General features: G+C 64.5%; 435 protein-coding genes and 3 tRNA genes (2 of these 438 cut by a window edge). 234 read left to right on the forward strand and 204 right to left on the reverse strand.

Annotated features, from left to right (window positions below; translation table 11 throughout):
* The 6 genes from WDX12_RS02500 to WDX12_RS02525 form a co-directional block, all read left to right on the forward strand.
* Positions 1–327: the 3' portion of an extracellular solute-binding protein gene (locus WDX12_RS02500; protein ID WP_434723811.1), read on the forward strand. Its footprint begins 912 nt before the window's first position; 327 of the gene's 1,239 nt are visible here — the last part of the coding sequence; its start codon lies off the left edge, out of view; the stop codon is at positions 325–327.
* Between the two features lie 87 nt (positions 328–414).
* On the forward strand, positions 415–1,299 hold the full coding sequence (locus WDX12_RS02505) for a carbohydrate ABC transporter permease (protein ID WP_320293234.1): 885 nt from the start codon (positions 415–417) through the stop codon (positions 1,297–1,299).
* The gene (locus WDX12_RS02510; protein WP_320293233.1) at positions 1,299–2,144 is read left to right on the forward strand and encodes a carbohydrate ABC transporter permease; all 846 of its coding nucleotides are present in this window, start codon (positions 1,299–1,301) and stop codon (positions 2,142–2,144) included. The genes WDX12_RS02505 and WDX12_RS02510 overlap by 1 nt, the downstream gene beginning before the upstream one ends.
* 2 nt (positions 2,145–2,146) lie before the next feature.
* Positions 2,147–3,163, forward strand: a complete 1,017-nt coding sequence (locus tag WDX12_RS02515; RefSeq protein WP_434723812.1) for an SIS domain-containing protein — start codon at positions 2,147–2,149, stop codon at positions 3,161–3,163.
* Entirely contained in the window at positions 3,163–4,101 is a 939-nt protein-coding gene (locus WDX12_RS02520; protein WP_434723813.1) for a PfkB family carbohydrate kinase, read from the forward strand. The genes WDX12_RS02515 and WDX12_RS02520 overlap by 1 nt, the downstream gene beginning before the upstream one ends.
* Complete coding sequence (locus WDX12_RS02525; RefSeq protein WP_434723814.1) at positions 4,088–5,164, forward strand: ABC transporter ATP-binding protein; 1,077 nt, start codon at positions 4,088–4,090, stop codon at positions 5,162–5,164. Before WDX12_RS02520 ends, WDX12_RS02525 begins: the two co-directional genes overlap by 14 nt.
* Positions 5,165–5,240: 76 nt before the next feature.
* Here the strand turns inward: WDX12_RS02525 and amaB are convergent, their stop codons facing one another.
* From amaB to WDX12_RS02580, 11 genes are all read right to left on the reverse strand, one after another.
* Entirely contained in the window at positions 5,241–6,755 is a 1,515-nt protein-coding gene (gene amaB / locus WDX12_RS02530; protein WP_434723815.1) for an L-piperidine-6-carboxylate dehydrogenase, read from the reverse strand.
* Between the two features lie 351 nt (positions 6,756–7,106).
* The gene (locus tag WDX12_RS02535) at positions 7,107–8,381 is read right to left on the reverse strand and encodes an RNA polymerase sigma factor (protein WP_434723816.1); all 1,275 of its coding nucleotides are present in this window, start codon (positions 8,379–8,381) and stop codon (positions 7,107–7,109) included.
* Positions 8,378–8,752, reverse strand: coding sequence for a YciI family protein (locus WDX12_RS02540; protein WP_320293227.1), 375 nt, complete (start codon positions 8,750–8,752; stop codon positions 8,378–8,380). Before WDX12_RS02540 ends, WDX12_RS02535 begins: the two co-directional genes overlap by 4 nt.
* A 210-nt stretch (positions 8,753–8,962) precedes the next feature.
* Entirely contained in the window at positions 8,963–10,054 is a 1,092-nt protein-coding gene (locus WDX12_RS02545) for a DNA topoisomerase IB (RefSeq protein ID WP_434723817.1), read from the reverse strand.
* A 62-nt stretch (positions 10,055–10,116) separates the two neighbouring features.
* Positions 10,117–10,860, reverse strand: coding sequence for a hypothetical protein (locus tag WDX12_RS02550; protein WP_320293225.1), 744 nt, complete (start codon positions 10,858–10,860; stop codon positions 10,117–10,119).
* On the reverse strand, positions 10,857–11,729 hold the full coding sequence (locus WDX12_RS02555; protein WP_434723818.1) for a glycosyltransferase family 2 protein: 873 nt from the start codon (positions 11,727–11,729) through the stop codon (positions 10,857–10,859). The genes WDX12_RS02550 and WDX12_RS02555 overlap by 4 nt, the downstream gene beginning before the upstream one ends.
* Entirely contained in the window at positions 11,729–12,664 is a 936-nt protein-coding gene (locus WDX12_RS02560) for a glycosyltransferase family 2 protein (RefSeq protein WP_434723819.1), read from the reverse strand. Before WDX12_RS02560 ends, WDX12_RS02555 begins: the two co-directional genes overlap by 1 nt.
* A gap of 120 nt (positions 12,665–12,784) precedes the next feature.
* Positions 12,785–13,669, reverse strand: a complete 885-nt coding sequence (locus tag WDX12_RS02565) for a transglutaminase family protein (RefSeq protein ID WP_320293222.1) — start codon at positions 13,667–13,669, stop codon at positions 12,785–12,787.
* A 124-nt stretch (positions 13,670–13,793) separates the two neighbouring features.
* Positions 13,794–16,205 (reverse strand): circularly permuted type 2 ATP-grasp protein, encoded by a 2,412-nt coding sequence (locus WDX12_RS02570; RefSeq protein ID WP_434723820.1) that lies wholly within the window; start codon positions 16,203–16,205, stop codon positions 13,794–13,796.
* Between the two features lie 6 nt (positions 16,206–16,211).
* Positions 16,212–19,571, reverse strand: a complete 3,360-nt coding sequence (locus WDX12_RS02575) for a DUF2126 domain-containing protein (RefSeq protein ID WP_434723821.1) — start codon at positions 19,569–19,571, stop codon at positions 16,212–16,214.
* Between the two features lie 105 nt (positions 19,572–19,676).
* The gene (locus WDX12_RS02580) at positions 19,677–20,873 is read right to left on the reverse strand and encodes an acyl-CoA dehydrogenase (protein WP_434723822.1); all 1,197 of its coding nucleotides are present in this window, start codon (positions 20,871–20,873) and stop codon (positions 19,677–19,679) included.
* A gap of 105 nt (positions 20,874–20,978) precedes the next feature.
* Between WDX12_RS02580 and WDX12_RS02585 the strand changes: the two genes are divergently transcribed.
* Entirely contained in the window at positions 20,979–21,890 is a 912-nt protein-coding gene (locus WDX12_RS02585; protein WP_320293218.1) for a LysR family transcriptional regulator, read from the forward strand.
* Position 21,891: 1 nt separating this feature from the next.
* Here WDX12_RS02585 and WDX12_RS02590 read toward each other — a convergent pair whose 3' ends face one another.
* From WDX12_RS02590 to WDX12_RS02630, 9 genes are all read right to left on the reverse strand, one after another.
* Positions 21,892–22,086: a hypothetical protein gene (locus WDX12_RS02590; RefSeq protein ID WP_434723823.1), complete on the reverse strand. Its 195-nt coding sequence runs from the start codon at positions 22,084–22,086 to the stop codon at positions 21,892–21,894.
* A gap of 65 nt (positions 22,087–22,151) precedes the next feature.
* The gene (locus WDX12_RS02595) at positions 22,152–24,473 is read right to left on the reverse strand and encodes a Tex family protein (protein ID WP_434723824.1); all 2,322 of its coding nucleotides are present in this window, start codon (positions 24,471–24,473) and stop codon (positions 22,152–22,154) included.
* A 122-nt stretch (positions 24,474–24,595) separates the two neighbouring features.
* Complete coding sequence (locus WDX12_RS02600) at positions 24,596–25,774, reverse strand: serine hydrolase domain-containing protein (protein WP_434723825.1); 1,179 nt, start codon at positions 25,772–25,774, stop codon at positions 24,596–24,598.
* Positions 25,775–25,802: 28 nt separating this feature from the next.
* On the reverse strand, positions 25,803–26,999 hold the full coding sequence (locus WDX12_RS02605) for a serine hydrolase domain-containing protein (protein WP_434723826.1): 1,197 nt from the start codon (positions 26,997–26,999) through the stop codon (positions 25,803–25,805).
* A 121-nt stretch (positions 27,000–27,120) separates the two neighbouring features.
* Positions 27,121–28,149: an extracellular solute-binding protein gene (locus WDX12_RS02610; protein WP_434723827.1), complete on the reverse strand. Its 1,029-nt coding sequence runs from the start codon at positions 28,147–28,149 to the stop codon at positions 27,121–27,123.
* A gap of 38 nt (positions 28,150–28,187) precedes the next feature.
* Positions 28,188–29,000, reverse strand: coding sequence for an ABC transporter permease (locus WDX12_RS02615; RefSeq protein ID WP_320293212.1), 813 nt, complete (start codon positions 28,998–29,000; stop codon positions 28,188–28,190).
* Complete coding sequence (locus WDX12_RS02620) at positions 28,993–29,940, reverse strand: ABC transporter permease (RefSeq protein WP_434723828.1); 948 nt, start codon at positions 29,938–29,940, stop codon at positions 28,993–28,995. The genes WDX12_RS02615 and WDX12_RS02620 overlap by 8 nt, the downstream gene beginning before the upstream one ends.
* Positions 29,940–31,043, reverse strand: a complete 1,104-nt coding sequence (locus WDX12_RS02625) for an ABC transporter ATP-binding protein (protein ID WP_434723829.1) — start codon at positions 31,041–31,043, stop codon at positions 29,940–29,942. Before WDX12_RS02625 ends, WDX12_RS02620 begins: the two co-directional genes overlap by 1 nt.
* A 139-nt stretch (positions 31,044–31,182) precedes the next feature.
* Complete coding sequence (locus WDX12_RS02630; RefSeq protein WP_434723830.1) at positions 31,183–32,850, reverse strand: amidohydrolase; 1,668 nt, start codon at positions 32,848–32,850, stop codon at positions 31,183–31,185.
* Positions 32,851–33,103: 253 nt separating this feature from the next.
* Between WDX12_RS02630 and WDX12_RS02635 the strand changes: the two genes are divergently transcribed.
* From WDX12_RS02635 to WDX12_RS02650, 4 genes are all read left to right on the forward strand, one after another.
* On the forward strand, positions 33,104–33,757 hold the full coding sequence (locus WDX12_RS02635) for a TetR/AcrR family transcriptional regulator (RefSeq protein ID WP_320293208.1): 654 nt from the start codon (positions 33,104–33,106) through the stop codon (positions 33,755–33,757).
* Between the two features lie 44 nt (positions 33,758–33,801).
* The gene (locus WDX12_RS02640) at positions 33,802–34,833 is read left to right on the forward strand and encodes a histone deacetylase family protein (RefSeq protein ID WP_434723831.1); all 1,032 of its coding nucleotides are present in this window, start codon (positions 33,802–33,804) and stop codon (positions 34,831–34,833) included.
* 435 nt (positions 34,834–35,268) lie between these two features.
* Positions 35,269–35,979 carry a helix-turn-helix transcriptional regulator gene (locus WDX12_RS02645; protein WP_320293206.1) on the forward strand — a complete coding sequence of 237 codons (711 nt, stop codon included), beginning with the start codon at positions 35,269–35,271 and terminating at the stop codon, positions 35,977–35,979.
* Positions 35,976–36,746, forward strand: a complete 771-nt coding sequence (locus tag WDX12_RS02650) for a response regulator transcription factor (protein WP_434723832.1) — start codon at positions 35,976–35,978, stop codon at positions 36,744–36,746. Before WDX12_RS02645 ends, WDX12_RS02650 begins: the two co-directional genes overlap by 4 nt.
* A gap of 229 nt (positions 36,747–36,975) precedes the next feature.
* Here the strand turns inward: WDX12_RS02650 and WDX12_RS02655 are convergent, their stop codons facing one another.
* Genes WDX12_RS02655 through motA form a run of 6 tightly spaced genes read right to left on the reverse strand, consistent with a single transcriptional unit; the run spans position 36,976 to position 41,860 of the window.
* Positions 36,976–37,410 (reverse strand): hypothetical protein, encoded by a 435-nt coding sequence (locus WDX12_RS02655; RefSeq protein ID WP_320293204.1) that lies wholly within the window; start codon positions 37,408–37,410, stop codon positions 36,976–36,978.
* 17 nt (positions 37,411–37,427) lie between these two features.
* The gene (flhB, locus tag WDX12_RS02660) at positions 37,428–38,510 is read right to left on the reverse strand and encodes a flagellar biosynthesis protein FlhB (protein WP_320293203.1); all 1,083 of its coding nucleotides are present in this window, start codon (positions 38,508–38,510) and stop codon (positions 37,428–37,430) included.
* A gap of 24 nt (positions 38,511–38,534) precedes the next feature.
* Positions 38,535–39,557 (reverse strand): flagellar motor switch protein FliG, encoded by a 1,023-nt coding sequence (locus WDX12_RS02665; protein WP_434723833.1) that lies wholly within the window; start codon positions 39,555–39,557, stop codon positions 38,535–38,537.
* A gap of 43 nt (positions 39,558–39,600) precedes the next feature.
* On the reverse strand, positions 39,601–39,981 hold the full coding sequence (gene fliN, locus WDX12_RS02670; RefSeq protein WP_041004676.1) for a flagellar motor switch protein FliN: 381 nt from the start codon (positions 39,979–39,981) through the stop codon (positions 39,601–39,603).
* Between the two features lie 30 nt (positions 39,982–40,011).
* Positions 40,012–40,950: a FliM/FliN family flagellar motor switch protein gene (locus WDX12_RS02675; protein WP_434723834.1), complete on the reverse strand. Its 939-nt coding sequence runs from the start codon at positions 40,948–40,950 to the stop codon at positions 40,012–40,014.
* 34 nt (positions 40,951–40,984) lie between these two features.
* Positions 40,985–41,860 carry a flagellar motor stator protein MotA gene (gene motA, locus WDX12_RS02680; protein ID WP_434723835.1) on the reverse strand — a complete coding sequence of 292 codons (876 nt, stop codon included), beginning with the start codon at positions 41,858–41,860 and terminating at the stop codon, positions 40,985–40,987.
* A 147-nt stretch (positions 41,861–42,007) separates the two neighbouring features.
* Between motA and WDX12_RS02685 the strand changes: the two genes are divergently transcribed.
* From WDX12_RS02685 to WDX12_RS02840, 32 genes are all read left to right on the forward strand, one after another.
* The gene (locus tag WDX12_RS02685; RefSeq protein WP_434723836.1) at positions 42,008–43,129 is read left to right on the forward strand and encodes a DUF1217 domain-containing protein; all 1,122 of its coding nucleotides are present in this window, start codon (positions 42,008–42,010) and stop codon (positions 43,127–43,129) included.
* A gap of 7 nt (positions 43,130–43,136) precedes the next feature.
* A complete protein-coding gene (flgF, locus tag WDX12_RS02690) occupies positions 43,137–43,859 on the forward strand; it encodes a flagellar basal-body rod protein FlgF (RefSeq protein ID WP_434723837.1) in 723 nt (240 codons plus the stop codon).
* A 4-nt stretch (positions 43,860–43,863) separates the two neighbouring features.
* Positions 43,864–45,285: a flagellar protein export ATPase FliI gene (gene fliI, locus WDX12_RS02695; protein ID WP_434723838.1), complete on the forward strand. Its 1,422-nt coding sequence runs from the start codon at positions 43,864–43,866 to the stop codon at positions 45,283–45,285.
* The gene (locus WDX12_RS02700; RefSeq protein ID WP_434723839.1) at positions 45,266–46,045 is read left to right on the forward strand and encodes a hypothetical protein; all 780 of its coding nucleotides are present in this window, start codon (positions 45,266–45,268) and stop codon (positions 46,043–46,045) included. Before fliI ends, WDX12_RS02700 begins: the two co-directional genes overlap by 20 nt.
* Positions 46,046–46,131: 86 nt before the next feature.
* Positions 46,132–46,512 carry a flagellar basal body rod protein FlgB gene (gene flgB / locus WDX12_RS02705; protein ID WP_320293195.1) on the forward strand — a complete coding sequence of 127 codons (381 nt, stop codon included), beginning with the start codon at positions 46,132–46,134 and terminating at the stop codon, positions 46,510–46,512.
* Between the two features lie 2 nt (positions 46,513–46,514).
* Entirely contained in the window at positions 46,515–46,931 is a 417-nt protein-coding gene (gene flgC / locus WDX12_RS02710; protein ID WP_434723840.1) for a flagellar basal body rod protein FlgC, read from the forward strand.
* Entirely contained in the window at positions 46,931–47,260 is a 330-nt protein-coding gene (locus WDX12_RS02715) for a flagellar hook-basal body complex protein FliE (RefSeq protein ID WP_320293193.1), read from the forward strand. Before flgC ends, WDX12_RS02715 begins: the two co-directional genes overlap by 1 nt.
* A gap of 4 nt (positions 47,261–47,264) precedes the next feature.
* The gene (flgG, locus tag WDX12_RS02720) at positions 47,265–48,053 is read left to right on the forward strand and encodes a flagellar basal-body rod protein FlgG (protein ID WP_320293192.1); all 789 of its coding nucleotides are present in this window, start codon (positions 47,265–47,267) and stop codon (positions 48,051–48,053) included.
* A gap of 6 nt (positions 48,054–48,059) precedes the next feature.
* Complete coding sequence (gene flgA / locus WDX12_RS02725) at positions 48,060–48,581, forward strand: flagellar basal body P-ring formation chaperone FlgA (protein ID WP_434723841.1); 522 nt, start codon at positions 48,060–48,062, stop codon at positions 48,579–48,581.
* 149 nt (positions 48,582–48,730) lie between these two features.
* The gene (locus WDX12_RS02730) at positions 48,731–49,819 is read left to right on the forward strand and encodes a flagellar basal body P-ring protein FlgI (protein ID WP_320293759.1); all 1,089 of its coding nucleotides are present in this window, start codon (positions 48,731–48,733) and stop codon (positions 49,817–49,819) included.
* 8 nt (positions 49,820–49,827) lie between these two features.
* Complete coding sequence (locus WDX12_RS02735) at positions 49,828–50,433, forward strand: MotE family protein (RefSeq protein ID WP_434723842.1); 606 nt, start codon at positions 49,828–49,830, stop codon at positions 50,431–50,433.
* The gene (gene flgH, locus WDX12_RS02740; protein ID WP_320293189.1) at positions 50,430–51,134 is read left to right on the forward strand and encodes a flagellar basal body L-ring protein FlgH; all 705 of its coding nucleotides are present in this window, start codon (positions 50,430–50,432) and stop codon (positions 51,132–51,134) included. The genes WDX12_RS02735 and flgH overlap by 4 nt, the downstream gene beginning before the upstream one ends.
* Before the next feature lie 18 nt (positions 51,135–51,152).
* Positions 51,153–51,647 (forward strand): flagellar basal body-associated FliL family protein, encoded by a 495-nt coding sequence (locus WDX12_RS02745; RefSeq protein WP_434723843.1) that lies wholly within the window; start codon positions 51,153–51,155, stop codon positions 51,645–51,647.
* The gene (gene fliP, locus WDX12_RS02750) at positions 51,644–52,375 is read left to right on the forward strand and encodes a flagellar type III secretion system pore protein FliP (protein ID WP_040997123.1); all 732 of its coding nucleotides are present in this window, start codon (positions 51,644–51,646) and stop codon (positions 52,373–52,375) included. The genes WDX12_RS02745 and fliP overlap by 4 nt, the downstream gene beginning before the upstream one ends.
* Before the next feature lie 245 nt (positions 52,376–52,620).
* Positions 52,621–53,607: a flagellin gene (locus WDX12_RS02755; protein ID WP_320293186.1), complete on the forward strand. Its 987-nt coding sequence runs from the start codon at positions 52,621–52,623 to the stop codon at positions 53,605–53,607.
* Between the two features lie 256 nt (positions 53,608–53,863).
* On the forward strand, positions 53,864–54,934 hold the full coding sequence (locus tag WDX12_RS02760; RefSeq protein WP_434723844.1) for a flagellin: 1,071 nt from the start codon (positions 53,864–53,866) through the stop codon (positions 54,932–54,934).
* A 176-nt stretch (positions 54,935–55,110) separates the two neighbouring features.
* Positions 55,111–56,769: a flagellar basal-body MS-ring/collar protein FliF gene (fliF, locus tag WDX12_RS02765; RefSeq protein WP_434723845.1), complete on the forward strand. Its 1,659-nt coding sequence runs from the start codon at positions 55,111–55,113 to the stop codon at positions 56,767–56,769.
* Positions 56,770–56,772: 3 nt separating this feature from the next.
* Positions 56,773–57,399: a hypothetical protein gene (locus WDX12_RS02770; protein ID WP_434723846.1), complete on the forward strand. Its 627-nt coding sequence runs from the start codon at positions 56,773–56,775 to the stop codon at positions 57,397–57,399.
* Positions 57,396–58,814, forward strand: coding sequence for a MotB family protein (locus tag WDX12_RS02775; protein ID WP_434723847.1), 1,419 nt, complete (start codon positions 57,396–57,398; stop codon positions 58,812–58,814). The genes WDX12_RS02770 and WDX12_RS02775 overlap by 4 nt, the downstream gene beginning before the upstream one ends.
* 122 nt (positions 58,815–58,936) lie before the next feature.
* Complete coding sequence (locus tag WDX12_RS02780) at positions 58,937–60,352, forward strand: chemotaxis protein MotC (protein WP_434725764.1); 1,416 nt, start codon at positions 58,937–58,939, stop codon at positions 60,350–60,352.
* Positions 60,349–61,707: a flagellar hook-length control protein FliK gene (locus WDX12_RS02785; protein WP_434723848.1), complete on the forward strand. Its 1,359-nt coding sequence runs from the start codon at positions 60,349–60,351 to the stop codon at positions 61,705–61,707. Before WDX12_RS02780 ends, WDX12_RS02785 begins: the two co-directional genes overlap by 4 nt.
* The gene (locus WDX12_RS02790) at positions 61,637–62,227 is read left to right on the forward strand and encodes a transglycosylase SLT domain-containing protein (RefSeq protein WP_434723849.1); all 591 of its coding nucleotides are present in this window, start codon (positions 61,637–61,639) and stop codon (positions 62,225–62,227) included. The genes WDX12_RS02785 and WDX12_RS02790 overlap by 71 nt, the downstream gene beginning before the upstream one ends.
* 221 nt (positions 62,228–62,448) lie before the next feature.
* Positions 62,449–63,117: a response regulator transcription factor gene (locus WDX12_RS02795; RefSeq protein WP_434723850.1), complete on the forward strand. Its 669-nt coding sequence runs from the start codon at positions 62,449–62,451 to the stop codon at positions 63,115–63,117.
* Between the two features lie 79 nt (positions 63,118–63,196).
* The gene (locus tag WDX12_RS02800) at positions 63,197–64,450 is read left to right on the forward strand and encodes a flagellar hook protein FlgE (RefSeq protein WP_434723851.1); all 1,254 of its coding nucleotides are present in this window, start codon (positions 63,197–63,199) and stop codon (positions 64,448–64,450) included.
* A 29-nt stretch (positions 64,451–64,479) separates the two neighbouring features.
* Positions 64,480–65,931: a flagellar hook-associated protein FlgK gene (flgK, locus tag WDX12_RS02805; RefSeq protein ID WP_320293176.1), complete on the forward strand. Its 1,452-nt coding sequence runs from the start codon at positions 64,480–64,482 to the stop codon at positions 65,929–65,931.
* Positions 65,932–65,934: 3 nt separating this feature from the next.
* The gene (locus WDX12_RS02810) at positions 65,935–66,984 is read left to right on the forward strand and encodes a flagellar hook-associated family protein (RefSeq protein ID WP_434723852.1); all 1,050 of its coding nucleotides are present in this window, start codon (positions 65,935–65,937) and stop codon (positions 66,982–66,984) included.
* Between the two features lie 31 nt (positions 66,985–67,015).
* A complete protein-coding gene (flaF, locus tag WDX12_RS02815; protein ID WP_320293174.1) occupies positions 67,016–67,363 on the forward strand; it encodes a flagellar biosynthesis regulator FlaF in 348 nt (115 codons plus the stop codon).
* Complete coding sequence (gene flbT / locus WDX12_RS02820) at positions 67,360–67,797, forward strand: flagellar biosynthesis repressor FlbT (RefSeq protein ID WP_434723853.1); 438 nt, start codon at positions 67,360–67,362, stop codon at positions 67,795–67,797. Before flaF ends, flbT begins: the two co-directional genes overlap by 4 nt.
* Before the next feature lies 1 nt (position 67,798).
* Positions 67,799–68,206, forward strand: a complete 408-nt coding sequence (flgD, locus tag WDX12_RS02825) for a flagellar hook assembly protein FlgD (protein ID WP_320293172.1) — start codon at positions 67,799–67,801, stop codon at positions 68,204–68,206.
* Positions 68,207–68,230: 24 nt separating this feature from the next.
* Complete coding sequence (gene fliQ / locus WDX12_RS02830; protein WP_040989996.1) at positions 68,231–68,497, forward strand: flagellar biosynthesis protein FliQ; 267 nt, start codon at positions 68,231–68,233, stop codon at positions 68,495–68,497.
* A gap of 161 nt (positions 68,498–68,658) precedes the next feature.
* The gene (gene asnB / locus WDX12_RS02835) at positions 68,659–70,524 is read left to right on the forward strand and encodes an asparagine synthase (glutamine-hydrolyzing) (RefSeq protein ID WP_434723854.1); all 1,866 of its coding nucleotides are present in this window, start codon (positions 68,659–68,661) and stop codon (positions 70,522–70,524) included.
* Positions 70,525–70,675: 151 nt separating this feature from the next.
* The gene (locus WDX12_RS02840) at positions 70,676–72,319 is read left to right on the forward strand and encodes an MFS transporter (protein ID WP_434723855.1); all 1,644 of its coding nucleotides are present in this window, start codon (positions 70,676–70,678) and stop codon (positions 72,317–72,319) included.
* Positions 72,320–72,380: 61 nt separating this feature from the next.
* Here WDX12_RS02840 and WDX12_RS02845 read toward each other — a convergent pair whose 3' ends face one another.
* The 10 genes from WDX12_RS02845 to WDX12_RS02890 form a co-directional block, all read right to left on the reverse strand.
* The gene (locus WDX12_RS02845) at positions 72,381–72,737 is read right to left on the reverse strand and encodes a cupin domain-containing protein (protein ID WP_434723856.1); all 357 of its coding nucleotides are present in this window, start codon (positions 72,735–72,737) and stop codon (positions 72,381–72,383) included.
* A gap of 14 nt (positions 72,738–72,751) precedes the next feature.
* On the reverse strand, positions 72,752–74,137 hold the full coding sequence (locus WDX12_RS02850) for an NAD(P)/FAD-dependent oxidoreductase (protein ID WP_434723857.1): 1,386 nt from the start codon (positions 74,135–74,137) through the stop codon (positions 72,752–72,754).
* Positions 74,138–74,215: 78 nt separating this feature from the next.
* A complete protein-coding gene (locus WDX12_RS02855; RefSeq protein ID WP_434723858.1) occupies positions 74,216–75,328 on the reverse strand; it encodes an ABC transporter ATP-binding protein in 1,113 nt (370 codons plus the stop codon).
* Positions 75,325–76,122, reverse strand: coding sequence for an ABC transporter permease (locus tag WDX12_RS02860; protein WP_065997370.1), 798 nt, complete (start codon positions 76,120–76,122; stop codon positions 75,325–75,327). The genes WDX12_RS02855 and WDX12_RS02860 overlap by 4 nt, the downstream gene beginning before the upstream one ends.
* The gene (locus WDX12_RS02865; RefSeq protein ID WP_434723859.1) at positions 76,122–76,991 is read right to left on the reverse strand and encodes an ABC transporter permease; all 870 of its coding nucleotides are present in this window, start codon (positions 76,989–76,991) and stop codon (positions 76,122–76,124) included. Before WDX12_RS02865 ends, WDX12_RS02860 begins: the two co-directional genes overlap by 1 nt.
* Before the next feature lie 23 nt (positions 76,992–77,014).
* A complete protein-coding gene (locus tag WDX12_RS02870; RefSeq protein ID WP_434723860.1) occupies positions 77,015–78,088 on the reverse strand; it encodes an extracellular solute-binding protein in 1,074 nt (357 codons plus the stop codon).
* A gap of 37 nt (positions 78,089–78,125) precedes the next feature.
* Positions 78,126–78,794, reverse strand: a complete 669-nt coding sequence (locus WDX12_RS02875; RefSeq protein ID WP_434723861.1) for a helix-turn-helix domain-containing protein — start codon at positions 78,792–78,794, stop codon at positions 78,126–78,128.
* A 320-nt stretch (positions 78,795–79,114) separates the two neighbouring features.
* Positions 79,115–80,896, reverse strand: a complete 1,782-nt coding sequence (locus WDX12_RS02880) for a chloride channel protein (RefSeq protein ID WP_434723862.1) — start codon at positions 80,894–80,896, stop codon at positions 79,115–79,117.
* Positions 80,897–81,110: 214 nt separating this feature from the next.
* Positions 81,111–81,620 carry a cupin domain-containing protein gene (locus tag WDX12_RS02885; protein ID WP_320293158.1) on the reverse strand — a complete coding sequence of 170 codons (510 nt, stop codon included), beginning with the start codon at positions 81,618–81,620 and terminating at the stop codon, positions 81,111–81,113.
* 14 nt (positions 81,621–81,634) lie between these two features.
* Positions 81,635–82,363: an NAD-dependent epimerase/dehydratase family protein gene (locus WDX12_RS02890; RefSeq protein ID WP_434723863.1), complete on the reverse strand. Its 729-nt coding sequence runs from the start codon at positions 82,361–82,363 to the stop codon at positions 81,635–81,637.
* A 62-nt stretch (positions 82,364–82,425) separates the two neighbouring features.
* On the opposite strand from WDX12_RS02890, the gene WDX12_RS02895 reads away from it, so the two are divergent.
* The gene (locus WDX12_RS02895) at positions 82,426–82,899 is read left to right on the forward strand and encodes a MarR family winged helix-turn-helix transcriptional regulator (RefSeq protein WP_434723864.1); all 474 of its coding nucleotides are present in this window, start codon (positions 82,426–82,428) and stop codon (positions 82,897–82,899) included.
* 12 nt (positions 82,900–82,911) lie between these two features.
* On the opposite strand, the gene WDX12_RS02900 is transcribed toward WDX12_RS02895, so the two are convergent.
* On the reverse strand, positions 82,912–83,211 hold the full coding sequence (locus WDX12_RS02900) for a putative quinol monooxygenase (RefSeq protein ID WP_434723865.1): 300 nt from the start codon (positions 83,209–83,211) through the stop codon (positions 82,912–82,914).
* Between the two features lie 122 nt (positions 83,212–83,333).
* Here WDX12_RS02900 and flhA point away from each other — a divergent pair, with 122 nt between their 5' ends.
* The 3 genes from flhA to WDX12_RS02915 are packed head-to-tail and all read left to right on the forward strand — an operon-like array spanning position 83,334 to position 86,556.
* A complete protein-coding gene (gene flhA / locus WDX12_RS02905; RefSeq protein ID WP_320293154.1) occupies positions 83,334–85,421 on the forward strand; it encodes a flagellar biosynthesis protein FlhA in 2,088 nt (695 codons plus the stop codon).
* The gene (gene fliR, locus WDX12_RS02910; protein WP_320293153.1) at positions 85,418–86,170 is read left to right on the forward strand and encodes a flagellar biosynthetic protein FliR; all 753 of its coding nucleotides are present in this window, start codon (positions 85,418–85,420) and stop codon (positions 86,168–86,170) included. The genes flhA and fliR overlap by 4 nt, the downstream gene beginning before the upstream one ends.
* Before the next feature lie 2 nt (positions 86,171–86,172).
* Positions 86,173–86,556, forward strand: coding sequence for a hypothetical protein (locus WDX12_RS02915; protein ID WP_434723866.1), 384 nt, complete (start codon positions 86,173–86,175; stop codon positions 86,554–86,556).
* Between the two features lie 20 nt (positions 86,557–86,576).
* On the opposite strand, the gene WDX12_RS02920 is transcribed toward WDX12_RS02915, so the two are convergent.
* Both WDX12_RS02920 and WDX12_RS02925 read right to left on the reverse strand, forming a co-directional pair.
* On the reverse strand, positions 86,577–87,956 hold the full coding sequence (locus tag WDX12_RS02920) for a pyridoxal phosphate-dependent decarboxylase family protein (protein ID WP_434723867.1): 1,380 nt from the start codon (positions 87,954–87,956) through the stop codon (positions 86,577–86,579).
* A 176-nt stretch (positions 87,957–88,132) separates the two neighbouring features.
* Positions 88,133–88,903: an autotransporter outer membrane beta-barrel domain-containing protein gene (locus tag WDX12_RS02925; RefSeq protein ID WP_434723868.1), complete on the reverse strand. Its 771-nt coding sequence runs from the start codon at positions 88,901–88,903 to the stop codon at positions 88,133–88,135.
* Positions 88,904–89,164: 261 nt separating this feature from the next.
* On the opposite strand from WDX12_RS02925, the gene WDX12_RS02930 reads away from it, so the two are divergent.
* The 4 genes from WDX12_RS02930 (at position 89,165) to WDX12_RS02945 (ending at position 91,180) form a co-directional block, all read left to right on the forward strand.
* Positions 89,165–89,704 carry a rod-binding protein gene (locus tag WDX12_RS02930; protein ID WP_434725765.1) on the forward strand — a complete coding sequence of 180 codons (540 nt, stop codon included), beginning with the start codon at positions 89,165–89,167 and terminating at the stop codon, positions 89,702–89,704.
* Positions 89,705–89,712: 8 nt separating this feature from the next.
* Positions 89,713–90,132 carry a hypothetical protein gene (locus WDX12_RS02935; protein ID WP_320293148.1) on the forward strand — a complete coding sequence of 140 codons (420 nt, stop codon included), beginning with the start codon at positions 89,713–89,715 and terminating at the stop codon, positions 90,130–90,132.
* A 31-nt stretch (positions 90,133–90,163) separates the two neighbouring features.
* Positions 90,164–90,694: a hypothetical protein gene (locus tag WDX12_RS02940; protein WP_320293147.1), complete on the forward strand. Its 531-nt coding sequence runs from the start codon at positions 90,164–90,166 to the stop codon at positions 90,692–90,694.
* A gap of 201 nt (positions 90,695–90,895) precedes the next feature.
* Positions 90,896–91,180 carry an SCP2 sterol-binding domain-containing protein gene (locus tag WDX12_RS02945; RefSeq protein ID WP_320293146.1) on the forward strand — a complete coding sequence of 95 codons (285 nt, stop codon included), beginning with the start codon at positions 90,896–90,898 and terminating at the stop codon, positions 91,178–91,180.
* Between the two features lie 141 nt (positions 91,181–91,321).
* Here the strand turns inward: WDX12_RS02945 and WDX12_RS02950 are convergent, their stop codons facing one another.
* Positions 91,322–91,846, reverse strand: a complete 525-nt coding sequence (locus WDX12_RS02950; RefSeq protein ID WP_434725766.1) for a GNAT family N-acetyltransferase — start codon at positions 91,844–91,846, stop codon at positions 91,322–91,324.
* Positions 91,847–92,189: 343 nt separating this feature from the next.
* Positions 92,190–93,323: an ornithine/lysine decarboxylase gene (odc2, locus tag WDX12_RS02955; RefSeq protein ID WP_095817118.1), complete on the reverse strand. Its 1,134-nt coding sequence runs from the start codon at positions 93,321–93,323 to the stop codon at positions 92,190–92,192.
* A gap of 542 nt (positions 93,324–93,865) precedes the next feature.
* Between odc2 and WDX12_RS02960 the strand changes: the two genes are divergently transcribed.
* The 4 genes from WDX12_RS02960 to WDX12_RS02975 all read left to right on the forward strand — a co-directional run bounded on the left by WDX12_RS02960 (position 93,866) and on the right by WDX12_RS02975 (position 98,014).
* Entirely contained in the window at positions 93,866–95,062 is a 1,197-nt protein-coding gene (locus WDX12_RS02960; RefSeq protein WP_434723869.1) for an amidase, read from the forward strand.
* Positions 95,063–95,064: 2 nt separating this feature from the next.
* A complete protein-coding gene (locus tag WDX12_RS02965; RefSeq protein WP_320293143.1) occupies positions 95,065–95,967 on the forward strand; it encodes a LysR family transcriptional regulator in 903 nt (300 codons plus the stop codon).
* A 75-nt stretch (positions 95,968–96,042) separates the two neighbouring features.
* Positions 96,043–96,711 (forward strand): DUF1007 family protein, encoded by a 669-nt coding sequence (locus WDX12_RS02970; protein ID WP_320293142.1) that lies wholly within the window; start codon positions 96,043–96,045, stop codon positions 96,709–96,711.
* Positions 96,712–96,868: 157 nt separating this feature from the next.
* Positions 96,869–98,014, forward strand: coding sequence for a nickel/cobalt transporter (locus WDX12_RS02975; RefSeq protein ID WP_430699201.1), 1,146 nt, complete (start codon positions 96,869–96,871; stop codon positions 98,012–98,014).
* 6 nt (positions 98,015–98,020) lie between these two features.
* On the opposite strand, the gene denD is transcribed toward WDX12_RS02975, so the two are convergent.
* From denD to WDX12_RS02995, 4 genes are read right to left on the reverse strand one after another with little or no spacing between them, the layout of a single operon-like run.
* Positions 98,021–98,995, reverse strand: coding sequence for a D-erythronate dehydrogenase (gene denD / locus WDX12_RS02980; protein ID WP_320293140.1), 975 nt, complete (start codon positions 98,993–98,995; stop codon positions 98,021–98,023).
* Positions 98,996–98,997: 2 nt separating this feature from the next.
* On the reverse strand, positions 98,998–99,204 hold the full coding sequence (locus tag WDX12_RS02985; protein ID WP_320293139.1) for a hypothetical protein: 207 nt from the start codon (positions 99,202–99,204) through the stop codon (positions 98,998–99,000).
* 51 nt (positions 99,205–99,255) lie between these two features.
* The gene (locus tag WDX12_RS02990) at positions 99,256–100,257 is read right to left on the reverse strand and encodes a cation diffusion facilitator family transporter (RefSeq protein WP_434723870.1); all 1,002 of its coding nucleotides are present in this window, start codon (positions 100,255–100,257) and stop codon (positions 99,256–99,258) included.
* 14 nt (positions 100,258–100,271) lie between these two features.
* The gene (locus tag WDX12_RS02995) at positions 100,272–100,958 is read right to left on the reverse strand and encodes a GNAT family N-acetyltransferase (protein ID WP_320293137.1); all 687 of its coding nucleotides are present in this window, start codon (positions 100,956–100,958) and stop codon (positions 100,272–100,274) included.
* Between the two features lie 82 nt (positions 100,959–101,040).
* Here WDX12_RS02995 and WDX12_RS03000 point away from each other — a divergent pair, with 82 nt between their 5' ends.
* Positions 101,041–102,225, forward strand: a complete 1,185-nt coding sequence (locus WDX12_RS03000) for a pyridoxal phosphate-dependent aminotransferase (protein ID WP_434723871.1) — start codon at positions 101,041–101,043, stop codon at positions 102,223–102,225.
* 30 nt (positions 102,226–102,255) lie between these two features.
* Here WDX12_RS03000 and WDX12_RS03005 read toward each other — a convergent pair whose 3' ends face one another.
* Positions 102,256–103,017, reverse strand: coding sequence for an SDR family oxidoreductase (locus WDX12_RS03005; protein WP_434723872.1), 762 nt, complete (start codon positions 103,015–103,017; stop codon positions 102,256–102,258).
* Positions 103,018–103,244: 227 nt separating this feature from the next.
* On the reverse strand, positions 103,245–103,967 hold the full coding sequence (locus tag WDX12_RS03010) for a tellurite resistance TerB family protein (protein ID WP_320293134.1): 723 nt from the start codon (positions 103,965–103,967) through the stop codon (positions 103,245–103,247).
* 198 nt (positions 103,968–104,165) lie between these two features.
* On the opposite strand from WDX12_RS03010, the gene WDX12_RS03015 reads away from it, so the two are divergent.
* A complete protein-coding gene (locus tag WDX12_RS03015; RefSeq protein ID WP_320293133.1) occupies positions 104,166–104,528 on the forward strand; it encodes a YybH family protein in 363 nt (120 codons plus the stop codon).
* Here the strand turns inward: WDX12_RS03015 and WDX12_RS03020 are convergent.
* The gene (locus WDX12_RS03020; protein ID WP_320293132.1) at positions 104,525–105,454 is read right to left on the reverse strand and encodes a rhodanese-related sulfurtransferase; all 930 of its coding nucleotides are present in this window, start codon (positions 105,452–105,454) and stop codon (positions 104,525–104,527) included. The genes WDX12_RS03015 and WDX12_RS03020 overlap by 4 nt on opposite strands.
* Positions 105,455–105,601: 147 nt before the next feature.
* Here WDX12_RS03020 and WDX12_RS03025 point away from each other — a divergent pair, with 147 nt between their 5' ends.
* A complete protein-coding gene (locus tag WDX12_RS03025) occupies positions 105,602–106,240 on the forward strand; it encodes a 2-dehydro-3-deoxy-phosphogluconate aldolase (RefSeq protein WP_434723873.1) in 639 nt (212 codons plus the stop codon).
* Positions 106,241–106,381: 141 nt separating this feature from the next.
* On the opposite strand, the gene WDX12_RS03030 is transcribed toward WDX12_RS03025, so the two are convergent.
* The 3 genes from WDX12_RS03030 to WDX12_RS03040 all read right to left on the reverse strand — a co-directional run bounded on the left by WDX12_RS03030 (position 106,382) and on the right by WDX12_RS03040 (position 110,336).
* Positions 106,382–106,455 (reverse strand) — tRNA-Gln (locus WDX12_RS03030).
* 95 nt (positions 106,456–106,550) lie between these two features.
* Complete coding sequence (locus tag WDX12_RS03035; RefSeq protein WP_434723874.1) at positions 106,551–108,410, reverse strand: DUF882 domain-containing protein; 1,860 nt, start codon at positions 108,408–108,410, stop codon at positions 106,551–106,553.
* Between the two features lie 378 nt (positions 108,411–108,788).
* The gene (locus WDX12_RS03040; protein ID WP_434723875.1) at positions 108,789–110,336 is read right to left on the reverse strand and encodes a sigma-54-dependent transcriptional regulator; all 1,548 of its coding nucleotides are present in this window, start codon (positions 110,334–110,336) and stop codon (positions 108,789–108,791) included.
* A 159-nt stretch (positions 110,337–110,495) separates the two neighbouring features.
* Between WDX12_RS03040 and WDX12_RS03045 the strand changes: the two genes are divergently transcribed.
* From WDX12_RS03045 to WDX12_RS03095, 11 genes are all read left to right on the forward strand, one after another.
* Complete coding sequence (locus WDX12_RS03045; RefSeq protein ID WP_320293128.1) at positions 110,496–112,334, forward strand: M3 family oligoendopeptidase; 1,839 nt, start codon at positions 110,496–110,498, stop codon at positions 112,332–112,334.
* A gap of 355 nt (positions 112,335–112,689) precedes the next feature.
* A complete protein-coding gene (locus tag WDX12_RS03050) occupies positions 112,690–113,385 on the forward strand; it encodes a proton-conducting membrane transporter (RefSeq protein ID WP_434723876.1) in 696 nt (231 codons plus the stop codon).
* Positions 113,386–113,598: 213 nt separating this feature from the next.
* Positions 113,599–114,744, forward strand: coding sequence for an aminodeoxychorismate synthase component I (locus WDX12_RS03055; protein WP_320293126.1), 1,146 nt, complete (start codon positions 113,599–113,601; stop codon positions 114,742–114,744).
* Positions 114,693–115,355 (forward strand): aminotransferase class IV family protein, encoded by a 663-nt coding sequence (locus WDX12_RS03060; RefSeq protein WP_434723877.1) that lies wholly within the window; start codon positions 114,693–114,695, stop codon positions 115,353–115,355. The genes WDX12_RS03055 and WDX12_RS03060 overlap by 52 nt, the downstream gene beginning before the upstream one ends.
* 32 nt (positions 115,356–115,387) lie before the next feature.
* On the forward strand, positions 115,388–116,323 hold the full coding sequence (locus tag WDX12_RS03065) for a heme-dependent oxidative N-demethylase family protein (protein ID WP_434723878.1): 936 nt from the start codon (positions 115,388–115,390) through the stop codon (positions 116,321–116,323).
* 131 nt (positions 116,324–116,454) lie between these two features.
* Positions 116,455–117,900 carry a homospermidine synthase gene (locus WDX12_RS03070; protein ID WP_434723879.1) on the forward strand — a complete coding sequence of 482 codons (1,446 nt, stop codon included), beginning with the start codon at positions 116,455–116,457 and terminating at the stop codon, positions 117,898–117,900.
* Positions 117,901–118,090: 190 nt separating this feature from the next.
* Positions 118,091–118,468 (forward strand): hypothetical protein, encoded by a 378-nt coding sequence (locus WDX12_RS03075; protein ID WP_320293122.1) that lies wholly within the window; start codon positions 118,091–118,093, stop codon positions 118,466–118,468.
* Between the two features lie 188 nt (positions 118,469–118,656).
* Complete coding sequence (locus WDX12_RS03080) at positions 118,657–120,732, forward strand: 5'-nucleotidase C-terminal domain-containing protein (protein ID WP_434723880.1); 2,076 nt, start codon at positions 118,657–118,659, stop codon at positions 120,730–120,732.
* 146 nt (positions 120,733–120,878) lie between these two features.
* Positions 120,879–121,943, forward strand: coding sequence for a ferrochelatase (gene hemH / locus WDX12_RS03085; protein WP_434723881.1), 1,065 nt, complete (start codon positions 120,879–120,881; stop codon positions 121,941–121,943).
* A 238-nt stretch (positions 121,944–122,181) separates the two neighbouring features.
* Complete coding sequence (locus WDX12_RS03090; RefSeq protein ID WP_320293119.1) at positions 122,182–123,132, forward strand: SPFH domain-containing protein; 951 nt, start codon at positions 122,182–122,184, stop codon at positions 123,130–123,132.
* Positions 123,133–123,155: 23 nt separating this feature from the next.
* A complete protein-coding gene (locus WDX12_RS03095) occupies positions 123,156–123,620 on the forward strand; it encodes an NfeD family protein (RefSeq protein WP_320293118.1) in 465 nt (154 codons plus the stop codon).
* A 6-nt stretch (positions 123,621–123,626) separates the two neighbouring features.
* Here WDX12_RS03095 and WDX12_RS03100 read toward each other — a convergent pair whose 3' ends face one another.
* On the reverse strand, positions 123,627–124,628 hold the full coding sequence (locus WDX12_RS03100; RefSeq protein WP_320293117.1) for a KpsF/GutQ family sugar-phosphate isomerase: 1,002 nt from the start codon (positions 124,626–124,628) through the stop codon (positions 123,627–123,629).
* Between the two features lie 160 nt (positions 124,629–124,788).
* On the opposite strand from WDX12_RS03100, the gene WDX12_RS03105 reads away from it, so the two are divergent.
* Positions 124,789–126,591 carry an outer membrane beta-barrel protein gene (locus tag WDX12_RS03105; protein ID WP_434723882.1) on the forward strand — a complete coding sequence of 601 codons (1,803 nt, stop codon included), beginning with the start codon at positions 124,789–124,791 and terminating at the stop codon, positions 126,589–126,591.
* Positions 126,592–126,649: 58 nt separating this feature from the next.
* Here the strand turns inward: WDX12_RS03105 and galU are convergent, their stop codons facing one another.
* Positions 126,650–127,555 carry a UTP--glucose-1-phosphate uridylyltransferase GalU gene (gene galU / locus WDX12_RS03110; protein WP_320293115.1) on the reverse strand — a complete coding sequence of 302 codons (906 nt, stop codon included), beginning with the start codon at positions 127,553–127,555 and terminating at the stop codon, positions 126,650–126,652.
* 256 nt (positions 127,556–127,811) lie between these two features.
* Between galU and WDX12_RS03115 the strand changes: the two genes are divergently transcribed.
* The gene (locus WDX12_RS03115) at positions 127,812–129,032 is read left to right on the forward strand and encodes a lytic murein transglycosylase (protein WP_434723883.1); all 1,221 of its coding nucleotides are present in this window, start codon (positions 127,812–127,814) and stop codon (positions 129,030–129,032) included.
* Positions 129,033–129,136: 104 nt separating this feature from the next.
* Positions 129,137–130,357 (forward strand): DUF459 domain-containing protein, encoded by a 1,221-nt coding sequence (locus WDX12_RS03120; protein WP_434723884.1) that lies wholly within the window; start codon positions 129,137–129,139, stop codon positions 130,355–130,357.
* A gap of 57 nt (positions 130,358–130,414) precedes the next feature.
* On the opposite strand, the gene WDX12_RS03125 is transcribed toward WDX12_RS03120, so the two are convergent.
* Complete coding sequence (locus tag WDX12_RS03125) at positions 130,415–131,869, reverse strand: glutamate synthase subunit beta (protein ID WP_434723885.1); 1,455 nt, start codon at positions 131,867–131,869, stop codon at positions 130,415–130,417.
* Positions 131,870–132,066: 197 nt separating this feature from the next.
* A complete protein-coding gene (gltB, locus tag WDX12_RS03130; protein WP_434723886.1) occupies positions 132,067–136,803 on the reverse strand; it encodes a glutamate synthase large subunit in 4,737 nt (1,578 codons plus the stop codon).
* Between the two features lie 491 nt (positions 136,804–137,294).
* Here gltB and WDX12_RS03135 point away from each other — a divergent pair, with 491 nt between their 5' ends.
* Both WDX12_RS03135 and WDX12_RS03140 read left to right on the forward strand, forming a co-directional pair.
* The gene (locus WDX12_RS03135) at positions 137,295–138,344 is read left to right on the forward strand and encodes a threonine aldolase family protein (RefSeq protein ID WP_434723887.1); all 1,050 of its coding nucleotides are present in this window, start codon (positions 137,295–137,297) and stop codon (positions 138,342–138,344) included.
* Positions 138,345–138,354: 10 nt separating this feature from the next.
* Complete coding sequence (locus WDX12_RS03140) at positions 138,355–139,248, forward strand: MBL fold metallo-hydrolase (RefSeq protein WP_434723888.1); 894 nt, start codon at positions 138,355–138,357, stop codon at positions 139,246–139,248.
* A gap of 396 nt (positions 139,249–139,644) precedes the next feature.
* Here WDX12_RS03140 and WDX12_RS03145 read toward each other — a convergent pair whose 3' ends face one another.
* A complete protein-coding gene (locus WDX12_RS03145; RefSeq protein WP_434723889.1) occupies positions 139,645–140,397 on the reverse strand; it encodes a sulfite exporter TauE/SafE family protein in 753 nt (250 codons plus the stop codon).
* A gap of 136 nt (positions 140,398–140,533) precedes the next feature.
* On the reverse strand, positions 140,534–141,001 hold the full coding sequence (locus WDX12_RS03150; protein WP_320293106.1) for an Hsp20 family protein: 468 nt from the start codon (positions 140,999–141,001) through the stop codon (positions 140,534–140,536).
* A gap of 519 nt (positions 141,002–141,520) precedes the next feature.
* Between WDX12_RS03150 and WDX12_RS03155 the strand changes: the two genes are divergently transcribed.
* Positions 141,521–142,477 (forward strand): alpha/beta fold hydrolase, encoded by a 957-nt coding sequence (locus tag WDX12_RS03155; protein WP_434723890.1) that lies wholly within the window; start codon positions 141,521–141,523, stop codon positions 142,475–142,477.
* A gap of 45 nt (positions 142,478–142,522) precedes the next feature.
* Here the strand turns inward: WDX12_RS03155 and hisN are convergent, their stop codons facing one another.
* Both hisN and WDX12_RS03165 read right to left on the reverse strand, forming a co-directional pair.
* Positions 142,523–143,296 (reverse strand): histidinol-phosphatase, encoded by a 774-nt coding sequence (hisN, locus tag WDX12_RS03160; protein WP_434723891.1) that lies wholly within the window; start codon positions 143,294–143,296, stop codon positions 142,523–142,525.
* Between the two features lie 354 nt (positions 143,297–143,650).
* Positions 143,651–144,592 (reverse strand): N-formylglutamate amidohydrolase, encoded by a 942-nt coding sequence (locus WDX12_RS03165; protein WP_434723892.1) that lies wholly within the window; start codon positions 144,590–144,592, stop codon positions 143,651–143,653.
* Positions 144,593–144,756: 164 nt separating this feature from the next.
* Between WDX12_RS03165 and cpdR the strand changes: the two genes are divergently transcribed.
* Together cpdR and WDX12_RS03175 are read left to right on the forward strand one after the other, a co-directional pair.
* The gene (cpdR, locus tag WDX12_RS03170; protein WP_006199474.1) at positions 144,757–145,119 is read left to right on the forward strand and encodes a cell cycle two-component system response regulator CpdR; all 363 of its coding nucleotides are present in this window, start codon (positions 144,757–144,759) and stop codon (positions 145,117–145,119) included.
* A 127-nt stretch (positions 145,120–145,246) separates the two neighbouring features.
* A tRNA-Val gene (locus WDX12_RS03175) sits at positions 145,247–145,321 on the forward strand.
* A 61-nt stretch (positions 145,322–145,382) separates the two neighbouring features.
* On the opposite strand, the gene WDX12_RS03180 is transcribed toward WDX12_RS03175, so the two are convergent.
* From WDX12_RS03180 to WDX12_RS03195, 4 genes are all read right to left on the reverse strand, one after another.
* Positions 145,383–145,676 carry a DUF1330 domain-containing protein gene (locus tag WDX12_RS03180; protein WP_434723893.1) on the reverse strand — a complete coding sequence of 98 codons (294 nt, stop codon included), beginning with the start codon at positions 145,674–145,676 and terminating at the stop codon, positions 145,383–145,385.
* Between the two features lie 28 nt (positions 145,677–145,704).
* Positions 145,705–146,469: an SDR family NAD(P)-dependent oxidoreductase gene (locus WDX12_RS03185; protein WP_320293101.1), complete on the reverse strand. Its 765-nt coding sequence runs from the start codon at positions 146,467–146,469 to the stop codon at positions 145,705–145,707.
* A 209-nt stretch (positions 146,470–146,678) separates the two neighbouring features.
* Complete coding sequence (fcl, locus tag WDX12_RS03190; RefSeq protein WP_434723894.1) at positions 146,679–147,647, reverse strand: GDP-L-fucose synthase; 969 nt, start codon at positions 147,645–147,647, stop codon at positions 146,679–146,681.
* 98 nt (positions 147,648–147,745) lie between these two features.
* Complete coding sequence (locus WDX12_RS03195; RefSeq protein ID WP_434723895.1) at positions 147,746–148,900, reverse strand: dihydrodipicolinate synthase family protein; 1,155 nt, start codon at positions 148,898–148,900, stop codon at positions 147,746–147,748.
* 242 nt (positions 148,901–149,142) lie between these two features.
* Here WDX12_RS03195 and WDX12_RS03200 point away from each other — a divergent pair, with 242 nt between their 5' ends.
* From WDX12_RS03200 to WDX12_RS03265, 14 genes are all read left to right on the forward strand, one after another.
* Positions 149,143–150,186: a LacI family DNA-binding transcriptional regulator gene (locus tag WDX12_RS03200; RefSeq protein ID WP_434725767.1), complete on the forward strand. Its 1,044-nt coding sequence runs from the start codon at positions 149,143–149,145 to the stop codon at positions 150,184–150,186.
* Positions 150,183–151,199: a Gfo/Idh/MocA family protein gene (locus WDX12_RS03205; protein ID WP_434723896.1), complete on the forward strand. Its 1,017-nt coding sequence runs from the start codon at positions 150,183–150,185 to the stop codon at positions 151,197–151,199. Before WDX12_RS03200 ends, WDX12_RS03205 begins: the two co-directional genes overlap by 4 nt.
* A 47-nt stretch (positions 151,200–151,246) precedes the next feature.
* On the forward strand, positions 151,247–152,797 hold the full coding sequence (locus WDX12_RS03210) for an acyl CoA:acetate/3-ketoacid CoA transferase (protein WP_434725768.1): 1,551 nt from the start codon (positions 151,247–151,249) through the stop codon (positions 152,795–152,797).
* On the forward strand, positions 152,790–153,566 hold the full coding sequence (locus tag WDX12_RS03215; protein ID WP_434723897.1) for an enoyl-CoA hydratase/isomerase family protein: 777 nt from the start codon (positions 152,790–152,792) through the stop codon (positions 153,564–153,566). Before WDX12_RS03210 ends, WDX12_RS03215 begins: the two co-directional genes overlap by 8 nt.
* Positions 153,567–153,576: 10 nt before the next feature.
* On the forward strand, positions 153,577–155,088 hold the full coding sequence (locus WDX12_RS03220; RefSeq protein ID WP_434723898.1) for an aldehyde dehydrogenase family protein: 1,512 nt from the start codon (positions 153,577–153,579) through the stop codon (positions 155,086–155,088).
* Positions 155,089–155,146: 58 nt separating this feature from the next.
* The gene (locus WDX12_RS03225; protein WP_320293094.1) at positions 155,147–156,400 is read left to right on the forward strand and encodes an ABC transporter substrate-binding protein; all 1,254 of its coding nucleotides are present in this window, start codon (positions 155,147–155,149) and stop codon (positions 156,398–156,400) included.
* A 126-nt stretch (positions 156,401–156,526) separates the two neighbouring features.
* Positions 156,527–157,486: a carbohydrate ABC transporter permease gene (locus WDX12_RS03230; RefSeq protein WP_320293093.1), complete on the forward strand. Its 960-nt coding sequence runs from the start codon at positions 156,527–156,529 to the stop codon at positions 157,484–157,486.
* On the forward strand, positions 157,483–158,427 hold the full coding sequence (locus WDX12_RS03235; protein WP_320293092.1) for a carbohydrate ABC transporter permease: 945 nt from the start codon (positions 157,483–157,485) through the stop codon (positions 158,425–158,427). The genes WDX12_RS03230 and WDX12_RS03235 overlap by 4 nt, the downstream gene beginning before the upstream one ends.
* 23 nt (positions 158,428–158,450) lie before the next feature.
* The gene (locus WDX12_RS03240) at positions 158,451–159,566 is read left to right on the forward strand and encodes an ABC transporter ATP-binding protein (RefSeq protein WP_434723899.1); all 1,116 of its coding nucleotides are present in this window, start codon (positions 158,451–158,453) and stop codon (positions 159,564–159,566) included.
* Positions 159,567–159,634: 68 nt separating this feature from the next.
* Positions 159,635–161,137, forward strand: a complete 1,503-nt coding sequence (locus tag WDX12_RS03245; RefSeq protein WP_434723900.1) for a GMC oxidoreductase — start codon at positions 159,635–159,637, stop codon at positions 161,135–161,137.
* Entirely contained in the window at positions 161,134–161,895 is a 762-nt protein-coding gene (locus WDX12_RS03250; RefSeq protein ID WP_434723901.1) for a 3-ketoacyl-ACP reductase, read from the forward strand. The genes WDX12_RS03245 and WDX12_RS03250 overlap by 4 nt, the downstream gene beginning before the upstream one ends.
* 6 nt (positions 161,896–161,901) lie before the next feature.
* The gene (locus WDX12_RS03255; RefSeq protein ID WP_434723902.1) at positions 161,902–163,530 is read left to right on the forward strand and encodes a GMC family oxidoreductase; all 1,629 of its coding nucleotides are present in this window, start codon (positions 161,902–161,904) and stop codon (positions 163,528–163,530) included.
* Positions 163,531–163,540: 10 nt separating this feature from the next.
* On the forward strand, positions 163,541–163,861 hold the full coding sequence (locus tag WDX12_RS03260) for a Dabb family protein (protein WP_434723903.1): 321 nt from the start codon (positions 163,541–163,543) through the stop codon (positions 163,859–163,861).
* A gap of 178 nt (positions 163,862–164,039) precedes the next feature.
* Entirely contained in the window at positions 164,040–165,287 is a 1,248-nt protein-coding gene (locus WDX12_RS03265) for an MFS transporter (RefSeq protein WP_434723904.1), read from the forward strand.
* A 98-nt stretch (positions 165,288–165,385) separates the two neighbouring features.
* On the opposite strand, the gene WDX12_RS03270 is transcribed toward WDX12_RS03265, so the two are convergent.
* From WDX12_RS03270 to WDX12_RS03335, 14 genes are all read right to left on the reverse strand, one after another.
* Positions 165,386–166,231: an EamA family transporter gene (locus tag WDX12_RS03270; RefSeq protein ID WP_434723905.1), complete on the reverse strand. Its 846-nt coding sequence runs from the start codon at positions 166,229–166,231 to the stop codon at positions 165,386–165,388.
* Complete coding sequence (locus WDX12_RS03275) at positions 166,228–167,148, reverse strand: endonuclease/exonuclease/phosphatase family protein (RefSeq protein ID WP_434723906.1); 921 nt, start codon at positions 167,146–167,148, stop codon at positions 166,228–166,230. Before WDX12_RS03275 ends, WDX12_RS03270 begins: the two co-directional genes overlap by 4 nt.
* Positions 167,149–167,258: 110 nt before the next feature.
* Entirely contained in the window at positions 167,259–168,812 is a 1,554-nt protein-coding gene (locus tag WDX12_RS03280) for a cation:proton antiporter (RefSeq protein WP_320293083.1), read from the reverse strand.
* A gap of 176 nt (positions 168,813–168,988) precedes the next feature.
* Positions 168,989–170,053, reverse strand: coding sequence for an ABC transporter ATP-binding protein (locus WDX12_RS03285; protein ID WP_320293082.1), 1,065 nt, complete (start codon positions 170,051–170,053; stop codon positions 168,989–168,991).
* Positions 170,054–170,068: 15 nt separating this feature from the next.
* Positions 170,069–170,860, reverse strand: coding sequence for an ABC transporter permease (locus WDX12_RS03290; RefSeq protein WP_320293081.1), 792 nt, complete (start codon positions 170,858–170,860; stop codon positions 170,069–170,071).
* Positions 170,857–171,774, reverse strand: coding sequence for an ABC transporter permease (locus WDX12_RS03295; RefSeq protein WP_430699200.1), 918 nt, complete (start codon positions 171,772–171,774; stop codon positions 170,857–170,859). The genes WDX12_RS03290 and WDX12_RS03295 overlap by 4 nt, the downstream gene beginning before the upstream one ends.
* 63 nt (positions 171,775–171,837) lie before the next feature.
* Positions 171,838–172,944 carry an ABC transporter substrate-binding protein gene (locus WDX12_RS03300; protein WP_434723907.1) on the reverse strand — a complete coding sequence of 369 codons (1,107 nt, stop codon included), beginning with the start codon at positions 172,942–172,944 and terminating at the stop codon, positions 171,838–171,840.
* A 246-nt stretch (positions 172,945–173,190) separates the two neighbouring features.
* Entirely contained in the window at positions 173,191–174,363 is a 1,173-nt protein-coding gene (locus WDX12_RS03305) for an iron-containing alcohol dehydrogenase (protein WP_434723908.1), read from the reverse strand.
* 18 nt (positions 174,364–174,381) lie between these two features.
* Entirely contained in the window at positions 174,382–175,767 is a 1,386-nt protein-coding gene (locus WDX12_RS03310; protein WP_434723909.1) for an aldehyde dehydrogenase family protein, read from the reverse strand.
* 14 nt (positions 175,768–175,781) lie between these two features.
* Positions 175,782–176,165, reverse strand: a complete 384-nt coding sequence (locus WDX12_RS03315; protein WP_434723910.1) for a type II toxin-antitoxin system VapC family toxin — start codon at positions 176,163–176,165, stop codon at positions 175,782–175,784.
* Positions 176,166–176,190: 25 nt separating this feature from the next.
* Positions 176,191–176,670, reverse strand: a complete 480-nt coding sequence (locus tag WDX12_RS03320; protein WP_434723911.1) for a DUF7662 domain-containing protein — start codon at positions 176,668–176,670, stop codon at positions 176,191–176,193.
* Between the two features lie 72 nt (positions 176,671–176,742).
* Positions 176,743–178,113 (reverse strand): glutamine synthetase family protein, encoded by a 1,371-nt coding sequence (locus WDX12_RS03325; protein WP_320293075.1) that lies wholly within the window; start codon positions 178,111–178,113, stop codon positions 176,743–176,745.
* Between the two features lie 100 nt (positions 178,114–178,213).
* Complete coding sequence (locus WDX12_RS03330) at positions 178,214–179,749, reverse strand: amino acid permease (protein ID WP_320293074.1); 1,536 nt, start codon at positions 179,747–179,749, stop codon at positions 178,214–178,216.
* 22 nt (positions 179,750–179,771) lie between these two features.
* The gene (locus WDX12_RS03335) at positions 179,772–180,590 is read right to left on the reverse strand and encodes an N-formylglutamate amidohydrolase (RefSeq protein ID WP_434723912.1); all 819 of its coding nucleotides are present in this window, start codon (positions 180,588–180,590) and stop codon (positions 179,772–179,774) included.
* 146 nt (positions 180,591–180,736) lie between these two features.
* Here WDX12_RS03335 and WDX12_RS03340 point away from each other — a divergent pair, with 146 nt between their 5' ends.
* A complete protein-coding gene (locus WDX12_RS03340) occupies positions 180,737–181,561 on the forward strand; it encodes a MurR/RpiR family transcriptional regulator (protein ID WP_320293072.1) in 825 nt (274 codons plus the stop codon).
* Between the two features lie 251 nt (positions 181,562–181,812).
* Here the strand turns inward: WDX12_RS03340 and WDX12_RS03345 are convergent, their stop codons facing one another.
* From WDX12_RS03345 to WDX12_RS03370, 6 genes are all read right to left on the reverse strand, one after another.
* On the reverse strand, positions 181,813–182,223 hold the full coding sequence (locus tag WDX12_RS03345) for a GtrA family protein (RefSeq protein WP_434723913.1): 411 nt from the start codon (positions 182,221–182,223) through the stop codon (positions 181,813–181,815).
* Positions 182,220–183,038, reverse strand: a complete 819-nt coding sequence (locus WDX12_RS03350; RefSeq protein WP_434723914.1) for a ChbG/HpnK family deacetylase — start codon at positions 183,036–183,038, stop codon at positions 182,220–182,222. The genes WDX12_RS03345 and WDX12_RS03350 overlap by 4 nt, the downstream gene beginning before the upstream one ends.
* Positions 183,035–184,003 (reverse strand): glycosyltransferase family 2 protein, encoded by a 969-nt coding sequence (locus tag WDX12_RS03355; RefSeq protein WP_434723915.1) that lies wholly within the window; start codon positions 184,001–184,003, stop codon positions 183,035–183,037. Before WDX12_RS03355 ends, WDX12_RS03350 begins: the two co-directional genes overlap by 4 nt.
* The gene (locus tag WDX12_RS03360) at positions 183,996–185,162 is read right to left on the reverse strand and encodes a glycosyltransferase 87 family protein (RefSeq protein WP_434723916.1); all 1,167 of its coding nucleotides are present in this window, start codon (positions 185,160–185,162) and stop codon (positions 183,996–183,998) included. Before WDX12_RS03360 ends, WDX12_RS03355 begins: the two co-directional genes overlap by 8 nt.
* A 226-nt stretch (positions 185,163–185,388) precedes the next feature.
* Positions 185,389–186,426, reverse strand: a complete 1,038-nt coding sequence (locus WDX12_RS03365; protein WP_434723917.1) for a zinc-binding dehydrogenase — start codon at positions 186,424–186,426, stop codon at positions 185,389–185,391.
* A 5-nt stretch (positions 186,427–186,431) separates the two neighbouring features.
* Positions 186,432–187,673 carry an acyl-CoA dehydrogenase family protein gene (locus WDX12_RS03370; protein WP_434723918.1) on the reverse strand — a complete coding sequence of 414 codons (1,242 nt, stop codon included), beginning with the start codon at positions 187,671–187,673 and terminating at the stop codon, positions 186,432–186,434.
* A 115-nt stretch (positions 187,674–187,788) separates the two neighbouring features.
* Between WDX12_RS03370 and WDX12_RS03375 the strand changes: the two genes are divergently transcribed.
* The 6 genes from WDX12_RS03375 to WDX12_RS03400 all read left to right on the forward strand — a co-directional run bounded on the left by WDX12_RS03375 (position 187,789) and on the right by WDX12_RS03400 (position 192,254).
* Entirely contained in the window at positions 187,789–188,604 is an 816-nt protein-coding gene (locus WDX12_RS03375) for an SDR family oxidoreductase (protein ID WP_320293065.1), read from the forward strand.
* Positions 188,605–188,656: 52 nt separating this feature from the next.
* Positions 188,657–189,136 (forward strand): MaoC family dehydratase, encoded by a 480-nt coding sequence (locus WDX12_RS03380; protein ID WP_430699199.1) that lies wholly within the window; start codon positions 188,657–188,659, stop codon positions 189,134–189,136.
* Complete coding sequence (locus tag WDX12_RS03385) at positions 189,133–190,170, forward strand: phosphotransferase family protein (protein WP_434723919.1); 1,038 nt, start codon at positions 189,133–189,135, stop codon at positions 190,168–190,170. The genes WDX12_RS03380 and WDX12_RS03385 overlap by 4 nt, the downstream gene beginning before the upstream one ends.
* 18 nt (positions 190,171–190,188) lie before the next feature.
* Positions 190,189–190,965 (forward strand): SDR family NAD(P)-dependent oxidoreductase, encoded by a 777-nt coding sequence (locus tag WDX12_RS03390; RefSeq protein WP_434723920.1) that lies wholly within the window; start codon positions 190,189–190,191, stop codon positions 190,963–190,965.
* A 242-nt stretch (positions 190,966–191,207) separates the two neighbouring features.
* Positions 191,208–191,852, forward strand: coding sequence for a TetR/AcrR family transcriptional regulator (locus WDX12_RS03395; RefSeq protein ID WP_434723921.1), 645 nt, complete (start codon positions 191,208–191,210; stop codon positions 191,850–191,852).
* Positions 191,853–192,020: 168 nt separating this feature from the next.
* Positions 192,021–192,254, forward strand: coding sequence for a DUF680 domain-containing protein (locus WDX12_RS03400; protein ID WP_434723922.1), 234 nt, complete (start codon positions 192,021–192,023; stop codon positions 192,252–192,254).
* An 85-nt stretch (positions 192,255–192,339) separates the two neighbouring features.
* On the opposite strand, the gene WDX12_RS03405 is transcribed toward WDX12_RS03400, so the two are convergent.
* From WDX12_RS03405 to WDX12_RS03425, 5 genes are all read right to left on the reverse strand, one after another.
* Positions 192,340–192,564, reverse strand: a complete 225-nt coding sequence (locus WDX12_RS03405; protein WP_434723923.1) for a hypothetical protein — start codon at positions 192,562–192,564, stop codon at positions 192,340–192,342.
* Between the two features lie 85 nt (positions 192,565–192,649).
* Complete coding sequence (locus WDX12_RS03410; RefSeq protein WP_434723924.1) at positions 192,650–193,228, reverse strand: sarcosine oxidase subunit gamma; 579 nt, start codon at positions 193,226–193,228, stop codon at positions 192,650–192,652.
* Positions 193,221–196,214, reverse strand: coding sequence for a sarcosine oxidase subunit alpha (locus tag WDX12_RS03415; RefSeq protein ID WP_434723925.1), 2,994 nt, complete (start codon positions 196,212–196,214; stop codon positions 193,221–193,223). Before WDX12_RS03415 ends, WDX12_RS03410 begins: the two co-directional genes overlap by 8 nt.
* Entirely contained in the window at positions 196,211–196,507 is a 297-nt protein-coding gene (locus WDX12_RS03420) for a sarcosine oxidase subunit delta (RefSeq protein WP_434723926.1), read from the reverse strand. The genes WDX12_RS03415 and WDX12_RS03420 overlap by 4 nt, the downstream gene beginning before the upstream one ends.
* Before the next feature lie 35 nt (positions 196,508–196,542).
* Positions 196,543–197,796 (reverse strand): sarcosine oxidase subunit beta, encoded by a 1,254-nt coding sequence (locus tag WDX12_RS03425; protein ID WP_320293056.1) that lies wholly within the window; start codon positions 197,794–197,796, stop codon positions 196,543–196,545.
* A gap of 116 nt (positions 197,797–197,912) precedes the next feature.
* Here WDX12_RS03425 and WDX12_RS03430 point away from each other — a divergent pair, with 116 nt between their 5' ends.
* The 7 genes from WDX12_RS03430 (at position 197,913) to WDX12_RS03460 (ending at position 203,512) form a co-directional block, all read left to right on the forward strand.
* Entirely contained in the window at positions 197,913–198,368 is a 456-nt protein-coding gene (locus WDX12_RS03430) for a YrdB family protein (RefSeq protein WP_434723927.1), read from the forward strand.
* Between the two features lie 100 nt (positions 198,369–198,468).
* Positions 198,469–199,227 carry an SDR family oxidoreductase gene (locus tag WDX12_RS03435; RefSeq protein WP_320293054.1) on the forward strand — a complete coding sequence of 253 codons (759 nt, stop codon included), beginning with the start codon at positions 198,469–198,471 and terminating at the stop codon, positions 199,225–199,227.
* A gap of 106 nt (positions 199,228–199,333) precedes the next feature.
* On the forward strand, positions 199,334–199,726 hold the full coding sequence (locus WDX12_RS03440; protein WP_434723928.1) for an SET domain-containing protein: 393 nt from the start codon (positions 199,334–199,336) through the stop codon (positions 199,724–199,726).
* A 173-nt stretch (positions 199,727–199,899) separates the two neighbouring features.
* Positions 199,900–200,166: a 30S ribosomal protein S21 gene (gene rpsU / locus WDX12_RS03445; RefSeq protein ID WP_027165252.1), complete on the forward strand. Its 267-nt coding sequence runs from the start codon at positions 199,900–199,902 to the stop codon at positions 200,164–200,166.
* 132 nt (positions 200,167–200,298) lie between these two features.
* The gene (locus WDX12_RS03450) at positions 200,299–201,150 is read left to right on the forward strand and encodes a tetratricopeptide repeat protein (protein WP_434723929.1); all 852 of its coding nucleotides are present in this window, start codon (positions 200,299–200,301) and stop codon (positions 201,148–201,150) included.
* Between the two features lie 198 nt (positions 201,151–201,348).
* Positions 201,349–201,825, forward strand: coding sequence for a DUF992 domain-containing protein (locus WDX12_RS03455; RefSeq protein ID WP_434723930.1), 477 nt, complete (start codon positions 201,349–201,351; stop codon positions 201,823–201,825).
* A 235-nt stretch (positions 201,826–202,060) separates the two neighbouring features.
* The gene (locus tag WDX12_RS03460) at positions 202,061–203,512 is read left to right on the forward strand and encodes an MFS transporter (RefSeq protein WP_434723931.1); all 1,452 of its coding nucleotides are present in this window, start codon (positions 202,061–202,063) and stop codon (positions 203,510–203,512) included.
* Here the strand turns inward: WDX12_RS03460 and coaBC are convergent.
* From coaBC to ubiE, 3 genes are all read right to left on the reverse strand, one after another.
* The gene (gene coaBC / locus WDX12_RS03465) at positions 203,509–204,981 is read right to left on the reverse strand and encodes a bifunctional phosphopantothenoylcysteine decarboxylase/phosphopantothenate--cysteine ligase CoaBC (protein ID WP_434723932.1); all 1,473 of its coding nucleotides are present in this window, start codon (positions 204,979–204,981) and stop codon (positions 203,509–203,511) included. The genes WDX12_RS03460 and coaBC overlap by 4 nt on opposite strands.
* Before the next feature lie 72 nt (positions 204,982–205,053).
* Positions 205,054–206,628 (reverse strand): 2-polyprenylphenol 6-hydroxylase, encoded by a 1,575-nt coding sequence (gene ubiB, locus WDX12_RS03470; protein WP_320293048.1) that lies wholly within the window; start codon positions 206,626–206,628, stop codon positions 205,054–205,056.
* Between the two features lie 43 nt (positions 206,629–206,671).
* Positions 206,672–207,448, reverse strand: coding sequence for a bifunctional demethylmenaquinone methyltransferase/2-methoxy-6-polyprenyl-1,4-benzoquinol methylase UbiE (gene ubiE, locus WDX12_RS03475; RefSeq protein ID WP_434723933.1), 777 nt, complete (start codon positions 207,446–207,448; stop codon positions 206,672–206,674).
* 168 nt (positions 207,449–207,616) lie between these two features.
* Between ubiE and WDX12_RS03480 the strand changes: the two genes are divergently transcribed.
* From WDX12_RS03480 to WDX12_RS03490, 3 genes are all read left to right on the forward strand, one after another.
* Positions 207,617–208,591, forward strand: a complete 975-nt coding sequence (locus tag WDX12_RS03480; protein ID WP_434723934.1) for an adenosine deaminase — start codon at positions 207,617–207,619, stop codon at positions 208,589–208,591.
* A 156-nt stretch (positions 208,592–208,747) separates the two neighbouring features.
* Positions 208,748–209,377, forward strand: coding sequence for a uracil phosphoribosyltransferase (upp, locus tag WDX12_RS03485; protein ID WP_112096510.1), 630 nt, complete (start codon positions 208,748–208,750; stop codon positions 209,375–209,377).
* A gap of 203 nt (positions 209,378–209,580) precedes the next feature.
* Entirely contained in the window at positions 209,581–210,147 is a 567-nt protein-coding gene (locus WDX12_RS03490; protein ID WP_320293045.1) for a TIGR02281 family clan AA aspartic protease, read from the forward strand.
* A 129-nt stretch (positions 210,148–210,276) separates the two neighbouring features.
* Here the strand turns inward: WDX12_RS03490 and deoA are convergent, their stop codons facing one another.
* From deoA to WDX12_RS03520, 6 genes are all read right to left on the reverse strand, one after another.
* The gene (deoA, locus tag WDX12_RS03495) at positions 210,277–211,593 is read right to left on the reverse strand and encodes a thymidine phosphorylase (protein WP_434723935.1); all 1,317 of its coding nucleotides are present in this window, start codon (positions 211,591–211,593) and stop codon (positions 210,277–210,279) included.
* Complete coding sequence (locus WDX12_RS03500) at positions 211,593–212,396, reverse strand: purine-nucleoside phosphorylase (RefSeq protein ID WP_434723936.1); 804 nt, start codon at positions 212,394–212,396, stop codon at positions 211,593–211,595. Before WDX12_RS03500 ends, deoA begins: the two co-directional genes overlap by 1 nt.
* A complete protein-coding gene (cdd, locus tag WDX12_RS03505) occupies positions 212,393–212,785 on the reverse strand; it encodes a cytidine deaminase (protein ID WP_434723937.1) in 393 nt (130 codons plus the stop codon). The genes WDX12_RS03500 and cdd overlap by 4 nt, the downstream gene beginning before the upstream one ends.
* A gap of 62 nt (positions 212,786–212,847) precedes the next feature.
* Positions 212,848–213,819, reverse strand: a complete 972-nt coding sequence (locus WDX12_RS03510) for an ABC transporter permease (protein WP_320293042.1) — start codon at positions 213,817–213,819, stop codon at positions 212,848–212,850.
* 1 nt (position 213,820) lies between these two features.
* Complete coding sequence (locus WDX12_RS03515) at positions 213,821–214,960, reverse strand: ABC transporter permease (RefSeq protein WP_071070211.1); 1,140 nt, start codon at positions 214,958–214,960, stop codon at positions 213,821–213,823.
* A complete protein-coding gene (locus WDX12_RS03520; RefSeq protein ID WP_434723938.1) occupies positions 214,957–216,489 on the reverse strand; it encodes an ABC transporter ATP-binding protein in 1,533 nt (510 codons plus the stop codon). Before WDX12_RS03520 ends, WDX12_RS03515 begins: the two co-directional genes overlap by 4 nt.
* Positions 216,490–216,747: 258 nt before the next feature.
* On the opposite strand from WDX12_RS03520, the gene WDX12_RS03525 reads away from it, so the two are divergent.
* Together WDX12_RS03525 and WDX12_RS03530 are read left to right on the forward strand one after the other, a co-directional pair.
* Entirely contained in the window at positions 216,748–216,957 is a 210-nt protein-coding gene (locus tag WDX12_RS03525) for a SlyX family protein (RefSeq protein ID WP_320293039.1), read from the forward strand.
* A 69-nt stretch (positions 216,958–217,026) separates the two neighbouring features.
* Positions 217,027–217,434: a hypothetical protein gene (locus WDX12_RS03530; protein WP_434723939.1), complete on the forward strand. Its 408-nt coding sequence runs from the start codon at positions 217,027–217,029 to the stop codon at positions 217,432–217,434.
* Positions 217,435–217,504: 70 nt separating this feature from the next.
* On the opposite strand, the gene WDX12_RS03535 is transcribed toward WDX12_RS03530, so the two are convergent.
* The 6 genes from WDX12_RS03535 to WDX12_RS03560 form a co-directional block, all read right to left on the reverse strand.
* On the reverse strand, positions 217,505–217,963 hold the full coding sequence (locus WDX12_RS03535; protein WP_434723940.1) for a GNAT family N-acetyltransferase: 459 nt from the start codon (positions 217,961–217,963) through the stop codon (positions 217,505–217,507).
* A 66-nt stretch (positions 217,964–218,029) separates the two neighbouring features.
* Positions 218,030–219,019 carry a BMP family lipoprotein gene (locus WDX12_RS03540; RefSeq protein WP_320293036.1) on the reverse strand — a complete coding sequence of 330 codons (990 nt, stop codon included), beginning with the start codon at positions 219,017–219,019 and terminating at the stop codon, positions 218,030–218,032.
* A gap of 236 nt (positions 219,020–219,255) precedes the next feature.
* Entirely contained in the window at positions 219,256–219,582 is a 327-nt protein-coding gene (locus WDX12_RS03545) for a hypothetical protein (protein WP_434723941.1), read from the reverse strand.
* A 185-nt stretch (positions 219,583–219,767) separates the two neighbouring features.
* The gene (locus tag WDX12_RS03550; RefSeq protein ID WP_434723942.1) at positions 219,768–220,463 is read right to left on the reverse strand and encodes a hypothetical protein; all 696 of its coding nucleotides are present in this window, start codon (positions 220,461–220,463) and stop codon (positions 219,768–219,770) included.
* 173 nt (positions 220,464–220,636) lie between these two features.
* Positions 220,637–222,049, reverse strand: coding sequence for a protein kinase domain-containing protein (locus WDX12_RS03555; protein ID WP_434723943.1), 1,413 nt, complete (start codon positions 222,047–222,049; stop codon positions 220,637–220,639).
* 17 nt (positions 222,050–222,066) lie between these two features.
* Complete coding sequence (locus tag WDX12_RS03560) at positions 222,067–222,807, reverse strand: metallophosphoesterase family protein (protein ID WP_320293032.1); 741 nt, start codon at positions 222,805–222,807, stop codon at positions 222,067–222,069.
* A gap of 453 nt (positions 222,808–223,260) precedes the next feature.
* On the opposite strand from WDX12_RS03560, the gene WDX12_RS03565 reads away from it, so the two are divergent.
* Positions 223,261–223,350: transfer RNA gene (locus WDX12_RS03565), tRNA-Ser, on the forward strand.
* Between the two features lie 38 nt (positions 223,351–223,388).
* Here the strand turns inward: WDX12_RS03565 and WDX12_RS03570 are convergent.
* The gene (locus tag WDX12_RS03570) at positions 223,389–223,604 is read right to left on the reverse strand and encodes a KTSC domain-containing protein (RefSeq protein WP_434723944.1); all 216 of its coding nucleotides are present in this window, start codon (positions 223,602–223,604) and stop codon (positions 223,389–223,391) included.
* A gap of 102 nt (positions 223,605–223,706) precedes the next feature.
* Here WDX12_RS03570 and WDX12_RS03575 point away from each other — a divergent pair, with 102 nt between their 5' ends.
* Entirely contained in the window at positions 223,707–224,318 is a 612-nt protein-coding gene (locus WDX12_RS03575) for an alpha-ketoglutarate-dependent dioxygenase AlkB (protein ID WP_434723945.1), read from the forward strand.
* Between the two features lie 51 nt (positions 224,319–224,369).
* Here WDX12_RS03575 and WDX12_RS03580 read toward each other — a convergent pair whose 3' ends face one another.
* Both WDX12_RS03580 and WDX12_RS03585 read right to left on the reverse strand, forming a co-directional pair.
* A complete protein-coding gene (locus WDX12_RS03580) occupies positions 224,370–224,795 on the reverse strand; it encodes a cupin domain-containing protein (RefSeq protein WP_434723946.1) in 426 nt (141 codons plus the stop codon).
* 54 nt (positions 224,796–224,849) lie between these two features.
* The gene (locus WDX12_RS03585; RefSeq protein WP_434723947.1) at positions 224,850–225,602 is read right to left on the reverse strand and encodes an SDR family oxidoreductase; all 753 of its coding nucleotides are present in this window, start codon (positions 225,600–225,602) and stop codon (positions 224,850–224,852) included.
* Positions 225,603–225,809: 207 nt separating this feature from the next.
* On the opposite strand from WDX12_RS03585, the gene WDX12_RS03590 reads away from it, so the two are divergent.
* The gene (locus WDX12_RS03590) at positions 225,810–226,814 is read left to right on the forward strand and encodes a mechanosensitive ion channel family protein (RefSeq protein ID WP_434723948.1); all 1,005 of its coding nucleotides are present in this window, start codon (positions 225,810–225,812) and stop codon (positions 226,812–226,814) included.
* On the opposite strand, the gene WDX12_RS03595 is transcribed toward WDX12_RS03590, so the two are convergent.
* A complete protein-coding gene (locus WDX12_RS03595; RefSeq protein WP_434723949.1) occupies positions 226,797–227,285 on the reverse strand; it encodes an RrF2 family transcriptional regulator in 489 nt (162 codons plus the stop codon). The two genes, WDX12_RS03590 and WDX12_RS03595, sit on opposite strands and share 18 nt — an antisense overlap.
* Before the next feature lie 278 nt (positions 227,286–227,563).
* Here WDX12_RS03595 and WDX12_RS03600 point away from each other — a divergent pair, with 278 nt between their 5' ends.
* Entirely contained in the window at positions 227,564–227,971 is a 408-nt protein-coding gene (locus tag WDX12_RS03600; RefSeq protein ID WP_320296800.1) for a hypothetical protein, read from the forward strand.
* Positions 227,972–228,109: 138 nt separating this feature from the next.
* Here the strand turns inward: WDX12_RS03600 and WDX12_RS03605 are convergent, their stop codons facing one another.
* Complete coding sequence (locus tag WDX12_RS03605; RefSeq protein ID WP_320296801.1) at positions 228,110–228,544, reverse strand: hypothetical protein; 435 nt, start codon at positions 228,542–228,544, stop codon at positions 228,110–228,112.
* Positions 228,545–228,842: 298 nt separating this feature from the next.
* Between WDX12_RS03605 and WDX12_RS03610 the strand changes: the two genes are divergently transcribed.
* Positions 228,843–229,019, forward strand: a complete 177-nt coding sequence (locus WDX12_RS03610; protein WP_320296802.1) for a hypothetical protein — start codon at positions 228,843–228,845, stop codon at positions 229,017–229,019.
* Positions 229,020–229,060: 41 nt separating this feature from the next.
* Here WDX12_RS03610 and WDX12_RS03615 read toward each other — a convergent pair whose 3' ends face one another.
* Genes WDX12_RS03615 through WDX12_RS03645 form a run of 7 tightly spaced genes read right to left on the reverse strand, consistent with a single transcriptional unit; the run spans position 229,061 to position 235,358 of the window.
* Complete coding sequence (locus WDX12_RS03615) at positions 229,061–229,852, reverse strand: sugar isomerase domain-containing protein (RefSeq protein ID WP_434723950.1); 792 nt, start codon at positions 229,850–229,852, stop codon at positions 229,061–229,063.
* 22 nt (positions 229,853–229,874) lie between these two features.
* The gene (locus tag WDX12_RS03620; RefSeq protein ID WP_434723951.1) at positions 229,875–230,642 is read right to left on the reverse strand and encodes a GntR family transcriptional regulator; all 768 of its coding nucleotides are present in this window, start codon (positions 230,640–230,642) and stop codon (positions 229,875–229,877) included.
* Positions 230,639–231,511 carry an ROK family protein gene (locus WDX12_RS03625; RefSeq protein ID WP_434723952.1) on the reverse strand — a complete coding sequence of 291 codons (873 nt, stop codon included), beginning with the start codon at positions 231,509–231,511 and terminating at the stop codon, positions 230,639–230,641. The genes WDX12_RS03620 and WDX12_RS03625 overlap by 4 nt, the downstream gene beginning before the upstream one ends.
* Positions 231,508–232,248, reverse strand: a complete 741-nt coding sequence (locus WDX12_RS03630; RefSeq protein ID WP_434723953.1) for a PIG-L deacetylase family protein — start codon at positions 232,246–232,248, stop codon at positions 231,508–231,510. Before WDX12_RS03630 ends, WDX12_RS03625 begins: the two co-directional genes overlap by 4 nt.
* On the reverse strand, positions 232,245–233,102 hold the full coding sequence (locus WDX12_RS03635) for a carbohydrate ABC transporter permease (protein ID WP_434723954.1): 858 nt from the start codon (positions 233,100–233,102) through the stop codon (positions 232,245–232,247). The genes WDX12_RS03630 and WDX12_RS03635 overlap by 4 nt, the downstream gene beginning before the upstream one ends.
* The gene (locus WDX12_RS03640) at positions 233,099–234,031 is read right to left on the reverse strand and encodes a carbohydrate ABC transporter permease (protein WP_320296808.1); all 933 of its coding nucleotides are present in this window, start codon (positions 234,029–234,031) and stop codon (positions 233,099–233,101) included. Before WDX12_RS03640 ends, WDX12_RS03635 begins: the two co-directional genes overlap by 4 nt.
* A 55-nt stretch (positions 234,032–234,086) precedes the next feature.
* Entirely contained in the window at positions 234,087–235,358 is a 1,272-nt protein-coding gene (locus tag WDX12_RS03645) for an extracellular solute-binding protein (protein ID WP_434723955.1), read from the reverse strand.
* 325 nt (positions 235,359–235,683) lie between these two features.
* Between WDX12_RS03645 and WDX12_RS03650 the strand changes: the two genes are divergently transcribed.
* From WDX12_RS03650 to WDX12_RS03660, 3 genes are read left to right on the forward strand one after another with little or no spacing between them, the layout of a single operon-like run.
* Positions 235,684–236,976 carry an ABC transporter substrate-binding protein gene (locus WDX12_RS03650; protein ID WP_434723956.1) on the forward strand — a complete coding sequence of 431 codons (1,293 nt, stop codon included), beginning with the start codon at positions 235,684–235,686 and terminating at the stop codon, positions 236,974–236,976.
* A 28-nt stretch (positions 236,977–237,004) separates the two neighbouring features.
* Positions 237,005–237,895 carry a carbohydrate ABC transporter permease gene (locus WDX12_RS03655; RefSeq protein WP_434723957.1) on the forward strand — a complete coding sequence of 297 codons (891 nt, stop codon included), beginning with the start codon at positions 237,005–237,007 and terminating at the stop codon, positions 237,893–237,895.
* On the forward strand, positions 237,892–238,752 hold the full coding sequence (locus tag WDX12_RS03660) for a carbohydrate ABC transporter permease (protein WP_320296812.1): 861 nt from the start codon (positions 237,892–237,894) through the stop codon (positions 238,750–238,752). The genes WDX12_RS03655 and WDX12_RS03660 overlap by 4 nt, the downstream gene beginning before the upstream one ends.
* Positions 238,753–238,764: 12 nt before the next feature.
* On the opposite strand, the gene WDX12_RS03665 is transcribed toward WDX12_RS03660, so the two are convergent.
* Complete coding sequence (locus tag WDX12_RS03665; protein WP_434723958.1) at positions 238,765–239,760, reverse strand: LacI family DNA-binding transcriptional regulator; 996 nt, start codon at positions 239,758–239,760, stop codon at positions 238,765–238,767.
* Positions 239,761–240,076: 316 nt separating this feature from the next.
* Between WDX12_RS03665 and WDX12_RS03670 the strand changes: the two genes are divergently transcribed.
* The 6 genes from WDX12_RS03670 to WDX12_RS03695 all read left to right on the forward strand — a co-directional run bounded on the left by WDX12_RS03670 (position 240,077) and on the right by WDX12_RS03695 (position 247,810).
* Positions 240,077–240,868, forward strand: a complete 792-nt coding sequence (locus tag WDX12_RS03670) for an ABC transporter ATP-binding protein (protein ID WP_320296814.1) — start codon at positions 240,077–240,079, stop codon at positions 240,866–240,868.
* Positions 240,869–240,887: 19 nt separating this feature from the next.
* Entirely contained in the window at positions 240,888–241,709 is an 822-nt protein-coding gene (locus WDX12_RS03675; protein ID WP_434723959.1) for an ABC transporter permease, read from the forward strand.
* Positions 241,710–241,758: 49 nt separating this feature from the next.
* A complete protein-coding gene (locus WDX12_RS03680; RefSeq protein WP_434723960.1) occupies positions 241,759–242,748 on the forward strand; it encodes an ABC transporter substrate-binding protein in 990 nt (329 codons plus the stop codon).
* Positions 242,749–242,829: 81 nt separating this feature from the next.
* Positions 242,830–243,738: a nucleoside hydrolase gene (locus tag WDX12_RS03685; RefSeq protein WP_434723961.1), complete on the forward strand. Its 909-nt coding sequence runs from the start codon at positions 242,830–242,832 to the stop codon at positions 243,736–243,738.
* A 311-nt stretch (positions 243,739–244,049) separates the two neighbouring features.
* Entirely contained in the window at positions 244,050–244,910 is an 861-nt protein-coding gene (locus WDX12_RS03690; RefSeq protein ID WP_320296819.1) for a class I SAM-dependent methyltransferase, read from the forward strand.
* Positions 244,911–245,173: 263 nt separating this feature from the next.
* On the forward strand, positions 245,174–247,810 hold the full coding sequence (locus tag WDX12_RS03695; protein WP_434725769.1) for a bifunctional diguanylate cyclase/phosphodiesterase: 2,637 nt from the start codon (positions 245,174–245,176) through the stop codon (positions 247,808–247,810).
* Positions 247,811–247,849: 39 nt separating this feature from the next.
* On the opposite strand, the gene WDX12_RS03700 is transcribed toward WDX12_RS03695, so the two are convergent.
* Positions 247,850–249,034: a Gfo/Idh/MocA family protein gene (locus WDX12_RS03700; RefSeq protein ID WP_434723962.1), complete on the reverse strand. Its 1,185-nt coding sequence runs from the start codon at positions 249,032–249,034 to the stop codon at positions 247,850–247,852.
* Positions 249,035–249,245: 211 nt separating this feature from the next.
* On the opposite strand from WDX12_RS03700, the gene WDX12_RS03705 reads away from it, so the two are divergent.
* The 8 genes from WDX12_RS03705 (at position 249,246) to WDX12_RS03740 (ending at position 258,189) form a co-directional block, all read left to right on the forward strand.
* On the forward strand, positions 249,246–250,145 hold the full coding sequence (locus tag WDX12_RS03705) for a MurR/RpiR family transcriptional regulator (protein ID WP_320296821.1): 900 nt from the start codon (positions 249,246–249,248) through the stop codon (positions 250,143–250,145).
* Between the two features lie 71 nt (positions 250,146–250,216).
* Complete coding sequence (locus WDX12_RS03710; RefSeq protein ID WP_320296822.1) at positions 250,217–250,999, forward strand: SDR family oxidoreductase; 783 nt, start codon at positions 250,217–250,219, stop codon at positions 250,997–250,999.
* The gene (locus tag WDX12_RS03715) at positions 250,996–252,522 is read left to right on the forward strand and encodes a mannitol dehydrogenase family protein (protein ID WP_434723963.1); all 1,527 of its coding nucleotides are present in this window, start codon (positions 250,996–250,998) and stop codon (positions 252,520–252,522) included. Before WDX12_RS03710 ends, WDX12_RS03715 begins: the two co-directional genes overlap by 4 nt.
* A gap of 19 nt (positions 252,523–252,541) precedes the next feature.
* Positions 252,542–253,453: a sugar phosphate isomerase/epimerase family protein gene (locus WDX12_RS03720; protein WP_434723964.1), complete on the forward strand. Its 912-nt coding sequence runs from the start codon at positions 252,542–252,544 to the stop codon at positions 253,451–253,453.
* An 89-nt stretch (positions 253,454–253,542) separates the two neighbouring features.
* Complete coding sequence (locus tag WDX12_RS03725; RefSeq protein ID WP_434723965.1) at positions 253,543–254,577, forward strand: ABC transporter substrate-binding protein; 1,035 nt, start codon at positions 253,543–253,545, stop codon at positions 254,575–254,577.
* 101 nt (positions 254,578–254,678) lie between these two features.
* Complete coding sequence (locus WDX12_RS03730) at positions 254,679–256,223, forward strand: sugar ABC transporter ATP-binding protein (RefSeq protein WP_434723966.1); 1,545 nt, start codon at positions 254,679–254,681, stop codon at positions 256,221–256,223.
* The gene (locus WDX12_RS03735) at positions 256,220–257,206 is read left to right on the forward strand and encodes an ABC transporter permease (RefSeq protein ID WP_434723967.1); all 987 of its coding nucleotides are present in this window, start codon (positions 256,220–256,222) and stop codon (positions 257,204–257,206) included. The genes WDX12_RS03730 and WDX12_RS03735 overlap by 4 nt, the downstream gene beginning before the upstream one ends.
* A complete protein-coding gene (locus WDX12_RS03740) occupies positions 257,203–258,189 on the forward strand; it encodes an ABC transporter permease (protein WP_434723968.1) in 987 nt (328 codons plus the stop codon). The genes WDX12_RS03735 and WDX12_RS03740 overlap by 4 nt, the downstream gene beginning before the upstream one ends.
* A 25-nt stretch (positions 258,190–258,214) precedes the next feature.
* Here the strand turns inward: WDX12_RS03740 and WDX12_RS03745 are convergent, their stop codons facing one another.
* The 7 genes from WDX12_RS03745 to WDX12_RS03775 form a co-directional block, all read right to left on the reverse strand.
* Positions 258,215–260,884 (reverse strand): nitrate reductase, encoded by a 2,670-nt coding sequence (locus tag WDX12_RS03745; protein ID WP_434723969.1) that lies wholly within the window; start codon positions 260,882–260,884, stop codon positions 258,215–258,217.
* A 3-nt stretch (positions 260,885–260,887) separates the two neighbouring features.
* Entirely contained in the window at positions 260,888–261,217 is a 330-nt protein-coding gene (nirD, locus tag WDX12_RS03750) for a nitrite reductase small subunit NirD (protein WP_434723970.1), read from the reverse strand.
* A 217-nt stretch (positions 261,218–261,434) separates the two neighbouring features.
* Positions 261,435–263,885 (reverse strand): nitrite reductase large subunit NirB, encoded by a 2,451-nt coding sequence (gene nirB, locus WDX12_RS03755; protein WP_434723971.1) that lies wholly within the window; start codon positions 263,883–263,885, stop codon positions 261,435–261,437.
* Between the two features lie 17 nt (positions 263,886–263,902).
* Entirely contained in the window at positions 263,903–265,201 is a 1,299-nt protein-coding gene (locus WDX12_RS03760) for an MFS transporter (RefSeq protein WP_434723972.1), read from the reverse strand.
* A gap of 65 nt (positions 265,202–265,266) precedes the next feature.
* Positions 265,267–265,434: a twin-arginine translocation signal domain-containing protein gene (locus WDX12_RS03765; RefSeq protein ID WP_434723973.1), complete on the reverse strand. Its 168-nt coding sequence runs from the start codon at positions 265,432–265,434 to the stop codon at positions 265,267–265,269.
* Positions 265,435–265,754: 320 nt separating this feature from the next.
* Entirely contained in the window at positions 265,755–266,981 is a 1,227-nt protein-coding gene (locus WDX12_RS03770) for a CmpA/NrtA family ABC transporter substrate-binding protein (protein WP_434723974.1), read from the reverse strand.
* Entirely contained in the window at positions 266,978–267,580 is a 603-nt protein-coding gene (locus tag WDX12_RS03775) for an ANTAR domain-containing response regulator (RefSeq protein ID WP_434723975.1), read from the reverse strand. The genes WDX12_RS03770 and WDX12_RS03775 overlap by 4 nt, the downstream gene beginning before the upstream one ends.
* A gap of 147 nt (positions 267,581–267,727) precedes the next feature.
* Here WDX12_RS03775 and WDX12_RS03780 point away from each other — a divergent pair, with 147 nt between their 5' ends.
* Positions 267,728–268,450, forward strand: coding sequence for a Crp/Fnr family transcriptional regulator (locus tag WDX12_RS03780; protein WP_434723976.1), 723 nt, complete (start codon positions 267,728–267,730; stop codon positions 268,448–268,450).
* Between the two features lie 14 nt (positions 268,451–268,464).
* Here WDX12_RS03780 and WDX12_RS03785 read toward each other — a convergent pair whose 3' ends face one another.
* From WDX12_RS03785 to WDX12_RS03800, 4 genes are read right to left on the reverse strand one after another with little or no spacing between them, the layout of a single operon-like run.
* Complete coding sequence (locus WDX12_RS03785; RefSeq protein WP_434723977.1) at positions 268,465–268,908, reverse strand: hemerythrin domain-containing protein; 444 nt, start codon at positions 268,906–268,908, stop codon at positions 268,465–268,467.
* A 23-nt stretch (positions 268,909–268,931) separates the two neighbouring features.
* Positions 268,932–269,063, reverse strand: coding sequence for a cytochrome bd-I oxidase subunit CydX (gene cydX / locus WDX12_RS03790; RefSeq protein ID WP_320296837.1), 132 nt, complete (start codon positions 269,061–269,063; stop codon positions 268,932–268,934).
* Between the two features lie 20 nt (positions 269,064–269,083).
* The gene (gene cydB / locus WDX12_RS03795; protein ID WP_434723978.1) at positions 269,084–270,238 is read right to left on the reverse strand and encodes a cytochrome d ubiquinol oxidase subunit II; all 1,155 of its coding nucleotides are present in this window, start codon (positions 270,236–270,238) and stop codon (positions 269,084–269,086) included.
* A gap of 12 nt (positions 270,239–270,250) precedes the next feature.
* Positions 270,251–271,822, reverse strand: coding sequence for a cytochrome ubiquinol oxidase subunit I (locus WDX12_RS03800; protein WP_434723979.1), 1,572 nt, complete (start codon positions 271,820–271,822; stop codon positions 270,251–270,253).
* Positions 271,823–271,923: 101 nt separating this feature from the next.
* Between WDX12_RS03800 and WDX12_RS03805 the strand changes: the two genes are divergently transcribed.
* Positions 271,924–273,522, forward strand: coding sequence for an ATP-binding cassette domain-containing protein (locus WDX12_RS03805; protein ID WP_434723980.1), 1,599 nt, complete (start codon positions 271,924–271,926; stop codon positions 273,520–273,522).
* Positions 273,519–275,117 carry an ATP-binding cassette domain-containing protein gene (locus WDX12_RS03810; RefSeq protein ID WP_434723981.1) on the forward strand — a complete coding sequence of 533 codons (1,599 nt, stop codon included), beginning with the start codon at positions 273,519–273,521 and terminating at the stop codon, positions 275,115–275,117. The genes WDX12_RS03805 and WDX12_RS03810 overlap by 4 nt, the downstream gene beginning before the upstream one ends.
* 80 nt (positions 275,118–275,197) lie before the next feature.
* On the opposite strand, the gene WDX12_RS03815 is transcribed toward WDX12_RS03810, so the two are convergent.
* Positions 275,198–276,697: a helicase HerA domain-containing protein gene (locus WDX12_RS03815; RefSeq protein ID WP_434723982.1), complete on the reverse strand. Its 1,500-nt coding sequence runs from the start codon at positions 276,695–276,697 to the stop codon at positions 275,198–275,200.
* A 263-nt stretch (positions 276,698–276,960) separates the two neighbouring features.
* Between WDX12_RS03815 and WDX12_RS03820 the strand changes: the two genes are divergently transcribed.
* Positions 276,961–277,233, forward strand: coding sequence for a hypothetical protein (locus tag WDX12_RS03820; protein ID WP_434723983.1), 273 nt, complete (start codon positions 276,961–276,963; stop codon positions 277,231–277,233).
* Between the two features lie 51 nt (positions 277,234–277,284).
* On the opposite strand, the gene WDX12_RS03825 is transcribed toward WDX12_RS03820, so the two are convergent.
* Positions 277,285–277,770, reverse strand: a complete 486-nt coding sequence (locus WDX12_RS03825) for a hypothetical protein (protein ID WP_434723984.1) — start codon at positions 277,768–277,770, stop codon at positions 277,285–277,287.
* A gap of 187 nt (positions 277,771–277,957) precedes the next feature.
* Here WDX12_RS03825 and WDX12_RS03830 point away from each other — a divergent pair, with 187 nt between their 5' ends.
* Together WDX12_RS03830 and WDX12_RS03835 are read left to right on the forward strand one after the other, a co-directional pair.
* Positions 277,958–278,323: a RidA family protein gene (locus WDX12_RS03830; protein WP_320296845.1), complete on the forward strand. Its 366-nt coding sequence runs from the start codon at positions 277,958–277,960 to the stop codon at positions 278,321–278,323.
* 69 nt (positions 278,324–278,392) lie between these two features.
* Complete coding sequence (locus WDX12_RS03835; RefSeq protein WP_434723985.1) at positions 278,393–279,616, forward strand: amidohydrolase/deacetylase family metallohydrolase; 1,224 nt, start codon at positions 278,393–278,395, stop codon at positions 279,614–279,616.
* 286 nt (positions 279,617–279,902) lie between these two features.
* Here the strand turns inward: WDX12_RS03835 and WDX12_RS03840 are convergent, their stop codons facing one another.
* Positions 279,903–281,693, reverse strand: coding sequence for an NAD(P)/FAD-dependent oxidoreductase (locus tag WDX12_RS03840; protein WP_434723986.1), 1,791 nt, complete (start codon positions 281,691–281,693; stop codon positions 279,903–279,905).
* A gap of 217 nt (positions 281,694–281,910) precedes the next feature.
* Positions 281,911–282,858 carry a MurR/RpiR family transcriptional regulator gene (locus WDX12_RS03845; protein ID WP_320296848.1) on the reverse strand — a complete coding sequence of 316 codons (948 nt, stop codon included), beginning with the start codon at positions 282,856–282,858 and terminating at the stop codon, positions 281,911–281,913.
* Between the two features lie 274 nt (positions 282,859–283,132).
* On the opposite strand from WDX12_RS03845, the gene WDX12_RS03850 reads away from it, so the two are divergent.
* The 12 genes from WDX12_RS03850 to WDX12_RS03905 all read left to right on the forward strand — a co-directional run bounded on the left by WDX12_RS03850 (position 283,133) and on the right by WDX12_RS03905 (position 297,911).
* Positions 283,133–283,960, forward strand: coding sequence for an ABC transporter ATP-binding protein (locus WDX12_RS03850; RefSeq protein ID WP_320296849.1), 828 nt, complete (start codon positions 283,133–283,135; stop codon positions 283,958–283,960).
* The gene (locus tag WDX12_RS03855) at positions 283,957–284,805 is read left to right on the forward strand and encodes an ABC transporter permease (RefSeq protein ID WP_434723987.1); all 849 of its coding nucleotides are present in this window, start codon (positions 283,957–283,959) and stop codon (positions 284,803–284,805) included. Before WDX12_RS03850 ends, WDX12_RS03855 begins: the two co-directional genes overlap by 4 nt.
* A gap of 64 nt (positions 284,806–284,869) precedes the next feature.
* Positions 284,870–286,042 carry an ABC transporter substrate-binding protein gene (locus WDX12_RS03860; protein ID WP_434723988.1) on the forward strand — a complete coding sequence of 391 codons (1,173 nt, stop codon included), beginning with the start codon at positions 284,870–284,872 and terminating at the stop codon, positions 286,040–286,042.
* Between the two features lie 305 nt (positions 286,043–286,347).
* Positions 286,348–287,439: a Gfo/Idh/MocA family protein gene (locus WDX12_RS03865; protein WP_434723989.1), complete on the forward strand. Its 1,092-nt coding sequence runs from the start codon at positions 286,348–286,350 to the stop codon at positions 287,437–287,439.
* A 202-nt stretch (positions 287,440–287,641) separates the two neighbouring features.
* Positions 287,642–289,078: an amidase gene (locus WDX12_RS03870; RefSeq protein ID WP_434723990.1), complete on the forward strand. Its 1,437-nt coding sequence runs from the start codon at positions 287,642–287,644 to the stop codon at positions 289,076–289,078.
* Positions 289,079–289,715: 637 nt separating this feature from the next.
* Complete coding sequence (locus tag WDX12_RS03875) at positions 289,716–289,805, forward strand: K(+)-transporting ATPase subunit F (protein ID WP_036257910.1); 90 nt, start codon at positions 289,716–289,718, stop codon at positions 289,803–289,805.
* Between the two features lie 22 nt (positions 289,806–289,827).
* Positions 289,828–291,531 (forward strand): potassium-transporting ATPase subunit KdpA, encoded by a 1,704-nt coding sequence (kdpA, locus tag WDX12_RS03880; RefSeq protein WP_434723991.1) that lies wholly within the window; start codon positions 289,828–289,830, stop codon positions 291,529–291,531.
* 7 nt (positions 291,532–291,538) lie between these two features.
* Positions 291,539–291,769 (forward strand): hypothetical protein, encoded by a 231-nt coding sequence (locus WDX12_RS03885; protein ID WP_320296855.1) that lies wholly within the window; start codon positions 291,539–291,541, stop codon positions 291,767–291,769.
* Positions 291,766–293,859, forward strand: coding sequence for a potassium-transporting ATPase subunit KdpB (gene kdpB / locus WDX12_RS03890; RefSeq protein ID WP_320296856.1), 2,094 nt, complete (start codon positions 291,766–291,768; stop codon positions 293,857–293,859). The genes WDX12_RS03885 and kdpB overlap by 4 nt, the downstream gene beginning before the upstream one ends.
* A 12-nt stretch (positions 293,860–293,871) precedes the next feature.
* Positions 293,872–294,435: a potassium-transporting ATPase subunit KdpC gene (gene kdpC, locus WDX12_RS03895; protein WP_434723992.1), complete on the forward strand. Its 564-nt coding sequence runs from the start codon at positions 293,872–293,874 to the stop codon at positions 294,433–294,435.
* A 54-nt stretch (positions 294,436–294,489) separates the two neighbouring features.
* Positions 294,490–297,213 carry a DUF4118 domain-containing protein gene (locus WDX12_RS03900; protein WP_434723993.1) on the forward strand — a complete coding sequence of 908 codons (2,724 nt, stop codon included), beginning with the start codon at positions 294,490–294,492 and terminating at the stop codon, positions 297,211–297,213.
* A complete protein-coding gene (locus tag WDX12_RS03905; protein WP_434723994.1) occupies positions 297,210–297,911 on the forward strand; it encodes a response regulator transcription factor in 702 nt (233 codons plus the stop codon). The genes WDX12_RS03900 and WDX12_RS03905 overlap by 4 nt, the downstream gene beginning before the upstream one ends.
* A gap of 52 nt (positions 297,912–297,963) precedes the next feature.
* On the opposite strand, the gene WDX12_RS03910 is transcribed toward WDX12_RS03905, so the two are convergent.
* Complete coding sequence (locus tag WDX12_RS03910) at positions 297,964–298,515, reverse strand: invasion associated locus B family protein (protein WP_434725770.1); 552 nt, start codon at positions 298,513–298,515, stop codon at positions 297,964–297,966.
* A gap of 152 nt (positions 298,516–298,667) precedes the next feature.
* On the opposite strand from WDX12_RS03910, the gene WDX12_RS03915 reads away from it, so the two are divergent.
* The 9 genes from WDX12_RS03915 (at position 298,668) to WDX12_RS03955 (ending at position 305,051) form a co-directional block, all read left to right on the forward strand.
* On the forward strand, positions 298,668–299,054 hold the full coding sequence (locus tag WDX12_RS03915) for a hypothetical protein (protein ID WP_434723995.1): 387 nt from the start codon (positions 298,668–298,670) through the stop codon (positions 299,052–299,054).
* Between the two features lie 251 nt (positions 299,055–299,305).
* Positions 299,306–299,773, forward strand: coding sequence for an NUDIX hydrolase (locus WDX12_RS03920; protein WP_434725771.1), 468 nt, complete (start codon positions 299,306–299,308; stop codon positions 299,771–299,773).
* Positions 299,774–299,885: 112 nt separating this feature from the next.
* Entirely contained in the window at positions 299,886–300,209 is a 324-nt protein-coding gene (locus WDX12_RS03925; protein ID WP_040990288.1) for an ArsR/SmtB family transcription factor, read from the forward strand.
* On the forward strand, positions 300,206–300,610 hold the full coding sequence (locus tag WDX12_RS03930; RefSeq protein WP_320296861.1) for an SRPBCC family protein: 405 nt from the start codon (positions 300,206–300,208) through the stop codon (positions 300,608–300,610). The genes WDX12_RS03925 and WDX12_RS03930 overlap by 4 nt, the downstream gene beginning before the upstream one ends.
* A gap of 78 nt (positions 300,611–300,688) precedes the next feature.
* The gene (locus tag WDX12_RS03935; protein ID WP_320296862.1) at positions 300,689–301,081 is read left to right on the forward strand and encodes a VOC family protein; all 393 of its coding nucleotides are present in this window, start codon (positions 300,689–300,691) and stop codon (positions 301,079–301,081) included.
* Between the two features lie 37 nt (positions 301,082–301,118).
* Positions 301,119–301,352 (forward strand): hypothetical protein, encoded by a 234-nt coding sequence (locus WDX12_RS03940; RefSeq protein WP_434723996.1) that lies wholly within the window; start codon positions 301,119–301,121, stop codon positions 301,350–301,352.
* Positions 301,352–301,795: a DUF1801 domain-containing protein gene (locus WDX12_RS03945; protein ID WP_320296864.1), complete on the forward strand. Its 444-nt coding sequence runs from the start codon at positions 301,352–301,354 to the stop codon at positions 301,793–301,795. Before WDX12_RS03940 ends, WDX12_RS03945 begins: the two co-directional genes overlap by 1 nt.
* A gap of 79 nt (positions 301,796–301,874) precedes the next feature.
* On the forward strand, positions 301,875–302,273 hold the full coding sequence (locus WDX12_RS03950; protein WP_320296865.1) for a DUF1801 domain-containing protein: 399 nt from the start codon (positions 301,875–301,877) through the stop codon (positions 302,271–302,273).
* Positions 302,274–302,573: 300 nt separating this feature from the next.
* Positions 302,574–305,051, forward strand: a complete 2,478-nt coding sequence (locus WDX12_RS03955) for an EAL domain-containing protein (RefSeq protein WP_434723997.1) — start codon at positions 302,574–302,576, stop codon at positions 305,049–305,051.
* Positions 305,052–305,150: 99 nt separating this feature from the next.
* On the opposite strand, the gene WDX12_RS03960 is transcribed toward WDX12_RS03955, so the two are convergent.
* A complete protein-coding gene (locus WDX12_RS03960; protein ID WP_434723998.1) occupies positions 305,151–305,711 on the reverse strand; it encodes a GNAT family N-acetyltransferase in 561 nt (186 codons plus the stop codon).
* A 302-nt stretch (positions 305,712–306,013) separates the two neighbouring features.
* Here WDX12_RS03960 and WDX12_RS03965 point away from each other — a divergent pair, with 302 nt between their 5' ends.
* The gene (locus WDX12_RS03965) at positions 306,014–306,469 is read left to right on the forward strand and encodes a DUF2214 family protein (protein ID WP_434723999.1); all 456 of its coding nucleotides are present in this window, start codon (positions 306,014–306,016) and stop codon (positions 306,467–306,469) included.
* A 238-nt stretch (positions 306,470–306,707) separates the two neighbouring features.
* Here the strand turns inward: WDX12_RS03965 and nth are convergent, their stop codons facing one another.
* Complete coding sequence (nth, locus tag WDX12_RS03970; RefSeq protein WP_320296869.1) at positions 306,708–307,514, reverse strand: endonuclease III; 807 nt, start codon at positions 307,512–307,514, stop codon at positions 306,708–306,710.
* 23 nt (positions 307,515–307,537) lie between these two features.
* On the opposite strand from nth, the gene WDX12_RS03975 reads away from it, so the two are divergent.
* A complete protein-coding gene (locus tag WDX12_RS03975) occupies positions 307,538–308,032 on the forward strand; it encodes a DUF2244 domain-containing protein (RefSeq protein WP_320296870.1) in 495 nt (164 codons plus the stop codon).
* A gap of 85 nt (positions 308,033–308,117) precedes the next feature.
* Here WDX12_RS03975 and WDX12_RS03980 read toward each other — a convergent pair whose 3' ends face one another.
* Entirely contained in the window at positions 308,118–308,933 is an 816-nt protein-coding gene (locus WDX12_RS03980; protein WP_434724000.1) for a class I SAM-dependent methyltransferase, read from the reverse strand.
* A gap of 115 nt (positions 308,934–309,048) precedes the next feature.
* On the opposite strand from WDX12_RS03980, the gene WDX12_RS03985 reads away from it, so the two are divergent.
* From WDX12_RS03985 to WDX12_RS04020, 8 genes are all read left to right on the forward strand, one after another.
* The gene (locus tag WDX12_RS03985; RefSeq protein ID WP_320296872.1) at positions 309,049–309,954 is read left to right on the forward strand and encodes a methylated-DNA--[protein]-cysteine S-methyltransferase; all 906 of its coding nucleotides are present in this window, start codon (positions 309,049–309,051) and stop codon (positions 309,952–309,954) included.
* Positions 309,955–310,192: 238 nt separating this feature from the next.
* The gene (locus tag WDX12_RS03990) at positions 310,193–310,666 is read left to right on the forward strand and encodes a hypothetical protein (protein WP_434724001.1); all 474 of its coding nucleotides are present in this window, start codon (positions 310,193–310,195) and stop codon (positions 310,664–310,666) included.
* A gap of 22 nt (positions 310,667–310,688) precedes the next feature.
* Entirely contained in the window at positions 310,689–311,081 is a 393-nt protein-coding gene (locus tag WDX12_RS03995) for a hypothetical protein (RefSeq protein WP_434724002.1), read from the forward strand.
* On the forward strand, positions 311,048–311,608 hold the full coding sequence (locus WDX12_RS04000) for a hypothetical protein (RefSeq protein ID WP_434724003.1): 561 nt from the start codon (positions 311,048–311,050) through the stop codon (positions 311,606–311,608). Before WDX12_RS03995 ends, WDX12_RS04000 begins: the two co-directional genes overlap by 34 nt.
* Positions 311,583–312,065, forward strand: coding sequence for a hypothetical protein (locus WDX12_RS04005; protein ID WP_434724004.1), 483 nt, complete (start codon positions 311,583–311,585; stop codon positions 312,063–312,065). Before WDX12_RS04000 ends, WDX12_RS04005 begins: the two co-directional genes overlap by 26 nt.
* A 150-nt stretch (positions 312,066–312,215) precedes the next feature.
* Positions 312,216–313,121: a ribokinase gene (locus WDX12_RS04010; RefSeq protein ID WP_434724005.1), complete on the forward strand. Its 906-nt coding sequence runs from the start codon at positions 312,216–312,218 to the stop codon at positions 313,119–313,121.
* Complete coding sequence (locus tag WDX12_RS04015; RefSeq protein ID WP_434724006.1) at positions 313,121–314,578, forward strand: amidase; 1,458 nt, start codon at positions 313,121–313,123, stop codon at positions 314,576–314,578. The genes WDX12_RS04010 and WDX12_RS04015 overlap by 1 nt, the downstream gene beginning before the upstream one ends.
* 101 nt (positions 314,579–314,679) lie before the next feature.
* Positions 314,680–315,294 (forward strand): LysE family translocator, encoded by a 615-nt coding sequence (locus WDX12_RS04020; RefSeq protein ID WP_320296879.1) that lies wholly within the window; start codon positions 314,680–314,682, stop codon positions 315,292–315,294.
* Positions 315,295–315,333: 39 nt separating this feature from the next.
* Here the strand turns inward: WDX12_RS04020 and WDX12_RS04025 are convergent, their stop codons facing one another.
* Positions 315,334–316,275 carry a nucleoside hydrolase gene (locus WDX12_RS04025; RefSeq protein WP_320296880.1) on the reverse strand — a complete coding sequence of 314 codons (942 nt, stop codon included), beginning with the start codon at positions 316,273–316,275 and terminating at the stop codon, positions 315,334–315,336.
* A 241-nt stretch (positions 316,276–316,516) separates the two neighbouring features.
* Here WDX12_RS04025 and WDX12_RS04030 point away from each other — a divergent pair, with 241 nt between their 5' ends.
* Together WDX12_RS04030 and WDX12_RS04035 are read left to right on the forward strand one after the other, a co-directional pair.
* Positions 316,517–316,942 carry an Hsp20 family protein gene (locus WDX12_RS04030; RefSeq protein ID WP_320296881.1) on the forward strand — a complete coding sequence of 142 codons (426 nt, stop codon included), beginning with the start codon at positions 316,517–316,519 and terminating at the stop codon, positions 316,940–316,942.
* 63 nt (positions 316,943–317,005) lie between these two features.
* Complete coding sequence (locus WDX12_RS04035; RefSeq protein ID WP_112096587.1) at positions 317,006–317,263, forward strand: DUF1150 family protein; 258 nt, start codon at positions 317,006–317,008, stop codon at positions 317,261–317,263.
* 156 nt (positions 317,264–317,419) lie between these two features.
* Here WDX12_RS04035 and ptsN read toward each other — a convergent pair whose 3' ends face one another.
* The 6 genes from ptsN to lptC all read right to left on the reverse strand — a co-directional run bounded on the left by ptsN (position 317,420) and on the right by lptC (position 322,768).
* A complete protein-coding gene (gene ptsN, locus WDX12_RS04040; RefSeq protein ID WP_042641064.1) occupies positions 317,420–317,884 on the reverse strand; it encodes a PTS IIA-like nitrogen regulatory protein PtsN in 465 nt (154 codons plus the stop codon).
* Between the two features lie 61 nt (positions 317,885–317,945).
* Positions 317,946–318,527 carry a ribosome hibernation-promoting factor, HPF/YfiA family gene (gene hpf, locus WDX12_RS04045; RefSeq protein ID WP_434724007.1) on the reverse strand — a complete coding sequence of 194 codons (582 nt, stop codon included), beginning with the start codon at positions 318,525–318,527 and terminating at the stop codon, positions 317,946–317,948.
* A 417-nt stretch (positions 318,528–318,944) separates the two neighbouring features.
* Positions 318,945–320,474, reverse strand: coding sequence for an RNA polymerase factor sigma-54 (gene rpoN, locus WDX12_RS04050; RefSeq protein WP_434724008.1), 1,530 nt, complete (start codon positions 320,472–320,474; stop codon positions 318,945–318,947).
* A gap of 179 nt (positions 320,475–320,653) precedes the next feature.
* Complete coding sequence (lptB, locus tag WDX12_RS04055) at positions 320,654–321,472, reverse strand: LPS export ABC transporter ATP-binding protein (RefSeq protein WP_320296884.1); 819 nt, start codon at positions 321,470–321,472, stop codon at positions 320,654–320,656.
* Positions 321,472–322,068, reverse strand: coding sequence for an LptA/OstA family protein (locus WDX12_RS04060; protein WP_320296885.1), 597 nt, complete (start codon positions 322,066–322,068; stop codon positions 321,472–321,474). Before WDX12_RS04060 ends, lptB begins: the two co-directional genes overlap by 1 nt.
* Complete coding sequence (gene lptC, locus WDX12_RS04065; RefSeq protein ID WP_320296886.1) at positions 322,055–322,768, reverse strand: LPS export ABC transporter periplasmic protein LptC; 714 nt, start codon at positions 322,766–322,768, stop codon at positions 322,055–322,057. The genes WDX12_RS04060 and lptC overlap by 14 nt, the downstream gene beginning before the upstream one ends.
* 390 nt (positions 322,769–323,158) lie before the next feature.
* Between lptC and sppA the strand changes: the two genes are divergently transcribed.
* From sppA to WDX12_RS04085, 4 genes are all read left to right on the forward strand, one after another.
* Entirely contained in the window at positions 323,159–324,115 is a 957-nt protein-coding gene (sppA, locus tag WDX12_RS04070; protein ID WP_434724009.1) for a signal peptide peptidase SppA, read from the forward strand.
* Between the two features lie 75 nt (positions 324,116–324,190).
* Positions 324,191–324,475, forward strand: coding sequence for an integration host factor subunit beta (locus tag WDX12_RS04075; protein WP_027165368.1), 285 nt, complete (start codon positions 324,191–324,193; stop codon positions 324,473–324,475).
* 115 nt (positions 324,476–324,590) lie between these two features.
* Entirely contained in the window at positions 324,591–324,923 is a 333-nt protein-coding gene (locus WDX12_RS04080; RefSeq protein WP_320296888.1) for a DUF1049 domain-containing protein, read from the forward strand.
* 74 nt (positions 324,924–324,997) lie between these two features.
* Complete coding sequence (locus WDX12_RS04085) at positions 324,998–325,960, forward strand: ornithine cyclodeaminase family protein (RefSeq protein WP_434724010.1); 963 nt, start codon at positions 324,998–325,000, stop codon at positions 325,958–325,960.
* Here WDX12_RS04085 and WDX12_RS04090 read toward each other — a convergent pair.
* The 3 genes from WDX12_RS04090 to WDX12_RS04100 form a co-directional block, all read right to left on the reverse strand.
* Positions 325,953–326,384 carry an EVE domain-containing protein gene (locus WDX12_RS04090; protein WP_434724011.1) on the reverse strand — a complete coding sequence of 144 codons (432 nt, stop codon included), beginning with the start codon at positions 326,382–326,384 and terminating at the stop codon, positions 325,953–325,955. The genes WDX12_RS04085 and WDX12_RS04090 overlap by 8 nt on opposite strands.
* Positions 326,381–326,761, reverse strand: a complete 381-nt coding sequence (locus tag WDX12_RS04095) for a VOC family protein (protein ID WP_434724012.1) — start codon at positions 326,759–326,761, stop codon at positions 326,381–326,383. Before WDX12_RS04095 ends, WDX12_RS04090 begins: the two co-directional genes overlap by 4 nt.
* A 71-nt stretch (positions 326,762–326,832) precedes the next feature.
* Positions 326,833–327,543, reverse strand: a complete 711-nt coding sequence (locus WDX12_RS04100; RefSeq protein ID WP_434724013.1) for a helix-turn-helix transcriptional regulator — start codon at positions 327,541–327,543, stop codon at positions 326,833–326,835.
* A 101-nt stretch (positions 327,544–327,644) separates the two neighbouring features.
* Here WDX12_RS04100 and WDX12_RS04105 point away from each other — a divergent pair, with 101 nt between their 5' ends.
* From WDX12_RS04105 to WDX12_RS04135, 7 genes are all read left to right on the forward strand, one after another.
* On the forward strand, positions 327,645–328,130 hold the full coding sequence (locus tag WDX12_RS04105) for a DUF1772 domain-containing protein (protein ID WP_320296893.1): 486 nt from the start codon (positions 327,645–327,647) through the stop codon (positions 328,128–328,130).
* Positions 328,131–328,218: 88 nt separating this feature from the next.
* The gene (locus tag WDX12_RS04110; RefSeq protein ID WP_434724014.1) at positions 328,219–329,301 is read left to right on the forward strand and encodes an RsmD family RNA methyltransferase; all 1,083 of its coding nucleotides are present in this window, start codon (positions 328,219–328,221) and stop codon (positions 329,299–329,301) included.
* A 1-nt stretch (position 329,302) separates the two neighbouring features.
* Complete coding sequence (locus WDX12_RS04115; RefSeq protein ID WP_434724015.1) at positions 329,303–330,163, forward strand: TrmH family RNA methyltransferase; 861 nt, start codon at positions 329,303–329,305, stop codon at positions 330,161–330,163.
* Between the two features lie 23 nt (positions 330,164–330,186).
* Complete coding sequence (lspA, locus tag WDX12_RS04120) at positions 330,187–330,675, forward strand: signal peptidase II (RefSeq protein ID WP_434724016.1); 489 nt, start codon at positions 330,187–330,189, stop codon at positions 330,673–330,675.
* 53 nt (positions 330,676–330,728) lie between these two features.
* Positions 330,729–331,718 carry an acrylyl-CoA reductase (NADPH) gene (gene acuI, locus WDX12_RS04125; protein ID WP_434724017.1) on the forward strand — a complete coding sequence of 330 codons (990 nt, stop codon included), beginning with the start codon at positions 330,729–330,731 and terminating at the stop codon, positions 331,716–331,718.
* A gap of 109 nt (positions 331,719–331,827) precedes the next feature.
* Entirely contained in the window at positions 331,828–334,107 is a 2,280-nt protein-coding gene (locus WDX12_RS04130) for an ATP-binding protein (RefSeq protein ID WP_434724018.1), read from the forward strand.
* Positions 334,108–334,392: 285 nt separating this feature from the next.
* Complete coding sequence (locus tag WDX12_RS04135) at positions 334,393–335,280, forward strand: GNAT family N-acetyltransferase (protein ID WP_320296899.1); 888 nt, start codon at positions 334,393–334,395, stop codon at positions 335,278–335,280.
* A gap of 120 nt (positions 335,281–335,400) precedes the next feature.
* On the opposite strand, the gene WDX12_RS04140 is transcribed toward WDX12_RS04135, so the two are convergent.
* Entirely contained in the window at positions 335,401–336,033 is a 633-nt protein-coding gene (locus WDX12_RS04140; RefSeq protein WP_434724019.1) for a trimeric intracellular cation channel family protein, read from the reverse strand.
* 95 nt (positions 336,034–336,128) lie between these two features.
* Positions 336,129–336,761: a nucleotide exchange factor GrpE gene (gene grpE, locus WDX12_RS04145; RefSeq protein WP_320296901.1), complete on the reverse strand. Its 633-nt coding sequence runs from the start codon at positions 336,759–336,761 to the stop codon at positions 336,129–336,131.
* Between the two features lie 217 nt (positions 336,762–336,978).
* Here grpE and WDX12_RS04150 point away from each other — a divergent pair, with 217 nt between their 5' ends.
* Positions 336,979–337,176, forward strand: a complete 198-nt coding sequence (locus tag WDX12_RS04150) for a hypothetical protein (protein WP_320296902.1) — start codon at positions 336,979–336,981, stop codon at positions 337,174–337,176.
* A 127-nt stretch (positions 337,177–337,303) separates the two neighbouring features.
* Here the strand turns inward: WDX12_RS04150 and WDX12_RS04155 are convergent, their stop codons facing one another.
* The 7 genes from WDX12_RS04155 to cysG all read right to left on the reverse strand — a co-directional run bounded on the left by WDX12_RS04155 (position 337,304) and on the right by cysG (position 344,745).
* On the reverse strand, positions 337,304–337,924 hold the full coding sequence (locus tag WDX12_RS04155) for a DJ-1/PfpI family protein (protein ID WP_140644581.1): 621 nt from the start codon (positions 337,922–337,924) through the stop codon (positions 337,304–337,306).
* A gap of 195 nt (positions 337,925–338,119) precedes the next feature.
* Positions 338,120–339,727, reverse strand: coding sequence for a GMC family oxidoreductase (locus WDX12_RS04160; protein WP_434724020.1), 1,608 nt, complete (start codon positions 339,725–339,727; stop codon positions 338,120–338,122).
* Positions 339,728–339,920: 193 nt separating this feature from the next.
* Positions 339,921–340,460 (reverse strand): DUF934 domain-containing protein, encoded by a 540-nt coding sequence (locus tag WDX12_RS04165; protein WP_434724021.1) that lies wholly within the window; start codon positions 340,458–340,460, stop codon positions 339,921–339,923.
* A 96-nt stretch (positions 340,461–340,556) separates the two neighbouring features.
* Positions 340,557–341,318 carry a phosphoadenylyl-sulfate reductase gene (locus WDX12_RS04170; RefSeq protein WP_434724022.1) on the reverse strand — a complete coding sequence of 254 codons (762 nt, stop codon included), beginning with the start codon at positions 341,316–341,318 and terminating at the stop codon, positions 340,557–340,559.
* Positions 341,293–342,963, reverse strand: a complete 1,671-nt coding sequence (locus WDX12_RS04175; protein WP_434724023.1) for a nitrite/sulfite reductase — start codon at positions 342,961–342,963, stop codon at positions 341,293–341,295. Before WDX12_RS04175 ends, WDX12_RS04170 begins: the two co-directional genes overlap by 26 nt.
* Positions 342,964–343,006: 43 nt before the next feature.
* Positions 343,007–343,300, reverse strand: coding sequence for a DUF2849 domain-containing protein (locus tag WDX12_RS04180; RefSeq protein WP_434724024.1), 294 nt, complete (start codon positions 343,298–343,300; stop codon positions 343,007–343,009).
* Complete coding sequence (gene cysG, locus WDX12_RS04185) at positions 343,297–344,745, reverse strand: siroheme synthase CysG (RefSeq protein ID WP_434724025.1); 1,449 nt, start codon at positions 344,743–344,745, stop codon at positions 343,297–343,299. Before cysG ends, WDX12_RS04180 begins: the two co-directional genes overlap by 4 nt.
* 417 nt (positions 344,746–345,162) lie before the next feature.
* Between cysG and WDX12_RS04190 the strand changes: the two genes are divergently transcribed.
* The gene (locus tag WDX12_RS04190; RefSeq protein WP_320296909.1) at positions 345,163–345,603 is read left to right on the forward strand and encodes a host attachment family protein; all 441 of its coding nucleotides are present in this window, start codon (positions 345,163–345,165) and stop codon (positions 345,601–345,603) included.
* A gap of 217 nt (positions 345,604–345,820) precedes the next feature.
* Entirely contained in the window at positions 345,821–347,620 is a 1,800-nt protein-coding gene (gene ybaL, locus WDX12_RS04195) for a YbaL family putative K(+) efflux transporter (RefSeq protein ID WP_434724026.1), read from the forward strand.
* Positions 347,621–347,626: 6 nt separating this feature from the next.
* On the opposite strand, the gene WDX12_RS04200 is transcribed toward ybaL, so the two are convergent.
* Positions 347,627–348,433 (reverse strand): AraC family transcriptional regulator, encoded by an 807-nt coding sequence (locus WDX12_RS04200; protein ID WP_434724027.1) that lies wholly within the window; start codon positions 348,431–348,433, stop codon positions 347,627–347,629.
* Positions 348,434–348,556: 123 nt separating this feature from the next.
* Between WDX12_RS04200 and WDX12_RS04205 the strand changes: the two genes are divergently transcribed.
* Positions 348,557–349,474, forward strand: a complete 918-nt coding sequence (locus WDX12_RS04205; RefSeq protein ID WP_434724028.1) for a zinc-binding dehydrogenase — start codon at positions 348,557–348,559, stop codon at positions 349,472–349,474.
* A gap of 2 nt (positions 349,475–349,476) precedes the next feature.
* Here WDX12_RS04205 and WDX12_RS04210 read toward each other — a convergent pair whose 3' ends face one another.
* From WDX12_RS04210 to WDX12_RS04245, 8 genes are all read right to left on the reverse strand, one after another.
* A complete protein-coding gene (locus tag WDX12_RS04210) occupies positions 349,477–350,226 on the reverse strand; it encodes an SDR family NAD(P)-dependent oxidoreductase (protein ID WP_434724029.1) in 750 nt (249 codons plus the stop codon).
* A gap of 152 nt (positions 350,227–350,378) precedes the next feature.
* The gene (locus WDX12_RS04215) at positions 350,379–352,649 is read right to left on the reverse strand and encodes a transglycosylase domain-containing protein (protein WP_434724030.1); all 2,271 of its coding nucleotides are present in this window, start codon (positions 352,647–352,649) and stop codon (positions 350,379–350,381) included.
* 192 nt (positions 352,650–352,841) lie between these two features.
* Entirely contained in the window at positions 352,842–353,003 is a 162-nt protein-coding gene (locus tag WDX12_RS04220; RefSeq protein ID WP_434724031.1) for an SGNH hydrolase domain-containing protein, read from the reverse strand.
* A gap of 118 nt (positions 353,004–353,121) precedes the next feature.
* Entirely contained in the window at positions 353,122–353,268 is a 147-nt protein-coding gene (locus tag WDX12_RS04225) for a hypothetical protein (RefSeq protein WP_320296915.1), read from the reverse strand.
* A 106-nt stretch (positions 353,269–353,374) separates the two neighbouring features.
* Positions 353,375–353,629: a GlsB/YeaQ/YmgE family stress response membrane protein gene (locus tag WDX12_RS04230; protein ID WP_320296916.1), complete on the reverse strand. Its 255-nt coding sequence runs from the start codon at positions 353,627–353,629 to the stop codon at positions 353,375–353,377.
* Between the two features lie 108 nt (positions 353,630–353,737).
* Complete coding sequence (locus tag WDX12_RS04235; RefSeq protein ID WP_434724032.1) at positions 353,738–353,944, reverse strand: hypothetical protein; 207 nt, start codon at positions 353,942–353,944, stop codon at positions 353,738–353,740.
* 66 nt (positions 353,945–354,010) lie between these two features.
* On the reverse strand, positions 354,011–354,634 hold the full coding sequence (locus tag WDX12_RS04240) for a ribonuclease D (RefSeq protein WP_434724033.1): 624 nt from the start codon (positions 354,632–354,634) through the stop codon (positions 354,011–354,013).
* 123 nt (positions 354,635–354,757) lie between these two features.
* Positions 354,758–356,143 (reverse strand): M20/M25/M40 family metallo-hydrolase, encoded by a 1,386-nt coding sequence (locus tag WDX12_RS04245; protein WP_434724034.1) that lies wholly within the window; start codon positions 356,141–356,143, stop codon positions 354,758–354,760.
* A 526-nt stretch (positions 356,144–356,669) separates the two neighbouring features.
* Between WDX12_RS04245 and polA the strand changes: the two genes are divergently transcribed.
* On the forward strand, positions 356,670–359,624 hold the full coding sequence (polA, locus tag WDX12_RS04250; RefSeq protein WP_434725772.1) for a DNA polymerase I: 2,955 nt from the start codon (positions 356,670–356,672) through the stop codon (positions 359,622–359,624).
* Between the two features lie 101 nt (positions 359,625–359,725).
* Here the strand turns inward: polA and WDX12_RS04255 are convergent, their stop codons facing one another.
* From WDX12_RS04255 to WDX12_RS04290, 8 genes are all read right to left on the reverse strand, one after another.
* Positions 359,726–360,130, reverse strand: coding sequence for a Fur family transcriptional regulator (locus WDX12_RS04255; protein ID WP_434724035.1), 405 nt, complete (start codon positions 360,128–360,130; stop codon positions 359,726–359,728).
* Between the two features lie 148 nt (positions 360,131–360,278).
* A complete protein-coding gene (gene mgrA / locus WDX12_RS04260) occupies positions 360,279–361,325 on the reverse strand; it encodes an L-glyceraldehyde 3-phosphate reductase (protein ID WP_434724036.1) in 1,047 nt (348 codons plus the stop codon).
* Between the two features lie 112 nt (positions 361,326–361,437).
* Positions 361,438–362,580, reverse strand: coding sequence for a Gfo/Idh/MocA family protein (locus WDX12_RS04265; protein ID WP_434724037.1), 1,143 nt, complete (start codon positions 362,578–362,580; stop codon positions 361,438–361,440).
* Positions 362,581–362,585: 5 nt separating this feature from the next.
* Entirely contained in the window at positions 362,586–363,338 is a 753-nt protein-coding gene (locus WDX12_RS04270) for a sugar phosphate isomerase/epimerase family protein (protein ID WP_434724038.1), read from the reverse strand.
* A 40-nt stretch (positions 363,339–363,378) separates the two neighbouring features.
* Positions 363,379–364,488 (reverse strand): ABC transporter ATP-binding protein, encoded by a 1,110-nt coding sequence (locus WDX12_RS04275; protein WP_320297025.1) that lies wholly within the window; start codon positions 364,486–364,488, stop codon positions 363,379–363,381.
* Positions 364,488–365,420 carry a carbohydrate ABC transporter permease gene (locus tag WDX12_RS04280; RefSeq protein WP_320296925.1) on the reverse strand — a complete coding sequence of 311 codons (933 nt, stop codon included), beginning with the start codon at positions 365,418–365,420 and terminating at the stop codon, positions 364,488–364,490. Before WDX12_RS04280 ends, WDX12_RS04275 begins: the two co-directional genes overlap by 1 nt.
* On the reverse strand, positions 365,413–366,306 hold the full coding sequence (locus WDX12_RS04285) for a carbohydrate ABC transporter permease (protein WP_434724039.1): 894 nt from the start codon (positions 366,304–366,306) through the stop codon (positions 365,413–365,415). The genes WDX12_RS04280 and WDX12_RS04285 overlap by 8 nt, the downstream gene beginning before the upstream one ends.
* An 85-nt stretch (positions 366,307–366,391) precedes the next feature.
* On the reverse strand, positions 366,392–367,630 hold the full coding sequence (locus WDX12_RS04290; RefSeq protein WP_434724040.1) for an ABC transporter substrate-binding protein: 1,239 nt from the start codon (positions 367,628–367,630) through the stop codon (positions 366,392–366,394).
* Positions 367,631–368,016: 386 nt separating this feature from the next.
* Here WDX12_RS04290 and WDX12_RS04295 point away from each other — a divergent pair, with 386 nt between their 5' ends.
* Positions 368,017–369,063, forward strand: coding sequence for a LacI family transcriptional regulator (locus WDX12_RS04295; protein ID WP_434724041.1), 1,047 nt, complete (start codon positions 368,017–368,019; stop codon positions 369,061–369,063).
* A gap of 226 nt (positions 369,064–369,289) precedes the next feature.
* On the opposite strand, the gene gndA is transcribed toward WDX12_RS04295, so the two are convergent.
* The 6 genes from gndA to WDX12_RS04325 all read right to left on the reverse strand — a co-directional run bounded on the left by gndA (position 369,290) and on the right by WDX12_RS04325 (position 375,327).
* Positions 369,290–370,714 carry an NADP-dependent phosphogluconate dehydrogenase gene (gndA, locus tag WDX12_RS04300; protein ID WP_434724042.1) on the reverse strand — a complete coding sequence of 475 codons (1,425 nt, stop codon included), beginning with the start codon at positions 370,712–370,714 and terminating at the stop codon, positions 369,290–369,292.
* A 152-nt stretch (positions 370,715–370,866) separates the two neighbouring features.
* Positions 370,867–372,495 (reverse strand): copper resistance CopC/CopD family protein, encoded by a 1,629-nt coding sequence (locus WDX12_RS04305; RefSeq protein WP_434724043.1) that lies wholly within the window; start codon positions 372,493–372,495, stop codon positions 370,867–370,869.
* A 50-nt stretch (positions 372,496–372,545) separates the two neighbouring features.
* Positions 372,546–373,064, reverse strand: a complete 519-nt coding sequence (locus WDX12_RS04310) for a YcnI family copper-binding membrane protein (RefSeq protein WP_434724044.1) — start codon at positions 373,062–373,064, stop codon at positions 372,546–372,548.
* Positions 373,065–373,094: 30 nt separating this feature from the next.
* Positions 373,095–373,649 carry a copper chaperone PCu(A)C gene (locus WDX12_RS04315; RefSeq protein WP_434724045.1) on the reverse strand — a complete coding sequence of 185 codons (555 nt, stop codon included), beginning with the start codon at positions 373,647–373,649 and terminating at the stop codon, positions 373,095–373,097.
* Positions 373,650–373,737: 88 nt separating this feature from the next.
* Positions 373,738–374,085 carry a hypothetical protein gene (locus WDX12_RS04320; RefSeq protein ID WP_434724046.1) on the reverse strand — a complete coding sequence of 116 codons (348 nt, stop codon included), beginning with the start codon at positions 374,083–374,085 and terminating at the stop codon, positions 373,738–373,740.
* Between the two features lie 339 nt (positions 374,086–374,424).
* Positions 374,425–375,327 carry a GntR family transcriptional regulator gene (locus WDX12_RS04325; RefSeq protein ID WP_320296934.1) on the reverse strand — a complete coding sequence of 301 codons (903 nt, stop codon included), beginning with the start codon at positions 375,325–375,327 and terminating at the stop codon, positions 374,425–374,427.
* A gap of 260 nt (positions 375,328–375,587) precedes the next feature.
* On the opposite strand from WDX12_RS04325, the gene WDX12_RS04330 reads away from it, so the two are divergent.
* The 5 genes from WDX12_RS04330 (at position 375,588) to WDX12_RS04350 (ending at position 382,189) form a co-directional block, all read left to right on the forward strand.
* A complete protein-coding gene (locus WDX12_RS04330) occupies positions 375,588–377,093 on the forward strand; it encodes a UxaA family hydrolase (protein ID WP_434724047.1) in 1,506 nt (501 codons plus the stop codon).
* Positions 377,094–377,440: 347 nt separating this feature from the next.
* Positions 377,441–378,436 (forward strand): ABC transporter substrate-binding protein, encoded by a 996-nt coding sequence (locus WDX12_RS04335; protein ID WP_320296936.1) that lies wholly within the window; start codon positions 377,441–377,443, stop codon positions 378,434–378,436.
* Between the two features lie 156 nt (positions 378,437–378,592).
* A complete protein-coding gene (locus WDX12_RS04340; RefSeq protein WP_434724048.1) occupies positions 378,593–380,146 on the forward strand; it encodes a sugar ABC transporter ATP-binding protein in 1,554 nt (517 codons plus the stop codon).
* Entirely contained in the window at positions 380,143–381,108 is a 966-nt protein-coding gene (locus tag WDX12_RS04345) for an ABC transporter permease (RefSeq protein ID WP_320296938.1), read from the forward strand. Before WDX12_RS04340 ends, WDX12_RS04345 begins: the two co-directional genes overlap by 4 nt.
* 64 nt (positions 381,109–381,172) lie before the next feature.
* A complete protein-coding gene (locus tag WDX12_RS04350) occupies positions 381,173–382,189 on the forward strand; it encodes a zinc-binding alcohol dehydrogenase family protein (RefSeq protein ID WP_434724049.1) in 1,017 nt (338 codons plus the stop codon).
* Between the two features lie 293 nt (positions 382,190–382,482).
* On the opposite strand, the gene phnF is transcribed toward WDX12_RS04350, so the two are convergent.
* Positions 382,483–383,229 (reverse strand): phosphonate metabolism transcriptional regulator PhnF, encoded by a 747-nt coding sequence (phnF, locus tag WDX12_RS04355; protein ID WP_434724050.1) that lies wholly within the window; start codon positions 383,227–383,229, stop codon positions 382,483–382,485.
* 125 nt (positions 383,230–383,354) lie between these two features.
* Here phnF and phnG point away from each other — a divergent pair, with 125 nt between their 5' ends.
* From phnG to WDX12_RS04370, 3 genes are read left to right on the forward strand one after another with little or no spacing between them, the layout of a single operon-like run.
* The gene (gene phnG / locus WDX12_RS04360; protein WP_434724051.1) at positions 383,355–383,816 is read left to right on the forward strand and encodes a phosphonate C-P lyase system protein PhnG; all 462 of its coding nucleotides are present in this window, start codon (positions 383,355–383,357) and stop codon (positions 383,814–383,816) included.
* Complete coding sequence (gene phnH, locus WDX12_RS04365; protein ID WP_434724052.1) at positions 383,816–384,427, forward strand: phosphonate C-P lyase system protein PhnH; 612 nt, start codon at positions 383,816–383,818, stop codon at positions 384,425–384,427. The genes phnG and phnH overlap by 1 nt, the downstream gene beginning before the upstream one ends.
* A 1-nt stretch (position 384,428) precedes the next feature.
* On the forward strand, positions 384,429–385,544 hold the full coding sequence (locus tag WDX12_RS04370) for a carbon-phosphorus lyase complex subunit PhnI (protein WP_320296943.1): 1,116 nt from the start codon (positions 384,429–384,431) through the stop codon (positions 385,542–385,544).
* Positions 385,545–385,546: 2 nt separating this feature from the next.
* Here WDX12_RS04370 and WDX12_RS04375 read toward each other — a convergent pair whose 3' ends face one another.
* A complete protein-coding gene (locus tag WDX12_RS04375) occupies positions 385,547–385,720 on the reverse strand; it encodes a hypothetical protein (RefSeq protein WP_320296944.1) in 174 nt (57 codons plus the stop codon).
* A gap of 59 nt (positions 385,721–385,779) precedes the next feature.
* On the opposite strand from WDX12_RS04375, the gene WDX12_RS04380 reads away from it, so the two are divergent.
* The 9 genes from WDX12_RS04380 (at position 385,780) to phnE (WDX12_RS04420) (ending at position 394,542) form a co-directional block, all read left to right on the forward strand.
* On the forward strand, positions 385,780–386,679 hold the full coding sequence (locus tag WDX12_RS04380; RefSeq protein ID WP_434724053.1) for an alpha-D-ribose 1-methylphosphonate 5-phosphate C-P-lyase PhnJ: 900 nt from the start codon (positions 385,780–385,782) through the stop codon (positions 386,677–386,679).
* Positions 386,676–387,452, forward strand: coding sequence for a phosphonate C-P lyase system protein PhnK (gene phnK / locus WDX12_RS04385; protein WP_434724054.1), 777 nt, complete (start codon positions 386,676–386,678; stop codon positions 387,450–387,452). The genes WDX12_RS04380 and phnK overlap by 4 nt, the downstream gene beginning before the upstream one ends.
* A 316-nt stretch (positions 387,453–387,768) precedes the next feature.
* On the forward strand, positions 387,769–388,476 hold the full coding sequence (phnL, locus tag WDX12_RS04390) for a phosphonate C-P lyase system protein PhnL (RefSeq protein WP_434724055.1): 708 nt from the start codon (positions 387,769–387,771) through the stop codon (positions 388,474–388,476).
* Complete coding sequence (locus tag WDX12_RS04395; protein WP_434724056.1) at positions 388,473–389,087, forward strand: DapH/DapD/GlmU-related protein; 615 nt, start codon at positions 388,473–388,475, stop codon at positions 389,085–389,087. The genes phnL and WDX12_RS04395 overlap by 4 nt, the downstream gene beginning before the upstream one ends.
* Positions 389,088–389,290: 203 nt before the next feature.
* A complete protein-coding gene (locus WDX12_RS04400) occupies positions 389,291–390,001 on the forward strand; it encodes a DUF1868 domain-containing protein (RefSeq protein WP_434724057.1) in 711 nt (236 codons plus the stop codon).
* A gap of 172 nt (positions 390,002–390,173) precedes the next feature.
* Positions 390,174–391,031: a phosphonate ABC transporter ATP-binding protein gene (gene phnC, locus WDX12_RS04405; protein ID WP_434724058.1), complete on the forward strand. Its 858-nt coding sequence runs from the start codon at positions 390,174–390,176 to the stop codon at positions 391,029–391,031.
* A 141-nt stretch (positions 391,032–391,172) separates the two neighbouring features.
* Complete coding sequence (phnD, locus tag WDX12_RS04410; protein WP_434724059.1) at positions 391,173–392,081, forward strand: phosphonate ABC transporter substrate-binding protein; 909 nt, start codon at positions 391,173–391,175, stop codon at positions 392,079–392,081.
* 56 nt (positions 392,082–392,137) lie between these two features.
* On the forward strand, positions 392,138–393,091 hold the full coding sequence (phnE, locus tag WDX12_RS04415) for a phosphonate ABC transporter, permease protein PhnE (RefSeq protein WP_434724060.1): 954 nt from the start codon (positions 392,138–392,140) through the stop codon (positions 393,089–393,091).
* An 86-nt stretch (positions 393,092–393,177) separates the two neighbouring features.
* Positions 393,178–394,542 (forward strand): phosphonate ABC transporter, permease protein PhnE, encoded by a 1,365-nt coding sequence (gene phnE, locus WDX12_RS04420; RefSeq protein ID WP_434724061.1) that lies wholly within the window; start codon positions 393,178–393,180, stop codon positions 394,540–394,542.
* Between the two features lie 156 nt (positions 394,543–394,698).
* On the opposite strand, the gene WDX12_RS04425 is transcribed toward phnE (WDX12_RS04420), so the two are convergent.
* The 3 genes from WDX12_RS04425 to WDX12_RS04435 form a co-directional block, all read right to left on the reverse strand.
* The gene (locus WDX12_RS04425) at positions 394,699–395,550 is read right to left on the reverse strand and encodes a sugar phosphate isomerase/epimerase family protein (RefSeq protein ID WP_434724062.1); all 852 of its coding nucleotides are present in this window, start codon (positions 395,548–395,550) and stop codon (positions 394,699–394,701) included.
* Positions 395,551–395,777: 227 nt separating this feature from the next.
* A complete protein-coding gene (locus WDX12_RS04430) occupies positions 395,778–396,965 on the reverse strand; it encodes a Gfo/Idh/MocA family protein (RefSeq protein WP_320296955.1) in 1,188 nt (395 codons plus the stop codon).
* A gap of 54 nt (positions 396,966–397,019) precedes the next feature.
* Positions 397,020–398,075, reverse strand: a complete 1,056-nt coding sequence (locus tag WDX12_RS04435) for a sugar phosphate isomerase/epimerase family protein (protein WP_434724063.1) — start codon at positions 398,073–398,075, stop codon at positions 397,020–397,022.
* A gap of 400 nt (positions 398,076–398,475) precedes the next feature.
* On the opposite strand from WDX12_RS04435, the gene WDX12_RS04440 reads away from it, so the two are divergent.
* From WDX12_RS04440 to WDX12_RS04455, 4 genes are read left to right on the forward strand one after another with little or no spacing between them, the layout of a single operon-like run.
* Positions 398,476–399,363 (forward strand): sugar phosphate isomerase/epimerase family protein, encoded by an 888-nt coding sequence (locus WDX12_RS04440; protein WP_320230675.1) that lies wholly within the window; start codon positions 398,476–398,478, stop codon positions 399,361–399,363.
* A 53-nt stretch (positions 399,364–399,416) separates the two neighbouring features.
* Positions 399,417–400,586: a mandelate racemase/muconate lactonizing enzyme family protein gene (locus WDX12_RS04445; protein WP_434724064.1), complete on the forward strand. Its 1,170-nt coding sequence runs from the start codon at positions 399,417–399,419 to the stop codon at positions 400,584–400,586.
* Between the two features lie 2 nt (positions 400,587–400,588).
* Complete coding sequence (locus tag WDX12_RS04450; RefSeq protein WP_320216915.1) at positions 400,589–401,305, forward strand: FadR/GntR family transcriptional regulator; 717 nt, start codon at positions 400,589–400,591, stop codon at positions 401,303–401,305.
* Positions 401,306–401,309: 4 nt separating this feature from the next.
* Positions 401,310–402,290: a hydroxyacid dehydrogenase gene (locus WDX12_RS04455; protein WP_434724065.1), complete on the forward strand. Its 981-nt coding sequence runs from the start codon at positions 401,310–401,312 to the stop codon at positions 402,288–402,290.
* A gap of 243 nt (positions 402,291–402,533) precedes the next feature.
* Here the strand turns inward: WDX12_RS04455 and WDX12_RS04460 are convergent, their stop codons facing one another.
* A complete protein-coding gene (locus tag WDX12_RS04460) occupies positions 402,534–403,829 on the reverse strand; it encodes an amidase (protein WP_434724066.1) in 1,296 nt (431 codons plus the stop codon).
* A 118-nt stretch (positions 403,830–403,947) separates the two neighbouring features.
* Here WDX12_RS04460 and WDX12_RS04465 point away from each other — a divergent pair, with 118 nt between their 5' ends.
* Positions 403,948–404,295, forward strand: coding sequence for a GFA family protein (locus tag WDX12_RS04465; protein WP_434724067.1), 348 nt, complete (start codon positions 403,948–403,950; stop codon positions 404,293–404,295).
* 59 nt (positions 404,296–404,354) lie between these two features.
* Here the strand turns inward: WDX12_RS04465 and WDX12_RS04470 are convergent, their stop codons facing one another.
* Positions 404,355–405,263 (reverse strand): SDR family oxidoreductase, encoded by a 909-nt coding sequence (locus WDX12_RS04470; protein ID WP_434724068.1) that lies wholly within the window; start codon positions 405,261–405,263, stop codon positions 404,355–404,357.
* Between the two features lie 94 nt (positions 405,264–405,357).
* Here WDX12_RS04470 and WDX12_RS04475 point away from each other — a divergent pair, with 94 nt between their 5' ends.
* Together WDX12_RS04475 and WDX12_RS04480 are read left to right on the forward strand one after the other, a co-directional pair.
* Positions 405,358–405,936, forward strand: a complete 579-nt coding sequence (locus WDX12_RS04475) for a TetR/AcrR family transcriptional regulator (protein WP_434724069.1) — start codon at positions 405,358–405,360, stop codon at positions 405,934–405,936.
* Positions 405,937–406,244: 308 nt separating this feature from the next.
* Positions 406,245–407,327 (forward strand): Acg family FMN-binding oxidoreductase, encoded by a 1,083-nt coding sequence (locus tag WDX12_RS04480; protein ID WP_434724070.1) that lies wholly within the window; start codon positions 406,245–406,247, stop codon positions 407,325–407,327.
* A gap of 135 nt (positions 407,328–407,462) precedes the next feature.
* Here WDX12_RS04480 and WDX12_RS04485 read toward each other — a convergent pair whose 3' ends face one another.
* Complete coding sequence (locus WDX12_RS04485; RefSeq protein ID WP_434724071.1) at positions 407,463–408,677, reverse strand: MFS transporter; 1,215 nt, start codon at positions 408,675–408,677, stop codon at positions 407,463–407,465.
* Between the two features lie 171 nt (positions 408,678–408,848).
* On the opposite strand from WDX12_RS04485, the gene WDX12_RS04490 reads away from it, so the two are divergent.
* Positions 408,849–409,817, forward strand: a complete 969-nt coding sequence (locus WDX12_RS04490) for an AraC family transcriptional regulator (RefSeq protein ID WP_320296965.1) — start codon at positions 408,849–408,851, stop codon at positions 409,815–409,817.
* A 99-nt stretch (positions 409,818–409,916) separates the two neighbouring features.
* Positions 409,917–410,348: a DUF4437 domain-containing protein gene (locus WDX12_RS04495; RefSeq protein ID WP_434724072.1), complete on the forward strand. Its 432-nt coding sequence runs from the start codon at positions 409,917–409,919 to the stop codon at positions 410,346–410,348.
* 47 nt (positions 410,349–410,395) lie between these two features.
* Here WDX12_RS04495 and WDX12_RS04500 read toward each other — a convergent pair whose 3' ends face one another.
* From WDX12_RS04500 to WDX12_RS04530, 7 genes are all read right to left on the reverse strand, one after another.
* A complete protein-coding gene (locus tag WDX12_RS04500; protein ID WP_434724073.1) occupies positions 410,396–411,499 on the reverse strand; it encodes an ABC transporter ATP-binding protein in 1,104 nt (367 codons plus the stop codon).
* Entirely contained in the window at positions 411,499–412,602 is a 1,104-nt protein-coding gene (locus WDX12_RS04505) for an ABC transporter ATP-binding protein (RefSeq protein ID WP_320296968.1), read from the reverse strand. Before WDX12_RS04505 ends, WDX12_RS04500 begins: the two co-directional genes overlap by 1 nt.
* Positions 412,599–412,820: a hypothetical protein gene (locus tag WDX12_RS04510; protein WP_320296969.1), complete on the reverse strand. Its 222-nt coding sequence runs from the start codon at positions 412,818–412,820 to the stop codon at positions 412,599–412,601. Before WDX12_RS04510 ends, WDX12_RS04505 begins: the two co-directional genes overlap by 4 nt.
* On the reverse strand, positions 412,817–413,773 hold the full coding sequence (locus WDX12_RS04515; RefSeq protein ID WP_320296970.1) for a carbohydrate ABC transporter permease: 957 nt from the start codon (positions 413,771–413,773) through the stop codon (positions 412,817–412,819). The genes WDX12_RS04510 and WDX12_RS04515 overlap by 4 nt, the downstream gene beginning before the upstream one ends.
* Before the next feature lies 1 nt (position 413,774).
* A complete protein-coding gene (locus WDX12_RS04520; RefSeq protein ID WP_320296971.1) occupies positions 413,775–414,680 on the reverse strand; it encodes a carbohydrate ABC transporter permease in 906 nt (301 codons plus the stop codon).
* A 66-nt stretch (positions 414,681–414,746) separates the two neighbouring features.
* Positions 414,747–416,063, reverse strand: coding sequence for an ABC transporter substrate-binding protein (locus tag WDX12_RS04525; RefSeq protein WP_434724074.1), 1,317 nt, complete (start codon positions 416,061–416,063; stop codon positions 414,747–414,749).
* Between the two features lie 353 nt (positions 416,064–416,416).
* The gene (locus WDX12_RS04530; RefSeq protein WP_434724075.1) at positions 416,417–417,100 is read right to left on the reverse strand and encodes a TetR/AcrR family transcriptional regulator; all 684 of its coding nucleotides are present in this window, start codon (positions 417,098–417,100) and stop codon (positions 416,417–416,419) included.
* Between the two features lie 211 nt (positions 417,101–417,311).
* Here WDX12_RS04530 and WDX12_RS04535 point away from each other — a divergent pair, with 211 nt between their 5' ends.
* The 3 genes from WDX12_RS04535 to WDX12_RS04545 are packed head-to-tail and all read left to right on the forward strand — an operon-like array spanning position 417,312 to position 419,844.
* Positions 417,312–418,508, forward strand: a complete 1,197-nt coding sequence (locus tag WDX12_RS04535; RefSeq protein WP_434724076.1) for a Tm-1-like ATP-binding domain-containing protein — start codon at positions 417,312–417,314, stop codon at positions 418,506–418,508.
* 12 nt (positions 418,509–418,520) lie between these two features.
* Positions 418,521–419,423, forward strand: coding sequence for a phosphoenolpyruvate hydrolase family protein (locus WDX12_RS04540; RefSeq protein ID WP_434724077.1), 903 nt, complete (start codon positions 418,521–418,523; stop codon positions 419,421–419,423).
* A 4-nt stretch (positions 419,424–419,427) separates the two neighbouring features.
* The gene (locus tag WDX12_RS04545) at positions 419,428–419,844 is read left to right on the forward strand and encodes a cupin domain-containing protein (RefSeq protein WP_434724078.1); all 417 of its coding nucleotides are present in this window, start codon (positions 419,428–419,430) and stop codon (positions 419,842–419,844) included.
* Positions 419,845–420,022: 178 nt separating this feature from the next.
* Here the strand turns inward: WDX12_RS04545 and WDX12_RS04550 are convergent, their stop codons facing one another.
* A complete protein-coding gene (locus tag WDX12_RS04550) occupies positions 420,023–421,216 on the reverse strand; it encodes a M24 family metallopeptidase (RefSeq protein ID WP_434724079.1) in 1,194 nt (397 codons plus the stop codon).
* Positions 421,217–421,552: 336 nt separating this feature from the next.
* Between WDX12_RS04550 and WDX12_RS04555 the strand changes: the two genes are divergently transcribed.
* The 6 genes from WDX12_RS04555 (at position 421,553) to WDX12_RS04580 (ending at position 427,597) form a co-directional block, all read left to right on the forward strand.
* Complete coding sequence (locus tag WDX12_RS04555; RefSeq protein ID WP_434724080.1) at positions 421,553–423,163, forward strand: ABC transporter substrate-binding protein; 1,611 nt, start codon at positions 421,553–421,555, stop codon at positions 423,161–423,163.
* Positions 423,164–423,433: 270 nt separating this feature from the next.
* Positions 423,434–424,420 (forward strand): ABC transporter permease, encoded by a 987-nt coding sequence (locus WDX12_RS04560; protein ID WP_434724081.1) that lies wholly within the window; start codon positions 423,434–423,436, stop codon positions 424,418–424,420.
* Positions 424,417–425,247 (forward strand): ABC transporter permease, encoded by an 831-nt coding sequence (locus WDX12_RS04565; protein WP_434724082.1) that lies wholly within the window; start codon positions 424,417–424,419, stop codon positions 425,245–425,247. Before WDX12_RS04560 ends, WDX12_RS04565 begins: the two co-directional genes overlap by 4 nt.
* Entirely contained in the window at positions 425,244–426,254 is a 1,011-nt protein-coding gene (locus WDX12_RS04570; protein WP_434724083.1) for an ATP-binding cassette domain-containing protein, read from the forward strand. The genes WDX12_RS04565 and WDX12_RS04570 overlap by 4 nt, the downstream gene beginning before the upstream one ends.
* Complete coding sequence (locus tag WDX12_RS04575) at positions 426,251–427,027, forward strand: ABC transporter ATP-binding protein (protein WP_434724084.1); 777 nt, start codon at positions 426,251–426,253, stop codon at positions 427,025–427,027. The genes WDX12_RS04570 and WDX12_RS04575 overlap by 4 nt, the downstream gene beginning before the upstream one ends.
* Positions 427,028–427,090: 63 nt before the next feature.
* Positions 427,091–427,597: an L-2-amino-thiazoline-4-carboxylic acid hydrolase gene (locus tag WDX12_RS04580; RefSeq protein ID WP_434724085.1), complete on the forward strand. Its 507-nt coding sequence runs from the start codon at positions 427,091–427,093 to the stop codon at positions 427,595–427,597.
* An 8-nt stretch (positions 427,598–427,605) separates the two neighbouring features.
* On the opposite strand, the gene WDX12_RS04585 is transcribed toward WDX12_RS04580, so the two are convergent.
* From WDX12_RS04585 to WDX12_RS04620, 8 genes are all read right to left on the reverse strand, one after another.
* On the reverse strand, positions 427,606–428,391 hold the full coding sequence (locus WDX12_RS04585) for a DeoR/GlpR family DNA-binding transcription regulator (protein ID WP_434724086.1): 786 nt from the start codon (positions 428,389–428,391) through the stop codon (positions 427,606–427,608).
* Between the two features lie 214 nt (positions 428,392–428,605).
* The gene (locus WDX12_RS04590; RefSeq protein ID WP_434724087.1) at positions 428,606–429,904 is read right to left on the reverse strand and encodes an NAD(P)/FAD-dependent oxidoreductase; all 1,299 of its coding nucleotides are present in this window, start codon (positions 429,902–429,904) and stop codon (positions 428,606–428,608) included.
* Between the two features lie 2 nt (positions 429,905–429,906).
* A complete protein-coding gene (locus WDX12_RS04595) occupies positions 429,907–431,277 on the reverse strand; it encodes a glutamine synthetase family protein (protein ID WP_434724088.1) in 1,371 nt (456 codons plus the stop codon).
* 382 nt (positions 431,278–431,659) lie between these two features.
* The gene (locus tag WDX12_RS04600) at positions 431,660–432,421 is read right to left on the reverse strand and encodes an SDR family NAD(P)-dependent oxidoreductase (RefSeq protein ID WP_434725773.1); all 762 of its coding nucleotides are present in this window, start codon (positions 432,419–432,421) and stop codon (positions 431,660–431,662) included.
* Positions 432,422–432,432: 11 nt separating this feature from the next.
* Positions 432,433–433,245: an ABC transporter permease gene (locus WDX12_RS04605; protein ID WP_041010367.1), complete on the reverse strand. Its 813-nt coding sequence runs from the start codon at positions 433,243–433,245 to the stop codon at positions 432,433–432,435.
* The gene (locus WDX12_RS04610) at positions 433,245–434,108 is read right to left on the reverse strand and encodes an ABC transporter permease (RefSeq protein WP_434724089.1); all 864 of its coding nucleotides are present in this window, start codon (positions 434,106–434,108) and stop codon (positions 433,245–433,247) included. Before WDX12_RS04610 ends, WDX12_RS04605 begins: the two co-directional genes overlap by 1 nt.
* A gap of 77 nt (positions 434,109–434,185) precedes the next feature.
* A complete protein-coding gene (locus WDX12_RS04615) occupies positions 434,186–435,349 on the reverse strand; it encodes an ABC transporter substrate-binding protein (RefSeq protein ID WP_434724090.1) in 1,164 nt (387 codons plus the stop codon).
* Positions 435,330–436,466, reverse strand: coding sequence for an ABC transporter ATP-binding protein (locus WDX12_RS04620; protein ID WP_434724091.1), 1,137 nt, complete (start codon positions 436,464–436,466; stop codon positions 435,330–435,332). Before WDX12_RS04620 ends, WDX12_RS04615 begins: the two co-directional genes overlap by 20 nt.
* A 118-nt stretch (positions 436,467–436,584) precedes the next feature.
* Between WDX12_RS04620 and WDX12_RS04625 the strand changes: the two genes are divergently transcribed.
* Entirely contained in the window at positions 436,585–437,397 is an 813-nt protein-coding gene (locus WDX12_RS04625; RefSeq protein WP_434724092.1) for a LuxR C-terminal-related transcriptional regulator, read from the forward strand.
* On the opposite strand, the gene WDX12_RS04630 is transcribed toward WDX12_RS04625, so the two are convergent.
* The gene (locus WDX12_RS04630) at positions 437,375–438,028 is read right to left on the reverse strand and encodes a GntR family transcriptional regulator (protein ID WP_434725774.1); all 654 of its coding nucleotides are present in this window, start codon (positions 438,026–438,028) and stop codon (positions 437,375–437,377) included. The genes WDX12_RS04625 and WDX12_RS04630 overlap by 23 nt on opposite strands.
* 338 nt (positions 438,029–438,366) lie before the next feature.
* Between WDX12_RS04630 and WDX12_RS04635 the strand changes: the two genes are divergently transcribed.
* The 8 genes from WDX12_RS04635 to atzF all read left to right on the forward strand — a co-directional run bounded on the left by WDX12_RS04635 (position 438,367) and on the right by atzF (position 446,769).
* Positions 438,367–439,494: a BMP family ABC transporter substrate-binding protein gene (locus WDX12_RS04635; protein WP_434724093.1), complete on the forward strand. Its 1,128-nt coding sequence runs from the start codon at positions 438,367–438,369 to the stop codon at positions 439,492–439,494.
* A gap of 102 nt (positions 439,495–439,596) precedes the next feature.
* On the forward strand, positions 439,597–440,721 hold the full coding sequence (locus tag WDX12_RS04640; RefSeq protein ID WP_434724094.1) for an ABC transporter permease: 1,125 nt from the start codon (positions 439,597–439,599) through the stop codon (positions 440,719–440,721).
* The gene (locus WDX12_RS04645) at positions 440,721–441,647 is read left to right on the forward strand and encodes an ABC transporter permease (RefSeq protein ID WP_434724095.1); all 927 of its coding nucleotides are present in this window, start codon (positions 440,721–440,723) and stop codon (positions 441,645–441,647) included. The genes WDX12_RS04640 and WDX12_RS04645 overlap by 1 nt, the downstream gene beginning before the upstream one ends.
* A gap of 40 nt (positions 441,648–441,687) precedes the next feature.
* Positions 441,688–442,389, forward strand: coding sequence for a biuret amidohydrolase (gene biuH / locus WDX12_RS04650; RefSeq protein WP_434724096.1), 702 nt, complete (start codon positions 441,688–441,690; stop codon positions 442,387–442,389).
* A 10-nt stretch (positions 442,390–442,399) separates the two neighbouring features.
* Positions 442,400–443,929 carry an ABC transporter ATP-binding protein gene (locus WDX12_RS04655; RefSeq protein ID WP_434724097.1) on the forward strand — a complete coding sequence of 510 codons (1,530 nt, stop codon included), beginning with the start codon at positions 442,400–442,402 and terminating at the stop codon, positions 443,927–443,929.
* The gene (locus tag WDX12_RS04660; protein WP_434724098.1) at positions 443,929–444,597 is read left to right on the forward strand and encodes a cysteine hydrolase family protein; all 669 of its coding nucleotides are present in this window, start codon (positions 443,929–443,931) and stop codon (positions 444,595–444,597) included. Before WDX12_RS04655 ends, WDX12_RS04660 begins: the two co-directional genes overlap by 1 nt.
* Complete coding sequence (locus WDX12_RS04665; protein WP_434724099.1) at positions 444,590–444,940, forward strand: cupin domain-containing protein; 351 nt, start codon at positions 444,590–444,592, stop codon at positions 444,938–444,940. Before WDX12_RS04660 ends, WDX12_RS04665 begins: the two co-directional genes overlap by 8 nt.
* Complete coding sequence (gene atzF, locus WDX12_RS04670; protein WP_434724100.1) at positions 444,937–446,769, forward strand: allophanate hydrolase; 1,833 nt, start codon at positions 444,937–444,939, stop codon at positions 446,767–446,769. Before WDX12_RS04665 ends, atzF begins: the two co-directional genes overlap by 4 nt.
* A gap of 67 nt (positions 446,770–446,836) precedes the next feature.
* On the opposite strand, the gene uxuA is transcribed toward atzF, so the two are convergent.
* The gene (gene uxuA, locus WDX12_RS04675; RefSeq protein WP_434724101.1) at positions 446,837–448,021 is read right to left on the reverse strand and encodes a mannonate dehydratase; all 1,185 of its coding nucleotides are present in this window, start codon (positions 448,019–448,021) and stop codon (positions 446,837–446,839) included.
* Positions 448,022–448,252: 231 nt separating this feature from the next.
* Between uxuA and WDX12_RS04680 the strand changes: the two genes are divergently transcribed.
* The gene (locus WDX12_RS04680; protein WP_434724102.1) at positions 448,253–448,951 is read left to right on the forward strand and encodes a GntR family transcriptional regulator; all 699 of its coding nucleotides are present in this window, start codon (positions 448,253–448,255) and stop codon (positions 448,949–448,951) included.
* 232 nt (positions 448,952–449,183) lie between these two features.
* Positions 449,184–450,525, forward strand: the 5' portion of a protein-coding gene (locus WDX12_RS04685; RefSeq protein WP_434724103.1) for a glutamine synthetase family protein. Its footprint extends 14 nt past the window's final position; 1,342 of the gene's 1,356 nt are visible here — the first part of the coding sequence; the start codon lies at positions 449,184–449,186; its stop codon lies off the right edge, out of view.

A 450,525-nucleotide genomic window follows, 5' to 3' on the forward strand; every position in this document is an offset into this window, starting at 1 on the left:
GGCCTCGGCATCACCGCGGTGTCGAAGCACCAGGACGAAGCCTGGAAATACATCGAGTTCATGACCTCGCAGGCGACGCAGAACCAGTATGCCAAGCTCTCGCTGCCGATCTGGGCCTCGTCCTATGACGATCCGGCCGTCACCAAAGGCCAGGAAGAACTGATCGCCGCCGCCAAGCTCGGTCTCGCCGCGATGTATCCGCGCCCGACCACGCCGAAATATCAGCAGCTGTCGACGGCGCTGCAGCAGGCGATCCAGGAATCGCTGCTCGGCCAGGCGACGCCGGAAGACGCGCTCAAGACGGCTGCGCAAAACAGCGGCCTCTGATCTGGCGTTCCCCGACAAGCGGGCGGCCTCATACACGAGCGCCGCCCGTGCTATTTCTGATCGGATGAAGGAAGAGATGCGCCTCTGATGTCAGGCACCTGGATGACGACTCGCGCGTGGCTGTTGATGCTGCCGCTCCTGGTGATCATGGTCGCAATTATCGGCTGGCCGTTGGTCGATACCGTCAGGCTCTCCTTCACCGACGCCCAACTGGTCGGCACGGCGGGCAATTACGTCGGCTTCGACAACTACACCAGGATGCTGACGAGCTCGAATTTCACCCGCACGCTCTCGACCACCACTTGGTTCGCGGTCGTCTCGGTCGCCGCCGAGATGGTGCTCGGCGTCCTTGCGGCACTTCTGCTCAATCAGGAATTCCGGGGCCGCGCCGTCTTGCGTGGGCTGATGATCCTGCCCTGGGCGCTGCCCACCGTCGTCAACGCGACGCTCTGGCGGCTGATCTACAATCCCGAATATGGCGCGCTCAACGCAGCGCTGACGCAACTCCATCTCATCGACGACTATCGCTCCTGGCTGGGTGAGCCCGGCACGGCGCTTGCGGCGCTGATCGTCGCCGACTGCTGGAAGAATTTTCCGCTTGTGGCACTCATCGCGCTTGCCGCCCTGCAAGCGGTACCGCGCGACATCACCGCCGCGGCGCTCGTCGACGGCGCCGGCCCGTTCAACCGCTTTCGCTTCGTCATCCTGCCCTATCTCGCCGGTCCGCTGATGGTGGCGCTGGTGCTGCGCACCATCGAGGCCTTCAAGGTCTTCGACATCATCTGGGTGATGACCCGCGGCGGCCCGGCCAACAGCACGCGCTCGCTGTCGATCCTCGTCTACCAGGAAGCCTTCTCCTTCCAGCGCGCCGGCTCCGGCGCTTCGCTGGCGCTGATCGTCACCTTGCTCGTTACCGTGCTCGCCGTCGCCTATGCGACGCTGGTGAGGAAGACCGCGGGGAGCGCGACCTGATGGAACGCAAGGGCTCGCTCTTCACCGTTTTCGTCTATGCCTGCGCCCTCCTGCTTGCCGCCGTGATCCTGGCGCCGCTCGCCTGGCTCTTCGTCATGAGCATATCGCCGGCGGCCGATCTCGCCGCCAAGCCGCTGCGCTGGTGGCCGCAGGCGGCCGACTTCTCCCGTTACGCGCAACTTCTGTCGACGGCCGAGAACAGCGCCGGCGCCGCCTTCACCGCCTCGCTGCGCAACAGCCTGGAGGTCGCCGGCATGGCGACGCTTGCCGCTGTTGTCCTTGCCGTGCCGGCCGGCTGGGCCGTCTCGCGCACGCCTTCGGTGGGCTGGTCGCTGTCCATGGTGATCGCCACCTACATGCTGCCGCCGGTGGCGCTCTCGGTGCCGCTTTACATGGGCCTGTCCTGGCTCGGCCTGCTCAACAACGTCTTCGGCCTGGCGCTGATCTATCTGACGATCCTCGCGCCCTTCACGACCTGGCTGATGAAATCGGGTTTTGATTCCATCCCGCGCGAGATCGAGGCCGCGGCGATGATCGACGGTGCCGGCCTGTTCCAGACCTGGCGCATCATCACCTTGCCGCTGGCGGCGCCCGTGGTGGCGACATCGGCGCTGTTTGCCGTGCTGCTTGCCTGGGACGAGTTCTTCTACGCCCTGCTCTTCACCTCGGACCAGCGGGCAAAGACGCTGACGGTCGCCATCGCCGATCTCGCCGGCGGCCGTGTCTCCGACTACGGACTGATCGCCACCGCCGGCGTGCTCGCGGCCTTGCCGCCGGTGCTGATCGGCCTCGTCATGCAACGCGCGCTGATCTCGGGCCTGACCAGCGGCGGGGTGAAAGGGTAATCATGACTGCAGAAAAGAACCGCCCGGCAGGGCTTCTCGCGATCGACCGCGAGATGGCGCGCCAGCATACGGATGCGCTTGCCTCGTTCGAGAGCAATCGAGAGACAGCCGCCAAGGTCGCCGCCTCGATCAGGAAGAACGGCAGGCTCGTCCTGCTCGGCATGGGCGCCTCGCATGCCGTCGCGCGCGCCGTCGAGCCGCTCTATCGCGCGCATGGCATAGACGCCATCGCGCTGCCGCTGTCGGAGCAGCTCGGACAGCCGCTGCCGCTTGACGGCAGGACGGTGATCGTCACCTCGCAGTCCGGCGAGAGCGCCGAGGTGCTGCGCTGGTTTGCCGAGACCGGCGACCGCACGGAGACCTTCGGCCTGACGCTGGAGGCCGGCTCCTTCCTTGGTCGCACCGTGCCTTGCCTCGTCGGCGCCGGCGGCACCGAGCTCGCTTTTGCCGCAACCCGCAGCCTGACCGTGACCTTCGCCCTGCATCTCGCCATCCTGGCCGCGCTCGGCGATGATCCCGCCGCAGCACTTGCCGCGCTCAAAATGCCGGAAACGGTTGCGACCGATGCCGCTCTTGCGGCGCTCGGCACTGTTGCGACCGTGGTCACATCCGGCCGCAGCCTGCAGGGTGTGGCCGAAGCGTTGGCGCTCGGCCTCACCGAACTGTCGCGCCTGCCCTGCTACTCGCTCGAAGGCGGCCAGTTGCGCCACGGGCCGATGGAGATGCTCGGGCCGAAGATCGGCATCGTGCTTTTCCGCGGCAAGGACCCGACCGCCGACCTCGTCACCGCAATGGCCCTGTCCGTCGTCGAAACCGGCGCGCCGCTGATCGTCTTCGACGCCTCGGGCATGTCGCCGGTCGCGGGCGCCGTCACGTTGAGCTTCAAGCCCGCCTCCGGACTGGCGGCGATCTTCGCCATGCTGCCGGTGGCGCAACGCCTGATGATCGCCTTCGCCGATTCCCGCGTCGACAATGCCGGAACGCCGGTGCGCACCACCAAGATCACCCGGAGCGAGTGATGCTGCCGCTCGCGGTGATCGGCAACGTCAATGTCGACCTGATCGTCGGGCCGGTCGCGCCCTGGCCGAAGGCGGGCACGGAGACCGTCGTCGATCACGACGATCTGCGCGTCGGCGGCCAGGCCGGCAACACCGCACTTGCCTGGCAGGCGCTCGGCGTCGACTTCGAGATCGCCGCCAATATCGGTGACGACCAGTTCGGGCGCTGGCTACGCGAAGCCTTCGGGCGCCGCGCGCAAAATTGGCCGGTTCGTCCCGAAGGCACGACATTGTCGGTCGGCATGACCCATCCCGACGGAGAGCGCACCTTCTTCACCACGCGCGGCCACCTGCCCCGGTTCGGACTGGCTGACGTGCTCTCCGTCCTGGACGGCAATCGGCTTTCCGGCGGCTATGCGCTGCTCTGCGGCTCTTTCCTCACCGACGACCTGACGCGCGATTACGACGCCTTCTTCGACTGGGCCGAAGCGCATGGCATCGCCGTCGCGCTCGACACAGGCTGGCCGATCGACGGCTGGACGCAAGCAAACTGCACCGCCGCGCGCGGCTGGCTGTCGCGCTGCGAACTGGCCCTCTTCAACGAAGTCGAGACGACCACGCTGGCCGGCCTGGCAAGTCCGGCGGAAGCGGCGCGCAAGATCCGCGACGGCATGAGGGACGGCGCAACCGTCGTCGTCAAGCGCGGACCGGACGGCGCGATAGCCATCGGCACCGACGGCAAACTCATTGAAGCGGCGGCGCCACGCGTCAGCGTTATCGACACGATCGGCGCCGGCGATGTCTTCAACGCCGCTTTCCTGGCCGCGCTGGCACAGGGCAGGCCGCTCGAGGACTGCCTGTCCGCCGCCATCCTGGTGGCCTCGCGCGCCATATCAACCTTGCCCCGCGACTATGGCGGGCCGATCCAGTTCGAGGATGCCGTCCATGAGCGCGCTTGAAATCCGCGATGTCCGCAAGAATTACGGCAACGTCGAGACGCTGAAAGGCATCGACGTCGCGCTCGAGAACGGCGAGTTCCTGGTGCTGCTCGGCTCGTCGGGCTGCGGCAAGTCCACCTTGCTCAACATCATCGCCGGTCTCGCCGAGGCAACCAGCGGCGACGTGCTGATCGGCGGCCGTTCGGTGCTTGGCATGCATCCGAAGAACCGCGACATCGCCATGGTCTTCCAATCCTACGCGCTCTATCCGAACCTCACCGTCAGCCGCAACATCGGCTTCGGCCTGGAGATGCGCAAGGTTCCCGCCGCCGAGCGCGACAAGGCGGTGCGCGAAGCAGCGAAACTCTTGCAGATCGAGAACCTGCTCGACCGCAAGCCCGGCCAGCTCTCCGGCGGCCAGCGCCAGCGTGTCGCCATCGGCCGGGCGCTGGTGCGCAAGCCGCAGGTCTTCCTGTTCGACGAGCCGCTCTCCAATCTGGACGCCAAGCTGCGCATGGAAATGCGCACCGAATTGAAGCGCCTGCACGAGATGTTGCGCACCACGGTCGTCTACGTCACGCACGACCAGATCGAGGCGATGACGCTGGCGACCCGCATCGCCGTCATGCGTGACGGCCGCATCGAACAGCTCGGCACGCCGCAGGAGATCTATAACCACCCGGCGACGCTCTACGTCGCCGGCTTCGTCGGCGCGCCGGCGATGAACATGCTGGAAGCGGTTGTCGAGGACGGCAGGCTCGCCATCGCCGGCTCGGATGCGCGGCTGGCGCTACCGGAACGCTACGCCAGCGCCGTCCGCAACGGTGCTTCGGTTGTGACCGGCATCAGGCCCGAGGCACTCCGCCTTGGACCGGCCAGCGGCGCCGACATGTCGCTCCCGGTCGAGATCGACGTCGTCGAGCTGACCGGTCCCGAGCAGGTCACCACCGCCAGGATCGGTTCGCAAAGGCTGACGGCAACCTTGCCGCCGCAAGCCCGCGTCGCCAAAGGCCAGCCCTGCGCGTTCGTCTTCGACGCGGACGCGCTTCGCCTGTTCGATCCGGCAACCGGCAAGGCTTTCTGAGCGGCGATATCCCCCGCACGGCAGATGCCGAGGCAATCGAGACAGGCGCCGCAATTCGCGGCGCCTGCTGCCGTCCTTAGTCGATGTCGAACGACACGCCTTGCGCGAGCGGCAGCGCCTTGGAGAAGTTTACCGTGTTGGTGGCGCGGCGCATATAGGCCTTCCAGGCGTCCGAGCCGCTCTCGCGACCGCCGCCGGTTTCCTTCTCGCCGCCGAACGCGCCGCCGATCTCGGCGCCCGAGGTGCCGATATTGACGTTGGCGATGCCGCAGTCCGAACCGTCCACGCCGAGGAACCGCTCCGATTCCTGCAGGTCGCGCGTGAAGATCGACGACGACAGGCCGGCGCCGACCGCGTTGTGCTGCTCGAGCGCCTCGTCGAAATCGGTGTATCTCATCACATAAAGGATCGGCGCGAAGGTCTCCTCCGTCACCGGCGAAACCTGCTTCGGCATCTCGACCAGCGCCGGATGCACATAATAGGCGTCCGGATGGCCGTTTTCGAACCGCGCGCCGCCCGTCACCTTGCCGCCATGGGCGGTGGCTTCCTTGAGCGCCTTCTGCATGCCGTCGAAGGCGGCCTTGTCGATCAGCGGACCGACCAGCGCCTTGCCCTCCAGCGGATTGCCGACCGAAACGGACTGATAGGCCTTCTTCAGCCGCGGCAAGAGCGCGTCATAGACGCTGTCATGCACGAACAGGCGCCGCAGCGTCGTGCAGCGCTGGCCGGCGGTGCCCATGGCGCCGAAGGCGATGGCGCGCAGCGCCATGTCGAGATCGGCGGTGGGCGTGACGATGCCGGCATTGTTGCCGCCGAGCTCCAGCACGGCGCGGGCAAAGCGCTTGGCGAGCCTGGGACCGACCTCGCGGCCCATGCGCGTCGAGCCGGTGGCCGAGACCAGCGGCACTTTCGGATGGTCGACCAGCACCTCGCCGGCGACGCGGTCGCCTATCAGCACCTGCAGCAGTCCTGCCGGCGCGTCCGCGCCGAAACGCCTGGCGGCGCGCTTGAAGATCGCCTCGCAGGCAAGTGCGGTCAGCGGCGTCTTTTCCGAGGGCTTCCACACCACGGCGTCGCCGCAGACGAAGGCGAGCGCCGAATTCCAAGACCAAACAGCAACCGGGAAATTGAAGGCCGAAATCACGCCGACCACGCCCAGCGGATGCCAGGTTTCCATCATGCGATGTCCTGGACGCTCGGTGGCGATGGTGAGGCCATAGAGCTGCCGGGAGAGACCGACGGCGAAATCGCAGATGTCGATCATCTCCTGGACTTCGCCGAGCCCTTCGGACGGGATCTTGCCGACTTCGATCGACACCAGCCGGCCGAGCTCGTCCTTATGCGCGCGCAATTCTTCGCCGAGCAGGCGCACCAGTTCGCCGCGCTTCGGCCCCGGCACCAGTCGCCAGGACTGGAAGGCCTTGTGCGCGGCATCGATGGCCTTGCCGGCATCGGCGGCCGAGATCGATTTCAGCGCCGCGATCTGTTCACCCGTCACCGGGCTGCGCACGATAAGATCGCCTCCTGAAAGCGCATCCTTGGCGACGCCCAGTTTCTCAAGAAGTGCGGCCGTTTCCTTCGCTAGTGTCATTTTTGTCCCTTTCAGATCCCGCCTCGCAGGGCGGAATGAAGCCACGCGCCATATCTTGGACGTGCCGTCGGGCACGACCGGGCGCTTTGATGGCGTGGCATTACTCGTTTCGGGGAAAAACCGCCACCCCGGTATGGTCCAAGGCCGGAGCGCGGAATTGGGCCAGACAGCAAACCACGGCCAAGGCGTGTTGAGATTCAGGTCAGGCCGAGTCGGAGTCGAAGACGGGCGCGAAGCGACCAAACTGGATGGGTTCCGAGAACCGGAGCGGAGCGTACTTCCGGTATGTGAGCACCGGAAGCGCAGGAAGCCGTCATTTGCAGGCCGGCCTCACCTGAATATCAACACGCCTTAGCGCGCTTTCTGGATCGTCGGCTTCTGGGCGCTTTCCTTGATCAGCCGGTCGATATGCATGCGAATATGCGCCGCCTCGGCGGCGGTGTTGGCCAAGGCGATGGCGCGGTCGAAGGCGACACGCGCCTCCTCGTTGCGGCCAAGCTGCATGAGCAGCCCGCCCCTCAGCCCGAAGAAGTGGAAATAGCCCGACAGCCGCTCTTCCAGCGGCTCGATCATGGCAAGCGCCGCTTCGGCACCCTTCACTTTGCTCACCGCGACAGCCCGGTTCAGCGTCACCACCGGCGACGGCTGCATCTGTTCCAGCAGGCCGTAGAGCAGGTCGATCTCGGTCCAGTCGGTGTCCTCGGCGACAGCAGCCCGCGCATGCAGCGCCGCGATCGCCGCCTGCACCTGGTAGGGGCCGGGCTTGCGGTGGCGCAGCGCCTTGTCGACCAGCGCCAGGCCCTCGTCGATCATCTTGCGGCTCCACAGCGAGCGGTCCTGGTCCTCGAGCAGGACGATCTCGCCATTCTCGTCGAACCGTGCCGGCGCCCGGGCATGCTGCAGCAAGAGCAGCGCGGTCAGCCCCATGATCTCCGGCTCGGCCTGGAAGAGCCTGAGCAACAGGCGGGCAAGGCGGATCGCTTCTTCGCACAGCGGCGCCCGTGCCGGCGCCTCGCCGCCATTGGTCGAATAGCCTTCGTTGAAGATCAGATAGACCATCGCCGCGACAGCGGCGAGCCGCTCCGAGCGCTCGACCGCGCCCGGCGTCTCAAACGGCACGCCGGCATCGGCAATGCGCGCCTTGGCGCGGGTGATGCGCTGTTCCATGGCGCTCTCGCCAACCAGGAAGGCGCGCGCGATCTGCTTGACGGTGAGGCCGGAGACGATGCGCAGCGCCACCGCGATCTGCTGCGTCGCCGGCAGATCCGGATGGCAGCAGATGAACAGCAGCCGCAGGATATCGTCGCGGTAATGCGCGCCGTCCAGCCGTTCGGCCATGTCGCTCTCCGCGTCCTCCAGATCGGAAACCTGGTCCTCTTCCGGCATCGGCGCCTGCTTGGCGCGCTTGCGCACGGCGTCGATGCCGCTGTTGCGGCCAACGAAGATCAGCCAGGCCGCCGGATCGCGCGGCGGCCCGTTCTTCGGCCAGTTGTTGAGCGCCCTCAGGCACGCATCCTGGAAAGCCTCTTCCGCGGCGTCGAGGTCGCGGAAGTAGCGCAGCAGCGCGCCCATCGCCTGCGGACGGGCGTTGCTGATCGCGTTGCTTATCCAGGCAAGCTCCGTCATACCGCGACCTTTGTCGGGTTGAAGATCGAAACCGGCCGGATCTCGTAGGAGCCGCCGCTCGGATTGACCTCGGAAAGCTCCCGCGCGAATGCGACGGCTTCGTCGAGATCCTTGCATTCGAGCGTGTAGAAGCCGAGGAACTGTTCCTTGGTCTCGGCGAACGGGCCGTCCAGCACCACCGCCTCGCCCTTGACCTTTCTCAGCGTGGTCGCCGCGGTCGTCGGCAAAAGGCGCGCCACGGGGCCGAGCCGACCCGCCTTGGCGTATTTGTCCTGCACGTTGAGGAGCTTAGCCATGACTTCATCGTCCTGTTCCTTGCTCCAGGAGCAAACGACGTCTTCGGAAGCGTAGCAGAGGATGGCGTAGAGCATGGCAGGTCCTTTCCGTATCAAAGGACGCGACACTAGGGCCCTTCCCGACACAAGGTCGATAAAAAAATTTCCTAGAGCAATTCCAGGAAAAGTGTGAGCGGTTTTCCGTCCGGAATTGCGTCAAAACAAAGAGATAGAGCGGTTCGCCGTTTCTGTGAAACGGTGAAACGCTCTAGGGATCACGGACTTGGCGGTCTCCACGCCTGCCTGTCAGGCGCCGCGCGCCTGCAGCCATCCGAGCACCAGCGATTCTTCCTCGTCGAGGCCGGATATCAGGCGTTTGCGCTTGTTGGCCTCGGCCATTTCGTCAAGCAGGCGCCCTTTGCTCCACGACTCGAACACCATCGGATGGATGTAGCATTTGCGGCAGACCGCCCGCGTGTTGCCCAACCGCTCGGCGACTTTGTCGACGACACTGTTGATCACCCGTTTTTGCTGGGTTTTGCTCTCCGGCAGCTCGGTCTTCGCAAACAGCGACGCCGCATGGATCGTGCCGCCCCAGGTGCGGAAATGCTTTGAGCTGAATTCGGCGCCGGAAGCCTCGCGAATATAGCGGTTGACGTCCTCCGAGCGCACCGGCCGCCGGGCGCCATCTTCACCCAGATATTGGAACAGCTTCTGGCCAGGCAGATCCTGGGCGCCGCGCACGACCTTGGCGATGCGCCGATCGACCAGCTTCAGCTTCCATTCCTTACCCGACTTGCCCTTGAAGGCGAAGCGCAGGCTGGAGCCGGTGATCTCGACATGGCGGTCGCGCAGCGTGGTCAGGCCGAAGCTCTTGTTGTCGCGTGCGTAGGCCGCATTGCCGATCCGGATCATCGTGTTGTCGAGCAACCAGACCACCGAGGCGACGACACGTTCCAGAGGCAGCCCGTGCCGGCGCAGATCCGCATCGATCTGCCGCCTGAGAGCAGGCAGGCTTTCGGCGAAGGCGACGAGGCTTGAATATTTGACGCCGTCGCGTTCCTCGATCCATTGCGGGTGATACCGGTACTGTTTACGGCCGCGCTGATCCCGGCCTGTCGCCTGGATATGGCCGTCCGGGTCGGGCGAGATCCACACATCGGTCCAGGCCGGCGGAATGACGATCGTCTTGATGCGGGCAAGAGTCCTAGCGCTCACTGCCCGCCCGTTCGGACCGGCATAGGAGAATCCCTTGCCTTTTCGCAATCGTCGAACGCCGGGATCGGCGTCGCTGACGTAGCTGAGCGACGCGTGCTCGGCTGAATCTTGCGCACCGTTCCTCCGGGTTTCCTCGTTCCGCGGCGAACGGTCCGAGGACAATTGTGAATGCTGCAACATGCCGGCTCCGCGAAATTGTCGTAGATAAATCCGCGCGCTGATCACTGGTTCCGAAAGAGATTTCAGTCCCGCCGGTTGGCGGATAGATCAGCCATCCAAAGCCCACCGTCATCGGCATGGGCGGGAAGATACTCGCGGCCCTCCGGCACGGCCTCGAGGACCATTCCCGACTCGTCCGCCAGATAGTCGTAGCCGATCTGCTGCAGCCGGTGATCCGGATCGAGACGATTGTAGAGGTCGCGACGCGCCGAACGCCGTTTCGGCTCGATCATCTTCAGATGATAAAGATTGAGACCGCTGTCCTTGAGCCTGAAGTCGATTTCATCGGGAAACCAGGCGCCATGCAAATCCTGCGATCGATATCGATCAGGATGATAGGCGGAAAAAAGCCTGTGTTGCATCTTCTGGCCCCAGGTGCCGTCGACCCGGTAGCTGGCCGGCGTATACATCTCCCGGCAACGAAATCCCCAGGCGATGCGCCTGGACCCGCCGGTCAACCGGCCGATCCGGCCGGCGACGGCATTTTCCAGCCTTTCATCGGGATCCATGGCCAGAACCCAATCGGCGCCCGCCTCATGGGCCGCGGCGATAAGCGCGCGCCGCCTTTGCGGCTCGCTGCTGAAAACCCCTTCCGAGGCGCGGTCGTCATAGGCGATCCAGCCGTCGACGACAGGCTCGAGGTTGGCGATGAGGTCGGGCACGAGATGCTGATCGTAGCGATAGCTGAAGACGGCGACGATCTTGCGCCGCGACCAAGGCCATCGGCCGCGCCGCCGGTGCTGCGGCTTCATCTCGACGGTAATCATTGCCGGCCCTTCGGCGTGCCGACATGCCGGGCCCCGACCGACGCCCCAAGCGATTTGGCGAACAATGCCATCCACACGATCGGCAGCGACAGCCTGGCGAAAGTCCGGTCCCTGCCGGACAGCCCCTCCTTGACCAGCTTGCCGATATTACGCCGGTCGCGGAACACTTTCCGGAACGGGCGCACGGGTTTTCCGGCTTCGACTGACCCTAGATAGGCGCCATAGCGACGCCCGCGGCGATACTGGTCCGCAAGCAACCCGAACAGGCTCGTCTCGTTGCGATGAAGGGTCAGCACCCTCGGTTCCCAGACCGGCCGCAAAGCCTCCGGCAGTCTGGCCATGAATTCGGTGTCTTCTCCCGATATCAGTTGCTCGTCGAACGTCCCGTATCGATCGAACAGCGTCCGCTCGAACGATGCGCCGTAGCGCTGCGCCTTCTCGGCCGGCAAACCGGGCAGGCGTCGCATGGAGGTGACGAGATGCGCCGCGCAGGCGACCAGATTGCGCGGATGACTGTTGAGGATGGCGCTCGCCACAGCCGCGGCGCCTTCCCGATGACGCAGCAGCCGGACTTCGGCCCATCGCGGACAGGCCAGGCAGTCATCCGCGAGAAAGGCGATGAACGGAGCCTGCGTGGCTGCGATGCCCCGGTTCCGAGCGGCGCCGGCAAACAACCGCTCCTTCACTTCGATGACCCTCACATCGATGCCGCCATCGGCAAGAAGCGCCTTGGCGTTCCCGCCGCCGGAATTCACGACCACGATCTCGAGCGGGACACCCTGGTCGAGCACGGACCTCACCGCCGCCACCAGTGCGGCGGGTGCCTGGAAACCTATCACCACGACCGCGAGATCCGGCCTCCCGGCCATCAGGCGCGTTGCAGTTGGGCGGCTGGCGCCGAGAACCGGCGTCGCAGCGCGATCTTCAACCTGTAGCGCATGCACCGCCAGACATCCGCGCCCGCCCTTGGCGCGGCTTCGGCCACGTTGAGGAATCTTGCCGCCATATCGAAATCGCCGCGCGCGTAGTGAACGCGCGCGATCTTCAGGGCGACGAGGCCTTCCCTGGTCTTGAGCGATCGTTCCGCGATGCCGCAGGACCGCAGCCGGCGCAGCGCCAGGCGCCATTCGAGAAAACCCTTGGCAGGTCTGACAGTGAAACGATCGTCGGAGCGCTCCACCGACACGAAATAGATGAAGATGGGCCGTGTGACGACGGCAAGCGAGGCTTTAGCCATCACGCGCGTCCAGAACAGCGTGTCCTCATCATAGGCAAGGCCGGTCGCGAATCTTGTTTCGCCGACAACCCGCCGCGACACCAGCGCGCTGCCGACCGCGATCGACCGTATCCGCCCTTCGAGATAGGCGCAGGCGTTGGCCGGTCCGCTTGCCACGTAGCCGCCCGGCAGCTTGGTCGACCGCTCCTCGCCCTTGACATGGCGGCGGTAGGCGCCGACCACCATGTCGGGCCCCGGTTGCGCGCTCGCCTTGGCCAGCAAGGCGCGCAGGCCGCCTTCGAGATGGAGGTCGTCGGCATCGATCAAATAGATCCAGGGAAAGCCGGCCTGCTCCAGCGCCAGATTCCTGGAACCGCCGGCGTCGCGGCAGCTCGACTTTATGATGCGCAAGGGCAAACCGCAGCGCAAGGCCGCATCCGAGGCGACAGTCGCGGTGGCGTCGGACGACGAATCGTCGACCAGCAGCACCTCGCCGATAACTTCCTTTTCCGACGCCAGCGAAGCGAGCGTTCGGGCGATCGTCCGAGCCGCATCATGTGCCGGAATGATGACGCTTACCGCTTCCAAATCTCTCTCCGCGCCCGCTACGCGATCCGCAAGCGCTCGCCGATCCCCCGTCAATCCCAACGCCCACGATACCGGCCGCATCCGCGCTTGAGAAGCGCTTGTCGGCAATCGGGACTGCCATCACACCTTTTCCACGGCGACCGGAATGACGTCGACCGCCTGCTCGCCGACCTGACCACCGGTCGTCTTCAGCACGCCGACGATCGGTGCCACGTCGGAATAGTCCCGGCCGTATCCGACCGTGATATGATCGTTGCTCGCCCGCATGCCGTTGGTCGGGTCGAACTCCTGCCAGCCGGCATCGCGTCCGCACCAGGCCATGACCCACGCATGCATGGCGTCCGCGCCTTCGAGCCGAGGCTTGCCCTTGGGCGGGATCGTGCGCAGGAAGCCGCTGACATAGCCGGCCGGGATGCCAAGCCCGCGCAGGCCAGCGATCATGATATGCGAGAAGTCCTGGCAGACGCCGCGTTTCAGGGCAAACGCGTCGCTGGCCCGGGTCTGCACGGTCGTCGCCTTGCCGTCATAGGTGAAATCGCGATGGATGCGATTGCACAGATCGACCGCCGTGGCGACGGTTGATCCCGATAAACTGTCCCGCGCATAGGCCGTGATCGCCGCGTCGATGCCGACATGATCGCTGGCGGCGAGGAAATGATGCGGCGCGGACGGCGAGAGCGACCGCACCAGATCGAGCTCCGACCTCAGCCCGTTTATATCGGGCGAGACATCGAGACCCGGCTCGGGCCGCGAGACAGAGACGCGCGCGCTCATTCGGATGTCGAGCGTCTCATGCGCGTCGCGAAAGGCGATCGATGTGACGTTGTTGCCGAAGAAATCGGAAAAATCGGCACGCTCGGCCGGCGGCGGCTGGAAGGATAGCGAGGCGGCGATCACGCGCTGCACGCCGGCGATCGTCTGCGGCATGACGCGCACCTGGTGCCGTCCGCCGCCGGCCGCGGACGCATAGTCGTAATGCAAATGGAGTTTGATGTCGTAGAGCATTAGAGCAATTCCAGCAAAAGTGCGTAGCGGTTAGGCTCGGCGGCTCCGCCGTAGCCTTGCGTCCGGAATTGCGCAAAAACAAAGAGATAGAGCATTGGAGGCGATCCTTTTCGCTGGAAATGCCCTAACCGAAATAGGCTCTGGAGAGGCTGTTGTAGAGATCGCCGATCTGGCCGGCGAAGTCGTCGAGCACCTTGGCGCTCATATCCGACGGCTCCATGACGGCGATTGCCGTGTTGAGCTGCAGGATTTCCTTGGCGGCGGGCGACATATGCCCCTCGCCGCCGATCGAAGGCAGCATGCCGATCTCGGCCTTCAGCCGCTCGAGCTGGAACAGGACCGAACGCGGGTTGAGCGGATCGAGCGCCAGCAGGTCGATCACCGTGCGCCGCCCGGCCTGCACCGGATATTGCCGGCGATGGGTCATGACGCTGTCGCCGATCTCCAGCATCATGTCGAGCGCGCCTTCAGGCGCCCCATTCCGCGTCAGCCGGCTGAGCGTACCGGCGATCTGGATGCCGCGCTCCAGGCGTCGGCCGATCTCCAGGAAGCGCCAGCCCGTGAAGCGGTACATGTTCTCATGCAGCAGGCCGGAAAAGCCCGCGAGCTTGCGCAGCATCACCGTCATGGCCCGCGTCGCGTCGTCTCCGGGCGCGACCGTCTCCGCGAATTTGTGGATGGTCTTCGACAGATCCTTCAGCGCCAGCCAGCCATCGGGAGAGAAACGGTCGCGAATCTGGCCGGCGCTGTAGACCGCGCTGTCCAAAGTCCCGATCAACCCCGGCGGTATCGCCGTTTCGACCTCGATGCCGTACGGCTCCAGATAGTCCCTGATATCGGCGAGCAGCGGCATGTCCGGATCGGACGTCTCGGCAAGCCGCACGTGATAGGCGCGCAGCACGCGCACCGTGTCTTCGGAACGCTCGATATAGCGCCCGAGCCAGGTCAGGTTCTCGGCCGCGCGGCTGGGCAGGCTGCCCGGCATGGTGCGGGTGAAGCCGTCATGTTCCTGCGGCAGCAATGTCTCGCGCTCGACCGGCCTGTCGCTGACCACCCAGACATCCGCCGCCTGGCCGCCGCGCTGCATGGCGATCGCCGTCGGGTCGAGCGAAAAGCCGACGCGGGCGAAGCCGCCGGGCATCACCGTCCAGCCTTCCGGCGTGCGCGCCAGATAGACGCGCAGGCTGGCGGGCCGTGGCTCCAGCAGGCCGCCGACGAACACCGGCGTGGTCGACAACGTCACTGCTTCCTGGCCAACGAAATCGGCGCCGCCAGTCTCGATCCGCGCGACGAGCTCGGCCCGCTCGCCGGCCGAAAGGGACGAGCCGAGCCGGGTCGCGCCATCGTCCTCGAAGGCAAGCCGGGTCGACAGCGCCGGGCCGACCACCATGCGATCGATATTGGCCAGCACATGGGCGCGCTCGGCCTCCTGCCCGCACCACCAGGTGGCGATGCTCGGCAGCTTGAGGTCGTCACCTTGCAGTTCCTGCGCGATCCTGGGCAGGAACGACAGCAAGGCCCGCGTCTCCAGCAAGCCGGAACCCAGCGCATTGACGGCCGAAACGGAGCCGCGCCGGATCGCCTCGACCAAGCCCGGCGTGCCGATCTGCGAGTCCGGCCGGAGCTCCAGCGGATCGGCGAAGGCGGCGTCGAGCCGCCGCCACAGGACGCCGATCGGCAGCAAACCCGAAACGGTGCGCACCACCAGCCTGCCGCCGGATACAGTCAGGTCCTCGCCCTCGAGCAGCATGATGCCGAGATAGCGGGCGATATAGGCGTGCTCGTAATAGGTTTCGTTGAGCGGTCCCGGCGTCAGGATGGCGACCCGGCCGCCCGATTCCCTCGCCATGCCGTTCAGCGCGTCGCGGAAACGGCGGAAGAAGCCGGCGAGCCGATGCACATGCATCTCGCCATAGATGTCCGACAGCGCGCGCGTGGTGGCGACGCGGTTCTCCAGCGCGAAGCCCGCGCCTGACGGCGCCTGGGCGCGATCGCCCAACACCCACCAGCGCCCGTCGGGGCCACGGCCGAGCTCGAAGGCGACCATATGCAGGAAATGCCCGCTGGCCGGCCGGACGCCGGCGACGGGACGCAGATATTCGGGGCTCGCCGCGATCAACGCGGCCGGCAATATCCCCTTCTCGACCAGCCGGTTCGGCCCATAGATGTCGGCCAGGATCGCCTCGAACAGGTCGGCGCGCTGGACGAGGCCGGCGCTGATGTCGGCCCATTCCTTCTCGTCGATCAACAGGGGGACATGCGCGAGCGGCCACTCCCGCTCATTGGCCCCGGCCTGTTCGTAGACGCGGTAGTAGACGCCGGCATCGCGCAGATACTGGTCGGCGCGCGCGAACCGCTGCCCGAGCCGCTCCGCTCCCAGATCGTCGAGCGCGTCGATGAAGAAGCGCCAGGCCGGACGCGGGCTGCCCGCGGCGTCGACCATCTCGTCGACGACGCCTTCGATCGGCCGATAGCGTTCCAGCAGGCTCTGCGCCCGCGGCCCGCCGCCTGCCCGTCTCTGATTCCCCTTGGCCATTGTCGATCAGAGTCTCGCCGGCCGCCTGAGGTCAAGGGTCATGGGGAACTCTTCAGAAGCTTCTTCGTCACGCAGCACATAGCCGCCCGGCGTGTGGCCGCGCGGTTCGAACCGGGCAAGCCGTCGCGCCTCGGCCTCGTTGCCGTTGACCGGGAAGGTGTCGTAATTGCGGCCGCCCGGATGCGCGACATGGTAGACGCAGCCGCCGACGGAGCGGCCCGACCAGCGGTCATAGATGTCGAAGACCAGCGGCGTGTTGACCGGCAGGGCCGGATGCAGGCCCGACGCCGGCTGCCAGGCCTTGAAACGAACGCCGGCCACCGCGACCTCGCGGTTGTCGGTGACTTTCATCGGCACGATGCGGCCGTTGCAGACGATGGCGTGGCGCTCCGCATTGAGGCCTTCGGTCCGTACCTGCAACCGCTCGACGGAAGAATCGACGAAGCGGACCGTGCCGCCGATCGCACCTTGTTCGCCCATCACATGCCAGGGCTCCAGCGCTTGCCTCAGTTCCAGCTTGACGCCGCCATGCTGCACCTCGCCGCAGAACGGGAAGCGGAATTCGAGCTGGGCCGCGAACCATTCGGGGCGGAAGTCGAAGCCGTTCAGCTTCAGGTCCCCCAGCACGTCGAGGAAATCCGCCCATACATAATGCGGCAGCATGAAGCGGTCATGCAGCGACGTGCCCCAGCGCGCGAAACGGCCATCCAGCGGGTTCTTCCAGGCCCGGGCGATGATCGCGCGCACCAGCAACTGCTGAGCGAGCGACATGCGCGCATTGGGCGGCATCTCGAAACCGCGGAACTCGACCAGACCGAGCCGCCCGGTCGGGCCATCCGGCGAGAACAATTTGTCGATGCAGATTTCCGAACGGTGCGTGTTGCCGGTCACGTCGGTGAGGAGATTGCGGAACAGCCGGTCGACCAGCCAGGGCAAAGGTGCCGCCCCCTTGTCCGGATGCGGCACCTGCGCCAGCGCGATCTCCAGCTCGTAAAGTGAATCGTGCCGCGCTTCGTCGAAGCGCGGCGCCTGGCTGGTCGGACCGATGAACAGCCCCGAAAACAGGTAGGACAGCGACGGATGCCGCTGCCATTGCAGCACCAGGCTCTTCAACAAGTCCGGCCGGCGCAGGAACGGGCTATCATTGGGCGTCGCGCCGCCGACCACGACATGATTGCCGCCGCCGGTGCCGGTATGGCGGCCGTCGATCATGAACTTGTCGGTGCCGAGCCGCGATTGCCTTGCTTCCTCATAGATCGCCGTGGTGGTGGCGACGCATTCCTGCCAGTTGGCGGCCGGGTGGATGTTCACCTCGATGACGCCGGGATCCGGCGCGACGCGGATGACGTTGAGGCGCGGATCGTGCGGCGGACCATAGCCCTCGATATGCACCGGCACGCCGATGGCCTTCGCGGCATTCTCCGCCGCCGCCACCAGTTCGAGATAATCTTCCAGCGCCTCGACCGGCGGCATGAACACGCAGAGCCGGCCGTCGCGCGGCTCGACGCTGAGCGCAGTGCGCACCGCGCCGCCGATCTCGGTGATCTCCTGCTCGACCCGGTCCTGCTGTCCAGTCGCCGCCGTGAACGATACCGCTTGCTGGCGGCGCGCCATTTCGTCGGCGCCTTCAAGTTCGGCTGGGGCCGCCATGGGCAAAATCGTCTCCCGCGCCGGCAGCGGACCGCGCGGCACCGACGGATCGACCGGTACGATATAAGGGAATTGCGCCGGCGGCACATAGGGCAGCGTGCCGAGCGGCAGTCGGTAGCCGACCGGCGAGTCGCCCGGCACCAGGAACAGGCGGCCGCGCCGCGTCTTCCATTTCTCCGAGCGCCAGCGCTGTCCGGCGGCCTGGCTGTTCCAGCGCTGCACCGGCAGCACATAGCCAGACGGCTTGGTCAGGCCGCGCGCGAAGACGCGGGCCATGCGGCTGCGTTCTTCCGGATCTTCCAGCTTCGAATTGGACGGGTCGACATTGTCCGGCAGCTTGCCTTCCTTGAGCAGCCACTCGCCGGGATCCTCATAGGCCTCGCTGACCATCGATTGTTCGATACCAAGCCCGTCGGCGATTGCCTTGAGCAGGCTTTCGGCTTGCACCGGCCCGATATCCGCTTTGCCCGTCTCCCGTGCGATCAGCGAAGGATCGCGCCAGACCGGCTCGCCGTCTGTGCGCCAGTAGAGCGAGAAGGTCCAGCGCGGCAGGCTCTCGCCCGGGTACCACTTGCCCTGGCCGTAATGCAGGAAGCCGCCCGGCGCGAAGCGCTCGCGCAGCCGCCGGATGAGCTGGTCGGCCTTGTCGCGCTTGGTCGGGCCGACGGCCGCCGTGTTCCATTCGGCGGATTCGAAATCGTCGATCGACACGAAGGTCGGCTCGCCGCCCATGGTGAGCCGCACATCGCCCTCTCCCAGCGCCGCGTCGACTTTTTCGCCCAGTTGATCGAGCGCCTCCCAGCTTTCGTCGGAGAACGGCTTGGTGATGCGCGGATGCTCGGCGATCCGATCGACCCGCATGTCGAAGCCGAAATCGACATTGGCGAAGCTTGCCATGCCGGAGATCGGTGCGGCATTGCGGAAATGCGGCGTCGCGGCGAGCGGCACATGGCTTTCGCCGGTCAGCAGGCCGGAGGTCGGGTCGAAGCCGATCCAGCCGGCGCCCGGAAGATAGACCTCGCACCAGGCGTGCAGGTCGGTGAAGTCGACGGTGGTTCCAGGCGGTCCGTCGAGCGCCACCAGATCGGGCTTGAGCTGGATCAGGTAGCCGGAGACGAAGCGCGCGGCGATGCCGAGATTTCTGAGGATCTGCACCAGCAGCCAGCTGGAATCCCGGCACGAGCCCTTGGCCGCGGCGAGCGTCTCTTCCGGCGAGAAGACGCCGGTCTCCATGCGCACGATATAGGCGATCTCGCGCTGGAGGCGGGCATTGAGGTCGACCAGGAAATCGACGGTATTCCTTGGGCTGCGGTCGATTGTCGCCAGGAAAGCCGACAACAGCGGACCGGCCGGTTCCGGCGTGCGGTAGATGGCAAGGTCGTCCCTGATCTCTTCGGGATAGTCGAACGGAAACGTCTCGGCCGTAGGCTCGACGAAGAAGTCGAACGGATTGTAGACCGTCATGTCGGCGACGAGGTCGACCTCGATCTTCAATTCACTCACCGGCTCCGGAAAGACGAAGCGGGCGAGGAAGTTGCCGTAGGGATCCTGCTGCAGATTGACGAAGTGGTTTGCCGGCTCGACCTTGAGCGAGTGGCTGAGCACCTTGGTGCGCGAATGCGGCGCCGGCTGCAGCCTGATCACCTGAGGACCGAGCACCACCGGCCGGTCATATTTGTAATGGGTCAGGTGATGAACGGCTGCCAGAATTGCCATGGGGCCCCGGAGTTCGGCGTTTCAGTCGCCGAACCCTGACATAAATGCTGGCCATTCTCCAAGCAGAGATGTTGCGCTGCACCTAATTTATGCAGCGTTGCCGGCTTAGAAGAACGCCTGGATACCGGTCTGCGCCCGTCCCAGGATCAGCGCATGCACGTCATGCGTGCCTTCATAGGTGTTGACCGTCTCCAGGTTCTGCGCGTGGCGCATCACATGGTAGCCGATCTGGATGCCGTTGCCGCCATGCATGTCGCGGGCCTGGCGGGCGATGTCGAGCGCCTTGCCGCAATTGTTGCGCTTGACGATCGAGATCATCTCAGGCGCCATCTTGCCTTCGTCCATCAGCCGGCCGACGCGCAACGAGCCCTGCAGGCCGAGCGCGATCTCGGTCTGCATGTCGGCGAGTTTCTTCTGGAATAGCTGCGTGCCGGCAAGCGGCTTGCCGAACTGTTTTCTGTCGAGGCCATATTGCCGCGCCCGGTGCCAGCAATCCTCGGCGGCGCCCATCGCGCCCCAGGAAATGCCGTAGCGCGCGCGGTTGAGGCAGCCGAACGGACCGCCGAGGCCCCTGGCGTTTGGCAGCAACGCGTCTTCGCCAACCTCGACGCCTTCCATCACCACTTCACCGGTAATCGACGCCCGCAGCGACAACTTGCCGCCGATCTTCGGCGCCGACAGCCCCTTCATGCCCTTTTCCAGCACGAAGCCGCGGATCTCATCCTTGCCGTTGTCGCCCTTCAGCTTCGCCCAGACGACGAAGACGTCGGCGATCGGCGCGTTCGAGATCCACATCTTGGAGCCGGAGAGCTTGTAGCCGTTCGCGGTCTTCTCCGCGCGCGTCTTCATGCCGCCCGGATCGGAGCCGGCATCCGGCTCGGTGAGGCCGAAGCAGCCGATCCATTCGCCCGAGGCGAGCTTCGGCAGGTATTTCTTGCGCTGCGCTTCCGAGCCATAGGCATGGATCGGATACATGACCAGCGAGGACTGCACGCTCATCATCGAGCGGTAGCCCGAGTCGATGCGTTCAACTTCCCGCGCGACCAGGCCGTAGGTCACGTAGCCGGCGCCGAGCCCGCCATATTCTTCCGGAATGGTGATGCCGAGCAGGCCCGCCTCGCCCATCTCGCGGAAGATCGACGGATCGGTCTTCTCGTCGGCATAGGCTTCCTCGATGCGCGGCGCCAGCTTGTCGGCGGCGAAGGCGGCGGCGCCGTCGCGCACCATGCGCTCGTCCTCGGAAAGCTGGTCCTCGATGAGGAAAGGATCGTTCCAGACGAAGGCGTTCTTCTCGGCGGCCATGGCCTCGCTCCCGGTAAAAATCTTGGATTGCCCGGCTTATCCGCCTGCGCCGGCGAAAAATCAAACAAAATTGCATCACGCATCAATGAGCGTTAGTAATAGGTCATGAACGTCCAGCGCCGTCTTTTGCCGAACACCGCCGCGCTCGCCGCCTTCGAGGCGGTGGCGCGCCTCGGCTCCTTCACGGCAGCCGCCCGCGAACTCGATCTGACACAAGGCGCCATCAGCCGGCAGATCGGCCTTCTCGAGGAGCAGTTCGGGCGTCGGCTCTTCGAACGCGACAGCCGCAATGTCCGGCTGTCGACGGCAGGCGAGATCTATGCCGAGGCGGTTCGCTCGGCACTCGGCCAGTTGCGCGATGCCGCGCTCGGATTGATGAGCAATCGGCATAGCGGCGTTCTCAACCTTGCCATTCTGCCGACCTTCGGCACACGCTGGCTGATGCCGCTGATCCCGGATTTCGTCGCCCGCCATCCCGACATCACCATCAACTTCGCCACCCGCATCGGCCGCTTCGACTTTGCCCGCGAGAGGCTGGACGCCGCCATCCATCACGGCATGCCCGACTGGCCGGACGCAGACTGCACGCTTCTGATGCGCGAAACCGTGATGCCCGTGGCTTCACCCGAATTCCTCGCCAACCGCGCCATCGCCACGCCGGCCGATATCAGCCGCCTGCCGCTGCTGCACATGGCGACACGCCCCGGCGCTTGGAGCGAATGGTTCGAGCATCAGGGGCTGGAGGCGCCGACCGGACCCGGCATGCAGTTCGAGCAGTTCGGCACGGTCGCGCAGGCCTGCATGGCGGGGCTCGGCGTCGCGCTGCTGCCGGAAATCCTGATTGCCGGCGAATTGCAGCGCCGCCAGCTGGTGCCGGCGCCGGGCACGCCGATGCAAAGCCGCAGCGCCTATTATCTGGTCGTGCCGCACGACAAGCGTGGCCACCCACCGGTCGCCAGTTTTCGCGACTGGCTGCTGGGTCAGATCGGCAAGGAGCCGGCTGTCCTGGCCTGGTAAGCTACTTGCGCTTCATCGCCTCTGTTTTCGGCTGTAAGCGTCGCGTCATTGCGACTCGCGTTTCGGCAACTTTCGCATCGAGCTTGCTCTTGATCCGGGCGAAAGCCTGATTTCCGTCGACCGAACTGCCACTCGCCATGCCCTCGTCCCTAAGACGCCCCAACTCGTGGACACTCACTTCCTCGAAGCTTGCCATATCGCGCGTCCCTCCAGGCACGGATGGTAGATAACGCTCTACCGATTGCAAGGAACCATTCGAGGCTATTTCCGCTTCATCGCCTCGGCGAGCGCGGCGCCGAATGCGCCCTGCGAAGGCTTTTCCGGCTGGCGCTGTGGTGCCGGCGAACGCGGTGCCGGCTTGCCGCCGCCGGGGTCGCGCTGGCCGCCACGAGGCGGTCCACCCTCACCGCCGTCCTTGCGCATCGACAACCCGATGCGCTTGCGCTTGATGTCGACATCGACGACCCGCACTTTCACCACGTCGCCGGCCTTCACCACCTCATGCGCGTCCTTGATGAAACGGTCGGCCAGTTGCGAGACATGCACCAGCCCGTCCTGGTGCACGCCGATGTCGACGAAGGCGCCGAAGGCCGCGACATTGGTGACGGTGCCTTCGAGCAGCATGCCGGGTTTCAGGTCCTTGATGTCGTCGACGCCCTCGGCAAAGGTCGCCGTCTTGAAACCGGGGCGCGGGTCGCGTCCGGGCTTTTCCAGCTCCGCGATGATGTCGCGCACCGTCGGCAGGCCGAAGCGCTCGTCGACGAAGACGCGCGGGTCGAGCGCCTTGAGCGCGGCGCCGTCGCCCATCAGCGCACGGACATCCCTTCCGCAAGCGGCGACGATCTTCTTGGCTACCCCATAGGCTTCCGGATGCACCGATGACGCATCGAGCGGCTCCGCGCCGTTCGGGATGCGCAGGAAGCCGGCGCTTTGCTCGAAGGCGCGCGGCCCGAGCCGCGCCACCTTGAGTAGGTCCCTGCGGTTGGCAAACGGCCCGGTCGTGTCGCGATGCGCGACGATCGCCTCGGCGAGCGACGGCCCCAACCCCGACACGCGCGCCAAAAGCGGCGCCGAGGCCGTGTTGAGGTCGACGCCGACCGCGTTCACCGCGTCCTCGACCACCGCCTCCAAGGAGCGGCCAAGCCGGTACTGGTCCACATCATGCTGGTACTGGCCGACGCCGATCGACTTCGGCTCGATCTTGACCAGCTCGGCCAACGGATCCTGCAGACGCCGGGCGATCGACACCGCGCCGCGCAGCGAAACATCCAGGCCCGGGAATTCCGCCGCTGCCGTAGCCGAGGCGGAATACACGGAAGCGCCGGCTTCGCTGACGATGACCTTGAGCGGCTTCGGCCCCGCGCCTGCCGGCATATCCGACAGCATGTCGGCAACCAGCTTCTCGGTTTCGCGGCTGCCGGTGCCGTTGCCGATCGAGATCAGCTCGACCTTGTGCTGGCGGATCAGGGCGGCAAGTTCGGCCTGCGTGCCGCGCACGTCGTTCCTGGGCGGGAACGGATAGACGGTCGTGGTCGCCACCAGCTTGCCGGTGCCATCGACCACCGCCACCTTGACGCCGGTGCGGATGCCGGGGTCGAGCCCCATCGTCGGCCGCGAACCGGCGGGCGCGGCCAACAGCAGGTCCTTGAGGTTGCGGGCAAAGACATGGATCGCCTCTTCCTCGGCCCGTTCGCGCAGGTCGCGCATCAGATCGAGCGTAAGATGCAGCGACAGCTTTATCCGCCAGGTCCAGCCGGCCACGTCCATCAGCCATTTGTCGCCCGGCAGCGTGCCGCCGATCGCATACGCATTGGCGATCATGCGCTCGACCGGTTTTACGGGTGAGGCGTCACCGGCATCGACTTCGATGTCCAGGGACAGAACCTCTTCGTTGCGGCCGCGCAGCATGGCCAAGGCGCGGTGGCTGGGCACGCCCGCCCAGCGCTCGACATGGTCGAAATAGTCGGAGAACTTTGCGCCGGCCTCCTGCTTGCCATCGACGACTTTTGCACGCAGGAAGGCGCGTTCCTTCATATAGGCGCGCAGCTTGCCGACCAGATCGGCATTTTCGGCGAACTGCTCCGACAGGATGTCGCGCGCGCCTTCAAGCGCCGCCTTGGCGTCGGCCACCTCTTCGGTGATGTAGGCGAGTGCCAGTTCGGCAGGTACGGCGGAACGATCGGCAAGGATCGCCTCGGCCAGAGGTCCAAGCCCGCGCTCCCTGGCGATCTCGGCCTTGGTGCGGCGTTTCGGCTTGTAAGGGAGATAGATATCCTCGAGCTCGGCCTTGGTGCTTGCGGCGGCGATCTTCGCCTCCAGCTCCTCTGTCAGCTTGCCCTGTTCACGGATCGAGCCAAGAATCGTGTCGCGGCGCGCATCGAGCTCCCGCAAATAGGCCAATCGCTCGGCAAGGTCGCGCAACTGCGTGTCGTCGAGCCCGCCGGTGACTTCCTTGCGGTAACGCGCCACGAACGGGACTGTCGCGCCCTCGTCGAGCAGCCCGATTGCCGCCGCGGCCTGCTCCGGCCGCGCGCCGATCTCGGCCGCGATGATTGCTGCGATGCGCTTGATGTCCGATGCCATGCCGATCCCTGTCGAAAAGAGCGGCGACCATAGGCCCGGAGAACCGTTACGCCAACCGCGCCGGTTTCATCAGGCGCCGAAGGTCCACAGAAAACAGCCCTTGGAACCAATCTCGGGTCGGCTCAGACCATGCCGCTCAGCGCATCCAGGAACGCCACAACATCGTCATCCAGCTTCTCATCCACCGGCTCCGGCTGCGACGACATCTTGGCGACGACCACTTCCGCCTTCGCATTGACGTAGAGCCACTGGCCGTGGATGCCGATGCCGCAAAAGGCGCCGCTGTCATGGCCGGTCTGGTACCATTTGTTGCGGTAGCGCCCCTTCGGGAACAGGAACGCCATGGTGCCCCGCTGCCAGGCTTCATGGCTGCCGCCGGTGGCGACCGTGTCGCGCACCCAGGCTTCCGGGACGATGCGGCGGCCATTCGCCGTGCCGCCCTGCCGCATCATCTCGCCGATGCGGGCAAGATCGCGCGGCGTCATCGACATGCCGCCGGCGGTGCGCGCCGTGCCTTCCATGTCGACCGTCACCGACATTTCGCTTGCGGCACCGAGCGGCTGCCACAGTTTTTCGCTGAGCAATTGGCTGACGCGCTTGCCCGAGGCACGCTCGACCAGGATGCCGAGCATATCGGAATTGGGCGAACGGTAGCGATAGGTCTGGCCATGCGGCTCGGCAAGGCGCTGGATGGTCATCAGGAATGCCGTGAGGCTCTCCGATCCGCCGCCGGGGTTCCACAGCGTCGAGCGGCGGTAGCGGGCGAACGCGCTCTCCGGATCGAGATAGGCTTCCTCGAAATCGAGGCTGACCGTCATGTCGAGCACGTTGCGCACGCTCGCATCGCCATAGGCCGAGCTCTTGCCTTCGGGAATGTATTGCGTCACCGGCGCGCCGGGGTCGAACACCCCTTCGCCCTCCAATATGCCTGCGAGGATCGCCGTCACCGACTTGCTGATCGAAAAGATGATGTGGCGGGCTCCAAACGGCATATGCGGCGCCAACCAGTCGCCAACCAGCTTGCCCGCCTTCAGGATCGTCAGCCCATCGGTGTCGGAACGCTTCAGGAAGCTCTCGACGGTTTCGCTACCGCCGGCGAGCGAGACCTTCTCCTCGAGCAAAGCGCCGAGCGACTTCGCCTGCTCCTCGCCGCCGGGCGCCGCCGCGACATGCGCGCTCGGCACCAACTCGCCGACATTCTGGAAGGACCATCGGTTGAACGGCGCCAGCCGCCAGGTTTCGAGCCGCACATCCTTGCGGGCAAAACCATATTGAGCCTCGAACGCGGTCTTGCCGCTCATGATACTCTCCCGGATTCTGCTTGCGGCTTCAGCCCAGCGCGGCGGCGATGGCATGCACCGCCTTCTGCGTCGCCACCGAATAGGCGGCGTTGAGGAAATCCGGATAGGTCGAAAGCTTCACCACGACCATCCTGTTTTCCCAGCTCATATGGATCAATTGGCCGAATACGCCGCGGCACATCAGCGACCGTGAACGCGAATCCTCGATCCAGAACTGGTTGCGATAGCTGCCGTCCGGAAGGCTCGGGCTGAAATTCGGCCCGTGCTTGCCGCTGCGCGTCGCCTCGATCCAGTCGGCCGGGACCACGCCGCCGCCATTGTCGAGTATCAGTTGTCCGAAGCGGCCATAGTCGCGCAGCGTCGCGTTGAAGCCGCCATCGGCCAGCGCGTAGCCGGCGCTGTCTACTGTAAAGCAGGCGCTTTCGTCAGCGCCGAGCTTTTGCCAGAGCTCTTCGGAGACGAGCTGCGCCAGGCGCTTGCCGCTCACCCGTTCCATGACGAAGGCGAGCACGTCGGTCTCGATCGAGCGGTATTCGAACGCCGCGCCATGCGGGCGCACTCGGTCCTTCAGCCGCAGGATCAGCTCGAACAGGTGCGACGGCCACGCAAAATCCGGATCGCTGCCCGGCGGGACTGGCTTCCAGCCAGTCGCGACATCGACCTGTCCGATCTCCGAATAGCGATCGGTATATTCCTCGGAGAAGCGCACGCCCGTCGTCATGTCGAGCACATGCTGCACGGTGGCGCCGGCCCAGCCGGTCTCGCCGAGCTCCGGCAGATAGTCGGTGACCAGCTTGCCCGGATCGATCAGGCCGCGCCCGACCAGGATGCCGCACACCGATCCGGTGATCGATTTCGCCATCGACTGCGACAGGTGCAGTGTGCGCTCATCCATGCCGTTGAAATAGCGCTCATAGGCTATCCTGCCGTCCTTCAGCACCAGGAAGCCGTCGGCATAGGTTTCGTCGAGCAAGCCGGCGAGCGTCGTCGGTGCTCCATTGCTGTCCACGACAGCCAAGCCATCGAGGTCAACCTCGTTGCGCTCCAGGCGATGGCGATGGCCGTTACCGCGCCAGACTTCGACCGTCGGCAGGAATTCGCGCATGTGCTGGAAGGCCCAGCGGTTCCACGGCGGCCGGTCCCAATCGAGCTTCGGCGGCACAAGGCTGGGTGGCGAGCCCTGCATGATCGGCGGCCGCGGATCGGAGTTGCGGTACGATGTCATCAGATCCTCCCTAATGCATGTCGCCCAAAAGTGCGCGGCGGTTTTGGGAAACGACATGCACAGAAACAGTCACACGAAGGGGAGGCCGGAGCCTCCCCTCCTGTCATGCCTGCCTGCGAAACTACTTGCGCAGGTTGGTCCAGATCTTGTTGTAGATCTCCACCACGTCCGGCGGGCACGGCGGCACGAATTCCGGCGTCGGCGAGCCGGCCGGAGGGCTGATTTCCGGCGAGTTGGCGAATTCCGGGGCCAGGAATTTGTGGCTGCCGGCGATGCCATTGTCATAGCCGGCGAACTCCGAGATCAGCGCCGCGTTCTCGGGCGCCATGACGAAGTCCTGGAACAGCTTGGCGTTGTCGAGGTTCTTGGCGCCCTTCAGCACCGCGACATTGTCCATCCAGCCTTCGATGCCTTCCTTCGGATAGGCATATTTGATCGCCGGTATCTTCTGGCGCGAGCGATAGCTGGCGCCGTTCCACTGCTCCGACACGATGACGTCGCCGGAGGTGATCTTGGTGATGGTGTCGTAGCTGAAGGTCTTCCACGATGGCTTGGCGGCCATCAGTATGTCGTTGACCTTCTTCAGATTGGCCTTGTCGGCGCCGCAGCGCGGCACACCGGCATAACGCTCGGCCGCATGCAGGACGCTGTTGACGTCGTCGAGCACGTTGATCTGGCCCTTGAGCTCATCCGGCGGATTGAACAGGATGGCATAACTGTTGATGTCGCCCTTGAACTTGTCGGTGTTGACCGAGAACGCCGTCGTGCCGAACTGCCAGGGCGCGGTGTAGTGGCGGCCCTTGTCCCAATAAACGTCCACGAAGCGCGGATCGATGTTCTTGCCGTTCGGCATCGCGTTGGGCTCGGTCTTTTCGAGCAGGCCCTCTTCGACCATGATCTTCACGGTGTAGTCCGACGGCACGACGATGTCGTAGCCGGAATTGCCGGCGCGCACCTTGGACAGCATGGTTTCGTTGGAATCGTAGTCGTCCAGCGTCACCTTGATGTTGTACTGCTTCTGGAACTTATCGATCAGCTTCGGGTTGGTGTAATCGCCCCAGTTGTAGATATGCAGTTCGCCGTCGGCGAGCGCCGGCACTGCCCATAAAAGCACGGCCGCGGAAACGGCCGCCATCAGTTTTCCAGACATTTATGTTCTCCTTGCCTTCCCATTGTTGTGTTTGGAGCTCATTTGGCGCGTCGCCGCGCGATCAGGAACGAGATCGAGACGAACAGGATCGACACCATGAGCAGGATGGTGGAGATGGCGTTGATCTCCGGCGTCATCGGGCGCCGGATCTGGTTCCAGATGTAGAGGGGCAGCGTCGTCTGGCCAGGGCCGGCGACCAGCTGCGTGATGGTGAAATCGTCGAAGGAAACAATGAAGGCGAGTGCCCCACCCGACATGATGCCGGGAACCAGCAGCGGCAGCGTGATGCGCCTGAAGGCATTCCACGGCGTCGCGTAAAGGTCCGCCGCCGCATATTCGAGCGTCAGATCCATATCCTCCAGCCGCGCCCGGATCGGCATATAGGCGAAGGGGATGCAGAACACGGTGTGGGCGAGGATAAGGTTGCCGATGCCGAAATTCAGCCCGAACGCGCCGGCGATCAGCGCGAAGAAGGAAAGCGTCGCCACTGCCGTGATGATCTCGGGCACCATCAGCGGCAGGTTGATCACCATGAAAGCCGCCGCAAGCCCGCGCCACGGCTTCACGCGTGTCATGCCGATCGCTGCAAGCGTCGCGCAGATGGTCGAGACGATCGTCGCGGTCACCGAGATGATCAGCGTGTTGCGTGCCGCGGCATGGAATTCCTCGTTGAGGAACGCGCTGCCGTACCAGTTGAGCGTGACGCCTTCCCAATGTGTGACCAGCGATCCGCTGTTCAGCGAGAAGATCATCAGGATCAGCACCGGCACATAGAGCACCAAAAGGCAGATGATGGCGATCGAACGGAAGCCCGGCTGGTCCTTGATGTCCATGATGCGGGGCTCAGCCATGCTGCACCTTGCCCGACGTGTTGCGGACATAGAAGAACAGCGCCACCAGCACCGCCGCCATCAGGATCAGCGCTTGCGCGCAGCCGAGCGGCCAGTTGCGGCCCGAGCCGAACTGCTGCGCGATGAGATCGCCGATCATCAGGTGGACGCCACCGCCAAGGATCAGCGGTGTCACATAGGCGCCGAGCGCCGGGATGAAGACGAGCAGGCAGCCGGCGATGATGCCGGGCTTGGACATCGGGATGATCACCCGCCACAGCACCTGCCGGCGCGTCGCGTAAAGATCATACGCGGCTTCGACCAGCCGGAAGTCGAGTTTCTCCAGGCTCGAATAGAGCGGCAGCACCATGAACGGCAGGAAGGCGTAGAGCAGGCCGAGTTGGATGGCGAAGTTGGTGTAGAGCATGGTGATCGGCTTATCGATCACACCCAAGCCGATCAGCGCGTCGTTGATCAGGCCTTCGTCGCGGATGATGAACATGATCGCCAGCGTGCGCACCAGAAGGTTCGACCAGAACGGGATGGTGATAAGGAGCACCCACCAGTTGCGTTGCGCCGGCGGCCGGGTGGCCATGAAATAGGCGGTCGGGAAACCGAGCAGCAGGCAGATGATCGTCGTCACCACCGCGAACAGGAACGAGCGCAGATAGATGATCAGGAAGTCCGGCGTGAACTGCAGCGTGTCGTCGAAGATGTCGCGCTGGAACAGGAAATTCAGATAGGCGTCGGTCGAGAAGTGCCATTGCACGCCGCCATAGGGCGCGGCGACGAGGAAAGAATAGACGCAGATGATGATGAGCGGCAGCACGCCGAAGATGCCGATGATGATGAGCGCCGGCAGCGACAGCAGCCTGTTGCGTCGCGCGCTGGTCTTCACCGCCTGGACTTCGAACAGCGCGGCCTTGGAGATCGTGGTCGGGGAGAGCGCGGCTGTCGTCATCAGTCTTTCAGGACGCGGGCGGCGTCCTCCTCGAACTGGATGCCGACCTTCGCGCCGGTCGCGTAGGTCACCGGCGACGAGCGGCTGTTCTGATGGCGCACGATGAAGTTCTCGCCGCCGCCATCCAGCTTCACATGATAGTGTGTGTCAGTGCCGAAATAGACGATATTGGCGAGCGTTCCGGCAATCGTGCCTTTGGCCGGGTCTGGCACCAGGTCGGCATGCTCGGGACGCACCACGAGCGTCACCTCGCCGGTCGGTTCGAAGCCTTCCGGATAGCCGGCGGCGATCGTCGCATTGCTGGCGAACTTGACCCTCGCCACGCCTGCCTGCTTCGACACCACCGTGCCCGGGAGGAAGTTGGTCTCGCCGATGAAGTCGGCGACGAAACGTTCGGCCGGCCGGTCGTAGATGTCGCGCGGCGTGCCGACCTGTAGGATCTTGCCGGCCGACATGACCGCGATGCGGTCGGACATGGTCAGCGCTTCTTCCTGGTCATGGGTGACGAAGATGAAGGTGATGCCGGTTTCGTTCTGCAGCCGCTTCAATTCGATCTGCATTTCCTTGCGCAGCTTGTAGTCCAGCGCCGACAAAGGCTCGTCGAGCAAAAGCACCTTCGGCTGCGGCGCCAGCGCGCGGGCCAGCGCCACGCGCTGCTGCTGGCCGCCCGAGATCTGACTGGTGCTGCGCGCCTTCAGCGCCTCCATCTTGACCAGCTTCAGCATCTGGGCGACGCGCGCCTCGATCTCGGCTTTCGGCTTGCCGAGCATTTCCAGTCCGAAACCGATGTTCTGCGCCACCGTCATGTGCGGGAAGAGCGCGTAGCTCTGGAAGACGGTGTTGACCGGACGTTTGAAGGGCGGCAGCGGCGCGATGTCCTGGCCGTGCAGCAATATCTCTCCGCCGGTCGGGAAATCGAAGCCGGCAATCAATCTCAGCAGCGTCGTCTTTCCGCATCCGGACGGGCCGAGCAAAGTGAAAAACTCGTTTTCTCGGATCGACACCGACACCGTGTCGAGAGCGGCTACCTGATTTTCGCCGGCACCAAAGACCTTGCGAACACCGCGAACTTCGATCGCGTTCTTACCCGGTTGTTCCGGCACGATTACCCCATTGAGAGAGCCTGCTCTTGTCGGCAGGTGTGTTCCTGTTTGATTGTCACCACAAGCTGGTCGGCTTGGCAACTGCGGAGCAGTGACTCGATCCGAGCCCCTATTCAATTAAGCAATTCCTATGCCATCGTTAGGCTTGGTAAGTGATCTTCCCCCCGCAGATGGTGGTCACCGGGCGCACGGTGTGCAGCGCTTCCGGCGCGGTCGCCTCGATGTCAGCCGACAAAACGACGATATCGCCCAGATACCCGGTCTTCAGGCGACCCTTGCGATCTTCCATGAACTCCGCGTAGGCGCCCTCGACCGTGTAGCCCTCGATTGCTTCCTGCAACGAAAAGCTCTGGTCCGGCATGCCTTCTGCCCAAGGTTTGCGCATGACTGCCGCCTGGATGGACAGGATCGGATCGATCGGCGAAACCGGCCAGTCGGACGCGAACACCACGCGCGCGCCGGCGTTTTTCAACGTGCGCCAGGCATAGCTCAGCGCCCACTTGTCACGGCCGATGCGCGAGATCGTCGGCTCCATCGGGAAGTTCAGCGCGCCCGGCGGATGCGCCGGCTGCATCGAGGCGAGCACGCCGAGTTCGGCGAAGCGCGGCACGTCGGAGGCCGTTGTCACCTCGATGTGCTCGACGCGGTGCCGGCTGTCGCGCCTGCCGTTTTTCTTCTGCGCCGCTTCGTAGCCGTCGAGCACCGCCCGCACGGCGCCATCGCCGATCGAATGCACGGCGATCTGCAGGCCGCGCCTGTCGGCTTCGACCGCCACTTCGGCGAAATGCTCCGGCGAAAACAGCGGCTCGCCGCGCCATCCGGGCCGGTCGGCATAGTCGTCGACCATCACCGCCGTCCAGGAATCCAGCACCCCGTCATAGAAGACCTTGACCATGCCGGACGTCAGCCATTCGGAATTGTAGGTCGCGGCCATCCGCGAGGCTTTTTCCAGCATGTCCAGCTTCATGAAGTTCTTGAAGTGGAACGGGATTTTGGTGCGGCAGAGAAGCCGCCCCTCTTCTTCCAGCCCGGCCAGCAGCTCGAGCTGGTAGAGATTGCCGTCCATGTTCTGGATCGAGGTGATGCCGTGCTTGGCGCACCATTGCAGGCCGCGATGCATCAGGTCGCGATCGGCGGCCAGTTCCTCCGCCGAAGGATAGGGATCCGGCTCGGCGCCCTCGAGGCCGAGCCGCGTGCGGTTTGCGCCGAAATGGTCGAGCAGCGGACCGAAGGCCTCGCCCTCGCGCAGCTCGCCGGCGGCAAGCCCGTCGGCGCCCATGACGATCTCGTTGCCCTGTCCGACCTCTCTGCCATTGAGCAGCCCGGCCTCTTCCAGCGCCTTGGTGTTCGCCCACATCGTGTGGTGGTCCGAAGCCGACATGGCGAAGGCCCGGTCGGGAATGATACGGTCGAGATCGTGTCGCGTCACCGGCTCCGGCAGGATCGCGTAGTCGACGCCGGCGCCGATCAGGAGCCTGACGTCCGGGCGCCTGGCCGCGAAATCCTGGATCGCGTCGCGCAGCGCGTCGAAGCCGTGCACGCCCGCCAGATGCAGGTTGTCGAGCTCGGCCGCGCCGCCGAACAGATGCATATGCGCTTCGATGAAGCCCGGCAGGACGGATCCACCATGGGCGTCGACGACCTTTGTCGCCGGTCTCTTGAGTTCTTCGATGGAAGCGCGGCTGCCGATGGCAATGATGACGCCGTCCTTGACGGCAACAGCCTCGGCGGTGGGATTGTCATCATCCATGGTCAGCACTCGGCCGTTGACGACCACCAGATCCGCACCACCATCCGCAACCGACATCGCGACTCCACATTTTGCTGAGGGACCGGCAACGCCACGTCCAACGGGCAGCCGCTCCACCGGGGGCGACGCCATGGGACAAAAGTCGATGCCGATGCGCCGTCTTCGAAATTCCCCTTGTTATCGTGGAAGACAGCGTGGATAAAGAATGCGACTGTTTATTCGCGTTTGTCAACAGCCGGAATTTGGAATGTATAGTGGACTGCACCGCGCGCCGATGGTGAGGCCGGGCGGGGAACGGGGGCAACGAACAGTGAAGCGCAGTCTCGACCGCAAGACCAAGATAGCGCTCGAACCGCGCAAGCAGCCGCGGCAGCAACGGTCAAGCAAGGTGGTCGACAGGATTCTCGACGCGGCGCTGATCCTGACGCGCGAGCAAGGAACCAGAACGCCAACGACACTCGCCATCGCGCAGCGCGCGGGCCTGTCGGTCGGTTCGGTTTATCAGTACTTTCCCAACAAGGAGGCCATTCTTCTGGATCTGGCCCGGCGCTGGCTGTCGTCTTTTCCCAAGGTCATCCAGAAGCGCATCGACGTCCCACGGCCAACCAACCGTGACGAGTTTCGGCGCGAGGTGCGCAAGCTCTTCATCGACACGTCCAGGCTCTATCTCGACAACGCCACGTTGATGCCGGTGATCGAGGCCATATCCGGCAATGCCGACCTGAGGCCGATCCAGGACGAATATGACAAGGAGATCATCGCCCTCTACGCCGCGTGGCTGCAGCATGTGAATCCGGCTCTCGAAGCCAAGATCGCCAGCCGGCTCGGCGTGCTGATGATGGAAGTCGGCCATGTCTGCCGGCTTGTCGGGCTGAAGAGGGATCGCAGGACATTCGACCTCATCGAGGACGATGTGGAAGCCATGTGGCTCGCTCTGGTGACCCCCCATCTCAATCTCGACTGAATTTTCGCACCTCCAACCGATTTCGCACTTCCAGGGGAATTTCTATGAAAACTGTCTATTCGCCGCTTCACGCCGGCCATTCAGGCCAGATGGAACTGGTCACGTCGGCGATCGTGCCGGGCTTCGAGAAGCCGTCGCGGGCTGAATTCATCAGGGCGCGGGTGGAGAGCGAGAAGCTCGGGCCGATCATCGGGCCGGTCGAGCACGACCTCGCCGCCGCCAAGCGCGTGCATGAAGCCCACTACATCGATTTCCTGCCGACGGTCTGGCCGGAATGGGTTGCTGCCGGTTTCACAGGCTCGGCCATGGGCTTCACCTGGCCGACGCGCGGCCTGCGCGGCGACGTGCCGCCGAAGCGGATCGATGCCTTGCTCGGCTATTATTCCTTCGACGCCGGCGCCACTTTCGTCGAAGGCACCTGGGCGGCGATCAAGTCCTCCTATGACGTCGCGCTGACCGCCGCCGCCCTGGTCAAGGGCGGCGAGCCCACCGCCTTCGCGCTTTGCCGCCCGCCCGGCCACCACGCGGGTGCTGCCTTCATGGGCGGCTATTGCTTCATCAACAACGCCGCCGTCGTCGCGCAGTGGTATCGCGACCAGGGCGCCAAACGCGTCTCGATCCTCGATGTCGACTACCATCACGGCAACGGCACGCAGGAGATCTTCTATCGCCGCGGCGACATCCAGGTCCTCAACCTGCATGGCGATCCGATGGTCGAGTATCCGTTCTTCCTCGGCCATGCCGACGAGCGCGGCGAAGGCGAAGGCGAAGGCTTCAACATCAACTACCCGATGCCCTTCGGCACCAACTGGGACGGCTGGAGCGCATCGCTGGAGGACGCCTGCGCCAAGCTCGCGGCCTACGCCCCCGACGTCGTCATCGTCTCGCTCGGCGTCGACACCTTCGAGAAGGACCCGATCAGCCAGTTCAAGCTGAAGAGCGAGGACTATCCCAAGATCGGCCGCCGCATCGCCAGCCTCGGCCTGCCGACGCTGTTCGTCATGGAAGGCGGCTACGCCGTCGAAGAGATCGGCATCAACGCCGTTGGCGTGCTGACCGGTTTCGAGGATCGCTGAACCAATCCCATTCAGGGACATACGCCCTCGGACGCAACCGGGGGCGTTTTTTTTGCGCCCCGCCGCGGAATCATCGGCTCAATTCGACTTTGAAATCACCGCCAAGTAACGCGAAGACCGGCTGCTGAGTCGCAAAGCGAGTCCACCGGATTCGATTTTGTCAAATCGCGTTTGATGTCGGATTCATCTGCGGGTAGATTAGACCCGAATCAGCCGGTCCATGGGGGGCGCGGCGACCACCCAAAGTCTCAAGTTCCGGCGCCAGGCCGGTACCAGACGCGGACGGTTTCGCGTTCCCTGGAGGGATTCGGCGCGGTTGGGCGCCGTTCGCGCCCGTGGGTGTGTCTTCGTAAACGTGACGCGTTTCGGGTCCGGCTGTTGGCTTCGCCAACACCGGGCACAAGGATCGATTCCGGCAAGAATCCAAGAATTAAAATGAGCAGTCCCGCCGCGCTTCTCCAACCCGACACTTCAGGCTCGCGCCTGACGTCGCGCGGCGATCTCACCTCCTTCTTCATGCAGCTTGCCGCCGATATCGGCGCCGACAGCTACATGCTGGTCGCCATCGTGCATGACCAGGACCGCAACGATGCGCGCATCGTCTCCTCCAACTGGATCTTCGATGCCATCGAGCTGATCGGCAAAAGGCTGATTGCCAATCTGGCGCTGGGTCCCTTGACCGTGGCGCCGGGCATACGCCCGAAGCCGTTGGTGGCGGCGCACGCGCCTGACGCCGGCGCGTTGCTGACCGGTGAGGAAGCCCGCCTGCTCGACGTGCTCGGCCACGCTGAAATCTATTCGCTGAAGTTGAATGTTGGCCGGCAGCGCCTGTTCGTGCTGTTCTCGGCCGCCGAGGCGGGCAGGATCGACCTGACCGCCCTGATGAAGGCGCAGCTCAAATGCTGTTATGCGCTTTCCAGCATTCCGCAGCTGATCGCGGCGGCATCGATGCAGGATCCGCTGTCGGACCGCGAGCGCGAATGCCTCTTCTGGGTCTCGGAAGGTAAGACCACCGATGAGGTGGCCGTCATCCTCGGTGTCTCGTCGAACACCGTCAACAGCTACATCACGCACGCCATCCAGAAGTTCGCGGCCAGCAACCGCGCGATGGCGATCGCGACCGCGATCAGGAGCGGCATCATTTGAAGCACGCACAGGTCAGAGAGGCGGCAGCCGCCCTTTTCAACGATCAGCGCAATCCGTTTGGCGCCTTCTCGCTCGGCTCGGAGACCCATCACGCGGTCACCATTCCGGATGCCGTGCGGCGTTGCCGCTGGATCGCCGTCGATATCAACGCCTCGGCCTTCGGGCTCTATTTCGTCAGCCCCTCGCCCGAGCGCGCGCGACTGGTCGCGTGTTTCGATTCCGACTATCCCGGCACCGCGGTCGCGACCAAGTTCATCTCCGGCGCCAATGGCGAGGATATGGTGCGCCACAGCCGTCTCTCGACGGCGCCGCGCTGGTGGGCCGACGACGGCACCGCCGGGTCGCGACAGGTCTTTCAGTCGCTCGCCTGGGCCGAGCCGACCGCGCCGCTGGCGCCCGGCACCAACGGCATCGCCCTTCCGGTGCACGCCGATCGCGGTCAATGTGGGCTAGTCGTCTTCCTGGGCTCCGAGATCGCATTGTCCAACGAAACGCTTTGCGAGATCCACGCCCGCTCCTTCGCGCTTTTCGCGGCGGTCGCCCGCATCCGCCCCGGCGACGCCGGCAAAACGCGTTCGATCTCCAAGCGCGAGCTCGAATGCCTCAAGCTGACGGCCAACGGCAACACCAGCGAGGAGATCGCCAAGCTCCTCAAGCTCTCGGTACATACCGCCAACCAATATCTCACCCAGTCGACGCAGAAGCTCAACGCGGTCAACCGCAACCAGGCGGTCGCCAAAGCGTTGCGGCTCGGCCTGATCGAATAGCCGCGCCAATGCATGCCGCGGTTTTGAGGGACACGCATCAAAACCAAGGCTTAAACCAGGTCGCGTGAAAAAGGATTCACGCGACCTGCTTTAAGTTTTTGATTTTAAGCATGTCTTTGTCCCGAAACCGGACCCACTTTCGGGAGACATGCTTTAAAGCGCGTCGCCTGAATCCGTCTCAGCGCGCGGCGCTTTGAGCGCGCCATAGCGAGGTTCGGGACGACTGCAATCAAAAGGCGAGCGGCTCGGTCCTGCGGATGCGAGCCTCTTCGATCGCGTCCTCGAGCAAGGCCGTGTTGTGCTCGGGCGTCTCGCCGGGCTTCTCGAACGAGACATAGTTGACCACCACGGACGCCTCGTGCTCGGTCAGCGTCAGCTGGAAATAGACCGTCACGCCGCGTGGCCGCAGCTCGAGATCGAGCACGATGCGCGGGCTGCCGCTCCAGTCGACATGCGCCTCCGCGCCATGGCCGAGCCGCAGCGTGCCTGGCCGGAAGTAAAGCTCGGCCGCCGAATCCACCAGATCCGACAGGCAGGCGAGATGCTCGAGCCGGATGAAGGCGATATAGTCGGCAACGTCGATGAGCCTCAATTCACCCACAACGGGCTCGATGGCGCTGGCGACGATAAGCTCGCGGGAGTTGGCGTGTGGTTGCCGGTCCATGGATTAGCGGCGTCCGTTCATTGGGTTGCTTTGCGCGCGGCCTTTTTCGAGTAGACGATCCGCACCAACTCGGCGACCGCCTGGTAGAATTGCGACGGGATCACGCTATCAACCGAAACTTGCTTGTACATGGAGCGCGCGAGCGCCACGTCCTCGAAGATCGGGATGTTGTTCTCCTTGGCGATCTCGCGGATCTTGAGCGCTACCAGGTCCTGTCCCTTGGCCAGCACGATCGGCGCGGAATCTTCCTCGCGCACATATTTCAGCGCGATCGAATAGTGCGTCGGATTGGCGATCACCAGCGTCGCGCGCGGCACGGCCGTCATCATGCGTCTGCGCGCCCGGTCGCGCGCCAGCGAGCGCAGCCGCGACTTGACGATCGGATCGCCTTCCGACTGCTTCAGCTCGTCCTTGACTTCCTGCTTGGTCATACGCAGGTCGCGCCGCCAGTGGAAACGCGACCAGACGATGTCGATCACCGCGATCAGCCCCATGACGAAGACGATCGCCACAAGAATGTCGACGAAGATGCCGCGTATGACCATGCCGAACGAGACCGGGTTGGTGATCATGCCGGCAAGCAGCTTGCGATGATCTTCCGAGAGCGTGAAGCTCAGCACCGCGATGGCGAAGCCGAGCTTGGCAAGCGACTTCAGGAATTCGACCCAGCCCTGCGCGCCGAACATCCGGCTCCAGCCCTTGGCGATCGAGATGCGCGACAGCTGCGGCCTGATCCGTTCGCCGACGATTTGCGGCATGTTCTGGAAGACCGAGGCGCCGATGCCGGCAACCGTCAGCAGCACCAAGAGGCTGACCACGGCGCGGCCGATCTCGGTCATCACCTGCTTGTAGAGCGAGATGACGTCGGTCTCGGTGTCCATCGGCCAGGCTTCCGGCTTTTCCAGGAACGTCGACAGGAACATGCCGAGATCGACGATCGCGTCCTTGGCGTAGAAGACGGCGAAAACCAGTATGGCGAGGAAGGACGCAAAGATCGCGGTCTCACGCGAATGGGGCAGCTTGCCCTGTTCGATCGTGTCGCGGATCTTCTTTTCTGTGGCTTCCTCGGTTTTGGAATCCTTGTCGACCGCTTCAGCCATGGCGCTCTGACCGGGTCGGTATCGTCAGGCGGCTTCGGCGGGGGCGGTCTGCGTCGAAGGCAGCTCGAAAGCTCCTTCGCGCGACAGCCGGATGGCAGCGACCGATATGCTCTTGCGCGCCGCCATGATGTCGGCAAGCGCAATGCCTTCCGATCCCTGTCCAAGCTCGGACTCGATCATGCGGCGAGAGCGTGCGCCGATCGCCGACAGCGCCGATTCGGCGAGTTCCGGCGGCGCGCCGCGCAGCGCCAGCGTGACGAGTTCGGTCGATAGCCCGTCGAACAGCAGAACCCGGGCTTTCTGCGGCAGTAGCGGCAGGTCGTCGAAGGCGAACAGCCGTGACTTGACGCCGGCGAGATCGGGCGTGTTGGCGTTCTCCAGGTCCTGCATGAGTTCGTCCAGCTCCGGCTTCGCCATTTCGTTGAGCATGCTGGCAACGCGTTCCTGGCCGGCGGACGTGTCCCTGCTGGCCTTCTGCGACAGCACGCTCACGCGCAACTGGTTCTCGACGATCCGGGACGCCGCGTCCGGGATGTTGGCCATCGTCACCATGCGTTTGGTGATCTGGCTGCGCATCGGCTTTTCCATCGTGAGCAGCACGTTTGCGGCTGTCTGCGGCGCGAGCTTCGAAAGCACCATGGCGGACGTTTGCGGATGCTCGCCGGCAAGGAAGCCGCCAAGCCGCGCCGGCTCGAGCTTCTCGAGGTCCGGCCATATCGGCGGAGGTCCTTCCGGGACCGGCTCGAACTTCTTTTCGCCCATGATGGCGCTCATCTCCTCCGGCGACAGAGATTCGTTGAGGATCGTGTCCATCCGGTCGGCTGAATCGAGCAGGCCGGCGCCCTCGGTGAACTCGGCTTCGAACTCGGCGACGATGCGCTCCAGATCGGCCTGCGGAATGGTGCGCAAGAGACGCGCGCCCTCGATCAGCGCCTTCAGCTCGTCCTGTTTGAAGAATTTGAGCAGGCGGCTGGCCGCGGGCTTGCCCATGGCCACCAATATGGCCGCCGCCTTTTGCGGACGTGTGAGCGCCAATGCCGTCGTCATGCGTGTTGCCCTCGCTGCCGGTTGGTCCGCACGCCGGCCATTCTCAGGCGCTCTTCGTCGCGGCGATGATTTCGGTGAGCCGGATGCCGAAACGCGTCGGATCGCTTTCCAGCACCGTGATCTCGCCGCGCGCGATCTTGCGGCCGTTGACCACGACGTCGACCGGCTCGCCGATGCGGCGGTTGAGCGCGACGGTGGAACCCTTTTGCAGCGCCATCAGCTCCGACACCGGCATCTCGGTGCTGCCCAGGATGATCTGAACATCGACCGGAATGGTCATGATGATGGAGGAATTGGCGCCCGACTGGAGGGCGGCATCCGGGCGCTTTTCCTCTTCCCGCAGCACGCCGCGCAGTTCCTCGATCGCGCGGTCGAGCTGTTCGTCGGGCTGATCGGGTTCGGCTTCCACCTTGGTTTTTGCCATCTGTCGTCTCCATGAATCCCAGGCCCGGCGTCAGCCCGGCAGCAGTCCGTCGATGAAATCCTGCCCGGCATCATGCGGATGGCTGATGCGGACGGTGTAGTTCTGCCCCAGCTTGCCGAACTCGCAGACAAACAGTGTCTTGTCGCGGGCGCTGAGCCTGGCGTTGATCTGCGCATTCTCCTCGAATTCGATCACCTGGCCGGGCTCGAATGCGGCGAGGTCGCCGAGCGTCAGCCGGGCAAGCGGCATCGTCGCTTCGAGCCGGACGGTCGAGCGCATCACCTCTTCGGAGAAGCGGGCCCGCCAGTCGAATTCCGTGGCCTCGCCCCCCTCGCCCGTGGCGGCCTCGCCGCTGCGCGCGGAAAGCAGCAGGCGCTGCGGGATCATCACCGTGAGCGTGCCGCTGTCGGACGGCGTCGACAGGCCATAGACGATGCGCACGGCGGCGCCGTCGCGCAGCACGCGCCGCCTCGCATCGTTGCCGGACATTGCTTTCGGCACCGGTAGGCGCAGGTCGAGCGAACGTTTGCCGGATCCGTTGAGTGCCGTCGCGACCTCCTGGAACACGGTGGTCGCGACATCGGCCTCGATCTGCGACAGGTCGCGCTCGATCGGCGCCACCGGCTGGTCGGGATCGCCGCCGAACAGTGCGCTCACCATCACGGCGACCGCTTGCGCATCCATCACCAGCGTCATGGCGTCGGCCGAAGCCGGCGACGAGACGACGCTCAGTGCAAAGGCGTCGCCGGCGCGCGAACGGGCCTCGGGAACGCGGCCGACCTCCACCACTTGGAGATCCACGCTCACCGGCGCGCCGAGCTCGCCTGCAAGCGCCTTCTGCAGCACCGGCAGCGCTCGCTCGGCCATGCCGCGGCCGGCGCCGATCACCTGCGCCGCCTCGCCGCTGTCGCCGACGAGCCGCTCGATGATCAACTCCCGGGTTTGCGAAGGACTGCCCGGACTTGTCATGACGGCAGGCGGCCCTGTCTCAGATGCTGCATGCTCAGGCCGCCTTCTTCTCGGCGATGCCGGCGTTCATGGTGCTCTGCTCGACAGCATCGATCGTCGGACGCTCGTAGGAGGAAATGGTCTTGCGGCCGAACTCGATCGCCACCTGCGGCAAAGCGCCGTTCATATACGCAAGCAGCGTCTGCTTGACGATGATGTAGAGGCGGTTCTTCTTTTCGCGCACCGTCTTGATCTTGGTGGCGACCGGACCGACCACCGCATAGGACAGGAAGATGCCGAGGAAGGTTCCGACAAGTGCCGCGCCGATCAGGCCGCCGAGGATTTCCGGCGACTGGTCCAGCGCGCCCATCGCCTTCACCACGCCGAGCACCGCCGCCACGATGCCCAGCGCCGGCAGGCCGTCGCCGACCGCGACCATTGCGTGATAGGCTTTCAGCTTGTCGGTGCGGATCGTCTGGATCTCTTCGTCCATCAGTGCTTCGATCTCATGCGAGCGGGCATTGCCGATGATGATGATGCGGCAATAGTCGCAGATGAAATTCGTCAGGTCGTGGTTCTTCAGCACGGTCGGAAAGGCCTGGAAGATGGCCGACTCTTCCGGATTGTCGATATGCGCCTCGACCTCGCTGCGCGACTTCGAGCGTAATTCGCGCATCAGGCTGTGCAGGACGCCCAGCGTCTCGAGGTAGTCGCGCTCCTTCGGCACCGCCTGCTTGAAGGCCTCGAGAATGCCCTTGCCGGTGTCCTTGACCGTCTTCATCGGATTGGCGACGAGGAAGGTCCCGAGCGCGGCGCCGCAGATGACCACCGCTTCCCAAGGCTGCAGCAGCACATGCAGATGCCCGCCCATGGCCATGAAGCCGCCGAGAACGCAGCCGAGCGTCACCACAAGTCCGATCAGAATGCCCACGACAGGTCCTTCCGCATGTCACGTCGTGGATCAGGGATAGTCCCCGTGCCTTGTGTGAGGCTTGAATCGAAGGCAGCGAACGCGATTCAGCTTCGCGCAAGGAAGTGACGCTATTGTGCAGGGATAGCTTCGGCCGGAGGCGTGTCCTTGCTCAGTACCTACACCAGCTACCAGTTGATCGCCAAAGACATCAACAAATCGATCACCCAGGTCGAGCAACAGCCGACGGTCGATCGCGATACGCAATATTATCTGGCCAATATCGGCAAGGTTAAATCGATCGACGATTTCGTAAACAATGACCGCCTGTTCAAATATGCCATGAAGGCTTACGGACTGGAGGACATGGACTATGCCAAGGCCTTCATGGTCAAGGCGCTGAAGGAAGGCGTCTCCAACACCGACAGCTTCGCCAACAAGCTGACCGACAAGCGCTACGCCCAGTTCGTCGCTGCCTTCAACTTCGCGGCCGACGGCGCCAATGCGACGGTCTACAACCCGACACAGCAGCAAGTTACAGCGAACTACGCTGCACAGGCCGAGATCGCCGGCCTCGATCCGAATTCGGACTATGTGAAAGGCGAGACGACCTACTATCTCGCCAACATCACCAAGGTGAAGTCGATCGACGATCTGATGTCGAACGGTCGGCTCTATACTTACGCGCTGGCCGCGTTCGGCCTGGATTCGGCCACCGAGAACAAGGACCTGATCAAGTCCGTCCTGCAAGGCGGCGTGAAGGATCCCAAAAGCGTCGCCAACCAGCAAACCAACAAGGCCTATGCCGGCCTCGCCGCTGCTTTCAACTTCGCGCAGTACGGCGACACGACCACCACTCGCGTTGCGGCGCAGCAGCCGACCGTCGACATGTATCTGCGCCAGACATTGGAAGAGAATGCCGGCCAGAGCAACGAAGGCGTCCGGCTGGCGCTCTATTTCCAGCGCAAGGCGCCCGACATCACCAGCTGGTACGACGTGCTGGCCGACACCGCTTTGGCCAGCGTGGTGCGCAGCGCGCTCGGCCTGCCCGATTCCTTCGCCACCGCCGACGTCGACAAGCAGGCGCAGTTGTTCGGGCAGAAGCTCGACATCAAGGACTTCACCGACCCGGCCAAGCTCAGCAAGTTCCTGACCCGCTTCACCAGCATGTACGAGATCGCCCATCCGACCTCGACGGCCGTGACGTCGGTCAGCGTGCTCTTCGCGCAGCCGACCACCGTCGGCATCTCTACCGATCTGATGATGGCCATGCAGCAGTTGAAGTTCTGAGAAGATCATGCAGGACAGCCTTTACGTCGCCCTTTCCTCCCAGATCGCGCTCGAGCGTCGTCTCGACACCATCGCCGATAACGTCGCCAACGCCTCGACCATCGGCTTTCGCGCCACCGGCGTGAAGTTCGAGGACGTGGTCTCGGGCACCGGGCCGAAGTCGGTCTCCTTCGCCTCCTCCGGCAAGACCTATCTGTCCGGTGCGCATGGCGCGCTGACCGAAACCGGCAACCCGTTCGACTTCGCCATCCAGGGCAACGCCTGGTTCGCCATCGACACGCCAGCCGGCACGGTGATGACGCGCGACGGCCGTTTCTCCATGAACGAGAACGGTGAACTGATGTCGATCGAAGGCTATCCGGTGCTGGACAGCGGCGGCGCCCCGATCCAGCTCGATCCGCGCAACGGCCCGCCCAAGGCAGGCGCCGACGGCTCGCTCAGGCAGAACGACCAGTTGGTCGGAGCCCTCGGCCTCTACGATTTCGACCCCGGCGAGAATTTCGTCCGCTATGGCAATTCGGGCATCGTTCCGGCGCGCACGCCCGAACCTGTCACCGATCGCTCGGACGTCGGCGTCGCGCAAGGGTTTCTGGAAGAGTCGAACGTCAACCCGGTGCTGGAAATGACCCGGCTGATCCAGGTGCAGCGCGCTTTCGAGAACACGGCGGCGCTGATGCGGCAGACCGATTCCTCCACCGACGACGCGATCAAGACGCTCGGCTCGAAGTGACGGCATGACGACCGGCTCGTCCCTGTTGCGCGCTTCGGAGAGCCCGGCGGATACCGGGCACACGGACAGGCTGGCCGCGCTCGAACGCGTCTGGCGGCGGTTCGACGATCCGCAGGCGCTGCTTGCGCGCGGCGGCCGCGTCGCCGAGATATCGCCGACGCACTACAAGGTCCGCGGCCTGTCCGGGATTGCCAGGCTAGGCGACATCGTCGAGCAGCGCGGCAAGGCCGGCACACGCCGCGGCGAGATCGTCAAGATCGGCAGCGACGAGGTGGTGGTCGCGCCATTCGAGCGCAGCGCCGATGCCGGTATCGGCGACGCCGTCTTTCGCCGCGGCCCGCTCGCCGTCACGCCGCATGTCTCGTGGCGCGGGCGCGCCATCGATGCCTTGACCCGCGTCATTGACGGCGGACCGCCGCTGATCAGGCCGAATGCCGCCGAGGTCGCGCATGCCGCGACGCCGGGCGCCCTGGCGCGCCAGCGCGTCGGCACCGGCTTCCTCACCGGCGTCAGGGTGATAGACATCTTCACTCCGCTCTGCTTCGGCCAGCGGCTCGGCATCTTCGCCGGTTCCGGCGTCGGCAAGTCGACGCTGCTTGCGATGCTGGCCGGCGCCGAGGCTTTCGATACGGTGGTCGTGGCACTGATCGGCGAGCGCGGCCGCGAGGTGCGCGAATTCCTCGAGGACACGATCGGCGCCGAGAGCATGGCCAAGACCGTCGCCGTCGTCGCCACCAGCGACGAAAGCGCCATGATGCGCCGCCGCGCGCCCGACACCGCCATGTGCGTGGCCGAGCATTTCCGCGACCAAGGCCATCGCGTGCTCTTGGTGCTGGATTCCATCACCCGGTTCGCGCATGCGCTGCGCGAGGTGGCGACCGGAACCGGCGAGCCGCCGGTCGCGCGCGGCTATCCGGCCTCGGTCTTCACCGACCTGCCGAAGCTGCTCGAACGCGCCGGGCCTGGAGCCGAGGGCCCCGGAGTCAAGGGAAGGGGTTCGATCACCGCCATCATTTCCGTGCTGGTCGACGGCGACGACCACAATGATCCCGTCGCCGACTCGGTGCGCGGCATCCTCGACGGCCATGTCGTGCTCGACCGCTCGCTTGCCGAGCAGGGCCGTTATCCGCCGGTCAATCCGCTGTCGTCGATCTCCCGCCTCGCCGACAAGGCCTGGAGCGCCGAGCAGCGCATGCTGGTGACAAGGCTGAAATCGATGATCGCGCGCTTCGAGGACACGCGCGACATCCGTCTGCTGGGCGCTTATCAAAGCGGTGCCGATGCCGAGCTCGACAACGCGGTGCGCCAGGTGCCGGTGATCTACCAGGCGCTCACGCAATCGCCGAGGGACCGCGCATCGGCCGATCCGTTCGCCGACCTCGCCCGCCATCTCAAGGGGAAGCTGAATGGCGATCAAGGAGACTGAGCTCCAATACACCGAGCGCATGTTGCGCGACATGCTTGCCGAGGCCGAGGCGGCGGAAAGAGCCGAGGCCGACGCGGCAAGGCTTGCCAAGGATAGGGCCGCCCGCGCGAGGACGGAGAAGGCAACAGCGCTTCTGACCAAAGCCGACAGGCCGCATCCACCACGGACTTCCACCGCCGACGTTGCACAGGCTAGCCGCGATTCCTTGCTCGACGGCCTCTTTCCCCGGACCGAATGGCCGGAGCCGCCGAAAGCCCAGTTCCCGCGCCTGGCCGACAAGAGCGCCGATCGCCGCAGCGATTTCGTCATCGCCGCGCTTGGGATCACGCTCGGCCTGATCTGCGCGTTGTTCCCCTGGTATATCTTCTTCAATCAGGAGCAGTTCGGCGTTCAGGCGATCAAGTTCGGCGGCAGCGGCAGCAATTCTGGACGCGCGGGCGGTGGCGTCGTGGCCGAACGCAGCGGGCCACTGACGGCCAAGGACGTACCCAACGCCGATATCGACCTGTTCGCCACCGGAACGGTGCAGGACGACCCCGCGCCGCCGCCCGGCGACCAGCCCTTCCCGGCCGCCGCTTCGGAATTCAAGATGGTCCATATCGCCAACGGTCGCGCCATGATCGAGGACGATACCGGTCTGTGGATCGTCCAGCGTGGCTCTGTCCTGCCCGATTCCAGCCGCGTCGCCTCGATCGAGCAGCGCGGCGGCAAGTGGGTGATCGTCACCAGCGCCGACAAGGTGATCCAGCTCTCCAGGTAACGGCGCCGGGTCGCGTGACCCATCCCGCGCAAGGTCCGCGCAAGACTGGCCGCCTAGTCTTGTGCGTAATTGCCCGGGAGATTCCCATGGAACCCGTAAATCTTTTCGATCTTGCCACGCGGCAGTCGCAATGGCTGGCCGTGCGTCAGTCGGCGATTGCCTCCAACATCGCCAACGCCAACACGCCGGGCTACACGGCCAATGACGTCGAGCCCTTCGAAAAGGTCCTCGACCGGACCGCGGTGACGCTTGCCGCCACGCAGACCGGCCACCTTGGCGCCGAAACGGCCAATGCCGGCTTCAACGTCAAGCCGGAAGACGCTGACGGCGCGATCATGCCTTCGAAGAACACCGTGGTTGTCGAGCAGGAATTGATGAAGGCCGGCGAGGTCCGCCGCTCCTTCGAGCTCAACACGGCGATCGTCAAAGCCTTCCATTCGATGATGACAATGGTGGTGAAGAGCTGATCATGGACGCCCTTACTGCAGCCCTCAAAGTCGCGGCATCCGGTCTTGGCGCCCAGTCGGAGCGCCTGCGCGTGGTCTCGGAAAACCTCGCCAACGCCCAGTCGACCGGCAGCACGCCGGGCGCCGACCCCTATCGCCGCAAGACGATCACCTTCCAGTCCGAGGTCGACCGCGCGACCGGCGGCTCGCTGGTGGAAGTCAGCGCGATCTCCCGCGACCCTTCGGACTTCCCGATCGAATTCCAACCCGGCAATGAAGCCGCCGACAGCAAAGGGTACGTCAAGATGCCCAACGTCAACACGTTGGTCGAAATGGCCGACATGAGCGAGGCGAACCGCTCCTATGAAGCCAACCTGCAGGTCATCAAGCAGGCTCGCGATCTGATTTCCATGACCATCGACCTGATGAGGAACCAGTAATGATCGGCGGTATCGGGGCAATACAATTCAAAACGGCGGTTGACGGGGCGGAGTCGGCCTCACCCAACCTGCTGCAGGGCGGCATCGGAACGCAGGCCAGCGAAGGCCTCGGCAGCACCTTCGCCGACGTCCTCAGCCAGGCGGCGACGAAGACCGTCAACACGCTGCAGGGCGCCGAGCAGATGTCGATACAGGCGCTCAAGGGCGATGCCGACACGCGCCAGGTCGTCGATGCGGTGATGAGCGCCCAGCAGGCGCTGCAGACCACCATCGCCATCCGCGACAAGGTCGTCTCGGCCTATCTCGAAATCAGCCGCATGAGTATCTAGGACCATGAAAGCCCTTGCCATCGCCGCCACCGGCATGAACGCCCAGCAGACCAACCTGGAAGTCATCGCCAACAACATCGCCAATATCAACACCACCGGCTACAAGCGGGCGCGGGCCGAATTCTCCGACCTGCTCTACCAGGTCGACCGCACGCAGGGCGTGCCCAACCGCTCCAACACCTCGCTGGTGCCGGAAGGCGTCTCGATCGGCCTCGGCGTCAAGACGACGGCGGTGCGCAACGTCCACACGCAAGGTGAATTGGCCAGCACCGGCAACAGTTTCGACCTGGCGTTGACCGGCAGGGGCTGGTTCCAGATCGAGGGCGCCGACGGCGGCACGCTCTACAGCCGCGCCGGCGCTTTCAACACCAATGCCACCGGGCAGCTCGTGACGGTCGACGGCGCCAATGTCATTCCGGCCATCACCGTGCCTACCAACGCCGTCGAGGTGATCGTCAACAAGACCGGCCAGGTTTTTGCCCGCCTGGACGGTCAGACTAACCTCCAGCTTCTCGGACAGCTCCAGATCGCCAACTTCGCCAACGAGGCGGGCCTGGCGCCGCTCGGCGACAACCTCTTCCAGGAAACGGCTGCGTCTGGCCCGGCCAATGTCGGCGTCCCCGGCGATCCCGGCTTCGCCACGATCCAGCAGGGCTATCTCGAATCCTCCAACGTCGATCCGGTCAAGGAAATCACCGAGCTGATCTCCGCCCAGCGCGCCTATGAAATGAACTCCAAGGTCATCCAGGCCGCCGACGACATGGCCTCGGTGGTCTCCAAGAACATCAGGTAACGGACGATGGCCGGGCCGATCTCCTCCGCACTGCGTCGCGCCGCGCTGGCCACGGTCCTGGTGGCCGCGGGCACGCCGGCTTTCGCGCAGGACGCGACCGGCCAGTCGGCGAACCAGATCGCCGCCGGCCAGGCCGTCGGCGAGGCCGTGCTGATCCCCAACAGGGTCATCTATCCCGGCGAGACCATCGAGCCCGCCTCGCTCAAGCAGGTGACGCTGATCCCCGGCAAGCACAAGCCGGACGGCATGGCGACGCGTACCGAGGAACTCCAGGGCAAGGTCGCCAAGCGCACGCTCCTGCCCGGCCGCTACATCCCGGTCAGCGCCATCCGCGACGCCTGGCTGGTCGAGCAGGGCGCTTCCGTGCAGGTCTATTTCACCGCCGGCGCGCTCACCATTTCGGCCGCCGGCGTCACGCTGCAGCCAGGTGCTGCCGGCGACCAGATCAAGATCCGCAACATCGACAGCGGCAAGATCATCTCGGGCACGGTGATGGCCGACGGCACCATCCAGATCGGCGCTTCGTGATGCGCGTGCTTGCCCTCCTGCTGAGCGCGGCCATCGGTCTTCAGCCGGCATTGGCGGATGGGCTGACGCCCAAGGCCAAGCGCGAGCTCGCGCAGAAGAACGGCGGCGTCTACGACGATCCGGAATACGACCCGACAACGACGCAGCGCATGTTCCGGGTCTCGACCGGGCCAAGCACGCTGCCGCCCGGCCAGGTCGCCGCGCGCATCAAGGACATCGCGCAGCTGCAGAGCGCGCGCGACAACCAGCTGGTCGGCTACGGCCTGGTCATCGGCCTTGCCGGAACCGGCGACAGCCTGCGCAACTCGCCCTTCACCGAACAGTCGATCCGCGCCATGCTTGAGAATCTCGGCATCGCCACCGAGGGTGGCAGCGCGCGCGCCAAGAACGTGGCCGCCGTCATCGTCACCGCCAACATGCCGCCCTTCGTCCAGTCGGGCGCCCGCATCGACATCGATGTCTCCTCGATGGGCGACGCCACCTCGCTTGCCGGCGGCACGCTGGTGATGACGCCGCTGAAGGCGGCCGATGGCGAGATCTATGCCGTCGGGCAAGGCTCCGTGATCGTCGGTGGCTTCACCGCCCAAGGCCAGGCCCAGCAGTTGACGCAAGGCGTGCCGACCGCCGGCCGCGTGCCGAATGGCGCCATCGTCGAGCGCGCCGTGCCGGCTGAATTCGACGATCAGGGCGTGCTGACGCTGCAACTGCGCAATCCCGATTTCTCGACCGCCATCCGCATCGCCGACGCCATCAACGACTACACCTCGCAGCGCTTCGGCATGCGCGTCGCCGCCGAGCGCGATGCCCGCACCGTGCAGATCAGACGACCGAAGAACGTCTCCGCCGCGCGTTTCTATGCCGAGATCGAAAATCTGGTCGTCGAATCGGACGCCCCTGCCCGTGTCGTCATCGACGAGCGCACCGGCACCATCGTCATCGGCAACAATGTCAGGATCTCGCGCGTGGCGATCAGCCATGGCACGCTCACCGTGCGCATCACCGAAGCGCCAAGGGTGGTCCAGCCGGAACCCTTCTCCAGGGGCCAGACCGCGGTCGAGCCTTTCACCGCCATCCAGGCGAGCCGGCCCGACGCGCGCGTCGCGGTGCTCGACGGCCCCGATCTCGAAACGCTTGTCTCCGGCCTCAACCGCCTCGGCGTGAAGCCCGACGGCATCATCGCCATCCTGCAGGGCATCAAATCGGCCGGCGCCCTTCAGGCCGACCTGGTTCTCCAATAGGCACGCCGATGAACGCGCTCTTCTCCTCAAAACCGCATCGTCACCTGAGCCTCTGCGCCGCCGGGGCGATCGTTGCTCTGCTGGGTGCGGCCGTCGCCCGCGCCGACGAGGTGCGCCAGATATTGCCCGGTGGACAGGCGCCACTTCAGCCGGCCCAGCTCAAGCGCGAGACCGTGCCGGTTCAGCCGGCCGCGCTTGCGGACGGGACGGCGCCTGACGAAAGCGAGGTACAGCGCTTCTGCTCCAACATCGCGGATGCCGCGCGCGACCGCCGCTACGCTCTTCAGGCCGAGGAATTGAAGCAGCTACAAGCCGGCATCGACGAGCGCATGAAAGCGCTTGAAGCAAAGCGGGCCGAATACGAGGAATGGCTGAAGCGCCGCGAAGTGTTCCTGGCGCGCGCCGAGGACGGCGTCGTCAAGATCTATGCCGGCATGAAGCCCGATGCCGCCGCCGAACGTCTGGCGATGGTGAATGCCGAGCTCGCGGCGGCCATCCTGATGAAGCTGGACTCGCGCAAGGCCGGCGTCATCCTGAACGAAATGGACCAGAAGGCGGCGGCGACGCTCACCGGCATCATGGCCAGCGCGGCGCGAAGGGTTGATCCGTCATGAAGTTGAAACTGCTCGCCCTGGTCGCCCTCGCCACCCTGACCGGCTGCGGCACCGATCTCAGGGAGATCAACAGGGAACCCGCTCTGTCGCCGGTCGGTTCCGGCATCAGTGACGGCGGCCCGGGCCCGTACAGCTACCCCGAGCCGCCTGCCTCGCGGCCGAAGAAATTCTCGCTGTGGGACGATCGCCAGAGCCGGCTCTTCACCGATCCGCGCGCGCTGCGCGCCGGCGACATCCTGACCGTCAACATCAAGCTCAACGACAGGGCCAATTTCAAGAACCAGAACGACCGCAGCCGCACCGCCGCGCGCAAGCTCGGCTACGACATCAATCTCGGCTGGGAAAAGGCAAGCACCAGCGGCAAGGGCGACGCCGGCTTGAGTTCCAGCACCGAGACCAATGCCGACGGCGAGATCAAGCGCTCGGAGGACCTCGCCCTCAACGTCGCCGCCGTCGTTACCGAGGTGCTGCCCAACGGCAATCTGATGATCAGGGGCTCGCAGGAGGTTCGCGTCAACTACGAGCTTCGGGTGCTGACCATCGCCGGCATGGTTCGTCCGTCCGACATCGGCGCCGAAAACACCATCCCCTATGAGCGCATCGCCGAGGCGCGCATCTCCTATGGCGGTCGAGGCCGTGTGAGCGAGGTCCAGCAGCCGGCCTATGGCCAGCAGGTCCTCGACCAGGTTCTTCCCTTCTAGGCCCGGGAGAGCGCTGCCATGGCGAATGTCGAGCAGGTCCAGCCCAAGAAGGGACCTTCCCTGGTGATCCAACTCGCCATGCTGTTGGCCATGACCGGCGCGGCCGTCGGCATGGGCTGGCTTTCCGGCGGCTATCTCAAGCAAGGCGAAACGCCGGCGCCGGTGCCCGTGGCGCCGGAAAATGCCGGCACCGCTGAAAAAACCGCCGAAGGCGGCAAGGCGGTCGCCGGGCCGACACTGGTTCCGCTGGCGGCGATCACCACCAATCTCGCCTCACCGTCGGACGTCTGGATCCGGCTGGAGGCGTCGCTGCTCTACGATGCTCCCCAGCCGCCGGAAATGGCCGAGCAGATCCAGCAGGACCTGCTCGCCTATGTGCGCACACTCAAGCTGCATCAGATCGAAGGCGCCAGCGGCTACCAGCATCTCAAGGCCGATCTCGAGGAGCGCGCGGCGCTGCGCAGCGGCGGCCACGTCAAACAGGTTCTCGTCAGGACGATGCTGCTCGAATGAGAAAGTTCCTTATAGCGACCGCGCTTATCGTCGTCACCACGTCCGTCGCTGCCGCCCAGCAGCTCGATCTTGGCGGCATCGGCAAGGCCGACGGCACGACCGTCGGCTATCTGATCCAGATGTTCGGCCTGCTCACCGTGCTTTCGGTGGCGCCAGGCCTTTTGATCATGGTGACGAGCTTCACCCGCTTCGTCATCGCCTTCTCGATCCTGCGCGCCGGCATCGGCCTGCAATCGACGCCGGCCAACCTGATCCTGATCTCGCTGTCGCTGTTCATGACCTTCTATGTCATGGCGCCGACCTTCGACCAGGCCTGGAACACCGGCGTCAAGCCGTTGATGGACAACCAGATCACGCAGGCCGAGGCGTTCGAGAAGATTTCCGGCCCGTTCCGCGATTTCATGCTGCACAATGTGCGCGACAAGGATTTCGACCTCTTCGCCGACCTCGCCCGCGAGCGTGGCCAGACCGTCTCGCGCGAGACCGTCGACCTGCGCATCCTGGTGCCGGCCTTCATGATCTCGGAGATCCGGCGCGGCTTCGAGATCGGCTTCCTCATCGTCCTGCCGTTCCTCGTCATCGACCTCATCGTCGCCACCGTCACCATGGCCATGGGCATGATGATGCTGCCGCCGACAGTGGTGTCGCTGCCGTTCAAGATCCTGTTCTTCGTGCTGATCGACGGCTGGAACCTTCTGGTCGGCAGCCTGGTGCGATCCTTCACCTGATCGTTTCCCCCGGACCACGCGAAAGCGTGCGCAAAGTCTCGACCGCTTGAGCAAAGTGCGCGCAAGTCTTCCTGACATTATTTTCGATTAACCGTCCCATTTAGGTCTTTGGTAGGGACTTCCCGCCATAGTCGCTCGCAGATGGCGGGTGACCCAGTTGAGCGGTCATTGGCATGATGCCGCACCGTCATACCGGACATGCCGGTATGTCAAAAAAATCCGTGTAAAAATAAGGTACGAGTACCATGGCCAGTATCATGACCAACAGCGCTGCGTTGACCGCGCTGCAGAGCCTCAACAATACCCAGAACCAGCTCCAGACCACCCAGACCCGCATCTCGACGGGTTATCGCGTCTCCCAGGCTTCCGACAACGCCGCTTACTGGTCGATCGCCACCACGATGCGCTCCGACAACCAGGCCATGTCCACCGTTTCGGACGCGCTCGGCCTCGGCGCCTCGAAGGTCGACACCGCCTACACCGGCATGAGCAGCGCGATCACCACGATCAACCAGATCCAGCAGAAGCTGACCGCCTCCTACGGCCAGACGGATGCTTCGAAGGAAAAGACGCAGGTTGAAATCAAAGCTCTTCAGGACCAGCTGAAGGCCTATGCCGACGGCGCCACCTTCTCCGGCACCAACATGCTGTCGGTGTCGACGGCCTCGGGTACCGCTGCCGACGTCAAGATCGTTTCGGCCTTCAACCGCGACGCCACGGGTGCGGTTTCAATCTCGACGATCGACGTCAACGTGGAAAGCATCAAGCTCTATGACGCGGGCGCTGCCCCGACCTCGAAGGGCATTCTCGATGCGGCTCGCCTCGGCACCACCGGCGCTACGACCGCCACGGCACAGAACCCGACCCTGGGCGCCGCTCCCGTAGCCGGCGATACTTATTCGGTTTCCAGCCTGTCCATCTTCACGGGCACCACCGCCGCCAGCGACGCTCAGATCTCGCAGATGATGAACGTCGTCGACGCAGCGCTGAAGGACATGACGACCGCCGCCACCAAGCTCGGCGCCGCCAAGAGCTCGATCGACCTGCAGAAGACCTTCACCTCGAGCCTGATGGACTCCATCGACCGCGGCGTCGGCCAGCTCGTCGATGCCGACATGAACAAGGAATCGACCCGCCTCCAGGCGCTGCAGGTTCAGCAGCAGCTCGGCGTCCAGGCGCTGTCGATCGCCAACGGCTCGTCGCAGTCGATCCTGTCGCTCTTCCGCGGCTGATCGCTCTATATTGACAAGGCCAAAGCATCGGGCCGCGCCAAAAGCGCGGCCCGATTTGCGTTTGCTCAAGGCTCGCGCAACCCTCGTTCCTTAACCTCTCGGAAGCCTACTTTTAACAGGCCATTAACCATATCGCGCTAGGTATGGTTAACCAATCACTTAGGTTGTCGAATCGGCCCGACCGGCACGATCGCAACCGATGGACAGGCCGAACCGGCCTGTGTGGCATGCCGGCTTTTGAGAAGGAGCGAGTTTCTTGGCGAGCATCATGACGAACGCTGCGGCGTTGACTGCACTTCAAAGCCTCAACGCCACCAACAAATCGCTCCAGCAGACACAGGCCAGAATCTCGACCGGCTACCGGGTCTCCGAGGCCGCCGACAACGCCGCCTACTGGTCTATCGCCACCACGATGCGTTCCGACAACTCGGCCCTGTCGACCGTGCAGGACGCGCTCGGACTCGGCGCCTCGAAGGTCGACACCGCCTACACCGGCATGAACAACGTCATTTCGACGATCGGCCAGATCAAGACCAAGCTGCTGTCGAGTGTCGGCCAGTCGGATGCCAACAAGGCTAAGACGCAGACCGAAATCACCGCGCTACAGGCGCAGATGAAGTCGTTTGCCGATGCCGCCACCTTCTCCGGCTCGAATTTCCTTTCGGTGACGTCCAAGCAGGTCGCGGCCGCCAATGACGGCGTCCAGTCCGACGCCAAGATCGTCTCCTCGTTCAACCGCTCGTCGTCCGGCGCCATTTCGCTCGGAACGATCGACATCAATATCGAAAGCACCAAGCTGTTCGACAACGGCCTCTCCACCGACGTCAAGAACCAGGGCATTCTCGATCGCAAGACTTCGATCTACTCCACGGCGGCGGACCAGTCGGCGTATGACGCCGCCTATGCTACCGCCATCGCCGGCGGCGCCACCGACATCGCCGCCAACATTACAGCCCAGGGCGCTGTGTCAGGCACGCCCGTCAAGATCGACAACGTCTCCGCCTTCAATCTCGACATCACGGCAACGGGCGTGACCGACGACATCATCACGCAAATGGTCACCAAGATCGACCATGTCATGAGTCAGCTTACCGACGCCGCCACCGTGCTCGGCGCAGCCAAGAGCTCGATCGACCTGCAGAAGACCTTCACGCAGAGCCTGATGGACTCCATCGACCGCGGCGTCGGCCAACTCGTCGATGCCGACATGAACAAGGAATCGACGCGCCTCCAGGCGCTGCAGGTCCAGCAGCAGCTCGGCATACAATCCCTGTCGATCGCCAACGGCTCCTCGCAGTCGATCCTGCAGCTGTTCAAGAACGGCTAAGCCGCCGGATTATTCCGACCAGCGAAGGGCCGCGCCTGAGGCGCGGCCGTTTTTTCGTTGCTCGACAAGACGCCGGTTCGACATTTTGGCGGCTCTCCGGCGGCACACCTATCATCCTCGCACAAGCTTCGCGGTCTAGTCTTCCGGCGGACAGTCATGCTGGGAGCGGTTGAATCGTGCCGGAACAGATCCAGAGCGTCATCGCGAATTTGAAGAGCTTCGGCGTGCGGCGTCTGGCGCTGATGGGCGGCATCGCTGCCCTGGTGATGGCCGTCATCGGCATCGCTTCCGTCTATCTCAACCGGCCGGCCTATGAGACGCTCTATGTCGGCCTCGATCGTTCCGACGTTAACCAGATCGGCCTGGTGCTGGCCGACGCCGGCATCGGCTTCGATGTCGGCTCCGATGGAACCTCCGTGCTGGTGCCGGCCGGCACCACCGCGCAGGCGCGCATGCTGCTTGCCGAGAAGGGACTGCCGACCAGCACCAATGCCGGTTACGAGCTGTTCGACAATGTCGGCTCGCTCGGCCTCACCTCCTTCATGCAGCAGATCACCCGCGTGCGCGCGCTGGAAGGCGAGATCGCGCGCACCATCCAGTCGATTTCCGGCGTCAAGGCGGCGCGCGTCCACATCGTCATGTCCGAGCGCGCCAATTTCCGCCGCGACGAGCAGCAGCCCTCCGCCTCGGTGGTCATCCGCTATGCCGGCAACGATGCCGAGAAGAGCGCCATGTCGATCCGCCACCTCGTCGCCGCGGCCGTTCCCGGCCTCTCGGCCGACAAGGTGACCGTGCTCGATTCCAACGGCAACCTTTTGGCCGCCGGCGACGACCCGTCCAATACGAGCGCCGCGCGCACGCTCGGCGTCGAGCAGACGGTCGAGGCGCAGATCGGCGACAACATCCGCCGCGCGCTCACCCCTTATCTCGGCCCGGACAATTTCCGCGCCAGCGTCAAGGCCGACGTCAACACCGACACGCGCCAGACCGAGGAGACGATCTTCGATCCGAACTCACGCGTCGAGCGTTCGGTGCAGTCGGTGAAGACCAACGAGGCCAGCAACCAGAAGCAGGCCTCGACCCCGACCAGCGTCGAGCAGAACCTGCCCGAGACACAGACCACCACCACCGAGGGACCGCAATCCACCTCGCAGAACGACCGCAAGGAAGAGATCACCAACTACGAGATCAATTCGAAGAAGATCGCGACCGTTTCGAACGGTTACACGGTCAACAAGATGTCGATCGCGGTCGTCGTCAACCAGGATCGCCTCAAGACCATCCTCGGCAAGGACGCCACCCCGGAGCAGATCGCCAAGCGCGTCGCCGAGATCCAGAAGATGGTCGCCTCGGCGACCGGCTTCGACGACAAGCGCGGCGACATCATCGACGTGTCGGCGGTCGAGTTCATCAACGGCCTCGACGGCGAGCCGATCGATCAGCCTGGCATCCTCGCCTCGATCGGCACCCATGCCGGCACGCTGATCAATGCCGGCGCCTTCATCGTCGTCGTTTTCCTGGTGGCCTTCTTCGGCCTGAAGCCGATGGCCTCCGCGCTGACGGCGTCGGCGAAGCCCGCGGCCATTGCCGGCCCGAGCTTCGACGACGTGCAGCGTTCCTTGCCGACGCCCGATGCGCCCGTCGCGGCGATCACCGCCGAGACCCCGGCCGGCGCCCTGCCCGGCGCGCGCGCCGGCGCAACCCCGCTCGACGACCTGCGCCAGAAGATCCGGCCGGCGCCGCAGGAGCGGCTTGCCCGCATGGTCGACCTCAACGAGGAGCGCACCGCCCAGATCCTGCGCAAATGGGCTGCTGCTCCGGAAGCCGTGGGTTAGGCCGTGGCCTCGGCGCTCTTCGATCTCCTGCCCGATTTTGGTTCGCGGACCCCGCGTGCCAGCCAGCCGCCGTCCGCACGCGCCGCAGAGCATTTGCCTGCCGCCGCGCCGGCGCCGCAGGCCGATATCGGCGCGCTGATCGCCGAGGCGGTGGCCGACGCGGAGGCGACGCTCGAGGCACGCCTTGCGCTCTCCCATCAGGCTGCGCTCGACGCCGAGCGTCAGGCCAGCGACGATGCGGCGAAAGCTTTCCTTGAAAGCTTCGGCGGCGATCTCGGCGCTGCCGTCGCCACGCGCATCAAGGCCATGGAGCAGCGCGTTGCCGAGCTTGCCGGCGCGACCGTCGCGCGCATCCTCGGCGGCCTTCTCAGCGACGATCTGCAGCAACGCTCGCTCCAGGCGCTTTCGCGCACCATCGGCGCCGCTGTCGCCGACAGCGAGGCCGTGCGGATCGGTGTCCGCGGGCCGCTCTCGCTGTTCGAGCCGCTGAAGGCGGCCCTCGGATCCCGCGCCGCCAATCTCGACTTCACCGAGGCGCCGGGCTTCGACCTGACCGTCACCATTGACGAGACGGTGTTCGAAACGCGTATCGCCGAGTGGTCGGCGTCTTTGTCGGAGGTCCTGACATGAGCGCCGTCGACCATGCCGACCCCCGGCACGAAATCATCATCGTCAAGCGCAATCACGACGGTCATGACGAGGATCACCATGGTGGCGTGTGGAAGATCGCCTTCGCCGACTTCATGACGGCGATGATGTGCTTCTTCCTCGTCATGTGGCTGATCAACGCCGCCAACGAGCAGACCAAGGCAGCCGTCGCCAGCTATTTCAATCCGGTCGAGCTGATCGACCGCAACTCCAGCCGCAAGGGCCTGGAGGACCTCGGCGATGGCCCCAGCAAGGTGGGGCTGACCGCGGACAACCCGCAGCAGGGCGCGACCAAGGCGGGCGACAACGGCAAGGGCGGCGCCGGTTCCTCCGAACGCCGACAGACGAAGGACGGGGCCCAGGACGCCCAGCTCTCCGACGAGAAGCTGTTTGCCGACCCCTATGCGGTGCTGGCGGAGATCGCCGCCGATACGGGCGTGATGCAGAACGTCAGCGCCAAGGGCGAAGGCGGTGCCCAGACATCCGGTCCGGCAACAGGCGCCTCCGGCGGCGAATCCTACCGCGATCCGTTCGCGCCGGATTTCTGGTCGCAACAAGTGGCTGCGCCTGATGCCGAGGCTACCGCCGAGCGCGCCAAGATCGACGGCGATCCGGTCAAACCCGGCGACAAGGTCGCCATCGTCGCGGTGCCGAGGGTGAAGGCCGTTCCGGCTGCTCCCCCGCTGACGGCCGCGCCGCTGGAACCGCTGGCGGCTACGGAAAAGACCGACGCCAAGAACGGGCCAAAGGTCGCGCTAGGCGAGGCCGAGAAGCCGTCGGCCAAAGGGAACAAGACCGAGAAAGCGCAAGACGCGAAAGCTGAAGTCGACAAGCGCGAGGCTGCAGCGGCCGACACCAAGGCCGAAACGGCGAAGGCGGAAAAGACCGAAGCCGAGCAGGCCGCCGACAAAGGTGATAAGGCGCCGAGCAAAGCCGCTCTTCAGGAAGCGGCGGATATCAAGAAAGAACTCGCCAAGGCATTTCTGCCGGGCGAAAAGCTCGCCGCCGGCGTCTCGGTCGAAGCCACCGACAAGGGTGTCGTCATTTCGATCACCGACCAGCTCGATTTCGGCATGTTCGAGATCGGCTCGGCCATGCCGCGGCGCGAGCTGGTGCAGGCGATGGAAAAGATCGGCCAGATCATCAACGAGAAGAAGGGCACAATCACCATCAGCGGCCACACCGATGCGCGGCCGTTCCGTAGCGACGCCTACGACAACTGGCGGCTGTCCACCGCACGCGCCCATTCGGCATACTACATGCTGGTGCGCGGCGGCGTCGACGAAAGCCGCATCACCGAGGTTGCGGGCTTCGCCGACCGGCAGCCCAAGATCGCGTCCGATCCGATGGCCGCCGCGAACCGGCGCATCGAAATCCTGATGGCGGCCGGCGGATGAGGGGCAAAGCCGTCATCGGCCGTGCAATGGAGCACTTCACCGTTTCGTCGAAACGGCGGGCCGCTCCATCTTTTTGCCTTGGCGCAATTTCGAACGGAAAACCGCGCCACACTTTTCCTGGAATGGCGCTGGCGCTGGCGCTGTTCGCCGCGGGGCCGTCGCCGGCCTTCGCGCAGGATGCCCTGCAGCCCTATCAACTGGTGCGTTCGCTGCAGCTGATCCAGGATCGCATTGCCGGCGGCGATCATGCCGCGCTGCCGATGCAGGCAAAACTCCTCGAAATGATCGATGCCCGGATGCGCGACGCCAATGCCGAGGATTTCAAGGAGCCCAAGAACTTTCGCGCCTTGCTGGTCTACGGAATGAGCGGCGGCAATCCGGTGACGGTCGCGGCGGCGGCTTCGCGGGCGGTGACCGACCCGCAAAGCCTGGCTATCGCCAAAGGCGTCGTCGCCTATCTGAGCGGGCAGCCGGCCGAAGCGATCGAGATGCTGAAGCCGATCGATCCGATGAGCATGCCCGCCGACCTCGGCGCCTTCCTGGCGCTGGTCAAGGGTTCGCTTCTTGCGGCCGATGACCCGGCGGCAGCGCTTGCGTTCCTCGACGAGGCGCGCTTGCTCAGCCCCGGCACGCTGGTCGAGGAAGCGGCGCTTCGCCGCTCCGTAACCATCGCGGCCGCGCAGGGCGACGCCGCCCGTTTCGCGCTGGCTTCGACCCAGTATGTCGCGTCCTACCTCTACTCGCCCTACGCCAGCCAGTTCGCCGATGCCTTTGTTTCCGGCGTCATCACGCTGCACATGGCGATCAGCCAGGACAAGATCGCCGACATCACCTCGATGATGGATCCCGAGCGCGAGAAAGTGATCTACCTGCGCATCGCGCGCCGTGCCGCGATCGACGGGATGACCGAGCTCTCGGCCTTCGCCTCGGCCAAGGCGGAACTGGGCCGCAACGGCAACGGCAACCAGGACGACCCGCGCACCCAGCTCTATTCGAGCCTCTCCACCATGACATCGGCCAATGTCGATGAAGTGCGCGCCAAGCTCGGCAAGATCGATCGCGGCAAGCTCTCGCAAAGCGACCGCAACCTGCTCGATGCCGCGCAAGCTGTCGCGGGCGAGGTGATGGCGCCTGTCAAAGCGGCCGCCAATGCCAAAGCCGCATCGAAAACCGTTGCAAAAAGTGACGAGGCGAAATCAGCGACCGAGGCCTCGGCCGACCCGGCCAATGCGGACTTGCCGCCGGTGGAAGGAGCGATGCCCGACCAGCCAGCGGTCGCGGCAAGCAATCCAGCGGTCGCGGCGGCAAGCGACCACGTAAAAGACACGCCCGCGGCTTCGCCGCCCGCCGTCACGCAGCCAGCGCAAGCATCGGCTGAGACGCCGGCGTCGGCGCCAGCATCGACTGACGCCGCGCCGGTGGTGCAGGCATCCGCGCCGGCGACGCCGGATTCGCAAGACCCTGTCGATGCGGCGGTAACGAGCACGCGTCGTCAGCTAGACCAGATCGACCAGCTACTCGGAGCAGCCCCCAAATGACCAGCGTCAACCAGACCCTGCCGGGCTTTGCTTCGACCCAGCCCCGGCAGCACGCCGCCGGCGGTAAAGACAAGGATCAGAATTTCGGGGACCTCGTGAACGGGACGGAAAAGTCCGATCGGCCGCAGGACAGGCACGCGACCGGACCGGTGATGCCGGACGCGCATCCGGCAAGGCGCTCGGCGGCCAATGCCGGCAGGCAGGAGCCGGACCAGGACCCGCAGGAAGGGAAGACCGGCTCGCAGAAAGCAACCACGGGAAAGTCCGCGAAGACCACCGCCCAGGCCAATCAGGCGAAGCCGACGACGGACAAGGATACTACGGCGCAAACCGACGAGTCCGCGCCGCTGCAGGACCGCTTGCCGTTGCTGATGGCGCTGAGCGACATGAGACATTTCGCGCAATCGTCGGGCACGGGCGGCAAGGATTCCGCCAACGGTGAAGAACCTGTGGGCGACCGCGGATCGCTGGAGCTGCGGCTGCGCCCAGGCAAGCGCGCGGCGACCGACAATTCCCTGGAGCCGCAGTCGCGGTCCGCCCGTTCGACGACGGCGGAAGAGTCCGGGCCCGATTTCGGGCAGAAGCCGGTGAAGTCGCAAATGGCTCCCGATGTGCCGGGCCGCCATGACGCCAATGCCTTGCCGGTGCAGGGGAACGAGCCGACGGCCGATAGCCCGTTGCCCCTGCAAGGCTGGCGGCCGGCTTCCGCCTCCAAGGCCTCGCAGTCGACCGCGCAGCAGGCACCGGCCAAACCATCCTCCTCCCCCACACGCATGGAAGTCGTCAGCCAGCAGAGCTTCCCGGCGCCGGCGCAAAACCCGATCGGCCAGACGGCATCGGCGCTGGTTGAAGCGCTTGCCTCCGACAAGGGCGTTCAGCAGGCCTTTGCAAGCGCCCCGGCAGGCTTGCAGACGACCAATTCTGTTGCCGTTCCGACACATGTGCTGAAGATCGAGCTCCACCCTTCGGAGCTCGGATCGGTCACCGCCAGCCTGCGGCTCTCGGGGGAGCAACTTTCGATTGAGATGAAGCCCGAGACGCACGAGGCATACCGCCGTCTCACCGTCGACAGCGACGCCATCGTCAAGTCGATGCGAAGCCTCGGCTTTGACGTCGACAAGATCACCATCCTGCAACCTTCGATAGCAGCGCATGCGGCCAGCCGCGCCGACGCAAACAGCGCCATGCCCATGTCGACAGGCCGCGACCAGCCTTCGTTCCAGCCCGGGAACTCGGGCGGCAACAACGAGGGCGGCGGCCGGCAACCGGGAAGGAACGATGGCAATGGCGCACAGGAATTCGGTCGTGCCGCTTCGCCTCTTCGCGAGCGTGCTGACGACGATATGTATATCTAGTTTCGCCGCCAGCGCGGCCAGCGCCGCCGCCAATCCCTGCGAGCCCGAGATCCTGCGCGCCGCCGATCGCTACGGCGTGCCGGCCGGCATCCTCTATGCGGTCGGCCTGACCGAAACCGGGAAGAAGGGCAGCCTTCACCCTAATGCCTTGAATATAGAAGGAAAAGCTCTCTTTCCCCGCAGCCGCGGTGAAGCGCTCGCCGCATTCGAGAATGCGCGTCGCGAGGGCAAGACGCTGATCGATCTCGGCTGCATGCAGATCAACCATCGCTATCACGGCGCGCAGTTCCGCAGCGTCGAGGATATGCTCGACCCGCATCAGAATGTCGACTATGCGGCGCGCTTCCTGGTGAGCCTGCATGCCAGGCATATGACCTGGTCGATGGCCGTCGCCCGCTATCACGCCGGCCCCGACAACGACCCGGCGCAGAAGGTCTATGTCTGCCGTGTCATCGCCAACATGGTCGCCACCGGCTTCGGCAAATGGACGCCGAACGCCAGCGTCTTCTGCAATCAGTAATTGCAGTCCTCGAACGCCGACCGACCTTCGCCGCCTATCCGCCAGCCCCAATATTCATCGATCAAAAGTGGGGGCAAATACACCTGCTGCAACCGCTTTTATTACGGCTCTCAAAAAAACTCCCAAGAAAATAGCTACAAGAAATGATGGTTTTTCAGGATTCGTCGAGCCGGGTACCCCTTTCCGCACGGGGCAAATGAATTGATTCGGAGGGCGGGCCGATGATCGTGATCGTTGACGAGCGGGAGCTCGTGACAGACGGCTACTCTTCACTTTTCGATCGCGAGGGCGTGGCCACGGCCGGCTTTGCGCCGGGCGAATTCGGCGAATGGGTAAGTTCCGCCGCCGACACCGATCTCAGATCCGTCAGGGCCTTTCTCATCGGCGACTGCCGCGACGGCGCGATATCGCCGCGCCAGATCCGCGACCGCACCGGCGCGCCGGTAATCGCGCTCAGCGAACAGCACTCGCTCGAACATACGCTGCGGCTGTTCGAAAGCGGCGTCGACGACGTCGTCCGCAAGCCTGTCCATATCCGCGAAATTCTCGCCCGCATAACCGCCATCCGCCGTCGCGGCTCCGAAGAAGCCGCCTACACCGAAGTCGGGTCGATGCGCATCTTCATGGACGGCCGCGATCCGGAGATCGACGGCGAGCCGCTGCCGCTGCCGCGGCGTGAGCGGCGCATCCTGGAATATCTGGCCAGCAACCGCGGCCGGCGCGTAACCAAGACGCAGGTCTTCAACGCCATCTACGGCATCTTCGACGAGGAGGTCGAGGAGAACGTGGTTGAGAGCCACATCTCGAAGCTGCGCAAGAAGCTGCGCGAGAAGCTTGGTCGCGACCCGATCGATTCCAAGAGGTTCCTCGGCTACCGGCTTGTGTTTTGATGGCCGCCCGCGCCAGCCTCGCGCAAGACACGAGGCATAGTTTTATGGCCTCCTACCCAGGCACTGCGGAGATCGATCGATGAGCCTCTACGGAATGATGCGAACCGGCGTTTCCGGTATGAACGCGCAGGCCAACCGCCTCTCCGCGGTGGCCGACAACATCGCCAACTCGGACACCACCGGCTACAAGCGCTCTTCGGCCGAGTTCTCGTCCCTGATCATGCCCAACACCGGAGGCGCCTATAATTCGGGTGGCGTGACGACGACGATCCGCTCCGCCGTCAGCACGCAGGGCGTCATGACCTACACCACCTCGGTGTCCGACCTTGCCGTCAACGGCGACGGCTTCTTCGTGGTTCAGGACGCCGCCGGCACGCCCTATCTTACCCGCGCCGGCTCCTTCGTTCCGGATGCGCAGGGCCGGCTGGTCAATGCCGCGGGCTACCAGCTCATGGCCTACAGCTACGCCAATGGCGATCCTGCGGCGACCGCCAACGGCTTCGAAGGCCTCGTGCCGGTGCAGATCTCCGACCAGCAGATGACGGCGACGCCGAGCACCGAAGGCACCTTCAGCGGCAACCTGCCCGCGGGCGCCACGCCGCCTGCCGGCCCGCTGCCGTCCAGCAACAGCGCGACCGCCGAATACACGTCGAAAACCTCGCTGGTCGCCTACGACAATCTCGGCAACAAGAAGCTGCTCGACGTCTACTTTACCAACACCGGCGCCGGCACCTGGGAGGTTTCGGTCTTCGATCAGTCGAAGGCAACGCCGGGCACTTCCTTCCCCTATACCGGCGGCGCGCTGGCATCGACGAACCTCACCTTCGACACCACCACGGGCAAGCTCACCGGCGCGACGAACAGCATCTCCTTCACCGTGCCGGGGGGCTCGACGCTGAACCTCGATCTCTCCAAGGTGACCCAGCTCGGCACGGGCTTCACCGTCGCCGACGCCAAGGTCAACGGCAATGCGCCGAGCTCCATCCAGAAGGTCCAGATCGGCCAGGACGGCATCATCTACGCGCAGTTCGCGGACGGCTCGACCAAGGCGCTGTACAAGATCCCGCTGGCCGACGTTCAGAGCTCCGACAACCTCACCGCCATGCCCGGCAACGTCTATGTGCAGAGCACTGACTCCGGCGCCGTGCACATCGGCTTTGCCAATGAGGGCAAGCTCGGCTCCATCGTCTCCGGGGCGCTTGAAAACTCCAACGTCGATATCGCCGAGGAACTGACCAACATGATTGCGGCGCAGCGCAGCTACACCGCCAATTCCAAGGTCTTCCAAACCGGCTCGGACCTGATGGACGTCCTCGTCAACCTGAAGAGATAAACGACGGGCGCCGCCCGTGAAAGATCAGCATGTCGCTTTCCTCCGCACTAAGCATTGCCCAGTCGGCGCTCCTGGCCACGTCCAAGCAGACCAGCGTCGTATCGCGCAATGTGGCCGACGCGTCGAACCCGGACTATACCCGCCGCATCGCCGTTGTGACCAGCACGGCGCCCGGCGCCCGGTCGGTGGAGATCCAGCGCACCGCGAACGACCTCCTGTTCCGGCAGAACCTTTCGGCGCTGTCGGCATGGAGCGGGCAGAGCGCGCTTTACAACGGCATGGATCAGCTCGATCTGTCGGTCAACGGGGTCGACAACGCGTCGTCCCCCTCGACGGCAATCGCAAACCTGCAGAAGGCCCTGCAGCTCTACGCCACGACGCCGTCGAACCAGAACCTCGGCACAAGCGTCATCGACGCCGCCAAGCAGGTGGTGAATTCTCTGAACAGCGGCACCAAGGCGATCCAGGACTTCCGCACCCAGGCCGACAGCCAGATCGCCACTGCCGTCGACGATCTCAACTCGCTGCTCAGCCAGTTCCAGGACGCCAACAAGGCGGTCATTTCGGGCACCCGTTCCGGCACGGACGTGTCCGACGCGCTCGATCAGCGCGACGCTATTCTGAAGAAGATATCGGAATATGTCCCGGTCTCGACCTTCACGCGCGGCGACAACGACATGGTCATCACCACGAAGGACGGCTCGACGCTGTTCGAGACGGTACCGCGCTCGGTGACCTTCACGCCGTCGGCCGGCTATTCGGCCGGCACGCCCGGCAACACCATCTACATCGACAACGTGCCGGTCTCTGCCGGTACGGGCGATAACACCACCACCGACGGCAAGCTTGCGGGCCTGCTGAAGCTGCGCGACGGCGTCGCCTCGACCATGCAGAGCCAGCTCGACGAGATCGCGCGCGGCCTTGTCACTGCATTTGCCGAAACCGCGCCATCGCAGCCCAATGCGGCCGGACTGTTCACATGGTCCGGCGCACCGGCAATTCCGGCCGCCGGCACCTTGGTCGACGGCCTCGCCGGCACGATCAGCGTCAACGCCGCCTTCGATCCGAGCGCGGGCGGCAACCCGGCCCTGTTGCGCGACGGCGGCGCCAACGGCGCGGCCTATGTCGTCAACACGGGCGGCGCATCCTATTCGGACCTCCTGATCAGCTACTCCAACAAGCTCGATCAGCCGATGGCCTTCGACAGCTCGGCCGGCATCACCGTCAGTTCCGGCGTCTCCGACTACGCGGCCAATGCCATCGGCTGGTTCGAAGGCGTGCGCCAACAGGCCTCGACCAATGCCGACAGCAAGCAGGCGCTGGCCGCGCGCACGGCCGAGGCGCTGTCCAACGACACCGGCGTCAATGTCGACCAGGAAATGTCCCTGCTTCTCGACCTCGAGCACACCTATCAAGCCTCGGCGCATATGATGAAAACGGTCAGCGACATGCTGGATTCTCTGATGGCCGCGGTGGGATAATCCATGAAAGCGACAGGCGTTTCCTCAGCTGCCATCTCCAACGCGCTGCGTTACCAGCAAGCGAAGATGCAGGCCGACCTCGTGAAGGCGACCAAGGAATCGCAGACCGGGACGGTCGCCGATGTCGGCCTGGCGCTTGGCAGCCGCACGACCCAGGCCGTCACCTTCCAGCGCGATCTCGACCGGCTGAACGGCATCGTCGATTCCAACGCGCTCGTCACCGCGCGCCTGACATCGACCCAGAATTCGCTCGGGCAAATCGCCGACACCGCGCAGAGCTTCCTGTCGGCGCTGACCAGCGGCGTGTCGGGCGACTCCTCGACCAGCATCCTGCGGACCGCCGGCGCCTCGGCGCTGCAGCAGATGACCGGCATCCTGAACACCAGCGTCAACGGCGAATATCTGTTTGCCGGCACCAACACCGACGTCAAGCCGATCGACGATTTCAACGCCGCCGGCTCGCCGGCCAAGGCCGCCTTCGATGCCGCCTTTTCGAGCTATTTCGGCTTCGCCCAGACCGACCCGGCGGCGGCGAACATCACCGCCGCGCAGATGGACGACTTCATCACCACCAAGGTCGAGCCGCAATTCCTGGGCGCCGGCTGGCAGGCCAACTGGTCGAGTGCCACCGACGACCAGATCACCAGCCGCATCTCGCTCAACGAAACCACCCAGACCTCGGTCAGCGCCAACGAGCAGGGCATCCGCAAGCTCGCCATGGCGTCTGCCTTGGTCAGCAGCCTGCTGACCGGCAACATCAGCGAAGCCGCCCAGAACGCCGTGGTCGACCGGGCCCAGGCGCTGGTCGGCGAAGCCATCGGCGGCATCACCCAGATACGGGCCGAGACGGGCATCGCGCAGCAACGCGTGTCCGACGCCAGCGATCGCATGAAGACCCAGGTCGACCTCTTCGAGAAGCATATCGTCGATCTCGAAGGCGTCGATCCGGCGCAAGCCGCCACCCGCGTCGCCGACCTGACGCAGCATATCGAGACCTCCTTCGCCTTGACCGCGCGTCTGCAGCAGCTCAGCCTGCTGAACTATCTGACTTGAACACGTAAACCGGAACGCCAGAGCGCCGACGATGTATCAATTCTCCTACGCCGACATCCAGACCGACTCCGTCGCCGACGCCAAGGACCGGGAGCGGCAATTGCTCACCCGTTCGATCGACATGCTGGCCGCGGCGGCCGCCGTCGGCACCGAGTCGATGGAAGCGGTCGAGGCGCTGCACTTCACCAACCGCGTCTGGACCACCTTCGTCGAGGATCTCGGCTCCAGCGACAACGCTTTGCCTAAGGAACTGCGCGCCAACCTGATCTCCATCGGCCTGTGGCTGCTGCGCGAGACGGAAGACATCCGCCAGGGCCGCACCAACAATTTCGAAGGGCTGATCGAGGTCTCCCAGATCATCCGGGACGGCATCCAATGACCAACACGCTGAAGATCTCGCTGAAGCCCAACGAGAAGATCTATATCAACGGCGCGGTCATCCGCGTCGACCGCAAGGTCACCCTTGAATTGATGAACGACGTGCAGTTCCTGCTCGAAAGCCACGTCATCCAGGCCGATCAGGCCTCGACGCCGCTGAAGCAGCTATATTTCATCGTGCAGATCATGCTGATCAATCCGGCAGGGGCCGTGGAAGCTCGCGACATGTTCCGCCGCTCGCTGCCGATGCTGATCGCAAGCTTCGACAACCAGGACATCTGCAAGGGCCTGAAGCAGATCGACCGCATGGTCGGCGAGGATGAGATCTACGAGGCGCTGAAAGCGATCCGTGCGCTCTATCCGCTCGAGCGCAAGGCGCTCGAAGACAATGACGACATCCCGCAAGCGCCGCGCGCATTGGCTGTAGGAGCATAACATGACCGTGGACATGACCACGACGATCCCGGTTGGCGCCAACCAGGCCAGCCAGCAGACCTCGAAGACGGCGGTCGACTACCAGTCGTTCCTGAAGCTGCTCATCGCCGAGATGAAGAACCAGGATCCGACCAAGCCGATGGATTCCACGCAATATGTCGCCCAGCTCGCCACCTTCTCGCAGGTCGAGCAATCGGTGCAGACCAACACCAAGCTCGACCAGATCATGTCGTCATCGGCACTGTCGCAGGCCGACGCGATTATCGGCCGCAACATCACATCGGCCGACGGCAAGACCAGCGGAACGGTGGCTTCAGTGACGCTGTCCAGCAGCGGCCTGATCGCCGTGCTGCAGGACGGCACCAAGGTGCCCGTCGGCGCGGGCGTGTCGATCAAGCCAGCCGCCTAGCCGATTTCTCCATAGGGGCAAGCCATGAACGAGGCCGACGCCCTCGATATCGTCCAGTATGCGGTGTGGACGGTGCTTACCGCTTCCGCCCCCGTGGTGCTGGTGGCGATGGTCGTCGGCATCGGTATCGCGCTCATCCAGGCGCTGACCCAGATCCAGGAAATCACGCTCACCTTCGTGCCGAAGATCGTCGCCATCATGCTCGTGGTGGCGCTGACCGGCCCGTTCATCGGCAGCCAGATCTCGGCCTTCACCAACGTCATCTTCGAGCGCATCGAACACGGTTTCTGACGCGAAGCTGCGGCAAGCGCCTGGCGGCCTGTTCGCAAGTCGCCAGATCGCTTGCGGCGGCGTTTCTTGCAGCTAGATTGTAGACGCGCCGGCATCGGCCGGTGCCTTGTCCTAAGCGATCTTCAGGAAGCGATGCATCAGGCAAGAACGGCCGGCGGGCCATGTGCGGAATAGCCGGCGTCTGGCGAAAGCGCGATCCGATCGGCAGCGGCGATCGCCGCGACGTCGTGCGCATGATGCAGGCATTGGCGCATCGCGGCCCCGACGATCACGGCAACTGGAACAACGCCCGCCTGGCGCTTGGCCACCGCCGGCTGACCATCATCGATCCATCGCCCGCCGCGCGCGAGCCGATGCTGACCGCGTCCGGCGACGGCGTGCTGTGCTACAATGGCGAGGTCTATAATTTTCGCGCGTTGCGCAAGACGCTGGAGGCGGAAGGCCTGACGTTCCGGACGGTGTCCGACACTGAGGTGGTGCTCCAGGCCCTGCATCACTGGGGTCCGCAAAAGGCGGTGCCGCTGTTCGACGGCATGTTCTCCTTCGCCTATTTCGATGCCCGCGACGGCGCCTTGTGGCTCGCCAGGGACAGGCTGGGCATCAAGCCAATGTCGGTCGCCGAAACCGGCGACCGCGTGCTGTTCGCCTCCGAGGACAAGGCGATCCTCGCCTGCCATGATTTTGCGCGCAGGATGGACAGGCGCGAACTGACGCTGCGGCTCGCCTGGCAGAGCCGCGATTCGAGCTACAGCGTTTTCGACGGCATCGAGCGGCTGCCGCCAGCAGGTCTGTGGAAGATCACCGGGGATGGCATCGACAAGCGCCGCTTCTGGCATGTCCTCGACATCCTTGAGACCGGGCGCATTGTCGGCGACAGGACCTCTGATGCGGAACACGCGACGACGCTCCAGACGCTGCTCGAGCAAAGTGTCGAGCTGCATTGCATCGCCGATGCCAGCCTTGCCACTGCCTGCAGCGGCGGCGTCGATTCCGGCCTGATCACCGCGCTTGCCAAACGCTTCAGGCCCGAGCTGCACGGCTATGTCGTCGACCCGAAGCTCGGCCGCAGCGAAGCGCAGGACGCCGAGCGCACCGGTCGCCATGTCGGCGTCAACCTGCGCCGGGTGCCGTTCGACAAGGACCGGTTCCTCGAGCTCTGGCCGCGCGCGGTCTGGCACCTTGAAACCGACGGCTGGCATGCCAGCCACGCCGCGCTGCTGGCGCTCGCCGAACAGTGCCGCGCCGACGGCGTCAAGGTGCTGCTCACCGGCGAGGGCTCCGACGAACTCTTCGGCGGCTACAAATGGCAGGCGTCGACGATGAGGCTCTGGCGCCAGTCCTGGCTGCAGCGCCTGTTCCGCTCGAAGACCAGGCGCGACCGCAAATTCGCCGAACTGCGCCGTGCTCCGTTCCGCAACTCGATCGGTCGCGGCTCGCCGACGGACCGCACCATGGCGCTCAGAGCCCTGTCGCCGGAGCTGAATTTCCTGCAGACAAAGCTGTTCGACAGGCTGGACGGCGTCGCGCCGCCCAGCGATCGCGCCTTCCTGGCGAGCTGTCTCTACGACCTCTACTCGCATCTGCAGGACCTGCTGCACCGGCACGACCGGTTGAGCATGGCGGCGTCCGTCGAGCTCCGGGTGCCGTTCCTCGAGAACCGGCTGATCGACTTCGCCCTTCATCTGCCGCGCAGGCAGAAATACCGCGGCGGAACCGGCAAGTGGCTGCTGAAAAAGGTCGCCGAGCGCCATCTGCCGCGCGAAAACATTCGCGCCGCGAAGAACGGCTTCGAGATGGCCGAGGCTTTTTCAGCCGGCACTCAAGGCTTGCTGCGCGGCGGTCTGCTGCGCGACGCGATGAAATGGTCTTCTTCCGAATTGGACGACCTGATCGACATGGCAAGGAGCCAGGAAACGTCGCGCCTGCGTCTCGTCGGCATGGAAATGCTGCTCAGGCTTTACATGGGCGGCGAGACGACAGGCGAGCTGACCGAGACCCTGCACGCCGAGACGAGAAGCGCAAAATAACCGAAAGTTGGTCCAGACCGACCAGATGCTTGGTTTAAAGCCTCGCCGACGCATTTTCGCCTTTGCCTTCCTGTTGTTGGACCGCACTCTTTGGCGAGTCGCTTGCCCTTCCGAGTGTGGCGAGCCTGTATAAGCGGACGAAGGCGCAACCATGATCGACGACGAGCCGGAAAGCGAACGCGTCTCCGCGCTGGCGCCGTTCCGGCACGGCATCTTCCGCGCCGTCTGGTCGGCCAGCCTGGTGTCGAATTTCGGCGGCCTGATCCAGGGCGTGGGCGCCGCCTGGATGATGACCACGATCGCCACCTCGCCCTACCAGGTGGCGCTGGTCCAGGCCTCCACCACCTTGCCGATCATGCTGTTCGCGCTCGTCGCCGGCGCCATCGCCGACAGCTTCAACCGCCGCAAGGTGATGCTGGTGGCGCAGAGCTTCATGCTGGTCGTCTCGGCGCTGCTGACCTTGTTCACCTGGCAAGGCTGGATGACGCCGTGGACGCTGCTTGCCTTCACCTTCCTGATCGACAGCGGCACGGCGCTGAACAGCCCCTCATGGCAGGCTTCGGTCGGCGACATGGTGCCGCGCGCCAAGGTGCCGGCGGCGGTCGCGCTCAATTCGCTGGGCTTCAACATCACCCGCAGCGTCGGCCCGGCCATCGGCGGCGTCATCGTCGCGGCGGCAGGCGCTGCGGCCGCCTTTGCCGCCAACGCCGTCAGCTATATCGGCCTGATCGTCGTGCTCGCCCGCTGGAAGCCGGCGCTGCCCGAGCAGACCCTGCCGCGCGAGTCGCTGGGCGCGGCGATGGGCGCCGGCCTGCGCTATGTCGCCATGTCGCCCAACATCGCCAAGGTGCTGGTCCGCGGTTCCGCCTTCGGCTTCAGCGCCGGCGCGGTGCTGGCGCTGCTGCCGCTGGTGGCGCGCGACGTCGTCAAGGGCGATGCGCTGACCTACGGCATCATGCTCGGCGCCTTTGGCATCGGCGCGGTCGGCGGCGCGCTGATCAGCGTGCGGCTCAGGCAGCTGCTGTCGAGCGAGGTGATGGTGCGCATGGCCTTTAGCGGCTTCGCGCTATGCGCCTTCAACGCCGCCGTCAGTCACAATGCCTGGCAGACATCGGCAGGCCTGCTCATCGGCGGCGCCTGCTGGGTGATCGCGCTCTCGCATTTCAACGTCACGGTGCAGATGTCGACGCCGCGCTGGGTGGTCGGACGCGTGCTGTCGATCTACCAGACGGCGACCTTCGGCGGCATTGCGCTGGGCAGCTGGATCTGGGGCGTCGTCGCCGACGCGCATGGCGCCGAGACCGCGCTGGTCGCCGCGGCGATGGCGATGCTCGCCGGCGGCGCCATCGGCTTCGTCCTGCCGCTGCCGCGGCAGACGGTGCTCAACCTCGATCCGCTCAACCGTTTCAAGGAGCCTATGCTGGCACTCGATTTGAAGCCGCGCAGCGGCCCGATCGCCATCATGATCGAATACATCATCCGCGAGGACGACGTGCCGGAATTCCTGGCGACCATGGCAGAGCGCGGCCGCATCCGCCGCCGCGACGGCGCCCGCAACTGGACTTTAGCCCGCGACCTCGAAAATCCCGGCATCTGGATCGAGCACTACCACACGCCCACCTGGGTCGAGTATATCCGCCACAACCGGCGTGCCACCCATGCCGACGCCGTGGTCGGCGAACGCATCCGCGCGCTGCACAGTGGCGAGAACCCGCCGCGCGTGCGCCGCATGATCGAGCGTCCGACCACCGCCGGCACGACGCTTGTCTCGCCCAAAGGCCCGATCGATCACTGATCGCACGTCGTCCGAGGCATGCAGCGCTTCCGGCAAACGGCCTGCGCCGAGGGGTCAAGGATCAGTCGGCGCTCTGGATCATGTAGAGCTTGCGGGTGGTCTCGTGGATACGCCACTCGCCCTTCCATCCCTGCGGCAGGACGAGAAGGTCGCCCGGCCCCAATTCACGCATCTCGCCATCGGCGCGGCTCACCGCGACGCGGCCGGAGATGATGTGGCATATCTCCGACGAGTTCGTGCGGTCGGCGGTGAAGCGTCCAGGCGTGCATTCCCAGATGCCTATGTCGATGCTCCCGTCCGGCGATTGGAAGAACGACCGCGCGGCCTCCAGTTGATCCCCTTCGAAAGAGGTCGGCTTCGGTGAAAAGGCGCCGATGTCGGCCTTGGCGAGGTCGTGGAAAGTCGAGAGATCGATCAAGATAGGCTCCAGTGTCAGTGGCCTGTGAGGCTGTCGGCCAAAGCGGCAAGTTTCGAAGTGTGGTTGAGCCCGGTGGCCTCGCGGTTATCGGCGATGCGGTAGAGCTGGTACATCGAATGCACGCCGAGCCAACGGAACGGCTCGGGCTCCCAGGGCCTGACCTTGCGGTTGACCCAGGGTAGCCGCGTCAGTTCGGTGTTCTCGCCAAGCACGAGATCGGTCAGCGTGCGCCCCGACAGGTTGGAGCTCGACACGCCGAGCCCGACATAGCCACCAGCCCAGCCGATGCGCGTCGCGGGATCGAGGCCGACCGTCGTGCACCAGTCGCGCGGCACGCCGAGCACGCCGCACCAGGCGTGGTCGATGCGGCATCCGGTTGTCTGCGGCAAAAGCGTCGTCAGGATCGTGTGCAGCTGGTCGATCGTCGCCTGCTGCGTCTGCCCGTTGACGTCGGTGCGCGAGCCGTAGCGATAGGGCACGCCGCGCCCGCCCATGGTGATGCGCCCCTCGCGCGTGCGCTGGGCATAGCAATAGGCATGCGCGGCATTGCCGAGCAGCTCGTGCCCCTCCCAGCCGATCTTGCGCCAGAGTTCTTCGGACAGCGGCTCGGTGACGATCTGCGCGCTGTTGAGCGCGAGCCAGGTCCGCTCTTCCCCCGGGATGCCGGCCGTGAAGCCCTCCGTGGCGCGGATGATGGTTTCGGCCCGCACCGTGCCGCGATCCGTGGTCACGACGCCCTTGGCAATGGCCGTGACCGTCGTCTTCTCGTAGATCGAGACACCGAGACGCTCGACCGCCAACGCCAGCCCGCGCACCAGCTTGGCCGGCTGCACGCGCGCCTGTCCATGGATGACGAAGCCGCCCATGACATTCCGGATGTTGATGCGCGCTCGCGTGGTGTCGGCGTCGAGCGCCTCGATGCGTTCGGGATCGGCGTCCCAGGAGCGGATCGTCTCGCACTCCTCGCGCACGCGTTCCAGCTGCGCCGGATTGGTGGCGACCGTCAGATTGTCGACGCGGCGGATGTCGGCGTCGATGCCTTCCTCCGTCGCCACCCGGATCACCTCGTCGACGCAGCCGGCCATTGCCTTCTGCATGGCGGTGACGCCTTGCCGCGTCGAGGTCTTGAGATACTTCTCGCGCGACCAGCCGAAGCCGCCCGACAGCCAGCCGCCATTGCGCCCCGAGGCGCCGAAGCCGGCGAACTCCCGCTCGACGAGCACGATGCGCAGCGAGGGCCTGGCCTTCTTCAGATAGTAGGCCGTCCACAGTCCGGTATAGCCGGCGCCGACGATCGCGACATCCGCCTCGATGTCGCCAGGCAAAGACGGACGCGGGGCCGGGATATGACCCAGATCCGCGTACCAGAACGAGATATCGCCGTTACGCTTGACTTGCATGGGATGGTTTCCGCCAAAGCAATTCCAGGAAAAGTGCGAAACGGTTTTCCGTCCGGAGTTGCGTTAAAACTAAGATGGTCAGGTGAGCGTCGTGTCGGCCGTGCTGTCGTCGGGCAGGAGCTTCGCGTCAGCGCCGTCGAAGCAAAGCTCGACCTTATCGCCGAGGCCGAAGCTGTCGCCAGCGAGCGGCGAGCGCACGATCGCGGTCGAGCCGTCGCCGAGCCTCACTTCGTATTTCGAGCCCGAGCCGAGATAGATCGCCTCGGCGATCGTTCCCGATAGTCGATTCGCGCCGGCGGCATCCTGTCCCGGCCGGCGGAGGGCAAGTTTTTCCGGCCGCAGCAGCATCACCGGATTGGCCTCGCCGTTGAGACGGCGCGGCGTGGTGACCATCTCGCCGGCGACGCTCAGAGCCGTGCTGGTGCCATCATTTTTCGCCTCGCCGCGCAGCACGGTGGAATCGCCGATGAAGCGGCCGACGAACAGCGTCGCCGGCTCGTCATAGAGCTGGCGGCCGGTGCCGATCTGCTCGATGCGCCCGCGATTGAAGACGGCGATCCGGTCCGACAGAACCAAGGCCTCCTCCTGGTCGTGCGTGACATAGACGAAGGTGGTGCCGAGCTCGCGGTGGATGCGCTTGATCTCGAGCTGCAGCCATTCGCGCAGCTTCTTGTCGAGCGCGCCGAGCGGCTCATCCATCAGGAGCAGCGGCGGATCGAAGACGATGGCGCGAGCCAACGCCACGCGCTGCTGCTGGCCGCCGGACAATTCGCTCGGATAGCGATGCGCGAAATCGCCCATCTTGACCATGTCGAGCGCCTTTGCGACGCGCGCCTTGCGCTCGTCCTGATTGATGCCGCGCAATGTCAGCGGATAGGCGACGTTGCGGCCGACCGTCATATGCGGGAACAGCGCGTAGTGCTGGAAGACGACGCCGATATTGCGCCTGTGCGCCGGCACGCCGACGACGCTTTTTCCCCCGACCGAGAGCTTGCCGCTGGTCACGTCGGTAAAGCCGGCGATCACACTGAGCGTCGTCGTCTTGCCCGAGCCGCTCGGCCCCAGGAGCGTCATGAACTCGCCGGGTTCGATCCTGAGCGAGACACCGTCCAGCGCCTTGAAGGCGCCATAGGCCTTGCTGACCGTGTCGAGATCGATCGCGGCGCCCCGATTTTCGGGTCTCGGGTTCATAGGCGTCCCTTCCGCTCGCGGCCAAGGAGGAGCATGCCGCCGCCGATCAGGATCGTGGTGGCGAACAACAGGATGGTGCCGACGGCCGCGACCGTCGGGTCGGCATCGCGCGTGATCGAGGAATAGATCTGCACCGGCAATGTCTTGAGATAAGGGTTTGTGATGAACAGCGACACCACGATCTCGTCGAACGAGGTGGCGAAGGCGAACAGCAGGCCCGACAGGATGCCGGGCAGGATCAGCGGCAGCGTCACCGTTCGGAACGTGGTCAGCGCACCGGCGCCAAGGCTTGCCGCCGCGGTCTCGAGCCGCCTGTCGAACACTTCGAGATTGGCAGAGACGGCGATCAGCACGAAGGGCAGTGCCAGGATGGTATGCGCAAGCACGAAGCCGGTCAGCGTTCCGACAAGCTGCGCATCGAGATAGACGGCATAGATGCCGATGGCCAGGACCACGCCCGGCACGACCATCGGCGTCAGCATCAACATGCGCAAGAGATTGGCCGGCCGCGCCTTCATGCGATCGAGGCCGAAGGCGGCGAGCGTGCCGAGCACCGTCGCCAGCACCGCCACCAGCGAGGCGACCTTGAGCGAGTTGAGGAAGCTGGTCGACCATTCCGGGTTGGTGGCGAAGTTCTGGTACCACTGCCAGGAAAAGCCCTGCGGCGGAAAGGCGAGCGACTTGTTCTGGTTGAACGACATCGGCACGACGACCAGCGTCGGCGCCACCAGCCATATCGCCACCAGCAGGCAGACAAGCCCAAGGATGACGCGCGTGAGCGGCTTCATCTCCATCAGCGTCGTCCCGCTTCCCGATGCCTCGACCGCATCACAGGAGCCGCAAGCGAGAGCAGCACGAAGGTCGCGACCAGCAGCACCACGCCCATCGCGCCGCCACGCCCCCATTGCAGCAGGCTCAGCACCTGCGTCTGCACCAGCGTCGACAGCATGGTCGAGCGCGGCCCGCCGAGCAGCGCCGGTGTGATGTAGAAGCCCAGCGCCAGGATGAACACGATGATCGCGCCGGCATAGACGCCTGGCAGCGACAGCGGCAGATAGACGGTGAAGAATGCGCGCGACGGCCGCGCGCCGAGACTCCGCGCCGCCTGCACCAGCCTGAGATCGATCCCCTTCATCACCGAGTAGAGTGGCAGGATCATGAAGGGCAAGAGCACCTGCGCCATGCCGATCACCACGCCTGTCTGGGTGCGGATCAGCCGGACGCCGTCGAACCCGGCCGATCTCAGCAGCGAATTGATGACCCCGGAATCCTGCAGCAGGATCACCCAGGAGAGCGTGCGCACCACGCCGCTCACCCAGAACGGGATCAAGACGCAGAGTATGAGAGCAAGCCGCACGCGCGGCCCGACGGCGGTCATCAGATAGGCGTAAGGATAGGCGCAGAGCACGCAGACCACAGTCACCCAGGCCGAGATCGAAAAAGTGCGCTGGAGCACCGTCAGGTTGACCGGCGCACCGAAGAACCAGGTGTAGTTCTGCAGGCCCCATTGCGGCTCCGACAGGCTGCGTAGCACGATGGTGATCAGCGGATAGCCGATCACCGCGGCCAGCAGCACGAGCGCCGGCAGCGCGAGCGCGTACGGCCGCCATGCCCAACCCACCCGTTGCGGGGCGGAAGGCGTCGTCGGTTCGAGCGCGCTCACGGGGTTGCCTCTCCTTCAGCCGGTCAGTTGCCGGCCATCAGCGCGGACCATTTCTCCTGCGCCACCGCGAAGTTCGGCACCCAGAACTTGAAATTCTGCTTGTAGCCCTGCTTCTGGCGGTCCGGCGTGTTGGTCAGGAAGGCCGCGACGGAATCGTCTACCTTGGGCTGCGCCTCGCTGTTGATCGGCGTGTAGGATGTCTTCTCCGCAAGAACCTCCTGTGACTGCTTGCCGAGATAGGCATTGATGAGCGCGTAGGACGCGTCCGTATCCTTGACGCCAACCGGGATGGTCATCTGGTCCATCACCACCAGCCAGTCCTGCCAGGCGGGCGCGTACTTTGCGCCGTTCTTGACCGCGGTCATGGCGCGACCGGTCCACATCATCAGCATGTCGGCCTCGCCGGATTCGGCGAGCTGCTGCGATTCAGCACCGGTCTTCCAGAAGATGGTGTCGGGACCGAGCTTGCGGACCATGTCGATGGCCTTGTCGATATCGGCCACGGTCATCGCCTTCGGATCGCCGCCGGCGACCTTGAAGGCCTGTTCCAGCAGGCCGCCGGTCGGGCTGCCTGAACCGTCGATGCCGCGCACGCCCGGGAACTTTTCGGTGTCGAAGAAGTCCGCCCAGCTCTTGGGCGGGTTATCCTTGTACTTCTCCTTGTTGTACATCAGGACGACGCCGTAATTCATCGCCGGCACCGAGCATTCGCCGACCTGGCCTTCCGGGATTTTCGAGACGTCGAGCTTCGTCAGATCGAGCTTCTGGAACAGCTTGCCGCAATAGACGTAGGGCGGCAGGTCGTCGGTATCGACGACGTCCCAGGTGACGTTGCCGGACTCGACCTGCGCCTGCAGCTTGGCGATCTCGGTCGGACCGTCATTGAGCAGCTTGACGCCGGACTTGTCGACGAACTCCTTCAGCGCCGCCGCCTGGCCGTCCTGGTAGATGCCGCCATAGGAGACGAAGGTCAGGGTCTTGCCTTTGAGCGATCCCTCCTTCACCTCGCCCGCCACGGGCTTGTCCTGCGCGAAAGCCGCGCCGGTCAGAACGCCAAGCGCCAAGACGGCACTGATGCCATATGTCGATTTCAGCATAACGATAACTCTCCCATTCATACCCGCGTTTGATCGGTTACCTGGCGGCGGGCGGTTTCCAGGTCGTGTATTGGTCGAGCTCGGCGCGCGCCGAGGTCGGCGGCGCGATGATCCACATCACTTCGGCCCGGCCGCTGCCGATGTTCTCCGTGCGATGCGGGGTGGAGGTGGTGTATTCGACGCTGTCGCCCTCTTCGAGGACATGGCGCGCCTCGCCGAGCGAGACCTCGACGACGCCGCGCAGCACGATCAGCATCTCATGCGCGTCGCCATGCGTGTATTGGCCGGAGCCGGTCGAGCCGCCGATCTCGAACTCCCCGACATAGACTTCCATGTCGCTCAGCGGCGGCCGCGAAAGCAGCATCTTGCGGCAGCCGTCGCTGGGCGGCAGGCTTGGCCGCTCGCTGCGCCTGAGCACGCCATGGTGATTTTGAGCCGTGCTCTCCGCAAACAGCAGCGCGACGCTTACCCCGAGCGCCGAAGCCATCTGATTGAGCGACGCCGTGCTGGCGCCGGTCAGGCCGCGCTCGAGCTGGCTGATGAAGCTGGCGCTGGTGCCGGTCGCCTCGGCGAGGTCGCGCAGGGAAAGCCTGCGGGCAAGGCGAAGGCTCTTCAGCCGCATGCCGAGCACCTCTTGGGCGGCTGTCGCGACCGAACCGTTCTTGGTCCCGATCGGAGCCTGGCCTTTATCGGAAGCCTTGGGCATCTCGTTGTTCTCCACTGCACATTTTGTACAGTGACACTGTACAAATAGCAAGCGGGGAGAATCCGTCGCTGCGGCTGTGTCCTCCCAACATCGTCATTCTATGGCGGAGCGCGAAGCGAAGCGCGCAGACCATAGAATCCATGCCGTTACCTGTGAGCTTCGCAGCGGCGCAAAAAGCCTCTGTCTTGCGCCGCTTTTACTACTCGCCCGAGGACACGGCATGGATTCTATGGTCTGCGCGTCCGCTTCGCTCCCGCTCCGCCCGTGGATGACGAAGTTTGGGCGCCTCGGCTAATCTCCGGGGTGGCGATGCGCCAAAACTACCCCTCGCCCGACAGGTCGCGCCGCGCCTTGTCGAGTTCTTCGGCATAACGGCGCATCAGATGGCTTTCGGTGAGCAGGCCAAGCACGATGCGTTCGTCGAAGTCCTCGACCACCGCCAGTTCTTCGGCCCCGGTGCGCTGGAAGGTCTCGGCGGCGGTCTGGACATTCATCGACGGCACCAGCACCGCGTCCTTGAACTGGGCGAGCGCGCTGACCGGCGTATCGCCATCGGAGGGATCGCTGTGCAGCTCCGGCACCAGCAGCATGCCGACATATTGGTCGGCCTGTTCGACGGCGATGACGCGCTGCCCGGAACCGAGCGGTATCTCCTTGCGGAATTCGGAGAGCGTGGTCGAGGCGGGAATGGTGCGGACGTCCTTGCGCATCATCGAGCCGACGGTGAGGCTGCGCATCCAGCCGACGTCATGGGCGCTGCGGATCGTCTCGCCGCGCAGGTGGAAACGCCAGGTCGAGAAGGAGTAGCCGAAGGTCTCGCGGACCAGGATCGCCGACATGATCGAAGCGGCCAGCACCACGCCGGTGAGCGTCAGGTCGCGGGTGGATTCCAGCGCCAGGAACGTCATGGTCAGCGGGCCGCCGACGACGCCCACCGCAAGCGAGGTCATGCCAACCACGGCGGCGACCGCGGGGTCGATGCCGATCGAGGGCGCGGTCATCGCCATGACGCCGGCAAAGACCTTGCCCAGCAAGGCTCCCAGGAACAGCGAAGCGAAGAACAGGCCGCCGCGGAAGCCGGAGCCGAGCGAGATGGCGGAGGCCGCCAGCTTCATCACGAAGACGCTCGCCACCACCGGCAGCGTGTAATTCATGGCGAACTCGCGATGCAGCGCGCCATGGCCGCTGGAGAGCACCTGCGGCGTGACCAGCCCGAGCAGGCCGACAAAGATGCCGCCGATGAAGGGCCTGACCGACGCGTCGATCGACAGCCGCACAAAGAGCTGCTCGACGATGCTCACCAGATGCATGATGGCGATCGAGGCGGCCCCGCCGAGCAGTCCGAGCAGCATGAACGGCACGTATTCACTGGCTGTCAGATTCGGCAGGCCTGAGAGTTCCAGCGGGAACGGCACGCCGCCGAACATTTCCGCCGTCAGCGAAGCGGCGATCGCCGCCGTCATCACCGGCGCCACATTGGCGACGGAATAAATGCCGATGACCAGCTCGAACCCGTAGAACGCGCCGGTCAGCGGCGCGTCGAAGGCGGCCGAGATCGCGCCGGCCGCGCCGCAGCCGACCAGCATGCGGACGTCGTTGCGGCGCAGCCGGAACGCGCGCGCAAGTCGGGAAGCAATGCCGGAGCCGATCTGCGTATAGCCGGCTTCCAATCCAACCGAGCCGCCGAAGCCGCTGGAGATCATCGTCTGCGCCACGATGATGAAGGTGTCGGTGAGCGACATGCGCCCGCCATAGAGGGCGTTCGCCTCGATCGGGTCGACCGGCGTGCGGAACTTGCGCTTTCTGAGCCAGATGACGGAAAGGCCGAGCAGCAGGCCGCCGATCGCCGGGAACATCGCCTGCACCGGGTCGGCGAGCGAGAACATCGCCGAAAGCCGGCCGCCGGGCTGCACGTCGAACAGCAGCCAGTGCATGCCTTGCACCAGCGCGCTCATGCCGGTGACCAGCGCGCCCGCGATGACGCCGACCATGCCGGCCATCAGCACGATCACGATGCCGCGCGCCTCGAGCACGGGGATCGAACTGATCAGCACCGCGCGAAGCCGGCGGGCGTAGACTTGTGGGTCGTTTCTGGCAGGCAACGGAACGGCTCGCCGGTATGCGAAGGATAAACAGCTGCCGTGCCTGATACGCGCGGCGGCCTTGCGTGGCAATCGCAATGCCGACCGCTTATGGCGCCATTTTGGCGTTGCGCGAATTAGCGTAATGCATGTCGCCTAGAAGTGTGCAGCGGTTCTGGGACAACGACATGCATACAGCAAAGGAAGGCTCCCCGCCGCGATAAAGGCGATAGATTTAGTTGGGTAACGGAATGGTCAGCGGTCCGCAGTCGTCCCCCGCGACGAAGATCGCCAGCAGCTCGGCCGGCTCGGTGGCGCTGGCGTTCTCGGCGAAGGAATGGATCGCGCCGGGCGCTTCGAACCAGGTCTGGCCCATTGTGTAGGTGACGGCCGGCCCGCCTTCCATCTGCGAACGCAGCGCTCCCTTGATGACGAAAGCCGTCACGGAGCCCGGGTGGCGATGTCGCGGCGTGTAGGCGTTGGGCGGGAATTCGACCAGCGCCGTGGTGATCGAATGCCCAGGCACATTCGGCAGCCTTTCGCAGGAGAGCGGCCTGACTGTGGTGGTCGGACGCGCCGCCGCCCCTTCCCCGGCATCGGCCCCCATCATGTCGATATGCGCGTCCATTCCACCAGCGATGGTGGTTGCCCTGTTGCTCTGGACTACGGCCATGCCAAGCAACCCCGAAGCGATGGCGGCGACGCCGAGCAGCGCGAGGCTTCTCGAAGAAACATCTTCGATCATGACGGCAACTCCGTTCATCCGGCCAGGCGAAAGCCGGCGTGCCAGCCGAGCTCGCGGACGGCTTTGTCGGTCGTGATATGGCCGTTCGGCTCCGCGACATTGAAGGCGCCCTGTGCGCCCCGCTCGACGGCAAGCAAGGCCGCGTAAGCGGCGGCGTCGACATGCACCGCCGGGTCCGCGGCAACTTCCACGCCGGTGCCTGGACCGTAGAGGTGGCCGTAGCGCAGCACGATGCCGGTGATCGGCGAGGCGCCGAGCACATGCCTTTCCAATGCAATGACGCCGCCGACGCTGACGGCACGACCGCCTTCCGCGCCGCCGTCCAACGCGTCGGTCTCGGCATGCGGCTCAGGCCCCGGCGCGTAGGCCCAGGCGATGCTCTGCGCGATCAGCCGCCTTGCGCCGACCACCTTCGCCGCCTCGACGAGGTTGCGGGTTCCTTCATCGCGGATGTGGGCGTTGCGCGCGGTTGCCTCGGCCATTTTCGATGGGTCGAGCCCGGCCGGCAGGTCTGTGAGCTGGTGGATGACGATCTCCGGCTTCGCCGCCAGGACAGCCGCGCGCAACCCGTTCGCATCGAACACATCGACCACCACCGGATCGGCGCCGAGCGCTCCAAGATCTTCGGCTTTTGCCGCCTGGCGCGTCGTCGCCGTCACCTCATGGCCGGCCGCCGCCAGCTGCGGCACCAGCCGGCGACCGATCGCGCCCGAGGCGCCCGCGAGAAAAATGCGATGGCCCATCGTCTTTCGCTCCTTGCTGTGATAATATCAGAGTACGAATAACATATAAGAGCACTGATACCATGCGCAAGGGGAATTCGTCCATTCCGTCCGCCGGTGAAGGCAAGCGCGGCGAGCAAGGCTATCTGGGCTACCTGCTGCGCCAGGCGGCCGGCGCCTATCGCCTTAAGGTGGAGCGGGCGCTGGATGAATTCGGCGTGACGCAGGCGCAGTTCGCGGCGCTCACCATGATCTCGGCCTATCCCGGCCTGTCCAATGCCGACCTGGCCCGGCTCGCCGTGCTGACGCCGCAGACGGTGAGCGTGATCGTCGGCAATCTGGAAAAAGCCGGCTCCCTCATCCGTCGGCCGCATGCCGTCCACGGCCGCATCCAGCATCTCGACCTCTCGGACAGCGGTCGCGCCTTGCTGAAGAAATGCCGGGAACGCGTCTACAAGCTCGAAGGCGAGCTGACCGCCGGCCTCTCCGCGGAGAAGGAGCGCGCGGTGCGGCGCTGGCTGGTCGCCGTCGCGACCGCGGACATGGCTCAGACTTGAGAGGCGACGCTTTCAGGTCGGCGCGCCGCCGCCCGTCTCGTAAAGCGTGAGCTGGCGGTCGCCGATGCCGAGCTCCGCCCAGCTCGCGCGCCATTTCGCGATATGCGCCGACTTGAAATGCGCTTCGAGCGCGGCGCGGTCGCTCCAGGCTTCCGAAACATGGATGAGCCCGGCGTCCAGCACATCCTGCGCGTAGGAATAGCCGAGACAGCCCGGCTCGGCGCGGCTCGCCAGGATCATGCGTTGCATCACAGGCTTCGCCTGTTCGAGCCTGTCTGGCGGCAGCCGGATCGTGCCGATGATCAGGAGCATCTGCCTTCCTTTCGCAAGACCGTGTCCAGGTCCCGTAGCCACTCTCCCACCTTCGCGCAAGCTTGGGGGGTTACGGTCGAGGGCCTGCCCCTGTGCGTGGCGGGTCTTGATTTGGGGACGATATGGCGATCAGCGAAACACTCCCGTCGGGCCTTGTGGTCAAGAACGGCCGCGACGTCTTCTTCGCGCTGGGCATCGTCTTCATCCTGGCTGTGCTGTTCCTGCCGATCCCGGCCTTCCTAATCGATATCGGCCTCGCCTTCTCGATCGCGCTCTCGGTGCTGATCCTGATGGTGGCGCTGTGGATCCAGCGGCCGCTCGACTTCTCGTCCTTCCCGACCGTGCTGCTGATCGCCACGATGCTGCGCCTGTCGCTCAACATCGCCACCACGCGCATGATCCTGTCGCACGGCAATGAGGGCACGCATGCCGCCGGCTATGTCATCTCGGGCTTCTCCAAGCTGGTGATGTCGAGCGACTTCGTCATCGGCCTCATCGTCTTCATGATCCTGATCGTGGTGAACTTCATCGTCATCACCAAGGGCGCGACCCGTATCGCCGAAGTCGGCGCGCGCTTCACCCTCGACGCCATCCCCGGCAAGCAGATGTCGATCGACGCCGACCTTTCCGCCGGCATGATCGATGAGAAGACGGCGCAGCTGCGCCGTCGCGAGCTGGAAGAGGAATCCTCCTTCTTCGGCTCGATGGACGGTGCCTCGAAATTCGTGCGCGGCGACGCCATCGCCGGCCTGATCATCACCGCCATCAACATCGTCGGCGGTATCGCCATCGGCTACCTGCGCCACGGCATGGGCCTCGGCCAGGCGGCCGACGTCTTCATCAAGCTGTCGGTCGGCGACGGTCTCGTCACACAGATCCCTGCCCTCATCGTCTCGCTCGCCGCCGGCATGCTCGTCTCCAAGGGCGGCACGCGCGGCTCGGCCAACCAGGCGATATTCGGCCAGCTCGGCGCGCATCCGCGCGCGCTCTATGTCGCCTCCTCGCTGCTGGTCATCCTCGGCCTGATGCCCGGCCTGCCGCTGTTCCCCTTCTTCGCGCTTGCCGGCGGCATGGCCAGCCTCGGCTACATCATCCCGCTGCGACAGAACCGCGAGCACGCCGCTGCCGAAGCCCTGAAGACGCAGGAGAAGGCGAACAAGGTCGAGGAGGAGAAGAACTCGGTCAAGGCCTCGCTGGTCACCGCCGAGATCGAGCTTCTGATCGGCAAGCAGCTTTCGACCAGGTTGATGGTGGCGCACCAGGAACTGGTGTTCCGTATGTCGAAGATGCGCAAGAAATTCGCCCAGCAATATGGCTTCGTTGTGCCGGAGGTGCGCGTCGCCGACGACTTCGCCATCCCGCCGAAGAGCTACCAGATCAAGGTGCACGGGACGGTCGTCGCCGAATACCAGATGCGCGTCGGCGAGATCATGGTGCTGCTCGGCACGCGCGGCGTGCCGGAGATCCCCGGCGAGGAAATCCGCGAGCCGGCCTTCGGCATGCGTGCCTATTCGGTGCTCGAAACCTTCGCCGAGGACCTGAAGCGCGAGAACTTCACATTCGCCGACAACATGTCGGTGCTGCTCACCCATCTCTCCGAGGTGATCCGCAACAATCTGCCACAGCTCCTGTCCTACAAGGACATGAAGGCGCTGCTGGAGCGGCTCGACCCTGAGTACCGCAAGCTCGCCGACGAGATATGCACCTCGCACATCTCCTATCCCGGCCTGCAGGCGGTGCTGAAGCTGCTGCTCGCCGAGCGCGTCTCGATCCGCAACCTGCATCTGATCATCGAGGCCATCGCCGAGATCGCGCCGCATGTGCGCCGCACCGAGCAGATCGTCGAGCATGTGCGCATCCGCATGGCGCAGCAGATCTGTGGCGACCTCTCCGAAGGCGGCACGCTCAAGGTGCTGCGGCTCGGCAACCGCTGGGACCTCGCCTTCCACCAGAGCCTCAAGCGCGACGCCAAGGGCGAGGTGCGCGAATTCGACATCGATCCGCGCCAGCTCGAGGAATTCGGCCAGGACGCCACCAAGGCGATCCGCAAGCATCTCGAGGCCGGCGAGCGCTTCGTGCTCGTCACCGCGCCCGACGCGCGCCCCTATGTGCGCATGATCATCGAGCGGCTGTTCACGACGCTGCCGGTGCTCAGCCATGTCGAGATCGCCAAGGGCGTCGAGATCAAGGTGCTCGGAACCATCTCGTGAACGCGCTCTCGCAAGGCGTCGTCATCGCCGCCTTCCTCGCCTTCTGCCGCATCGGCGCCTGCTTCATGCTGATGCCGGGCCTGTCGAGCGCCCGCGTGCCGCTGCAGATCAGGCTGTTCGTCTCGCTCGCAGCGACCGGCGGCCTGCTCGCTTTCCTGTGGGACCGCATCTACCCGTTCGTCGATCCGCGCCCACAGGTCCTGGCGCCGATGATCGTCTCCGAGTTGCTGGTCGGCGGCCTGATCGGCGCCATGACGAGGCTCTACATGGAGGCGCTGCGCTTCATGGGCTCCGCCATCGCCATGCTGATCGGCTATGGCGGCTCGGGCGGACCGGCGATCGAGGAACCGGAACCGCAGGCGGCCCTTGCCGCCATCATCTCGTTCTCGGCGCTGCTTCTGCTCTTCGTCTTCGACTTCGACCATGAGATCGTCAAGGCGCTGGTCGCCTCCTATCAGGTCGCCCCGGTCAACGTGTTCTTCAACCCACAGGCGGCGCTGGTCGACGTCACCGACACCGTGTCGGACGCCTTCTTCCTGGTCATCCGCCTCGGCAGCCCTTTCATCGCCTATGCCATCCTGGTCAATCTGACGATCGGCTTCGTCAACAAGCTGACGCCGCAGATCCCGGTCTATTTCATCTCGCTGCCCTTCGTCATCGCCGGCGGCATGATCATCTTCTATTTCGCCGTCGGCACGCTGCTGTCGCTGTTCGTCGACGGCTTCGTCGACCTCACGCTGGCGAGATAGCCATGACCACGCGAAAAGACCGCCTGAAGAAACTGGTCAAGGTGCAGGAGCAGTTGAAGGCGCTGCACGAGACCCGCCACGCCGGCTTCCTCGCCGCCGCCGTCAAGGCCGAGGCGGAGGCCAGGGACCTGATCGAGCATTTCGAGACCGACGCTTCGCTGGGCTCCCTCTTTCCGGAAATCTATCATCGCCGCATCACCGGGGCGCTGGAACGCCAGAAAAAGAGCCTGGAAGATGCCAAGCAGGAAGCCGCGCTCATCGCCACCGCGACGGCGCGCACCAACATGGTCGAGCGCGCCTACAAGGACGTGCGTCGCCGCGACGAGCGCGAGCGCTCCGACCGCGAGCGGCTCGATCTCATCACGCAGAAGCGTTGGGAAGAGTGAGTGCAACGCGCCTCAGCGCTTCAGGCGTTGAGTTCGTCAGCTGCGGCGATCACTTCGGAAACGATCTCATAGACGTTTGCCGGCTCTGTCCGATGATTGACGAAGCAGGCACGCAGCGCAAAGTGACCGTTGATGCTGGCATTGGAGAGATACACGCGCCCACGTGCAATCACGCGCTGCAGGATGGCTTCGTTGCTTTTGACGCGATGGCGGAAGCACACGGCGCTAAGAGGCACCGGCGCGAGCAGTTCGAGTTCAGGACGTGCCCTGACAGCATCGGCGAGTAGCTGTGCGTGCAGCAGATCGCGCGAGATGGCCTCTCGATAGGCTTCGCGTCCGTGGTATTGCAGGGACAGCCAGAGCTTGAGGGCGCGAAACCGGCGGGAAAGCTCGATCGATTCCTCGAAGAAGGCGAACGCTTCGCCGGGGTCTTGGTTGAAGACCCTGACATAATCTCCGCTGTGGGAGAAGGTCTTCCGCGCGGCGTCGCGATCGCGATAAAGCAGGCAACCGCAGTCGATGGGTTGGTAGAGCCACTTGTGCGCGTCGAGGGAAATGGAGTCGGCCAGGTTCAGTCCTTCGAATTTTTCCGGGACCGCCAGCGCTGCCAAGACGCCGAAAGCACCGTCGACATGGAGCCAAATTCCTTCGGACTTCGCGATTTCCGCGATTTGCCGCAATGGATCGATTGCTCCGGTGGCCACCGCGCCCACACTGGCCACGATAGCCACCGGGGTGTTCCCGAACTTCCGGTCGCTGGCGATGGCGGCTTCGAGAGCATCGGTCCGCAAACGAAAATCCGCGTCGACCGGGATCAGCCGAAGATTGCTGCGGCCCAGGCCCAGCAGCGCAATGGCCTTGGGAATCGACATATGCACTTGTTCGGATGCGTAGACCACACCCGGTCGAGCCCCCTCCTCGTTGGCGGCCAGCGCCTTCTCCCGCGCGATCGCCAACCCCATCAGGTTGGCCATTGAACCGCCGCCGCACAGACTTCCGGCAAAACCGCCGCAGCCGATCGCCTCAGCGAGCCATCCGATCACCGCGCGCTCGATGGTGATTGCGGCGGGAGCTGAACGCCAGGACGTAGTGTTCTGGTTGAAAACCGATGTGAGAAAATCGCCGACGGCCCCCACCGGTTCACCAGAGCCGGCGACGTAGCCGAAGAAGCGGCCAGTGCATGGGCGGACGTGTTCGGCAATCACTCTGACGTCGTCCAGAACTTTGCTCCCTCGCCCCTCATCCGACCATGGCCGGTCGAAGAGGCGCGCCGTCTCAGACCCGCTGGTCGAGGGATAGGATGGCCGCTCCTCCAGCGAAGCCCAGTACTCGGCGGCGAAATTTGTGGCCTCCGACATGAAAGCCAGCAATTCGCGGTTGGAAATTTCGAGCGCGCGCATGAACATCCCCGCCCAAAGCTCAAGGCGCAGGTTAGGTCGTTAGCCCGGCTGCGACAAGGCTTAGGCTATGCCGGCACATCTCCAGATCAAACGATGGCAGGCGTGTCGCGCTTCAGAATTGTGTCGAGAAACTCGCCTTGAAGGCATTCTCCATCGCGCCGGAAGCGAATTGGCCGTCATAGCTGAAGCCGAGGCGCCGCCGAGGTCGACATCGACGCCGGCCTGCAGCGCCACCGCGTCGCGTGCGATCGGCACGCCGAACACGGTGAAGCCGTCGCCGCCGTCGAACGAAAGCCGCGCCGCCGGCGCATCCGCGAAGGCATGGCGCCAGCCGAGGCGCGCGCCTCGAAGCTCGTGCCGACGACGACGATCTTCTGCGAGACCCGCGCGCCAAGCGTGGTGAATGTGGCGTCGCTGCTGAAGCCGCCCGAAGACAGGGCCGCCGCGCCGCCGTCCTCGGCGAAGCCGTCGGTCGACAGATGGACATAGGCGAGATTGGCGAACGGATCGAGCTTGAGCGCGCCGAGATCGAAGGGGCGCGACGCCTCGCCGAACGCCTGCAGCGTGCTTGCGCCGTAGCTGGCACTCAGCTCATCGCTGAAGCCGACAAAGGCCGGGCTGCGGCTGGTGTCGATGTCGTGATGGCTGTAGCCGGCGCCGAACTTCAAGCGGACGCTGTCGATGGCGCCGCCGCCATAAGCGCCAAGATGCACGCTGGCGATGTCGGCGGAGGACGCTCGGTCGTCGATATCGGGCGAGGTGACGCTGATCCCGCCGAGGAAGCCGAGCGTCCAGCCGTCGCCGACGGCGGCGTCGATACCGGCGAAGAAGGCGCCCGTGTTGGCGTCGGCATCGGCGGCGTTGCCGTCGCTGTCGAGCGAGCGGGCAAGCCCGGCGCCCTGCATCCAGAACCCCCTGGCGCCGGGCTCGGCGACAGTGGCGGGCACATATGGACAGATGCGGACAATTCAGGACACGAGGACGCGCCGCACATCGCCACGGTCCGGTTCGGCTCGTGGATCGGCCTGCCGCGGCGCGATTTGACGGTGTAACGACGAATCGTCGCTGCTCTTTCGCCGGCTGCCGATCACGCCGCCGTCATCATCCGATATCGCAAGCCTGCCACAAGCTTGTTCAGTCATTGTGCAGATAACAAAACCGGCAAAGGGCGGACTTTCTTGGCCATTTCCCCACCCAGCGACATCGTCATGGACGTTGCCCGCGCAGCGGAGCCGGCCGATATCGAGGCCGCGCGGGCAGCACTCCTTAAGCGCGCGGGTGGTGCGCCAGGTGCATTCTCTGTCGATCCCTCTGTAACGGTCGATGCCGGCTCCATTCTCTCGCGCGCCTCGGCCGACAAGGCGGAAGCCGCCAATCCGGCGAAGAAGTTCCAGCGCTTCGAGGCGATGGTGCTGACGACCTTCATCCAGAACATGATGCCCAAGGACACCGAGGGCGTTTACGGCAAGGGCCTGGCGGGCGACATGTGGAAGTCGCAGCTCGCCGAAAAGGTGGCCGATGTCATGGCCGCGCATGGCGGCATCGGCATCGCCAAATCGATGCTTGCCGACCACTATCTCGACGGCAAGCACAAGGTGCCGGTCGGCCCTGTTGCCGGCGGACCGCAGAAGACCGAGATCGACCAGCAGACCCGGCTTTCGACCTCGATGATCGAGGAGCTTGAGCGCAAAGCCGCACGGTCGATGACCGGCGACGACACAACCATAAAGACGGACATCAAGATCTAGGGACCTACATGGCCGACCAAACGGACCTTTCCAACCTTCCCGTACGCACCAACGCAATGGAGGCGCCCGCCGCCGCACGACCCGGCAACCTCGCCGCCATCATCGGCCGCATCGAAGAAGTCGTGGACGAGGAGACCGCCGGCATCCGCAGCGGAACGACGTATGACCTCAAGGCCTCGAACGCCCGCAAGAGCCGGTACCTCTACGAGCTGAACCGCGCCTTGAAGGGCGCCAACGAGATCGAATTCCTCGAGCAGCATAAAGAAGGCCTGCTGCGGCTGCGCCAGAAGCTGGCGAAGAACGAAGCGGCGATCCTTGCCCATCTCAACGCGGTCAACGAGGTCGCCACGCTTTTGAGGAACGCCATCCAGCGGGCCGATGCCGACGGCACCTATTCGGTTGGGGAGTTCGGAATGGCACGGGCCTGATCGAGATGATCGAGGCGCAAGGACGGACCGGGTGATTAAGTTTATCGCCGCCGCGCTGTGGATCTGCGCCGTGACGCTCGGCGCGGTCTTCTATTCCTTCCAGGCGGCCGGCCAGCGCGGCGCGGCCGAACCGCCGAAGCCGATGCTGGGCGGCCTCGACTACGTCAAGACCGACATGATCTCGGTGCCGCTGCTGCGCGACGGCACGATCGACGGCTATTTCCTCACCAAGCTGGTCTACACGGTCGAGCCGGAACAGATAAAGAAGCTGTCGGTCCCGGCGCAGGCGCTGATGACGGACCAGGTCTATTCCTATCTCTATTCCAACCCGCAGATCGATTTCACCAAGAAGGAATCGATCGATCTCGACGCCTTTCGCAAGTCGATCCGCGACACCATCAACGCTCGGGTTGGCGTCGAGCTCGTGCACGAGGTGCTGATCGACCAGGTCAACTTCCTCTCCAAGGACGATATCCGCGACAACGCGCTCCGCCGCCGCAGGGGTGCCGGCGAGACCGCTTCAGCCATGACCAAGGCTTTCAAGGCCGAGCCGGAGCACTGATTGTCCGGCCAAGGTTCGGCGTGGATGCCCGAACTCCGCTTACCCGTGATGCGAGATGACGCATGTCGCTTGCGTTGACGTTAACGTCAACTCGAAGCTATATGCGCCGGTGACAGGCAACCGCGCGCAGGCGTGGCGCGCCTACCTCGCCCAGCGGCCAAGCGCCGGTGCGCGTCAACGCAACCAACGAGGAGAACCGCCATGGGCGTTCAGGAGATTGCCGACAAGATCAAGTCGCGCGTGGCAAGCGCCGGCTTCGAGCATTCCGTCAAGTTCGACACCGGCAGCGATGGCGTCATCGTCATCGACGGCGCGAGCGTCTCGACCATCGACGCGCCGACCGACTGCACCGTGAAGCTGTCGCTCGACGATCTGGATTCGCTGATTGCCGGCGACCTCAACCCGACCATGGCCTTCATGGCCGGCAAGCTGAAGGTCGAAGGCGACATGACCGTCGCCATGGCGCTCAGCCAGCTGCTCGGCTGACCTTTCGCAAAACAGCAACGCCGCCCGATGGGCGGTGTTGCTGTTTTGTCGAACCTAGAGCAATTCCAGGAAAAGTGCGTAGCGGTTGGGCTCGGCGACTTCGCCGTAGCCTTCCGTCCGGAATTGCGTGAGACAAAGGCTTCAGGCGACGAAGCCCGGCGCCTGCCCCTTGAGCTTGCGGCCGGCGGCCTTGATCGTGCCATTGGCGCCATCCATCGCGCCGTCCTTCAGCTCCAGCGCCAGAAGCCGGTGCCGCTCATAGGGGCCGGGCATGGCGAGCGCTCCGGTGCGGTCGGCCGAGAAGCCGAACCGCCCGTAATAGGGCGCATCGCCGACGAGCAGGATCGCGCCGTGGCCGAGCCGCGCGGCTTCGGCAACCGCATGCCGCATCAGCGCCGAGCCGATGCCGCCGCTCTTCAATCCCTGCTCGACCGCGAGCGGGCCGAGCAGAAGCGCCGCCGGACCGCCCTCGCCCAGCCTCACATCCCACAGCCGCACCGTGCCGACGACCGCGCCTGAGACATCGCGGGCGACAAAGGCCAGGCCTTCCGAGGGCCGGCGGCCGCGCCGCAGCTTCTCGGACGACTTCTTTCTGCGTTTCGGCCCCATGGCGCGGTCGAGCAGCGCTTCGCGCGCCGCGACGTCGCCTGCGCCTTCGCCAAGGATGACGAAGGCCGGCGCCTGGGCGGCCCCCTCGTCCGGCGCGCCGCGCGAGCCAGCCTGTGCCCGGAGGGCAAGGGAGGGCGCAAACGCATTTTCAGGCGAAGTGGAAACCGGTTCGCCGTAAGAAAATGCGCCAAAGAGCACTGCCGTCGAGCCATTCTCCCCCGCGGGGAAAAGCTCAGCCGACGGTCCGGACGAGGGGGCAATTTCGGTGGCCGCAATGGCCGATTTGATCAGGTATTCCATGTCCGCGATCCTTCACGAGCGGAGATCTGTCCCACAAGCGAGCCAGGGCGGGCGACATGATCGCCCGCGCCGGATGATCTGAGCGGTCCTTGCGAACCGGTCAGATCACGTAGGATCGGAGAGGCTCGAAGCCGTTGAAGGCGACCGCCGAGTAGGTGGTCGTGTAGGCGCCGGTGCCTTCGATCAGCACCTCGTCGCCGATGGTCAGCGACAAGGGCAGCGGATAGGGCGTCTTCTCGTACATCACGTCGGCCGAATCGCAGGTCGGGCCGGCGAGCACGCAGGGCGCGGTCTCCGAGCCGTCATGGCGGGTGACCAGCGGATAGCGGATCGCCTCGTCCATGGTCTCGGCGAGACCGCCGAACTTGCCGATGTCGAGGAACACCCAGCGCACATTGTCGTTGTCGGCCTTCTTCGAGATCAGCACGACTTCCGACTTGATGACGCCGGCATTGCCGACCATGCCGCGGCCCGGCTCGATGATCGTCTCGGGCAGCGCGTTGCCGAAATGCTTTCGCAGCGCCGAGAAGATCGCCTGGCCATAGGCCTGGGCCACCGGCACGTCCTTCAGGTAACGGGTCGGGAAACCACCGCCCATATTGACCATCTTGAGCACGATGCCTTCCTCGGCGAGCGTCGCGAACACCTTCTTGGCGTCGCCCAGCGCGCGGTCCCAGGCCGTCAGGTCGGTCTGCTGCGAGCCGACATGGAACGACACGCCATAGGCGTCGAGGCCGAGGCCCTTGGCATGGCGCAGCACGTCGACGGCCATCGCCGGCACGCAGCCGAACTTGCGCGACAGCGGCCACTCGGCGCCTTCGCCGTCGGTCAGCACGCGGCAGAACACGCGCGAGCCGGGGGCGACGCGGGCGATCTTCTCGACCTCCTCGACGCAGTCGACGGCGAACAGGCGGATGCCGAGCTGGTAGGCGCGTGCGATGTCACGCTCCTTCTTGATGGTGTTGCCGAAGGAGATGCGATCGGCCGGCGCGCCGGCATCCATCGCCATCTCGACCTCGGCAACCGATGCGGTGTCGAAGGACGAGCCCATCGCAGCAAGCAGGCGCAGGATTTCCGGCGCCGGGTTTGCTTTCACCGCATAGTAGATCTTGGAATCGGGCAACGCCTTCTCGAAGGCGCGGAAATTGTCGCGCACGACATCGAGGTCGACGACGAGGCAGGGACCGTTCGGACGTCGGGTGGCGAGGAAGTCAAGGATGCGCTGGGTGGCCATCGGGGTCTCTCCATCACGCCTTTCGGCGCGCACAAGGGTGCGGACGCGGGCTGTCGGCCTCGCGAACACGCGGTCAAACAAAGGCGGGACAGAAATTCCATGGAACCAGCCGGTGGAGACCCCGGAACCATGAAACGCCGTCTCGCGGCGATGAACCTAGCCTTGCCCGGCTTCGGTTCGCTTTGTCTGCCTTGGCTTGGATTGGGAGAACCCCGTTCCGCACTGCCGGCAATGAAGGTGTGCCTCTTCAGTAACCCCGGTCTTTGGACAACCGGCAGAGAACCAGAAAGGCCCGCACCGTCGTTGCTTCAAGGTGTCCTCGGTCTTGTGGTTGGCCACTGACCGACTGGAGGGGTTGGCTCCAGTTACCTTACCGATTGCCCTCACCATTCGAGGATCGGCGGACACCCACAGGCACGTGCGACTTTGGGCAAGCGCGATATAGGAGCGAAGGGTTTCACAATCAATAAAAATCGTAAGCCCAGGTTGTAAAATTTCTGGCATCGAACAATGTTTGTCGCACCGTATCCGGAAATCGAACGATGCCAGGAACTCAAGGACCGCTGAACGCCTTCCTCGATCTGCGCCAAATGCCTGTAGCGAATGCGGAATTGGGCCCGCTCGCCGGCCTGCGCCTGGCCGTCAAGGATATCTATGACGTCGCCGGCTACCGCACCGGCTGCGGCAATCCGCAGAAATTCGAGGAGGCGCATGCCGCCTCGCGCACGGCCGAGGCGGTGCAGACGATCCTCGATGCCGGTGCGCGATTCGTCGGCAAGACCCAGACCGACGAGTTGGCCTTCTCGCTGTTCGGCCAGAACGTGCATTTCCCCTACCCGGTCAATCCCGCCGCGCCCGAGCGCGTCACCGGCGGCTCTTCCTCCGGCTCGGCGGCCGCGGTTGCCGGCGGGCTGGCGAACATCGCCACCGGCTCCGACACCGGCGGCTCGATCCGCGCGCCGGCGAGCTTCTGCGGCCTGATCGGACTGCGCACCACCCATGGCCGCATTCCGCTCGACGGCGCGATGAAGCTGGCATCGAGCTTCGACACCTTCGGCTGGTTCGCCGACGACATCGAGACCTATGAGACGGTCGGCAAACTTCTGCTCGGCCGCGATCCGCACCAGCACCCGCTCAACCGCCCGCTGTCGATCCGCTGGCTGGACGCCTTTGTCATGGGTCCGGCGGAAGCCGCCGAATATCAGCGCATGAAGGCGCTGGCCGCCGCCGTCATCGGCCAGCCCGCGGAGACCGAATACGCCTTCGCCTCGTTCCCCGACGAGCTTTACTGGTGCTTTCGCCGCCTGCAGGCCTTCGAGGCCTGGCGCGAGCATGGTCCCTGGATCTCGGCCGGCGGCCGCCTCAGCCCAGGCGTCGAGGAGCGTTTCGGCTTCGGCCGCACCATCGATGCCAAGGTGGCCGCCACCGAGGCAGCGCGGCGGCTGGCGTTCCGGGCCGAGTTCGCGGCGCTGCTCGGCAACAACGGCTTCCTGGTCCTGCCCACCGTTCCCGGCGCGGCGCCACTCGCCGCCGGCACACCGGAACAGTTCCAGGCCTATCGCGAAAGGGCGCTGCATCTGTTGTGCCTCTCCGGTCTTTCGGGCTTTCCGCAGATTACCTTGCCGATCGGCGCGATAGACGGCGCGCCCTTCGGCCTTTCGCTGCTCGGCCCTTCCGGCAGCGACGTTGCCCTGATACGGCTCGGCCGCAAGATTCTCGACGCGGCACGAAAGGTCTGACCATGGACACATTGACGCGCATGCGCGCCTTCATCGACGTGGTCGAGGCGGAAGGCTTTTCGGCCGCAGGGCGCAAGATCGGCCGCTCCAAGGCGCTGCTGTCGAAATATGTGCGCGAGCTGGAGGACGAGCTCGGCGCGCTGCTGCTCAACCGCACGACGCGCCAGTTCTCGCTGACCGAAGCCGGCCACACCTATTATCAGCGCGCCTCCGAGATCGTGCGCGAGGTCGACAGCCTCGCCGAGGCGGTGCGCCAGTCTTCCGGCGACGTTCGCGGCAGGATCAAGCTGTCGGCCGCCCGCACCTTCGCCGATGCGCCGATCGGTCAGTCGCTGGTCGACTTCGCCAGGCAGCATCCCGACATCGTGCTCGACATCCATCTCGACGACCGGTTCGTCGACTTAGTCGAGGAAGGTTTCGATCTTGCCGTGCGCATCTCGCGGCTGGAGAACTCCTCGCTCATCGCCAGGCGGCTGGCGCCGTTCTCGGTCAGGCTTTGCGCGTCGCCGGAGCTGATCGCCAAGCACGGCAAGCCCACGCGGCCGCAGGATCTCGCCAACATGCCCTGCCTCGTCGACACCAACGGCCGCTCGCTGGCCAACTGGCGCTTCAAGGGCGAAGGCGAAGACTCCGTGAGCGTCGCCGTATCGGGCCCGATCGAGGTCAACAGCCCGATTGTGGCAAGAGCCGCAGCACTTTCCGGCCTGGGCTTCGCCATGCTGCCGGATTTCATCGCCGCCCCCGACGTCGCGTCCGGCAAGTTGGTCACCGCGCTCGACGACCGCATCCTGGCGGGCACCGGCATCTTCGCCGTCTACCCGCACCGGCGCTATCTGCCGGCCAAGGTGCGGGTGTTCGTCGACTTCCTGGCGCAGTGGTTCAAGACGCGCGATACGGGAGCCTGAGCAGGCGTCCCAATTTCGCCCCCTTTATGCTAACTCTCGGGCTCGCCCTCGAAGTCAATGGAATCGCGGCACGGAATGCATCTGAAACGGCAAGCCACCATGCTGGCTTCGGCCCTCGCGGCCACGTTCGCCTCGGTCGAGCAGGCCGAAGTGCACCCGCATGTATTTGCCGAAGCCCGGCTCGACGTCATCCTCAGCCAGGATCACCAAAGTGTGACGGCGCTGCGCCACCTTTGGCGCTTCGACGACCTGTTTTCAAGTACAGTGATGATGGAGTTCGACAAGAACTCCGATCTGAAACTTGACGATAAAGAGCTCAAGGAAGTGGCCGACACCGTCCATTCCTCGCTGGCCGAGTTCAACTACTTCCAGCTCGTCACCCAGGACGGTAAGGACGTGCCGATGGTGCCGCCGCCGCATCTGATGGCGAACTTCGACAACGACCAGCTGATCATCCTGTTCGAGTCGCAGCCGAAGGCACCGATCAAGCTGACGGGCAAGATCGACATCGGCGTCTACGATCCGACCTTCTACACGGCGATCGACTTCACCGACGACGCCAACCTCACCGTCGAAGGCCTGCCCTCGACCTGCACCAAGAAGGTCGTCCGGCCCGATCCGGACGAGGCGATCAAGGAAAACCAGAAGACCCTGACGGACGCGTTCTTCAACGATCCGACAGGCACCGACATGAGCAAGATCTTCGCCACCAAGCTCGAGTTGAACTGCTCGCCGGAAGGATGATTTGGTGATGAAACCGTCGCTGCGCGTAAGCAGGTTCCGCAAAAGTGTCCCACGGTTTTGCGATCGGAACCTGCGACAAGCAAGGGAATCTAAGCGGATATTCGTGGGGCATCCCACGAATATCCGCTTAGCGCTCGGCCTTTTGGCCACCACCCTGGTGATCACTCATTTGCCCGTCGTCGCGCACGCGCAAAGCTCGCTCGGCATCGGCACCAATGACGGCATGGCGCCGACCACCACCGGCCCGTTCGCCCACATCCTGATGTGGATCAATCTCAGGCAGCAGGAATTCTACCATTCGCTGGCGGCCGCGATGAAGGCGATGCGCCAGGACGGCAGCAAGCTCTGGCTGCTGATCGGGCTTTCCTTCGCCTATGGCATCTTCCACGCTGCCGGACCCGGCCACGGCAAGGCGGTGATCTCCTCCTACATGGTGGCCAACGAGGTGGCGCTGAGACGCGGCATCCTGCTCTCCTTCGTCTCGGCGCTGCTGCAGGGTCTGACGGCAGTGGTCGTCATGATGCTTGCCTATTTCGTGCTGCGGGGCACCGCGATCTCGATGACCGACGCGGCCTGGTTCCTCGAAATCTCCAGCTTTGTGCTGGTCACCTTGTTCGGTGCCTGGCTGCTGTGGCGCAAGCTCGGTCCGTCGGTGCTGCGCCTGTTCGGCAGAGCCCCTGCCTACAGCCTGTCGGCGGCCCATGCCGGCCATTCGCATGGCGGGCATGCGGGCCACTCGCATGCTCACGCGCATTCGCATGCGGGCCATTCGCACGCACATGCGCACGCCGCGCATTCCCTGCATGTGCATGACGATCATGATCATCATGACCATGCGCACGCCCACGATCATGGCGCGCATGAGCACCATCATCACGCCGCGCACGAGCACGCCCACCACGACCATGGCCCGGGCGAAGTCTGCGAGACCTGCGGCCATTCGCATGCGCCGGACCCGGCAATGCTGTCGGGCGACCGCTTCGACTGGAAGACGGCCTGGTCGGCGGTCGCCGCCGTCGGCATCCGCCCCTGTTCCGGCGCGCTGATCGTGCTGAGCTTCGCGCTGCTCAACGGACTGTGGGTAGGTGGGCTGCTGTCGGTGCTGGCGATGTCGATCGGCACCGCGATCACGGTGTCGGCGCTGGCGACGATCGCCGTGACGGCCAAGAACTGGGCAGTCTATTTCGCCGGCGACGGACGCATCGGCAACCGCATCCACTCGATCGTCGAGATCGGCGGCGCCGCCTTCATTTTCATCGTCGGCCTGCTGCTTCTGTCGGCCAGCCTGTCGGGCGGCGTCTGAAACCTATCAGGCGATCTTGCCGCCCAGTTCGTCCTCGATATGAGCACGGATGATGTCGTCGAAATTCTTCTCGGCGGCAAAGCCGAGTTCCCTCGCCCGCCTGGCTTCGAACCGTGTCGGCCAGCCTTTGACGATCGCCCAGATGACCTCGTCGGGCTGCTCGCGGATCCGCTTCGCGACCTCGGCGCCGGCGATGCGCTCCAGCGCCTCGATCTGCTCGCCGACGGTGACGGCGACACCAGGCATTGTCAGGTTGCGGCGCGGACCGACCTTGTCGCCATCGATCTCGGCCGCATGGATGAGGAAATTCACCGCCGAGCGCGGGCTGGCATGGGTGTGCAGCACCGAGCGCGGCACCGGCAGGATCGCTTCCTGGCCGGCGAGCGGCTCGCGGATGATGCCGGAGAAGAAACTCGACGCCGCCTTGTTCGGCTTGCCAGGGCGCACGCAGATCGTCGGCAGCCGGATGCCGATGCCGTCGAAGAAGCCGCGCCGCGTATAGTCGGCGAGCAGCGCCTCGCTCATCTGCTTCTGCGTGCCGTATGAGGTGAGCGGCGTCGGATGGAATTCGTCCGGAATGACGTCCGGGAACGGCGCGCCGAACACGGCGATCGACGAGGTGAAGATGAGGCGCGGCGCGAACGCCGCCAGCCGCACGGCGTCGAACAGGGCGCGCGTGCCGTCGAGATTGACGCGGTAGCCGAGGTCGAAATTGGCCTCCGCCTCGCCAGACACGATGCCGGCCAGATGGAAGATCACATCCGGGCGCGGAGCCACGAGAGCCGCCATGGCCCCGGGTTCGGAAAGATCGCCGGTGTGGATCGACACATCGACACCCGCGAGCGCCGGCGCCTGCGGCGCCACGATGTCATGCAGGTCGAGCGCCGTTATCTTTTGCCCGCGCAGCGTCCCGTCCTTGGCCAGCCGGGCAATCAGCTTGCGGCCCACCATGCCGGCGGCACCGGTGATCAGAATTCTCATCTTCAGAGACCTTTCTTGCGCTGGCTGCGTCCGCGCAGCCACAGGACGACGAACAGCCCGACCATGAAGATCGCGGCGATGATGGCCGCCAGAACCGTCGATACCTTGCCAGCGGCCAGCATGATGGCCGGCAGGAAATAGGCGGCGAGGCCGAACACAAGCAGTATCACGGCGGCGGCGATCGCCGCGTTGCGGGTGTCACGATCCATCAACTGGCATTCTTCGTTTCGAGGCTGTTCGGCTTTGTCATCACGCAGCGATCAGTGATAGTGCCGGCGATCGCGCGGCGCATCGTGCGCGTGGTCATGATCGTGATCGTGATGGCGGTCGTGCTCGTCATGGCTGTCCGCGCATTGGCCAAATTCGGGTTCGACAGTGGCATGCTCGATGCCATGCTTGGCTGCAAGCCGTTTCTTGATGGCGCTCACCGCCATATGCGCGTCGACGCCGTCGTTGAGGCAAGCATGCAACGTCGCCATGTTGGAGGTGCCGTCGAGCGACCAGACATGCATATGGTGCACCTCGCGCACCCCCTTGACCGCGCCTTCGATATCCTTGGCGATCACATCGCGGTCGAGGCTTGCCGGCACGCCTTCGAGCAGCACATGCGCGGCCTCGCGCATCAGCGACCATGCCGTCGACAGGATGAGCAGCGAAACCAGCACCGACAGGATGGGATCGATCGGCGTCCAGCCTGTCACCAGGATGATGATCGCGGCGACGATTGCCGCGGCCGACCCCAGCAGGTCGCCCAGCACATGCAGGATGGCGCCGCGCATGTTGAGGCTCTCGCGATCGCCGCCATGCAGTACGAAGAACGAGGCGATGTTGACCAGAAGGCCGGCGACCGCCACCACCAGCATCGGTCCGCCCAGCACCGGCGACGGGTGCAACAGCCGTCCCCAGGCTTCGTAGACGATCCACAGCGCGATGACGAAGATGGCGATGCCGTTGGTGTAGGCGACCAGCGTTTTCACCCGGCCGAAGCCATAGGTGAGACGACCGGTGGCGGGCCGCCCGGCGAGATGGAAGGCGTACCAGGCTAGGCCGAGCGCAATCGAATCGGCAAGCATATGGCCGGCATCCGCGAGCAGCGCCAGTGAGCCGGTGAGCAGACCGCCAAGCGCCTCAGCGACCATGAAGCCGCCGGTCAGGCAAGCCGCGATCAGCACCCGTTTCTTGTCGGTCGAGCCATGCACATGCCCGGCGCCATGGCTATGACCGGCGGAACCGTGATCATGTGAACCGTGGTCATGCGCCATCGCCAAACTCCCTGTCACGCTCCGAATTCGGCGCGGAAATCCTCGAGGCGCCTCTTCTGGCCGCCTTCGCCATCGAAGTTTGCCGGATCGAGCCAGCCCTCATAGGCCTGGCGCAAGGCCGGCCATTCCTTGTCGATGATCGAATACCACGCCGTATCGCGGTTTTCACCCTTGACCACAAGATGCTGGCGGAAGATGCCTTCGAACCTGAAACCGAAGCGCTCGGCGGCGCGTTTCGAGGGCTCGTTGCGGTTGTTGCACTTCCACTCGTAGCGGCGGTAGCCGAGATCGTCGAAGAGATATTTCGCAAACAGGAACTGCGCCTCGGTCGCCGCCGGCTTGCGCGAGATCAGCGGCCCCCAATAGATGTTGCCGATTTCCCCGACGCCGTTGGCGGCGTCGATGCGCATCAGCGTCTGGCGCCCGGCGATCTTGCCGCTCGCCTTGTCGATGACGGTGAAGAACAGCGGATCCTCGCTGGCTTCGGCCTTGTCGAGCCAGGGCTGGAAGGCGGCGCGGGTTTCCGGCGGGTAATCGGGCAGCCAGGCGAAACGTCCGCCGACATCCGAGACGGAGGAGGCCTCGTAAAGGCCGTCGCCATGCTTGGCGGCGCTCAGCGGCTCGAGCCTGACGGTGCGTCCCTCGATTGCCTTGCGTTCCGGCCGCGGGCGCGGCTGCCAATTCTTCAGATCTTCCGACACCTGCCACTCCAATCCGTTGACTTTTACCGGCGGACGGTCACAAAAACGCTCGCTCACAGAAAGAACCACAGGGACGGGAAAAATGCTCCACACGATCGCGGCCTTCGACCGTCTCGGCGAGGAAAATGCCTTCGCGGTGCTGGCGAGGGCCACCGCGCTGGCCCATCAGGGCCGCGACATCGTCAACCTCGGCATCGGCCAGCCCGACTTCAAGACGCCGCAGCACATCGTTGAGGCGGCGATCAAGGCGCTGCGCGACGGCCACCATGGCTACACGCCGGCCAACGGGCTTTTGGCCACCCGCGAGGCGGTTGTGCGCCGCACGCTGACCACCACCGGCCTCGAGGTGTCGCCCGAGAATGTGATGATCCTGCCGGGCGGCAAGCCGACGATGTTTGCCGCGATCCTGATGTTCGGCGAGGCGGGCGCCGAGATCCTCTATCCCGATCCCGGCTTTCCGATCTATCGCTCGATGATCGAGTTCACCGGCGCCACTCCGGTGCCGGTGCCGATCCGCGAGGAAAACGGCTTTGCCTTCTCGGCGGAGGAGACGCTGGCGCTGATCACGCCGAAGACCAGGCTGCTCATCCTCAACTCGCCCGCCAATCCGACCGGTGGCGTCACCCCGCGCAGCGAGATCGAGAAGCTGGTCAAGGGCCTGGAGAAGCACCCTCAGGTCGCCATCATGTCGGACGAGATCTACGACGTCATGACCTATGACGGCGAGACGCACTTTTCGCTGCTCAACTTTCCCCAAATCCGCGACAGGCTGATCGTGCTCAACGGCTGGTCGAAGACCTGGGCGATGACCGGCTGGCGCATGGGCTGGTCGATCTGGCCGAACGGCGACAAGGGCGCGCATCTCTACGACAAGGTGCGCAAGCTGGCGGTGAACTGCTGGTCCTGCGTCAACGCGCCGAGCCAGTTTGCCGGCATCGCCGCGATCGACGGCCCGCAGGACGATGTCGAGAAGATGATGCGCGCTTTCGACAACCGCCGCAGGATCGTGGTCGAGGGGCTGAACGCGCTCCCCGGCATTTCCTGCATCACGCCGAAGGGCGCCTTCTATGCCTTCCCCAACGTCTCGAAGACCGGCTGGAAGGCCAAGAAGCTTGCATCGGCGCTGTTGGAGGATGCCGGCGTGGCGCTCATCGGCGGCCCCGATTTCGGCGTGCTCGGCGAAGGCTATATCCGGCTTTCCTACGCCAATTCCGAGGAAAATATCCTGCGCGCACTGGAACGGATCGAGGCGTTCCTGAAGAAGTGACCCCCATCCTCCGGGTGAGGGAACTCGCGTTCATCCGCGCCCGACAAACGGCATCTTCGTCGCCATCACCGTCATGAACAGCACGTTGGCGTCGAGCGGCAGGCTCGCCATGTGCAGCACCGCATCGGCGACGCGCTGCACATCCATCACCGCTTCGGCGGCGATCGAGCCATTGGCCTGCGGCACGCCGACCGTCATCGGCTGCGCCATCTCGGTCAGCGCGTTGCCGATGTCGATCTGGCCGCAGGCGATATCGAAGGGCCGGCCGTCGAGCGCCAGCGTCTTGGTGAGCCCGGTGATCGCATGCTTGGTCGCCGTATAGGGAACCGAGCCCGGGCGCGGCGCATAGGCCGACACCGAGCCGTTGTTGATGATGCGACCGCCCATCGGCTTCTGCCGGCGCATGGCGCCGAAGGCCGCGCGCGCACACAGGAACGAGCCGGTGAGGTTGACGCCGACGACGTCGTTCCAGACCTCGACCGGGATCTCGTCGATCATCGTCGACTTGTAGCCCATGCCGGCATTGTTGAAGAGCAGGTCGACGCGGCCGAAGGCTTCGAGCACGGTCTCGAACATGTCGTCCACCTGGTCGGCCTTGCCGATGTCGCAGGCGACGGCCAATGCCTTGGCTTGCGTCTTCCCGGCTTCCGCGATCGCCTCTTCCAGCACCGTCTTGCGGCGGCCGCAGAACACCGTGTTCCAGCCTGCCTTGAGCAGCGCCGTCGCCACGCTCTTGCCGATGCCAGTGCCGGCGCCGGTAACGATGGCGGTCTTCTCTGCTATGGCTGTCATCGCCGTCCTCCTCCCGGTCATGGATGGAAAGACGTGGCATCGCAAATGCCGGGGATCATGGCAAGCCGCTATTGGCGGATAAGGACATGCCAACAAAAAGGGCGGCCATTAGCGACCGCCCCGATCTGAACCGCGCTTGGGAGGAGGAAAAGCCGGTCCGACTGCTTAGAATGATGCGCTTGCTGGGTTAACGAGAAGTTAACGGCAACCGCACCCGCTAACCCTGCTCACCAGGGCGAGCTTCCCGCAGGCACCTTGGCCGCCGAAACCGTCGCTTCGACATGATCGACCAGGGCGTCCGGCAAACCGAGCCGGCCGGCAAGCAGGTCGAGATAGCCGCGCTCGGCGCGCGTGTCGGGATCGATGGTCAGCCGCGAGGCGGTGTAGAGCTCGAGCTTCTGCGCATCGGTCTTGGCGCCGGCGACCAGCGTGTCGAGATCGAGCGGGCTTTCCAGCTCGGCGAGCAGGAACTTTTCCGCTTCGGCGCCGATGCCGGCGAGCTTGAGCTTGTCGGCGATCTTCTTGCGCTCGTCGTCGTCGACATGCCCGTCGGCCTTCGCCGCCGAGATCATCGCCCTGACCAGCGTCAGCGTGAACTCGGCCTCGCCCTGCGGCGCCTGCGAGGGGTGGAAGGCGGTGTCGGCGGGCGGCGGCAGCAGTTCCGGCTCGCTTGCGGTCGGCGCCTGCGCCGGCTCCTTGCCGGCCTTGTAGTTCTGATAGGCCTTGTAGGCGAGGCCGCCGATCGCAGCCAGGCCGCCGAGCTTGACGGCCGCGCCCGTTACCTGCCGGCCGGTGCCGGTGCCGAGCAGCACGGCGGCAAGCGCGCCGGCTGCCAGCGGATTGTCCTTCGCCATCTGCACCGCCTGCCCGGCCTTGTCGCGGACGGTCGAGCCGGTCCCAGGGATTTGCGAGCCGAGAAGATCGTCGAGCAGCTTCTTGGGGTCGAGCATCAATGCCTCCAGAATTGGCCCGGCCGAATGCGCGCGGGCAAGGTTTCGGACGGGCAAGAGGTAGGCTCCGCACCCCGACATTACAATGACGGCGGACACTTCGCCGCCTGACGAAGGCAGCTGGCCGGTCTCCTCCATGTGTCGAAACGGCGGAGGGCTTCAGCTAGGATCGCGCCAATTTCGGAAAGGAGCGATTGGATGACGAGTGCAGAAACCCGTGAGCCGGCGCGCGATCCGCAGGATCTCGAGCGTCTGCTGATCGATCGGCAATGGGCCGGCGACATCGAGGGCATGCTGGCGCTGTTCGAGCCCGACGCCGTCGTCGACAGCGGCGATGACGGGCCGGTTCGCGGCCGGCACGCCATCCGCGCGCTGTTCGAACAGGGCATCGCCGCGGGTCGCAAATTCCAGCGCGGCGAGCAGCGCCCTGCCCTCGTCAACGGCGACCTGGCGCTGACGTCGACGAAGCTTCCCGACGGCAGCATAACCAGCGAGGTCGCCCGCCGTCAGAGCGACGGAACATGGCTTTGGGCGATCGATCGTTATTCGGTGGAGTTCTAACTGCCTATATGGCGCTTGCCGCCGCGCGCTTGCGCCAGCTCCACCTGGCGATGGCGTTCGGCATAGCGTTCTCGATCCTCGTCGGAGCGCATTTCAAAACAATGCGGGCATGAAACGCCGATCGCGTATTTCGACGACAGCCGGTCCTCGACCGTCAGCGGGTGCCGACAGGCGCGGCAGAGCTCCGCTTCACCCTCGGCCAGGCCATGCGAGACGGACACCCGCTCGTCGAAGACGAAACATTCGCCTTGCCACAGGCTCTCATCGGCAGGGACGTCTTCCAGGTATTTCAGGATGCCGCCCTTGAGATGGAAGACGTTTTTGAGGCCGAGCGACTTCACATAGGCCGTTGCCTTCTCGCAGCGAATGCCGCCGGTGCAGAACATCGCCACCTTGCGGCCTTCAAGCTCTTCACGGTGCTGCTCGATCCAGGCGGGGAACTCGCGAAAGCTGGTGGTCTTGGGATCGACCGCGCCCTTGAAGGTGCCGAGCGAAACCTCATAGGCGTTGCGCGTGTCGATCACCAAGGTATCCGCATCGGAAATCAGCGCGTTCCAGTCGGCCGGCGCGACATAGGTGCCCGCGCTCGCCGCCGGATCGATGTCCTCGACGCCCATGGTCACGATCTCGCGCTTCAACCGTACCTTCATGCGGTGGAACGGCATTTCGGCGGCGCTGCTGTATTTGACGTCCAGCCCGGCAAGGCCTTCGATGGCCTGCAGATGGTCGACGAGAGCGGCAATCGCCCCTTCGCTGCCGGCGACGGTGCCGTTGATGCCTTCATGCGCCAGAAGCAGCGTGCCCTTGATGCCGCGCCCGCAACAGAAGGCCGCGAGTGGCGCGCGCAGGGCCTCGTATCCGTCGAGCCGGGCAAACTTATAGAGCGCGGCGACGCAGACGGGCTGAATTTCCTTGGCTATTGTCATGGCAATGCCACTAGACCGTGGTGAAAGCCGTTTCAAGGCAGACGACGCCGGCACATCACGACGTGACATCACGACACGCCGCCCTTCGTGGACTTGGCATATCCCTTCTGCTAATCGGTTTAAAGTGATCGAAATGGAGACCAGCACATGACCAGCAAGACCGAAAAGCTCCTGTCGCTTCTCAATGGTCAGCCGGTTATCCCGGTGCTTAAAATCGCCAATGTTGCCGATGCCGTACCACTTGCTCGCGCGCTTTCGCTCGGCGGCCTGCCGGCGATCGAGATCACGCTGCGCACCGCCGACGCCCTGGAAGCGATCCGCCGCGTTGCCGCCGAAGTCGAGGACGCGGTCGTCGGCGCCGGCACCATCCTCGACGCCAGGCAGTTCGACGAGGCAGCCCGCGCCGGCTCGAAATTCATCGTCAGCCCCGGCATCACCAGCCAGCTTCTCGACGCGGCCAAGGACAGTCCCGTGCCGCTGCTGCCCGGCGCCATCACGCCCGGCGAGATCATGGCCGCGCGCGAAGCCGGCTTGCGCTTCCTGAAGTTCTTCCCGGCCGAGCAGTCCGGCGGCATCGCTTCGCTGAAGGCTTTCGCCTCGCCGCTGGCGGATGTGAAGTTCTGCCCGACCGGCGGCATAACCGCCAAGAACGCCGCCGATTATCTGAGCCTGCCCAACGTGATCTGCGTCGGCGGCTCCTGGGTCGCGCCCGACGATCTCATCAAGGCCGGCAAGTGGGACGAGATCGAAGCGCTGGCGCGTGAGGCGAGCAAGCTCAAGAAGTAATCGGCGCCTTCACCAGGGCAGCGAGAGCGTTCTCGTCGAAGCATCGGTCGGTGCGTCGCCCCCGCGCCGCCAAGCGGCAGCCTTTCCCGTTTCACGACCCTGTGTGATCGCGTGCTGGTGGTGGAATCCGTATTCGCCGACTGGTTCCCGCTCATGGATTCGAACCACGATTCACGCCTTCAAAGGGCGCTGTCCTACCATTAGACGAAGCGGGAAGATGGGGTGGTCAACCAGGCAGCGGCGCATGCCATGAAAGACAAAAGCCGCGCTGGCGGGCCAACGCGGCTTTGCGATGGCCACGCTGGCTCGCCTATTTCGTTTGGAAGCGCGCGACCGAGAGGAACTTCACCGCGTTGCCGGTGAAACGGCTTGCGTCCGGCACCTGGCCATCCGCCTGGAAACCGGCCGTATACACTTCGCTCGGCGGCGTGTGCACGATGTTGTAGGCGTAGCGCGGCGCCGTCGTCGGGTCGGAAACCGAAGCAATGTTGACGCCGCTGCCCAGCGCCCAGCGCGCGGCTTGCGGCGGCGGCGCCACCACCATGGCCTTGGGCCCGGGCTTCAGATCGTGAGCGGACGCCCTGCCTTCCTTGGCCGTCGTCTTCACACTGCCGCCGATCGCCTTCGCGGGATCGGTCCCGGCCGGAAGCGCGGCGATGGCCTGGCGCGGCGAGGCCGCATCGACGCCCGACGGATCGTTGAACGCGGAGCGCGGCTCGGGTTCGGTCAGCGACGCGAGCTGGTATTCGGCGCCGGCGCCGCCGGCCTCGACGGTCGCATTGGCCTGTTCGAGAACGGCTTTGACCTCATCCTGCTTGCCGGGCTGCGGCCGTGCGGTCGGCAGCACTGAGAACGCATCGGTCGCGCTCTTGTCCTGCGAAGCGGTTTCGGCCAGCGCCAGAAGCACGTTCTTGTCCTTCGACGCCAGTTCCGCCGGCGTCGAGTGGTCGGGACGCCAAGTCGGCAGCGGGATGTTGTTGACCGCCACCTGCGCCGGATCCGTGCTCGCGGCCTCCGCGGCGCTGGCTGTGCCGAACGGAACCTTGTCCGGCACGGGCGCCTGGGCCGTCGCAACCGCCTGCTCCGTCGTCGTAGAGGCATCCGCCGTGGCGAACGGCACGTTCTGCGGCGTCTGCTGGCCGACATCGACCTTGGGACGCGGCGCGAAGTCGGGCAGCGGGATTTCCTTCGGCGGCAGCGCGGCGATGATCGTCTCCGGCGTATCCTGCTGCGGCTGTTGCGAATCGTCGGCGCTGTCATCCGCGTTCTGCGGAATGTTGGCGCGCTTGGCATCCTTCGGCGAAACGATCGCGATGCCCGGCAGGTTGCTGCTGCGGGCCGTGGCAGCGCTGGCGACCTGAACCTGCTTCACAGCTTTCTGCTGAGGCGCCGGAGCGCTTTCATCGGCCGCGTCATCGGCTTCGTCGGCGCCGCCGCCGAACAAGGCGGCAAGCAATCCGCCGGAGCGCTTGGTCGAGCCACCGGCGCTGGCCAGTTCGATATTGGGCGTGCCGGCGCCCTTGCGCGCCTGATACGCTGCCACTGCTTGCTCATAGCCGGGCAGCGGGCGTCCGTCGCTCGGCACATGCAGCGTCTTGCCGTTCGGGAACAGGCTGACCAGTTCCTGGCGGCTGATGCCCGGCCAGTGGCGCACATTGCCGACATCCATATGGACGAAGGGCGAACCGGAGGTCGGGTAATAGCCGACGCCGCCGCCCTGCATCTTGAGGCCGATGTTGCGCAGCTTCTTCAGCGGCACGCCTGGGATGTAGAAGTCCATCGCCTTGCCCAGCATGTGCTGGCTCTTCTCGGCGACGCCGCGGCTGCGCGAACGCAGCAGCGCATTGGTCGACGGCGAGCGGTAGCCGCAGACGACCTGAATATAGTCGGTAGCGCCGCTTTCGCGATAGGCTTCCCAGACCAGGTCGAGCAGCCGCGGATCCATCTTGGTCGGCTCGTTGCGGCGCCAGTCGCGCAGAATGATATTGATCTTGCGCAGGCCTTCCGCATCGTAGCGGCCATTGCGCTTGTAGACGATCTCGGCCTTCTCATGCGTGTGCAGATGGTAGAGCTTGAGCGTACGGACTTCTGCCCTCGCGCCCGACGTCGCAGCGGACAGAAACCCGACGGCCAAAATCACAAACGTCAGCCACCTCGGCCAGACGCTCATGTGAAAATGCCGCCCGTTTTTGTGTCGTTCGACTTTGTTCAAATCAAATGGCTTTCAGGCTGCCGTTTGTCCCCGGATTTGACCAAACGGATGCGTCGCTTTCACATCCGAATATCGATCCTAATGGTTAATCATCGTTTATTGAAGCCGAAATGCGGTAACACCGTGGCGATATCCCGTCAAAAATGATGCACAGCATTTCGTGGTAAACCGCTGGTTTAGATCATGAATCCGGCCTCGGCCAGAACACGATCTGTTACCGTTAGCGTTAATGTGTGATCCCCGGCAACGCCAACCGCTGAAAACCCTGCGTTTTCACGTCAAAAGCGACAATTTGACTCGGATTTTAGGCGAGCAAGCTGGTTCGAGGCTTGCCCGTCACGAGGCAAGCCGGTCGACGCGACCAGCTTCGGGATCAATGCCATATTCCTTCAACTTGCGGTAGAGCGTCGAGCGGCCGATGCCCAACCGGCGGGCGACTTCGCTCATCTGGCCGTTATAATGGTCGATCGCGAGCTTGATCATTTCGAGCTCGACATCGGCCAGCGCCCGCACATTGCCGCGCTCGTCGAGCGCACGGAGCGTCCCGAAACGCGGCTGCGGCCTTGCTGGCGCCTGGCCATCGGGCAAGCCGGCCTCCGTTGCATCGGCGATAGTCTCATCCGGTTGCCGGGACGCGTCCGCGGTCGTTTCGGCGACGACGGATGCCGGTTCCGTTCCGAGATTTACCGTTCCTTCCACCTGCGCCCGGATCTGCGGGAACTCCTCCTCGGTCAGCACATCGCCCTCGGCAAGCACCGAGGCCCTGAAGACCGCATTCTCCAGCTGGCGGATATTGCCCGGCCAGTCATAGGCCTGCAGCATCGCGAGCGCTGTCGCCGATATGCCGGCAAGGCGGCGGCGCGGATCGGTCGGAGCGACCTTTTCCATGAAATGCCGGACCAGATAGGGAATGTCGTCGCGGCGGTCGCGCAGCGGCGGCACGAAGATCGGGTAGACGTTCAGCCGGTAGAACAGGTCCTCGCGGAACTTGCCGTCCTTGACCTGCTGCAGGAGGTTCCGGTGCGTGGCCGAGATCAGGCGGATATCGACCTTGACGGTCGAGCGGCCGCCGACCGGATCGACCTCGCCTTCTTGCACGGCGCGCAGCAGCTTGACCTGGACGTCGAGCGGCAGGTCGCCGATCTCGTCGAGGAACAGCGTGCCGGAATTCGCCTCGACGAATTTGCCGGTGTGCTTGTCGGTGGCGCCGGTAAAGGAACCCTTCTCGTGGCCGAACAGGATCGATTCGACGAGATTGTCCGGGATGGCGCCGCAATTGACGGTGACGAACGGCTTCGAGCGGCGATCGCCGCTGCCTTGGATGGCGCGTGCCACCAGTTCCTTGCCGACGCCGGATTCGCCCTCGATCAGGATCGGGATGTTGGAGGCCGCCGCTTTCTGCCCAAGGCGTATCACCCGGTCCATTGCCGGGCTGCGCGTGATCATGTCCTTGAAGGTGAGATGGCCACCGCCGCGGCGCCGCGACGCGCGCTTCATCTCGTCCTCGACAGCCTCCACCTTGAGCGCGTTGGAGATCGCGGTCTGCAACCTGTCGGGCGACGCCGGCTTGACGACGAAGTCGAAGGCGCCGTGCCGCATCGCCGAGACGACGGTTTCGATGCCGCCTTGCGCCGTCTGCACGATGACGGGAATGTTGATGGCGCGCTCGCGCATCGCCTTCAGCACGCCGATGCCGTCGAGGCCGGGCATGACGAGATCGAGAATGACGACGGAGACCTCGCGCGCGTTCGGCCCGTCGAGCGCGTCGAGGCCCGCCTCGCCGCTATCCGTGACGATCGCGCTGTGGCCGAACTTGGTCAACGCGGCCTCGACCAGCCGGCGCTGGACCGGATCGTCATCGACTATGAGTATGGAACCTGTCATGACTGTTTGAGTTGTCCGCCCGAGAAAATCCCCATGGATCATCTTGGCACAGGGTTCTAAATAAGGTTTCAAAAAACCCGGTGAACGAATTCCTTAGGATTTGACCGGCTTCTCCTTTCCCTTTGATTCTGGCCCCTTGGTTCAAAGAAGGTATCGTTGATGCGCATGATGTTTGGTCGGCGGCTTGCGGCGCCAACGTCCGGCCAGGGCGCGGCGGGGCTTGGCGACCTGCCGGAGTGGAATCTCGCCGATCTCTATGCCGGCATGGAAGCGCCCGAGCTGAAGCGCGATATCGCCAGGGCGGCCAGCGACGCCATCGCCTTCGAGACCCGCTGGAAAGGCACCCTTGCCGCGGAAGCCGAGCGCGGCGCCGCCGGCCGGCTGGGCGAGGCGCTCGAGGCCTATGAGGCGCTCGAGGAACTGATCGGCCGCATCGTTTCGTATGCCGGCCTCGTCTATGCCGGCAACACCGCCGATCCGCAGCGCGCCAAGCTATATGGCGACGTCCAGGAAAAGATGACGGACGCCAGCGCGCATCTCCTGTTCTTCGCGCTCGAGCTCAACCTGATCGACGATGCGGCAATTGAGGGCGCTCTATCCGCCGACAAGGCGTTTGGCCACTACCGGCCCTGGGTGCTCGACCTCAGGAAGGACAAGCCCTACCAGCTCGAGGATCGCGTCGAGCAGCTGTTTCACGAAAAGTCGGTCACCGGGCGCGGCGCCTGGAACCGCCTGTTCGACGAGACGATGACCGACCTGCGCTTCGAGATCGACGGCGAGGAGCTGACGCTCGAGCCGGCGCTGAACCGGCTGCAGGATTCGAATGGCGAGGTGCGCCGCCGCGCCTCCGAGGCGCTGGCCGCCACGTTCCGCAAGAACCTGCGCACCTTCACGCTCATCACCAACACCTTAGCCAAGGACAAGGAAATCTCCGACCGCTGGCGCGGCTTCCAGGATATTGCCGACTCGCGCCACCTCGCCAACCGTGTCGAGCGCGACGTGGTCGACGCGCTGGCCGCGGCCGTGCGCGAGGCCTATCCGCGGCTGTCGCACCGCTATTACGCGATGAAGGCGCGCTGGCTCGGCATGGAGGTGATGAACCACTGGGACCGCAACGCGCCGCTGCCGGAAACGCCGCAGGCGGTGATCAGCTGGGACAACGCCAGGGACACGGTGCTCTCCGCCTACCAGCGCTTCTCGCCGGACATGGCCGAAATCGCCCGCGGCTTTTTCGACCGCAGATGGATCGACGCGCCGGTGCGGCCAGGCAAGTCGCCCGGCGCCTTCGCCCATCCGACGGTGCCGTCGGCGCATCCTTACGTGCTGCTCAACTACATGGGCAAACCGCGCGATGTGATGACGCTGGCGCATGAACTCGGCCATGGCGTGCACCAGGTGCTGGCCGCCGGCCAGGGCGCGCTGATGGCCTCGACGCCGCTGACGCTGGCCGAAACCGCCTCCGTCTTCGGCGAGATGCTGACCTTCCGCTCGCTGCTCGAGCAGACCGGCGACAAGCGCGAGCGTAAGGCCATGCTCGCCCAGAAGGTCGAGGACATGATCAACACCGTCGTGCGCCAGATCGCCTTCTACGAGTTCGAGCGCAAGGTGCATGCCGAGCGCAAAAACGGCGAGCTGACCTCGGACAGGCTCGGCGAATTCTGGCTGGAGGTGCAGGCCGAGAGCCTGGGGCCGGCGATCAAGCTGCGCGAGGGATACGAGGTCTTCTGGACCTATATCCCGCATTTCATCCACTCACCCTTCTACGTCTATGCCTATGCCTTCGGCGATTGCCTGGTGAATTCGCTCTATGCCGTCTACCAGAATGCCGAGCGCGGATTTCAGGAGAAGTATTTCGAGATGCTGCGCGCAGGCGGCACGAAGCATCACTCCGAGCTTCTGGCGCCCTTCGGCCTCGACGCCACCGATCCCGCTTTCTGGCAGATCGGCCTTGGCATCATCGGTTCGCTTATCGACGAATTGGAAGCGCTCGATAGTTGACGACAACTACGGCGCAGGCATCGGCCGCAATAGTTTAGCCGGGATGCATATTAGCAAGGGTCTATTCTTGCCCTAAATAGCTGTTCTTGAATAACTCTCCGCGGCATTTTTCAACTGGCTTTCGACAAGCCATGTGATAGCGTCCGGCCTCAAGCTCAGCCGGACGCATAGCGAAGGCCAGAGATGGCCGGCCGCGACGCTACGGCGAATGCGATGATGGCCGTCGGCCCGGACAAGGCCGAACGCCGATGGCTCGATTGAAGCCGGCGGTTCCGCCGACCACGGAACCTTTGACGATCCTTGGCGTGGGCTCGCCTTTCCGGGCCTCGGCCGACAGATCGGACTGGAGAGGGAAATGACTTTCTTCTACATGCTCCTGGCGTTCGTTGTGGGTATCCTGGTTGGCTGGTTCATCTGGGGTCGCCTGCGCGGCGAGCTCGACAGTCTGCGTGGCGATCTCGACCGCACGCGAAGCGAGCGCGACAGGCTGCGTGCCGATGGCGATCGGTTGAAGGGCGAGCTCGATGCCTGCGGCCGTGCCCGCGCCGATCTCGAAAGCCGGCTGCGCGACGCGCCTTCCGCCAAAGCAGCCACGCCGGCGTCAGCGGCGTTGATGTCGACGCCGGCGACCGCGACATCGGCAGCGACAAAGGCAGTTCCAGCGAGGCCGGCCGCCGCAAGGAAGCCGGCGGCAGCGAAGACCGCGGCGGCGAAGCCGGCGGCCAAGTCCGCCGCGCCCAGGAAGGCGGCAGCGCCCGCGGCCAAGAAAGCCGCCGCGCCGCAGGCCGCGGCCGGCAAGGCCGACAATCTGCGCCGCCTCATCGGCATCGGCCCGGTCAACGAAAGACTGCTCAAGGGCCTGGGCGTCACCACCTATGCCCAGATCGCCGCCTGGACCGCCGCCGACGTCAAGCGCATTGAAGACGTGCTCAATTTCGACGGCCGCATCGCGCGCGAAAAGTGGATCGAACAGGCGAAATTGCTGGCCGCCGGCAACGAGGCCGAATTCGCCCGCCAGTTCCCGACGGCCGGAACCGCAAGCAACACCTGAGCAACCAGCCTGGTTGGCAGCAAGGCGGCGTCCTCATGGGCGCCGTCTTTGTTTTGGGCCAGCGACCTTTGCGCCGCCCGACGCCGCTCCCTCGATTGCGCCACGCCGGGCCCCCATATAGAGCGGTCGACTTGGAGCAATTTCAGGAAAAGTGTGTAGCGGTTTTCCGTTCGAAATTGCGCCAAACAAAGAGATTATCCGCATCCGAGGCTCATGTCCCTGCCCGCAGCCATTTTCCGCAACGACGCGACCGCTCGGCAGCTGGTCTTCGAGCGACCGCGCGAGATCATCGTCGCGCAGGACGCCGAAGGGTTCATGCCCGCGCTGGAAAGGGCGCAGGCCGCCTCGGACTCGGGCAAGTGGCTGGCAGGCTATTTCTCCTACGAAGCCGGTTACCTGCTCGAGCCGAAACTGGTGCCGTTGCTGCCCGACAGTCGCCGCGCGCCGCTGGTCTGCCTTGGCGTCTTCGACGCGCCTGTCGAGCAGGCGGTGCCGCAAAACGCGGGGGCTGCCAGCAACGGCCCGATCTTCGATGCAAGGGCAACATGGTCAGCCGAGGACTATGCCCGCCGCTTCGCGCGCCTTCACAACCACATCCGCAAGGGCGATTGCTACCAGGGCAACCTCACCTTCCCGGTCCGGGCGCATTGGTCCGGCGATCCGCTCGCCGCCTTCGACGCGCTGACCGAACGCCAGCCGGTCAAATATGGCGCGCTGGTCTCGCTCGGCGACCCGATCGTGCTCTCGCGCTCGCCCGAATTGTTCTTCGAGATCGATGACGACGGCATGATCGAAACGCACCCGATGAAGGGCACCGCGCCACGCGGCGCGACCAAGGCCGAGGATGCGCGGCTGAAGGCCTTCCTGCGCAACGACGAGAAGAACCAGGCCGAGAACCGGATGATCGTCGACCTTTTGCGCAACGATATCTCGCTGATCAGCGAAGTCGGCACGCTGGAGGTGCCGGAACTGTTCCGTATCGAAACTTATCCGACGGTGCACCAGATGGTGAGCCGTGTGCGGGCCCGGCTTTTGCCCGACATCGGCATCCGCCAGGTCTTCGCCGCGCTCTTCCCTTGCGGCTCGATCACCGGCGCGCCGAAAATCCGTGCCATGGAAATCCTGCATGAGCTGGAAGACGCCCCGCGTGACGTCTATTGCGGCGCCATCGGCTGGATCGCGCCCGGCGGCAGGATGCGGTTTTCGGTAGCGATCCGCACCATCTCGCTCTTTGCCGACGGCGAGGCCGTCTACAATGTCGGCGGCGGCGTCGTCTTCGATTCGACCGCCGAGGAGGAGTATCGGGAGTGTCTGTTGAAAGCGCGCTTCGCGACGGGAACGGCGCCGGCTTCGAACTGATCGAGACCATGCGCTGGGAGCCTGGTTCCGGCTTCCTGCGCTTCGAGCGCCACCTTGCGAGGCTTTATGCCTCCGCCGCCGAACTCGGCTTCGCCTGCGATCCCGGGCGGATCGGCGAAGTGCTGTCGAGCACCGTTGGCGGGCACGGACTTGCATTGCGCGTGCGCCTTGCCTTGCAGCGCAATGGCGAAGCGACGGCTGCGGCTCAAGCCTACGAACCACTGCCGGCGGACAAGGTCTGGCGGCTTCAGCTGGCGCGCGTCCGGCTCGATTCCGGCGACACGCTGCTGCGCCACAAGACAAGCCGACGCCAGGTCTACACCCAGGCACGCGCTGAATATCTCGCAACCCGCGCCGACGAGGTGCTGCTGGCCAACGAGCGCGGCGAGCTCTGCGAGGGCACAATCACCAATCTCTTCGCCGATTTCGGCGACGGCCCGCTCGCCACCCCCCGCCTCGACTGCGGCCTTTTGCCTGGAATATTGCGTGGCCAGCTTCTGGACGAAGGCCGCGCCGTGGAAGCGATTTACAGCTTCGACGATCTGAAGGCGGCGAAGGCGATCTTCGTCGGCAATTCGCTGCGCGGGCTGATCCCGGCCCAACTGGGCTGACACCTTGAGCGGTGCACTGATTGAAGCAAGGAATGACCATTCGCCAGCCGACCCACACGCCCTATGACGGATCCTCGAAACTCTTCGCCATCGGGCTGAAGCCGCTCGACTTCGATCGCTGGATCGAGGTCGATGAATTGCTGTTGCCGCATCTGGCCGAAAAGCAGCGGCTTTACAGGGAGATCCCGCAAAAGGTCTTTGTCGAGGAAGACGGCACACGCGGCGCTCAGCGCGAAGTGCTCGACCTGCTCGCCGCCCATCTCGAGGCCGCGCATTCCGGCATGCACCGCCGCGACGGAGCCGATGTCGGGCCGATCGGTTTCGAGGGGACGATCGACAGGCTGCCTCCTGCCCTGCGCGAGGCGCCGCTGGCACCGGCTTCGCTGCTCGTCCAGGAAGACCTGATCCTGATGCGCCGCGACGAGCGCGGCTGGCGGCTCGCCGCCGGCTCTCTCTGTTTCCCTTCGTCCTGGTCGCTGCAGGAAAAATTCGGCAAGCCGCTGCAGGAGATCCACGCACCGGTGCCTGGATTCGGACCCGGCACGCGGCCGGCCGAGCTCATCAACCGCATGTTCGACGGCCTGCAGGGCCAGGCGGTCGAGCGCTTCAACTGGTCGATCCAGGCGGATGACAGGCTCTATCATCCGCTCTCCAATGTCGAGCGCATCGACCGCGCCACCAACCGCCCGAGCCGCTTCCCCGACGGCGATGTCGACGCCCATGCCTTCATCCGCGTCGAGCGCCAGACGCTGCGCAAGCTGCCCGTTTCGCGCGACATCCTGTTCACCATCCGCATCCATCTCGATCCGCTCAAGGTGCTGGCACGGCATCCGGACCGGGCGACGCTGGCTGCATCCTTCGTGGAGCAGCTCAACGCGCTCGACCAAGCCCAGCTCGACTACAAGGGCCTGACCGCCGACCGCGACCGGCTGGTTGCATTCCTCGGCGGCATGGCCGGGACGGCTTAACCACGCCGCCAAGCCGGCTTGACCGGCGGTTGGCGCTTTTCGCTGGTTTATGACATTGATCTGTGGTGTAGCGCTTGCCCGTCGGGCGAAAAATGCCCGTTTTGCGCGTGTTTGAAGGAGTGTGCGAAAAAATGGCGAATGAAAACTGGCCCGTTTACGGTGAAATCACCGGTCCTGTCGTGATGATCGGCTTCGGCTCGATCGGGCGGGGAACGCTGCCGCTGATCGAGCGCCATTTCAAGTTCGACAAGTCACGCATGACGGTCGTCGACCCGCGCGACACCGACCGCAAGCTGCTCGACGAGCGCGGCATCACCTTCGTCCAGGACGCGGTGACCGAGAAGAATTACAAGAAGCTGCTGACGCCGCTTCTGACCAATGGCGGCGGCCAGGGCTTTTGCGTCAACCTGTCGGTCGACACCGGCTCGGTGGACCTGATGAAATTGTGCCGCAAGCTCGGCGTGCTCTACATCGACACCGTCGTCGAGCCGTGGCTTGGCTTCTATTTCGACGCCGAGGCCGACAATGCCAGCCGCACCAACTATGCGCTGCGCGAAGCGATGATCAAGGAAAAGCAGGACAAGCCCGGCGGCCCGACGGCGGTCTCCACCTGCGGCGCCAATCCCGGCATGGTCTCGTGGTTCGTCAAGAAGGCGCTGGTCAACCTCGCCACCGATCTCGGTCTCGAGTTTTCGGAGCCCGCGCAGGAAGACCGCGAGGCCTGGGCCAGGCTGATGAAGAAGGCCGGCGTCAAGGGCATCCATATCGCCGAGCGCGACACCCAGCGCACCAAGAAGCCGAAGCAGATGAACGTGTTCTGGAACACCTGGTCGGTCGAAGGCTTCATCTCGGAGGGCCTGCAGCCGGCCGAGTTGGGCTGGGGCACGCATGAAAACTGGATGCCGAAGAACGGCAGGAAGCACAAGCACGGCTCCAAGGCTGCGATCTATCTGGAGCAGCCCGGCGCCAATACGCGCGTGCGCAGCTGGTGCCCGACGCCCGGCGCGCAATACGGCCTCCTGGTGACGCATAACGAGGCGATCTCGATCGCCGACTTCTTCACCGTGCGCTCGAAGAAGGGCAAGCTTCAATACCGCCCGACCTGCCACTACGCCTACCATCCCTGCAACGACGCCTTGCTGTCGCTGGACGAGATGTTCGGCGCCGCCGGCAAGCCGCAGCCGGTCCACCACGTGCTCGATGAGAACGAGCTGGTCGACGGCGTCGACGAACTCGGCGTGCTGCTCTACGGCCATGACAAGAACGCCTACTGGTACGGCTCGCAGCTGTCGCTGGCCGAGGCGCGCAAGCTCGCCCCCTATCAGAACGCCACCGGCATGCAGGTCACCTCGGCGGTGCTCGCCGGCATGGTCTGGGCGCTGGAGAACCCGACGGCCGGCATCGTCGAGGCCGACGAGATGGACTATCGGCGCTGCCTCGAAGTGCAGTCGCCTTATCTCGGGCCGGTCAGGGGCTACTACACCGACTGGACTCCTCTGGATAATCGCCCGGGCCTGTTCCCGGAGGATCTGGACAAGGACGACCCGTGGCAGTTCCGCAACATTCTGGTCCGATAGCGGTTCGGCAGGCATGTCTCTGCGCCTTGCAATCGCCCGGAAATCGGGCGATTGAAGTGGTGCGGCCTAGAGCGACGTGCGTCCATCCGGACGCACAAAGTACGCTCTAGCACTTTGAATGAACGCATCGTGCTTTCCGAAAATCGGAAACTCGATTTTCGGGCCGGTGCGAGAGGAGAGGATTTTCAAAATGACCATTGCGCGCAAACTGCTTTCGGCAGGCGCCGCGGCAAGCCTTCTGGCTGCGGCCGCCTGCACTACCACCGGTCCCTCGGACCAGCCTTCTATGGGAGCGGCGCCGAAGGGCGTCGAGGGCAACTGGATCGACGCCAAGGGCACCGGCCTGTCGACCTTCGCGGCTGGCAGCTTCACCACCGTCGCCACCGATACCGGTCAGAAGCTGTCGGAAGGCAGCTACACCATGACTGGGGCGACCTCGGTCGAGATCCACGGCACCTCGCTGATCCGACAGACGCCGGTCAGCTTCAACTGCCTGATGGTCTCCACCAGCCAGCTCAACTGCACCAGCTCCAGCGGCCAGAACTTCGTTCTGACGCGCCGGGCTTGAGGCAGCCGATTCGATCGACAGGGACGGTGGCGCAAGCCGCCGTCCCTTTTTTGTGCCGGCAAACATCTCCCTGATTTGTGCTTGCATCGGCCGGAACCCGATGTGAACATGACCCGAGGCTGACTGTTATTTTCCAGTCAAGCGAAGGCATTAAGCACCTTTGAAGTCAGCTTATCCGGGAGACGAAGATGAAGAAGATTGCCGCGATCCTAGCCCTGTCCGCCTCGACGCTCGGCCTGTCGGCTGGTGTATCTTTTGCCGACTACACGCTGAACATCCTGCATTTCAACGATTGGCACAGCCGCATCGAAGGCAACAACAAATACGAGTCGACCTGTTCCGCCGACGAAGAGACCAAGGGCGAATGCATCGGTGGCGCCGGCCGGCTGATCACGGCGATCGCTGAGCAGCGCAAGAAGCTCGAAGGCCAGAACGTGCTGCTGCTCAATGCCGGCGACAGCTTCCAGGGATCGCTGTTCTACACCACCTACAAGGGTGCCGTGGAAGAGGAATTCCTCAATCAGATCAAGCCCGACGCGGTGACGCTCGGCAACCACGAATTCGACGACGGCGAGACGGCACTGGTGCCTTACCTCGACAAGGCGAAGTTCCCGATCGTCAGCGCCAATGTCATGCCCAACGACAAGTCCGGCGCCGCGGGCAAGATCAAGCCTTCGATCGTCGTCGAGGTCGGCGGCCAGAAGATCGGCATCGTCGGTGCCGTCACCAACGACACGCCGGAGCTCGCCTCGCCCGGCCCCAATATCGCCATCGCGGATGACGTCAAGTCGATCACGGCGGAGATCGAAAAGCTCAAGGCGCAGGGCGTCAACAAGATCATCGCGGTCACCCATATCGGCTACAGGCGCGAGCGCGACGTCATCGCCAAGATCCCGGGCATCGACGTGGTGGTCGGCGGCCACAGCCACACGCTCCTGTCGAACACCGATCCGAAGGCCGAGGGACCGTACCCGACGATGGTCGACAACCCCGACGGCCACAAGGTGCCGGTGGTGCAGGCGGCGTCCTATTCGAAATATCTCGGCGAGTTCAAGGTCGTGTTCGACGACAACGGCAACGTCAAGGAAGCCAGCGGCGCCCCGATCTATCTCGACAAGTCGATCACCCCCGATCCGGCCGTGCTTGCCCGCATCAAGGAACTCGGGGCGCCGATCGAGGCGTTGAAGAACAAGGAGGTGGCCGCGACCACCAAGCCGATCGACGGCAGCCGCGAGAATTGCCGCGCCCGCGAATGCGAGATGGGCAATCTCGTCTCCGACGCCATTCTCGACCGCACCAAGGGCCAGGGCGTCGAAATCGTCATCTCGAACGGCGGCGGCCTGCGCGCTTCGATCGACCAGGGCACGGTGACCATGGGCGAGGTGCTGACCGTGCTGCCCTTCCAGAACACGCTGGCCACCTTCAAGATCTCGGGCAAGGACCTTGTCGCCGGCCTCGAAAGCGGCCTCAGCCAGATCGAGGACGGCGCCGGCCGTTTCCCGCAGGTCGCCGGCATCAAATACTCCTTCGACAAGTCGGTCGCGCCCAATGCCGGCCGCGTCAAATCGGTCGAGGTGATGGAGAACGGCGCCTGGACGCCGATCAATCCCGACAAGCAGTACCTGGTCGCCACCAACAACTATGTCCGCCAGGGCGGCGACGGCTACAAGGTCTTCGCCGAGAAGGCGACGGACGCCTATGATTACGGTCCCGGCCTCGAGCAGGTGGTGGCCGACTATCTCGGCGCCCACCAGCCCTACACGCCGAAGCTCGACGGACGTATCACCGAGATCGCGGCGACGACCGCGGCGGCTGAGCCGGCAAAACCAGCCGAGGCGGCGCCTGCCGCGACAGCGCCCGCACCGGCAGCAGAACCGGCAAAGCCGGCTGAGGCCGCACCGGCAGCAAGCGAACCGGCAATGCCGGCTTTGCCTTCCGGTTCTAGCGACATCTCCGGCACGCCGCCGGCCGTTCCGGCTGAGACCGCGCCCGCGGCGCCGGCCGCCGAACCGGCAAAGCCCGCCGAAACCGCCCCGGCAGCTCCTGCAGCCGAGCCGGCCAAGCCGGCGCAGGCAACGCCGGCCGAAGCGAAACCGGCCGAGACCAGTCACACCATCGCCGCCGGCGATACCTATTGGGACCTGGCCAAGAAAGCCTATGGCGACGCCACCAAATGGAAGCTCATCTCCGAAGCCAACAAGGATTATAAGCCGCGTCGCCTGCCGCTCGGCGCGACGCTGACCATTCCGCCGGCCGCGAAGTAACCACATCGAGCCGGGGCCGTCACACCCGTCCGGGCAACCGGGCGGGTGTTCCTTTTTCGGGTCCTAACGGGATAAGGTGCGGCCAGACGCAGCATTGAAAACCGGCAGGGCATCGCTAGTTTCCGCGGCGCTACCGGAGACGATTGATGACGATTGCCAGCCCAACCAATGCCGATGCCGCGAAGACAATCGGTCCATTGCCCGCCGGCCACCCGGCCGTCAAACAGGGTAAAATTGGCGTCATGCTGATCAATCTCGGCACGCCGGACGGAATCGAGTTCGCGCCGATGTGGCGCTATCTCAGGGAATTCCTCTCCGACCCGCGCGTCATCGAGCTCAACAAGGCGATCTGGTACCCGATCCTCTACGGACTGGTGCTGACCACAAGGCCGAAGAAGTCCGGCGCCAACTACGCCCGTATCTGGAACCGGGAGATGAACGAGTCGCCGCTGCGCACCTTTACCCGCGCTCAAGGCGAGAAACTCGCCAAGGCGCTCACCGACCTGCCGAATGTCGTGGTCGACTGGGCGATGCGCTACGGCAACCCTTCGACGGCAAGTGTCGCACGCCGTCTGGTCGAGCAGGGGTGCGACCGCATCCTGTCCTTCCCGCTATATCCTCAATATTCGGCAACGACGACGGCGACCGCGAACGACCAACTGTTCCGCGCGCTTATGGAGATCAGAAACGCGCCAGCGATCCGCAGCGTGCCGCCTTACTACGATGAGCCGGTCTATATCGAAGCTCTCGCTCATTCGATCGAGCGGCATCTTGGCACGTTGGACTTCAAGCCTGAGGTTGTGATCGCATCCTATCACGGCATCCCAAAACCTTATTTCGAGAAGGGCGATCCCTACCATTGCCACTGCCTGAAGACGACCAGGCTGCTGCGGACAAGGCTCGGCTGGGACGAGAACAAGCTCATCACCACCTTCCAGTCGCGATTCGGCGCGCAGGAGTGGCTGCAGCCCTATACCGACGTCACCGTCGAGAAGCTGGCCAAGGACGGCGTGAAATCGATCGCCATCGTCAATCCGGGCTTTTCCGTCGACTGCATCGAGACGCTGGACGAGATCGGCCGCGAGGCGGCCGAAACCTTCCATCACGCCGGCGGCAAGAACTTCGCTCATATCCCCTGTCTGAACGACAGCGCGGAAGGCATGGCGGTGGTCGAGACGCTGGTGCGGCGCGAGCTTTCCGGCTGGGTGTGACGGGTTTCACCGGTTATGCATGTCGCCCAGAAGTGTGCAGCGGTTCTGGGACAACGACATGCATCAAGACAAAGAGATAAAGCGCGTCGACTGAGTCCGTTTCAGCGCGGCGCGCTTTAGCTCGAAACCGGTGCGCAAAACCCGCCGCTAACCAATATTAGCGATCACCTGATTGTAACGCCGCGGAAACACACTTAAGTGATTTCGTGAGGTCGCCGCCTTTTGAGGGAGAAACGAAATGGGCTTTAGCGGTTTCGATATTGCCATCATTGTTCTTGTCTTCCTGGTCATCATCCTTCTTTTCAAAGGCATCAAGACGGTGCCGCAAGGTTATAATTACACGGTGGAGCGCTTCGGCCGGTACACCAAGACGCTGACGCCTGGCCTGAACATCATCAACCCCATCTTCGAGCGCGTCGGCGCCAAGATGAACATGATGGAGCAGGTGCTCGATGTGCCGACGCAGGAGATCATCACCCGCGACAACGCCATCGTCGGTGTCGACGGCATCGCCTTCTATCAGATCCTCAATGCCGCGCAGGCCGCTTATCAGGTGGCCGGACTGCAGAACGCCATCCTCAACCTCACCATGACCAACATCCGTACCGTCATGGGCTCGATGGACCTCGATGAACTTCTCTCCAACCGCGACGCGATCAACGAGCGTTTGCTGCGCGTCGTCGACGAGGCGGCGCATCCCTGGGGCATCAAGATCACCCGCGTCGAGATCAAGGACATCAACCCGCCGGCCAACCTTATCGAATCGATGGGCCGGCAGATGACCGCCGAACGCAACAAGCGCGCCCAGATCCTGGCCGCCGAAGGCCTCAAGCAGTCGCAGATCCTCGAGGCCGAGGGCCGCAGGGAAGCAGCTTTCCGCGACGCCGAGGCGCGCGAGCGCTCCGCCGAAGCGGAGGCCAAGGCGACGCAGGTCGTGTCGGAAGCCATCGCCAAGGGCGACGTCCAGGCGCTCAACTACTTCATCGCCCAGAAATACACCGAGGCGCTGACCAGGATCGGCTCGGCTACGAACAGCAAGATCGTGCTAATGCCGCTGGAGGCCTCGTCGCTCATCGGCACGCTGGGTGGCATCGGCGAGATCGCCAAGGAAGTGTTCAAGAACGACGGCAGCACCGGCACGCAACGGCAGACGGCGCGCCCGCCGGTGGTTCGCCCGAACGACAACTGATGTCTGCGGCATAGGTGGGCATTATGATAGACCGTATCGTTTCCGAACTCGGCCCGTGGAACTGGATGGTTCTGGGCTTCGTGCTCCTGGTGATGGAGATCGTTGCGCCGGGCGTCTTCATGCTGTGGATCGGCATCGCCGCGCTCATCGTCGGCGCCGTGTCGCTGGCGATCTGGGACGCGGCTTTCTGGACCTGGCAGATCCAGGTCCTGGCCTTCCTGGTCTTGTCGCTGATCTCGGCTTTCGTCGGCAAGAAGCTGATGGCCGGCCGCCACGGCGATGTCGACCAGCCGCTGCTCAACCGGCGCGGCGCGCAGATGGTCGGCAAGCTGGCGACGCTGGCCGAACCGATCAAGAACGGCCGCGGCCGCATCAAGCTCGGCGACACGCTGTGGCGGGTCTCCGGCCCGGATCTTCCGGCCGGCACGCAAGTGCGGGTCGTCAGCGCCGCCGATACCGACCTGGAATTGACTGTAGAGGCCGTCTGATCTTTCTCAGGCTGCGCCGATGCGCAGCAAGTCATGCAGATGGACGAGCCCGACCGGGCGCCCGCTCTCAACCACCATCAGGCTGGTGATGGCGGAGGTGTTGATCGTCTGCAACGCCGTCGCCACCAGCGTGTTCGGACTTGCCGTCTTCGGCTTCTTGGTCATCACCTGATCGACGCTCATGGAAAGAAGGTCGCTGGCGATGTGGCGACGGATGTCGCCGTCGGTGATGATGCCGACCAGCGCGCCGTCGGTGCCGGTGATCGCCACGCAGCCAAAACCCTTTTGCGACAGCTCCAGGATCGCCTCGCGCATGCCGGTGCCCGACGGCACCAGTGGCAGCCTTTCGCCGACATGCATGATTTCGCGCAGTTGGGTCAGGTTGGCGCCGAGCTGCCCGCCCGGGTGGAAGGTGCGGAAATGGTCCGGCGTGAAGCCGCGCGCCTCGAGCAGCGCGATCGCCAGCGCATCGCCCATGACGAGTTGAAGCAGCGTCGACGTGGTCGGCGCCAGCCCGTGCGGACAAGCCTCCGGCACGGTCGGCAGCAGCAGCACCACGTCGGCGGCACGGGCCAGAGCGGAGGTTTCGCCGGAGGTGATGGCAATCAGCGGGATGGAAAAACGCCTGGAATAGGCGACGATGCCCATCAGTTCCTTGGTTTCCCCGGACCATGACATGGCGATGATGGCGTCGTCGCGGCCAATCATGCCGAGATCGCCGTGATTGGCCTCCGCCGAGTGGACGAAAAAGGCTGGCGTGCCGGTCGAGGCAAGCGTGGCGGCGATCTTGGAGCCTATATGGCCGCTCTTGCCGACGCCGGTGACGATGACGCGGCCCTCGATCCGAGAGATCAGGTCGATCGCGGCGGCAAAAGGCTCGGACAGCCCGTTCGCGAGCGCGGCGGCCAGGGCGGCCACACCGGCCTGCTCCGTCGCTATCGTTCTCAGCGCCGATTCGATCGCAGCCTGCCTGTCCGGCTGCTCTCTTTCTGGGGACCCCGCATGCATGGCGCAAGCGATTAGCGCTTTGCCGCGCCCCTGTCCAACAGAATTGCCGCGACCTGCCGTTCCGGGCGGCTCCAGGGCGGCCGTCTCAACCCTCCGTTAACCATCCGCATTTACGGTTCGGTAAGTATGGCGCAACCGCGCCGCGCAAGCAGTGGTGACGATGTCCGGGGGCCAGTCTGAAACGAAAATAGGTCGGAAGGGCATTGCCATTGCAGCACTGCTGCTGACGGCAAGCGCGCTTGCCTTGCTGCGTCCCGCGCCGGCATTTTCGCAGGAAACCGAGCTGCGCGGCGAGGTCTCCGAATCGGCCATACTCGCCGACCAGCAGCGCAAGGCCAGGCAATTGAGGGCGCAAGGGTCGCAGGATCAGAACGCGCCCGCGGCCGCTGCCGCCCAGGATACCACATCAACGAGCTACCAGCCGTCGAGCCCCGGCGCCGTTCCCGATGACGATCAGACGGCGGGCGCGACGGACAGCATCTTCGACCAGCCGCAGGCAACAGACGATCCATTGGCCGCCACGAAGAAGCCGGCAAAACCGCGACGACCCTCGACGGCGAGCCAGCGTGCTCAGGACGCCAAGGCCGGCACCAAGGCGAACACCAAGACCGCCGACAAGAAGAAGGCCAAGAAGAAGCCCGGCGATGCCACCGACGGCACGACCACCGCCACCATCGCCGCCACCGGCAATCAGCCTGATGCTGCAGCGGCCGACGATGACGGCAGCAACCGCCGCGCCGTCACCATCGACAGCGTCGACAAGCAGAAGCTCGACCCGGGCCAGGAGCGCACCGCATCCATCGAAGGCCAGAAGGTCAAGCCGGAGGACGATCCCTTTGCCGCGCCGGGCGTCAAGGTCGGCACCTTTGTCTTCCGGCCGACACTCGAGCAGGGCTTCACGGCGACCTCCAACGCGGATTCCAGCAGCGCCGGCAAATCGGCGGTTCTGTCCGAGACGGCGCTGCGCTTCACCGCGACCTCCGATTGGCGCGAGAATTCAGCCCTGATCACCGGCTATGGCCAGTTCCGCAACAGCGTCTCGGGCGAAAAGATCAACGATGCGCAGGGCCGTATCGAAGGTCAGCTCAATGTCGATCTCGACAACGAGCTGCGCGCCATCGCCAAACTCGGCTATGAAGCGGCACCCGAATCGGCCTCCTCTCCGGATGCGATCGCCGGCGTCACCTCGCAGCCGCTGCGCCAGACCGTGGACGGCAGCCTCGGTCTCGAAAAGAGCGTCGGCAAGATGCGTTACGCGCTGACCGGCGCGGTCTCGCACGATTTTTACGGTGACGCCGATCTTTCGGATGGCACCACGGTCTCGCAGAAGGATCGCGACAATACGCTCTACACCGCTACGCTCCGCACCGGTTACGAGATTTCGCCGGCGCTGACGCCCTTCACGGAAGTCGAGCTCGGCCGCAGGGTCTATGATCAGCGTCTCGACACCGACGATTTCGCCCGCTCCTCGAAGCGGCTCGGAGCGCGCGCCGGCGTCGAGCTCGATATGGGTGAGAAACTTTCGGGCGAATTCTCCGTCGGCTGGTTACGCGAGGCGATCGACGACAGCCGCCTCCCGGCAATCGCCGGGCCGTCCATCAATGCCGACCTCAAATGGTCGCCCGAGCGCGGCACCACGATCGGGCTCACCGGCAAGACCAATGTCGAGACGACCACAACTGCCGGCGAGAGCGGCGATATCCTCTACTCCGGCCGCCTGACCGGCGAGCGCCAGATCCGCGCCAATCTGACGATGAACTCGGCGCTGGGCCTCGACTGGCGCGATTACACCGGCTCCGACGGCCACGACATGATCCTGAGCGCCGAGGCCGGGCTGACCTGGTGGCTGAACCGCTATGCCGGGCTCACCACCAGGGTGAGGACGGAGAAGCTGACCAGCAACCTGCCTGGACGCGACTACACGGCCAACAGCGTCTATCTCGGCCTGAAGGTCCAGCGCTGACGCCTCGTCGTCAACTCCGAAGAATTGATGACGAAGCACGGTTGGCCTTGGCAGCAACCTAAGAAGCCGCGCCGCGGCGCTCCACCGGCCGCACTTCATCCAGCAGCGTGCGGATGACGCCGGCCATGCTCCCGTTCATGTCGCTGCGCCAGAGCGCGAAGGCGACATTGGCCTCGACGAAACCTTCCGGCGAGCCGCAATCGAAGGTGCGCCCCTTGTAGTGATAGCCGTAGAAGGGCTGCTTTTTCTGCAGCTTCAGCATCGCGTCGGTCAGCTGGATCTCGTTGCCGGCGCCGCGTTCCTGGCTTTCCAGGATGCCGAAGATTTCCGGTTGCAGGATGTAGCGGCCGTTGATGAAGAGGTTGGACGGCGCGGTGCCCTGCTTCGGCTTCTCCACCATTTGGGTGATGCGGAAGCCGTGATGTGTGTCCTCACCGCGGCCGACAATACCGTATTTATGCGCCTCCGCCGGGTCGCATTCCTGCACGGCGATGATGTTGTTGCCCGTCTCGGCATAGAGCTCGACCATGTCCTTCATGCAGCTCTTTTCCGACTGCATGATCATGTCCGGCAAAAGCAGTGCGAACGGCTCGTCGCCAACCAGCTCGCGGGCGCACCAGACGGCGTGGCCGAGGCCCATCGGCACCTGCTGGCGCGTGAAGCTGGTCTGTCCCGGCGCTGGCTGCAGCCGCTGCAGGCGGGCGAGCTGGTCGTCCTTGCCGCGCTGGGCGAGCGTGTCATAGAGCTCGAACTGGACGTCGAAATGGTCCTCGATGACCGCCTTGTTGCGCCCGGTCACGAAGATGAAATGCTCGATGCCGGCCTCGCGCGCCTCGTCGACGACATATTGGATGACCGGCCGGTCGACGACGGTCAGCATTTCCTTCGGGATGGCCTTGGTGGCCGGAAGGAACCGCGTGCCGAGGCCGGCGACCGGAAAAACTGCCTTGCGAACGCGCTTCATGCTGACACCCCTGCGTTTCGGCCAATTATCCGCTCGGCGACGCGCTCCGCAATCCCCCCCGAGATTTTCATGCCGGAATTCCATTTTCACGCTGGAATTCATTTTCACGCCGGAATGCTGGATTAACGAGCGAGCGGTGAACGTAGAACTAAAGCCCCGATCCCTTATTTTCGTTCCCGGCGGCACCTATGGTAAACTAAATACTAACCCGGTTCGGCGTTGAATGATCCTTCCTGATCTGACGAAGGAGGAAATGATGTCCGTTCGCAACACCGCAAGGCGCCTGACGGCACTGGCGACCGCCGCCGGCCTCACGCTGGCCTTGCTGATGCCTGCCGGACCCGCTTTCGCCGATGCCGGGTTCCGCCAGTGGGTCGCCGGCTTCCGCGCCACGGCGGTCGCGGGCGGTGTTTCGGGCGCCATCTACGACCAGGCTATGCGAGGCATCGAGCCCGACCCGGTCGTGCTGGAAAAGGCCCGTACCCAGCCGGAGTTCAGCGCGCCCGCCTGGGACTATTTCGACAACCGCGTGCATGACCAGTCGGCCGCCAACGGCCAGGCGATGGCGAAGAAATGGAAGCCGTGGCTCGATCGCATCGAGGCGCGGTTCGGTGTCGACCGCAACATCCTTCTGGCCATCTGGTCGATGGAAACGAACTATGGCGAGATCCTCAAGCGCGACGACATCATGCGCAACGTCATCCGTTCGCTTTCCACGCTGGCCTATGGCGACGCGAAGCGCTCGAAATATGCCCGCACCCAGTTGATCGCTGCCTTGAAGATCCTGCAGACCGGCGACATCGACGAGAGCCATCTGATGGGCTCTTGGGCCGGCGCCATGGGCCAGACCCAGTTCATTCCGACCAGCTATCAGCGCTATGCAGTCGACATGGACGGCAACGGCAAGCGTGATATCTGGAATTCGATCCCCGATGCGCTGGCGACGTCCGCCAATCTTCTCAAGAAGAACGGCTGGCAGGCTGGCAAGACCTGGGGCTATGAAGTGACCATACCAGCCGGCAAGCTGCCCGGCGGAGCAAAGACGATCGCCCAATGGCAGTCGCTCGGCGTCGCCAGGGCCAACGGCAAGCCGTTCAGGAACCTGACCGACAAGGCGACGCTGAAAGTGCCGGACGGCCGGGGCGGCCCAGCCTTCCTGATGATCAGGAATTTCTCGGTCATCAAGGCTTACAACAATGCCGACAAATACGCTTTGGCCGTCGGCCTTCTGGCCGACGAGATCGCCGGCGGCACCGGCCTGGTGCAGGACTGGCAACGGCCTTTCACCAAGCTCAGCTTCGAGGAGCGGCAGGAGCTGCAGAAGCGGCTTTCCGAGCACGGCTATTATGACGGCAAGTTCGACGGCAAGATCGGCGACGGCTCGAAAGCCGCGATCATGGCCTACCAGGCCAAGGTCGGCCTGAACCAGGATGGCTATCCGAGCATGGAAGTGCTCAAATGGCTCCGAAAAAAGTAGAATCCGCGGAAGCGTCAGGCGTCTGTTCAAAAACGGCACGGATGCTGTAGCGCTTCATACCTGCGCGTGGCGTTTGGGCCACGCGCCAAGGGATGGAGAGGTGTTTGGTTTCGGTCGCGCGTATCAGGCAGGGCATTCGCCGGGCGCCGATCCTGATTCTGGCTCTCGCCGTGCTTGTCGTCACCGCGGCAGGCGCCTTCCATGCACCGGCATTCGCGCAGGAGGAAAGCCGCGGCTGGTCGCTGCGCGACCTTCTGTTCCCGCGTCGCAGCGAACGCGTCGAGCCACCGATCGAAATCCAGAAAGCAAGGCCGAAGCCGAAGAAGAAATCCAAGCCGCGTCCGCCGACGGAGCCGGAGACGCCGATCGTCGAGAAGACGAACGACGCCCGGACCGTCCTGGTGGTCGGCGATTTTCTGGCGAGCGGGCTGGCGGAGGGCCTGGACACGGCCTTTGCCGACAACCCTGCCGTCAGGATCGTTTCCCGCGCCAACGGCTCGTCCGGCTTCGTTCGTGACGATGTCTACAATTGGCCAGCCCAGATAAAATCGCTGATCGAAAGCGAAAAACCGGCGGCGGTGATCGTCATGCTGGGTTCCAACGACCGGCAGCAGATGAAGGTCGGCGACGTGCGCGAGCAGCCGCGCTCGGAGAACTGGACCAAGGAATATGAGCGCCGCACCGATGCGCTCGGCAAGGCTATACAGGACGCCAAGGTGCCATTCCTGTGGGTCGGCATGCCGGCTTTTGGTGTGTCGAAGATGAACTCCGACATGCTCGCCTTCAACGACATCTACCATTCGGTCGCTCAAAGCCATGGCGGCGAATTTGTCGACGTATGGGACGGCTTCGTCGATGAGAACGGCGCGTTCGTCACCTCCGGCCCGGACATCAACGGCCAGCCGGTTCGCCTGCGTTCCGACGACGGCATCAACGTCACCAAGGCCGGCAAGCGCAAACTCGCCTTCTACACGGAAAAGCCGTTGGCCAAGATCCTCGGCCTGGCGGCGCCGGGAAGCGTCACCACCGTGTCGGCGCCCGCCGGCGCTCCGGTCGAGGCGCCGAAGCCGGCCGCCGCACCCGTCATCGTCGACCGCACCGCGCCGATGCTGCTCGGCGACCCGTCGCTCGACGGTGGCACCGAACTGCTCGGCGCCGCGCAGCCAGCCAGAGCCGATCCGAACCTGCCGGGTGAAAAACTGGTCATCGAAGGCAAGGCGCCGGCCGCCTCGCCCGGCCGCGCCGACGATTTTTCCTGGCCGCCAAAGACCCAGCCGGCGACCGCGGCCGCTCAGCCGGATACGGCGACCGGGATCAATCGATAGCTGGTGGCAACCAAAACGCCTGCGGCAGGCCGCAGGCGTGGAATTTTCCAAACGGTCTTAGCGCGGCAGCACCGTCGATCCCATCAGCGCCTCGTCGATCGAGCGCGCCGCCTGGCGGCCCTCGCGAATCGCCCAGACCACCAGCGACTGGCCGCGGCGCACGTCGCCAGCGGCATAGAGCTTGTCGACGCTGGTCCTGTAGTCGCGGTCGTTGGCCTCGACATTGTTCGAGCGGCGGCTGTCGGTGACGACCTTGATCTCCCCGTCGAGCTCCTTCATCAGGCTGTCGCTCGCCGGGCCGGCGAAGCCGATGGCGATGAAGGCGAGATCGGCGCGGATGACGAACTCGGTGCCGGCGATCGGCTTGCGCCTGTCATCGACCTCGCAGCAGCGCACACCGGTCAGCTGGCCTTCCTCGCCGATGAACTCTAGCGTCGCCACCTGGAACTCGCGCTCGGCGCCCTCGGCCTGCGAGGAGGACGTGCGCATCTTGGTCGCCCAATAGGGCCATACCGAGAGCTTGTCTTCCTTCTCCGGCGGCTGCGGACGGATGTCGAGCTGGGTCACGCGCACCGCGCCCTGGCGAAAGGCGGTGCCGATGCAGTCGGACGCGGTATCGCCGCCGCCGACGACGACGACATGCTGGCCGCCGGCGATGATCGGGTGCGAGGGCCACGCCACCGACTGGATCGGCTCGCAGCCGACGCGGCGGTTCTGCTGCACCAGGTAAGGCATGGCGTCATAGACGCCGCTGAGGTCGCTGCCCGGAATGCCGGCCGGACGCGGGGTTTCCGAACCGCCGCAATAGAGCACGGCGTCGAATTCGGCGAGCAGGTCGGTCACCTTCATGTCGACGCCGACATTGACGCCGCAATGGAAGGTCACCCCCTCGCCCTGCATCTGCTCGATGCGCCGGTCGATATAGTGCTTCTCGATCTTGAAGTCCGGAATGCCGTAGCGCATCAGTCCGCCGGGACGGCTTTCGCGCTCATAGACATGCACGTCGTGGCCGGCGCGACCGAGCTGCTGCGCCGCCGCCATGCCGGCCGGACCGGAGCCGATGACGGCGACCCGCTTGCCGGTCTTCCGCTCCGGCGGATAGGGCCGGATATGGCCGGTTTCGTAGGCCTTGTCGGCGATCGCCTGCTCGACCGTCTTGATGGCGACCGGAATGTCCTCGAGGTTCAGCGTGCAGGCTTCCTCGCAAGGCGCCGGGCAGATGCGGCCGGTGAATTCCGGGAAATTGTTGGTCGAATGCAGGTTGCGGATCGCATTGTCCCAGTCGCCATTGTAGACGAGGTCGTTCCAATCGGGGATCTGGTTGTGGATCGGACAGCCGGTCGGCCCGTGGCAGAACGGAATGCCGCAATCCATGCAGCGCGCAGCCTGTTTCTCGACCTCCTTGTCCGACATTGGCAGCGTGAATTCGCGGAAATGCCGGATGCGGTCCGAGGCAGGCTGGTACTTGTGCACCTGCCGGTCGATCTCGAGAAAGCCTGTTACCTTGCCCATAGTCCAGTCCCTGCTGTCCGAAGGCACGCTTTTTGTCGCGCACCCGTTAACCCCTTAAGGCTGCCATGGCAACCGCACCTTGTTGGAGCATGACCTTCACCGAAAACCGGTTCCCACTTTTCGGGGTCATGCTCTCGGGGTCAGGATTGTTGGTGAGGATGCCGGCCGGGAAGTCGTCTTCCCGGCCATGCCAAAAACTATTCCGCCGCCACGCTCATGCGCATGCGTTCCATCTCGATCAGCGCGCGGCGGTATTCCACCGGCATGATTTTTCGGAATTTCGGCCTAAAATTCTGCCAGTCGTCGAGGATCTCGCGGCCGCGCACCGAACCGGTGAAATGCACGTGGTTCGAGATCAGCTGGTAGAGCCGTTCCTCGTCATGGCTGGTCATGTCGCCGGAGACGTCGACGCGGCCCTTGTGGTCGAGGTCGCCGCCGTGATGGAGCAGTTTTTCCATCAGGTCGTCCTCTTCCGGGACCGGCTCGAGTTCGACCATCGCCATGTTGCAGCGTTCGGCGAAATCGCCCTTCTCGTCCAGCACATAGGCGACGCCGCCCGACATGCCGGCGGCGAAGTTGCGCCCGGTCTTGCCGATGACGACGACGATGCCGCCGGTCATGTATTCGCAGCCGTGGTCGCCGACGCCTTCGACGACGGTGACGACGCCGGAGTTGCGCACCGCGAAGCGCTCGCCGGCGACGCCGGCGAAATAGGCCTCGCCCTCGGTGGCGCCATAGAGCACCGTGTTGCCGACGATGATCGATTCAGCCGCGACGATTCTAGCCTCTTCCGGCGGGCGGATGACGAGGCGGCCGCCCGACAGGCCCTTGCCGACATAGTCGTTGCCGGCGCCGACCAGATCGAAGGAAACGCCGCGCGCCAGGAAGGCGCCGAAGGACTGCCCCGCCGTGCCGGTGAGCTTGACGGTGATCGTATCGTCGCGCAGCCCCTTGTGCTTGAAGCGCTTGGCGACTTCGCCCGACAGCATGGCGCCGGCGGAGCGGTCGACATTGCGGATCGGCAGCTCGATGGTGACGGGCTGCTTGGCTTCGAGCGCCGGCTTGGCCAGCTCGATCAGCTTGCGGTCGAGCACGTCGTCGATCGGATGCTTCTGCCGCTCGGTCCAGTGCAGCGCCTCATGCGGCGCGTCCGGCTTGAAGAACATCTTCGAGAAGTCGAGCCCACGCGCCTTCCAGTGCTGGATGACGTCGCGCTTTTCCAGAAGATCGCTGTCGCCGATGATCTGGTCGAGATGGGTGTAGCCCATTTCGGCGAGCAGCGCCCGCACCTCTTCCGCCACGTAGAAGAAGAAGTTGATGACATGCTCGGGCGTGCCCTTGAAGCGCTTGCGCAGCACCGGGTCCTGCGTCGCCACGCCCACCGGGCAGGTGTTGAGGTGGCACTTGCGCATCATGATGCAGCCGGCCGCGATCAGCGGCGCGGTCGAGAAGCCGAACTCGTCGGCGCCGAGCAGCGCGCCGATGATGACGTCGCGCCCGGTGCGCAACCCGCCATCGACCTGCAGCGCGACGCGGGAGCGCAGGCCATTGAGCACCAGCGTCTGGTGCGTTTCGGCGAGGCCCATTTCCCACGGACTGCCGGCATGCTTGAGCGAGGTCAGCGGCGAAGCGCCGGTGCCGCCGTCATAGCCGGAGATGGTGATGTGGTCGGCGCGCGCCTTGGCGACACCCGCCGCGACCGTGCCGACGCCGACTTCCGACACCAGCTTGACCGAGACGTCGGCCGCCGGATTGACGTTCTTCAGGTCGTAGATCAGTTGCGCCAGATCCTCGATCGAATAGATGTCGTGATGCGGCGGCGGCGAGATCAGGCCGACGCCGGGCGTCGAGTGCCTGACCTTGGCGATGGTCGCATCGACCTTGTGCCCGGGCAGCTGACCGCCCTCGCCGGGCTTGGCGCCCTGCGCCACCTTGATCTGCATCATATCGGAATTGACGAGGTACTCCGCCGTAACGCCGAAGCGCCCCGAGGCGACCTGCTTGATCGCCGAGCGTTCCGGATTCTTGCCGCCGCCGGGCAGCGGCAGATAGCGGTCGGCCTCTTCGCCGCCCTCGCCGGTGTTGGACTTGCCGCCGATGGCGTTCATGGCGCGCGCCAGCGTGGTATGCGCCTCCCGCGAAATCGAGCCGAACGACATCGCCCCGGTCGAGAAACGCTTGACGATCTCGGCCGCCGGCATGACCTCGTCGATCGAAACCTTCTTGCGCCCCGTCTCGTCCGCCAGCTTGATCTTGAACAGGCCGCGAATGGTCTGGGCGCGCGCGGTCGCGCTGTCGATCTGCGCCGAATAGTCCTTGAACGTGTCCCACGAGCCCTGCCGCACCGCGTGCTGCAGGCTGGCCACCGCGTCGGGCGACCACATATGCGCCTCGCCGCGCATGCGGAACATGTATTCGCCGCCGACCTCGAGGTTGTTGCGCAGCACCGGATCGCTGCCGAAGGCATCGCTGTGGCGGCTGAGCGTCTCGGTGGCGATCTCGTCCAGGCCGACGCCTTCGATCAGCGTCGCGGTGCCAGTGAAATACTGCTGCACGAAGTCCGACTTCAGCCCGATGGCGTCGAAGATCTGCGCGCCGCAATAGGACTGGTAGGTCGAGATGCCCATCTTGGACATCACCTTGAGGATGCCCTTGCCGATCGACTTGATGTAGCGCGAGACCACCTCGTATTCGTCGACTTCTTCCGGCAGCTCGCCACGCTTGTGCATGTCGAGCAGCGTGTCGAAGGCGAGATAGGGGTTGATCGCCTCGGCGCCGTAGCCGGCCAGGCAGCAGAAGTGATGCACTTCGCGCGGCTCGCCGGATTCCACCACAAGCCCGACCGAGGTGCGCAGGCCCTTGCGGATCAGGTGATGGTGCACGGCGGCGGTGGCCAGCAGCGACGGAATGGCAATGCGGTCCGGCCCGACCTGGCGGTCGGACAGGATGATGATGTTATAGCCGCCGGCGACCGCCGCCTCGGCCCGCTCGCAGAGCCGGTCGATGGCGCCCTGCATGCCGGCCGCACCCTCGTTCGAGCCGTAGGTGATGTCGATCGTCTTGGTGTCGAACCGGTCCTCGGTATGGCCGATGGAGCGGATCTTCTCCAGATCGCCATTGGTCAGGATCGGCTGGCGCACTTCGAGCCGCTTGCGGCGCGACGTGCCGACCAGGTCGAAGATGTTCGGCCGCGGGCCGATGAACGACACCAGGCTCATCACCAGCTCCTCGCGGATCGGGTCGATCGGCGGGTTGGTGACCTGGGCGAAGTTCTGCTTGAAATAGGTGTAGAGCAGCTTCGACTTGTCCGACATCGCCGAGATCGGCGTGTCGGTGCCCATCGAGCCCACCGCTTCCTGGCCGGTGGTGGCCATCGGCGCCATCAGAAGCTTGGTGTCTTCCTGCGTGTAGCCGAAGGACTGCTGGCGATCGAGCAGGCTGACATCCTTGCGCAGCGCGCGCGGCTCGACCGGCTTCAGGTCTTCGAGGATGAGCTGCGTGTTGGCGAGCCAGGTCTTGTAGGGGTGCCTGGTCGCGATCTCCGACTTGATCTCCTCATCGGAGACGATGCGGCCCTTGGCGAGATCGATGAGCAGCATGCGGCCGGGCTGCAGCCGCCACTTCTGCACGATCTTTTCCTCCGGCACCGGCAGCACGCCGGCTTCCGAAGCCATGATGACGCGGTCGTCATCGGTGACGATGTAGCGAGCCGGGCGCAGGCCGTTGCGGTCGAGCGTCGCGCCGATCTGGCGACCATCGGTGAAAACCACCGCCGCCGGTCCGTCCCACGGCTCCATGAGCGCCGCGTGGTACTCGTAGAAAGCCTTGCGGTCGGCGTCCATGAGCTTGTTGCCGGCCCAGGCTTCCGGGATCAGCATCATCATGGCGTGGCTGAGCGAATAGCCGCCCTGGAACAGGAACTCGAGCGCATTGTCGAAGCACGCCGTGTCCGACTGTCCCTCATAGGAGATCGGCCAGAGCTTCGAGATGTTGTTGCCGAACAGCTCGGAATCGACCGAGGCCTGGCGCGCCGCCATCCAGTTGTTGTTGCCGCGCACGGTATTGATCTCGCCATTATGCGCGACCATGCGGTAGGGATGCGCCAGCTTCCACGACGGGAAGGTATTGGTCGAGAAGCGCTGGTGGACGAGGATCAGCGCCGTTTCGAAGCGCCTATCCTTGAGGTCCTTGTAATAGGCGCCGACCTGGTAGGCCAGGAACATGCCCTTGTAGACGACGGTGCGCGCCGACAGCGACACGCAATAGGCGCCGATGTCCTTGTTGTCGTTCTCGGCGTAGATGCGGCCCGAGATCACCTTGCGCAGCAGGTAAAGCCGCGCCTCGTACTCTTCGTCGTCCGGAATGTCGGCGGTGCGGCCGATGAACACCTGCCGATGGAACGGCTCCGACGCGACGATGCCCGGCGCCTTCGACAGCGACGAATTGTCGACCGGCACGTCGCGGAAACCGACGAGCGGCAGGCCTTCCGACTGCGCCGATTCGGCGATGATCTCTTCGATATGGGCGCGCAGCGCTGCGTCCTGTGGCATGAACCAGTGGCCGACGCCGTATTGGCCTGCCGGCGGCAGTTCGACGCCCTTGGCGGCCATTTCCTCGCGGAAGAAGCCGTCCGGGATCTGCACCAGCACGCCGGCGCCGTCGCCGACCAGCGGATCGGCGCCGACGGCGCCGCGATGGGTGAGGTTTTCCAGCATCGCCAGACCGTCCTCGACGATCTGGTGCGACTTCACGCCCTTCATGTTGGCGATGAAGCCGACGCCGCAGGCGTCATGCTCGTTGCGCGGATCATAGAGGCCCTGCGCTGCCATGCCGTTGGCAGTTCGCAGTTCTTTGGTCAGGACGGTATTTTTAACGGCTGTCGCTTTCGTCTGCGCGGCCTGGCCGTTGATCGCAGATAGCGTCAGTTCCGTCATCGTCCTATCCTCCGTTCTCCACCTTAGCCCCGACCGTTTCAGGGCGCTGGTTTGCCTCGGGAAGCGAGAATGCTTCCCCTTCATCCTGCTGCACGTCCTGCGAAATCCATCGAACCATACGGCTATACGCCCGGTTCGCATCCGGTATCGTACAGGCCAGAGCCGGGCCGTCTACCCGCCGCTCGCGACAATGGCCGGAATGGCAGCAATGATACGCCAGTCCAGCCTGTTTTGTGCGACAAAATAAGACAGCACTACTGTCCTAAATTTTTTATGGCAGAAATCCGGCGACCACACAAGACCGATTCACAAAAAACTTGGCGGCGCCGCGACACAAAATTTCGTGACAGGCGCCGCAAACGCAAGCTTTGGTCCGGGCCTTTCCGGACCTGCGGCTGGCTTCACCACTTTGCGAAGCGTTGGCCCTTGCGCTTCAACCGCCGAAGCAGTCAAGTCGCGCCGCTTTTGCCAACCATGACATGGACCTCTCGATGTTCTTTGCATCCGACAACTGGGCGGGCGTCCACCCCGACATTTCGGCCAACCTGTCGCGCCATGCCGCGGGCGTTTCGACAGCCTATGGCGACGGCGATCTGGACCGCGCCGTCTATCGCCGCTTCAGCGAGATCTTCGAGCGCGAGGTGCAGGTCTTCTTCGTCGCGACCGGTACGGCGGCTAACGCGCTTTCGATGGCCGCGTTGAACCGCATCGGCGGCATCGCGCTTTGCCATTCCGAAGCGCATATGAATGTCGACGAGTTCGGCGCGATGGGTTTCTACACCGGCGGCGCACGCATGGCGCCGGTGCCGGGACCGCTGGGGCGGATGAACCCGGAGGCTCTCGACCGGGCCATCAAGCGCTATTCGCAGGATCTGGCCCCTGCCGGCCAGCCGATGGCGGTCACCGTCACCCAGGCGACCGAGGTCGGCACGGTCTACAGCGCCGACGACGTCAAGGCCATCGCCGAGGTCAGCCGCCGCCACAAGCTGCCGCTGCACATGGACGGCGCGCGCTTCGCCAATGCGATTGCCGCGACCGGCGTCAGCCCGGCCGAAATGACCTGGAAGAGCGGCGTCGACCTGATCTCCTTCGGCGGCACCAAGAATGGCTGCTGGATGGCCGACGCGGTGGTGATCCTCAATCCGGATGTCGGCAAGGATTCGCGTCTGTTGCGCCAGCGCGCCGGGCAGACCTTCTCCAAGGCCCGCTTCATCTCGGCCCAGTTCGAGGCCTATTTCACCGACGAATTGTGGTTGAGGATGGCGGGCCACGCCAATCAGATGGCAGCACACCTGGCCGAAACGATCGAGGATGCGCCGGCCGGCAGGCTCGCCTGGCTGCCGCAGGCCAACGAGGTGTTCGCCATCCTCAGTCGTGCCACAGCGGAAAAGCTGCAAGCGGCCGGCGCCAAATTCTACGAATGGGGCGTGCCGCAGGGTTTTGACGGGCATCTCGGCGACGACGAAGCGATCTACCGCTTCGTCGCCAGCTTCGCGACCACGACGCAGGAGATCGACCGTCTCGGCCAGTTGCTCGCATGAGTCTATCGCCATGACCAAGCCTTCTCTCGGTTCGACGATGCGGCTGATCCATCCGGCGCCGAATCTGCTCGGCTTCTATGATGGCCGTGTCGATGGCGTTCGCATCTGGTCGCACGAGCCGAATTGGCTCGACGACGGCGCTTACACGCTCGGCATCTGCACCTATGCGATCGTCGATGGATCGCAGGCGCTCGTCTATGACACGCACATCTCCCTGCCCCATGCCCGCCTCATCCGGCGAACCCTTGAGGAGATGGGCGTGACCTCGATACGCGTCGTGCTCAGCCACTGGCATGACGACCATATCGCCGGCAACGAGGTGTTTAAGGATTGCGAGATCATCGCCAACCGCCTCACCGCCTCGGCACTCGAACGCGGCCGGGCCGACATCGAGGGCGGCAATCCACCGATCAAGCCACTGGTGCTGCCCAACAGGATTTTCGAGGACAGCCTTAGCCTGACGGTCGGAGAGATCGCGATCGAACTGCGCCAGGTCGAGATCCACAGCCATGACGGCACGGTGTTGCTGATGCCCAATACCGGCCTGCTTTTGGCAGGCGATACGCTGGAGGACTCCGTCACCTATGTGTCGGAACCGGAGCGTTTGAGCGAACATCTGATCGATCTCGAGCGCATGGCCGGCTGGCAGTTCGATCGGATCCTGCCCAACCATGGTTCCTTCGAGGCAATCGAAGCCGGCGGCTATGACAGAAGCTTCATCGCGGCGACCGAGGCCTATGTCCGAAAGCTGCTTGCCTGCCGGCAAGACCCCAACCTGGCGAAGCAGAATCTAAGGACCTTCGGCGCCGATATTTTCGCCACGACGGCGACGGAATATTTCGCGCCATACGAAGCCGTTCACCGGCAGAACGTCGAAGCTGTTCTTGCCACAAATAGCCAATAGGCTGCGTCGCAGCTAGTTCCTCAACACGGTGATTTTGAAAGATTGCAGGCTTGTCGGGCAAGGCCATCAACGTCCGTTTGGGGTAAGTCGGCGCAAACGCCGGCGATGAGCTGAAGGCTCCTGAACCTCGTCATTCCAGGGCGGAGCAAGGAGCGAAGCGACGCGCGCAGACCCTGGAATCCATGCCGTTACCTGGACCGAAGTGTGCAACGGTGCAGAATTCTGGACCGCCGCGGCGCTTCCAAGTCACGGCATGGATCCTCGGGTCTGCGCGCGTCGCTTCGCTCCTTGCTCCGCCCGTGGATGACGACCGCGATAGGCGTCTCGGCCAATCGCCAAGGCATGGGACCTGCCAATGCATACGAACCAATCGGTCAAAACTTCCGTGTCAAGGAACTAGGCGAGCAAAGGCCGCAGCAACAACTCGACGCCGAGCAGGATGAGAAAAATCAGGAACCAGCGGCGGAAAGTCGCCGGGCTGATTTTCCGGCGCAGCACCTGCCCCAGCCACATGCCGAGCAGGGCCGGCAGTACGGCAAGCGAGGACATCGCCAGATGTCCGGCCTCGAAAGCGCCATGCGAGGCAAGGCCCAGCGCCAGGGCGATCGTCGACACCGTGAAGGAAAGACCGAGCGCCTGGATCAGATCGTCCCGGCTCAAGCCCAGTGCCTGGATATAGGGGACGGCGGGCACCACGAAGACGCCGGTGCCGCCGGTGACAAGGCCAGTGAGGAACCCCACGACCGGCGACGACCAGCGCTCGGCAGGTGCCGGCACCGTCGGCTGCCGCGCGAGCAGGCTGTAGGCGGCATAGACGATCAATGCCGCGCCGAGGCCGGCGGTCGTCCATTTGACATTGTCGCTGGCGAGCAGCCGCGAGCCGGCGGTGGTGCCGATCAGGATGCCTGCCATCATCAGCCACAGCCGGCGCAGGATGGCGGAAAAACTCGGGCCGGCGAAAAGCTGCCAGACATTGGTGATGAAGGAGGGCACGATGAGCAGCGATGCCGCGGTCACCGGCGGCATCATGGTGCCGAGCAATCCCATGGCCAGCGTCGGCAGGCCCATACCGGTCACGCCCTTGACGATCCCAGCGAGCAGGAAAGTGATTGCAACGGTGGCTGTCAGCAGCAGGGAGAAATCGGACATCGCCCTTCATGGTCCGACGCCACATGCTTCAAAAGAGCCAGAGATGCTCGTTGCCGGTGGCACAATAAAAAAGCGGCGCCTCTCGGCGCCGCTTCCGTCTCGGGAGGGAGACGTCGTCCAGGGTGGAGCCGGCCGATTACGCGGCGGCTTTGGCCTCGATCTGCTTGGCCTTGTCCGAAGACTGGGTGATCGCGATCTTGCGTGGCTTCAGCTCCTCGGGAATGTTGCGCTTGAGGTCGACGAAGAGCAGGCCGTTCTTCAGCGTGGCGCCTTCGACCTCGACATGGTCGGCGAGCTGGAAGCGGCGCTCGAAAGCGCGCGAGGCGATGCCGCGATAGAGCAGCTCGGAACCCTCGCCATCGCCCTCTTCCTTGCGCTCGCCCTTGACGGTCAGCACGTTGCGGTGGGCTTCGATTGAAATCTCGTCTTCCGAGAAGCCGGCAACGGCCATCGAGATGCGATAGGCGTTCTCGCCGGTGCGCTCGATGTTATAGGGCGGATAGGTCTGCGCGGTCTCGGGCTGGCCGAGCGAATCGAGCATGGTAAACAGCCGGTCGAAGCCGACGGTCGAACGATAGAGCGGGGAAAAATCAACGTGACGCATGAGGTGTTCTCCTTTTGAGCAACATGGTTTGCGTGTGTGACCGGTGCGAAACCCTCGAAAGGCGTTCCGAATGGGCCAGCGGCCCCAACATCGGCGGCCACAACCTTCATTTGGGAAGCTCAAAAAGCCATTTCAAGGTTTTCTTCGCGGTCGCAATGCGGCCACGTTCATGAACGGCGGATGAACCGCTGTTTCGGCATCCGTTCAGCCTGATGCCGCTAAGGTTCGGTCAAGTTCGAGCAATTCCAGGAAAAGTGTGAAGCGGTTTTCCGTCCGGATTGCGTCAAGACAAAAAGATAAGCGGCGCCTTCCCCCGTGCCGCGACGAGGCCGAACCGGGTGCAACGTCCCTTCCTCCCGGATCGACAGAGGCCGGAAGTGCGCCGCAGGCACTTCCGGCCTTCCCATTTCAAGGCGGCCGCGTAAATCCTCGAAACGCCTTTGCTTTTGCCGCCTGGCCGTCTATCACCATGGCCGACGCCTCGCCCGTCCGGGCAAAGGTCAACCAACGACGCGCCGAATGACGGATCTTTTCCACCTGACCGAAGACAATCCCGCGCCGCAGAATGCCGCGGGCGGCTTCTTCACCACGCGTGACGGCAAGAAGATCCGCTACGGCGTCTTCGCCGCTGTCGCCCGTCCGCTGCAGGGCACGGTGGTTCTGCTGACCGGCCGCAACGAATGCATCGAGAAATATTTCGAGACCATTCGCGATCTCGCCGATCGCGGCTTCGGCGTCGCTGTGCTCGACTGGCGCGGCCAGGGCGATTCCAGCCGCCTGCTGCGCAACCGCCAGCGCGGCTATGTCCGCAGCTTCCGCGACTATACGCGCGACCTCGAGCAGTTCTTCGGGGAGATCGTGCTGCCTGACTGCCGCGGCCCCTATTACATCCTCGCCCACTCCACGGGCGCGGTGATTGCGCTGCTTGCCTCGCCGTCGATGGTCAATCGCGTGCGCCGCATGGTGCTGCTGACGCCCTTCCTCGCCGTGCCCGACCTGCCGGTTTCGATAAGCACGGTGCGCCGCATCTGCGCGGTCTTCTGCGCGCTGGGTCTTGGCTGGCTCTATGCCGCGCTCGGTCCGCGGCCGAAAGTGCCGCCGTCTTTCGAGCTGAACAAGGTGACCTCGGATCCCGCGCGCTATCGGCGCAATGTCGGCATCTACGAGGCCTGGCCGCATCTCGCGCTCGGCGGCCCGACGATCCGCTGGCTGAAGGCCGCCGCGGCGGCAGCGGAAGCCGTCAGCGATCCGGATTTCATGGCAAGGGTCAAGGTGCCGATGCTGATCGTCGCCGCCGGCGCCGACCGGGTGGTCTCGACCAGGGCGGTGGAGGCCTATGCCAGGAAACTGCGCGTCGGCTCGCTGTTGATGATCGACGGCGCCGAGCACGAAATCCTGCAGGAGAAGGACATCTATCGCGAGCAGCTCCTGGCCGCTTTCGACGCCTTCATTCCCGGCACCGGCGACGCTCCCTGATCGCGATCGAAATCCTGCGGCGGCCAGCCCTCGCCGCTGAGCGCATCAGCCGCGCAGCGCCGCCATCGCCGCAGCGTGAAGCTCGGGCGTCGCCGCCGCCACTATGTCGCCGCCCTTCTCCGCCGGTCCGCCTTCGAAAGTGGTGATGACGCCGCCGGCCTTCTCGATGATCGGGATCAGCGCAACGATGTCGTAGGGCTTCAGGCCCGGATCGGCGACGATGTCGATGCTGCCCGCCGCCAGCATGGCGAAGGCGTAGCAGTCGGTGCCGTAGCGGGCGAGTTGCACCTTTGTCTCGAACTGGTCGTAGCGCTTGCGCGCATCGCCCTTGAACAGGGCCGGCGTGGTCGTGAACAGCGTCGCTTGCGCAAGGTCGGTCGTCTTGCGGGTGGCGAGCCTGCGCGGGCCGCCCGGTCCTTCGTAGTGCGAACCGGACGCGTTGGCATAGAACAACTCGCCGGTGAACGGTTGCGACATCATGCCGGCGACCGCATCGCCATCAACGGTCAGCCCGACCAGCGTTCCCCACACCGGCACGCCGGAAATGAAGGCGCGGGTGCCGTCGATCGGATCGATCACCCAGACATGCCGGCTGGTCAGGTTCTGGCTGCCATGCTCCTCGCCGAGGATGCCGTGGTCGGGGTATTCGGCGGAAATCAGCGCCCTGATCGCGCGCTCGGCCTCGCGATCGGCCTCCGTCACCGGATCGAAGCTTCCCGCCTCCTTGTTGGCGACCGCCCCCTGGCTGCGGAAGCGCGGCAAGGTTTCGGCGGCGGCGGCATGTGCGATGCGCCGCATGAAATCGGTGCTGATATCCAAGTCGCTCTCCCCATCGCGGCCTTTGCCGGCCGCTCTTTCTTGCGAACAGGCGCCGAAGACCGGTCAGACGCCCGTCTTCTGTTGCCCGAATGTCACATTTGAGCCGCCGAAGCGGAATTTCCACATCATATTGAATTAAAAAAGCCTGCTGTCGATTGACATTTGTGCGGCGCACAATAATTTTGTCATCGGACAGGTTTTCCTGTCCATGCCCTCCTTGGGCGTTTCCTCCCTAGACTTCGACCGTGTCGTGAAAACGATGCGGTCTTTTTTTCGAGCAATTCCAGGAAAAGTGTGAGGCGGTTTTCCGTCCGGAATTGCGTTTACAAAGAACTCGGCGCGCCGACCGCGCCGTCATTCCGCCGCCAGCGGCAAATCGACGAAATGATGGTCGGGCATCGACATCAGGTCGGCCGAAAAACGGGTCAGGTCGCGGGCCAAGGCGTCGAAGCCGGCCGATTTCTGGAACGTCCGCTCGTCCATGTAAAGCCCGCGATTGACCTCGATTTGCAGCGCATGCAGATGCCGTGCCGGTCTGCCGTAATGCTCGGTGATGAAGCCGCCGGCATAGGGCTTGTTGTGCGCGACCGTGTAGCCCATGCCGACAAGCAGGCTGATCGCCATTTCGGTCAGCGCCGGCGAGGCCGAGATGCCGAACCGGTCGCCGATGATGAAGTCGGGCCGCACGCCATTGTCGCCGACGCGTATGCTGGCCGGCATCGAGTGGCAGTCGATCAGCACGGCATAGCCGAACCTGGCATGCGTCCTTGTCAGGAGCCGCTTCAGCGTCTCGTGATAGGGCTTGTACACCGCTTCGATGCGTCCCACCGCCTCGGCCAGCGGCAGCCGCCCCGGATAGATATCGAGCCCCTCGCCGACCAGCTTCGGCACCGTGCCGAGCCCGCCGGCGACGCGCGCCGAGCGGATGTTGCAGAAGGACGGCACCGGCTCCGCGAACATGCGCGGATCGAGTTCCCACGGCTCACGGTTGACGTCGAGATAAGCGCGCGGAAAGTTCGCCGTCAGCAGCGGTGCGCCGAGCGGCACTGCGCCGCCGAAAAGCTCCTCGACATAGCAGTCCTCCGACCGGCGGATGGCATTGCGGTCGAGCCGCGCCATGGCCAGGAACCGGTCCGGATAGTGGCGGCCGCTATGCGGTGAGTTGAACAGGAAAGGGACGCGCTGTTCGGCGCCCGATCGGATTTCGAAGGGTGGAACGACCGAAAAATCCTCGGCTGCCGTCTTCAATTTGTACGAACCAGGATGAAGCACTGCGTCATGACGTAAAACTGCCACCTTGCGCCTGGCATGTCCAGCATTTCAGGCGGCGAAACCGCGCCCTAAACCGCATGTCGCATGCCCTTCATTCACTTGATGTTTACCGGCTCCATCTCATATACAGGATGGTTAACGGCCTTGCCCGGCGGCAGGCTTGGGGCGGGTGATTCGGACGGGACATGATGGCACGCATTCTGCTGGCGGAAGACGATGACGATATGCGCCGCTTCCTCGTCAAGGCGCTGGAACGCGCCGGCTACCAGGTAAGCGATTTCGACAATGGCGCCAGCGCCTATGAGCGGCTGCGCGAGGAGCCGTTCTCGCTGCTTTTGACCGACATTGTCATGCCGGAAATGGACGGCATAGAGCTCGCCCGCCGCGCCACCGAGATCGACCCGGACCTCAAGGTGATGTTCATCACCGGTTTTGCCGCGGTCGCGCTCAATCCTGATTCCAAGGCACCCAAGGACGCCAAGGTGCTGTCGAAGCCCTTCCATCTGCGCGATCTCGTCAACGAGGTCGAGAAGATGCTGCAGGCCGCCTGAGCCGTCCTTAGGGTGCATCCAGGCCTGCGTCGGCAAGCACTTCGCCGATGCGACAAACGGAAGCCGTCTTTCCACATTCCCGCTATTGACGCGCCGGATCAAAAGTGGTGTATGCGCGGCGTCGGATGGGCGTGTAGCTCAGCGGGAGAGCACTGCATTGACATTGCAGGGGTCACAAGTTCAATCCTTGTCACGCCCACCATCCTTTCAATAACTCAGCCACTTGGTTTGGCATCGCCCCCGGGCAGCACCGTTTAAAGCTGCTACCCGAGATCCCCTTCGAACATCACGAGCACGCGATTCGACGCCTTGAGCGCGAAGCGCATGGCTTCCTCATAGGCCGGGTCGGCATAGCAGGCCTTGGCGACCTCCAGCGAGGGAAATTCCACCAGGACCATGCGCTTGGCATCGCGCGCCTCGACGAGCAGAGGCGGTTGCTTCGTCGTGTTGGCGCGTGCCTGGTACTTTTCGCCGATCGGCTTCCAAAGCCGGCCATATTCGGCCTGCGCTTCCTGGTCCGAGATTTCGGTTCCGACGATGAGCCAGTATCCCTTCACGCTGAAGCGCTCCCTGATGATTGCAGGCCTACACCATGAACTCGCCGCCGTTGATGTGCAACAAATGGCCGGTGACGAACTTGCCCATATCCGATGCGAGATAGAGGCAGGCATTGGCGACGTCCTCGGCTGTCCCCAGCGCCCTTAGCGGCACGGTCGCCTTAACATGCTCGTAGGTTTCCGCGAGGTTGGGGTACCACGCAGCGTTCCTGTCGGTGTCCAGCCATCCGGGGGCAATGCTGTTGGCGGTCACCCCGTCCGGCCCGCATTCCAGCGCCACGGCCTTCGCCAGCCCGTGCATGCCGTGCTTGGCGGCAACGACATGCGCCCTGTTTGCCAGCGGGAAAAGCGCATCTGTGCCGGCCATGTAAAGCAGGCGCCCATACTTCCTTCTGCGCATGTGCGGCAGCACCGCCTGGGTTAGGATGAATGCCGACCCAAGGTTGGTGTTGATCACTTTCTGCCAGTCCTGAACGGTAATCTCCTCGATGCGCTGATGCGGTCTTATCCCCACGCAGGATACCGCGATGTCGACGCCGCCGAGCTCCGCGGCTGCCCTCTCGACCAGAGCGTTCATGGCGATCTCGTCGGTGCCGTCGCAGATAGATGCCAGCGCCTCGACACCGAGGGATCGAGCCTCGTCCGCGACGGCCTCGATCTTGGCCGCGTCGCTGCCGCCAGTTATGACGATGTGCGCCCCGGCTCGAGCGAACGCCAGGGCGGCGGCCTTGCCGATGTTTTGACCGGCCGCTGTGATGACCGCCACCCGCCCCTTCAAGCCGGAAACTTCCATATGCTCACCTGTAGTCACAGTCGCGTTGACGGATCGCGTCCTTTTCGGACCGATCATTTTGCAAGATGAGAACCAAAGCCGAGGCTCCGCGGAGAAGCAAGCCGAAGCGATAGCCAAGCGTGTCGGCAAGCGACTTCGCATTGACCATGGCCAGAAGGCGGCCGCCCAGACCGTCGTCCCTTGTCGCCGCTATGAGCTTCGATCGGGGATCATGCCGAGCCAAGACGGATGTCGCCCTTCTCGACATGTTCGAGGAACCAGGCATAGGTCTGCTTCAGTCCGTCGCGCAGCGCGTATTTCGGCCGCCAGCCGGTCGCGAACAGGCGCGACACATCCATCAGCTTGCGCGGCGTGCCGTCCGGCTTCGTCGGATCGAACACGATCGTGGCGCCGGCGCCGACGACCGATACGACGGCGCCGGCAAGCTCGGCGATGGTGACGTCCTCGCCGCTCCCGACATTGACGTGGCCGTCGCCGGAATAATTCTTCAAAAGCCAGACAAAGGCATCGGCCGCGTCGTCGACATGCAGGAACTCCCGCATCGGACGGCCCGATCCCCACACCTGCAGGGTCTTTTGACCGGTGAGCTTCGCCTCATGCGCCTTGCGCATCAGCGCCGGCACGACATGGCTGCTGTCGAGGTCGAAATTGTCGCCCGGACCGTAGAGATTGGTCGGCATGGCCGAGATGTAGTTGACGCCATATTGCCGCCGGTAGGCCTGGCAAAGTTTCAAGCCGGCTATCTTGGCGACGGCGTACCATTCGTTGGTGGGTTCGAGCGGGCCGGTGAGCAGCGCGTCTTCCGGGATCGGCTGCGGCGCGAGCTTTGGGTAGATGCAGGACGAGCCCAGGAACAGGAGCTTCCGCACCCCGCTGCGGAAGGCAGCCTCGATGACGTTGGTCTGCACGACGAGGTTTTCGTAAAGGAAATCCACCGGGAAGCTGTTGTTGGCCAGGATGCCGCCGACCTTGGCGGCCGCCATGATCACCGCGTCCGGCCGCCGGTCCTCCATCCAGCGGCGCACGCCGGCCTGGTCGAGAAGGTCGAGCTCGCTTCGCGCCACCGTCACGATCTCGCAATTCTCGCCCGCCAGGCGGCGCACCAGCGCCGAGCCGACCATGCCGCGATGGCCGGCGACGAAAATGCGCTTTCCCTTGAGATCGAAGGTCTGATCCATCCGGCAGCCTCCGCCATTGCCGTATTCGTCCGCGCCCGTTTTCGGCAAGCGAATACGATTTACCGGCGGAACGCAAATCCCCCGCGCGGGGGATGACCTCAGATGCCGGCCATCGCCAGCAGGGTCTTCATCCTGGCGACGGCCAGCTCGGGGTCGGCCAGCAGACCGGCCTGGTCGGAGAGGCGGAAGACATCCGCGTAATGGCATATGCCGCGCGCCGACTGCATGCCGCCCACCATGGTGAAGTGGTTCTGATTTCCGTTCAGCCAGGCCATGAACACGATGCCCGCCTTGTAGTATTCCGTCGGCGCCTCGAAGATCTTGCGCGACAGCGGCACTGTCGGCGTCATCAGCACGTCGTAGCCGGCCCTGTTGCCTTCCGCCAGTTTCGCCAGTGCGGCGTTCGCCACGGGGGCGATGGCGTCGAAGATGCCGAGCAGCGCGTGCGAGTGTTTCCTGCCGTCGCCGGCGATCAGCTCGGGGTAGTTGAAGTCGTCGCCGGTGAACATCATCACCCCGTCGGGCAGTCGGTCGCGCAGCAGCACCTCCTTCTCCGCATCGAGCAGCGATATCTTGATGCCTTCGACCTTGTCGGCGTGCCGCTCGATGATGGCCACGACCGTGTCCAGCGCCGCGCCGAAATCGTTGCTGCCCCAGTAGCCCTTGAGCGCCGGATCGAACATGTCGCCCAGCCAGTGCAGGATGACCTTGCCCGATGCCTGGGAGAGCATCCGGTCATAGACGCGGGCATAATCGTCGGGACCTTTTGCCACCGCCGCCAGCGCGCGGCTCGCCATCATGATCGCCTTGCCACCCTCGCCTTCGATGAAGGCGAATTGTTCTTCATAGGCGCGGATGACGTCGTCGAGCGTCTTGGCCGCAGCCGGCGTCAGGTGATCGGTCCCAGCTCCCGATGCGAGGTCGGCGCCCGGCACCGTTTTAGCCTCCGCGATCGAACGCCGGATCAGTTCCTTCGCGCTCGCCCAGTCGAAACCCATGCCGCGCTGGGACGTATCCATGGCCTCGGCGATGCGGAAGCCGAGCCGCCAAAGATGGTGGCGGAACGCCATCGTCCTGTCCCAGTCGACCGCCGGCCGCGACCACGGATTGGTCATGGCGATGGGGTCGGCAACGACATGGGCGGCGGCATAGGCGACGCGCGAAAAACGCGCGCCCTTGATCGCTTCGACTGGTTTGCCGACGAGCCGGTAGCTGACCCGGTCGCCGTTTGCCGCAGGCAAGATGATGTCCATGGAACTCTCCGTTGCGGTCGCTATAAATGGAACGTTCCAATAAATCAAGAAGCTTTATGATCCAAGGCGCCCAAGCCGACCGAGCATAACGTCTCCATCCAGCAGCCCTTGCATTCATTGGGGTTTTGAACCGCTTCAATCAATTTTTCGAATCTCCGCCGGAATCACGATTGACTCTGATTTGGATCAATGATTAGAACGTTCCAATAGATTAGCTCAGAAAATTGGAGGGTATGACGAGGATGGCCAGCCGGGCCAAGGCGACGATCCTGGACATCGCCCGCGAGGCCGGCGTGTCCAAATCGACGGTATCGCTCGTGCTACAGGGCAGCGGGCTGATCCGGCCTGAAACCGCGGTCAAGGTGCGCAAGGCGATCGAGGATGTCGGCTATGTCTACAACCGCGGCGCCGCCAATCTGCGCAAGGCCCATTCCAACGTCATCGGCATGGTGATCAACGATCTCACCAACCCGTTCTTCGCCGAGCTTGCCGTCGGCATGGAACGCGTCTTCCAGGCGGCAGGCATCGTGCCCTTCATCGCCAACACGGCCGAGAACCCGGTGCGCCAGGAAGAGGTGCTGAAGTCGCTGATGGAGCAGGGCGTGGCTGGCCTCATCGTCTCGCCGGCGCGCGGCACCACGCCGGGCGCCTTCCGCCGCATCGAGACGGCCGGCGTGCCGATCGTCTTTGCCATGCGCCGCCTGCCCGACAGCCGCATCCCGGTGATCGCGCCGGACAATCATCGCGGCGCGGTGCTTGCCACCGAGCATCTGATCCGCAGGGGCCATCGCCGCCTGGCCTTCTTCGGCGGCTCATCCGACCTCGTCGTCTATCACGAGCGCCTGGGCGGTTTCCTCGAAGCCTGCAAGACGCTTGGCATCCCGGCCTCCGATCGGCTGATCGTCGAGGGCGAGACCAGCCGCAAGGGCGGCATGGCTTGCCTGGAGACGGCGCTTGCCGCGGCCGAACCGCCGACGGCCGCACTCTGCTTCAACGACGCGGTCGCCTTCGGCGTCATGCTGGCGCTGCGCCGGCGCAATCTGGAAGCGGGAGTGGACTTTGCCGTCGTCGGCTTCGACGACGTCACCGAGGCCGAGCACTATAGTCCGGCGCTGACCAGCGTTGCCGTCGACACAGCGGGCCTCGGCGAGCGCGCGGCCCATGTCATGCTGAAGATGATCCAGTCTCGCACCACGCGCGCCGAGGACCATACCGGCGCCGTCAGCCTGGTCGTGCGGGAAAGCTGCGGACCGGACCGCAACAGCCAAGTGGGAGACGCGGCATGAGCGTGCGATGGGGACTGATCGGCGCCAGCACGATCGCCAGACAATTCATGATCGATGCCATCCGCGCGCAGGCCGATGGCGAGGTCGCTGCCGTGATGAGCTCGAATTCCGAGCGCGCGAAAGCCTATGCCCGCGAGAACGGCATTCCGGCCGCCGTCTCGACCCTCGATGCGCTGCTCGGCGCCGATATCGACGCCGTCTACATCTCGACCACCAATGAATTGCACCTCGAACAGGGGCTTGCCGCGATCAAGGCGGGCAAGCATGTGCTGTGCGAAAAGCCGCTGGCGCTGACCAGCGCCGATGCAAGGAAGATGGTCGCCGCGGCGAAAGCGGCCCGCATCGTCTTCGGCACCAATCATCATTTGCGCAATGCCGGCGCCCACCGTGCCATGCGCGAGGCGATTGCCGCCGGCCGCATCGGCAAGCCGGTCGCGGCGCGCGTCTTCCACTCGGTCTTCCTGCCGGAGAACCTTCAGGGCTGGCGCATCACCAGGCCGGAAGCCGGCGGCGGCGTGGTGCTCGATATCACCGTGCACGATGCCGACACGCTGCGCTTCGTGCTCGGCGACGATCCGGTCGAGATCTCGGCCTTCTCGCAGTCGGCCGGCATGGCCGGCGGCGGGCTGGAGGACGGCGCCATGTGCATCTGGCGCTTCAAGTCCGGCGTCATTGCGCAGTCGCATGAGGGGTTCACGACGAAATTCGCCGGCACCGGCTTCGAGGTGCACGGATCGGAAGGCTCGCTGATCGCCACCGATGTGATGACGCAAAAGCCGGTCGGCTCTGTGCTGCTGCGCACCGCGAGCGGGGAAGAAGAATTGAGCTTCGACCGCGAGGATCTCTACACCCGTTCGCTGCGTCAGTTCCATGCCGCGATCCGCGGCAAAGGCCAGCCCTCCGCCACCGGCGAGGACGGCATCTGGTCGCTGGCCTCTGCCGAGGCGGCTTTGCAGTCGGCGAAGACCGGCAAGACTGTTTCAATCGATCCGAAACTCGGGAGCGGAAATTGAGCAAGGTCGTTTCCGCGGCGCATGCCGCCAGCCTGATCAAGGACGGCATGGTCGTCTCGGTGTCGTCGTCGAGCGGCCTCGGCTGCCCGGACGCCGTGCTTGCCGCGATTGGCGAGCGTTTCGACACCCAAGGCCATCCGAAGGCGATCACCACGCTGCATCCGATCGCCGCCGGCGACATGTACGGCATCAAGGGCATCGACCATCTCGCCAAGCCGGGACTGTTGAAGCGCACGCTCTGCGGCTCCTACCCGTCCGGCCCCTCCTCCGCCGAGCCGCCACGGATCTGGAAGATGATCGGCGACAATTCCGTCGCCGCCTACAACGTGCCTTCGGGCATCCTGTTCGACATGCATCGCGAGGCCGCCGCCAAGCGGCCGGGCGTGCTGACCAAGGTCGGCCTCGACACCTTCGCCGACCCGCGCCACCAGGGCTGTGCCATGAACGCGGCGGCCAGTGAGCCGATCGTTTCGGTACAGCAGTTCGACGGCGAGGAATGGCTCTATTTCCGCGCCATCGTGCCGAACATCTCGATCATCCGCGCCACCACGGCCGACGAGCGCGGCAACCTGACCTATGAGCACGAAGGCGCCTATCTCGGCGGCCTGGAGCAGGCGCTGGCGGCCCGCAACAATGGCGGCATCGTCATCGCGCAGGTGAAGCGCGTCGTCGAGAACGGCACGCTGAAGCCGCATGACGTGCGCGTTCCGGGCGTCCTGGTCGACCATATCGTGGTGGCGCCCGACCAATTGCAGACGACGCAGACACCTTATGACCCGGCGATCTCGGGCGAGATCTTCCGGCCGCTGTCGAGCTTCCGCACGCCGGAGATGAACGTCCAGAAGGTCATCGCGCGCCGCGTCGCCATGGAATTGCGCGACGGCATGGCCGTCAACATCGGGTTCGGCATCTCCGCCAACGTGCCGCGCATCCTTCTCGAGGAAGGCCAGCACGGCAAGGTCACCTGGGTGATCGAGCAGGGCGCGGTCGGTGGCGTGCCGCTGCTCGACTTCAAGTTCGGCTGCGCCTCGAACGCCGAGGCGATCATGCCCTCGCCACACCAGTTCATCTACTTCCAGGCCGGCGGCTTCGACGCCTCGCTGCTCTCCTTCCTGCAGATCGACCGCCATGGCTCGGTCAACGTGTCGAAGCTTTCGGCGCGGTCGCATGTGACGGCCGGCGCGGGCGGCTTCGTCGACATCACGTCGCGGGCGAAGAAGATCGTCTTCTCCGGCTTCTTCAATGCCGGCGCCAAGCTCTCGCTGGCGAACGGCGCCATCCGCATCGACCAGGAAGGCAAGGTCAAGAAGGTGGTCGAGGAGGTCGAGCACATCTCCTTCTCGGGAAAACGCGCTGTCGCCCAGGGACAGGACATCACCTATGTCACCGAGCGCTGCGTGATGAAGCTGACGCCGGACGGGCTAATGGTGACGGAGCTCGCGCCCGGCATCGACCTCGAACGTGACGTGCTGGCGCAGGCAGAGATCCCGCTTGGCGTCGCCAACGACCTCAAGATCACGCATGCGTCGCTTTACCAGGACCGGCCGATCGGCCTGTCGCTCAACGGCGGCGCCTCGCTTGGAGGCGCGCATGGCTGAGCGTCTCGTCGCTTTCGAAAAGGACGGCGCCATCGGCGTCGTCACATTGCGCCGGCCGGAGAAATTCAACGCGCTCGACATCCCGATGCTGCGCGCGCTGGAGACAGCGCTCGACGAGGCGGAGCTGACCGAGGGCGTCCGCGTCGTGCTTCTCCGCGGCGAAGGCAAGGGCTTTTGCGCCGGCGGTGACGTCGAGGCCTGGGGTGCGATGAGCGCCGCCGATTTCCAGGTGCAATGGGTGCGCTACGGCCATCGCGTCTTCGACCGACTGGCCCGGCTCAGACAACCAACCATCGCCGTGCTGTCCGGTCATGCTTTGGGCGGCGGACTGGAACTGGCCGCAGCCTGTGATTTCCGCGTCGCCGAAACCCAGGTGAAGCTCGGCTTCCCCGAAACCTCGATCGGCGTCGTGCCTGGATGGTCTGGCACGCAGCGCGCCGTGCGCCGCTTCGGCGCGCAAATCGTGCGACGCATGGCGCTGGGTGGCGAGATTTTCCTGGCGACAGACGCGCTTGCTCTCGGCGCTGTCGACCGCGTCGTCGAGACCGGCAAGGCGTTCGACGAGGCCAAGGCCTGGGCTGAAAAGATCGCTGAGCGCGGCCCGCTGGCGACCGAGGCCGCCAAGTTGATGATCGGCGTTGCCGAGGGCGAGGAAAACGCCGCCGCGACGGAGGCGCTGGCCAGCGGCTTCATAGCGCTCACGGCCGACCTCAAAGCCGGCGTCGGCGCCTTCAAGGCCAAGCAGAAGCCGGCCTTTTCGAGATCCTAGAGAAGAAACGATGAACGCACCGCTCAACATCTCCATGCCGGTCGAGGCGTCCCAGGCACCGAAGGCCTACAAGCTTTTGATCGACGGCAAGCATGTCGACGCCCGCGACGGCCGTAGCATCGAGCGCGCCAGCCCCGGCCACGGTTTTGTCGTCTCGCGCTATGCCCAGGCGAGCGCTGCGGAAGTGGAAGCCGCGGTGCAGGCCGCGCACAGGGCTTTCGAGATCGGTCCATGGCCGCGCATGAAGGCGTCGGAACGCGCGGCGGTTCTGCTGAAGGCCGCCGACCTGATCGAGACCCGGCTGGAAGAGATCGCGCGCCTCGACGCGCTGGAATCCGGCAAGCCGATCGCCCAGGCGCGCGGCGAGATCGGCGGCGCGGCGGACATCTGGCGCTATGCCGCTTCGCTTGCCCGTACGCTGCACGGCGAAAGTTACGCCAATCTGGGCGACGATATGCTCGGCGTCGTGCTGCGCGAGCCGATCGGCGTCGTCTCGATCATCACGCCGTGGAATTTCCCCTTCCTGATCGTCAGCCAGAAACTGCCTTTCGCGCTCGCCGCGGGCTGCACGGCGGTGGTGAAGCCGAGCGAGATGACGTCGGCCTCGACCTTCGTGCTCGGCGACATCCTGCTCGAGGCTGGATTGCCGGCCGGCGTCGTCAACATCCTCGCCGGCTTCGGCGCCGATGTCGGCGCGCCGATGGTCAGCCATCCGCTGGTCGAGATGGTCTCCTTCACCGGCTCGACCCGTGTCGGCAAGACGACCATGGCCGCCGCTTCCGATTCCTTGAAGAAGGTCTCGATGGAACTCGGCGGCAAGAACGGCCAGATCGTCTTTCCCGACGCCGACCTCGAGGCGGCGGCGGATGCCGCGGTGTTCGGCGGCTTCTTCAACGCCGGCGAATGCTGCAATGCCGGCAGCCGCCTGATCGTGCATGAGGCGATCGCCGACGACTTCCTCAACGCGGTCAAGGCGCTGTCCCGGAAGGTCCGCGTCGGCGATCCGCTCGACGATCGCACCAAGGTCGGCGCGATGATCTCGGCCGACCATATGGAAAAGGTAGCCGGCTATGTGACGGCGGCGGAAACAGACGGCGGCAACGTTTTCGCCGGCGGCGCCAGGCTTGCCTCCAATGCCGGCCAATATCTCGATCCGACCATCATCCGCAACGTCACCGAGGATATGGCGATCGCGCGCGAGGAAGTGTTCGGGCCGGTGCTGTCCGTGCTCACTTTTGAAACGATTGAAAAGGCATTGCGCATTGCCAACAACACGCCCTATGGTCTGTCTGCAGGGGTATGGAGCGCCGGCGTCGACACGTGCATGTCGGTGGCGCGCGGTGTGCGTTCGGGGACGGTTTGGGTGAATACGTTCATGGAAGGTTATCCCGAACTGCCCTTCGGCGGCTACAAGCAGTCCGGTCTGGGACGTGAACTCGGCAAACGCGCCGTCGAGGATTATACCGAGGAAAAGACAATCCAGTTTCATCGCGGCCGGCGCACCGGTTGGTGGGTCGGCTGAGTTGGGAGACCCCGGCGGACACCCGCCGGTTATGTGCATGCAACAAGGGAGGTAGTACATGTTGCGCAAACTGCTTATCGGAACGGCTCTTGCGACGAGCTTTGCGTTCTCGGCGCATGCCGCGGACGTCAAGGAAGTGCAGATGCTGCATTGGTGGACGTCGGGCGGCGAAGCGGCTGCTCTGAACGTGCTGAAGCAGGATCTGGCCAAGGAAGGCTATGCCTGGAAGGACGTGCCGGTAGCCGGCGGCGGCGGCGACGCCGCCATGACCGCGCTGAAGGCTATGGTCGCGGCCGGCAACTATCCGACCGCATCGCAGATGCTTGGCTACACCGTGCTCGACTATGCCGCCGCCGGCGTCATGGGCGACCTGACCGAGACCGCCAAGAAGGAAGGCTGGGACAAGTCGGTTCCGGCGGCGCTGCAGAAGTTCTCCGTCTATGATGGCAAGTGGGTCGCGGCTCCGGTCAACGTCCACTCGGTCAACTGGCTGTGGATCAACAAGGCGGTGATGGACAAGATCGGCGGCACCGAGCCTAAGACCTTCGACGACTTCATCGCTCTGCTCGACAAGGCCAAGGCTGCCGGCGTCACCCCGCTCGCTCTGGGTGGCCAGAACTGGCAGGAAGCCACCATGTTCGACTCCGTCGTGCTGTCGACCGGCGGGCCGGAATTTTACAAGAAGGCGATGAACGATCTCGATGAGGAGTCGCTCAAGTCCGATACGATGAAGAAGTCGTTCGACAACCTCGCCAAGCTCGTCAAATATGTCGACCCGAACTTCTCGGGCCGCGACTGGAACCTTGCCACCGCCATGGTCATCAAGGGCGACGCGCTGGTTCAGGTCATGGGCGACTGGGCCAAGGGCGAGTTCCACGCCGCCAAGAAGACCCCGGGCACCGACTTCCTTTGCTACCGCTTCCCGGGCACCGACGGCTCGGTGATCTACAACTCCGACATGTTCGGCATGTTCAACGTTCCGGACGACCGCAAGGCCGCCCAGATCGCTCTGGCCACCGCCACCCTGTCGAAGAGCTTTCAGTCGGCCTTCAACGTGGTGAAGGGTTCGGTCCCGGCCCGCACCGACGTGCCTGACACCGACTTCGACGCCTGCGGCAAGAAGGGCATCGCAGACCTGAAGAAGGCCAATGACGGCGGCACGCTGTTCGGCTCGCTGGCCCAGGGCTATGGCGCCCCGCCGGCCGTCGCCAACGCCTACAAGGATGTCGTGTCGAAATTCGTCCATGGTCAGATCAAGACCTCCGACGAAGCCGTGACCGAACTGGTCAAGGCGATCGACGACGCCAAGTAAGGTTCACTTGAACCAAATCTCCCCCGCTTCGGCGGGGGAGGTCTCCTGTCGACAAAAGGTGTGGGACAAAACCCTGGTGCGATTTCGCGCTGGGCTGTTTCCGACCAACCGGTACTGGATGAGCCGATGAGCACAGTCGCCGAGACCCAGATCAAGCTGACACCGGAGCACGACGCCCGCCCTGGCGCGTCGGTCCGTTCGCGGCTGCAGGACCTGCTGCCGAAGATCGTATTGGCGCCAAGCTTCGCGGCGACGATCGTCTTCGTCTACGGCTTCATCCTGTGGACGATCTATCTGTCCTTCACCAACTCCAAGACCTTCCCGTCCTACGACATCACCGGCGCCCGGGCCTATCAGCGGCTGTGGCGCTGGACCTTCGAAAGCGACCCGCCGTCGAGCTGGTACACCTCGATCACCAACATGGGCATTTTCGGTTTCCTCTACATCGCCATCTGCCTGGCGCTCGGCCTGTTCCTGGCCATCTTGCTCGACCAGAAGATCCGCGGCGAAGGCGTCTTGAGGCCGATCTATCTCTACCCGATGGCGCTCTCCTTCATCGTCACCGGCGTCGCCTGGAAATGGTTCCTCGACCCCGGCCTCGGCCTCGAGCAGACGCTGCATCAATGGGGCTGGACGAGCTTCCACTTCGACTGGATCAAGAACAAGGATTTCGTCATCTACACGGTGGTCATCGCCGGCGTCTGGCAGGCTTCCGGCTTCATCATGGCGATGTTTTTGGCCGGGCTTCGCGGCATCGACGGCGAGATCATGAAGGCCGCGCAGATCGACGGCGCATCCACCTTCCAGCTCTACCGCCGCATCGTCATTCCGCTGCTCAGGCCCGTGTTTCTGTCGGCCTTCATCGTGCTCGCGCACCTCGCCATCAAGTCCTATGACTTGGTGGTGGCGCTGACCAGCGGCGGCCCCGGCGGCTCGGCCTGGCTGCCCTCCAACTTCATGTATGAGTTCACCTTCAAGCGCAACGAAATGGCGGTCGGCTCGGCAAGCGCGGTGATCATGCTGATGACCATCACGGCCATCATCGTTCCGTATCTCTATTCCGAGCTCAGGGAGAAGTCGCGATGAGCGCCGTCGCTTCACCCGCCCGCCAGGCCTCAAGCGGCGTCCGCGCCAGAACGTTCAACCGCATCGTGATCTACGGGCTGCTCGCGCTGTTCGCGATCTTCTATCTGATGCCGCTCTTCGTCATGCTGGTCACCTCGTTCAAGACCATGGAAGAGATCCAGAACGGCAACATGCTGTCGCTGCCGCATGCGCCGACCTTCGCGCCATGGATAAAGGCGTGGAGCGAAGTTTGCTCGGGCCTGACTTGCGTCGGCATGAAGGGCTACTTCTGGAACTCCATCAAGATGGTCGTGCCGGCGGTGCTGATCTCGACGCTGCTCGGCGCTTTGAACGGTTATGTGCTGACCAAATGGCGCTTCCGCGGCCACACGCTGGTCTTCGCGATGATGCTGTTTGCCTGCTTCATTCCGTTCCAGTCGGTGCTGTTGCCGATGGCAACGATCCTCGGCAGCCTCGGCCGCTTCGGTGTCACCCTGCAGAACGCCACCGGCTTCAACTTCGGCCTCGGCAATTCGACCGTCAATCTCGTCTTCGTCCATGTGGTCTACGGCCTTGGCTTCACCACACTCTTCTTCCGCAACTATTACGAAGCCTTCCCCACCGAGTTGATCAAGGCGGCACAGGTCGACGGCGCCTCCTTCTTCCAGATATTTCGGCGCATCATGCTGCCCAATTCGCTGCCGATCATCGTGGTGACGGTGATCTACCAGTTCACCAACATCTGGAACGACTTCCTGTTCGCCTCCGCCTATGCCGGGTCCGGCGACGTGATGCCGATGACGGTGGCGCTGAACAACGTCGTCAACACTTCGACCGGCGTCGTCGAATACAACGTCAACATGGCGGCGGCGATGATTGCCGCGCTCCCCACCTTGATCGTCTATGTCGTCGCCGGCCGGTATTTCGTGCGCGGGCTGATGGCTGGCGCGGTCAAGGGCTGACCCTGTTTTCTGAAGGAACGATCATGGCTTTTCTGGAAATTGATGGGCTGAAGAAGCGCTTCGGGAATGTCGAGATCCTGAAGGGCATCGATGTCGAGCTCGAAAAGGGCGGCTTCCTCGTGCTGGTCGGCCCGTCCGGCTGCGGCAAGTCCACGCTGCTCAACACCATTGCCGGTCTCGAGAACATCACCGAGGGCGAGATCCGCGTCGAAGGCCGGGCGATCAACGATCTGCATCCTTCGAAGCGCGATATCGCCATGGTCTTCCAGAGCTACGCGCTCTATCCGAACATGACGGTCGCCGGCAACATCGCCTTCGGCATGGAGATGCGCGGCGTGCCTGCCGCCGAGCGTCAGGCGGCGATCGACAAGGTGGCCAAGATCCTGCAGATCGGTCACCTCCTCGGTCGCAAGCCCAGCCAGCTTTCCGGCGGCCAGCGCCAGCGCGTCGCCATGGGCCGGGCGCTGGTGCGCGACCCAAAGCTCTTCCTGTTCGACGAGCCGCTCTCCAACCTCGACGCCAAGCTGCGCGTCGACATGCGCATCGAGATCAAGCGCCTGCACGCGACCACCGGCACGACGATCGTCTATGTCACCCACGACCAGATCGAGGCGATGACGCTGGCGACCAAGATCGCCGTGATGCGCGACGGCGAGGTGCAGCAGTTCGGCACGCCGGCCGAGATCTACAACAACCCGACCAACATCTTCGTCGCCGACTTCATGGGCTCGCCGGCGATGAACCTGATCCCCGCCAGGATCGACGCTAATGGCAGCGGGCTGTCGGTGGTGCTGGAACGCGAAGCCCGCCAGCCGATCACGCTGGCGGTGCCCGGCGCGCCGGCCGGCCTTGCCGCCTTCAAGGACAAGCCGGTGATCTTCGGCGTCCGCCCCGAAGCGCTGACCGATCCGGAAGGCGCCGAGCGCAACGGATCCGAGATCGCCACAGCCGACTGCCACATCGAAGTGGTCGAGCCGGCGGGGTCGGACACTTTCGCCGTCACCAATCTGGGCGGCAAGGGCGTGGTGGCCCGGTTGCGCGCCGATGCAAGGATCCAGCCCAACACCAGCACGCCGCTTGCCTTCAACCTCAGCAAGGCCGTGTTCTTCGACCCGGCGACCGAGAAGCGCATCCTCTGATGCATGTCGCCCAAAAGTGGCTCCGGTTTTGGGGCAACGACATGCATCAAAATAAAGACCCTTAGACCATGGCAAACCCGGATATTGTCATCATCGGCTCCGGCATCGGCGGCGCCACGATCGCCTCCGGCTTGGCCGGCAGCGGCGCGTCGATCCTGATCCTGGAGCGCGGCGAGCCGCTGCCCGCGACGCCGCATGCACGCTCGTCGCGCTCGATCTTCGTCGAAGAGCACTACCGGCCGAAGGAGATGTGGCGCGAGGCCGGAGGCGCCGCCTTCAATCCCGGCAACTATTACTATGTCGGCGGCAATTCGAAATTCTTCGGCGCGGTGCTGATCCGCTACCGCAAGGAGGACTTTTCCGAGCTTGAGCATTTCGGCGGCGTCTCGCCGGCGTGGCCGTTTTCCTATGACGAATTCGAGCCGTGGTACTCGAAGGCCGAACAGCTTTTTCGCGTGCGCGGCTCACTCGGCGAGGACCCGACCGAGCCGTTCCATTCGATCCCCTACCCCTTCAAGCCGGTGCCGGACGAACCGCCGATCGCGCGCGCCCGCGCCGAGCTGAAAAGCCTCGGCCTGCATCCCGCTTCGCTGCCGCTCGGCGTCGACATCGAGACCTGGCTGAAGGAAGGCAAGACCGGCTGGGATGCATTCCCCAACACCGGCCAGGGCAAGATCGACGCCCAGACCGGCCCGCTGACGGCGGCGCTGAAAGATCCAGACATCCGGCTCGAAACCAGCGCCCATGTCGACTGGCTGGAAACCGCGCCGGACGGCAGGTCGATCGCCGCCATTCACTACACCCAGAACGGCGCGCGAAAGACGCTGTCGCCGAAGCTCGTCATCCTGTCCGCCGGCGCGATCAACTCGGCCGCCATCCTGCTGCGCTCGCCGTCGGCGAATGGCCAAGGCCTCGCCAACAGCTCCGACCAGGTCGGGCGCAATTTCATGAACCACAATTCGAGCGCGATGCTGGCGATCGACCCGCGCCGCCGCAACGACAGCGTCTACCAGAAGACGCTGATGCTCAACGATTACTATCTGTCGGACGGCAAGGGCGGCAAGCCGCTCGGCAATGTGCAGCTGCTCGGCAAGATCGACGGCAACATGCTGAAGGCCAATGTGAAGTCGATGCCGAAATTCGTGCTCGACTACATGGCTGGCCACGCCGTCGACTGGTACCTGATGTGCGAGGACCTGCCCGACCCCGAAAGCCGCATCATGGTCGACGGCAAGGACATCGTCATGCAGTGGCGGCGCTCCAACATGCAGTCGCTGGAAGGCCTGACCAGGGTCATGCGCGAGAACCTTCGCGCCTGCGGTTATCCGATCGTGCTGTCACGCCCCTTCGACAAGCGCACCCCCTCGCATCAGTGCGGCACGGTGAAGATGGGCAACGACCCGGCCACCTCGCCGCTCGATCCGCTCTGCCGCGCCTATGACCACCGGAACCTCTACGTCGTCGATGGCGGCTTCCTGCCGACATCGGCCGCGGTCAATCCCGCACTGTCGATCGCAGCGCAAGCGTTGCGCGTCGCCGATCACATCCGCAAGACGGAGCTTGCCGCATGAGCCGCCCGGCAGCCATCGTCACGGGAGGCGCGCGCGGCATCGGGCTCGCCTGCGCCGAGGCGCTGGCCGATGCCGGCTTCGACATCCTTGTTGCCGACCTTGCCGAGAAACCTGCGCACGGACTGGCAGAGAATATCGCGGCACGCGGCGTGAAGTTCGCCTATGCCCGATGCGATATTGCCGACCTTGCCGCCCATCAAAGACTGGTCGACGCCGCGATCGCCGCCTTCGGCCGCATCGACTGCGTGGTCAACAATGCCGGCGTCGGGGCCGTGGTGCGCGGCGACCTGCTGGAGCTGAAGCCGGAGAATTTCGACCGCGCCTTGAACATCAACCTGCGCGGCACGGTGTTCCTAAGCCAGGCCGTCGCCAAGGCCATGCTGGCGACGCCTGCCGGCCCAGCCAGATCGATCATCACCATCACCTCGGTCAGCGCAGCGATGGCCTCGCCGGAGCGTGCGGACTACTGCATTTCCAAGGCCGGTCTTTCGATGTGGGTGAAGAACCTGGCGCTGCGGCTCGCCGCCGAGAACATCGGCGTGTTCGAAGTGCGGCCGGGCATCATCCGCACCGACATGACGGCGGGCGTTTCCGCCAAATATGACGCGCTGATCGAGGGCGGCCTGGTGCCGGCAAAGCGATGGGGCGAGGCCGGCGATATCGGCGCCGTCGTGGCGGCACTTGCCTCCGGAAAATTCGGCTTTTCGACCGGATCGGTCATCGATGTCGACGGCGCGCTCTCGGTGCCACGCTTGTGAGGAACAATGGCTGACTACATCATTGTTGGCGCCGGTCCGGCCGGCTGCGTTCTCGCCAACCGGCTGAGCGAGGATCCATCCAATTCCGTTTTGCTCCTCGAAGCCGGCGGCAAGGACTGGCATCCCTATATCCACATGCCGGCGGGCTTCGCCAAGATGACCAAGGGCATCGCCTCCTGGGGCTGGTCGACCGTGCCGCAGAGAAACATGAAGGACCGCGTCTTCTGGTACACCCAGGCCAAGGTGGTCGGCGGCGGCTCTTCGATCAACGCGCAGATCTACACGCGCGGCAACGCCCGCGACTACGATGCCTGGGAGAAGGAAGAGGGGCTGACCGGCTGGGGCTATCGCGACGTGCTGCCCTATTTCAAGCGCGCCGAAAACAACCAGCGCTTCGCCAACGATTTCCATGGCGACCAGGGTCCGCTCGGAGTGTCGAACCCGATCTCGCCGCTGCCGATCTGCGAAGCTTATTTCCGCGCCGGCCAGGAAATGGGCATCCCGTTCAATCCGGACTTCAATGGCGCCAGCCAGGAAGGCGTCGGCTACTATCAGCTCACCCAGAAGAATGCGCGGCGCTCATCGGCCTCCGTCGCTTATCTGAAGCCGATCGGCGCCCGCAGGAATCTGACGGTCAGGACCGATGTGCTGGTCACCCGGGTCGTCGTCGAGAACGGCCGCGCCATCGGCGTCGAGGTGGTCGACAGACCCGGTGGCGAGAAGACGATCCTGCGCGCCGGACGCGAGGTGATCGTCTCGTCGGGCGCGATCGGCTCGCCTAAGCTCCTCATGCAATCGGGCATCGGCCCGGCCGATCATCTGAAATCGGTTGGCGTGACACCGGTGCATGACCTGCCCGGCGTCGGCTCCAACATGCAGGACCATCTCGACCTGTTCGTGATCGCCGAATGCACCGGCGACCACACCTATGACAATTATGCCAAGCTGCACCGCACCCTCTGGGCCGGGCTGCAATACCTCTTGCTCAAGAAGGGTCCGGTCGCCTCGAGCCTGTTCGAGACCGGCGGCTTCTGGTACGCCGACCCGACGGCCGCCTCGCCCGACATCCAGTTCCACCTCGGTCTCGGCTCCGGCATCGAGGCCGGCGTGGAAAAACTGAAGAATCCGGGGGTCACGTTGAACTCGGCCTTCCTGCGCCCGCGCTCGCGCGGCACGGTGCGATTGAAGAGCGCCGACCCGGCCGACCACCCGCTGATCGATCCCAACTACTGGTCCGATCCTTACGACCGCGACATGTCGATCAAGGGGCTTAGGCTGGCCCGCGAGATCATGCGCCAGAAGGCGTTGCAGCCCTATGTGCTGCGCGAGGTGCTGCCTGGGCCGAACCTGCAAAGCGACGCGGACCTTTTCGACTATGCTTGCCGCACGTCCAAGACCGACCACCACCCGGTCGGTACCTGCCGCATGGGCCATGATGCGATGGCCGTGGTGACGCCCGATCTCAGGCTGCGCGGCATCGACGCCTTACGCGTCTGCGACGCCTCGGTGATGCCGCGCGTGCCTTCCTCCAACACCAATGCGCCAACCATCATGGTCGGTGAAAAAGGCGCCGACCTCATCCTCGGCCGCGAGCCGCTGCCGCCGGCCGTGTTCAAGGGCAACCAGGCGGCGTGAGGCATCAACGATGATCCGGCATTGCGTCTTCGTCCGCTTTCGCGACGACGTTCCTGCAACCGAGCGCGCGGCGATCCATGCCGATCTCGCAGCGCTGCGCACCGTCGTCGACGGCATGGGCAAGGTGCATTTCAGCGCCAATGTCAGTCCCGAACCCTTTGCGCGCGGTTTCGACCATGGCTTCACCATCGACTTTGACGATGCCGCCGCCCGTGACGCCTATCTGGTTCACGAGGCGCATCAGCGCGCAGGCGCCCGCCTGGTCGCCGCGCTCAAGGGCGGCACCGAGGGGCTGATGGTCATCGACCTCGAGCATGATCCCGAAAAGTGAGAATCGGTTTTCGGGAAAGATCATGCTCCACAAAAGAGTTGGATCAGGATGACGTTTCATCCTGATCCAGAAGTGACGCAAATGTGACCGCTCGCCGGCTTAAAACCGGCAGCTGTCCCGTTCTCTTTTGCACCTTATGGAACATATCGTTCCTTGGGGGATGCAAAGGAGGACCGCCTTGAACCTCACCAGCGAACAGAAGAAAACCGTAACCGCATCGTTCCTCGGCTGGACGCTTGATGCTTTTGATTTCTTCCTTCTGACTTTCCTGCTGACCGATATTGCCGCTGAGTTCCAGACCGACGTGCCGGCGGTCTCCAAAGCACTGTTCCTGACCCTGGCGACGCGCTTCATCGGCGCGTTCTTCTTCGGCATGCTTGCCGACAGATACGGCCGCAAGCCCATTCTGATGCTGAATATCGTCAGCTATTCGGTGATCGGCGCCTTGGCCGCCTTCTCGCCAAATCTCGGCATATTCCTGGCGCTGCGCGCTCTGTTTGGCATCGCCATGGGCGGCGAGTGGGGCCTGGGCAGCTCGCTTGCCATGGAATCCATTCCGCCGAGCGCTCGCGGCATGGTCTCGGGCATCCTGCAATGCGGTTATCCGGCCGGCTACCTGCTGGCGGCGGTGGTCTACGGGCTGCTCTATGGCCAGAAGATCGGCGACTTCACCTTCGGCTGGCGCGCCATGTTCCTCTTGAGCTTTCTGCCGGCGCTGATCGTGCTTTTCATCCGCTCGCATGTGCCGGAATCGCCCGCCTTCGCCGAGGCTCGCCAGCACGTGAAGCCAGGATTGCTCGAAACGCTGCAAAAGCACTGGGGCATCGCGCTCTATGCCGTGGTGCTGATGATGTTCTTCAACTTCTTCAGCCATGGCACCCAGGATCTCTATCCCACCTTCCTGAAGAAACAGCATGGCTTTGATCCGCACACGGTGAGCTGGATCACCATCGTCGCCAACATCGGCGCGATTGTCGGCGGACTGGCCTTCGGCGCCCTGTCGGAAAGGATCGGCCGCGTCAATGCCATCACGCTCGCCTGCCTGATCGCCTTGCCGGCGCTGCCGCTATGGGCCTATTCGACCACGCCCTTCATGCTGGCGGTCGGCGCCTTTGTCATGCAGATCGCGGTGCAAGGCGCCTGGGGCGTCATCCCGGTGCATCTCAACGAGCTCTCACCCGGTGCGGTGCGCGCGACCTTACCCGGCTTCATCTATCAGGCCGGCAATCTCGCGGCGTCCTATGGTGGTCCGTATCAGGCGGGCATCGCCGAGGCGCCCGGCAGCAGCTATGGCTACGCGCTGGCGCTGTTCGCCGGCGTGGTCGCCGTCTGCATCATCATCGTCATCCGCTTCAGTCCGGAAAAGCGCGGCCAGGTGATGACCGTGTTGGACCATGAGGTTGGAGCAATTCCGAGAAAAGTGTGAACGGTCACGCTCGGCGACATCGCCGGAGCCTCCGTCTAAATTGGCTCAAAAACAAAGGGATAGGGCGGATCGCCGCTTCAGTGAGACGGGGATCTGCCCTATCCGAGTCTGAGCGCCGCGACGCCGGCGACGATGCCGAGCGCCGCGGCTGCGCGCCAGCCCGTCATCTTTTCGCCCAGCGCCAGCACCGAGATCAGCATGGCGAACAGGATCGAGGTCTCGCGCAGCGACGCCACCGAGGCGATCGGCGCCTTGGTCATAGCCCACATCACGATCCAGTAGGCCGCGCCGCTGAGCGTGCCTGTGAACAGCCCGGCCTTCCAGTCGCGCGCCAGCGTCGGAAGCGACTGGGGTCCGCGAAAGACGATGCAAAGCACGAGCGCCCACGCCGCATCGCAGACGAAGAGCCAGGCCGCGTAGCTTTGCGCGGTTGCCGCAAGCCGCGCGCCACTGCCGTCGGAGAGCGTGTAGCTGGCGATGAAGATCGAGGTGCCGAGCGCAAAACCGACCGCGCGCAGATTGAGCTTCTCCAGATGCGCCCCGCCGCGAAACGACATGACCAGCGTGCCTGCCGACAAAAGCACGATGCCGAGGATGGCGAACGGTGCCGGCACCTCGCCGACCACGACGATGGCGCCGAGCGCCGAGAGCAGCGGCGCGGTGCCGCGCGCAAGCGGATAGGTCTGGGCGAAATCGCCTGCCTTGTAGGCGCCGACCAGGAAGGTGCGATAGCCCATATGGAACAAGACCGAGGCGAGGATGAACGGCCAGACCTCGGCCTTCGGCACCTCGACGAAAGGCAGCACCACCAGCGCCGCGAACCCCATGCCGAGCGTCATCAGCGTGATCGACAGGAAGCGGTCGAGATGGACCTTGACCAAGGCGTTCCAGATCGCGTGCATGGCCGCCGCCGAAAGCACCGCCAGGAAGACGAACAGCGTCATGTCGGTTTCATCGATCTTGTCGAGCCAAAAGGCGTTTCGAGATCGATATCGATCCTGAGCGGGAAATGATCCGAAGCGACCTCACCGATATCGGTCCGGATCGAGCGCACGCGATCGGCCAGCATGCCACCCACGAAGCAATGGTCGAGCCGTCGTTTGGCGAGCCTGCCGTCGATGATCTTTTCGTGCGTATGGAAGTCCAGCCCGGACTCGCTGGCGATTGCCGCGGCATCGACGAATCCGTCGATATAAGCGGCGTCCCGATGGTAGGGCGTGCTACCAACGATACGCCGGTATTCGGCGCTGCCCGGCTCCATGTTGAAGTCGCCCAGCCAGATCGCCGCCAGCGGATTTTCCGGTTCCGGCTGGCCGTTCGACCAGTTGCGCTGCGGCTCGTCGTCGACGCCGCTCCAGGGGCCGCCATCGGACGGCGCGCGGCGATGCTCGGCATTGAGGTAATCGATCTGCTCCAGCCGCTCCTCCGCCGCGATATGGGCAAGATGCAGCGAGAGCACCCGCACTGGCCCTGCCGGCGTGCGGATCATGCATTCGAGTGCCGCGTTGCGGGTGTTGAGCGGCCTTGCCGTGCGCCGCAGCGGCAGCGTGTGCAGCCTCGACCAGACGATCGGCAGCCTCGAAAGGATCATCGTGCCGAACTGCCGCCGGCGATTGACGATGCGGTCGTCGCGCCTCTCGCTGGCATCCATGTCGAAGGCGGGGCCATAGGCCCAGTAATAATCGGGCAGCAGCCCGGACAGGATCGCCGGCTGGTCGTCCTCATTGCTGCGCTGCCAATGCCGCTCGACCTCCTGCAGCGCGATGATGTCGGCGCCGTCCACCAGCCTGGCGGCTCGCGTGAGATCGTAGCGCCCGTCGCTGCCGTAGCCGTACTGGATGTTGTAGCTGATCAGCTTCATTGATTAACCGGCTCACTTCTGACGAAGGCAGTAGCGCCCAGTTGGCAGCGTTGCAATGTGCTGCGAGGCTAAGCGCAATAGTCCAACGGCGACCGGCGAACCGGCGCGCGCTAATAGGTCGTCAGTGGCTGGAAGCTTCCGGCCGGCGATGCCGCCAGTTCCGACCAGTCGATCTCCTCTTCCAGCCGGTGATAGGCTTCGTCGCCGATCGTGCCGTTGCTGCGCAGTTCCTCCAGCCTGTCGCGCTGCCGTTTGATGGCGTAGAGGCGCAGCCGGTCGTATTCCGTCGCGGCTTGCGCGTCCTCGGGATTTTCGGCGATCCGGCGTTGAGCCTCGTACTGCTCCCGCACGACGGCGGCAGCGGCCGATGTCTTGCGGTTCAGCACGTCGAGCGCGGCCTGCATGATGGCGACGCGCGCCTCGGCCACCTCGCGATCGATCGTCGTATCCCGGTCGAAATTGAGCCAGCGCAGCAGCGGCTTCAGGCTCATCCCTTGCAGGACCAGCGTGCCAAGCACGACAGCGAACGCGGCAAGCACGATCGGATCACGCCCGGGAAAATTGGCCGGCAAGGCAATTGCCACCACCAGCGTCACCAGACCGCGCATGCCGCACCAGCCGACCAGCACGGCGCCGCGGAATGTCGGCCTATCCCGCTTCTGCTCATCGCTGTCGAAGCGGGCAAGCCAGCGTATGACCGCGACGTAGCCCATCACCCAGACGAAACGCGCCGCGATGACGACGGCCAGCACAATTGCGGCGAAGAGAAAGGCCTCGCCCTGCCCGTCGCCGGAGAGTCGGCCGACGATCGACCGCGCCTGCAGGCCCATCAGCACGAAGGCCAGCACGTTGAGCACGAACACGGCCGATTCCCAGACCGAATAGGTGCTGACGCGGCGTCTCGCCGACATGCGGCGTGGCCCGGTGCGCGCGATGGTGATGGCATAGACGACGATGGTGATGATGGCGGAAAGGCCGAGCTTGTCGGCAATGATCCAGACGGCGAAGGTTCCGGCGAACTGCACGACAGTGCTGCTTGCCGCATCCTCGATGCGCGTCAGCGTGAGCAGCGACACCCGGCCGAACAGGTAGCCGGCGACAACGCTGCCGACCGTTGCAAGCAGGATGACGGGCACTGCGTCCTTCAGCATGAGCGAGCCGATGGCGGCCGCAACCGATATCCGGTAGATCAACAGCGCCGTGGCGTCGTTGAGCAGGCTCTCGCCCTGCAGGATCGCGGTCAGACGGTGCGGCACCTTGAACTGATTGAGCACAGCACTTGCCGCGACCGCATCCGGCGGCGCTACGATGGCGCCGAGCGCGATCGCCGCCGCGATCGGCAGCCCGGCCATTTTCCAGCCGACGAAGGCAACGACCACAGTGGTGAAGACGACGGCGCCAAGCGCCAGCAGCACAAGCGACAGCCGGTAGCGCTTCAGGTCGCGCAGCGAGGTGTCATAGGCAGCATCGAGCAGCACCGGCGCGATGAACAGCGCCAGCGCCAGTTCCGGATCGATTTCGATCACCGGCGCGCCCGGCACGAAGGCGATCCCGACGCCGGCAAGCGCAAGCAGCGAGGGGTAAGGCACCTCAAGCCATCGCGATACGGCCGTCAGCGCAACGGCAATGAGAAGCAGGATCAGGGTGATCTCGAAAAGCGCCATGGCTCATCGTAGCCATGGAACCAGACGTTGGGCACTGCAAAAGTGAATGGTGAATGGTGAATGGTGAATGGTGAATGGTGAATGGTGAATGGGCATCATCAGAAGATTTGAGCACGTAAAGTGCTCTTTTTCGCTGATTGCCACTCACCATTCACTATTCGCTATTCACTCTTTCTCTAGTGCAGGACCAGCATATCGCCTGACGAAAACGAGATATCCGCCTTGTCGCCGACGACCGGCGGCGGAGTCGTCGAGTTGTTGAAGGTGTCGAGCGACACCGTGTTGCCGCCGATGCCGACGCGCACGCGGATGACCGAGCCGAGGAAATGCACTTCGGCGATCTCGCCCGACAGGCTGGTGTCGTGCCCGGGCTGGCGGGCCAGCGAAATCGCTTCCGGCCGCAACGCCAGCGACAGCGTATCGCCAGACTTCGAGCCGTTGAGCTTGCCCTTGAGCGAGACTTCCTGGGCGTTGACCTGCACCTTGCCCGTAGAGGCGTCGGTGACCTTGCCTTCGAGCACATTGAGCGTGCCGACGAAATTGGCGACGAACTTGGTCGCCGGTCGGTTGTAGATCTCGAACGGCGTGCCGACCTGCTCGGCCTTGCCGCCATACATCACCGCGATGCGGTCGGAGATCGACAGCGCCTCTTCCTGGTCATGCGTGACGAAGATGGTGGTGATGCCGAGCTTCTTCTGGATCGAGCGGATTTCCTCGCGCAGCGACACGCGCACCTTGGCGTCGAGCGCCGACAGCGGCTCGTCGAGCAGAAGCAGTTTGGGTTTCGGGGCAATCGCCCGCGCCAGCGCGATGCGCTGCTGCTGGCCGCCGGACAACTGGTAGGGATAGCGGTCGGCCATCTGCGGCAGCTTGATGATGTCGAGCATCTCGGCGACGCGCCTGTCGCAATCCGCCCTGGGCATGCCGGCGACCTTGAGGCCGAAGGCGATGTTCTGCGCCACGGTCAGGTTCGGGAACAGCGCGTAGGCCTGGAACACCATGCCGACATTGCGCTGGTTGGGCTTCAGCCGGGTGATGTCCTTGCCGGCGACGACGATCTTGCCGGCCGAGGGCTCCTCGAAACCGGCGACCATGCGCAGCACCGTCGTCTTGCCGCAGCCGGACGGGCCGAGGAAGGAGACGAACTCGCCGGGCTCTACATCGAGGTTGAAATCCTGCACCACGGTGTTGGCGCCGTAGGACTTTCGCACATGCTGGATGGACAGGAATGGCTCGGCCATGGCTTTTCTCTCAGGTCAATTCGGTCGGTTCGCCGATTTCGGCGCGAAACGGGACAGGATCTGGATCAGCGACATGCAGCCCCAGGTAATCGCGAAGGCGATGATGGCAAGGGCTGCCGGCTCATAGGCGCGGTTGGCGCCGATGTTCTGCAGATACGGCCCGAACGCCGGACGGTTGAGCAGGCTCGCCATCGTGAATTCGCCGATGACGATGGCGAAGGTCAGGAACGCGCCCGACAGCACCGCGATCAGTACATTGGGCAGAATAACGCGGGTTATGATCGTGGTCCAGCCGGCGCCTAGAATCTGCGCCGCCTCAGTCAGCGTCCTGACGTCGATGGTGCGAAGGCCAGTGTCGACGGCACGGTACATATAAGGCAGCGCCAGCGTCGCATAGCCAATCACCAGCAGGGCGCTGGCGCCCAAGTCGGTGGACAGGAAAGGCAGAGGCGAGTTCGAACCGTACATGCGGATATAGCCGAACACGATGACGATCGCTGGAATGACCAAAGGCAGCAGTGTGATGAACTCGACGATCGGCCTGATTTGAGGCAGGCGCAGACGGATCCAGTAGGCAGCCGGCACCACGACCAGCACACCGAGGACGATGGTGAAGATCGCAGCGATGACCGAATACAGGAACGTCGCCTGGAAGCGTGGGTCGCCGAGCACGACCTGATAGGCGTCGAAGGAATGGACACCGCGCCGCATGCGCATCGAAAACTCGAATGTCGCGAGCAGCGGAATGAAGAAATAGGCCGTGCCTATACCGAAGACGACCCAGGCCCAGAATTTGCCCGACTTCATTTCAGCCACCTCTCGGAGCGGGTCCGGAACCAGATGTAGAAGACATTCGCCAGCCCGGTAATGACGATCATGCCGAAGGCGATCGCATAGCCGAGCTGCGGGTTGTGCAGCACGTCGCCATTGATCTGCGAGTAGAGCTTGATGGGCACGATGTTGAGCTGCGGGCCGGAGAACGCATAGGCGGTCGCGATGGCGCCGAAGGCATTGGCGAACAACAGGATGACGGTGCCGAGGAAGCTCGGGAACAACACCGGTATCACCACCATCCGCCAGTACTGCCACTGGGTGGCGCCAAGCGTGGCCGCGGCCTCGTTCCATTCCTTCTTCAAGCCGTCGATCGCCGGCACGATGATGACCACCATCAGTGGGATCTGGAAGAACAGATAGACCACGATAAGGCCCCATGTGGTGAGGAAGTTGAACCCCATCGCATAGATGTTCAGATTGAATATGTCGCGCAGCAGCACGGTCACGATGCCAACGCGGCCCAGCGTCGCGATAAAGGCGAAGGCCAGCGGCAAGCCGGCAAAATTGGAGGCAACGCCGGAGAAGGTCAGCGTCGCGGAACGGACCCAGCTGGGCAGGCCGCCGCGCACGATGGCGATCGCTATCGCGAGCCCGGCGAACGCGCCGATGATGGCCGACCAGAAGCTGATCTTGATCGAAACCCAGTAGGAATTGCTGATCGAAGGATCGCTCACCAGCTGCAGGATGTTGTCCAGCGTGAACCCGCCTTCGCCGGTCTCGAACGCGCCGATGACGAGATAGATCGTCGGCAGGATCAGGAACATCAGCACAAAAACGAAGAAAGGCGCGACGCCAATCCACTGCGTCGGCAGCCGAAAGGCCGTTGCCTGACTTGGCGGCGCGGATTTGGTGGCAATCGACTGATTTGAAAGCGAGAGATCGGTCATGCGCCGGCACCGTCTTCGAGAGAAAGCCGGGCGGCCGTTTGGCCGCCCGGTGCATTTCAAGTCTTACTTGACGTTGGCGCCGACGGTGGCGTCCCAGTTCTTGCTGATGACTTCCTTGGCCTTGGCCTGCTCATCGAGCGTCGGGAACACGGCCGCGGCATAGGACTCGGCCGGCGGCAGCTTGGCCAGCACGTCCGCCGGGATCTTGCCGTTCTTGGCGAGGTCGTTGAAGCGGATCGGGTGGCAGTAGCCCTTCAGCCAGCCGATCTGGCCTTCGTCGGAGTAGAGATACTCCAACCACAGCTTGGCGGCATTCGGATGCGGCGCGAAGGCGCTGATCGCCTGCACGTAGACACCGGCGACGACGCCCGTCTTCGGCACGATGACGTCGACCGGCGGGTTGCCCTTCAGCGTGTCGCGGCCGGCGAGCGCGTTGTAGTCCCAGGTGATCAGGATCGGCGTCTGGCCCTGCGCCAGCGTCGCGGACTTGCCGACGACCGGAACGAAATTGCCGGCGGCATTGAGCTTCTTGAAGAAGTCGAGACCGGCGGTGCCGGCGGCTTCGCCAGCGGCCGCACCCGTCGAAAGGCCGGCGGCATAGACGCCCTGGATGGCCTGGTTCGAAGCACGCGGATCACCGGCGAGCGCGACGGTGTTGGCGAATTCCGGCTTCAGCAGGTCGGCCCAATCGGCCGGCGATTGCTTGACCAGATCCTTGTTCACTTCGAAGGAAAGCACGCCGTAGTAGTCGCCTGTCCAGGCGCCGTCGGCATCCTTGGCGCTGTCCGGGATCGAGTCCCAGGTCGACACCTTGTAAGGCATCAGCAGGCCGTCTTTCTTGGCGGTCGGGCCGAAGGAGAGGCCGACGTCGATCACGTCAGGCGCCTGCGGGCCCTTGTTGTCCTTGTTGGCTTTGATCGCCTCGACCTCGTCGCCCGAACCGGCGTCCGGGTTGAGTTCGTTGACCTTGATTTCCGGATATTTAGCCTTGAAAGCGTCGATCACTGCCCCGTAGCCGCACCAGTCATGCGGGAGCGCGATGACAGTGAGCTGGCCTTCCGCCTTCGCGGCCTTGACGAGATCGTCCATCGAAGCGGCGGACGAAATCACCGTCGACGCGAAGAGCGTCGCGGCCGAGAGGGAAAGCACTTTCCCCGTGAACTTGAACATGTGTTCTCTCCGTTGAACTGGCGCGCTTAAGCGCCTGCGATGCGGGTATCGTTTTCGTGTGACAGCCAGATGAAGGCTTTTTGAAACCCGAGCCCCGCGGCCAAAAAAGTTAACTCTTTTTAACAGACTGTAGCAATTAGCCCGCACTTAATTTTCCGGCTAATGGTTAGTCACCTTGCCTTTTGCCCTCTCCCTCCCGCTCTGGAACGCCCCTTCATTCAACTCTTCGGCATTGAAAGCCGGCTCTCAGACGGAGCCGGCGATCGCATTTTCGAGCAGCGTCAGCGCCGCTTTCTTGGTGAGCTTGACCGGATTGCCGCCGGCGGTGGGGTCGACCACCGCCATGTCGGCGATCAGGCCTTTTCGCTTCTTGTCCATGTCGAGGCCCTTGATCAGGCCGGGCAACGCATGCGGCACCTTAAGCTCCTTGCGCAATTTGATGATCGCCTTGGCGAAGCCGTCGAAGCCGCCCTTGATACCGCAATAGGCTGCGAGCCGGGCGATGCGCTCCTCGACGCTCTCCCTGTTGAAGGCGAGCACATAGGGCATGAACACGGCATTGGTCATGCCGTGATGGGTGTCGTAGAGCGCGCCGATCGGATGCGACAGCGAATGGATTGCTCCGAGCCCTTTCTGGAAGGCGGCGGCGCCCATGGCGGCGGCGCTCATCATATGGGCGCGGGCAACGAGATCCTTGCCGTTGGCGAAAGCCTTGGGCAGGTTCTCGAACACCAGCCGGATGCCTTCCACCGCGATGCCGTCGGCCATCGGATGGTAGCCCGGCGCGCAATAGGCCTCGAGGCAATGCGCCAGCGCGTCCATGCCGGTGCCGGCGGTGATGAAGGCCGGCATGCCGACCGACAGCTCCGGATCGGCAATGACGATCGCCGGCAGAAGCTTCGGATGGAAGATGACCTTCTTGGTGTGGGTCGCCTCATTGGTGATGACGCCGGCGCGGCCGACCTCGGAGCCGGTTCCCGCCGTGGTCGGCACGGCGATGATCGGCGCGATCGCGTCCGAGTTGGCCCTGGTCCACCAGTCGCCGACGTCCTCGAAATCCCATACGGGCCGTGTCTGCCCGGCCTGGAAGGCGATCAGCTTGCCGAGGTCGAGCGCCGAGCCGCCGCCGAAGGCGATGACGCCGTCATGCTTGCCCTTCTTGAACACGGCGATGCCGGCGGTGAGGTTGGACTCGACCGGGTTCGGCTTCACCTCCGAAAACACGCCATAGGGAACCTTGGCGTCGTCGAGGATTTTCAGCGTCGAGGCGACGACCGGAAGTTTCGCCAGGCCCGGGTCGGTGACGAAGAGCGGGCGCTTGATGCCCGTGGCAGCCAGTACGTCCGGCAGTTCCTTGATACGCCCGGCGCCGAAGCGGACGGTGGTGGGGTAGTTCCATTTGGAGATCAGCTTGGACATGTCTTGTCTTTCAAAAAGTCAGATTGCTTCGCGCAGGTGATAGGATTTTGGCCGGGTCAGATTGTCGTAGCCGATGGCCGAAAGGGCTGCGCCCTTGCCGGTGTCCTTGACGCCGGTCCAGACCAGCGCCGGGTCGAGATAGTCGCAGCGGTTCATGAATACCGTGCCGGTTTCGACGCGGTCGCCGATGGCCGCCGCGCGGTCGGTGTCGCGGGTCCAGATAGACACCGTCAGCCCATAGGGGCTGTCGTTCATCAGCGCGATCGCCTCCTCGTCGTTGCGCACCTTCATGATGCCGACGATCGGCCCAAAACTTTCCTCGCGCATGACGCTCATCTGGTGATCGACTTCGGTCAGCACCTCTGGCGCCAGATAGGGCGAGCCGGCTCTGTCGTTCTCGACCTTCATGTCGATATGCGCCCTGGCGCCCTTGCGCAGTGCCTCGGCCTTCTGCTCGCGGATCAGGTCGGCGAAGCGCGCCTGCGCCATCGGCCCCATGGTGGTCGCCTGCTCCAGCGGATTGCCGACGACATAGTTCCTGGTCTCGGCGACAAAGCCCTCGACGAATTCGTCATAGACCTTCTCATGCACATAGACGCGCTCGATGCCGCAGCAGCACTGGCCGGAATTGAAGAAAGCGCCATCGACCAGATTGGCGACCGCATGGTCCATCTTGGCGTCGGGCAGCACATAGGCCGGGTCCTTGCCGCCGAGCTCGAGGCCGAGCGTCATGAAAGTGCCGGCCGCGGCCTTCTCGATGGCGCGGCCACCGCCTACCGAGCCGGTGAAGTTGACATGATCGATCTTGCCGGAGCCGAGCAGCTTCTCGGTCTGGGCGTGGTTCATGACCAGGTTCTGGAACAGCCCCTTGGGCAGGCCGGCCTTGTCGAATGCTTGCTGGAAGCGCTCGCCGACCAGCAACGTCTGCGCGGCATGCTTGAGGATGACGGCACTGCCCGCCATCAAGGCCGGCACGATGGTGTTGACCGCGGTGAGATAGGGATAGTTCCAAGGCGCGATCACCAGCACGACGCCGAGCGGCACCTTCTTTACATAGCGGCGGAAGCCGTCCTTCGGATTGGAGGCCAGGACCGGCTTCAGCGCGGCTTCGGCGATCTCGACCATGTAGCTGGTGCGTTCCTTGACGCCGCCGAACTCGCCGCCATAGCGCACCGGCCGCCCCATCTGCCAGGCGATCTCGGGCACGATCTCGTCGGCCATGGCGACCAGCGCCTCGAGCATCGCCAGCATGTATCTGCCGCGCTCGACGACCGGCGTCTCGGCCCATTTCTCCTGCGCCGCCCTGGCGCGCTCGACCGCCGCGTTGATCGCCTGGTCGGTCGCGACCGGCCGCTCGGCATAGATCGAGCCGTCGATGGGGGATTTGAGTTTTACCGTTTCCAAGAAGACGTCTCCAATCAACAAGGTACTGTTTTGACGAAGCCCGCCGCGCCATAGGCGAGGATGGCGCGATCGCGGGTGATGATTTCCAGGTTCCTCGAACGGGCCGTCGCTATGATGATCCGGTCCGTCGGGTCATTGTGAACGGCGCCGGGCAGAAACGACGATTCGACCAAGAGCTCGCTGTCGATCCCCTCGACGCTGGTGGCACCGGCTTTCACGAACCCTTCGAACCATGCAAGCGGCGACTTGATGAACGGAAGCCGGCCCTTGGAGACGAGCATTCCGATTTCCCAGGCCGACATGACCGAAACAGCGATCACGCCACCGTTCTTTCGCGTGCTGGCCACCTTATCAACGGCCGCTCTTGCGACCGGCTGTTCGGTCGACAGCCACAGCATGAAGCACGTGTCCAGCAATATCCCATCAGTCGTCATACACTTTGCCCCAGTCCGGATCCGCAGGGGCGGTGTAGTCGACGTCGGGAAGAAGCGTGAGAGTCCCGGCCATGCATCCAAACAGCGGATCGCCGCCCCGAGGCGGCACGATATAGTCTTGGCTCTTGCCGCTCATGTCCGGTGCGTTCTTGAAACCCACCTTATCCTCCATGAAGCCTGACCGGCGCCCCGAACCTCCTTCCCCGGCTTGCCCGCCTGCCGTTCCTTGCGGAGAACGCCGAAACACCAGTTTTTCGCCGGCGATATTGACCGACTCCGTCTGGAAGCCCGCGGCCAGCCACTCCTTGGTCATCGGATTGTTGCTGGGATTGTTGCTCCACCAAGCGGGATACTGCTTGGACGCCGGTAACCTTTCACCCAGCAGCTTCTCGATGTCGCTGAACGACATCGGGACCCGCTCACCGGCTTGAGCCATAAGATACGAACGCAAAGGCGAGTATTTTCCCATTTTTTACGCTCCCGAACCTAACTAAGCTGGAACTACAGCTTTAGTTAGGTTCAGTCAACGCCTATTACAGCTTTAGTATCGCTCGAACCCTCTGTGCAGTTCCCAATCCGTGATGCGGCGGTCGTATTCGAACTGCTCCCAGCGGGCGGTGTGCACATAGTGCTCAATCACGTCGTCGCCGAAGGCCTGCTTCAGCATTTTCGACTTGGCCAGCGTCTCGGTGGCGTCGCGCAATGTCTTCGGGATCTCAGGCAGGCGCGAGGCCTGATAGGCGTCGCCGACGAACGGCTTCTGCAACTCAAGCTTCTCGTCGATGCCGGCGAGGCCGGACGCGATCAGGGCGGCGAAGGCGAGATACGGATTGAGATCGGCGCCGCCGATGCGGCATTCCATGCGGATGCCCTTGGTGCCCTCGCCGCAGAGCCGGAAGCCGGCGGTACGGTTGTCCTCGCTCCACATGATCTTGGTCGGCGCGAAGGTGCCCGCCTGGAAGCGCTTGTAGGAATTGATGTAGGGCGCCAGGAACCAGGTGAATTCCTTGGCGTATTTGAGCTGGCCGGCGGCCCATTGCTGGCCGAGGCTCGACAGCGTCCAGTCGGCTTGTCTGTCGAAGAATAGCGGCGTCTTGCCGTCGGCGCTCCACAGCGAATTGTGGATGTGGCTGGAATTGCCGGCGAGGCCGTAATTGTACTTGGCCATGAAGGAGATGGCCTTGCCCTCGGAATCGGCGATCTCCTTGGCGCCGTTCTTCAGGATGACGTGGCGGTCGGCCATGTCGAGCGCCTCGGCATAGCGCACATTGATCTCTTCCTGGCCCGGTCCCCACTCGCCCTTGGAGTTCTCGATCGGAATGCCGGCAGCTTCCATCTCGTTGCGAAGCCGGCGCATGACGCCTTCTTCCTTGCTGGTGATGCCGATCTGGTAATCGCCGATATAGGGCGACGCGCTATCGAGCCCCTGCCAGTGCTTCTTGCGCGCCGAATCGTAGGTTTCGCTGAACAGGTAGAATTCGAGCTCGGAGGCGAAATAGCCGATATAGCCGCGCTCCTGCAGGCGCTTGACCTGCTTCTTCAGGATCGCGCGGGGGGAGTGTGCCAAATCGTCATGCGTGTGATGGTCGAGCACGTCGCAGATGACCAGCGCCGTCTTTTCCAGCCACGGAATGCGACGCAGCGTCGACAGGTCAGGCTTCATGACGAAGTCGCCATAGCCCTTCGACCAGCTTGCCGCCTTGTAGCCCGGCACCGGCTCCATATCGATGTCGCAGGCCAAGAGATAGTTGCAGCCATGCGTCTCGCCATGCGCGGAATCGACGAAATACTGGGCCAGGAAGCGTTTTCCCGCGAGCCGGCCCTGCATATCGACGATGCAGGCCAGCACCGTGTCGATCTCGCCGTTCGAGACCGCTTTCTTCAACTGATCGAACGAGAAATTTCCGGCCATTCCTTTGGCACTCCAGTGCTTGTCTTTTCGGGCTTGTCAGATGAGGAACATTAAGAAAACCATGGCCGGCGCGATGCCGGCCATGGCTCGATGGTCGATTTCACTGACCGGTTTCGCCTACTGCCACTTCGGCTGCCGCAATTTCCGCCTGACGACGAGCAATATCGGCGCCGATCGGCGGGCCCTTGAACCGCCGGGATTCGAGGCCGAACCACAGCACCGCGAGAAGGATGATCAAACCGATGGCATAGTTGATCAAGATATCGAAGGGCGGTTGGATACCGGCATACATCAGGACCAGAACGCCAAGGACGGTGATAATGGCGAACGGCTTTGACCACATGCCCAGACGGAACGGACCGAATTCGGTCCAGGTCTTGCCTTCCGCAAGAAGGCCAGCCGCCACCGGCATCGCATAAGACACATAGAGGAACAGGGCGCAGCCGGCCGCCAACGCTGCGAAAGCCGGCGAGTAAAGCGTGGCGGCGATCGACAGCACGACGCCGAGCCAGATGGCCGGGACGGGCGTGCGCCAGGTCGGCGAAACCTGCTTCCACAGTGACGACCCCGGTAGGCCTCCGTCGCGCGAAAAGGCGAAGATCATGCGTGAGGTCGACGTGAGCCCGGCCAGCGCGCACAGATAGTTCGACAGCACGATTGAGATGCCGAGCAGGTCTTTCAACCAGGTCGGCGCCGGCAGGTTGTTGAACAGGTTGAACCAGGCATTGCCGCCGTCCTTTGCGGTCGCCGCCAGATCTGGGCTGGCCAGCACGAAGGAGACGGCCATGACGAAGCCGAAGATGAGCGACCACAGCACTGCATGGATCATGCCTCTCGGCACCGCGACGCGGGCGTTGTGGGTTTCCTCGGCGGTATGCGCCGAGGCGTCGAAGCCGGTGATCGTATAGAGCGGATAGAGAAGGCCGATCAGGAAGGCCACGAACGCGGTTCGGGCCGTCGGAACATAGCCGCCGCCCAGATCGCCGGTCGTGTTGACGAAAGTCGTCAACCGCGAAAGATCGAAGCCATGCGCGCCCCAGATCAGGAAGGTCAGCGTCAGCACCACCGCGACGACGAGGATGAGATAGCCGGAAAAGTCGGTCAGCCTCGTCGTCGTCTTGATGCCTAGATGATTGAACAGGCCTTGGGTGACGGTAATGATGACGACCGCCGCCGTCTGTTGCCAGAAGCCCCAGGTCGAGGTGTCCAGGCCGAGGATCGGACCAGCGACCAGCCCTTGGAACAACAGATAGACACCGACATTGACCGAAGCGACGACGAAGATCAGGCCGAGCAGATTGATCCAGGCCGTGGCCCAGCCCCAGCCGCGCCCACCGAGAATCGAGGACCAGTGGTATAAACCGCCGGCGGTAGGATAGGCCGAGCCGATCTGGCCGAGCGAAGCGGCGACGACAAGGGCGAACAGGCCACCTACGAGCCAGCCGATGGTCGCCTCAAAACCGCTGCCGGTGGCCATGGCCAGCGGGAACGATGTGATGCCGCCAGCCAGGATGCAAATGATCGAAAAGGAAATGGCAAAGTTGGAGAAGCCGCCCATGCGGCGCGCCAATTCCTGGGCGTAACCCATGCTGTGAAGGATTTTTACGTCCTCCGACTTGTGATCCGGTGTTGTCATGTTGGAAGTCCCCTATTGGTTTTTAGCTGGCCGATTGTACTGACTTTCCCATTGTGCGTTGTCGGGAGCCCCTGGCCTCCTCGGGCTCCAGGTTAGAAAAGATGCCGGTGAGCAGATCCGCCCATTTCCGCTGTCCGGTCTCGCCGGCGATTTCGTCGTTGCGGATTTCGATCATCGCGCAGGGCAGCCCGCGCGAGCGCGCATGCCGTTCCAGCGTGAAATAGACGCGGTCGGCCGGCGAATAGGGTTCGTTGACGCCTACTGTGACGCCGGAGAGCCGCCGCAGCGCCGATATCAGCGGCGCAGCCAGGCGGCGATCCTCGTCATGGATGATGCCGATATGCCATGGCCGGCTTTTGCCCTTGTAGATCGGCGTGAAGGAGTGGACCGACACCAGCCGCGTCTCCTGGCCGCGCGCCAGCCGCCGTTCGACGATTTGGGCAATCGTGTCGTGGAACGGGCGCCAGGCAAGGTCGATGCGCGCTGCGCGCTGCTTGTCGGACAAGCCAGAATTTCCGGGAATGGCTGTCGTTTCGCTGACCGGCGGAACGAGGTCCGGCGCGTCGAGCGGCCGGTTGCAATCGATGACCAGCCGCGACACACGGGTCTCTATTAAGGTCGCGTCCAGCGCCTCGGCCATGCGGAGTGCGACAGGAAGCGCGCCCGGGTCCCAGGCGATATGGCGCGAAAGGTCCGCAGCCGGCAGGCCAAGCGTTCCGAACTCGGCGGGCAGGACGTTGGAAGCGTGGTCGCAGGTGAAGACGAAAGGACTGAGTCCGCCAGGGTTGGTCACCCTTACGGTTTCATACGGTGCAAGGCTGGCGGGCCGTGCTTTCTCCATACTGCCGTCCCCTGGGGAGCGCTGTATCGTATGTTACGTATTTTGCCTCATTGCGTCCCTGTGAATGATTTCATACAGTTTGACCGGCTTTGTCAAACGCGAATTCGGGAAAACGGCGTCGGCGGGCCAACAGGCGGGGGAAAACCATGATTTCCAGCATTGCCGAATTGATCTCGGACCGCATCGGCACGATGCCGGCCGGCGAGCGCCGCGCCGCGCAGACGCTGATTGCCAACTATCCTTTGACCGGGTTGAAGACCGTCGCCGAATTCTCGACCGCGGCCGGCGTGTCCTCGCCGACGATCTTGCGCTTCGTCGCCAGGCTCGGTTTCCAGAACTATCCTGAATTCCAGTCGGCGCTGCAGGATGAGCTGGCGGCGCAATTGCAGTCGCCCGCTTCGCGCACGCTCAATCCCTCCTCGGCCGGCGGCGCCGCCTCGCCGATGCTCGAGGCGACGCTCGACAACATGCGCGAGACCTTCCGGCATCTCACCGACAAGCAGCTCGCCGACATCGCCGCGCGGCTCGCCGAGCGGCGCGGCAAGACCTTCCTCATCGGTGGTCGCTTCACCGATCCGCTGGCGCGCTACATGGCCGCCCACCTGGCCATCATCCAGCCGGACGTCTATCATCTCGCCGGCCAGGAGAGCATCTGGCGCGACCGCCTGATCGACATGGGCAAGCGCGACGTTCTGGTGATCTTCGACATCCGCCGCTACCAGGAAAGTCTCGTCCGCTTTGCCGAGAAGGCGCATCACCGCGGCGTGCAGATCATTCTGTTCACCGACCAGTGGCTTTCGCCGATCGCCCGCTTCGCCCGCCATGTGATCGCCGGGCGCACCGCTGTGCCTTCGGCCTGGGATTCGTCCGCCGCCCTGTTCGTCGTCGTTGAGACGCTGATCGGTGCCGTGACCAGGCAGCTGGAAGCCGCCGGCGCCAAGCGCATCCGCGACCTGGAGAGCTTGCGCTAATGCAGTTGCCCAGAAGCGCGCAACGGTTCCGGGACGACGACATCCATCAAAACTAAAGACCTGAAGCGCGTCGCCCAAAATTCGTTTCAGTGTGACACGCTTTAGCACGTCCGGCTCCCGCGAAAACGCGGCAAGGATCGGGACCGCGGCGGCAATCCGGCTTTACATCGACCATGATCCCGAAAAGTGGGACCCGGTTTTCGGAAAGATCATGGTTGGATCAGGTCCTGACGCGGAGCCGGCCGCGTAGACTATTTCAGCAGCCGGCCCTCGATCGACCAGCGCGCCGCCAGGAAGTTCAGCACAGCCGCCACCACGACGCCGATGATCTTGGCCGGCCACACGCCGACGGTCCCGGCCAGGACGGCGATCGAGAGGCTGGAGACGCCAAGCGAAATCAGCGCTCCCAGCGAGACGAAGCGCAGGAAGGAGTGGTGCAGCCGGATGTTCGGGTCCCGCTCGAACGACCAGAAGCCGTTCGCCACGAAGGAGAAGAGCACGGCGACGAACCAGGCGCCGACATTGGCGGCCAAAGCCGGCACCGCGAGCTTGAGCAGCAGGAAAAAAGCGGCGAGGTCGATGCCGGTGTTGACCAGCCCGACCATGGCGAAGCGGACGATCTTGTTGCCGGTCGAACGCTGCGGCTGGCCGGCGCCGGTCATGCGCGACCGTCCATGACGCGAGTTCCGGCCTTGTCGAGGCTGACGCCGAAATCCTGCGAGGAAAGAACCGTGAACTCGGCCTCACGTGCGCCCTGCATCGGGTCGCGAGCGCGCAACACGTCATCGACATGGCCCGGATGGCACATGAACACCCCTTGTTCTGGCAAGGTGTCGAGCGCGGCGCGCAGCGTCGAAGCGAATTTCTCCGGCTGTCGCCAGTCATAGATGCCGGAAAGCGGCGTCATGAGGCTGAAGCCCGCCCGTTGCATCGCTCTGTTGAAGCCCGCGGCCAGAGTGGCGATCGCCGCGACCTTGGCCGCCGCGTCCAGGCCGGAAAACCCTGGCGCGCCTCGTAGCGCGGGCCTGCGTGCGCTTTCTCCAAAACGCGCGAGCAGCCAATGTCGTACCACGGGAAGGAAATGCACATGCTGGTGCCCGTCGATGTGGTCGGGCGGGCCGGCCAGCGCTTCGGTGAAGCGGTCGTACTGGGCGTCGAGCTCGGCATGAACGTCCCGCTCGTCGATGCGCCCGCGCCGCACCGGCAGCGCAAGCGAGGCAAGTCCGGGCAATTTGCCTTCCGGCGCCAGGCTGGACGAACCGGTCACCGCGATCTGATCGGTGAGGGTGAGGTGCAGCCCGACGGCCGCCCGTTGACGCAACGGCCTGATGCGCGCCGCCGCCTCCTCCCATTCGGGAAAGCCGGTCATGCAACTGGTGCCGGTCAGGCGGCCGCGCTCGATGAGGTCGAGGATCGCGCTCGATACCCCCGGCGCCAGGCCGTAGTCGTCGGCGATCAGGCGGATCGACCTGGTCATTTGTCGGCGGCAACCCGCTCGGCGGCATTGCCATGCAGGACGTCGCGCACGATGTAGACGGGCCGGTCCTTGCTTTCGCTGAGCGTCACCCAGACATACTCGCCGATCAGGCCGAGCAGCGCCAGGTTGAGGCCGCCCAGCAGCACGACGGCGACCATGATGCTGGGGTAGCCAGGCACGGCGATGCCGTAGAACAGCACCTCGAAGAGCACTTTCACGCCATAGGCGAGACCGGCAAATGCCCCCAGCAATCCGATGAGGCTGATGACGCGCAGCGGGATCACGGAGAACGAGGTGAACCCTTCGAGCGAGAACGCGATCAGGTTGAACCTTGTCCATTTCGACGTGCCGCCGGCGCGGTTCTCCGGCGAGTAGAGCACCGCCTTCTGGCGGAAGCCGGCCCAGGCGAACAGGCCCTTGTTGAAACGGCGCTTGTCGCGCACGCTGGTCAAGGCCCGCGCCACCGCGCCGCGCATGACGCGGAAGTCCCCGGCATTCTCGGGAATATCGAAACGCTGGCTGCTGTTGATCAGCTTGTAGAAAAGCCGCGCCAGCTGGCTGCGCCGCCAGCTCCCCTCGCGCCGGTCGTTCTGCGCGTAGACGACATCGATCTCCGGATCCTCGACCAGTTCGCCGATCATCCTCAGGCTGATGTCCATGGAATGCTGGAGGTCGGAGTCCATGATCAGGACCATGTCACCGCGGGAATGATCAAGGCCGGCGAGCACCGCCGCTTCCTTGCCGAAATTGCGGCTGAGCCGCACGATTTCCCAGGAGCCCGACAACGACGCGGCGAATGTCTCGGCACTGCCGTCGCGGCTGCCGTCGTCGACGAGTATCTTGCGGACGGTCATGCCGAAGCGCTCCGCCACGGCCACTTCCAGCCTGTCGAGCAACTCGACGAAGGCGATGGCGGATTCGGCCTCGTTGAAGAAGGGCGCGATGACGTCGAGCATCTCAGCCATGCGCTACAGCTCCGGGGGTCGGCACATTCTGTCGGCCTTGCGTCCAGAACCAGCCGACGAGCAGGCAGGCGATTATGCTGATGCTGATCGGCCGGAACCACAGGTGGAAAAGATCGTGCAGCCGCGGATCGACACTGGTCAGCCCGGTGACGAAGAGGAGCGTTGCCAAAAACCAGCGCATGGCCCCGGCTCCCCTCTCCCGCCACAGCAGGGCGATGCAAAGACCGGCTGGCACCGCCACCATGGCATAGGTGTTCTGCTCGACCCGCGGATTGAAGACGCACATGTAGAACGCCGCAATGAGGAATATGGCCAGTCCGCTGATGTTGGCGTCCAGCCTGCGGTCGAACTGGAGCACCGCCCACAGCGTAAGCAAACCCGCGACGACGCGCACGATCGTCGCCTGGGATTCCGAAAGCGGCATCCCAAACCGCGTGAAAGGCGCCGTGAAGTCGGCCGGAACGAAAGAACCGGTCGGGTCGACCGTCATCGACGTCAGCATGCGGAAGAAATCCTGGTACTGGGCGTTGATGTAGTCCGCGGGCGCAAAACCATAGGGGATGGCGAGCACGAGAAGGACCGCCAGCGCCAGCACCGGTATCAGCCTGGGACGCAGCGCCCCCACCAGAAGCAGCATGATGATCGCGGTCGGCTTGGCGATGATCGCAAGCGTGGCCCAGAAGAAGCTCTCAGCCCGGCGCCCCTCGAGCGCCGACAGCGTGAGAAACCAGCACGCCCCGGTGAGCAGGATCGTCGCCTGGCCGTTGCGAAGCGCTGCCAGCGCCATCGGCAAGGCAAGGAACAGGCCGAAGGACAGCAGCCATGTCTGCTCCTGGCCGCCGATCTTGCGCACCTGACGCATTGCGGCGAAGGTCAGCGCGCCGAAGCCCAGCACGTGCCAAAGAACGCTGCCCAGATGCGGCCCGAGTTTCACCAGGGGAACGTAAAGGGCGGCGAAAGCGGGCGCGTAAAGATACCCCATCGCGGCCTGGACGTGATACAGCGGCTCACGGCTCAGGAAAGCTTCGCTGCCATGTCTGTAGATATGGACCACCGAACGCGTGTCGGGCGACCATAGCGCCAGCCCAAGCACGATCAGAAACGACCCGACCCATAGCCAAAACCCCAAACGGTCGAAAACCGGCTTGGTTACCGTCATAGCGCACCCCGCGTTCCGACCAGGACGGCTTTCCCATCGCCGCCTGGCTTCACCGCCGGCGAGATATCACATCGAAATGGAATAAGACATCCAAGCGTGACTGCTGTCGGCGCGGGGCAAGGGACGGCGCAACAGCGGCATTTTTCCGCCGCTGCCTTGTCGATCACAGCTTTGTGTTCGAGGCTTTGGGCCGCGATCTGAACACCTGCAATCGGCACCCGGGTGCTTACGGCCTGATGAACACCTTTCCGTTGGGCTTGGCGAGCTCGGCCGGAAGCCGCGCCATGGCTGCGTCCAGCGGCACCACCGCCGTGACGTCGGTCGACCAGCGTCCGTCGGAAAAGCGCTTCTGCGCTTCCAGCACCGCCGGGCCCAGCCGGTCGCGGAACTGGCGCATCCATTCGGCCAGCCAGAAACCTTCGACACGCTTGTGCTGGAAGATCAGTTGGCCGGGCTCGCGGATCACCGTCGGCTCGGCGTCGAGCCGGCCGTAGACGATCCAGCGCGCGCGTTTCGGCATGGCGTTGAAGATGGCGGAAGCCAGCGGCCCGGTCACCGCGTCGAGGAAGATGCGCGGCTGCTCTGCCTTCATCGCTTCGCGCAACGCCGCCTCGAAATCTGCCGCCTTCTCGTTGAGCACGTGGGCGGCGCCGAGCTCTTTCAACAGCGGTATCTGCTCGTCGCGACGCACCGTGACGATCGGCCGGAAACCCGCCTCCTTCGCCAACCCGATGATCAGCTTGCAGAGCTGGCTGGCGCCCGCGGTCATGATGAAGGCCTTTTCGCCTTCCTCTCTGACGATGTCGAACATGGCCAAGGCGGTCAGCGGATTGACGATCATCGCGGCGCCGTCCTCGTCGCGCACCGTGTCGATGAGCGGGATGCAGGAAGCCGCCTCGGCAACCGCATAATCCGCCCATGCCCCCCAGTTCGACACGCCGGTGGCGAAGGCGACACGCTTTCCGTCGAGGCTCCTGGCATAGGCGTCGTCTCCGGTGGCGACGACGGTGCCGACGCCTTCGAAACCCGCCGGTCGGCCCTTGACGCGCGGCTGGCCGTACTGGCCCTTGATGAAGGCGATATCGGACGGGTTGATCGAGGCGAGGCTGACCTTGATCAAGGCCTGCGACGGACCGGGCGCCGGCACCGCGATGCTGCCGGGCTGGAGATAGGGCTCCATTGCCTCCAGCGCGGCCGCCGAGGGCGTCCTTGCGTAACCGTCGCCGACAAGCAGCAAGCCCCGCATTTGCGATGGAAGCGTCATGATCGTCAGACCTTTTCCTGCGTGTATTTCCTCAGTTCCGTGCGCGCCACCTGCCGCCGGTGCACAGCATCCGGCCCGTCGGCCAGCCGCAACGTCCTCAGATGCGTCCAGGAGCGGGCGAGCGGTGTATCCTGGCTGATGCCTTGCGCGCCGAACATCTGCACCGCCTCGTCGGTGACCTTCAGCGCGACGCGCGGCGCCACCACCTTGATCTGGCTGATCCAGGGCGCGGCGGCGCGCGCATCTCCCTGGTCGATCATCCAGGCCGCCTTGAGGCAGAGCAGCCTCGCCATCTCGATCTCCATCCGGCATTCGGCGATAATGTCGAAATTGGCGCCGAGCTTTGCCAGGGGCTGGCCGAAGGCCTCGCGCCGCACCGAGCGCTGGCACAACATTTCCAGCGCCATCTCGGCCTGGCCGATGGCGCGCATGCAATGGTGGATGCGGCCGGGACCGAGCCTGCCTTGCGCGATCTCGAAGCCCCTGCCCTCGCCGAGGATCAGGTTTGCCGCCGGCACCCGCACATTGTCGAATCTGAGATGCATATGGCCGTGCGGCGCGTCGTCGTCGCCATAGACCTGCATTGGCCGCAACTTGCTGATGCCCTTGCTGTCAGCCGGCACCAGGATCATCGAATGCCGTCGATGCTGCGGCTCCGCGTCCGAGCCGGTCCTGACCATGACGATATAGATGGCGCAGCGCGGATCGCCCGCTCCGGAAGCCCACCATTTCTCGCCGTTCAGCACATAGTCGTCGCCCTGCCGCTCGCAGTGCATCGAAATGTTCGTCGCGTCCGAGGAGGCGACGTCCGGCTCGGTCATCAGATAGGCCGAGCGAATCTTGCCCTCGAGCAGCGGCTCCAGCCAGTCTCGCTTGTGCGCTTCCGAGCCGTAACGCTCCAGCACTTCCATGTTGCCGGTGTCGGGCGCCGAGCAGTTGAAGGTCTCGGCGCCGAGATGCGCCTTGCCCATCTCTTCCGCCAGATAGGCATATTCGACAGTGGAAAGACCATAGCCGCGCCCGGAGTCGGTCAGCCAGAAATTCCACAGCCCGCGCTCCCGCGCCGTCTTCTTCAGGCCTTCCAGGATTTCCGTTTGCCTCGCCGTATAGGACCAGCGGTCGCCACCCTTGCCGATCTCGGCGAGAAATTCCTCGCCGAGCGGCGCGATCTCGTCGCGCACCATCGCCGCCACGCGCTGATGGATTGGCTTCAGCCGCTCGCTCATGCCGAGATTCATATCCGTCATCGCTTACGGCCTTTCCGAAGATAGATCTTTACCCGTGGCAAGGATGACCGTACTTCGGCTAGCCTTGTCAACGCGAGTCCCTCGCCGGTTTGATCGAGATGTGCGGAGGAATGCAATGAGCTATCTGGACAAGCTGTTCTCGGTCGCCGGCAAGACCGCGCTGGTGACGGGTGCGGCGACCGGCATCGGCCGCATGGTGGCAACCGGTCTGGTCCGCGCCGGCGCTCATGTGATGATCGCCTCGCGCAAGGGTGAGGATTGCACGAAAGTCGCCAACGACTTGAACGCGCTCGGCGGCTCCGGCCATGCCGAGGGCTTCGCCGGCGACGTGTCCAGCGAAGCGGGCATCGCCGCTTTAGTCGCCGAGGTCAAGGCGCGCACGGAGCACCTGCACATCCTGGTCAACAATGCCGGCATTTCCTGGGGCGCACCGCTGCAGGATTTCCCTTACCACGCCTGGGCCAAGGTGTTCGGCGTCAATGTCACCGCCGTCTTCCACCTGACGCGGGAGCTGTTGCCGTTGCTCGACGCCGCCGCGAGCCAGGAGGATCCTGCCCGCGTCATCAATCTCGGCTCGGTGATGGGCACCCAGCCGCTGGCCGACGATGCCTATTCCTACGCGGCCTCGAAAGCGGCGGTGCATCATTTGACACGCACGCTGGCGATCGAGTTCGCCGCCCGCCACATCACCGTCAACGCCTTTGCACCGGGTCCTTTCCAGAGCCGGATGACGGCGTTTGCCACCGCGACCGAGGAGCAGGCGAAACATGTCGGTAACCATGTTCCGCTCGGCCGCATCGGCGTGGCGGATGACATTGCCGGCGCAACGCTTTATTTGTGCAGCCGAGCCGGAAGCTATGTCACCGGTGCCATCCTGCCGATCGACGGCGGCCAGTCGGTGCAGCATGGAATGACGTTGTTCAAGGAATAAGACGCCCGGTTCGAGGAACCGTAGTCCGGGCGCGGGTGCGGAGGACATCAGCGTGGAACCGATCAGTCTCGATACGCTTCTGGCAAGCGTCGGCAAGGAGGTCGGCGTCTCGCCCTGGCGAACGGTGACGCAGCGCATGATCGACCAGTTTGCCGATGCGACCGACGACCACCAGTTCATCCATTGCGATCCGGAGCGCGCCGAGCGCGAGACGCCTTTCGGCGGCACCATCGCGCATGGTTTCCTGTCGCTGTCGCTTCTGTCGGCAATGACCTTCGAGACCATGCCGCCGCTGGAGAACGGCAAGATGGGCGTCAACCACGGTTTCGATACGCTGCGCTTCCTGGCGCCGGTGAAGACCGGCTCGCGCATCCGCACCCATTTCGTGCTGGCGGACGTCAAGGTGAGGCCCTCGGGCTGGGTGCAGACCGCGCATGACGTGACCATCGAGATCGAAGGCTCGAAGAAGCCGGCGCTGACGGCGCGTTGGCTGACCTTGACGCTGATCGAGCGCCAGCCCGAGAACGCATGAGCAGCGAGGCCGGTGCCATAGACCAGGCGGCGCTAGCGCCCTATCTCGAGGCGCATATCCCGGGTTTTGCCGGCCTGTCCGCGATCGAAAAATTCAAATCCGGGCAATCCAATCCGACCTATCTTTTGACCGCCGCCAGTGGCCGCTATGTGCTGCGCGCCAAGCCGCCGGGACAACTGCTGAAATCCGCGCATCAGGTCGACCGCGAATTCCGGGTCATGCGGGCGCTCGCCGGCACGGCTGTGCCGGTGCCGCGCATGCTGCATCTGTCGGGCGAGGACTCTCCGATCGACCGCATGTTCTACGTCATGGAATATCTCGACGGCCGCATCTTCTGGGATCCGTCGCTGCCTGAGGTTTCGGGCAATGAAGAGCGTGCCGCGATCTACGACGCGATGAACGCGACGCTTGCCGCCCTGCACGATGTCGATGTCGGCGCCGTCGGCCTTGGCGATTTCGGCAAGCCCGGCAGCTATTTCGAGCGCCAGCTCGCGCGCTGGGCCGGCCAATACCGGGTCTCCGAAACCGAAACCATAGCCGATATCGACAGGCTGATTGCATGGCTCGAAACGCATATGCCGGCCGATGACGGCCGCGTGTCGCTTGTCCATGGCGACTATCGGCTGGACAACATGATGTTCGCGCCCGATGCGCCGAAAGTCATCGCGCTGCTCGACTGGGAGCTGTCGACGCTCGGCCACCCCTTCGCCGACCTCGCCTACCAATGCATGCAATGGCGCCTGCCGCATGCCTCGGGCTTTCGCGGCCTTGACGGCGTCGACCGCGCCGCTGCCGGCCTGCCGTCCGAGGAGGCCTATGTCGCGGCCTATTGCAGGCGGCGCGGCATCCAGAAGATCGACAACTGGACCTTCTTCCTCGCCTTCTCGTTCTTCCGGCTGGCGGCGATCTGCCAGGGCGTCTACCGCCGCGCGCTGGACGGCAACGCCTCCAATCCGGAAAAGGCAAAGACCTATGGCGGGGCAGTGAAGCTGCTCGCCGCGCTTGCGGTGGAACTGATCGACGAGAACAGCTGAACGCGGGAGAGCTGAGCCATGGGCCGTTTCGATGGGATGACGGTGCTGATCACCGGCGCGACCGGCGGCCTCGGCAGCGGCGCGGCAAAAGCCTTCGCCGCCGAAGGGGCGCGGCTCGTGCTCTCCGATCTCGACGAAGCTGCGCTGGGCGGTTTCGCCGCAACGCTCGACGCCGAGACTGCTCACCTTGCCGGCAACATTGCCGACGAAAAACTCTCGGAGGACCTGGTGAAGCTTGCCGTTCAAAAATTCGGCCGGCTCGACATCGCCGTCAACAATGCCGGCATCGTGCACGCCTTCGTGCGCCTGCCACAGGTGACCTCGGAGGAAGCGCGCCGCGTGGTCGAGGTCGACCTGCTCGGCGTGTTCTATGCCATGAAGCACCAGATCCCTCAGTTGGAACGGCAGTTCAGGGAAAGCGGCAAGGGCGGCGTCATCGTCAACATCGCCTCGGTCGCCGGTCTCTCCGGCGCGCCGAAGCTTTCGGTCTATGCCGCCGCCAAGCACGGCGTCGTCGGGCTGACCCGCTCTGCCGCCGCGGAATATGCCAGCAAAGGGATCCGCATCAACGCCGTCTGCCCGGCCCACACCCGCACGGCGATGGTCGACGGTTTCGTGCGTTTCACCGGAGCGCCCGAAGCCGAAGCGCTTGCCGAGCTTACGCGCGGCGTGCCGATGAAGCGCGTCGGCGAGGTCGATGAGATCACCACCGGCATCCTGTTCCTTGCCGACCCCGGCAACTCCTTCATGACCGGCCATGCGCTGGCGCTCGACGGCGGCATCGGCGCCATTTGAACGTGCTGGGGAACGGCTAGAGCAATTCCAGGAAAAGTGTGATCGGTTTTCCGTTCGGAATTGCGTAAAAACAAAGAGATAGAGCGTTTCGCCGTTTCCGTGAAACGGTGAAACGTTCTAGGCTCCGCAATCGCGTTAACCGAAGAGTTTGAACGGACGTTGCGGAACCGGAGCGCTCTCTTGTCCGTTTCCGTACAGCGTATATAATTTCGTCAGGCAACCAACGAAAAAGGCAGCGGACATTGACGCTGAGCGTTCAGAAACGCCGCGAAAAACAAAAGGCGGAGCTTCGCTCCGAACTGGTCGCGGCGGCTCACAAGCTGGTGCAGGAAGAAGGCTATGAGGGCCTGACCATCCGCAAGCTGGCCAAGCGGGTCGGCTATGCGCCGATGTCGGTCTATTCCTATTTCGCCGACAAGCAGGACATCCTCTTCGCGCTGGCCGAAGATGCCTTCGAAACGCTCGCCCGGCGCATCGAGGACCATCCCGCCGACGATCCGGTCGAGGCGCTCAAGGCGGTGATGACCGAATATGCCGCCTTCGGGCTCGGCAATCCCAATGAGTATCGCACCGTCTTCATGACCGAGAAGACCAAGCTGCCCGAGGGCCGCAGCTACGAGGACATGGAAGAGGGCAATCCGGCCATGAAGGTGCTGATCAAACGCGTCGAGGCCTGCGTCGCGGCCGGCAAGCTCAAGGGCGATCCGCGCGCCATCGCGACCATGCTGTGGACGGTCGGCCACGGCACGATTTCGTTGCTGATCACCTTTCCCTTCTATCCTTTCGGCGACCCCGAAACTTACGTGAAGCGCATGTGCAACTTCATGATGGCCTCGCTGTCGGAACACGAAATCCCGCCGCTCACCGAAACCCCGGTCGACTGCTGATCGCCACAGCTGTTTTTGCGCCATCTTCGGCTTGATTCGCCGTGGCGAGTTCCTACGTTCAAAAAAAGTTGTCGTACGCGTACAGATTTCCTCTTGAATTCCGTTTCCGCTCACCGTATTTGTACGCTGTATCGTACATGTACGAAAAGAGATGACTGGAGACGGAAAATGAAGAAGACCATCCTCACCTTCGCCGCCGTGCTGGCTTTCTCGGGCGCCGCTTTTGCCGGCACGACCCAGTCGGTCAAGCACGCTCCGGCCGCCTGCGTCCAGACCAAGGCCAATGTGGTTCTCGATTGCACCGCCACCGGTTCGGTCGAAAAGGCGGACGCCACCAAGACCCAGACCAAGACCCCGCGCCTTGGCATCGACGTCAGCCCGTGGTTCGTGCCTGGCCTGTAAGTTCTGTCGGGACGATCAATGAAAATGGGCGGCACTTGGCCGCCCTTTTTCGTTTTGCCTGCAGCTTCGAGGACCGGCCCGAAGCCTATTTCTTGGGCCGTTTCGTTCCCGCCACGGCCTTGGCCTTGCCGGGCTTGGCCGGCGCGCCGGGGATGGCGCTACTGGTGATCGACACCGGGTCACTGGCTGGAAACGTGTCCTCGAGGCCTTCCTCGAGTTCCTCTTCCTCGACCTCGTGATGGCGCTCCTGCTCCAGCGAACGGACTGCCGCCGTCTTCTTCGGCGACTTCGGCGCGGTTCTGGACGGCATCGACAACCTCCCTCGCAAGCTGCGGAAACGGACAGGGCCGGCGATGGTTCCTGCCGCGCGGCTTTCCGACAGCGCAGCGTGAAGATCAGTTCGCCGCGTCGCTTGCCGCTTCCGACAGCAGAGTAAAGACATAGTCCGAGAAGGAACGCCAGCACTCCACCCGGAACGCGTCGGCCGCCGTGCGCAACAGCACGATCTCGGATTTGCCGAGGATGGTGCGCGAGGCCGCGCCGACGGGGAAAGCCTCGAGCGACAGGTCCTGCGGACAGCCCGAATTGACCGTCACCGCGGCCGATGGTCCAGCGACTGAAATCCCGACATTGCGGTGCGAGATACCGACCGCCGAATGCAGCGTCGTCACCGTGGCGCAGTCGGCGAGCGGATCGTTGCCCGCCTCGTCGATGATCAGCCATTCGTCCGGTCCGAGCCACAGCGCCGTGCGCCCGTCCTTGGTCGCCGAGGTCTTCGGCTTTGTCGGCAGCGTGACGCCGAGCGCCTTGGAGAGTTCGGCAAGCGAAGCCTGCGGCGCGCGCAGTGAAATACGCTCGGCCGGCGGCAGCATCTCCACCTTCACGCCAGGCGCCGACACCGTGCGACCGGCAAGCGCTGGGCGCCGCTCGACGGAAGCGGAAGCGGCTTTTGTCTTGGCGGTGGCCTTAGCCATTGAGGCGTTCTCCCTTCTCGTCGACGAACACCATGCCTGTGACCTCGACCTCGATCGTGCCGTTCGGCATCGGCACGTAGAGCGTCTCACCCAGGCGGTCGCGACCGCCGGCGACCAGCGCGAGCGCGATCGAGCGGCCGCAATTCTCCGACCAGTAGCTCGACGTGACATGGCCGATCATCTTCATCGGGATCGGCTGCTTCGGATCGGCGACGATCTGCGCGCCCTCTTCCAGCACGACCTTTGGATCCTTGGTCTTCAGGCCGACGAGTTGCTTGCGGCCCTTGGCTACCAGATCCGTCCGGGTCAGGCCGCGGATGCCGACGAAGTCGGTCTTCTTCTTGCCGACCGCCCAGTCGAGCCCGGCGTCGTTCGGCGTCACCGTGCCATCGGTATCCTGGCCGACGATGATGTAGCCCTTTTCGGCGCGCAGCACGTGCATCGACTCGGTGCCGTAGGCGGTCGCGCCATGTTTTTGGCCTTCGGCCCACAACGCTTCCCAGACCGCCTCACCGTAATCGGCCGGCACGTTGACCTCGAACCCGCGCTCGCCGGTGAAGGACATGCGGAACAGCCTCGTCGGCACCCCGCAGATCTTGCCTTCGCGCACCGACATATGCGGCATTCCCTCATCCGACATGTCGATGCCCTCGACCAGCGGCGCGATGATTTCGCGCGACTTCGGCCCCTGCACCGCGATCACCGCCCACTGCTCGGTGATCGAGGTCAGCCAGACGTTGAGATGCGGGAACTCGGTCTGGAGGTAATCCTCCATGTGGTTCATGACGCGCGGCGCGCCGCCGGTCGTCGTCGTCACGTGGAAGCGATCGGGTGCCAGCCGACCGACGACGCCGTCATCATAGATGAAGCCGTCCTCGCGCAGCATGATGCCATAGCGGCAGCGCCCGGTTTCCAGCTTCTCCCATGGGTTGGTGTAGAGCAGCTCCATGAATTTCGCGGCATCCGGCCCGACCACCTCGATCTTGCCGAGCGTCGAGGCGTCGAACAGCCCGCCGACCTTGCGCACCGTCACGCATTCGCGGTCGACCGCCTTGTGCATGTCCTCGCCGGCTTTCGGGAAATACCACGCGCGCTTCCAGTGGCCGACATCCTCAAACACGGCGCCATGCGAGGCCGCCCAGCCATGCGTCGCCGTACGCCGGGTCGGATCGAACAGCGCGCCGCGCGCATGCCCAACGATCGAGCCGAAGGTCACCGGCGTGTAGGGCGCGCGGAACGTTGTGAGGCCGACCTGCGGGATCGGCTTGCCGAGTTCCTCGGCGGCGATCGCCAGCCCGTGCATGTTCGACGTCTTGCCCTGGTCGGTCGCCATGCCGTTGGTGGTGAAGCGCTTGACGTGCTCGATGGAGTGCATGCCTTCATGCACCGCCTGGCGGATGTCCTTGGCGGTGACGTCGTTCTGGAAATCGACGAAGGCCTTGACCGTGGTGCCCGGCCCGGCGCCGGGCCCTGCGCCCAGCATGCCGCGCGACCAGCTCTCGCCGGCGTCGACCTTCGGCTTGGCCCCCTTGCCGGCTTTGCCGCCGGCGTCCTTCGCCGCCTTGGCGCCCGCCGCATAGGCCTCGTCGACCGTCGCGTCCAGTCCGTCTGTACCGTTGCAGGCGCCGACCGAGACGCAGTCCTGCGCATAGGTGCCGGGCACGAAGCGCTTGGTCTCATCGTTGAAGGCGACCTTGCCGCGCGACTGCGAGAACAGATGCACCGACGGCGTCCAGCCGGCCGACATCAGGATCGCGTCCACCGGAATGGTCCGCTCGCCGCCGCCATTCTTCGGTTGCACGGTCATGGAGGACACGCGCAGCTTGCCGCCGGCGCTGACCACCGCACGGCCGAAATTGATCTCGATGCCGAGCGCCCTCGCCTCGTCGATCGCCGGTCCAGCCGGGTTGTCGCGCAGGTCGACGATCGCCGCGACATTGACGCCTGCCTTCTTGAGGTCGATGGCCGCCGCGTAAGCGGAATCGTTGGCCGTATAGACGCCGACATTCCTGCCGACCGCGACGCCATAGTGGTTGAGGTATGTGCGCGCCGCAGAAGCCAGCATCACGCCCGGGCGGTCGTTGTTGGCGAACACCATATGGCGCTCGATAGCGCCGGTGGCGATCACGACGCGCCCGGCGCGAACCTGCCACAGGCGTTCGCGCGCCAGCTCATGTCCGGGGCTCTTGAGATGGTCGCTGACCCGCTCGACCAGGCCGACGAAATTCTGCGCGTAATAGCCGAAGGCAGTCGTGCGCGACAGCACGCGCACATTGTCCATCGCCTTGAGCTTCGCGATTGCGGCTTGCGCCCACGCATGGCCGCTCTGGCCGTCGATCCTGGCGCCGCTCTCGAAGCGCAGGCTGCCGCCGAATTCGGCCTGTTCGTCGGCGAGGATCACCCGCACGCCCGTTTCGGCAGCGGCGAGCGCGGCCGCAATGCCGGCGGCGCCGCCGCCCAGCACCAGCACCTCGCAATGCGCGTAGCGCGCGGCATAGTGGTCCGGATCCGGCTTCTCGGGTGAAACGCCGAGGCCGGCGGCCGCGCGGATCTTCGGCTCGTAGAGATCCTTCCAGGCCCATTTCGGCCACATGAAGGTCTTGTAGTAGAAGCCGGCCGAGAACATCGGCGAGGCGATGTCGTTGACGGCGCCGATGTCGAAGGCGAGCGAGGGCCAGCGGTTCTGCGAGTTGGCCGTCAGCCCGTCATAGAGCTCCTGCACGGTGGCGCGCACATTGGGCGTCTTGCGCGCATCGTCGCGCACGATCTGCACCAGCGCATTGGGCTCTTCCGCGCCGGCCGAGAGGAAGCCGCGCGGCCGGTGGTACTTGAACGAGCGCCCGACCAGGTGCACGCCATTGGCGAGCAGCGCCGAGGCAAGCGTGTCGCCCTCGATGCCGGTATAGGACTTGTCATCGAAGCTGAACGAGGCGGTCTTCGCCTGGCTCAGGCGGCCGGCGCCGGAGATACGGAATGCGGCGCTCATTTCGCGGCTCCAGGCAGTTTCGCCGGCTTCGGCTCGCCGGCCTTGTAGGTCATGACGAACCTGTCGGTGACGGTGTCGCGCACCGCGTTGAAGAAGCGCGCGCAACCATGGATGTGCCGCCAGCGCTCATAGATGACGCCCTTCGGATTGGCGCGGATGAAGAAGAATTTCTCGAAATCGTCGTCGCTCTCGGCGGCAATGTTGGTGGAGCGCGCGATATGCGCCTCGCCGGCATTGCGGAACTCGAGTTCCGGGCGCTCTTCCTCGCAATAGGGGCAGCGGATGAGAAGCATTCTGTTTGTTCCTACAATTCGCCGTAGTCGATGGATCAGTGCGCCACCGCCGCCGCGGCGGCCTCGTCGATGAGACGGCCGGTGCGGAAGCGCTCGAGCGTGAAGGGCGCGTTGATCGGATGCGGCTCGTCCTTCGCGATCGTATGGGCAAAGACGTTGCCCGAACCGGGTGTCGCCTTGAAGCCGCCCGTGCCCCAGCCGCAATTGACGTAGAGGCCCTTGACCGGCGTCTTCGCCAGGATCGGCGACCGGTCGGGAGTGACGTCGACGATGCCGCCCCAGGAGCGCAGCATCTTCATGCGCGTGAAGATCGGGAACATCTCGCAGATGGCATCGAGCGTGTGCTGCAGGATGTGCAGGCCGCCGGTCTGCGAATAGGAGACATACTGGTCGGTTCCGGCGCCGATGACGAGCTCGCCCTTGTCCGACTGCGAGATATAGGCGTGCACCGTGTTCGACATCACCACGCAGGGCACGACCGGCTTGATCGGCTCCGACACCAGCGCCTGCAGCGGATAGCTTTCGAGCGGCATGCGCACGCCGGCCATGTTCATGATGACGGAGGAATGGCCGGCCGCGACCACGCCGACCTTCTTGGCGCCGATGAAGCCGCGCGTCGTCTCCACGCCGCTGACCGCGCCGTTCGCGGCGCGCTTGATGCCGGTGACCTCGCAGTTCTGGATGATGTGCACGCCGCGCGCCGAGGCGCCGCGCGCATAGCCCCAGGCAACCGCGTCATGACGCGCCGTGCCGCCGCGCCGCTGCAACGCCGCGCCCATCACCGGATAGCGCGCTTCCTTGGAGATGTTCAGCGGCGGACAGAATTCCTTCGCCTGCTCCGGCGTCAGCCACTCATTGTCGATGCCGTTGAGCCGGTTGGCGTGGATGTGGCGCTTGAACACCTGGATGTCGTGCACATTGTGCGCCAGCATCATGACGCCGCGCGCCGAATACATGACGTTGTAGTTGAGCTCCTGGCTCAGCCCGTCCCACAGCTTCAGCGCATGGTCGTAGATGCCGGCGCTCTCGTCATAGAGGTAATTGGAGCGGATGATGGTGGTGTTGCGGCCGGTGTTGCCGCCGCCGAGCCAGCCCTTTTCCAGCACCGCGATGTTGGTGATGCCGTGCTCGCTCGCCAGATAATAGGCCGTCGCCAGGCCATGCCCGCCGGCGCCAACGATGATGACGTCGTATTCCTTCTTCGGCTCGGGCGACGTCCACTGCTCTTCCCAGCCCTTGTGGCCGCGCATGGCCTCGCGGGCAATGGCGAATACCGAGTATTTCTTCACGTTAAGCCTCGCGCCAAAAATCGCGGATGTGGTTCGGGCCTCTCCCGTCACGCGAGGTGTATCACTAGCGAAACAGCGATGTCATCCTTGCGCTGTTTGCGACGGCGCTTGCCGTTTTGCGCCTCGGTCAAAATGATGCATCCGATCTGGCTTCGACAGGGGTCTTCGGCGACACTTCCCGTCGCGCGAATCCGGAGACGATGATGGGTAACGCCTGGTGGAATCTTATCCTGCGCTTTCTGCTTGAGCTTGCCGCCTTGCTTGGTCTCGGCATGGCGGGCTGGAGCCTCTCGGCCGGATTCTGGCGCTGGATTCTCGCTATTGGCTTGCCAATCGTCGCGGCCGTGTTGTGGGGCACTTTCGCCGTGCCCGACGATCCGAGCCGGTCGGGCCGAGCTCCGGTGCCAATGCCCGGCGCCGTCAGGCTGGCGCTGGAACTTGTCATCCTGTGCGGCGGCGCCACGGGATTCTGTCTGACCGGTCACGCCGCCATTGGCATCGTCATGGCCCTGTTGATTGCCTTCAACTATGCCTTCTCGCTGGACCGGCTGGGTTGGCTGTTGCGGCAGTAGGGCAATGGCGGCCGTTGCAGGTTTCGGGTGGCCGCGGCAATCCTCATCTGCGACCAAGCATCCATCGCCGCAAGCCGGCACAAAGGAAGGATGCTGAGACATGTTCACCCTGGCAAGCAAAGTCGCCATCGTCACTGGCGCCAGTTCCGGCATCGGCCGCGCCACCGCCAGGCTGTTTGCCGAGCAAGGCGCGAGCCTGGTCGTGGCCGCCCGGCGCCAAGCCGAGCTCGACACGCTCGTCGGCGAGATCGAGGATGCCGGGGGCACTGCGGTCGCACTTGCGGGCGACGTAAGGGACGAAGCCTATGCGCGGGCGTTGGTGGAACTCGCTGTGGCTCGCTTCGGCGGCCTCGACATCGCCTTCAACAATGCCGGCGCCGTTGGCGTGATGGGGCCGGTCACCGACTTGGCGCCGGCGACCTGGCAGGAGACGATGGACACCAACCTGACCAGCGCCTATCTCGCCGCCAGGCACCAGATTCCGGCCATGCTGGAGCGCGGCGGCGGTTCGCTGATCTTCACCTCGAGCTTCGTCGGCTACACTGCCGGCATGCCGGGCATGGCCGCCTACGCCGCGGCCAAGGCCGGACTGATCGGCCTGACGCAGGTGCTCGCCGCCGAGTACGGCCCGCAAGGACTGCGCGTCAACGCGCTGCTGCCCGGCGGCACCGACACGCCCGGCGCGACCACAACCACACCCGAGGCGCGCGCCTTCGTCGAAGGCATTCATGCGTTGAAGCGCATGGCGCAGCCGGAGGAGATCGCCCGCTCCGCGCTCTATCTCGCCTCGGATGCCTCGAGCTTCACCACCGGCACGGCATTGTTTGCCGATGGCGGCGTCTCGATCAACCGGACGTGATCGCCCGGCGGACAGCAGACATGCTCATCCGTTGAAATCTAGCGATACGGCCTTGCATTCCGGTCCAATTTGACGATTTGTTTCCCGTCGAAATCGGACCGGAACGATGCTACTGATCAGAACCTATGTTGCCCAGAGCGCCATCGAAGGCGTCGGGGTCTTTGCCGCGGAGCCGATCCGCAAAGGCGCCTCGATCTGGCGCCTCGATCCGGATTTCGACCGGCTGATCCCGATGGAAAAATATGAAGCCGCATCCCCGCATCTCAAGGAACTGCTCGACCGCTATGCCTATCCGAGCCCGGACAAGCCCGGCTTCATGGTCTATGAGGTCGACAATGGCCGCTTCATGAACCATTCGGAGCGGCCGAACACGGATTTCTCACAATATGGCGGCGCCACCGCCATTCGCGACATCGCCGCCGGCGAGGAAATCACCTGCGATTATGGCGAGTTTTTCGAGGACTTCGCCCGCCTCCATCTGGCGGCGGTGGACGGTTGAAGCACTGCCGGGCGCAGCGCCCGGTTTTTTGATCGCTGTTTCCCGCAATCAGCGGTGGACATCCCAGCCTGATTCTGCTATCAGCCGCCACAATTCGCGGTGCAATTCGCCGCGGAGGCATCCCAGCTATGGCTGATTGCCTAACGATTTCAAACCCGAAGACAGGATTGCCCGTGCAGGTACTCGTCCGCGACAACAACGTTGATCAGGCGCTTCGCGCGCTGAAGAAGAAGATGCAGCGCGAAGGTATTTTCCGCGAAATGAAGATGCGCGGTCACTACGAGAAGCCGTCCGAGAAGCGTGCCCGCGAGAAGGCTGAGGCCGTGCGCCGCGCCCGCAAGCTGGCCCGCAAGCGCGCCCAGCGCGAAGGCCTGCTGCCGATGACCCCGCGTCCGGCTCCGGCTGGTGCCGCCGGCGCTTCGCGCTCGCCGCGCTCATAACGCCTATTTTTCGTCCTTTTCGAAGGATACCGAGGGTGGCGCGATGCGGAATCGCCGCCACCTTTTTGTTTATGCATAGGAGCCGGTTCGGAGAGGGAACGAACTGACGGCGCTGCGGCAGTGAGGACAAAGATGAACGCAATTTCCGTGGAGCGCAAAACCGCTTTTCGCGGCTTCGCCCTGACGGCGGCCCTGCTTTCGGGTCTGACGCTTGCAGCATGCCAGACGACGCCGACCGGCGAGTTCAACAACATCGACAAGGCGCAAGGCTCGAGCGAGAATATCTCGTCGCTTTCGGCCGTCATCCAGCGCAGCCCGCAGGATCCCGAGGGCTACAATGTGCGCGGCTCGGCCTATGGCCGCGGCGGCCAGTACCAGGCGGCGCTGAAGGACTTCAACCAGGCCATCCAGCTCAACCCGAACTTCTACCAGGCCTATTCGAACCGCGCGCTGATCCAGCGCTTCCTCGGCAACCAGGAAGCCGCCTTGGCCGACTATAACCGCTCGATCCAGATCAACGCCAATTACGACGCCGCCTATATCGGCCGCGGTAATCTCTATCGCAAGGCCGGCCGCACTCAGGATGCCTTCAACGACTTCCAGAAGGCGATCCAGCTCGACACCACCGACGCTCGCGCCTACCACAATCGCGGCCTGATCTATCAGAGCCAGGGCCAGCACAAATTCGCCATCGAGGATTTCTCGACCGCGATCTCGCTGGCGCCGGACGCTGCCGAGCCCTACAACGGCCGCGGCCTCTCCTATCTGGCCACAGGCGACCAGGACAACGCCTTCTCCGACTTCAACATGGCCATCAAGCTCGACGGCAAGAACGCCGAGGCCTGGGCCAACCAGGCGCTGATCTATGAAAAGCGCGGCGACAAGGTAAGGGCGGCCAAGTCCTACCGCGAGGCCGTCCACCTCGACCCCAACTACCAGCCGGCCAAGGACGGCCTGTCGCGCACCGGCGGCAACGCCAGCTGATCGAAAGCTGACGCCGCGTCGTCCCCGGTCGCCGCTGGCGACCGTGGTGTTGCGCTGCGGAGACGCCCGATAGCGATCCGTTAACCGCCCAGCGCGATGCGTTAACCTTTGCCATGTTCGCGCCAAGTTTCCGGCGGAACGCTCCGTGCACCTCGATCGTTTAGGCCGGGGCCAAGATTTCGCGAAAGGACCTTTCCAATGATCAAAACACTTGCCTGTGCCGCTGCCGCGCTTGCCGCCACGGTCCTCGCTTCTCCGGTAAGCGCCGGCACGCTCCGGCTCGGCACGCTCGATTGCACGATCGACGGCGGCATCGGCTACGTCATCACGTCGAACAAGGGCGTCGCCTGTACCTTCCGTCCCTACCATCACGGGCCGGCCGAACAGTACACCGGCATGATCTCCAAGCTCGGCGTCGACATTGGCCAGACGCATCAGGGTCAGCTCGTCTGGGCGGTGCTCGGCGCCACGCGTCAACATGAGGCGGGCGACCTCGCCGGCAGCTATTACGGCGTCAACGCCGAGGCTTCCGTGGTGACCGGCGGCGGCGCCAATCTCCTGGTCGGCGGCCTCGACGGCGCCTTCATGCTGGAGCCGCTCAGCGTCCAGGCGCAGACCGGCGTCAACCTCGCCGTCGCGGTGGCCTCGCTGGATCTCGTCCACTCCTACAAGTGAAGCTTTCGGCTTCAAAAGTCCGTCTGGAACACTTGGCCCGGAACACATTGTTCCGGGCCAAGTGCTTTTTTGAGGATCGCATAAGGTCGTTAAACCCACGATCCTGCCTGCAACGTCAGATTCGCGAAAAAGCCTCTTGAGCTCAACTACGCTTGAGGTTCTACAAGCACCGCCGAACTGGACCTGGCGCCCATTTGAAAAGCGAATGAGGCTGCAATGCATCGAGGAGATTGGCGTGACGGCAGAAAGCGGCAACAAGGTGTCCGGCCACAGGGTGGATTGGCGGGCGCTGTGGGCGAGCGGCGACCTGGCACGCTTCTGTTTCGTCAGCCTCGGTATCCTCCTGCATGCCACCAACGAGACGATGGTGGCGACGGTGATGCCCGCCATGGTCGGCGATCTCGCGGGCGTGCAGCTGGTTGGCTGGTCGCTGGCGGTCTACGAGCTTGGCGCCATTGTCGCGGGTGCCGCGGCCGGCCGGCTGGTCAGCTATGTCGCGCTGCGCTCCAACATGATGGTCGCAGCCCTGCTCTATGCGGCCGGCGCGTTGATTTGCGCAACGGCCCCTTCGATGCCGCTGTTCCTCGCCGGGCGCCTGGTCGAAGGCCTTGGCGGCGGCGCGCTCGTGTCGCTGGCCTTCGTCTCGGTCGAGCGCCTGTTTCCACGCAACATCTGGCCGCAGCTCTTCGGCATCATGTCCGCGGTCTGGGGCGTCGCCGCCTTCAGCGGTCCGATGCTCGGCGCGCTCATGACGGAGTTCCTGTCATGGCGCTGGGCGTTCGGCATCTTCACTTTCGGCGGCGCGGCGATGGCGCTGGCGAGCTTCATCGTGCTTGACACGCCCGAGGCAGCGAAGCCGCAGGCCGTCGGCGGCAGGGCGCCACGCTTTCCCTATCCGGCGCTCGCCTGTCTCGCCTTCAGCGTGGTGCTGATCGCCGCAGCCGGCATCGATATTGCCCTTGTGCGCTCGTCGCTGCTGCTCCTGCTCGGCCTGATCGGCTTGGCGCTGTTCTTCCGCATCGATGCTCTCAGGCCGCAATCGCGGCTCTTTCCATCGCCTTTGTTCTCGTGGCGCTCGCCGCTTGGCAGCGGCATGACCATGGTTGCGGCATTCTCCGTGGCCACCTGCAGCTTCACCATCTACGGGCCGCTGCTTCTGACCACGCTGCACGACATACCGATCCTGACCACCGGCTACATCATTGCCGCCGAATCGATCGCCTGGTCGATCCTGTCGATCCTCGTCGCCAATGCGCCGCTGGAGCGCGAGAGACTGATCATCGTCGTCGGCGCGCTGATGATCGCCTCCGGTCTCGCCGGTTTCGCCTATGCCATTCCGGCAGGCTCGATCCCGCTGATCCTGCTCTGCGCCCTGCTGCAGGGCGGCGGCTTCGGCGTGTGCTGGCCATTCCTCACGCGCGTCATCGTCGCTTCGGCCCGCGACGGCGAGCAGACGATAGCGTCGGCCGCCGTGCCGACCATGCAGCGCATCGGCTACGCGGTGGGCGCAGCACTTGCCGGCATCGTCGCCAACGCCAGCGGCTTCTCGGAGGGCCTGAACCGTGAAGCGGCTGCCGGCGTTGCCGGCTGGCTGTTCCTCGCCTTCGTGCCGCTTGGGGTCCTTGGATGCATCGCCGCGCTCAGGATCGCGCTGCCGGCGTTGCGGCCTCAGCAAGCGGCCGGCTAGACGACAATTGTCGCCAGCCGCTCGGCAATCAACGTGGCGAGGCGCGCCGCCACTTCGTCCTTGCCCATTTCCGGCCATTCCTCGACGCCGGTCCTGGAGACGATGCGCACCTTGTTGCGGTCGCCGCCCATCACGCCGGACGGCCCGATGCCGCTTTCATGCGAAACGTCATTGGCGACGATGAAGTCGGCGCACTTTTTCTTGAGCTTTGCCTCGGCATTGGCGATGAGGTCCTGCGTCTCGGCGGCGAAGCCGACGACGAGGCCTGGCCGCTGCGCATGATGGCCGATGCCGGCCAGGATGTCGGGATTTTCGACCATCTGCAGCGAAGGCGGCCCCTTGCCCGCCACCTTCTTGATCTTCTCGCCGGCGGCGTTGGCGGTGCGCCAGTCGGCGACCGCCGCGACAAACACGGCGGCATCCGCCGGCAACAGGCTCTCGACCGCCTGCTTCATCTGGGCGGCTGTTTCGACATGCGTGGTCGCGACACCGGCCGGATCGGCGATGGTGACTGGACCGGAGACGAGCCGCACATCGGCGCCGAGCTTCGCAAGCGCGGTCGCGATCGCATGGCCCTGCTTGCCCGACGAGCGGTTGGCGATGTAGCGCACCGGATCGATAGGCTCATGCGTCGGCCCGGAGGTGACGATGATCCTGCGGCCGGCAAGCGGCTTCGGCTTCTCGTCGAGCATCGCCTCGATCGCGGCGACGATCTCGAGCGGCTCGGCCATACGGCCCTCGCCCGCTTCGTTGCTTTCGGCCATCTCGCCCTTGACGGGACCGACAAAAGCGATACCGTCCTTCTGCAAGGTCGCCCGGTTGCGCCGCGTTGCCGGATGCGCCCACATCTTCGGATTCATCGCCGGGGCCATCAGCACCTTCTTGTCGGTGGCCAGAAGCACCGTCGAGGCAAGGTCGTTCGCATGGCCGTTGGCGAGCTTCGCCATCAGGTCGGCGGTCGCCGGCGCAACGACAAGCAGGTCGGCCTCGCGCGACAGGCGGATATGGCCGACATCGTGGTCGTCATTGCGGTCGAACAGCTCGGTGAAGACATGGTCGGCCGAAAGCGCGCCGACCGACAGCGTGGTGACGAATTCCTGCGCGGCCGACGTCATCACCACCCGCACCGAAGCGCCGCGTTCGCGCAGCCGCCGGATCAGGTCGAGCGATTTATAGGCGGCGATGCCGCCACCGATGATGAGCAGGACGCGCTTGCCGGAAAGAGAACCGCGCGCGATTGGCCTTCCAGCAGCGGCAGCAACCGGCGTCGCCTGCTCCTTCGAACCTGTCAACGCACGCAAGGTCTGCTCGATCCGGCCGATGCGGTCTGACTGCCCCGCCCGGCCTTCGACCGCGGCGCGGATCATCGCCCGCGCCTGCTCTTCCATCGAGCAGCCATTTTCGGCCGCGAGTTGCCGGAGCAGGTCCTTGACCTCGTCATCGAGATTACGGATCGTGATGCTAGCCATGTGATTGCACTCGCTTGCATGCAGTGCATGCGATGATAGCAATGCAATCAGACTGCGGCAACCGCTTGGCAATCAGAGCAATTTCCAGGCGATGTAGATCAGGGTCAGCGCGATCACCCATAGCGCCACACGGCCGGAGCGGGTGTGGCGCGCTTCGGCCTTGCCGATGGCGCGGGCGGTCGCTTCGTCGAAGCGCAGGCCTTTCTCGGCCATCAGATCGATCTCGCGCGACAGCCGGTCGGTGCGGGCAGCGAGGTCCGGCGCCTGCCGTGCAAGCGCCAGCAGCGCCTTGGCGCCGTCGCGCGCGTCGGTGAGCAGTCCGCGCGGACCGAGATTGCCGGCGATCCAGTCGCCGACCACGGGCTCCGAGGTCTTCCACATGTTGAAGGCCGGATCGAGCGTGCGGGCAACACCCTCGACGACCACCATCGTCTTCTGCAGCAGGATCAGCTCCGGCCGCGTCGCCATGTCGAACAGCTCAGTGACCTCGAACAGCAAGGTCAGGAGCTTGGCCATCGAGATGGTGTCGGCCGACTGGCCGTGGATCGGCTCGCCGATGGCGCGGATCGCCTGCGCGAAGGCCGAGACATTGTGCTGGCGCGGCACGTAGCCGGCCTCGAAATGCACTTCGGCGACACGCTGGTAGTCGCGCACGATGAAGCCGTAGAGGATCTCGGCGAGGAAGCGGCGCTCCTTCTTGCCGAGCCGGCCGGCAATGCCGAGATCGACCGCGACGATGGTGCCGTTGGCCTCGACGAACAGGTTTCCCGGATGCATGTCGGCATGGAAGAAGCCGTCGCGCAGTGTGTGCCTAAGGAACGACTGGATGAGGTTGGCGGCGATCGCCTTGAGGTCGTGGCCGGCGTCGGCAAGGCCGGCGATGTCGTTCATCTTGACGCCGTCGATCCACTCCATGGTGAGCACGTCGCGGCCGGTCCGCTCCCAATCGACCGCGGGCACGCGAAAACCCGGATCGTCCTTGGTGTTTTCGCCGAGTTCCGAGAGCGCCGCCGCCTCGAGCCGCAGGTCCATCTCGATCCTGGTGGTCTGCGCCAGCGTCTCGGTAACCTCGACCGGGCGCAGCCGGCGCGACGAGGGGATGTATTTTTCCTGCAGATGGGCCGCGAGGAAATAGCTTTCGAGATCCTGGTAGAAGCGGTGCCGCACGCCGGGCCGGATCACCTTAACCGCCACGCGCGAAGCGGCGCCTTCGCGCGCGACCTCCGCACTGTGCACCTGCGCGATCGAGGCGGCAGCCACCGGCTGACCGAAGGCGACATAGAGGTCGTCGATCTTGCGCCCGAGCGAGCCTTCGATCGCGTGGACCGCTTCCGCCTTCGGGAAGGTGTGCATCTTGTCCTGCAGCAGCGCGAGATCGAGCGCCATGTCGTTGCCGACGACATCGGGCCGAGTCGCCAGGAACTGGCCGAGCTTGACGTAGGAAGGTCCGAGCCGCACCACCGCCCGCGCCAGCCTGTCGCCGCGCTGATAGCTCAGCGCCCGACGGCGGGTAAAAAGCCGCGCCACGCGCCAGCCGAATTTCGGCATGCCGGACAGCTCTTCGCCCGGCAACGCCGCGACGACGCCCTCGCGGACCAGCACCCAGCCGGCCCTGGCCAGCCTGAAGGCGGCGCCGACGCTGCTCATAGGCCAGCCTGTTTCAAAGGGGCCTGCTGCAAGGGACCGCGCCTCAAAGCTTCCAGCCGGAATGAAGGGCGGCGATGCCGCCGGAATAGTTGCGGAAGGTGACGCGGTCGAAGCCGGCGCGGGTGATCATCGCCGCGAAATTCTGCTGGTTGGGGAACTTGCGGATGGATTCGACGAGATAGGAATAGGGTTCGCCGTCGCCGGTCACCGCCTTGCCGATCTTGGGGATGGCGTTGAACGACCAGGCCTCATAGGCCTTGTCGAGCAATGGCATGTCGACCTCGGAGAATTCCAGGCAGAGCAACCGTCCGCCTCGCTTCAGCACGCGATAGGCTTCGGCAAGCGCGACCTCGATGCGCGGCACGTTGCGGATGCCGAACGCGATCGTATAGGCGTCGAAGGTCTCGTCCTCGAACGGCAATTCCTCAGCATTGGCCTCGACGAAGTCGGTGTTTGCCGCAAGGCCCTGCTTCTCGGCGCGGTCGCGGCCGACCGCCAGCATCGAGCCGTTGATGTCGAGCACCGTGGCATGGGCCTGGCGCTGGCTGGCCTCGACGATGCGGAAGGCGATGTCGCCCGTGCCGCCGGCGACGTCGAGCACTTTCCAGCCCGGTCGCTTCGGCGGGTTCAGCCAGGCGACCATCGCGTCCTTCCACAACCGATGCAACCCAGCCGACATCAGATCGTTCATGAGGTCGTATCGATTGGCCACCTTATGGAAGACGTCGTTGACGAGGGGCTGCTTCTCGCCTTCCCCGACCTTCTTGAAACCATAGGAGGTTTCCATGCCGCCCGCGGCCGTGGTTCTCTCAACTGACATTATTTTGATCCGTCATAAAACCGGCGGGACCATAGCCGATCGATGGTGCCGACGCTATTGTCCAGGGCGCGGTTTTCGGCCGCGCTTTCAAAACACGGTCGAGAAAGGTTCCGCATGATTTTCCGGCCAGAATCCGCGCGAGATCAGCATGCCGAGCGGAATGACCGCATGATTTTGAAGGCCGAACTGCACTGCCACATCGAAGGGGCAGCAGCGCCAGAGCTCGTCGTCGCCCAGGCCCGCAAATATGGCAAGGACCCTTCGCCCTACATCCAGGACGGCTCCTTCGTCTGGCACGATTTCACCTCGTTTCTCGCCGCCTACGATTTCGCTTCCGACCTGTTTCGCACCGAAGAGGACTATGCGCGCCTCGCCGACCACTATCTGACCAGCCTCGCCCGTGACGGCGCCATCTATTCCGAGGTTTTCACCTCGCCGGACCATGCCAAAAAGGCCGGGCTATCGCCAAAAGCCTACACGGATGCGCTGGGCGAAGGCATGGTCCGCGCCAAGGCCAAGACCGGCATCGAGGGCCGCATGATCGTCACCGGCGTGCGCCATGTCGGGGTTGAGGCGATCGAGCAGGCGGCGCGCTTCGCGGCGCGCTGCGGCCACCCGCTGGTGACCGGCTTCGGCGTCGCCGGCGACGAGCGCATCGGCGACTTCGAGGACTATGTGCGCGCCTTCGAGATCGCGCGCGAAGCCGGCCTCGGCATCACCATCCATGCCGGCGAGCTGATGGGCTGGGAAAGTGTCAAGGCGGCCCTCGACCACATCCGCCCTTCCCGCATCGGCCATGGCGTTCGCGCCATCGAGAACCCGGACCTCGTCCGCCGCATCGCCGCCGAGGGCGTGGTGCTGGAATGCTGCCCGGGCTCCAACATCGTGCTGAAGGTGTTCGACAGCTTCGCCGACCATCCCTTTCCGGCACTGCGCGCTGCCGGCTGCAAGGTGACGCTCAATTCCGACGACCCGCCTTATTTCTGGACTTCGCTGAAGCGCGAATACGATATCGCCGCCGAGCATTTCGCCATGAACGACAAGGCGCTCGCCGGGATCACCCGGACGGCCATCGAAGCGGCCTTCGTGGACAAGAAGACCAAGGCGATGTTGCTGACCAGGCTCGACGCCAGAGTCCGGTGAATGGTGAATGGTGAATGGTGAATGGTGAATGGTGAATGGTGAATGGTGAATGGTTTGCCGGCTCTTCGGCCTGTCAACCGCAATCATCGATCCATCGGGACTCGCAAACCCGCTCACTATTCACTATTCACTATTCACCATTCACTGGAGCAGACCATGCAGGGCGTCACCGTCGTCGACCACCCCCTTGTCCAGCACAAGCTGACCATCATGCGCAAGAAGGAGACCTCGACGGCCGGCTTCCGGCGGCTGCTGCGCGAGATATCGCTGCTCTTGGGCTATGAGGTCACCCGCAATCTCGAACTGACCACGACCATGATCGAGACGCCGATCGAGGAGATGGAGGCGCCGACGCTTGAAGGCAAGAAGCTGGTCTTCGCCTCGGTGCTGCGCGCCGGCAACGGCCTGCTCGAGGGCCTGCTCGACCTGGTGCCGGCGGCGCGCGTCGCCCATATCGGCCTCTACCGTGATCACGACACGCTGGAAGCGGTCGAATATTTCTTCAAGGCGCCGAGCGATCTTGCCGACCGCCTGGTGATCGTCGTCGATCCGATGCTGGCGACCGCGAATTCGGCGATCGCCGCGATCGACAAGCTGAAAGGACGCGGAGCGACCAACATCCGCTTCCTGTGCCTGCTCGCGGCGCCTGAAGGCATCGAGCGCTTCACCAAGGCGCATCCGGACGTGCCGATCTTCACCGCCTCGATAGACCGGCAGTTGAACGACAAGGGCTACATCATGCCCGGCCTCGGCGACGCCGGCGACCGCATGTACGGGACAAAATGAGCGGTCTTCTTTACCGCCTGTTTACGCAGACAAGCGGTTCCGGCACGCGTTAAAGTCGCAAACACCATGTCGGCCTAAGGATGCTGCCTTCGGGAGCAATTCCAGGAAGAGTGTGAAGCGGTTTTCCGTTCGGAATTGCTCCAAAACAAAGGGATAGAGCGGTTCGACGTTTCCTTGAAACGGTGAACGCTCCAGGGGCATCCATGCTGCGCAAGCTTCTCATCCTTGGCATCTTTGCCGGAACCTCGGCTTCTATCCCGATTGTCTATCAGGCGAATCCGCATCTGGTGGACAGCCTGCTGAAATCGACCGTCGCCTCGCAGCCGGCAACGCCGGAGGCTCAGCCGCAGGTCAATCTCGCTTCGGTCCCGGACAAGCCCGCCGCCCCGATGCCGCTCGGCCGCCAGGTGCTGGTCAATGCCGATGGACGCGGTCACTTTACGTCGCAGTTCAAGCTCAACGGCCGCCAGATCGACGGCATGATCGACACCGGCGCGACGCTGGTCGCCATCAACACCTCGACCGCGCGCAGGATCGGCATCTCGCTCAACCCATCCGACTTCAATCACCAGGTGAACACCGCCAACGGGGCGATCAAGGCCGCCGTGGTGACGGTCGACCGCCTGCAGATCGGCAAGATCGCGATCGACAACGTCCAGGCGATGGTGCTCGACGACAGGGCGCTGCAGACCAACCTGATCGGCATGAGCTTCCTGCAGCGCTTGCAGAAATACCAGGTCCAGGACGGCTCGCTGCTGCTCGTTCAGTGAGTTCGCATAAGCAATTCCAGGAAAAGTGTGCTGCGGTTAGGCTCGGCGATCTCGCCGTAGCCTTCCGTCCGGAATTGCGTCAAGAACAAGATAGAGCGGTTCATCGTTTCCGCGAAACGATGAACCGCTCTATCGCGGCAATATCCGCCTGAGCACGGTCTTCTCGGCGGGCGGCTTGGAACCCCCGATCGTATAGGCAGAACGCACGGCTGCGGCTGCCGCTTCGGCCTCCGCGTCGGTGCGGGCATGCACCAGCGCCAGTGCCTCGCCCGGGCGAACCTCTGCGCCGACCGGCAGCAGCCTGGTCAGACCGACGGCATGATCGATCTTGTCGTCAGGATGCGAACGCCCGCCACCGAGCGTGACGATGGCAAGCCCGATATCGCGCGTGGCGATGCTGCTCACGAACCCGTCCTGATCCGCTTTCACGGTCAGTTCGACCGGCGCCGCCGGCAGATATTTTTCCGGATTCTCGATGAAATCGCCGGGACCGCCGAGCGCGGCCACCATCCGCGCGAAGACGGCTGCGGCGCGACCTCCGGCAAGCGCCTCGGTGGCGCGCCTGATGCCGTCCTGGTTGGACGAGACGAGCCCCGCCGACTGCAGCATTTCGGCCGCCAGCGCCAGCGTGACATCCTCCAGCCGGCGGTCGTGATAGCGGCCGGTGAGGAAATCGACGGCATTCTTCACTTCGACTGCATTGCCGGCCGCCGAGGCAAGCGGTTCGTTCATGCCGGTCACCAGAGCCGAGGCATTCAAGCCGGCGCCGTTGGCGACCTCGACCAGGCTGTTCGCGAGCGCCACGGCATCGCGCGACTTCTCCATGAAGGCGCCGTTGCCGACCTTGACGTCGAGAACCAGCGAGCCGAGCCCCGCGGCAAGCTTCTTCGACAGGATCGAGGCGGTGATCAGCGGGACCGATTCGACCGTGCCCGTCACGTCGCGGATCGCGTAGAGCCTGCGGTCGGCAGGTGCCAAATCGGCGGTCTGGCCGATGATGGCGCAGCCTGTTTCCAGCACTGTCTTGCGGAAAAGCGCCACGTCCGGCTGGCTGGCATAGCCGGGGATGGCATCCATCTTGTCCAGCGTGCCGCCGGTGTGGCCGAGGCCGCGGCCCGAGATCATCGGCACACAGGCGCCGCAGGCGGCGACGATCGGCGCCAGCATCAGCGAGACATTGTCGCCGACGCCACCGGTCGAATGCTTGTCGGTGGCCGGGCCTGGCAGATCGGACCAGTCGAGCACGTCACCGGAATCGCGCATGGCGAGCGTCAGCGCCACCGTTTCCTCGCGGCTCATGCCGTTGAGGAACACGGCCATCGCGAAGGCGCCGGCCTGACCCTCGGAGATGCTGCCGGTCGTCAGCCCCGCGACGAAGGCCGCGATCTCGTCGGCCGAGAGTTTGTGGCCGTCGCGTTTGCGGCGGATGATCTCCTGCGGCAGCATCAGTCGGGCAGGCCGTCCTGGAAGACGCGCCGCAGGATCGTCGCCAGCCGCGCGCCGCCGACCGGCGCCATATCCTTGGTTTCCTGGTGCGAGAGCTCCGCTCCGGTCATGCCCGCAGCCAGGTTGGTGATGACCGAGCAGGCGGCGACCTTGAGCCCGAGGAAGCGGGCGAGGATGACCTCTGGCACGGTCGACATGCCGACCGCGTTGGCGCCCATGACGCGCGCCATGCGGATTTCCGCCGGCGTTTCGAAGCATGGTCCGGAAAACCACATATAGACGCCCTGATGCAGCGCCGTGCCGGTCGCCTTCGCCGCCTTTTCGATCGCGCCGCGCAAACCCGCGTCATAGGCCTCGGTGAGACCGACGAAGCGGCGGTCGCTCGGCTCTCCGATCAGCGGGTTCGAGCCCGAGAAATTGATGTGGTCGGTGATCAGCATCACCGAGCCCGGTCCCATTTCAGGATCGACCGAGCCGGCGGCATTGGTGAGGATCAAATGCGAGATGCCGATGCCGGCAAGCACCTCCAGCGCCGGCCGCATCGCGGCGGCGTTGCCATGCTCGTAATAATGCGCGCGGCCGGACAGCATCAGCACCGGCGTGCCCGCGAAATGCCCAGCAACCACCTCGCCGGCATGGCCGGAAACGCCGCTGCGCGGGAAGCCCGGTAACTCGGCATAGGAGATGCGCCTGGCATCCTTGACCTGATCGACCAGCCCGCCAAGGCCCGAGCCCAGCACGAGAGCCGCGGTCGGCGCCAGTCCGTCCAGCTTCTCGACCAGATGATCCAGCGCTTCCTTCATTTGAGGTTATCGCCCCTGAAGCCGTAAGGCAGCATGTCGCCCATGGTCACCGTCTCGGCCACCCCGGTATTGTCGCACAGATAGAGCTTCGTGTCCGGCCGGCAGAATTCCGCCAGCCGCTGCCGGCAGCCTCCGCAGGGCGAGCATTTGGCCATGCGTTCGGCGATCACCGCGATCTCCACGATCCTGCCGCCGCCGCCCATGATGTAATGCCCGAGTGCCGTCGTTTCGGCGCACCAGCCTTCCGGATAGGACGCCACCTCGACATTGGCGCCGGTGAAGACGCGCCCGTCCTCGGTACGCAAGGCGGCACCCACCGGGAACTTCGAATAGGGCGCATAGGCCTTGGCCATCGCCGTCTTCGCCGCCTCGAACAGATCATGCGACATCCGGTTCTTCTCTCCCACGATCTTGTTCAAATGCCGGTCGCCCCCGGACGAAAATCCAGCCCTCAGCGTTCCTTCACATAGGGCACGCCGCCGGCGCGCGGCGGGATCGCCTTGCCAATGAAGCCGGCGAGCAGGATTACGGTCAGCACATAGGGCAGCGCCTGCATGAACTGCACCGGCACCTTGCCGATTATCGGCAGCGGCGAGCCCTGCAGGCGGATAGCTGCGGCATCGAGAAAGCCGAACAAAAGGCAGGCGAACATGGCGTTGACCGGCTTCCACTTGGCGAAGATGAGCGCGGCCAGCGCGATATAGCCCTTGCCCGCCGTCATGTCCTTCACGAAGCCGCCATTCTGCACCATGGAAAGATATGCGCCGGCCACGCCGGTGAGGATGCCGGTGCAGATCAGCGCGCGGTAGCGCAGCCAGGCGACCGAGATGCCGGCGGTATCGACGGCGGCCGGGTTTTCGCCGACGGCGCGCATCCTCAGCCCGAAGCGGGTACGAAACAGCACCCACCAGGTGAACGGCACCATGGCGAAGGCGAAATAGACCAGGATCGAGTGGCCCGAGATCAGCTCGGCATAGATCGGGCCGATGATCGGCACATCCTTGATCGCGTCGGCGCCGGGCCAGGTGATCGCCTCGAACCGTTCGCCCGGCTGCAGCGCCGGCGTGCGCCCGCCCTGCTGGAACCAGGCCTGGCCGAGGATGATGGTCGATCCGGCGGCGATGAAATTGATCGCCACGCCGGAGACGATCTGGTTGCCGCGATGCGTGATTGAGGCAAAGCCATGCACCAGGGCGAAGGCGACCGAGATCAGGACGGCTGTGCCGAGGCCGATCAGCGCCGAATGGAAGACGGCGGCGGCCGAAGCTCCGGCAAAGGCGCCGACCAGCATCTTGCCTTCCAGCCCGATGTCGAAGATGCCGGCTCGCTCCGAATAAAGCCCCGCCAGGCAGGCGAGCAGCAGCGGCACCGAAAGGCGGATGGTCGAATCCAGCACCTGGACGATGGCGTTGAACATGTCCATCTCAGGCCCCCTTCCCGTTCACTGCCTGCATGCCGACCGATTTCGGGCTGACCGAGGCGAACAGCGCCTGGATATAGGGCCTGAACATGTGCTCCAGCGCGCCGGCGAACAGGATGACCAGGCCCTGGATGATGACGATCATGTCGCGGCTGATCGCCGGCATCTCGAAGGCGAGCTCGGCGCCGCCCTGGTAGAGCATGCCGAACAGGATCGCCGCCAGCACGATACCGACCGGATGCAGCCGGCCCATCAGCGCCACCGCGATGCCGACATAGCCGGCGCCGGACACGAAATCGATCGCGACATTGTGCTGGTCGCCCATCACCGGGTTGAGCGCCATCATGCCGGCCAACGCGCCCGAGATCATCATCGCGGTGATGATGATGCGGGTTTCCGAAATGCCGGCGTAGCGCGCCGCCTTCGGGCTGTGGCCATAGGTGCGCATTTCATAACCGAGCCGGGTGCGCCAGATCAGAAGCCAGACCAGGAACGCCATCACCAGCGCCAGCAGGAAGCAGATGTTGAGCGGCGCCGAGCGGATCTTGGCGCCGAACAATTCGATGATCCAGTTGAGCTTCGGCAGTTCGGCGCCGGCGAGAAAATTGCGCGTCTGCGGCGCCTGCGAGCCGGCCGGCTTCAGCGGGCCGACCAGCAGATAGACCATCACCGAGGCGGCGATGAAGTTGAACATGATGGTGGTGATGACGATGTGCGAGCCGCGCTTGGCCTGCAGATAGGCCGGGATCAGCCCCCAAAGCGCCCCGAACGCCGCCGCGGCCACGATCGCGATCGGAAAGATCACCCACCAGGGCATCACGCTGTCGAGGCTCAGGCAAACGAGCGCGATGCCGAGGCCGCCTATATAGGCCTGGCCCTCGGTGCCGATGTTGAACAGGCTGCAATGCGCCGCCACCGCCACCGAAAGGCCGGTGAAGATGAAGGTCGTGGCATAGAACAGGGTGAAGGCAATACCCGTGCCCTTGCCGAAAGCGCCCTCGACCAGGATGACGGCGGCGCGGAACGGGTTTTCGCCGACCAGCATGACGACGAAGCCGGCGACGATGAAGGCGACCGACAGGTTGATCAGCGGGATCAACCCATAATCGGCCCAGGCCGGCAGCTTGGCGTAAGGCGTGCTCATTCGGCGGCCTCCTGGTGCTCGACGCCGGCCATCAATAGGCCAAGCTCGCCTTCGGTCGCATCTGGGCCGCGCTCGCCGACGACACGACCGGCGAACATCACCAGGATGCGGTCGGAGAGCGAGCGTATCTCGTCGAGCTCGACCGAGACCACCAGCACGGCCTTGCCCTGGTCGCGCATGGCGATCAGCCGCTTGTGGATGAATTCGATGGCGCCGACGTCGACGCCGCGCGTCGGCTGGCCGACGATCAGCACGCCGGGGTCCTGTTCCATCTCCCTGGCCAGCACGATCTTCTGCTGGTTGCCGCCGGAGAAATTGGCCGTCTTCAGCCGCGGATTGCCGGGGCGGATGTCGTATTTTTCGATCTTGTCCTTCGCATCGGCCATGATGGCCTCGATGTCGAGGAACGGCCCTTTCAGGTAACGCTCGTCGTCGTGATAGCCGAGGATCGAATTCTCGTTCTCCTCGAAGGCGAGCACCAGCCCGACATGGTGGCGGTCCTCGGGCACATGGGCGAGCCCGCGGTCGCGCAATTCGCCGGGATCGGCCTTGCCGGTGAGATCGATCGGCTTGCCGTCGAGCATCACCTCGCCGGAAACCGCATGCCTGATGCCGGAGATCGCCTCGAGCAACTCCGACTGGCCGTTGCCGGCAACGCCGGCGATGCCGACGATCTCGCCGCCGCGCACGTCGAAGGAGACATTGTCGACCATGGTGACGCCGCGCGAATCCTTGACGGTCAGGTTCTTGACCGAGAGCTTTACCGCGCCGGCTTCGGACTGGCCCTTCTCGACCCGCAGAAGCACGCGCCTGCCGACCATCAGCTCGGCCAGTTCGCCGACGGTGGTTTCCTTTGTCACCCGGGTCGCCACCATCGTGCCCTGGCGCATCACCGAAACCGTGTCGGTGATCGCCATGATCTCGCGCAGCTTGTGCGTGATGAGAACGATCGTTTTTCCCTGGTCCTTCAATTGCTTGAGGATGCGGAACAGGTGGTCCGCCTCGGCCGGCGTCAACACGCCCGTCGGCTCGTCGAGGATCAGGATCTCGGCGCCGCGATAGAGCGCCTTGAGAATTTCGACGCGCTGCTGCAGGCCGACCGCCAGTTCTTCGATGACGGCGTCGGGTTCGACCTCGAGGCCGTATTCGCGCTCCAGCCGGTCGAGCTCCGAGCGCGCCTTGGCGATGCTGCTCTTCAGCAGCGCATCGTTTTCGGCGCCGAGGATGACATTTTCCAGCACCGTGAAATTGTCGACCAGCATGAAGTGCTGGTGCACCATGCCGATGCCGAGCGCGATGGCGTCGTTGGAGGTGTGGATCGAAACCGGCTTGCCGCCGACGCGGATCTCGCCGCTGTCGGCCTGGTAGAAGCCGTAGAGGATCGACATCAGCGTCGACTTGCCGGCGCCGTTCTCGCCGACAATGCCGTGGATGGTGCCGCGCGCGACTTCCAGGTTGATGTCGCGGTTGGCGCGCACGGCGCCAAAGCTCTTGTTGATGCCTATGAGCTCGATTGCGGCTTGCGCCATGCAGCCAGTCCCCACTGTAATTTTTTTATCGCTTGGTCAAAATGCCTAGCATGATGCCCCGCTTATGCCAATCGGCCGTTCACTCTCGACAAATCCCCGCGCCCTTGTCAATTTCGAACCTGAGCAGGTTCCGCAAAAGTGTCCCACGGTTTTGCGATTGGAACCTGTGAAAACCAACAGAGCATAGGCAGATATTCGTGGGGCATCCCACGTATATCTGCTTAGGTGGAAGTTCACATTCACAAGGGTCGGTTTTGCATGGCCAAACCTGACGATCGGCTGACGACGCTGGAAATCCGCGCCGCCGAGCAGGAAAAGATCATCGAGGAACTGTCCGGCCAGATCGCCGAGCAGTGGAAGGTGATCGAGCGCATGGAGCGCAAGCTCGCCGCCCTGACAGACCGATTCCTGGAGCTGGAGGAGCAGACCGCCTCCGATGTGCCGGTGACCAAGCCGCCGCATTGGTGAGAAGCCGTGGGGGTGAGAAGGCGTGGGGGTGAGAAGCCATGGGGGTGAGGAGCCATGGGGAAGACGGCCATGTCCAGTGAAAGCGACCGTGTCGCCAGGGCCGGCGACTATGTCTTTGGGCTGATGAACGACAGGGAGCGCGCCCGCGCCGAACGCGACCTTGAGATCGATCCCGCCTTTCGCGACACGGTGCTGCGGTTGGCCGAACGCCTGCGCGCCTTCGATCCCGCGGGACCCGAAGGGCGCGACAATCGCTGGGAGCTGGTCACGCAACGCCTTGCCGAACTGCCGCAGATGCAGACGCGGCTTGCCGGCGTCGCCGCCCCCGAGACGCAAGCACCGCAGCCGATGATCCACCGGCTCGAGCGCAAGCCCCACGGCGTCGGCCTGCATTCGCTTGGCGGCAGGCTGGGCTTCGTCATCGCGCTTGCCCTGGTGGCCGCCTTTGCGCTCGGTTATCTCGCCGGAACGCTATAAAAGCAATTCGAGCAAAAGTGCGGGCGATTAGGCTCGGCGCCTTCGCCGCAGCCCTCCGTCCGGAATTGCGTCAAAGTAGAGACCTCGACATCAGAAGCATCGGCTCGCCGTCCTGCTCAAAAATCTCTACCGCCCTCCATCCGAGCGCTTCGTAGAAGGCCCGCGCCTGCCAGGTATAGAGATAGAGCATGCCGACACCGGCCGACGCGGCATGGGCCTCGACGGTTTTGACCAGCGCCGTGCCGACGCCGCCGCCGCGACAGGCTTCCTCGACGATCAGCCCGGCGAGCCATGGCGTCAGATCGTGCGGCGAACTGATCTCGTCGCGGACGAGCAGGCAGCTCCCGATCAGCCGGCCACGGTCGCGCGCGACGAAGGCCGCCTCGAAGCCGTCGCCGGCGATCAGCCCGCGCAGCCCGGCCATGTCCTCGTCGAGTGTCCGATCCGTGCCCTCAAAGAAAGCTTTGAGACGAAGCAGCGCTATCGGTTCGATGTCGCCTTCGGCCATGGCTTCGATTGCCGGTCGCATCATACGTCTCCAAAACGAAACCGCCGGGCGTTGGCCCGGCGGTTCGAATCTTCGTTCAACTGCCGATCAGTACGGACAGGCGTTGTCGGTGGTGTAGTCGTGCACCTGCACCTTGCCGGAAATGATGTCGGCCTTGGCCTTTTCGACGGCGGCCTTCATCTCATCGGTCACCAGCGCCTTGTTGTTGTCATCCATGGCGTAGTCGACGCCGCCTTCCTTGAGGCCGAGATTTTGGAGGCCGCCCTTGAAGGTGCCGTTCTTGCCGTCCATGAAGGCGTTGTAGACGGCAACGTCGACGCGCTTCATCATCGAGGTCAGCACCTTGCCTGGCTGCAGGCCATTCTGGTTGGAATCGACGCCGACGCCGAGCTTGCCGGCATCCGCCGCCGCCTGCAGCACGCCGACGCCGGTGCCGCCGGCCGCGGCGTAAACCACGTCGGCGCCCTGGTCGATCTGCGTCTTGGCGATCTCGCCGCCCTTGGCCGGGTCGTTCCAGGCGGCCGGCGTGTCGCCGGTCATGTTCTGGATGACGTCGGTCGCACCCGCCGACTTGGCGCCGCCGACATAGCCGCATTCGAACTTGCGGATCAGCGGGATATCCATGCCGCCGACGAAGCCGACCTTCTTCGACTTCGACGCCATCGCCGCCAGGATGCCGACGAGGTAGGAGCCTTCGTTCTCCTTGAACACCAGCGAGCGGACATTGGGCAGGTCGACGGCATCGTCGATGATGGCGAAATTCAGGTCCGGATAATCTTTCGCGACCGCTTTCAGCGCGTCCTCCCAGGCAAAGCCCGCCATGACGATCGGGTTGCGGCCGTCCTCGGCGAAGCGGCGCAGCGCCTGCTCGCGCTGCGAGGCGTTGGAGACCTCGAATTCGACGTAAGCCACGCCGGTTTCGGTCTTGAACTTCTCGGCGCCGTGATAGGCAGCCTCGTTGAACGATTTGTCGAACTTGCCGCCCAGATCGTAGAGGATGGCCGGCTGCACATCCGCGGCGAAAGCCGGAAGAACCATTGCGGTTGCGGCCAGTAGGCCGAGAACGATACGTTTCATGTGATCCACACCCTGTCGGTTATTTTTTCCATTTTGCACCGCCTGCCCGCCCGGTTCTCCGGCGGGCTTGCAGCGCCAGGCAGGAAGTGTTTCCCTCCCGCTCGCGGTCAATCTGGCACGGCCCGAAACAAAATTCACGTGGAATTTTGACCTGTTGGAGAAAGCGGTTACCGGCAGTTGGGCTCGGCGGTTTCGCCGTAGCCTTCCCGTCTGGAATTGCGTCAACGCAAGCGCCTTCAGGGGCTTGGAGCGAATTCCGCGCCGCGACGCTTGCGGCGGTAGCCGATGGCGTAGAGCAGGAAGGCAAGCACCGCGAACACCGCAAAACCGGGCTGCGCGAGCACCCAGGCGACGGCGCCGTCCCAGACCAGCGGGCTCGCCTTGGCGCGCACGAAAGTCTCGAAAGCCGCGCGTGTGTCGGGCGACACGGCAAGCCAGCTTGCGTTGAGCGGCGTCATCACCAGCGAGGAGGCGGCGACCGAGCGTGTGGTGTCGATCACCGCCATGATGACGGCGATCGACAGCGCAACCATGGCTGCCAGCCGAAAGATGAAACGCAACATCGACGCTCTCCCCGGGAAGGCTCCCGTCTACCCCGCAATCGACATAGAGCGTGCGTGGTTCCCGCGCAATCGCGGCCCGTGAAATTAGAGCAATTCCAGGAAAAGTGTGAGCGGTTTTCCGTCCGGAATTGCGTAAAAACAAAGGGATAGAGAGGTTCGCCGTTTCCGTGAAACGGTGAAACGCTCTAGCGAGCCCGCGCGGGTCTGCGCCGGTTCACCCGCCAGACGGCGAAAATGCCGCCGGCGATCGCGCCGACGATCAGGCCTCCCAGGCCGACAAAAGCCGCGAAAAATCCGCAGGCGCCCTCGAAGCAGCTCATATGCGTCAGGTCCGCGATCAGCGAACCGGCGAAGAACCCGCCGCAGGCGCCGATCGCGCCGCCGAGGATGATGCCGAGCAGCGCGGCAAGGATCGAGACGAAGACAGGCGGCCGCTCGGTCTCCGGATTGGCGTAGATCGTGTCGGCGCCGGCTCCGTTGCGCAAGAGATAGATGCAGAGCAGGCCGATGGCGATCTCGGCGACGGCAAAGCCCAACGCCTCGGCCGAGAAGGCGAAGCTGTAAGACACATAGGCCTGGCGCAGCACGAGCCAGACGATGATGGCAATCTGCCAGATGGTGTAATGGCGCGGGAAGCGAGCCGAGCGGTTGAAGGCGAGGCCAAGCAGGTACAAGCCCCACAGGATGGTGATCACGCCACCGACAAGGCCGCCATAGATCAGGAACAACAAATTGTCCGGCAGGCTGAAGTCGCCGATCAGCCGCCAGTTTGCGATCAGCCCGTAGGCCGAAAGACCCATGACGATGACAAGCCAGCCTACCGGAATGAAGGAAAGCCCGCTGTCCGGCCGCCCCGCGGGTTGCTGGTCGATCGATGCCATGTCGGGACGATGCCCCTCGCAAAGCCCATTGCAATTCCAGGAGCAAGCCGCTCCCAGGCGGTATTGCGTAAACCAACACTTGAGAGCGGTTCAGTGAAGCCGAAGCGCTCCAGGGCAGTCGATAGACAGCGAGCGCCGAAGTCAAGCGCAGCCAATCCGGCCGAGCACCGACATCAAGACGATCCCCGGCTTTGCTCCTCGACCGCCTTCAACCGGACGACCGACACCGAGCAAAGGGCTCGCGCCACGACCTTGGTCGAGACGCTGCCAAGGTGCCGGCGAATTGCCGACGACGATCGGGCACCGACGACGATATGTCCGACGTCGTTGCGCTCGGCGTAGCTGAGGATAGCATCGGCAGGACTGACTGCTTCGAGCACGTGATAGCTTATGCGATCCTCCGGCAGATGCAGCGGACGCGCCCAGTCTTTCAGCGCGACCAGTCGCTGCAGATAGACAAGACGTCCCGATTGATCGACACTCGGCGTGTCGGCGATGATCTCGGTCTTCAACACCGTCACGCAAGCCAGCCAGGAATCCGCCCGTGCCGCAAGGACACGTGCCGTTTCGTTGAGAACCTCGCCTGCCAGGGCATCGTTTCCGCTGGCGAGGTCGACCGCGGCCAGCACGATCGGCGGTCCGGCCTGCACTCTCGAGCTGGCAGGCTTCCCCACCAGCGCTTTCTCATCGGGCCTGCCCAGCAGATTCCTGATCGCGTCCCAAGGCCGTGCGCTCGATGGCGCGCGTGGCCTGGCGACCACGACCTGATCGGGGTTCCTGAGATCCGACAGAACGTGTGCTGCATCGCCATATCGCCTGGATCTGTCCACTTCCATGCATCGTAGGATGATGGTTTCCAGCCACCGTGGAATGGCCTTGTCGACGTCTCGCGGCGGCTTGGGCGCATGGAATAGCCTGCGCTTCATTCCACCGAGGGTGGCGGGGCGCCCGAACGGCTCATCGCCGGTGACGAGTTGATAGAGGATGCAGCCCAGCGCAAACAGGTCGCTCGCCGGATCCGATCTCTCGCCCAATACCTGTTCGGGCGAAATATAGGCCGCGGTGCCCATCGGCACGGAACTCTCCTCGCCGAGAAGGTCCGGAAGCTCTGCGTGGCGCGCGAGGCCGAAGTCCAGAAGCACGGCGCCGCGTTCCGCAAGAATGATGTTCTCGGGCTTGAGATCGAGATGAACGACCTTCTGGCGATGCAAGGCGGCGAGCGCCGTTGCGATTTCGACGCCGATCCTCGCCGCTTCGTCCGGCGGCAGCGGCGCCCGGCCGACCACGTCCGCCAGACCGGCCCCGGCGACGAACTCCATTGCAATGTACGGCACGTTGGCCAGGCCTCCGGAGGCCGCAAAGCGCGGCACATGCGGACCCGAGAGGCGTTTTAGGATCAGTTCCTCGGCCTCGAATCCAAGAATGGCCGAGACGTCCCCTCCCGGATCGAGAAAGGGAATCTTCAAGAGGAGCGGAAAATCGAACTTCGGATTTCTGGCGCGCCAGAGCGCCGCCATGCCGCCGGACTGAAGCTTCTCGACGAGTTCGAAACCGTCGATGCTTGTCCCTGCTTCGAACCTCTCCATCGATCCTCTCCGGGGACTTAGCGGCCGATTTTCAGGCGCATGCCGAGCCAAGCGGGCAGGCCGGCCGCGCCGATCTTGCGGGCGGTTTCTTCATGGTCATAAGGAACGCGAACCATTGTCACCTCATGCCGATCGGTGTCGAGCAGCGCAAAGCAGGCGGCGGGGTTGCCATCGCGCGGTTGGCCGACGGCTCCCACGACGATCAGATGCCGCCGCAGTTCCGACAGCGGCGCCGCCACGTTGCCCAGCGGCGAAAAATGGACCGGCCGGCTGGCGGGTAAGGCGTAGTAGATGGCCGGGACGTGGGTGTGGCCACAGAAGATGAAACGGGCATCGCTGGAGGACAGACAGCGTTCCGCCGCCTCCCTGTCGCGTATGTACAACCATTTCTCCGGCCTCTCCGCGCTGGCGTGAACGAACAGCCGGTCCTCCGACCGGAGCGAAAGCGGCAGCCGCGCGAGAAAATCGAGATGCGCGGCCGCGAGGTGCTTGCGGGTCCACTCGATGGCGAATCGCGCATTCTCGGTCATGTCGGTCCGGACCAGTCCCACCGCTTCGTCATGGTTGCCCATGATGCAGGAGGCACCGTTTTCCACCAGACCGGCGGCCGTCTCGATCACATAGGCTGGATCTGGCCCGTACCCGACCAGATCGCCGAGCAGAACCAACTGGTCCGGTGCCCGCTTGCGGACGGCCTCCAGGACTGCGTCGAACGCCTCGCGGTTGGCATGGATGTCAGACAGGATCGCGATGCGCATTCAACCTTGTCCCGGGACCGGCGCAACATAGCAAGGGGATGGCTGCAAAGGATTTGATCCGGCTCAATGCCCCCACCGGCCTCCGACAAGCTTCCCCATGGCGGTAGCCTTCTCGATTTCAGCAACATCTGCTGCCGATCGGTAGAGGAGAAATTGAACGACTGGCACCCTTATGCGCGAACGCCCTCGGACTCTGGTCGCATCGAGAGACGCGCAGGCATTCCTGGATGCGGGCCTCTGCCATTCGCGACAAAAACCTTGGCCGTGCCATTATGGCTTGGCATTCGCTTTCGGATCGACTAGATGAGCCCCGCGCCCGTTTGCCTAGACGGCTAGCGGCGCAGGGAAGGGTTGCCTGCCGGTTGAAGGCACCCCAGATGCCCGTCCAGGGCTTCCCGCGGGAACATCTCCCCAACCCGTGCGGCGAAACCGGCCGACGCGAGATGCAAGGACGGAGAGGTGGCCGAGTGGTTGAAGGCGCACGCCTGGAAAGTGTGTTTACGGGAAACCGTAACGCGGGTTCGAATCCCGCTCTCTCCGCCAGTTAATTGATTCTAATGCGCTTTGGACCTGCTTGGCGTTCAATGACGAGATCCACGCTCGACCAGATGATATCTGAAACGATCGCGCACGAATTCGTTGAAGAACTGCCCTTTTGAGAAAGCCGCCTTGAAAGCCGCGTAGACCTCGGGTCCTACGTCCTCGTAGTCATAGCGCTTGCCAGTCGGGACGAACCAAACCGAAAGGACACGTCTCGACCGATCGTAATGGATATTTCGGATGGCGGTGGAAGGCATGTTCGCAATCCTGCTTTCCACCCCTAATCCCCGGCAAAACGCGAGGTTCCGCCAAGCAGGGGCTGGACTTGCACAAGCGCTCCGGTTGCCTATCTGAGCCGCATGCCATCACCAAAAAGCCGAACCGCCGACGGCGCTTTCCAAGGCGATCTCTTCGGCGCGCCCACAGGCGCGCCGACCGCCCCCGAAGGCTTCTCCTACCGGCCGGACCTCATTTCCCGCGACGAAGAGCACGAGCTGGTCCGCCGCATCCAGGGCCTGAATTTCAAGCCGTTCGATTTTCACGGCCATCTTGCCAACAGGCAGGTCGTCGGCTTTGGCCTGCGTTATGATTATGAGCGTCGCCTTGTGCTCGAAGCGCCGCCGATTCCGGACTTCCTGCTGCCGCTGCGCGCCAGGGTCGCCGCTTTCGCGGGCGTCCCGGCCAGCGAATTCGCGCAGGTGCTGATCAACGAGTACTGTCCGGGCGCCGGCATAGGCTGGCACCGGGACAAGCCGCATTTCGAACTGGTCGCCGGTGTTTCCCTGCTGGCGCCCTGCAGTTTCCGGCTGCGCCGCAAGAACGGCGCGGCATGGGACCGCGAGACGATCGAGGTCGAGCCCAGGTCGGTTTATCTCATGGCGGGACCGGCGCGGAACGAGTGGGAACACTCCATCCCGCCGGTCGCGCAACACCGGTATTCAGTCACATTCCGAACGCTGCGCGCCGACTGAACGCCTGGACGCCCAGGTGATCCGCGATCGCCTTGGGGCCAGGCAGTGCCTCTACTTCTTGATCGGAAACGTCAGTTCCTGCTGGCCCGTATCGACCACGAAAACGGCGAGCAGCTTTGCCGGTTTCGTCTTGCTGGCGTTTTCGCTGACGCCGTGGCGGTCGCCGGGCATCTCCGAAAAGCTCTGACCAGCCTTGTAGACCGTGACGGGGCCGTCATTGACCTGGCTGCGGATCTCGCCTTCCAGGACAGTGGCATAGATGAAGGCGGACTGAGGGTGCGTGTGACCCTCCGAGAAGCCTCCAGGAGCATACTCGACGAGAACGCCTTTGATGCTCTTGCCGGGCACATTCGGCAGTTCATGGTCGTAGACCAAGGCGACCTTCGCGCCTTTGCCTCCGCCTGGCGTGCCATCGGCGAACGCCGCACCGGGCAGAAACGCCGCGAGAGCCGTGGCAACAACAACTGATTTGATCATCTCGATTTTCCTTTTCACGGGTTGGACGCCGCCGGACGAAGGCGACAGGCGCGATCATTTCTTGGGCTGGGCGGCGAACCATTCGTCGAAGCCGATTCGGCCGATGCGGGGATGGTTGTCGGAAACCAGCGAACCGTCCTCCAACTTGGTCCCGAAATACCGCGCCTCCGGATCGGCTATGACGGTGCGCTTGTCGCCGACCGCCTTGAGGTAGCGGGCGACGAAATCGCACAGACGCAAGCGCTCGGGACCGGAGATCTCGACGATGCCGTTGACCGGAGCGGCAAGGGCGGCGTCCGTCACGAAATCCGCGACGTCGTCCGAAGCAATCGGCTGAAGGTAGCCCGTCGACAGGCGTGACGTATCGCCGACCGTGCCCTCCTGGGCGATGCCGCGGAGAAATTCGAAGAACTGCGTGGAGCGCACGATCGTATAGGGGATGCCGCTTTCCCTGATGATCTTCTCCTGCGCGACCTTGGCGCGAAGATAGCCGCTGTCGGGCAATCGATCTGTCCCGATGATCGAAAGCGCGACATGGTGTTCGACGCCGGCGGCCCTCTCCGCGGCAATCAGGTTGCGGCCCGAAGTCTGGAAAAATTCGAGCACAGCCTTGTCCACGAATGAAGGAGAGTTTGCCAGGTCGACGACCACCTCTGCCTCCGTCAGCACATCCGCCAGGCCTTCGCCGGTGATGGTGTTGACGCCGGTGTTGGGCGAGGCCGCAATCACTTCGTGACCGTGCTTGCGAAGGCGTTCGGCGGTTTTCGACCCGATCAGGCCGGTGCCGCCGATGATGACGATTTTCATGTGATGTCTCCCTTCGCGCCTGCTCTTGCAGCGCGCTCTTTGTTCGATGGGCGTCAGGCAAGCGGCTTGATCGCACGATCACAAACCGGCCTTGCCTTATTAAGGATATTTGGTATCCTTATGGATATATAATATCCTTAATTACCGGCTGTAAAGCCCCTTTCGCCCCGGATGCGGCCTGAACAGTTCCATCAAGAGGTTTGTTTGATGCCGCTCATCCTGATCAACATCCTCGGCATCGCCGGTATCGTCGTCTGGCATTTCCAGGGCAGCAACCGTCCGACGGGCCGATTGATCGTCCAGATCCTGTTCTTTGCCGGGATGAGTTCCGTGCTCTATCTGGGCGGTATCTCGCCGCAGCATGTCGACGACACCAATCTGCAGGGTTTCGCCGCCCTGCTCGCCAAATCGGCCCTGGTCCTGTGGTGGACGCATCTCGCATGGACCATCATCGGCCTGGTGCGCATCTGGCTCATGCTCAACCGTGGCCCGCGCGAAGCGCATCTTGTCCGGGATATGACCGTCGGCGTCATTTATCCCGGCGTGGCGCTGTCGATCATTGGCTTCGTTTTCGGCATGCCGGTCGGCACGCTGATCGCAACCTCGGGCATTGTCGCCATCGTGTTCGGCCTGGCCCTGCAGAACACGCTGGGTGACGTGTTTTCGGGCATCGCGCTGACACTTGGCAGGACTTATGCGATAGGCGACTGGATCCGGATGAAGGACGGCCCTGAAGGCCGCGTTGTCGAAACCAACTGGCGCTCCGCCAACCTGCTCACCGCGGAGTACAATATCGTGGTGGTGCCGAACAGCGTTCTGGCCAGGCAAGCGCTGACCAATCTCAGCCGTCCCGATGACACGCGCCAGATCACGTTGACCGTGCGCGTCGCCCCCACACAACCGAGCTTCGTCGAGCAGGTCATGCGTTCGGCGTTGCAAGGCAGCACGCGGATCGTCCAGGATCCGTTACCGATTGTCGCTTTGAAGACCATCGATGCGGTCGCGATCGAGGTCGACCTGCTGTTCCGCATCGCAAGCCCCGCCGACTGGGCAGCGGCCCGCAACGAGGTCATCGACCTCATCTACAGCCAATGCAATGCGGATGGCCTTTCGTTGGCCGCGCCGGCCGAAAGCCTTGTCTTCGCGTCGGCCGCGACCAGCGGGGCAAAGATCGTCGGGCGTATCGACGCGCGTTCATCCGGCGCGGTCTAACACCCAATCGAATGTGTCCTTCCAGAGAGCGGCGGGGGTTTCCTGCACGAGCATTCGGCCCAGATCCGACAGCGTGACGCTGCGCAGCTTGTCGCGCCAGGCTTCATCGGCCTCCCACATGATGCGTGCGACAGCGCACGGTCCGCTATAGCAATAATTCTCGGGCAGACAGGGATTGTTCTCGCGGATGTTGTTGCAGACGAAGGTGCGCCCCTTGCCCTCCACGGCCTCGACGATATCCAGAAAGGTCATTTGCTCCGGCGGCTTTGCCAGGCGATATCCGCCCGACGGACCGAGCGTCGTATCGACAAGACCCGCCTGCGACAGGCTCTGCAGCGCCTTGGAGAGATATTCCTTCGGCAGTCCGTGGAGTTCCGCCAGTGCCTTGGTCGACAAATAGCGTCCCTCGGGAACACCGGAGAGAATGGCGCAGCAGTGCAGCGCCCATTCAACTTGGCTTTTCAAAATCATCGATCTTTTCCGGGAACAAGTCGATCACCGCATATTAAGGATACATAATATCCCTATTATAGCATCATGTAAATATTGAGGTTTTGGACGCCTTCGCAGTCATCGGCCGATACGACAAGGACAAATGCTTCAAAGGGTTGGCAACCGGCCACCTGGCATTCCTCATATTCAGGATGACGCGCGCCACCGGAGCATTGGATCCGTGAGACCGTTATGCCGGAACCATTGCCGGGCCCCCGGGGTTGTGTCGTCAGGCTTCCAGATGGAAAGGAAAGACGATGCGCATGTTGACGATGGTCCTGACGCTGTCGGCAATGGCGTTGGCGCAGCCCGCTTCCGCCCAACGCGCCGATCCGCAGCCGCCGCAAGCCCTGCCTCCCGCCCAGGAGCCCATCCCCGGCCAGCCCCAATCCGACCAGAACCCCGGTCAGGACGATGCCGCCCAGAACGTCACCAACATCGTCGTGGTGGCGATCGAGGACCTGCCTTCGGAAGTGAAGGCGCAGGCCGAGGCCATCGTCACCAGGACGACCGCCAAGGAACTGGCCAAGCTGCAGGACTCGGTCGACGCCTCGCCCGAGGCGACGTCGGTCCTGCATGCGAACGGACTGAATTCCTCGCAGGTCGTCGCCGCCAACATCGACGGTGACGGCACGCTGACGCTGATCATCCAGACGACGGCCTGACCCGACCGGACGGCGGACGTCGCCGGCTGGACATCGTCTTCGGCGAGATCGATCGCTGGAAAGGCAGGAGAGGCAGGCGCCCCTCCACCTCTTCCCATCAATCACTACGCCCGGCGCGATCCCGCGACGGAACCCGCGTCAATGCATGAACACCGCTCTCAGCCAGGCGAGAATGCCCGCACCCGGCGAGATCGCCGCCCGCACGCGCGATGCCGCCCAGCGGGCCGGCATATTGGCGCCGACATGGCAATGGCAGACGACTTCATGCAGCTGCCAGTCGCTCATCTCGAAGAAGCGTTTGGCTTCGCCGTAAGTGTCGTCCCGCAGACCTTGCGCGCGGAAGATCGTATCCTCGAAAGCGACGGTGATCGCCGATCCGTCGGCGCGCATTCTTTCACGCACGTCGGGTGGAGCGTATTCGGTGCCCGCCAACGCCGTGAGGCGACGGCTCGGGCCTTCCTCCAGAAGTTGCGCCCAGCGCTCGAGGCGCTGGCCGCGATTGGCGATGAGAGCCGGTGCTTCAGCTTGAACGTCGGCAACGGCGTTGATTTGGTCAAGGGTTTGATGCTTCACGGCCGCCTCCTGTGTCGGCAGATGGCCCCACCCATTATGAGAATTAAGGCGCCGACCGACGCCGGCAAGAGCCGAAACAGGCCCGCGGAATGATTTGATCGTTACTTGTTGCCGTCGCGCGGCCCGATCGTGTTGGAACCATCCGCGGGCGCGACCGTTCCGCAGCTTGCGCCGCCGATCGCTCCAGAGCGAAGCGTCTGAATGCGGCGATCACCTCCATCAGTTCAAGTCGGGCAGGACATCCCGCTTGTTGGGATCGCAGCAGGCCCTACCGAGGCATCGAGCAGAAGGATACGCGATGGCCATTCTCCCCAATCCCGACCCGTCCCCCACGCCGGTACCCACGCCGCCGCCCATCCCGGAACCGAAGCCGATGCGCGAGCCGGATCCGGACCGGCTGCCCGATGAGGCGCCGATCCCCAATCCCGACGAGAATGACGCGCCGCCCAAACATTCCAGGCGGCGCCGGATTTGAACGGTTCACGGGAGGCGCCTGATGCGCCTCCCGCCGCCTGGTTATTCCCCGCGCATGGTCGCCTGGAAGGCCGGCAGATGCTTCTTCTGCGCCTCGATCATGCGTTCGCGGTAGACGCCGTAGATGACGTCGGTGTCGTGCAGCGTCACGCCGGCAATGGTCGGCGAAGCAAAGACCGGCAGCTCGATGCCGCGCTTCGACAATTGCTCGGCCGTGCGCGCCAAGAGCTCATGCGCCATGATCATCGCCAGCACGGTCGAAGAACCCGCCACCGGGCGGCTCCAGCCTTCGACCGGCACCACGGCGTCCTCGATCGGCGAGCAGGTGTCGATGACGAGGTCTGCGGCGTCCGCCAGCCGCTTGCCGGAGGAATGCGTGGCCGGCTTGTCGAGATTGTTCTTGCTGGTGACCGCGACGACGAAGATGCCGCGCTTCTTGGCGTAGAGCGCCGTGTCGATGCCCGACGAATTGCGGCCGCTATGGCCGAAGATGATGATGGAATCGCCTTTGTTCAGCGGCTGGTGGTCGAGGAACTTCTCGGCGTATTTCTCGGTCCGCTCCAGCCACAAAAGCTCGCGCACGCCGCCGGCGCCGAGCACGTTGTGCCACATCACGCGCGGATCGGTCAGCGGATTGAAGCCGACGAAGCTGCCATAGCGCGGAAACATCTCCTGCGCCGGCAGCACCGAATGGCCTGAGCCGTAGAGATGGACCAGCCCGCCATTCTCGAGCGTGTCGGCGAAGCGGCTCGCCGCCTGGCCGAAGGCTTCCGCATTGGCCTTCGATGCCTGTTCGATGAGGGCGACGAGACGGGGAACGTAGAGATCGGACACTTCGGTACTCCTGTTGATCGTGTCAGCTTCTGGTGTTTGAGAGGCGGCCGGCGCGCAGCGTCGAGCGGATCTCGTAGCGATCGCCGCGCATGACCGAGACGGTGAATTCGAACGGGCCGCGTTCGTCGATGGTGATGCGCTCGACGACGAAGGCGGGACTGCCCGCGGGCAGGTCGAGCAATTCGGCGTCCGCCGCGCCGACGGCGCCGACGCGGTAGTTCTCGCGCGCCTCGACCGGCACGATGCCGTACTGGCGCTCCAGCGCTTCGTAGAGCGAGCCCTTGAGCAGGCCGGCATCGAGGAAGCCCGGCACGCGCGCGGCCGAAAGCTGCGCCGTCTGGATACCGATCGGCTCGTTGTTGCCGAGCCGCAGCCGCCTGATCCGCACCACCGGGTCGCCTTCCTCGATCTCCAGCGCGCCGGCCGCCGCCGCGTTGGCCGTCGTCAGGCTGCAGTCGAGCAGGCGCGAGCCGGCGACCACGCCGATATTGCCCATTTCCTGGGTGAAGGAGGTGAGCTCGCGCGTGCCGGCGACCAGCGTGGCCGAGCGCACGAACGTGCCCCTTCCATGCTCACGCCTGAGCAGCCCGCTTTCCTCCAGATTGCGCAACGCGTGGCGCAGCGTGATGCGGCTGACGCCGAACAGCGCGCAGAGCCGGTCCTCTGCCGGGATCTGGTCGCCGGTCGCCCACTCGCCGCTCTTGACGATGGCGCGGATCGCTTCCTCGACCTGATACCAGAGCGGCTCGGGCCGCCTGCGGTCCGGCTGCTGAAAGCTCGCTTCGCTCATCGGATCTGCCTCCATCCGCTTCCCGCCTGCCCGGCAAGGGCGGCACCCACCAGGCCGGCGCGGGAGCCGAACAATCCCGGCTTGAGTTCGATGCCACGCAGATGCGGCGGCAGTTGACGCCGCAGCGCCGCAAGCAGCGGCGGCGCGATCACGTCCAGCACATCGGCGAGGCCACCCGAGACCAGTATGACGCCCGGATCGAGCAACCCGACCGCGCCGGCCAGCGCCGTGCCGAGCTGGCGCGCGGGCACCTCGAGCACGGTCTGCGCGGCAAGCTGGCCCGCCTTGGCCGCTGCGATCAGCTGGCGGCCGTCGGCCAGTCCTATCTCTCCGGCAAGGGCGTCCAGAGCACGGCCGGAGGCGACGCGTTCCAGCCAACCGCTGCGCTCCTCGCCATGGTCCCTGATGTCGGCGCTGGCCCAACCGAAGGAGCAGGCGCCGCCATGCGCGCCGGCGACGATGCGGCCATTGGCCAGAACCGCCGAGCCGATGCCGGTGCCGATCGCAAGCAGGATCGCGTCGGAGACACCCATGGCCGCGCCTTGCGCTGCTTCCGCCAGCAGCGCGATCTGCGCATCATTGCCGACCGCCACGCGAAGGTTGGGAAACAGCGCCGCGATGTCGACGCCGTCGAGCCAGGGCAGGTTCGGGATCCAGCGGCAGACGGATCCTTCGGCCAGGCCCGGCACGGCAAGCCCGAGCGCTTCGGCTTCGCCTTCGGCCGCGAGCGCGCGGACGCGCGCCACGAACGTGTCGAGGTTCCCCGGCGCCGGCTCGCGAACCAGCTGTGTCAGTCCAGCGATATCGCCGGTATGGACAGCGGCGCGCAGATTGGTGCCGCCGAGATCGATGGCGAGGACCCGCGTCATGTGTCACGGCTCCGGTCGGCGGGCGGCGCGAACAAGCCGCTGCCGGCATTCCAGGAATGCGAGGCCGCCGCGAAGGCCTGCGCATGGCGCGTGCCGCGCAGGCAGCCTCGCAGCCGGTAGAGCGCGCTGTAATAGTCGACATAGGGAAAGCTGCTTAAGCCCCGCGCCAGCTCATACTCCATCACGGCTTCCTGCCAGGCGTCGAAGCCGGCGCTGACATCGACGAGGTGCTCGGGCCGGAAACCCTCGTCGTCCTCCCAGTTCTCGCCGAAGAGGAGCAACTGCGGCGTATGCGCGGGATGGGCGCGCTTCAGTGTCGGCAGGGCGGAAAAGAACATGCCGGTCTGGGTAAGTTGCGCCGCCGCGCGATGGTCCTTGTGCCAGCTGCCGTGCCAGTGGGTGATGACGACCTCGGGCCGCATTTCGCGGATGACGTCGCAGACCTGCAGCGCGGTCGCGTTGTCGTTGGGCAGGAAGGCGTCGCGCAGCTTCATGTTGCGCATGTCGACGCCGAGCCGCGCAGCCGCCTTCGCCGCCTCGTCCTCCTTCTGCGCCGAATAGTGCTCCGGGATCAGGCAGGGATGGCCCTGCTCGCCCATCGACAGATGCAGGAAGGTGACCTGGGCTCCATTCTTGGCAGCGGCTGCCGCCAGCGGCCCGGCGATGACCTCGGCGTCGAAGGCATGCGCCCCGACGACCAGGATCGAGCGAGCGGCATAGACCTTGTCCTCGATCATTTCATGCCTCCCCCGGCGCCGACGCCCTCGCGAATCTGGCGCGCCAGCAAACAATACATGATCAGGATCGGCGCCATGGAGATCGCCAGCGAAGCGAACACCAGGCCCCAATCGGTGCGGAACTGCCCGACGAACACGCTGATAGCCAAGGGCACGGTCTTGTAGCGGTCGTCGAAGATGAAGATCAGCGGGAAGAAGAAGTCGTTCCACACCGCGATTGCCGTGAAGATGGCGACGATCGACACCGCCGGCTTCACCATCGGCAGCACGATCTGGAACAGAATGCGGGTCTCGCCTGCCCCGTCCATGCGCGCCGCCTCGTCGAGCTCGGACGGCAGCACGCGCATGAAATTGGCAAAGATGAAGACGGCGAACGGAATGCGGATCGCCGAATAGACGAGGATCAGCCCGGTGAGCGAATCGAGCAGGCCGAGGTTGCGCATCAGCGTGAACAGCTCGACCGAGGCCAGCCTGATCGGCAGCATGATGCCGGACAGGAACAGGCCGAGCATGATGCTGTTCCAGCCGAGCTTGTAGCGGCTGAGCGGATAGGCCGCCATCGCCGAGACGACGATGGTGAGGACCACCGCGCCGCCGGTGACGATCAGGCTGTTGATGAAATTGTGGCCGAGATCGGCGCGCGTCCAGGCGCGCACGAAATTGTCGAAGGCAAAACTCTGCGGCAGGCCGAGCCGGTTGTCGTAGATCTCGGCCGTCGTCTTGAAGCAGGAGACGACGAGGATGTAGAGCGGCAGCAGCACCGCCGCCGTCCAGATCAGCAATATGATCCAGCCCGGCAGCCGCGCCAGTTTCTGCGGGATGGCTATTCCTTGCTGGAGGGACGCGGCGCTCATAGCTCGACCGTCCGCTTGTCGAAGAAGCGCAGCATCAGCAGCGTGCCGATGCTGAGGATCAGGAACAACATCGTGCCGAGCGCCAGCGCCAGGCCGATATCGGTGATGCCGACCGCGCCTTCCGCGCCGAAGGCCAGACGGTAGAAATAGGTCACCAGCGTGTCGGTCGCGTAGCTCGGATTGCCCTGCACGCCCTGCATCACATAGACGATGTCGAACTGGTTGAAGGTGTTGATGAAGGACAGCGTCGTCAGCGTGCCGAGCGCCGGCATCAGCAATGGCAGCGCGATCGCATAGAGCATGCGCGCATTGCCGGCGCCGTCGAGCTTCGCCGCCTCGAACACCTGCGGCGAGATCTGCCGCAGGCCCGCCGTATAGATCAGCACCGGCAGGCCCATCCAGTTCCAGGCGTCGACCGCGATCAGCATGCCGAGCGCGGTATGGCTGTTCCCGAGCACGGTCAGGCTGCCCTGATGCAGGCCAAGCCCGTTCAGCGCCCATTCGACGATGCCGCCGGGCGCCAGCAGCAGGCGCCACAGCGCGCCGACGATGACGGGGCTGAGCACGGCGGGAAAGAAGAACACCGACTGGAAGAAGGCAGCGCCCCTGCCGCGCAGGAAAAGCAGCCAGGCGAACAGCAGGCCAAGCCCGTTCTGCAGCACCATGATGCCGAAGAACCACGCGATGTTGTGCCAGAGCGCGCCGTAGAGCCGCGCGCCGCTCGGGAACACGAACAGGCGCGAGAAGTTCGCCAGCCCGGCGAACTCCTGCATGCGCAGCCCCTTCCAGATAAAGAAGCTGCCCCACAGCGACAACAAGAGCGGATAGAGCACGAACAGCCCGTAGACGGCCAGGGCCGGCAGGATGAACAGCACCGCCATGCGCTGCTGCGTGCGCTGAAGGCTGGTCGTGCGGCGGAGCTTGATCATGCGCTGCGTTTCTGTGGGACAGAGATGCCGGCCCTCTGACGGCCGGCGCAATGCCCTACTGCTTCGGCTTGAACCAGGTGGCGACGGCGGCCTGCATGTCGGCCGCGAGCTTCTCCGGCGCGACATTGCCTTCGACCATGTCGATGATCCCGGACTGCAGCACCGACGACGCGGTCGGCGTCTGCCAGCGGAAACCGACCAGCGTCAGATAGGGCGTCGAGTTCTTCGCCATCTCCATCATCTTGGAAAGCACCGGGTCCTTGACCGTGACGTCGGTGCGCGCCGGCGGCCAGCCGAGCTCGTCGGCGAAGGCCTGCGCGAACTCCGCCGAGGCCATGTAGTTCAGCACCTTGGTCGCCGCCTCCTTGTTCTGGCTCTCCGAGACGAGACCATAGGAGCCGTCGGAGAAAGCCGAGGTATAGAGCTTGGTCGAGGCGTCGTCGGCCGGGAACGGGAAGATCGAGAATTTCAGCTTCGGGTTCTGCGACTTGAAGCTGCCGTTCTCGAACGAGCCACCGAAGAACATCGCCGCCTTGCCGCCGATGAACTGCTGCGTCGCGGTGGTGTAGTCGATGCCGGCAAAGCCGTCGGAATAATAGGGCTTCAGCTCGGCGAAGCGCTTCAGCGCCGCAATGTAGCGCGGATCCTCGAAGGTCGCCTTGCCGCTCATCATCTCGTCATAGAAGCCCGGGCCGTAGAGCGTCGGCCCGATGACGCCGACGCCGATCTCCAGCTCCCAGGCCGAGCCGTTGGCGCCGCCATTGGCGATCGGCGTGATGCCCGCCGCCTTGAGCTTCTCGCAGGCGGCGACGAAGTCCTTGTAGGTCTTGGGGATCTCGATGCCTTGAGCGGAAAAGATGTCTTCGTTGTAGAAGACCCCCATCATCGGCACCGAATAGGGCACGCCGTAGAGCTTGCCGTCCGTGCGGCCGCGCGCCCCGCCAAGCGCTGCGTCCGGCATGTTCTTCAGTTCCGCCACGCTGTCGTCGAGCGCGTCGAGATAGCCGCCTTCGACGAAGGGCTGCAGTTCGCCATAGGCCTTGAGCTGCGCGATATCGGGTCCGCGGCCGCCGCGCAGCGCCGTGCTCAGGCGGTTCTGGTAGTCGGCGTCTGGCGTGAACTGGATCTCGACCTTGATGTCGGGATTCTTCTTCTCGAAGGCCTCGAAGATGCGGTGCATCGCGGCTTCGTCCTCGGTGCGCCAGCTCCACAGCGTCACCGTCGAGTCGGCGCGAGCCGGCAGCGTCGTAAAGATCGCCGCGCCGGCGGCGGCGAGGCCGCCGATCAGGCCGAGCGCGGCGCGCCGGTGTATGGAAAGCATGCTCATTACCAGTTCTCCCATCGTTTCGGTTTTGAGGTCCGCACGGCAGCAGCCCGAAGGCGATTGTCTGAATTTTCTCAAAGTCATTATAACGACATTATGCCACCTGCAAGTGCCATAAGGGCGTTAACGACCGCCGGTCGATCGGGGATCAGGCGGGAAATAAGATCACAATATGCTGATTTATATACAGTATTTAATGAGAATGATGCCATCGGGATTTTTTGGACCACAAACGTGATCCGAGCGTGCGCACGCAGGGGGCTTGCGCCTTTGCCTGAACTTGTCATAACGTCATTCACTCTTGTCACGGCTTAAGTGGAGGATGCCGATGTCGCTTGCCTGGATCTCGAAGCTCGCTCTCGCCGCGGGGCTCGCTGCGCTGCCCGCGACCGGCTGGGCGCAATCGGTGAACATCTCCTACCTCACGCATTGGTCGCCGGAGACGGTGGCGCTGCTTGAGGCGGCGGCCAAGGATTTTTCCAAGGAGCATCCCGATGTCGCCGTCACCGTGCGCGCGGTTCCGTTCGGCGATCTTTTGACCACGCTGCGCTCGCAGGGCGGCAGCTCGGACGGCCCGACGATCGGTGGCATCTACGATCTGTGGCTGCCGGAACTGGCCAGGGACAAGCTCGTCGCGCCTGCCCCCGACGCGGTTGCCAGCGAGGTGAAGAGCGCCTGGCCGGCGGGTGTCGTCAGCGCTGCCTCGGTCGGCGGCACACTCTACGGCATCCCGAACGAGATCGACGTCTACGCGCTGAATTACAACAAGGAACTGTTCAAGGAGGCGGGCATCGCCGCGCCTCCGAAAACATGGGCCGAATTCAAGGATGCCGCCGCGAAGCTGACCAACAAGGACAAGGGTCAGCAGGGCTTCGGCATGATCAATTCATGGGCGGCGGGCGTGGTCCATCCTTTCGCCTCGCTGCTCGTTTCCAATGGTGGCAACCTGGTCAAGGACGGCAAGCCGGCGCTGGATAGTTCCCAGGCCGGCGAGACCTTCGCGCTCTATGAAGACTTGATAAAATCCGGCGCGAGCAATCCGGCGATGGCGACGGCGGACGCCAACACCACCGGTCCGTTCCTCGACAATTTCGTCTCCGGCAAGACCGGCATGATCATCATGGCGAACTGGTGGGAGAGCGCGCTCAAGACCGGCATGGGCGACAAGTTCTCACAAGTCGCCACAGCGCCGATCCCGGTCGGTCCGAGCGGCGACAAGCCGCATTCGATCTCCTACTCCTGGATGACCGTCGTCAACGCCAAGGCCGGAGCGGCCGAGCAGAAGGCGGCCTGGGAGTTTCTCGCCTGGCTGAACAGCCCGAAGTCGGGCAAGAACGGCGCCTCGGCCATGTCCGACATTTTGATGTCTATGGGCATCCTGCCGTCACGCAGCTCTGACATCGAGGCGCACAAGGACAAGCTCGGCTCCGAATTCCTGTCCGGCTATGTCTCCGTGCTTGCCGATGCGCGCCCCTTCCCGGTCGTGCTCGGCGGCCAGGAATTCTCGGAATCCCTGCAGCAGACGCTCGAGGCGTTGCAGTATGGCCAGGTCTCGGCCAAGGATGCGCAGGCGAACGCCGAGACCGACGCCACGTCGATCCTGGAGCGCGCTGCCAAGTAAGTTCGGGTCCCTGACCGGAAGCAGGTGAATGGCCAAAGCTTTTCGTGCCTCGGCGGGCGTCATGCTTGCGCCCGCCGTGACATTGATCGGCGTGTTCGTGCTGTTGCCGATGCTGCTGACCGTCTGGCTGTCCTTCCAGGACTGGTCGACGCAGACGCCCTTTTCCGAGGCGAGCTTCGTCGGTCTCGGCAATTTCCACGAGATCTTCGGCCCCACCTCGGTCGGCCGCGACTTCAAGACGGCCCTGCTCAACACCGCGATCTACACCGCGCTGTCCGCCGTCCTCATCCTGCCGCTGTCGGTCGTCTTCGGCCTGCTGGTTTATCAGCGCGAGGTCGCCGGCGGCACGGCGCTTCGCACGGTGCTGTTCTCGACCTACATGGTACCGATGATCGCGGTCGCCTTGGTCTGGTCGAAACTCTATTCGCCGAGCGAGGGCCCGCTCAACCAGTTGCTCGGCCTGGTCGGCATCGGCCCACAGCCCTGGCTCTCCTCGCCGCGTTCGGCATTGATCTCGATCGTGCTTCTCAATGTCTGGCAGCAGGTCGGTTATTTCACGGTGCTCGCCATCGCCGGGTTGACGCAGATCCCCGGCAGCCTCTATGAAGCCGCCACGCTCGACGGCGCCAACGGCCGGGAGCAGTTCCGCTTCATCACCCTGCCTTTGCTTCGCCGCACGCTGCTGTTCAGCGCCGTCATCGCCATCATCAACGCGGTGCAGGTGTTCGAGCCGGTCGCGCTGATCACACAAGGCGGCCCGGTCGGCTCGACCAATGTGCTCACCTACCATATCCGCCGCGTCGGCATCGAACGCGCGCAGGGCGGGTTGGGCTCGGCGATGGCGGTGATGCTGATGGTCTCGCTGATCGTCTGCGTTTCGGCGCTGTTTGCCTTCGGCAACCGCAAGGACAGCGAATGAACGCGGCTGCCCGATCGCTTGCCCGCAAGCGCCCGTCGGGTCGCAAGGCGCTGCTTGCGACCGCAATGCTTCTGGTGGCCGTCGCCTCCGCCTTCCCGCTCGCCTGGATGGTGCTGTCCAGCCTGAAGACGCCGGCCGAGACCATGCAGGTGCCGCCGGTCTGGATCCCGCACACGCCGACCCTTGAGGCGTATGGCAAGGTCGCCGGCGTCATCAGTCTTGGACGCTCGATGTGGAATTCCTTTGTCATCGCCTCGATCACCACGGCCGGCATCCTGGTCACCAGCATGATGGCCGGCTATGCCTTTGCCAAATATTCCTTCCCTGGCCGCTCGCTGCTTTTCTCGCTGCTGATCGCCACCATGTTCCTGCCGCCGATCGTGACGCTGATCCCGCTCTACCGCATGGTCGGCTCGATAGGGCTGAGCGCCAGTCTCGCCGGCATCATCGTGCCCAACCTCGCCAACGCTTTCGGCATCTTCCTGATGCGTCAGTTCATCGCCGGCGTGCCGGACGATTTGATCGACGCCGCCCGAATGGACGGCGCCTCCGAGCTGCTTATCCTCTACAAGATCGTGGCGCCGAGCGTCGCGCCGGCCATCGCGGCGCTGGCGCTGTTCGCCTTCGTCTATCACTGGAACAGCTATCTGTGGCCGCTCACCGTGCTGCAGGGCAATGCCGACGCCTATCCGATCGTCATCAGCCTGAGCCGGCTGCTCAGCTACAACAGAGGCGCGCTCAACACGGGCCTGGTCATGGCCGGCGCCACACTCGCCGTGCTGCCGCCACTGTTGCTCTTCGTCTTCCTGCAGCGTTTCTTCGTCGATTCGATCGTGGGCTCTGCGATCAAGGGCTAAGTCACAAGCCAGTCACGTGGTCTCTCGCAGGATCACGGTCGGCTCCATCAGGACAGTCCGGCGTGGACGCTCGGGGTCGTCGAGAAAATCGATCATCGCGCCGATGGCCAGAGAGCCGGCTTCCGAAATGCGCCGCTCGATCGTCGAAAGCGGCCGCACGAGAAGCGGGGCTATGTATATGTTGTCGAAGCCCATCACCGCGCAGTCGTCAGGAACGCTCAGGCCGCGTTCGCGCAGCCCCACCATCGCCCCCATCGCCAGCATGTCGCTCATGCAGCACATGGCGGTGAAGCGCGTGCGGTCGAGCAGCGTGCGCGTCGCCATCAGCCCGAAGCGGTGATTGAACGCGCCGCACTCGATGAGATCGGGATCGACCGGGAGGCCTGCTTCGCAATGGGCTCTCTCAAAACCAGCCCGCCTGATCCTGGTGTTCGAGGCCAAAGGGTTGCCGCTGACAAAGGCGATGCGCCGATGTCCGTTGCGGATCAGATGGCTGGCCGACAGATAGGCTCCTGTCTCGTAGTCCGTATCGATGCGCGCGGCGAGGCAATCGAGGTCAGGCACTTCGCGGTCCATCGATACCAAGGGGATCCTCAGCTTTTCCAGAAGCCGTGCATCCGGAATGAGATCGCTCGCGGCAAGCACGATGCCGTCGACGCCGTGACTGGCGAGGAAGGTCAGATGCGACGTCTCCTTCGCGGGGTCGCTGTCGGAATTGCACAGGATCGTCGAATAGCCGCGTTCGCGGGCGGCCTGATCGCAGGCGCGGACCAGTTCCGTGAAATAGGCGTTGAGGATGTCCGGCACGATGATGCCGATGACGCGCGAGCTGCGCGTGATCAGCGAGCGCGCGATGGAGTTGGGCGTGTAGTCGAGTTCCTTGACGAGCGACCAGATCTTTTCCCGGGTCTCCTCGCTTATGAACTGATCTTTCCGGTTGAGAACCTTTGAAACCGTGGCAGCCGATACGCCGGCCTGCCTGGCGATATCCTTGATCGTCGTTGCCACATTCCCTCGCCGCCTCGACCGGCGACAGCCCGTCTCCAGCCGCCGTCGCATCATCGGCCGCACTTAACACATATCTCGATTTCGAGAAACGGGGACGCGTGATCGACAGCATTGGCCGTGGAATTGACAACTCTTCATTAGATGGATAGGTAAACGTTTACCTGCGTGAGCTATCCGCTATTTTTGCAGATCAGCGGCTCTGTCTGGTTGCCATCGACGTCCTCGGGATCTCTCGGGTTCGTGACGGTGAACTCATGCCATTTTTCGAGACGGACTCGCCTGCATCAAAAAGGAACTCTGAATGGGACAAACGAGTGTGCCAGGAATCGTTGGTGAAGGGGCTGCCGCCAGGCGTCAGGCATCGCCTTCGATCAAACTGTCCATCAAGAATCTCGGGGTCAAATTCGGCTCGGCGATCGCGCTGAACGATGTCAGCCTCGACGTAGCCGAAGGCGAATTTGTCTGCATCCTCGGCGCGTCCGGCTGCGGCAAGAGCACATTGTTCAACGTCGTTTCCGGGCTGCTCACGGCGACATCCGGAAAGATCGTGCTGGATGGGCAGGATGTCAGCGATCGGCCCGGCCAGGTCGGCTACATGCTGCAGAAGGATCTGATGCTGCCCTGGCGCACCGTGCTCGGCAACATCACGCTCGGCGCCTCGCTGACGCGCGGCGCCACTGCGCGGGACAAGGCCGAGGCAGCGGACCTCGCCCGCCGCTACGGCCTCGGCGATTTCCTCAACCACTATCCGCATGCGCTCTCGGGCGGGATGCGCCAGCGCGTCGCCATGATGCGCACCATCGCCGCCGGCCGTGAGATGATGCTGCTCGACGAGCCGTTCGGGGCGCTCGACGCGCAGACGCGGCTCGGTATGCAGCAATGGCTGCTGCAGCTCTGGCGCGACCTCAACCGCACCATCCTGTTCGTCACACACGACGTGGATGAGGCGATCTATCTCGCCGACCGCATCGTGGTCATGACCCCTCGCCCGGGCCGCATCGCCGAGATACTCACCGTGGACCTTCCGAGGCCACGGCCGCTCGAAGTGCTGACGACCGACACCTTCGTCGGCCTGAAGCGGCAGATCATGCAGCACCTCTACCACTGATCGCAGGAAGGTCACCGCAATGAACACACGGTTTGGAGCGGCCGCGGGGCCGTTCATGATCTGGGTCGTGGCCATGGTGCTGATCCTGGCCACCTGGCAGGCGCTGGTCTGGGTGACCGGGCTTCCGCCCTATGTCATCCCGCCGCCGAGTCTGGCGTTCTCGACGCTTTTCAACAATTGGCCCAGGCTTTCGGTGCTGACCGGCCAGACCCTGCATGAAACCGCGATCGGATACCTGCTCGGCGCCCTCATCGGCTTCCTGCTTGCCCTGGCGATGGGCCAGATCCGCGTGGTGCAGCGGCTGGTGATGCCGGCGCTGATCATTTCGCAGGCCGTCCCGATCGTCGCCATCGCCGCTCCCCTGGTCATCATCTTCGGCTTCGGCATCACCCCAAAACTGATCATCGTCGCCTGGATCGTCTTCTTCCCCGTGGTCGTCAACGTGCTCGACGGGCTGGCGTCGGTCGACCGCGACATGCTGAACCTTGCTCGCCTGATGGGCGGCAGCGGCCTGCGCACCTTTGCCATCGTGAAGCTACCTGCCTGCATCGGCCCGCTGTTTTCGGGGCTGAAGATCGGCGCGACTTACGCGGTGACAGGCGCCGTCATCGGCGAATGGACCGCCTCGTCCAAGCAGGGTCTCGGCACCTATCTGCTTACCGCCAACGCGCAGATGAACACGGCCGGTGTCTACGCCGCCATGCTTCTGCTGACCATCATCGGTGTCGGCTCCTTCCTGCTCGTGTTCGGCCTGGAAGTGCTGATGACGCCATGGCGCTCGCGTTCCACGGCTCCCGCATGGGCGCAATGGAAGCCCCCTCGGGGGAGCACCGCCAGGTGAGCCTGGCACCAGTCTTCGACAAACCCAAAACAAATCAGGAGGAATTTGAATGCACACGACCTTTTCCAGGATGCTGCTTGCCGGCGCGGGCCTGCTGGCGCTCAGCGCCGCATTCGGTACGACGCCCGCTGCCGCCGCCGATCTCACGACGGTCCGTTTCGTCTATGACTGGCCCAGCGCCGACTTCGAGCTGATCCCGACGCTCGTCGGCCAACAGAAGGGCTTCTATGAAGCCGAGGGCATCAAGGTCGATGTGATCTTCCCGCCGGACTCGCAGACCACCGCGCGACTGCTTGCCGTCGGCCAGGCCGAGATCGGCTTCGAGGCCACCACCGACGTCGTCTTCGGCGCCGCGCAAGGCATCCCGATCACCTCGATCGGCCTCTACACCAAGAGCAACAATTGGGGGCTGTTCGGCCGCCCTGGCGAGCCGCTCTCGCTCGACAACCTCAAAGGCAAGTCGATCGCCATCTACACCGACTCCTGGACCAAGGCGATGATGCCCTTCGTGCTTAAGGCGGCCAAGCTAACCGAGGACGACGTCAAGCTGATCATCGCGCAGGATTCCGACACCAACCTTCTGCTCGCCGGCAAGATCGACATCGCCACCAACACCGAGAACTATCTGGTGCCGCAGGTGCAGGAAACCTTGAAGAAGGACCCGACCAGCCTCGTCGGCAAGGCCGCTGGTGCGCCCGACGTGCCGGTCTGGACCTACACCGCCTCCACCGCCTATCTGGCCGAGCATGGCGATGTCGCCAAGAAGTGGATGCGCGCCACCATCAAGGCCACCGAATGGGCCGCTGAGCATCCGGAAGAAGCGGCCGAGATGTTCACCAAGGCTTATCCGGAAGGCGGCAGCCTCGCCTACAACGTCTCCGGCTGGAAGCTGACCGCCGCGCTGATGAAGGGCGACACCGGCTACATGATGCAGGAAGACAAGAACTGGCTGCCGATCGCCCAAGCGCTGAAGGACACCGACCAGATCAAGGAAGTCCTTCCCGCCTCGAAATACTACACCAACGAACTGCTGAAATAAGCGCCGCGGCGGCCATCGCGACGAGGGCCATCCCGACCGGATGGCCCTTTTTACTGCACAAACAGAATGGACTTTTCACACATGGCCAAGAGCAAAATCATCATCGATTGCGACCCCGGCGTGGACGACGCCATTGCACTGCTTCTGGCCTTCGCATCCCCCGACGAGATCGAACTCGTCGGCATCACGACAGTCATCGGTAACGTCTCGCTACCGCTGACGACCCGCAACGCCTTGCGCGTTACCGCCATGGCCAACCGGCAGGACGTTCGGGTCTATGCCGGCTGCAGCCGGCCGATCGTCCTGCCGCGCGTGCAACGCGGCGCCTCGGTGCACGGCACTGACGGGCTTGGCGATCTTGGCGTGCCCGATGCCACGCATCCGATCCAGGGCCAGCACGCCGTCGACTTCATCATCGACACGATCTTACGCGAGCCGGGCGAGATCACGCTCTGCCCGATCGGCCCGATGACCAACATCGCGCTGGCGCTGATCAAGGAACCCTCCATCGCTGCCAAGATCAAGCAAATCGTGTTCATGGGCGGCGCCGCCTTTAGCCCGGGCAACACCGCCACCGATGCCGAATTCAACATCTGGATCGATCCGCATGCGGCGCAGGTGGTGCTGTCGTCCGGCATTCCGATGACCATGTTCGGCCTCGACGTGACGCGCCACGCGACGCTGACCAAGGCGCGCTTCGAAGAGCTTGAACGTGACGCCAGCCCGCTTATGAAAACAGCCATCGCCATGATGCGCTATTACGGCAGCGGCGACGCCAGCCTGCACGACCCCTGCGTGACCGCTTTCCTCATCGATCCGACTCTGTTCAAGGGCGTCGATGCCGTCATCGACGTCGACCTGGATCAGTCGGGCGCATACGGCCGCACGCGCGCTGTCGAAAACGGCAACGGCTCACCGATTCACGTCATCACCGAGGTCGACGATGAGCGTTTGTTCCGGCTCATCGACCAGCGGCTGCGGTTGTTATAGCTCCGCGAGCTAAGCGGCGAACCGCGCCAGCGTCCACGCACCGCCCGCCCCGCTCGACTCCACCGCCGCGGCGACGAGCTTCACGCTGCGCGCGCCGTCGACCACGTCCGGCACCTGCGCCGCGAGGGCCGCGTCGACTTCTCCACCAGAACGGTGCGCGCGAGGGTTAGCCTGCGCGGCATTCCCACGATGCGCAACTCCAAGCTGCCTGGCACCGCGCCAGCTGCGATCCGGGATTGACGCTCACGCCCTCTCGCTGCAATGTCTATTAACCAGCTGTTAACCTTGCGGCGGCTGAGATCGGGGGCAATTTGGAACCGTTTCTGGATGCGAATCTCCTGAATTGGGACGATCGCGCCGAGTTGCACGCGACCGACCGAACCGGCAGCTATCGCATCGAGAATGTACTGGCTGGTGGATCCAACCTCTATGAATTGGAAACGCGCGAGGTTGGCGACATTTTCGGCAAGGACATCGTCCATCTGCAATGTCACATCGGGCTCGACACGATCAGCCTGAAAAATCTCGGCGCGGGCAGCGTGACAGGCCTGGACTTTTCACCACGGGCCATCGCGGCGGCGCGAGATTTCGCCTCCAAGGCGGGCAGCGACGTCCGCTTCGTGGAAGCGCCGCTGTACGAGGCCGTCGAAGCGCTCGACCGGACCTATGACATCGTCTACGTCACCTGGGGGTCGGTGAACTGGCTCGACGATGTCTTCCGTTGGGGCCGGGTGGTCGCCGGTCTTCTACGGCCCGGCGGCCGGCTCTATATGGCCGAGGGCCACCCCTTGATGTTCCAGTGCAATCGCAAGGCTGCTGCGCTCGAGTTGAAGGACGATTGGCGAACGCCTGTAGCACGGCCGCTCGTCTGGAACGAGAAGCTGACCTATACCGGCGATGAGCGCGCCTTGAAGCACCCTCGCTACTATGAGTGGATCCATCCAATCAGCGACGTGGTAAACGCCCTGATCGCAGCGGGGCTGACGCTCGATTTTCTCAACGAGCACGACACGGTTTCCTGGAAGCACTTTTCATTCGCGGTAAGGGCCGGCAAGGATATGTACGGCTTGCCTGAAAACGCTCCCAAGATTCCGATGGCTTATTCGATTGGAGCAACCAAGCGCGGCGTCGGGACGTACCGGATCGTCCAAAAGAAGGTCGACAGCCACTAGAGCAATTCCAGGAAAAGTGTGATCGGTTTTCCGTCCGGAATTGCACAAAAACAAGAAGATAGTGCGTTTTCGCCGTTTCCGTGAAACGGTGAAACGCACTAATGGTGGCGCGTTCTCCGGGAGACGGTGTCCGAAGGTGGAAAATTTTCAGAGACCGTGAAGGCCAAAATTAAGTTATTGCGAACTAATATTCCCTTGACGAGGCTCGCTTAGAGAGCCTGACAAGCAAAGGGAACCTCGCTTTATTGGCTTTTTTCGCCGATATGTTCGCCCGCGTGAAGGGGGGCGTCTTTTCACCGGCGAGGATTCCGGCGGCGATCGCGGTTGCGGTTATTGCCCTTTGCGCGGTGCTCGTTGACCATCAAAACAAGCTCGTTTCGGATCAGGTCACCCGCGCGGACGTCCTGGCCAAGGTTAATGTCGTTCGCGCCAAGCTCGAAGGGAAGATTAACGGCAACCTCCAGCTGGCGCGAGGACTGGTCGCGGCAGTCTCGACCGAACCCTACATGGGACAACAACGTTTCGCTGAGCTTGCGAGCAGACTGTTCAATGAAGAGTCCCAGCTTCGCAATATTGCCGGCGCGCCCGACCTGGTCATTTCCCTGATGTACCCGATGGCCGGCAACGAGAAGGCCATCGGCCTCGATTATCGCAAGAACGACCAGCAACGTGCGGCGGCACTGCGTGCGCGCGACGAGCGCAGGCTTGTTCTTGCCGGCCCTGTCGAATTGGCCCAAGGAGGACAGGCCTTCATCGGGCGATTTCCGGTATTCGTGAAAAGCGCGGGCAACACCGAACGGTTCTGGGGCATCGTTTCCGCTGTCGTCGACGTGCAGCGCCTCTACCAGGCGAGCGGTCTTCTCGACAAGGATCTTGGGATTGACATCGCCCTCATCGGCAAAGACTCCCTTGGCGCGAAGGGAGTGCAGTTCTTCGGTGACGAACGGGTCGTCAAAAGCGATCCGGTGATGGCCGACGTTCTTTTTCCATCGGGCTCCTGGCAGATCGCTGCGATTCCCAAGGGCGGTTGGCCCTCCGTCCCCACCAACGCCTGGCGACTCCGGGCGATCATGGCGGCGGCAGCGGCGCTGATTTTGATTCCTTTCCTGGTGGCCGGCCGCCTGATCAATGAAAGACAGCGTAACTACTGGGAACTGAACCGGCTGTCGCGACGGCTGGAACTGGCTCTGGAGGCGTCGGCAATCGGAGTGTGGGAGCACGACCTCGAAACCAACCACCTTGCGTGGGACGATCGCGTCAACGAAATATACGGTAGAGAGGCTGATGGCGGGGCCCGTGGATATCCGGACTGGGCCGGAGCCATTCATCCTGCCGATCTGCCCGGTGCGCTTGCAGATTTCGACAAGGCCGCGGCCGGGCGGAGCACCTATTCGTCGGAATACCGGATTGTTCGTCCCGACGGCGAAATTCGTCACGTCCGCTCCAGGGCGATCTTCTACCAGGCTGCAAACAATTCGCCGCGAATGGTCGGCGCGGAGTGGGACGTGACGGCAGACGTTTTGCTGAACACCGATCTGGTTCGCGCAAAACAGCTGACTGAATCAAAAAATACGGAACTTGAATCTGCCAAGGCGCGCATAGAACACGTCGCCTTGCACGATTCGCTGACGGATTTGCCCAATCGGCGTTACCTGGACCAGGTGCTGGAGGATTATACGGCAAAAGCCAGGCTGAATGGCGGCTATGCAGCGCTGCTTCACGTCGATCTGGACCGTTTCAAGCACATCAACGATACGCTCGGGCACGCGGCGGGCGATGCAATGCTGGTGCATGCGTCATCCGTACTGCAGTCCAATGTCGGCGATCGCGGGTTCGTCGCCCGAATTGGAGGGGACGAATTCATCGTGCTCTGCACGGTGCGTGACGATGTCGGCCAGGCGGCCGAGCTCGCCGACCGCATTATCGATGAGATGCGCAAGCCCGTTTACTACCACGGCAACCAATGTCGTTTTGGCGTCAGCGTCGGAATTGCCATCGACAATGGCAAAGACGCCGATGCCAAGCAGTTGCTGGTCAACGCCGACATCGCCCTCTACCGGGCCAAGCGGCGCGGCCGCAACCGACATGAATTTTTCAGCGGCGAACTGCAAAGCGAAATCGTCAACGCAAAGAGAATAGCCGACGAGATTCTGGCCGGTCTCGAGCGAAACGAATTCGTCGCATACTACCAGCCTCAATTTGACGCGAAGACGCTGGAGATCGTTGGAGTTGAAGCGCTTGCGCGGTGGAAACATCCAGAGCGGGGAATTCTGGCACCTGACGTTTTCCTGAAGATTGCCGAAGAACTGAATGTCGTCTCGGTGATAGACAGGAAAGTCCTCCAGCAATCGCTATTGGATTTCGAAGCGTGGTCCGGCGAGAAAATCGGCATTCCGCGCGTGTCGGTCAACGTTTCGGCGCGGCGCCTGCAGGACGAGGAGCTCCTGAAGAGTCTGCGGGCCCTCAACATCAGGAAGGGAACTTTTTCCTTTGAGCTCGTCGAGTCGATCTTCCTCGACGACAATGACGATCTGGTCACGTGGAATGTCGAGCAGATCAAGCAACTCGGCATCGACATCGAGATCGATGATTTTGGCACCGGCTATGCGTCCATTGTCAGTCTGCTCAAATTGCAGCCGCGCCGCCTTAAGATCGATCGCCAGCTGGTGGACCCTATCGTAAACTCGCCCCAGCAAAGGCAAGTCGTCTCCTCGATCATCGAAATCGGCAAAGCCTTGGGTATCGAGATCATTGCCGAAGGCGTGGAGACGATGAAGCACGCACGTTTGCTCAAGGGGCTAGGCTGCGACATATTGCAAGGCTACGCATTCGGGCACGCGATGGATCCCGAAGGGCTGAAAAGCTTCGTTCGGTCTCGTCGGTTGCGCGTCGCAAGTTGATCTCGGGCGGGTATCCCTCGCGGCAAGGCGTCGCGTGCCTCAGGGAAACCGGGCGGGAGTCCACGCCCCACCCGCCGCGTTCGACTCCACCGCCGCCGCCACGAATTTCACGCCGCGCGCGCCGTCGACCACGTCGGGCACCTGCGCCACGCGCGCGGCATCAACCGTTCCGCCCGAGCGATGCGCGCGAATAATGTCGGCGGCGTCGCGATAAAAGTTGGCGAAGGCCTCAATATAGCCTTCCGGATGCGCGGCCGGCATGCGCGAGACGCGCCGTGCTTCCGCCGTCGAGCCGTGGCCGCCGCGCACCAGCGTGCGCGTCTCCTCGCCATAGGGCGAGAAGCGCAATTCCTCCGGCCGTGACCCGGACCATTCGAGCCCGGCCTTCTCGCCATATATACGCACCGAAAGGTCGTTGTAGTGGCCGGGCGAGGTCTGGCTGGCGAGGATCGTGCCCCGCGCTCCGCCACTCCAGCGCAGCAGCACATGCGCGTTGTCGTCGAGCCGCCGCCCCGGCACCGCGGTGAACAGGTCCGCGGAAACCGCCTCGGCTTCGAAACCGGAGACGAAGCTTGCCAGGTTGAAGGCATGCACGCCGATGTCGGCGAGCACCGCCGACTGGCCGGCGCGCGCCGGATCGGTGCGCCACTCGGCCTGTTTCTGGCCTTCGGCATCGATCGGCTTGGTCAGCCAGTCCTGGATATAGGCGCCGTGCACCGACACGATGCGGCCAAGCTCGCCCGCCGCCACCATTTCGCGCGCCTGGCGCACCATGGCGTAGCCGGTGTTGTTGAGCGTGACAACGAAACGGCGCTGTCTCGCTCGCGTCAGCGCCACCAGCGCCTCAGCCTCCTCAAGCGTCGTCGACAGCGGCTTGTCGCAGATCACGTCGATGCCGGCTTCGAGGAAGGCGGTGGCGACCGGCGCGTGCAGATGGTTGGGCGTGACGATGACCACCGCCTCGATGCCGTCCGGCCGTGCCGCCTCGACCTTCGCCATGGCGCGGTAGTCGGCATAGCTGCGTTCGGGCGCGATGCCGATCTCGGCGGCGGAGGCGGCGGCATTGTCCGGGTCCGAGGACAATGCCCCCGCGACCAGCGCGATCTGGTCGTCGAGCCGCATCGCCAGCCGGTGCACGGCGCCGATGAAGGCATTGCGGCCGCCGCCGACCATGCCGACCCGAAGACGTTGGCGCGACGTACCATCAGCGGTTGCGTAGACCATGATTGCGATTATTCTCCCTGAGGTTCGATATGCCGGTCGGTGCGGATGTCGTGACTGGCACTGTTATTTTCGAATGATATTTCTATTTTTTGTTTTGTAAAACGATTGTGCCGCGTTAGCTTTTTACCCTCGGTCCAGATGATGGACCGCATCCGAAGGGCAGGGATCGGATGACGCATCCGATGGTTGGGGTCACAATGAGGCATACCCTATGAGCGGCCGCGGCAAGGCGGCCGACGAGCCGTCTGCACACAGCCTGGAGACGGCGGCGAGAAAACGGAGCCGATCGCTGGCAGCACTTGGCTACACCAAGCCGCAAACCTATGAAGAGCTGCGGGCGGTGCTTTCGTCGGGCACCGTGCATTTCCCGAAACGGCTCCGCCAGGTGGCGATCTTCCTCTGGCAGCATCCGAGCGAAGTGGCGCTTGGCACGATCGCGCAGGTGGCGGACCAGGCCGGCGTGCAGCCCTCGACCCTGGTACGCTTCGCGCAGATCTTCGGCTATTCCGGTTTTTCCGATTTCCAGCTCCTGTTCAAGGACCGCATGAAGGGCTCCTGGCCGGACACGCAAGGCAACCAGGAGAAAGCCCCGGAGCCGAATGCGAACCTGCATTTCCTCGGCGGCATGGTCGGTGCGTGCCAAGCCTCGCTCGGCCGCATCGGCAATGGGTTCGACATCGACAGTTTCGAGACGATGATCGATCATCTGGCGGCGGCGGAGCTGATCTATGTGATCGGCAGCAAGCGCGCCTTTCCCGTCACCACCTATCTGTCGCTGACGCTCTCGCAGCAGGGCGTGCGCAACGTGCTGGTCGACAATGTCGGCTCGACGGCACTCGACCAGGTCGGCTGCATCACGCCGCGCGACGCGGTGCTTGCCATCTCCTTCAGCCCTTACAATTCGATCACGCCTGACCTCGTCGCCGTCGCGCATGAGCGCAAGGCACGCATTGTCACCATCACCGACAGCACCTTCTCACCGCTGGTGAAGCTCTCAGACACCTGGCTGGAAGTGGTCGAGCAGGATTTCGCCGGCTTCCGGTCGCTTGCCGCTTCGCTGGCGGTCGGCATGGCTTTGGTCCACGGCGTGGTCGAGCGGCGGACAGGCTGACCGGGACGATTGACTAAAGAGAACTATCATTCCATATTTGAAAAAATGGAAACTTTGTTCCGGGAGGAGGAATGGAGGTTCGTCTTGACGGCAAGGTGATGCTGGTCACCGGCGCGACGCAAGGCATCGGCCGGGCGATCGCGGAGACGCTTGCGCGCTCCGGCGCTGAAGGTCTCGTCATTACCGGTCGTGACAAGTTGCGCGGCGCAGAGGCTGCGGCGGCTATTTCGCGGATGGGCACCCCGACAGTCATTGTTCCGGCCGATCTCGCCGACCCCGCTGCGCCGGCGCGGCTGGTGGAATTTTGCATTTCCCACTTCGGCCGCATCGACGGCCTGGTCAACGCCGCCGGCCTGACCGATCGCGCTTCCTTCGTCGATGCCACGCTCGACGATTGGTCGTCGCTATTTGCCGTCAATGCCCGCGCGCCCTTCTTCCTGATGCAGGCGGCGATCGCCGACATGAAGAAGCGCGGCCAGGGCGGCTCGATCGTCAACATCCTGTCGATCAACGCACATTGCGGCTCGCCGGAGCTGGCCGTCTATTCCGCCACCAAGGGCGCGCTGGCGACGCTGACCAAGAACGCCGCCAATGCCCACCGCTTCGACCGCATCCGCGTCAACGGCATCAATGTCGGCTGGACCGACACGCCGGCCGAACGCGTCATGCAGGCTGAGACTCTCGGCCAGGGTCCGGGCTGGCTCGACTCCGCAAACGCGACACAGCCCTTCGGCCGGCTGTTCTCCGTGAACGACATAGCCAATCTTGCCGTCTTCCTGCTTTCCGACGCGGCCGGCCCGATGACCGGCGCGCTGATCGACCAGGAGCAATGGGTGATCGGAGCCAACCGGTGAGCGCCGAGAACCTCAGCCCAGCCCTGCTGGAACGCTTGCCGTCGGAGGTCCGCAGGCCGGCTTACGATCGCGCCGCGCTGAAGCCGGGCATCGCTCATATCGGCGTCGGCGCTTTCCACCGCTGCCATCAGGCCGAATACACCGACGACCTCCTGGCCAAGGATTTCGGCCGCTGGGGGTTGGTAGGCATCAACATAAGGCCACCTTTGCTTGCCGACACGCTCGGCAAACAGGACGGGCTCTACACGCGGCTCATTCGTCAGAACGACGAGGTCGAGGCGCGCATCATCGGCAGCCTCGCGCGCGTCGTCGACAGCCAGGACAATGCGGCGCCGGCGCTGGAGGTGCTCGCCTCGTCCGAGATCGAGATGGTCACCATGACGGTGACCGAGAAGGGCTATTGCCACATCCCGTCGAATGGCGCGCTCGACCTCGACCATCCCGATATCGTCCACGATCTCGCCAATCCCGAAACGCCGCGCAGTGTGCCCGGCATCCTGGCAAGGGCGCTGGAACTGCGCATGGCCACGCATCGCCGGCCGGTGACGCTGCTGTCCTGCGACAACATCCCGACCAACGGCATCATCCTCGGCAACGTCGTGCGCACATTCGCCGAGCGGCGCGGCAGGAGGCTGGCGGACTGGATCGAGGCCAATGTCGCCTTTCCCTCGGCCATGGTCGACCGCATCGCACCGGCGACGACCGAGGCCGATATCGATACGGTCGAGCAACGCTTCGGCTACCGCGACGGCGCCGTGGTGGTGGGCGAGCGCTTCCGCCAATGGGTGATCGAGGACCGCTTCGCCGGCTGTGTGCCGCGCTGGGACCGCGTCGGCGCGACCTTCGTCGACGATGTCACCCCGTTCGAGCACCTCAAGATGCGGGTGCTGAACGGCGCCCAGACGACGCTCAGCTATCTCGGCGTTTTGGGCGGCTTCGAGCACACGTTCGAGACGATCGCCGACCCGCGTCTGGCCCGTTTCGTCCGCCGCATGCTGACCGAGGAAACCCTGCCGACACTCATGCCGGTGCCCGGCATCCAGCCGACGGCCTATATCGAGCAAAGCCTGTCTCGTCTCACCAACATCGCGATCCGCCATCGCAACCACCAGATCGCCACCGACGGCTCGCAGAAGATCGTGCAGCGCCTGCTCAACCCGATCCGCGATCGCCTGGCGAAGGACGAGAGCATTGCGCTCCTCTCGGTGCCCGTCGCCGGCTGGATGGCCTATCTCATCAAGGCATCCGCGCGTTTCGGCCGCGCCTGGCAGGTGTCCGACCCCTTTGCCGACAAGATTGCGGCGATCGCCGACCGCATCGGTTCGGACAGCAAGGTGCTTGTCGATGCGATCCTTGCGATCGACGCCATTTTCGACCCGTCCCTCACCGCCAACGCGACATTCCGGGCCCATGTCGTCGCTGGGCTCGACGGCCTGCTTTCGAGCGACCCGATGGGCTTTGTCGGACAAGTCTTCGCTGGGCCAACCGATGCGCGGTTGAAGCAGCCGGCTCGATCTGCATAGTTGGGAATTGGGAGGGAACATGAAGCTTGGACTGCTGACAGCACCGTTTCCGGATACGCCGCTCGGCGAGGTTGTCGACTGGGCGCGCTCTGTCGGTTTCGAGGCACTGGAAATCGCCTGCTGGCCGAAGACGTCCGGAGCCAGCCGCCGCTATGCCGGCACCAGCCATATCGACGTCGACATCCCGGCGGCACAGGCCAAGGACATCGCCGCCGAGCTCGCTGGCCGGGGCATGACCATCTCCGGTCTCGGCTTCTACCCCAATCCATTGCATCCCGATCAAGCGCATCGCCAAGCGGTGATCGACCACCTGAAGAAGGTGATCGTGCTGGCGAGCCACATGGGTGTGCCGCTCGTCAACACCTTCTGCGGCGGCGACGCCTCGAAGACTATCGACGCCAACTGGGAAGACGCCCAAAAAGTCTGGCCGGCGATCATCGCCCATGCGCGCGAGCATGGCGTGAAGCTCGCCTTCGAGAACTGCCCGATGATCTTCAGCTATGACGAATGGCCGGGCGGGCACAACATTGCCTACTCGCCCTATGTCTGGCGCCGCATCCTCGAGGCCTGGGGCGGCGACGTCGGCATGAATTTCGACCCCTCGCACCTCGTCTGGCAGATGATCGACAAGGAGCGCTTCATCCGCGAGTTCGGCAAGAACATGCTGCATGTGCATGCCAAGGACCTGATGATTGATCATGATGGTTTGTACGAGCGCGGAATCCTTTCGGCTGGCATAGGCTGGCAGGTGCCGCGCATGCCGGGGCTTGGGGATATCGACTGGAGCAGGATTTTTTCGGGCCTCTACCGGGCCGGTTATGACGGGCCGGTCATCATCGAGCATGAGGACCGGCGCTTCGAGGGGACGGATGAAAAGGTCAAGCGCGGCTTCCTGCTTGCCCGCGACGTGCTGCGCCCCTTCATCAAATGAGGAGAGCTTGGTTCCGACCGCGTCGGAGCCCTGGAACTGACCTGAAAAAAGAACTGAACTGAAAAGATCAATTGTGGAGGAGTATTGAAATGAAAAGACATCTGACCGTGGCGTCGCTTCTTGCCGGCGCCGCCTTGCTTGCCTCGGTGGGCGCCTCGGCAGCCGCCGGCAAATACACGATCGGCATTTCCAACACCGTGCAGGGCAACGGCTGGCGCGAGGAGATGATCTGCGCGATGAAGGCGCAGGCGCTCGCTTCGGGCGAGGTGGCGAAGCTCAACATTGCCCACCGCAACACCGACGCCGCCGGCCAGCTCGAGGACATCCGCAACCTGATCAGCGCCAAGGTCGACGCCATCGTCGTCAACCCGGCCGATCCGGCCGGCATCAAAGCGGGCCTCGAGGAAGCCACCAAGGCCGGCATCGTCGTCGTCGCCGTCGACCAGGCAGTGACCGAGCCGTCCGCCTACATCATCTCCAACAACCAGGAACAATATGCCTATCTCGGCGCCAAGTGGCTGTTCCAGCAGATGGGCGGCAAGGGCGAGGTGTTCTATATGCGCGGCGCCGCCGGCGCTTCGGCCGACTCTGATCGCGACAAAGGCTTCAAGAAGGCGCTGGCCGAGTTCCCCGACGTGAAGGTCGCGCAGGAAGTGTTCACCGGCTGGCAGCAGGACCAGGCCAAGCAGCAGATCCTCTCCTTCCTCGCCACCGGCACCCCGATCAACGGCATCTGGACTTCGGGCATCGACAACGTCATCGTCGACGCGCTGGTCGAGCAGCAGGCGCCGATGGTACCTGTGGTCGGCGCCGACAATGCCGGCTTCGTCGGCCAGTTGAGCTCCGTCAAGGGCCTGGTCGGCGCTGCGGTCACCAATCCCGGCTCGATCGGCGGTGCCGGCGTGACGCTGGCCCTGCAGATCCTCGACGGCAAGAAGCCGGCGCAGCAGACCGTGCTGGTCAATCCCGAACTCTGGGAGAACGCCACCGACGCAGGCAAGGCCAAGCTGAAGAGCGTCGTCGACCCCTCGCTCAGCCCCGAATGGCCGGTGTCGATCTCGATCCCGGACTGGACGACCTACACCAAGGACCAGATCATCGCCTGCAAGGGCCCGGGCGAATAAGCGCCTGATCCGAACGCAACCGCGAGGACGCCGGACCAAGGTCTGGCGTCCTTGCCATTTGATTTGGCACGCATAATTTGAGCCGTTAGACCGAGAACGCTTTGACCACTAACCCTCTCCTCGACGCCACCGGCGTAGCGAAGAACTACGGCGCGGTTGCCGCGCTGCGCAACGCCTCGCTATCCGTTTTGCCGGGCGAGGTACATGCGCTGATGGGCGCCAACGGCGCCGGCAAGTCGACGCTGGTGAAGATTTTGACCGGCGCGCTCAAGGCGGATGCCGGGCGCATCCTGATCCGCGGCCGGCAGCTCGACGTCCGCTCGCCGGCCGCCGCCCGCCGCGCCGGTCTGCTGCCGGTCTACCAGGAACCGGCGCTGATCCCCGATCTCGACGTGCTCTCCAATCTCAGACTGACAGGGACGCCGGTCGAGCCGTTCCGCGCCTGGGTGCGCGAGCTCGGCATTCCCGACCTCGATATCCGCGAGACGGCGCGTCACATCCCCTTGGCCATCCTGCGCGTGCTCGACCTGGCGCGTGCTTTAGCCGTCGAACCCGACGTGCTTCTGCTTGACGAGATGACCGCGGCGCTGCCCGCGAACCTCGCCGAGAAGGTGCTGGAAGTCGTGCGCCGCCAGGGCGACGCCGGCCGCTCGGTCATCTTCATCTCGCACCGTTTCGTCGAGATATCGGCGCTCTGCGACCGCGCCACCGTTTTGCGCGACGGCTCCTCGGTCGGTGTCGTCGACATCGAACCGGGCGTCGAGGAAAGAATAGTCGAGATGATGCTCGGCACCCGCATCGAGAAGACACGCGTCGCCGCGCGCGCGACAAACGATGTGGCGGTTGCCGCCGGCGGCCGCCCGCGCCTGTCGGTCCGCAACCTAGAGCTCGGCACCAAGCTCAACGACGTCTCCTTCGATCTCGCCAATGGTGAGGTCGTCGGCGTGTTTGCGCTCGAGGGCCAAGGCCAGGACGAGCTCTTCGCAGCGCTTGCGGGCTCGATCCGTCCGACCGGCGGCACGATCGACGTCGACGGCGCACCGGTGAAATTCTCGCATCCGAGCGATGCCATCCAGGCCGGCATCGCCTATGTGCCGGGCGACCGCGCCGAGGCCTTGGCCATGCAGCGCTCGGTGCGCGAGAACATTGCGCTTCCCTTCAGCGCGGCGCTGCGCAAATGGGGACCGATCCGCATGCGCCGCGAGCAGGTGGTGGTTTCCAGCGCCATCGCCAGATTGCAGATCGATACCCGCGCCCAGGGCGAAGTGCAGCGTCTGTCCGGCGGCAACCAGCAGAAGGTGACGGTTGCCCGCTGGATCGCGGCCAACGCCCGCACCATCCTTTGCTTCGACCCGACGCGCGGCATCGATGTCGGCACCAAGCAGGAGATCTACAAGCTGCTGCGCGAGCTCGCCGGCCAGGGCAAGTCGGTGCTGTTCTACACATCCGAGATGGAGGAGGTGCAACGTGTCTGCGACCGGGTCATCGTCATCTTCGGCGGCCGCGTCGTCGACACTTTCCCGGTCGAGCAAGCCGATGAAGCCGCATTGATGCGCGCCGCCTACGGCCTGCCGCGCGGCGCCAAGGCCGATGTCGGCATCCTTGCCGACGTCAAACCCGGTTCGAGCGCCGAGGCCACGCCATGAGCCGCTTCTTGCGTAACCAGGGTTGGGTCGCAGGCCTCTTCGCCCTGCTGATCTTTCTGTTCGTCGTCACCAAGCTGATCCAGCCAGGCTATGGCAGTGGCGACTTCGGTTCGCTGGCGCGGGCGGTTCTGCCTTACGCCTTTGCCGTCGCGGCCCAGACCGTCGTCGTCATCGCCGGCGGCATCGATCTCTCGGTCGCCGCCATGATGGCGCTGACCAGTGTCACCGCCGCCTCGATGATGAATGGCGCCAGCGAGGAATATGCGCTCTTCGTCGTGCCCTTCGTGCTGGCCATGGGGTTCGTGCTCGGCGCGTTGAACGGCGTCCTCATCGTCGTCACCCGGGTGCCCGACATCGTCGTCACCTTGGCCATGCTGTTCGTGCTGCAGGGCGCGGCGCTGCTTGTGCTTGAAGCGCCCGGCGGCGCCGCCGCCGAATGGCTGAAGGCAAGCGTCATCGGCACCGTGCCGATCCCCGGCCTGCCGGATTGGGCCGATGCCTGGGTTCCCAAGGCGCTGGTGCTGCTCGTCGTCTGTCTCTGCATCGTGTGGATTCCGCTGCGGCGCTCGCGCCTCGGCCTTTCCATCTACGCCATCGGCAGCAACGAGCTCGCCGCCTTCCGCAGCGGCGTGCCGGTGGCGCGCACCAGGATCGTCGCCTATGCGCTCTCCGGCCTGTTCGCGGCGCTCGGCGGCCTGTCGCTCACCGTAAGCACCGGCATCGGCGCGCCCATCCCCGGGCCCTACCTCCTCGCCAGCGTCGCCGCGGTGGTGCTGGGCGGCGTCGCGCTCGGCGGCGGCAAGGGCGGCCTGCTCGGACCGATCATCGCCGTCTTCGTGCTGCGGCTGGTGCGCACCGACCTGACGCTTCTGGCCATCGATCCGAACGTCACTGCGATCATCGAAGGCTTGATCATGGTCGCGGTCGTGATGTTCGGCGCTTTCATCACCATGCGGAGCCGCCCGGCGGGAGCAACGCCATGACCGACATCGCGACCATGCCCCAGCCTGTCTCGTTCGGCCGCCGCATCAAGCGCTTCATGGCGGACCGGCCGCTGATCCCGCTGATCATCCTCTTGATCATCCTCGTGGTGATCCTGCAGGTGCTGCGCCCCGGCATCGTCAACGAGCGCTGGCTCGCCAACACGGCGAAGTTCGCCATTCCGCTGGCGATCCTCGCCGGCTGCCAGACCATGACCATGCTGACCGGCGGCATCGACCTTTCTGTCGGCACTGTGGCGACGATGAGCGCCTTCATCATGGCGACGCAGATCGTCAACCAGGATCCGACGGTGGCTTTCCTGCTGGCCATGCTGCCCGCCGTGCTGATCGGCCTCGTCAACGGCATCGGCGTCGGCGTCTTCCGGGTCCATCCGCTGATCATGACGCTCGGCACCAGCCTGATCGGCACCGGCTTCCTGCAGGTCTACCAGCGCACCGTGATCGCATCGGGCGCCAAGATCCCGGATTTCCTTAACTGGCTGGGCACCGGGGTGACCTACGGCTTCCCGAACGCCCTGTTGCTGTTCGTGCCCGTCGCCGTGCTGATCGTCTTCATGCTGAACCGCACCGGCTTCGGCCGGCTGCTCTACGCCGTCGGCGACAATGAGCGCGCGGCGCGCCTCTCCGGCGTTCGCTACTGGCAGGTGATCACCGCGCTCTACGTCCTTTCCAGCCTGCTCGCCGGCATCACCGGCCTGCTCTATATCGGCCTGATCAAGGCGCCCTCGCTGTCGCTAGCCGAACCGCTGGTGCTGCCTTCGGTGGCCGCCGCCGTCATCGGCGGCACCTCGATCTTCGGCGGCCGTGGCGGCTACACGGGCACCATTATCGGCGCGCTGATCCTGACCGTGCTGACGACGCTGCTCACCATCCTGCAGATGCCCGAAGGCGGCCGCCGCATCCTGTTCGGCTTCATCGTGCTGTTCGTGACCGCGGCCTATCTGCGGATCGTCGAGGACCGGTAGAACCGGGCGAATGTGCGGGCACGGCTCACTCCGCTGCCTGCACCTGGCCGGCATCGATGATCGTCCTGATCTCGGAGCGGCATGAACCGCAATTGGTGCCGGCACGCAGCGTCGAGCCGATCGCCTCCAGACTGTCGCATCCGGCGGCGACCGCGGAAGCGAGCTGGTTCGCGCCGACATGGAAGCATGCGCACACGACGCGCCCGATGGCAGGCATGGGCACCGGCGAGCGGCCGGATAGAAGCGCATGGCGATCGGTCGCCGACAGCGGCTGGCGCTTGGCGAGCAGCGACACCAGCCAATCGCGCGCCGGCAGCTGGTCCGGGGCGGCAACCAGCAAGGCTTCCGCCATGGCACCGCCATCGTCGATGGCAGCCGCGCGATAGGCGAGCCCGCGGCGATCGGTATATTCCAGAAGCTGATCCCGCCGCTGGACGCCGAGCAGCTTGCGCGCCAGAAGAATGCCCTGGTCCGGCGGCTCGGTCCCGGTCAGCTCGTAGACCCAGCCGCCCTCGACCGCATGCCGGCTCCAGTGGACGAAACCCGTTGGCCTGAGATCGCGGCGGGTGATCAGCACGCCGGCCCATCCGGTCTCTTCCCGCACGATCCGGACCGGAACATGCTTGAGCTCCGGCTGACCGGAATGCGCATCGGTGACCGGTGAGGACAAGAGGCCAGCCGCGGCCTTGGCCGCGAACTGCCCGCTCCAATGCATGGGCAGGAAAGCCTGGCCGCGCCGCTGGGCCTCGGTCACGCGCACCCTGGCGCGGACGAAGCCGAAGCGGGTTGAAAGATGAGCGAGGTCGCCGTCCTTGAGACGGTGCGCGGCCGCATCGGCCGGATGGAGATCGACCTCCGGTTCCGGCGCGTTCGCCATCAAACGCGGCACGGTCCCCGTTCGCGTCATGGTGTGCCACTGGTCGCGCAGCCGGCCGGTGTTCAGGGCGAGCGGATAATCGGCATCGACGGTGAAAGCCGTCGCTTCCTGCCGCACCGCCACGAAGCGCGCGCGGCCGTCGGGCGTCGGGAAGCGGCCATCGGCGAACAATCTTGTCTGCTGCTCGCATCGTTCCGACGCAGGCCAGTGGCGCGGCGCAAAGGTGGTGTAGTCCGCGTCGCTGAGATCAGCCATGTCGCCGAGGTCGAACAGGCGCTCGCCCCTGTTCTCGAACGCCGAAAGCGCGGCATGCTCGCGGAAAATCTCGACCGGCGATTGGTAGCTGAAGCCATCGCCGAAGCCCATGCGCGCGGCAACCTCGCAGACAATGCGCCAGTCGGCTGTCGCCTCGCCCGGCGGCGGTTGGAACGGCTGCTGACGCGAGAGGCGCCGCTCCGAATTGGTGACCGTGCCGTCCTTCTCGCCCCAGCCGGCGGCCGGCAGCAGCACGTCGGCATAGCGCGTGGTATCGGTGCGCGTCACATCCGAGACGACGACGAAATCGCATTTGGACAAGGCAGCGCGTACGCGCGACGCGTCCGGCATCGAGACCGCCGGGTTTGTGCCCATCACCCACAGTGCCTTGATGCGACCGTCGGCGACCGCCTGGAACATGTCCACCGCCTTCAGGCCGCCGCGTCGCGCGATGTTGGGCGCCTTCCAGAAGCGCGAGACACGGTCGATGTTGGCCGGATCCGCGAAGTCCATATGCGCGGCGAGCTGGTTGGCGAGACCGCCCACCTCGCGGCCGCCCATGGCGTTCGGCTGGCCGGTGATCGAGAACGGCCCCCTACCCGGCTTGCCGATGCGGCCGGTGGCGAGATGGCAATTGATGATGGCATTGACCTTGTCGGTCCCGTGCGCCGATTGGTTGACGCCCTGGCTGTAGACGGTGACGGTCCGCCCGGTCCCGGCGAAGAGATCGTAGAAGGCCTGGACGTCGGCGATCGCCAGCCCGCACCCCTTCGCGACGCGGGCGATCGACGGCGCGTCGGCGCCGGCGAGCGAAGCCGCTGCATCGAAGCCCGATGTGTGGTCGCGGACGAAGTCGCCATCGATCTTTCCGGCCTGCGCGAGATGCGCGAGCAGCCCGTTGAACAACAGCACGTCGGTGCCTGGATCGAGCGCCAGATGCAGGTCGCACTCGTCGGCCGTGGCGGTGCGGCGAGGATCAATGACGACGATCCTGGTGCCGCGTTCGCTGCGCGCCGCGAGCATGCGCTGGTAGAGTACCGGATGGCACCATGCGGTGTTGGAGCCGGTCAGCACGATGAGGTCGGCGTGCTCGAAATCCTCATAGACCCCAGGAACAATGTCCTCGCCGAAGGCGCGGCGGTGGCCGGCGACGGACGAAGCCATGCAGAGCCGCGAGTTGGTATCGATGTTGCCGGAGCCGATGAAGCCTTTCATCAGCTTGTTGGCGACGTAATAATCCTCGGTCAGCAGCTGGCCGGAGACATAGAAGGCAACCGAATCCGGCCCGTGCTCGGCAATCGCCCGCGAGAACTTTTCGGCGACGAGGTCGAGCGCTTCGTCCCAACTCGCTTGCCTGCCGAGAACTTCCGGATGCATCAACCGGCCTTCCAGTCCGAGCGTCTCGCCAAGAGCCGAACCCTTCGAACAGAGCCGGCCGAAATTAGCCGGGTGCTCGGGATCGCCGCGGACGCTTGTCGTGCCGTCCGCGGCGACCTCGGCCAGCACGCCGCAGCCCACCCCGCAATAGGGGCAGGTGGTCCTCACCTCGCGTGCCTCTTCCATGCCTCAGGCCGCTTTCGAAGCCAGCGCTTCGAGCGCGATGAAGAGCCGTTCACCGTCGACCTTGACGGGAAGCGTCCTGACCGAGCCCTCATCCGCGCCGAGCGCCTTGCCGGTTTCCAGCGAGATCACCCAATTGTGCAGCGGGCAGGTCACCGCCGCGCCATGGACGATGCCCTGGCTGAGCGGCCCGCCCTTGTGCGGGCAGTGGTCGTCCATGGCGAAGACCTGGTCGTCCGCCGTGCGGAAGACGGCTACCTTGCCTTGCGGTGTGACGACGCACCGCGCGCCGCGCAGAGGAATGTCGGCGATGGTGCCTATGGCGATCCAGGTCATGCGGCCGTCCTCGTCTTTGGCTGATAGGAATGCGCCCAGGCACCCCCCTCTGTCCTGCCGGACATCTCCCCCGCAAGGGGGGAGATTGGCAGCTTGGGCGCTCCGCCCAATCCTGCAGCGTTGGAGATTGGCGAAAGCCGGGATGACATCCGATCTCCCCCCTTGCGGGGGAGATGGCCGGCAGGCCAGAGGGGGGTGCCTCGCTCAGACCTCTCCATCATTCCGCCGCCTCCGCAAACCCCACCGACGCCATCGGCCGGAACTCATGCTTGTCCTTGCCGGAGACGCGCTCCGACCACGGATCGACCTGGGCGAATTTCTGGCTGAAGACGAAGCGCTCGAAATAGGCCTGGCGCTTGTCGGCATCGTCCAGGATCTGCTTCTTAATCTCGGCGGTGCCGATGCGCTTGGCCCATTTGTAGATGCGCTCCAGATAGCGGGCCTGCTCGCGATACATCTGGACGAGCGCCACGATCACCTCCAGCGCCTCGTCCTCGGTCTTCACCAGGGCGAGCACTTCCGTGCCCTTGATGTCGAGGCCCGCGGCACCCGCAAAATGGATCTCGTAGCCTGAGTCGACGCAGACCACGCCGACATCCTTGCAGGTCGCCTCCGCGCAATTGCGCGGGCATCCCGACACCGCCATCTTGACCTTGGCCGGCGTCCAGGAACCCCACATGAACTTCTCGATGCGGATGCCGAGCCCGGTCGAATCCTGCGTGCCGAAACGGCACCAGTCGGAGCCGACGCAGGTCTTCACCGTGCGCAGGCCCTTGGCATAGGCGTGGCCGGAGACGAAGCCGGCCTTGCCGAGATCGGCCCACACCGCCGGCAGGTCTTCCTTGCGGATGCCAAGCATGTCGATGCGCTGGCCGCCGGTCACCTTGACCATCGGGATCTCGAACTTGTCGACCACATCGGCGATGGCGCGCAATTCGCCGGCGCTGGTCACGCCGCCCCACATGCGCGGCACCACCGAATAGGTGCCGTCCTTCTGGATGTTGGCGTGCACGCGCTCGTTGATGAAGCGCGACTGGTAGTCGTCGGCATATTGGTCCGGCCAGTCGCAGACGAGATAGTAGTTGAGCGCCGGCCGGCATTTGGCGCAGCCGCAGGAGGTCTTCCACTCGAGCTCCTGCATGATAGCGGGGATCGTCTTCAGCCCCTTCGCCTTGATCAGGCGCCGCACGTCGTCATGGCCGAGGCCCGTGCAACCGCACATCGGCTGCACCGCCGCCGGATTGTAGGCTTCGCCCAGCGTGAGTTTCAGCAACTGCTCGACCAGACCCGTGCACGAGCCGCAGGAGGCCGAGGCCTTGGTGTGGGCGCGCACGTCGTCGAGCCCGGTCAGCCCCTTGCCGGTGATCGCGCCGGTGATCTTGCCCTTGCAGACGCCGTTGCAGCCGCAGATTTCCGCATCATCCGCCAGTGCCGCAACGGCTGCCAAAGGGTCCGAGGAAGCGCCTCCCTGGAACGCCTGTCCGAAGATCAGCGTATCGCGCATCTCCGATATGTCGGTCGCTTTCTTCTTGAGGTCGTTGAACCAGGCGCCGTCGCCCGTCTCGCCGAACAGAACCGTGCCGATGATGCGGTTGTCCTGCAGCACGAGGCGCTTGTAGATGCCGGCGGATGCGTCGCGCAGGATGATCTCCTCGCGGTCCTCGCCATCGGCGAAGTCACCCAGCGAATAGAGATCGATGCCCGTGACCTTGAGCTTGGTCGGGGTGTCGGAGTGAACGAAGCGCCTGTCCTCGCTGTCCGCCAGCCCGGCCGCCGCGACGCGAGCCATCTCGTAAAGAGGCGCGACCAGCCCGTAGACGTGGCCGCCGACCTCCGCGCATTCACCCAGCGCCATGATCGCCGGATCCGAGGTGCGCATGCGGTCGTCGACGACGATGCCGCGATTGACCTCCAGCCCGGCCTCCTTGGCTAAAGCGGTGCTCGGCCGGATGCCGACCGCCATCACCACCAGCGTCGCCGGGATGGTCGTGCCGTCCATCAGCTCGACGCCCTCGACCTTGCCATTGCCGACAATGGCCTTGGTGTTGGCCTTGGTCATGACCTTGATGCCGCGCGCCTCGACCGCCTTCTGCAGCAGGTAGCCGGCGGCCGGGTCGAGCTGGCGCTCCATCAGCGTCGGCATGACGTGCAGCACGGTGACGTCCATGCCGCGTTCCTTCAAGCCGGCCGCGGCTTCGAGGCCGAGCAGGCCGCCGCCGATGACGATCGCCTTGGCGCGCGATTGCGCGGCAAGCAGCATGGCGTTGACGTCGTCGAGGTCGCGATAGCTGAGCACACCGGGCAATTCCTTGCCCGGCACGGGAATGATGAAGGGGACCGAGCCGGTGGCGATGACCAGACGGTCGTAGCTTTCGGTCACGCCGTGGTCCGACGTGACGGTCTTCGCTTCCCTGTCGATTGCGACGATCCGGTGGCCCTTGTAGAGGGTGATGCCGTGCTTGATGTACCAGCCGTCGCCATGGATGACGATCTCCTCGAACGCCTTCTCGCCCGACAGCACCGGCGACAGCATGATGCGGTCGTAGTTCACGCGCGGCTCGGCGTTGAAGATGGTGACGGCGTAGCGGTCGGGCGCGGCCTCCAGCAGGTGCTCGAGCATCCTGCCCGGCGCCATGCCGTTGCCGATAATGACGAGTTTTTCGGTCATGTCCGGTCTGCTCCGATCTATTCGGCGGCGTAGGAAAGGGACGCGTTGTCGACGGCGGCGCGCTCCATCCGGCGGATGGTGAAGTGCATCCAGACGAGGCACGAGCCGACGATCAGGAAAAGCAGCATGAAGCAGCTCGACCAGACGCCGGTGAGGTCGTTCAGCACGCCGAAGGCGATCGGCAGGATGAAGCCGCCAAGGCCGCCGATCATGCCGACGACGCCGCCGACCGCGCCGACGCTCTGCGGATAGTAGACGGGGATGTGCTTGTAGACCGCGGCCTTGCCGAGGCTCATGAAGAAGCCGAGCACTGAGGCCACCGCGATGAAGGCGAGCGGGCCGATCTCGAAATGGAAGGGGATCGGCCCGCTTATGCCGCGCACGACATAGTCTGCCGAGGGGAGAGACAGAACGAGCGTCGCGACGGCACAAACGCTGAAGGTCCAATAGAGCACGGTGCGGGCGCCGATGCGGTCGGACAGCACGCCGCCATAGGCGCGGAAGATGCTGGCCGGGATCGAATAGGCGGCGCCGATCATGCCGGCGGTGGCGATGCCGAAGCCGTAGACGCCGATCAGGTAGCGCGGCAACCACAGCGACAGCGCCACGAACGCGCCGAAGCAGAAGAAATAGTAGAAGGCGAAGCGCCAGACCTGCAGGTTCTTCAGGGGTGCGAATTCCTGCCAGAAGCTTCTCGCCGGCATCGCCTTGCCGGCGCGACGCTCGCGGATGACCGGGTCGTCGCCGGTGGTGAACCAGAAGATGATCGCCATGACGACGAGCGCGGCGGCCCAGACCAGCGCAACCGACTGCCAGCCCCAGGCGAGCAACACGAGCGGCGCCAGGAACTTGGTGACCGCGGCACCGACATTGCCGACACCGAAGATGCCGAGCGCGGTGCCTTGTTTTCCTGCCGGGAAGAAGCGCGACACATAGGCGACGCCGACGGCGAAGGAGCCGCCCGCGAGCCCGACGCCAAGCGCGGCCAGCAGCATCTGCGCGTAAGTGTGGGCGAAAGCGAGCAGGAAGGTCGCGACCGCCGCGGCGAGCATGGTGGCGGTGTAGACCAGGCGGCCGCCATAGCGGTCGGTCCACACGCCGAGCACCATGCGCACGAGCGAACCGGTGAGGATCGGCGTGCCGACCAGCAAGCCGAACTCGGTCTCGTTCAGGCCGAGTTCCTGCTTGATGCGAACGCCGATGATGGAAAAGATCGTCCACACCGCGAAGCAGACGGTGAAGGCGATGGTGGACATGACGAGCGCCTGCCGGGAAGCACTGTCCTGGCTGGGCGCGGCTGGGAGGTTTGCGGTCATGGTCGGCTCCGGTTTGCGGTGTGGGAGGCACCGCGTGTTGTGTTGATCAAAAATCGCGGCATCGGTCAGCGCGACAGGGCTTGCGCGGTCACTTGCGAACCCTCGCCTTCGGCCTCGTGGCTGGCGGGAAACAACAGCAGCGCGGCGATGAACAGCACCGCCGTCAGCGCGCTGCTCGCCAGGAAATCGCGGCGGGTGAAATCCTTGAGCGAAGGTCCGATCCGTTTCGTCATCGTCGTCTCCGGTCCAAAACGAAAAAAGCTGCCGTCCAGGCCCTCTCGCGTCCGTACATCCGGGATCGCGTGGTGACCTGAGCGGCAGCTTTGCCTGTGGCGCCCGCCATTGGACGCCTGTTCAATTGCCCACGAGGGGCCTGGTGATTTCAAAGCACGAAGCGTGCCAGTTTTACGCGGAAGCTGAATCTCAAGAAAAATCAATGCGGTATAAGTTTTGACCTTCGACCGCGCCGAGCGGCAACCCGGTCAAACATTGATCAATGGCTTAGACATGCCGCATAAATTTTGTGCAACGCACAAGATTGACGCGCAAATGATCAGGCGCGTTTCTGGTCGTCAATATAGGCGTCGATCCTATCCGGATCGAAGATCTGGCCGTCGAAGAATCCATCAGGACCAAGCACGAGACTTGCCCCGGCGGAACCGACCGGCGTCGCGACCTTCAGCGCGCCCTCGACTTTGGCATTGGCGCCGGGCAGCGCGACGCCGAGCGGCTTCAGCGCCGAGCGGTAGAGGTCGGGCCGGTAGCAGTCGCGGGCAATGGCGAGGTTTTGCGGCGTGTGCGGCAACTGCCCCCAGCGCACCATCTGCGTGTAGAACCAGAGCGCGTGGCTCTTCCAGGGAAAATTCGCCGCCTTGTCGAAGGGCAGGAAGAAATCCTCGACGCGCCGTTCCGCGCCGCCGCCAAGCTGAAGCTGCCCGGTCAGGACAGGCATCTGGATCGTCTCCGGCTGCCCGAGAAAGGCGGGCCTTGCCATCAGCGCGGCCAGTTCGCCGCGGTTCGCCGGATCCTGGCACCAGCGGGCGGAATGATGCAGCGCTCTCAGCAGCGCCGCCAGCGCCTCCGGGTTTTCCTCAGCCCAGGCTCTGCGCGCGCCGATCACCTTTTCCGGGCTGTTGCGCCACAGCAGCGCCTTGACGGTGACGATGTGGCCGGTGCCCGACGCGACCGCAGCGCTGTTCCAGGGCTCGCCGACGCAATAGCCGTCGATGCGGCCGGCGACCAAAGCATCGGCCATGAAGGGTGGCGGTACGATGACGATCTCGATGTCGCGGTCGGGATCGATGCCGCAGGCGGCGAGCCAGTAGCGCAATTCGTAATTGTGCCCTGAATGCGGATGCACGACGGCAAAGCGCAGCGGCTCGCGGTCGGCGCCCGCCCGTTCGCGGATCAGCGCGCCGAGCGCCGCCCCGGCGCGCGCGGGGTCGAGGTCAGGCACAGCGCCGTGTGCCGCCATGCCTTCCCACACGGCGTTGGAAACGGTGACGCAATTGCCGCCGAGCCCGAGCGAGAACGGCACGATGGTCTCGGAGGCAAGAGGCGTGAGACCTAGGCTGCAGGCGAGCGGCATCGGCCCCAGCATATGCGCGATATCGAAGTGGCCGATGGCGATGCGGTCGCGGATGTTGGCCCAGGAGGTCTCGCGTTGCAGCTTGAGCTCGATGCCCTCGCGAGCGGCAAAGCCCATCTCGGCGGCGACGACCAGGACGGCGCTGTCGAACAGCGGCATGAAGCCGGCGGTAATCTCGTGCGCCATGCTCATTCGCCCTCCAGTGGATCCAGCAATCCCGCCGCGGTCACCAGGCTCTGGGCGATATCGGCGATCTTGCGGTTCTGGTTCATGGCGGTCTTGCGCAAGAGCGCGTAGGCCGCCTCCTCGCTCAAGCCGCGCGACTTCATCAAAATGCCCTTGGCCCGGTCGATGACCTTGCGGTTCTCGAGCTCGCTGCGCGCCTCCTCCAGTTCGCGCGCCATGCGCGAGAAGGCGTTGAAGCGGCTGATCGCCATGTCGAGGATCGGCTTGATGCGTTCCTTCTTCAGCCCGTCGACCACATAGGCGGACACGCCGGCATCGACGGCAGCCTCGATCGAGGCCTGGTCGGAGCGGTCGACGAACATGGCGATCGGCCGCTTCACCGCGCGCGAGAGCTGGAACATGTTCTCCAGCATGTCGCGGTTGGGGTTTTCGAGGTCGATGACGATGACGTCCGGCTCGATCTCGGCAATGCGCCGGGCAATGCCAGCCACGTCATGGACCAAAGTAACATGGCGATGGCCGGCGTCCCGCAATCCGGCCTCGATGATCGAGGCGCGGATGCGGTTCTCGTCGATAACAAGGATGGTCAACGAACCGGCGGACATGCGCCTATTGTGCAGGTGGGCCGGATTTGTGCAATGCGGTAGTCGACTGGAGGGGGATTCCAGCCGCCCTCAGGGTGTGAACTGCGACGCTATCGCGCCCAACCCTGCGTTGCCGCTGCCGGCCGGGAATATTATAGGTGTTCCATCGTGCGCGAGGATATTCACACGACGGGCGTCCCAGTGCTCTGCGCTTCATGCGAGGCGCGGCACCGCGGCATATGCGGAGCGCTCAATTCCGAGCAGCTCGCTGCGCTCGCCAAATCGACGAAGCGGCACAAGGCCGAGGCCGGCAAGGAACTGGTGGGCGATTCCAGGAGCGTCGAGCGTTTCTCGAACGTGCTTTCAGGTGTCGTGAAGCTGACCAAGACGCTTTCCGACGGCCGCCAGCAGATCGTCGGCCTGCAATTTGCTCCCGATTTCCTCGGCAGGCCCTTCCAGAGCGAAAGCACGCTCACCGCCGAGGCCGCGACCGATGTCGAACTGTGCTCGTTCCCGCGCCAGACGCTGGAGCGCATGATGAAGGAACAGCCTAACCTCGAGCATCGCCTGCTCGAGCAGAAATTGCGCGAGCTCGATCAGGCGCGCGACTGGATGGTGGCGCTCGGCCGCAAGACGGCCGCCGAGAAGATCGCGAGCTTTCTCTTGATGATCGCGCGCAACATCGATCCCGCGGTCAGCCCGGAAGGCCGTGGCGCGGCTTTCGACCTGCCGCTGTCGCGGGCGGAGATCGCGGATTTCCTCGGGCTCACCGTCGAGACGGTGAGCCGGCAGATAACCCGGCTGCGCGGCGAGAAGATTATCCGCGTCGAGAACAACCGCCACGTCATCATCGACGACATGTCACGCTTGGCCGCGCGGGCCGGAGACTGACCCACAGCATCCCTTTACGGATCGCCGAGCACCTCGGGCAGCACATGGTCGCGTTCGAAGGCGATATGGCGGCGCATCGATTCGAAAAAGGCGCGCAACATATAGCCGAACGCCTCGGGATTCTCGATCGGCCGCCCGTGGCCGTGGACCAGCAGTGCCTCGCTGAGATCGGCCGCGGCGCTTTCGTCTTCGAGATGCTCGAGCTTCAGCCGCTCGACGGTATCTTCCTCGCCGGTTCGCCGCGCAAAGACCGGGAAGACGACCTCTTCCTCAAAGCGGTGGCATTCACGCAATAGCGGCAAGAGGTCGGCCGCCACGGCGAGACACTGGAGCCGGTCGACGCGCGACGGCAAATCGTCGGCGATGCCTTCGAGTATGTGGCAGAGCGCAAGTTTCTGCACATGCGCCCGCCTCATATCCGCCGGGCTGCGCAGCGGTTCCGACCTTTCGCCCGTCATGATCGCTCCTCCGCTGCGCTCGCTCAGGGTGTGGGCAAGGCGACGGTGTCCTTGACGGGTTCTTCACGGACGGTGCGCAGCTCATACCAGAGCGCGTTGAGGATGCCGACGGATGCGGCCAGTCCGAGGCCGAGGATCCAGGAAAAATACCACATGGTCAGAAACTCCTTTTGGATCAGTAGGCCGACGAGCCCGCTTTTTCGATGCTCTTCTCGCCGACCTTGCCCCACAGCACGCTGTAGACCCAGGCCGTATAGGCAAGGACCAGCGGCATGAAGATCGCCGTGGCGATCAGCATGTTGCGCAGCGTGGCGCGGCTCGACGAGGCGTCGAAGACCGCGAGCGAATGGCCGGGATTGCTGCTCGACGGCAAAAGGATCGGGAACATTGCCAGGCCTACCGTGGCGATGATCATCGCCACGCCAAGCTTCGAGGCGATAAAGGTCCACCCTTCGAGCCGCGCCTGGAAACCGGCGGCGGCAAGCAATGGCGCGGCGACGCCGAGCCCGGGCACGATCCAGAGCAGCGGGTGGGCATGGAAGTTCGCCAGCCAGGCGCCGCCGTCAACCACCACCGTTTTCAGGAGCGGATTGGACGGCCCATCCCAGACGATCGGCGACGTCACGCGGTAGCCGCCGAGCAGGCCGAGCGAGACCAGCCCGCCGCCGCCGGCAAAGAGCGCCGCCGTGACGATTGCCGAGCGCGCGCCGATGGCGCGGGCGCGGTCGGCGACGCTGCCTTCCGCCTTGAAGGTCAGCCAGGCCGCGCCATGCGTCACCAGCATGGCGAGCGAAACCAGGCCGCAATAGAGCGCCAGCGGATTGAGCAGCCCGAAAAGGCTGCCTTCATAGATCGGGCGCAGGTCCGGCGTGAAGTGGAACGGGACACCCTGCAACGTGTTGCCGATGGCGACGCCGAAGATCAGCGCCGGCACGGCGCCGCCCACGAACAACGCCCAGTCCCAGCGCGTGCGCCAAGCGGGGTCCGGCCGCTTCGAGCGGTATTTGAAGGCCACCGGGCGCATGATCAGTGCCAAAAGCACCAGGAACATGGCGAGATAGAAGCCGGAGAAGCTGATCGCGTAGAGCGCCGGCCATGCGGCGAAGATGGCGCCGCCGCCGAGGATGAACCACACCTGGTTGCCTTCCCAGACCGGGCCGATGGTGTTGATCGCCACCCGCCGCTCGGCGTCCGTCTTGGCGACGAAAGGCAGCAGCGCGCCGACGCCCATGTCGAACCCGTCGGTCGCGGCAAAGCCGATCAGAAGCACGCCGAGCAATATCCACCAGATCACGCGCAGCGTTTCATAGTCGAAGAGAAATTCGATCATCGTCGTGATCCTTCATTCTGCCGGTTGCATGGCCGGGTCGGCGTTCGGGCGCAGGTCGTCGATGACCTTCGCGACCTCCGGCCCCTTGCGGATGGCGGCCAGCATCAGCCTGACCTCGATGACGGCGAGCACGCCGTAGACGAGCGTGAAGCCGGCGATGGTGAGCAGAAGATCGCTGACGCCGAGGTCCGACGTCGCAAGGAAGGTCGGCAGCACGCCGTCGATGATCCATGGCTGGCGGCCGAACTCGGCCACGAACCAGCCGACCTCGATGGCGATCCATGGCAGCGGCATGGCGATGAGCGCGGCGCGGAACAGCCAGCGCGGCGCTTCGGTTTCCCGCGTCGTGTGCCACAGCGACACCGCGAACAGCGCCAGCAGCGCGAAGCCGCAGGCCACCATCAGGCGGAAGCCGAAGAAGAGCAGCGGCACATAAGGCACCGTCGACCAGGCCGCGTCCTTGATCTGCTGTTCGCTCGCCTGCCGCGGATCGGGCAGGTAGCGCTTGAGCAGCAGCGCGTAGCCGAGATCCTTCGAGCTGGCGTCGAAGGCGGCGCGGGCGGCGGTATCGTTGCGGTCCGCCTTGACCTTCTCCAGCGCGTCATAAGCGACCATGCCGTTGCGGATGCGGACTTCCGCATGGGCGACGAGCTCGTCGATGCCGGCGATCTGCTTGTCGAACGAGCGCGTGCCGATAATGCCCATCACCCATGGGATGTGGATGGCGAAATGCGTTTGGCGATCGCTCTGGCTCGGGATGCCGAACGCCGTGAACGACGCCGGCGCCGGCTCGGTCTCCCACATGGCCTCGATGGCCGCGAGCTTCATTTTCTGGTTGTCGGTCAGCGCATAGCCGCTCTCGTCGCCGAGCACGATCACCGACAGCGCCGATGCCACGCCGAAAGCCGATGCGATCGCGAAGGAGCGCTTGGCGAGTTGGACGTGGCGTCCCCTCAGCAGGTACCAGGCCGATACGCCGAGCACGAAAGTGGCGGCGCAGACATAGCCGGCGGAGACGGTGTGGACGAATTTCGCCTGCGCCACCGGATTGAAGATCACCGCCACGAAGTCGGTGACTTCCATGCGCATCGTGTCCGGATTGAAGGCCGAGCCGACCGGGTTCTGCATCCAGCCATTGGCGATCAGGATCCACAGCGCGGAGAAGTTGGTGCCGAGCGCCATCAGCCAGGTGACGATCATATGCGCGCGCGGCGAAAGCCGGTCCCAGCCGAAGAAGAACAGCCCGACGAAAGTGGCCTCGAGGAAGAAGGCCATCAGCCCCTCGATGGCGAGCGGCGCCCCGAACACGTCGCCGACATAGTGCGAGTAATACGCCCAGTTCATGCCGAACTGGAATTCCATGGTGATGCCGGTGGCAACGCCGAGGGCGAAGTTGATGCCGAACAGCACGCCCCAAAACTTCGTCATGTCACGCCAGATGGTCCGACGGGTCATCACATAGACGGTCTCCATCATGGCGATCAGGATGGAGAGGCCGAGTGTCAAAGGCACAAACAGGAAATGGTAGAGGGCCGTCAGCGCGAACTGCAGCCGCGACAGGTCGACGAGAAGAAAGTCGGACATGGGAGCATCCCTTCTGGATATCGCCTCATAGCGCCGATCGAAGATCGGGGACTTGATCTGGATCAATTCCTTTCCTCCCCGCATGTGAGAAAAACCCGGCCATGAGACCGCCCGCCGTTTCCGTGCCAGCCCGTGATCCAGCCGCCTCGATAGTGGGGCATTTCCACGCGCTCGCCGCGGCCCGACAACTGGCAAAGCCAGGTTTGCGCCGGCTGCTCGCCCTCCAGATCGCCCGCACCGCGCTACGACTTGGCTTCGCCGCCATGGCGGCCATGGCGGTGGGCCGGCTCGTCATGGGGCAGCCCGTTGCCTCCTGGCTGGTCCCGGTCACGATTGCCCTTCTCGTGGCAGCCTGCCTCGCCGGGTTTGTCGCCGACCGGGCGCAGGCCTCTGGGGAGACTGCCGTGTCGATCGGCCTGCGCGAGCTGGCGGGCAAGCGGCTGGACGAGATGCCGGCGCGTCAGCTGCAGTCGCTTTCGGTTGGCGGCGTCATCATGTCGATGCAGCGCCACCCCGAAGCCATCGCCGCCCTTGTCGTCGGCCACCGCGCGGCAAGCGCAATGATGGCGGCCGGGCCGCTGCTTGCGGTGGCAACACTTTTCCTCGTCTCATGGCAGGCGGCCCTGCTGGTCATCTGCCTGACGCCGGTGATGATCGTGTTCTTCGCGCTGATAGGCGACGCCATCCGCCGGCGCGCCGACGCCCAGGAACGCGCCTTCGGCCGGCTGGCCGGCCAGTTCGCCGACCGTATCCGCACCTTGCCCACGATCCTTGCCAATCATGCGATGGCCAGCGAAGAGGCAAAGCTCGCCCAACGCCTCGAAGCCTATGCGGGCAACACGATGGGCGTACTGCGGATCGCTTTCGCCAATGCCGGCATCATCGATTTCTTCGCCTCGCTCTCGATCGCGATCCTGGCCGTCTTTCTCGGTCTCGGGCACCTGAAGCTCGCGACGATCCCCGGCTTCTCCAATCTCGAACTCTGGCAGAGCCTGTTCATCCTGATGATCGCGCCGGAATATTTCGCGCCGTTCCGGCGCTTCTCCGAGCAGTACCATGCCAAGGCCGAAGGACTGGCGGCGGCCGCGGCATTGGACCGGCTGCTCGACGCCGAGCCGGTCGCAGCGAAGTCCTTGCCGTTGCTCGACCGGTTGCGCCTGACGCTGCCGGCGCACGGCCTCGTCGCCGTCGTCGGTCCCAGCGGGTCAGGGAAATCGACCTTGCTGCGCCGCCTCGCCGGCCTCGAACCGGGCGCCCATCTATTGGCCGCCAAGGAGATCGCCTGGGTTTCAACGGACGCCTATGTGCCCGAAGGAACGCTGGCCGGGGCCATTTCGTGGAATGCCGGCGCGCCGGACCGGATCCGGCTGGAGGATGCCGCCCGCGCGATCGGGCTGCTCGACGACGCGCTGCTTCCCGGTGGCCTCGATGCCAGGCTGGACAGAGGCGGCGCCAATCTTTCGGGCGGCCAGCGGCTGCGCATCGCGGTCGCCCGCGCGCAGCTTTGTGGACGAACCGTGCTGGCCGACGAGCCGACGGCCAAGCTCGACCGCGAGATGGCCGAGGCGGTGCGGCGCATGCTGCTCGAGATTTCAGGCACGCGGCTGGTCATTGTGGCGACGCATGACCGGGACCTTGCCGCTGCGGCGGACATTCTGGTCGATCTCACCCGTGACGATACCGTCGAGGTGGCGGCATGAGCGCTGCATATCAGTCATCGAGCCGGACGTCGTGGCGGCTGGCGACGGGCTTTGCCTTCGCCGCCCTGGCCTGCGCCATATTGCTCGGCGGCGTTTCGGCCTGGCTGCTCGGATCGGTGGCGATCGCCGGCCTGTCCGCCGCCGCCTTCACCTTCAACTTCCACATCCCGGCGGCCGTGATCAGGATGTTCGCGGTCGGCCGTACCGCGGCACGCTATGGCGAGCGGCTGACCGGGCATAAGGCAGCGCTCGCCGATCAGGTGGCGCGGCGCGTCGAGCTCTTCGCCGCCATGGCGGCGGCGCCGGCCGTGCGCCGGGCCGGATGGCAGCTCGGCGACGATGCGCGCCTCGCCGACTATCTCGACGACGTCGAGGACCTCGACTACGCCAGGCTGCGCGCCGGGCTGCCGGCGCTGACGCTTGGCTGCGGCCTTGTCGTCCTGATCGCGGGCTCGGCGGTGCTGGCGCCTTTGTCCCTGCTGCCGATCACCCTTTTGCTGCTTGCCATCCTGTTCGCGGGGAACCGGGTGGCCAAGGCTGGCGCCATGGCATGGGGCGAGACCAGGTCGCTGCGCCGCGGGGGCGCAGGCAGGCTTGGCGCGGCCATGGCGTCAGCCATCCCGCTGAACGCGGAAGGCGCTTGGAGCCGCGAACGCGCCGAAGCCCTCGCCGCGCTCTCCCGCGCCGATGGTGCGCTGCTTGCGCTTCGCCGGTTGCAGGCCCTGCTCGACATGATCGCGGCGGCCTTCGGTCCGGTTGCCGGCATCAGCGTGATGGCGGCCGCATGGCATGCCGGCAGGCAGGGCAGCGAGCTTCTTCTGCCCATGCTGCTCGCCTTCTCCTGGCTGGCGCTGGGCGAAGCCATGAATGGCGCGTCGCGCATGCTGGTTGCCGTGCTTCGCCGCAACGCCGCCGGCGCCGAGATCGGCCAATGGACGCGCGGCGCCACGGCCGACAGACGCGAATTCGCGCCGGATGACATCAAGCCCGGCCTGCTGCGGCACGGCGCGATGCAGCGTCGAGCACCTGACGGCCGGGCGATCGGGGCGCCCATCTCCCTGCTTTTCGGAACGGGTCAGCCAACGATGCTGGTCGGGGCAAGCGGCTCGGGCAAGACCAGCCTGCTCAAGCAGATCGCCGGCTGGATCGGCGACGATGCCCTTGCCGCCGGCGACTGCATCCTGTCGGCGAGCGAGCGTCGGGCGCAAGCAGCGCTCGTCCTGCACGACGCGGTCATCCTCGAAGACACCGTCCGCGCCAATCTCTTCGCCGGCGACGTCCCGGACGCGGCACTCTGGCAGGCGCTGGAAGCCGTCGAGATGGACGGTCGTATCCGCGAGGCCGGCGGGCTGGACGCCTGGATCAGGCAGGACCGGTTCTCGCTCGGCGAGGTGCAGCGCATCAATCTCGCCCGCGCCTGGCTGTCGACCAAGCCGCTCATGCTGCTCGACGAGCCGACCGAGCACCTCGACGATACGCAGGGAGCGCGCATCCTCGAGCGGCTGCTCGCCCGCTCCGGCGATCGGATCGTCGTCGTCTCAACCCATCGGGCACCGCCGCTTCGCGGAGCCCGCACAATCGCATTGCGGCCGTGAATGCGATCCCCAGCCATCGATCGACAGAACGTGCTTGAAGCGCCTGATCCTCAGCCGCGCAGTTACCCTGCCGCCAGCTGTCAGGCCGCCGAGCTGCCCTGCTCCGCGTCCACGGCGTTCGGGTCGCCGGGCGCCGTCGCCCAGGCGAGCTCGACCAGCGTTACGGTGCGCCGTCCGGTGCCGTCGACCTGGCAGACGATCAGACCCTGTTCCTCGATATAGTCGAGCAGCCGGCGCGCGCGGCGCAGCGAATGCGAGCCATACGCGCGCGCGATCGCCGCATCGCTCGGGCATGGCCAGCCTTCCTTGGCGGCGCGCGCGATCATCATGAACACGCCCTGCATGTCCTCGGGCAGCAGCGAAGCGCGCACGGACACGTCGCGCCAGGCGTCGTCCTCGGCCATGTCGGAGCCGACGCCGGCACGCGCCCGCGTCAGCATGCGGCGGAATTCCGAAAGATCGGGCACCACCGAGGCCAGCCCTTCGATGCGGCAGCGGACCACGAATTCCTGGTAGAGCACGCCGATGACGCGGAACCCGGCATCCGGCTCGGCCAGGATGGCGCGCAGGATGCGGTCCATCCGCTCGCGCCGCTCGGCGAGGTCCTCGGCGCTGGGCTGCGGCTCCGCCGGCTCGGGGCGGATGTCGAGAGGCGCGGCCTTGGCCGCCATCAGTTGGTCGAGCAGGTCGGGCGAAGGCCGCCGCTGCGGCCTGACCGTCTCCGGCGGCGGCGCCGCGAGGATGATCGAGCGCGCATCCTCCAGCATCGCTTCCGGCAGCGGCATCAGCCGCGGCGTGCCGTTGCGGGGGCTGGTTTCGGTCTGGCCGATGCGCAGGCTGAGCGGACGGCGCGACAAGGCGGGCCCAAGCGCCATGAAGTGCCCGCGCTCCAGGTCGCGGAAAGCCTCCGCCTGGCGCCGCTCCATGCCGAGCAGGTCGGCCGCGCGCGCCATGTCGATGTCGAGGAAGGTGCGGCCCATCAGGAAGTTGGAAGCTTCCGCCGCGACGTTCTTGGCGAGCTTCGCCAGCCGCTGCGTGGCGATGATGCCGGCAAGCCCGCGCTTGCGGCCGCGGCACATCAGATTGGTCATGGCGCCGAGCGACAGCTTGCGTGCCTCGTCCGAGACCTCGCCGGCGGCGGCGGGCGCGAAGAGCTGCGCCTCGTCGACCACCACAAGCATCGGATACCAGTGGTCGCGCGCGACCTCGAACAGCCCGCCGAGGAAAGCCGCAGCGCGCCGCATCTGGTTTTCGGCATCGAGCCCCTCGAGGTTAAGCACCGTCGAGACACGGTGGATGCGCGCCCGCTCGCCCGCCGCCTGCAGGCCGCGCTCGGTATGCTCCTCCGCGTCGATGACCAGATGTCCGAAGCGTTCACCCAGCGAGACGAAATCGCCCTCGGGGTCGATGATGGTCTGCTGCACCCAGGGCGCGCTCTGTTCGAGCAGCCGGCGCAACAGATGCGACTTGCCGGAGCCCGAATTGCCCTGCACCAGCAGGCGGGTCGCCAGCAACTCCTCAAGGTCGAGGGCCGCCGGCGCGCCCGCGCTCGTCTGCCCCATCTCGATTGCAACCGTCATATTTCGACTCAGAACGCCTCCATGCGCGCAAGGGGCTTATCAACCGAAGTCTGGCGCGTCGAGGATGGCCGCGCATGGCTGGGGCGGTGTTCCACACCTATGGGCGGGTCAGGTCGTCCCATGGGCGGGCGTCAGCCCGTCCTTATGGGGCGAATGGCGGCAGGCTGTCGGCAATCACTCTGGTCGGACCACCATTTCTGTGGCGCCGGTCAGCCATTGGGGTATCATCTTGCCGGGACAGGGTTCATGGCAGGAGGAGGCCGATGGACGTTGCTGCCGAAGTGCCCGTTGCCGCGTTAACGGTGCAAGATCTTGTAACGTTTGCCCTTTCGAAATTCCGCGCCGGCGACACAGTCTCGACGCGCGCCATGCTCGATGCCATCCGTCGTTCCGATCCGGCCTGCGACGACAGCGACGATCACCTCGTCGAGCTGATCGTTATGGCGGCAATTGGTAAGACCATGGGCGTCGTCTTCGACCACCGCTCGCCCGACGAGCGGTTGCCGCTTTCTGAAGGTATTTCCCTGCGGGCCTAGGTGGTGGTGAGCGTTAGATCTGTTAAGATTCAGGTCTGAATCTCAACAGATTTAGCTGCCCAATGGATGCGGCATATAACCGACGAAACCGGCGATCTTCCAGCGTCCGCCGACCTTGCGGCAGAAATAGAGCGTCTGCCATTTGAGCCGGTCGACGCCGCCATCGGCCTTGGCGACCGAACCGTCGAACTTCTTGTGCAGCACCGCGCGGTCGCCGTCGACATCGATGTCGCGCATGTTGGTGGCACGGAAAAGCGCCTCGCGCAGCGGTTCGGCGAATTTGGTCGCCGCAGTTTCCTTGGCCTGCCGCAGCCATTCGTCGCGATAGACCTCCAGCCTCGGGAACTGCAGCCGCCAGGCGTCGGCATTGGCGAGGAAATGCGCATGCATGCCGAAGAAGCTCTCGGCGATGAAATCGTCCTCGACCATCGACCAGTCCTGACCGAGGAAGGCATCGATGTCGCGCCGCACCAGCATTTCCCAAAGCGCGTGGCGGTCGGCATCGCCTTCCGGGAACGGATTCTTGTCGAAGGTCATGCTGAATCTCCCCTCACATGTGCACCGAACGGACGCGGCGTCGAGCGCAGGATGCTCAGGCTTCTGTAATAAAGCAACATGGATTTCGAAAAAATGTTGCTTTCCGACATTGCCTCTATGAGGATCATGCCGACAAGCGTAGACGGCTATATCAACGGTCCCGCTCGATCGCCAAGAGGAGGCTCACTTGCCCAAGCAATGTTTCGGAAAATCGCATGTTCCGCTCTCGCCCGCCGTGCGCGCCGGCGATTTCGTCTATATCTCCGGCCAGGTGCCGGTGGGCAGCGACGGGCTCGTGGTGAAGGGCGGCATCGCCGAGCAGACCGAACAGGTGCTGCAGAACGTCACGGCGGCGCTGGCGCTCGCCGGCTGCACCATGGACGATGTGGTGAAGACCACCGTCTGGCTGGAGGACGCGCGCGATTTCGGAACCTTCAACACCGTCTACGCAAAGCATTTCCCCAAGGATCCGCCGGCGCGCACCACGGTCGAGTCGCGCCTGATGATCGACATCAAGATCGAGGTCGAGGCCGTCGCCTATCGGCCGGTCTGATCGCTTGGAGCAATTCCAGGAAAAGTGCTTAGCGGTTAGAAACAAGCACACAGGGCGGGGAGAGCACCGATGCAGTTCGATCTCCTGATCAAGGGCGGGCGCGTCATCGATCCCGCATCTGGCCTGGACGCGCAACGCGACGTCGCCATTGCGGATGGCCGCGTCGCCGCGATCGACGCCGCTATCGATGCGGAGTCGGCTGGTGAAGTCGTCGATGCCAGGGACTGCATCGTCACGCCCGGCCTCGTCGACCTGCACAGCCATGTCTACTGGGGCGGAACCTCGCTCGGCGTCGATGCCGACCGGCTCGCCGCCAAGAGCGGCACCACCACCTTCATCGATGCAGGCAGCGCCGGCGCCGGCAATTTCCTCGGCTTTCGCCGCCACGTCATCGAACGCTCGAAGGTCCGCATCCTCGCCTACGTCAACATCTCCTTCGCCGGCATATTTGGCTTCGCCAAGACCGTGTCGGTCGGCGAATGCAGCGACCTCAGGCTTTGCGAGCCGCGCGAGACGGTTGCCGCGGTGCGCGAACACGCCGATGTCGTCGTCGGCGTCAAGGTGCGCTCCGGCAAGCATGCCGGCGGCTTGAGCGGCATCGCGCCGGTCGACCTCGCGCTCGAAGCCGCCGATAAGGTCGGCCTGCCGCTGATGGCGCATATCGACGAGCCGCCGCCCGGCCGCTCGGAAGTGCTGCCCAGGCTGCGGCGCGGCGACATCCTAACCCACTGCTTCCGGCCGTTCCCCAACGCGCCGGTCTTCGCGTCGGGCGCGGTGCGGCCGGACATGCGGCTGGCGCGCGAGCGCGGCGTCATCTTCGACATCGGCCACGGCATGGGTTCGTTCGATTTCGAGGTGGCGAAGGCGATGCTCGCCGAAGGTCTCGCGCCCGACGTCATCTCCAGCGACGTGCACCTCTACTGCGTCGACGGCCCGGCCTTCGACATCCTGGTCTGCATGTCGAAGCTGATGGCGCTCGGCATGCCGCTGGTCGAGGTGCTGCGCGCGGCGACCGTGAACCCCGCGCAGGCGATTGCCCGGCCCGAGCTCGGCACGCTGAAGGTCGGCGGCATAGGTGACGTCGCGGTGCTGAAGTTGCAGCCCGGCCGCTTCACCTTCGTCGACGCTGTCGGAGTGTCATTGGTCGCGGATCAGCGCCTGGTCTCCAACGGCATCGTCATCGGCGGCAAATGGTGGCCGAACGACACGACGGATCACAATGAGACCGAGCGCTTCGAAGCGCATGCGCATCACACGCATGTGGATGTGGCGGCCGGGCATTTTGGGAAGTGATTAGCCAATCTCCCCCCTTGTGGGGGAGATGCCCGGCAGGGCAGAGGGGGGCGCGAAGGATCGCGGCGGCCCAGGATCAAGGTTCCTCGCCCCACGAAGTGGGGAGAGGTGGCTCGGCAAAGCCGAGACGGAGAGGGGAGCGCCCTACGAAGGCCCCCTCTCCGTCCGCTTCGCGGACACCTCTCCCCCGCCCTTGGCGGGGGCGAGGAACCTCAGTTTTGAAACGCTGGCGGACAGCGCCCCTCTGGCCTGCCGGCCATCTCCCTCACAAAGAGGATTACCCACGTCACCGCCTTGCATTACTCGCCTCCCCATAGACAGGCGTCGCAATCCCTTCCATCCGCGCCTTGAGTTGCAGCGCCACATATTTCGAGTAGAACCTCGACAGCGCCAGATTCCCGCCATGGAACCACAGCGCTTCCTGCGCCGTCGGCTTCCACATGTTGCGCAACTCGCCCTGCCACGGCCCCGGGTCGCCCTTCACGCCGGAGCCGAGGCCCCAGCACGGGCCGACCTTGTCGGCGACCTCGCGCGAGACGATCGCAGCCACCGTCTCGTTCATCGACTGGTAGCCGGTGCAGCAGACAATCGCATCGACTTCCAATTCGCTGCCGTCCTCGAACAGGATGCCGCTCGGCGTCAGCGATTTGATGCCGATGCCGCCCTTCACCTTGATCTCGCCGTTCAGGATCAGCTCGCAGGCGCCGACATCGATGTAGTAGCCTGAGCCGGTGCGGTAGGCCTTCATCAACAGCCCGGTCTCGTCCTCGCCGAAGTCGATGGCGAAGCCGCTGTCGCTGAGGCGCTGGTAGAAATCCGCGTCGCGCGCCCGGATGACGTCAAAGAGCGCGCGCTGGCCCTTCGGCACCAGCGCGAAGGGCGTGGAGGCGACGATCATGTCGGCCTTGTCGGTGGTGATGCCGCGCGCCAGCGCCTTTTCCGAGAATATCTCGAAGCCGACATCCATCAGCGTGTCGGATTTCACCACGGTCGTCGGCGAGCGCTGGACCATGATGACCTTGGCGCCCGCTTCCCACAGATCGACGCTGACATCGTGCCCCGAGCTTGCAGCACCGATCACCGCGACGCGCTTGCCGCGGAACTTCTCGCCGGTGGAATACTGGCTCGAATGCAGAAGCTCGCCCTTGAAGCTTTCCGCTCCCGGCAATTCGATCTGCCGCGGCGGACCATAGGCGCCGGTGGCGAAGACGATGTGCTTCGGCTTCAGCGTGATGCGCTGGCCGACGCGATCGACCACGACGGTCCAGATCTTCTCGGCCTCGTCATAGGCGGCGCTAATGCATTTGGTGGCCACCCAATAGTTCAGCTCCATGACGCGGGTATACATTTCCAGCCAGTCGCCCATCTTGTCCTTGGGCGTAAAGACCGGCCAGTTTTCCGGAAACGGAACATAGGGCAGATGGTCGTACCAGACCGGGTCGTGCAGCACGAGCGAGCGATAGCGGTTGCGCCAGGAATCGCCGGCGCGCGCATTCTTCTCGATGACCAGCGCAGGCACGCCGAGCTGCCGCAACCGGGCGCCCAGCATGATGCCACCCTGCCCACCGCCGATCACCAGGCAGTAGGGCTGCTCATGCACGCCGAGATCGCGCGCCTCGCGCGCTCTTGCTTCCGCCCAGGTCTCGCGCTTGGGGTCGGCCTTGTGGCGGATGCCGAGCGGCCGCGCAGGTCCCTTCTGCTCTTCGAAACCCTTGAGCTCGCTCATCGCCGTGAACAGCGTGCGGCAGCGGCCATCCTTGAGCCGCAGGATGCCCTCGCCGCGCGCCACCGTCGTCTCGAAGGTGAACCAGGCCTCGACGGTGCCGTCGTCAACGCCTGGCTCCCCGGAGAGATGCCAGTGCGACGGCCACGCTAGATGGAGCGTGGCCTTCAGCATCTCGCGGATCGCGGCCTGCCCCTCCATGGTCTTGATGTTCCATGTGAAGGTCAAAAGATCGCGCCAGTAGCAATCCTCCGCGAAGAGGTTCGTCGCCGCCTCGATATCGCCGGCCTCTAGCGTGCGACCGAACGAGCCGAGCCAGGTTGCCGCCTGTTGCGATGGTGCGATGTCGAGCATTTGTTCTTCGTTCCCTATCTGCAGTTCGAATTCTTTGTCGAAGCCGGTGGCGCCGCCTTCCCTTCTCCCCTTGTGGGAGAAGGTGGATCGGCGCGTCAGCGCCGAGACGGATGAGGGGTGCTCCAGCGGAGTGAGACGCCGGCTTTCCCTGGAACACCCCTCATCCGACCTCGCTTCGCGAGGCCACCTTCTCCCGCAAGGGGAGAAGGGATAGTCGCTAATCTCCCAGCGGCTCCATCTCCTTACCTGTCCGATGGATCTGGGCGTTGTATTTGATCCGGCGCACCGTCTCGCGCGCTGGGCCGTCGATCCTGTAGGCGGTCGCCACCGCCAGAAGGTCGATGGCCGCCAGGAAAGCATAGCGCGACGCCGTCGGTTTCAACGTGTCGGGATATTCGGGAACAGCCATCGTCAGCCGCACGTCGCAGACGCGCGTCAGCTCGGTGTCGGGCGCCGTCACGCAGATCGCGTTGGCACGGTAATGCTTGGCGAGCTCCACCGCTTCGATCACTTCCCGGGTACGGCCGGTTGCCGAAATCGCGATCACCAGGTCGCCAGGCTTCAGCGTCGAGGCGGTCATGCGCATCAAATAGGGATCGCATTGCGCGCTGATCGTGATGCCATAGCGAAACAGGCGGTATTGTGTCTCTTGCGCCAGCGCCGACGAGCTGCCGCCGAGGCCGAACACCGTCACCTGCCGCGCCTTGGCGATCAGTTCCGCCGCCTTCTGCAGCTGTCCCGGATCGATCTGCCGCTCCGCCTCCTGCAGCGCGCGCCGCGCCTCGCCGAACACCGCGTTCCAGAACGGCATGCCGCTGTCGCTGTTCGCGGGCTGTGGTTTGGTGCTGAGATAGAGCGCGCCAACGACGAGGCTCTGCGCCAGCTTCAGCTTGAAATCGCGCACGCCGTCGCAGCCGATGGCGCGGCAGAAGCGGGTGACTGTCGGCTCGCTGACCCCTGCGCGCTGGGCAAGCGCGGCGTTGGAAGCGCCGACTGCATATTTGACATCGTCGAGCACGACATCGGCGACGCGGCGCTCGGCCGGCCGCAGTTCCGCATAGCTGTCCTTCACCTGCGAGATGATATCGGGAAAGCGCCGGACATGGTCGTGTCGGTCGCCGTCCTCGTCGGTCGTTCGCAACGTCTGGCTGTCAGCTTCGGTCATTGGCCAGTCCTCCCCAGCCCGCTTCGGGACCTATCATCTTCGCGATTATCCGCCCGCTGGCCATAGGCAATCAACCGAAGCGAGTATGTAGGAAAGTAACACACATCGCAAGAGATCATAAAATGTCGATAAATCATAAGCTTAGATAGAGACTGATTGAAGCTGATTGCTTCCGTTCTTCGCCGCCGCTTGACAGTAAAGTAGGATAGTTACAGACTGATTTCGCGGACAGATGGGGCCTCGGCAACACATCGCGCAGTCTCCGAGGGGGAGCATGAGTACGGCAAGCGCAAGAACGCCGAAGCTCGGCGTGCAGGCAGCGACCAAGGTCTATCAAACGGCCTCTGGCGATCTTCTGGCGCTGGACCGCTGCAGCCTGGATATTCAGCCCAACGAGATCGTCTCGATCGTCGGCCCCTCCGGTTGCGGCAAGACCACGCTGTTATGGTCGATGTCGGGCCTGCATCGCCTGACCGCGGGCGCGATCCTGCTCGACGGCAAGGAGATCACCGGCCCGCGCCCCGAGATCGGCATCGTCTTCCAGGAAGCGAACCTTTTGCCCTGGCGCAATCTCGATGCCAACATCAACTTCCCCTTCGAGATCAAGGGCGAGAAACCCGACCGCGCCTGGATCGCGCATCTGCTCAATCGCGTCGGGCTCGATGGCTTCGGCGGCAAGTTCCCGCGCGAGCTTTCCGGCGGCATGCAGCAGCGCGCCGCGATCGTGCGCGCGCTGGCGCTGAAACCTTCGGTGCTCTTGATGGACGAGCCCTTCGGCGCGCTCGACAGCTTCACCCGCGAAGAGATGAACCGCCTCGTCGAGGAGATCTGGCTCGACACCAAGACCACCATCGTCTTCATCACCCACAGCATCGAGGAAGCGATCTTCCTCTCCGACCGCGTGGTGGTGCTGACGACAAGGCCGGGCCGCGTCGCCAAGGTCTACGACGTGCCGTTTCCGCGGCCGCGCTCGCTGGAGATCATGGCGACGAAGGAAGTCTTCGACCTCACCAACAAGATCAAGATGGACATTGTCGGCGAGCGCGTCCGGCCGATCGCACCGGAACGGCCGTCGGCCGAAATCGTGAGGATCAGGCCGTGAGCGGAGGCGACGCCATTCCGGAATTCTCGAAGGCCAAATCGGGAGACGGGCAGGACGTCAGCCTGACCAATCTTTCGGCCTTCGCCAGCGGCCCCGGCATCAAGTCCGGCGCCGAGGTGGCGGCGATCCTCGCCGTCGCGGTGGTGATCATCGGCGGCATCGAGCTGGCGCTGCGCATCTTCCACGTGCCGCAATACATCATGCCGCCGCCGAGCTCGATCGCCTATGCCTTGTTCGACGAGTTCCCGCTGATCGCGCCGCATCTCGGTTATACGCTGGTCGAGCTCGTCTCAGGCTTCGCCATCGGCGCCATTGTCGGCCTGGTGATGGCGGCGGTGATCACCCAGTTCCCTTTCGCCGAAAAGATCGTCGCGCCGTATATCCTGATCCTCGTCACCACGCCGATGCTGGCGTTGGTGCCACTGCTCATCCTGCGCTTCGGCTTCGGCTACACGCCGCGCATCATCGCCGTGGCCCTGGCTGCCGGCCCGATGGTGATGATCAATGCCGCGACCGGCTTCCGCCGCGTCGACAGCGCCAAGATCACTTTGGCCCGTTCCTATGGCGCCAGCACCTTGCAGATCTTCTGGAAGATCCGTGCGCCGATGGCGCTGCCGATGATCCTGGTCGGCCTGATGATCGGCGCGATCTTCGGCCTGCTCACCGCCGTCGGCGCCGAGATGGTCGGCGGCGGCTTCGGCCTCGGCAACCGGCTCACCTCGTATTCGTCGATGATCCAGATGCCGCAATTCTTCGCGGTGGTGCTGATCCTGTCGACGCTCGGCATCCTGATCTACGTGCTCTTCTTCCTGATCGGCAAGAAATGGGCGAGCTGGGAGACGTGAGCGCGAAAGGATGAAGTCGCCCGGGAGGCGGGCGAAGGCAAGCAATCAACAAAAGGGGAGTGCCATGACCAACGACAATCCGATCCATTCCAACGTTCCGGCCGGCATCAGCCGCCGCTACTTCCTGCAGGTGACGGCGGCGGGCGTCGTGACCGCCACCGCGCTCGGCGCGTCCGGCCTGAAGGCCAGGGCGGCGGGCTATGAGAAGTTCACCTGGATCTCCCCGCGCGGCACGCTCGAAGTGCTGGACGACTATCCCTATTGGTCGGCCAAGAAGGCGGGCTATTTCGGCGACCTCAACACCGACATGCAGCCGGGCCCGTCGGATGGCACGGCGACGGTGAAGTTCGTCGATGTCGGCCAGGCCGACATGGGCTTCCCCTCGCCCGGCGTCTTCTCTTTCGCCATCCAGAACGGCATGAAGCTGAAGTCCGTCTTCCATATGGGCGCGCGCGACACCTTCAGCCTCGCCTTCCGCAAGGGCCAGGGCACCAACAACCTCAAGAACCTCGAAGGCAAGACCATCCTGCTCGGCTCCGCCGCCTGGCAGGCGATCGTCGATCCGCTGCTTGCCGCCCAGGGCGTCGACATCAAGAAGGTGAAATATGTCGAGGCCGGCTGGCCGACCTGGGGCACGGCGCTCGCCGGCGGCCAGGGCGACGCGGCGCTGTCCTGGGAGGGGCTGCGCGCCGAATGGATCGCCAAGGGGCTCGACTTCGAATACTGGCTGGGCGTCAAGAATTCCAAGCTGCCGGCCAACACTTTCGTCGTGCGCGCCGCCGACCTCGAGGACGCCGACAAGAAGGCCTTCCTGGAGAAATACCTGCGCGGCTGGGCGATGGGCCTCGAATTCGGCTACCAGAACCCGCGCGCCGCGGTCGAAGCGGTGTTCGAGCAGTTCCCGACCTTGGCCAAGAACCTCGGGCCGGAGCTTGGCACCACCTCGATCCTGCAGCAGATCAACGTGTTCCGCGGCGACATGGACAAGCGCGGCGGCTGGGGCTCGCACGACATGGCGAGCTGGCAGGGCTTCTTCGACGAGATCCTCAAGATCGGCCAGATCACCGCGCCGGTGAAAGCCGAGGACGTCTGCACCAACGACCTCATCCCGGCCGCCAACGACTTCGACAAGGCCAAGGTCAAGGCCGATGCCGACGGCGTAAAACTGTCGGAGGGCTTTGCCGCGCTCGACGTCGACAAGATCAAGGCGCACCTGTTCGACTCGGCGGTGAAGTGAGGCTCCTTTCCTCTCCCTCCGGAGGGGGGAGAGGTGGCGCCGCGAAGCGGCGACGGAGTGGGGGGAGGCGTCGCCAACGCGTAATCGCTGCAAGACAGGCACAATCTGGTGGGCACCTCAGGCGCGCGGCGAAGGTCGACCCCCGCTCCGTCGAGCTTTGCTCGACACCTCTCCCCCGATCGACGGGGGAGAGGAAGGAGCCGGTAATGAGCGGCGGCCCTGAGCTAAGGTGGTTGTCTCGGATAGACATACGAGCGGCGATCGATCGCCGCCCATGATTGAATCAAGAAATTTGGGAGGCTGACATGGCCGACAAGGTAAGAATTCTGGTGGTTGGTCTGGGCAATATGGGCGCTTCGCATGCCAGCGCCTATCACCGCTCCGACGGCTTCGAGATCGTCGGCATCATGAGCCGCAACATCAAGAGCAACAAGAAGATCCCGAAAGAGCTTGCCGGCTACCCGCTCTATGAGGACTTCGACCTGGCGCTGAAGGAGACCAGGCCGGACGCGGTCTCGATCAACAGCTGGCCGAACACGCATGCCGAATACGCGCTGAAGGCGATCGCCGCCAACTGCCACGTGTTCATGGAAAAGCCCTTGGCCACCAACATCGCGGATGCCGAGAAGGTGGTGGCCGCGGCGCGGGCGAAGAACCGCAAGCTGGTGCTGGGCTACATCCTGCGCGTCCACCCGTCCTGGATCAAATTCATCGAGGTCGGCAAGACGCTCGGCAAGCCTTTGGTGATGCGCCTGAACCTCAACCAGCAGAGCAGCGGCACCGCCTGGCATTGGCACAAGAACCTGATCGACTCGCTGATCCCGATCGTCGATTGCGGCGTCCACTATGTCGACGTCATGTGCCAGCTGACCGGCGCCAAGCCGGTGCGCGTGCACGGCATTGGTGCAAAACTCTGGGCCGAGGCCGACAAGCAGAATTACGGCCATTTGCACGTCACCTTCGATGACGGCTCGGTCGGCTGGTACGAAGCGGGCTGGGGCCCGATGATGAGCGAGACGGCCTATTTCGTGAAGGACGTGGTCGGCCCCAAGGGCGCCGTCTCGATCGTCGCCGGCCAACAGGCAGGCGGCGCCAAGGATACCGAGGAGGTTTCCGATTCCGCCGACATCGACCGCCACACCAAGACCGACGCGCTGAAGATCCATTACGCGCAGGTCGACGGCGACAAGAACTTCTCCAAGCCCGACGAGATCGTCAGCATGGAGGACGAGCCTGGACATCAGGAGCTTTGCGACCGCGAGCAGGCCTTCTTCTTGCGCGCCATCCGCGAGGACCTCGATTTGACCGAGCAGATGGATGCCGCGGTCAACAGCCTGCGCATCGTGCTGGCGGCCGAGCAGAGCATCGCGGAAAAGCGCACCGTCGAGCTGGCCTGAGGGTTCTCGGTCAAGGGAGCGCCACGCCCCCTCATCCGGCCGCTTCGCGGCCACCTTCTCCCCGGTGGGGAGAAGAGATTGGCGCCGGCGCCGACAATCTCCTCTCCCCACCGGGGAGAGGTCAGCCGAGCGAAGCGGAGGCTGGGTGAGGGTGAGTCCGAGCCAGTTCTCAGCTGACGGCACTACCAAGTGGGAGGAACACATGGCTGCGATCTCGAAGAGCTTGCTCGAAACCTACACCCAGTCCGACGCGCTGGCACTCGCCGGACTGGTGAAGCGCGGCGAGGTTTCCCCGGCCGAGCTTGTCGAAGCTGCGATCACCACGATCGAACGCCTCAACCCACAGCTCAATGCCGTCATCCATCGCCTCTACGACATGGCACGCGCCCAGGCAAAAACAGTGGACAAAACCGCGCCCTTCGCCGGCGTCCCCTATCTGCTCAAGGAGCTCGCTTCGTCCTGGACCGGCGCGCCCCTCACCAATTCCTGCCGCTATCTCAAGGATTTCGTCGCCGATTCCGACAGCGAGGTCGTGGGCCGCATCAAGGCGGCGGGCCTTATCCTCGTTGGCAAATCCAACGCGCCGGAGAATGGCTGGTCGATCACCACCGAGCCAAAACTCTACGGCACGACGAAGAACCCGTGGAAGGAAGGCATCACGCCGGGCGGCTCGAGCGGCGGCGCCGCGGCCGCGATCGCCTCGGGCATGGTGCCGATCGCCGAGGCCAGCGACGGCGCCGGCTCGATCCGCGTGCCGGCTTCCTGCTGCGGCATTGTCGGCCTGAAGCCATCGCGCGGCCGCGTCAGCCTGGCGCCCTTCGGCGATTATTGGTATGGCGGCGCCTATTTCCTCTGCTGCTCACGCACCGTGCGCGACACCGCCGCCTATCTCGACGCGGTGGCCGGCGCCCTGCCCGGCGACGCCTACACACCGCCGGTGCCGGAGAGCAGCTGGCTCAGCCTTTCCGCGCGGGCGCCGAAGAAACTGCGCATCGGCTTTACCGTCACGCCGCCCAACGGCACGGCGATCGATCCTGACGTCAAGGCGACCGTGCTCTCCACGGTCGCCACGCTGGAACGCCTCGGCCACGATGTCGAGGAGCACGACATGCCGCTCGACGCCGATACCATATGGAAAACCTACACCGACATGACCTGCGTGCAGACGGCCGCCACTTTCGGTTTTCTGGAGACCCTGGTCGGCCGCCCCCTGACGCCGAACGATGTCGAACCGTTGACCTGGGCGATCATCCAGCGCGGCCGCGCGACCAGCGGCATCAAGCATATTTCCGATGTCGAGCAGTTGAGGCTGATCGGCCGCGACATCGTCGGCGACCTCAACCCCTATGACATCTTCATCACCCCGACGCTGACGCAGTTGCCGCGCCCGCTCGGCTATTACGACATGTCGGAAACCGACCTCGATCGCTACAACGCCAAATGGAGCGACGCGGTCTTCAACTTCCCCTTCAACATCTCCGGCCTGCCGGCGATCTCATTGCCGCTCGGGCAGTCGGCCGGTGGGGTGCCGATCGGCGTGCAGCTCGTTGGCCATTACGGCGACGAGGCGACGGTGCTGGCGCTGTCATCGCAGCTGGAAGAGGAAATGCCCTGGAAGGGCCGGCGGCCGGCGCTGTAGGCATCCCCCTTGTCCGGCAAGGCTATCAACGTCCGTTGGGGTAGTCAGCGCAAACGCCGGCGATGAGCTGAAGGCTCCTGAACCTCGTCATTCCAGGGCGGAGCAAGGAGCGAAGCGACGCGCGCAGACCCTGGAATCCATTCCGTTACCTGGACCGAAGTGTGCAACCGTGCAGAATTCTGGACCGCCACGGCGCTTCCAAGTCGCGGCATGGATCCTCGGGTCTGCGCGCGTCGCTGCGCTCCTTGCTCCGCCCGTGGATGACGACCGCGATAGGCATCTCGGCCAATCGCCGAGGCATGGGATCTGCCAACGCACATTAGCCAACCGGAGCTGGCGGGCCGGGCCAGTCAAAACCCCTATAAAATTCCTATATCTTTCCCACCCGCTCCGTCTCGAACCTTTATGGCGATCGGGTCCATATTTCACTCCGAAAAGAAGCTTCGATCGCTGTCACCTCCAAGGTGACGCGCGTTCGCATGCAGTTTTGATCCCACCGGTATCAGGCGGGAAAGCACGAGCGAAAACAAGGAACACCTGCAATGGACCTCATCGTTCTCGGGATCGGGATTTTATTCTTCGTCCTGTCCTTAGCCTACGTCAAAGCCTGCGACAGAATCTGAGAAAGGGCCCTTCCATGCTTTTCGACTACATCCTCGGCGGCGCGGTGACCTTGTTCCTGCTTGCCTACCTCACCTACGCGCTCATCCGCCCAGAGCGTTTCTGACCGGTACCCGGGAGAGCCCATCATGACTATAAATGGCTGGATACAGATCATCATCTATTGCGGGATCCTGCTTTTGCTCGTGAAGCCGTTCGGCGGCTACATGTACCGCGTTTTCAGCGGTGATCGCACCTTGCTGTCGCCGGTGCTCGTCCCCATCGAGCGTGGCCTCTATCGCCTGGCCGGCACAAGCGACAGGGAAGAACAGCACTGGGCCGTCTATGCGACGGGCATGCTGCTCTTCAACCTCGTCGGCCTGCTGGTCCTTTACACGCTGCAGCGGCTGCAGGGCGTTCTGCCCTACAATCCGGCCGGCATGAGCGCGGTCGACCCTGAGCTAGCCTTCAACACCGCCGCCAGCTTCGTCACCAACACCAACTGGCAGAACTACGGCGGCGAAAGCACGATGTCCTATCTCGTGCAGATGGCCGGCCTCACCGTCCAGAACTTCGTCTCGGCCGCCACCGGCATCGCCATCGCGGTTGCCTTGATCCGCGGCTTCGCCCGCGCCTCCGGCAAGTCGATCGGCAATTTCTGGGTCGATCTGACCCGCTGCACGCTCTACCTGCTCCTGCCTATGTGTATCGTGCTGACGCTGGTCTATGTTTGGCTGGGCATCCCGCAGACGCTTGGTCCGTATGTCGATGCCACCACGCTGGAAGGCGCCAAGCAGACCATCGCGCTCGGACCGGTCGCATCGCAGGTCGCCATCAAGATGCTCGGTACCAATGGCGGCGGCTTCTTCAACGCCAATGCCGCGCATCCGTTCGAGAATCCGGACGCGATCTCCAACCTGATCCAGATGCTGACGATCTTCGTGCTGGGCGCTGGCCTCACCAACGTCTTCGGCCGCATGGTCGGCAGCGAGCGCCAGGGCTGGGCGATCCTCGCCTCCATGGGCGTGCTGTTCATCGCCGGCGTCATCGTCTGCTACTGGGCCGAGGCTGCCGGCAACCCGCTGGTTCACGCGCTGGGCATCGACGGCGGCAACATGGAAGGCAAGGAGACGCGCTTCGGCATCGCCCTGTCGACACTGTTCGCGGTCATTACCACCTCCGCCTCCTGCGGCGCGGTCAATGCCATGCATGACTCGTTTACCGCGCTTGGCGGCATGATCCCGATCATCAACATGCAGCTCGGCGAGGTGATCGTCGGCGGCGTCGGCGCCGGCTTCTACGGCATCCTGATGTTCGTCGTCGTCGCCGTCTTCGTCGCCGGCCTGATGGTCGGCCGCACGCCGGAATATCTCGGCAAGAAGATCGAAGCCAAGGAGGTCAAGATGGCGGTGCTGGCCATTCTGTGCCTGCCGCTGGCGATGCTCATCTTCACGGCAATCGCCGTGGTCCTGCCGAGCGCGGTGGCCTCGATGGCCAATGGCGGCCCGCACGGCTTCTCCGAGGTCCTCTATGCCTACACGTCGTCGGCCGCCAATAACGGCTCCGCCTTTGCCGGCCTCACCGGCAACACGCCCTGGTTCAACCTCACGGGTGCTATCGGCATGCTGATGGGCCGCTTCCTGGTCATCATTCCGGCTTTGGCCATCGCCGGCTCGCTGGCCGCCAAGAAGACCGTGCCCGCCTCCGCCGGCACCTTCCCGACCGACGGCACGCTGTTCGTCGGCCTCCTGGTCGGCGTCATCGTCATCGTCGGCGGCCTCACCTTCTTTCCGTCGCTCGCCGTCGGTCCGATCGTCGAGCATCTGGCGATGATCCACGGACAGACCTTCTGAGATGACCATGCCCTGGTTCAACCAGATACGTCGGGACGACCGTCACCAGACCGGTGACGGAGCCCCCGACAACGGAAGGGACGAGAAGCCTCGTCCTTTCCCGACGCTTTCAACCTTTCTCGGCATGGCGGCCGTGCTGTTCGTGCTGTGGCTGCTGGCCACCGGCCTTCCGCACCTGTTCCCGAAGACCGAACACCCGGCGCCGTCCAACATAACCGATACCGGAGCCCGAAAATGAGCCAATCCAAATCCGCGAGCATTATGGATGCCCGCATCCTGGTGCCCGCCATCGGCGGCGCCTTCCGCAAGCTTGATCCGCGCACGCTGGTCAGGAATCCGGTGATGTTCGTCGTTGCGGTCGTCTCGCTGCTCACCACAGTGCTTTTCATCCGCGACCTGGTCACCGGCAGCGGCGATCTCGGTTTCACCTTGCAGATCATCATCTGGCTGTGGTTCACCGTGCTGTTCGCCAATTTCGCCGAGGCCGTAGCCGAGGGCCGTGGCAAGGCGCAGGCCGACTCGCTGCGCAAGGCGCGCACCGAGACCCAGGCCAAGCTGCTCGTCAACGGCGACCGCACCAAATTCAAGCTGGTCCCTGGGACCAGCCTGAAGGTCGGCGACGTCGTGCTGGTAGAGGCCGGCGACATCATCCCGTCCGACGGCGAGGTGATCGAAGGCGTGGCCTCCGTCAACGAAGCCGCGATCACCGGCGAATCCGCGCCCGTCATCCGCGAATCCGGCGGCGACCGCTCCGCCGTCACCGGCGGCACCCAGGTTCTGTCGGACTGGATCCGCGTGCGCATCTCAGCCGCATCCGGCCACACCTTCCTCGACCGCATGATCTCGCTGGTTGAGGGCGCCGAGCGCCAGAAGACACCGAACGAGATCGCGCTCAACATCCTGCTTGTCGGCATGACGTTGATCTTCGTGCTGGCCACCGCGACCATTCCGAGCTTCGCTTCCTATTCCGGCGGCTATATCCCGGTGACGATCCTCGTTGCGCTCTTCGTCACGCTGATCCCGACCACGATCGGCGCGCTGCTGTCGGCCATCGGCATCGCCGGCATGGATCGTCTCGTGCGCTTCAACGTGCTTGCCATGTCCGGCCGCGCCGTCGAGGCCGCCGGCGACGTCGACACGCTTCTCCTCGACAAGACCGGCACCATCACGCTCGGCAACCGCCAGGCAACCGAGTTCCGTCCGGTCAAGGGCGTCACCGAGCAGGAATTGGCTGATGCGGCACAGCTCGCCTCTTTGGCCGACGAGACGCCGGAAGGCCGCTCCATCGTCGTGCTGGCCAAGGAGAAATACGGTATCCGTGCCCGCGACATGGCCACGCTGCATGCGGCTTTCGTACCCTTCACCGCGCAGACCCGCATGAGCGGCGTCGACATCGACGGCTCGTCCGTGCGCAAGGGCGCCGTCGACGCGGTGCTCGCCCATGTCAGCCAGGCGACGACGGCCGCTCACGGAACCCGTCCGACCAGCGACACCATCCGCGATCTGCAGGCCATCGCCGCCGAGATCGCCAAGGCCGGCGGCACGCCGCTGGCGGTCGAGCGCGACGGCCGCCTGCTCGGCGTCGTCCACCTCAAGGACATCGTCAAGGGCGGCATAGCCGAGCGTTTCGCGGAGCTGCGCAAGATGGGCATCCGCACAGTGATGATCACCGGCGACAACCCGCTCACCGCCGCGGCCATCGCCGCCGAAGCCGGCGTCGACGACTTCCTCGCCCAGGCCACGCCCGAGAACAAGCTGTCGCTGATCCGCGAGGAACAGGCCAAGGGCAAGCTGGTTGCCATGTGTGGCGACGGCACCAACGACGCGCCTGCGCTCGCCCAGGCCGATGTCGGCGTCGCCATGAACACCGGCACCGTCGCCGCGCGCGAGGCCGGCAACATGGTCGACCTCGACAGCGACCCGACCAAGCTGATCGAGATCGTCGAGATCGGCAAGGCGCTGCTGATGACGCGCGGCTCGCTGACAACCTTCTCGATCGCCAACGACGTGGCCAAGTACTTCGCCATCATCCCGGCGATGTTCGCGGTCTTCTACGTCGCGCCCGGCCAGTCCACCGGTCCGCTGCAGGCGCTCAACATCATGCATCTGGCGACGCCGCAAAGCGCAATCTTGTCGGCCATCATCTTCAACGCGCTGATCATCATCGCGCTGATCCCGCTGTCGCTGAAGGGCGTGAAATACCGCGCCATCGGCGCCGGCTCGCTGCTCACCCGCAACCTGCTGGTCTATGGCCTCGGCGGCATCGTCGTGCCGTTCGTCGGCATCAAGGCGATCGACCTGATCGTCACGGCCCTCGGCCTCGCATAAGGATTGACCCTGATGTTCAAGCAACTCAGACCCGCTTTTGTCATGATCGTCTTCTTCACGGTGCTGACCGGCCTCATCTATCCGATCGGCATGACCGGCATCGCCCAGGCGCTGTTTCCGGCCCAGGCCAATGGCAGCCTCATCCAGAAAGATGGCAAGGTCATCGGCTCCAGCCTGATCGGCCAGGCTTTCGCCGGCGACCGCTATTTCCATGGCCGGCCGTCGGCAGCCGGCGACGGTTACAACGCCGCCTCCTCAGGCGGCTCGAATCTCGGCCCGACAAATCCCAAGCTCATCGAGCGCATCAAGGGCGACGCCGGGAAGCTGAAGACCGAGAACCCGAACCAGCCGGTGCCGATGAACCTCGTCACCACCTCGGGTAGCGGCCTCGATCCCGACATCAGCCCGGAGGCCGCCTATTTCCAGGTGCCGCGCGTCGCCAAGGCCCGCGGTGTGGACGAGACCAAGGTGAAGGCGCTCGTCGACAGCCATGTCGAGGATCGCGAGCTCGGCATCCTCGGCGAGCCGGTTGTCAACGTGCTGGCGCTGAACCTGGCGCTGGACGAGCTGAAGTAATCCGCCCGCGCCGGGGATCGACACGGTTCCCGGCGCAATTCATGATTGGACCTGATGCCGGACGACAGGACCGACCCTAAGAACCGACCCTCCCCCGACGCGCTCCTCGAGCATGCCGAGCGCGAGGGCCGTGGCCGTCTGCGCATATTTCTCGGCGCCGCGCCCGGCGTCGGCAAGACCTACGAGATGCTGATGGCGGGCCGCGCCCGCCGCGCCGACAGCACCGATGTCGTGATCGGCATCGTCGAGACGCACGGCCGCAAGGAAACCCAGGCCCTGGTCGACGGCTATGAGGTGATCCCGCGCCGCCTGGTCGAGTATCGCGGCCAAACCCTCGACGAGATGGACATCGACGCCATCCTGAAGCGGCGCCCTGCGCTGGTCCTGGTCGACGAGCTTGCCCACACCAACGCGCCCGGTAGCCGGCATCCCAAACGCTATCTCGATGTGCAGGAGATCCTTGCGCAAGGCATCGACGTCTACACCACGCTCAACATCCAGCATGTCGAAAGCCTGAACGACGTCGTCGCCCAGATCACGCGCGTCCGGGTGCGCGAGACGGTTCCCGATTCCATCCTCGACGAGGCCGACGACATCGAGATCATCGACCTCACTCCCGACGACCTGATCAAACGGCTGCAGGACGGCAAGGTCTATTTCCCCAACACCGCGCAGCGCGCGATCGAGAATTACTTTTCGCCGGGCAATCTGACGGCGCTGCGCGAGCTGGCCTTGCGCCGCACGGCCCAGCGCGTCGACGAGCAACTGCTCAACCACATGCAGTCGCACGCCATTCCGGGGCCTTGGGCCGCCGGCGAGCGGGTTCTCGTCTGCGTCGACTCGCAACCTGGCGGAGCGGCCCGCATCCGCTATGCGCGCCGGCTCGCCGACCGGCTGCGCGCGCCCTGGACGGCGCTGCATATCGACACGCCACGCCTGGCAGGCCTATCCGAGGACGACAAGGACCGCCTGGCGATGAACCTGCGCCTTGCCGAGCAGCTCGGCGCCGAGGTGACGACCATCCCCGGCCAGAACGTCGCCCAGGACATCGTGCACCACGCGACGGCGAACAACTTCACCCATATAGTCATCGGCAGGCCGACCCGCTCACGCTGGCGGGAACTGATCGAGGGCTCGCTCACCTATGATCTAATCCGCAATGCCGGCGACATCAGCGTTCACGTCATTTCGGGAACCGAGCGAAATAAAGAGGCGCCGTCAAGGAGGGTCGGCACGGCGACGGAACAGAGGCCGTTTGATGTCTGGCCTTACCTGCTTGCCACCGCCTATGTCACAGGTTCGTTGGCGGTCAGCACGGTTCTCGATCAGTTTCTCGACGTTCGCAATCTAGCGATCGTCTTTCTACTGGCGGTGCTGACATCGGCCGTGACCTCAGGACTCTGGCCGGCGCTGTACGCCTGTCTCGTCAGTGCCCTTGCCTTCAACTTCTTTTTCCTTCCGCCGCGTTACACGCTGACGATCAGAGATCCAGAGAGCATCGTCGCATTCTGCGTCTTCCTCGTTGTCGCCGTCATCGCCAGCAATCTGACCGCGCGCGTGCAGCGCCAGGCGGTCGCCGCGCGTTCGCGCGCACGCGCAACGGAAGATATCTATTCCTTCTCGAAAAAGCTCGCGGGCGCCGGCACGCTCGACGACGTGTTGTGGGCCACCGCCTTCCAGATCGCTTCGATGCTGAAAGTCCGCGTGGTGCTGCTGCTGCCCGAAAACGGCACGATCACCGTGAAGGCCGGCTATCCGCCCGACGACACGCTGGCCGAGGCCGACATCGCGGCGGCCCGCTGGGCCTGGGAGCACAACCGCGCCGCCGGCCGCGGCGCCGACACCTTGCCGGGCGCAAAACGTCTCTACCTCCCCTTGCGGACGGGGCGGACCGCGATCGGCGTGGTCGGCCTCGACAACGACAAGCAAGGGCCGCTGCTGACGCCCGAGCAGCAGCGGCTGCTCGACGCCCTGGCCGACCAGGCAGCGGTCGCCATCGAGCGCGTCCAGCTCGTCGCCGATGTCGACCGCGCCAGGCTGGCCGCCGAAGCGGACCGGTTGCGCTCGGCGCTGCTCACCTCGATCTCGCATGACCTCAAGACGCCGCTTGCCGCGATCCTGGGCGCGGCCGGCACGCTGAAGGAATTCGCGCCGGCGCTGCCGGAAAAGGATCGCGCGGACCTGCTGGCGACGGTTGTCAGCGAGGCGGAACGGCTGAACCGCTTCATCGCCAATCTGCTCGACATGACCAGGATCGAGTCGGGCGCGATGGAGCCGAACCACGCATTCCACTATGTCGGCGACGTCGTCGGATCGGCGTTGAACCGGGCGCAGAAGATCACCGCCGAGCACAGAATAGAGACCGACATTCCGGCCGACCTGCCGATGCTGCGGCTTGATCCGGTTCTGTTCGAGCAGGCATTGTTCAACCTCCTCGACAATGCCGCCAAATACGCCTCGCCCGGCTCGGCCATCCGGCTGCAGGCCTGGGTCGACAATGGCGCCGTCATCCTGCAGGTGATGGACGAGGGACCGGGCATCCCGCCGGATGATCTGGAACGGATATTCGACACCTTCTACCGTGTGCGCAAGCGCGACCAGGTGCGCGCCGGCACGGGCCTCGGCCTATCGATCAGCCGTGGCTTCATCGAGGCGATGGGCGGCACGATCGCGGCCGCCAACCGCACCGATCGTCCGGGCGCGATCTTCACCATCCGCATGCCGGTGCCGGCTGAGTTGCCAGCGCTGGGCACGCCCCTTACGGACGATGCGGCATGACAAATCAGACCGTTTCCATATTGGTCGTCGACGACGAACCGCCGATCCGCAAATTGCTGCGCGTCGGCCTCGGCAGCCAGGGCTACACGGTCTCCGAGGCGCCGAACGCCAAGGCGGCTATCGAACTCATGCAGATAGAACGGCCCGACCTTATCCTGCTCGATCTCGGCCTGCCCGGCATGACCGGCCTCGAGCTGCTCGGCAAATGGCGCGCCGACGGCCTCGACGTTCCGGTCGTCATCCTGTCCAGCCGCACCGACGAGGCCGGTATCGTCTCGGCGCTAGAGCTCGGCGCCGACGACTACGTGACCAAGCCTTTCGGCATGAACGAGCTGATCGCGCGCATCCGCGTGGCGCTGCGCCACAAATTCCAGCAGCAGGGTGAGAAGCCGGTATTCCATACCGGTGACCTCTCCGTCGACCTGGTCAAGCGCATCGTCAAGGTCGAGGGCAAGGAAGTGAAACTGTCGCCCAAGGAATACGACATCCTGCGCATGCTCGTGCAGTATGCCGGCAAGGTGCTGACGCACCAGTTCCTGATGAAGCAGATCTGGAACGACTCGACCGATGTCCAGTATCTCAGGGTCTATGTGCGCCAGCTGCGCCAGAAGATCGAGAAGACCCCGGACCAGCCACGCTACATCATCACCGAGACCGGCGTCGGCTACCGCCTGCGTGAGGTGGACGGAAACGAATAAGGCGACCGGCTTTCGCCGATCGCCCTCAAAACGAATATCCTCGTTTCGCCGATCAATCCGCCGATAAATCCGCCGTCCGGGCGAGCGCGCTGCCGAAGCCGTTGAGCGAGATGGTGAAGGAGATCGGCTGCGTCGTGTCGGCGGCCGTGGCGTTCAGCGTGGTGCCGTTCTGCATGAGCGGCGTGGTATCGGCATCGAACGCCGCCGGCACCAGGCAACCCACCGCCTGGCAGGTGTTGAATTGCAGCGTGCCGTCCAGCTTCTTGTCGTCGATCTCGAGCGAAATGCCATTGGCCAAGGCAAGCCCGAAGGGCAGCGCCAGCGTGCCGGTTGAGTCCTGGCCGGTCTTGGTCGTCAATTCGACTGCCAGCAGCCGCTGGCCGCTCTGCTTGTTGAACTGCTGATGCGACAGGCTGCAGACCTTGTTGGCGCCGGTGACCTGGCAGTTGACCGTCCAGTCGCCATGCGTTTCCGAAAGCGCCGAGGGCCGCCAGGCAGCTGCGGCTTGACCGCGCCGGCGGGCTGGGCCGCGGGCGCCACCTTGTCGCCCTTGTTCTGCGCGGCAAGCGCAGGCATGCCTGCGATACCCGCAGCAACCGCCAATATTGCGACGGTCAAACTATACCTGCTTGTCATGCAAACCCTCTTCACCAACCGGCCAGTCACGCACACACGGGACGGAGCCGCGCGATAGAGCCGCCATTCCAGCACCGCCATCAAGTGCGATGCTGGATCACGCGCCGGATTTTCTTTGGCATGACAATCGATCAACTGACCATGGCACATCCCCACACACGTCCTATATCATGGGGAGGTTTTCATGCGGGTAAGGAAGCGATGTCGCGGTCTCGCCTATCGGCATTTCTGCTATTGGCTGTCCTGGCGAGCGCTGGCTTGGTGGGTATGATTTCCTGCGCCTCTGCGCAGGTCGTCATCCCGACGAATCGCAACGCATTGGTGCAGCAGAACCAGCTGCAGCAGTTGCAGAACCAGCTGCAACGGCAGCAATACCAGCAGCAACAGCAATTGTATCGCGAGCTTGACCGGCAAAGCGTGCCCAAGCCCCGGCCCGATGTGCCGGTGTATGGCCAGACATGTCGAATGGAAGCAGTCGGCAACACGATTTCACGGGTTTGCCGCTGACATTTCGCTTTTTTCAGTTTATTAGCCGACTTACTTGCTGGCAAAATGCCGGATTGCAAGGGCGGTGGTTCTGGAGCAATTCCCGGAAAAGTGTGACACGGTTTTCCGTCAGGAATTGCGTCAAAACTAAAGAGATAGAGCGGTTCGCCGTTTCCGTGAAACGGTGAAACGCTCTAGGGTTTGCAGAGGGAAGGTTTTTGCCCGCGCGGATAGCGTGTGCGGCAGGGATGCTGCTCTCACCGGAATTTGGGATGGCAACAACCAAGAAGAAAGCAGTTCGCAGAGCCAAGAAAGGCCAACGGATCCGCCAGGTGGCGGCCATTCCGTATCGGGTGCGAGAGGACGGCAGCCTCGAAGTGTTGCTGGTCACCTCACGCACCACGCGGCGCTTCATCGTGCCAAAGGGTTGGCCGATGAAAGGCAAGAGCGGGCGCAAGGCGGCAACGATCGAAGCCCAGGAAGAAGCCGGCGTTCTCGGCAGGACGCTGAAGCAGCCTGCCGGCACCTATTCCTATTGGAAACGTATGACCAACGGCTTCATTCGCGTGGACGTTGCGGTCTATCTGCTTGAGGTAACCGAGGAGCTGGCCGACTGGCGGGAAGCCGCGAACCGGCACCGCGCATGGCTGCCGCCGACGGATGCTGCCTTGCTCATCGACGAGCCGGAGCTTTCGACGCTGCTTAGGGATTTGACTGTTCCGGCGGCCGATCCGCCATAGCGGCTTCGCCGGCTCGGCGTCGCGGTTCCGCCTGATGCCCACATTCGCGGCTTGACTCATACATATCCCGGCGGTTATACGTCAATCAATAGCCAACGGGTTATTGATTGTGATGACCACCGCGCACGATATGCTGTTCAGGACGCTTGCCGATCCGACCAGGCGCGCCATCTTCGAACGTCTCTGCCGTCAGGGCGAGCAGACGGTTGGAGCGCTGACCGCGCAGGCCGGCGTATCGCAGCCGGCGGTGTCGAAGCATCTGGGCGTCCTCAAGGAGGCGGGACTGGTGCGAGACCGCCATGAAGGGCGCCAGACCCATTACAGCGCCCAGCTCAAGGCGCTGGCGCCGTTGATGGACTGGACGCGCGACATGGCGGGGTTTTGGGAAAGCCGGTTTGACGATCTGGAGGATCTGCTCAAAAGGATGGATCAATGAATGAAGCCGCAACGCGCTCCGTCATTGTCGAGCGCGAGATACCTTTTCCGCCGGAAAAGATCTGGCGCGCGCTCACCCAACCGCATCTCATCGAGGAGTGGCTGATGAAGAACAGCTTCAAGCCGGTCGTGGATCATCGCTTCAGCCTGAACGCCGAATGGGGCGGTGTCGACTGCCAGGTGCGGACGGTCGAGCCCAACAGGACCCTGTCCTACAGCTGGGACACCAAGGATCTCGAGAGCGTCGTCACCTGGACGCTCACCCCGACGGGCAAGGGCACGCTTCTGCGCATGGAGCAGGTCGGCTTCCGCACCGACCAGGAGCCGTACTACCGCGGCGCCACGGTGGGCTGGAAGCGCAACTTCGCGGCCCTGGAGCAGCTGCTTTCGCGGATCGACTGACCTCCGCCGAAGCTTCAAAGGACAGACACGGTCCTGGCGGGGCGGCAAACCGCGGGCGTAAGCAATGGAGACACGAAAATGAAGATCAAGCTGACCAGCATCTATGTCGACGACCAGGAAAAGGCCCTTGGCTTCTATACCGAAATTCTGGGCTTCACCAAGAAAGCCGACTTCACCAATGGACCGTTTCGCTGGTTGACGGTCACCTCGCCTGACGATCCGGACGGCACCGAGCTGCAGCTGGCGCTCAACGACAATCCGGCGGCAAAGACCTATCAGCAGGCCATCTTCAAGCAGGGCCAGCCGGCGCTGATGCTGTTCACCGATGACATCCAGGCCGACCATGAGCGCATCAAGGCCAACGGCGGCAGCTTTGCCATGGCGCCGACCGCAGTGACCGGCGCCACCATCGCTCAGCTTAACGACACCTGCGGCAACCTCATTCAGCTTTCGCAGCTGGCGCGCTGGTAGGCAGCTCGATCCGTCTCGTCATTTAAGGGAGGTTAGATTGAACTGGAGCAAATGGATCAGGCAGCTTCATCGCTGGCTGTCGATCATCTTCACCGTCACCGTCATTGCCAACTTCACCGCCATGGCCATGGGCCCGCCGCCCGCCTGGATCGTCTATTCGCCGTTGATCCCGCTTTTCCTGCTGCTGTTCAGCGGGCTCTACATGTTCGTGCTGCCCTATGCCGCCGACCGGCGCGGCGAGCCGGCGGGCGAGCGCACGGGATCGGCCTGATGGCGAAGGCGAAAGCAAAGACTGCCGCGTCTCCGGACAAGGAGCCCGTCCTGCTTTCAGGCGGCAACCCGCAGATCGCCAAGGGCTATGGCGACGCGCCCGTGCAGGCCTATATCGCTGCGATGCCGGGCTGGAAGAGCGAGGTCGGGCGCCGGCTCGACCAGCTTATCATGCAGGCCGTCCCCAATGCGCAGAAGGCCGTCAAATGGAACTCTCCATTCTACGGCATGGAGGGCGAGGGCTGGTTCCTCGGCATCCATTGCTTCGCCAGATACATCAAGGTGGCGTTCTTCCGTGGAATGTCGCTGAAGCCCGTGCCCCCCGTCGAATCCAGGAGCAGGGACACGCGCTATTTCCACATCCATGAGGACGACCGGCTTGACGAGGAGCAGTTCGTATCCTGGGTCAAGCAGGCGAGCCAGCTGCCTGGCGAGCGGATGTAAGCGCACGAAAGATCAAGCGCCGTCTCCCTGAAAGGGACATGGTGGCGATCTCTTATCCAACTTCAAGGGAGAAACGGACATGCAACAAGGCGACACGCAGGACGGCAAGTCTCCATCCGAGCTGATCGACGCAAGGATCGAGGAGCTCGGCGACTGGCGCGGCGAGACGCTTGCCCGGCTCCGCGCCCTGATCAGGCAGGCCGCGCCGGAAGCCGTCGAGACATGGAAATGGCGCGGCGTGCCGGTCTGGGAGGACGCCGGCATGATTTGCACCGGCGAGACCTACAAGGCCGTCGTCAAGCTGACCTTCGCCAGGGGCGCGGCGCTGCCCGATCCCAAGAAGCTCTTCAACTCCAGCCTCGAAGGCAACACCCGGCGCGCCATCGATTTCAAGGAAGGCGACAAGATCGACGCTGATGCCCTGAAGGCGCTCGTTCGCGAAGCCGTGGCCCTCAACAAATCCAGGACCAAGCGCTGAGGCGGCTGCCCCTCGGCGCTATCGGATTGATGTTGCCGGCTTTTTCTTCTGTGTCCTCGCACTGCGGACCGATACTATGCACAAAATATCGGCATCACGCAGCGTAAGCGGCCTTCTGTAGCTGAGCAATAACTCATGAAACAAATACTGGACAAATTTATCGGCTGTTAAGCCAGGCGCGTTATCTGGATTGGTGTCGCCAGTAACTGGACGACATGCGGGGAAGAACATCGTCTCAACCGACGGATGAGCCAGTCGGACAGACACCGAGGGAGCCAGCGCAAGCTCCATGGGAATGGGATGAAGCTCTCATCGACCGATGCCGGACAGCGTCTCATCGGACTGGTCTGGCCCTTCGTCGCGGTCGTCCTGATCCAGGCACTGGTTGCGACGCTCAGCCTCCACACGCTGTCAGCCGTCCGCGCCTATGTCGGCGGCGAGAGCCAATGGTCGAAGGGGCAGAAACACGCCATCTATTTCCTGAGCCTCTATGCCGACACCGGCCGGGAAGAGTATTTCAGCGAATATCGGCAAGCCATCGCCGTGCCGTTGGCCGACCGCGCCGCGCGGCTGGCGCTCGACCAGGCCGAGCCCGACACGAATGCGGCCCGGCTCGGCTTTCTCGGTGGCAACAACCACCCCGACGATGTCGCCGGCCTGATCTGGCTATACCGGAATTTCCGTGGCGTGAGCTATCTCGATACCGCGATCCGCCACTGGACGGCCGCCGACGAGATGATCCTCGCCATTGACAGCCTCGGCGACGACATGCATCGAAATCTCGAAAAGGGGCCGGCATCCGCGGCCGAGATCAGCCTCTGGAAGGCGCAGATCCACCAGCTCGATCGCCGAATCGGGCCGCTCTCCAAGGCCTTTTCCGACAGTCTCGGCGAGGGATCGCGCTTCATCAAGATGGCGCTGACGGCGGCCAATCTCGCCACCGCCGCCCTGCTTATCGTGCTCGCCGTCTGGCGCACGCGCAAGCTGATGAAACAGCGCCAGGCCTTCCAGAACGCCCTCAACGCCGAGCGCGAGCGTGCCCAGATCACATTGGCCTCGATCGGCCAGGCCGTCATCAGCACCGATGCCGAGGGACGGCTGGACTATATGAATGCCGGGGCGGAAAGGCTGCTTGCCTGCTCGCTCGCCGCCGCCAAGGGCAGATCGGTCGCCTCATTGTTCCGGCTCCTCGATAAGGACAGCGGCGTCGAGGAGACCGATCTGGTCCCCCGCCTGCTGGCGGGCGAGCCGCGCCGCTCCAATGTGCGCCCGCAGCTTCTGGAGCGCGCCGACGGTTCGGTCGTGCCGGTGGCGCTGAACGGCGCGCCGCTGATCGTCTCCGGCGCGATCCTCGGTTGCGTCCTGGCCCTGCATGACATGACGCGCGAGCAGGATTATATCGAGCGCCTGTCGTGGCAGGCGTCGCATGATGCGCTGACCGGTCTCGTCAACCGCCGCGACTTCGAGAACCGTCTGGCAGGCGCGATCTCCGAGGCGCCGGAAAGCCCGCGCCGGCACGCGCTGATGTATCTCGATCTCGATCAGTTCAAGCTGGTCAACGATACGTGCGGCCATGCCGCCGGCGACCAGTTGCTGCGCCAGATCTCGGTGCTGCTCGCCAATGAGTTGCCGCCCGGCGACATCCTGGCGAGACTGGGCGGCGACGAGTTCGGCGTCCTGCTCTTCGACTGCGATGCCGATTGCGCCGCCGCCACGGCCGAACGGTTGCGCGCCACGGTCCAGGACCTGCATTTCTCCTGGGAAGGGCGTCCCTTCAACATCAGCGTCAGCATCGGTATGGTCGAAATCGCTAATGTCGGCATGACGCTGGAGGAGGTGCTGCGCGCCGCCGACGTCGCCTGCTACATGGCCAAGGAAAAGGGCCGCAACCGCGTCCAGCTCCACAGCGACGGCGACTCGGCACTTCGCGAGCGCTTCGGCGAGATGGCCTGGGTGCAGCGCCTGCATGCCGCGCTGGACGAGAACCGCTTCAGGCTGCATGCGCAGGAGATCGCACCGCTGCGGGACGATATCGCCGAGCCGGGCGCGCATATCGAAATCCTGCTCAGGCTGACCGACGAGGACGGCAGCTTCATCACCCCCCAGAGCTTCATCCCGGCGGCGGAGCGCTACGGATTGATGCCGGCGATCGATCGCTGGGTGGTGCGCAACGCCTTCGCCACACTAGCGGCCAGACGCACCGATCCCCGCGCGACCCCGATATCCACCTGCGCGATCAATCTCTCCGGCGCCACTTTCGGCGACGAGACGTTCCTCGGCTTCATGCGCGAGCAGTTCGCCGCGCATGCCATTGCGCCCGAAACGATCTGCCTAGAGATCACCGAGACGAGCGCCATCGCCAATCTCACCGAGGCCATGCGTTTCATTGCCGACCTGCGCGGGCTGGGCTGCCGCTTCGCGCTCGACGATTTCGGCTCCGGCATGTCGTCCTTCGCCTACCTGAAGCATCTGCCGGTCGACTATCTCAAGATCGACGGCGGCTTCGTCAAGGACATGCTCGACGACCGCATCGATCGCGCCATGGTCGAGATGATCCATCATATCGGCAAGGTGACGGGGAAACGCACCATAGCCGAATTCGTCGAAAGCGACGGCATCGTCGAAGCCTTGAAAGCGATCGGCGTCGATTACGCGCAGGGCTATGCCATAGCCAGGCCGCAGCCATTCGATGCGACGACGGTTCTGGGCACCCGGACGGGTGCAAAGGCGGACGCGTGGGAAGGCGTGGCGCGGGCCTTGCGCCGCAAGGCGGGCTAAAGCATGTCTCCCGAAAGTGGTCCCGGTTTCGGGACAAAGACATTCTTAAGATCAAAGACTTAAAGCAGGTTGCGTGAATCCTTTTTCACGCGACCTGCTTTAAGCGCTTCCCTTCCCGGATCCGGCCTGCCGTTCCAACAGGATCGTCGGCTTCTCGTGATAGGTGGTGCGCAAGATTTCCCGATAGCCGTTCTTCTCGGCCACCTTCTTCGAAGCGCCGTTTTCCGGATCGATGATGCAGACGGTTCTCGCCTGTCCGAGCGCCTCGTCGCTCCAGGCGACGATCCGCCCGACGACCTCGCTCGCAAGCCCCTGGCCATGCGCCTCCGAGGCCAGCGCCCAGCCCGCCTCCGGCACGCCTTCGATCGACGGCTCGATCTCACGCTTCAGATCGTGGAACCCGGCCTCGCCGATGAAACGCCCCGTCTTCTTGTCCTCGATCGCCCAGAATCCATAGCCGATCAGCGACCACAGGCCGGCATGGCGCAGGAAGCGCATCCAGCTCTCCTCCCGCGTTCGCGGCTTGCCGCCTATGAAGCGGGTGACGGCAGGCTCGGCCCACATGGCGGCATAGGTCTCGAAATCGTCCAGCCTGTGCGGCCGCAGAACGGTGCGCGCCGTCTCGAGGATCGGCACGCCGGCTTCCGTCTTGATGCTCATGGCATTCCCCTCCATTGAGGCGGCAGCGCTTAAGGCAATTCCAGGAAAAGTGTGAGCGGTTAGGCTCGGCGACTTCGCCATAGGCTTCCGTCCGGAATTGCATAAAAACAAAAGGCGAGTGCGTTTCACCGTTTCCGTGAACCGCACTAGCAAACCAGCGCGCGCGAACAAGGGCCAGGATAATGCAGTGGCTCTTCCAGCCATAGCAGCCATGGCGCGGCTGCGTCGCTATGGGCTTTTCGCCTGGCGATGCTAGTTTGCGCGCAACCAACCCAGAAACGCAATTCGACCGGAGAAGAATCATGGACACCGCCGACCTTCTGCTGGCCATCGTCCATCACCTTCTGGTGTTCTCGCTGGCCGGTATCATCGGCGCCGAGTTCGTGCTGGTGCGCGGCGATCTGGCGTCGCCGACGCTGAAGCGCCTTGCCGGCATCGACCGCCATTACGGCATCATCGCCGCGCTGATCGTCATCGTCGGCGTCTGCCGTGTGTTCTTCGGCCTGAAAGGCTGGGAATTCTACGTCTACAATTGGGTGTTCTGGGCAAAGATGGTGGCCTTCGCCATCGTCGGCCTGCTGTCGATCGTGCCGACCATGCGCTTCATCTCCTGGAACAGGCAGGCGAGCGGCGATCCGTCTTTCGCGGTGCCCGCGGCGGAACTGGCTTCGGTGAAGAACTATGTCCGCGCCGAGGGTTTCATCTTCCTGCTCATTCCGGTTTTTGCCGCGGCCATGGCCCGTGGCTACGGCTATTAGAGCAATCCCAGGAAAAGTGTGAGCGGTTAATGCATGTCGCGCAAAAGTGACCTCGGTTTTGCGGCAACGACATGCATCAAACAAAGGACCTAAAGCGCGTCGACTGAATCCGTTTCAGCGCGACGCGCTTTAGGCTCGGCGACTTCGCCGTAGCCTTCCGTCCGGAATTGCGTAAAAACAAAGAGATAGGGCGTTTCGCCGGTTCCGTGAAACGGTGAAAACACACGAGAACACCGCCCTAGGCTTCGACCGGAAACCTCTCATCCAGCGGCGCGATCTGCACCAGCGGGGCCGGCACGTCGGTGGTCTTTTCCTTCGACTTGCAGATGTCGGCGATCACGCAGGCCGGGCAATCGGGCTTGCGCGCCTTGCAGACATAGCGGCCATGCAGGATCAGCCAGTGATGCGCATGGCGCATGAATTCGGCCGGGATGACCTTGATCAGCCCTTGTTCGACCTGTTCCGGCGTCTTGCCGGGCGCCAGCCCGATCCGGTTGCCGATGCGGAAGATATGCGTGTCGACCGCCATGGTGTGCTGGCCGAAAGCGACGTTGAGCACGACATTGGCGGTCTTGCGCCCGACGCCAGGCAGCTTCACCAGCTCGTCGCGATCCTGCGGCACCTGTCCCGCATAATCGTCGATCAGCGCCTTCGACAGCGCGATCACGTTCTTGGCCTTGTTGCGCCACAGACCGATGGTGCGGATATGGTCGCCGACCTTGGCCTCGCCCAATGCCAGCATCTTGGCCGGCGTGTCGGCCGCGCCGAACAGCGCCTTCGTCGCCTTGTTGACGCCGGCATCGGTCGCTTGCGCCGACAGCACCACCGCGACCAGCAGGGTGAAGGCGTTGACATAGTCGAGCTCGCCTTTCGGCTCCGGCCGTTGCACGCAAAAGCGCCGGAATATCTCATGCACCTCGGCCGGCGTGTAGAGCGAGCGCGAAGCGGCTTTTGATGGCCGCCGACCAGGCGCCCGGCCGCCGCCCGCGACGGCGGGTTGAGGTTTTTTGACGGCTGCGGATTTTTTCGACTTGGGAGGCGCCATATCCCTTCCTATAATATCCCCTCATGAGCGACACAAACGCCTCATTCGAAGCCGACGAGCCATTTTTCCAGGCTTTGCTGACGCCGCACCGCTCGCTCGGCCGTACCGGCTTCCTGATCCTGATGGGAGCGCTTGTGTTCGGCTGGGCGGTCACCGGCGCCTTCTTCCTGGCGCACGGCGCCTGGCCGGTGTTTGGCTTCTTTGGCCTCGACGTGATCGCCGTCTACATCGCCTTCCGCGCCAATTACCGGGCGGCGCGCGCCCGCGAGGAAATCTCGGTCTCGCGCACCAGTCTCGACATCCGCAAGACAGCGCCTTCCGGCCGCTCGGAAGATCATCGCTTCAACCCTTTCTGGACGCGGTTCTCGATCGCCCGCCACAGCGAGATCGGAATCACCAAAATGGCCGTCGAAGCGCAGGGCAAGAGCGTGGCGATCGGCGCCTTCCTCAATCCCGACGACCGCGAAAGTTTCGCCACCGCCTTTTCGCGCGCGCTGGCGACCGCCAAGACGCGCTGAGCATGATCCCGAACCGAAGGTCCGCGTCAGCGAAAAGTGGACGCCGGTTTTCGGACAAGATCATGCTCACGGCAAAATAGCCGTTTCAGAACCGGTAGCGCAGCAGCCTGCCGACCTTGCGCATCGCCGGGATAAGCTTCCAGAGACCGACGAACAGACGCGCCGACCAGTTGAGGCGCGCCCCTTGCTCCGGCTTGTAGGACGGGATCTCGCCGATGAAGCGAAGCTTGGGCACCGCCTGCTCCAGGTCGCGCGGATCCTCTATGGCCCAATGGACCTCGGCGCCGGTCGCCTTGATGGCCGGATTGAGGCGCATCAGCTTCAGCCCGAACCGGCTATAGGCGTCGAACATCAACTCACCGCCGGCAAGATGCGAGACAAGCCGCGCAAGCAGCCGCGGTCCCTCGTCGGCGGGAAGATACGGCGTCAGCCCCTCCGCCACCACGATCGCCGGGCGATTGCGGGGCACCGCGGCCAGCCAATCCGGCTCGGTCACCGAGGAGGCGATCGGGTGGTAACGGTCCCTGGACGGGTAGAGCCTGCGCCTGAGCTCGACGACTTCCGGATAGTCAACGTCGAACCAGTCGATGCCTGGCAGTGGGTCGACACGAAATACCCGCGTATCGAGCCCGCATCCCAGATGCAGCACGATCGCGTCCGGATATCTTGCAAGGAAATCCGCGACGCAAACGTCCAGGGTCTTCGCCCTGATTGCAAATCCCAAACCGAGATTGGCATCGACCTTGAGCCTTGCGAAATCATAGTCGATCTTGCGCAACGCCTCGTCGGCGAAGCGGTCCTGGAGAAGCGAATTGGGCAGCCGGCTCTCCAGCGCCTTGCCGTAGAGCGTCATCAGCAAGGTTTCCCTTGCCCCGGTCAGATCAACCTTTTCGACGGCCATGATCGTCCTCTTCGGCCCGAAGCCCACTCTATCTGGGTGCTGTATGCGGGAAGGCAAGTTTCGGGTGGAGGCAAAGTTCTGGAAGACCGATATTCGGGACCAAGGAGATATTGCCATGAACGCTCAGATGACCACGAATACCCGCATGAAACCGACCGCGATCCTCCAGAACGACATCACGCCGGAAGGCAGCGACTACGACGTCGTGCGCCGCGCCATCGAGAAGATCAGCCTCGATTATCGCGATCAGCCCTCGCTCGAGGTCCTGGCCGAAGAGGTCGGCGAAACGCCGACCGGCCTGCAGAAACTCTTCACCCGCTGGGCCGGCTTGTCGCCCAAGGCCTTCCTGCAGGCGGTGACGCTCGACCATGCGCGCAGGCTGCTCGATTCCGGCATGCCGCTCTTGGAGACCTCGTTCGAGCTCGGCATGTCCGGTCCCGGCCGGCTGCACGACCTCTTCGTCACCCATGAGGCGATGTCGCCTGGCGACTACAAGACCCGGGGCGCGGGTCTCACCATCCGCTACGGCTACCACATCTCGCCTTTCGGCATCGCGCTGATCATGGTCACCGACCGGGGTCTCGCGGGCCTCGCCTTCTGTGACGCCGGCGGCGAGCGGGCCGCCTTCGCCGACATGTCAGGCCGCTGGCCGAACGCGACCTACGTCGAGGACATGTCGGCCACCCAGGCTTACGCCGCCCGGGTCTTCGACCCGACGCAATGGCGGGCCGACCAGCCGCTGCGCGTGGTGATGATCGGCACCGATTTCCAGCTTCGCGTCTGGGAAGCCTTGCTGCGCATCCCGATGGGCCGGGCCTGCACCTATTCCTCGATCGCGGCAAGCATCGGCGCGCCGAGCGCCAGCCGGGCCGTGGGCGCGGCGGTGGGCGCCAACCCGATGTCCTTCGTAGTGCCTTGCCACCGGGCGCTGGGCAAGTCCGGCGCGCTCACCGGCTATCATTGGGGCCTGACACGCAAGCGTGCCATCCTCGGCTGGGAAGCGGGACAAGTGACGTCATGAAACAATCGATTTTTTCGTATCCCGTTGCGAAAAACCGTGTTTCGTAATATAAGTCAGTGCAAGATAAATAAATACATCGATTTATTCACGAAATGCAACCGGCGACAACCTCTGGTTATTGTCGGTTTTGTTTGAAGTTGCTCTCCGACATTAGTTCATTTAACGCTAAATTAACCACGATAAAGGGAAGATGACCCCTACGTTGAGCCGCATCATCCGGCTCGAAAGTGGGGTTCCAATGAAGTTCTTTCGCGCCGCCATGGCTGCGAGCTTGCTGGCCGCCTGCACCTTCCAGACGGGGCAGGCCGCCACCACCGGAAACGTGCTGTTCAACGGCACGATCACCGCGACCTGCACGGTCACGATCAACTCCAACGGCACGATGACCGTCAGCAGCAATCTTCAGTCGCTGAGCTCGCACAATGCCGGCGGCTCCGCCGGCAGCGCTCAGGTCGATACCACGGGCGGCGTCTCGCTCAGCGTCGATCCGGTGACCACGACGACCGTGCCCGCCTCGGATACGACGGCCACGACATGGACCCCGACCTTTGCCACTTCCGGCGCGCAGACGATCGCCGAAACCGGCACCGCGACCGCGCTGACGGTGCCGGGTACATCGACGGTGGCGGTCAATCTCGCCGGCACCAAGAGCGGCACGAACCGCTTCTCCGCCGGCAACTACCAGGCAACGGTGACGCTGCGCTGCGAATAGCCTCTCGTGAAAGGAGCGGTCCTTGAGAACGATTGCAATTCTGGCGGCGGGCCTGACCGCCGCGTTGTCTCCCGTTGCAGCGACCGGCCAGTCGATGACGCCGATGCGGGGCGAAGTGCGATCCTTCACGGATGCCTTCGCCGTTCGCGTCTTCCCGGGCAACCCGTACAACCAGCGCATACGCGTGGAGGTGCATGTCTACGACCAGGATTTCCAGCCGGTCGACGCCAGGATCACGCCGAGCGCTTTCCTTCTGGCCGGTCAGGCGTCGCGCCCTGTCCTGGTGGTCGTCCCGTTCGGCGGCGCGAACGAGCGTAAAGTGCGTATCTGTACCGAGAGTATCCCCTTTCCAAGCGAGCAGACCCAGATAAGGGCACAGATATGCGGAAAGTTCTTCGGGCATCGCAGGTTCTGACCTTGTCCTTGCTGCCCGTCCTGGCGGTCGTAAGTCAGGGGCTTGCCGAGGATATCCTGAACCTGAACCAGAACCAGACGGGTTTCAGCCTGCCCGGCGTCAGCCTGCCTCAGGGCCAGGATGAGGTTCATGCCAGCGACGGCACGACCTGCCGCTCAGCCGTTTCCGGCAGCGGTGCCTATCTCGACCTTGGAGTCATCCGCGGCAACAACAGCAGCAACCAGGCCAACAGCGACATCGCCACATACGGCCGCGTGGTGATCCCGATCGGGCGGACTCCGAAACGCGTCGATTGCAGCCGCCTCTACGAGCTGGAGGTTGAGCGCCTGCAGCTGGAATTGAAGCTCCTCAAAATGGGCCTCGGCACCGATGGCCAGACGACGGGGAGCACGACGAACACCGCTGCCACGGCCGCAACAGCTTCCGCGGCTCCCGCAGCTCGCTCGGCGACGTCGGCAGGATGGGCCAATGAAGGCTGGAGCATCAGAGGCACGACCGGCAATGAGAAGAAGAAGAAGCGGAAATAGTCGAGCGCCGTTGGCGATAGCAGCGCTCGCCTGCTTCTGTCTCCCGGCACAGGCGGCGATCATCGGCACCTGCACGATCATGATCGGCGCCTCGGGGACGATGAAATCGAACCTGGCCATCAACACCCTGGGCTCCAAGCAGGCAGGTGGGTCAAGCGCCGGCGCCACCATCACCGCGAACTCGACGCTGTGTTCGATCCTAAACCTGCTAGACTGCTATACCGTCTCCGCGCCGGCGCCGATCGCTTTCACCTCGGCGCCGAGCGGCGGCGACACCAACGTCACCTTCGCCACCGTCTTCCGGCTCGACGGATCCGGGCTGGACATACCGGGCAGCTCGCCGCAGCGGGTGACCAACGGCACCCACACCATCCAGGTCGATCTGACCGCCACCAAGTCGCCCGGCATCTTCCCGGCAGGCAACTATCAGGGCACGGTCACGGTGCGCTGCGAATGATGCCTGTGGGCCAAGAGCCCGCGCAACCGGCATAATCTGGCAACCGGCGGTCTTTGCAGCTAGCTTCCGGCGCAATCAATTGTGTAAAAGCAAATACTTGGAGTTGGTCCCGTCAATCGAAGGCTGGACGGCTCCAGCAGGAGGCACTTCTTGATCATCGTTGTCGGCTCGATCAACCTCGACCTCATCGCCAATGTCGACCGTTTGCCGGAACCCGGCGAGACGGTGCGCGGCTCCGGCTTCGCCACCGCGCCCGGCGGCAAGGGTGCCAACCAGGCCCTGGCCGCTGCGCGCGCCGGCGCGCCGGTGCGCATGGTGGGCGCCGTCGGCAAGGATGGTTTTGCCGCCGAAGCGCTCGCCCTTCTCAAGGCCGGCAACGTCGATCTGTCCGGCGTCGGCCAGAGCTTCGCCTCCACCGGCACGGCGTTGATCCTGGTCGGCGCTGATGGAGAGAACGTCATCGCCGTCGTGCCTGGCGCCAACGACTCGGTAGTGCCGGGCGATGTCGCCAAGGCCTATCTCAAAAAGGGCGACGTCGTGCTCTTGCAGCATGAGATCCCGCTGCAGACGGTCGAGGCAACGCTCGACGCGGCGCGCGCGGCGGGCGCCGTCAGCGTGCTCAACACCGCGCCCTTCCGTGCCGAGGCCGCCGGATTCGTCGGCAAGGCCGACTATGCCGTCGCCAACGAAACCGAGTTCGATCTCTATGGCGAGGCGCTGGCGCTCTCGGGCCGCGATCGCCCTGCCCGCATGCGCGACTATGCCAAAAGGACAGGCCGCGCCATCGTCGTCACGCTGGGTGGCGACGGCGTGCTCGCCGCCACGCCGGAGGATTTCCTCACCGTTCCGGCGTTGAAGATCACGCCGGTCGACACGGTCGGCGCCGGCGATACCTTCTGCGGTTATTTCGGCGCCGGCCTCTCGTCCGGCCTGTCGCTCCAGGAGGCGCTCACCCGTGCCGCAGCCGCCGGTTCGCTTGCCTGCCTGAAACCCGGCGCGCAGCCGGCGATCCCGTTGGCAAAAGACGTCGACGCCGCCTTGGCGGGAGCCCGGTAATGGCCATGCGTCCCGTCACCAAGCATGCCGTGCCGCCGGCCGGCAATATCTGCCGCCTCTCCGCCGTCGAGCTTGCCGAAAAGATCAGGCAGCGCCATCTGTCGGCGCGCGAGGTCGCCGGCGCTTTCCTCGACCGCATCGAGGCGGTGAACCCGCTGGTCAACGCCATCGTTTCGCTGCGCGAGCGCGCCGATATCCTGACCGAGGCCGACAGGGCCGATGCTCATTTGGCCCGCGGCGGCGAGGCCGGATCGCTGTTCGGCCTGCCGATCGCCATCAAGGACCTCGCCCTGACGAAAGGGCTCAGAACCACCTTCGGCTCGCCGATCTTCGCCGATTTCATCCCCGACGTGGACGATTTCTTCGTCGAGCGCGTCCGCAAGGCCGGCGCCATCATCATCGGCAAGACCAATGTCCCGGAATTCGGGCTGGGCTCCAACACCTACAATCCGGTCTTCGGGCCGACGCTCAACGCCTTCGACCCGGCGCTCACCGCCGGCGGATCGAGCGGCGGCGCGGCCGTTGCGCTGGCGCTGGACATGGTGCCGGTCGCCGACGGCAGCGACTTCGGCGGCTCGCTGCGCAATCCGGCCGCCTACAACAATGTCTATGGCTTCCGTCCCTCGCAGGGCCTTGTGCCTGCAGGCCCGGACTTCGATGTCTTCCATTCGCAGATGGGCGTCGAAGGGCCGATGGGCCGCAACATTCGCGACATCGCGCTTTTGCTGGACGAACAGGCCGGCTACCACCCGCACGCGCCGCTGTCATATGCCAAGGAGGGCTCGTTCCTCGACGGCTTGGGCGCGAAAGCGGCCGGCGGCCGTATTGCCTGGCTGGGCGATCTCGGCGGCCGCCTGCCGACGGAACCGGGCGTACTCGACCTCTGCGAGGCCGCCCTTGCCCGCTTCGCCGACGCGTCGTTCCATAGCGAAGCCCTGGTTCCGGATGTCGATTTCGAGGCGCTGTGGCAGGCTTTCGTCACCTTGCGCCAGGCAAGCAGCGGCTGCGGGCTGAAATCGCATTACGATGACCCGGAAAAGCGCAAGCTTCTGAAGCCTGAGGCCGTCTGGGAAGTGGAACAGGCGATGCGCCTCACCGCGCCGCAGATCCATGCCGCGACCGTCCGGCGCACCTCCTGGCACCGAACGCTGCTGTCGCTGTTCGAGCGCTTCGACCTGATCGCGCTGCCCACCGCCCAGGTGTTTCCCTTCGACGTCTCGACCCACTGGCCGCGCGAGGTCGCGGGGCGGCCCATGGACAGCTATCACCGCTGGATGCAGGTCTCGGCCTTCGCCACGCTCGGCGGCTGCCCGGCGCTCAACGTGCCGGCCGGCTTCGACGCAAAAGGCCGGCCCATGGGCATGCAACTGATCGGCCGCCCGCGCGGCGACCTCGCCGTGCTCAAGGCCGGCGCCGCCTATGAGACGACGCTGCCCTGGCCGGTTGGGGCGGCCTGAGCGGTTCTGGTCGACAAGGCAGGGCGACTTGCGCCGGCGGCCGCGCCGTGCATTGATCCCCCAGCCACCGCCGCATCACCTCCGTCCATCCGAGGAAGACCATGTCGCTGGAACTCTACGCCACCTATGTCGTCGCCTGTATCGTCATCATCCTGGTACCGGGTCCGACGGTGACATTGATCATCGCCAACAGCATCCGCCACGGCTCGCGCGCAGGCTTGGCCAACGTCGCCGGCACCCAGGCCGGGCTTGCCATCATGATCGCCATCGTCGGCATCGGCCTCAACACGTTGATCGCCGGCATGGGCCACTGGTTCGAGTGGGTGCGGCTGATCGGCGCTGCCTACCTGATCTGGATGGGCGTGCAGATGTTCCGCGCCAAGGGCACGCTGAACCCCGACGGATCGGCGAAAAAACCGCGCGGCGGCTTCTTCCTGCAGGGCTTCCTGGTCGCCGTCAGCAATCCGAAAACCTTGGTGTTCTTCGGCGCCTTCTTCCCGCAGTTCATTTCACCACAGGGCAATTACACGCTGCAGATCGTCGTGATGGGCCTGACCGCGATGATCTTCGCCGCCATGTCGGACTCGACCTACGCGCTTGCCGCCGGCCGCGCCGGCCGGATGCTGTCGGCCAGCCGCGTCAGGCTGATGTCGCGCATCAGCGGCACCTTCCTGGTCGGCGGCGGCCTGTGGCTGGCGTTCTCGAAGGCGAAGTGAGCGCTTCCCCTTCTCCCCTTGCGGGAGAAGGAAGAGGGGCTACAGCCGCCCGAGCCGCTCCACCAGCAGCGCGAAGAAGCCGTCATGGTCGATGTCGCGCATCACCGTGGCGTTCTTCTCGCGCTTGGTGACGCCCCACCAGTCGATCACCGTCATGCCCATGGTGAGCTCCGACGCGGTCTCGACGCTGACATTGCAGTGGCGGCCCTTGAACAGTTCCGGCTTGATCAGGTAGGCGATCACGCACGGATCGTGTAGCGGCCCGCCATCGGTGCCGTATTTCTCCTCGTCGTAGCGCTCGAAGAACTCCAGCATCTCGGCGGTCGCGGTGCCGACCTTGGTGCCGAGCTGGCGGAAAGCCTGGATGCGCTTGGACGTGGTCAATGCCTTGTGGGTGACGTCGAGCGGCATCATCACGATCGGAATGCCCGATTTGAACACCAGATCGGCGGCCTGCGGGTCGACATAGATGTTGAATTCGGCGGCCGGCGTGACGTTGCCGCCTTCGAAGAAGCCGCCGCCCATCAGGACGATTTCCTTGATGCGTGGCGCGATCCTGGGCTCGCGGATCAGCGCCAGCGCGATGTTGGTCAGCGGCCCGAGCGGGCAGAGCGTGATGGTGCCTGCCTCCTCGCGCATCAGCGTCTCGACGATGAAATCGACGGCGTATTGTTCCTGCAACGGCATGGTCGGCTCGGGCAGTTGCGGCCCGTTCAGGCCGGTCTTGCCATGCACTTCCTCGGCGGTGACGAGTTCGCGCGCCATCGGGCGGATGGCGCCGGCATAGACCTTGATGTCCGGCCTGCCGGCCAGCTCGCAAATCTTGCGGGCGTTGTTCTGGGTCAGCTTCAGCGGCACGTTGCCTGCAACCGCGGTGATACCGACGATCTCCAGCTCCGAGCTGCCGAGCGCCAGCAATATGGCGACGGCATCGTCCTGGCCGGGATCCGTGTCGATGATGATCTTTCTGGACTGGGGCATTTCAATTCCTTTTGGGGAGTCTTTTTGGGCGGGTTTAGAGCATGACCGCGAAAAGTGGAAACCGGTTTTCGGACAAGATCATGCTCCACTGAAGAGCTGAACCAGGATGGCGGTTCAACGAAACGTCATCCTGATTTCAGTGGCTTGAACTTGATCGCGCGGCAGACCATATCAAGGCCATCGGGAAAAATGCCATCTGGGTTTTTCCAGTTTGTGTCGCTCTTCAGAGGACAGTGTAACAATGAGTCGAATGACGCCCTTCTCCAGCCCGCTTCTCCTGGGTTTCGATGCCATGGAAAAGACGCTTGAGCGTCTGGCGAAGTCCGGCGACAGCTACCCTCCTTACAACATCGAACGCCTGAACGCTGCCGACGGCAAGTCCGAGAGGCTACGCATCACACTGGCCGTGGCCGGTTTTGCCGAAAGCGACCTCGATGTCACCACGGAGGAGAATCAGCTGATCGTGCGCGGCCGCCAGACCGACGACACCGAGCGCGAATTCCTCCACCGCGGCATCGCCGCGCGCCAGTTCCAGCGTTGTTTCGTGCTGGCCGACGGCATGCGGGTGATCGCGGCGGAACTGAAGAACGGCCTGCTGTCGGTCGATCTCGACCGGCCGGAGGCCGAGCGGCTGGTACGGAAAATAAACATATCGGTGAAAGACTAACCTTCGCCGATGGCTCTATGCGAGACGGCCAATTCTGGCGTCCTCGCGCCAAGGAGGCTTGAAATGACCAGAACTGACGAAGTGAACACCATGACCAGCGGCGAACTCGCCCATCTCGGCGAAGGTTCGGTCGCTTATCTCAGGAAAGTGTCGAGCGACGACCTGCGCGGCCGCTTCCCCGGCCTCGAGGAAATCGCGCCCGGCATGGAGCTGTGGGCGCTGTTTGCCGCCAACGGCCAGCCGATCCTGCTTTCCGATGCCCGTGACCGGGCGCTGGCGGGTGCGCTGGAGAACGACCTGACCACCGTCGCGATCCACTAACGCGGCTCAGGTCTTCGAAAGGGAAAGGGCCGCTCACGGCGGCCCTTGGAAGCTTTAATCCAAAAAATTTCTAGCAATTCCAGAAAAGTGCGGAACGGTTAGGCTCGGTGACTTCGCCGTGGCCTTCCGTCCGGAATTGCGCTCGACCAAAGAGACTCAGGCCGCGTGCGAGGCCTGTGTGTCCGACAGCAACGCGTGGATCGCCACCGCGTCGCGCGTCCCGCGGATCTTGGCCACCGTGTCGGCGTCGCGCAGCACGCGCGCGATGCGCGACAGCGCCTTGAGATGGTCGGCGCCGGCGCCTTCGGGCGCAAGCAGCAGGAACACCAGGTCGACCGGCTGGTCGTCCAGCGCCTCAAAATCGACCGGCGTTTCCAACCGGGCGAAGACGCCCGCGATCCGCTTCACGCCGGCGAGCTTGCCATGCGGGATGGCGATGCCGTTGCCGACGCCGGTCGAGCCAAGTCGCTCGCGCTGCAGGATGGTGTCGAACACCTCCCGTTCCGGAATCCCCGAAATCGCCGCCGCCCTCTCCGACAGCAATTGCAGAAGCTGCTTTTTGGAATTCGCTTTCAACGCCGGCATGATCGCCGGGACGCTGATGAGATCACTGAGATCCATGCTTGAAAAATCCCTTGCTCGCCTGCCGCGCCAGTCGTCGCCCCCTCGCGCGGCTGGCTTTTTATCCCTGCGCGACTTTGGTCGTCGACGGATCGATCCAGCCGATATTGCCATCCGGCCGGCGGTAGACGATGTTGAGATGATCGGTCCCGGCATTGCGGAACAGGAAGACCGGGCTGTCGCTGTTGTCGAGCTCGATGACAGCCGACGCCACCGACATGGTCCGCAGCGTCATGCTTGATTCGGCGACGATGACCGGAGCGAAGTCCTCCGGAATATCTTCCTCGTCGTCGGTAAGGGGGGCCATCACGGTATAGGCGATGTCGGTCGGCTCTTCGCCGTTGCCCGTATTGCGCGACTTCAGCCGGCGCTTGTAGCGCCGCAGCCGTGTTTCCAGGCGGTCGGCGGCCGCCTCGAAGGCCAGCGTCGGATCCTGGGCGTCGCCGGTCGCCTGCAGCGAAGCGCCGGAATCGAGCCGGACCATGCAATCGGCGGAGAAACGCGACCCCGATTTGATGACCGTGACATGTCCTGAAAAACCCCGATCGAAATATTTCTCGATCGCCTCGCCGACCCGGTCGTTGATGCGCGTGCGGAACGCATCGCCGATGTCCATGTGTTTTCCCGAAATGCGTAGATTCATCTGAAAACTGACCTTCCTTGCTCAGGCTTCAAACTGTTCCCGAGTTTATACCCGTGGCGCGCGCGCACAAGCTTCGCAGCGGCATGCGCGCCGATTTTAGACCCGAACTTTCCGGTTGATCACAAGTCGCCTTCTTGGCCGTCCGTGGCCGTGTCTGACGGACCCTTTCGCGAGCGGGCATTACCGCCCCGCTCATGCGGGCGGGCTTCTAGCCACTTCATTGCGGCTTGTCAATGAAGCTTGGCAATTGTGGAAAATCCGCGCATCTCGCAGCGACCTCGGCTTGTTGATATTCGGGGCAGGCCGAGCCGAGAATGGTGGTTTTCGACAACCGGAACGGAGCGTACTTTGAGGTACGCAAGTACCGGAAGCGCAGAAACCGCCATTCGCAGGCCGGCATCGCGAGTACCGACAAGCCTAGCGGCCGGCGTTCGCGAGCGCTCGCTTCTCCCGCCGCCGCTGAACCGACGATGGAATATTCATGCCCTCGCGATATTTCGCGACGGTGCGGCGCGCAATATCGACCCCGCTTCCCTTGAGCATGTCGACGATGGCATCGTCGGAAAGCACGTCGGCTGGCTTTTCCTCGTCGATCATCTGCTTGATGCGATCGCGCACGGCCTCGGACGAATGCGCCTCGCCGCCTTCCGCCGAGGCGATCGACGCGGTGAAGAAATAGCGCAGCTCGAAGACGCCGCGCGGCGTCAGCATGTATTTGTTGGCAGTGACGCGGCTGACTGTCGATTCATGCATGCCGATGGCGTCGGCCACCGTGCGCAGGTTGAGCGGCTTGAGGTGGCGCACGCCATGGACGAGGAAGGCATCCTGCTGCCGCACGATCTCGGAGGCCACCTTGAGGATGGTCTTGGCCCGTTGGTCGAGACTGCGCGTCAGCCAGTTGGCGTTCTGCAGGCACTCGGCGAGAAAATCCTTTTCCGCCTGATCCTTGGCGTGGCTGGAAACGCGGGCGAAGTAGACATTGTCCACCAGCACGCGCGGCAGCGTGTCGGCGTTGAGTTCCACCGCCCAGCTGCCGTCATTGGCGGCGCGGACCTCGACATCGGCGACGATCGCATCGCTGGCGCCGCCCGAAAACGCCAGGCCGGGCCGCGGATCGAGCGCGCGGATCTCGGCCAGCATGTCGAGCAGATCCTCCTCGTCGACGCCGCAGATGCGTTTCAGCGTCTGGAAATCCCGCCGCGCCAGAAGCTCGAGGTTGGCAACCAGCGCCTTCATCGCCGGATCAAGCCGGTCGCGCGCCGCAAGCTGCAGCGACAGGCATTCGGCGAGGTCGCGCGCGAAAAGGCCTGCCGGCTCGAAGGTCTGGCAGACGCCAAGCACACGCGCCACCGCCGCGACATCCGTGCCGAGCCGGACCGCGATCTCATCGAGTTCGGTGCGCAGATAACCGGCTTCGTCGAGCCCGTCGCCCAGCTCGCCCGCTATCAGCCGCTGGGCGGGGCTAAGCGAAGCAAGCGCGATCTGCTCGCCGACATGCTCACGCAGCGTAATGGCGGCGGCTGCCATGTCGCCGACGTCGAACCCCTCGGATGACGCTGCGCCGGCGCCGCCGCCCGCGGCCGACTTCCACTGCGCCGTGAGATCGGGGCCCAGCCTCTCGCTGGTGCCGGGATCGTCGGGAAACAGGTTCTCCAGCGAAGAATCGAGCTTTTGCGAGATCGCTTCGGCGCTCCACTCCGTCTCGCCCTCGAACCAGTCGCCCTCGGGATCCTTGTCCGGCGCCGCCTCGCCTTTCTGGGCCTGGTCGCCGGCCGCGTCGTCCTGCGGTTCGGCCCGCTCCAGCAGCGGGTTGCGCTCGATCTCCTCGTCGATGAAGCGCTCGAGCTCGACATGGGTAAGCTGCAGCAGCCGGATCGACTGCATCAGCTGCGGCGTCATCACCAGCGACTGGGACTGTCTGAGCTGCAGTTTGGCTGCCAGCGCCATGGTGGGATTCAAACGCCTCGTCTACGCGTCGTACATAAAGTTTTTCGGTCGGGCATAGAAACTGGCCCGGCTTTTGCTTGTCAAGGAAAACGCTAACAGCTGCCGCTTACCGGAGCGTTATCGAGCGCTAAAATAACCGAAAGTCGGACGCGGCCCCGAAAAAACGCGAAAACCGCGGATCAGAGGGTGAAGCCCTCGCCAAGATAGAGACGCCGCACATCGGCGTTGGCGACGATCTCGTCGGCCCGGCCATGCGTCAGCACCTGGCCGGCATGGATGATATAGGCGCGGTCGATCAGGCCGAGCGTCTCGCGCACATTGTGGTCGGTGATCAAGACGCCGATGCCGCGCGCCGTGAGGTGGCGAACGAGCTGCTGGATGTCGGCGACGGCGATGGGGTCGATACCGGCGAAGGGCTCGTCGAGCAGCATGTAGGCCGGCCGCGTCGCCAGCGCCCGCGCGATTTCGAGGCGACGACGCTCGCCGCCCGACAGCGACATCGACGGCGCCTTGCGCAGATGGCTGATGTGAAATTCCTCGAGCAGCTCGTCGAGGCTGCGTTCGCGCACCTTGCGATCCTTTTCGACCACTTCCAGCACGGCGCGGATATTCTGTTCGACATTGAGGCCGCGGAAGATCGACGCCTCCTGCGGCAGGTAGCCGATGCCAAGGCGGGCACGCCGGTACATCGGCATCGAGGTGACGTCGAAGCCGTCGATCTCGATCGAACCTTCATCGACGGGCACAAGGCCGGTGACCATATAGAAACAGGTGGTCTTGCCGGCGCCGTTGGGACCGAGCAGGCCGACCGCTTCGCCGGCGCGCACGCCGATCGTCACCCCGCTGACCACCTTACGGCCCTTGTAGCTCTTGGTCAGGCCCTTGGCGATCAGGGTGCCCTTGAATTTTTCCTTGTCGACGCCGGCCGTCGCGGACGCAGCCGGTCGGGCGGCCGCCCGCCCCGGAAGACGGGCAAGCAGCGAAGTTACGCCGGCCATTAGTTGCTCGACGCTCCCTGGTTCTGGGTCGCATCCTGCTTCTGCGGCTTGAACATCATGATGACGCGCGGGCAGCCTTCGACATTGCCGAGGCCGCTCTTCATCTGCACGGTGAGCTTGCAGCCCTTGAGTACATTGTCGCCCTGCGACAGCACCACTTCCTTGCCCGAAAGCACCAGCACCTGCGTCTTCATGTCGAACTTGCCGGTGTCTCCGGTGGCGATCTGGTCGTTCGATTTGATGTAGACTTTGTTCTCGACCTCGAGATGGTCGATATTGGCCGCGCCCGTCATCGCCGACGCCCCCGCGGCAGCGCTTTTGTCAGCCTTGGGGTCCTTGACGTAGTAGACCGTCATCTTGCCGGCCTTGAGCAGGGTCGGCCCCTGATTGACGGTCACGTTGCCGCTGAAAACAGCCATGCTCTCGTTCTGCCGCACCTCGAGCTTGTCGCTTTCGATCTGGATCGGCTGGTCGCCCGACAGCTTCAACCCCGGGATCTGGCTGGTCGCGCTCGATTGCGCGAACGAATGCGCGGTCGCCAGAAGCAGCAATGCGGAGGCAGCGCCCGGAAGCCATGCGGATTTACTGCGACGCATTCTGTTCTCCACCGTTTACCCCCGCAGCCTTCAGCGCGGCTGGATCTATGTTGACGCGAACCCGGTTCTCGAAGACCACGAGCCTGCCATTGTCATCGACCGACATCGAGTCCGCGGTGATGCGCGACCCGCCACGGCTGACATCGACCGGATTGCTCGTCTTCATAGAGCCTTTGCCCATGTCTAGGAAGATCGATTTGAACTTCGCCACCAGTCCGTCCGTCGTCGTCACGGCGACGTCGCTGGTCAGGTCCATCGTATTGGCGTCGCGATTGTAGATACCGTGCGCGGCGTCGACCGACACGATGTTGTCGGAGGCGACAGGCAGTTTGGCATTGATGCCTTCAAGGTCGATGACGGCCTGCTGGCCAACGTCCTGCGTCGCCCTGGTCGCCGTCAGCGAATAGGGCAGCTTCTGCTTGGTGAAGCCATTGAGCTTCGGATTGGCCATCACCAGCTTGCCGTCGGAGAACGCCGTGCCGTCTGCCTGCACCGAGACGGACAGGGGTGCCTTCAGGTAGGAATAGACCGGAAATGCGACGGCGATCGCAACCGCGAGCAGCGGCACCGCGAATTTCAGCACACGCACGCGGCGCGAGTGCCGCTTTGCGCGGTTGAAGGCATCGCCACGCGCGCCGTCCTGGCTCGCGGGAGCCGATGCCTCACCGGCATCGCTCGTTTCGTCAGATCGCGCCAACATGACTTTTCTAATGGACCTTTGCCCGCCCAAACACCGACTATAGGTGGTATGCCGGCACCTACAAGCAAGCACAAGCGGAGGAAAACTGCAAAAATGTGACAACTGCCGCCCGCAAAATCGAGGGGAATCCAGCGGGACGGCTTGTACTTCATAGCAGATACTGACTGCTTGCGTTAATTTTTCGTGAGGCCGGCGTCAACACCGAAGCCCGAAGCCGGCCTTTCTAGCCATTCCAGGAAAAGTGCGGGCGGTTTCCGGCGGGAATTGCATCAGGACAGTGAGGTCCGGCCGATCACCGTTCCGTGAAGCGGCAGCCGATCCCACGAAACGGTAGCCCTGTGCCGAGGCTTGCTTTAAAAGCGTGCTTTCCCACCACCCATGAGGCTGACGATGGCAATGAGAGCCGATGACCTGATCGACCGCCGCCGCTTGCGCCGCAAGCTGACTTTCTGGCGCGTGGCTGCTTTTGTTGTCCTGGCGGCGGCAATTATCGCCTTCTCGGCCTGGGTCTATGGCGACAATTTTACCGGCCAGGCAGTCCCCCATATCGCCAAGGTCAAGATTGAAGGCACCATCACCGAGGACGAGGAACTGCTCAAAAGGCTGGAAGCGATCCGCACGTCGTCGGAGGTGAAGGGCGTCATCCTCTCGATCGATTCGCCCGGAGGCACCACGGTCGGCGGCGAGTCCACATTCGAAGCCGTGCGCAAGCTTGCCGGCGACAAGCCGGTGGTGGCCGAAGTCGGCACGCTGGCGGCATCGGCCGGCTATATGATCGCCAGCGCCGCTGACCACATCGTCGCCCGCAAGACCTCCATCGTCGGCTCGATCGGGGTGCTGATCCAGTATCCCGACGTCAGCGGCCTCATGGACAAGCTCGGCATCAAGCTGGAGGAAGTGAAATCGTCGCCACTCAAGGCTTCGCCTTCGCCCTTCAAGCCGACCAATGACGACGAGCGCGCCATGGTGCGCAAGCTGATCCTCGACAGTTACGACTGGTTCGTCGGTATCGTCGCCGACCGCCGCAAGATGACGCATGAGCAGGCGCTGGCGCTGGCCGACGGTTCGATCTTCACCGGCCGCCAGGCTTTGGCCAACCATCTGGTCGACGCGGTCGGCGGCGAGCAGGAGGCGATCGACTGGCTGGCGACGAAGGGCGTGGACGGCAAGCTCAAGGTCGTCGAGTGGAAGAGCAAGGACAGGCGTGGCGGTTTCCTGTTTTCCCAGTCGATGGCAAAAATGGCGGCCAAGGCGCTCGGCCTGCCTGATGCCGGCGGCGATGTCATTCACGAACTCGGTGCCGACCGCTTGTTTCTTGACGGTCTCGTTTCGGTCTGGCACCCTTGAGGCACCGTTGGTACCTGCCAAAAAAGCAATAAAATCATCCTGATAATCGATTCCAGTGGTTTACGGGGAACGTCTATGATCAAATCCGAGCTTGTGCAGATCATTGCTGCACGCAACCCGCACCTTTTCCTGCGCGATGTCGAAAACATCGTCGGCGCGATCTTTGACGAGATCACCGATGCGCTTGCCGAGGGCAACCGGGTCGAGCTGCGCGGTTTCGGCGCCTTTTCGGTGAAGAATCGTCCCGCCCGCACCGGCCGCAACCCGCGCACCGGCGAATCCGTCGAAGTCGAGGAAAAGTGGGTGCCGTTCTTCAAGACCGGCAAGGAGTTGCGCGAGAGGCTGAACGGCGGCAAATAGGCGCCGCGCCGGCGCGTTGAAACCGCATCTTGGCGCTTAAAGCATGTCTCCCGAAAGTGGAGGCGGGTTTCGGGACAAGCATGCGCGCCTCAAGAAGCCTCTCCATGGAGATCTGATGTTCAATCGCTTCATCCTCGTCGTGGTCTTCGTGCCGCTGGCCATCATCCTGATCGCGCTCGCCGTCGCCAACCGCGGCCCCGTCGCCTTCACGCTCGACCCATTCCATCCCGGCAATCCCGCGCTGACGCTGAACCTGCCGCTTTTCATCTTCCTGTTCCTGGCCTTGGCCGTCGGCATGGTCGTCGGCAGCATGGCAACCTGGGTGAAGCAGGGGCGCTACCGCAAGCTCGCGCGCCAGCGCGGTCTGGAAGCCGAGAACCTGCGCCAGGCGGTGAGCCGCACGCCCGCGGCGCCGAACGGACCGGCGCTGCCCAAGCCGACGAACTAGAGCATGACGCCGAAAACTGCGAAGCGGCTTTCGAGTGCATCATGCTCTCTGAGTAACGCCTTACGGAGCCCCCGATGCTGACCATTTCGGCCGAAGAGGTCGACCGCGCGCTGACCTTTCCGGGCCTTGTCGAGACATTGCGCACAGCCTTCCGTGATGGCGCGGTACAGCCGGTCCGCCACCATCATGGCGTCGAGCGGCCGGATGGCGCCGCCTCGACCCTGCTTTTGATGCCGGCCTGGACCGACTTCAACGCCGCAGGCACCTCGGTGGGCGGTCATATCGGCGTCAAGATCGTCACCGTGTCGCCCGACAACAACGCCATCGGCAAGCCGGCGGTGATGGGGCTCTATCTCTTGCTCGACGGCGTAACCGGCGAGCCGCAGGCGCTGATCGACGGCCAGCGGCTGACGCAATGGCGCACGACCTGCGCCTCGGCGCTCGCCGCCTCCTATCTCGCCCGCAAGGACGCCTCGCGGCTTCTGGTGATCGGCGCCGGCGCGCTGTCGCCGTTCCTTGCCAAGGCGCATTCGGCGGTCAGGCCGATCACCTCCATCCGCATCTGGAACCGCACGCCGGCCAATGCCGAAAAGGTGGCCGCCGCCTTGCGCGCCGAAGGCCTTCCGGCGACTGCCGCCGGCGATCTCGACGCCGAGCTTGGCGAGGCCGACATCATAGCCTCGGCGACGATCTCGAACACGCCGCTGGTCAAGGGCGCGCTGCTGAAGCCCGGCGCCCATGTCGATCTGGTCGGCGGCTTCACACCGACGATGCGCGAAAGCGATGACGACGCCATTGCCCGTGCCCGCGTCTATGTCGACACCCGCGCCGGCGCCACCAAGGAAGCCGGCGACATCGTCCAGCCGCTGACCTCGGGCGTGCTGAAGCCGGAAGCGATCGTCGCCGATCTGCACGAGCTCGCGCGCGGCGAGAAAAAGGGCCGGCAAAGCGACAGCGAGATCACGCTGTTCAAGTCGGTCGGCGCCGCGCTCGAGGATCTCGCCGCCGGCATCGCCGTCTACAAGGCGCTTAAGTAGCCGCTAGGCTGGCCCCCATCGTTTCGCCGATCAGCCGGAAATCGTGTTTGCTGATCTCGAACAGGCCAAAGCGCAACTGGTAGCCCCAGTTCGACTTGCTGGCAGTAAAATCCAGCTGATCGAGCAGCGGCTTGATCGGAACCTCCCTGGCCTCGCGCCAGTCGACATCGCGCCGCGCGGGCGTGAAACCGCCGCCCATGACGCCCTCATACACATCACCTTGCCGCACCGTGCCGATCGCCGTGAAGGATTGCAGCCCGTCTTTCTCGCCGAGCACGGTGCTCGGCGAGTAGTAGGCGATGCCGTCGCCCGGCTTGATGCGGCGCAGCGGCGCCGCCTTGCCGTGATTGACCTGCATGAAGCCGTCCTGGCGGCCGATCCGCACATGCTCGGCCGACGCAACCGCGATCCAGAAGGTGCTCATCCTTGCGCTCCCTCGAACGGCCAGTAGACGCGCAGGCGGTGATTGTCGGGATCGAGCGCGACGAAGCTACGGCCGAAATCGAGATCGGTCGGGGCCTGCAGCACGTTGAGGCCTCTGCCAGTCCAATCGGCATGCGTGGCATCGACCGCCGCCGCGTTCTCGACGGCAAGCACGAGCTCGCCACCCCCGCCGGTGGCGGTCGCGGCCGGTTCCACAGTGTGGCGCGACCACAGGCCGAGCTTGAAGCCCTTGTCGAGCACGAACATCACGAAGGTCGGCGAAGACTCGACCGGCTCGCGCCCAAGCAGCGAGGCATAGAACGCACCGCTCCTTTCCGGGCTGTCGACATAGAGGATGATGAAATTCGGCGTGGTCATATCTGATCTCCAAAAGTGTCTGAACCTTGGAGACCATATGCGGGCCTGCTGTCAGATTCTGGCAGCAGCGATCACCGGAGAGTGTCTTTCCTACCATTCTGGCCGGACGCAGCGAGTGTCGCCCGCCACTCTTTCAGCATCGCCTGGCGGCGGCGCGGATAGCGGATGTCGGTCGCTGCCAGGTCGGATATCCGGTCTGCGCGAAAATGCCGGAAATCCCGGCGCGTCTCGCACCACGCCACCATCACCCGCACCTTGTCGAAGAAGGCGAGCGCGAATGGCCAGACCATGCGCTTCGAGGTCGAACCGCCGGCATCGCGATAGAGGAAGCCGAGCTTGCGCTCGTCGCGGATCGCCTGCCGGACCACGCCGAGATCGATCGCTTCGACGCTTTCCGATCGCGGCCCGACAAGCAGCGTTGTCGCATCGAGATCCTCGCGCAAATCATCCGGCAGCACCGCCGCGATCTTTGCCAGCGCATCGGCCGCGGCGGCGGCCAATCTCTTGTCCGGCTGCTTCGCCACCCAGCGCGACCCGAGCACGATCGCCTCGATCTCCTCGTCGCTGAACATCAAAGGCGGCAGCATGAAGCCGGGCCTCAGCACATAGCCAAGCCCCGCCTCGCCTTCGATCGGCGCGCCCTGCCCCTGCAGCGTCGCGATGTCGCGATAGAGCGTGCGGATCGAGACGCCCATCTCGTCCGCAAGCATGCGGCCGCTCACCGGCCGGCGGTGGCGGCGCAGGATCTGGACGAGGTCGAGCAGGCGGGCTGAACGGGACATGATTGGCTGACCAGTGTGCTGAACAATAGGGCTGGCCTGCACGTCACGGCAAGCAGCCCAATACCACGGAACGCCTGCGTCCCGTTTCCGTTGTCTCCGCAATGGAGATGCGCGGATACCTGCTTTTCTGGTCAGTGCTGACCGCTTTCGTCGCGGCGCTCAGCCTCGGACCATCCTTTGCCCATGTGCTGGAATCGCTGCCCAGGCTGACCAGATGGTCGCCGGCGCTGTGGCGCGAGGCGACGGTCTTCAATGGTCAGTTTGTGCTCTTTGCCGTGATCGGAGCACCGCTCGATATCGCAGCGATCCTTTGTCCGGCACTGCTGGCCTGGATGTTGCGTGGAGAGCCGTTTGCCTTCCGGTTCGTGCTCGTCGCCACATTGCTTTATGCGGTCTCGCTGGCGCTCTGGTTCGGCCTCGTCAAACCGGCCAACGATATCCTCGCGACCTGGACGCCCGGGCCAATTCCAGAAGACTTCGAAACTGTGCGGCTGCGTTGGGAAACCGGCCACATGGCGGTGGCGGCGACGAAGGCGCTTGGCTTCATTTCACTTTGTTTCGGCCTGTTCGGTCTCCGGCATGGTTGAAGACCCCACTATTGAATGAGCCAGGCTTTGTTGCGCCGGTGGGCTTAGCTGTGGCAGAAGCGGGCCGAACCGCCGGAGATGATCCTTCTTGAAATCCTTTCGCGACAAACGCCGCGATAACCGCCCGCACCCCGCAAGGGCGGAACAGCCCCGCCCGCGTGATGCTTTCGCGGCCGGGCGCCAGCAGGCCGCGCCCGCCGAGCGTCGCGAAACCAAACCGGCAGACCGGCAGGAAGCCAAGCCTGTGCCGCGCGTGCTTGCGCGCCGCGACGGCGCGTTGGCCGCCGAGCGCCTGCCATTGATCCTCGAAGTCGCGCCCAACGCCGACTACGCCCTGCTGGACAGCGGCGCCGGCGAGAAGCTCGAGCAATACGGCCCCTACCGCATCGTGCGCCCCGAAGGCCAGGCGATCTGGCAGCGGGCCCTTCCGGCGAAGGAATGGGAACGCGCCGACGCCATCTTCACCGGCGATACCGACGAGGAAGGCATCGGCCGCTGGCGCTTTCCGAAGGCGCCGCTCGGCGAGACCTGGCCGATGAAGCATGACGGCATCGACTATCTCGGCCGTTTCACCTCGTTTCGTCACGTCGGCGTCTTTCCCGAGCAGGCTTCGCATTGGGACCATATGGCGGGGCTGATCGCGGCGGCGAAGCGCCCGGTCAAGGTGCTGAACCTCTTCGGCTATACCGGTCTCGCCTCGCTGGTGGCGGCCCGCGCCGGCGCCGAGGTCACCCATGTCGATGCCTCGAAGAAGGCTATCGGCTGGGCGCGCGAGAACCAGGAAATGGCCGGCCTTGCCGACAAGCCGATCCGCTGGATCGTCGAGGACGCGGTGAAATTCGCCGAGCGCGAGGAGCGCCGCGGCAGCCGCTACGACATCGTGCTGTTCGACCCGCCGGCCTATGGCCGCGGCCCCAAGGGCGAGGTCTGGCAATTGTTCGAGGACCTGCCGGGCCTGACCGACCTCTGCCGCTCGATCCTGACGTCGAAGCCGCTCGCCGTCGTCCTTACCGCCTATTCGATCCGCGCCTCCTTCTTCGCCATCCATGCGCTGATGCGCGATACCTTCGCCGGCATGGGTGGCACGGTCGAATCCGGCGAACTGATCATTCGCGAGAAATCCGCCGGCCGCGCGCTGTCGACCTCGCTGTTCTCGCGCTGGGTGGCTTGAAATGACGGCACATGAAGGCGCGCGCCCTGTCGGGCAGGTCAAGGAAGTCACCAGCCTTGCCAATCCCTTGGTCAAGGACATCAAGGCGCTGGCGCTCAAGAAATTCCGCGACCAGCAGAACGCGTTCATGGCCGAGGGCCTGAAGCTCGTCATCGACGCGCTGGACCTCGGCTGGTCGATCAGGACCTTGGTCTTCGCCAAGGCAGGGCGCGGCAACGCGGCCGTCGAAAAGGTCGCCGCGCGGACCGTTGCCGCCGGTGGCACGGTGCTCGAAGTTTCTGAAAAGGTGCTGGCAGCCATCACCCGCCGCGAAAACCCGCAAATGGTGGTCGGCGTCTTTGCGCAGCAGACCGTGCCGCTGAAGGATATCCGCGCCAGGGACGGCGATGTCTGGGTTGCGCTCGACCGCGTGCGCGACCCCGGCAATCTCGGCACCGTGATCCGCACCGTCGACGCCGTCGGCGCCAAAGGTGTCATCCTGGTCGGCGACACCACCGATCCGTTCTCGCTGGAGACGGTGCGCGCCACCATGGGCTCGATCTTCGCCGTGCCCGTCGCCAGGGCGACCGAGCAGGCCTTCCTCGCCTGGCGGCGCGATTTTTCCGGCCTGGTCGCGGGAACGCACCTCAAGGGCGCTGTCGACTATCGCTCCGTCGATTTCTCCAGGGGCCCGGTGTTGCTGCTGATGGGCAACGAGCAGCAGGGCCTGCCGGACAGCCTCGCCGAAAGCTGCGACCGGCTGCTCAGGATCCCCCAGGCAGGCCGGGCCGATTCGCTCAATCTAGCGGTCGCCACCGGCGTGATGCTGTTCGAGATCCGGCGCGGCGCGCTGAAGCTCGATCCTGCCAACGACATCCGATGAGGGCTGCCGATGAGGACTGCTAAGTGAAATCCTGGTCTCCTTACGTCGTGCTGGTCGTCATCGCCATCGCCCTCGATCAGTGGATCAAGCAACTGGTCGAGAACGGTCTCGCCTTTCAGGAGAAAGTCGAGCTCCTGCCGTTCCTGGCGCTGTTCCGCACCTATAACACCGGCATCGCCTTCTCGATGTTCGAGTCCTTCGGCGACACCGGCCTGGTGGTCATCGCCGTGCTGGTCGTGGCCTTCGTGCTCTATCTCGCCACGCGCACGCCTGCCGGCCATGTCGTCGCCCGCATCGGCTTCGCGCTCATCATCGGCGGCGCGCTCGGCAACCTCATCGACCGCGCCGTCTACGGCCACGTCATCGACTACATCCTGTTCCACACGCCCGTGTGGTCCTTCGCGGTCTTCAACCTCGCCGACACCTTGATTTCGGTCGGCGCCGCGCTCGTCGTCTTCGACGAGCTGATCGGCTGGGGCCGTGAGGTCAAACCGCAGGATCCGGGCAATTGACCGCACGCGGTTGAAGCCGCAGACTTCCCGACAGCAGAGCCGAGGAGAGAACCATGCCCGATACCTTCAAAGCCATCCTCGTTTCGCGCGATGCGGACAAGAAGCAGTCCGTCGACGTCGTCGACCTCACCGAGGCCGACCTGATGGAGGGCGACGTCACCGTCGCCGTCGAGGCGACGACGGTGAACTACAAGGACGGGCTCGCCATCACCGGCAAAGCGCCGGTCGTGCGCCGCTGGCCGCTGGTTCCGGGCATCGATTTCGCCGGCACGGTGATCTCCTCCTCGCATGTCGACTGGCGCAAGGGCGACAAGGTGATCCTCAACGGCTGGGGCGTCGGCGAGACGCATTACGGCGCCTATGCCGGTCGCGCCCGCGTCAAGGGCGACTGGCTGGTGCCGCTGCCCGAGGGCATGAGCGCGCATGATGCGATGGCCGTCGGCACGGCGGGCTACACCGCAATGCTCTCAGTCATGGCGCTGGAGCGGCACGGCATCGTGCCGGACCGCGGCCCGGTGGTGGTGACGGGTGCTGCCGGCGGCGTCGGCTCGGTCGCCATCTCGATCCTGTCGAGCCTCGGTTACCATGTCGTCGCCTCGACCGGCCGCAACGCCGAAAGTCCCTATCTGATCGATCTCGGCGCGGCCGAGGTGATCTCGCGCGAGGAGCTCAGCCAGCCCGCGAAACCGCTCGCCAAGGAGCGCTGGGCCGGCGGCGTCGACTCGGTCGGCAGCCATACCCTGGCCAATGCGCTGTCGATGACCTCCTATGGCGGCGCCATCGCCGCTTGCGGCCTGGCCGGCGGCATGGACCTGCCGGCAAGCGTCGCGCCTTTCATCCTGCGTGGCGTCTCGCTGCTGGGCATCGATTCGGTGATGGCGCCGAAGGCGGTTCGCCTCGAGGCATGGCGCCGCATCGGCACCGATCTCGACCTGAAGAAGCTGTCGACATTGTCGCGCACGATCGGTTTCGACGGCATTGTCGCCGCCGCGCGCGACATCGTCGACGGCAAGATCAGGGGCCGTGTCGTCGTCGATATGTAGCTGGAAATAGCGGTTTCGCCCGCGCATGCGTGGTTAAAATCCGCGCAATCGCTAAAATTCGAACGATCCGTCCCAGTCTTCCATAATCTCTGTCTGGCATGGTCCGCGCATGGTCGCGGACTCCGACATCAGACAGGACAGCAAAGCCGCGGGCGCTGACAGGCTCATCCCCGATGCGCCGAAGCGGCAGGTGCTCGTCGCGCCGCCGCTGGCGCCTGAATTGCCCGCTGCGAGCCACGAAGGTTTGCCGTTCCTGACGATCGTCGCCATCGCCGTCATGGCGGGGCTGGCGCATCTTACCGGCGCGCCGCTCATCATCACAATCGGCCTCGCCGCCGCCGCGCTTGCCGGCCTTGCCATGCATCTGCGCAGCCGTCGCGACGAGCGGCGCGCCGCAGCGCTTCTCGACGAGACCGCCGCCCGCAGCCGCGCCGAGATCGAAACCCTCGCCGACCGCATGTGGGAGATGCAGGAGAGCGAGGAGCGCTTCCGCGGCCTGATCGACGCGCTTGGCGACCTCGTCGTCCACCGTAATCGTGACGGCCATATCGTTTATGCCAACAGCGTCTTTGCCTCGCTTGTCGAGATCGACGCGCGCGATCTTGCCGGCAAGACCTTGGCCGAGCTTGGCATCGATGTCGGTGTCGTTCCCGACGCCGCCTTCTCCGATCATGAATGCCTGAGTTCCACCGATGTCGCGATCCGCACCCCGAACGGGCCGCGCTGGTTCTCCTGGATCGAATTGTCGGTGCGCGACAAGGACACGGGCGCGGTCTCGCACCGGGCGATCGCCCGCGACATCACCGCCCGCAAGCGCGCCGAATCCTCGCTGATCACCGCGCGCGAACGGGCCGAATATGCCAGCCAGGCCAAGTCGCGCTTCCTCGCCACCGTCAGCCACGAGATCCGCACGCCGATGAACGGCATCATGGGCATGGCGAAGCTGCTTGCCGATACCGACCTCTCGCCCGAGCAGCGCACCTATGTCGGCGCGGTCTCCACTTCGGCCAGCGCGCTGCTCGCGCTCATCGAGGACCTGCTCGACTATTCCAAGATCGAGGCGGGCCGCTTCGAGCCCGAGCCGCAGCCGACCTCGCTGCGCGAGATCGCCGACAACATCATCGAGCTTCTTGCCGCGAAGGCCTTTGCCAAGAACATCGGCCTCGGCTGCCATGTCGAGCCCGACGTGCCGCAGATGATCACCGCCGATCCCGGCCGCGTGCGCCAGGTGCTGCTCAACCTCATCGGCAATGCGGTGAAGTTCACCGACACGGGCGGCGTGCTGCTGACCGTGGCGCGCGCCCGCACCGAAACCACCGACCGCATCTGCTTCACCATCGCCGACACCGGCCCGGGCCTGCGCGAAGAGGACATGGAGCGCATCTTCGAGGAGTTCGAGCAGTCCGACGGCACCTCGACCAGGGTCCATGGCGGCGCGGGTCTCGGTCTTGCCATCTCCAAGCGCCTGGCGACGGCGATGGGCGGCACGATCTCGGTTTTGAGCCGACTCGGCGAAGGGTCCGAATTCGTCCTCGAGCTTCCGGCGGTCGCCGCGACCGAACCGCCGCCGCATCGCCACAACATCCTTGCCGACCGGCGGGCGGTGATCGTGTCGAAAAACGCCGTCGAGGCCGATGCCATCGCCCGCGCGATCAGGGCCCATGGCGGCATCGTCGAGATCGCGGCGACACCAAGCCAGGCCGCTCCCTTCGCCGCCGGCTGCAACGTGCTCCTGATCGACGCGGCGCTCGAAAACAGCGATGGCAGGCTGCTCAGGCGGCTGCGCGACGCGGGCTTCGCCGACTGTGAGGCCATCACCCTGATCGCGCCGACGGATCGCGGCATGCTCGGTGAATTCCGCGCCAGCGGCTACACCACTTTCCTCGCCAGGCCGGTGCGCGGCGAGACCCTGCTGCGGGTGCTGTTGACCAGCCATGGCTCCCCGCTCGTGCAGCCGCAGCCGGAGCCGCGCGGGGCATCCTCGGTGCGCAAGCGCGACCAGGGCCTGTCGGTGCTGATCGCGGAAGACAATGACATCAACGCCATGCTCGCCCGCGCCACGCTCCTCAAGGCCGGGCATCGCGTCAGGATCGTCGGCAACGGCAAGGCCGCGGTCGAGGCCGTTACCGATGCCGGCCTCAAGTTCCGCTTCGATGTGGTGCTGATGGACCTGCACATGCCTGTCATGGACGGGCTGGACGCGATCGCCGCCATCCGTCGCCATGAAGAGTCGCTCGCCATGCCGCCGATCCCGATCATGGTGCTTTCGGCCGACAGCCAGGAAAAGACCCGGCATGCCGTGCTCGCCCACGGCGCCAGCGGTTTCGTGACCAAGCCGCTCGACCCGGACGCACTCGTCCAGGCGGTCGAGGGCCAGGTTGCGGCCTAAAGCATGTCTCCCGAAAGTGGGCCCGGTTTCGGGGCAAAGACATGCTTAAATCAAAAACTTAAAGCAGGTCGCGTGAATCCTTTTTCACGCGACCTGCTTTAAGGAAATTTTTGACCCTCGAACGCCTTGGCTTGCCTGCCTTTCGCGGTCACAAGATAGCCGGTTGAGGGTATTGCCCAGCCGACAAAGTATTGCCCGCCACGTCGTATCACGGTACTGTCACAATCCTGTTGCACCTACACCGTATCCCCGTGCCAAGAGGGATGGCTCGAAGGAGAATCACTCGTGCATACAGTCGTGCCTGAATGTGACACTCGGCCGAATGCCGGCGGCGCCCTGCTCGCCGCCCGTACCGTCGACGCCGTCGCAAACGGTGCTCCGCTGGGCCGTATCGGCAATCTCGAAGTGCGGCTCGCCCGCAACGAGGCCGAAATCGCCGCCGCCCAGGAGGTCCGCTATCGGGTATTCTACGACGAGCTTGGCGCGAGGAAGGACCTGTTCCAGGCGCAGGACCGGCGCGACGCCGACCGTTTCGACCCGCTCTGCGATCACCTTCTTGTGTTCGACACGTCCCTTCCCGGCCCTGAACATCGTCGCATCGTCGGCACCTACCGCTTGCTGCGGCAGGAGATCGCCACGGCCGCCGGAGGCTTCTATTCCGAGGGTGAGTTCGAATTGACCAAGCTTGTCGCGCGGCACCCCGGCCAGCGCTTCCTCGAGCTCGGCCGCTCCTGCGTTCTCAAGGAATATCGCTCCAAACGCACCATCGAGGCGCTGTGGCAAGGCATCTGGGCCTACATCAATCACTACAATATCGGCGTGATGACCGGCTGCGCCTCCTTCCACGGCATCGTGCCGGCAGCGCATGCCGAGGCGCTGACCTACCTCGCCCATCATTGCCGCACCGACTCCGCCTGGGATGTCCGCGCGGTTCCGGGACGCTACTGCTCCATGGACCTGATGCCGATCGAGGCGGTGAACACCAAGGCGGCGATCGCTGCCATGCCGCCGCTGGTCAAGGGCTATCTGCGCGTCGGCGCCCGCATCGGCGACGGTTGCGTCATCGACCACGAATTCTCGACCGTCGACGTCTTCGTCGTCATGCCCGTCAAGGAGATCGGCGCCCGCTACGTCAACTACTATGGCGGCGAAGGCCAGCGCTTCGCGGCGTAATTCCGGTGAATGGTGAATAGTAAATGGTGAATGGTTGAGGGCTCGCAGCCCCTGCCACCAACCGACCATTTTACCATTCACCATTCACCATTCACCATTCACCATTCACCATTCACTCTCTCACGGAATATCTTCCGGCCTTCGCCCCGGCCGACTCCGATAGGCCGGAAACGACCAGCCGAATTTAAGCGCCCCGCCGCGCACCAAGAATGCGCCCGCGAAGCCGAGCAGGCTCGACGCCAGCGCCGGCAGGCCGGCAAGATCGCCAAGGGTGAAGATGGCGGCGCCGGCAAGGGCGGCCGTGACATAGATCTCGGGCCTGAGCAGCACCGAGGGCTCACCGGCAAGCAGGTCGCGCAAAATGCCGCCGAAGGTTGCCGTCAGCACGCCCATGATGACCGAGACGACCGGCGAGCCGGTGATCGCCAGCCCCTTCGCGGCACCCATGACCGAAAAAGCGGCAAGTCCGATGGCATCGAGCCAGAGCAGCAATTTGTAACGGGATTCGAACCGGTGGGCGCTGAAGAAGACCAGCACCGCGACGACGGCGCAGATCAGCACATAGCCGCTGTTGGCGACCCAGAACACCGGCAGGTTGAGGATGATGTCACGCAGCGTTCCGCCGCCGATTCCGGTTACGCTGGCCAGGAATAGGAAGCCGATGATGTCGAGCTCTTTGCGCGACGCGGCAAGCGCGCCCGTCGCCGCGAAGACGGCGACGCCGGCATAGTCGAGCAAAGCGATGGGATTCATTCGGGTGAATGGTGAATTGGTGAATGGTGAATGGCCACTAGCCTAGCACGCACTAAGCCCCATTCACCATTGACTATTCACCATTCACAACGCCATCACGCATCCTTCTCGGCCTGCTCGTTCACCGGGCCCGGCTCGACCTTCGCCTCGGCGGCGGTCTTCGGACCGCCCTTGGCGACACCGACCATTGCCGGCCGCAGCACGCGCTCGCCGATCGAATAACCCGGCTGAACCACCTGGACGACAGTGCCGGCCGGAACCTCCGGATTGGGCACCTCGAACATCGCCTGGTGGAAGTTCGGATCGAACTTCTCGCCTTCGGGCGCGAGTTTCTTCACGCCATGGCGCTCCAGCGCCGAAAGCATGGCGCGCTCGGTGAGATCGACGCCCTCGATCAACGCCTTGAAACCGGCATCGCCGCCAGCCTTCGCCTCGGCGGGAATCGCGTCCAGCGCGCGGCGCAGATTGTCGGACACCGACAGCATGTCGCGGGCGAAGTTGGCGACGGCATAGGCGCGGGCGTCTTGCACGTCGCGCGCGGTGCGCCGCCGCAAGTTCTCCATTTCGGCCGCGGTGCGCAGCGCGCGGTCCTTCAGTTCCTCGTTTTCCTTCAGCAGCCGTACAAGCGCCTCGTAGTCGCCGTCGACGCCACCTTCCGCACGCTCGCCGGAAGCCTGGGTGGCTTCCATATCTTCGGGCGTGCGTTCGTCTTTTGCCTGGTCGCTCATCGCGTTTCCCGTCATTCGGATTGGTCTGGATTTGCGCCCGATATCGAGGTTTGGAGGCCAAAAATCAAGGGGTAAGCGTGGGCGGCCGATATCGGACTATCGTTTAAAATTAATTCAAATTTTACCGTACCGAGCAGCTTTGCTTGCTCTCAAGGGCGAGTATGGGAACCATTGTCGCCCTAGCGGAGTTTCGAAGCCGACACAGGATTTTGGGACGATGAACGGCAACAACGCCAACAGGCGCGCTGAACTGGCCAACGATATCAGGCGGCAGGCGGGCAGCGAAGCGACCAAGCGCTTTCTGCGCACATTGCCGACATTTCGCCTGGAAAAGGAAATGCCCCGGCAACTGATCGACCTGCTCGACCGCCTCGACGGCGCCGAGGCTGAGAATGCAGGCGGCGGGCGGCGCTAGAGCATGATCCCGAAAAGTGGGAACCGGTTTTCGGAGAAGATCATGCTCCGACAAAGAGTTAGATCGTGATGGCGATTCAACGAAACGCCTTCACGATCTAATAGCCGCGCCGCCGCAATTGACGAGTTCAGGCCGCCTTCCGGTCGTCCCGCATCAGCGCTTCACCGTGGCGGATCTCGGTACCGAGCACTTTCAGGCATTCCCGCATGAAGGCGGCGAGGCCCGGCCAGCCCTTGGCTGAAACCAGATTGCCGTCGACATGCGCGCCGGTCGGCGCGACATCGATATAGATGCCGCCGGCAAGCGTCACTTCCGGCTCGCAATAATGCAGCGCCGCCACTTCCTTGCCGCGCACAACGCCATCGACCGCGATCAGGATCTGCGCGCCGTGGCAGATGGTGAAGATCGGCTTGCCGGTTTCATGGAAATGTCTGACCAGCGCCTGCACGCGCTTGTCGATGCGGATATATTCCGGCCCGCGCCCGCCCGCCGCATAGACCGCGTCGTAGTCGGCGGGGTTCACCTCGGCGAAGGTCTTGTTGAGGATGTAGTCGTGGCCGAGTTTTTCGGTATAGGTCTGATGGCCCTCGAAGTCGTGCAATGAGGTCTTGAGCACGTCGCCGGCCTTCTTGTCCGGGCACACGACATGGACGGTGTGGCCGACCGCGTGCATGGCCTGCTCGAAGACGAAAATCTCGTATTCCTCGCTGAACTCGCCGACGAGCATCAATATCTTCTTGCCTGCCATGCTGCTTCCTCCCTTAGCTGGCTATTTATTTCGTAACGCGAAATAATGACCCTATCCTAAGGGCAAGACGACGAGAGGGGAAGTCAAAATCGCATAAGTGGTCTGACCAGATAGATTCGATTGCACCGGCGGGTGTACGGGAAAGACGACGCGCACGGAAAACCGAAGAAGCTGGTCCGACCAAGCAGGCAAGGATCAGGCGGTCGCCCGGATCATGTCCGCGGCCTTCTCGGCGATCATGATCGTCGGCGCATTGGTGTTGCCGCCGATCAGGGTCGGCATCACCGAGGCGTCGACCACACGCAAGCCCTCCAGCCCGCGCACCTTGAGCTTCGGATCGACCACGGCCATGTCGCCGACGCCCATCTTGCAGGTGCCAGCGGGGTGGTAGATCGTGTCGGCGCGCGCCCTGATATGCGCCATCAATTCGGCATCGCTCGAAGCACCGGCGGTATAGATTTCCTTGGCTCGATACTTCGCCAGCGCCGGCGCTTCCAATATGGCGCGCGTCATTCGCACGCCCTTGAGCAGAAGAGCGGCGTCGCGGTCGTCCTCGAGGAAGCGCGGATCGATGCGCGGCGGCGCCAGCGGATCGGCGCTCGACAGCCCCACCTCGCCGCGAGAATGCGGCCGCAGCACGCAGACGTGGCAGGAGAAGCCGTAGCCCATATGCAGCTTGCGGCCATGGTCGTCGACGATGGCGATGCAGAAATGCAATTGCAGGTCGGGGCGCTCGATCGCCGGGTCGGATTTGAGGAAAGCGCCGCCTTCGGCATAGGGGGTGGCGATCATGCCGCTGCCGTCCTTGCGCCAGCGCAGCATATGCCTGATCAGGCCCGGCATGCCGCTGAGGCCGATGCCCATCAGATCCGTCTCCCGCGACTTCCAGGCGAGGATAAAATCGAGATGGTCCTGCAGGTTCCGGCCGACGCCGGGCAATTCGTGGACGAGCGGAATGCCGTGCGCCGCGAGCTCGACCGCCGGACCGATGCCGGAGAGCAGTAGCAGTTGCGGCGAGCCGAACGCCCCGCCGCAGAGGATGACTTCGCGCCGTGCCTCCGCCACGGCTTCGCTCTTGCCGGCGCGATAGCGCACGCCCGTGGCGCGCTTGCCGTTGAGCACGACGCCCGTCGCATGCGCGCCGGTGATGACGGTGAGGTTCGGCCGGTTCATCGCCGGATGCAGATAGGCGGCCGCCGCCGAGCAACGCTCACCGTTGCGGCGCTCGCCCCAGAACTGCGTTACCTGATAGAGGCCGGCCCCCTCCTGCTCCGGCCCGTTGAAGTCGTCATTCAACCTGATCTGGTTTTCGCCGCAGGCCGCGACGAAAGCCCTGGAGATCGCGCGCGGGTCCTGCTGTTCGGCGACCCTGAGCGGCCCTTCGCCGCCATGCAGCGCATCAGTGCCGCGCTGATTGCCTTCGGCGCGCCGGAAATAGGGCAGCACCTCGTCCCACGACCAGCCGTCACAGCCGAGCTCGGCCCATTCGTCATAGTCGCGGCGGTTGCCCCGCGTGTAGAGCATGGCGTTGATGGCGCTGGAGCCACCCAAGGCCTTGCCGCGCGGCTGAAAACCCCTGCGACCGTTGAGGCCCTCCTGCGGCACCGTGGCGAAAGCCCAGTTGTTGATCTTGGGCCGGCCAGGCAGCAGCGCGATGATGCCGGCGGGCGCACGGATCAGCAAATCCTTGCCGGCGCCGCCCGCTTCGAGCAGGCAAACAGTCTTCGATGGATCCTCGGAAAGCCTCGCGGCAAGCGTCGAACCGGCGGAGCCGCCGCCGGCGATCACATAGTCATAGCGCATGGTTTCCTCCCGGCGGATGTTTCCGTCCGTTCTGCCGAGAGAATGCCTGCTTGGGCGGCTTGTAAAGATGCCGCTGCGTTAGCCAGAGCATGATCCCGAAAAGTGGAAACCGGTTTTTGCTGCGCTGACCTTCGGTTCGGAGAAGATCATGCTCCAACAAAGGACTGGACCAGGATGACGGTCCGACCGAACGTCATTCTGGTCCAGCGCGCTTGCGCCGCCAGGAGTATTTCGGGCCCTTGGGCTCGGGTTCCACAGCCGGCTGGTAGTACACCGGCAGGCCACCGGTCCGGCCCTCCTCCAGCCGCTTCAACAGCACCGGATTGGAGACCTCAAACTCGTCGAAGCCGAGTCGCAGCATATGCGGCAGCTGGTCGACCAGCACCTGGCCGGTGGCGCGCACCGCGCCCTTGAAATTGTGCCGGGCGCGCAGCAGTTCGCCCTTGGAGAAAGAGCGGCCGTCATTGAAGGCCGGGAAGGCGAGCGCCACCAGCGACAGCTGGTCCAGCAGGCCGGTTATCTTGTCGAGCTCGTCGCCGGGCTGCAGCAGGACGCCGATGCGCTCGCGCGCCGACTTGCGGACCTGGTCGTCGAGCCCGAGAAAGACCTGCAGCGGCAGGATGAAGCGGCCATTGCCGGCCAGCGCCTCGGCGCTTTCGGCGTGCGTCCACTCGTCCTCGCGAAAACCGTCCGGGGTCCAAAGGCGGGTCCCCGCTGTCGTCGATCCAGTCATCAAAAATCCTAAGTCCCAATTTTCCCAGCGAGCCAGCAGGCAGCCAGCGACCAGAAGCCGCTTGCGGGCCCGGCATCACGTGAATAGCGATATACCCTAAAGCGAGGCGTCGGTCAGCGACTTCTCCAAACCGGAGAGGTGAATGCCGCACTCTACCTTGGCGTGACCGGCCCAGCGGCCGCTCCGGGCGTCCTCGCCGGGCTGCACCGGCTGCGTGCAGGGGAAGCAGCCGATCGAGAGATAGCCATAGGCGACCAGCGGATTTTCGCGCAGCGCGTGCGCGCGCATGTAGTCGGCCTGGTCGGTGGTCGTCCAATGCGCCAGCGGATTGATGCGGATGCGCGAGCCGACCGCCTCGAAGACGGGCAGTGCCGCGCGCGTCGAGGCCTGGAAGCGCTTGCGCCCGGTGAACCAGGCACGGAACGGCTCGACGCCCCGCGCCAACGGCTCGACCTTGCGCACATTGCAGCAGGCATCGGTGTTGGTCTCGTGCAGCCTGCCGGTCGGGTCGACGCGGTCGAGCGCGGCCTCCTCCGGCTTGATCACACGGATATCGGTCAGGCCGAAATCGGCGACCAGCGCGTCGCGATAGCCGAGCGTCTCCTCGAAATGCTTGCCGGTATCGAGGAAAATCACCGGCAGCGAGCGGTCGATCTCCGAGATCATGTGCAGCAGCACGGCCGAATCCGCGCCGAAGGACGACACGGCGGCGACCGCGCCGCGGAACTCATGCGCGGAGCGTTCGATGATCTCGATCGGCTTCAGATGGCCAAGCAGCGCATCCAGCCCCGCCGCTTCCGCGGCAACGCCGGCCTCGACGCCGCCCACCCTGTCAAGCGGCCTTGGTTTCGCCAGCATAGAGCGCCTCCTTGAACGGCGCGGGACCGACTCGGCGGTAGGCGTCGATAAAACGTTCGTCGGGATTGAGCCGAAGGCCGAGATAGGTGTCGACGATCTGCTCGATGGCATCGGTGATCTCTTCCGACGAGAAGCCGCGGCCGATGATCTCGCCGACCGAGGTGTTCTCGTCCGCCGAGCCGCCGAGCGTCACCTGGTAGAGCTCGGAGCCCTTCTTCTCCACACCCAGAATGCCGATATGGCCGACATGGTGGTGGCCGCAGGCGTTGATGCAGCCGGAGATCTTCAGCTTCAATTCGCCGATCTCACGCTGCCGTTCGAGCGAGGCGAAGCGGCGCGAGATTTCCTGCGCGACCGGAATGGAGCGGGCCGTGGCCAGCGCGCAATAGTCAAGGCCCGGGCAGGAGATGATGTCGCTGATCAGGTTCGAATTGGCGGTCGCCAGGCCGATCTCGACCAGCGCGTCGTAGACCGCCTTGAGATCGGCGCGCGCCACATGCGGCAGGATCAAGTTCTGCTCGTGGCTGACACGCAATTCGTCGAAGGCATATTTCTCGGCGATGTCGGCCACCGCTTCCATCTGGCTGTCGGTGGCGTCGCCAGGCACCTCGCCGATGCCCTTGAGCGAAATCGTCACCGCCGCATAGTCGGGATGGCGATGCGTCACGACATTCTGGTCGAGCCATTCCGAAAAGCTCTTGGAATCGAGCCTGGCCTGCTTCACCTGCGCATCGCCTTCAGGCCGGTCCGTGAGCGCCGGCGGGGCGAAATAGGCATTGATGGCCTGGATGTCGGCCTCGGGCAGCTTGAGCTCCGCGTCCTTCAGCTCCTGCCATTCGGCCTCGATCTGGCGGGTGATCTCCTCCACGCCGGTCTCGTGCACCAGGATCTTGATGCGCGCCTTGTACTTGTTGTCACGGCGGCCATAGAGATTGTAAACGCGCAGGATCGCCGTGCAGTAGGACAGAAGATCGGCTTCCGGCAGGAAGTCGCGGATTTTCCGCGCCACCATCGGCGTGCGGCCCTGGCCGCCGCCGACATAGACGGCGAAGCCAAGCTCGCCGGCCGCGTTCTTCTTGAGATGCAGGCCGATATCATGCGTCTGGATGGCGGCGCGGTCGCGCTCGGCGCCGGTCACGGCGATCTTGAACTTGCGCGGCAGGAACGAGAACTCCGGATGCACCGACGACCATTGGCGCAGGATTTCCGCATATTGACGCGGGTCGGCGACCTCGTCGGCGGCGGCACCGGCGAAATGATCGGCGGTGACGTTGCGGATGCAGTTGCCGCTTGTCTGGATGGCATGCATCTCGACGCTCGCCAGATCGGCCAGGATCGCGGGGATGTCGGACAGCGCCGGCCAGTTGAACTGGATGTTCTGTCGCGTGGTGAAATGGCCGTAGCCCTTGTCGTATTTGCGCGCGATGTGGCCGAGCATGCGCAACTGCCGGCTGTTCAGCGTGCCGTAGGGCACGGCGATGCGCAGCATATAGGCATGCAGCTGCAGATAGACGCCGTTCATCAGCCTGAGCGGCCGGAACTGGTCCTCGGTGATCTCGCCGGCAAGCCGGCGCTGCACCTGGTCGCTGAACTCGGCGACACGGGCGTGAACGAAATCCTGGTCGAACTCATCGTAACGGTACATGCTTCGTCTTTCCGGGCGCGTCCGCCCGTTGCCTTCCTTGGATTTAAGCGGCTCGTTCCGCTTGCTTGCCGAGATTGGGGTGGATGGTCGGGCCAGCGGCGCGGATCTTTTCGCGCAGCCGCACCGGCTCGACCAAACCATCGACCACGGTGACATCGATCAGATTGACGTCGACCACCTCGTTGTTGGCGCCAGCCGCGGCGCCGATCGCTTCCAGCCAGTCCTCCGCCGTCTTGTCATGCGCGATATCGGCGTGACCGACCGTCTCCGCCCAGCCGCCATCGGCGTACCAGACGGCGATGCCGTCGGAGAGCCTGTTCGCGGTCAGAACCTTCATTGCTCAACTCCTTCGGCGACGGCTGACGCCGCGCCCTCATGCTTATGTGCCGCGAGCGGCTCGGATTGTTCGAAATTGGCGCCGGCAACCGCATCGCCGATGATCGTCATCACCGGCCCGGTGAGGTCGGCGCGAGCCTCCAGCGACGGCAGGTCGGCCAGCGTGCCGTGGAAGCGGCGGCGGGTGCCGAGGCTGGCGTTCTCGACGACCGCGACGGCGGTGTCCGGCGACAGGCCCGCCTCGATGAGCCGGCCGGCGACCTCGGCCGCGACCGAGCGGCCCATATAGACGGCGACGGTGGCGCCCGAGATGGCGAGCTTCGCCCAGTCGGGCAGCGAGTTGCCCTTGAGGTCGTGGCCGGTGGTGAACACCATCGAGGACGAAACGCCGCGCAGCGTCAGCGGCAGCTCGAAATCGGCGGCGGCGGCAAAGGCGGCGGTGACGCCCGGAACCACCTCATAGGCGATACCGGCCTCGCGCAGTGCTGCCATTTCCTCGCCCGCGCGTCCGAACACCAGCGGATCGCCGGACTTCAGCCGCACAACGCGCTTGCCGGCGCGGCCGAGCTCGATCAGCAGCGCGTTGATCTCTTCCTGGCTCTTGGAATGGCAGCCCTTGCGTTTTCCCACCGGCAGGCGCTCGGCGTCACGGCGACCCATGGCGACGATCGCTTCCGGCACCAGCGCGTCGTAGACGATGGCATCGGCTTCCATCAGCAGGCGATGCGCGCGCAAGGTCAAAAGGTCCTCCGCGCCCGGACCGGCGCCGACCAGCGCGATATGTCCCTCGGCCGGAGCGTCCTGAGCCAGGAGGTCGAGCGCCGCGCCATGCGCCTCGGCGAACTCGCCTGCTTCGATGGCCTTGGCCGGCGCGCCGGCGAAGAAATCGCTCCAGAAGCGACGGCGGCGGTTGCCTCTCGGCAGCTTTTCGGCGGCGGCGCGGAAAGACGCGGCGAGCGCCGCCAGCCGGCCGAGCGACGGCGACAGCATGCGGTCGATGCGACCGCGCAGCATCTGCGCCAGGACCGGTCCCGCCCCTTCGGTGCCTATGGCGATGGCGACCGGCGCGCGGTTGACCAGCGCCGGGGTGTAGAAATCGCAGAGCTCCGGACGGTCCACGGCGTTGACCGGAATTCCCATGCGGCGCGCGTCCTCGACGACGCGGCTGTCGACCGCTTCATCGCCACTGGCGGCAAACACTAGGGCAGCGCCTTGGAGATGCACGGCCTCGTAGGCCGCATTGATGTGGATGGCGCCGGTCGAGACAATGAAATCCAGCAGAGCGCCGCCGGCATTGTCGGCAACGATGCGCAGCACCGCGCTCGATTGCGAGAGCAGCCGCGCCTTGGCAAGCGCTTCCTCGCCATTGCCGACGATGGCTACGGCTTCGCCGTCGACCCGCATGAAGACGGGAAAGGCATTGAGCTTGGCATTGGTTTGCGGCATGACGATGAGCAATACTGGAACAGTTTGGCAGTTTTACGCGGCCACGCCAAAAACCAGAAGGCAAGCACTCGCGCGCCGCCGAACGGCAGGCAATCGCTTTTTCGCAAGCGCGAAGGCCAAGAGAAAAAAATTCTATTTTGAGAATAAGACGGCCGGAGCGGCGTGAGAAACAGCCTTGATCCGCCGTAATTTTTAGCGCCGAACCGGGAAAGCCGCAAAACAGTTTTTTCTAATTTCTACCAAGTTAGTAGATTAAAGCCGATCTTATCGAAAACGGCACTCAGCCTCGTCGGCCGGGAGTGATCGAAGCGCGACCGCCAGATCGGAACAATCATGCTCCACGGCTCGTTTCCCTAGCAGCCCATCTGTCGATACCGGCTCCGTCGATCGGCAATCATGCAAGCAAGGAGGAACGCCATGAGCATCAGGCTGAAACACGGATTATGGGTCGTCGTGGCCGATGGCGAGAAGGCGCTGTTCCTGCGCAACCAGGGCGACAACAAGTTCCCGAACCTGGAAGTGGTGCACGAGATGGAGCAGGAGAATCCCGCCACGCGCGAGCAAGGCACCGACAAGCCGGGCCGCCAGAGCAACGAGGGTCCGCGCAGCGCTGTCGAAGAAACCGATTGGCACCGCCTCGGCAAGGAGCGCTTCGCTGTCGAGATTGCCGACCGGCTCTACAAGCTCGCGCATCGCGGCGAATTCGACGCGGTCGTGCTGATCGCGCCGCCGCAAGTGCTTGGCGAGATGCGCCAGAAACTGCACAAGGAGGTGGGCGAGAAGGTGCAGGCGGAAATCCCAAAGACGCTCACCAACCACACGATTTCGGATATCGAGAACCTGTTGCAAGCGGCATAAAGCGGCGAAAAGACAGCGGTTTCGAGGCTGGATCGCGTCTCGAAGCCGTCTCTTTGGCGGCGCGGCCGCGATTTTCCCCCATGCATCGCTGCACGGCGTCGATTTCTGCGCGGCGGTGGTTGCATCATCGCCGCTCCGTCCACCATATTGCCAGAGGCGACGGCCTCGGCGGGGGCCCATCCGACATCGTGAATTTTCGAAAGGCGCTCCATAGACAATGCCGCATGACACGCCCCTTATCGCCACCATCGTCGCCGGTCTGGGGCTTGCTTTCGTCTTCGGGGCTTTAGCCAACCGTTTCCGCATTCCGCCGCTCGTCGGCTACCTTGTCGCCGGCGTCCTTGTCGGTCCGAACACGCCCGGCTTCGTCGCCGACGCCAGCCTTGCCAACGAGCTCGCGGAAATCGGCGTCATCCTTCTGATGTTCGGCGTCGGCCTGCATTTTTCGCTGAAGGACCTTCTGTCCGTCCGCGCCATCGCCGTGCCGGGCGCCATCGTCCAGATCGGCTTTGCGACCTTGCTCGGTGTCGGGCTTGCCTGGGTGCTCGGCTGGTCGCTGGGCGCCGGCCTGGTCTTCGGCCTGGCACTCTCGGTCGCCTCGACCGTGGTGCTTTTGCGCGCGCTTCAGGAGCGGCGGCTGATCGAGACCGAACGCGGCCGCATCGCCGTCGGCTGGCTGATCGTCGAGGATCTCGCCATGGTGCTGGCACTGGTGCTTCTGCCGGCGCTCGCCGGCGTGCTTGGCGGCCAGCCGCAGGTCGAGGATCATGCGAGCCTGCTCTCGCTGCCGGCCAGCTACGGCGTATGGGGCGTGGTCGGCGTCACGCTTGCCAAGGTCGCCGCCTTCGTCGTCGTCATGCTGGTAGTCGGCCGCAGGGTCATCCCCTGGATCCTGCATTACGTCGCCCATACCGGCTCCCGCGAACTGTTCCGGCTCTGCGTGCTGGCAATCGCGCTCGGCGTCGCCTTCGGCGCGGCGAAGCTGTTCGGCGTCTCGCTGGCGCTCGGCGCCTTCTTCGCCGGCATGATCATGAGTGAATCCGAGCTCAGCCACCGCGCGGCGGAAGAATCGCTGCCGCTGCGCGACGCCTTCTCGGTGCTGTTCTTCGTCTCGGTCGGCATGCTGTTCGACCCGTCCAGTCTCATCAGCAACGGCCTGCCGATCCTCGCCACCTTGGCCATCATCGTCATCGGCAAATCGATCGCGGCTTTCATCATCGTGATCGCCTTCCGCTATTCAATCGCGACCGCGCTGATGATTTCGGCGAGCCTTGCCCAGATCGGCGAATTCTCCTTCATCCTGGCCGAGCTTGGCGTCGGCCTGAAACTGCTGCCCGAGCAGGGCCGCGACCTGATCCTGGCTGGCGCCATTCTCTCGATCCTGCTCAATCCGCTGATATTCCTGGTCGTCGACTGGATGAAGCCGTGGCTCGAAAAACGCGCCGGCAAGGCAGCGCCAGTCGAAGAGCAGAGCCCTATCGGTCCGGCGACGGAGCCTAGCCAGGTCGCTTCGGTGTTGGCAGTTCCGGGAAAGGAAGACGGTCCGCCGCCGAAGACGGCGCTTGCCGGCCATTCCATCCTGATCGGCTACGGCCGCGTCGGCAGCCTTGTGGGCGCCGCGCTGAAGGAAGCCGCCCTGCCCTTCCTGGTCATCGAGGATGCCGACAAGACGCTGGCGAAGCTGCGCGACGACGGCGTCGAAACCGTCGCCGGCAACGCCGCCAATGCGGACATCTTCTCGGCCGCCAACCCGGAAGGCGCCAGGCGGCTTATCCTCGCCATTCCCAACGCCTTCGAGGCCGGACAGATCGTGCTTCGGGCGCGCGCGGCCAATCCGGCGATAAACGTCATTGCCCGCGCTCATTCCGACGCCGAGGTCGAGCATTTGAAGGGCCTCGGCGCCGACACCGTGATCATGGGCGAGCGCGAGATCGCCCGCGGCATCGTCGAGGTGGTGACCGGCAAAGCCACCGTTCCGGTCGATCCCGTCACGGAGATCAATCCGCACCCGGCTTGACGCGTGTCAGGCGACGAAGGCGGAGCCGCCGTTTTGCGCGATATCGCTGAGGTATTTCGCGGGCGGCTTGCCCAGCGCTTTCTTGAACATGGTGATGAAGGCGGTGACGGATTCGTAACCGAGATCGCCCGACACCTGCTGCACGCTGGCGCCGGCGGACAGTTCCCTGAGCGCCACGATCAGATGCAGCTGCTGGCGCCAGCGCCCGAAACTAAGGCCCGTCTCCTTGACCACGAGGCGTGCCAGGCTGCTCTCGCTGAGCGCAACGCGGTTTGCCCAATCGGCCAGCGTGCTGCGATCGGCCGGATCGTCCGCCAGCGCTTCGGCGATCCGTCGCAAGCGCGGCTCGGCCGAGATCGGGAGATGCAATTGCTGCACGGGCATGAGCGGCAGCTCTGCAAGCAGGACCTTTCCCAGGAAGTCGCAACGCGCGTCGTCCGGCGCGCATTCCGATAGCTCGATGATCAGCTCGCGCAGCAACGGCGAGATCGAAAGCGTACAGCACTGTTCCGGCAATGCGGCGACGCCAGGCTCGATATAGACGAAGAAGATGCGGGCATTGGCCGTCGCTATGTTGCTGTGTTCCATGCGGCTCGGCACCCACACCCCGCAATGCGGCGGCACCATCCAGAGCCCGCCGGGAACGCGGCAGGTGACCCCGCCGCCGAGCGCGAAGACGAGCTGGCCTTTGCGATGCCAGTGCGCCGGCACCTCGGCCTTTGTTTCGGTCACGTCGACGCCGACGGCGATCGCCGGCGCAACCACGTCGTCGACGTCGAAGTTGGGCCAGGGCCAGCGTAGCGGTTGTCTCACACCTGACTTCTTTTAGCGATCATCTGGCTATATCTCTAAATTCTTCGATGACGGAAGTCGATAGGCTCCAGCTGTTTCGTCAATCGATCGCGACTCCCAAGCACCAATTTCAAAGGTAAGCCTATGCTCGCTCTCGCTATTTCTTCCGACAGTCCCACCGGGCTGAGGCTCACCGAGGCCGACGACCCAAACTGCAATGGGAATGAAGCATTGGTGGCCGTTCATGCAACATCGTTGAACCGTGGCGAGCTGCGCCTGCTCGGCATACGCCCCGACGGCTGGATCCCCGGCCAGGATATCGTCGGCATCGTCGAACGCGCGGCCGCCGACGGCTCCGGCCCGGCCGCTGGCGCGCGCGTTGCGGCCTTGGTCGACCAGGCCGGCTGGGCCGAGCGCGTCGCCGTTCCGGCCGACCGGCTCGCCGTCGTGCCGGAGGGCGTAAGCTTCGCCTCTGCCGCCACGCTCCCGGTGGCGGGCACGACAGCGCTGCGGACCTTGCGCCATGGCGGCGACCTCACGGGCCAGCGGGTTCTGGTCACCGGCGCAAGCGGCGCGGTCGGTCGTTTCCAGATCCAGATCGCCCGCGAGCAAGGCGCTTCGGTGACGGCGATCGCCTCGGCCCGGCACCACGATGATCTTCGCCATCTGGGCGCCGGGCAGGTCGTCGAGTCGATCGAACTGACCGACGGCCTATTCTCGCTGATCACCGAATCGGTCGGCGGCAAAAGCCTCGCCGACGCGATCGAGCGCGTGGCGCCGGGCGGCACCATCGTCATGTTCGGCTCAAGCAGCGGCGAACTGACACCCGTCGGCTTCCGGCAGTTCGTTCCGGGCCACGAAGGCGCGAGGCTCCAGACTTTCGCCTATTACGCGTCCGGTCCAGCCATCGGCGCCGACATCGCCTGGCTGCTTGGCTTAGCCGCGGCCGGCCGGCTGGAGACCCGCGTGGCCATGACCGTGCCATGGACGGAAATCGGTCAGGCGCTCAGCGCGCTCAGGCAGCGCAGTTTCAGCGGCAAGGCGGTCCTCACCATGGCCTGAAGTCAGACGTGCTGGCCGCCATTGATGTGGATCTCCGAGCCGGTCACGTAGGATGCCTGGCCGGAGCACAGGAAGAAGATGATGTCGGCGACTTCCGAGGTGGCGCCCAGCCTTCTCAGCGGGATGGTCTCGACTATTCTGTCGGTGCCGGGCGACAGGATCGCGGTGTCGATCTCGCCCGGCGCGATCGCGTTGACGCGGATGCCGTGCGGCCCGAAGTCATGCGCCATCTCGCGCGTCAGCGAGCCGAGCGCCGCCTTCGACGTCGCATAGGCCGTGCCGGCGAAAGGATGCACGCGGGTGCCGGCGATCGAGGTGACGTTGACGATCGAGCCCTTGGCGGCGGCGAGCTCCTTGAACAGCCCTCTGGCCAGCATGATCGGCGCGAAGAAATTGACCTGGAAGACGTCGCGCCAGACATGCATCGGCGTCTCGATCGAGTTCATCCGGCTGCCGTCCTTCAGCTTCGGCGAGATGCCGGCATTGTTGACCAGGGCGTTGAGCTGACCGCCATGCGCCTCCAGCCGGTGACGGATTTCCGAAACGGCGATGCCGACATCCTCCTGGTCGGCGAGGTCGACCTTGATGTGGTCCTCGGGGCCGGCCGGCCACGGGCAGTCCTCGGCGAAGGCCTGGCGCGAGCAGGTGATGACGCGCCAGCCTTCGCGCGAAAAGCGCTTCACGGTCGCATGACCGATGCCGCGGCTGGCGCCGGTGAGCACGATGGTTTTTCTGCTGTCGGTCTCGGCCATGGCTTTGTCTCCGGCCGGACATGTAGCCGAAGGCGGCAGTCATTGCGAGAGGGCGAGTTGCCGCCGCAGCCATGATCCCGGAAAGCAGGTTCCGGTTTTCGGCTTCGTGATGGAATAAGAAGCTGGAGCCGTGCCGATCCCGTCGGACGGCTTCAACCGCCGCCCAATATGTCCAGGATCGACGTTTGCCGCCTTTTCTTTGGTCCGCCGACATCGCCGGGCGGCACCGGATGCTTGATCGAGGCGGTCGATCCACTGTCGCTCGGCATGTCGAAGCCGCCGGCGTCGACGGTTTCGGCTGGTTTCGCCGTCCGCACCTGGCGGACGGGCGCAGGCGCCTGGGCTACAGGCTGTGACTGGCCGACAGCCGCGGGCGGAGCCGGCGGTGGCGAGGCGTCCGCCGACGGGATCTCGTCCGGCACGATCGTGTCGGACGGCGTCGACTTCCAGGTGCCCGGCAGCGGCCGCACCGGCACGCCTTGATGCGCGGCCACCATGAATTCGTGCCAAGCCTGCGCCGGCAAGGCGCCGCCGGTCACCTTCTTCATCGGGCTGCCGTCGTCATTGCCGAACCACACGCCCGTGGTGAGATTGGCGGTGTAGCCGACGAACCAGGCGTCGCGCGAATTCTGGCTGGTGCCGGTCTTGCCGGCCGACGGCCAGTTGAAGGCCGCCTTCTTGGCGGTGCCGACCTCGACCGTGCCCGTCATCATCGAGTTCATCATGCCGACGATATCGGCCTTGATGACGCGCGGCGCACTGCCGGTGCTGCCCTCGTAGAGCACCTTGCCGTTGGCGGTGGTGATGCGCTGGATGAAATGGATGTCCGGCTTGTAGCCGCCATTGGCGAAAGGCACATAGGCGGAGGTCAGCTCCAGCGGCGTCACCTCCGAGGTGCCGAGCGCGATCGAGGTGTTGGCCTGCAGGTCGGACTGGATGCCCATGCGGTGCGCGGCTTCCACCACGGCGTCGGGTCCGACCTCCATGGTGAGCTGTGCGGCGACCGAGTTCAACGACTTGGCCAGGGCCGTCGCCAGCGTCACCTTGCCGTAATATTTGCCGCCGTAATTGTCGGGCGTCCATTTGCCGATCTTGATCGGCGCGTCGTTGCGGATGCTGTCCGGCGTGCGGCCGGCTTCCAGCGCCGCCATGTAGACGAACGGCTTGAAGGCCGAGCCCGGCTGCCGGCGCGCTTCGGAGGCGCGATCGAACTGGCTGGTCGAATAATCATAGCCGCCGACCATGGCGCGCACCGCACCGGAATCGTCGATCGACACCAGCGCGCCTTGCGTGACATTGAGCTTCTTGCCGCTCTCGTCGACCAGCCGACGGATCGACTGTTCGGCAAGCTTCTGCAGGTTGAGGTCGACCGTGGTGTCAATGACGATGTCGCCGCGCACGTCGCCGATGAGATCGGGGAGTTCGTCCATGACCGTATCGGCGACATAGTTTTCCGAGCCGGTCCAGTAGGACGGCGCGCGCGTCGCCGGCGCGCTCAGCGCGGTCTTGTATTCCTTGTCGCTGATCTTGCCGGTCTCGCGCATCGCCGCGAGCACGAGCTGCGCCCGCTCCTCGGCCGCCTTCGGGTCGCGCGCCGGCGAAAGCTTGGACGGCGCCTTGAGCAAGCCCGCCAGCAACGCAGCTTCGGAAAGCGTCACGTCGCGCGCGCTCTTGCCGAAATAGCGCCTCGAGGCGGCCTCGACGCCATAGGCGCCCGAGCCGAAATAGACCCGGTTGAGGTACATTTCGAGGATCTGGTCCTTGCTGTGCTTGTGCTCGAGCCAGAGCGCGAGCAGCACTTCCTGGACCTTGCGCTCCAGCGTGCGGTCCGGCGTCAGGAACAGGTTCTTCGCCAGCTGCTGTGTCAGCGTCGAGCCGCCCTGCGAGAAATGCCCGCCGACGAGATTGGTGACCATGGCGCGCGACAGGCCGATCGGGTCGATGCCGAAATGCGAATAGAAGCGGCGGTCCTCGATGGCGACGACGGCCTCCGGGATATAGGGCGACATTTCATGCAGGCCGACGGCCTCGCCGCCCGACGCGCCGCGGTTGGCGATCAGCGCGCCGTCGACCGAGACGATCTTGATGTTTGGCGCGCGGTCCGGGACCGACCATGTCGTCGCCGCCGGCATCTTGGCACCGTAATAGACGACGATGCCGGCCACCGCGATACCGCCCCAGATGCAGAGCACGAAGCACCAATAGACAGGCCGCGTGGCGATGCCGAGCAGCCCGCTCGGATTGCGGTCGCGACCACGTCCGCGGCCGCGCGATTTTGCCTTGGCGGACTTGCCTTTCGAAGCGGATTTACGACTGCCCGGCACGACGCGATCCTCCTCGCTGACCGAAAAGCCTTCGGAGGATTTCGCGCGCGGCGATCCCTCGAAGCTCGGTTCGATGCGACTGTCTCTGCGGTTCGCCATGCGCTCTTGCTTGCTGCCCCGGTGCCGATGGCGTTCGGGTTGAAGACTAGATGCGGCGGTTTAAAGGCGGGTTAAAGCAGGGTTTATGCAGCCTTTTGAAAACCCTTGGGATTTTCTGAAGCCGGCTGCCTCGCGGTACGTTCTAGGCCGCGTCGGCTGTCTGCAGGACGCCATTTTTGATAGACAAGTCGCCTAAAATCCTGCCGCCTTGGCCAGACGAGGCGCCAGCGCCAAGGCGTAGGTCGCCGTCAGATGATGGTTGTCGCGCCAGACGACGATGTTGCCGACCACCGCCGGGCAGCTGTCCTTGCCGCATATCGCATCGTTCATGTCGACCACGGCTACCCCCGGCACGGACCGGGCGGCGAGCGCGTAGATGTTTCCCCGTTCGACCTCGCTGCGCGGATTGACGCATTTGCCGGGATCGGTCTAGCCCCTCACGGCGCCGGCCTCTCCCGGCCGGCCACCGTGCTCAATTCTGCTGGATCGAAATACCCTTGTCGTCGATCTTGAGCTCGACGCCTTTGGGCCTGGTCTGCTCGCGATAGACATAGATGCCGAGCGCGATGATCACGACCACAAGCGCGCCGATGATCAGATAAAGCATGTTCTGCTTCACGGCGCGCTCCTTCGGGGCAATTCCAGGAAACGTGCAAAGCGGTCAGGTTCGACGACTTCGCCGTGACTTTCCGTCCGGAATTGCGTTGAAACAAAGAGTTGGAGCGTCACGCTCGCTTCAGGACCTTGACCAGCACCAACAGGATAACTGCGCCAATGGTGGCGTTGATGATGGAGGCGAGGATGCCGCCGCCAATGGCGAAGCCCAGCCTTGGCAAAAGCCAGCCGGCAATGAAGGCGCCGATGATGCCGACGACGATGTTGCCGAGCAGGCCGAAGCCGAAGCCCGAGACGATCAGGCCGGCAAGCCAGCCGGCGATGGCGCCGATGATGATGAAGACGAGAAGACTTTCAATGCCCATGCTGATTTCCTCCGAGCGAACAGCCGGATCAGAGAAAGGCTCCGAATCGGCCTTCAATATCAACAGTCTCAGGCTATTCGAAAGCCTTTGATCACGCCAGCGGGGGCTTCACCGGTCGTCGCCATCGTCATCTGAAGCGGGCCGCCAGCTCGTCGGATCGACTTTCTTCTGCGTGGCGCTGTCGGTGTAGACCCACCAGCCGCCGTCGCGATATTGCCCGACGGATTCGTTGACGACACCGTCGCCGTCCTTCCACATGATCGTGACTTTGGAGCCGTCCTTGGGCGCGCTCGTGATCGGTTTGCGTTCTGCCATCTCACTCCCTCCCAATCCTACGCCTCATCGGGCTGGCGGAAACGTCCCGCGCGGCTCCGGGTTCCGTCAGCTGTGCGCGAAGATGTCTTCCTCGGCCCAGCCCATCAGGTCGAGCTTGGCTCGCGTCGGCAGGAAACGGAAGCAGGCATCCGCCTCCCTGGTGCGATTTTCGCGTGCCAGGCGCGCCGCCAGCACCTCGCGCAGACGATGCAGATAGAGCACGTCGGAGGCGGCGTATTCGAGCTGTTCGGGCGAGAGCGTTTCCGCCGCCCAGTCCGAGGATTGCTGCGCCTTGGACAGGCCGATGCCGAGCAATTCGTTGCACAGATCCTTCAGCCCATGGCGGTCGGTATAGGTGCGGGTCAGCCGCGAGGCGATCTTGGTGCAGAACACCGGTTCCGCCATGACGCCGAAGGCATTGTAGAGCACGGCGATGTCGAAACGGCCGTAGTGAAACAACTTCATCACGGCGTCGTTCCTGAGCAGGCTGACGAGGTTGGGCGCCTCCTTTTGGCCAGGCGCGATCTGGATGACGTCGGCACTGCCGTCGCCGGGAGAAATCTGCACCACGCAGAGCCGGTCGCGATGCGGGTTCAAGCCCAGCGTTTCCGTGTCGATGGCCACCGCCCCGACATTGTAGCGGGTGAGGTCCGGCAGGTCGTTCTTGTGAAAACGGATGTCTGCGGTCATTCTCTTCTCCGGATCGCGATCTGCAGCGCCGCGCATCTTTTGGGATGCGCAAAGGACGCTGCATAAAAACTAGAAAGCCCGTCCTTGCCGCGATCCGGTGAAAAATCAACCAAAACTTGTTGTTTAGCGGGTCAGCGCATCGAGGATTCGCGCCCAGGACCGCTGCCCCTTGTGGAAGGAGGTCAGCTCGTATTTCTCGTTCGGCGAGTGGATGCGGTCATCGTCGAGGCCGAAGCCGACCAGAAGCGATTCCATGCCGAGATAGGTCTGGAAATCGCCGACCACCGGGATCGAGCCGCCGCCGCCCGTGGTCACCGCCTGCTTCTCCCACTCGTCCGACAGCGCGTCCTTGGCCTTGGTCAGGAACGGCGAATCGTAGGAAAGCTGGATTGCGGGCGAGCCGCCATGCGGATGGAACTCGACCGAGCAGTCGCCGGGGATGCGTTCGCGCACGAAGGCCTGGAAGGCGGCGCGGATCTTCTTCGGATCCTGCTTGTGGACGAGCCGGAACGACACCTTCGCCGAGGCTTGCGCCGCGATCACCGTCTTGAAACCCTTGCCGGTATAACCGCCGATGATGCCGTTGAATTCCGCCGTCGGCCGCGCCCAGGTGAGCTCGAGCACCGAGCGGCCCTTTTCGCCGGCCGGGATGGAAAGGCCGACCGGTCCGAGGAAGGTCTCGGCCGTCTCGCCGAGCCCTTCCCAGGATTTCAGCACCTGCGAAGGCGTCTCCTCGACGCCGTCATAGAAGCCCGGGATGGTGACGTGGCCGTCCTTGTCGTGGATGTCGGCCAGCACCTTGGCCAGGATGCGGATCGGATTGGCGGCGGGACCGCCATAGAGGCCCGAATGCAGGTCGCGGCTGGCAGCCTTGACGGTGACCTCCTCGCCGACCATGCCGCGCAGCGACACGCAGATCGACGGCGTCTCGCGGTTCCACATGCTGGTGTCGCAGACCAGCGCGAAATCCGCCTTCAGCTCGGCGGCGTTGGCTTCCAGGAACGGCTTCAGCGATGGCGAGCCGGACTCCTCCTCGCCCTCGAACAGGATGGTGACGCGGCACGGCAGATTGCCATGCACCTGCTTCCACGCGCGGCAGGCCTCGACGAAGGTCATCAGCTGCCCCTTGTCGTCGGCCGAGCCTCGTCCGGTGATTACCTTGCGTCCAGGCTCGATCTCCTTGATCGACGGCGCGAACGGGTCGGTTTCCCACAATTCGATCGGATCGACCGGCTGCACGTCGTAATGGCCGTAGAACAGCACATGCGGCGCGCCCGCCGGTCCCTCGTGATGCGCCACCACCATCGGATGTCCGGGCGTGTCGCGCACACTGGCGTCGAAGCCGATCAGCTTGAGCTCGGCGACCAACCATTCCGCCCCTTTGCGGCAGTCGGCGGCAAAGGCCGGATCGGTGGAGATCGACTTGATGCCGAGCAGGCCGAACAGCCGCCCCAGGCTCTGGTCGAGATTCTGGTCGAGACGGTCGAGGACGGGGGAGATTCTGGACATGCTTTTTGCCTTTCGATTTTGGGCAGACCCTAAAGGGCCACGCCGAAAACGAAAAGCCGCGATCGTTAGACCAACGAGGCAAGGGGCCAGCCGAAAGGCAAAAAAAAGACCGCCGTGGTGGAGGGGGAACCACGGCGGTCTCTACTCGAAACGATGCGGCAGCCCGGAGAGGGGGGATAGGCTGCCGCAGTTGCCCGGGATAGGCGGGGGACGGGCCTTACTCCGGACTTCGGCGAAAACTGCCGATGAAATGTATTTGGGTCTGTGAACGTGGCGATTCAAGGGCACGAAAATTACAGTTTTGTAACATGCCCGTGAGCGGCGAATTCCATGCACGTCGCCCAAAACTGTGCAGCGGTTTTGGGAAACGGCATGCACGAACAAAAAGACGCAAAACACGTCACCTGAATCCGTTTCAGCGCGACACGCTTTGGCGGACAGGATCTGTCAGGGGTGTTGCCCGAACCGGTGGGTTCCGCAGCCTTTGGCATGGACCGCGAAGGCTGGCCGCGCTATCCCTGCCGGCATGAAAAAAGGCGATCACCTCTTCCTCGTCGACGGCTCCGGCTACATTTTCCGCGCCTACCACGCGCTGCCGCCGCTCAACCGCAAGTCCGACGGCCTGCCGACCAATGCCGTGCTCGGCTTCTGCAACATGGTTTGGAAGCTGGTGCAGGACGCCCGCAACACCAATGTAGGTGTGGTGCCGACGCATTTCGCCGTCATTTTCGATTATTCCTCGAAAACCTTCCGCAGCGATCTCTACCCTGAATACAAGGCGAACCGCTCGGCGCCGCCGGAAGACCTGATCCCGCAATTCGGGCTGATCCGCCAGGCGACCGTGGCCTTCAACCTGCCCTGCATCGAGATGGAAGGCTTCGAGGCCGACGACATCATCGCCACCTATTGCCGGCTCGCCTGCGAGGTCGGCGCCGACACCACCATCATCTCCTCCGACAAGGATCTGATGCAGCTGGTCGGCCCGACGGTCGGCATGTACGACCCGATGAAGGACCGCCAGATCGGCATCCCCGAAGTGATCGAGAAATGGGGCGTGCCGCCGGAAAAGATGATTGACCTGCAGGCGCTGACCGGCGACTCGGTCGATAACGTGCCGGGCGTGCCCGGCATCGGCCCGAAGACCGCGGCACAGCTTCTGGAGCAGTTCGGCGATCTCGACGGCCTGCTGGCGCGCGCTTCCGAGATCAAGCAGGACAAGCGGCGCGAGACCATCATCGCCAACGCCGACAAGGCGCGCATCTCGCGCCAGCTGGTGACGCTGAAGAACGACGTACCTATGAAGGAGGGGCTGGACGAGCTGGTCCTGCATGAACCGGACGGCCCGAAGCTGATCGGCTTCCTGAAGACGATGGAGTTCACCACGCTGACGCGCCGCGTCGCCGAGGCGACCGCGACCGAGATCGGCGACGTCCAGGCTTCCGCCGTCACCGTCGAGCGCGCCGATGCCGCGCATGGGCCCGATGTCGGGGCCGGCGCTCCGCCGAGACAGGCAGCAGCCTCATCAAACGGCGCCGCGAAGCCGGCGGTAAGGGGCGAGGACGCGCCGCCGCAGGGCGACACCCCCTCCCTCCTCTCGGCGCTGCGGCTGGAGCAGGCGACGGCGCGCAAGATCGATCCCTCGGCCTATGGCGCCATCCGCGATGCGGCGGCGCTCAAGGCCTGGATCGCCGAAGCCCGCGACGCCGGCATCCTTGCGCTCGATGCCGAGACCTCTTCGCCCGACCCGATGCAGGCCGATCTCATCGGCATTTCCATGGCGATCGCGCCCGGCCGCGCCGTCTATGTGCCGCTCGCCCACAAGAGCGGCAATGGCGACCTGCTCGGCGGCGGCATGGTGGAGAACCAGATCCCCGTCCGCGACGCGTTGGCGCTGCTCAAGCCGTTGCTTGAGGACCGTTCGGTCCTCAAGATCGTGCAGGACATGAAATACGACATCGTCGTGATGAGCCGGCACGGCATCGAGGTCGGTCCGTTCGACGACACGATGTTGATCTCCTACGTGCTCGACGCCGGCACCTCGGGCGGCCACGACCTCGCCTCGCTGTCGGAGAAGTGGCTTGGCCACGCGCCGTCCTCCAAGAAGGAACTTGCCGGCTCGGGCAAGAATGCCATCGGCTTCGACCAGGTCGATATCGAGCGCGCCACCGCCTATGCCGGCGAGCAGGCCGACTTGGCGCTGCGGCTGTGGCAGTTGCTGAAGCCGAGGCTGGCCGCCAAAGGCCTCGTTTCCGTCTACGAGCGGCTGGAACGGCCGCTGGTGCCGGTTCTGGCCCGCATGGAACAGCGCGGCATCTCGGTCGACCGCCAGATCCTGTCGCGGCTGTCCGGCGAACTGGCGCAGGGTGCTGCCCGCGTCGAGGAGGAAATCTACGGGATCGTCGGCGAGCGCATCAACATCGGCTCGCCGAAGCAGCTCGGCGACATCCTGTTCGGCAAGATGGGCCTGCCCGGCGGCTCGAAGACCAAGACCGGCCAGTGGTCGACCTCGGCGCAGCTGCTTGAGGACCTCGCCGCCGAAGGCCACGAGCTGCCGCGCAAGATCGTCGACTGGCGTCAGCTGACCAAGCTGAAATCGACCTACACCGACGCGCTGCCCGGCTTCATCAACCCCGGCACCAACCGCGTCCACACCTCCTATGCGCTGGCCGCGACCACGACCGGGCGACTGTCGTCCTCCGATCCCAATCTGCAGAACATCCCGGTGCGCACCGCCGAAGGCCGCAAGATCAGGACCGCCTTCATCGCCGAGAAAGGCCACAAGCTGGTCTCGGCCGACTACAGCCAGATCGAATTGCGCGTGCTTGCCCACGTCGCCGAGATCCCGCAGCTCAAGCAGGCTTTCGCCGACGGCGCCGACATCCACGCCATCACTGCCTCCGAAATGTTCAACGTGCCGGTCGAGGGCATGCCCTCGGAGGTGCGCCGGCGCGCCAAGGCGATCAATTTCGGCATCATCTACGGCATCTCGGCCTTCGGCCTCGCCAACCAGCTGTCGATCCCGCGCGACGAGGCCAGCGCCTACATCAAGCGCTATTTCGAGCGCTTCCCGGGCATCCGCGACTATATCGAGGAAACCAAGGCCTATGCGCGCGAGCACGGCTTTGTCGAAACCATCTTCGGCCGCCGCATCCACTATCCGGAGATAAGGTCGTCCAACCCGTCGATCCGCGCCTTCAACGAGCGCGCCTCGATCAACGCCAGGCTGCAAGGCACCGCCGCCGACATCATCCGCCGCGCCATGGTGCATATGGAGGAGGCGCTGGACAAGGCGAAGCTCTCCGCCCGCATGCTGTTGCAGGTGCATGACGAGCTGATCTTCGAAACGGTGGAAGCGGAGGTCGAGGCGACGATTCCCGTCGTGCGCCGCGTGATGGAAAACGCGCCGATGCCGGCTGTCTCGATGTCGGTGCCGCTGCATGTCGATGCGCGGGCTGCTAACAACTGGGACGAGGCGCATTAGGCGGCATGCCGAGAGGCGCCGCGATCCGTCGCCCCCCTCTCTGTCCGGCAGGACAGAGAGGGGGGCTTCGCGCCGGCATTAAAAGGCTAAGTCGTATAGAGCTAAGCAGCTTCGGCCCGACACTTGGCGCAAACCCCACGAAACTCGATCACCGCCTTCTTGGCCGCGAATCCCGTCGAGCGCACCCACTCGTCCAGCCGGTGGTCGACATCGTGGTCGGACATCTCCGTCACCTGGCCGCAATTGTCGCAGATGGCAAAGGCCGTCATCGAATGGCTGTGGTCGTGCGACTCGGCGCAGGCGACGAAGGAATTGAGGCTCTCCAGCCGGTGCACCAAGCCGGACTTCACCAGCGTGTCGAGCGCCCGGTAAACCTGCAATGGCGCGCGAAAACCGCGCTCGCGCAGTTGGTCGAGCAGCGTATAGGCGCTGAGCGGCCCGCTCGACGCCTCGAGCTTCTCGAGCACGCAGAGCTGGTTCTTGGTCAGCGCATCTCTTGCCGTCATCTTGTTTGCCCAGTTGGCGCCCGCGCGAAATCTCGCATGCGAACGACTTCAATTCCCCTGAGATAGCGACGAACGAGTGATTTTGCCACTGTTTCCGCAGCGCATCCCTTCCGGTGCGCGCCGGGCCAGATGGTTCGCCGGCTAATCGCTACTTGCGCGGCGGCCCCTTGCGTTCGGCAGAAGCCGCCCACAGGTTGATGTCGGACTCGCGCGCGTAAGTGTCGATCTCGGCCAGTTCGGCATCGGAGAACTCGAGCGCCTTGAGCGCGCCGACGCAATCCTCGACCTGTTCGGGCCGGCTGGCGCCGATCAGCGCCGTGGTCACGCGGCCCTTGCGCAGCACCCAGGCCAGCGCCATCTGCGCCAGCGTCTGGCCGCGGCGGCCGGCAACGGCGTTGAGCGCCTTGATGTTGGCGATCGACTTGTCGTTGATGAAGGCAGGCTTGAGCGATTTGCCCTGGGATGCGCGGCTGCCATCGGGAATACCGCCGAGATATTTGTCGGTCAGCATGCCCTGCGCCAGCGGCGAGAACACGATCGAGCCGATGCCGAGCCCCTCCAGCGTGTCGAGCAGCCCGTCTTCCTCAACCCAGCGGTTGAGCATCGAATAGCTCGGCTGGTGGATCAGGCAGGGCGTGCCGAGCTGCCTCAATATGTCGGCCGCCTCGCGCGTGCGCTGCGAATTGTAGGACGAGATGCCGGCATAGAGCGCCTTGCCCGAGCGCACCGCGTGGTCGAGCGCCCCCATCGTTTCCTCGAGCGGTGTCTCGGGGTCGAAACGGTGCGAATAGAAGATGTCGACATAGTCGAGCCCCATGCGCTTGAGGCTCTGGTCGAGGCTGGCCAGCACATACTTGCGGCTGCCCCATTCGCCATACGGGCCGGCCCACATCTCGTAGCCGGCCTTGGTCGAAATGATCAGCTCGTCGCGATAGCCTGCGAAATCGCTGCGCAGTATCTCGCCGAACGCGGTTTCCGCCGAGCCGGGAGGCGGGCCGTAATTGTTGGCGAGGTCGAAATGCGTGATGCCGAGGTCGAAGGCCTTGCGCACGAGCGCCTGCTTGGTCTTGTGCGGCGTGTCGTTGCCGAAATTGTGCCACAGCCCGAGCGAGATCGCCGGCAGCTTCAGGCCGGACCGCCCGCAGCGGTTGTAGATCATCTTCTCGTAGCGGTTCTCGGCGGCGACATAGGGCATGGGGGAATCCTCGGGATACAAGCGGCGCAGAGATCGCCACCAGATAAATTGAATCGATGCTCGCCCCTAATCATTACCCTCTCCCCGCCGGAACGGGGAGAGGGGTTGCCACCTACTTTTTCTTCGCCAGCAGCGCCTTCGCGTCCTTGACGCCGAGCGCGGCCGGCCGCTCGCAGCTCGTCTGCATGGCGACATATTTGCCGCTTTCGCCGGAACGCAGGATGCCGGTCATCACATCGACGGCGTGCAGCGCCAGCTCCATCGAGCAGCGATGCGGCCGCCCTTCAGCGATCGCGATCGCCATGTCGGCAAGGCCGGCGGTGCGGTAGTTGGCCATCATGCCCTGGCCATGCATCTCGTTCGGCACACCGAACGGATGGTTCCATTTCGGCAGCTTCTTCACCGGCTTTGTGCCATTGGTGAAGCGCACCTCGCCGCCGAAGAAGTTCGGGTCCGGCACGAAGACGGTGCCCAATTCGCCATAGAGCTCCATCGGCGCGTGGCCGTGGCTCCAGACGTCCCAGCTGGTGTTGAGCGTGATCACCGCGCCATTGGCGAATTCGAGCAGCGCATGGATGGTGGTCGGCGTATTCACCGGGATCTTTTCGCCCGCGCGCGGTTTCGACGAAATCGTCCGTTCCTTCGCTGGTGTCGTCGCGAAAGCCGCCACCTGCTTCACCGGCCCGATCAGCTGGATCAGGTTGGTAACGTAGTAGGGTCCGATATCCAGCACCGGACCGGCGCCCGGCTGGAAGAAGAAGTCCGGGTTGGGGTGCCAGTGCTCCATGCCATGGCCCATCACATGGCAGGTGCCGCTGGTGATCGCGCCGAGCTTGCCGCTGTCGATGAGATCGCGGACCAGCTGGTGCGCGCCGCCGAGGAAGGTGTCCGGGGCCGAACCGATGCGCAGGCCTTTCTTCTCGGCCCGTTTCTTGAGATCGAGCCCTTCCTCGATCGACAGCACGAACGGCTTTTCCGAATAGACATGCTTGCCGGCGTCGAGCACCGCTTTCGACACTTCATAGTGCACGGCCGGGATCGTCAGGTTGACGATGATATCGATCTCGTCGTCCTTGAGCAGGTCGTCGACCGTCTCGGCGCGCAGCTTGAACTCCTTTGCCCGCGCTTTCGCGGCATCCATGTTGATATCCGCGCAGGCGCGCATCTTGATGCCGTGGAACAGCGGCGACAGCGAGAAATACGCCTTCGATATGTTGCCGCAGCCGATGACGCCGACGCCAAGTTTCTCTGCCATTTCGATTACTCCTGCCAGCTCTTGGCTGCCGCGATCGATCGCCGGGCATAGCGCTCGATGTCGTTGGGGTTGTCCTGCTCCATGATGAAATATTGAGCCGGGCTCTTGGCGCGCAATGTCTTGAACAGGCCCGCCCAGTCGATCGTGCCGTGGCCGACATCGGACCAGCCGTCCTCGTCCAGTCCCTCGCCGGGCTTGGCCATGTCCTTGACGTGGACGGCGACGATGCGCTTGCCGTGCTTTTCGATCCAGGGCAGCGGATCGGCGCCGCCGCGCACCACCCAGGCGACGTCCATCTCCCAGCCGATATCAGGCGCGGCGGACAGGATATGGTCCTGCGGCAGCGAGCCGTCGGCAAGTGCCTTGAATTCGAAATCGTGGTTGTGCCAGGCAAAGCCGTAGCCGGCCTTCTTGGCGGTCTCGCCCGCCTTGGCCAGGCGCTCGCCGAAGCCGCGCCAGCCGGCGGCGTCGGACGGGCGCTGGTCGGGCATCAGATAGGGGCAGATCATGAGCTTGATGCCGAGCGCGTCGGCGATTTTGCGCACGCCGTCGAAATCGTTCTCCAGCGCGTCGATCGAGAAATGCCCGGTCGGCATCGCAAGCCCGTTCTTGTCGAGCTCGGCGCGAAAAGCTTTCGGGTCGTCATAGACGCCGCCAAAGCCTTCGACCTGTTTGTAGCCGAGCTCGCCGAGCATTTTCACCACGCCGTTCCATGGCTGGAAATTGCGGGCGCTGTAGAGTTGGAATGACCAGTTCATCTGTCCTGTCCGTTCTGCTTGGGGGATGATTTTTCGGGGGTTAGAGGCGGCTGTCGGTCTCGGCGTCGAACAGCGAAGCGCGCGCCGGATCGAAGCCGATGCGGATCGCATCGCCGTTGTGCAGCGTCTTGTCGGCTTCGACGCGGAAGGAAAGGATTTGGCCGCCGAGCTTTGTCCACACCAGCGTGTCGGAGCCCATCGGATCGACGATCTCGACGGTGGACTCGGCGGTGAACGGCATGGCCCTCGCCGCTTCGCCGAAAGCAATATGCTCGGGCCGGATGCCGAAGACGCAGGGCTTGGCGGCGCGACCTCCATCGCTGTCGAACTGATAGCGGGCGAGCGGCACCGACATGCCGTCGGCCTTGAACACCGGCGCCTCGCCCGCTTCGAGCCGACCCTTGAGAAAATTCATCGCAGGCGAACCGAGGAAGCCGGCGACGAAGCGGTTGACGGGGCGGTTGTAGATCGTCTGCGGCGCGTCGAGCTGCTGGATCACGCCGCCCTTCATCACCGCGATGCGGTCGGCCAGCGTCATCGCCTCGATCTGGTCGTGGGTGACATAGATCATCGTGTTCTTGAGCCTGCGATGCAGAAGCTTGATCTCGACGCGCAGCTCGGAACGCAGCTTGGCATCGAGGTTGGAAAGCGGCTCGTCGAACAGGAAGACGTCGACGTCGCGCACCAGCGCACGGCCGATCGCCACGCGCTGACGCTGGCCGCCCGAAAGCGCCGAGGGCTTGCGCTGCAACAGCGGGCCAATCTGCAGGATCTCGGCGGCGCGGGCGATGCGTTTGGCGATCTCCTCCTTCGGCACGCCGGCGACACGCAGGCCGAAGGAAAGGTTCTTCTCCACCGTCATCTGCGGATAGAGCGCGTAGGACTGGAACACCATGCCGATGCCGCGGTCCTTCGGCTCTTCCCAGGTGACGTTCTTGCCCTTGATGAAGATGCGCCCGTCCGAAATGTCGAGCAGGCCGGCTATGCAGTTGAGCAAGGTCGACTTGCCGCAGCCGGACGGGCCGAGCAGCACGATGAACTCGCCCTCGGCGACATCCAGGTTGAGTGTCTGCAGCACCGAGACGGCGCCGAAATTGAGCGACAGGTCCTGGATCGAAACGCTTGCATTGGCGATTTCAGCTTCCATCATCATCCTTTCACCGCGCCGGCGGCGATGCCGCGCACGAAGAGCTTGCCGGAAATGAAGTAGACGATGAGCGGAACCAGCCCGGTGAGGATGGTCGCGGCCATGTTGACGTTGTATTCCTTCACGCCCTGCACCGAGTTGACGATGTTGTTGAGCTGCACCGTCATCGGATAGGTGTCGGGGCGCGTGTAGACGACGCCGAACAGGAAGTCGTTCCAGATGCCCGTCACCTGCAGGATGATGGCGACGACGAAGATCGGCAGCGACATCGGCAGCATGATGCGCAGATAAATGCCCCAGAAGCCGGCGCCGTCGACGCGCGCCGCGCGGAACAGTTCCTCCGGCATCGAGGTGAAGTAGTTGCGGAAGAGCAGCGTCAGGATCGGCATGCCGAAGATCGAATGCACGATCACCAGGCCGGTCAGCGAGCCGTAGATGCCGATCTCGCGCAGGATGATGACGATCGGATAGATCATCACCTGGTAGGGGATGAAGGCGCCGACGATCAGGATGATGAAGAAGGTGTCGGCGCCCTTGAAACGCCAGTTGGCCAAGGCATAGCCGTTCACCGAGGCGATCGCGATCGAGAGCAACACCGACGGCACCGTGATGCGCACCGAATTCCAGAAGCCGCGCGAGAGCCCGTCGCAATTGAGCCCTGTGCACGCTGTCGCCCAGGCTTTCACCCAGGGCTCGAAGGTGATCTCCACCGGCGGCGAGAAGATGTTGCCGAGGCGGATCTCCGGCATGCCCTTCAGCGACGTGACGATCATCACGTAGAGCGGCAAGAGATAATAGAGCGCCACGACGATCAGCGTGCCGTAGAGGAAGATGTTGCGGCGCGACAGCACGTGCCGCGGCTTCGGCCCACTCGGGCCGGCGGCATCGCGCCTGAGCGCTTGTGCGCTGGTGGACAGGGAGGCGACGTCAGCCACGCTTCTTGCCTCCGAATTCGAGATAGGCCCAGGGCACGATGACGATCACCACCGACAACAGCATCATGGTCGAGGCGGCAAACCCCTGGCCGAGATTCTGGGCGAAGAACATGTAGTCGTAGACGTATTTCGCCGGTACTTCGGAGGCGATGCCGGGGCCGCCGCTGGTCTGCGCCACGACCAGGTCGTAGACCTTGACGATGCCGGCGGCGATGATCACCAGCGTGGTGATGAAGACCGGCCGCATCATCGGGATGACGATGAAGAGATAGGTCTTCCAGGTCGGAATGCCGTCCACCCTCGCCGCCTTCCAGATGTCCTCGTCGATGCCGCGCAGGCCAGCCAGCATCAGGCACATGATCAAGCCCGTGCCCTGCCACAGCGCCGCGATCGAAATGCCGTAGATGACGATGCTGGAATTGTAGAGCGGGTCGAAGCTGAAGCTCGTCCAGCCGAGGTCGCGCACGACGCGCTGGACGCCGAAATCCGGATTGAGCAGCCATTGCCAGACCAGCCCGGTGACGATGAAGGACAGCGCGAAGGGATAGAGGAAGATCGTGCGGAACGTGTCCTCGAAGCGGATCTTCTGGTCGAGCAGGGCTGCAAGCAGGAAGCCGATGACCAGCGAGAACACCAGCGAGATGACGCCGTAGATCAGAAGATTCTCGATCGACACCAGCCAGCGCGATGTCGACCAGAGCCGGTGATACTGGTCGAGCCCGACGAAATTGAGCCGCGGCAACAGCTTCGAATTGGTGAAGGAGTAGAGAACCGTCCACGCCGTGCCGCCGACGAACACCACAAGCGCAGTGAGCACCATCGGGATCGATGCGACCTTGGCGTTCAGGTTACGGAAAAGGTGGTTAGGGCGTTCGCTGTTGCTCATCTCGGCAGCCGGGCTGGGACAATGAGGACGTCATGCTCCCGACCCCCGATAGGCTGGGGCCGGGAGCGGGCGGGGGCGCCGGTTGTCAGTCCGCCGAACCGATGATCTCGGCGAAGCGCTTCTGCGCCTCTTCGACGGTCATGTCGGGCTTGGCGAAGAACTCGGAGAACAGGTCTTCCTTCTGCTTCTGGGTGTCCTGCGAAAGCAGTTGGTCCGTCCACGGCATGACCGCGCCCTTGGCGAGGATGGCGAGGCCCTTCTTCATGCAATCGTTGGCCGTGCCGAGGTCGACGTCGCCGCGCACCGGCAGCGAGCCCTTCTTGAGGTTGAAGGCAACCTGGGTCTTCGGATCGAGCAAGGTCTCCGCCAGAACTTCCTGTGCCTTGGCCTTGTCGGCATCCTTGAGCAGCGGGAAGTAGAAGGCGTCGCCGCCGGTAGCGATGACTTCGTTCAGGCCGAGGCCGGGCAGGCAGGTATAGTCCTTGCCGGCGGTCTTGCCGGCGACCTGGAACTCGCCCTGCGCCCAGTCGCCCATGATCTGGCCGGCAGCCTTGCCGGTGATGACCAGATTGGTCGCCTGGTTCCAGTCCTGCACATTGGTGTTCTTGGCCATCTTGCGGGCGTCGTCCGCCGCCTTGAACACCTTGGCGATCTCCGGACCGGCCGCAAAGGTGGCGTCCTTGTTCTTGTAGACCTTGAGGAAGGTGTCAGTGCCGCCAACAGCGGCCATCAGCACGTCGAAGGCGCCGGAAGCCTGCCAGGGCTGCCCGCCGACGGCGAGCGGAATGATGCCTGCCTTTTCCAGCGCCGGCGCGTCCGCCACGAATTCATTCCAGTCCTTCGGCAGCGGCAGGCCGGCCTTCTGGAAGGCCTCGTTGGACAGCCACAGCCACTGCCAGGAATGGATATTGACCGGCACGCAATAGATCTTGCCGCCGATGGTGCAGCTGTCGAGCAGGCTCTTCGGCCGCACGACCTCGGTCCACTTGCCCTTGGTGGCGATGTCGGTGAGGTCGCGCATCAGCCCGGCCTGCACCAGCTCCTCCGCCTGCCGGCCGTGGTTGAACTGCGTGGCGCCCATCGGATCGCCGCCGGTGATGCGGCTGATCATGATCGGCCGCGCCGTGCCGCCGGAGCCCGCAATGGCGCCGTCGACCCAGTGATTGCCTGTCGCGTCGAATGCCTTGGCAAGCTCGGCAACCGCCGCCGCCTCGCCGCCGGAAGTCCACCAATGGGTGACTTCCAGGTCGGTCGCGGCCGCCGGGCCGGCGAAGTTGAACGCAACCGTCGCGGCAAAGGCGGCAGTCATGAATTTGTATCGCATTTCGGCTTCCTCCCAGAATCTGAAACGTTACAGATTTTCGATACGGCAAATGGACTGCATAGGCAACCCCTCGCCTCAAAACCAATCAAGATTTTTTCGAGGCCCGAACAAAATCTCTCTTCTGGGATGGCAATGCCGACGTCGGAACAGTCGTTTGGTGGCAAAACCCGGCCTGAAGCCGAGATTTCTTTGTGATTCCAGAGACTTTCGGTTCGCCTCCGCAGCGCAATGGAATGCTTCCGGCCCTGCCGGTCGCTCACGAAGATTGGCAACCTGTAACGTTTCAGTATATTGAACCAGGCGACATGCTGAAGGTCGCGCAATTGTCAACGCCGCACGATTGCCGGCCGGCCTTGCGGCTGCTATGCGCCTGACGGGCGGGACGAATGGATAGACGGGTAACGAAGAAGGGCGACGACGACACGTCGGGCAAGGAGCGGCCGACTCTGAAGACGCTTGCCTTCATGACCGGACTTGGCGTCACGACGGTCTCGCGCGCGCTGAAGGATGCGCCGGAAATCGGCGCCGAGACCAGGCGCCGTGTCCAGCTCGTCGCCAAGCAGATCGGCTATCGCCCGAACCGCGCCGGCGTACGCTTGAGAACCGGCAAGACCAACGTCATCTCGCTTGTGCTGAACACCGAGCAGGAGCTGATGAGCTTCGTTTCGGACATCATCTACGGCGTCACCGAGGTGATCGCCGACACGCCCTACCATTTGATCGTCACGCCCTATTCGCGCTCGCAGGATCCGCTCGACCCGGTGCGCTATCTGGTCGAGACGGGCTCGGCCGACGGCGTCATCATCTCGCGTACCCAGCCCAACGACCCGCGGGCGCGTTACATGCTGGAGCGCGGCATCCCCTTCGCCACCCATGGCCGCACCGACATGGGCCTGGTGCATCCCTATCACGACTTCGACAATTACGCCTTCGCCGGCGAAGCCGTGCGCTATCTCGCCGGCAGGGGCCGCAGCCGGCTTGCGCTGGTGACGCCGCCGGTCGGCCTCACCTATTACGGCCATACGCTGAACGGCTTTGCCGATGCGTTGAGCGAGGTGGGCGCCTCGGAGGTGCCATTCAACACCGTCTCCATCGACCAGTCGATCGAGCAGATCAGGATGCGGACTGCGCAGTTGATGCGGCGCAAGGACCGGCCGGACGGCTTCGTCAGCAGCGCCGCCGCCGCCACGCTCGCCATTGTGGCCGGCATCGAGGACGCCGGACTGAAGCTCGGCCGCGACGTCGACGTCGTCTCGAAACAATCGTCGGAACTGCTGCATCTGTTCCGGCGCGAGCTGCTTGTCGTCAACGAGAATTTCCGGCTGGCCGGCTCCGAGCTCGCCAAGGCCGTGCTCGGCTGGATCGGCGGCGCTGATCCAGGCACGCTGCAATCGCTCAGCACGCCGAGCGAGGTCTTGCCCTATCGCGGTTAGCTCTGGTTCGTTGGAGATTGGCCGAAGCTCCTCAGCTTCGTCATTCCAGGGCGAAGCAGGAGCGAAGCTCCGTCGCGGAGACCCTGGAATCCATGCCGTGACCTTGGCCAGAAAACGCAGCGGAGCAGAATTCTGCACGGTTGCGACACTCGGATGTCACGGAATGGATTCTAGGGTCTGCGCGCGTCGCTTCGCTCCTTGCTCCGCCCTAGAATGACGACCAAGCCTAGGCCGCGCCACTGCCCCATGGGCCGTGGAACGCCCCCTCTTCCCCGATGCGCTCGAAGCCATGCGCGCCGAAGAAATCGCGCTGCGCCTGGATGAGGTTCGACGTGCCGCGTCCCTGGCGGTAGCTGTCGAAATAGGCGAGCGCGGAGGACAGCGCCGGCACCGGTGAGCCGGCCTCGGAAGCGCGCGCCACGATGCGCCTGAGCGACGGATGCGCTTCCTTCATCATGGCGATGAAGGCCGGCGCCATCAAAAGGTTGGTGGAAGCGCCGCCGGAGCCGAAGGCCTCGGCCATCGTGTCCAGCATCTGCGAGCGGATGATGCAGCCGGCGCGCCAGATCTTGGCGATGGTCGGCATCGGCAGGTTCCAGTTGAACTCCTTCGAAGCGCCGCTCATCACGGCAAAACCCTGCGCATAAGCCGCGATCTTGCCGGCGAACAATGCGAGCTCCAGGTCCTTGAGCAGCACGGCCTTGTCGCCGGGGATCTTCGCGACGCCGATATTGCCATAGGCCTTTTCCGCCGCCTGCCGCTCGTCCTTGATCGAGGAGAGCACGCGCGCCGCCACCGCCGCCTCGATGGCCGTCGCCGGAATGCCGAGCTGCTGCGCCTCGATGACCGACCATTTGCCGGTGCCCTTCTGCCCGGCGCGGTCGAGGATGATGTCGACCACCGGCTTGCCGGTCTTCGGATCGTCGGCGGCCAGCACCTTGGCGGTGATCTCGATCAGATAGGAGTTGAGCCGGCCCTGGTTCCAGCCGTCGAAGACCTTGCCGATCTCCTTGGGCGCCATGCCCAGACCGTCGCGCAATATGCCATAGATCTCGGCGATCATCTGCATATCGGCATATTCGATGCCGTTGTGGATGGTCTTGACGAAATGGCCGGCACCGTCATGCCCGAGCCAGGCGGCGCAGGGCTCGTCCTTGAACTTGGCGGAAATCGCCGTCAGCACGTTCTCGACGCGCTTCCAGGACTCCTCGGTGCCGCCGACCATGATCGACGGACCGTGACGCGCGCCTTCCTCGCCGCCCGAAACGCCCATGCCGATGAAGGTCAGGCCCGAGCCAGACAGCTCGGAGAAGCGGCGCATCGTGTCGCGGAAATTGGCGTTGCCGGCATCGATGACGATGTCGTTGTTGGAGAGCACGCCGCGCAGTGCCGCGATCTGCTCGTCGACCGGCTTGCCGGCCAGCACCATGATGATGATCGGCCGCGGCGGCCGGATCGCCGCGGCGAGTTCCTCCAGGCTGTAGCACGGGACGACCATGTCCTTCAGCGAACCGGCGCTCTCGACGAAGGCGTCGGTGCGCGATGGCGTGCGGTTGAAGACGGCGATGCGGTGCCCGTGCTCGGCGATGTTGAGCGCCAGGTTGGAGCCCATCGTGCCAAGGCCGATCAGGCCGATTTCGGCTTTTTCCATCGTTTCTTCCCTACTTCCGGATGCTTGTTGCAGGCCGCGCCCTGGAGAACGCCTTTTCCAGATGAATGACGGGCCGAGGCGACGGCGTCAACCGTCTGACCGAATTGTGTCAGGCGGTTGTAGATCGGATTGGGGCCGGCCTCACCTGAATATCACTCAGCGCGGATGTCGATCGGCGCCTCGATCTTCACCATCTCAAAGTCCGAAACGAGGATATCCAGCCGCGCGTTCCAGCGCCCGGGAATTGGGATGACGAGATTGTCGACGCGCCAGGTGCCGTCGCCGGGCTTTGTCGCCGGCCGCTTGATCGGCTCGATGCCGGAATCCGGCTTCGACAGCACCAGCGTCACCGCCTTGGCGTCGAGCGGGCCGAAATCGCCGGTCATGATCACCACCGAAGCGGCGACCTCGCCGGCATGGCCCGGCGTGATGCTGAGATCGGCCATCGCCTTCAGCGTGTGGATGTGGATCGACACCGGTTGCGCGGCGGCGATCGCCAGCGCGCGCGGCGGCGGGGTGAAGCGCCAGCCGGCGGCGACGCCGAAGATGGCAAGCACGATGACCACCTCGATGCGGATGGAGCGCGCCAGCCGTCGCTGCACCTCCGTGTCGCCTGCCTCGGCGGGCGCGGTCAATGTCCAGCGGTTGATCGCGGCAAGCGTGAACAGGAAGAGCAGCAGAGCCAGCTTCAAGAGTAGCAGCCGGCCATAGGACGTATGGACCAGCGCCGCCGGTACCTGGACCTGGATGATTGCCAGCATGATGCCGCTTGCGGCAAGCGCGATGACGACCGGCAGGATCGCGCGGGAGAAGCGCCGCAGAAAGGCTTTTGCTTCCGCGGGTTGCTGCCGCAGCGCTAGGCCGAGCGGCGCCAGCGAACCGGCCCAGAAGGCGATTGCGGCGCCATGCAGGAACACCAGCGGCCGCGTCAGCCATTGCGGCTCGGCGGCGCTGGCGTGGCCGCTCGCGGCGAGAGCGCCGCCGACACTGAGCAGTGCAGCACTTGCCGACAGCTTGCGAAGACCTGACGGCCCGGCAAGCGACAGCAGCGCGAGACCAAGCGCGATCACGCCTATCAGCACCGTCCAGACGAAGCTCGTCTCCAGCGCGGTCTTCCAGACAACCGGTGCCGCAAACCGGGCGAGCGGCGCGCCGAGCCCATCCAATCCCTGCAGGCCGAGCGATACCGGCGCGCCGGCCAGACCGAAAAGCAGCGCCGCGGTGACAAAGCGCTGGCCGCAACGCCGGTCCTCGGCCAGCCATGCAAGCGCGAACGCGCCGCCGACGCCGAGGAAGAGGCCGGCATAGAGAAACAGCCTGGCTGCCCAGATCGCCGCGCGCAACGTCCGGTCGACGGCTTCGGCCGCCACCGGCGCGGCACTTGGCGCACCTATGGAAAACAGCGCCGAACCGGCGACCGGATGGCCGTCGACCGACACCACTCGCCAGCTCAGCACATGCGTGCCGGATTTGAGCGTTTCAGGATTGTCGATCTCAACGGTCTGATCGTTGAGACGGAAGGATGTCAGCGCAAGCTGCGAGCCGTCCGGCCGCACGAGCGTCAGGACCAGCGGCGAGACCGGCTCACTGAAGGTGAGTGAGAATTCGCCGGGACTTTGCGGCAGCACCGCGCCGTCGGCCGGATCGGTCGCGACCAGCGCCGCATGCGCAAGGGCGCGACCAGGCATGGCCAATACCGCCATCGCCACGAGCACTGCCACCAGCCAGGCAAGCGGGCCGGTATGCAGGCGGATCGTCGAGGAAGGCTGTGCTGCGTTCATGCCGTCATGACAGGAATGGTGGCGCGCCCCGATGGAGCGCCAACGAAAGATCATTTCTTCGGCAGCAATTTGATGCCGGGCGCTGGAGTTTCCAAGGCGTCCTCATCCTGGCCCGTCGCCGGGATCTCGATCCAGCGATCGATGGCGTCGCCGCATTCCTGGACCACCGGAAAATAGAGCATCTGGCCGGCCGGCAGATCGGCCGCCAGCGAAGCGCGGAAGACGAACTCGTCATAGAACTCGTCGGGCAAATTGCCGCCGCTCCAGTCCACTTCCTTCACGCCGGTGGTCAGCGTCTCGCCATAGAGCTGGTAGGATTTCTCGTACCTGCCCTTCTTGGCCTGCAGCGTCCAGCCGGGCTTGGGCATCGGCTTCACCGCGATGACGCCTTCGGGGATCTGCACGCGCACGGCGGTGGTCGCCTTGCCCTCGCAGCCATGCGGCACGCGCAGGACCGCCTTATAGGTGGAGCCGACAGCCGCTTCCTGCGTTTCAAGCGTGATGTGGGCGAGCGCGGCATTGGTCCCGAGCGCGCATAGCACGCCCGCCGCCAAAAGATACTTCCTCATGGATCGTCCCTCTGATTTCGAACTGGCGGATTACTCGGCGTGATCCATGTCCATATCGCCACTGCCGGTCTCGCCCATGCCTTCGACGGCAAACTCGACTTTGACGCTGCCGGCCTTCTCAAAGGTCAGCGTCGCGGCGAATTTCTCGCCCTGCTTCGGCTGCCGCTTCAGGCCGGTGAACATCAAATGGTAGGCGCCCGGCTTCAGCGCGACCTTGCCGCCGGCCGGGATCTCCAGCCCGCCCTCGACCGGCCGCATGGTCATGACGCCGTCCTTGACGCCCATCTCATGCAGCTCGGCCTTGTCGGAGATCTCGGAGGAAATCGACAGCAGCCGGTCCGGCACGCTGCCCTTGTTGGTCACGGTGAAATAGCCGCCGGCCACCTTGGCGCCCGGCGGCGTCGCCCGCGACCAGGGATGCTCGATCTCGAGATCGCCGACCTTGAATTCATGCGCGATGGCGGCCGGAATGCAGGCCAAGAGAAGGACAATGAAAAGCGTGGCGAAGGCGAGACGCTGCCGCAAGCCGAGCTGCGGCTGACCGCGAAGGGCGAAGGCTCGCGCCTTGGGAAGAAGATTGGACATGGTTGCTCCATGGATAGGGAATCGCGCCGCAATGCGGTCGCGAGCAGTCTGATCATAGGATGGACAAGGCCGCGAAAGGTTCCGCGGATCAGCCGATTGCCGGCGGCGCGCGCGGATTGGCCGGCGAGCGATCGCGGGCGAAGTCGAGATGCTGGAAGGCCGGGACCGCAAAAGCGACTGTCTCGAACGCCATCGCCCTGTGAAGCGCATTCGCTTCCGGCGGCGGCAGATGCGCCGGCGAAGCCATGCTGCAGCCGAGCGAGCAGCAGGCCGGCATATGCTGCTGATGGGGATCGCCGTCGGGGAGCTTTACAGCCCCTTCATGCGTGCAGATGACATTGCCGAAGGCGTCGAGTTGCGACGGCGCGCCGAAGGCGAACGCACCGAGGGAGGACTGAAGCAACAGAATTAGCGCCGCGACGAACGCGGCCGGCATGCTCCATCGTCTCAGCCGGATATTCAACGCAAAGCCTCTCCCGGAAACTTGATCGACCCTAACATGGACGATGCGGCCGGAAAATCGGCAAAACCGCGCTGCGGCAACGCGGCGCGATGCGCCTGTTTTTATGGGTCTGTTGAGATTCAGGTCAGGCCGAGCCGAGAATGGTGGTTTCCGAGAACCGGCCTACGCCGGCCGTAGCCTTCCTAGAGCGGAGACCCTTATGAGGGCTTCGGCCGGCGAAGGCCGGAGCGGAGCGTACTTGAAGTACGTGAGCACCGGAAGCGCAGGAAGCCGCCGTTCGCAGGCCGGCATCACCTGAATATCAACAGACCCTCAGGCGGGCTGCGCCTGCCGTCCCTCGGGAATGGAGCTCAGCAGCGTCTGGCGCGCCGACTTCAAATGCTTGCGGCAGGCGGCGTCCACCTTGCCGGGATCGCGCGATTTGAGCGCCGCGATATAGGCGAGGTGCTCCTGCACCGCGACCTCGTTGCGCTGGCGCTCCTCGGCCTTGTTCCACTGATAGTGGTAGTGGAAGATCATGGCGATGACATCGTAGAAGTCGACGATGAAGCGGTTGTGCGAGGCGCGGTGGATCAGCCGGTGGAGGCGCTCGTCGAGCTCGGAGAATTCGTTGAAGCGCGTGGCGATCTCGCTGGCGAGCTGGCGATGCTCGACCTCCAGCCCGTCGAGATCGGCCCAGACCGCGCTCTCCAGCGGTAGCGCGACAAACGCCGCCGCCGAGCGCAGCTCGAACATCTCGCGTATCTCGGTCAATTCGAGCGCGAAGGCGCGCGTGAAACCTTTCAGCACCCAATGGCTGTTGCGCCGTTTCTCGATCAGGCCGAAGCGCGAGAAGCGGATCAGGAACTCGCGCACGCTGGTGGTGCCGACGCCGATCTCGCGCGCCAGTTCCAATTCGTTGATCTGCATGCCGGCCTCGGCGCCACTGGCAAGCAGCCGTCGCATGAAGGAACGCTCGATGATCTCGGCCAGCGTGTCGGTCTCTTCCTCCGGGAAGAAATCCTCCGGCCGCGGCGCCCTGAGCACCGTCTTGCTGCGCTTGTTCCAGGCGATCAGCCCGGTCTCTTCCATGCGGGTAAGGATGCTGCGCACCGTGGTGCGGCTGACGCCGAGCAACGTGCCGAGCTCGGGTTCGGAGGGCAGGCTTTTGGATTCATCGAGCAGCCGCAGACAGCGGTTGAAGGCGTCCTTGTAGACGTTGTTGCTCTTCGACATTCCCTGCCCCGTTGCCTCGCCGGCGCTTGCGACGGCCGACTTGAGGCGCAATTATGGTGCGTTCCTAGCTCAAGCTTCCGAAAACAGGAAAGGTTTTCGCCGGCTTGCCAAACGGACACCCGCACCGCCAGAGGGCGCGCGCTGTCCGCGACGAAAAAACAATTGACGCAAAAATGTTTTTTCCCGATAAAAGACATTACCTTTAAACGGGCGCGAGTCAATCCGCCCGCCTTCCCAGGATCCACCCAGGACAGCCGCCCGTGACCATTGCCAACACCATCCTTCTCTCACCCTCCGACAATGTCGCCGTCGCCAATGGGCGTATCGAGATTGGATCGCCCTTGCCGGGCGGCGCCGCCGCGACCGCCGTGATCGAGCCTGGCCACAAGGTGGCGATCAAGCCGATCGCCGCGGGCGAAGCGGTGGTGAAATACGCGCAGGCGATCGGCCGCGCCACGCAGGCCATCGCGACTGGCGAGCATGTCCATTCGCACAATCTGGTTTTCGAGAGCGGCCGCTTGCCGGTGGTGCCGCCGAGCGAGGCAGAGCACGCGACCGAGGCCGACCGCAAGCGTACCTTCATGGGCTACCGCCGCGCTGACGGCCGTGCCGGCACGCGCAACTTCATCGGCATCATCGCCAGCGTCAATTGCTCGTCGACCGTTTGCCATGCCATCGCGGACGAAGCCAACCGCACGCTTCTGCCGAAATATCCCGGCATCGACGGCTTCGTGCCGATCGTGCACGGTCAGGGCTGCGGCATGAGCGCCACCGGCGACGGCATGATGGTTCTGCACCGCACTTTGGCCGGCTATGCGCGCCACCCGAATTTCGGCGGCATCCTGATGGTGGGACTGGGCTGCGAGGTCAACCAGCTCACCCTTTATGGTCAGAAGGGCGTGGCGGCGGGAAAACGCCATTTCAACATCCAGGAAGCCGGCGGCTCGCGCAAATCCGTCGCGCGGGCGATGGGCGTGCTGGCCGAGATCGCCGAGGAGGTCGGCCATCTGCAGCGCGAGCCGATACCGGTCTCGGAGATCGTCGTCGGCCTGCAATGCGGCGGCTCGGACGGCATGTCCGGCATCACGGCAAATCCGGCGCTGGGCGCCGCCGTCGATATCCTGGCCGGCTGCGGCGGCATCGGCATCCTGTCGGAGACGACCGAGATCTACGGCGCCGAGCATCTGCTTGCCTATCGCGCCGCCTCGCCCGAGATCGCCGCCAAGCTCGACGGCTTCGTGAAGTGGTGGGAGGACCATACCGCCAAGCACGGCGCCTCGATCGACAACAACCCATCGCCCGGCAACAAGCGCGGCGGCCTGACCACGATCCTCGAGAAATCGCTGGGCGCGGTCGCCAAGGGCGGCCAGACGCCGCTCAACGGCGTCTTCGGCTATGCCGAGAAGGTTTCGGGCAGCGGCCTGGTGTTCATGGACACGCCCGGCTACGACCCGGTCTCTGCCACCGGCCAGGTCGCCGGCGGCGCCAATGTCATCGTCTTCACCACCGGCCGCGGCTCCTGCTTCGGTTGCCGGCCGACGCCGTCGATCAAGGTCGCCACCAATTCGACCATGTATCACCAGATGGAAGAGGATATGGACGTCAATTGCGGTGTCATCGCCTCGGGCGAGAAGACCATCGCCGGCATGGGCCGCGAGCTCTTCGAGCTGATCATCGAGACGGCGTCCGGCCGCAAGACCAAGAGCGAGGCGTTCGGTTACGGCGACAACGAGTTCGTGCCCTGGCATCTCGGCGCGACGCTCTAGATCACGGACAACACGGCCACCGACGACGGGACCGGGGCAACCTTCACGATCCTGCGATTTGGCTAGGGAATGAATATTCCATATTGACAGAATAATGGAATTAATGTTCCATGTTCAAGGGAGGAACGGAAGCGCGCTCGTATGCTGCCTGGGAGGGGAAGCCGGCTGAAGCCGACCAAACCCTATCCGGCAACACGTAAACGGCACCAGACACCGCTTGCATCGGCCACTGCGATGCACTATCAAAAAACGGCATCTGTTTTTTATTGATAAAGTTCTGTTTGGCTCGCGCCTATCCAGATGGAGCTTCCGTAAACCTTCACCAGGCGATTTTAGGGAGGAACCTAATGAAATTCGTGACCAGCCTTCTCAACCGCCGCGCCTTCGTGGCCTTGGCCGCCGCATCGATGCTTGCCGGCACGCTGCATTCCGCCCCTGCCTCGGCGGCCGACGTGACCATTCCGATCATCGTCAAGGACACAACCTCCTTCTACTGGCAGATCGTCCTGGCTGGCGCCCGCAAGGCAGGCAAGGATCTCGGCGTCAACGTGCCGGAACTGGGCGCACAGGCCGAGACCGACGTGAACGGCCAGATCTCGATCCTCGAAAACGCCGTCGCCGGCAATCCGGCCGCGGTCGTCATCGCGCCGACCGAGGCCAAGGCGCTCGGCAAGCCGATCGACGAGGCCGCATCCAAGGTCAAGGTCATCGGCATCGATTCCAGCGCCGACTCCAAGGCCTTCACCTCCTTCCTCACCACCGACAACGTCCAGGGCGGCCGCGTCGCGGCTGACGGTCTGGCCGCCGCGATCGGCGCCGCCAATGGCGGTAAGGTCGAGGGCAAGGTTGCCCTGATCACCGCGCTCCCGGGCGCCGGCTCGCTCGAGCAGCGCGCCCAGGGCTTCAAGGAACAGCTCAAGGCCAAGTATCCGGGTCTCGAGCTCGTTGCCGACAAATACGCCGACGGCCAGGCGACCACCGGTCTCAACATCGCAACCGACCTGATCACCGCCAATCCGGACCTGAAGGGCATCTTCGCCTCCAACCTGATCATGGCGCAGGGCGTCGGCCAGGCGATCGCCGAGAACAACCTTGCCGGCAAGGTCGGCCTGATCGGTTTCGACAGCGACGAGAAGCTGATCAAGTTCCTCAATGACGGCGTCATCTCCGGCCTCGTCGTCCAGGACCCGTACCGGATGGGCTATGACGGCATCAAGACCGCGCTCGCCGCATCGAAAGGCGAGAAGGTCGAGGCCAATGTCGACACCGGCGCCAACCTGGTCACCAAGGCCAACATGAAGGACCCGAAGATCGACGCGCTGCTCAATCCGAAGCTCAAGTGAGATCTTCACGACAGTCGTTTCCGGGGCCTCGCGCCCCGGAAACATCCGCCGCGGCGGCTTGGAAATTCGACGCCTTACGTTAGCTTGCGTTCAAGGTGCGCGATCAAGACGCATCGCTGCGGATCCAACGGTTGAGATCGATCTGGGAGGATTGTCATGACGTCGACGGCGCAGGAACTGCATCCACACCCCACGCTGGAGCCCGGCAGGACGATCCTAGAGCTCAACGGCCTCGAAAAGCGCTATCCCGGCACGCATGCGCTGAAGCCCGTGCACCTTGCTTTCAAGGCGGGCGAGATCCACGCCATTGTCGGCGAGAACGGCGCCGGCAAGTCCACCCTCATCAAGCTTCTGACCGGCGTCATGCCGCGCACCTCGGGCGAGGTCATCTGGGAAGGCAAGCCGGCGGCTTTGGCAACACCTCATGAAGCGATGGCGCTCGGCATCAACGCCGTCCACCAGGAGGTGGTGCTGTGCCGCCACCTCACGGTCGCCGCCAACATGTTCCTCGGCGAGGAGGAGTCGCGCTTCGGCATCCTTCAGCAGCGCGCCATGGTCAAGGACGCACAGAAGATCATCGACGATCTCGGCTTCGACCTGCCGGCGCATGTCGTTCTCGGCGACCTCACCATCGGCCAGCAGCAGCTGATCGCCGCCGCCCGCGCCACCGTGCGTGGCACGAAATTCCTGATCTTCGACGAGCCGACCGCCTACCTCACCCGCAAGGAGGCCGACCAGCTGTTCACGCTGATCCGCCGGCTGAAGGGCGAAGGTGTCACCATCATCTACATCAGCCACCGCATGGAGGAAGTGTTCGAGCTCGCCGACCGCGTCTCCGTTCTGCGTGACGGCACCCTGGTCGGCACCCGCAACATCGCCGAGACCAACGAGCCCGAGCTGGTCAAGCTGATGATCAACCGCTCGATCGAGCAGATCTACCACAAGGAGCACTTCACGCTTGGTGCCGCGATCGTCGAAACGAAGAACCTCTCCGGCAAAGGCTTCGAGAATGTTTCTCTGACTGTCCGCGCGGGCGAGATCGTCGGCCTCTACGGCCTGATCGGCGCCGGCCGCAGCGAGTTCGTCACGACGCTTTACGGCCGCCACAGGAAATCGGCCGGCCAGATCCTGTGGCAAGGCAAAGAGGTCCAGGTCAATTCCGAGCACGACGCAATCCGGCTCGGCATGGCGCTGGCGCCCGAAAGCCGCCGCGACCAGGGCCTGTGCCTCAATTTGCCGGTCGGCATGAACCTCAACCTGCCGATCTACAAGCGCATTTCGAGCAACCTTCTGATTTCCGGCGCCAAGGAGAAGGCCGAGGCCGACCGCCAGATCGCCGACCTGCGCATCAAGACGCCGACGCGCCATGCGTTGGCCTCGAGCCTGTCGGGCGGCAACCAGCAGAAGATCGTCATCGGCAAATGGCTGGCGCATGGCGCCAAGCTGTTCATCTTCGACGAGCCGACGGTGGGCGTCGATGTCGGCACCAAGGCCGAGATTTACCGGCTGTTCAGCGTGCTCTTGTCGAAAGGCGCCGGCATCATCCTGATCTCGTCCTATCTGCCCGAGGTCTATGAGCTCGCCGACACGCTGCATGTATTCCGGCGCGGCAAGCTGGTCGCCACGCATGGCTTCCGCACTGCCGATCACGAGGAAATTCTCACGCAGGCGCTCGCCGAGAAACAAGAAAAACAGGGAGGTCAAACATGAGCACCGAGGCCATCGCCGCCGAAAAACCCAAGCGCAACTACAACGCCCTGTTCGGGCTGACGCTGCTGGCGCTGCTGGTTCTCCTGTGGGTCATCCTGTCGGTGGCGACGTCGAGCTTCGCCTCGGCCAACAACATTTCGAATCTGCTGCGCCAGGGTTCGATGATCGCCATCCTCGCAGTCGGCCAGACCTTCGTCATCATCACCGGCGGCATCGATCTTTCCGTCGGCGCGGTGGTCGGCTTCTCCACCGTCATCGCCGCAATGCTGATCAATGCCGGCGTGCCGGTCTTCGCCGCTATCCTGATCACGCTTCTGGTCGGCGTCGCCATCGGCCTGTTCCACGGTTTCGGCATCGTCAAGATGGGCCTGCCGCCCTTCATCATCACGCTGGCGACGCTGACATCGCTGCGCGGCATCGGACTGTTGATGACCAACGGCAATTCCATCTCGATCAACAACGACGCCTTCCAGGAGTTCTCGCGCAATTCCTTCGTCGGCGTCCCCAATTTGTTCTGGATGGTGATCCTTGTCGGCATCCCGGCCTACATCTTCCTGCATCACAGCCGCTGGGGCCGCTATCTGTTCTCGGTCGGCTCCAATGCCGAGGCGTCGCGCCTGTCCGGCGTCAACGTGCAGCGCACCATCTATATGGCCTATACGCTGTCCGGCCTGTGCGCGGCCTTCGTCGGCGTCCTGCTGGCATCCCGCATCGGCATCGGCAATCCGACCCAGGCCGAAGGTTGGGAGTTGCAGGCGATCGCCTCGTCGGTGATCGGCGGCACCTCGCTCTTCGGCGCGGTCGGGTCGGTGCACGGGCCGCTGCTCGGCGCATTCATCCTCGCCACCATCAACAACGGCGCCAACCTGCTCAACGTCAACGCCTTCTGGCAGCGCATCATCACCGGCGTGCTGATCATCGTCATCGTCTACTTCGACGGTCTGCGCCGTCGCGGCAAATGAATCCTCCCTGAAACTCCGCGCCGGCCCGGTTCGACCGAGGCCGGCGCTCTTTTTTGGATTGCCCATGAAAGCCGTTGTCTGCCGCTCGCCCGGCGAGCTTGTCCTCGAAGACCGCGCCGCCCCAGCTACGCCGCCGCCCGGCTGGGCACGCGTCGCGGTCAGCCATGTCGGCATCTGCGGCACCGACTACCACATCTTCGAAGGCAAGCACCCCTTCCTGGCCTATCCGCGCATCATGGGCCATGAGGTTTCCGGCACCATCGTCGAGAAGGGCGAAGGCGTCGATCTCGCGGTCGGCGAGCCGGTGATCATCAACCCCTATCTTTCATGCGGCAAATGCATCGCCTGCCGGCACGGCAAACCGAATTGCTGCGTGAAGATCGAGGTGCTGGGCGTGCATCGCGACGGCGCCATGTGCGACGAGATCCTGGTGCCGGCGCAAAACCTCTACCCGACGAACGGCCTGTCGCTGGCCGACGCCGCGGCGGTGGAATTCCTGGCCATTGGCGCGCATGCGGTGCGCCGCTCGCTCGGTCAGTTCGGCCAGCGCACGCTGGTCATCGGGGCCGGCCCAATCGGCCTTGGCACGGCGATCTTCGCGCGCATCGCCGGGCTGGATGTCAGCCTGCTCGACATGAGCGCTGAACGTCTCGGCTTCGCCGAAAAGGAACTCGGCTTTGCCCCGCTGGACAGCTCGAAAGCGGCGGCCGCCGACCTGGTGCGGCAGGCGACCGGCGGCGAAGGGTTCGACCTTGTGTTCGACGCGACCGGCAACACCCAATCGGTGCAGTCGGCCTTCGCCCATGTCGCGCATGGCGGCACGCTGGTGCTGGTCAGCGTCGTCAAGGACGACATCACCTTCTCCGACCCCGAATTCCACAAGCGCGAGATGACGCTGGTCGGCAGCCGCAACGCGCTGAAAGCCGATTTCGACCATGTCGCGGCCTCGATCCGCAACGGCTCCGTGCCGTTGAACAAGCTCGTCACCCATCGCACCACGCTCGCCGGAACGCCGCGCGACCTCGCCAGATGGACGCATGAGAAATCGGGGCTGATCAAAGCGGTCATCGAGGTCGGCTGAGCGCCGGCACGGAGATCTCGGCTCTGGATTCCTGGCAGGTCGCAGCATTGGTGATTGGCCGAAGCGCCTGTCCCTTCGTCATCCACGGGCGGAGCAAGGAGCGTAGCGACGCAGCGCAGACCCGAGGATCCATTCCGTGACGCCGACGCGTTGCAACGATCCAGAATTCTGTTCCGCCGCGCTTTACGATCAAGGTAACGGAATGGATCCTCGGGTCTGCGCTCCGCTTCGCGTCGCTCCGCCCGTGGATGACGACCTCACTGGGCTATCGTCCTGGATGACCGCGTTGAAGGCTAATCGTTGGCCAATAGCCTGAGCTCCACCCGCTCCGCGGGGAAGCGCGACTCCGCGAACTGGATCGGCTGGCCATCGAGCGTGACGTTGACGGCGACGGTGACCAGCACGATGGCGCCCGGCTGCAGATCGAGCGCTGCAAGGTCGTCGGCATCGGCATGACGTGCCGACAGCACGGTCGATTGCCGCAGATAATCGTTGATGCCGAAACGCTTGAGCGAGGCGGTGATCGATCCCGTTTCCGCCATTGCGTCCTCGATGCCGGCGAAGCGCTGGGCGTCGAACCAGGTCGTCGCGCGCGATACTGGATGACCATCGGCCTCGCCACGCGTCTCCAGGCAAATGACGGCCGCGCCCTTGGCGATGCCCAGCGCCTCGGCGATGCGCCGGCTGGCCGGCTCCGTGGATGATGACAAGAGCGCGATGTGCCGCTCGCTCGTCTGCCCCTGCAGCCCGGTCGAGAAGCGCGTGCGCGCGCCGATCGGATAGGACAGCCGTTTGCGCGACAGGACGAAGGTGCCGCGTCCCTGCTCGGCCTTCAGCACGCCTTCCTGCACAAGTGCTGCGATGGCGCTGCGCACCGTATGGCGGTTGACGCCGTAGCGCTCGGCCAGTGCGACTTCGGGCGGCAGCGCCGCATTCTCGGCGAAATCTCCATTGGCAATCGCCTGCAGGATCCTGTCGGCGATCTGCCGCCAAAGCGACACGCCGTTGCGCCTTTCGATACTAGCCGCCAGTCCGGTCACCTATCGCCCCCAAGCATTTTTCCCGCCCTTGTCATCCAGCCGTCATGGACTCCCGTTACGAGGTGAGTATAATTTGTATAGTTGTCTATATCAATAGACAAATTTTCACATGCAGGAGCGATGCCATGCGAGGACAGGAAGCGCGCGAGCAGGCCGGGCGAAAGGCCTTGATGGCGACGCTGGCACATGCCGCGGCCGATGAGATCGCCCGTCTGTGGAGCGAAGCGGGCCTGCCTTCCGAGGCGGAGCTTTTGCGAGGCCCGGAGACCGGATTGGTGACGGTGCGCGGGCGGATCGGCGGCGGCGGCGCGCCGTTCAATGTCGGCGAGGCTACGGTCACCCGCGCCACGGTGCGGCTGCCGTCGGGCCAGGTCGGCCATTCCTATGCGCTCGGCCGCGACAAGGGCAAGGCAAAACTGGCGGCAATCGCTGACGCGCTCTGGCAGGACCCGGCACATCGCGAAGCGGTCGAGACGAAGCTCGCCGCGCCCTTGCGCGCGGCGCTCGATGCGGCGCGCGAGACAAAGCGCGTCGAAACGGCGGCAACGAAAGTGGATTTCTTCACCATGGTGCGCGGAGAGGACTGATGAACATCGCCACGCAATCGATCGACGGCGGTTTCGCCGAGCCGGTCTTCGACGCCCAGGCCGTGTTCCGCGCCATCATGGATGCGATGGCGCGCCCCGGCACCGTCCAGGAGCTGCCGCAGCTCGCCCGCCCGCCGGCGCCGTTGTCGGCGACGGCCGGCGCCGTGGCGCTTGCGCTCTGCGACAACGACACGCCGGTCTGGCTCGATCCGCCGTTCCAGGCGGAGGCCTCGGTCAAGGCCTGGCTCGGCTTCCACACCGGCGCGCCTTTGGCCAACACGCCCGCCGACGCGCATTTCGCCTTTATCGCCAATCCGAAGGAGATGGCGGCGATCGACGGTTTCTCGCAGGGCACGCAGGAATATCCCGACCGCTCGACGACGCTGATCCTGCTCACCGGCGATCTCGGTTCCGGCCCGACGCTGCTGCTCGAAGGCCCCGGCATCGAGAAGACGGCGATGATCGCGCCGACCGGCATGCCGCGCCATTTCGTCGAGCAGTGGAAGCAGAGCAACCAGCGTTTCCCGCGCGGCGTCGACATCATCCTGGCGGCGCCCGGCAGCCTCGCCTGCCTGCCGCGCACCACCCGCATCAAGTCGATGGAGGCATGACATGTATGTCGCGGTGAAAGGCGGCGAGGCCGCCATTGCCAATGCGCACCGCCTGCTTGCCGATCGCCGCCGCGGCGACCGCTCGGTGCCGGCGCTGCGCCTCGACCAGATCGTCGAGCAGCTGGCGCTCGGCGTCGACCGCGTGATGAGCGAAGGCTCGCTCTATGATCGCGAGCTCGCAGCACTCGCCGTCGTCCAGGCGCGCGGCGACATGATCGAGGCGATCTTCCTGGTGCGCGCCTACCGCACCACGCTGCCGCGCTTCGGTTACACCAATCCGGTCGATACCGGCGCCATGCAGCTCGAACGGCGCATATCGGCCACGTACAAGGACCTGCCGGGCGGACAGGTGCTCGGCCCGACCTTCGACTATACCCACCGGCTGCTCGATCCCGAGCTTGCCGCCGGCGCCGAGGTCGAAACACCCGCGCAGCGTCCAGCCGAGGCTGAGGCGATGCCGCGCGTCTCCGCGATCCTCGCCCATGAAGGGCTGATCGAGGCCGACGGCGACATGCCGCTGGACCATGTGCCCGGCGACATCACGCGCGAGCCGCTGCAATTCCCGATGGCACGCGACATCCGCCTGCAGGCGCTATCGCGCGGCGACGAGGGCTTTCTCCTGGCGCTCGGCTACTCGACGCAGCGCGGCTATGCCCGCAACCACCCCTTCGTCGGCGAAGTACGCATCGGCGAGGTCGCGCTGGAGCTGGACGTGCCCGAGCTGCCTTTCGCCGTGCCGCTCGGCTCCATCCGCGTCACCGAATGCCAGATGGTCAACCAGTTCAAGGGCTCGGCCAAGGCGCCGCCACAGTTCACGCGCGGCTACGGCCTTGTCTTCGGCCAGAGCGAGCGCAAGGCGATGGCGATGGCGCTGTGCGACCGGGCGCTGCGCGCCGGCGAGCTCGGCGAGGACGTCGTCGCCGCCGCGCAGGACGAGGAATTCGTCATCTCGCACTCCGACAATGTCCAGGCGACCGGCTTCGTCGAGCACCTGAAGCTGCCGCATTATGTCGACTTCCAGGCCGAGCTCGGCCTGGTTCGCCGCATGCGCGCCGAATACGAGGCACGGGAGAACGAGGACAAGGCCGCCGAGGAGAAGCGGGAGGCTGCGGAATGATCCTAACGTCCGCCGCCACCGAACCACAGGCCGATATAGCCACGCGCGCCGGCAACGGTCTCGCCGCGTGGCGGCGCCTTTGGCGCGGGCAGAACCATCTTCCACAGCACAAAGGCCACGATGCCGGCAAACACCAGCAGCAGCACGCCAAGATGCATCCAACCGGTAGAGTCCATTCGGGCGCCCTCCCGCCTCTTTGGCGCCAAATCCATAGCACAGTGCGGACGTGATCGCCATGACCGACATCGCCACTTACAACTTCGCCTATCTCGACGAGCAGACCAAAAGGATGATCCGCCGCGCCATCCTGAAGGGCATCGCCATTCCCGGCTACCAGGTGCCTTTCGCCTCGCGCGAGATGCCGATGCCTTACGGCTGGGGCACCGGCGGCGTCCAGGTCACCGCCTCGATCATCGGCCCGGTTGACGTGCTGAAGGTCATCGACCAGGGCGCCGACGACACCACCAACGCCGTCTCGATCCGCGCCTTCTTCAAGAAGGTCGCCAATGTCGCCGTCACCACGGAAACGGAGAAGGCGACCATCATCCAGACCCGTCACCGTATCCCCGAACATCCGCTGACGGCGGGCCAGGTGCTGGTCTTCCAGGTGCCGATCCCCGAGCCGCTGCGCTTCCTCGAGCCGCGCGAGACCGAAACGCGAAAAATGCATGCGCTGGAGGAATACGGCCTCATGCATGTGAAGCTCTACGAGGACATCGCCAAGCACGGCCGCATCGCCACCACCTACGCCTATCCGGTCAAGGTCGAGGGCCGCTATGTGATGGACCCCTCGCCGACGCCCAAATTCGACAATCCGAAGATGCACCGCTCGCCTGCCCTGCAGCTGTTCGGCGCCGGCCGCGAGAAGCGCATCTATGCGGTGCCGCCCTTCACCGATGTGGTGAGCCTCGATTTCGAGGATCATCCTTTCGAGGTGCAGACCTTCGACCAGCCCTGCGCGCTGTGCGGCGCCGAGAATGTCTATCTCGACGAGGTCATCCTCGACGACCATGGCGGCCACATGTTCGTCTGCTCGGACACCGACCACTGCGAGAAGCGGCGCGAAGATGGCCATCACGGTCACCTTGCTCCTAAAACCGATCTTGCCTCAGAGAAAACGGAGCCGGCTAAATGAGCGACGAACCGCTGCTGCGCGTCTCGGCGCTGTCCAAGTTCTACGGCTCGCGCGTCGGCTGCGAGGACATCTCCTTCGACCTCTGGCCGGGCGAGGTGCTGGCGGTGGTCGGCGAGTCCGGCTCCGGCAAGACGACGCTGCTCAACTGCCTGTCGACCCGGCTGCTGCCATCCTCCGGCACCGCGAGCTACCGCATGCGCGACGGCCAGTGGCGCGAGCTCTACCGCATGAGCGAGGCCGAGCGCCGCTTCCTGATGCGCACCGACTGGGGTTTCGTCCATCAGAACCCGGCGGACGGACTGCGCATGACGGTATCGGCCGGCGCCAATGTCGGTGAACGGCTGATGGCGGTCGGCGACCGCCACTACGGCAAGATCCGCGCCACCGCCGTCGACTGGCTGTCGCGCGTCGAGATCGACGAGGACCGCATCGACGACGAGCCGCGCGCCTTTTCCGGCGGCATGCGCCAGCGCCTGCAGATCGCCCGCAACCTCGTGACCGGACCGCGCCTGGTGTTCATGGACGAGCCGACCGGCGGCCTCGACGTCTCGGTGCAGGCACGCCTGCTCGACCTGTTGCGCGGACTGGTCACCGATCTCGGCCTCGCCGCGATCGTCGTCACCCACGACCTCGCCGTGGCCAGGCTCCTGTCGCAGCGCATGATGGTGATGAAGGACGGCCGCGTCGTCGAAAGCGGCCTCACCGACCGCGTGCTCGACGATCCGCGCGCGCCTTACACGCAGTTGCTGGTTTCCTCGATTTTGCAGGTGTGATGATGGCGCCGGGTCACCCTCTTTCAGGCTATTCATTGAACTTTGGCGATTGGCGAAACCGCCCGACACAGCCCCTTCTCCCCGTCACTATACGGGGAGAAGTGCCCGGCAGGGCGATGAGGGGCGGCGCTGACTTGGCGAAAAGGCGCGCCGTGGACGCCAACCTCGCCCCGTTAGCTTCGGTTTGCGCTGAGCGACTCCTCAGCCGGGCTCCGGCGCTGCCCCTCATTGTCCTGCCGGACATTTCTCCCCGTATAGTGACGGGGAGAAAGGGCTGTACCCTCCCGCCGACACACGACAACCGGAGCACCTTCTAATGCCCACTCCTCTCGTCGTTTCCGACGTCGCCAAAAGCTTCACCATGCATCTGCGCGACGGCGTCACGCTGCCAGTGGTGACGGGTGTCTCCTTCTCGATCCGCGCCGGCGAATGCGCCGTGCTCGGCGGCCCGTCGGGTGCGGGAAAAAGCTCGATCCTGAAGATGCTCTACGGCAACTACGCCGTCGATGAAGGCCAGATCATCGTCCAGCATGGCGGCGGGTTGATCGACCTCGCTTCCGCCAGCCCGCGCACCGTCCTTTCCGTGCGCCGCCACACCATCGGCTATGTCAGCCAGTTCCTGCGCACCGTGCCGCGCGTTTCCGCGCTCGACGTCGTCGCCGAGCCGCTGGTCGAACGCGGCGAGGACAGGGAAAGCGCGCGGGCGAAGGCGCGTTCGCTGTTGGCGCAACTCAACCTGCCGGAAAAGCTCTGGGCCTTGCCGCCCGCGACCTTCTCGGGCGGCGAGCAACAGCGCGTCAACATCGCACGCGGCTTCATCACCGAGCATCCAATCCTGCTGCTTGACGAGCCCACCGCCTCGCTTGATGCCAGGAACCGCGATGTCGTGGTCGAGCTCATCGCCGCAAAGAAGGCGGCGGGCGTTGCCCTGCTCGGCATCTTCCACGACCTCGACGTGCGCGACGCGGTGGCCGATCGCGTCATCGACGTCACCGCTTTCGCGGCCGGAAAGATCGCCGCATGAAGAAGCTTTCGGAGGCGCCGCTGATCCATCCGACGGCGCAGGTCGAAAACTCGACGCTCGGCCGCTGGACCGAGATCGCCGAGCGCTGCCGCGTCGCCGAATGCGAGCTCGGCGACTATTCCTACATGATGCAGGACTGTGCCGTGTGGTGCGCGACCATCGGCAAGTTCTCCAACATCGCGGCGAGCGTTCGCCTCAATGCCACCAACCACCCGACCTGGCGGCCGACGCTGCACCATTTCACCTACCGCGCCTCCGACTATTGGGATGACGCCGAGCATGAAAGCGAGTTCTTTGCCCAGCGCCGCGCCAGGCGCGTCATCATCGGCCACGACACCTGGCTCGGCCACGGCTCGACCGTCCTGCCCGGCGTCACCGTCGGCGACGGCGCGGCTGTCGGCGCGGGCGCGGTGGTGTCGAAGGACGTCGCGCCCTACACCATCGTCGGCGGCGTGCCGGCAAAGCCGATCCGCGAGCGCTTCGACCGCCGCACCGCCGAGCGCTACCAGGCTTTAGCCTGGTGGGATTGGGACCATGCAAGGCTGCGCGCCGCGCTCGACGATTTCCGCGAGCTGGAGGCCGAGGCGTTTTTGGAGAAGCATGGCGGCTGAAGATCGTGAATGGTGAATGGTCAATAGTGAATGGCAACGAAGCTCTTCTTCTCACCATTCACCATTCACCATTCACCATTCACCATTCACCATTCACCATTCACCATTCACCATTCACCATTCACCATTCACCATTCACCATTCACCATTCACCACCTTGACACATGACTCGGACAGGACGCCATCTCCCCAAGGAGATCGCCATGCCCGACACAATCAGACCCTCGCTCGCGGGATTTTTCGAAGGCACCAATCCGACGAAGCCTACCCATCTCGGCACCCGCTACGACACCGCTGGCAACTTCCTCCTCGAACCGGGCAACACCGTCGTCTGCCATCTGGTCCAAGGCTCGCCTTCGCAAGCTGCAATTGTCGAGGCGCGTGATCGCATGCTGGCCATGCCCGACGCAGATCGCCTCGCTTTCACGCCGATCTCCAGCCTGCATATGACGCTGTTCCAGGGCATCATCGAGTATCGGCGGCGCCTTCCCTACTGGCCGTCCGACGTGCCGCTCGACACCAGCATCGACGACATGACCCAGCTCTATCTGCAGCGCCTGGAGGGATTTGAGGCCTGCCCATCCTTCCGCGTCAAGACCGTCCACATCACGCCGAACGGCCTTACGGTTGCCGGTGCTTCCGCGGAGGACGAGCGCATCCTACGCCTTTGGCGCGACGCGCTGTCGGTGCCGTTCGGCTACCGCCATCCGGACCACGACACTTATGTTTTCCATATCACCTTTGCCTACCAGATCCGCCGCCTCGCCAACGAGCGGGCCGGCGCCTGGCGGGACCTGTTCGATGACTGCCTGTCATTCCTCGAGCGCGAGGCCCCGGTGATCGAGCTCAGGCCCGCGGCCTTCTGCAGTTTCAAGGACATGAAGCATTTCGAGGAACTGCTGGTGCTTGGTTGATCCGGATGCATGTCGCCCAAAAGTGCGCGGCGGTTTGGGGTAACGACATGCATGAACAAGGATGGCCTGTGACTCGTAACAAAACTGACATCAATCCGACACCGCAGCTTCATCGGCCTGCGCTAGCGAAGGTTAACAGACCTGCAAAAGCGCGACGGACTGGAGTTTTGGTATGTCAGCATCATCGGCCACGCTCGAAATCCGTGGCGTAACCCGACGATTTGGCAAGAATACCGCTGTCAGCGACATCAACATCTCGATCCCGCGCGGTCAGATGGTCGGCATCATCGGCCGCTCGGGCGCCGGCAAGTCGACGCTTTTGCGTATGATCAATCGTCTCATCGATCCCAGCCAGGGGTCGATTTTTTTTGACGGCGCCGAGGTCTCCAGCCTGCAGGGTTCGCCGTTGCGCCGCTGGCAGCGCGACTGCGCCATGATCTTCCAGCAGTTCAACCTCGTGCCGCGTCTGGACGTGCTGACCAACGTGCTGCTCGGCCGCCTCAACCACCGCTCGACGGTCTCCAACCTGCTCGGCATGTTCACGCGCACCGAGTGCGCCGAGGCGGTGGCCGCGCTCGAGCGTCTCGACATCGCCCGCACCGCGTTGCAGCCGGCCGGCACGCTGTCCGGCGGCCAGCAGCAGCGCGTCGCGATAGCCCGCGCCATGATGCAAGAGCCGAAAGTACTTCTGGCCGACGAGCCGATCGCCTCGCTCGACCCGCTCAACGCCAAGGTGGTGATGGACTCGCTGCGCGACATCAACCTGCGCGAAGGCATCACCGTCGTCACCAATCTGCACACGCTGGACACCGCGCGCGCCTATTGCACCCGCATCATCGGCATGGCCGCTGGCAAGGTCGTCTTCGACGGCGCCCCGGAAGACCTCGACCGCAACGCCGTGCGCACGGTCTATGGCGCCGATGCCAGCGGCGCCGAGATCTCCGAGGCCATCACGTCGACCAGCGTGACCATCAAGCCGAAGATCACCGCATCCGCCGGACCGCTCGAACCAGCCTTTCCTGGCTACTGAGCCCACCGCCCTGGCCCATTCGGTCCGGGCAGGTCGTGGATTTCAGCAGAGCAACCCGGATCGCCCGCCAGCGTCAACGGCAAGACTTGAAAAATCAGAACGCCGCCGGCGCGCAGCCGGAACAACAGGAGAGAGATCGAAATGTTCAGGAAGATGGTTTTTGGGGCGGTTTCGCTGCTCGCCATGGCGACAAGCGCCGCGCACGCAGCTGACATCAAGGAATTCCGCGTCGGCATCCTCGGCGGCGAGAACGAGACCGACCGCCTGCGCAACTACCAGTGCCTCGCCGACCACCTGAAGTCGGAATTCGGCTTCGAGAAGGTGTCGCTGTTCCCGGCCGCCGACTATGACGGCGTCATCCAGGGCCTGCTCGGCGGCACGCTCGACTTCGCCGAGCTCGGTGCCTCCGGCTATGCCAGCGTCTATCTCAAGGACCCGAAGGCCGTCACCCCGATCCTCACCACCAAGCAGACCGACGGCTCGACCGGCTATTATTCGATCGGCCTGGCGCTGAAGACTTCCGGCATCACCGACATCAAGTCGGCCAAGGGCAAGAAGCTCGGCTACGCCGATCCGGACTCGACCTCGGGTTACCTGATCCCGCTGACCCAGATTCCGAAGGACACCGGTGCTTCGAACGAGACCTACTTTGCCTCGACCCAGTTCAACGGCGGCCATGAGAACAACGTGCTCGCCGTGCGCGACGGCAAGGTCGACGTTGCCGTGGACGATTCCTCGGGCATCGGCGACTTCAAGAACGGCTACACCTCAGGCACTTTCCACAAGGAAGTCGCCAAGGGCGCCGTCGACCCGAACGACTTCGTCGAAGTCTGGCGCTCGGGCCTGATCCCGAACGGCCCGCTGGTCGTGCGCACCGCGCTCGGCGACGACATGACCGCCAAGCTGACCGCCTTCTTCACCGCCCTGCCGGCCAAGGACAAGGCCTGCTTCGAAGGCGTCGAGGGCGGCGATTTCACCGGCTACGTGCCGGTGAAGCCGGACTTCTACAGCGTCATCGTCGAGGCCCGCAAAGCCGCTATCGGCGGCTAACGGCAACAGGAAAAAGGGCGGCGTTCGAAACGCCGCCCTTTTTGCATGTCCACATCATGACATCAGCGACACTCCATTCCGACGCGACAAAGCAACAGGCGGACGCCTGGCGGCGCCAGACCTCGTTGCGCCGCTTCTACACCGCGCTTGGCGTCGGTCTGCTGCTCATCGCCATGTGCGCCACCATGTGGTTCGCCGACGAGGCCAATGCCGGCCATTTCTTCGACCGGCTGCCGCATCTTCTGGATTTCCTGAGCTGGCTGGTCCCGAAGGACTGGAACGACGTCTGGCGCGCGCTGTTCGACATCGCCTCGCCCAACGACAAGGGCACGCAGGAATTCAACTTCCCGCTCGGCCGCGTCTATGTCTGGGGCGGCCTCTACATTCCCGAATATTTCGAGCTGATGCTGACCACGGTGAACGTCGCGCTGGTCTCCACCTTCATCGGCTTCGTCTTCGCCGTTCCGTTCTCCTTCATCGCCGCGCGCAACCTGACGCCGAACCCGATCCTGCGGCTTGTCGTCAAGCGTTTCATGGAATTGCTGCGCGCTTTCCCGGAGATCGTCATCGCCGGCCTGTTCGCGGCCATCGTCTCGATCGGCCCGGTCGCCGCCATCATCGCCATCGGCCTGCATTCGATCGGCGCGCTGGGCAAGCTGTTCTACGAGATCAATGAGAACATCGACATGCGCCCGGAGGAGGGCCTGCGCGCGGTCGGCGCCAACTGGTTCGAGCGCGTGCGCTTCGCCGACCTGCCGCAGGTGCTGCCCAATTTCATGTCCTACACGCTGCTTCGGATCGAGATCAACGTGCGCATCTCGACCATCATGGGCGCGGTCGGTGGCGGCGGCATCGGTGAGGAGCTGAAGCTTTCGATCTCGCGCGGCTTCGGCGCCAAGACGCTGGCGCTGGTGCTCCTGCTCTTCGTCACCATTTTCCTCGTCGACCAGTTCTCCGCCTGGCTGCGCCGCAAGCTCGTCGGCGAGCAGGCTTTCCTGATGAGCGCGTGACCATGATCCCGAACCGAAGGACCGCGTTAGCGAAAAGTGGACGCCGGTTTTCGGACAAGATCATGGTCAGGAGCAAAGAGTAAGCCATGGCAGTGACCGCCTCCGAACTAAGCGCCATCGAAGATCGCCATCCGCTGATATTCCAGCGTCCTGTCTACAAGCGCTTCTGGCCGCTGCTGCTGATCGCCGGCACGGTGCTCTACCTCGCCTATGCCTTGTGGTTCTTCAGCCTGCCGCAGGTGCTGCGCGAGTCGCATTGGGAACGCCTGCCGCTCTTCCTGTCGCAATGGATCAGCTACGACCTGCAGCCGGAATTCCGGCTCGACCAGCCTCAGATCACGCCGAAATATCCGCGCTTCTCGGCGCTCGGCGAGAACCCCGATCCCGACTGGGTGGTCAAAAACCCCGGCGGCACCTTCACGGTTCAGATCGACGGCGACGCGAAATCCGTCACCTTCGACAAGACCAGGGCGACTATCACGGCCAATGGCGTGACCGTGCCGATAACGCTGACCGGCGGCAAGCCGGTGGTCACAGGTCCGGTGCCCGACTGGGTGACCGTCCATGACGACGAGATTGTCGCCAAGATGGGCTTTGCCGGCGAGGTGCGCGTCACCGTTGACCGCGTCAAGGTGCGCAAGCGCTTCCTCGGCTGGGCCAATTTCGTCTTCGACACGCGCTCGCCCTTCTTCGGCAAACCGGCCGGCGAGGTCATCTCGCTGATCGTCTCGGGGCCTGAGCTTCAGCCCGGCACGTCCAACCTCGCCTTGGCCGCCGACAACATCTGGAACAACGCGCAGTGGCAGCACGGCGATGTCTGGACGAAGCTCCTGCAGACCATCGTCATGGCGTTCCTGGGCACGCTGCTCGGCGCCATCGTCGCCTTCCCGCTCGCCTTCTTCGCCGCCCGCAACATCACGCCGAGCGGCGTGCTGAGCCAGGTGCTGAAACGCTTCTTCGACTTCATGCGCTCGGTCGACATGCTGATCTGGGCGCTGTTCTTCACCCGCGCCTTCGGCCCCGGACCGCTGGCCGGCAGCGCCGCGATCTTCTTCACCGAGATCGGCACATTGGGCAAAACCTATTCCGAGGCGCTGGAAAACATCGACGACAAGCCGCGCGAAGGCGTGCTCTCGACCGGCGCCAACGGCATTCTGGTGCAGCGCTACGGCGTGCTGCCGGAAGTGGTGCCGGTCTTCATCAGCCAGACGCTCTATCAGTGGGAATCCAACACCCGCGGCGCGACCATCATCGGCGCCGTCGGCGCCGGCGGCATCGGCCTGAAACTATGGGAAGCGATGCGCACCAATTCGAACTGGGCCAACGTCTTCTACATGGTGCTGCTGACGCTGCTCGTCGTCTTCATCTTCGACAACATCTCGAACTTCCTGCGCCGCAGGCTGAGCCGCACGCTGCATGATTACAACAGGCTGCAGGCCGAGCGGGGTTGATAAGCTCAGCGCACGAGGGTGTACCGAGATTCAGGTCAGGCCGAGTCGAAAATGGTGGCGTTCGAGAACCGGAGCGGAGCGTACTTGAAGTACGTGAGCACCGGAAGCGCAGGAGGCCGCCATTTGCAGGCCGGCCTCACCTGAATATCGGTGCACCTAAGCGGCCTTCTTCCACCGATTCCTGATATGCTTATACCCCTCGCGATAAACCGCCTCCGGGCTTTCCGCGAAATCCCGCCACACCTTGGTCGCCGCCGCCAGGTCCTTCAGCGAGCGTCCGAACGACTCGATGGTCAGCCAGTCGTCATAGCCGCTTTTGCGGATCGCCGCGAAAGTCTCCTTCCAGGGGATGTTGCCGCGCCCCGGCACGCCGCGGTCGTTCTCCGAAATATGGATATGGACGACGTTTCGGCGATGCTTCGTATAGGCGCCGATCGGGTCGGCCTCCTCGATGTTGGCATGAAAAGTATCGTACATCGCCTTGATGTGCGGCCGGTCGATCGCGTCGATGTGCTCCGACAGGTCGGCCATGGTGTTGACGAGATAGCATTCGAAGCGGTTGAGCGCCTCCAGCCCGATGGTCACGCCCCTCTTGCCGGCATGGTCGCCGATGGCGCGCTGCGAGGCGACCGAGCGCTTCTTTTCGGCGGAAGTCGGCCCGCTGCCGGAGAAGGCGCCGAGCGTCGAATGCAGCGGCCCGCTGAGCCGGTCCGCGCCGAGGGCTGCGCTGCAGTCGATCGCCCATTTCATGTAGTCGATGCCGGCCCTACGCGTCGCGGCGTCCGGCGAGATCAAATTCATCGCCGGATCGCCCATGGCCGAGACCGCGGTTCGCTCCAGGCCGATGCGGTCGAGCATCTCGCCGAGCTTTTTGTAGTCGTCGGGCACCCCGACGAAGACCGGTATCTCGACGCCGTCGAAGCCGGTCGCCTTGATGTCCTTCAGCAGCGCCTCGTGCTTCTTCGAGACGCTGGTGGTCCACAAGAACATACACATGCCGATTTTCATCGACACCCCTCCCCGCTTGCGACCAGCCATTTGCGCTGGCGGGCCGCACTCCCCCTCATCCGGCCGCTTCGCGGCCACCTTCTCCCCGGTGGGGAGAAGAGGTTGTCGTCGGCGCCGGCGCCCCCTCCTCTCCCCGCCGGGGAGAGGTCGGATTGCCCCGAATTGCGTTTCCAATTCGGCTGGCAATCCGGGTGAGGGGGACTCCCCTCAGGCGACGCGCACGACCCCTAAAGTTTCGTCCACGCCCCATTCTTCTTCGACGACTTCACGCAGGCCTCGATGAAGGCCATGCCCTCGACACCGTCCGCGATCGTCGGGAAGACCACATCCTTGGTCGGCTTGCCGCCCTTCCGGCGCGCGGCGCGGATGGCCCGGGCGGCCTCCTGGTAGATGTTGGCAAAACCCTCGAGATAGCCTTCCGGATGGCCGGACGGCACGCGGCTGACGCGCGCCGCGACCGGCATCGCGCCGGCGCCGGCCCGGGTGAGCAGCTGCTTCGGCTGACCGAACGGCGTGTACCAGAGATAGTTCGGATCGGCCTGCACCCATTCCAGCCCGCCCCTGGAGCCGTAGACACGCAGCTTCAGCCCGTTCTCGTGGCCTGGCGCCACCTGGCTCGCCCAGATCATGCCCTTGGCCGGATGCTTGTTGCCGACCGGCTTGAAGCGCAGCATGACGTTGACATTGTCGTCGAGCTGGCGGCCCGGCACGAAGGCGTCGAGATCGGCCGACAAGGAATCCAGCTCCAGCCCGGACACGAAGCGGGCAAGATTATAGGCATGCGTGCCGATGTCGCCCAGCGCGCCGCCGGCGCCGGCTTGCTTGGGATCGGAGCGCCAGGAGGCCTGCTTCTGGCCGGTCGCGGCGAGATCCTCGGTCAGCCAGTCCTGCGGATATTCCGACTGCACGATGCGGATGTCGCCGAGCTGGCCCTTGGCCACCATCTCGCGCGCCTGCCGGATCATCGGATAGGCGGTGTAATTGTGGGTGAGCACGAACACCTTGCCGGTCTTCTCGACCAGCGCCGCGAGTTTCTTCGCCTCGGCCAGCGAGGTCGCCAGCGGCTTGTCGCAGATGACGTGGATGCCCGCCTCGAGGAAGGCCTTGGCCGCCGGCACATGCACATTGTTGGGCGTGACGATCGCCACCGCCTCGATGCCGTCCGGACGCTTGGCTTCGGCCTTGGCCATCTCGGCATAGGAGCCGTAGCTGCGCGCGGGATCGAGTCCGAGTTCTTCGGCCGATGCCTTGGCCCGCGCTGGATCCGACGACAGCGCGCCGGCCACCAGCACGAAATCGTTGTCCATGCGCGCCGCGATGCGATGCACCGCGCCGATGAAGGCGCCCTGCCCGCCGCCGACCATGCCGTAGCGGATCGGGCCGCCTCCCGCTTCCGACTTCGATGCGCCGACCATGCCTGTCTCCCTCGTGTCTTGGATGTACCTCCCTCGGCGGGAGGCGAAGTCGTGTCAAATCCCCATCATCGCCCGCAGCAGCTTCTTGTCCGTTGTACCGGCGGCGAAATCGTCGAAGGCCTTCTCCGTCACCCGGATGATATGGTGCTGGATGAAGGGTGCGCCTTCAGCGGCGCCGTCCTCGGGATGTTTCAGGCAGCACTCCCATTCCAGCACCGCCCAGGAATCGTAATTGTACTGGGTGAGCTTGGAAAAGATGCCGCTGAAATCCACCTGTCCGTCGCCCAGCGAACGGAAGCGGCCCGCCCGGTTCACCCAACCCTGGTAGCCCGAATAGACGCCTTGCCGCCCGGTCGGATTGAACTCGGCGTCCTTGACGTGGAATGCCTTGATCCGCTCGTGATAGATGTCGATGAACTCGAGATAGTCGAGCTGCTGCAACAGGAAATGCGACGGGTCGTAGTTGATGTTGCAGCGCTTGTGGCCGCCGACCGCGTCGAGGAACATCTCGAAGGTCGCTCCGTCGAACACATCCTCCGAAGGATGGATCTCGTAGCCGACATCGACGCCGTTTTCCTCATAGACATCGAGGATCGGCTTCCATCGTTTGCCGAGTTCGCCGAAGGCTTCCTCGATCAGCCCCGCCGGCCGTTGCGGGAAGGGATAGAGGTAAGGGAACGCCAATGAGCCGGTGAAAGATACCGAGGCATTCAGCCCGAGATTGCGCGATGCCTTGGCGCCGAACTTCATCTGTTCGACGGCCCATTCCTGCCGCGCCTTGGGATTGTTGTGCACCGATGGCGGCGCGAAGCCATCCATCTGCGCGTCATAGGCTGGATGCACAGCCACCAACTGGCCCTGCAGATGCGTCGACAATTCCGTGATCTCGACGCCAGCCTCGGCGCAGATGCCTTTCACCTCGTCGCAATAGGCCTTCGACGACGCCGCCTTCTTGAGGTCGAACAGGCGTCCGTCCCAGGTCGGGATCTGCACGCCCTTGTAGCCCAGACCTGCCGCCCATTTGGTGATCGAAGCGAGCGAATTGAACGGCGCGGCGTCGCCCGCGAACTGCGCCAGAAACAGGCCGGGGCCCTTCATCGTCGTCGGCATCGGCATCCTCCCTCTTCGTTTTCACGACCAAGCATAGCGCCGATTGGAGCGAGGACCAGTCTGTTTGGTCAATCTCACCGGCGTCTACGCACTGCGTCATTCTGGTATTACCAAATCCAATGGGTCGGTCAAGCGGTCGAAAACCCCTGGGAAGGCGCCACCTTACGGCTCACGAGGGGAAATTATCTTATTAAATCACGTAATTACACGGCCGGCCCGGCCTCCGGCGGCCACTTCTTGCCGCGCATGAAAATTTGCTGTAGAGGTCATGGTGAACCCAATTGGTCGAACCAGTTTCGAGGAAAAATGCTGGCAGTGCCTTGGGGAGGAATCATGCGACCGCTTCGGTCGGAGGCGTCGCGGGGTAAATGTGACTGGCGAATTCTGGGAAGGATAGACCATGCATCTTTCGACGCACAATTGGATGCGGGCGGAGCCACTGGAGGTGACGCTCAAGCGCATCAAGAAATTCGGCTACGAATCGATCGAGATTTCCGGTGAGCCCGAGCAGTACAAGACCAAGGAGACGCGCGCGCTGCTCAAGGAGCACGGCATCCGTTGTTGGGGTTCGGTGACGCTGATGCTGGGCGAGCGCAACCTCGCCGCCAAGGACCAGGGCCAGCGCGAGCGTTCGGTCAAATATGTCAAGGACGTGCTCACCATGGTGAGCGAACTCGACGGCGAGATCATCACGCTGGTGCCCGCGACCGTCGGCAAGGTCGTGCCGGACGGCACCGAGGCGGAGGAATGGGGCTGGGTGGTCGACGCCACGCGCGAGTGTTTCACCCATGCCAAGAAGGTCGGCGTCAGGATCGCCGTCGAGCCGCTCAACCGCTTCGAGACCTATCTCTTCAACCGCGGCGCCCAGGCGCTGGCGCTCGCCGATGCGGTGAGCCCCGAATGCGGCGTCTGCCTCGATGCCTACCATATCCACATGGAGGAATTTAACGTCTATGACGCGATCCGTCAGGTCGGAAAGCGCCTGTTCGACTTCCATGTCGCCGACAACAACCGCTTCGCCGCCGGCCTTGGCCAGATCGACTGGCCGAAGATCGTGCGCACGCTGAAGGAAGTCGGCTATGACGGCGCGCTGACCAACGAATTCGTCGCGCCCGTCGACCGCACGCCGGCCGCGCCCTATCCGGAGATGGTCGAGCGCAATCCGGTCGACATCTCGCCCGAGCAGCTCAAATTCATCCAGGACCACGGCTCCAGCGTGCTCACGGAGAAATTCTACACCGACCAGATGCGCATCACCGCTGAAACGCTGCTGCCGCTGATCAAGTAGACCTCCGATTGAAATCCTTCCGCCCGGCGGGGCGGAGGGGCCGAAGGGAACACATGCGCATCAAAAGCGTCCAAGCCTGGTGGGTTCGTATCCCGATCGAAGTCGCGAAGCAGCATCGCAGCGACTTCGGTCAGGTGACGACGTTCGACGCCGCCATTCTGCGCATCGAGACCGGTGACGGCGTGGTCGGCTGGGGCGAGGGCAAGAACGCCGCCGGCAGCGCCGGCAGCTATGGCGCGCTCGTGCATATGCTGAACCACGAGGTCGGCCCGCAGCTCATCGGCCGCGATCCGGCCGATATCGGCATCATCTGGGAAATGCTCTACAACGGCGTGCGGCATGAGACGGCGGCGCATGCCGGCCATGCCATGCCGCAGCTGGCGCGGCGCGGCATGAGCGTGGCGGCGATCAGCGCCGTCGATATCGCGCTCTGGGATATTCTCGGCAAGTCGCTGGGGCAGCCGGTGTGGCGGCTGCTCGGCGGCCGCAAGGTCGAGCGCATGCAGGCCTATGCCTCGGGCGGCTGGGCTGCCGCCGACGCGATCGGCGAACAGTTGCAATCCTACATCGCCAAGGGCGGCTTCAAGGCGCTGAAGATGCGCGTCGGCGCCATGGACGGCGCCCCGCATGTTTCGGCCGCACGCGTGCGCGCCGCAAGGCAGGCGATCGGCCCGGATGTCGAGCTGATGGTCGACGCGCATGGCACCTACACCGTCGCCGAGGCCAAGCGCTTCATCAAGCTCACCGCCGATCTCGACCTTGCCTGGTTCGAGGAACCGGTGATCGCCGACGACAAGGCGGGCATGGCCGAAGTGCGCGCCTCCGGCTCTACGCCGATCGCCACCGGCGAAAGCGAGGCGACGCGCTACGCCTTCCGCGATCTGGCGGTGCTGAAATCCGCCGACATCTTCCAGCCGGATCCGGCGTTTTGCGGCGGCATCAGCGAGGCGATGAAGATCGGCACCATCGCCAGCGCCTTCAACCTGCGCTTCGCGCCGCATCTGTGGGCCGGCGCGCCCTGCTTCTTTGCCGGGCTGCACGTGTGTGCCGCATCGCCCGCCTCCTTCATCATCGAATATTCGCTCGGCGCCAATCCAATGATCCACGACCTTGTCGAGGAGACTGTCGAAGCGAAGGACGGTATGATAGCGATCCCTGAAAAGCCTGGATTGGGATTCACCATCTCCGAGCGATTCCTGGAGGCGCACGCGCAACGTATTTGACGATGAAAGAAAAGAACCTTCTCGCGGAACTCGCCGCTTATCTCTTCTCCAACTCGGACAAGGAGTCCGGCCGCACGCCTTCGGAGCGCGAGCTGGCGGAACATTTCGGCGTCAGCCGCGGCCAGATCCGCGAAGCGCTCGCCATCCTGGAAGCCATGCGCATCGTCGAGCGGCGCGCCAAGTCCGGCATCTACATCGACACCAAGCAGGCGAGTGTCGAGGCGCTGGCCCTGTTCGCGCGCGCGGGCCTGCCGCTCGATCCGGTGCAGATCTACGAGACGGTCGAATTGCGCAAGATCCACGAGATCAAGGCGGCCGAGCTTGCCTGCTCGCGCGCCACGGAAGAGAACTTCGAACGCCTGCGCGAGATCCTGAAAGCCTCGGAAGAGCGCATCGCCGCCGGCGAAGGCCTCGCCAAAGAGGACCGCGAGTTCCACCTCGAGATCGTGCGCGCCACCAAGAACAGCGTCTTCCACAACATCTGCAGCGTCTATTACCTGATGGGCGAGCAGCGCCTGCCGATCTATTTCAACGATCCCGAACGCAGCGTGCGCTCGCATGCCGAGCATATCCAGATCTACGAGGCGCTGTTGCGCCGCGACGGCAATCTCGCCCAAGCCCTGATGAATGCTCATTTGCAGGGCGCCGAGAGCTACTGGAAGGGGATCATCGAAGGCCGCGGAATGGAGCCGAAAGGCGCGGCGCTCGAGAAAGCTTGAGCTCATGCGCAAGATCCTGTCGACGCATCCGCTGCATCCTCGCGCCACGGCCATGCTGGCCGGCGCCGGCCAGCTTGTGGTCGCTTCCGCGCTCGATCCCAGGACGCTGACCGCTGAGGCCCGGGACGCCGACATCATCATCGTGCGCGCGCTGCTGCCGCCGGGGCTGTTTGCCGGTGCTTTGAGCCTGCGCGCCGCGATCCGCCACGGCGCCGGGCTGGACATGATCCCGGTCGAAGCCGCGACCGCCGCCGGCGTGCTGGTGGCCAACGTGCCCGCTGTCAATGCCCGCTCGGTCGCCGAGCATGTGATGTTCACCGCCCTCGCGCTGCTGCGGTGCTTCCGTGTGATGGACCGCGACCTGCGCGCCAAGGGCTGGCTTGCCGGGCGCGAGCATGCCAATTCGACCAGCGAGCTTTCCGGCAAGACGATCGGCATTGTCGGCCTCGGCGCGGTCGGCCAGGCCGTCGGCCATATCGCCGCGCACGGCTTCGACCTCAATGTCGTGGCAACCACGCGAAGCCTGCGCCCGGCGCCCGAGCGCGTCGGCTTCCTGTCGATCGACGCGCTGGTCGAGCAGAGCGATATCATCGTGCTCTGCTGCCCGCTGACCGAGGAGACGCGCGGCCTGATCAGCCGCGAGCGCATCGCCCGCATGAAACCCAATGCGCTTCTGATCAATGTCTCGCGCGGCCCGGTGGTGGACGACGAGGCGCTGATCGAAGCCTTGCGAGAAGGCCGCATTGGCGGCGCCGCGCTCGACGTCTTTTCCACGCAGCCGCTGCCGCCGAACCATCCCTATTTCGGCTTCGACAACGTCATCGTCACTCCGCATATGGCCGGCATCACCGAGGAATCGATGATGCGCATGGGCGTCGGCGCCGCCGGCGAGGCGCTGCTGGTGCTGGCCGGCAAACTGCCGGTCAACCTGCGCAATCCGGAAGTTATCGAGCACTACCGGCGACGCTTTCCGGTCAACGGTTAGAGCAATTCCAGGAAAAGTGTGAGCGGTTTTCCGTCCGGAATTGCATAAAAACAAAGGGATAGAGCGGTTCGCCGTTTCCGTGAAACGGTGAAACGCTCTAGTACCAGCGACCATCGCGACGGTGCAGCCAGAGATGACAGAGGGACAGCGCCCGCTCTGTCCGGCAGGCCAGAGGGGGGCGCGAAGGAACGCAACGGCAAATTTCGCTGACGCCAATTTGCCTCGGTTTGCGGCGCGCCTCTCTCAACGGCCAAGCAGCGTCTCGACCGCGGCGGCAATGCGCAGCAGCCGGTGATCATCTCCATGCTTGCCCACCAGCATCAATCCGGCCGGCAGCTTGGTGCCGGGCATCGGCAGCGAGATCGCGCAGAGGTCGAACTGGTTGCCGACCTGCGTGTTGCGCAAGAGCAGCCCTTCCGTGCTGTCGCGCAGCGCTTCGTCGCCGGCCATGGCAGCAATGGAGGGCGCGACCATCGGCACGGTCGGCAATGCCAGCACATCGACCGCCTCCAGCCGCTCCGCCATGGCCGCCACAAGCTCGCCGCGACGGCGGATCGTGCGGATATAGGCTGAGGCGGGAATGGCCAGCGCGCGCGACAATGGCCCGGTGACATGCGGATCGACTGGCACGGACGTGTCGCTCTTCAGCCAGTCGGCATGCACTTCGGCGCCTTCCATGGAGGCGATCGTGCCACGCCTGGTGGCAAGGCGCATCTCCGCGATGAGATCGTCGATGGACAAGTCGGCGGCACGGGCGCCGGCCTGGCTGATCCTGTCGATGCAGGTCTCGAAAGCTCCGGCGACCTCGGCTTGCGTGTCGCCGAACAGCACGCCCCGCGGTATGCCGACGCGCAGGCCGGCGAGCGTGATCGGCTGAAGGACTGCAGGCTCTTGCCCCGCCATGATCGCATCGGCGATCGCGCAATCGGCGACGCTGCGGGCAAGCGGGCCGATCGAATCCAATGTCATCGACAGCGGAAAGGCGCCGGCCAAGGGCACGCGCCGCGCCGTCGGCTTGAAGCCGACGACGCCGTTCAGCGCAGCCGGGATGCGGACCGAACCGCCGGTGTCCGAACCGATCGAAATCTCGCTCGTGCCTTCGCCGACCGCCACGCCCGCGCCCGATGACGAGCCGCCCGGGATGAGGCTGGGATCGGCCGCATTGCCCGGCGTGCCGTAATGAAGATTGTCGCCGATCGCGGTGAAGGCGAACTCGGTCATGTTCGTCTTGCCGAGGATGACGGCGCCGGCCTGGCGCAGCCTCTGCACGATCGCCGCGTCCCGCGTCGCCGGCACGGCGCCGGCGCGGATCAGCGACCCGGCTGTCGTCGGCTCGCCGGCGACATCGAACAGGTCCTTGACCGAAACGACCCGACCGTCGAGCGGCCCAAGGCCGATGCCGGCCTTGCGGCGGGCATCGGATGCGTCGGCCGCCGCTCGCGCGGCCCCGGCATAGAGCTTCGTATAGACCTTCTCGTTACCCGCGCGATTGGCAAGACGTGACAGGATGATTTCAAGACGGTCGCGGATGGATTGCATTTTCGATGTCGGGCCTTGCAAAGTTGCAACGTCTTTTAGGCACGGCCTGATGTTGGGCCGGCAAAGAGATAACCCCGCAAGCGTGCCTTTGCACCCTGCCAGCGATGGGAAGATGCTGATGCTGTACAAAGGCAGCTGCCACTGCGGCAAGGTGGCGTTCGAGGTCGAGGGCGAGCTCGGCATGGCCGTGCGCTGCAACTGCTCGATCTGCCGGCGCAAGGGCGCGCTGTTGTGGGCCGTGCCGCATGAGACGCTCAATCTGGTTGCCTGGGGCGACGACCTCGGCCGCTACACCTTCGGCAAGGCTCAAATCGCGCATCGCTTCTGCCGCACCTGCGGCATCCATCCGTTTGCCGAGGATGTCAGTCAGGGCAGCGAGCGATCCGCCTATGTCAACATCAACTGCCTGGACGATGTTGACCTGACCGCGATCGAAGTCTTCGAGTTCGACGGCCGCTCGGCCTGAAGCTTTGTTTTTACGCAATTCCGGACGGAAAACCGCTACGCACTTTTCCTGGAATTTCTCTATCGGTAGCCGGTCGCATCGGCCGGCTTGCCAGCGTCCTGGACTTCCGGGACATAGCGCCAGGCGTCGGGGCGCGATCCATCGAGGTCGGTGAACCCATACATTTGCGCCAGCCCACCGCTGGACAGCGACTGGCCGTTCCAGCGTGAGCGCTGCGGGTCCGAGGCAAGTGCCACGACAGCGCGGCCGACGAAACGCGGCGTCTCGGATATGACGAAATGCGGCACATTGGCTGTGGCGTCGCGCCAGTTTTCTTCTCGCACGCCGAATGCCTCCAGCATCATCTCCGAGCGCAGCCAGCCCGGCGTCAGCGAGATGGACGTCGCGCCATGCTTTTCGAGGTCCTTGGCATGCGCCCATGCCATGCGGTTCACCGCCACCTTGGCGAGATCGTAGAACGGCGATAGCCGGTAGTGGTCGGCATTGTATTCGGCGGTGCCGTCGGTGACCTCGACAAGCAACCCGCCTGGACGCTCGATCATCAGCGGCAACGCGTGATGCGCGGTGATCAGGTGCGTGTCGATCCCAAGCCGCAGCAGCCGCAGGCCGTTGTCCAGATTGTGCTCCCAGACGGACTTGTTCCATTCGAACAGCTTTTCACCGCCCCAGACGTCATTGACCAGGATATCGAGGCGGCCCTGCTCCGTGCGGATACGCGCGACAAGCTTCTGCACCTCTTTGGAGATCAGATGGTCGACCTGCACGGCAATACCCTTGCCGCCTTGCGCGGTAACCAGCTCGGCCGTCTCCTCGATGGTCTCGGGGCGCTGATAGTCCGATTGCAGGGTGCGCGTCGTACGGCCCGTGACATAGACGGTGGCGCCGGCAGCGCCCAGCTCGACCGCAATTCCGCGGCCCGCGCCGCGCGTCGCGCCGGCGACGAGAGCGACTTTCCCTTGAAGCGTCATTGAGACCTCCGAACTTGAACTCAGCACAACGAGGGTTGGCGTTTGCCGCGATCCTCATTTATAAATGATCATTCGTTTATAAATGAGAGTCAAGATGACCCGGCCAAAAACCCAGTCCGACGAGCAGGTTCTGGAAGCCGCGTACCGGCTGATGCATGCCGACGGCCCGGAAGCGTTGACCTTCGAAAGGCTGGCGCGAGCCAGTGGCCTTTCAGGCTCGACGCTGGTGCAGCGCTTCAAGAACAAGGCGCTACTGAAGCAGCGCACCCTGCTCTATGCCTGGGATGGGCTCGACCGAAAGACCGAGGAGGTGGCGAGCTCCGTCCCCAGGACGCCGGCCGGCGCCGTCGAGCTGCTGGTCGCTCTCTCGAGCGGCTATGGCGACATCGAGTCCTATGCCGAAGGTTTGCTCGTCCTGCGCGAGGATCTGCGCGATCCGATGCTCAGGGTGCGCGGCGCCGCCTGGAAGGCCGCACTCGGCAGGATGCTCGCCGATTGTTTCGCCGGCGTCCGCGGCATTCCGGACGACATCGGCCTGCTGATGGCAACTCACTGGCAGGGCTCGCTGCTGTGGTGGAGCTTCGATCCCGATGACATGGACCTTACTGCCTATGTCGAGCACAGTCTGATGCGCTTCCTATCCGCCACGACAACGTTGGCTCGAAACCCTTGAAAGTTCCGCCGGAGAACGATGTGGAGTTAACTATCCCGCCTGAATCGGCCCAATGGTAAAGGTCGTCGGGTCCACGGGCATCACCGCGCCATTATAGGCGAAGGTGCTCACCACGCCGGCATGGTCGACCTGCAGGTCGCCAGCTGGCCGAGTGCGGAAGTCAGGGTAAAGATCGATCTTCCAAATCAGTCGGGGGGGGATTCGGGACCGTAATGTAGCCGCCTGGTCAGCGAGATGACGTTGACGAAGATCAAAAGACAATTTTCCGATCGGCGGTATCTTCCCTAAAGCTTATCCGAGAGGGCGCGATGAACAGGCGAACGATGCTCGTGGGCGCAGGCGCCGCGCTTGTCGCGGCCGGCGCCGGTGCCGCCGCCTGGCGATCAGCGGTCGGGTCCATGGCCGAATATGAAGCTTTCGCCGCCGGATTGCGCGACCGCCTGACGCCCGATCTTGAGGCCGTGGTCCGTTATGCAACCCTGGCGGCCAATAGCCACAATACGCAGCCCTGGCGGTTCCAGCTTGAAGGGCATGCAATCGAGATCCGGCCCGACCTTCAGAGGCGGACTCCGGTCGTCGACCCCGACGACCATCATCTCTATGTCAGCCTGGGATGCGCCGCGGCCAATCTCACGCTCGCCGCGGCGGCAACTGGCCGTACCGGCGAGGCTTCGCTTACGGCTGACGACAACGGAATCCGTTACAATTACCTTATGGGCGCGCCGAAAGCGGACCCGTTGACCGACGCCATTCCGAAACGCCAATCGACTCGTGCCGAATATGATGGCCGCGCCACCGCCGCGGCGGATCTCGCCGAGCTTGAGCGGGCAGCAGCGATACCGGGTGTGAGCCTGGCGCTCATCACGGATCGGACGCGGATGAAGCAGGTGCGGGATCTTGTCATTGCCGGCAATGAAGACCAGATGAACGACCCCGCATTCATGCATGAGCTGAAGCAGTGGATACGCTTCAACCCACGCAGCGCGACGGCAAGCGGAGACGGGCTCTTCTCAGCCGCTAGCGGCAGCCCGGTGCTGCCGACCAGCCTGGGCCGGATCGCCCTGGATCGGCTGTTTAGCATCGCTCAGGAGAATCAGAAGTACGCCCGTCAGATCGACTCATCAGCCGGGGTGGCGATCTTCTTTGGCGAGCGGCCGGACCACGATCACTGGATCAGGGTCGGCCAGGCATGCCAGCGCTTCGCTTTGGCCGCGACGAGCCTGGGACTCAAGATCGCCTTCATCAATCAGCCTGTCGAGGTCGCCCGCCTGCGCGCGGACCTCGCGGCGATCGTCGGCGAGACCCGCAGGCCGGATATTGTAATGCGCTTCGGATATGGGCCTGCCTTGCCGTTTTCGCCAAGGAGGCCGGTGGCTTCGGTCATTACATGATGGCGTGGAGGGCTGACATGGCCGGAGGCGGTTGATCCTTCAGCCATGTTGCCGACACCTCCCACCAGGCGGGCACGGCGCATCGGCCGGAGCCTGAAGGCCTGGGTCGATGCGGCAGAAATGGTCCCGACCAGGCTAATCAGCCTGCTTCGGCCCCATCAGGAAGGTCACCAGCGCCGCGAGCAAGGTCGCCACGCCGCCATAGGCGAAGGCGCTCGCCACACCCGCATGATCGACCAGCAGGCCGCCGACGATGGCGCCGAGCGCGATCGCCACCTGGAAGGTCGCGACCATCAAGCCGCCGGCGCTCTCGGCCTGATCGGGCGCGGCGCGCACCAGCCAGGTCTGCAGACCGACGGGCACGGCGCCGAAGGCAAAGCCCCAGGCGGTGACTGCGACTGCAGCCGTTATCGGCGAAGCGCCAAACACGAGCAGCGTCGCCGCCGACAGGGCGATCAGCAGCGGCGCCAGGCCCACGGCCATCTTAAGGTTGCGCTCGGCCAGGAACGCGCCGGCGAAATTGCCGAAGAAGCCGCCGATGCCATAGGCAAGCAGCACCAGCGAGATCGTCTCGATCGGCATCGCCGGAACCGTCTCCAGGAACGGCCGCACATAGGTGAAGCCGCCGAACTGTCCGGACGCAACCAGCAGCACGACCAGCAGCGCGACGCGGATCATCGGCCGCTTCAACACGGCGAGCAGGGTGCGGAAGCTTGCAACGGTTGTGGGCGGCAGGCTGGGCAGGGTGGCGAGCTGCGCCAGCAGCGCCAGCGCGCCGACGACCGCCGCGATCATGAAGGCGGTTCGCCAGCCCCAGATATCGCCGACATAGGCGCCGACCGGGGCGGCGGTGACGGTAGCAACCGAGACGCCGGTCAGGATGATCGACATGGCGCGCGGCATCAGCCGCATCGGCACCAACCGCAGCGCCATCGCCGCCGACATCGACCAGAAACCGCCGAGCGCAACGCCCAGCACGACGCGGGCAAGAAGCAGCATGGTGAGCGAGGACGCGAAGGCGGCGACGAGGTTGGAGATGATCAGCAGGACCGAGAGGCTCCACATCACCAGCCGGCGGTCGAGCCACTTGGTGACGATCGCCATGGTCGGCGCCGCGATCGCGCCGACGACGGCCGTCGCCGTCACCGCCTGGCCGGCGGCGCCTTCGCTGACGCCAAGGTCCTGCGCCAGCCGCGTCAACAGGCTGGCGGGCAGGAATTCGGCAGTCACCAGACCGAAAACGCCGAGCGCCAGCGAGACCACCGCGCCCCATGCCGGCTCTGTTCGCTCCTCGGCTTCGCTTCCGTCGAGATCGGCGGCGTCGACGACGCCCGTGGCGGGTTCGGTCATGGCAAAATCTCCGATCTGTTTGCGGCGCCACGTAGGAGATGACCCGATCGGACTCCACCCGATACATGCCGGCAGGCGGCTGTGTCAGTTCGATCTGGTTGCGGCGCAATATTTGGCTGCAGTGCAACATAGGGAGTGACTGGCTGGAGTTTCCATGCTAGAAACGCCGAAATGAATTACAATTCGTCCAAAACCATTCTGCAGGCTTCCGGCGACCCGCTGACCGACATGCTGCGCGGCCTGCGCCTCGACGGCGTCGATTACGGCCGCTGCGTGCTGGGCGAGCCCTGGGCCGTTTCCTTCCCCGCGCAGAAGGCTGCGCGCTTCCATTTCATCGGACAGCAGGGCTGCTGGCTGTTTACGCCGGCGAAGGAATGGACCCAACTCTCCGTCGGAGACGCGCTGCTGATCCCGCGCGGCGACGCGCACGTGCTCGCGAGCGCGCCCGGCGTGCCTCCGGTGCCGATCGGCCGCTACACGATCGAGCCGGTCTGCGAGAACATCTACGACGTCTCGAATGGCTGCGACGGCAGCAAGACCTTGCTGTTTTGCGGCTCGATGCACTTCAACCTCGACGGCTCGCATCCGCTGCTGGAGATGATGCCCGACCTGATGCAGGCGCATAAGCTGATGGCGAACGCGCCCGGCATCCAGCATCTGCTCGACGCGATGGCCGGCGAGGTGACGATGGACCGCGTCGGCTCCGGCGGCATCCTGGCCCGTCTGGCCGACGTGCTCGCCGCCACCATCATCCGCTCCTGGGTGGAGAATGGCTGCGGCGACGCCACCGGATGGATCGCCGCCGTGCGCAATCCGGATGTCGGCAAGGTGCTTGCCGCCATCCATCTGCAGCCGGAGCGCGACTGGACGGTGGAGGCGCTGGCCAGGATGATGGGCGCCTCGCGCTCCGCCTTCGCGCAGCGCTTCGCCACCGTGGTCGGCGAGACGCCGGCCAAATATGTGCTGCGCGTGCGCATGCACCAGGCCCGGCAATGGCTAGGCCGCGACGGCATGCGGGTTTCGGTGGCGGCGTCGAGGCTGGGCTACGATTCGGAAGCCTCCTTCAGCCGCGCCTTCAAGCGGGTGATGGGCGTCGCGCCGAGTCATTTCCGTCACGCCGGCGCCGACGAACAATCCTGATCGCCAGCTGCAGGGCTGGAGGAATTGCCAAGTCTTTTGGACACCGTGTCATTCCCCGTCAGTCGAGACGGCATAAGCTCAAGGGCGGAGGAAACCGCCATGCCCAACCATCTCGCACCGTTTGCGCTTGCCGCACTTGCCGTCTTGCCGAGCCCGGCTTTGGCGCTCGAAGACAGCTACCTGCCCGCCGACAAGATCCCTTACGCCGTCGAAGCGCCGGGCCAGCCGCAGCGCCTCGGCGCGTTATGGGGCGAACGGGCGAAAGGACCGGCCGGCACGCTGCTGAAGGTCCCCGGCAACTGGCGCGCGCCTGTCCATGCCCACACCGCCGATTACCGCGCGATTGTCATCAAAGGCCTCTGGGCGCACTGGCAGATGCAGGGCGGCGAAGCCACAAAGGTCGAGTTGCCGCCCGGCTCCTACTGGACCCAGAAGGCCGACGAGATGCATGACGATGCCTGCCTGTCGGACACCGAATGCGTGATCCTGTTGATCAACGACACGCCTTACGAGACCTATCTGCCGAAATAGCGCAAGCACCGACCGGCGAAATCTCTGTGGGCGAAGCGGCGGCCTCGTCAGCTAGCGTGCCTCAGGCTGACGCCGCTGCCCTTGTCGAACAGCATCACCTTGTCCGGGTTCCAGGCAAAGCGCACCGGCTGCTCGATTGTCACATCGGTCCTGGCAGGCACGGTTGCCCGCAGCATCGTGTCGCCGACCCTGAGCGTCAGGATCTTCTCCACGCCATGGTTCTCGACATCGTGGACGCGTGCCTCGACCGGCGCGCCGCTCTCCAGGTAGACGTCCTCCGGACGGATGCCGAAGACGAGTGGCCGACCGTCGGTCGCGCCACTCGTCCTGCCCCCGCCAAAAGTCTTGGCCCCAGGTGACAGCGGCAGTTCGAAATTCACCGGCGCCATCACCGCGCGGTCGTCGACCAGCCTGCCGTCGATGAGGTTCATCGGCGGTGAACCGACGAAGCTCGCGACATAGGTGTCGCGCGGATTGTTGTAGATCTCATGCGGCGTGCCGATCTGGACGATGCGGCCATGGTTGAGCACGCCGACCTTGTCGCCCATCGACATGGCTTCGATCTGGTCATGCGTGACGAACAGGAATGTGGCACCGAGCTGCATCTGCAGGTTCTTCAGCTCCGTGCGCAGCGCCTCGCGCAGCTTGGCGTCGAGCGCCGACAGCGGCTCGTCCATCAGGAACACGCGCGGCTTGCGCACGATGGCGCGGCCGATCGAGACGCGCTGCATCTCGCCGCCGGAAAGCCGGTCGGTCTTGCGGTCGAGCAGATGTTCGATCCTGAGCGTGCGGGCCGCGCGCGCGACGCGGTCCTTGATCTCGGCATCCGGCAGCCGGCGGATCTTCGGCTTCAGCGGAAATTCGAGGTTCTGCCTGACCGTGTAGCGCGGATAGAGCGAATATTGCTGCAGCACCAGCGCCACGTCGCGTTCGGCCGCGCCCCAGTCGGCGACGTCGACGCCGTCGATTAGAACCTGGCCGTCGGTCGGCTTATCCAGTCCGGCGATCAGGCGTAGCGTCGTCGTCTTGCCGGCGCCGGTCTCGCCGAGCAGCACGAAGAACTCGCCGTCGGCTATGTCGAGGTTCAGACCCGTGAGCGCGGTGTGGCTGCCGAATTTCTTGGTGATGTTCTTCAGTTCGATATGGGCCATTACAGCCTTACTCCCAGCGACTTACCGCTTGCGGTGTCGAAAAAATGCGCCTGCTCGGGATCGATGCGGACATGGACTTTCTCACCGGGGCCCGAGACGTAGCCTGCCTTGGTGCGGGCGCGCAGCATCTTGGAGCCGACCTTGAGGTCGACGATGTCGAAGGAACCCAGCGGCTCGATGATATTCGCCTCGACCGGCACGTAGCCGGGCGCTGCGTCGCGGCGGACGAGCACGCCCTCCGGTCGGATGCCGAGCGTCAAGCCACCGTTGGAATGCCCGTTGAGCCTGGACAGGAGTTCGCGCGGAAATTCGAAACCCGACGGCGCACCGCCGATGGTGACGGTTGCTGCACCGGCCTGATCCGCGACGCTGGCCTCGGCGATATTCATCACCGGACTGCCGACAAATTGCGCTACGAACAGGTTGGCCGGGTGCGAATAGACATCGTCCGGCGTGCCGACCTGCTGGATGAAGCCTTCATGCATGATGACGATGCGGTCGGCCAGGCTCATCGCTTCGATCTGGTCGTGCGTGACGTAGATCGTGGTCGAGCCTTGCTTGACGTGCAGGCGCTTGATCTCGGCGCGCATCTCTTCACGCAGCTTGGCGTCGAGCGCGCCGATCGGCTCGTCCATCAGCATCGCCTTCGGCCGCCGCACCAACGCTCGGCCGATCGCCACCCGCTGCATGTCGCCGCCCGAGAGCGCAGACGGCCTCTTGTCGAGCAGATCGGTGATGCGAAGAACCCTGGCGATCTCTCTCACCGAGGTGTCGACCTCGCCGCTGCTCATGCGCGTGGCGCGCAGTGGAAAGGCGATGTTCTCGAAGACGGTCATGTGCGGGTAGAGCGAAAAGGACTGGAACACCATGGCGATGTCGCGGTCGGCGGCCTTGAGGTGCTGCACCGGCTTGCCGTCGATCAGGATGTCGCCCTGGTCGATCGTCTCCAGCCCTGCCACCGCGCGCAGCGTCGTGGTCTTGCCGCAGCCCGACTGTCCAAGCAGCACGATGAACTCATTGTCGGCGATGGCGAGGTTCAAATTATGGATGACCTGGACGGCACCAAAGAATTTCTCGATGCCGCGAAGTTCGATCTGCGTCACTGCCGGGCTCCCTCATGCATCGCGGCGCCGGTTTCCTCGCTCTGCTCCGGTGCAATCTTGGACGTGATGTTGAAGCCGATCAGCCCGACCAGGATGATCGTCACACCGTATGAATGCAGGCTGAGGCTCCATGGCTGGCAGAGCGCTACGATGCCCAGCACCATGAGGATTTGCGAGGCCGGCAGCAGGTACTTCTCGTTGATGGCGCGAAAACTCATTTGCGGATTGCTCCGAACGTCACGCCGCGAAGCAGATGGTTGCGCAGCAGGAAGGTGAAGATCGCGACTGGCAACAGGAACAGGAAAGTACCCGCCGCGATCGTGGTCCAGTCCGGCAGGCCGGAGCCGATCTGCGACGGGATGAAGGGCGGCGCCGTCTGGGCGCGCCGGTTGGTCATGATCAGCGCGAAGGCGTATTCGTTCCACGCGGTGATGAAGCAGAACACGGCGGTGGCGGCGATGCCGGTCGCCGCTTCCGGCAGCACGATCTTGAAGAAGGCCTGCATGCGTGTGTAGCCGTCGACGAGCGCCGCCTCCTCATATTCCTTCGGGATCTCGTCCATGAAGCCCTTCATCAGCCAGACCGAGAACGAAAGATTGAAGGCGACGTAGAGGATGATCAGGCCGATATGCGAGTCGTTGAGGCCGACCATCCGGTACATCAGGAACATCGGAATGGCGACCACCACCGGCGGCAGCATGCGGGTCGACAGGATGAAGAAAAGGAGGTCTGCCTCGCCCTTCACCTTGAAGCGTGAGAAGCCGTAGGCGGTGAAGGTTCCCATGCCCACCGCGAGCACCGTGCTGATCACAGCCACGATCAGGCTGTTCATGAACCGGTCGGGATATTGCGAAAGCTGCACGTCCTTGCCGACCTTGAGCACCCGCTCGCCGCCGTCATAGATGCGTTTTTCCCACCAGGGCGCGGCATCGTAGACTTGCGGATCGACGGCCTTCTGCATCTGCACGCGCTTGGTGAAGAGCCGCACGAACGGCGTCACCTCCGGCTCGAACAGCACGGTGGGCGGCACGCTGACGGCGAGCTCCTTCGGCTTGAACGCCGTCGAGGCGATCCAGTAGATCGGCGCCAGGAAGATCAGCGTCGCGATCAGCACCGCGGCGATGGCGATGCGGTTGAATGCGACCTCGGAAGAAGTGCGGACGGCGGCCATGTCAGCGCTCCTTCACCTTGTTGAGATACTTCACGTAGAGGTTGGTGATGGCCAGCACCATGATCAACACGATGTAGGCCAGCGCGCAGGACTTGCCCGTATCCCACTGCTGGAAGGCCTGCTTGTAGAGCCGGATCGCGATCAGTTCGGCGGTTGGCTGGGTCGTCATCGTGTAGGCGATGTCAAAGGTCTTGAAGGCTTCCATGGTGCGGAAGATCAATGCGATCAAAAGGATCGGCGAGACCAGCGGCAAGGTGATGCGGGTGAACGTGTACCACCAGCCGGCGCGGTCGATCGCGGCCGCCTCGTAGAGATGCTGCGGCACGGCCGACAGGCCGGCGAGCGACAGCAGCATGACGAAAGGCGACCACATCCAGATGTCGGTGATCGCGACCGCGTAGAGCGCGCTGTCGGGATTGGAGAGCCAGGCGAAGTCGCCAAGGCCGAAGACATAGTTGATCGGACCCCAGGACGGGCTGTAGAGCAACTGCCAGAAGAGGCCGACGACCGCCGCCGACATCATCATCGGCAACAGCAAAAGCGTGGTGATCAGCCCCTTCATCGGAAAGCTGCGGTTGAGCAGAAGCGCAAGGCCGAAGCCGACGATCATCTGTCCCGCTACCGAAACGATGACGTATTTCGCCGTGATGATGAAGTTCGACCAGATATGGTCATCGCTGAGCAGCTCGCGGTAGTTCTGCAAGCCGACGAACTGCCAGGCATCGCCCCGGTTTGCGGCGAAGTTCGTGAACGAATAGCCCAGCGAATAGATCAACGGGAAGATGTTGAAGACGATCAGGAAAACCAGCGTCGGGATGATGAACAGGTTGCGGATGGTCAGATCGGACCAGCCGCGCGCGGCGGCCCTGGAGGCCGGATCAAGATTGGTGAGGGCTACCGAAGCCAACGAATGTCTCCCTGAAAACAGGAATGCCGGAGGGGAAACCCTCCTCCGGCATTCTGACTGCGGTGCTTACTTGTAACGATTGTACTTGGTGAACGTCGCCTTCCAGTCGGCGGCGGTCTTGTCGAGCGCTTCCTGGGCGGTGCCCTTGCCGCCAACCACGAACGGATAGATGTTCTGGTTCAGCTGATCGAGCACTTCGGCATATTCAGGCGTTGCCCAGAAGTCCTTGACCATGAACATCGTGTCGTAGAACGCCTTGTTGTATGGCGTGGCGTTCTGGAAGGCTTCCGACTTCAGCACGGCCTGGCTGCAGGTGTAGCCGCCGAGGTCGGCCCACTTCTTCTGGGTCTCGTCCTTGATGAACCACTCGAGGAACTTCATCGCCTCGTCCTTGTTCTTCGAGTACGAGATGACGGAGATGCCCTGGCCGCCGAGAGCGGCGAAGCGCTTGCCGTCCGGCCCGGCCGGGTTGGCGAAGAAGCCGGTGACGTCGGCATAGGGGTTGGTGGCCTTGTTCACCAGCGGCGGGAAGAAGGCGAAGAAGTTCATGCTCATCGCGGCGAGACCGCCGGTGATCGCCTGGTTGTCCTCTACGAAGAAGGTCTTGCCCCAGCCCGGAGGCGTGAACTTGTAGAGTTCCTTGTACATGTCGAGGCCGGCAGCGGCCTCTTTCGAATTGATGACGCCGTCGACCTTGTAGGTTGCGTAGTCGCCGAGATCGCCGCCATAGCTGAATATGGCGCTCTCGACGCCCATCGCCATCGCGTCATAGGAATTGTCGGTGTAGATGGCGATGCCGTATTTCTTCTGGTCCGGACGGTAGAAGAACTCGGCGATGTCGCGCAACTGCGCGTAGGTCTTCGGAATGTCGAGGTCGTAGCCGTATTTCGCCTTGAAGGCTTCCTTCTCCTTCGGGTCCTCGAACCAGTCCTTGCGATAGGACCAGCCGATCGCATCGCCCTCCAGCGGGATCGCCCAATACTTGCCGGAACCGCCGGGGTATTCGGCATAATATTTGATGGTCGCGGGCGCCATCACGTCATTGAGCTTGTGCTTGTTGAAGAAGTCGGTGAGGTCGACATAGTGACCCTGCGTCGAACCGGCGCCGAGCCATTGCGAGTCGCCGACCACCAGGTCGTAGGCGTCGCCATGCGCGTTGAATTCGGTGAAGGCCTTGGTCTGGAAGTCGGGCCATGGCGTGGTCTGCACCGTGACCTTCACGCCGGTTTCGGCCGTGTATTCGTTGACGAGTTCCTGCAGATAGTTCGCCGGATCCCATTCCGCCCAGAAGATGGTGAGTTCCTTGTCCTGCGCGCGGACGGATGTCCCGCAGGCAAGCGCCAGCCCGATACCAGCAATCACGCTGGTCACTATCTTGCGCATAGTTTTCCTCCCTTGTGCGCATTCTACCGCGTCATGTGGACCGGCAACGAAGCCGGCCCTGGTAGTTCCACCTGTGATGGCACCTCTCCGGTTCCGGGCCTCCTCGCCCTGCCGGAAATGGATCTCGGCCTTCACTATTTGATCCGCTTTATCGGTCTTGATCTGGTATTACCAATTCCAGCTTGGCGTCAAGCGCTTTCTTGTGCGGCCGGCAGCAGCCGAAAAAGCGAAGCATTACGATATCTGCCTGTTTTCCCTTACTTTTCCTACTATTTGATACGCAGGACCCTTGCCATGGACTGCCCACTGCAATTAACATTCCGAACCGTCGTCGCAATCTGGTCGAACCAGATTTAGGCCATCGTCGCCCTGGACACTGCCGATTTCGCCTCCGATTCCGCCATCGCGGCACGCACCAGCGCGCCCGCCGCCCATTGCGCGACCGACATCATCTCGGCGCTGTCCAGCCCCCATATATCCTTCAGCACCGTGACCACCTCGACGCCGAACACCAGCGACAGCGCCTGGGCCAGGCGCTTGAACTGGCGCGGCTTCAAGCGGCCCTTGAGCGGCGCGATCGCATCCTTCAGCAAGTCGACGCGATGGCCGCGCTTGAAGGCTGGTTCCGATCCGAGCGTGCCCGCCTCGCGCCGCGCCCATTGATCGAGCGACAGCTTGAGCGCCGCCTTGAACGTCGCCTCGAAGGCTTCGATGCGGGGCATCGCGGTGGCGAACAGATCCGACACCCGCCGCTCGGCATCGTCGGACGCCGACTTCCAGGTGAGGATTGGGCCGAGCCCTTCGTCGACTACGGCCTGCACCAGCACCGCCTGGCTCGGGAAATAGCGGTAGGCGGTTGCGCGCGACACCTCCGCCGCCTCCGCGACCTCGCTGACCGAAGGGGTCATGCCGGACTGCATCAATCTCGTCGCCGTTTCCAGCATCAGCCGCCTGGTGCGGGCGCGCGGCCCCTTCTCGACGGCCGGCGCCTGGGCGGCATCGTCGGCGGAGACAGCTTGTTGACGTGAGACATCCATATCAATACGATACGCGCGTCTCAAAAATTTGCAATGGCGCAATGCCGGGCAATAATGAGGTCCCCACCAGCGACGAGGCTTTGCCGAGGAGCTTAAGGGTGGGGCAAAAATTGACCCCCACCAGCGACGAGGCTTTCGCCGAGGAGCTTAAGGGTGGGGCAAAAAAGGCGGACGGCGATGCCGGACATGCCGGATGACGGGGAAACCACGGATGGGACGCATCTATGTGGTCGGCACCGCCGACACCAAAGGTGAGGAACTCGCCTTCCTGGCCTATGCTATCGCCAGGGCCGGCGGCGCGGTCACGCGTGTCGACATCGGCACGCGCGGCGCGACTGTCCCGGTCGACATCCCCGCAAGCGAGGTCGCCGCGCATCACCCCAAGGGAGCCGGCGCGGTTCTCGGCGTCGACGATCGCGGCGCCGCCGTTACCGCCATGGGCGCCGCCTTCGCCAACTTCATCCGCTCCCGTCACGACATCGCCGGCGTCATCGGCATCGGCGGCGGCGGCGGCACCTCTATCGTCACCGCCGGCATGCGCGCGCTGCCGCTCGGCCTGCCGAAGCTCATGGTCTCGACACTGGCTTCCGGCGATACCGCGCCTTACGTCGATGTCTCCGACATCGTCATGATGCCGTCGGTGACCGACATGGCGGGACTGAACAGGCTCTCCCGCACGGTGCTGCACAATGCCGCCCAGGCCATCGCCGGCATGGCGGCCAAGCCCGCCCCGGCCACCGCCGGCAAGCCGGCGCTGGGGCTCACCATGTTCGGCGTCACCACGCCCTGCGTGACCGCGATCGTCGAGCAATTGCGTGCCGGCTATGACTGCATGGTCTTCCACGCCACCGGTACCGGCGGCCGCTCGATGGAGAAGCTCGCCGACAGCGGCCTGCTGGCCGGCGTCCTCGACATCACCACGACCGAAGTCTGCGACTTCCTGTTCGGCGGCGTGCTGCCCGCGACCGAGGATCGGTTCGGCGCGATTGCCCGCACGAAACTGCCCTATGTCGGCTCGGTCGGCGCGCTCGACATGGTGAACTTCTGGGCGCCGCCCACGATCCCCGAGCGCTATCGCGGACGCTTGTTCTACGAGCACAATCCCAACGTCACACTGATGCGCACCACGGCCGAGGAATGCCGCAAGATCGGTGAATGGATCGGCGGCCGCCTCGCCCGATGCGACGGCCCGGTCCGTTTCCTGATCCCGGAAAAGGGCGTCTCGGCACTTGATATCGAAGGCGGCGCCTTCTTCGATCCGGAAGCCGATGCGGCGCTGTTCGAAGCTATCGAGCGCACAATCCAGCCGGCCAGGGACCGCAACGTGACGCGCCTGCCGCTGCACATCAACGACCCGGCCTTCGCCAAGGCCGCCGCCGAGGCGTTCCTCGACATAGCCAAGAAGTGAGAGACGGCACGCATGACCGCCATTCCGCGCAAAACGATCCTGGAAAAATTCCGCAAGATGATCGCCGACGGCGTGCCGATCGTCGGCGGCGGCGCCGGCACCGGCCTGTCGGCCAAGGCCGAGGAAGCCGGCGGCATCGACCTGATCATCATCTACAATTCCGGCCGCTACCGCATGGCCGGGCGCGGCTCGGCCGCCGGCCTGCTCGCCTATGGCAACGCCAACGAGATCGTCAAGGAGATGGCCTATGAGGTGTTGCCGGTGGTGAAGAAGACACCGGTGCTGGCCGGCGTCAACGGCACCGACCCCTTCGTCATCATGCCGCTGCTTTTGGCCGAACTGAAGACGATGGGCTTTTCCGGCGTGCAGAACTTTCCGACCGTCGGCCTGTTCGACGGCACCATGCGCCAGAGCTTCGAGGAAACCGGCATGGGTTTTGGGCTCGAGGTCGACATGATCGCCGAGGCGCACAAGCTCGACCTTCTGACCACGCCTTACGTCTTCAATCCGGACGAGGCGCGCGCCATGACCAGGGCCGGCGCCGACATCGTCGTCGCCCATATGGGCGTCACGACCGGCGGCTCGATCGGCGCCACCTCGGCGAAAACGCTCGACGCCTGCGTCAAGGAGATCGACGCCATAGCCGATGCCGCGCGCTCGGTGCGCAAGGACATCATCCTGCTTTGCCATGGCGGGCCGATCTCGATGCCCGACGACGCGCGCTACATCCTGGAACGCTGCGAGGGGCTGCACGGCTTCTATGGCGCGAGCTCGATGGAGCGGCTGCCGGCCGAGGCGGCAATCGCCAGGCAGACGGCGGATTTCAAGGCGGTCGCGCTGGGGCATCGGACCCAAAAGTGGAAGCCGGTTTTGGGAAAATCCGATGCCCCGACAAAAACGAAAAGGAAGGGATGAGGCAATGGCCGACAAAAGCAAGGTTTTCGTCTACCCGAAGGATGTCAGCGCCTTCGGTTTCGACTGGGGCAAGCTGTCGCTGACGGTCGCGCCGGAAGTGAACGGCGCCGAACGCTTCTCCGGCGGTGTCGTCGATCTGCCGCCCGGCAAGGGCCACACCCGTCACAACCATCCGGGCGCCGAAGAGATCATCTTCGTCATCTCCGGCAATGGCGAGCAGATGGTCGAGGACGAGAACGGCAATCCGGTGGTGGCGAAGGTCCGTCCCGGCTGCACCATCTACGTGCCGGAAAGCCGTTTCCACTCGACGCTCAACACCGGCGACCAGCCCATGCAGCTTTTCGTGGTCTATTCGCCGGCCGGACCGGAACTGGCGCTGCGCGACCTGCCGGATTTCAGGCTGCTGCCGGCTGGCAAATAATCTTCAGCGTCGCAGCCCCTCATCCGGCCGCTTCGCAGTCACCTTCTCCCCGGCGGGGAGAAGAGGTTGGCGCTGGCGCCGGCAGGCTCCTCTCCCCTCGGGGAGAGGTCGGATTGCCCCGAATTGCTCCTTAGCAATTCGGCCTCGGCAATCCGGGTGAGGGGGAGCGCTGTCGCGGCTAAGCTGCCATCCCACCCCTGTTCCAGCCCCGCCCGCGATCACCGAACATCACATAACCGGCATCGGTCACCGCCACCGTGTCCTCCAGCTTGATGAAGCCGCGTGTCGGGTGAAGCATGGTCGTCTCGACCGACAGCACCATGTTCCTTTCCAGGGGCTTGGCCGCATAGGTGCCTTCATAGGCGACCGGATGATTGGTCATCAGGAACGGCGCCTCATGCGTGATCAGCCCCATGCCATGCGCGAAGAAATCGGTGTAGGCCGCGACCTTGGAGGCCTTCAGCACGCTCTCCGCATGCGCGATCATGTCGCCGCCCAATATGCCTGCCTTGACCTTGGAAAAGGCCGCCTGCTGCACTGCTTCGACTTCGCCCAGAAGATCCTCCAGCTCGGCATCCGGTTCGCCGAGCACGCCCATGCGGCAGAGGTCGCCGATATAGCCGTGATAGTTGCCGCCGGAATCGATCGACATCACCTCGCCCTTCTTCCACGCCTGGCTGGACGCCGCGCGGTTGTGGCTGGAGCCCAGCGTCAGCAGGCAATATTCGAAATGCGCGCCGCGATTGGTCTCCTCGCGCCTGAGCTGCTCGATGATGTCGGTCTTGCTCGTGCCCTCCCGCGCCCAGCGAATAGTCGCCAGCATGGAATCGGTGATCAGCTCGGAGGCGATGCGCAGCTGTTCCAGCTCCGCCTCGGTCTTGATGGCGCGCATGCGCTCCAGCATATCGGTCGCGTCGATCAGCTTGGCATCCGGCAACGCCTTGCGGATCAGCATATAGGCATCCGACGGCAGGAAGCCTGGCTCGATTCCGATGCGCGCCGCCGACTTGCCGATCTGGCGCAGGTGCTCCACTGCCAGATTGGCGGCGTCGAGCGTGCCCCAGCAGGCGGCATGCAAGGTCGGCGTCCAGAACGGATGGTTCTGGTGCTCGCCGCCTTCCATCTTGTTGCCGATATAGGCGGCATGCTCGGGGCCGCCTTTCTCGTAAAGGACGATCGGCAAATAGCGGCTGTGACCGATGGCATCCATCGCCGCAAAGAAGATGAACTTGTAGCCGCCGAGCAGATATTGGGTGTTGTGCTTGGAGGTGGCGAAGAGAACGTCGATACCAGCCTCTTCCATCAGCCGGTCCACCCGCGCCTGGTCGAACGGAATGCTGCTGACCTCGGTTTTGCCCGGAGCGATGTTCATCTGCCTCTCCCTGTTTTTCATCGGCCGCAGGAGCGCCGAACGTCGTGATTTTTGGCTGTCGGCCAAATCTGCATCATTTTCACCGCTCTGGTCCAGCCAGAATTGATCACTTTCGCGCTAAAGGCGGTTTTCAGTTCGAATCCCGATCCTGCTTCCCTACAATCTGGTCCTACCAGATTGGGGCATCGGAAGCCTCTTTGGTTCGGCTGGTCCAGCGGACGGAAATTTCAAAGCCAAGCCATGATGCGCCAAATCCGTCTCTGGCGAAACCTTTGCCAAGCGCCATAATCGCCGGATTGCCGCGCCTGTCACGGCGCGAAGAGGGGAGTGTGAGCGATGTCCGAATTGACGATTTCACGCCGCGGCCTGCTGGCCGGCTCGGCGCTGCTGCTGGCCTCGACCGCGCTGCCGACCATCGGCTTCGCGCAGGCGCCGAAGAAGGGCGGCCGGCTGGTGCTGGCCGCCGATTCCGAGCCGCGCAACCTCAACCCGGCGATCGTCGCCTCCAACGGCGTCTTCTTCATCTCGAGCAAGATCGTCGAGACGCTGGCCGAAGCCTCCTTCGACGGTAAGGACGGGCTCGCGCCGCGCCTGGCGCTTTCCTGGGAAGGCGCGGCCGACGGCCTTTCGGTCACCTTCAAATTGCGCGACGGCGTCAAATGGCATGACGGCAAGCCCTTCACCTCGGCCGATGTCGCCTTCTCGGCGCTGCAGATCTGGAAGCCGCTGCAAAATCTCGGCCGCACGGTGTTCAAGGATCTGCAGGCCGTCGAAACCCCGGACGAGCTGACCGCCATCTTCAAATTCGCCAAGCCAACGCCGTTCCAGCTGATCCGCAACGCGCTGCCGGCGCTGTCGAGCGTCGTGCCGAAGCACCTTTATGAGGTGGGCAAGATCGAGGACAATCCGGCCAACAACGCGCCGGTCGGCACAGGCCCGTTCAAATTCGCCGAATACAAGGCCGGCCAATATTACCGACTGGCGAGGAACGACGCCTATTGGGGCAAGGACGAACCCTATCTCGACGAGATCGTCTACCAGGTGCTGCCCGATCGCACCTCGGCCGCAGCGGCGCTGGAAGCCGGAGAGATCCAGCTCGCCGCCTTCTCCGCCGTGCCGCTCGCCGATCTCGACCGCATCTCGAAGGTGCCCGGCCTGAAGGTCATCACCAAGGGCTATGAGGCGCTGACCTACCAGCTCGTCGTCGAGATCAACCACCGCCGCAAGGAACTGGCCGATCTGAAGGTGCGGCAGGCGATCGCGCATGCCATCGACAAGGATTTCGTCGTCAAGACGATCTTCTTCGGCTATGCCGCGACGGCCACAGGCCCGGTGCCAAAGAACGATCCGCAATTCTACACCGCCGACGTGCCGACCTATCCTTTCGACGTCACCAAGGCCAATGCGCTGCTGGACGAAGCCGGCTACAAACGCGCCGACGACGGCAAGCGCTTTGCGCTGAAGCTGCTGCCGGCGCCCTACTTCAACGAGACAAAGCAGTTCGGCGACTATCTGCGCCAGGCGCTCGCGGCAATAGGCATCGACGCCGAGATCGTCAACAACGACTCCGCTGCGCACATCAAGGCGGTCTACACCGACCATGCCTTCGACCTCGCCGTCGGCCCGCCGGTGTTCCGCGGCGACCCGGCGATCTCGACCACCATCCTGGTGCAGAGCGGCATTCCGGACGGCGTGCCCTTCTCCAACCAGGGCGGTTACAAGAATGCCGACCTCGACGCGCTGATCACCAAGGCTTCGGAGACGCTCGATGCGTCGGCCCGCACCGAGCTCTACAAGGAGTTCCAGAAGAAGGTGGCCGCCGATTTGCCGCTGATCAACGTCGCCGAATGGAGCTTCATCTCCGTCGCCCGCGACACGGTCGGCAACATCGCCAACAACCCGCGCTGGGCAGTGTCGAACTGGGCGGACACCTATTTGGAATCGTGACACACTCGCGCGGATGAAAGTACGCGGCCAAATCGTAGATGCAGGGACAAACGTCGAGCTCTACGATACCCCCCTCTGTCCTGCCGGACATCTCCCCCGCAAGGGGGGAGATCAGCAGCTTGTCTGCCTCGCCAGTTTTCCAACGTTGGCGATTGGCGAAGCCGTTGGTGACGGCCAATCTCCCCCCTTGCGGGGGAGATGTCCGGCAGGACAGAGGGGGGTGCCTGGGCGCATTCCTAGCCAGGGTATCACCAACCCGACGAGGCGCGCATGAACCGCGCCTTCACCCTCCTCCGCCGCCGTCTCGTCGGCAGCGTCTTCGTGCTCCTTATCGTCGTCATCGGCAGCTTCCTGCTGCTCGAAGCCGCCCCCGGCGACGCGGTCGACGCCTACATCGTGTCGACCGGCGGTGATGCCGGCATGATCGAATTGCTGCGCCAGCGCTGGGGCCTCGACCAATCGGAGTTGACGCGCCTCGCCAACTACCTCTGGGCGCTGCTGCATCTCGACCTCGGCCAGTCGGTCACTTTCTCGCGGCCGATCCGCGACGTCATCCTCGAACGCCTGCCGACGACGCTGATCCTGATGGGCAGCGCCACCGCGCTCTCCTTCGGCCTTGGCTCGGCGCTCGGCATCTATGCCGGCGCGAGACCCGGCAGCTTCCGCGACCGCTTCGTGTCGATCGGTTCGCTGGCGCTTTATGCCGTGCCTGGCTTCTGGCTCGGCCTCGTGCTCATCGTCGTCTTTGCCGTCGATTTGCGCTGGCTGCCGATCGGCGGCATCGAGACCATCGCGTCGGCCAAGACCGGGCTGGCGCGCGCCGTCGACATCGCCACCCATCTCGTGCTGCCGGTCTCGGCGCTCGGCTTCATCTATCTGGCGCTCTATCTGCGCATGATGCGCGCCGGCATGGCCGAGGCCTGGCGGCAAGATTTCGTGCTTGCCGCCCGCGCCAGGGGGCTGACGCGCCGCCGCATCGTGCTTGCCCATGTCGCCCGCAACGCGCTCTTGCCCTTGGTCACCATGCTCGGCCTGCAATCGGCGCAGATGCTGGGCGGCAGCGTGGTCATCGAAAGCGTCTTTGCCGTGCCCGGCCTCGGCCGCCTGGCGCAGGAAGCCGTCGCCGGACGCGACACGCCGCTGCTGCTCGGCATCATCCTGGTCAGCGCCGTCCTGGTCGTCGTGATCAACCTTCTGGTCGACCTCGCCTACGCTGTCCTCGATCCGCGCGTCGGCGCCGGCGAGGCAAGCTCATGAACCGCCTACGCCGTTTCTTGCGCACGCCGGAAGCTGTCGCTGGCGCAATCATCCTGACCCTGCTGGTCGTCATGGCGCTTGCGGCGCCGCTGCTGTTTCCCGGCGACCCGCAGGCGATCGCCGGTCCGGCGCTGCTGCCGCCATTGCAGGACTGGTCGCTGCCGCTCGGCACCGACCGGCTCGGCCGCGACGTGCTGGCCGAGCTGTTTCATGGTGCTCGTACATCATTGGCGGTCGGCCTGGCGGCGGCCGCCGCGGCGCTCCTCATCGGCGCGGTGGTCGGCACTTTGGCCGGCTTTGCCGGAGGCCTCGTCGACGAAGTGCTGATGCGCATCACCGACGCCTTCCAGACCGTGCCGGGCTTCCTGCTCGCGCTCGCCTTCGTCAGCATTGTCGGCCCCTCGCTCGGCGTCGTCGTCGCGGCAATCGCGCTCAGTGCCTGGACCGGGCCCGCGCGCGTCGCGCGCGCCGAGGTGCTTTCGATCCGCGAGCGCGACTATGTCGCCGGCGCCCGCGTCATCGGCATGCACCCGCTCGAAATCGCCTTTCGCGAGGTGCTGCCCAATGCCCTGCCGCCGGTGCTGGCGTTGTCTTCGGTGATCGTGGCGGCGGCGATCCTGACCGAGGCAGCGCTATCCTTCCTCGGCCTCGGCGATCCCAACCGCGTCACCTGGGGCGGCATGATCGCCGAGGGCCGCACGGTGCTGCGCACCGCGCCCTTTCTGTCGATCGTTCCCGGCGTGGCGCTCGTGTTGACCGTGCTCGGCGTCTACCTCACTGGCGAAGGCGTGGTGGAAGGCACCGCTGTGCGCAGGAGCCTGTCGTGACGGCGCTGCTCTCGATTAGCGATCTGACGGTGCGGTACCGGCGGGACAGCGTCGAGGTGGCAGCGCTGAGGGGCGTGAGTCTGGATATCGAGGCCGGCGAGCGCCTCGCGATCATCGGCGAAAGCGGCTCGGGCAAGAGCACGCTGGCGCTGGCGGTTGCGGGGTTGCTGCCCCGGGGCGCCAAGACTGGCGGGACGATTGAGTGGTCAGCAAGCCAATTACAAAAGTCGCATTCCGTCACACCCCCCTCTGTCCTGCCGGACATCTCCCCCTCAAGGGGGGAGATTGGCAGTTCCGCCGCCGGCTCTCTTCTTGCGACCTCGAAAATTGGCGAAGGCGGAGATCACGAGCTAATCTCCCCCCTAGAGGGGGAGATGTCCGGCAGGACAGAGGGGGGCGCGACAGAACGCCTACTTCTCATGCCAGGCGGCAACACACCCCGCCTCGGCGGCGACATCGGCTTCGTCTTCCAGGACCCCTCCTCCAGCCTCGATCCGGTGATGCCGGTCGGCAAGCAGATCGCCGAGGTCGCCCGCACCCATCTCAACCTGAGCTGGCCACAAGCCTACACCAAGGCCAAAACCCTCCTCGAACGCGTCCGCCTCCCCGATCCGGACTCGGCCCTCCACGCCTACCCGCACCAGCTCTCGGGCGGCCAGAAGCAGCGCGTGGCCATCGCCGCCGCAATCGCCGCCGGGCCGAAGCTGCTCATTGCCGACGAAGCGACCAGCGCGCTCGACACCATCGTCCAGGCCGAGATCGTTTCCCTGATCCGCCGGCTGGTCAGCGAGGACGGCATGACGATGCTCTTCATCAGCCACGACATCGCGCTCGCAGCCGCGCTTGCCGATCGCATCGCGGTGCTGCGTCACGGCGAGTTGGTCGAGTTCGGAGAGACCAGCCAGACCCTCAACGCGCCGCGCCATGCCTATACGCGCTCCCTGCTCGCGGCTCACCTCGGCCTAGAGGCCGAGCCGTTGCTTGACCGGCAAGGCGCCTCGGCATGAGCATGCTTGCCGTCTCCAGTCTCGCCAAGCGCTATCATCGTGGCGGCAAGCCCTTCGCGGCGGTCGACGACGTCTCGTTCGAGATCGGCCCGGCGGAGACGCTGGCGCTCGCCGGCCCGTCCGGCAGCGGCAAATCGACGATCGCCAGGCTGGTGCTGCGGCTGACCGAGCCCGATGCCGGTCGAATCGCATTCGAAGGTGCGGACTTCCTCGCGCTGTCGGGCGCCGCGCTGCGCGCTCGCCGCGCCCGCCTGCAGATGGTGTTCCAGGATCCGCTCGCCGCCTTCAATCCGCGCGCCACGGTGGCGCGCGTGCTGGACGATCCGTTGCGCATCCACAACATCGCCTCGCGCGCCGAGCGCCCACGCCGGATCGCGGCGCTGCTGGAACGCGTCGGCCTCGACGCCAACCTAGCCACGCGCGCCGTCCACGAGATTTCCGGCGGCCAGCGTCAGCGCGTCGCGATCGCCCGCGCCATCGCCACACAACCGTCGCTGATCGTCCTCGACGAGGCGGTGTCGGCGCTCGACGTATCGGTGCGCGGGCAGATCCTGGAATTGCTGCTCGACCTGCAACGGCAGGAACGGATCGCCTATCTGTTCATTTCCCATGACCTCGGTGTCATCCGCGCCGTGGCGCACCGCGTCGTCATCCTCGATGCCGGCCGGATCGCCGAGAGCGGCGATGCCCGCGCCGTCATCGCCGACCCGCAGTCGGCGATTGGCAAGGCGTTGGTGGCGGCAACGCCAAGATTGACCAGGAACCGACCATGATCCCGCAAGTGGCAACCGGTTTGCGGACAAGATCATGGTCAGACAACAATATCAGGACACGCCATGACCGATCCCGAAGCAGCCAGAGCCGAGAAACTGTCGCGTGAGCTCGACTTGGCCTTCCGCAACCGCGCCGACCTCTACCGCCTCTTTCTCGACGAGCTGACCGCCGAGCTCGGCGCCGAGAAGGCCGAGGCGGTGATGATCCGCAGCATCGAGAAGCGCGGCCAGGAAGTCGCGGCCGCGGCCTTCGCCGGCTTCGGCCCCAATGACGCGCCGGCGATCGGTGAAGCATTCCTCGCCGTCAGTCCGGATGGCGGGCGCATGTACCCCGCCGACATCGAGCGAGGCCAGGACCGCATCGCCTTCAAGGTGAAGCGCTGCCCGCTGAAGGATGCCTGGGTCGAGGCCGGCGTCGGCGAGGAGAAACTCGCCACGCTCTGCCGCATCGCCGGCGCCTTCGACCGTGGCCTGTTCGAGGCGACCGGCGTGCGCTTTGCCAATGTCACCTGGACGCCAGGCCACGGCTCCGGCTGCTGTCACATCGCGCTGACCAATCGTGACGCTTAGCCGGAGAATTATTCGGCAAAGACGTGCAGCTCGCCGCCCGCTTCGTCGATCGCGGCGCGCAGCGCCGCTGCCGGCTCGCTGTCGGTGACGACATCGGAAATCTCGTTCAGCGCGCAGACGCGTTCGAGGCCGCTGCGGCCGAACTTGTCGTTGGTGACGACCAGCATCGTCGACAGCGATCGCCCCATCATCGCGCGTTTCACCGCCGCGGCGCCCGAGATCATGTCGCTCGGTCCCTCCGCGTTCAGTGCCGACGCGCCGATGATGGCGATATCGGCATTGTAGCGCCGCACGAATTCCACAGTGTCCTCGCCGAGCACCGCGGCCTCGCGGCTGTCATAGGTGCCGGGGCAAAGGATGACGCGGAAACCGGGATTGGTGCCGGCCACTGAGGCAACGCCGATGGAGTTGGTGATGATCGTCAGGTCCCGGCCGAGCTGCGAGAGGCTGCGCGCCACCTCGTAGGTGGTCGATCCGCCGTCGATCATCACGATGCTGCCTTTCTCGATCAGTCCGGCCGCACCCCGTCCGACGCGGGCCCGCTCCTCGACCATGGTGAGGCCACGTTCGGCAATCACCGGTTCCGACGTCACCAGCGAAATCGTGGCGCCGCCATAGGTGCGGTTGATGAGCCCTGCCTCGCCGAGCTCGATCAGGTCGCGGCGGATGGTCTCGCCGGCGACCCCGATGCGGCGGGCAAGCTTCGAGATGCGGATCGAGGCCGAGCGCCGCACCTCCGACAGGATCAGCTCATGGCGTTCTTTCTTCGTCAGCCGGTCAGGCTCGATGTTCATCGCTCTTCCTTCCCGCGGATTTCCCTCCCGGCGCCAGGACATTAGCCACGCCGGGAACGGGAAAGCCAGCCCGGGGTCTATTGAGATTCAGGTCAGGCCGAGTCGAAAATGGTGGTTTCTGAGAACCGGAGCGGAGCGTACTTAAAGTACGTGAGCACCGGAAGCGGAGGAAGCCGCCATTTGCAGGCCGGGCTCACCTGAATATCAACAGACCCTAGTGCCGCAACCGATCGCGCATGGCGTACCACAGCATGCCCAGCACATAGAGCGGGCCGCGCAACGCCGTACCGCCCGGGAACGGCAGCGGCGTCAGCGTCGAGAACAAATCGAGCCGCGAGGCATCGCCCGTGATCGCTTCGGCCAACAGCTTGCCGGACAGCGTCGACAGGATGACGCCCTTGCCGGAATAGCCATGCGCGAAATAGACCTCGCCATAGTGCCCGACATGCGGCAGGCGCGACGTGGTGACCGACACCAGACCGCCCCAGGCATGATCGATGCGGCAGCCCTTGAGCTGCGGGAAGGTCTTTTCCATGTGCGGCCGCACGAAGCCCGCTATGTCGGCCGGCGGCGACGGCGTGTAGCGCTCGCCGCCCCCGAACAGCAGGCGTCCGTCCGCCGACATGCGGTAGTAGTTGACGACGAACAGCGTGTCCGAGACGGCGACATTCGCCGGGATGACATTGCGTTCGCCCAAAGGCTCGGTGGCAACGATATAGTTGCCGACCGGCATGATGCGGCTGTTGACGCGCGGCTCCAATCCCTGGAGCAGCGCATCGCCAGCAAGCACCACGTGCCTGGCGCGGACCGAGCCCTTGTCGGTGAACACCCGGATGGACGGCTCGCGCTCCAGCCGGACGGCCACCGAGTTCTCATGGATGGTGACGCCTGCGGCGGAAGCGGCGCGGGCAAGCCCAAGCGTGTAGTTCAGCGGATGCATGTGGCCGCCGAGCGGCTCGAAGACCGCGCCTTGATAGGGCGTGTCCACCTTTTGCCGCGCCTGCGAAGCCGACAGGATCTCGACATCGGTGAAGTTCATCACCTTGGCGAGGCACCCGGCCTCGTCCTCGAAGTCGCGCACATCCGAAGCGCTGACCGCGCCGACCAGATGGCCGGTCTGGCGGAAATCGCATTCGATGCCGTGACGCTCGATGATGTCGAGGACCAGCCCGCGCGCCTCGAAGGCGAGGTCGAACAGCGCCTTTGCCCGCTCCGGACCGAACGTCTTGACCAGCCCCCTGGCGCCCTTGCGCAGGCCGGGGATCATCTGGCCGCCATTGCGGCCCGAGGCGCCCCAGCCGATCTTGCCGCCTTCGAGCAGCACCACCTTGAGGCCACGCTCGGCCGCATGCAGCGCCGCGGACAGACCTGTGCAACCGCCGCCGACCACCACCAGGTCGGCCTCGACATCGCCGGCCAGAGCCGGATGGTCAGGCGCCGGGTTGGCGGTGGCGACATAATAGGATTTGCCGATATCGAGACCGGAATTGAAACCTGTCGAACGCGAAGCCACGGTCACACCTTGAGCAGCAGATGGTCGCGTTCCCAGGACGTCACGACGCTCTGGAACAGGTCGAGCTCGACGCTCTTCACGCGCAGATAGGTCTGGAAGAAATCCTCGCCGAGCAGCGCCCGCACGGGCTCGCAGGCGGCGAAGCGGTCGAGCGCTTCCTCCATCGTCTTTGGCAGTGTGCTGTTGCTTTTATAGGCATTGCCGAAGGCTTCCGGCGAGCGCGCAAGCTTCTCCTCGATACCGAGATAGCCGGCGATCAGCGAGCCGGCCATGGCAAGGTAAGGATTGGCGTCCGCTCCGGGCAGCCGGTTCTCGATGCGGCGTGCGGCGCGCCCGCCCATCGGCACGCGCAGTCCGCAGGAGCGGTTGTCGTGCGACCACTCGATGTTGGCCGGGGCGCTGTGGTTTGGCCGGATGCGCCGGTAGGAATTCACGTTAGGCGCAAACAGCGGCATGATTTCGGGGATGTATTTCTGCAGGCCGCCGATGAAATGCGCGAACATCCCGGTGTCCTCGCCATCTTTGCCGGCAAACAAAGGCTCGCCCGCCTCATCGACGATCGACATGTGCAGATGCATCGAGCTGCCGGCCTGTGCGGCGATCGGCTTGGCCATGAAGGTGGCGTGCATGCCATTCGCCTGCGCGATCTGCCGCGCCAGGCGCTTGAACAGCAGCACCTTGTCGGCAAGCGCGAGCGGATCGCCATGCAGGAGATTGATCTCGAGCTGCGCCGTTCCGGATTCGTGGATCAGTGTGTCGAGCGGCAGACCGGCGGTGGCGGCATGCTCGTAGAGGCGTCGCGTCACCGCTTCGAACTCCTCAAGCGCTTGCATATCGTAGGGATGCTGCACGCTTTCCGGACGGCCGTTGCGCCCGACCGGCGCGGTCAGCGGCCGGTCCGGATCGGGGTTGGGCGCGGTCAGATAGAATTCGACTTCCGGCGCCATCACCGCGCGCCAGCCGCGCTTGCGATAGAGGTCGAGCACCGCCCGCAGCACATGGCGCGGCGAAGCTATCCAGGGCCGGTCGTCCATGTGGAAGGCGTCGGCGAAAACATAGGCCCTGCCGGCGCTGCCGGGCGCCACGCACAGCGTGGAAATGTCCGGCACCATGCGCATGTCCGGGTCCGAATAGGCAAAACCCTCGTCTATGGAACCGGAATAGCGGCCGTCGATCGCCACCAGGAAGGCGCTGCTCGGCAGATAGAGCGCGCGGTCCTCGAGCGACTTGAGGAATTTGGCCGCCGGCAGTGTCTTGCCGCGCAGCACGCCGTTGACGTCGGGCACGAGGCACTCGACCTCGCTGATCGCATGCGTTTTCAGCCAGCTTTGCTTGTCCGCGCCGGCGAATGAGGAGTCTTGATTGTCAGGCATTGGTCATGTCCGTACGAAGGAGAAATCGCTTCGGCGGGCATGTCCGTTCCGGGTAGGGCGTTATCTAAGCTGCGTTATCCGAGAACGGACGCCCGCCTGATGGCCGGCTCAAGGGCCGGGTGGAGCACGCCTCACACCCCTTCGGTCCAGCCGTCGCGAACGACATGCGAGCCGACTTTCGTCTCCTCCGCGCGCTGCAGATTCTCGAAGCGGCAGCAGCGCATGATCAGCGATACCCCGCGCGCGCAAACGAAATACCGTCGGCAACCGAATGCCTGGCGCGGTATTGCTGTTTTGCAGCTTGCATGACGGGTCCCACTAAGATGGAGTTATGGTTTGACCGATCATCGCCGCCGGCGCAAGCCCGCTCTGCTGGACCAGATCAGCCGATGCTCTCTCCGCCATCGATCACCAGCGCCTGCCCGGTCATGAAAGACGAGCGGTCGGAGACCAGGAAAAGAATGGCTTCGGCGATCTCCTCCGCGCTCGCCCAGCGCCCCATCGGGATCTTGGTGCGGACATAGTTTTCGATCGCGTCGCGCCCGCCCATCTGGGTGATGAACGGCTCGTTGAACGGCGTGTCGACCCAGCCCGGGCAGAGCGCGTTGATGCGCACATTGTGCCTGGCGTAGTCGAGGGACATCTGCCGGGTCATCGCCACCACGGCATGCTTGGACGTGGCATAGGCGATCATCTCGCGATCGTAGAAGACGCCGGAATTGGACGCCGTGTTGAGGATGACACCGCCGCCCTGCGCGATCATCGAAGGCATCACGGTCTTCGCCGCCAGGAACTGCGCCCGCACATTGATGCGCCAGGAGGCATCCATGCCGTCCGTGCCCACTTCCGTCAGAGTGCCGCCGACCTGGATGCCGGCATGGCTGTGCAGGATGTCGATCCGGCCATGCCTGCCGAGCGTTCCCTCGATCAGATCCTCGACCGCCGTGTCGTTGCCGACATCGGTGGCGACGGCCTCGGCGCGGCCGCCGGCTTCGCGGATGTCGGAGGCCGCGGCTTCGCCAGCCGCAGGATCGCGGTCGGCGATGACCACATGCGCCCCTTCCCTGGCCATGATCATGGCCCCGGCGCGCCCTATGCCCGACCCGGCGCCCGTCACCACGGCGATACGGTCTTTCAGGATCATGAATCTGTCTTTCAAGGAGATGGCTTCCGGCGCCCGAGCTGCCATTGGGCGAGAAGCACAAGCAGAACCGACGCGCAGAGCACGATCGTCGCGATGGCGTTGATTTCGGGCGTGACGCCGCGCCGGATCGAGGCGAAGACGTAGATCGGCAGTGTGGTCTGCGCGCCGGCGACGAAGAAGGCGATGATGAAATCGTCGAAGGAGAAGGTGAAGGCGAGCAGGAAGCCCGCGATCACCGCCGGCATGATCTGCGGCAGCACGATCGAGCGGAACGTCGTCAGCGGCGTGGCGTAAAGATCGCTCGAGGCCTCGACGAGGTTGCGGTCGAGGCTGCTCAGCCGCGTGCCGACGATCATCGTCACCAGCGCCATCGAAAACAGGCCGTGCGCCGCGATGATCGAACCGTAGCCGAGCGAAAGCCGTGGCGGCTGGTCTGTTGGCCACAGCGAAGCGAGGAACGGGTTGACGACGGCAAAGAGCTGCACCAGCGCCACCAGCGTCGAAATGCCGATGACGACGCCAGGAACCACGATTGCCGCGCCCAGCAGAGCGTCGAACAGCGCCCGCGTGCGCGCGCCGACGCGCTGCAGCCCGAGCGCAGCGGCCGTGCCGCAGAAGGCCGCGAGCAGCGCGCTGGTCGTGGCGATGAACAGGCTGTTCTTCAGCGCTTCCACCAGGAACGGATTGGACAGCGCCTTGCCGTACCATTGCACCGAGAAGCCGGTGAACTCGCTGGCATGGTGGCCGGCATTGAAGGAGAACAGCACGACCAGCGCGATCGGCAGATAGAGGAAGGCAAAGACGGCGACGACGAAGGCGCGCATCAGATCAGGTCCACCCGGCGTGCGCCCGAAAGCCGGGTCGAGACGCGGTTGGCGACGATCAGCACCACGACCGAGACCAGCACCAATGTGATGGCGATGGCCGATCCGAACGGCCAGTTGCGCGACTGCAGGAAGAGATCGACCAGCGCGTTGCCGATGAAGAACACCTTGCCGCCGCCAAGCAGCGTCGGGATCAGATATTCCCCGAGCAGCAGGATCATCACCAGCGAGAAGCCGGTCATCACCCCGGGCAGCGACAGCCGCAGCGTCACGCCGAGGAAGGTCGACAGCGGCGTTGCGCCCAGATCGGCGGAAGCCTCAAGCAGCCGGCGGTCGAGCCGCTCCAGGCTGACATAGATCGGCAGGATCATCAGCGGCAGGTAGCCGTAGACGATGCCGAGCAGCACCGCCCCCGGCGTGTTGATCAATCTGAGATCCTCGATGCCGGCATAGGCGAGCAAAGCCGGGATGCCGCGCCCGCCGAGGATATACATCCAGGCATAGGTGCGCATCAGAAGGCTGGTCCAGAACGGGATGACGATCAGCGCGAGCAGGATCAGCCGCCAGCGCGGCGGCGCGCGCAGCGCCAGGTAGTAGGCGACGGGATAGGCGACGAGCAGGCAGGCCAGCGCGCCGATCGGCGCCAGCACCATCGTGTTCCAGAAGGCGGTCGCCCGCGCCGGCAGATTGGCGTATTGCGCAAAGGTCAGCGCGGCCTGATAGCCGCCCTCCGGCGCCCGCTCGCCGACGCTGAAAATGGCGATGGCGACGAAGGGCAGCACCAGGAAGACGACCAGCCACAGCGCCGCCGGGGCGAGCAGCAGCGCCGTCACGAGATTTTTGCGAAAGAGACTGCCGCGCATCGGGAAAGCCGGTTGGGAGCCGGCGGACTTTCGTCCGCCGGCCGCATTGTCTTGGTCGGGTTTGTTGCTGGTCTCGCTCAAGCCGACTTGAAGCGCGCCATCAGCTCGGCGCGGCCCGGATCGGTCAGCGTCGCGGCGGCGCCGAATTCCAGCGGCTTCAACAGGTCGGCCGCCGGATAGAGGATGGGGTTGTCGAGCACTTCCTTGGGCAGCAGCGCGTTGACCCGCGCATCGGTCGAGGGCGCGCCATTGGCCAGATGCTCCTTCACCGCCACCTTCGGGTTCATCAGGTAATTGAGCAGCGCGTAGCCGGCCGGCTTGTTCGGCGCGTCCTTCGGGATGGCGTAGAAGTCGGTCCAGATCTCGCCGCCCTCCTTGCCGAGCACATAGGCGATATCGGGAATGTCGCGATGGAGTTGAGCCCCGTCATTGGTCCAGCACATCGTCATCCAGGCGTCGCCGGCGCGCATTCCCGGCTGGTAGTCGCTCGACACGGCGAACAGATGCGGCTTGACCTTGAGCAGCAGCTCCTCGGCCTTGGCGAGCTCGTCCTGCTTCAGCGAGTTGAACGAGTAGCCGTAATATTTCAGCGCGTTGCCGATCGTGGTCAGCTGGTAGTCGTGCACCATGGTGCGGCCGTCGCCTTCGGCCATGGCGGTGTCCCAGAACTCCTTCCAGCTCGACATCGGCTTGCTGAGCTTCTTGGTGTTGACCGCGAAGCCGGTCGTGCCCCAGTTCTTTGGCACCGCGTAGATCGTGCCATCGATCGTGCCTTCCGCGGTGAAGCGCGCGTCTTCCGACTTGCCGTCGAAATTGCCGAGCTTGGCCATGTCCAGCGGCTCGATGATGCCGAGCTTCTTGTAGGTCGAGATGGTGTAGTTGGTCGGCACGAACAGGCTCCAGCCCGAGCCGCCGGCCTGCAGCTTGGCCAGCATCTCCTCGTTCGATCCGAAGACGTTGACCTCGACGGCGACGCCCGTATCGGCCTTGAAGTTCTCGAAGGTTTGTGGATCGTGATAGTTCGGCCAGGTGGCGATCGACATGCGGTCGCCGAGATTCTCGGCGGCGAAGGCCGGCGTCGGCATGATGCCGAGCTCGCGCGCCATCACCGCGGTCGCTACGCCGAGGCCGGTGAGGCCGAGGAAGTCGCGCCGGCTGATCGAGCCGCGCTTCAGGCGCATCAATTGGTCGACGAATTTATCGGGGCTTATCGGCAGTCCGTCACGATAGGATTTCGGCATTTTGGTCTTCCCTCTGGTTGGTCCCGTTGTTCTTGGCGTGCGGAAACGCCAGCGGCGCTCCGGCGGCAAAGCCGATGGCGACGGGTTCGCCCGGCTTGAAGAGGTTGCCCTGGCCGATCACGTGGTCGGCCTTGGCGAGCAGAGATCCGATGCCCTGGACCTCGATGGCGTATTCGGCCGTCGAGCCCAGGAAGATGCGGTTGCGGACGATGCCTTTCAGGCTGCCGCCTCCGGGCGCCGAGAGGCTGAGCGATTCCGGGCGCAGGCTGACGGATACGGCCTCGCCCCGGCTGAGCGGCAGCCGCTTACGCGCGGAAATCACCGTGCCGTCGGCAAGCGCGACATCGACCAGATCGCCCGAAAGGCCGGCCACCTCGCCGCTCAACAGATTGGTCTTGCCGACGAAGTCGGCAACGAACAGATCGGCCGGCTCGTCATAGATCTCGCTCGGCTGTCCAAGCTGAACGACGCGGCCGCCATTCATGACGCAGACGAAGTCGCTCATCGACAGCGCCTCCTCCTGGTCGTGGGTGACCAGCACGAAGGTGATGCCGATCTCGCGCTGCAGGTTCTGCAGCTCGATCTGCATGTCGGTGCGCAGCTTCTTGTCGAGCGCGGCCAGCGGCTCGTCGAGCAGAAGCACCGCCGGCTTGTTGACCAACGCGCGGGCGAGCGCCACGCGCTGCTGCTGGCCGCCCGAAAGCTCGTGGATCTTGCGGCGGCCGTAGCCGGCGAGCTGCACCATGGCCAGCGCCTCGCCTGCCCTGTGGCTGATCTCGCGCGACGACAGCCGCGGCCTCGCCTGGCGCAGCCCGTAGGAGATGTTCTCCTCGACATCGAGATGCGGGAACAGCGCATATTGCTGGAACACCATGTTGACCGGCCGCCGGTATGGCGGCGTGCCGGCCATGTCGCGGCCGCGGATCAGCACCTGGCCTTCGCTGGGCTGCTCGAAGCCGCCGATCATGCGCAGGCAAGTCGTCTTGCCGCAGCCGGAGGGGCCAAGCAGCGCGACGAAGGCGGAAGGCGGGATGGCAAGGTCGATGCCGCTGACTGCGGTGACCGCGCCGTAGCGCTTGGTGACCGCGCGAAATTCGATATCGGGCACTGCAGTCAAGCCACGGGCTCCAGCGACAGCGTGAGGCAATGTGGTGACGCTAGCAGAGCCAATAGCACCTAGTATATACCTCGCGGGTGGTATATTTAGCTGATTTTATCGTTCAGAGGGGTATGAATTGGCCGCCTCCCGCAGTGACGACTACAACGCCTTGGCTGCCGTGATCGCCGCTTCGCGCGAGACTGGCGGCGACCATTTCGGCAAGGCGATCGTCGGTTGGCTCAGCGGACATGTCCGCTTCGACCACTGCGTGATCTTCGGCTATCGGGGTGCTGCGCGGCCGCCGCTTCTGTTCGAGACCTTCTCGCCGGCGGAAAGCCACATCTTCGTCGCGCTCTATCAGGAAGGCCCCTATCTGCTCGACCCGTTCCACCATGCCGCGGTCGAGCGCAAGGAGGGTTTCTGGCGCATGCGCGAGCTTGCCCCGGACCGCTTCTATGCCAGCGAATACTACCGCTCCTACTACAGCCAGACCCGGCTCGCCGAGGAGGTCGGCTTCTTCGTGCCGCTGGCCGGCAAGGACGCGCTGGTGCTCTCGCTGATGCGGTTGCGCGCCACCGGGCCCTTCGGGACGGCGGACGCCAGGCTGCTGCGCGACATGGCGCCGGCGGTGATCGGCTTCTGCAAGCAGCGCTGGCCGTCTTTGCCCGCCGAACAGGTCGCGCTGCCGCCGGCGGGTGAAACCATCGCCATGACCAACGAGCTCGACCGAGCCCATATCTGGAAGAGCCTGTCGCTAACCTCGCGCGAAAAACAGGTGGTCGACCTGGTGCTGCAGGGCCATTCCACGGAATCGATCGCCAGGGCACTCAGGATCGTGCCGGGGACGGTGAAGGTCCACCGCCGCAACATCTACCGCAAGCTGAAGATCAAGTCGCAGGCCGGTCTCTTCGCCCGCTTCGTCGAGATCATCGACGCGCGAATCGGGTGAGTCTCGACTCCACCGGGTCGACGGCCGCAAACACCGCGCTTGCCTCGCTGACGATCGAGACATGATCCCAGGCCGCCTTGCCGGCCGCCGCCGCGTCGCCGCGCATGATCGCGGTAACGATCATGTCGTGTTCCTGCCAGGATTTGGCCAGCCGTCCGGGCAGCATGAACTGCGCGCGCCGGAACGGCGCCAGCCGGCTGCGGGTCGCCACGGTCAGATCATGGATATGCGTGTTGTGGGCGCCGCGATAAAGCCTGCTGTGGAATTCGGTGTTGAAATACTCGTAGTCCTCCTCGGCGCCGAGCTGCACCATGCGCGCCGATGCCTGGTGCTCGCTCTCCAGCGAGCGGCGCTCGGCTCCGGTCATGCGCTCGGCGGAGAAGCGGGCGCAGATCGCCTCCAGTTCGGCCATGCTCTCGAACATCGAGGCCAGATGCTCCTGCGTGACCACGGCGACGATGGCGCCCCGGTTGGGCCGCCTCTCGACCAGCCCGATGGCGCTCAACTGGCCGAGCGCCTCCCGGACCGGCGTGCGCGAAACGTCGAAGCGGGCCGCGAGCGAGGCCTCGTCGAGCCTTTCGCCCGGGCGCAGATAGCCGGTAACGATGCGATCCGCGATCGCCCTCACCATCTGATCCACGGTCGTTCCCGACCTGACCAAGCTGCGCTTTCCCGACACGTCTCCTCCCGTCCAGTTTATCGCGGACGGCCCGCAAGGTGGACGGCCCACGGGCTATTTCGACTCAAGGCCGCATCCCTGTATGCCTAGATTTTGACCTCAATGTCAAACTGAGCATTTTTCAGGCAAAAAGTGCATGCACTTGCCTTTGGTTTATGCAAGCGCTCTAAAGTCATACATTGATTTTATTACGGAAAATCACGAAATGGAACTGGCACGGCGATTGCATGCACTTTCTTGACAGCACGTCAAACGACCCCGAGCGGGTCCAAGAAAGGGGAGCATTCGATATGACCGACCGATTCATGCTTAGCCGCCGCGACCTGCTCAAGACCTCCGCCGCCGGAGCGGCGCTCGGTCTGGCTTCGGCAGCCTTTCCGATCCGCGCGGCGCGCGCCGCCGCCGCGACCGTGGGCTTCATCTATGTCGGTCCGAAGGACGACTACGGCTACAACCAGGCGCATGCCGAAGGAGCTGCATCGCTGAAGGGCATCGAGGGCATCTCCATCGTCGAGGAAGAGAACGTCCCCGAGACGGTCGACGTCCAGAAGACGATGGAATCGATGATCAATCTCGACGGCGCCTCGCTGATCTTCCCGACCTCCTTCGGCTATTTCGATCCGCATATGCTGGCCATGTGCGCCAAATTCCCCGACGTGCAGTTCCGCCATTGCGGCGGCATGTGGAACAAGGACAAGCACCCGATGAACGCCGGTTCCTATTTCGGCTATATCGGCATGGGCCAGTACCTGAACGGCGTCGTCGCCGGCCACACCACCAAGTCGAAGAAACTCGGCTTCGTCGCCGCCAAGCCGATCCCGCAGGTCCTGCTCAACATCAATTCCTTCCTGCTTGGCGCCCGCTCGGTCGATCCGGCGATCACCTGCCAGGTGATCTTCACCGGCGAGTGGTCGCTGGCGGTCAAGGAGGCCGAGGCCACCAATGCGCTGATCGACCAGGGCGCCGATGTCGTCACCTGCCATGTCGACAGCCCCAAGGTGGCGGTCGAGACGACCGCCGGACGCGGCGCCTTCGTCTGCGGCTACCACGCCAACCAGAGCCCGCTGGCGCCGGAAAAATACCTGACCGGCGCGGAATGGAACTGGGCCAAGGTCTATAAGATGTTCGTCGACGACCTCATCGCCGGCAAGCCGCTGCCCAATTTCACGCGCGGCGGACTGGCCGACGGCTTCGTCAAGATGAGCCCGCTGGGCCCGGCCGTCGGCGAAGCGGCGCGCAAGCAATTCGACGCCACGCTGGCCGAAATGATGAAGGGGGGCTTTTCCGTCATCAAGGGACCGTTGAAGAACAACAAGGGCGCCGTCGTCGCGACCGAGGGCCAGGCCTTCGCCGAGACCGCCATCGAGCTCGAAAGCATGGACTATCTCGTCGAGGGCGTCGTCGGCTCAACGGCCTGAACCGATGCGAGTCGCCCAAAAGTGCGCGGCGGTTTTGGGCCACACGCATCCAACAACAGCTAAAGCGCGACGCGCTTCAAGCCGCTGGAGGGAGACGGGACGATGGCGGAGACGGTGAGCGGCCCGGACGTGCGGACCATCCTCGACGCGAGGGGATATCGGCCGGCGCTCGAATGGATCGCCAGGCGGGCCGAGGCCTTCGTCATTCCGCTCGCGGCGCTGGTCGCCGGCATGGTGCTGTTCAGCCTGTTCATCCTGGCTGTCGGCAAGTCGCCGGTCCAGCTCTACGAGACGATGTGGCGGGGCGGCTTCGGCTCCTGGTTCTCGATCCAGAACTCGCTGTCGCGCGGCGCGCCGCTCTTGCTGGCGGCGCTCTGCGTGGCGCTGCCGGCGCGCCTCGGCCTGGTGGTCATCGGCGGCGAAGGCGCGATCGTGCTGGGCGGCGTCGCCGCGGCCGCCATCGGCGTGGCATTGAACGGCGCGCCGGCTTTTCTCGTCATCCCTCTCATGGGCGTGGGGGGCGCAGCCGCCGGCGGCATCTGGATAGGTGCCGTCGGCGCGCTCCGTCATTACCGCGCCGTCAACGAAACCATCTCGAGCCTGCTGATGGCCTACATCGCGATCGCCGTGATGAACCATCTCGTGGAAGGGCCGCTGCGCGACCCGGCCTCCCTCAACAAGCCCTCGACCCAGCCGCTCGCCGACATCTACCGTGTCGGCAACATACCGGGCATGGAAGTGCATTGGGGCCTCGTGGTCGGCGTCCTCGCCTGCGTGCTCTCCTGGCTGCTGATCGAGAAGACCCGCTGGGGTTTCGCCGCCCGCATCGCAGGCGGCAATGTCAGGGCGGCGCAGGTGCAGGGATTGGCCGTCGGGCCGCTGATCGTCGGCTTCACCGCTCTGGCCGGCGGCTTTGCCGGCCTCGCCGGCATGCTGGAGGTCGCGGCCGTGCAGGGCAGCGCCAACGGCTCGCTTGCCGCAGGCTACGGCTACACCGGCATCCTCGTCGCCTTCCTTGCCCGCCACAATCCGCTGGCCATCATCCCCGTCGCCGTCCTGCTTGGCGGTATCGACGCGTCCGGCGGACTCATACAGCGCCGCATGGATCTGCCCGACGCGACCGTTCTGGTGCTGCAGGGCATGCTCTTCATCGTCATCCTGTTCAGCGAGACCTTCTACGGCCGCTTCAAGCTCTTCAACCCCGATCTCTGGCGGAGGAACCCCTGATGGAGACGACCGACATCGGGCTATGGGGCGTGCCGCTCGCCATGCTGGGCGGCGCCATCCGCGTCTCCACCCCCTTCATCTTCGTCTCGCTCGGCGAAGCCATCACCGAGCGCTCCGGCCGCATCAATCTCGGCCTCGAGGGCACGCTTGTGTTCGGCGCCATGAGCGCCTACGCGATCGCGGTGATGACCGGCTCGCCCTGGCCCGGCCTGCTGGCCGCGGCCGTCGCCGGCCTCTGCTTCGGCCTCTTCCATGGCTGGATCTGCAAATTCCCGAAGGTCAACGACATCGCCATCGGCATCGCCCTCATGCTGTTCGGCACCGGGCTGGCCTTCTTCTTCGGCAAGCCCTTCATCCAGCCCTCGGCGCCCGACCTGCCGGCGATCCCCTTTGGCGCCTGGTCCGACATCCCCCAGGTGCAGGCGGCGCTCAACGTCAACGTGCTGTTCCTGATCGGCGCAGCGCTTGCCGTGTTCCTCTGGTGGGCCTTCCGCAACACCCGCATCGGCCTGATCGTGCGCGTTGTCGGCGACAGCGCCGATGCCGCGCGCGCCATGGGGCTCAACCCCAACACGGTGCGTCTGCTCGCCACCGGCGTCGGCGGCGCGCTGGCCGGCATCGGCGGCGCCTATCTGTCGCTTTACTATCCAGGCAGCTGGACCGAGCGCATCTCGTCCGGCCAGGGGCTGATGGCGGTGGCGCTGGTCATCTTCGCGCGCTGGAACCCGCTTGGCTGCTTCGCGGCGGCCTTGCTGTTCGGCGGCGCCGGGGCACTCGGCCCGGCGCTACAATCCGTGGGCGTCACGCAAGGCTACTACCTCTTTTACGCCGCGCCCTACATCCTCACCCTCGTCATCATGATCGCCACCTCGTCGCCGAGCCGAACGCTCGCCGGCGCGCCCGGCGAACTGTCCATCACCAAGTGACCATTCCATCAGAACCGCTCGCGAGACCGGAGTCCTTGCCATGAACGCCAGAGCCGAGATCACCCAGCGCTACATCGACGCCGATCCCTATCCCTGGCCCTACAATGGCGATCTGCGGCCGGACAACACGGCGCTGATCATCATCGACATGCAGACCGATTTCTGCGGATCGGGCGGCTATGTCGACCATATGGGCTATGACCTGTCGCTGGTCCGCGCGCCGATCGAGCCGATCAAGTCGGTGCTGTCGGCCATGCGCGCCAAGGGCTACACGGTCATGCACACGCGCGAGGGCCATCGCCCCGACCTTGCCGACCTGCCTGCCAACAAGCGCTGGCGCTCGCGCCGCATCAATGCCGGCATCGGCGACCCCGGCCCTTGCGGGCGCATCCTGGTGCGCGGCGAGCCGGGCTGGGACATCATCCCCGACCTTTATCCGGCCGAGGGCGAGCCGATCATCGACAAGCCGGGCAAGGGCTCCTTCTGCGCCACCGATCTCGAGCTGATCCTCAACCAGCGCGGCATCGAAAACATCGTGCTCACCGGCATCACCACCGATGTGTGCGTGCACACCACCATGCGCGAGGCCAACGATCGCGGCTTCGAATGCGTGATGCTGGAGGATTGCTGCGGGGCGACCGACCACGGCAACCATCTGGCGGCCATCAAGATGATCAAGATGCAGGGCGGCGTGTTCGGCGCGGTGTCGAATTCCGCCGCGCTCGTCGCCCAACTGCCGTGAGGAGCCGGCGATGAGCGGAACGCACGGAAAGGCGATCGGCGTCGAGACCATCGGCATGACCATGCGCTTCGGCGCCTTCACGGCGCTGGACGATGTCTCCATCAAGGTGCCGGCGGGCTCCTTCCACGCCCTGCTCGGCGAGAATGGCGCCGGCAAGTCGACGCTCGTCAAATGCATGATGGGTTTCTACCACCCGACGTCGGGCGACATGCTGGTCGACGGACGCCAGGTCGCGATCGCCAGCCCCAGGGATGCCTCGGCGCTCGGCCTCGGCATGGTTTATCAACATTTCACGCTCGTGCCGTCGCTGACCGGCGCCGAGAACCTGGTCATCTCGCGCGAGAAGGTGCCGGGCGTCATCGACTGGCGCAAGGAACGCGGCGCGCTGGCCGCCTTCATGAGCGGCATGCCTTTCAAAGTGCCGCTCGACGTCAAGGTGGCTGAGCTTGCCGCCGGCGAGAAGCAGAAGCTGGAGATCATCAAGCAGCTTTATCTCGGCCGCAATTTCCTGGTGCTGGACGAGCCGACATCCGTGCTCACCCCGGGCGAGGCGCAGGAAGTGCTTGGCCTTGTGCGCGGCATGACCAAGGCCGGCGACCTCACCGTGCTGATGATCTCCCACAAGTTCCACGAGGTCATGGCCTTCGCCGACGACATCACGGTGCTGCGCAAGGGCAGGCTCACCGGAACCGGCAAGGTCTCCGATCTCTCGCACAGGGAGATGGCGGCGATGATGATCGGCGACCAGCCGATCGCGGCGCTCGACAGCCGCGCCGAGCCGAAGCCGGACGCCGAGATCGTTCTCAAGGTGAAGGCGCTGAAGGCGCCGGACCGCACCGGCCTCAAGTCGATCGACATCGCGGATCTCGGCGTGCGTTCGGGCGAGATCGTCGGCATCGCCGGCATTTCCGGCAACGGCCAGAAGGAATTTCTCGAAGTGCTGGCCGGGCAGCGCCCCCGCAATGGCGGCGAGGTGATGGTGCGCGGCAGCGCCTATGCGGCGACGCGCGCCGAGGCGCGTGCGCTCAATGTCCGCCTCATCCCGGAGGAGCCGCTGAAGAATGCCTGCGCGCCGAGGATGACGGTCGCCGAGAACATCGCCTTCCGCACCTTCGACGTGGACGGCAACGGCAGGCCGGTGAGCTGGATCAGCGCCGGCGCCATCAAGTCCTTCAGCGCCCGCCTGGTCGAGCAGTTCAAGGTCAAGACGGCATCGCTCTCCTCGCCGATCGCCTCGCTGTCGGGCGGCAATGTGCAACGCGCCGTGCTCGCCCGCGAGCTAACCGGCGAGGTCGACCTGCTCATCGTCTCGAACCCCTGCTTCGGCCTCGATTTCTCCGCAGTCGCCGAAATCCGCGCCCGCATCATGAAGGCACGCAACGCGGGGGCCGCGGTGCTTTTGATGTCCGAAGACCTCGACGAGCTCCTGGAGCTCTCCGACCGCATCCTGGTCATGTCCGACGGCGCGCTCGTCTACGAGACGCCGATCGGGCAGGCGAGCGTGCAGGCCATCGGCGAGCACATGGCGGGGCACCACTGATGGCGGAAATCGCAGCACAGCCCTTCGCCTTTGCCTTCAAGCCGCAGACGACGGCGCTCATCGTCATCGACATGCAGCGCGACTTCGCAGAACCCGGAGGCTTCGGCGCCAGCCTTGGCAACGATGTCAGCCGGGTCACGGCGATCGTGCCGACGGTCAAGCGGCTGATCGAGGGTTTTCGCGCCGCCGGCCTGCCGGTGATCCACACCATGGAATGCCACAGGCCGGACCTTTCCGACCTGCCGCCAGCCAAGCGCGACCGAGGCAATCCATCGATCCGCATCGGCGATGCCGGCCCGATGGGGCGCGTGCTGATCGCGGGCGAGCCGGGCACGGCGATCCTCGACGAGCTCGCGCCGTTGCCGGGCGAGATCGTCATCGAGAAGCCCGGCAAGGGCGCCTTCTACGCGACCGGGCTCGGCGACGACCTGAAGCGGATCGGCGTCCGCCAATTGGTCTTCGCCGGCGTGACGACCGAAGTCTGCGTGCAGACGACGATGCGCGAGGCCAACGACCGCGGCTACGAATGCCTGGTCGCCGAGGATGCGACGGAGAGCTACTTTCCCGAATTCAAGGCGGCCGCGCTTGCCATGATCAGGGCGCAGGGCGCGATCGTCGGCTGGACGGCGACGGCCGACCAGGTGCTCGAGGGAATTGCGAATGCCTAATCTTGCCTTTGCTGGCCTCGCCGACGGCGGCTGGCGCGATCTGGCGTTCGAGCCTTTCCGCGACGGCGTCACGGTCCACTGGCTTCTCAGGGGCGGGCCGGCCGAACCATCGGTCGCCGTCCTCAAATATCAGCCGGGTGCCGGCGTGCCGCGCCATCGCCATGCCGGGCTGGAAACCATCGTCGTGCTGGACGGCATCCAGAGCGACGAGAACGGGAACTATGCCGCGGGCAGCGTGATCCTCAATCCGGTCGGCACCGAGCATTCGGTGTGGACCGATGGAGGCTGTGTCGTGCTGATTCAATGGGACCTGCCGGTGATCATTCTGGGGGACACGAAATGAGCGACATCCGCTTCGACATCGGCAGCCTGCACGCGGCCTACCGGGCCGGCACCGACATAGCCGAGGTGATCGATACGGTGCTGGCCCGCATCGGGGCGGCCGGCGATCCCGGCATCTTCATCCACCTGGCGACGAGGACGGAGTTGCTGGCGCAGGCTGAAGCGCTCGGCCCGTTCGATCCCGCGGCCAAGCCGCTCTGGGGCATACCTTTCGCCGTCAAGGACAATATCGATGTCGTCGGCATGCCGACCACGGCCGCCTGCGCCGAATTTGCCTATGCGCCTGCCAGAGAAGCCACGGTCGTGGCGCGGCTCAGGGCCGCGGGCGCCCTGGTCGTCGGCAAGACCAATCTCGACCAGTTCGCCACCGGCCTCGTCGGGGCGCGCACGCCCTGGCCGATCCCAAGGAATGCGATCGATCCGAAACTGGTGCCCGGCGGCTCCTCCTCCGGCTCGGCGGTGGCGACGGCGCGCGGCATCGTTTGCTTCGCGCTCGGCACCGACACCGCCGGCTCGGGGCGCATTCCGGCCGGCCTCAACAACATCGTCGGGCTGAAGCCGACGGTCGGCGCGCTGTCGACGACGGGTGTCGTGCCGGCCTGCCGGACACTCGACTGCGTCTCGGTCTTCGCGTTGACGGTCGACGACGCCTATGCGGTGTTCTCGGTCGCCGCGGCGCACGATGCCGCCGATCCCTATTCGCGCGCGGTCGCCGCTCTGCCCCTCGCAGCCCGCCCGCCGGTGCTGACCGTCGGCATCCCGGCAAGGGCCGACCTGAAGTTCTTCGGCGACGCGTCGATGCAGGCCGGTTTCGAGGCCGGTCTCGCCGCCCTGGAGGCGCTCGGCGCCAGGCTTGTCGAAATCCCGTTCGGCGACTTCTACGCCACCGCCGATCTCCTCTATGAAGGCGCCTGGGTGGCTGAGCGCTACGCCGCGATCCGCGATTTCTTCGACGCGAATGAAGGCACGCTCCATCCGGTGACGCGCAAGATCATCGGCGGCGCCAGGAGCCTGTCGGCCGCCGACGCCTTCCGCGGGCTCTATGCCTTGCAGGCCTACAAGGCGCGCCTCGCTCCAGTTATCGCTTCCGTCGATCTGTTCTGCGTGCCGACCGCGCCGACCCACTATACCGTCGATGCCGTGCTTGCCGATCCGATCGCCACCAACAGCCGGCTCGGCACCTATACCAATTTCGTCAATCTCCTCGACATGTGTGGCATCGCCGTGCCGGCCGGCACGCGCGACGACGGCCTGCCGATGAGCGTGACCCTGCTTGCGGCAGCCGGGCGGGACGGTCTCGTCGCGGCGGTCGCGCGCGATCTGCATGCCGCGAGCGGCCTCACCCTCGGCGCGACCGGATGGCGGCAGTCGAGCGCGCGGCCTGTCGGCGCATCGGCCGAGGATGGCACGATAGAACTAGTGGTGGTCGGCGCGCATCTTTCGGGAATGCCGCTCAACGGCCAATTGAAGGAGGCCGGCGCGCGCTTCTGCAGGTCGGCGCGGACGGCCCCTGCCTATAAGCTCTATGAACTCGCCGGCCAGACGCCGCCCAAGCCCGGGCTTGTCCGGGTCGGCAGCGGCGGCGCCGCCATCGAGATCGAGGTCTGGCGCCTCTGCGCCGACGCCTTCGGCCGTTTCGTAGCGGCCATCCCGCCGCCGCTCGGCATCGGCACCATCGAGCTTGACGACGGCACCTCGGCGAAAGGTTTCCTGGCAGAGACCGCCGGCCTGGCGGCGGCGACGGACATCTCGGCATATGGCGGCTGGCGCAGCTACGTCAGCGGGGCGAATGCGATTCAACGACAATTGGATCGCCTTCCCTCCAATTGACCAGGGCTCGCTTCGGGCCGCCAAGCGGGCTGAAGCCCATTTCGAAGCAGGGGCCCGCCGGTCCGCGTCAGGCCAGCTCGAACCGCTCGATCGCCCGCATGATGCCGCGCAATTCGGCAAGGCCCTTCAGCCTGCCGATCAGCGAATAGCCGGGATTGATCTTCGTCTTGCCGATATCGTCTGCAAGCAGATGGCCATGGTCCGGCCGCATCGGGATGCGCCAGTCGGAGCGGCCCTCCTTGCGCCGGCGCGCCTCTTCCTTCATCAGCGCCAGGATGACCTCGGCCATGTCGGTCGAGCCCTCCAGATGCTCCGCCTCGTAGAAGGAGCCGCCCTTTTCGCGCGTCACGTTGCGCAGATGCGCGAAATGGATTCTTGGCCCGAATTCCTCGATCATCGCGACCAGGTCGTTGTCGGCGCGCACGCCGTAGGATCCGGTGCAGAAGGTCAGCCCGTTCGACGGGCTGTCGACCGTGCCCAGGATGAAGCGCGCGTCATCGGCGGTGGAGACCACGCGCGGCAGGCCGTAGAGCGAGAAGGGCGGATCGTCGGGATGGATGCACAGGCGCGCGCCGACTTCCTCGGCCGCCTGGATGATCTCCCTCAGGAACCAGGCGAGATTGGCGCGCAGTTCCGCCGGGCCGATCGCCGCATAGTCGGCGAGCGCGTCGCGCATCGTCTCGCGATTGTAGGTGCGCTCGGTGGCCGGCAGGCCGGCGATCAGGTTGCGCTCGATCCTGTCGATGTCCTCGCTGCTCAAGGTCCTGAGCCGCGCTTCCGCCTCCTCGAGCCGCGCCGGGCTGTAGCCCGCCTCGGCGTTCGGCCGCTTCAGCACGAAGACGTCGTAGGCGGCGAAGTCGAGCGCATCGAAGCGCAGCGCGTAGCCGGTGGTCGGCAGCCGGTACATCAGATCGGTGCGGGTCCAGTCGACCACCGGCATGAAATTGTAGCAGATGGTGGAGATGCCGGCCTTGGCCAGCGTCCGGATCGTGTCCTTGTACCAGCCGGCGTAGCGCTCCCGTTCCGGCGTGCCGGTCTTGATCGAGTTGTGGACGGGAATACTCTCCACCACCGACCAGGTCAGGCCCGCCGCCTCGATGATGCGCTTGCGCTCCAGGATGGCGTCGAGCGGCCAGGCGCTGCCGTCATAGATATTGTGCAGTGCCGTCACGATGCCCGTAGCGCCGGCCTGCTTGATGTGATCGAGCGTGACCGGATCGTTCGGCCCATACCAGCGCCAGCATTGTTCCATGACTGCCTCTTTCGTGCGATTGCGGCCGACCATATTGTTGGATGACAATGGCCGTCAAATCAGATCAATGGCGTCGATCGCGGGAGATAGCGTCATCGTCTCGATTAAGCGGGCTCTCGCTTGCGACGGCGTGCGTTGACCGTCTATCGTGCGGCGGCCAGAACCGCCTTCCGCGTATCGCGGATAGAGTGACGAAACAGATTTCGGGACGAGTGAAGCAACGCATCGCCAATGGCCGCCAAATCGCAATTCGGACTGACCGCTGTCGATACCGTTCCGCTGCATGAGAAGGTCTATCTGGAGCTCGTGCGGGCCTTGATGTCGGGGCAGCTTCAGCCCGGCCAGAAGCTGACCTCGCGCAAGCTGGCCAAGGAGCTTGGCACCAGCGACATGCCGGTTCGCAGCGCCTTCATGCGGCTGCAGGCGCTCAGGGCGCTGAGCCCGATGCCGAACGGCAGCGTCGAGGTGCCGCTGATTTCAGCCGACCGCTTCCAGCAGCTGACCGCGGTGCGCACGGTCCTGGAAGGCACGGCCACCGAACTCGCGACCAAACTCATCAACGGCAACAATCTGCGCGCGATCCGGCGCCACTGCGCCGAGCTTACCGAAGCCGCCCGCGGCGGCGGCATCGATAACTATCTGCGCAAGAACTATGACTTCAAATTCTCGATCTACCGTCATTGCGGCAACGAGCAGATGATCTTCCTGATCGAGACGGTATGGATGCAGGTCGGCCCTTTCCTGCGAAACCTGCACATCGGCTTCGAGGACGACCTGGCCGGCATTCTCGGCATCGACTACCACGAGGAGGTCGTGGCGGCGATCGAGGCGGGCGACGGCGAAAGGGCGCGGGCCGCGATCGTGCGCGATATCGCCGAGGGCGCGGCCCATATCCTCGGCCAGGTGAAATTTCCGGAACTGCGGCACTGACAGGCAAGTCGGTCTCGAATCCGGCTTGGCTTTCGTCAATCGGGTCGCTATGTTGCGATCGCAGATCGCACAATATGGACCCGAAATGCCGCCCGATATCCCAGCTAGTGACTTGAAAAAATGAAGGAAAGCCGATCGGCGTCAGCCGCGTTGGCCTTCACGAACTCACAAGCTGAAAATTGGATATCGTAGCCGACAGGGCTACAGCACCCAGAGAAAAAGGGGCTGGAAATTGAGCGATGCGATTGCGGACGTCTTGAAGTGGTTGGACAGCAGGAAGGACATCCAGAGCCTGCGGGCGGCGGTGTGCGACCTGAACGGCATCATGCGCGGCAAGCGCATCCCGGTCGAGCAGGCGCGCAAGGCGCTCGAAGGCAAGCTGCGCATGCCCTATTCGGCCATCGGCCTCGACATTTGGGGCGAGGACATCGAAGGCAACGCCCAGGTGTTCTCGACCGGCGACGCCGACGGGCTTTGCCATTGGACGGGGCGTGGCATACTGCCGGTCGACTGGACGGCGCACCCGACGGCGCTGTTGCCGCTCTGGCTGGCCGATGATAGCGGCGCCCCCTACCTCGGCGACCCGCGCCGCGCGCTGGCCCGCATCCTCGACCGCTACGCCGCGCTCGGCCTGACGCCCGTCACCGCGACCGAGCTCGAATTCTACCTCGTCGATCCGACGTCGCAGCGGCCTGTCGGGCCGGTCTCGCCGGTAACCGGGCGGCGTCTCGATTCCGACGCGGCGCTTTCGATCGATGAGGTCGACGATTTCGAGGCCTTCATCCACGACATCTACGAAGCCTGCCGCATGCAGGACATTCCGGTCGACACCGCGATCGCCGAGAACGGCGTCGGCCAGTTCGAGATCAACCTCAACCATGTGCCCGACGCCCTGCGCGCCGCGGACGACGCCGTGCTCTTCAAGCGCACGGTGAAGGGCATTGCCCGCAAGCATGGCTTCGCCGCCTGCTTCATGGCCAAGCCCTATGGCGAGCGCGCCGGCAATGGCTTCCATGTCCATTTCAGCGTCCTCGACAAGGACGGCCGCAACATCTTCGACGACGGCTCGGACCAGGGCTCCGACACCATGCGGCACGCGGTCGGCGGCCTGCTTGCCGCGATGGCCGAGAGCACGCTGGTGTTCGCGCCGCATTTCAATTCCTACCGCCGGCTGCGGCCGCGATCCTATGCGCCGACCGCCGTCGCCTGGGGTTATGAGAACCGCATGGTGGCGATACGCATTCCAGGCGGCCCGTCGTCCGCGCGGCGCATCGAGCATCGCGTCTCCGGTGCCGACGCCAATCCCTATCTGGTGCTGGCCGCGATCCTCGGCGCGGCCTTGATCGGCATCGAGCGCCAGCTCTCGCCAGGCGAGCCGACCGGCGGGGAAGGCCAGGGACTGACGCTCGCCAAGCTGCCGCCCGACTGGGCCTCCGCAATCGCCGCCTTCGAGGCGGGTCCGCGCGTCGCCGAGATCTTCCCGGATGTGCTGCGCGACGCCTTCATCGCCTGCAAGCGCCAGGAGCTGAACACGTTCGCGCTCAACGTCAGCGACTTTGAGATCGAGACCTATC

Source organism: Mesorhizobium sp. RIZ17 (assembly GCF_051127865.1).
In the GTDB taxonomy this organism is placed as follows: domain Bacteria; phylum Pseudomonadota; class Alphaproteobacteria; order Rhizobiales; family Rhizobiaceae; genus Mesorhizobium; species Mesorhizobium humile.

Excerpts from the sequence above, each read along its gene's own strand:
- WDX12_RS02505 (WP_320293234.1), top strand. The coding sequence starts at position 415 with ATGTCAGGCACCTGGATGACGACTCGCGCGTGGCTGTTGATGCTGCCG.
- WDX12_RS02510 (WP_320293233.1), top strand. The coding sequence starts at position 1,299 with ATGGAACGCAAGGGCTCGCTCTTCACCGTTTTCGTCTATGCCTGCGCC.
- WDX12_RS02515 (WP_434723812.1), top strand. The coding sequence starts at position 2,147 with ATGACTGCAGAAAAGAACCGCCCGGCAGGGCTTCTCGCGATCGACCGC.
- WDX12_RS02520 (WP_434723813.1), top strand. The coding sequence starts at position 3,163 with ATGCTGCCGCTCGCGGTGATCGGCAACGTCAATGTCGACCTGATCGTC.
- WDX12_RS02525 (WP_434723814.1), top strand. The coding sequence starts at position 4,088 with ATGAGCGCGCTTGAAATCCGCGATGTCCGCAAGAATTACGGCAACGTC.
- amaB (WP_434723815.1), bottom strand. The coding sequence starts at position 6,755 with ATGACACTAGCGAAGGAAACGGCCGCACTTCTTGAGAAACTGGGCGTC.
- WDX12_RS02535 (WP_434723816.1), bottom strand. The coding sequence starts at position 8,381 with ATGACGGAGCTTGCCTGGATAAGCAACGCGATCAGCAACGCCCGTCCG.
- WDX12_RS02540 (WP_320293227.1), bottom strand. The coding sequence starts at position 8,752 with ATGCTCTACGCCATCCTCTGCTACGCTTCCGAAGACGTCGTTTGCTCC.
- WDX12_RS02545 (WP_434723817.1), bottom strand. The coding sequence starts at position 10,054 with ATGTTGCAGCATTCACAATTGTCCTCGGACCGTTCGCCGCGGAACGAG.
- WDX12_RS02550 (WP_320293225.1), bottom strand. The coding sequence starts at position 10,860 with ATGATTACCGTCGAGATGAAGCCGCAGCACCGGCGGCGCGGCCGATGG.
- WDX12_RS02555 (WP_434723818.1), bottom strand. The coding sequence starts at position 11,729 with ATGGCCGGGAGGCCGGATCTCGCGGTCGTGGTGATAGGTTTCCAGGCA.
- WDX12_RS02565 (WP_320293222.1), bottom strand. The coding sequence starts at position 13,669 with ATGCTCTACGACATCAAACTCCATTTGCATTACGACTATGCGTCCGCG.
- WDX12_RS02570 (WP_434723820.1), bottom strand. The coding sequence starts at position 16,205 with ATGGCCAAGGGGAATCAGAGACGGGCAGGCGGCGGGCCGCGGGCGCAG.
- WDX12_RS02575 (WP_434723821.1), bottom strand. The coding sequence starts at position 19,571 with ATGGCAATTCTGGCAGCCGTTCATCACCTGACCCATTACAAATATGAC.
- WDX12_RS02580 (WP_434723822.1), bottom strand. The coding sequence starts at position 20,873 with ATGGCCGCCGAGAAGAACGCCTTCGTCTGGAACGATCCTTTCCTCATC.
- WDX12_RS02585 (WP_320293218.1), top strand. The coding sequence starts at position 20,979 with ATGAACGTCCAGCGCCGTCTTTTGCCGAACACCGCCGCGCTCGCCGCC.
- WDX12_RS02590 (WP_434723823.1), bottom strand. The coding sequence starts at position 22,086 with ATGGCAAGCTTCGAGGAAGTGAGTGTCCACGAGTTGGGGCGTCTTAGG.
- WDX12_RS02595 (WP_434723824.1), bottom strand. The coding sequence starts at position 24,473 with ATGGCATCGGACATCAAGCGCATCGCAGCAATCATCGCGGCCGAGATC.
- WDX12_RS02600 (WP_434723825.1), bottom strand. The coding sequence starts at position 25,774 with ATGAGCGGCAAGACCGCGTTCGAGGCTCAATATGGTTTTGCCCGCAAG.
- WDX12_RS02605 (WP_434723826.1), bottom strand. The coding sequence starts at position 26,999 with ATGACATCGTACCGCAACTCCGATCCGCGGCCGCCGATCATGCAGGGC.
- WDX12_RS02610 (WP_434723827.1), bottom strand. The coding sequence starts at position 28,149 with ATGTCTGGAAAACTGATGGCGGCCGTTTCCGCGGCCGTGCTTTTATGG.
- WDX12_RS02615 (WP_320293212.1), bottom strand. The coding sequence starts at position 29,000 with ATGGCTGAGCCCCGCATCATGGACATCAAGGACCAGCCGGGCTTCCGT.
- WDX12_RS02620 (WP_434723828.1), bottom strand. The coding sequence starts at position 29,940 with ATGACGACAGCCGCGCTCTCCCCGACCACGATCTCCAAGGCCGCGCTG.
- WDX12_RS02630 (WP_434723830.1), bottom strand. The coding sequence starts at position 32,850 with ATGTCGGTTGCGGATGGTGGTGCGGATCTGGTGGTCGTCAACGGCCGA.
- WDX12_RS02640 (WP_434723831.1), top strand. The coding sequence starts at position 33,802 with ATGAAAACTGTCTATTCGCCGCTTCACGCCGGCCATTCAGGCCAGATG.
- WDX12_RS02645 (WP_320293206.1), top strand. The coding sequence starts at position 35,269 with ATGAGCAGTCCCGCCGCGCTTCTCCAACCCGACACTTCAGGCTCGCGC.
- WDX12_RS02655 (WP_320293204.1), bottom strand. The coding sequence starts at position 37,410 with ATGGACCGGCAACCACACGCCAACTCCCGCGAGCTTATCGTCGCCAGC.
- flhB (WP_320293203.1), bottom strand. The coding sequence starts at position 38,510 with ATGGCTGAAGCGGTCGACAAGGATTCCAAAACCGAGGAAGCCACAGAA.
- WDX12_RS02665 (WP_434723833.1), bottom strand. The coding sequence starts at position 39,557 with ATGACGACGGCATTGGCGCTCACACGTCCGCAAAAGGCGGCGGCCATA.
- fliN (WP_041004676.1), bottom strand. The coding sequence starts at position 39,981 with ATGGCAAAAACCAAGGTGGAAGCCGAACCCGATCAGCCCGACGAACAG.
- WDX12_RS02675 (WP_434723834.1), bottom strand. The coding sequence starts at position 40,950 with ATGACAAGTCCGGGCAGTCCTTCGCAAACCCGGGAGTTGATCATCGAG.
- flgF (WP_434723837.1), top strand. The coding sequence starts at position 43,137 with ATGCAGGACAGCCTTTACGTCGCCCTTTCCTCCCAGATCGCGCTCGAG.
- fliI (WP_434723838.1), top strand. The coding sequence starts at position 43,864 with ATGACGACCGGCTCGTCCCTGTTGCGCGCTTCGGAGAGCCCGGCGGAT.
- WDX12_RS02700 (WP_434723839.1), top strand. The coding sequence starts at position 45,266 with ATGGCGATCAAGGAGACTGAGCTCCAATACACCGAGCGCATGTTGCGC.
- flgB (WP_320293195.1), top strand. The coding sequence starts at position 46,132 with ATGGAACCCGTAAATCTTTTCGATCTTGCCACGCGGCAGTCGCAATGG.
- flgC (WP_434723840.1), top strand. The coding sequence starts at position 46,515 with ATGGACGCCCTTACTGCAGCCCTCAAAGTCGCGGCATCCGGTCTTGGC.
- WDX12_RS02715 (WP_320293193.1), top strand. The coding sequence starts at position 46,931 with ATGATCGGCGGTATCGGGGCAATACAATTCAAAACGGCGGTTGACGGG.
- flgG (WP_320293192.1), top strand. The coding sequence starts at position 47,265 with ATGAAAGCCCTTGCCATCGCCGCCACCGGCATGAACGCCCAGCAGACC.
- flgA (WP_434723841.1), top strand. The coding sequence starts at position 48,060 with ATGGCCGGGCCGATCTCCTCCGCACTGCGTCGCGCCGCGCTGGCCACG.
- WDX12_RS02730 (WP_320293759.1), top strand. The coding sequence starts at position 48,731 with ATGTTCCGGGTCTCGACCGGGCCAAGCACGCTGCCGCCCGGCCAGGTC.
- WDX12_RS02735 (WP_434723842.1), top strand. The coding sequence starts at position 49,828 with ATGAACGCGCTCTTCTCCTCAAAACCGCATCGTCACCTGAGCCTCTGC.
- flgH (WP_320293189.1), top strand. The coding sequence starts at position 50,430 with ATGAAGTTGAAACTGCTCGCCCTGGTCGCCCTCGCCACCCTGACCGGC.
- WDX12_RS02745 (WP_434723843.1), top strand. The coding sequence starts at position 51,153 with ATGGCGAATGTCGAGCAGGTCCAGCCCAAGAAGGGACCTTCCCTGGTG.
- fliP (WP_040997123.1), top strand. The coding sequence starts at position 51,644 with ATGAGAAAGTTCCTTATAGCGACCGCGCTTATCGTCGTCACCACGTCC.
- WDX12_RS02755 (WP_320293186.1), top strand. The coding sequence starts at position 52,621 with ATGGCCAGTATCATGACCAACAGCGCTGCGTTGACCGCGCTGCAGAGC.
- WDX12_RS02775 (WP_434723847.1), top strand. The coding sequence starts at position 57,396 with ATGAGCGCCGTCGACCATGCCGACCCCCGGCACGAAATCATCATCGTC.
- WDX12_RS02780 (WP_434725764.1), top strand. The coding sequence starts at position 58,937 with ATGGCGCTGGCGCTGGCGCTGTTCGCCGCGGGGCCGTCGCCGGCCTTC.
- WDX12_RS02785 (WP_434723848.1), top strand. The coding sequence starts at position 60,349 with ATGACCAGCGTCAACCAGACCCTGCCGGGCTTTGCTTCGACCCAGCCC.
- WDX12_RS02790 (WP_434723849.1), top strand. The coding sequence starts at position 61,637 with ATGGCGCACAGGAATTCGGTCGTGCCGCTTCGCCTCTTCGCGAGCGTG.
- WDX12_RS02795 (WP_434723850.1), top strand. The coding sequence starts at position 62,449 with ATGATCGTGATCGTTGACGAGCGGGAGCTCGTGACAGACGGCTACTCT.
- WDX12_RS02800 (WP_434723851.1), top strand. The coding sequence starts at position 63,197 with ATGAGCCTCTACGGAATGATGCGAACCGGCGTTTCCGGTATGAACGCG.
- flgK (WP_320293176.1), top strand. The coding sequence starts at position 64,480 with ATGTCGCTTTCCTCCGCACTAAGCATTGCCCAGTCGGCGCTCCTGGCC.
- WDX12_RS02810 (WP_434723852.1), top strand. The coding sequence starts at position 65,935 with ATGAAAGCGACAGGCGTTTCCTCAGCTGCCATCTCCAACGCGCTGCGT.
- flaF (WP_320293174.1), top strand. The coding sequence starts at position 67,016 with ATGTATCAATTCTCCTACGCCGACATCCAGACCGACTCCGTCGCCGAC.
- flbT (WP_434723853.1), top strand. The coding sequence starts at position 67,360 with ATGACCAACACGCTGAAGATCTCGCTGAAGCCCAACGAGAAGATCTAT.
- flgD (WP_320293172.1), top strand. The coding sequence starts at position 67,799 with ATGACCGTGGACATGACCACGACGATCCCGGTTGGCGCCAACCAGGCC.
- fliQ (WP_040989996.1), top strand. The coding sequence starts at position 68,231 with ATGAACGAGGCCGACGCCCTCGATATCGTCCAGTATGCGGTGTGGACG.
- asnB (WP_434723854.1), top strand. The coding sequence starts at position 68,659 with ATGTGCGGAATAGCCGGCGTCTGGCGAAAGCGCGATCCGATCGGCAGC.
- WDX12_RS02840 (WP_434723855.1), top strand. The coding sequence starts at position 70,676 with ATGATCGACGACGAGCCGGAAAGCGAACGCGTCTCCGCGCTGGCGCCG.
- WDX12_RS02850 (WP_434723857.1), bottom strand. The coding sequence starts at position 74,137 with ATGCAAGTCAAGCGTAACGGCGATATCTCGTTCTGGTACGCGGATCTG.
- WDX12_RS02855 (WP_434723858.1), bottom strand. The coding sequence starts at position 75,328 with ATGAACCCGAGACCCGAAAATCGGGGCGCCGCGATCGATCTCGACACG.
- WDX12_RS02860 (WP_065997370.1), bottom strand. The coding sequence starts at position 76,122 with ATGGAGATGAAGCCGCTCACGCGCGTCATCCTTGGGCTTGTCTGCCTG.
- WDX12_RS02870 (WP_434723860.1), bottom strand. The coding sequence starts at position 78,088 with ATGCTGAAATCGACATATGGCATCAGTGCCGTCTTGGCGCTTGGCGTT.
- WDX12_RS02875 (WP_434723861.1), bottom strand. The coding sequence starts at position 78,794 with ATGCCCAAGGCTTCCGATAAAGGCCAGGCTCCGATCGGGACCAAGAAC.
- WDX12_RS02885 (WP_320293158.1), bottom strand. The coding sequence starts at position 81,620 with ATGATCGAAGATGTTTCTTCGAGAAGCCTCGCGCTGCTCGGCGTCGCC.
- WDX12_RS02890 (WP_434723863.1), bottom strand. The coding sequence starts at position 82,363 with ATGGGCCATCGCATTTTTCTCGCGGGCGCCTCGGGCGCGATCGGTCGC.
- WDX12_RS02895 (WP_434723864.1), top strand. The coding sequence starts at position 82,426 with ATGCGCAAGGGGAATTCGTCCATTCCGTCCGCCGGTGAAGGCAAGCGC.
- WDX12_RS02900 (WP_434723865.1), bottom strand. The coding sequence starts at position 83,211 with ATGCTCCTGATCATCGGCACGATCCGGCTGCCGCCAGACAGGCTCGAA.
- flhA (WP_320293154.1), top strand. The coding sequence starts at position 83,334 with ATGGCGATCAGCGAAACACTCCCGTCGGGCCTTGTGGTCAAGAACGGC.
- WDX12_RS02915 (WP_434723866.1), top strand. The coding sequence starts at position 86,173 with ATGACCACGCGAAAAGACCGCCTGAAGAAACTGGTCAAGGTGCAGGAG.
- WDX12_RS02920 (WP_434723867.1), bottom strand. The coding sequence starts at position 87,956 with ATGCGCGCGCTCGAAATTTCCAACCGCGAATTGCTGGCTTTCATGTCG.
- WDX12_RS02930 (WP_434725765.1), top strand. The coding sequence starts at position 89,165 with ATGGACGTTGCCCGCGCAGCGGAGCCGGCCGATATCGAGGCCGCGCGG.
- WDX12_RS02935 (WP_320293148.1), top strand. The coding sequence starts at position 89,713 with ATGGCCGACCAAACGGACCTTTCCAACCTTCCCGTACGCACCAACGCA.
- WDX12_RS02945 (WP_320293146.1), top strand. The coding sequence starts at position 90,896 with ATGGGCGTTCAGGAGATTGCCGACAAGATCAAGTCGCGCGTGGCAAGC.
- odc2 (WP_095817118.1), bottom strand. The coding sequence starts at position 93,323 with ATGGCCACCCAGCGCATCCTTGACTTCCTCGCCACCCGACGTCCGAAC.
- WDX12_RS02960 (WP_434723869.1), top strand. The coding sequence starts at position 93,866 with ATGCCAGGAACTCAAGGACCGCTGAACGCCTTCCTCGATCTGCGCCAA.
- WDX12_RS02965 (WP_320293143.1), top strand. The coding sequence starts at position 95,065 with ATGGACACATTGACGCGCATGCGCGCCTTCATCGACGTGGTCGAGGCG.
- WDX12_RS02970 (WP_320293142.1), top strand. The coding sequence starts at position 96,043 with ATGCATCTGAAACGGCAAGCCACCATGCTGGCTTCGGCCCTCGCGGCC.
- denD (WP_320293140.1), bottom strand. The coding sequence starts at position 98,995 with ATGAGAATTCTGATCACCGGTGCCGCCGGCATGGTGGGCCGCAAGCTG.
- WDX12_RS02985 (WP_320293139.1), bottom strand. The coding sequence starts at position 99,204 with ATGGATCGTGACACCCGCAACGCGGCGATCGCCGCCGCCGTGATACTG.
- WDX12_RS02990 (WP_434723870.1), bottom strand. The coding sequence starts at position 100,257 with ATGGCGCATGACCACGGTTCACATGATCACGGTTCCGCCGGTCATAGC.
- WDX12_RS03000 (WP_434723871.1), top strand. The coding sequence starts at position 101,041 with ATGCTCCACACGATCGCGGCCTTCGACCGTCTCGGCGAGGAAAATGCC.
- WDX12_RS03005 (WP_434723872.1), bottom strand. The coding sequence starts at position 103,017 with ATGACAGCCATAGCAGAGAAGACCGCCATCGTTACCGGCGCCGGCACT.
- WDX12_RS03010 (WP_320293134.1), bottom strand. The coding sequence starts at position 103,967 with ATGCTCGACCCCAAGAAGCTGCTCGACGATCTTCTCGGCTCGCAAATC.
- WDX12_RS03015 (WP_320293133.1), top strand. The coding sequence starts at position 104,166 with ATGACGAGTGCAGAAACCCGTGAGCCGGCGCGCGATCCGCAGGATCTC.
- WDX12_RS03020 (WP_320293132.1), bottom strand. The coding sequence starts at position 105,454 with ATGACAATAGCCAAGGAAATTCAGCCCGTCTGCGTCGCCGCGCTCTAT.
- WDX12_RS03025 (WP_434723873.1), top strand. The coding sequence starts at position 105,602 with ATGACCAGCAAGACCGAAAAGCTCCTGTCGCTTCTCAATGGTCAGCCG.
- WDX12_RS03035 (WP_434723874.1), bottom strand. The coding sequence starts at position 108,410 with ATGAGCGTCTGGCCGAGGTGGCTGACGTTTGTGATTTTGGCCGTCGGG.
- WDX12_RS03040 (WP_434723875.1), bottom strand. The coding sequence starts at position 110,336 with ATGACAGGTTCCATACTCATAGTCGATGACGATCCGGTCCAGCGCCGG.
- WDX12_RS03045 (WP_320293128.1), top strand. The coding sequence starts at position 110,496 with ATGCGCATGATGTTTGGTCGGCGGCTTGCGGCGCCAACGTCCGGCCAG.
- WDX12_RS03050 (WP_434723876.1), top strand. The coding sequence starts at position 112,690 with ATGACTTTCTTCTACATGCTCCTGGCGTTCGTTGTGGGTATCCTGGTT.
- WDX12_RS03055 (WP_320293126.1), top strand. The coding sequence starts at position 113,599 with ATGTCCCTGCCCGCAGCCATTTTCCGCAACGACGCGACCGCTCGGCAG.
- WDX12_RS03065 (WP_434723878.1), top strand. The coding sequence starts at position 115,388 with ATGACCATTCGCCAGCCGACCCACACGCCCTATGACGGATCCTCGAAA.
- WDX12_RS03070 (WP_434723879.1), top strand. The coding sequence starts at position 116,455 with ATGGCGAATGAAAACTGGCCCGTTTACGGTGAAATCACCGGTCCTGTC.
- WDX12_RS03075 (WP_320293122.1), top strand. The coding sequence starts at position 118,091 with ATGACCATTGCGCGCAAACTGCTTTCGGCAGGCGCCGCGGCAAGCCTT.
- WDX12_RS03080 (WP_434723880.1), top strand. The coding sequence starts at position 118,657 with ATGAAGAAGATTGCCGCGATCCTAGCCCTGTCCGCCTCGACGCTCGGC.
- hemH (WP_434723881.1), top strand. The coding sequence starts at position 120,879 with ATGACGATTGCCAGCCCAACCAATGCCGATGCCGCGAAGACAATCGGT.
- WDX12_RS03090 (WP_320293119.1), top strand. The coding sequence starts at position 122,182 with ATGGGCTTTAGCGGTTTCGATATTGCCATCATTGTTCTTGTCTTCCTG.
- WDX12_RS03095 (WP_320293118.1), top strand. The coding sequence starts at position 123,156 with ATGATAGACCGTATCGTTTCCGAACTCGGCCCGTGGAACTGGATGGTT.
- WDX12_RS03100 (WP_320293117.1), bottom strand. The coding sequence starts at position 124,628 with ATGCATGCGGGGTCCCCAGAAAGAGAGCAGCCGGACAGGCAGGCTGCG.
- WDX12_RS03105 (WP_434723882.1), top strand. The coding sequence starts at position 124,789 with ATGTCCGGGGGCCAGTCTGAAACGAAAATAGGTCGGAAGGGCATTGCC.
- galU (WP_320293115.1), bottom strand. The coding sequence starts at position 127,555 with ATGAAGCGCGTTCGCAAGGCAGTTTTTCCGGTCGCCGGCCTCGGCACG.
- WDX12_RS03115 (WP_434723883.1), top strand. The coding sequence starts at position 127,812 with ATGTCCGTTCGCAACACCGCAAGGCGCCTGACGGCACTGGCGACCGCC.
- WDX12_RS03125 (WP_434723885.1), bottom strand. The coding sequence starts at position 131,869 with ATGGGCAAGGTAACAGGCTTTCTCGAGATCGACCGGCAGGTGCACAAG.
- gltB (WP_434723886.1), bottom strand. The coding sequence starts at position 136,803 with ATGACGGAACTGACGCTATCTGCGATCAACGGCCAGGCCGCGCAGACG.
- WDX12_RS03135 (WP_434723887.1), top strand. The coding sequence starts at position 137,295 with ATGTTCTTTGCATCCGACAACTGGGCGGGCGTCCACCCCGACATTTCG.
- WDX12_RS03140 (WP_434723888.1), top strand. The coding sequence starts at position 138,355 with ATGACCAAGCCTTCTCTCGGTTCGACGATGCGGCTGATCCATCCGGCG.
- WDX12_RS03145 (WP_434723889.1), bottom strand. The coding sequence starts at position 140,397 with ATGTCCGATTTCTCCCTGCTGCTGACAGCCACCGTTGCAATCACTTTC.
- WDX12_RS03150 (WP_320293106.1), bottom strand. The coding sequence starts at position 141,001 with ATGCGTCACGTTGATTTTTCCCCGCTCTATCGTTCGACCGTCGGCTTC.
- WDX12_RS03155 (WP_434723890.1), top strand. The coding sequence starts at position 141,521 with ATGACGGATCTTTTCCACCTGACCGAAGACAATCCCGCGCCGCAGAAT.
- cpdR (WP_006199474.1), top strand. The coding sequence starts at position 144,757 with ATGGCACGCATTCTGCTGGCGGAAGACGATGACGATATGCGCCGCTTC.
- WDX12_RS03185 (WP_320293101.1), bottom strand. The coding sequence starts at position 146,469 with ATGGAAGTTTCCGGCTTGAAGGGGCGGGTGGCGGTCATCACAGCGGCC.
- fcl (WP_434723894.1), bottom strand. The coding sequence starts at position 147,647 with ATGGATCAGACCTTCGATCTCAAGGGAAAGCGCATTTTCGTCGCCGGC.
- WDX12_RS03195 (WP_434723895.1), bottom strand. The coding sequence starts at position 148,900 with ATGGACATCATCTTGCCTGCGGCAAACGGCGACCGGGTCAGCTACCGG.
- WDX12_RS03200 (WP_434725767.1), top strand. The coding sequence starts at position 149,143 with ATGGCCAGCCGGGCCAAGGCGACGATCCTGGACATCGCCCGCGAGGCC.
- WDX12_RS03205 (WP_434723896.1), top strand. The coding sequence starts at position 150,183 with ATGAGCGTGCGATGGGGACTGATCGGCGCCAGCACGATCGCCAGACAA.
- WDX12_RS03210 (WP_434725768.1), top strand. The coding sequence starts at position 151,247 with ATGGTCGTCTCGGTGTCGTCGTCGAGCGGCCTCGGCTGCCCGGACGCC.
- WDX12_RS03215 (WP_434723897.1), top strand. The coding sequence starts at position 152,790 with ATGGCTGAGCGTCTCGTCGCTTTCGAAAAGGACGGCGCCATCGGCGTC.
- WDX12_RS03220 (WP_434723898.1), top strand. The coding sequence starts at position 153,577 with ATGAACGCACCGCTCAACATCTCCATGCCGGTCGAGGCGTCCCAGGCA.
- WDX12_RS03225 (WP_320293094.1), top strand. The coding sequence starts at position 155,147 with ATGTTGCGCAAACTGCTTATCGGAACGGCTCTTGCGACGAGCTTTGCG.
- WDX12_RS03230 (WP_320293093.1), top strand. The coding sequence starts at position 156,527 with ATGAGCACAGTCGCCGAGACCCAGATCAAGCTGACACCGGAGCACGAC.
- WDX12_RS03235 (WP_320293092.1), top strand. The coding sequence starts at position 157,483 with ATGAGCGCCGTCGCTTCACCCGCCCGCCAGGCCTCAAGCGGCGTCCGC.
- WDX12_RS03240 (WP_434723899.1), top strand. The coding sequence starts at position 158,451 with ATGGCTTTTCTGGAAATTGATGGGCTGAAGAAGCGCTTCGGGAATGTC.
- WDX12_RS03245 (WP_434723900.1), top strand. The coding sequence starts at position 159,635 with ATGGCAAACCCGGATATTGTCATCATCGGCTCCGGCATCGGCGGCGCC.
- WDX12_RS03250 (WP_434723901.1), top strand. The coding sequence starts at position 161,134 with ATGAGCCGCCCGGCAGCCATCGTCACGGGAGGCGCGCGCGGCATCGGG.
- WDX12_RS03255 (WP_434723902.1), top strand. The coding sequence starts at position 161,902 with ATGGCTGACTACATCATTGTTGGCGCCGGTCCGGCCGGCTGCGTTCTC.
- WDX12_RS03260 (WP_434723903.1), top strand. The coding sequence starts at position 163,541 with ATGATCCGGCATTGCGTCTTCGTCCGCTTTCGCGACGACGTTCCTGCA.
- WDX12_RS03270 (WP_434723905.1), bottom strand. The coding sequence starts at position 166,231 with ATGACGCTGTTCGTCTTCCTGGCGGTGCTTTCGGCGGCGGCCATGCAC.
- WDX12_RS03275 (WP_434723906.1), bottom strand. The coding sequence starts at position 167,148 with ATGAAGCTGATCAGCTACAACATCCAGTACGGCTACGGCAGCGACGGG.
- WDX12_RS03280 (WP_320293083.1), bottom strand. The coding sequence starts at position 168,812 with ATGGCGCTTTTCGAGATCACCCTGATCCTGCTTCTCATTGCCGTTGCG.
- WDX12_RS03285 (WP_320293082.1), bottom strand. The coding sequence starts at position 170,053 with ATGGCCGAGCCATTCCTGTCCATCCAGCATGTGCGAAAGTCCTACGGC.
- WDX12_RS03290 (WP_320293081.1), bottom strand. The coding sequence starts at position 170,860 with ATGAAGTCGGGCAAATTCTGGGCCTGGGTCGTCTTCGGTATAGGCACG.
- WDX12_RS03295 (WP_430699200.1), bottom strand. The coding sequence starts at position 171,774 with ATGACCGATCTCTCGCTTTCAAATCAGTCGATTGCCACCAAATCCGCG.
- WDX12_RS03300 (WP_434723907.1), bottom strand. The coding sequence starts at position 172,944 with ATGTTCAAGTTCACGGGGAAAGTGCTTTCCCTCTCGGCCGCGACGCTC.
- WDX12_RS03305 (WP_434723908.1), bottom strand. The coding sequence starts at position 174,363 with ATGTCCAAGCTGATCTCCAAATGGAACTACCCCACCACCGTCCGCTTC.
- WDX12_RS03315 (WP_434723910.1), bottom strand. The coding sequence starts at position 176,165 with ATGCTGTGGCTGTCGACCGAACAGCCGGTCGCAAGAGCGGCCGTTGAT.
- WDX12_RS03320 (WP_434723911.1), bottom strand. The coding sequence starts at position 176,670 with ATGGGAAAATACTCGCCTTTGCGTTCGTATCTTATGGCTCAAGCCGGT.
- WDX12_RS03325 (WP_320293075.1), bottom strand. The coding sequence starts at position 178,113 with ATGGCCGGAAATTTCTCGTTCGATCAGTTGAAGAAAGCGGTCTCGAAC.
- WDX12_RS03330 (WP_320293074.1), bottom strand. The coding sequence starts at position 179,749 with ATGACAACACCGGATCACAAGTCGGAGGACGTAAAAATCCTTCACAGC.
- WDX12_RS03335 (WP_434723912.1), bottom strand. The coding sequence starts at position 180,590 with ATGGAGAAAGCACGGCCCGCCAGCCTTGCACCGTATGAAACCGTAAGG.
- WDX12_RS03340 (WP_320293072.1), top strand. The coding sequence starts at position 180,737 with ATGATTTCCAGCATTGCCGAATTGATCTCGGACCGCATCGGCACGATG.
- WDX12_RS03345 (WP_434723913.1), bottom strand. The coding sequence starts at position 182,223 with ATGACCGGCGCCGGCCAGCCGCAGCGTTCGACCGGCAACAAGATCGTC.
- WDX12_RS03350 (WP_434723914.1), bottom strand. The coding sequence starts at position 183,038 with ATGACCAGGTCGATCCGCCTGATCGCCGACGACTACGGCCTGGCGCCG.
- WDX12_RS03355 (WP_434723915.1), bottom strand. The coding sequence starts at position 184,003 with ATGGCTGAGATGCTCGACGTCATCGCGCCCTTCTTCAACGAGGCCGAA.
- WDX12_RS03360 (WP_434723916.1), bottom strand. The coding sequence starts at position 185,162 with ATGACGGTAACCAAGCCGGTTTTCGACCGTTTGGGGTTTTGGCTATGG.
- WDX12_RS03365 (WP_434723917.1), bottom strand. The coding sequence starts at position 186,426 with ATGACGCTTCCATCGCAAATGCGGGGCTTGCTGCTTGTCGGCGACGGT.
- WDX12_RS03370 (WP_434723918.1), bottom strand. The coding sequence starts at position 187,673 with ATGACGGATATGAATCTCGGCATGAGCGAGCGGCTGAAGCCAATCCAT.
- WDX12_RS03375 (WP_320293065.1), top strand. The coding sequence starts at position 187,789 with ATGAGCTATCTGGACAAGCTGTTCTCGGTCGCCGGCAAGACCGCGCTG.
- WDX12_RS03385 (WP_434723919.1), top strand. The coding sequence starts at position 189,133 with ATGAGCAGCGAGGCCGGTGCCATAGACCAGGCGGCGCTAGCGCCCTAT.
- WDX12_RS03390 (WP_434723920.1), top strand. The coding sequence starts at position 190,189 with ATGGGCCGTTTCGATGGGATGACGGTGCTGATCACCGGCGCGACCGGC.
- WDX12_RS03400 (WP_434723922.1), top strand. The coding sequence starts at position 192,021 with ATGAAGAAGACCATCCTCACCTTCGCCGCCGTGCTGGCTTTCTCGGGC.
- WDX12_RS03405 (WP_434723923.1), bottom strand. The coding sequence starts at position 192,564 with ATGCCGTCCAGAACCGCGCCGAAGTCGCCGAAGAAGACGGCGGCAGTC.
- WDX12_RS03410 (WP_434723924.1), bottom strand. The coding sequence starts at position 193,228 with ATGGCTAAGGCCACCGCCAAGACAAAAGCCGCTTCCGCTTCCGTCGAG.
- WDX12_RS03415 (WP_434723925.1), bottom strand. The coding sequence starts at position 196,214 with ATGAGCGCCGCATTCCGTATCTCCGGCGCCGGCCGCCTGAGCCAGGCG.
- WDX12_RS03420 (WP_434723926.1), bottom strand. The coding sequence starts at position 196,507 with ATGCTTCTCATCCGCTGCCCCTATTGCGAGGAAGAGCGCCCGGAACTC.
- WDX12_RS03435 (WP_320293054.1), top strand. The coding sequence starts at position 198,469 with ATGTTCACCCTGGCAAGCAAAGTCGCCATCGTCACTGGCGCCAGTTCC.
- WDX12_RS03440 (WP_434723928.1), top strand. The coding sequence starts at position 199,334 with ATGCTACTGATCAGAACCTATGTTGCCCAGAGCGCCATCGAAGGCGTC.
- WDX12_RS03450 (WP_434723929.1), top strand. The coding sequence starts at position 200,299 with ATGAACGCAATTTCCGTGGAGCGCAAAACCGCTTTTCGCGGCTTCGCC.
- WDX12_RS03455 (WP_434723930.1), top strand. The coding sequence starts at position 201,349 with ATGATCAAAACACTTGCCTGTGCCGCTGCCGCGCTTGCCGCCACGGTC.
- coaBC (WP_434723932.1), bottom strand. The coding sequence starts at position 204,981 with ATGGCTAGCATCACGATCCGTAATCTCGATGACGAGGTCAAGGACCTG.
- ubiB (WP_320293048.1), bottom strand. The coding sequence starts at position 206,628 with ATGAGCAGCGTCGGCGCCGCCTTCAGGCTGGCCAGGGCCGGCTGGGTG.
- ubiE (WP_434723933.1), bottom strand. The coding sequence starts at position 207,448 with ATGTCAGTTGAGAGAACCACGGCCGCGGGCGGCATGGAAACCTCCTAT.
- WDX12_RS03480 (WP_434723934.1), top strand. The coding sequence starts at position 207,617 with ATGATTTTGAAGGCCGAACTGCACTGCCACATCGAAGGGGCAGCAGCG.
- upp (WP_112096510.1), top strand. The coding sequence starts at position 208,748 with ATGCAGGGCGTCACCGTCGTCGACCACCCCCTTGTCCAGCACAAGCTG.
- WDX12_RS03490 (WP_320293045.1), top strand. The coding sequence starts at position 209,581 with ATGCTGCGCAAGCTTCTCATCCTTGGCATCTTTGCCGGAACCTCGGCT.
- deoA (WP_434723935.1), bottom strand. The coding sequence starts at position 211,593 with ATGCTGCCGCAGGAGATCATCCGCCGCAAACGCGACGGCCACAAACTC.
- WDX12_RS03500 (WP_434723936.1), bottom strand. The coding sequence starts at position 212,396 with ATGAAGGAAGCGCTGGATCATCTGGTCGAGAAGCTGGACGGACTGGCG.
- cdd (WP_434723937.1), bottom strand. The coding sequence starts at position 212,785 with ATGTCGCATGATCTGTTCGAGGCGGCGAAGACGGCGATGGCCAAGGCC.
- WDX12_RS03510 (WP_320293042.1), bottom strand. The coding sequence starts at position 213,819 with ATGGACATGTTCAACGCCATCGTCCAGGTGCTGGATTCGACCATCCGC.
- WDX12_RS03515 (WP_071070211.1), bottom strand. The coding sequence starts at position 214,960 with ATGAGCACGCCTTACGCCAAGCTGCCGGCCTGGGCCGATTATGGGTTG.
- WDX12_RS03520 (WP_434723938.1), bottom strand. The coding sequence starts at position 216,489 with ATGGCGCAAGCCGCAATCGAGCTCATAGGCATCAACAAGAGCTTTGGC.
- WDX12_RS03525 (WP_320293039.1), top strand. The coding sequence starts at position 216,748 with ATGGCCAAACCTGACGATCGGCTGACGACGCTGGAAATCCGCGCCGCC.
- WDX12_RS03530 (WP_434723939.1), top strand. The coding sequence starts at position 217,027 with ATGTCCAGTGAAAGCGACCGTGTCGCCAGGGCCGGCGACTATGTCTTT.
- WDX12_RS03535 (WP_434723940.1), bottom strand. The coding sequence starts at position 217,963 with ATGCGACCGGCAATCGAAGCCATGGCCGAAGGCGACATCGAACCGATA.
- WDX12_RS03540 (WP_320293036.1), bottom strand. The coding sequence starts at position 219,019 with ATGAAACGTATCGTTCTCGGCCTACTGGCCGCAACCGCAATGGTTCTT.
- WDX12_RS03545 (WP_434723941.1), bottom strand. The coding sequence starts at position 219,582 with ATGTTGCGTTTCATCTTTCGGCTGGCAGCCATGGTTGCGCTGTCGATC.
- WDX12_RS03550 (WP_434723942.1), bottom strand. The coding sequence starts at position 220,463 with ATGGCATCGATCGACCAGCAACCCGCGGGGCGGCCGGACAGCGGGCTT.
- WDX12_RS03555 (WP_434723943.1), bottom strand. The coding sequence starts at position 222,049 with ATGGAGAGGTTCGAAGCAGGGACAAGCATCGACGGTTTCGAACTCGTC.
- WDX12_RS03560 (WP_320293032.1), bottom strand. The coding sequence starts at position 222,807 with ATGCGCATCGCGATCCTGTCTGACATCCATGCCAACCGCGAGGCGTTC.
- WDX12_RS03570 (WP_434723944.1), bottom strand. The coding sequence starts at position 223,604 with ATGCCTTCCACCGCCATCCGAAATATCCATTACGATCGGTCGAGACGT.
- WDX12_RS03575 (WP_434723945.1), top strand. The coding sequence starts at position 223,707 with ATGCCATCACCAAAAAGCCGAACCGCCGACGGCGCTTTCCAAGGCGAT.
- WDX12_RS03580 (WP_434723946.1), bottom strand. The coding sequence starts at position 224,795 with ATGATCAAATCAGTTGTTGTTGCCACGGCTCTCGCGGCGTTTCTGCCC.
- WDX12_RS03585 (WP_434723947.1), bottom strand. The coding sequence starts at position 225,602 with ATGAAAATCGTCATCATCGGCGGCACCGGCCTGATCGGGTCGAAAACC.
- WDX12_RS03590 (WP_434723948.1), top strand. The coding sequence starts at position 225,810 with ATGCCGCTCATCCTGATCAACATCCTCGGCATCGCCGGTATCGTCGTC.
- WDX12_RS03595 (WP_434723949.1), bottom strand. The coding sequence starts at position 227,285 with ATGATTTTGAAAAGCCAAGTTGAATGGGCGCTGCACTGCTGCGCCATT.
- WDX12_RS03600 (WP_320296800.1), top strand. The coding sequence starts at position 227,564 with ATGCGCATGTTGACGATGGTCCTGACGCTGTCGGCAATGGCGTTGGCG.
- WDX12_RS03610 (WP_320296802.1), top strand. The coding sequence starts at position 228,843 with ATGGCCATTCTCCCCAATCCCGACCCGTCCCCCACGCCGGTACCCACG.
- WDX12_RS03620 (WP_434723951.1), bottom strand. The coding sequence starts at position 230,642 with ATGAGCGAAGCGAGCTTTCAGCAGCCGGACCGCAGGCGGCCCGAGCCG.
- WDX12_RS03625 (WP_434723952.1), bottom strand. The coding sequence starts at position 231,511 with ATGACGCGGGTCCTCGCCATCGATCTCGGCGGCACCAATCTGCGCGCC.
- WDX12_RS03630 (WP_434723953.1), bottom strand. The coding sequence starts at position 232,248 with ATGATCGAGGACAAGGTCTATGCCGCTCGCTCGATCCTGGTCGTCGGG.
- WDX12_RS03635 (WP_434723954.1), bottom strand. The coding sequence starts at position 233,102 with ATGAGCGCCGCGTCCCTCCAGCAAGGAATAGCCATCCCGCAGAAACTG.
- WDX12_RS03640 (WP_320296808.1), bottom strand. The coding sequence starts at position 234,031 with ATGATCAAGCTCCGCCGCACGACCAGCCTTCAGCGCACGCAGCAGCGC.
- WDX12_RS03645 (WP_434723955.1), bottom strand. The coding sequence starts at position 235,358 with ATGAGCATGCTTTCCATACACCGGCGCGCCGCGCTCGGCCTGATCGGC.
- WDX12_RS03650 (WP_434723956.1), top strand. The coding sequence starts at position 235,684 with ATGTCGCTTGCCTGGATCTCGAAGCTCGCTCTCGCCGCGGGGCTCGCT.
- WDX12_RS03655 (WP_434723957.1), top strand. The coding sequence starts at position 237,005 with ATGGCCAAAGCTTTTCGTGCCTCGGCGGGCGTCATGCTTGCGCCCGCC.
- WDX12_RS03660 (WP_320296812.1), top strand. The coding sequence starts at position 237,892 with ATGAACGCGGCTGCCCGATCGCTTGCCCGCAAGCGCCCGTCGGGTCGC.
- WDX12_RS03675 (WP_434723959.1), top strand. The coding sequence starts at position 240,888 with ATGAACACACGGTTTGGAGCGGCCGCGGGGCCGTTCATGATCTGGGTC.
- WDX12_RS03680 (WP_434723960.1), top strand. The coding sequence starts at position 241,759 with ATGCACACGACCTTTTCCAGGATGCTGCTTGCCGGCGCGGGCCTGCTG.
- WDX12_RS03685 (WP_434723961.1), top strand. The coding sequence starts at position 242,830 with ATGGCCAAGAGCAAAATCATCATCGATTGCGACCCCGGCGTGGACGAC.
- WDX12_RS03695 (WP_434725769.1), top strand. The coding sequence starts at position 245,174 with ATGTTCGCCCGCGTGAAGGGGGGCGTCTTTTCACCGGCGAGGATTCCG.
- WDX12_RS03700 (WP_434723962.1), bottom strand. The coding sequence starts at position 249,034 with ATGGTCTACGCAACCGCTGATGGTACGTCGCGCCAACGTCTTCGGGTC.
- WDX12_RS03705 (WP_320296821.1), top strand. The coding sequence starts at position 249,246 with ATGAGCGGCCGCGGCAAGGCGGCCGACGAGCCGTCTGCACACAGCCTG.
- WDX12_RS03710 (WP_320296822.1), top strand. The coding sequence starts at position 250,217 with ATGGAGGTTCGTCTTGACGGCAAGGTGATGCTGGTCACCGGCGCGACG.
- WDX12_RS03720 (WP_434723964.1), top strand. The coding sequence starts at position 252,542 with ATGAAGCTTGGACTGCTGACAGCACCGTTTCCGGATACGCCGCTCGGC.
- WDX12_RS03725 (WP_434723965.1), top strand. The coding sequence starts at position 253,543 with ATGAAAAGACATCTGACCGTGGCGTCGCTTCTTGCCGGCGCCGCCTTG.
- WDX12_RS03735 (WP_434723967.1), top strand. The coding sequence starts at position 256,220 with ATGAGCCGCTTCTTGCGTAACCAGGGTTGGGTCGCAGGCCTCTTCGCC.
- WDX12_RS03740 (WP_434723968.1), top strand. The coding sequence starts at position 257,203 with ATGACCGACATCGCGACCATGCCCCAGCCTGTCTCGTTCGGCCGCCGC.
- WDX12_RS03745 (WP_434723969.1), bottom strand. The coding sequence starts at position 260,884 with ATGGAAGAGGCACGCGAGGTGAGGACCACCTGCCCCTATTGCGGGGTG.
- nirD (WP_434723970.1), bottom strand. The coding sequence starts at position 261,217 with ATGACCTGGATCGCCATAGGCACCATCGCCGACATTCCTCTGCGCGGC.
- nirB (WP_434723971.1), bottom strand. The coding sequence starts at position 263,885 with ATGACCGAAAAACTCGTCATTATCGGCAACGGCATGGCGCCGGGCAGG.
- WDX12_RS03760 (WP_434723972.1), bottom strand. The coding sequence starts at position 265,201 with ATGACCGCAAACCTCCCAGCCGCGCCCAGCCAGGACAGTGCTTCCCGG.
- WDX12_RS03765 (WP_434723973.1), bottom strand. The coding sequence starts at position 265,434 with ATGACGAAACGGATCGGACCTTCGCTCAAGGATTTCACCCGCCGCGAT.
- WDX12_RS03770 (WP_434723974.1), bottom strand. The coding sequence starts at position 266,981 with ATGAGCATGGCGCACGAGATTACCGCCGGCTTCATGCCGCTGTTCGAC.
- WDX12_RS03775 (WP_434723975.1), bottom strand. The coding sequence starts at position 267,580 with ATGTCCGCCGGTTCGTTGACCATCCTTGTTATCGACGAGAACCGCATC.
- WDX12_RS03785 (WP_434723977.1), bottom strand. The coding sequence starts at position 268,908 with ATGACGGGCGAAAGGTCGGAACCGCTGCGCAGCCCGGCGGATATGAGG.
- cydX (WP_320296837.1), bottom strand. The coding sequence starts at position 269,063 with ATGTGGTATTTTTCCTGGATCCTCGGCCTCGGACTGGCCGCATCCGTC.
- cydB (WP_434723978.1), bottom strand. The coding sequence starts at position 270,238 with ATGATCGAATTTCTCTTCGACTATGAAACGCTGCGCGTGATCTGGTGG.
- WDX12_RS03800 (WP_434723979.1), bottom strand. The coding sequence starts at position 271,822 with ATGTCCGACTTTCTTCTCGTCGACCTGTCGCGGCTGCAGTTCGCGCTG.
- WDX12_RS03805 (WP_434723980.1), top strand. The coding sequence starts at position 271,924 with ATGAGACCGCCCGCCGTTTCCGTGCCAGCCCGTGATCCAGCCGCCTCG.
- WDX12_RS03810 (WP_434723981.1), top strand. The coding sequence starts at position 273,519 with ATGAGCGCTGCATATCAGTCATCGAGCCGGACGTCGTGGCGGCTGGCG.
- WDX12_RS03815 (WP_434723982.1), bottom strand. The coding sequence starts at position 276,697 with ATGACGGTTGCAATCGAGATGGGGCAGACGAGCGCGGGCGCGCCGGCG.
- WDX12_RS03820 (WP_434723983.1), top strand. The coding sequence starts at position 276,961 with ATGGACGTTGCTGCCGAAGTGCCCGTTGCCGCGTTAACGGTGCAAGAT.
- WDX12_RS03825 (WP_434723984.1), bottom strand. The coding sequence starts at position 277,770 with ATGACCTTCGACAAGAATCCGTTCCCGGAAGGCGATGCCGACCGCCAC.
- WDX12_RS03835 (WP_434723985.1), top strand. The coding sequence starts at position 278,393 with ATGCAGTTCGATCTCCTGATCAAGGGCGGGCGCGTCATCGATCCCGCA.
- WDX12_RS03840 (WP_434723986.1), bottom strand. The coding sequence starts at position 281,693 with ATGCTCGACATCGCACCATCGCAACAGGCGGCAACCTGGCTCGGCTCG.
- WDX12_RS03845 (WP_320296848.1), bottom strand. The coding sequence starts at position 282,858 with ATGACCGAAGCTGACAGCCAGACGTTGCGAACGACCGACGAGGACGGC.
- WDX12_RS03850 (WP_320296849.1), top strand. The coding sequence starts at position 283,133 with ATGAGTACGGCAAGCGCAAGAACGCCGAAGCTCGGCGTGCAGGCAGCG.
- WDX12_RS03860 (WP_434723988.1), top strand. The coding sequence starts at position 284,870 with ATGACCAACGACAATCCGATCCATTCCAACGTTCCGGCCGGCATCAGC.
- WDX12_RS03865 (WP_434723989.1), top strand. The coding sequence starts at position 286,348 with ATGGCCGACAAGGTAAGAATTCTGGTGGTTGGTCTGGGCAATATGGGC.
- WDX12_RS03870 (WP_434723990.1), top strand. The coding sequence starts at position 287,642 with ATGGCTGCGATCTCGAAGAGCTTGCTCGAAACCTACACCCAGTCCGAC.
- WDX12_RS03875 (WP_036257910.1), top strand. The coding sequence starts at position 289,716 with ATGCTTTTCGACTACATCCTCGGCGGCGCGGTGACCTTGTTCCTGCTT.
- kdpA (WP_434723991.1), top strand. The coding sequence starts at position 289,828 with ATGACTATAAATGGCTGGATACAGATCATCATCTATTGCGGGATCCTG.
- WDX12_RS03885 (WP_320296855.1), top strand. The coding sequence starts at position 291,539 with ATGCCCTGGTTCAACCAGATACGTCGGGACGACCGTCACCAGACCGGT.
- kdpB (WP_320296856.1), top strand. The coding sequence starts at position 291,766 with ATGAGCCAATCCAAATCCGCGAGCATTATGGATGCCCGCATCCTGGTG.
- kdpC (WP_434723992.1), top strand. The coding sequence starts at position 293,872 with ATGTTCAAGCAACTCAGACCCGCTTTTGTCATGATCGTCTTCTTCACG.
- WDX12_RS03900 (WP_434723993.1), top strand. The coding sequence starts at position 294,490 with ATGCCGGACGACAGGACCGACCCTAAGAACCGACCCTCCCCCGACGCG.
- WDX12_RS03905 (WP_434723994.1), top strand. The coding sequence starts at position 297,210 with ATGACAAATCAGACCGTTTCCATATTGGTCGTCGACGACGAACCGCCG.
- WDX12_RS03915 (WP_434723995.1), top strand. The coding sequence starts at position 298,668 with ATGACAATCGATCAACTGACCATGGCACATCCCCACACACGTCCTATA.
- WDX12_RS03920 (WP_434725771.1), top strand. The coding sequence starts at position 299,306 with ATGGCAACAACCAAGAAGAAAGCAGTTCGCAGAGCCAAGAAAGGCCAA.
- WDX12_RS03925 (WP_040990288.1), top strand. The coding sequence starts at position 299,886 with ATGACCACCGCGCACGATATGCTGTTCAGGACGCTTGCCGATCCGACC.
- WDX12_RS03930 (WP_320296861.1), top strand. The coding sequence starts at position 300,206 with ATGAATGAAGCCGCAACGCGCTCCGTCATTGTCGAGCGCGAGATACCT.
- WDX12_RS03935 (WP_320296862.1), top strand. The coding sequence starts at position 300,689 with ATGAAGATCAAGCTGACCAGCATCTATGTCGACGACCAGGAAAAGGCC.
- WDX12_RS03945 (WP_320296864.1), top strand. The coding sequence starts at position 301,352 with ATGGCGAAGGCGAAAGCAAAGACTGCCGCGTCTCCGGACAAGGAGCCC.
- WDX12_RS03950 (WP_320296865.1), top strand. The coding sequence starts at position 301,875 with ATGCAACAAGGCGACACGCAGGACGGCAAGTCTCCATCCGAGCTGATC.
- WDX12_RS03955 (WP_434723997.1), top strand. The coding sequence starts at position 302,574 with ATGAAGCTCTCATCGACCGATGCCGGACAGCGTCTCATCGGACTGGTC.
- WDX12_RS03960 (WP_434723998.1), bottom strand. The coding sequence starts at position 305,711 with ATGAGCATCAAGACGGAAGCCGGCGTGCCGATCCTCGAGACGGCGCGC.
- WDX12_RS03965 (WP_434723999.1), top strand. The coding sequence starts at position 306,014 with ATGGACACCGCCGACCTTCTGCTGGCCATCGTCCATCACCTTCTGGTG.
- nth (WP_320296869.1), bottom strand. The coding sequence starts at position 307,514 with ATGGCGCCTCCCAAGTCGAAAAAATCCGCAGCCGTCAAAAAACCTCAA.
- WDX12_RS03975 (WP_320296870.1), top strand. The coding sequence starts at position 307,538 with ATGAGCGACACAAACGCCTCATTCGAAGCCGACGAGCCATTTTTCCAG.
- WDX12_RS03980 (WP_434724000.1), bottom strand. The coding sequence starts at position 308,933 with ATGGCCGTCGAAAAGGTTGATCTGACCGGGGCAAGGGAAACCTTGCTG.
- WDX12_RS03985 (WP_320296872.1), top strand. The coding sequence starts at position 309,049 with ATGAACGCTCAGATGACCACGAATACCCGCATGAAACCGACCGCGATC.
- WDX12_RS03990 (WP_434724001.1), top strand. The coding sequence starts at position 310,193 with ATGAAGTTCTTTCGCGCCGCCATGGCTGCGAGCTTGCTGGCCGCCTGC.
- WDX12_RS04000 (WP_434724003.1), top strand. The coding sequence starts at position 311,048 with ATGCGGAAAGTTCTTCGGGCATCGCAGGTTCTGACCTTGTCCTTGCTG.
- WDX12_RS04005 (WP_434724004.1), top strand. The coding sequence starts at position 311,583 with ATGAGAAGAAGAAGAAGCGGAAATAGTCGAGCGCCGTTGGCGATAGCA.
- WDX12_RS04015 (WP_434724006.1), top strand. The coding sequence starts at position 313,121 with ATGGCCATGCGTCCCGTCACCAAGCATGCCGTGCCGCCGGCCGGCAAT.
- WDX12_RS04020 (WP_320296879.1), top strand. The coding sequence starts at position 314,680 with ATGTCGCTGGAACTCTACGCCACCTATGTCGTCGCCTGTATCGTCATC.
- WDX12_RS04025 (WP_320296880.1), bottom strand. The coding sequence starts at position 316,275 with ATGCCCCAGTCCAGAAAGATCATCATCGACACGGATCCCGGCCAGGAC.
- WDX12_RS04030 (WP_320296881.1), top strand. The coding sequence starts at position 316,517 with ATGAGTCGAATGACGCCCTTCTCCAGCCCGCTTCTCCTGGGTTTCGAT.
- WDX12_RS04035 (WP_112096587.1), top strand. The coding sequence starts at position 317,006 with ATGACCAGAACTGACGAAGTGAACACCATGACCAGCGGCGAACTCGCC.
- ptsN (WP_042641064.1), bottom strand. The coding sequence starts at position 317,884 with ATGGATCTCAGTGATCTCATCAGCGTCCCGGCGATCATGCCGGCGTTG.
- hpf (WP_434724007.1), bottom strand. The coding sequence starts at position 318,527 with ATGAATCTACGCATTTCGGGAAAACACATGGACATCGGCGATGCGTTC.
- rpoN (WP_434724008.1), bottom strand. The coding sequence starts at position 320,474 with ATGGCGCTGGCAGCCAAACTGCAGCTCAGACAGTCCCAGTCGCTGGTG.
- lptB (WP_320296884.1), bottom strand. The coding sequence starts at position 321,472 with ATGGCCGGCGTAACTTCGCTGCTTGCCCGTCTTCCGGGGCGGGCGGCC.
- WDX12_RS04060 (WP_320296885.1), bottom strand. The coding sequence starts at position 322,068 with ATGCGTCGCAGTAAATCCGCATGGCTTCCGGGCGCTGCCTCCGCATTG.
- lptC (WP_320296886.1), bottom strand. The coding sequence starts at position 322,768 with ATGTTGGCGCGATCTGACGAAACGAGCGATGCCGGTGAGGCATCGGCT.
- sppA (WP_434724009.1), top strand. The coding sequence starts at position 323,159 with ATGGCAATGAGAGCCGATGACCTGATCGACCGCCGCCGCTTGCGCCGC.
- WDX12_RS04075 (WP_027165368.1), top strand. The coding sequence starts at position 324,191 with ATGATCAAATCCGAGCTTGTGCAGATCATTGCTGCACGCAACCCGCAC.
- WDX12_RS04080 (WP_320296888.1), top strand. The coding sequence starts at position 324,591 with ATGTTCAATCGCTTCATCCTCGTCGTGGTCTTCGTGCCGCTGGCCATC.
- WDX12_RS04085 (WP_434724010.1), top strand. The coding sequence starts at position 324,998 with ATGCTGACCATTTCGGCCGAAGAGGTCGACCGCGCGCTGACCTTTCCG.
- WDX12_RS04090 (WP_434724011.1), bottom strand. The coding sequence starts at position 326,384 with ATGAGCACCTTCTGGATCGCGGTTGCGTCGGCCGAGCATGTGCGGATC.
- WDX12_RS04095 (WP_434724012.1), bottom strand. The coding sequence starts at position 326,761 with ATGACCACGCCGAATTTCATCATCCTCTATGTCGACAGCCCGGAAAGG.
- WDX12_RS04100 (WP_434724013.1), bottom strand. The coding sequence starts at position 327,543 with ATGTCCCGTTCAGCCCGCCTGCTCGACCTCGTCCAGATCCTGCGCCGC.
- WDX12_RS04105 (WP_320296893.1), top strand. The coding sequence starts at position 327,645 with ATGGAGATGCGCGGATACCTGCTTTTCTGGTCAGTGCTGACCGCTTTC.
- WDX12_RS04115 (WP_434724015.1), top strand. The coding sequence starts at position 329,303 with ATGACGGCACATGAAGGCGCGCGCCCTGTCGGGCAGGTCAAGGAAGTC.
- acuI (WP_434724017.1), top strand. The coding sequence starts at position 330,729 with ATGCCCGATACCTTCAAAGCCATCCTCGTTTCGCGCGATGCGGACAAG.
- WDX12_RS04130 (WP_434724018.1), top strand. The coding sequence starts at position 331,828 with ATGGTCGCGGACTCCGACATCAGACAGGACAGCAAAGCCGCGGGCGCT.
- WDX12_RS04140 (WP_434724019.1), bottom strand. The coding sequence starts at position 336,033 with ATGAATCCCATCGCTTTGCTCGACTATGCCGGCGTCGCCGTCTTCGCG.
- grpE (WP_320296901.1), bottom strand. The coding sequence starts at position 336,761 with ATGAGCGACCAGGCAAAAGACGAACGCACGCCCGAAGATATGGAAGCC.
- WDX12_RS04150 (WP_320296902.1), top strand. The coding sequence starts at position 336,979 with ATGAACGGCAACAACGCCAACAGGCGCGCTGAACTGGCCAACGATATC.
- WDX12_RS04155 (WP_140644581.1), bottom strand. The coding sequence starts at position 337,924 with ATGGCAGGCAAGAAGATATTGATGCTCGTCGGCGAGTTCAGCGAGGAA.
- WDX12_RS04160 (WP_434724020.1), bottom strand. The coding sequence starts at position 339,727 with ATGCGCTATGACTATGTGATCGCCGGCGGCGGCTCCGCCGGTTCGACG.
- WDX12_RS04165 (WP_434724021.1), bottom strand. The coding sequence starts at position 340,460 with ATGACTGGATCGACGACAGCGGGGACCCGCCTTTGGACCCCGGACGGT.
- WDX12_RS04170 (WP_434724022.1), bottom strand. The coding sequence starts at position 341,318 with ATGCTGGCGAAACCAAGGCCGCTTGACAGGGTGGGCGGCGTCGAGGCC.
- WDX12_RS04175 (WP_434724023.1), bottom strand. The coding sequence starts at position 342,963 with ATGTACCGTTACGATGAGTTCGACCAGGATTTCGTTCACGCCCGTGTC.
- WDX12_RS04180 (WP_434724024.1), bottom strand. The coding sequence starts at position 343,300 with ATGAAGGTTCTGACCGCGAACAGGCTCTCCGACGGCATCGCCGTCTGG.
- cysG (WP_434724025.1), bottom strand. The coding sequence starts at position 344,745 with ATGCCGCAAACCAATGCCAAGCTCAATGCCTTTCCCGTCTTCATGCGG.
- WDX12_RS04190 (WP_320296909.1), top strand. The coding sequence starts at position 345,163 with ATGAGCATCAGGCTGAAACACGGATTATGGGTCGTCGTGGCCGATGGC.
- ybaL (WP_434724026.1), top strand. The coding sequence starts at position 345,821 with ATGCCGCATGACACGCCCCTTATCGCCACCATCGTCGCCGGTCTGGGG.
- WDX12_RS04205 (WP_434724028.1), top strand. The coding sequence starts at position 348,557 with ATGCTCGCTCTCGCTATTTCTTCCGACAGTCCCACCGGGCTGAGGCTC.
- WDX12_RS04210 (WP_434724029.1), bottom strand. The coding sequence starts at position 350,226 with ATGGCCGAGACCGACAGCAGAAAAACCATCGTGCTCACCGGCGCCAGC.
- WDX12_RS04215 (WP_434724030.1), bottom strand. The coding sequence starts at position 352,649 with ATGGCGAACCGCAGAGACAGTCGCATCGAACCGAGCTTCGAGGGATCG.
- WDX12_RS04230 (WP_320296916.1), bottom strand. The coding sequence starts at position 353,629 with ATGGGCATTGAAAGTCTTCTCGTCTTCATCATCATCGGCGCCATCGCC.
- WDX12_RS04235 (WP_434724032.1), bottom strand. The coding sequence starts at position 353,944 with ATGGCAGAACGCAAACCGATCACGAGCGCGCCCAAGGACGGCTCCAAA.
- WDX12_RS04240 (WP_434724033.1), bottom strand. The coding sequence starts at position 354,634 with ATGACCGCAGACATCCGTTTTCACAAGAACGACCTGCCGGACCTCACC.
- WDX12_RS04245 (WP_434724034.1), bottom strand. The coding sequence starts at position 356,143 with ATGTCCAGAATCTCCCCCGTCCTCGACCGTCTCGACCAGAATCTCGAC.
- polA (WP_434725772.1), top strand. The coding sequence starts at position 356,670 with ATGAAAAAAGGCGATCACCTCTTCCTCGTCGACGGCTCCGGCTACATT.
- WDX12_RS04255 (WP_434724035.1), bottom strand. The coding sequence starts at position 360,130 with ATGACGGCAAGAGATGCGCTGACCAAGAACCAGCTCTGCGTGCTCGAG.
- mgrA (WP_434724036.1), bottom strand. The coding sequence starts at position 361,325 with ATGCCCTATGTCGCCGCCGAGAACCGCTACGAGAAGATGATCTACAAC.
- WDX12_RS04265 (WP_434724037.1), bottom strand. The coding sequence starts at position 362,580 with ATGGCAGAGAAACTTGGCGTCGGCGTCATCGGCTGCGGCAACATATCG.
- WDX12_RS04270 (WP_434724038.1), bottom strand. The coding sequence starts at position 363,338 with ATGAACTGGTCATTCCAACTCTACAGCGCCCGCAATTTCCAGCCATGG.
- WDX12_RS04275 (WP_320297025.1), bottom strand. The coding sequence starts at position 364,488 with ATGATGGAAGCTGAAATCGCCAATGCAAGCGTTTCGATCCAGGACCTG.
- WDX12_RS04285 (WP_434724039.1), bottom strand. The coding sequence starts at position 366,306 with ATGAGCAACAGCGAACGCCCTAACCACCTTTTCCGTAACCTGAACGCC.
- WDX12_RS04290 (WP_434724040.1), bottom strand. The coding sequence starts at position 367,630 with ATGCGATACAAATTCATGACTGCCGCCTTTGCCGCGACGGTTGCGTTC.
- WDX12_RS04295 (WP_434724041.1), top strand. The coding sequence starts at position 368,017 with ATGGATAGACGGGTAACGAAGAAGGGCGACGACGACACGTCGGGCAAG.
- gndA (WP_434724042.1), bottom strand. The coding sequence starts at position 370,714 with ATGGAAAAAGCCGAAATCGGCCTGATCGGCCTTGGCACGATGGGCTCC.
- WDX12_RS04305 (WP_434724043.1), bottom strand. The coding sequence starts at position 372,495 with ATGAACGCAGCACAGCCTTCCTCGACGATCCGCCTGCATACCGGCCCG.
- WDX12_RS04310 (WP_434724044.1), bottom strand. The coding sequence starts at position 373,064 with ATGAGGAAGTATCTTTTGGCGGCGGGCGTGCTATGCGCGCTCGGGACC.
- WDX12_RS04315 (WP_434724045.1), bottom strand. The coding sequence starts at position 373,649 with ATGTCCAATCTTCTTCCCAAGGCGCGAGCCTTCGCCCTTCGCGGTCAG.
- WDX12_RS04320 (WP_434724046.1), bottom strand. The coding sequence starts at position 374,085 with ATGCCGGCCGCGTTCGTCGCGGCGCTAATTCTGTTGCTTCAGTCCTCC.
- WDX12_RS04325 (WP_320296934.1), bottom strand. The coding sequence starts at position 375,327 with ATGTCGAAGAGCAACAACGTCTACAAGGACGCCTTCAACCGCTGTCTG.
- WDX12_RS04335 (WP_320296936.1), top strand. The coding sequence starts at position 377,441 with ATGAAATTCGTGACCAGCCTTCTCAACCGCCGCGCCTTCGTGGCCTTG.
- WDX12_RS04340 (WP_434724048.1), top strand. The coding sequence starts at position 378,593 with ATGACGTCGACGGCGCAGGAACTGCATCCACACCCCACGCTGGAGCCC.
- WDX12_RS04345 (WP_320296938.1), top strand. The coding sequence starts at position 380,143 with ATGAGCACCGAGGCCATCGCCGCCGAAAAACCCAAGCGCAACTACAAC.
- WDX12_RS04350 (WP_434724049.1), top strand. The coding sequence starts at position 381,173 with ATGAAAGCCGTTGTCTGCCGCTCGCCCGGCGAGCTTGTCCTCGAAGAC.
- phnG (WP_434724051.1), top strand. The coding sequence starts at position 383,355 with ATGCGAGGACAGGAAGCGCGCGAGCAGGCCGGGCGAAAGGCCTTGATG.
- phnH (WP_434724052.1), top strand. The coding sequence starts at position 383,816 with ATGAACATCGCCACGCAATCGATCGACGGCGGTTTCGCCGAGCCGGTC.
- WDX12_RS04370 (WP_320296943.1), top strand. The coding sequence starts at position 384,429 with ATGTATGTCGCGGTGAAAGGCGGCGAGGCCGCCATTGCCAATGCGCAC.
- WDX12_RS04375 (WP_320296944.1), bottom strand. The coding sequence starts at position 385,720 with ATGGACTCTACCGGTTGGATGCATCTTGGCGTGCTGCTGCTGGTGTTT.
- WDX12_RS04380 (WP_434724053.1), top strand. The coding sequence starts at position 385,780 with ATGACCGACATCGCCACTTACAACTTCGCCTATCTCGACGAGCAGACC.
- phnK (WP_434724054.1), top strand. The coding sequence starts at position 386,676 with ATGAGCGACGAACCGCTGCTGCGCGTCTCGGCGCTGTCCAAGTTCTAC.
- phnL (WP_434724055.1), top strand. The coding sequence starts at position 387,769 with ATGCCCACTCCTCTCGTCGTTTCCGACGTCGCCAAAAGCTTCACCATG.
- WDX12_RS04395 (WP_434724056.1), top strand. The coding sequence starts at position 388,473 with ATGAAGAAGCTTTCGGAGGCGCCGCTGATCCATCCGACGGCGCAGGTC.
- WDX12_RS04400 (WP_434724057.1), top strand. The coding sequence starts at position 389,291 with ATGCCCGACACAATCAGACCCTCGCTCGCGGGATTTTTCGAAGGCACC.
- phnC (WP_434724058.1), top strand. The coding sequence starts at position 390,174 with ATGTCAGCATCATCGGCCACGCTCGAAATCCGTGGCGTAACCCGACGA.
- phnD (WP_434724059.1), top strand. The coding sequence starts at position 391,173 with ATGTTCAGGAAGATGGTTTTTGGGGCGGTTTCGCTGCTCGCCATGGCG.
- phnE (WP_434724060.1), top strand. The coding sequence starts at position 392,138 with ATGACATCAGCGACACTCCATTCCGACGCGACAAAGCAACAGGCGGAC.
- phnE (WP_434724061.1), top strand. The coding sequence starts at position 393,178 with ATGGCAGTGACCGCCTCCGAACTAAGCGCCATCGAAGATCGCCATCCG.
- WDX12_RS04425 (WP_434724062.1), bottom strand. The coding sequence starts at position 395,550 with ATGAAAATCGGCATGTGTATGTTCTTGTGGACCACCAGCGTCTCGAAG.
- WDX12_RS04430 (WP_320296955.1), bottom strand. The coding sequence starts at position 396,965 with ATGGTCGGCGCATCGAAGTCGGAAGCGGGAGGCGGCCCGATCCGCTAC.
- WDX12_RS04435 (WP_434724063.1), bottom strand. The coding sequence starts at position 398,075 with ATGCCGACGACGATGAAGGGCCCCGGCCTGTTTCTGGCGCAGTTCGCG.
- WDX12_RS04440 (WP_320230675.1), top strand. The coding sequence starts at position 398,476 with ATGCATCTTTCGACGCACAATTGGATGCGGGCGGAGCCACTGGAGGTG.
- WDX12_RS04445 (WP_434724064.1), top strand. The coding sequence starts at position 399,417 with ATGCGCATCAAAAGCGTCCAAGCCTGGTGGGTTCGTATCCCGATCGAA.
- WDX12_RS04450 (WP_320216915.1), top strand. The coding sequence starts at position 400,589 with ATGAAAGAAAAGAACCTTCTCGCGGAACTCGCCGCTTATCTCTTCTCC.
- WDX12_RS04455 (WP_434724065.1), top strand. The coding sequence starts at position 401,310 with ATGCGCAAGATCCTGTCGACGCATCCGCTGCATCCTCGCGCCACGGCC.
- WDX12_RS04460 (WP_434724066.1), bottom strand. The coding sequence starts at position 403,829 with ATGCAATCCATCCGCGACCGTCTTGAAATCATCCTGTCACGTCTTGCC.
- WDX12_RS04465 (WP_434724067.1), top strand. The coding sequence starts at position 403,948 with ATGCTGTACAAAGGCAGCTGCCACTGCGGCAAGGTGGCGTTCGAGGTC.
- WDX12_RS04470 (WP_434724068.1), bottom strand. The coding sequence starts at position 405,263 with ATGACGCTTCAAGGGAAAGTCGCTCTCGTCGCCGGCGCGACGCGCGGC.
- WDX12_RS04475 (WP_434724069.1), top strand. The coding sequence starts at position 405,358 with ATGACCCGGCCAAAAACCCAGTCCGACGAGCAGGTTCTGGAAGCCGCG.
- WDX12_RS04480 (WP_434724070.1), top strand. The coding sequence starts at position 406,245 with ATGAACAGGCGAACGATGCTCGTGGGCGCAGGCGCCGCGCTTGTCGCG.
- WDX12_RS04485 (WP_434724071.1), bottom strand. The coding sequence starts at position 408,677 with ATGACCGAACCCGCCACGGGCGTCGTCGACGCCGCCGATCTCGACGGA.
- WDX12_RS04490 (WP_320296965.1), top strand. The coding sequence starts at position 408,849 with ATGAATTACAATTCGTCCAAAACCATTCTGCAGGCTTCCGGCGACCCG.
- WDX12_RS04495 (WP_434724072.1), top strand. The coding sequence starts at position 409,917 with ATGCCCAACCATCTCGCACCGTTTGCGCTTGCCGCACTTGCCGTCTTG.
- WDX12_RS04500 (WP_434724073.1), bottom strand. The coding sequence starts at position 411,499 with ATGGCCCATATCGAACTGAAGAACATCACCAAGAAATTCGGCAGCCAC.
- WDX12_RS04510 (WP_320296969.1), bottom strand. The coding sequence starts at position 412,820 with ATGAGTTTTCGCGCCATCAACGAGAAGTACCTGCTGCCGGCCTCGCAA.
- WDX12_RS04515 (WP_320296970.1), bottom strand. The coding sequence starts at position 413,773 with ATGGCCGCCGTCCGCACTTCTTCCGAGGTCGCATTCAACCGCATCGCC.
- WDX12_RS04525 (WP_434724074.1), bottom strand. The coding sequence starts at position 416,063 with ATGCGCAAGATAGTGACCAGCGTGATTGCTGGTATCGGGCTGGCGCTT.
- WDX12_RS04530 (WP_434724075.1), bottom strand. The coding sequence starts at position 417,100 with ATGGATGTCTCACGTCAACAAGCTGTCTCCGCCGACGATGCCGCCCAG.
- WDX12_RS04535 (WP_434724076.1), top strand. The coding sequence starts at position 417,312 with ATGGGACGCATCTATGTGGTCGGCACCGCCGACACCAAAGGTGAGGAA.
- WDX12_RS04540 (WP_434724077.1), top strand. The coding sequence starts at position 418,521 with ATGACCGCCATTCCGCGCAAAACGATCCTGGAAAAATTCCGCAAGATG.
- WDX12_RS04545 (WP_434724078.1), top strand. The coding sequence starts at position 419,428 with ATGGCCGACAAAAGCAAGGTTTTCGTCTACCCGAAGGATGTCAGCGCC.
- WDX12_RS04550 (WP_434724079.1), bottom strand. The coding sequence starts at position 421,216 with ATGAACATCGCTCCGGGCAAAACCGAGGTCAGCAGCATTCCGTTCGAC.
- WDX12_RS04555 (WP_434724080.1), top strand. The coding sequence starts at position 421,553 with ATGTCCGAATTGACGATTTCACGCCGCGGCCTGCTGGCCGGCTCGGCG.
- WDX12_RS04560 (WP_434724081.1), top strand. The coding sequence starts at position 423,434 with ATGAACCGCGCCTTCACCCTCCTCCGCCGCCGTCTCGTCGGCAGCGTC.
- WDX12_RS04565 (WP_434724082.1), top strand. The coding sequence starts at position 424,417 with ATGAACCGCCTACGCCGTTTCTTGCGCACGCCGGAAGCTGTCGCTGGC.
- WDX12_RS04575 (WP_434724084.1), top strand. The coding sequence starts at position 426,251 with ATGAGCATGCTTGCCGTCTCCAGTCTCGCCAAGCGCTATCATCGTGGC.
- WDX12_RS04580 (WP_434724085.1), top strand. The coding sequence starts at position 427,091 with ATGACCGATCCCGAAGCAGCCAGAGCCGAGAAACTGTCGCGTGAGCTC.
- WDX12_RS04585 (WP_434724086.1), bottom strand. The coding sequence starts at position 428,391 with ATGAACATCGAGCCTGACCGGCTGACGAAGAAAGAACGCCATGAGCTG.
- WDX12_RS04595 (WP_434724088.1), bottom strand. The coding sequence starts at position 431,277 with ATGCCTGACAATCAAGACTCCTCATTCGCCGGCGCGGACAAGCAAAGC.
- WDX12_RS04600 (WP_434725773.1), bottom strand. The coding sequence starts at position 432,421 with ATGATCCTGAAAGACCGTATCGCCGTGGTGACGGGCGCCGGGTCGGGC.
- WDX12_RS04605 (WP_041010367.1), bottom strand. The coding sequence starts at position 433,245 with ATGCGCGCCTTCGTCGTCGCCGTCTTTGCCTTCCTCTATCTGCCGATC.
- WDX12_RS04610 (WP_434724089.1), bottom strand. The coding sequence starts at position 434,108 with ATGCGCGGCAGTCTCTTTCGCAAAAATCTCGTGACGGCGCTGCTGCTC.
- WDX12_RS04615 (WP_434724090.1), bottom strand. The coding sequence starts at position 435,349 with ATGCCGAAATCCTATCGTGACGGACTGCCGATAAGCCCCGATAAATTC.
- WDX12_RS04630 (WP_434725774.1), bottom strand. The coding sequence starts at position 438,028 with ATGGTGAGGGCGATCGCGGATCGCATCGTTACCGGCTATCTGCGCCCG.
- WDX12_RS04635 (WP_434724093.1), top strand. The coding sequence starts at position 438,367 with ATGACCGACCGATTCATGCTTAGCCGCCGCGACCTGCTCAAGACCTCC.
- WDX12_RS04640 (WP_434724094.1), top strand. The coding sequence starts at position 439,597 with ATGGCGGAGACGGTGAGCGGCCCGGACGTGCGGACCATCCTCGACGCG.
- WDX12_RS04645 (WP_434724095.1), top strand. The coding sequence starts at position 440,721 with ATGGAGACGACCGACATCGGGCTATGGGGCGTGCCGCTCGCCATGCTG.
- biuH (WP_434724096.1), top strand. The coding sequence starts at position 441,688 with ATGAACGCCAGAGCCGAGATCACCCAGCGCTACATCGACGCCGATCCC.
- WDX12_RS04655 (WP_434724097.1), top strand. The coding sequence starts at position 442,400 with ATGAGCGGAACGCACGGAAAGGCGATCGGCGTCGAGACCATCGGCATG.
- WDX12_RS04660 (WP_434724098.1), top strand. The coding sequence starts at position 443,929 with ATGGCGGAAATCGCAGCACAGCCCTTCGCCTTTGCCTTCAAGCCGCAG.
- WDX12_RS04665 (WP_434724099.1), top strand. The coding sequence starts at position 444,590 with ATGCCTAATCTTGCCTTTGCTGGCCTCGCCGACGGCGGCTGGCGCGAT.
- atzF (WP_434724100.1), top strand. The coding sequence starts at position 444,937 with ATGAGCGACATCCGCTTCGACATCGGCAGCCTGCACGCGGCCTACCGG.
- uxuA (WP_434724101.1), bottom strand. The coding sequence starts at position 448,021 with ATGGAACAATGCTGGCGCTGGTATGGGCCGAACGATCCGGTCACGCTC.
- WDX12_RS04680 (WP_434724102.1), top strand. The coding sequence starts at position 448,253 with ATGGCCGCCAAATCGCAATTCGGACTGACCGCTGTCGATACCGTTCCG.